454 protein-coding genes, 7 tRNA genes and 10 pseudogenes (2 of these 471 running past the window's edge) are annotated in these 443713 nt (G+C 67.9%); 221 read left to right on the top strand and 250 right to left on the bottom strand.

Annotated features, from left to right (window positions below; all coding sequences use genetic code 11):
- The 8 genes from NKG96_RS16770 to NKG96_RS16735 all read right to left on the bottom strand — a co-directional run.
- On the bottom strand, positions 1 to 802 hold the 5' portion of the coding sequence (locus NKG96_RS16770; RefSeq protein WP_254536313.1) for an RtcB family protein. 620 nt of this gene lie to the left of the window's left edge; 802 of the gene's 1422 nt are visible here — the first part of the coding sequence; it begins with the start codon at positions 800 to 802; the stop codon falls past the left edge of the window.
- A gap of 71 nt (positions 803 to 873) precedes the next feature.
- A complete protein-coding gene (locus NKG96_RS16765) occupies positions 874 to 1281 on the bottom strand; it encodes an archease (RefSeq protein WP_254536312.1) in 408 nt (135 codons plus the stop codon).
- Positions 1282 to 1341: 60 nt separating this feature from the next.
- A complete protein-coding gene (locus NKG96_RS16760) occupies positions 1342 to 1485 on the bottom strand; it encodes a hypothetical protein (protein WP_254536311.1) in 144 nt (47 codons plus the stop codon).
- Positions 1486 to 1528: 43 nt separating this feature from the next.
- Positions 1529 to 1975 carry a pyridoxamine 5'-phosphate oxidase family protein gene (locus NKG96_RS16755; RefSeq protein ID WP_254536310.1) on the bottom strand — a complete coding sequence of 149 codons (447 nt, stop codon included), beginning with the start codon at positions 1973 to 1975 and terminating at the stop codon, positions 1529 to 1531.
- Positions 1976 to 1982: 7 nt separating this feature from the next.
- Positions 1983 to 2822 (bottom strand): phosphosulfolactate synthase, encoded by an 840-nt coding sequence (locus NKG96_RS16750; protein WP_368409319.1) that lies wholly within the window; start codon positions 2820 to 2822, stop codon positions 1983 to 1985.
- 77 nt (positions 2823 to 2899) lie between these two features.
- Positions 2900 to 4252, bottom strand: a complete 1353-nt coding sequence (locus NKG96_RS16745; RefSeq protein WP_254536308.1) for an MmgE/PrpD family protein — start codon at positions 4250 to 4252, stop codon at positions 2900 to 2902.
- A gap of 117 nt (positions 4253 to 4369) precedes the next feature.
- Entirely contained in the window at positions 4370 to 5731 is a 1362-nt protein-coding gene (locus NKG96_RS16740; RefSeq protein WP_254536307.1) for a hypothetical protein, read from the bottom strand.
- Positions 5724 to 7271, bottom strand: a complete 1548-nt coding sequence (locus NKG96_RS16735) for an AAA family ATPase (RefSeq protein WP_254536306.1) — start codon at positions 7269 to 7271, stop codon at positions 5724 to 5726. Before NKG96_RS16735 ends, NKG96_RS16740 begins: the two co-directional genes overlap by 8 nt.
- Before the next feature lie 550 nt (positions 7272 to 7821).
- Here NKG96_RS16735 and NKG96_RS16730 point away from each other — a divergent pair.
- Both NKG96_RS16730 and NKG96_RS21195 read left to right on the top strand, forming a co-directional pair.
- Positions 7822 to 8226: a CBS domain-containing protein gene (locus NKG96_RS16730; protein WP_254536305.1), complete on the top strand. Its 405-nt coding sequence runs from the start codon at positions 7822 to 7824 to the stop codon at positions 8224 to 8226.
- 159 nt (positions 8227 to 8385) lie between these two features.
- Positions 8386 to 8535, top strand: a complete 150-nt coding sequence (locus tag NKG96_RS21195) for a DUF7563 family protein (RefSeq protein WP_438267371.1) — start codon at positions 8386 to 8388, stop codon at positions 8533 to 8535.
- 169 nt (positions 8536 to 8704) lie between these two features.
- Here NKG96_RS21195 and NKG96_RS16725 read toward each other — a convergent pair.
- Together NKG96_RS16725 and NKG96_RS16720 are read right to left on the bottom strand one after the other, a co-directional pair.
- Positions 8705 to 8778: transfer RNA gene (locus tag NKG96_RS16725), tRNA-Ile, on the bottom strand.
- A 65-nt stretch (positions 8779 to 8843) separates the two neighbouring features.
- Positions 8844 to 9341: an FxsA family protein gene (locus tag NKG96_RS16720; protein WP_254538161.1), complete on the bottom strand. Its 498-nt coding sequence runs from the start codon at positions 9339 to 9341 to the stop codon at positions 8844 to 8846.
- 252 nt (positions 9342 to 9593) lie between these two features.
- Here NKG96_RS16720 and NKG96_RS16715 point away from each other — a divergent pair, with 252 nt between their 5' ends.
- Both NKG96_RS16715 and NKG96_RS16710 read left to right on the top strand, forming a co-directional pair.
- Positions 9594 to 11225 (top strand): DUF255 domain-containing protein, encoded by a 1632-nt coding sequence (locus tag NKG96_RS16715; protein WP_254536304.1) that lies wholly within the window; start codon positions 9594 to 9596, stop codon positions 11223 to 11225.
- Between the two features lie 42 nt (positions 11226 to 11267).
- On the top strand, positions 11268 to 12071 hold the full coding sequence (locus NKG96_RS16710) for a TrmB family transcriptional regulator (protein ID WP_254536303.1): 804 nt from the start codon (positions 11268 to 11270) through the stop codon (positions 12069 to 12071).
- Positions 12072 to 12073: 2 nt separating this feature from the next.
- On the opposite strand, the gene NKG96_RS16705 is transcribed toward NKG96_RS16710, so the two are convergent.
- The 3 genes from NKG96_RS16705 to NKG96_RS16695 all read right to left on the bottom strand — a co-directional run bounded on the left by NKG96_RS16705 (position 12074) and on the right by NKG96_RS16695 (position 14242).
- Entirely contained in the window at positions 12074 to 12283 is a 210-nt protein-coding gene (locus tag NKG96_RS16705; protein WP_254536302.1) for a hypothetical protein, read from the bottom strand.
- Positions 12284 to 12400: 117 nt separating this feature from the next.
- A complete protein-coding gene (gene mptA, locus NKG96_RS16700) occupies positions 12401 to 13339 on the bottom strand; it encodes a GTP cyclohydrolase MptA (RefSeq protein WP_254536301.1) in 939 nt (312 codons plus the stop codon).
- An 84-nt stretch (positions 13340 to 13423) separates the two neighbouring features.
- A complete protein-coding gene (locus NKG96_RS16695; RefSeq protein WP_254536300.1) occupies positions 13424 to 14242 on the bottom strand; it encodes an NAD(+)/NADH kinase in 819 nt (272 codons plus the stop codon).
- Positions 14243 to 14298: 56 nt separating this feature from the next.
- Here NKG96_RS16695 and NKG96_RS16690 point away from each other — a divergent pair, with 56 nt between their 5' ends.
- A complete protein-coding gene (locus NKG96_RS16690; RefSeq protein ID WP_254538160.1) occupies positions 14299 to 15210 on the top strand; it encodes a KaiC domain-containing protein in 912 nt (303 codons plus the stop codon).
- Positions 15211 to 15602: 392 nt separating this feature from the next.
- Positions 15603 to 15845, top strand: coding sequence for a DUF8593 domain-containing protein (locus tag NKG96_RS16685; RefSeq protein ID WP_254536299.1), 243 nt, complete (start codon positions 15603 to 15605; stop codon positions 15843 to 15845).
- Positions 15846 to 15928: 83 nt separating this feature from the next.
- Here the strand turns inward: NKG96_RS16685 and NKG96_RS16680 are convergent, their stop codons facing one another.
- The 4 genes from NKG96_RS16680 to NKG96_RS16665 all read right to left on the bottom strand — a co-directional run bounded on the left by NKG96_RS16680 (position 15929) and on the right by NKG96_RS16665 (position 18139).
- Complete coding sequence (locus NKG96_RS16680; RefSeq protein ID WP_254536298.1) at positions 15929 to 16918, bottom strand: aldo/keto reductase; 990 nt, start codon at positions 16916 to 16918, stop codon at positions 15929 to 15931.
- A gap of 24 nt (positions 16919 to 16942) precedes the next feature.
- Complete coding sequence (locus NKG96_RS16675) at positions 16943 to 17200, bottom strand: DUF8028 family protein (RefSeq protein ID WP_254536297.1); 258 nt, start codon at positions 17198 to 17200, stop codon at positions 16943 to 16945.
- A 210-nt stretch (positions 17201 to 17410) separates the two neighbouring features.
- A complete protein-coding gene (locus NKG96_RS16670) occupies positions 17411 to 17665 on the bottom strand; it encodes a LuxR C-terminal-related transcriptional regulator (RefSeq protein ID WP_254536296.1) in 255 nt (84 codons plus the stop codon).
- A gap of 42 nt (positions 17666 to 17707) precedes the next feature.
- Complete coding sequence (locus NKG96_RS16665; protein WP_254536295.1) at positions 17708 to 18139, bottom strand: DUF8009 family protein; 432 nt, start codon at positions 18137 to 18139, stop codon at positions 17708 to 17710.
- 51 nt (positions 18140 to 18190) lie between these two features.
- Here NKG96_RS16665 and NKG96_RS16660 point away from each other — a divergent pair, with 51 nt between their 5' ends.
- The 3 genes from NKG96_RS16660 (at position 18191) to NKG96_RS16650 (ending at position 21039) form a co-directional block, all read left to right on the top strand.
- Positions 18191 to 18415, top strand: a complete 225-nt coding sequence (locus tag NKG96_RS16660) for a DUF7543 family protein (protein WP_254536294.1) — start codon at positions 18191 to 18193, stop codon at positions 18413 to 18415.
- A 270-nt stretch (positions 18416 to 18685) separates the two neighbouring features.
- A complete protein-coding gene (locus NKG96_RS16655) occupies positions 18686 to 20218 on the top strand; it encodes a right-handed parallel beta-helix repeat-containing protein (protein ID WP_254536293.1) in 1533 nt (510 codons plus the stop codon).
- A gap of 32 nt (positions 20219 to 20250) precedes the next feature.
- On the top strand, positions 20251 to 21039 hold the full coding sequence (locus NKG96_RS16650; protein WP_254536292.1) for an enoyl-CoA hydratase/isomerase family protein: 789 nt from the start codon (positions 20251 to 20253) through the stop codon (positions 21037 to 21039).
- A 6-nt stretch (positions 21040 to 21045) separates the two neighbouring features.
- Here NKG96_RS16650 and NKG96_RS16645 read toward each other — a convergent pair whose 3' ends face one another.
- From NKG96_RS16645 to NKG96_RS16630, 4 genes are all read right to left on the bottom strand, one after another.
- The gene (locus tag NKG96_RS16645; protein WP_254536291.1) at positions 21046 to 22020 is read right to left on the bottom strand and encodes a phosphotransferase family protein; all 975 of its coding nucleotides are present in this window, start codon (positions 22018 to 22020) and stop codon (positions 21046 to 21048) included.
- A gap of 76 nt (positions 22021 to 22096) precedes the next feature.
- A complete protein-coding gene (locus NKG96_RS16640) occupies positions 22097 to 22945 on the bottom strand; it encodes a mechanosensitive ion channel family protein (RefSeq protein WP_368409318.1) in 849 nt (282 codons plus the stop codon).
- A gap of 342 nt (positions 22946 to 23287) precedes the next feature.
- Positions 23288 to 23440 (bottom strand): hypothetical protein, encoded by a 153-nt coding sequence (locus NKG96_RS16635; protein ID WP_254536289.1) that lies wholly within the window; start codon positions 23438 to 23440, stop codon positions 23288 to 23290.
- Between the two features lie 538 nt (positions 23441 to 23978).
- A tRNA-Met gene (locus NKG96_RS16630) sits at positions 23979 to 24116 on the bottom strand.
- An 83-nt stretch (positions 24117 to 24199) separates the two neighbouring features.
- Between NKG96_RS16630 and NKG96_RS16625 the strand changes: the two genes are divergently transcribed.
- On the top strand, positions 24200 to 25225 hold the full coding sequence (locus NKG96_RS16625) for a DUF7115 domain-containing protein (protein WP_254536288.1): 1026 nt from the start codon (positions 24200 to 24202) through the stop codon (positions 25223 to 25225).
- Between the two features lies 1 nt (position 25226).
- On the opposite strand, the gene NKG96_RS16620 is transcribed toward NKG96_RS16625, so the two are convergent.
- The gene (locus NKG96_RS16620; RefSeq protein WP_254536287.1) at positions 25227 to 25583 is read right to left on the bottom strand and encodes a DUF5830 family protein; all 357 of its coding nucleotides are present in this window, start codon (positions 25581 to 25583) and stop codon (positions 25227 to 25229) included.
- 723 nt (positions 25584 to 26306) lie between these two features.
- Here NKG96_RS16620 and NKG96_RS16615 point away from each other — a divergent pair.
- Positions 26307 to 26960 (top strand): TVP38/TMEM64 family protein, encoded by a 654-nt coding sequence (locus NKG96_RS16615; protein WP_254536286.1) that lies wholly within the window; start codon positions 26307 to 26309, stop codon positions 26958 to 26960.
- Here NKG96_RS16615 and NKG96_RS20980 read toward each other — a convergent pair.
- The gene (locus NKG96_RS20980) at positions 26957 to 27073 is read right to left on the bottom strand and encodes an HVO_2523 family zinc finger protein (RefSeq protein WP_303651782.1); all 117 of its coding nucleotides are present in this window, start codon (positions 27071 to 27073) and stop codon (positions 26957 to 26959) included. The two genes, NKG96_RS16615 and NKG96_RS20980, sit on opposite strands and share 4 nt — an antisense overlap.
- A 102-nt stretch (positions 27074 to 27175) precedes the next feature.
- Here NKG96_RS20980 and NKG96_RS16610 point away from each other — a divergent pair.
- A pseudogene (locus NKG96_RS16610) lies at positions 27176 to 27292 on the top strand (ArsR family transcriptional regulator); the annotation flags it as partial.
- A gap of 67 nt (positions 27293 to 27359) precedes the next feature.
- The gene (locus tag NKG96_RS16605; protein WP_254536285.1) at positions 27360 to 27584 is read left to right on the top strand and encodes a hypothetical protein; all 225 of its coding nucleotides are present in this window, start codon (positions 27360 to 27362) and stop codon (positions 27582 to 27584) included.
- Between the two features lie 47 nt (positions 27585 to 27631).
- On the opposite strand, the gene NKG96_RS16600 is transcribed toward NKG96_RS16605, so the two are convergent.
- Positions 27632 to 31867, bottom strand: a complete 4236-nt coding sequence (locus NKG96_RS16600) for a ribonucleotide reductase barrel domain-containing protein (RefSeq protein WP_254536284.1) — start codon at positions 31865 to 31867, stop codon at positions 27632 to 27634.
- Positions 31868 to 32290: 423 nt separating this feature from the next.
- Here NKG96_RS16600 and NKG96_RS16595 point away from each other — a divergent pair, with 423 nt between their 5' ends.
- Complete coding sequence (locus NKG96_RS16595; protein WP_254536283.1) at positions 32291 to 32491, top strand: DUF8029 family protein; 201 nt, start codon at positions 32291 to 32293, stop codon at positions 32489 to 32491.
- Here NKG96_RS16595 and trpG read toward each other — a convergent pair.
- The 4 genes from trpG to trpD form a co-directional block, all read right to left on the bottom strand.
- Positions 32488 to 33087, bottom strand: a complete 600-nt coding sequence (trpG, locus tag NKG96_RS16590) for an anthranilate synthase component II (protein WP_254536282.1) — start codon at positions 33085 to 33087, stop codon at positions 32488 to 32490. The genes NKG96_RS16595 and trpG overlap by 4 nt on opposite strands.
- Positions 33088 to 33304: 217 nt before the next feature.
- Complete coding sequence (gene trpE, locus NKG96_RS16585; protein ID WP_254536281.1) at positions 33305 to 34903, bottom strand: anthranilate synthase component I; 1599 nt, start codon at positions 34901 to 34903, stop codon at positions 33305 to 33307.
- A complete protein-coding gene (locus NKG96_RS16580; protein ID WP_254536280.1) occupies positions 34900 to 35532 on the bottom strand; it encodes a phosphoribosylanthranilate isomerase in 633 nt (210 codons plus the stop codon). Before NKG96_RS16580 ends, trpE begins: the two co-directional genes overlap by 4 nt.
- Positions 35533 to 36543 (bottom strand): anthranilate phosphoribosyltransferase, encoded by a 1011-nt coding sequence (gene trpD, locus NKG96_RS16575; protein ID WP_254536279.1) that lies wholly within the window; start codon positions 36541 to 36543, stop codon positions 35533 to 35535. It lies immediately after the preceding gene.
- Between the two features lie 184 nt (positions 36544 to 36727).
- On the opposite strand from trpD, the gene NKG96_RS16570 reads away from it, so the two are divergent.
- A tRNA-Val gene (locus NKG96_RS16570) sits at positions 36728 to 36802 on the top strand.
- Positions 36803 to 37161: 359 nt separating this feature from the next.
- Here NKG96_RS16570 and NKG96_RS16565 read toward each other — a convergent pair.
- From NKG96_RS16565 to acs (NKG96_RS16500), 14 genes are all read right to left on the bottom strand, one after another.
- Complete coding sequence (locus tag NKG96_RS16565; RefSeq protein WP_254536278.1) at positions 37162 to 37629, bottom strand: GNAT family N-acetyltransferase; 468 nt, start codon at positions 37627 to 37629, stop codon at positions 37162 to 37164.
- A 116-nt stretch (positions 37630 to 37745) separates the two neighbouring features.
- Entirely contained in the window at positions 37746 to 38396 is a 651-nt protein-coding gene (locus NKG96_RS16560; protein WP_254536277.1) for a helix-turn-helix domain-containing protein, read from the bottom strand.
- Positions 38397 to 38474: 78 nt separating this feature from the next.
- Entirely contained in the window at positions 38475 to 39569 is a 1095-nt protein-coding gene (locus NKG96_RS16555; RefSeq protein ID WP_254536276.1) for a LeuA family protein, read from the bottom strand.
- A complete protein-coding gene (locus NKG96_RS16550; RefSeq protein WP_254536275.1) occupies positions 39569 to 40789 on the bottom strand; it encodes a CaiB/BaiF CoA transferase family protein in 1221 nt (406 codons plus the stop codon). The genes NKG96_RS16555 and NKG96_RS16550 overlap by 1 nt, the downstream gene beginning before the upstream one ends.
- 112 nt (positions 40790 to 40901) lie before the next feature.
- A complete protein-coding gene (locus NKG96_RS16545; protein WP_254536274.1) occupies positions 40902 to 41564 on the bottom strand; it encodes an isochorismatase family protein in 663 nt (220 codons plus the stop codon).
- Between the two features lie 6 nt (positions 41565 to 41570).
- Positions 41571 to 43424: a hydantoinase B/oxoprolinase family protein gene (locus NKG96_RS16540; protein ID WP_254536273.1), complete on the bottom strand. Its 1854-nt coding sequence runs from the start codon at positions 43422 to 43424 to the stop codon at positions 41571 to 41573.
- Positions 43421 to 45484: a hydantoinase/oxoprolinase family protein gene (locus tag NKG96_RS16535; RefSeq protein WP_254536272.1), complete on the bottom strand. Its 2064-nt coding sequence runs from the start codon at positions 45482 to 45484 to the stop codon at positions 43421 to 43423. The genes NKG96_RS16540 and NKG96_RS16535 overlap by 4 nt, the downstream gene beginning before the upstream one ends.
- Positions 45485 to 45619: 135 nt before the next feature.
- Positions 45620 to 45835: a DUF8119 family protein gene (locus NKG96_RS16530; protein ID WP_254536271.1), complete on the bottom strand. Its 216-nt coding sequence runs from the start codon at positions 45833 to 45835 to the stop codon at positions 45620 to 45622.
- Complete coding sequence (locus tag NKG96_RS16525; protein ID WP_254536270.1) at positions 45832 to 46302, bottom strand: universal stress protein; 471 nt, start codon at positions 46300 to 46302, stop codon at positions 45832 to 45834. Before NKG96_RS16525 ends, NKG96_RS16530 begins: the two co-directional genes overlap by 4 nt.
- A 2-nt stretch (positions 46303 to 46304) precedes the next feature.
- On the bottom strand, positions 46305 to 47993 hold the full coding sequence (locus tag NKG96_RS16520) for a VC_2705 family sodium/solute symporter (RefSeq protein WP_254536269.1): 1689 nt from the start codon (positions 47991 to 47993) through the stop codon (positions 46305 to 46307).
- Positions 47990 to 48403 carry a DUF4212 domain-containing protein gene (locus NKG96_RS16515; protein ID WP_254536268.1) on the bottom strand — a complete coding sequence of 138 codons (414 nt, stop codon included), beginning with the start codon at positions 48401 to 48403 and terminating at the stop codon, positions 47990 to 47992. Before NKG96_RS16515 ends, NKG96_RS16520 begins: the two co-directional genes overlap by 4 nt.
- Positions 48404 to 48460: 57 nt before the next feature.
- Entirely contained in the window at positions 48461 to 50440 is a 1980-nt protein-coding gene (gene acs, locus NKG96_RS16510) for an acetate--CoA ligase (protein ID WP_254536267.1), read from the bottom strand.
- Positions 50441 to 50626: 186 nt separating this feature from the next.
- Complete coding sequence (locus tag NKG96_RS16505; RefSeq protein ID WP_254536266.1) at positions 50627 to 52276, bottom strand: bacterio-opsin activator domain-containing protein; 1650 nt, start codon at positions 52274 to 52276, stop codon at positions 50627 to 50629.
- Between the two features lie 112 nt (positions 52277 to 52388).
- Positions 52389 to 54305, bottom strand: a complete 1917-nt coding sequence (gene acs, locus NKG96_RS16500; RefSeq protein ID WP_254536265.1) for an acetate--CoA ligase — start codon at positions 54303 to 54305, stop codon at positions 52389 to 52391.
- A gap of 268 nt (positions 54306 to 54573) precedes the next feature.
- On the opposite strand from acs (NKG96_RS16500), the gene NKG96_RS16495 reads away from it, so the two are divergent.
- On the top strand, positions 54574 to 56433 hold the full coding sequence (locus NKG96_RS16495; RefSeq protein WP_254536264.1) for a glycoside hydrolase family 15 protein: 1860 nt from the start codon (positions 54574 to 54576) through the stop codon (positions 56431 to 56433).
- A 5-nt stretch (positions 56434 to 56438) separates the two neighbouring features.
- On the opposite strand, the gene NKG96_RS16490 is transcribed toward NKG96_RS16495, so the two are convergent.
- Entirely contained in the window at positions 56439 to 56786 is a 348-nt protein-coding gene (locus NKG96_RS16490) for a lycopene cyclase domain-containing protein (RefSeq protein ID WP_254536263.1), read from the bottom strand.
- 286 nt (positions 56787 to 57072) lie between these two features.
- Here NKG96_RS16490 and NKG96_RS16485 point away from each other — a divergent pair, with 286 nt between their 5' ends.
- Positions 57073 to 57585, top strand: coding sequence for a GbsR/MarR family transcriptional regulator (locus NKG96_RS16485; protein ID WP_254536262.1), 513 nt, complete (start codon positions 57073 to 57075; stop codon positions 57583 to 57585).
- A gap of 15 nt (positions 57586 to 57600) precedes the next feature.
- Here NKG96_RS16485 and NKG96_RS16480 read toward each other — a convergent pair whose 3' ends face one another.
- A complete protein-coding gene (locus NKG96_RS16480; RefSeq protein ID WP_254536261.1) occupies positions 57601 to 58158 on the bottom strand; it encodes a hypothetical protein in 558 nt (185 codons plus the stop codon).
- A gap of 132 nt (positions 58159 to 58290) precedes the next feature.
- Here NKG96_RS16480 and NKG96_RS16475 point away from each other — a divergent pair, with 132 nt between their 5' ends.
- The gene (locus NKG96_RS16475; RefSeq protein ID WP_254536260.1) at positions 58291 to 59433 is read left to right on the top strand and encodes a CBS domain-containing protein; all 1143 of its coding nucleotides are present in this window, start codon (positions 58291 to 58293) and stop codon (positions 59431 to 59433) included.
- A 24-nt stretch (positions 59434 to 59457) separates the two neighbouring features.
- On the opposite strand, the pseudogene NKG96_RS16470 reads toward NKG96_RS16475, so the two are convergent.
- Positions 59458 to 59831, bottom strand: a pseudogene (locus NKG96_RS16470) (RidA family protein).
- Between the two features lie 84 nt (positions 59832 to 59915).
- Here NKG96_RS16470 and NKG96_RS16465 point away from each other — a divergent pair.
- Positions 59916 to 60299 (top strand): hypothetical protein, encoded by a 384-nt coding sequence (locus tag NKG96_RS16465; RefSeq protein WP_254536259.1) that lies wholly within the window; start codon positions 59916 to 59918, stop codon positions 60297 to 60299.
- A 185-nt stretch (positions 60300 to 60484) separates the two neighbouring features.
- Here NKG96_RS16465 and NKG96_RS16460 read toward each other — a convergent pair whose 3' ends face one another.
- Complete coding sequence (locus tag NKG96_RS16460) at positions 60485 to 61537, bottom strand: aldo/keto reductase (RefSeq protein WP_254536258.1); 1053 nt, start codon at positions 61535 to 61537, stop codon at positions 60485 to 60487.
- A gap of 243 nt (positions 61538 to 61780) precedes the next feature.
- On the opposite strand from NKG96_RS16460, the gene NKG96_RS16455 reads away from it, so the two are divergent.
- The 3 genes from NKG96_RS16455 (at position 61781) to NKG96_RS16445 (ending at position 63871) form a co-directional block, all read left to right on the top strand.
- A complete protein-coding gene (locus NKG96_RS16455) occupies positions 61781 to 61939 on the top strand; it encodes a hypothetical protein (protein WP_254536257.1) in 159 nt (52 codons plus the stop codon).
- A 120-nt stretch (positions 61940 to 62059) separates the two neighbouring features.
- A complete protein-coding gene (locus tag NKG96_RS16450; protein WP_254536256.1) occupies positions 62060 to 62878 on the top strand; it encodes an SMP-30/gluconolactonase/LRE family protein in 819 nt (272 codons plus the stop codon).
- Between the two features lie 69 nt (positions 62879 to 62947).
- Positions 62948 to 63871, top strand: coding sequence for an acyltransferase (locus NKG96_RS16445; RefSeq protein WP_254536255.1), 924 nt, complete (start codon positions 62948 to 62950; stop codon positions 63869 to 63871).
- Between the two features lie 17 nt (positions 63872 to 63888).
- On the opposite strand, the gene NKG96_RS16440 is transcribed toward NKG96_RS16445, so the two are convergent.
- Complete coding sequence (locus NKG96_RS16440; protein WP_254536254.1) at positions 63889 to 64731, bottom strand: DUF4097 family beta strand repeat-containing protein; 843 nt, start codon at positions 64729 to 64731, stop codon at positions 63889 to 63891.
- 73 nt (positions 64732 to 64804) lie between these two features.
- Positions 64805 to 65713, bottom strand: a complete 909-nt coding sequence (locus tag NKG96_RS16435) for a DUF4097 family beta strand repeat-containing protein (RefSeq protein ID WP_254536253.1) — start codon at positions 65711 to 65713, stop codon at positions 64805 to 64807.
- Positions 65714 to 65795: 82 nt separating this feature from the next.
- Here NKG96_RS16435 and NKG96_RS16430 point away from each other — a divergent pair, with 82 nt between their 5' ends.
- Genes NKG96_RS16430 through NKG96_RS16420 form a run of 3 tightly spaced genes read left to right on the top strand, consistent with a single transcriptional unit; the run spans position 65796 to position 68084 of the window.
- A complete protein-coding gene (locus NKG96_RS16430; RefSeq protein WP_254536252.1) occupies positions 65796 to 66917 on the top strand; it encodes a PQQ-dependent sugar dehydrogenase in 1122 nt (373 codons plus the stop codon).
- Entirely contained in the window at positions 66914 to 67675 is a 762-nt protein-coding gene (locus NKG96_RS16425) for an Nmad3 family putative nucleotide modification protein (protein ID WP_254536251.1), read from the top strand. The genes NKG96_RS16430 and NKG96_RS16425 overlap by 4 nt, the downstream gene beginning before the upstream one ends.
- A 46-nt stretch (positions 67676 to 67721) precedes the next feature.
- Complete coding sequence (locus NKG96_RS16420) at positions 67722 to 68084, top strand: cupin domain-containing protein (RefSeq protein WP_254536250.1); 363 nt, start codon at positions 67722 to 67724, stop codon at positions 68082 to 68084.
- A gap of 253 nt (positions 68085 to 68337) precedes the next feature.
- Here the strand turns inward: NKG96_RS16420 and NKG96_RS16415 are convergent.
- Positions 68338 to 68408: transfer RNA gene (locus NKG96_RS16415), tRNA-Gly, on the bottom strand.
- Positions 68409 to 68653: 245 nt separating this feature from the next.
- Here NKG96_RS16415 and NKG96_RS16410 point away from each other — a divergent pair.
- On the top strand, positions 68654 to 69487 hold the full coding sequence (locus NKG96_RS16410) for an NAD+ synthase (RefSeq protein ID WP_254536249.1): 834 nt from the start codon (positions 68654 to 68656) through the stop codon (positions 69485 to 69487).
- 7 nt (positions 69488 to 69494) lie between these two features.
- Here the strand turns inward: NKG96_RS16410 and NKG96_RS16405 are convergent, their stop codons facing one another.
- Together NKG96_RS16405 and NKG96_RS16400 are read right to left on the bottom strand one after the other, a co-directional pair.
- Entirely contained in the window at positions 69495 to 70229 is a 735-nt protein-coding gene (locus tag NKG96_RS16405) for a thioredoxin-like domain-containing protein (protein ID WP_254536248.1), read from the bottom strand.
- Positions 70230 to 70255: 26 nt separating this feature from the next.
- The gene (locus NKG96_RS16400) at positions 70256 to 71044 is read right to left on the bottom strand and encodes an enoyl-CoA hydratase/isomerase family protein (RefSeq protein WP_254536247.1); all 789 of its coding nucleotides are present in this window, start codon (positions 71042 to 71044) and stop codon (positions 70256 to 70258) included.
- A gap of 68 nt (positions 71045 to 71112) precedes the next feature.
- Here NKG96_RS16400 and NKG96_RS16395 point away from each other — a divergent pair, with 68 nt between their 5' ends.
- Both NKG96_RS16395 and NKG96_RS16390 read left to right on the top strand, forming a co-directional pair.
- Positions 71113 to 71745, top strand: a complete 633-nt coding sequence (locus NKG96_RS16395) for a DUF7114 family protein (RefSeq protein WP_254536246.1) — start codon at positions 71113 to 71115, stop codon at positions 71743 to 71745.
- A gap of 59 nt (positions 71746 to 71804) precedes the next feature.
- Positions 71805 to 71876: transfer RNA gene (locus NKG96_RS16390), tRNA-Thr, on the top strand.
- 186 nt (positions 71877 to 72062) lie between these two features.
- Here NKG96_RS16390 and NKG96_RS16385 read toward each other — a convergent pair.
- Together NKG96_RS16385 and NKG96_RS16380 are read right to left on the bottom strand one after the other, a co-directional pair.
- Entirely contained in the window at positions 72063 to 72395 is a 333-nt protein-coding gene (locus NKG96_RS16385; protein ID WP_254536245.1) for a DUF7344 domain-containing protein, read from the bottom strand.
- Positions 72396 to 72520: 125 nt separating this feature from the next.
- The gene (locus NKG96_RS16380; protein WP_254536244.1) at positions 72521 to 74902 is read right to left on the bottom strand and encodes a PAS domain S-box protein; all 2382 of its coding nucleotides are present in this window, start codon (positions 74900 to 74902) and stop codon (positions 72521 to 72523) included.
- Between the two features lie 231 nt (positions 74903 to 75133).
- Here NKG96_RS16380 and aceA point away from each other — a divergent pair, with 231 nt between their 5' ends.
- The gene (aceA, locus tag NKG96_RS16375; protein ID WP_254536243.1) at positions 75134 to 76201 is read left to right on the top strand and encodes an isocitrate lyase; all 1068 of its coding nucleotides are present in this window, start codon (positions 75134 to 75136) and stop codon (positions 76199 to 76201) included.
- Positions 76202 to 76303: 102 nt separating this feature from the next.
- Positions 76304 to 77605: a malate synthase AceB gene (aceB, locus tag NKG96_RS16370; protein ID WP_254538159.1), complete on the top strand. Its 1302-nt coding sequence runs from the start codon at positions 76304 to 76306 to the stop codon at positions 77603 to 77605.
- Positions 77606 to 78011: 406 nt separating this feature from the next.
- Here aceB and NKG96_RS16365 read toward each other — a convergent pair whose 3' ends face one another.
- Positions 78012 to 80279, bottom strand: a complete 2268-nt coding sequence (locus tag NKG96_RS16365; RefSeq protein WP_254536242.1) for an NADP-dependent malic enzyme — start codon at positions 80277 to 80279, stop codon at positions 78012 to 78014.
- A gap of 107 nt (positions 80280 to 80386) precedes the next feature.
- Here NKG96_RS16365 and NKG96_RS16360 point away from each other — a divergent pair, with 107 nt between their 5' ends.
- From NKG96_RS16360 to NKG96_RS16335, 6 genes are all read left to right on the top strand, one after another.
- Positions 80387 to 81217 (top strand): COX15/CtaA family protein, encoded by an 831-nt coding sequence (locus NKG96_RS16360; protein WP_254536241.1) that lies wholly within the window; start codon positions 80387 to 80389, stop codon positions 81215 to 81217.
- Between the two features lie 62 nt (positions 81218 to 81279).
- Complete coding sequence (locus NKG96_RS16355; RefSeq protein WP_254536240.1) at positions 81280 to 82179, top strand: basic amino acid ABC transporter substrate-binding protein; 900 nt, start codon at positions 81280 to 81282, stop codon at positions 82177 to 82179.
- A 4-nt stretch (positions 82180 to 82183) separates the two neighbouring features.
- On the top strand, positions 82184 to 82954 hold the full coding sequence (locus NKG96_RS16350) for an amino acid ABC transporter permease (RefSeq protein ID WP_254536239.1): 771 nt from the start codon (positions 82184 to 82186) through the stop codon (positions 82952 to 82954).
- Entirely contained in the window at positions 82951 to 83709 is a 759-nt protein-coding gene (locus NKG96_RS16345; RefSeq protein ID WP_254536238.1) for an amino acid ABC transporter ATP-binding protein, read from the top strand. The genes NKG96_RS16350 and NKG96_RS16345 overlap by 4 nt, the downstream gene beginning before the upstream one ends.
- A gap of 1 nt (position 83710) precedes the next feature.
- Entirely contained in the window at positions 83711 to 84700 is a 990-nt protein-coding gene (locus NKG96_RS16340; protein ID WP_254536237.1) for an amino acid ABC transporter permease, read from the top strand.
- A 61-nt stretch (positions 84701 to 84761) separates the two neighbouring features.
- On the top strand, positions 84762 to 86495 hold the full coding sequence (locus tag NKG96_RS16335) for a Na+/H+ antiporter NhaC family protein (protein WP_254536236.1): 1734 nt from the start codon (positions 84762 to 84764) through the stop codon (positions 86493 to 86495).
- Positions 86496 to 86504: 9 nt separating this feature from the next.
- Here NKG96_RS16335 and NKG96_RS16330 read toward each other — a convergent pair whose 3' ends face one another.
- Complete coding sequence (locus NKG96_RS16330) at positions 86505 to 87986, bottom strand: replication factor C large subunit (RefSeq protein ID WP_254536235.1); 1482 nt, start codon at positions 87984 to 87986, stop codon at positions 86505 to 86507.
- Between the two features lie 143 nt (positions 87987 to 88129).
- Between NKG96_RS16330 and NKG96_RS16325 the strand changes: the two genes are divergently transcribed.
- From NKG96_RS16325 to NKG96_RS16310, 4 genes are all read left to right on the top strand, one after another.
- The gene (locus NKG96_RS16325) at positions 88130 to 88600 is read left to right on the top strand and encodes a helix-turn-helix transcriptional regulator (protein ID WP_254536234.1); all 471 of its coding nucleotides are present in this window, start codon (positions 88130 to 88132) and stop codon (positions 88598 to 88600) included.
- A gap of 63 nt (positions 88601 to 88663) precedes the next feature.
- Complete coding sequence (locus NKG96_RS16320; RefSeq protein WP_254536233.1) at positions 88664 to 89116, top strand: pyridoxamine 5'-phosphate oxidase family protein; 453 nt, start codon at positions 88664 to 88666, stop codon at positions 89114 to 89116.
- 69 nt (positions 89117 to 89185) lie between these two features.
- Positions 89186 to 89818 (top strand): GNAT family N-acetyltransferase, encoded by a 633-nt coding sequence (locus NKG96_RS16315; RefSeq protein WP_254536232.1) that lies wholly within the window; start codon positions 89186 to 89188, stop codon positions 89816 to 89818.
- A gap of 65 nt (positions 89819 to 89883) precedes the next feature.
- A complete protein-coding gene (locus NKG96_RS16310; RefSeq protein WP_254536231.1) occupies positions 89884 to 90450 on the top strand; it encodes a DUF7978 family protein in 567 nt (188 codons plus the stop codon).
- Here the strand turns inward: NKG96_RS16310 and NKG96_RS16305 are convergent.
- The 3 genes from NKG96_RS16305 to NKG96_RS16295 are packed head-to-tail and all read right to left on the bottom strand — an operon-like array spanning position 90435 to position 91940.
- Positions 90435 to 90956: a GNAT family N-acetyltransferase gene (locus NKG96_RS16305; RefSeq protein ID WP_254536230.1), complete on the bottom strand. Its 522-nt coding sequence runs from the start codon at positions 90954 to 90956 to the stop codon at positions 90435 to 90437. The two genes, NKG96_RS16310 and NKG96_RS16305, sit on opposite strands and share 16 nt — an antisense overlap.
- A gap of 22 nt (positions 90957 to 90978) precedes the next feature.
- Positions 90979 to 91668, bottom strand: coding sequence for a metal-dependent hydrolase (locus NKG96_RS16300; RefSeq protein ID WP_254536229.1), 690 nt, complete (start codon positions 91666 to 91668; stop codon positions 90979 to 90981).
- A 53-nt stretch (positions 91669 to 91721) separates the two neighbouring features.
- The gene (locus tag NKG96_RS16295; RefSeq protein ID WP_254536228.1) at positions 91722 to 91940 is read right to left on the bottom strand and encodes a hypothetical protein; all 219 of its coding nucleotides are present in this window, start codon (positions 91938 to 91940) and stop codon (positions 91722 to 91724) included.
- A gap of 81 nt (positions 91941 to 92021) precedes the next feature.
- Between NKG96_RS16295 and NKG96_RS16290 the strand changes: the two genes are divergently transcribed.
- Entirely contained in the window at positions 92022 to 92705 is a 684-nt protein-coding gene (locus tag NKG96_RS16290) for a potassium channel family protein (RefSeq protein WP_254536227.1), read from the top strand.
- 185 nt (positions 92706 to 92890) lie between these two features.
- Entirely contained in the window at positions 92891 to 93763 is an 873-nt protein-coding gene (locus tag NKG96_RS16285; protein ID WP_254536226.1) for a dihydrodipicolinate synthase family protein, read from the top strand.
- A 5-nt stretch (positions 93764 to 93768) separates the two neighbouring features.
- Here the strand turns inward: NKG96_RS16285 and NKG96_RS16280 are convergent, their stop codons facing one another.
- Positions 93769 to 94464 (bottom strand): TOBE domain-containing protein, encoded by a 696-nt coding sequence (locus NKG96_RS16280; RefSeq protein WP_254536225.1) that lies wholly within the window; start codon positions 94462 to 94464, stop codon positions 93769 to 93771.
- 78 nt (positions 94465 to 94542) lie between these two features.
- Between NKG96_RS16280 and NKG96_RS16275 the strand changes: the two genes are divergently transcribed.
- The 4 genes from NKG96_RS16275 to NKG96_RS16260 all read left to right on the top strand — a co-directional run bounded on the left by NKG96_RS16275 (position 94543) and on the right by NKG96_RS16260 (position 98604).
- Entirely contained in the window at positions 94543 to 95682 is a 1140-nt protein-coding gene (locus NKG96_RS16275; protein WP_254536224.1) for an extracellular solute-binding protein, read from the top strand.
- 52 nt (positions 95683 to 95734) lie between these two features.
- A complete protein-coding gene (locus NKG96_RS16270) occupies positions 95735 to 97009 on the top strand; it encodes an ABC transporter permease (RefSeq protein WP_254536223.1) in 1275 nt (424 codons plus the stop codon).
- Entirely contained in the window at positions 97006 to 97956 is a 951-nt protein-coding gene (locus NKG96_RS16265; protein WP_254536222.1) for an ABC transporter ATP-binding protein, read from the top strand. Before NKG96_RS16270 ends, NKG96_RS16265 begins: the two co-directional genes overlap by 4 nt.
- 147 nt (positions 97957 to 98103) lie before the next feature.
- On the top strand, positions 98104 to 98604 hold the full coding sequence (locus NKG96_RS16260; protein WP_254536221.1) for a DUF7384 family protein: 501 nt from the start codon (positions 98104 to 98106) through the stop codon (positions 98602 to 98604).
- Positions 98605 to 98620: 16 nt separating this feature from the next.
- Here NKG96_RS16260 and NKG96_RS16255 read toward each other — a convergent pair whose 3' ends face one another.
- The 3 genes from NKG96_RS16255 to NKG96_RS16245 all read right to left on the bottom strand — a co-directional run bounded on the left by NKG96_RS16255 (position 98621) and on the right by NKG96_RS16245 (position 100234).
- A complete protein-coding gene (locus NKG96_RS16255; protein ID WP_254536220.1) occupies positions 98621 to 98851 on the bottom strand; it encodes a hypothetical protein in 231 nt (76 codons plus the stop codon).
- Between the two features lie 320 nt (positions 98852 to 99171).
- Positions 99172 to 99819 carry a non-canonical purine NTP pyrophosphatase gene (locus NKG96_RS16250; protein WP_254536219.1) on the bottom strand — a complete coding sequence of 216 codons (648 nt, stop codon included), beginning with the start codon at positions 99817 to 99819 and terminating at the stop codon, positions 99172 to 99174.
- Positions 99820 to 99967: 148 nt separating this feature from the next.
- Positions 99968 to 100234 carry a DUF5808 domain-containing protein gene (locus NKG96_RS16245; protein ID WP_254536218.1) on the bottom strand — a complete coding sequence of 89 codons (267 nt, stop codon included), beginning with the start codon at positions 100232 to 100234 and terminating at the stop codon, positions 99968 to 99970.
- 161 nt (positions 100235 to 100395) lie between these two features.
- Here NKG96_RS16245 and NKG96_RS16240 point away from each other — a divergent pair, with 161 nt between their 5' ends.
- The 3 genes from NKG96_RS16240 to NKG96_RS20975 all read left to right on the top strand — a co-directional run bounded on the left by NKG96_RS16240 (position 100396) and on the right by NKG96_RS20975 (position 104187).
- Positions 100396 to 101595, top strand: coding sequence for a CDP-glycerol glycerophosphotransferase family protein (locus tag NKG96_RS16240; protein WP_254536217.1), 1200 nt, complete (start codon positions 100396 to 100398; stop codon positions 101593 to 101595).
- A gap of 95 nt (positions 101596 to 101690) precedes the next feature.
- The gene (locus NKG96_RS16235; protein ID WP_254536216.1) at positions 101691 to 102566 is read left to right on the top strand and encodes a glycerophosphodiester phosphodiesterase; all 876 of its coding nucleotides are present in this window, start codon (positions 101691 to 101693) and stop codon (positions 102564 to 102566) included.
- 61 nt (positions 102567 to 102627) lie between these two features.
- On the top strand, positions 102628 to 104187 hold the full coding sequence (locus tag NKG96_RS20975; protein WP_303651781.1) for an HAD-IIA family hydrolase: 1560 nt from the start codon (positions 102628 to 102630) through the stop codon (positions 104185 to 104187).
- Positions 104188 to 104196: 9 nt separating this feature from the next.
- Here the strand turns inward: NKG96_RS20975 and NKG96_RS16220 are convergent, their stop codons facing one another.
- The 8 genes from NKG96_RS16220 to NKG96_RS16185 all read right to left on the bottom strand — a co-directional run bounded on the left by NKG96_RS16220 (position 104197) and on the right by NKG96_RS16185 (position 109221).
- Complete coding sequence (locus tag NKG96_RS16220; protein ID WP_254536215.1) at positions 104197 to 105780, bottom strand: bifunctional N(6)-L-threonylcarbamoyladenine synthase/serine/threonine protein kinase; 1584 nt, start codon at positions 105778 to 105780, stop codon at positions 104197 to 104199.
- A 6-nt stretch (positions 105781 to 105786) separates the two neighbouring features.
- A complete protein-coding gene (locus NKG96_RS16215; RefSeq protein ID WP_254536214.1) occupies positions 105787 to 105921 on the bottom strand; it encodes a 30S ribosomal protein S27ae in 135 nt (44 codons plus the stop codon).
- The gene (locus tag NKG96_RS16210) at positions 105922 to 106236 is read right to left on the bottom strand and encodes a 30S ribosomal protein S24e (protein ID WP_254536213.1); all 315 of its coding nucleotides are present in this window, start codon (positions 106234 to 106236) and stop codon (positions 105922 to 105924) included. It abuts the gene before it with no gap.
- Between the two features lie 81 nt (positions 106237 to 106317).
- Complete coding sequence (locus tag NKG96_RS16205; protein WP_368409263.1) at positions 106318 to 106848, bottom strand: GTP-dependent dephospho-CoA kinase family protein; 531 nt, start codon at positions 106846 to 106848, stop codon at positions 106318 to 106320.
- The gene (gene spt4 / locus NKG96_RS16200) at positions 106848 to 107045 is read right to left on the bottom strand and encodes a transcription elongation factor subunit Spt4 (protein WP_254536212.1); all 198 of its coding nucleotides are present in this window, start codon (positions 107043 to 107045) and stop codon (positions 106848 to 106850) included. Before spt4 ends, NKG96_RS16205 begins: the two co-directional genes overlap by 1 nt.
- 2 nt (positions 107046 to 107047) lie before the next feature.
- The gene (locus NKG96_RS16195; protein WP_254536211.1) at positions 107048 to 107617 is read right to left on the bottom strand and encodes a DNA-directed RNA polymerase; all 570 of its coding nucleotides are present in this window, start codon (positions 107615 to 107617) and stop codon (positions 107048 to 107050) included.
- A 1-nt stretch (position 107618) separates the two neighbouring features.
- The gene (locus NKG96_RS16190; protein WP_368409262.1) at positions 107619 to 107969 is read right to left on the bottom strand and encodes a PIN domain-containing protein; all 351 of its coding nucleotides are present in this window, start codon (positions 107967 to 107969) and stop codon (positions 107619 to 107621) included.
- A gap of 19 nt (positions 107970 to 107988) precedes the next feature.
- Positions 107989 to 109221 carry a translation initiation factor IF-2 subunit gamma gene (locus NKG96_RS16185; protein WP_254536209.1) on the bottom strand — a complete coding sequence of 411 codons (1233 nt, stop codon included), beginning with the start codon at positions 109219 to 109221 and terminating at the stop codon, positions 107989 to 107991.
- A gap of 302 nt (positions 109222 to 109523) precedes the next feature.
- Here NKG96_RS16185 and NKG96_RS20940 point away from each other — a divergent pair, with 302 nt between their 5' ends.
- Positions 109524 to 109652 (top strand): hypothetical protein, encoded by a 129-nt coding sequence (locus NKG96_RS20940; protein ID WP_256558097.1) that lies wholly within the window; start codon positions 109524 to 109526, stop codon positions 109650 to 109652.
- Between the two features lie 89 nt (positions 109653 to 109741).
- On the top strand, positions 109742 to 110704 hold the full coding sequence (locus tag NKG96_RS16180; RefSeq protein ID WP_254536208.1) for a DUF5787 family protein: 963 nt from the start codon (positions 109742 to 109744) through the stop codon (positions 110702 to 110704).
- An 11-nt stretch (positions 110705 to 110715) separates the two neighbouring features.
- Here the strand turns inward: NKG96_RS16180 and NKG96_RS16175 are convergent, their stop codons facing one another.
- The 3 genes from NKG96_RS16175 to NKG96_RS16165 all read right to left on the bottom strand — a co-directional run bounded on the left by NKG96_RS16175 (position 110716) and on the right by NKG96_RS16165 (position 113529).
- The gene (locus tag NKG96_RS16175) at positions 110716 to 111222 is read right to left on the bottom strand and encodes a phosphoribosyltransferase family protein (RefSeq protein WP_254536207.1); all 507 of its coding nucleotides are present in this window, start codon (positions 111220 to 111222) and stop codon (positions 110716 to 110718) included.
- 69 nt (positions 111223 to 111291) lie between these two features.
- Positions 111292 to 112116, bottom strand: coding sequence for an MBL fold metallo-hydrolase (locus NKG96_RS16170; RefSeq protein WP_254536206.1), 825 nt, complete (start codon positions 112114 to 112116; stop codon positions 111292 to 111294).
- A gap of 3 nt (positions 112117 to 112119) precedes the next feature.
- Positions 112120 to 113529 carry an ATP-binding protein gene (locus tag NKG96_RS16165; RefSeq protein ID WP_254536205.1) on the bottom strand — a complete coding sequence of 470 codons (1410 nt, stop codon included), beginning with the start codon at positions 113527 to 113529 and terminating at the stop codon, positions 112120 to 112122.
- Between the two features lie 199 nt (positions 113530 to 113728).
- Here NKG96_RS16165 and NKG96_RS16160 point away from each other — a divergent pair, with 199 nt between their 5' ends.
- Positions 113729 to 114859 carry a thiolase family protein gene (locus tag NKG96_RS16160; RefSeq protein ID WP_254536204.1) on the top strand — a complete coding sequence of 377 codons (1131 nt, stop codon included), beginning with the start codon at positions 113729 to 113731 and terminating at the stop codon, positions 114857 to 114859.
- Positions 114860 to 114884: 25 nt separating this feature from the next.
- On the opposite strand, the gene NKG96_RS16155 is transcribed toward NKG96_RS16160, so the two are convergent.
- Genes NKG96_RS16155 through NKG96_RS16135 form a run of 5 tightly spaced genes read right to left on the bottom strand, consistent with a single transcriptional unit; the run spans position 114885 to position 119814 of the window.
- On the bottom strand, positions 114885 to 116102 hold the full coding sequence (locus tag NKG96_RS16155; protein WP_254536203.1) for a glycosyltransferase family 87 protein: 1218 nt from the start codon (positions 116100 to 116102) through the stop codon (positions 114885 to 114887).
- 19 nt (positions 116103 to 116121) lie between these two features.
- Positions 116122 to 117258, bottom strand: a complete 1137-nt coding sequence (locus NKG96_RS16150) for a hypothetical protein (RefSeq protein WP_254536202.1) — start codon at positions 117256 to 117258, stop codon at positions 116122 to 116124.
- Positions 117255 to 118247, bottom strand: a complete 993-nt coding sequence (locus NKG96_RS16145; RefSeq protein ID WP_254536201.1) for a lysylphosphatidylglycerol synthase transmembrane domain-containing protein — start codon at positions 118245 to 118247, stop codon at positions 117255 to 117257. The genes NKG96_RS16150 and NKG96_RS16145 overlap by 4 nt, the downstream gene beginning before the upstream one ends.
- The gene (locus NKG96_RS16140; protein WP_254536200.1) at positions 118244 to 118879 is read right to left on the bottom strand and encodes a PHP domain-containing protein; all 636 of its coding nucleotides are present in this window, start codon (positions 118877 to 118879) and stop codon (positions 118244 to 118246) included. The genes NKG96_RS16145 and NKG96_RS16140 overlap by 4 nt, the downstream gene beginning before the upstream one ends.
- The gene (locus NKG96_RS16135) at positions 118876 to 119814 is read right to left on the bottom strand and encodes a decaprenyl-phosphate phosphoribosyltransferase (protein ID WP_254536199.1); all 939 of its coding nucleotides are present in this window, start codon (positions 119812 to 119814) and stop codon (positions 118876 to 118878) included. Before NKG96_RS16135 ends, NKG96_RS16140 begins: the two co-directional genes overlap by 4 nt.
- Positions 119815 to 120049: 235 nt before the next feature.
- Between NKG96_RS16135 and NKG96_RS16130 the strand changes: the two genes are divergently transcribed.
- Together NKG96_RS16130 and NKG96_RS16125 are read left to right on the top strand one after the other, a co-directional pair.
- Positions 120050 to 121150, top strand: coding sequence for an NAD-dependent epimerase/dehydratase family protein (locus tag NKG96_RS16130; protein WP_254536198.1), 1101 nt, complete (start codon positions 120050 to 120052; stop codon positions 121148 to 121150).
- Positions 121151 to 121194: 44 nt separating this feature from the next.
- Complete coding sequence (locus NKG96_RS16125) at positions 121195 to 122190, top strand: BtrH N-terminal domain-containing protein (RefSeq protein ID WP_254536197.1); 996 nt, start codon at positions 121195 to 121197, stop codon at positions 122188 to 122190.
- 135 nt (positions 122191 to 122325) lie between these two features.
- On the opposite strand, the gene NKG96_RS16120 is transcribed toward NKG96_RS16125, so the two are convergent.
- The 6 genes from NKG96_RS16120 to NKG96_RS16095 form a co-directional block, all read right to left on the bottom strand.
- A complete protein-coding gene (locus tag NKG96_RS16120; protein WP_254536196.1) occupies positions 122326 to 122487 on the bottom strand; it encodes a hotdog domain-containing protein in 162 nt (53 codons plus the stop codon).
- 37 nt (positions 122488 to 122524) lie between these two features.
- Complete coding sequence (locus NKG96_RS16115; protein WP_254536195.1) at positions 122525 to 122737, bottom strand: PaaI family thioesterase; 213 nt, start codon at positions 122735 to 122737, stop codon at positions 122525 to 122527.
- A gap of 78 nt (positions 122738 to 122815) precedes the next feature.
- Positions 122816 to 122959 carry a hypothetical protein gene (locus tag NKG96_RS16110; RefSeq protein ID WP_254536194.1) on the bottom strand — a complete coding sequence of 48 codons (144 nt, stop codon included), beginning with the start codon at positions 122957 to 122959 and terminating at the stop codon, positions 122816 to 122818.
- Positions 122960 to 123029: 70 nt separating this feature from the next.
- Positions 123030 to 124724: an aldehyde ferredoxin oxidoreductase family protein gene (locus NKG96_RS16105; RefSeq protein WP_254536193.1), complete on the bottom strand. Its 1695-nt coding sequence runs from the start codon at positions 124722 to 124724 to the stop codon at positions 123030 to 123032.
- A gap of 84 nt (positions 124725 to 124808) precedes the next feature.
- Positions 124809 to 126662, bottom strand: coding sequence for a cation:proton antiporter domain-containing protein (locus tag NKG96_RS16100; RefSeq protein ID WP_254536192.1), 1854 nt, complete (start codon positions 126660 to 126662; stop codon positions 124809 to 124811).
- Positions 126663 to 126883: 221 nt separating this feature from the next.
- Complete coding sequence (locus tag NKG96_RS16095; RefSeq protein ID WP_254536191.1) at positions 126884 to 127525, bottom strand: cyclase family protein; 642 nt, start codon at positions 127523 to 127525, stop codon at positions 126884 to 126886.
- A 102-nt stretch (positions 127526 to 127627) separates the two neighbouring features.
- Here NKG96_RS16095 and NKG96_RS16090 point away from each other — a divergent pair, with 102 nt between their 5' ends.
- Entirely contained in the window at positions 127628 to 129307 is a 1680-nt protein-coding gene (locus NKG96_RS16090; RefSeq protein WP_254536190.1) for an acetate--CoA ligase, read from the top strand.
- Between the two features lie 6 nt (positions 129308 to 129313).
- On the opposite strand, the gene NKG96_RS16085 is transcribed toward NKG96_RS16090, so the two are convergent.
- Both NKG96_RS16085 and NKG96_RS16080 read right to left on the bottom strand, forming a co-directional pair.
- Positions 129314 to 130741 (bottom strand): cyclase family protein, encoded by a 1428-nt coding sequence (locus tag NKG96_RS16085; RefSeq protein WP_254536189.1) that lies wholly within the window; start codon positions 130739 to 130741, stop codon positions 129314 to 129316.
- A 125-nt stretch (positions 130742 to 130866) separates the two neighbouring features.
- Entirely contained in the window at positions 130867 to 131775 is a 909-nt protein-coding gene (locus NKG96_RS16080) for an MBL fold metallo-hydrolase (protein WP_254536188.1), read from the bottom strand.
- A gap of 108 nt (positions 131776 to 131883) precedes the next feature.
- Here NKG96_RS16080 and serS point away from each other — a divergent pair, with 108 nt between their 5' ends.
- The 4 genes from serS to NKG96_RS16060 all read left to right on the top strand — a co-directional run bounded on the left by serS (position 131884) and on the right by NKG96_RS16060 (position 134788).
- Positions 131884 to 133266 (top strand): serine--tRNA ligase, encoded by a 1383-nt coding sequence (serS, locus tag NKG96_RS16075; RefSeq protein ID WP_254536187.1) that lies wholly within the window; start codon positions 131884 to 131886, stop codon positions 133264 to 133266.
- 53 nt (positions 133267 to 133319) lie between these two features.
- Positions 133320 to 133661, top strand: coding sequence for an SHOCT domain-containing protein (locus tag NKG96_RS16070; RefSeq protein ID WP_254536186.1), 342 nt, complete (start codon positions 133320 to 133322; stop codon positions 133659 to 133661).
- Positions 133662 to 133734: 73 nt separating this feature from the next.
- Positions 133735 to 134517, top strand: a complete 783-nt coding sequence (locus NKG96_RS16065; RefSeq protein ID WP_254536185.1) for a YihY/virulence factor BrkB family protein — start codon at positions 133735 to 133737, stop codon at positions 134515 to 134517.
- A gap of 88 nt (positions 134518 to 134605) precedes the next feature.
- The gene (locus NKG96_RS16060; protein ID WP_254536184.1) at positions 134606 to 134788 is read left to right on the top strand and encodes a hypothetical protein; all 183 of its coding nucleotides are present in this window, start codon (positions 134606 to 134608) and stop codon (positions 134786 to 134788) included.
- Between the two features lie 84 nt (positions 134789 to 134872).
- Here NKG96_RS16060 and NKG96_RS16055 read toward each other — a convergent pair whose 3' ends face one another.
- From NKG96_RS16055 to NKG96_RS16045, 3 genes are all read right to left on the bottom strand, one after another.
- The gene (locus NKG96_RS16055; protein ID WP_254536183.1) at positions 134873 to 136921 is read right to left on the bottom strand and encodes an alkaline phosphatase PhoX; all 2049 of its coding nucleotides are present in this window, start codon (positions 136919 to 136921) and stop codon (positions 134873 to 134875) included.
- Between the two features lie 221 nt (positions 136922 to 137142).
- Entirely contained in the window at positions 137143 to 137565 is a 423-nt protein-coding gene (locus NKG96_RS16050) for a hypothetical protein (RefSeq protein WP_254536182.1), read from the bottom strand.
- A gap of 150 nt (positions 137566 to 137715) precedes the next feature.
- Entirely contained in the window at positions 137716 to 138042 is a 327-nt protein-coding gene (locus tag NKG96_RS16045) for a nuclear transport factor 2 family protein (RefSeq protein WP_254536181.1), read from the bottom strand.
- 80 nt (positions 138043 to 138122) lie between these two features.
- Here NKG96_RS16045 and NKG96_RS16040 point away from each other — a divergent pair, with 80 nt between their 5' ends.
- Positions 138123 to 138773: a hypothetical protein gene (locus NKG96_RS16040; protein ID WP_254536180.1), complete on the top strand. Its 651-nt coding sequence runs from the start codon at positions 138123 to 138125 to the stop codon at positions 138771 to 138773.
- Between the two features lie 36 nt (positions 138774 to 138809).
- Positions 138810 to 139343 carry a DUF367 family protein gene (locus NKG96_RS16035; protein ID WP_254536179.1) on the top strand — a complete coding sequence of 178 codons (534 nt, stop codon included), beginning with the start codon at positions 138810 to 138812 and terminating at the stop codon, positions 139341 to 139343.
- A 5-nt stretch (positions 139344 to 139348) separates the two neighbouring features.
- On the opposite strand, the gene NKG96_RS16030 is transcribed toward NKG96_RS16035, so the two are convergent.
- Positions 139349 to 139807: a luciferase domain-containing protein gene (locus NKG96_RS16030; RefSeq protein WP_254536178.1), complete on the bottom strand. Its 459-nt coding sequence runs from the start codon at positions 139805 to 139807 to the stop codon at positions 139349 to 139351.
- 70 nt (positions 139808 to 139877) lie between these two features.
- Positions 139878 to 140909 carry a hypothetical protein gene (locus tag NKG96_RS16025; RefSeq protein WP_254536177.1) on the bottom strand — a complete coding sequence of 344 codons (1032 nt, stop codon included), beginning with the start codon at positions 140907 to 140909 and terminating at the stop codon, positions 139878 to 139880.
- An 87-nt stretch (positions 140910 to 140996) separates the two neighbouring features.
- Between NKG96_RS16025 and NKG96_RS16020 the strand changes: the two genes are divergently transcribed.
- Together NKG96_RS16020 and NKG96_RS16015 are read left to right on the top strand one after the other, a co-directional pair.
- On the top strand, positions 140997 to 141146 hold the full coding sequence (locus NKG96_RS16020) for a 50S ribosomal protein L40e (RefSeq protein WP_254536176.1): 150 nt from the start codon (positions 140997 to 140999) through the stop codon (positions 141144 to 141146).
- Positions 141147 to 141338: 192 nt separating this feature from the next.
- A complete protein-coding gene (locus tag NKG96_RS16015; protein ID WP_254536175.1) occupies positions 141339 to 141830 on the top strand; it encodes a hypothetical protein in 492 nt (163 codons plus the stop codon).
- A 91-nt stretch (positions 141831 to 141921) separates the two neighbouring features.
- Here NKG96_RS16015 and NKG96_RS16010 read toward each other — a convergent pair whose 3' ends face one another.
- Complete coding sequence (locus NKG96_RS16010; protein WP_254536174.1) at positions 141922 to 143226, bottom strand: OFA family MFS transporter; 1305 nt, start codon at positions 143224 to 143226, stop codon at positions 141922 to 141924.
- 127 nt (positions 143227 to 143353) lie between these two features.
- On the opposite strand from NKG96_RS16010, the gene uvrB reads away from it, so the two are divergent.
- From uvrB to NKG96_RS15995, 3 genes are all read left to right on the top strand, one after another.
- The gene (gene uvrB / locus NKG96_RS16005; protein ID WP_254536173.1) at positions 143354 to 145408 is read left to right on the top strand and encodes an excinuclease ABC subunit UvrB; all 2055 of its coding nucleotides are present in this window, start codon (positions 143354 to 143356) and stop codon (positions 145406 to 145408) included.
- Positions 145409 to 145721: 313 nt separating this feature from the next.
- Positions 145722 to 146801, top strand: coding sequence for a sulfite exporter TauE/SafE family protein (locus tag NKG96_RS16000; protein ID WP_254536172.1), 1080 nt, complete (start codon positions 145722 to 145724; stop codon positions 146799 to 146801).
- A 75-nt stretch (positions 146802 to 146876) separates the two neighbouring features.
- Positions 146877 to 147986: a glycosyltransferase family 4 protein gene (locus NKG96_RS15995; RefSeq protein WP_254536171.1), complete on the top strand. Its 1110-nt coding sequence runs from the start codon at positions 146877 to 146879 to the stop codon at positions 147984 to 147986.
- A 46-nt stretch (positions 147987 to 148032) separates the two neighbouring features.
- On the opposite strand, the gene NKG96_RS15990 is transcribed toward NKG96_RS15995, so the two are convergent.
- Together NKG96_RS15990 and NKG96_RS15985 are read right to left on the bottom strand one after the other, a co-directional pair.
- Positions 148033 to 148485 carry a hypothetical protein gene (locus NKG96_RS15990; protein ID WP_254536170.1) on the bottom strand — a complete coding sequence of 151 codons (453 nt, stop codon included), beginning with the start codon at positions 148483 to 148485 and terminating at the stop codon, positions 148033 to 148035.
- A 42-nt stretch (positions 148486 to 148527) separates the two neighbouring features.
- Complete coding sequence (locus NKG96_RS15985; RefSeq protein ID WP_254536169.1) at positions 148528 to 149841, bottom strand: SPFH domain-containing protein; 1314 nt, start codon at positions 149839 to 149841, stop codon at positions 148528 to 148530.
- Positions 149842 to 150025: 184 nt separating this feature from the next.
- Between NKG96_RS15985 and NKG96_RS15980 the strand changes: the two genes are divergently transcribed.
- Positions 150026 to 150364 carry a DsrE family protein gene (locus NKG96_RS15980; RefSeq protein ID WP_254536168.1) on the top strand — a complete coding sequence of 113 codons (339 nt, stop codon included), beginning with the start codon at positions 150026 to 150028 and terminating at the stop codon, positions 150362 to 150364.
- Here NKG96_RS15980 and NKG96_RS15975 read toward each other — a convergent pair whose 3' ends face one another.
- Together NKG96_RS15975 and NKG96_RS15970 are read right to left on the bottom strand one after the other, a co-directional pair.
- A complete protein-coding gene (locus tag NKG96_RS15975; RefSeq protein ID WP_254536167.1) occupies positions 150365 to 151072 on the bottom strand; it encodes an ERCC4 domain-containing protein in 708 nt (235 codons plus the stop codon).
- 8 nt (positions 151073 to 151080) lie between these two features.
- Entirely contained in the window at positions 151081 to 152841 is a 1761-nt protein-coding gene (locus NKG96_RS15970) for an excinuclease ABC subunit C (RefSeq protein WP_254536166.1), read from the bottom strand.
- 108 nt (positions 152842 to 152949) lie between these two features.
- Between NKG96_RS15970 and NKG96_RS15965 the strand changes: the two genes are divergently transcribed.
- From NKG96_RS15965 to NKG96_RS15950, 4 genes are read left to right on the top strand one after another with little or no spacing between them, the layout of a single operon-like run.
- Complete coding sequence (locus NKG96_RS15965; protein WP_254536165.1) at positions 152950 to 153522, top strand: NUDIX hydrolase; 573 nt, start codon at positions 152950 to 152952, stop codon at positions 153520 to 153522.
- A gap of 56 nt (positions 153523 to 153578) precedes the next feature.
- Positions 153579 to 153851: a DUF7967 family protein gene (locus NKG96_RS15960; RefSeq protein ID WP_254536164.1), complete on the top strand. Its 273-nt coding sequence runs from the start codon at positions 153579 to 153581 to the stop codon at positions 153849 to 153851.
- Positions 153852 to 153897: 46 nt separating this feature from the next.
- On the top strand, positions 153898 to 154854 hold the full coding sequence (locus NKG96_RS15955; protein ID WP_254536163.1) for an ABC transporter ATP-binding protein: 957 nt from the start codon (positions 153898 to 153900) through the stop codon (positions 154852 to 154854).
- A complete protein-coding gene (locus NKG96_RS15950; protein WP_254536162.1) occupies positions 154851 to 155690 on the top strand; it encodes an ABC transporter permease subunit in 840 nt (279 codons plus the stop codon). The genes NKG96_RS15955 and NKG96_RS15950 overlap by 4 nt, the downstream gene beginning before the upstream one ends.
- A gap of 181 nt (positions 155691 to 155871) precedes the next feature.
- On the opposite strand, the gene ligA is transcribed toward NKG96_RS15950, so the two are convergent.
- A complete protein-coding gene (gene ligA, locus NKG96_RS15945; protein ID WP_254536161.1) occupies positions 155872 to 158013 on the bottom strand; it encodes an NAD-dependent DNA ligase LigA in 2142 nt (713 codons plus the stop codon).
- A gap of 103 nt (positions 158014 to 158116) precedes the next feature.
- On the opposite strand from ligA, the gene NKG96_RS15940 reads away from it, so the two are divergent.
- The 7 genes from NKG96_RS15940 to NKG96_RS15910 all read left to right on the top strand — a co-directional run bounded on the left by NKG96_RS15940 (position 158117) and on the right by NKG96_RS15910 (position 167758).
- Positions 158117 to 159283, top strand: a complete 1167-nt coding sequence (locus NKG96_RS15940; protein ID WP_254536160.1) for a pyridoxal-phosphate-dependent aminotransferase family protein — start codon at positions 158117 to 158119, stop codon at positions 159281 to 159283.
- 237 nt (positions 159284 to 159520) lie between these two features.
- Entirely contained in the window at positions 159521 to 160630 is a 1110-nt protein-coding gene (locus NKG96_RS15935) for a TAXI family TRAP transporter solute-binding subunit (RefSeq protein ID WP_254536159.1), read from the top strand.
- 58 nt (positions 160631 to 160688) lie between these two features.
- Complete coding sequence (locus NKG96_RS15930; protein WP_254536158.1) at positions 160689 to 161174, top strand: DUF1850 domain-containing protein; 486 nt, start codon at positions 160689 to 160691, stop codon at positions 161172 to 161174.
- Positions 161171 to 163906, top strand: coding sequence for a TRAP transporter permease (locus tag NKG96_RS15925; protein ID WP_254536157.1), 2736 nt, complete (start codon positions 161171 to 161173; stop codon positions 163904 to 163906). Before NKG96_RS15930 ends, NKG96_RS15925 begins: the two co-directional genes overlap by 4 nt.
- Before the next feature lie 111 nt (positions 163907 to 164017).
- Positions 164018 to 165346: an O-acetylhomoserine aminocarboxypropyltransferase/cysteine synthase family protein gene (locus NKG96_RS15920; protein WP_254536156.1), complete on the top strand. Its 1329-nt coding sequence runs from the start codon at positions 164018 to 164020 to the stop codon at positions 165344 to 165346.
- On the top strand, positions 165343 to 166551 hold the full coding sequence (gene metX / locus NKG96_RS15915; RefSeq protein ID WP_254536155.1) for a homoserine O-acetyltransferase MetX: 1209 nt from the start codon (positions 165343 to 165345) through the stop codon (positions 166549 to 166551). The genes NKG96_RS15920 and metX overlap by 4 nt, the downstream gene beginning before the upstream one ends.
- A 280-nt stretch (positions 166552 to 166831) precedes the next feature.
- On the top strand, positions 166832 to 167758 hold the full coding sequence (locus NKG96_RS15910; RefSeq protein ID WP_254536154.1) for a hypothetical protein: 927 nt from the start codon (positions 166832 to 166834) through the stop codon (positions 167756 to 167758).
- Positions 167759 to 167802: 44 nt separating this feature from the next.
- On the opposite strand, the gene NKG96_RS15905 is transcribed toward NKG96_RS15910, so the two are convergent.
- Both NKG96_RS15905 and serB read right to left on the bottom strand, forming a co-directional pair.
- A complete protein-coding gene (locus NKG96_RS15905; protein WP_254536153.1) occupies positions 167803 to 168069 on the bottom strand; it encodes a hypothetical protein in 267 nt (88 codons plus the stop codon).
- 49 nt (positions 168070 to 168118) lie between these two features.
- Entirely contained in the window at positions 168119 to 168754 is a 636-nt protein-coding gene (gene serB, locus NKG96_RS15900; RefSeq protein ID WP_254536152.1) for a phosphoserine phosphatase SerB, read from the bottom strand.
- Between the two features lie 113 nt (positions 168755 to 168867).
- On the opposite strand from serB, the gene serA reads away from it, so the two are divergent.
- Positions 168868 to 170451, top strand: coding sequence for a phosphoglycerate dehydrogenase (gene serA, locus NKG96_RS15895; RefSeq protein WP_254536151.1), 1584 nt, complete (start codon positions 168868 to 168870; stop codon positions 170449 to 170451).
- On the opposite strand, the gene NKG96_RS15890 is transcribed toward serA, so the two are convergent.
- Together NKG96_RS15890 and thrC are read right to left on the bottom strand one after the other, a co-directional pair.
- Complete coding sequence (locus NKG96_RS15890) at positions 170452 to 170691, bottom strand: hypothetical protein (RefSeq protein ID WP_254536150.1); 240 nt, start codon at positions 170689 to 170691, stop codon at positions 170452 to 170454. It abuts the gene before it with no gap.
- A gap of 78 nt (positions 170692 to 170769) precedes the next feature.
- A complete protein-coding gene (gene thrC, locus NKG96_RS15885) occupies positions 170770 to 172122 on the bottom strand; it encodes a threonine synthase (RefSeq protein ID WP_254536149.1) in 1353 nt (450 codons plus the stop codon).
- Positions 172123 to 172339: 217 nt separating this feature from the next.
- Here thrC and NKG96_RS15880 point away from each other — a divergent pair, with 217 nt between their 5' ends.
- Positions 172340 to 173365 carry a glycerophosphodiester phosphodiesterase gene (locus NKG96_RS15880; RefSeq protein WP_254536148.1) on the top strand — a complete coding sequence of 342 codons (1026 nt, stop codon included), beginning with the start codon at positions 172340 to 172342 and terminating at the stop codon, positions 173363 to 173365.
- Here the strand turns inward: NKG96_RS15880 and NKG96_RS15875 are convergent, their stop codons facing one another.
- Positions 173366 to 173746, bottom strand: a complete 381-nt coding sequence (locus NKG96_RS15875; protein WP_254536147.1) for a helix-turn-helix domain-containing protein — start codon at positions 173744 to 173746, stop codon at positions 173366 to 173368.
- A gap of 82 nt (positions 173747 to 173828) precedes the next feature.
- Positions 173829 to 174068: a DUF8001 family protein gene (locus tag NKG96_RS15870; RefSeq protein ID WP_254536146.1), complete on the bottom strand. Its 240-nt coding sequence runs from the start codon at positions 174066 to 174068 to the stop codon at positions 173829 to 173831.
- A 186-nt stretch (positions 174069 to 174254) separates the two neighbouring features.
- Between NKG96_RS15870 and NKG96_RS15865 the strand changes: the two genes are divergently transcribed.
- The 4 genes from NKG96_RS15865 to NKG96_RS15850 all read left to right on the top strand — a co-directional run bounded on the left by NKG96_RS15865 (position 174255) and on the right by NKG96_RS15850 (position 176432).
- Positions 174255 to 174428: a DUF7331 family protein gene (locus tag NKG96_RS15865; RefSeq protein ID WP_254536145.1), complete on the top strand. Its 174-nt coding sequence runs from the start codon at positions 174255 to 174257 to the stop codon at positions 174426 to 174428.
- 171 nt (positions 174429 to 174599) lie between these two features.
- Positions 174600 to 175079: a histidine kinase gene (locus tag NKG96_RS15860; protein ID WP_254536144.1), complete on the top strand. Its 480-nt coding sequence runs from the start codon at positions 174600 to 174602 to the stop codon at positions 175077 to 175079.
- Positions 175080 to 175196: 117 nt separating this feature from the next.
- A complete protein-coding gene (locus NKG96_RS15855) occupies positions 175197 to 175682 on the top strand; it encodes a histidine kinase (RefSeq protein WP_254536143.1) in 486 nt (161 codons plus the stop codon).
- Between the two features lie 267 nt (positions 175683 to 175949).
- Positions 175950 to 176432 (top strand): hypothetical protein, encoded by a 483-nt coding sequence (locus NKG96_RS15850; RefSeq protein WP_254536142.1) that lies wholly within the window; start codon positions 175950 to 175952, stop codon positions 176430 to 176432.
- A 46-nt stretch (positions 176433 to 176478) separates the two neighbouring features.
- Here NKG96_RS15850 and argF read toward each other — a convergent pair whose 3' ends face one another.
- From argF to NKG96_RS15805, 9 genes are all read right to left on the bottom strand, one after another.
- The gene (gene argF / locus NKG96_RS15845) at positions 176479 to 177396 is read right to left on the bottom strand and encodes an ornithine carbamoyltransferase (protein ID WP_254536141.1); all 918 of its coding nucleotides are present in this window, start codon (positions 177394 to 177396) and stop codon (positions 176479 to 176481) included.
- The gene (locus tag NKG96_RS15840; protein WP_254536140.1) at positions 177396 to 178538 is read right to left on the bottom strand and encodes a [LysW]-lysine hydrolase; all 1143 of its coding nucleotides are present in this window, start codon (positions 178536 to 178538) and stop codon (positions 177396 to 177398) included. The genes argF and NKG96_RS15840 overlap by 1 nt, the downstream gene beginning before the upstream one ends.
- Complete coding sequence (locus NKG96_RS15835) at positions 178538 to 179662, bottom strand: aspartate aminotransferase family protein (RefSeq protein ID WP_254536139.1); 1125 nt, start codon at positions 179660 to 179662, stop codon at positions 178538 to 178540. The genes NKG96_RS15840 and NKG96_RS15835 overlap by 1 nt, the downstream gene beginning before the upstream one ends.
- Positions 179659 to 180507: an acetylglutamate/acetylaminoadipate kinase gene (locus NKG96_RS15830; RefSeq protein WP_254536138.1), complete on the bottom strand. Its 849-nt coding sequence runs from the start codon at positions 180505 to 180507 to the stop codon at positions 179659 to 179661. The genes NKG96_RS15835 and NKG96_RS15830 overlap by 4 nt, the downstream gene beginning before the upstream one ends.
- Positions 180508 to 180637: 130 nt before the next feature.
- Entirely contained in the window at positions 180638 to 181681 is a 1044-nt protein-coding gene (argC, locus tag NKG96_RS15825; RefSeq protein ID WP_254536137.1) for an N-acetyl-gamma-glutamyl-phosphate reductase, read from the bottom strand.
- Complete coding sequence (lysX, locus tag NKG96_RS15820; protein ID WP_254536136.1) at positions 181678 to 182541, bottom strand: lysine biosynthesis protein LysX; 864 nt, start codon at positions 182539 to 182541, stop codon at positions 181678 to 181680. Before lysX ends, argC begins: the two co-directional genes overlap by 4 nt.
- 1 nt (position 182542) lies before the next feature.
- The gene (lysW, locus tag NKG96_RS15815) at positions 182543 to 182707 is read right to left on the bottom strand and encodes a lysine biosynthesis protein LysW (RefSeq protein ID WP_254536135.1); all 165 of its coding nucleotides are present in this window, start codon (positions 182705 to 182707) and stop codon (positions 182543 to 182545) included.
- A gap of 230 nt (positions 182708 to 182937) precedes the next feature.
- Entirely contained in the window at positions 182938 to 184428 is a 1491-nt protein-coding gene (gene argH, locus NKG96_RS15810) for an argininosuccinate lyase (RefSeq protein ID WP_254536134.1), read from the bottom strand.
- A 2-nt stretch (positions 184429 to 184430) separates the two neighbouring features.
- On the bottom strand, positions 184431 to 185696 hold the full coding sequence (locus NKG96_RS15805; protein ID WP_254536133.1) for an argininosuccinate synthase: 1266 nt from the start codon (positions 185694 to 185696) through the stop codon (positions 184431 to 184433).
- Positions 185697 to 186094: 398 nt separating this feature from the next.
- Between NKG96_RS15805 and NKG96_RS15800 the strand changes: the two genes are divergently transcribed.
- Positions 186095 to 186583 (top strand): 2'-5' RNA ligase family protein, encoded by a 489-nt coding sequence (locus NKG96_RS15800; RefSeq protein ID WP_254536132.1) that lies wholly within the window; start codon positions 186095 to 186097, stop codon positions 186581 to 186583.
- A 20-nt stretch (positions 186584 to 186603) separates the two neighbouring features.
- On the opposite strand, the gene NKG96_RS15795 is transcribed toward NKG96_RS15800, so the two are convergent.
- Both NKG96_RS15795 and NKG96_RS15790 read right to left on the bottom strand, forming a co-directional pair.
- Positions 186604 to 188850 carry an ATP-dependent DNA helicase gene (locus tag NKG96_RS15795; protein WP_254538156.1) on the bottom strand — a complete coding sequence of 749 codons (2247 nt, stop codon included), beginning with the start codon at positions 188848 to 188850 and terminating at the stop codon, positions 186604 to 186606.
- A gap of 219 nt (positions 188851 to 189069) precedes the next feature.
- A complete protein-coding gene (locus tag NKG96_RS15790) occupies positions 189070 to 190017 on the bottom strand; it encodes a cation diffusion facilitator family transporter (protein ID WP_254536131.1) in 948 nt (315 codons plus the stop codon).
- Positions 190018 to 190090: 73 nt separating this feature from the next.
- Between NKG96_RS15790 and NKG96_RS15785 the strand changes: the two genes are divergently transcribed.
- Entirely contained in the window at positions 190091 to 190594 is a 504-nt protein-coding gene (locus NKG96_RS15785; protein ID WP_254536130.1) for a metallophosphoesterase, read from the top strand.
- Between the two features lie 50 nt (positions 190595 to 190644).
- The gene (locus NKG96_RS20935) at positions 190645 to 190779 is read left to right on the top strand and encodes a DUF7859 family protein (RefSeq protein ID WP_256558096.1); all 135 of its coding nucleotides are present in this window, start codon (positions 190645 to 190647) and stop codon (positions 190777 to 190779) included.
- Here NKG96_RS20935 and NKG96_RS15780 read toward each other — a convergent pair.
- On the bottom strand, positions 190776 to 191786 hold the full coding sequence (locus tag NKG96_RS15780; RefSeq protein ID WP_254536129.1) for a threonine aldolase family protein: 1011 nt from the start codon (positions 191784 to 191786) through the stop codon (positions 190776 to 190778). The genes NKG96_RS20935 and NKG96_RS15780 overlap by 4 nt on opposite strands.
- Before the next feature lie 146 nt (positions 191787 to 191932).
- Between NKG96_RS15780 and NKG96_RS15775 the strand changes: the two genes are divergently transcribed.
- On the top strand, positions 191933 to 193027 hold the full coding sequence (locus NKG96_RS15775) for an aminopeptidase (RefSeq protein ID WP_254536128.1): 1095 nt from the start codon (positions 191933 to 191935) through the stop codon (positions 193025 to 193027).
- Between the two features lie 72 nt (positions 193028 to 193099).
- Here NKG96_RS15775 and NKG96_RS15770 read toward each other — a convergent pair whose 3' ends face one another.
- The 3 genes from NKG96_RS15770 to NKG96_RS15760 all read right to left on the bottom strand — a co-directional run bounded on the left by NKG96_RS15770 (position 193100) and on the right by NKG96_RS15760 (position 194396).
- Positions 193100 to 193507, bottom strand: a complete 408-nt coding sequence (locus NKG96_RS15770; RefSeq protein WP_254536127.1) for a hypothetical protein — start codon at positions 193505 to 193507, stop codon at positions 193100 to 193102.
- Positions 193508 to 193557: 50 nt separating this feature from the next.
- Positions 193558 to 194025, bottom strand: coding sequence for a DUF6069 family protein (locus NKG96_RS15765; protein WP_254536126.1), 468 nt, complete (start codon positions 194023 to 194025; stop codon positions 193558 to 193560).
- Positions 194026 to 194174: 149 nt separating this feature from the next.
- Positions 194175 to 194396, bottom strand: a complete 222-nt coding sequence (locus tag NKG96_RS15760; RefSeq protein ID WP_254536125.1) for a hypothetical protein — start codon at positions 194394 to 194396, stop codon at positions 194175 to 194177.
- A 126-nt stretch (positions 194397 to 194522) separates the two neighbouring features.
- Between NKG96_RS15760 and NKG96_RS15755 the strand changes: the two genes are divergently transcribed.
- Positions 194523 to 194738 (top strand): hypothetical protein, encoded by a 216-nt coding sequence (locus NKG96_RS15755; RefSeq protein ID WP_254536124.1) that lies wholly within the window; start codon positions 194523 to 194525, stop codon positions 194736 to 194738.
- A gap of 575 nt (positions 194739 to 195313) precedes the next feature.
- Here NKG96_RS15755 and NKG96_RS15750 read toward each other — a convergent pair.
- Positions 195314 to 195417 (bottom strand) — tRNA-Arg (locus NKG96_RS15750).
- 379 nt (positions 195418 to 195796) lie between these two features.
- On the opposite strand from NKG96_RS15750, the gene NKG96_RS15745 reads away from it, so the two are divergent.
- The 5 genes from NKG96_RS15745 (at position 195797) to NKG96_RS15725 (ending at position 199717) form a co-directional block, all read left to right on the top strand.
- Entirely contained in the window at positions 195797 to 196387 is a 591-nt protein-coding gene (locus NKG96_RS15745; protein ID WP_254536123.1) for an AAA family ATPase, read from the top strand.
- Positions 196384 to 196824: an RNA-binding domain-containing protein gene (locus NKG96_RS15740; RefSeq protein ID WP_254536122.1), complete on the top strand. Its 441-nt coding sequence runs from the start codon at positions 196384 to 196386 to the stop codon at positions 196822 to 196824. Before NKG96_RS15745 ends, NKG96_RS15740 begins: the two co-directional genes overlap by 4 nt.
- Entirely contained in the window at positions 196821 to 197438 is a 618-nt protein-coding gene (locus NKG96_RS15735) for an HAD family hydrolase (RefSeq protein WP_254536121.1), read from the top strand. The genes NKG96_RS15740 and NKG96_RS15735 overlap by 4 nt, the downstream gene beginning before the upstream one ends.
- 92 nt (positions 197439 to 197530) lie before the next feature.
- The gene (locus NKG96_RS15730) at positions 197531 to 198094 is read left to right on the top strand and encodes a hypothetical protein (RefSeq protein ID WP_254536120.1); all 564 of its coding nucleotides are present in this window, start codon (positions 197531 to 197533) and stop codon (positions 198092 to 198094) included.
- 78 nt (positions 198095 to 198172) lie between these two features.
- Complete coding sequence (locus NKG96_RS15725; RefSeq protein ID WP_254536119.1) at positions 198173 to 199717, top strand: FAD-dependent oxidoreductase; 1545 nt, start codon at positions 198173 to 198175, stop codon at positions 199715 to 199717.
- 25 nt (positions 199718 to 199742) lie between these two features.
- Here the strand turns inward: NKG96_RS15725 and NKG96_RS15720 are convergent, their stop codons facing one another.
- The gene (locus tag NKG96_RS15720) at positions 199743 to 200789 is read right to left on the bottom strand and encodes a molybdopterin-dependent oxidoreductase (RefSeq protein WP_254536118.1); all 1047 of its coding nucleotides are present in this window, start codon (positions 200787 to 200789) and stop codon (positions 199743 to 199745) included.
- Positions 200790 to 200864: 75 nt separating this feature from the next.
- On the opposite strand from NKG96_RS15720, the gene NKG96_RS15715 reads away from it, so the two are divergent.
- Positions 200865 to 201815 (top strand): CBS domain-containing protein, encoded by a 951-nt coding sequence (locus NKG96_RS15715; protein ID WP_254536117.1) that lies wholly within the window; start codon positions 200865 to 200867, stop codon positions 201813 to 201815.
- A 5-nt stretch (positions 201816 to 201820) separates the two neighbouring features.
- Here the strand turns inward: NKG96_RS15715 and NKG96_RS15710 are convergent, their stop codons facing one another.
- Positions 201821 to 202465, bottom strand: coding sequence for a DUF2238 domain-containing protein (locus NKG96_RS15710; protein WP_254536116.1), 645 nt, complete (start codon positions 202463 to 202465; stop codon positions 201821 to 201823).
- A 92-nt stretch (positions 202466 to 202557) separates the two neighbouring features.
- Here NKG96_RS15710 and NKG96_RS15705 point away from each other — a divergent pair, with 92 nt between their 5' ends.
- The 3 genes from NKG96_RS15705 to NKG96_RS15695 all read left to right on the top strand — a co-directional run bounded on the left by NKG96_RS15705 (position 202558) and on the right by NKG96_RS15695 (position 204823).
- Positions 202558 to 203166 carry a metal-dependent hydrolase gene (locus NKG96_RS15705; RefSeq protein WP_254536115.1) on the top strand — a complete coding sequence of 203 codons (609 nt, stop codon included), beginning with the start codon at positions 202558 to 202560 and terminating at the stop codon, positions 203164 to 203166.
- A gap of 416 nt (positions 203167 to 203582) precedes the next feature.
- Positions 203583 to 203924, top strand: coding sequence for a four-helix bundle copper-binding protein (locus NKG96_RS15700; RefSeq protein ID WP_254536114.1), 342 nt, complete (start codon positions 203583 to 203585; stop codon positions 203922 to 203924).
- 50 nt (positions 203925 to 203974) lie between these two features.
- The gene (locus NKG96_RS15695; RefSeq protein ID WP_254536113.1) at positions 203975 to 204823 is read left to right on the top strand and encodes a YihY/virulence factor BrkB family protein; all 849 of its coding nucleotides are present in this window, start codon (positions 203975 to 203977) and stop codon (positions 204821 to 204823) included.
- A gap of 4 nt (positions 204824 to 204827) precedes the next feature.
- On the opposite strand, the gene NKG96_RS15690 is transcribed toward NKG96_RS15695, so the two are convergent.
- A complete protein-coding gene (locus tag NKG96_RS15690; RefSeq protein ID WP_254536112.1) occupies positions 204828 to 205382 on the bottom strand; it encodes a magnesium transporter in 555 nt (184 codons plus the stop codon).
- Positions 205379 to 205954 carry a magnesium transporter gene (locus NKG96_RS15685; RefSeq protein WP_254536111.1) on the bottom strand — a complete coding sequence of 192 codons (576 nt, stop codon included), beginning with the start codon at positions 205952 to 205954 and terminating at the stop codon, positions 205379 to 205381. The genes NKG96_RS15690 and NKG96_RS15685 overlap by 4 nt, the downstream gene beginning before the upstream one ends.
- Positions 205955 to 206073: 119 nt before the next feature.
- Between NKG96_RS15685 and NKG96_RS15680 the strand changes: the two genes are divergently transcribed.
- Positions 206074 to 207711 (top strand): acetate--CoA ligase, encoded by a 1638-nt coding sequence (locus tag NKG96_RS15680; RefSeq protein ID WP_254536110.1) that lies wholly within the window; start codon positions 206074 to 206076, stop codon positions 207709 to 207711.
- A 46-nt stretch (positions 207712 to 207757) separates the two neighbouring features.
- Here NKG96_RS15680 and NKG96_RS15675 read toward each other — a convergent pair whose 3' ends face one another.
- The 3 genes from NKG96_RS15675 to NKG96_RS15665 form a co-directional block, all read right to left on the bottom strand.
- Positions 207758 to 209155, bottom strand: a complete 1398-nt coding sequence (locus NKG96_RS15675) for a signal recognition particle protein Srp54 (protein ID WP_254536109.1) — start codon at positions 209153 to 209155, stop codon at positions 207758 to 207760.
- An 86-nt stretch (positions 209156 to 209241) separates the two neighbouring features.
- Positions 209242 to 210690: a S8 family serine peptidase gene (locus NKG96_RS15670; RefSeq protein WP_254536108.1), complete on the bottom strand. Its 1449-nt coding sequence runs from the start codon at positions 210688 to 210690 to the stop codon at positions 209242 to 209244.
- A 70-nt stretch (positions 210691 to 210760) separates the two neighbouring features.
- Positions 210761 to 212650 carry a bacterio-opsin activator domain-containing protein gene (locus NKG96_RS15665; RefSeq protein WP_254536107.1) on the bottom strand — a complete coding sequence of 630 codons (1890 nt, stop codon included), beginning with the start codon at positions 212648 to 212650 and terminating at the stop codon, positions 210761 to 210763.
- A gap of 96 nt (positions 212651 to 212746) precedes the next feature.
- On the opposite strand from NKG96_RS15665, the gene NKG96_RS15660 reads away from it, so the two are divergent.
- The 4 genes from NKG96_RS15660 (at position 212747) to NKG96_RS15645 (ending at position 216028) form a co-directional block, all read left to right on the top strand.
- Positions 212747 to 214834 (top strand): S9 family peptidase, encoded by a 2088-nt coding sequence (locus NKG96_RS15660; protein WP_254536106.1) that lies wholly within the window; start codon positions 212747 to 212749, stop codon positions 214832 to 214834.
- A gap of 51 nt (positions 214835 to 214885) precedes the next feature.
- Positions 214886 to 215473: a class I SAM-dependent methyltransferase gene (locus NKG96_RS15655; protein ID WP_254536105.1), complete on the top strand. Its 588-nt coding sequence runs from the start codon at positions 214886 to 214888 to the stop codon at positions 215471 to 215473.
- A 72-nt stretch (positions 215474 to 215545) separates the two neighbouring features.
- Positions 215546 to 215782: a hypothetical protein gene (locus NKG96_RS15650; RefSeq protein ID WP_254536104.1), complete on the top strand. Its 237-nt coding sequence runs from the start codon at positions 215546 to 215548 to the stop codon at positions 215780 to 215782.
- A gap of 54 nt (positions 215783 to 215836) precedes the next feature.
- On the top strand, positions 215837 to 216028 hold the full coding sequence (locus tag NKG96_RS15645) for a hypothetical protein (RefSeq protein WP_254536103.1): 192 nt from the start codon (positions 215837 to 215839) through the stop codon (positions 216026 to 216028).
- Between the two features lie 11 nt (positions 216029 to 216039).
- Here the strand turns inward: NKG96_RS15645 and NKG96_RS15640 are convergent, their stop codons facing one another.
- The 7 genes from NKG96_RS15640 to NKG96_RS15610 all read right to left on the bottom strand — a co-directional run bounded on the left by NKG96_RS15640 (position 216040) and on the right by NKG96_RS15610 (position 219514).
- Positions 216040 to 216363, bottom strand: coding sequence for a DUF5789 family protein (locus NKG96_RS15640; protein ID WP_254536102.1), 324 nt, complete (start codon positions 216361 to 216363; stop codon positions 216040 to 216042).
- A gap of 113 nt (positions 216364 to 216476) precedes the next feature.
- A complete protein-coding gene (ftsY, locus tag NKG96_RS15635; protein ID WP_254536101.1) occupies positions 216477 to 217712 on the bottom strand; it encodes a signal recognition particle-docking protein FtsY in 1236 nt (411 codons plus the stop codon).
- Between the two features lie 9 nt (positions 217713 to 217721).
- Complete coding sequence (gene pfdA, locus NKG96_RS15630; protein WP_254536100.1) at positions 217722 to 218195, bottom strand: prefoldin subunit alpha; 474 nt, start codon at positions 218193 to 218195, stop codon at positions 217722 to 217724.
- Positions 218192 to 218365 carry a 50S ribosomal protein L18Ae gene (gene rpl18a / locus NKG96_RS15625; RefSeq protein ID WP_254536099.1) on the bottom strand — a complete coding sequence of 58 codons (174 nt, stop codon included), beginning with the start codon at positions 218363 to 218365 and terminating at the stop codon, positions 218192 to 218194. The genes pfdA and rpl18a overlap by 4 nt, the downstream gene beginning before the upstream one ends.
- A gap of 56 nt (positions 218366 to 218421) precedes the next feature.
- Positions 218422 to 219087 carry a translation initiation factor IF-6 gene (locus NKG96_RS15620; RefSeq protein WP_254536098.1) on the bottom strand — a complete coding sequence of 222 codons (666 nt, stop codon included), beginning with the start codon at positions 219085 to 219087 and terminating at the stop codon, positions 218422 to 218424.
- Positions 219088 to 219089: 2 nt separating this feature from the next.
- A complete protein-coding gene (locus tag NKG96_RS15615; protein WP_254536097.1) occupies positions 219090 to 219365 on the bottom strand; it encodes a 50S ribosomal protein L31e in 276 nt (91 codons plus the stop codon).
- Positions 219362 to 219514 carry a 50S ribosomal protein L39e gene (locus NKG96_RS15610; RefSeq protein WP_254536096.1) on the bottom strand — a complete coding sequence of 51 codons (153 nt, stop codon included), beginning with the start codon at positions 219512 to 219514 and terminating at the stop codon, positions 219362 to 219364. Before NKG96_RS15610 ends, NKG96_RS15615 begins: the two co-directional genes overlap by 4 nt.
- 217 nt (positions 219515 to 219731) lie before the next feature.
- On the opposite strand from NKG96_RS15610, the gene NKG96_RS15605 reads away from it, so the two are divergent.
- Positions 219732 to 220298 carry a hypothetical protein gene (locus NKG96_RS15605; RefSeq protein WP_254536095.1) on the top strand — a complete coding sequence of 189 codons (567 nt, stop codon included), beginning with the start codon at positions 219732 to 219734 and terminating at the stop codon, positions 220296 to 220298.
- Positions 220299 to 220308: 10 nt separating this feature from the next.
- On the opposite strand, the gene NKG96_RS15600 is transcribed toward NKG96_RS15605, so the two are convergent.
- Together NKG96_RS15600 and thpR are read right to left on the bottom strand one after the other, a co-directional pair.
- Complete coding sequence (locus tag NKG96_RS15600) at positions 220309 to 221181, bottom strand: ZIP family metal transporter (RefSeq protein ID WP_254536094.1); 873 nt, start codon at positions 221179 to 221181, stop codon at positions 220309 to 220311.
- A gap of 48 nt (positions 221182 to 221229) precedes the next feature.
- Positions 221230 to 221781: an RNA 2',3'-cyclic phosphodiesterase gene (gene thpR / locus NKG96_RS15595; protein ID WP_368409317.1), complete on the bottom strand. Its 552-nt coding sequence runs from the start codon at positions 221779 to 221781 to the stop codon at positions 221230 to 221232.
- Positions 221782 to 221837: 56 nt separating this feature from the next.
- On the opposite strand from thpR, the gene NKG96_RS15590 reads away from it, so the two are divergent.
- Both NKG96_RS15590 and NKG96_RS15585 read left to right on the top strand, forming a co-directional pair.
- On the top strand, positions 221838 to 222569 hold the full coding sequence (locus NKG96_RS15590) for a tetratricopeptide repeat protein (RefSeq protein WP_254536092.1): 732 nt from the start codon (positions 221838 to 221840) through the stop codon (positions 222567 to 222569).
- Entirely contained in the window at positions 222569 to 222865 is a 297-nt protein-coding gene (locus tag NKG96_RS15585; RefSeq protein ID WP_254538155.1) for a DUF424 domain-containing protein, read from the top strand. The genes NKG96_RS15590 and NKG96_RS15585 overlap by 1 nt, the downstream gene beginning before the upstream one ends.
- 30 nt (positions 222866 to 222895) lie before the next feature.
- Here NKG96_RS15585 and NKG96_RS15580 read toward each other — a convergent pair whose 3' ends face one another.
- Entirely contained in the window at positions 222896 to 223768 is an 873-nt protein-coding gene (locus tag NKG96_RS15580) for a hypothetical protein (protein ID WP_254536091.1), read from the bottom strand.
- 124 nt (positions 223769 to 223892) lie between these two features.
- On the opposite strand from NKG96_RS15580, the gene NKG96_RS15575 reads away from it, so the two are divergent.
- Both NKG96_RS15575 and NKG96_RS15570 read left to right on the top strand, forming a co-directional pair.
- Positions 223893 to 225170: an aminotransferase class V-fold PLP-dependent enzyme gene (locus NKG96_RS15575; protein ID WP_254536090.1), complete on the top strand. Its 1278-nt coding sequence runs from the start codon at positions 223893 to 223895 to the stop codon at positions 225168 to 225170.
- A 347-nt stretch (positions 225171 to 225517) separates the two neighbouring features.
- Positions 225518 to 225829, top strand: coding sequence for a hypothetical protein (locus tag NKG96_RS15570; RefSeq protein ID WP_254536089.1), 312 nt, complete (start codon positions 225518 to 225520; stop codon positions 225827 to 225829).
- 23 nt (positions 225830 to 225852) lie between these two features.
- Here NKG96_RS15570 and NKG96_RS15565 read toward each other — a convergent pair whose 3' ends face one another.
- Positions 225853 to 227358, bottom strand: coding sequence for an LVIVD repeat-containing protein (locus NKG96_RS15565; protein ID WP_254536088.1), 1506 nt, complete (start codon positions 227356 to 227358; stop codon positions 225853 to 225855).
- Between the two features lie 192 nt (positions 227359 to 227550).
- Here NKG96_RS15565 and sufU point away from each other — a divergent pair, with 192 nt between their 5' ends.
- Together sufU and NKG96_RS15555 are read left to right on the top strand one after the other, a co-directional pair.
- The gene (gene sufU, locus NKG96_RS15560; protein WP_254536087.1) at positions 227551 to 227967 is read left to right on the top strand and encodes a Fe-S cluster assembly sulfur transfer protein SufU; all 417 of its coding nucleotides are present in this window, start codon (positions 227551 to 227553) and stop codon (positions 227965 to 227967) included.
- Positions 227968 to 228018: 51 nt separating this feature from the next.
- Positions 228019 to 228396 carry a hypothetical protein gene (locus NKG96_RS15555; protein WP_254536086.1) on the top strand — a complete coding sequence of 126 codons (378 nt, stop codon included), beginning with the start codon at positions 228019 to 228021 and terminating at the stop codon, positions 228394 to 228396.
- Between the two features lie 13 nt (positions 228397 to 228409).
- Here the strand turns inward: NKG96_RS15555 and radA are convergent, their stop codons facing one another.
- From radA to NKG96_RS15535, 4 genes are all read right to left on the bottom strand, one after another.
- On the bottom strand, positions 228410 to 229444 hold the full coding sequence (gene radA, locus NKG96_RS15550) for a DNA repair and recombination protein RadA (protein ID WP_254536085.1): 1035 nt from the start codon (positions 229442 to 229444) through the stop codon (positions 228410 to 228412).
- Between the two features lie 144 nt (positions 229445 to 229588).
- The gene (locus tag NKG96_RS15545) at positions 229589 to 230029 is read right to left on the bottom strand and encodes a hypothetical protein (protein WP_254536084.1); all 441 of its coding nucleotides are present in this window, start codon (positions 230027 to 230029) and stop codon (positions 229589 to 229591) included.
- 1 nt (position 230030) lies between these two features.
- A complete protein-coding gene (pspAB, locus tag NKG96_RS15540) occupies positions 230031 to 230639 on the bottom strand; it encodes a PspA-associated protein PspAB (RefSeq protein ID WP_254536083.1) in 609 nt (202 codons plus the stop codon).
- 39 nt (positions 230640 to 230678) lie between these two features.
- The gene (locus NKG96_RS15535) at positions 230679 to 231356 is read right to left on the bottom strand and encodes a potassium channel family protein (protein WP_254536082.1); all 678 of its coding nucleotides are present in this window, start codon (positions 231354 to 231356) and stop codon (positions 230679 to 230681) included.
- A gap of 93 nt (positions 231357 to 231449) precedes the next feature.
- Here NKG96_RS15535 and NKG96_RS15530 point away from each other — a divergent pair, with 93 nt between their 5' ends.
- Together NKG96_RS15530 and NKG96_RS15525 are read left to right on the top strand one after the other, a co-directional pair.
- Positions 231450 to 231725, top strand: a complete 276-nt coding sequence (locus NKG96_RS15530; RefSeq protein WP_254536081.1) for a DUF7967 family protein — start codon at positions 231450 to 231452, stop codon at positions 231723 to 231725.
- Between the two features lie 56 nt (positions 231726 to 231781).
- Positions 231782 to 232540 (top strand): TrmB family transcriptional regulator, encoded by a 759-nt coding sequence (locus tag NKG96_RS15525; RefSeq protein ID WP_254536080.1) that lies wholly within the window; start codon positions 231782 to 231784, stop codon positions 232538 to 232540.
- Here NKG96_RS15525 and NKG96_RS15520 read toward each other — a convergent pair whose 3' ends face one another.
- Positions 232541 to 233572, bottom strand: coding sequence for a thiamine pyrophosphate-dependent enzyme (locus NKG96_RS15520; RefSeq protein ID WP_254536079.1), 1032 nt, complete (start codon positions 233570 to 233572; stop codon positions 232541 to 232543).
- A gap of 111 nt (positions 233573 to 233683) precedes the next feature.
- On the opposite strand from NKG96_RS15520, the gene NKG96_RS15515 reads away from it, so the two are divergent.
- Positions 233684 to 234019, top strand: a complete 336-nt coding sequence (locus tag NKG96_RS15515) for a DUF7991 family protein (RefSeq protein WP_254536078.1) — start codon at positions 233684 to 233686, stop codon at positions 234017 to 234019.
- Positions 234020 to 234121: 102 nt separating this feature from the next.
- The gene (locus NKG96_RS15510; RefSeq protein ID WP_254536077.1) at positions 234122 to 234322 is read left to right on the top strand and encodes a hypothetical protein; all 201 of its coding nucleotides are present in this window, start codon (positions 234122 to 234124) and stop codon (positions 234320 to 234322) included.
- A 119-nt stretch (positions 234323 to 234441) separates the two neighbouring features.
- Here NKG96_RS15510 and tmk read toward each other — a convergent pair whose 3' ends face one another.
- Complete coding sequence (tmk, locus tag NKG96_RS15505; protein WP_254536076.1) at positions 234442 to 235026, bottom strand: dTMP kinase; 585 nt, start codon at positions 235024 to 235026, stop codon at positions 234442 to 234444.
- A gap of 201 nt (positions 235027 to 235227) precedes the next feature.
- Here tmk and NKG96_RS15500 point away from each other — a divergent pair, with 201 nt between their 5' ends.
- From NKG96_RS15500 to cofG, 6 genes are all read left to right on the top strand, one after another.
- A complete protein-coding gene (locus NKG96_RS15500; RefSeq protein WP_254536075.1) occupies positions 235228 to 235566 on the top strand; it encodes a DUF7979 domain-containing protein in 339 nt (112 codons plus the stop codon).
- An 81-nt stretch (positions 235567 to 235647) separates the two neighbouring features.
- The gene (locus tag NKG96_RS15495; protein WP_254536074.1) at positions 235648 to 236562 is read left to right on the top strand and encodes a complex I NDUFA9 subunit family protein; all 915 of its coding nucleotides are present in this window, start codon (positions 235648 to 235650) and stop codon (positions 236560 to 236562) included.
- A gap of 138 nt (positions 236563 to 236700) precedes the next feature.
- A complete protein-coding gene (locus NKG96_RS15490; RefSeq protein ID WP_254536073.1) occupies positions 236701 to 237873 on the top strand; it encodes a tubulin/FtsZ family protein in 1173 nt (390 codons plus the stop codon).
- A gap of 100 nt (positions 237874 to 237973) precedes the next feature.
- On the top strand, positions 237974 to 238246 hold the full coding sequence (locus NKG96_RS15485) for a hypothetical protein (RefSeq protein ID WP_254536072.1): 273 nt from the start codon (positions 237974 to 237976) through the stop codon (positions 238244 to 238246).
- Between the two features lie 634 nt (positions 238247 to 238880).
- Entirely contained in the window at positions 238881 to 239507 is a 627-nt protein-coding gene (gene cofC, locus NKG96_RS15480) for a 2-phospho-L-lactate guanylyltransferase (protein WP_254536071.1), read from the top strand.
- A gap of 183 nt (positions 239508 to 239690) precedes the next feature.
- Positions 239691 to 240770: a 7,8-didemethyl-8-hydroxy-5-deazariboflavin synthase subunit CofG gene (cofG, locus tag NKG96_RS15475; RefSeq protein WP_254536070.1), complete on the top strand. Its 1080-nt coding sequence runs from the start codon at positions 239691 to 239693 to the stop codon at positions 240768 to 240770.
- A gap of 120 nt (positions 240771 to 240890) precedes the next feature.
- On the opposite strand, the gene cofH is transcribed toward cofG, so the two are convergent.
- Positions 240891 to 242261, bottom strand: coding sequence for a 7,8-didemethyl-8-hydroxy-5-deazariboflavin synthase subunit CofH (gene cofH, locus NKG96_RS15470; RefSeq protein ID WP_254536069.1), 1371 nt, complete (start codon positions 242259 to 242261; stop codon positions 240891 to 240893).
- A gap of 149 nt (positions 242262 to 242410) precedes the next feature.
- Between cofH and NKG96_RS15465 the strand changes: the two genes are divergently transcribed.
- The 3 genes from NKG96_RS15465 to NKG96_RS15455 are packed head-to-tail and all read left to right on the top strand — an operon-like array spanning position 242411 to position 246184.
- Positions 242411 to 243835 (top strand): FAD-binding oxidoreductase, encoded by a 1425-nt coding sequence (locus tag NKG96_RS15465; RefSeq protein WP_254536068.1) that lies wholly within the window; start codon positions 242411 to 242413, stop codon positions 243833 to 243835.
- Between the two features lie 49 nt (positions 243836 to 243884).
- Positions 243885 to 244910, top strand: a complete 1026-nt coding sequence (locus tag NKG96_RS15460) for a phosphoribosylaminoimidazolesuccinocarboxamide synthase (RefSeq protein ID WP_254536067.1) — start codon at positions 243885 to 243887, stop codon at positions 244908 to 244910.
- A 53-nt stretch (positions 244911 to 244963) separates the two neighbouring features.
- The gene (locus NKG96_RS15455) at positions 244964 to 246184 is read left to right on the top strand and encodes an outer membrane protein assembly factor BamB family protein (protein ID WP_254536066.1); all 1221 of its coding nucleotides are present in this window, start codon (positions 244964 to 244966) and stop codon (positions 246182 to 246184) included.
- A gap of 5 nt (positions 246185 to 246189) precedes the next feature.
- On the opposite strand, the gene NKG96_RS15450 is transcribed toward NKG96_RS15455, so the two are convergent.
- Positions 246190 to 247149 carry a formyltetrahydrofolate deformylase gene (locus NKG96_RS15450; protein ID WP_254536065.1) on the bottom strand — a complete coding sequence of 320 codons (960 nt, stop codon included), beginning with the start codon at positions 247147 to 247149 and terminating at the stop codon, positions 246190 to 246192.
- Positions 247150 to 247358: 209 nt separating this feature from the next.
- On the opposite strand from NKG96_RS15450, the gene purS reads away from it, so the two are divergent.
- Positions 247359 to 247610 carry a phosphoribosylformylglycinamidine synthase subunit PurS gene (gene purS, locus NKG96_RS15445; RefSeq protein WP_254536064.1) on the top strand — a complete coding sequence of 84 codons (252 nt, stop codon included), beginning with the start codon at positions 247359 to 247361 and terminating at the stop codon, positions 247608 to 247610.
- A 1-nt stretch (position 247611) separates the two neighbouring features.
- Positions 247612 to 248286, top strand: a complete 675-nt coding sequence (gene purQ / locus NKG96_RS15440; RefSeq protein ID WP_254536063.1) for a phosphoribosylformylglycinamidine synthase I — start codon at positions 247612 to 247614, stop codon at positions 248284 to 248286.
- A gap of 58 nt (positions 248287 to 248344) precedes the next feature.
- On the opposite strand, the gene NKG96_RS15435 is transcribed toward purQ, so the two are convergent.
- The 3 genes from NKG96_RS15435 to NKG96_RS15425 form a co-directional block, all read right to left on the bottom strand.
- Positions 248345 to 248815 (bottom strand): cation:proton antiporter domain-containing protein, encoded by a 471-nt coding sequence (locus tag NKG96_RS15435; RefSeq protein ID WP_254536062.1) that lies wholly within the window; start codon positions 248813 to 248815, stop codon positions 248345 to 248347.
- A gap of 114 nt (positions 248816 to 248929) precedes the next feature.
- Entirely contained in the window at positions 248930 to 250006 is a 1077-nt protein-coding gene (locus tag NKG96_RS15430) for an archaeosine biosynthesis radical SAM protein RaSEA (protein WP_254536061.1), read from the bottom strand.
- 53 nt (positions 250007 to 250059) lie between these two features.
- Complete coding sequence (locus tag NKG96_RS15425) at positions 250060 to 250503, bottom strand: VanZ family protein (RefSeq protein WP_254536060.1); 444 nt, start codon at positions 250501 to 250503, stop codon at positions 250060 to 250062.
- A 242-nt stretch (positions 250504 to 250745) separates the two neighbouring features.
- On the opposite strand from NKG96_RS15425, the gene NKG96_RS15420 reads away from it, so the two are divergent.
- Complete coding sequence (locus tag NKG96_RS15420) at positions 250746 to 252683, top strand: aldehyde ferredoxin oxidoreductase family protein (protein WP_254536059.1); 1938 nt, start codon at positions 250746 to 250748, stop codon at positions 252681 to 252683.
- Between the two features lie 152 nt (positions 252684 to 252835).
- The gene (locus tag NKG96_RS15415) at positions 252836 to 253075 is read left to right on the top strand and encodes a hypothetical protein (RefSeq protein ID WP_254536058.1); all 240 of its coding nucleotides are present in this window, start codon (positions 252836 to 252838) and stop codon (positions 253073 to 253075) included.
- Between the two features lie 30 nt (positions 253076 to 253105).
- Here NKG96_RS15415 and NKG96_RS15410 read toward each other — a convergent pair whose 3' ends face one another.
- Positions 253106 to 254110 carry an AI-2E family transporter gene (locus NKG96_RS15410; RefSeq protein WP_254536057.1) on the bottom strand — a complete coding sequence of 335 codons (1005 nt, stop codon included), beginning with the start codon at positions 254108 to 254110 and terminating at the stop codon, positions 253106 to 253108.
- Positions 254111 to 254230: 120 nt separating this feature from the next.
- Between NKG96_RS15410 and NKG96_RS15405 the strand changes: the two genes are divergently transcribed.
- The 3 genes from NKG96_RS15405 (at position 254231) to NKG96_RS15395 (ending at position 256597) form a co-directional block, all read left to right on the top strand.
- On the top strand, positions 254231 to 255529 hold the full coding sequence (locus NKG96_RS15405; RefSeq protein ID WP_254536056.1) for an ArgE/DapE family deacylase: 1299 nt from the start codon (positions 254231 to 254233) through the stop codon (positions 255527 to 255529).
- Positions 255530 to 255669: 140 nt separating this feature from the next.
- The gene (locus NKG96_RS15400) at positions 255670 to 255843 is read left to right on the top strand and encodes a hypothetical protein (protein ID WP_254536055.1); all 174 of its coding nucleotides are present in this window, start codon (positions 255670 to 255672) and stop codon (positions 255841 to 255843) included.
- 88 nt (positions 255844 to 255931) lie between these two features.
- Positions 255932 to 256597: a class I SAM-dependent methyltransferase gene (locus NKG96_RS15395; RefSeq protein ID WP_254536054.1), complete on the top strand. Its 666-nt coding sequence runs from the start codon at positions 255932 to 255934 to the stop codon at positions 256595 to 256597.
- A 23-nt stretch (positions 256598 to 256620) separates the two neighbouring features.
- On the opposite strand, the gene NKG96_RS15390 is transcribed toward NKG96_RS15395, so the two are convergent.
- Complete coding sequence (locus NKG96_RS15390) at positions 256621 to 257190, bottom strand: DUF7978 family protein (protein ID WP_254536053.1); 570 nt, start codon at positions 257188 to 257190, stop codon at positions 256621 to 256623.
- An 86-nt stretch (positions 257191 to 257276) separates the two neighbouring features.
- On the opposite strand from NKG96_RS15390, the gene NKG96_RS15385 reads away from it, so the two are divergent.
- A complete protein-coding gene (locus NKG96_RS15385) occupies positions 257277 to 257606 on the top strand; it encodes a hypothetical protein (RefSeq protein WP_254536052.1) in 330 nt (109 codons plus the stop codon).
- Positions 257607 to 257653: 47 nt separating this feature from the next.
- Here NKG96_RS15385 and NKG96_RS15380 read toward each other — a convergent pair whose 3' ends face one another.
- The 4 genes from NKG96_RS15380 to NKG96_RS15365 are packed head-to-tail and all read right to left on the bottom strand — an operon-like array spanning position 257654 to position 258846.
- Positions 257654 to 258043: a DUF8048 family protein gene (locus NKG96_RS15380; protein ID WP_254536051.1), complete on the bottom strand. Its 390-nt coding sequence runs from the start codon at positions 258041 to 258043 to the stop codon at positions 257654 to 257656.
- On the bottom strand, positions 258040 to 258327 hold the full coding sequence (locus tag NKG96_RS15375) for a MoaD-like domain-containing protein (protein ID WP_254536050.1): 288 nt from the start codon (positions 258325 to 258327) through the stop codon (positions 258040 to 258042). Before NKG96_RS15375 ends, NKG96_RS15380 begins: the two co-directional genes overlap by 4 nt.
- Positions 258328 to 258615 (bottom strand): ubiquitin-like small modifier protein 1, encoded by a 288-nt coding sequence (locus NKG96_RS15370; protein WP_254536049.1) that lies wholly within the window; start codon positions 258613 to 258615, stop codon positions 258328 to 258330.
- A 39-nt stretch (positions 258616 to 258654) separates the two neighbouring features.
- Complete coding sequence (locus NKG96_RS15365) at positions 258655 to 258846, bottom strand: hypothetical protein (protein WP_254536048.1); 192 nt, start codon at positions 258844 to 258846, stop codon at positions 258655 to 258657.
- A gap of 115 nt (positions 258847 to 258961) precedes the next feature.
- Here NKG96_RS15365 and NKG96_RS15360 point away from each other — a divergent pair, with 115 nt between their 5' ends.
- Positions 258962 to 259363: a hypothetical protein gene (locus NKG96_RS15360; protein ID WP_254536047.1), complete on the top strand. Its 402-nt coding sequence runs from the start codon at positions 258962 to 258964 to the stop codon at positions 259361 to 259363.
- On the opposite strand, the gene NKG96_RS15355 is transcribed toward NKG96_RS15360, so the two are convergent.
- Genes NKG96_RS15355 through NKG96_RS15345 form a run of 3 tightly spaced genes read right to left on the bottom strand, consistent with a single transcriptional unit; the run spans position 259360 to position 260041 of the window.
- The gene (locus NKG96_RS15355; RefSeq protein ID WP_254536046.1) at positions 259360 to 259590 is read right to left on the bottom strand and encodes a hypothetical protein; all 231 of its coding nucleotides are present in this window, start codon (positions 259588 to 259590) and stop codon (positions 259360 to 259362) included. The genes NKG96_RS15360 and NKG96_RS15355 overlap by 4 nt on opposite strands.
- On the bottom strand, positions 259587 to 259892 hold the full coding sequence (locus NKG96_RS15350; RefSeq protein WP_254536045.1) for a hypothetical protein: 306 nt from the start codon (positions 259890 to 259892) through the stop codon (positions 259587 to 259589). Before NKG96_RS15350 ends, NKG96_RS15355 begins: the two co-directional genes overlap by 4 nt.
- Positions 259889 to 260041: a hypothetical protein gene (locus NKG96_RS15345; protein WP_254536044.1), complete on the bottom strand. Its 153-nt coding sequence runs from the start codon at positions 260039 to 260041 to the stop codon at positions 259889 to 259891. The genes NKG96_RS15350 and NKG96_RS15345 overlap by 4 nt, the downstream gene beginning before the upstream one ends.
- Positions 260042 to 260135: 94 nt before the next feature.
- Between NKG96_RS15345 and NKG96_RS15340 the strand changes: the two genes are divergently transcribed.
- Positions 260136 to 261359 carry a DUF7405 family protein gene (locus tag NKG96_RS15340; RefSeq protein WP_254536043.1) on the top strand — a complete coding sequence of 408 codons (1224 nt, stop codon included), beginning with the start codon at positions 260136 to 260138 and terminating at the stop codon, positions 261357 to 261359.
- Between the two features lie 48 nt (positions 261360 to 261407).
- Here the strand turns inward: NKG96_RS15340 and NKG96_RS15335 are convergent, their stop codons facing one another.
- Genes NKG96_RS15335 through NKG96_RS15320 form a run of 4 tightly spaced genes read right to left on the bottom strand, consistent with a single transcriptional unit; the run spans position 261408 to position 266780 of the window.
- Complete coding sequence (locus NKG96_RS15335; RefSeq protein WP_254536042.1) at positions 261408 to 262406, bottom strand: cytochrome b/b6 domain-containing protein; 999 nt, start codon at positions 262404 to 262406, stop codon at positions 261408 to 261410.
- A complete protein-coding gene (locus NKG96_RS15330) occupies positions 262403 to 262873 on the bottom strand; it encodes a hypothetical protein (protein ID WP_254536041.1) in 471 nt (156 codons plus the stop codon). Before NKG96_RS15330 ends, NKG96_RS15335 begins: the two co-directional genes overlap by 4 nt.
- On the bottom strand, positions 262870 to 263556 hold the full coding sequence (locus tag NKG96_RS15325; protein ID WP_254536040.1) for a 4Fe-4S dicluster domain-containing protein: 687 nt from the start codon (positions 263554 to 263556) through the stop codon (positions 262870 to 262872). Before NKG96_RS15325 ends, NKG96_RS15330 begins: the two co-directional genes overlap by 4 nt.
- Positions 263557 to 263561: 5 nt before the next feature.
- Positions 263562 to 266780, bottom strand: a complete 3219-nt coding sequence (locus tag NKG96_RS15320; RefSeq protein ID WP_254536039.1) for a formate dehydrogenase subunit alpha — start codon at positions 266778 to 266780, stop codon at positions 263562 to 263564.
- A 221-nt stretch (positions 266781 to 267001) separates the two neighbouring features.
- On the opposite strand from NKG96_RS15320, the gene NKG96_RS15315 reads away from it, so the two are divergent.
- Positions 267002 to 269125, top strand: coding sequence for a 4Fe-4S dicluster domain-containing protein (locus NKG96_RS15315; RefSeq protein ID WP_254536038.1), 2124 nt, complete (start codon positions 267002 to 267004; stop codon positions 269123 to 269125).
- 28 nt (positions 269126 to 269153) lie between these two features.
- The gene (locus tag NKG96_RS15310) at positions 269154 to 269786 is read left to right on the top strand and encodes a TorD/DmsD family molecular chaperone (RefSeq protein ID WP_254536037.1); all 633 of its coding nucleotides are present in this window, start codon (positions 269154 to 269156) and stop codon (positions 269784 to 269786) included.
- Positions 269787 to 269841: 55 nt separating this feature from the next.
- Here NKG96_RS15310 and NKG96_RS15305 read toward each other — a convergent pair whose 3' ends face one another.
- The 10 genes from NKG96_RS15305 to arcS all read right to left on the bottom strand — a co-directional run bounded on the left by NKG96_RS15305 (position 269842) and on the right by arcS (position 277154).
- The gene (locus tag NKG96_RS15305) at positions 269842 to 270036 is read right to left on the bottom strand and encodes a hypothetical protein (RefSeq protein ID WP_254536036.1); all 195 of its coding nucleotides are present in this window, start codon (positions 270034 to 270036) and stop codon (positions 269842 to 269844) included.
- A gap of 51 nt (positions 270037 to 270087) precedes the next feature.
- The gene (locus NKG96_RS15300) at positions 270088 to 270438 is read right to left on the bottom strand and encodes a hypothetical protein (protein WP_254536035.1); all 351 of its coding nucleotides are present in this window, start codon (positions 270436 to 270438) and stop codon (positions 270088 to 270090) included.
- Positions 270435 to 270575 carry a hypothetical protein gene (locus tag NKG96_RS15295; protein ID WP_254536034.1) on the bottom strand — a complete coding sequence of 47 codons (141 nt, stop codon included), beginning with the start codon at positions 270573 to 270575 and terminating at the stop codon, positions 270435 to 270437. The genes NKG96_RS15300 and NKG96_RS15295 overlap by 4 nt, the downstream gene beginning before the upstream one ends.
- Positions 270576 to 270845, bottom strand: coding sequence for a hypothetical protein (locus NKG96_RS15290; RefSeq protein ID WP_254536033.1), 270 nt, complete (start codon positions 270843 to 270845; stop codon positions 270576 to 270578).
- A gap of 66 nt (positions 270846 to 270911) precedes the next feature.
- Positions 270912 to 271685, bottom strand: a complete 774-nt coding sequence (locus tag NKG96_RS15285; protein ID WP_254536032.1) for a DUF7124 domain-containing protein — start codon at positions 271683 to 271685, stop codon at positions 270912 to 270914.
- A complete protein-coding gene (locus NKG96_RS15280) occupies positions 271678 to 273441 on the bottom strand; it encodes an aldehyde ferredoxin oxidoreductase family protein (protein ID WP_254536031.1) in 1764 nt (587 codons plus the stop codon). Before NKG96_RS15280 ends, NKG96_RS15285 begins: the two co-directional genes overlap by 8 nt.
- Positions 273442 to 273523: 82 nt before the next feature.
- Complete coding sequence (locus tag NKG96_RS15275; protein ID WP_254536030.1) at positions 273524 to 273922, bottom strand: DUF7971 family protein; 399 nt, start codon at positions 273920 to 273922, stop codon at positions 273524 to 273526.
- A gap of 45 nt (positions 273923 to 273967) precedes the next feature.
- Positions 273968 to 274477 carry a redoxin domain-containing protein gene (locus NKG96_RS15270; RefSeq protein WP_254536029.1) on the bottom strand — a complete coding sequence of 170 codons (510 nt, stop codon included), beginning with the start codon at positions 274475 to 274477 and terminating at the stop codon, positions 273968 to 273970.
- Positions 274478 to 274511: 34 nt separating this feature from the next.
- On the bottom strand, positions 274512 to 275297 hold the full coding sequence (locus NKG96_RS15265; protein ID WP_254536028.1) for a TMEM165/GDT1 family protein: 786 nt from the start codon (positions 275295 to 275297) through the stop codon (positions 274512 to 274514).
- A 108-nt stretch (positions 275298 to 275405) separates the two neighbouring features.
- Positions 275406 to 277154: an archaeosine synthase subunit alpha gene (gene arcS, locus NKG96_RS15260; RefSeq protein WP_254536027.1), complete on the bottom strand. Its 1749-nt coding sequence runs from the start codon at positions 277152 to 277154 to the stop codon at positions 275406 to 275408.
- A 117-nt stretch (positions 277155 to 277271) separates the two neighbouring features.
- Between arcS and NKG96_RS15255 the strand changes: the two genes are divergently transcribed.
- Positions 277272 to 277436, top strand: a complete 165-nt coding sequence (locus NKG96_RS15255; RefSeq protein ID WP_254536026.1) for a DUF1059 domain-containing protein — start codon at positions 277272 to 277274, stop codon at positions 277434 to 277436.
- A gap of 89 nt (positions 277437 to 277525) precedes the next feature.
- Here NKG96_RS15255 and NKG96_RS15250 read toward each other — a convergent pair whose 3' ends face one another.
- Positions 277526 to 278341 (bottom strand): TrmB family transcriptional regulator, encoded by an 816-nt coding sequence (locus NKG96_RS15250; RefSeq protein ID WP_254536025.1) that lies wholly within the window; start codon positions 278339 to 278341, stop codon positions 277526 to 277528.
- A gap of 342 nt (positions 278342 to 278683) precedes the next feature.
- Here NKG96_RS15250 and NKG96_RS15245 point away from each other — a divergent pair, with 342 nt between their 5' ends.
- Positions 278684 to 279475 (top strand): TrmB family transcriptional regulator, encoded by a 792-nt coding sequence (locus NKG96_RS15245; protein ID WP_254536024.1) that lies wholly within the window; start codon positions 278684 to 278686, stop codon positions 279473 to 279475.
- 49 nt (positions 279476 to 279524) lie between these two features.
- Positions 279525 to 279770, top strand: coding sequence for a hypothetical protein (locus NKG96_RS15240; RefSeq protein ID WP_254536023.1), 246 nt, complete (start codon positions 279525 to 279527; stop codon positions 279768 to 279770).
- Here NKG96_RS15240 and NKG96_RS15235 read toward each other — a convergent pair.
- Both NKG96_RS15235 and NKG96_RS15230 read right to left on the bottom strand, forming a co-directional pair.
- Positions 279745 to 280380, bottom strand: a complete 636-nt coding sequence (locus NKG96_RS15235) for a helix-turn-helix domain-containing protein (RefSeq protein WP_254536022.1) — start codon at positions 280378 to 280380, stop codon at positions 279745 to 279747. The genes NKG96_RS15240 and NKG96_RS15235 overlap by 26 nt on opposite strands.
- 253 nt (positions 280381 to 280633) lie before the next feature.
- Complete coding sequence (locus NKG96_RS15230) at positions 280634 to 282313, bottom strand: aldehyde ferredoxin oxidoreductase family protein (protein ID WP_254536021.1); 1680 nt, start codon at positions 282311 to 282313, stop codon at positions 280634 to 280636.
- 92 nt (positions 282314 to 282405) lie between these two features.
- Between NKG96_RS15230 and NKG96_RS15225 the strand changes: the two genes are divergently transcribed.
- A complete protein-coding gene (locus tag NKG96_RS15225) occupies positions 282406 to 283659 on the top strand; it encodes a sulfite oxidase (protein ID WP_254536020.1) in 1254 nt (417 codons plus the stop codon).
- Here the strand turns inward: NKG96_RS15225 and tgtA are convergent, their stop codons facing one another.
- On the bottom strand, positions 283660 to 285135 hold the full coding sequence (tgtA, locus tag NKG96_RS15220) for a tRNA guanosine(15) transglycosylase TgtA (protein WP_254536019.1): 1476 nt from the start codon (positions 285133 to 285135) through the stop codon (positions 283660 to 283662).
- 121 nt (positions 285136 to 285256) lie between these two features.
- On the opposite strand from tgtA, the gene NKG96_RS15215 reads away from it, so the two are divergent.
- Complete coding sequence (locus NKG96_RS15215; protein WP_254536018.1) at positions 285257 to 285973, top strand: alpha/beta fold hydrolase; 717 nt, start codon at positions 285257 to 285259, stop codon at positions 285971 to 285973.
- Positions 285974 to 285977: 4 nt separating this feature from the next.
- Here NKG96_RS15215 and NKG96_RS15210 read toward each other — a convergent pair whose 3' ends face one another.
- Positions 285978 to 286754, bottom strand: a complete 777-nt coding sequence (locus tag NKG96_RS15210) for a helix-turn-helix transcriptional regulator (protein ID WP_254536017.1) — start codon at positions 286752 to 286754, stop codon at positions 285978 to 285980.
- Between the two features lie 140 nt (positions 286755 to 286894).
- Here NKG96_RS15210 and NKG96_RS15205 point away from each other — a divergent pair, with 140 nt between their 5' ends.
- Entirely contained in the window at positions 286895 to 287350 is a 456-nt protein-coding gene (locus NKG96_RS15205) for a DUF4870 domain-containing protein (RefSeq protein WP_254536016.1), read from the top strand.
- 19 nt (positions 287351 to 287369) lie between these two features.
- Here the strand turns inward: NKG96_RS15205 and NKG96_RS15200 are convergent, their stop codons facing one another.
- The 3 genes from NKG96_RS15200 to NKG96_RS15190 all read right to left on the bottom strand — a co-directional run bounded on the left by NKG96_RS15200 (position 287370) and on the right by NKG96_RS15190 (position 288952).
- Positions 287370 to 287915: an NUDIX hydrolase gene (locus NKG96_RS15200; RefSeq protein WP_254536014.1), complete on the bottom strand. Its 546-nt coding sequence runs from the start codon at positions 287913 to 287915 to the stop codon at positions 287370 to 287372.
- Positions 287916 to 287950: 35 nt separating this feature from the next.
- Positions 287951 to 288175 (bottom strand): winged helix-turn-helix domain-containing protein, encoded by a 225-nt coding sequence (locus NKG96_RS15195; RefSeq protein WP_254536012.1) that lies wholly within the window; start codon positions 288173 to 288175, stop codon positions 287951 to 287953.
- Between the two features lie 225 nt (positions 288176 to 288400).
- Positions 288401 to 288952: a carboxymuconolactone decarboxylase family protein gene (locus tag NKG96_RS15190; protein ID WP_254536010.1), complete on the bottom strand. Its 552-nt coding sequence runs from the start codon at positions 288950 to 288952 to the stop codon at positions 288401 to 288403.
- A 91-nt stretch (positions 288953 to 289043) separates the two neighbouring features.
- On the opposite strand from NKG96_RS15190, the gene NKG96_RS15185 reads away from it, so the two are divergent.
- Positions 289044 to 289274: a hypothetical protein gene (locus NKG96_RS15185; protein ID WP_254536007.1), complete on the top strand. Its 231-nt coding sequence runs from the start codon at positions 289044 to 289046 to the stop codon at positions 289272 to 289274.
- 9 nt (positions 289275 to 289283) lie between these two features.
- On the opposite strand, the gene hisD is transcribed toward NKG96_RS15185, so the two are convergent.
- From hisD to NKG96_RS15145, 8 genes are all read right to left on the bottom strand, one after another.
- Complete coding sequence (hisD, locus tag NKG96_RS15180; RefSeq protein ID WP_254536005.1) at positions 289284 to 290597, bottom strand: histidinol dehydrogenase; 1314 nt, start codon at positions 290595 to 290597, stop codon at positions 289284 to 289286.
- A 113-nt stretch (positions 290598 to 290710) separates the two neighbouring features.
- Positions 290711 to 291604 (bottom strand): universal stress protein, encoded by an 894-nt coding sequence (locus tag NKG96_RS15175; protein ID WP_254536003.1) that lies wholly within the window; start codon positions 291602 to 291604, stop codon positions 290711 to 290713.
- A gap of 83 nt (positions 291605 to 291687) precedes the next feature.
- On the bottom strand, positions 291688 to 293274 hold the full coding sequence (locus NKG96_RS15170; protein ID WP_254536001.1) for a BCCT family transporter: 1587 nt from the start codon (positions 293272 to 293274) through the stop codon (positions 291688 to 291690).
- Positions 293275 to 293608: 334 nt separating this feature from the next.
- Entirely contained in the window at positions 293609 to 294022 is a 414-nt protein-coding gene (locus tag NKG96_RS15165; RefSeq protein WP_254535999.1) for a hypothetical protein, read from the bottom strand.
- 577 nt (positions 294023 to 294599) lie between these two features.
- Positions 294600 to 294672, bottom strand: a tRNA-Pro gene (locus tag NKG96_RS15160).
- 71 nt (positions 294673 to 294743) lie between these two features.
- Positions 294744 to 295163, bottom strand: a complete 420-nt coding sequence (locus tag NKG96_RS15155) for an EamA family transporter (RefSeq protein ID WP_254535997.1) — start codon at positions 295161 to 295163, stop codon at positions 294744 to 294746.
- Between the two features lie 104 nt (positions 295164 to 295267).
- On the bottom strand, positions 295268 to 295861 hold the full coding sequence (gene trmY, locus NKG96_RS15150) for a tRNA (pseudouridine(54)-N(1))-methyltransferase TrmY (RefSeq protein WP_254535994.1): 594 nt from the start codon (positions 295859 to 295861) through the stop codon (positions 295268 to 295270).
- A gap of 43 nt (positions 295862 to 295904) precedes the next feature.
- Positions 295905 to 296129: a sugar phosphate isomerase/epimerase family protein gene (locus NKG96_RS15145; protein ID WP_254535992.1), complete on the bottom strand. Its 225-nt coding sequence runs from the start codon at positions 296127 to 296129 to the stop codon at positions 295905 to 295907.
- A gap of 133 nt (positions 296130 to 296262) precedes the next feature.
- Between NKG96_RS15145 and NKG96_RS15140 the strand changes: the two genes are divergently transcribed.
- The 6 genes from NKG96_RS15140 (at position 296263) to NKG96_RS15115 (ending at position 301557) form a co-directional block, all read left to right on the top strand.
- A complete protein-coding gene (locus NKG96_RS15140; protein WP_254535990.1) occupies positions 296263 to 296424 on the top strand; it encodes a hypothetical protein in 162 nt (53 codons plus the stop codon).
- Positions 296399 to 297727 carry an RNA-guided endonuclease TnpB family protein gene (locus NKG96_RS15135; RefSeq protein WP_254535989.1) on the top strand — a complete coding sequence of 443 codons (1329 nt, stop codon included), beginning with the start codon at positions 296399 to 296401 and terminating at the stop codon, positions 297725 to 297727. The genes NKG96_RS15140 and NKG96_RS15135 overlap by 26 nt, the downstream gene beginning before the upstream one ends.
- 148 nt (positions 297728 to 297875) lie before the next feature.
- On the top strand, positions 297876 to 298178 hold the full coding sequence (locus NKG96_RS15130) for a hypothetical protein (RefSeq protein WP_254535988.1): 303 nt from the start codon (positions 297876 to 297878) through the stop codon (positions 298176 to 298178).
- Complete coding sequence (locus tag NKG96_RS15125) at positions 298179 to 298691, top strand: PIN domain-containing protein (RefSeq protein ID WP_254535987.1); 513 nt, start codon at positions 298179 to 298181, stop codon at positions 298689 to 298691. It abuts the gene before it with no gap.
- 248 nt (positions 298692 to 298939) lie between these two features.
- A complete protein-coding gene (locus tag NKG96_RS15120) occupies positions 298940 to 301318 on the top strand; it encodes an STT3 domain-containing protein (protein WP_254535986.1) in 2379 nt (792 codons plus the stop codon).
- Between the two features lie 47 nt (positions 301319 to 301365).
- On the top strand, positions 301366 to 301557 hold the full coding sequence (locus NKG96_RS15115; RefSeq protein WP_254535985.1) for a hypothetical protein: 192 nt from the start codon (positions 301366 to 301368) through the stop codon (positions 301555 to 301557).
- A 6-nt stretch (positions 301558 to 301563) separates the two neighbouring features.
- Here NKG96_RS15115 and aglM read toward each other — a convergent pair whose 3' ends face one another.
- On the bottom strand, positions 301564 to 302865 hold the full coding sequence (gene aglM, locus NKG96_RS15110; RefSeq protein ID WP_254535984.1) for a UDP-glucose 6-dehydrogenase AglM: 1302 nt from the start codon (positions 302863 to 302865) through the stop codon (positions 301564 to 301566).
- A gap of 240 nt (positions 302866 to 303105) precedes the next feature.
- Here aglM and aglF point away from each other — a divergent pair, with 240 nt between their 5' ends.
- From aglF to NKG96_RS15090, 4 genes are all read left to right on the top strand, one after another.
- A complete protein-coding gene (gene aglF / locus NKG96_RS15105; protein WP_254535983.1) occupies positions 303106 to 303912 on the top strand; it encodes a UTP--glucose-1-phosphate uridylyltransferase AglF in 807 nt (268 codons plus the stop codon).
- A 98-nt stretch (positions 303913 to 304010) separates the two neighbouring features.
- On the top strand, positions 304011 to 305396 hold the full coding sequence (locus NKG96_RS15100) for a sugar transferase (RefSeq protein WP_254535982.1): 1386 nt from the start codon (positions 304011 to 304013) through the stop codon (positions 305394 to 305396).
- Entirely contained in the window at positions 305389 to 306267 is an 879-nt protein-coding gene (locus NKG96_RS15095) for a glycosyltransferase (RefSeq protein WP_254535981.1), read from the top strand. Before NKG96_RS15100 ends, NKG96_RS15095 begins: the two co-directional genes overlap by 8 nt.
- 124 nt (positions 306268 to 306391) lie before the next feature.
- Positions 306392 to 307990 carry an O-antigen ligase family protein gene (locus NKG96_RS15090; protein WP_254535980.1) on the top strand — a complete coding sequence of 533 codons (1599 nt, stop codon included), beginning with the start codon at positions 306392 to 306394 and terminating at the stop codon, positions 307988 to 307990.
- Here the strand turns inward: NKG96_RS15090 and NKG96_RS15085 are convergent.
- Together NKG96_RS15085 and NKG96_RS15080 are read right to left on the bottom strand one after the other, a co-directional pair.
- Complete coding sequence (locus NKG96_RS15085) at positions 307984 to 309141, bottom strand: glycosyltransferase family 4 protein (protein ID WP_254535979.1); 1158 nt, start codon at positions 309139 to 309141, stop codon at positions 307984 to 307986. The genes NKG96_RS15090 and NKG96_RS15085 overlap by 7 nt on opposite strands.
- On the bottom strand, positions 309134 to 310618 hold the full coding sequence (locus NKG96_RS15080) for a lipopolysaccharide biosynthesis protein (RefSeq protein ID WP_254535978.1): 1485 nt from the start codon (positions 310616 to 310618) through the stop codon (positions 309134 to 309136). Before NKG96_RS15080 ends, NKG96_RS15085 begins: the two co-directional genes overlap by 8 nt.
- Positions 310619 to 311118: 500 nt before the next feature.
- Here NKG96_RS15080 and NKG96_RS15075 point away from each other — a divergent pair, with 500 nt between their 5' ends.
- From NKG96_RS15075 to NKG96_RS15065, 3 genes are all read left to right on the top strand, one after another.
- Complete coding sequence (locus NKG96_RS15075) at positions 311119 to 311649, top strand: OB-like fold-containing membrane protein (RefSeq protein WP_254535977.1); 531 nt, start codon at positions 311119 to 311121, stop codon at positions 311647 to 311649.
- Positions 311642 to 312154 (top strand): metal-dependent hydrolase, encoded by a 513-nt coding sequence (locus tag NKG96_RS15070; protein WP_254535976.1) that lies wholly within the window; start codon positions 311642 to 311644, stop codon positions 312152 to 312154. The genes NKG96_RS15075 and NKG96_RS15070 overlap by 8 nt, the downstream gene beginning before the upstream one ends.
- 89 nt (positions 312155 to 312243) lie before the next feature.
- Positions 312244 to 312981, top strand: a complete 738-nt coding sequence (locus tag NKG96_RS15065) for a sporulation protein (RefSeq protein WP_254535975.1) — start codon at positions 312244 to 312246, stop codon at positions 312979 to 312981.
- Between the two features lie 31 nt (positions 312982 to 313012).
- Here the strand turns inward: NKG96_RS15065 and NKG96_RS15060 are convergent, their stop codons facing one another.
- Complete coding sequence (locus NKG96_RS15060) at positions 313013 to 314182, bottom strand: MFS transporter (RefSeq protein ID WP_254535974.1); 1170 nt, start codon at positions 314180 to 314182, stop codon at positions 313013 to 313015.
- Between the two features lie 123 nt (positions 314183 to 314305).
- On the opposite strand from NKG96_RS15060, the gene NKG96_RS15055 reads away from it, so the two are divergent.
- Entirely contained in the window at positions 314306 to 314884 is a 579-nt protein-coding gene (locus NKG96_RS15055) for a hypothetical protein (RefSeq protein ID WP_254535973.1), read from the top strand.
- A 27-nt stretch (positions 314885 to 314911) separates the two neighbouring features.
- On the opposite strand, the gene NKG96_RS15050 is transcribed toward NKG96_RS15055, so the two are convergent.
- Positions 314912 to 315901, bottom strand: coding sequence for an asparaginase (locus tag NKG96_RS15050; RefSeq protein ID WP_254535972.1), 990 nt, complete (start codon positions 315899 to 315901; stop codon positions 314912 to 314914).
- A gap of 49 nt (positions 315902 to 315950) precedes the next feature.
- Entirely contained in the window at positions 315951 to 316190 is a 240-nt protein-coding gene (locus tag NKG96_RS15045) for a DUF7120 family protein (protein WP_254535971.1), read from the bottom strand.
- Between the two features lie 141 nt (positions 316191 to 316331).
- Between NKG96_RS15045 and NKG96_RS15040 the strand changes: the two genes are divergently transcribed.
- The 9 genes from NKG96_RS15040 to NKG96_RS15000 all read left to right on the top strand — a co-directional run bounded on the left by NKG96_RS15040 (position 316332) and on the right by NKG96_RS15000 (position 321490).
- Positions 316332 to 316595 carry a Sec-independent protein translocase subunit TatA/TatB gene (locus NKG96_RS15040; RefSeq protein WP_254535970.1) on the top strand — a complete coding sequence of 88 codons (264 nt, stop codon included), beginning with the start codon at positions 316332 to 316334 and terminating at the stop codon, positions 316593 to 316595.
- Between the two features lie 150 nt (positions 316596 to 316745).
- Positions 316746 to 317267, top strand: coding sequence for a hypothetical protein (locus tag NKG96_RS15035; protein ID WP_254535969.1), 522 nt, complete (start codon positions 316746 to 316748; stop codon positions 317265 to 317267).
- Between the two features lie 100 nt (positions 317268 to 317367).
- Entirely contained in the window at positions 317368 to 317985 is a 618-nt protein-coding gene (locus NKG96_RS15030; protein ID WP_254535968.1) for an NAD(P)-dependent oxidoreductase, read from the top strand.
- A 142-nt stretch (positions 317986 to 318127) separates the two neighbouring features.
- Positions 318128 to 318313, top strand: coding sequence for a hypothetical protein (locus tag NKG96_RS15025; RefSeq protein WP_254535967.1), 186 nt, complete (start codon positions 318128 to 318130; stop codon positions 318311 to 318313).
- Positions 318310 to 318591 (top strand): hypothetical protein, encoded by a 282-nt coding sequence (locus tag NKG96_RS15020; RefSeq protein WP_254535966.1) that lies wholly within the window; start codon positions 318310 to 318312, stop codon positions 318589 to 318591. Before NKG96_RS15025 ends, NKG96_RS15020 begins: the two co-directional genes overlap by 4 nt.
- A gap of 74 nt (positions 318592 to 318665) precedes the next feature.
- Entirely contained in the window at positions 318666 to 319853 is a 1188-nt protein-coding gene (locus tag NKG96_RS15015; protein WP_254535965.1) for an NAD-dependent epimerase/dehydratase family protein, read from the top strand.
- 4 nt (positions 319854 to 319857) lie between these two features.
- Positions 319858 to 320799, top strand: coding sequence for an NAD-dependent epimerase/dehydratase family protein (locus NKG96_RS15010; protein ID WP_254535964.1), 942 nt, complete (start codon positions 319858 to 319860; stop codon positions 320797 to 320799).
- Positions 320800 to 320861: 62 nt separating this feature from the next.
- On the top strand, positions 320862 to 321056 hold the full coding sequence (locus tag NKG96_RS15005; RefSeq protein ID WP_254535963.1) for a hypothetical protein: 195 nt from the start codon (positions 320862 to 320864) through the stop codon (positions 321054 to 321056).
- Positions 321056 to 321490 carry a type II toxin-antitoxin system VapC family toxin gene (locus NKG96_RS15000; RefSeq protein ID WP_254535962.1) on the top strand — a complete coding sequence of 145 codons (435 nt, stop codon included), beginning with the start codon at positions 321056 to 321058 and terminating at the stop codon, positions 321488 to 321490. Before NKG96_RS15005 ends, NKG96_RS15000 begins: the two co-directional genes overlap by 1 nt.
- A gap of 4 nt (positions 321491 to 321494) precedes the next feature.
- On the opposite strand, the gene NKG96_RS14995 is transcribed toward NKG96_RS15000, so the two are convergent.
- The 3 genes from NKG96_RS14995 to NKG96_RS14985 form a co-directional block, all read right to left on the bottom strand.
- Positions 321495 to 322622, bottom strand: coding sequence for a hypothetical protein (locus NKG96_RS14995; RefSeq protein WP_254535961.1), 1128 nt, complete (start codon positions 322620 to 322622; stop codon positions 321495 to 321497).
- Positions 322623 to 322707: 85 nt separating this feature from the next.
- Positions 322708 to 322884 carry a hypothetical protein gene (locus NKG96_RS14990; protein WP_254535960.1) on the bottom strand — a complete coding sequence of 59 codons (177 nt, stop codon included), beginning with the start codon at positions 322882 to 322884 and terminating at the stop codon, positions 322708 to 322710.
- Between the two features lie 221 nt (positions 322885 to 323105).
- Complete coding sequence (locus tag NKG96_RS14985; protein WP_256558094.1) at positions 323106 to 324374, bottom strand: MFS transporter; 1269 nt, start codon at positions 324372 to 324374, stop codon at positions 323106 to 323108.
- A 212-nt stretch (positions 324375 to 324586) separates the two neighbouring features.
- On the opposite strand from NKG96_RS14985, the gene NKG96_RS20930 reads away from it, so the two are divergent.
- Positions 324587 to 324709: a hypothetical protein gene (locus NKG96_RS20930; protein WP_256558093.1), complete on the top strand. Its 123-nt coding sequence runs from the start codon at positions 324587 to 324589 to the stop codon at positions 324707 to 324709.
- Between the two features lies 1 nt (position 324710).
- On the opposite strand, the gene NKG96_RS14980 is transcribed toward NKG96_RS20930, so the two are convergent.
- Positions 324711 to 324884 (bottom strand): hypothetical protein, encoded by a 174-nt coding sequence (locus NKG96_RS14980; protein ID WP_254535959.1) that lies wholly within the window; start codon positions 324882 to 324884, stop codon positions 324711 to 324713.
- 235 nt (positions 324885 to 325119) lie between these two features.
- Here NKG96_RS14980 and NKG96_RS14975 point away from each other — a divergent pair, with 235 nt between their 5' ends.
- Entirely contained in the window at positions 325120 to 326091 is a 972-nt protein-coding gene (locus tag NKG96_RS14975; RefSeq protein WP_254535958.1) for an NAD-dependent epimerase/dehydratase family protein, read from the top strand.
- Between the two features lie 304 nt (positions 326092 to 326395).
- On the top strand, positions 326396 to 327316 hold the full coding sequence (locus tag NKG96_RS14970) for a DUF4397 domain-containing protein (protein ID WP_254535957.1): 921 nt from the start codon (positions 326396 to 326398) through the stop codon (positions 327314 to 327316).
- 62 nt (positions 327317 to 327378) lie between these two features.
- Here the strand turns inward: NKG96_RS14970 and NKG96_RS14965 are convergent, their stop codons facing one another.
- Positions 327379 to 328611: an ABC transporter permease gene (locus NKG96_RS14965; protein ID WP_254535956.1), complete on the bottom strand. Its 1233-nt coding sequence runs from the start codon at positions 328609 to 328611 to the stop codon at positions 327379 to 327381.
- Positions 328608 to 329336: an ABC transporter ATP-binding protein gene (locus tag NKG96_RS14960; protein ID WP_254535955.1), complete on the bottom strand. Its 729-nt coding sequence runs from the start codon at positions 329334 to 329336 to the stop codon at positions 328608 to 328610. Before NKG96_RS14960 ends, NKG96_RS14965 begins: the two co-directional genes overlap by 4 nt.
- Before the next feature lie 136 nt (positions 329337 to 329472).
- Between NKG96_RS14960 and NKG96_RS14955 the strand changes: the two genes are divergently transcribed.
- Complete coding sequence (locus NKG96_RS14955) at positions 329473 to 330261, top strand: YhjD/YihY/BrkB family envelope integrity protein (protein WP_254535954.1); 789 nt, start codon at positions 329473 to 329475, stop codon at positions 330259 to 330261.
- 18 nt (positions 330262 to 330279) lie between these two features.
- Here the strand turns inward: NKG96_RS14955 and NKG96_RS14950 are convergent, their stop codons facing one another.
- From NKG96_RS14950 to NKG96_RS14930, 5 genes are all read right to left on the bottom strand, one after another.
- Positions 330280 to 330558: a hypothetical protein gene (locus tag NKG96_RS14950; protein ID WP_254535953.1), complete on the bottom strand. Its 279-nt coding sequence runs from the start codon at positions 330556 to 330558 to the stop codon at positions 330280 to 330282.
- Positions 330555 to 331121 carry an HTH domain-containing protein gene (locus NKG96_RS14945; protein ID WP_254535952.1) on the bottom strand — a complete coding sequence of 189 codons (567 nt, stop codon included), beginning with the start codon at positions 331119 to 331121 and terminating at the stop codon, positions 330555 to 330557. The genes NKG96_RS14950 and NKG96_RS14945 overlap by 4 nt, the downstream gene beginning before the upstream one ends.
- A 61-nt stretch (positions 331122 to 331182) precedes the next feature.
- A complete protein-coding gene (locus NKG96_RS14940; protein ID WP_254535950.1) occupies positions 331183 to 333942 on the bottom strand; it encodes a bacterio-opsin activator domain-containing protein in 2760 nt (919 codons plus the stop codon).
- Between the two features lie 111 nt (positions 333943 to 334053).
- Positions 334054 to 334257 carry a hypothetical protein gene (locus NKG96_RS14935; protein ID WP_254535947.1) on the bottom strand — a complete coding sequence of 68 codons (204 nt, stop codon included), beginning with the start codon at positions 334255 to 334257 and terminating at the stop codon, positions 334054 to 334056.
- A 360-nt stretch (positions 334258 to 334617) separates the two neighbouring features.
- On the bottom strand, positions 334618 to 335640 hold the full coding sequence (locus tag NKG96_RS14930; protein WP_254535945.1) for an LLM class flavin-dependent oxidoreductase: 1023 nt from the start codon (positions 335638 to 335640) through the stop codon (positions 334618 to 334620).
- A gap of 348 nt (positions 335641 to 335988) precedes the next feature.
- Here NKG96_RS14930 and NKG96_RS14925 point away from each other — a divergent pair.
- The 4 genes and pseudogenes from NKG96_RS14925 to NKG96_RS14910 form a co-directional block, all read left to right on the top strand.
- Positions 335989 to 337005, top strand: a pseudogene (locus tag NKG96_RS14925) (putative type IV secretion/conjugal transfer ATPase); the annotation flags it as partial.
- A 213-nt stretch (positions 337006 to 337218) separates the two neighbouring features.
- Positions 337219 to 337530 (top strand): hypothetical protein, encoded by a 312-nt coding sequence (locus NKG96_RS14920; protein WP_254535943.1) that lies wholly within the window; start codon positions 337219 to 337221, stop codon positions 337528 to 337530.
- Positions 337531 to 337538: 8 nt separating this feature from the next.
- On the top strand, positions 337539 to 338036 hold the full coding sequence (locus NKG96_RS14915) for a type II toxin-antitoxin system VapC family toxin (protein ID WP_254535941.1): 498 nt from the start codon (positions 337539 to 337541) through the stop codon (positions 338034 to 338036).
- 270 nt (positions 338037 to 338306) lie between these two features.
- A pseudogene (locus NKG96_RS14910) lies at positions 338307 to 339515 on the top strand (RNA-guided endonuclease InsQ/TnpB family protein).
- An 85-nt stretch (positions 339516 to 339600) separates the two neighbouring features.
- Here NKG96_RS14910 and NKG96_RS14905 read toward each other — a convergent pair.
- Positions 339601 to 340080 (bottom strand): DUF8154 family protein, encoded by a 480-nt coding sequence (locus NKG96_RS14905; protein ID WP_368409315.1) that lies wholly within the window; start codon positions 340078 to 340080, stop codon positions 339601 to 339603.
- A gap of 221 nt (positions 340081 to 340301) precedes the next feature.
- Between NKG96_RS14905 and NKG96_RS14900 the strand changes: the two genes are divergently transcribed.
- The 8 genes and pseudogenes from NKG96_RS14900 to NKG96_RS21085 form a co-directional block, all read left to right on the top strand.
- Positions 340302 to 341582 (top strand): RNA-guided endonuclease InsQ/TnpB family protein, encoded by a 1281-nt coding sequence (locus NKG96_RS14900; protein WP_254535937.1) that lies wholly within the window; start codon positions 340302 to 340304, stop codon positions 341580 to 341582.
- 194 nt (positions 341583 to 341776) lie between these two features.
- Positions 341777 to 342136, top strand: a complete 360-nt coding sequence (locus tag NKG96_RS14895; RefSeq protein ID WP_254535935.1) for a MarR family transcriptional regulator — start codon at positions 341777 to 341779, stop codon at positions 342134 to 342136.
- Positions 342133 to 342471 (top strand): type II toxin-antitoxin system PemK/MazF family toxin, encoded by a 339-nt coding sequence (locus tag NKG96_RS14890; RefSeq protein ID WP_254535933.1) that lies wholly within the window; start codon positions 342133 to 342135, stop codon positions 342469 to 342471. Before NKG96_RS14895 ends, NKG96_RS14890 begins: the two co-directional genes overlap by 4 nt.
- A 560-nt stretch (positions 342472 to 343031) precedes the next feature.
- Positions 343032 to 343268 (top strand): annotated as a pseudogene (locus tag NKG96_RS21090) (MarR family transcriptional regulator); the annotation flags it as partial.
- A gap of 369 nt (positions 343269 to 343637) precedes the next feature.
- Entirely contained in the window at positions 343638 to 344891 is a 1254-nt protein-coding gene (locus NKG96_RS14885) for an RNA-guided endonuclease InsQ/TnpB family protein (protein WP_254535931.1), read from the top strand.
- Between the two features lie 55 nt (positions 344892 to 344946).
- Positions 344947 to 345660, top strand: coding sequence for a Cdc6/Cdc18 family protein (locus NKG96_RS14880; protein WP_254535929.1), 714 nt, complete (start codon positions 344947 to 344949; stop codon positions 345658 to 345660).
- 784 nt (positions 345661 to 346444) lie between these two features.
- Positions 346445 to 347308, top strand: a pseudogene (locus NKG96_RS14875) (cell division control protein Cdc6); the annotation flags it as partial.
- A 483-nt stretch (positions 347309 to 347791) separates the two neighbouring features.
- Positions 347792 to 348557 (top strand): annotated as a pseudogene (locus NKG96_RS21085) (cell division control protein Cdc6); the annotation flags it as partial.
- A 160-nt stretch (positions 348558 to 348717) separates the two neighbouring features.
- On the opposite strand, the gene NKG96_RS14860 reads toward NKG96_RS21085, so the two are convergent.
- Complete coding sequence (locus NKG96_RS14860; protein ID WP_254535924.1) at positions 348718 to 349251, bottom strand: HNH endonuclease; 534 nt, start codon at positions 349249 to 349251, stop codon at positions 348718 to 348720.
- A 44-nt stretch (positions 349252 to 349295) separates the two neighbouring features.
- On the bottom strand, positions 349296 to 349532 hold the full coding sequence (locus NKG96_RS14855; protein WP_254535922.1) for a transcriptional regulator: 237 nt from the start codon (positions 349530 to 349532) through the stop codon (positions 349296 to 349298).
- A gap of 193 nt (positions 349533 to 349725) precedes the next feature.
- Between NKG96_RS14855 and NKG96_RS14850 the strand changes: the two genes are divergently transcribed.
- The 5 genes and pseudogenes from NKG96_RS14850 (at position 349726) to NKG96_RS14830 (ending at position 355718) form a co-directional block, all read left to right on the top strand.
- Positions 349726 to 350019: a hypothetical protein gene (locus tag NKG96_RS14850; protein WP_254535920.1), complete on the top strand. Its 294-nt coding sequence runs from the start codon at positions 349726 to 349728 to the stop codon at positions 350017 to 350019.
- A gap of 205 nt (positions 350020 to 350224) precedes the next feature.
- Positions 350225 to 351442 (top strand): annotated as a pseudogene (locus NKG96_RS14845) (RNA-guided endonuclease InsQ/TnpB family protein).
- Between the two features lie 64 nt (positions 351443 to 351506).
- Positions 351507 to 352286: pseudogene (locus tag NKG96_RS14840) on the top strand (cell division control protein Cdc6); the annotation flags it as partial.
- Between the two features lie 516 nt (positions 352287 to 352802).
- Positions 352803 to 353621: an FkbM family methyltransferase gene (locus NKG96_RS14835; RefSeq protein ID WP_254535917.1), complete on the top strand. Its 819-nt coding sequence runs from the start codon at positions 352803 to 352805 to the stop codon at positions 353619 to 353621.
- A gap of 780 nt (positions 353622 to 354401) precedes the next feature.
- Positions 354402 to 355718, top strand: a complete 1317-nt coding sequence (locus NKG96_RS14830) for a hypothetical protein (protein ID WP_254535915.1) — start codon at positions 354402 to 354404, stop codon at positions 355716 to 355718.
- 36 nt (positions 355719 to 355754) lie between these two features.
- Here the strand turns inward: NKG96_RS14830 and NKG96_RS14825 are convergent, their stop codons facing one another.
- Positions 355755 to 357233 (bottom strand): lipopolysaccharide biosynthesis protein, encoded by a 1479-nt coding sequence (locus NKG96_RS14825; RefSeq protein ID WP_254535913.1) that lies wholly within the window; start codon positions 357231 to 357233, stop codon positions 355755 to 355757.
- Between the two features lie 144 nt (positions 357234 to 357377).
- On the opposite strand from NKG96_RS14825, the gene NKG96_RS14820 reads away from it, so the two are divergent.
- Together NKG96_RS14820 and NKG96_RS14815 are read left to right on the top strand one after the other, a co-directional pair.
- Complete coding sequence (locus tag NKG96_RS14820) at positions 357378 to 358682, top strand: glycosyltransferase (protein WP_254535911.1); 1305 nt, start codon at positions 357378 to 357380, stop codon at positions 358680 to 358682.
- A 70-nt stretch (positions 358683 to 358752) separates the two neighbouring features.
- The gene (locus NKG96_RS14815; RefSeq protein ID WP_254535909.1) at positions 358753 to 359853 is read left to right on the top strand and encodes a glycosyltransferase family 4 protein; all 1101 of its coding nucleotides are present in this window, start codon (positions 358753 to 358755) and stop codon (positions 359851 to 359853) included.
- On the opposite strand, the gene NKG96_RS14810 is transcribed toward NKG96_RS14815, so the two are convergent.
- Positions 359832 to 360959 (bottom strand): glycosyltransferase family 4 protein, encoded by a 1128-nt coding sequence (locus NKG96_RS14810; RefSeq protein WP_254535907.1) that lies wholly within the window; start codon positions 360957 to 360959, stop codon positions 359832 to 359834. The genes NKG96_RS14815 and NKG96_RS14810 overlap by 22 nt on opposite strands.
- A gap of 156 nt (positions 360960 to 361115) precedes the next feature.
- Between NKG96_RS14810 and NKG96_RS14805 the strand changes: the two genes are divergently transcribed.
- On the top strand, positions 361116 to 362267 hold the full coding sequence (locus NKG96_RS14805; protein WP_254535905.1) for a glycosyltransferase family 4 protein: 1152 nt from the start codon (positions 361116 to 361118) through the stop codon (positions 362265 to 362267).
- Positions 362268 to 362278: 11 nt separating this feature from the next.
- On the opposite strand, the gene asnB is transcribed toward NKG96_RS14805, so the two are convergent.
- The 8 genes from asnB to NKG96_RS14765 all read right to left on the bottom strand — a co-directional run bounded on the left by asnB (position 362279) and on the right by NKG96_RS14765 (position 374333).
- Positions 362279 to 364162, bottom strand: a complete 1884-nt coding sequence (gene asnB / locus NKG96_RS14800) for an asparagine synthase (glutamine-hydrolyzing) (RefSeq protein WP_254535903.1) — start codon at positions 364160 to 364162, stop codon at positions 362279 to 362281.
- A 151-nt stretch (positions 364163 to 364313) separates the two neighbouring features.
- Positions 364314 to 366407, bottom strand: a complete 2094-nt coding sequence (locus NKG96_RS14795) for a bi-domain-containing oxidoreductase (protein ID WP_254535901.1) — start codon at positions 366405 to 366407, stop codon at positions 364314 to 364316.
- A 183-nt stretch (positions 366408 to 366590) separates the two neighbouring features.
- Positions 366591 to 368477, bottom strand: a complete 1887-nt coding sequence (locus NKG96_RS14790) for an alginate lyase family protein (RefSeq protein WP_254535899.1) — start codon at positions 368475 to 368477, stop codon at positions 366591 to 366593.
- Positions 368474 to 369724 (bottom strand): glycosyltransferase family 4 protein, encoded by a 1251-nt coding sequence (locus NKG96_RS14785; protein WP_256558092.1) that lies wholly within the window; start codon positions 369722 to 369724, stop codon positions 368474 to 368476. Before NKG96_RS14785 ends, NKG96_RS14790 begins: the two co-directional genes overlap by 4 nt.
- Before the next feature lie 19 nt (positions 369725 to 369743).
- Positions 369744 to 371042, bottom strand: coding sequence for a nucleotide sugar dehydrogenase (locus NKG96_RS14780; RefSeq protein WP_254535895.1), 1299 nt, complete (start codon positions 371040 to 371042; stop codon positions 369744 to 369746).
- Between the two features lie 85 nt (positions 371043 to 371127).
- A complete protein-coding gene (locus NKG96_RS14775) occupies positions 371128 to 372495 on the bottom strand; it encodes a glycosyltransferase family 2 protein (protein WP_254535893.1) in 1368 nt (455 codons plus the stop codon).
- Between the two features lie 234 nt (positions 372496 to 372729).
- The gene (locus tag NKG96_RS14770) at positions 372730 to 373812 is read right to left on the bottom strand and encodes a DUF1616 domain-containing protein (RefSeq protein WP_254535891.1); all 1083 of its coding nucleotides are present in this window, start codon (positions 373810 to 373812) and stop codon (positions 372730 to 372732) included.
- Between the two features lie 71 nt (positions 373813 to 373883).
- Positions 373884 to 374333 carry a helix-turn-helix domain-containing protein gene (locus NKG96_RS14765; protein WP_254535889.1) on the bottom strand — a complete coding sequence of 150 codons (450 nt, stop codon included), beginning with the start codon at positions 374331 to 374333 and terminating at the stop codon, positions 373884 to 373886.
- A gap of 110 nt (positions 374334 to 374443) precedes the next feature.
- On the opposite strand from NKG96_RS14765, the gene NKG96_RS14760 reads away from it, so the two are divergent.
- A complete protein-coding gene (locus tag NKG96_RS14760) occupies positions 374444 to 375664 on the top strand; it encodes an MFS transporter (protein WP_254535887.1) in 1221 nt (406 codons plus the stop codon).
- Positions 375665 to 375724: 60 nt separating this feature from the next.
- Here the strand turns inward: NKG96_RS14760 and NKG96_RS14755 are convergent, their stop codons facing one another.
- Positions 375725 to 377857, bottom strand: coding sequence for a DUF4129 domain-containing protein (locus tag NKG96_RS14755; RefSeq protein ID WP_254535884.1), 2133 nt, complete (start codon positions 377855 to 377857; stop codon positions 375725 to 375727).
- 93 nt (positions 377858 to 377950) lie between these two features.
- Between NKG96_RS14755 and NKG96_RS14750 the strand changes: the two genes are divergently transcribed.
- From NKG96_RS14750 to NKG96_RS14740, 3 genes are read left to right on the top strand one after another with little or no spacing between them, the layout of a single operon-like run.
- Entirely contained in the window at positions 377951 to 379399 is a 1449-nt protein-coding gene (locus NKG96_RS14750; protein WP_254535882.1) for a DUF58 domain-containing protein, read from the top strand.
- The gene (locus tag NKG96_RS14745; protein WP_254535879.1) at positions 379392 to 379886 is read left to right on the top strand and encodes a DUF8163 family membrane protein; all 495 of its coding nucleotides are present in this window, start codon (positions 379392 to 379394) and stop codon (positions 379884 to 379886) included. Before NKG96_RS14750 ends, NKG96_RS14745 begins: the two co-directional genes overlap by 8 nt.
- Positions 379883 to 380800, top strand: coding sequence for a DUF7982 domain-containing protein (locus NKG96_RS14740; protein WP_254535877.1), 918 nt, complete (start codon positions 379883 to 379885; stop codon positions 380798 to 380800). The genes NKG96_RS14745 and NKG96_RS14740 overlap by 4 nt, the downstream gene beginning before the upstream one ends.
- A gap of 11 nt (positions 380801 to 380811) precedes the next feature.
- Here NKG96_RS14740 and NKG96_RS14735 read toward each other — a convergent pair whose 3' ends face one another.
- The 3 genes from NKG96_RS14735 to NKG96_RS14725 all read right to left on the bottom strand — a co-directional run bounded on the left by NKG96_RS14735 (position 380812) and on the right by NKG96_RS14725 (position 383571).
- Complete coding sequence (locus NKG96_RS14735) at positions 380812 to 381885, bottom strand: AAA family ATPase (RefSeq protein ID WP_254535875.1); 1074 nt, start codon at positions 381883 to 381885, stop codon at positions 380812 to 380814.
- Positions 381886 to 382213: 328 nt separating this feature from the next.
- Complete coding sequence (locus NKG96_RS14730; protein ID WP_254535872.1) at positions 382214 to 383296, bottom strand: DUF4350 domain-containing protein; 1083 nt, start codon at positions 383294 to 383296, stop codon at positions 382214 to 382216.
- Complete coding sequence (locus tag NKG96_RS14725) at positions 383296 to 383571, bottom strand: DUF8044 family membrane protein (RefSeq protein ID WP_254535870.1); 276 nt, start codon at positions 383569 to 383571, stop codon at positions 383296 to 383298. The genes NKG96_RS14730 and NKG96_RS14725 overlap by 1 nt, the downstream gene beginning before the upstream one ends.
- An 89-nt stretch (positions 383572 to 383660) precedes the next feature.
- Here NKG96_RS14725 and NKG96_RS14720 point away from each other — a divergent pair, with 89 nt between their 5' ends.
- Complete coding sequence (locus NKG96_RS14720) at positions 383661 to 384203, top strand: metal-dependent hydrolase (protein ID WP_254535867.1); 543 nt, start codon at positions 383661 to 383663, stop codon at positions 384201 to 384203.
- On the opposite strand, the gene NKG96_RS14715 is transcribed toward NKG96_RS14720, so the two are convergent.
- The 4 genes from NKG96_RS14715 to NKG96_RS14700 all read right to left on the bottom strand — a co-directional run bounded on the left by NKG96_RS14715 (position 384200) and on the right by NKG96_RS14700 (position 391394).
- Positions 384200 to 384889: an ABC transporter ATP-binding protein gene (locus NKG96_RS14715; RefSeq protein ID WP_368409314.1), complete on the bottom strand. Its 690-nt coding sequence runs from the start codon at positions 384887 to 384889 to the stop codon at positions 384200 to 384202. The genes NKG96_RS14720 and NKG96_RS14715 overlap by 4 nt on opposite strands.
- 5 nt (positions 384890 to 384894) lie before the next feature.
- On the bottom strand, positions 384895 to 386544 hold the full coding sequence (locus NKG96_RS14710) for a hypothetical protein (RefSeq protein WP_254535865.1): 1650 nt from the start codon (positions 386542 to 386544) through the stop codon (positions 384895 to 384897).
- On the bottom strand, positions 386541 to 389429 hold the full coding sequence (locus NKG96_RS14705) for an FtsX-like permease family protein (protein WP_254535862.1): 2889 nt from the start codon (positions 389427 to 389429) through the stop codon (positions 386541 to 386543). Before NKG96_RS14705 ends, NKG96_RS14710 begins: the two co-directional genes overlap by 4 nt.
- Positions 389430 to 389588: 159 nt before the next feature.
- On the bottom strand, positions 389589 to 391394 hold the full coding sequence (locus tag NKG96_RS14700) for a hypothetical protein (RefSeq protein ID WP_254535860.1): 1806 nt from the start codon (positions 391392 to 391394) through the stop codon (positions 389589 to 389591).
- A 505-nt stretch (positions 391395 to 391899) separates the two neighbouring features.
- On the opposite strand from NKG96_RS14700, the gene NKG96_RS14695 reads away from it, so the two are divergent.
- Genes NKG96_RS14695 through NKG96_RS14680 form a run of 4 tightly spaced genes read left to right on the top strand, consistent with a single transcriptional unit; the run spans position 391900 to position 395856 of the window.
- Entirely contained in the window at positions 391900 to 392472 is a 573-nt protein-coding gene (locus NKG96_RS14695; protein WP_254535858.1) for an acyltransferase, read from the top strand.
- A gap of 20 nt (positions 392473 to 392492) precedes the next feature.
- Positions 392493 to 393548 (top strand): DegT/DnrJ/EryC1/StrS family aminotransferase, encoded by a 1056-nt coding sequence (locus NKG96_RS14690; protein ID WP_368409313.1) that lies wholly within the window; start codon positions 392493 to 392495, stop codon positions 393546 to 393548.
- A complete protein-coding gene (locus tag NKG96_RS14685) occupies positions 393545 to 394519 on the top strand; it encodes a Gfo/Idh/MocA family protein (protein ID WP_254535854.1) in 975 nt (324 codons plus the stop codon). Before NKG96_RS14690 ends, NKG96_RS14685 begins: the two co-directional genes overlap by 4 nt.
- Complete coding sequence (locus NKG96_RS14680; protein WP_254535852.1) at positions 394516 to 395856, top strand: nucleotide sugar dehydrogenase; 1341 nt, start codon at positions 394516 to 394518, stop codon at positions 395854 to 395856. Before NKG96_RS14685 ends, NKG96_RS14680 begins: the two co-directional genes overlap by 4 nt.
- 149 nt (positions 395857 to 396005) lie before the next feature.
- Here NKG96_RS14680 and NKG96_RS14675 read toward each other — a convergent pair whose 3' ends face one another.
- Positions 396006 to 396821, bottom strand: coding sequence for a DapH/DapD/GlmU-related protein (locus tag NKG96_RS14675; RefSeq protein WP_254535849.1), 816 nt, complete (start codon positions 396819 to 396821; stop codon positions 396006 to 396008).
- A gap of 102 nt (positions 396822 to 396923) precedes the next feature.
- Here NKG96_RS14675 and NKG96_RS14670 point away from each other — a divergent pair, with 102 nt between their 5' ends.
- The 3 genes from NKG96_RS14670 (at position 396924) to NKG96_RS14660 (ending at position 399870) form a co-directional block, all read left to right on the top strand.
- Complete coding sequence (locus NKG96_RS14670; protein WP_254535847.1) at positions 396924 to 397640, top strand: polysaccharide deacetylase family protein; 717 nt, start codon at positions 396924 to 396926, stop codon at positions 397638 to 397640.
- Between the two features lie 138 nt (positions 397641 to 397778).
- Positions 397779 to 398867, top strand: a complete 1089-nt coding sequence (locus tag NKG96_RS14665; protein WP_256558091.1) for a DUF354 domain-containing protein — start codon at positions 397779 to 397781, stop codon at positions 398865 to 398867.
- A 58-nt stretch (positions 398868 to 398925) separates the two neighbouring features.
- Complete coding sequence (locus NKG96_RS14660) at positions 398926 to 399870, top strand: glycosyltransferase family 2 protein (protein ID WP_254535843.1); 945 nt, start codon at positions 398926 to 398928, stop codon at positions 399868 to 399870.
- A gap of 67 nt (positions 399871 to 399937) precedes the next feature.
- Here the strand turns inward: NKG96_RS14660 and NKG96_RS14655 are convergent, their stop codons facing one another.
- From NKG96_RS14655 to mutS, 4 genes are all read right to left on the bottom strand, one after another.
- Entirely contained in the window at positions 399938 to 402280 is a 2343-nt protein-coding gene (locus tag NKG96_RS14655) for a hypothetical protein (protein ID WP_254535841.1), read from the bottom strand.
- Positions 402281 to 402399: 119 nt separating this feature from the next.
- Positions 402400 to 404256, bottom strand: a complete 1857-nt coding sequence (locus tag NKG96_RS14650) for an asparagine synthase-related protein (RefSeq protein WP_254535839.1) — start codon at positions 404254 to 404256, stop codon at positions 402400 to 402402.
- Between the two features lie 327 nt (positions 404257 to 404583).
- Positions 404584 to 406266, bottom strand: coding sequence for a DNA mismatch repair endonuclease MutL (gene mutL, locus NKG96_RS14645; protein ID WP_254535837.1), 1683 nt, complete (start codon positions 406264 to 406266; stop codon positions 404584 to 404586).
- Positions 406267 to 406269: 3 nt separating this feature from the next.
- A complete protein-coding gene (gene mutS, locus NKG96_RS14640) occupies positions 406270 to 408939 on the bottom strand; it encodes a DNA mismatch repair protein MutS (RefSeq protein WP_254535835.1) in 2670 nt (889 codons plus the stop codon).
- Between the two features lie 200 nt (positions 408940 to 409139).
- Here mutS and NKG96_RS14635 point away from each other — a divergent pair, with 200 nt between their 5' ends.
- From NKG96_RS14635 to NKG96_RS14625, 3 genes are read left to right on the top strand one after another with little or no spacing between them, the layout of a single operon-like run.
- Positions 409140 to 410615, top strand: coding sequence for a sodium-dependent transporter (locus NKG96_RS14635; protein ID WP_254535833.1), 1476 nt, complete (start codon positions 409140 to 409142; stop codon positions 410613 to 410615).
- Between the two features lies 1 nt (position 410616).
- Entirely contained in the window at positions 410617 to 410934 is a 318-nt protein-coding gene (locus NKG96_RS14630) for a DUF8026 family protein (RefSeq protein ID WP_254535831.1), read from the top strand.
- Positions 410935 to 410992: 58 nt separating this feature from the next.
- Complete coding sequence (locus tag NKG96_RS14625) at positions 410993 to 412252, top strand: outer membrane protein assembly factor BamB family protein (protein WP_254535829.1); 1260 nt, start codon at positions 410993 to 410995, stop codon at positions 412250 to 412252.
- A gap of 123 nt (positions 412253 to 412375) precedes the next feature.
- Here NKG96_RS14625 and NKG96_RS21190 read toward each other — a convergent pair whose 3' ends face one another.
- Both NKG96_RS21190 and NKG96_RS14615 read right to left on the bottom strand, forming a co-directional pair.
- The gene (locus tag NKG96_RS21190; protein WP_254535827.1) at positions 412376 to 412615 is read right to left on the bottom strand and encodes a YbhB/YbcL family Raf kinase inhibitor-like protein; all 240 of its coding nucleotides are present in this window, start codon (positions 412613 to 412615) and stop codon (positions 412376 to 412378) included.
- Positions 412534 to 412941, bottom strand: a complete 408-nt coding sequence (locus NKG96_RS14615) for an SDR family oxidoreductase (protein ID WP_254535825.1) — start codon at positions 412939 to 412941, stop codon at positions 412534 to 412536. The genes NKG96_RS21190 and NKG96_RS14615 overlap by 82 nt, the downstream gene beginning before the upstream one ends.
- Positions 412942 to 413234: 293 nt before the next feature.
- Here NKG96_RS14615 and NKG96_RS14610 point away from each other — a divergent pair, with 293 nt between their 5' ends.
- Positions 413235 to 414080, top strand: coding sequence for a zinc metalloprotease (locus tag NKG96_RS14610; RefSeq protein WP_254535822.1), 846 nt, complete (start codon positions 413235 to 413237; stop codon positions 414078 to 414080).
- Positions 414081 to 414145: 65 nt separating this feature from the next.
- On the opposite strand, the gene glmS is transcribed toward NKG96_RS14610, so the two are convergent.
- The 4 genes from glmS to NKG96_RS14590 all read right to left on the bottom strand — a co-directional run bounded on the left by glmS (position 414146) and on the right by NKG96_RS14590 (position 418504).
- The gene (gene glmS / locus NKG96_RS14605) at positions 414146 to 415930 is read right to left on the bottom strand and encodes a glutamine--fructose-6-phosphate transaminase (isomerizing) (protein WP_254535820.1); all 1785 of its coding nucleotides are present in this window, start codon (positions 415928 to 415930) and stop codon (positions 414146 to 414148) included.
- Complete coding sequence (gene glmU / locus NKG96_RS14600) at positions 415930 to 417120, bottom strand: bifunctional sugar-1-phosphate nucleotidylyltransferase/acetyltransferase (RefSeq protein ID WP_254535817.1); 1191 nt, start codon at positions 417118 to 417120, stop codon at positions 415930 to 415932. The genes glmS and glmU overlap by 1 nt, the downstream gene beginning before the upstream one ends.
- A gap of 80 nt (positions 417121 to 417200) precedes the next feature.
- Positions 417201 to 417542: a helix-turn-helix transcriptional regulator gene (locus tag NKG96_RS14595; RefSeq protein ID WP_254535815.1), complete on the bottom strand. Its 342-nt coding sequence runs from the start codon at positions 417540 to 417542 to the stop codon at positions 417201 to 417203.
- Positions 417543 to 417682: 140 nt separating this feature from the next.
- Positions 417683 to 418504, bottom strand: a complete 822-nt coding sequence (locus tag NKG96_RS14590) for an undecaprenyl-diphosphate phosphatase (RefSeq protein ID WP_254535812.1) — start codon at positions 418502 to 418504, stop codon at positions 417683 to 417685.
- A gap of 208 nt (positions 418505 to 418712) precedes the next feature.
- On the opposite strand from NKG96_RS14590, the gene NKG96_RS14585 reads away from it, so the two are divergent.
- The 3 genes from NKG96_RS14585 (at position 418713) to NKG96_RS14575 (ending at position 421490) form a co-directional block, all read left to right on the top strand.
- Entirely contained in the window at positions 418713 to 419450 is a 738-nt protein-coding gene (locus tag NKG96_RS14585; RefSeq protein WP_254535810.1) for a hypothetical protein, read from the top strand.
- 49 nt (positions 419451 to 419499) lie between these two features.
- A complete protein-coding gene (locus NKG96_RS14580; RefSeq protein ID WP_254535808.1) occupies positions 419500 to 419739 on the top strand; it encodes a DUF7861 family protein in 240 nt (79 codons plus the stop codon).
- Between the two features lie 305 nt (positions 419740 to 420044).
- Positions 420045 to 421490, top strand: coding sequence for a carotenoid oxygenase family protein (locus NKG96_RS14575; RefSeq protein WP_254535806.1), 1446 nt, complete (start codon positions 420045 to 420047; stop codon positions 421488 to 421490).
- Here NKG96_RS14575 and NKG96_RS14570 read toward each other — a convergent pair.
- Positions 421444 to 422025 carry a metal-dependent hydrolase gene (locus NKG96_RS14570; protein WP_254535803.1) on the bottom strand — a complete coding sequence of 194 codons (582 nt, stop codon included), beginning with the start codon at positions 422023 to 422025 and terminating at the stop codon, positions 421444 to 421446. The genes NKG96_RS14575 and NKG96_RS14570 overlap by 47 nt on opposite strands.
- A 49-nt stretch (positions 422026 to 422074) precedes the next feature.
- Positions 422075 to 422911: a formate/nitrite transporter family protein gene (locus NKG96_RS14565; RefSeq protein WP_254535801.1), complete on the bottom strand. Its 837-nt coding sequence runs from the start codon at positions 422909 to 422911 to the stop codon at positions 422075 to 422077.
- Between the two features lie 268 nt (positions 422912 to 423179).
- Here NKG96_RS14565 and NKG96_RS14560 point away from each other — a divergent pair, with 268 nt between their 5' ends.
- On the top strand, positions 423180 to 423377 hold the full coding sequence (locus tag NKG96_RS14560) for a DUF1328 family protein (RefSeq protein ID WP_254538151.1): 198 nt from the start codon (positions 423180 to 423182) through the stop codon (positions 423375 to 423377).
- Here NKG96_RS14560 and NKG96_RS14555 read toward each other — a convergent pair.
- Positions 423358 to 424728: a DUF389 domain-containing protein gene (locus NKG96_RS14555; RefSeq protein ID WP_254535798.1), complete on the bottom strand. Its 1371-nt coding sequence runs from the start codon at positions 424726 to 424728 to the stop codon at positions 423358 to 423360. The genes NKG96_RS14560 and NKG96_RS14555 overlap by 20 nt on opposite strands.
- A gap of 175 nt (positions 424729 to 424903) precedes the next feature.
- On the opposite strand from NKG96_RS14555, the gene NKG96_RS14550 reads away from it, so the two are divergent.
- The 3 genes from NKG96_RS14550 (at position 424904) to NKG96_RS14540 (ending at position 427289) form a co-directional block, all read left to right on the top strand.
- A complete protein-coding gene (locus NKG96_RS14550) occupies positions 424904 to 425713 on the top strand; it encodes a hypothetical protein (RefSeq protein ID WP_254535796.1) in 810 nt (269 codons plus the stop codon).
- 60 nt (positions 425714 to 425773) lie between these two features.
- Positions 425774 to 427069: a tRNA pseudouridine(54/55) synthase Pus10 gene (locus NKG96_RS14545; protein ID WP_254535794.1), complete on the top strand. Its 1296-nt coding sequence runs from the start codon at positions 425774 to 425776 to the stop codon at positions 427067 to 427069.
- Between the two features lie 76 nt (positions 427070 to 427145).
- Positions 427146 to 427289 carry a hypothetical protein gene (locus tag NKG96_RS14540; RefSeq protein WP_254535791.1) on the top strand — a complete coding sequence of 48 codons (144 nt, stop codon included), beginning with the start codon at positions 427146 to 427148 and terminating at the stop codon, positions 427287 to 427289.
- A 3-nt stretch (positions 427290 to 427292) separates the two neighbouring features.
- Here the strand turns inward: NKG96_RS14540 and NKG96_RS14535 are convergent, their stop codons facing one another.
- Positions 427293 to 427949 carry a helix-turn-helix domain-containing protein gene (locus NKG96_RS14535; protein ID WP_254535789.1) on the bottom strand — a complete coding sequence of 219 codons (657 nt, stop codon included), beginning with the start codon at positions 427947 to 427949 and terminating at the stop codon, positions 427293 to 427295.
- A 37-nt stretch (positions 427950 to 427986) separates the two neighbouring features.
- Here NKG96_RS14535 and NKG96_RS14530 point away from each other — a divergent pair, with 37 nt between their 5' ends.
- Positions 427987 to 428418, top strand: coding sequence for a cytochrome P450 (locus tag NKG96_RS14530; RefSeq protein WP_254535787.1), 432 nt, complete (start codon positions 427987 to 427989; stop codon positions 428416 to 428418).
- 9 nt (positions 428419 to 428427) lie between these two features.
- Here NKG96_RS14530 and NKG96_RS14525 read toward each other — a convergent pair whose 3' ends face one another.
- Positions 428428 to 429192: a helix-turn-helix domain-containing protein gene (locus tag NKG96_RS14525; RefSeq protein ID WP_254535785.1), complete on the bottom strand. Its 765-nt coding sequence runs from the start codon at positions 429190 to 429192 to the stop codon at positions 428428 to 428430.
- A gap of 200 nt (positions 429193 to 429392) precedes the next feature.
- Between NKG96_RS14525 and rnhB the strand changes: the two genes are divergently transcribed.
- Complete coding sequence (gene rnhB, locus NKG96_RS14520) at positions 429393 to 430040, top strand: ribonuclease HII (protein WP_254535782.1); 648 nt, start codon at positions 429393 to 429395, stop codon at positions 430038 to 430040.
- A gap of 250 nt (positions 430041 to 430290) precedes the next feature.
- A pseudogene (locus tag NKG96_RS14515) lies at positions 430291 to 430410 on the top strand (macro domain-containing protein); the annotation flags it as partial.
- Between the two features lie 83 nt (positions 430411 to 430493).
- Here the strand turns inward: NKG96_RS14515 and hpt are convergent.
- The gene (hpt, locus tag NKG96_RS14510) at positions 430494 to 431048 is read right to left on the bottom strand and encodes a hypoxanthine/guanine phosphoribosyltransferase (RefSeq protein ID WP_254535780.1); all 555 of its coding nucleotides are present in this window, start codon (positions 431046 to 431048) and stop codon (positions 430494 to 430496) included.
- Positions 431049 to 431131: 83 nt separating this feature from the next.
- Here hpt and NKG96_RS14505 point away from each other — a divergent pair, with 83 nt between their 5' ends.
- Positions 431132 to 432007, top strand: a complete 876-nt coding sequence (locus NKG96_RS14505) for an ArsR/SmtB family transcription factor (protein ID WP_254535778.1) — start codon at positions 431132 to 431134, stop codon at positions 432005 to 432007.
- Positions 432008 to 432188: 181 nt separating this feature from the next.
- Here the strand turns inward: NKG96_RS14505 and NKG96_RS14500 are convergent, their stop codons facing one another.
- From NKG96_RS14500 to NKG96_RS14485, 4 genes are all read right to left on the bottom strand, one after another.
- Complete coding sequence (locus NKG96_RS14500; protein ID WP_254535776.1) at positions 432189 to 433787, bottom strand: preprotein translocase subunit SecD; 1599 nt, start codon at positions 433785 to 433787, stop codon at positions 432189 to 432191.
- A 97-nt stretch (positions 433788 to 433884) separates the two neighbouring features.
- Complete coding sequence (gene secF, locus NKG96_RS14495; RefSeq protein WP_254535774.1) at positions 433885 to 434763, bottom strand: protein translocase subunit SecF; 879 nt, start codon at positions 434761 to 434763, stop codon at positions 433885 to 433887.
- A gap of 79 nt (positions 434764 to 434842) precedes the next feature.
- Positions 434843 to 435118 carry a HalOD1 output domain-containing protein gene (locus NKG96_RS14490; protein ID WP_254535772.1) on the bottom strand — a complete coding sequence of 92 codons (276 nt, stop codon included), beginning with the start codon at positions 435116 to 435118 and terminating at the stop codon, positions 434843 to 434845.
- 96 nt (positions 435119 to 435214) lie between these two features.
- Positions 435215 to 438058, bottom strand: a complete 2844-nt coding sequence (locus NKG96_RS14485) for a bacterio-opsin activator domain-containing protein (protein ID WP_254535769.1) — start codon at positions 438056 to 438058, stop codon at positions 435215 to 435217.
- Positions 438059 to 438286: 228 nt separating this feature from the next.
- On the opposite strand from NKG96_RS14485, the gene NKG96_RS14480 reads away from it, so the two are divergent.
- Complete coding sequence (locus NKG96_RS14480) at positions 438287 to 439291, top strand: hypothetical protein (RefSeq protein WP_254535767.1); 1005 nt, start codon at positions 438287 to 438289, stop codon at positions 439289 to 439291.
- 28 nt (positions 439292 to 439319) lie between these two features.
- Here NKG96_RS14480 and NKG96_RS14475 read toward each other — a convergent pair whose 3' ends face one another.
- Positions 439320 to 439793, bottom strand: coding sequence for a DUF5812 family protein (locus tag NKG96_RS14475; protein WP_254535765.1), 474 nt, complete (start codon positions 439791 to 439793; stop codon positions 439320 to 439322).
- A gap of 39 nt (positions 439794 to 439832) precedes the next feature.
- The gene (locus NKG96_RS14470; RefSeq protein ID WP_254535763.1) at positions 439833 to 440372 is read right to left on the bottom strand and encodes a DUF8056 family protein; all 540 of its coding nucleotides are present in this window, start codon (positions 440370 to 440372) and stop codon (positions 439833 to 439835) included.
- Between the two features lie 71 nt (positions 440373 to 440443).
- Between NKG96_RS14470 and NKG96_RS14465 the strand changes: the two genes are divergently transcribed.
- The 3 genes from NKG96_RS14465 (at position 440444) to NKG96_RS14455 (ending at position 442779) form a co-directional block, all read left to right on the top strand.
- The gene (locus NKG96_RS14465; RefSeq protein WP_254535761.1) at positions 440444 to 441736 is read left to right on the top strand and encodes a phosphoglucose isomerase-related protein; all 1293 of its coding nucleotides are present in this window, start codon (positions 440444 to 440446) and stop codon (positions 441734 to 441736) included.
- 72 nt (positions 441737 to 441808) lie between these two features.
- The gene (locus NKG96_RS14460; RefSeq protein WP_254535759.1) at positions 441809 to 442561 is read left to right on the top strand and encodes a CPBP family intramembrane glutamic endopeptidase; all 753 of its coding nucleotides are present in this window, start codon (positions 441809 to 441811) and stop codon (positions 442559 to 442561) included.
- Positions 442562 to 442647: 86 nt separating this feature from the next.
- Entirely contained in the window at positions 442648 to 442779 is a 132-nt protein-coding gene (locus NKG96_RS14455; protein WP_254535756.1) for a CopG family transcriptional regulator, read from the top strand.
- 1 nt (position 442780) lies between these two features.
- Here the strand turns inward: NKG96_RS14455 and NKG96_RS14450 are convergent, their stop codons facing one another.
- Entirely contained in the window at positions 442781 to 443233 is a 453-nt protein-coding gene (locus NKG96_RS14450; protein ID WP_254535754.1) for an NOB1 family endonuclease, read from the bottom strand.
- Positions 443233 to 443472, bottom strand: a complete 240-nt coding sequence (locus NKG96_RS14445) for a PRC-barrel domain-containing protein (protein WP_254535752.1) — start codon at positions 443470 to 443472, stop codon at positions 443233 to 443235. Before NKG96_RS14445 ends, NKG96_RS14450 begins: the two co-directional genes overlap by 1 nt.
- A 119-nt stretch (positions 443473 to 443591) precedes the next feature.
- On the opposite strand from NKG96_RS14445, the gene NKG96_RS14440 reads away from it, so the two are divergent.
- Positions 443592 to 443713: the beginning of a plastocyanin/azurin family copper-binding protein gene (locus NKG96_RS14440; protein WP_254535749.1), read on the top strand. It continues 484 nt past the right edge of the window; the window shows 122 of its 606 coding nt (coding positions 1–122); the start codon lies at positions 443592 to 443594; the stop codon falls past the right edge of the window.

Below are 443713 nucleotides of genomic sequence, written 5' to 3'. Positions count from 1 at the left end.
CGTAGACGAGTTGACGGTCGGGCAGCGAGTCCACGAGGTCCGGGTAGGTGCGCTCGAACCGGCGGATGAACTCCTGACAGACCTGGTGGCCGAGGCCGCGCGACCCGGAGTGGACCATGACGACGACCTGATCCTCGTGGAGACCGTACGCCTCCGCGGTGGCCGCGTCGTACACGTCGCTGACTCGCTGGACTTCGAGGAAGTGGTTGCCCGACCCGAGCGACCCGACCTGGTCGACCCCGCGTTTCTTCGCGTCCTCGGGGACGGCGTCTGGGTCGCCGGGCAGTCGACCGTTCTCCTCGCAGTGTTCGAGGTCGGCCTCGCGCGCGTGGCCGTTCTCCAGCATCCACTCCATGCCGCCCTCGAGGATGCCGTCGATGTCCTCGCGGTCGGTGTGGACGTACGCGCCCTTCCCGAGTCCGCAGGGGACGAGGTCGTAGAGGCGTTCGACCAGTTCCTCCTCGCGGCCCTGCACGTCCGCGTACGTGAGGTCGGTCTTCAGGACGCGCACGCCGCAGTTGATGTCGAACCCGATTCCCCCTGGCGAGATGACGCCCTTCTCCATGTCGACGGCGGCCACCCCGCCGATGGGGAAGCCGTACCCGAGGTGGCCGTCGGGCAGGACGATGGAGTACTTCTGGATGCCGGGGAGGGTGGCGACGTTCCGGACCTGCGTGAGCGTCTGGCCCTCCTCCTGCATCTTCTCCAGCAGTGGCTTCGAGGCGAACACGCGCGCGGGGACGCGCATGTCGCCCTCCCGAGCTATCTCGTAGACGTTGTCGTCGACTTCGGTGAGGTCCATACCCCGAGTTTCGGCGGCGAGGGGAAAAGTCACCCGCGACGTGCGTGGGTCGGGGACCGTCCCGTCGCGGGTCAGATGTCCAGCGTCGCCTCCAGTACCCACTCGCCGTCGCGTTCCTCGACGACCATCTGACTGTAGGTGGGGCTCTTGATGTCGAACAGCGCCTCTTCGATGGGGCCGGCGCGAACGGTCGAGACGAGGGCGTACCCCTCTCCTCGCTCCTCGATGTCGACGGTCTCGGCGCGCGAGACGGCACACTCCTCTAGCTCCTGGAGGAGGACGAGTTTCGCGAGGAAGTCGAACAGGAGGGCCTCGCCGTCCTCGCTCTCGATGCGTATCTCGTGGCGCTGGCCGTCCTCGCCCGCTCCCTCCGAGAGGTCGGCGAAGGCGTCCACGACCGCCGCGAAGGCCGCGTCGAGGGTGGGGCCGGTCGCCCGGAAGCGCACGTCGGCGGGGTGAGGGAGAATCTCGTAGCTCATGGCGTCCGGGTCGCGGGCGGTGGGGCAAAGCGGTTGCGACCGAGGCGTCCTCGCACGGGTTCAGGCGTACCGGAGCGCCCGGTCGCGGTAGTAGCCGAGGACGAAGTTACACGTCGGGCAGTGGACCGTCACCAGTCCCTCGCGCTCGTGGCGACAGAGGTCCGACGCGTCGAGGTCGGTCTCGCAGTGCGGGCAGGTCGGCATACTGTGATATGTGGTGCCAGTGGGCAATACCCTTGCCCGTCATTCAGAGGCGGCGACCGGTTCGACGGCCCGTCACCGCCGTCGTCGCGAGTTCGTACACCGCTATCTCGACGTCGTCGATGTCCTCGTCGAAGACGCGCAGGGGGGCGAACTTCGCGTGGACGCCCGCCTCCGCGAGTGCGCCGTCCTCCTCGGCGGTGAGTCGGCGGAGCCCCCCGGTGACGACGATGCTCCACGAGTCCTCGCCCTCGACGTCGTACAGGAGGAAGCAGGCCTCGTCGGTGGCAGTGAGGAACGCCATCTTCTTGCTGTGGCCGTCCTCGGTGAGACGGAGGTACAGCGACTCGCCGTCGTAGTGGTACGAGACGGGCAGCGCGTAGGCGTCCCCGTCGCGCGCTAGCGAGAGGACGCCGCTGGTCTCCGTCCGGAGGTGGTCGGCCACCTCCTCGTCGGTCATGCCGACCGTGTAGGTGTAGTCGACGTGCTCCATGGGCGGGTCACTCCCCTCGGCGACCCTCGCGACGGTAGCTGGTGATGCGCCCCCACGAGGACTTCTTGCCCCACAGCCCCGAGCGCATGCACTCGCACTCGACGATCTGGGAGTGGTCGACGAACAGGTTGACGTTCGGCCCGAAGTTTTTGATGTACCACTCGAAGACGGGTGGGTCGGCCGCCTCGAACACGCAGTGTTCGACGCCCACCTCGGTGGCGATGTCGAAGGCGACGTCGGTGCGCCACTCGCGGACCCGTTCGGTGATGCCCTCGGACTCGACCATCACCTTGTACGCGCCCGCCTCGAGGTGGCGCTTCGCGGCGTGGATGGCGCTCGCGGGGTCGATGGCCGCCTCGCCCTCCAGTTCCTCGACGCTGGAGGCGCCGCCCGCCCCGAACTGGACGTTTATCTCGGGTTTCGCCTTCAGGCCGTGGTCCTGGACGAGTTCGGTGAGCGCGACCATGTCGTCCGTGTCGATGGCGAGGAAGCCCGAGGAGACTTCCACGATGTCGAAGCCGAGTTCGGCCGCCTCGGCGACGTACTCCTCGACGTGGTCGTGGTCCGCGACGAGGACGTGTTCGATGAACCCGCCGGTCGACACCTGCACGTCGAACTCGTGGCAGGTGTCGACGAGTTCGCGAACCGCCGACTCGGGCATCAGCGCGAACGACCCGCCCGAGAACTTGTAGATGTCTACCCAGTGACCCATCGTCTCCAGGATGTCCCGGAGGTGGCGCGGCCCCATCGGGTCGTAGTAGGGGCCCCGAATCTCCGTGATACCACGCTCGCGGGGCTTGTCCGGCCGGTCGTTCACCCGCAGGAAGTCGAACGCGCGGTTTTCCATCGGCATGGGGGGTACTAGCACGTGAGAGAAGATAGGGCTGTTGACAGGTTTCGGTCCCGTCGCCCTCTCGCCGGGAGTCAGTCGAGGAGGGCGACGAGGTCCGAGACGTCGTGGTCCTCGAGGGTGCGGACCGTCTCGACGACGGCCTCACGGTGAGCGGCGTCGTAGCGCCCGTCCGTGAGTGACTCGAACTTCGCCACCACGTCCTCCCACGACATCGGGTTGTTCGGGTGGCCCGCGAAGTCGGCCTTCTCGACGCGGTGGACCGTCCCGTCGGCGAGTTCCACCTCGAGGTGTGCGGGCATCTCGCCGGCCTCGAAGCGGTCGGTGAGCGCGGGGTCCTCCTCGACGTCGACCGTCCGGAGGAGGGTCTGGACGTCCTCGCGGCGGATGCGCTTCGGGTCGTACGCGTCGACGCCCATCTCGCGGTCGATGAGCGCCGCCGCGAGCATGTAGGGCAGCGAGTGGTCGGCCTGCGCCTTCGTCTCCACCTCGTAGCGCGACCCCTCGCCGCCTCCGATGATGAGTTTCGCCCCGGCGAAGGTGTCGAGGCGGACGGCGACCACCTCGCCGGGGTCCACGTCGTGTGCCGTCGCGAGTTCGATGATGCCCTCGACGGCCGACTGGGCGTACGTCTCGGCGACGTACCGCTTCGTCATCGTGTCGAAGACGCGCGAGCACTCGGGGCTGGGGTCTATCTCGAACGGCCCCGACACCACCTGCTTCCACCCCTTCTGTCCCTCGAAGAGGTTCGTCGGCCCCTCCATCCCCTGAGCGGCGAGCATCACGCTGTAGACGGCGTTGCGGGCGGTGTTGGCGCTCGCGACGCCCTTCCACTCGTTGATGCCTCCCGTCCGCGTGACCCGGAGGGCGTTGTGGGCCGTCCCCGCGATGCCGACGGCGTTCCTGAACTCCTCGTAGTCCAGTCCGGCGACGTGGGCCGCCCCGCAGGCCGCCGAGAGAACCGTGTGGGTGACGTGGTCCCACCCCCGGTCCCGGACGGGCGCGTTCCACGCCAGTTCCCCCTGTACCTCGTAGGCCACCCCGACGGCCGCGAGGAGGTCCGCGCCGCTCACGTCGCCCGCTTCCCCCATCGCGACGACGGCCGCGACGTTGTCGCTCGGGTGTGGCGTCTCGCCCGGCGCGAGGAAGGAGTCCATGAAGTCCAGATACCTGACGAGCGCGGTGTTGAGCATCGCCGCGTCGTCCGACGGTGCCCGCCTGTCGGACCCCCACAGGCGACACGCGCCGTCGGCGTTCGCCCCCTCGACGGTCCGCCGGACCTGTTCGACGGGCGTCGCGCCCATCGCACCCACCGCGATCCCCAGCGAGTCGAGCACGCGCTTCTTCAGTTCCTCGACGACCTCGTCGGGGAGTTCGTCGAACGACACCTCCCCGGCGAAGGTGGCGAGTTCGTCGGTCGTGGTCATGCGTGGAGGGAGGCTATCGGACGGGAAAAAGTTTCATCTGATTGAAAAGATTGTCCGGCGACCCGGACGGTCTCCGGATAAGAAGAGGCTGACCCAGCAGGGTTGCTTGCTCACCTGTCAGTCAGATGGTTTGTTCGAGAGGACACCAAGTAGGATGTCTCGCAGTCGGTCTGACACCTCTGATGCCTGAAGAATTCGAATCGACTGTTGGTCCTCCAATCGGGCCGTCTCCATGTCTTTCAGGTCTTGAACGACGAGCAATCCATTCCATCCCGAACCGAAGAAGTCGGTATCTCGGTCGAAGACGAACTCTCCATCCTGTCTGAGAAACGCGACGTACTCCAGAGTCTCTTCGATTCCTTGCCGAATCGTCTCGCGGCGGGTGGAGTTCTTGACCTCGGTAATAAGGTACTCTCGTCGGTCATCTCCACGGACCTCAAGAACGATGACGTCCGGTCGATTGCTGCGGCGCGACAGATCGTCGTCCCTGAAGTAGTTGGCTGTGGTCTCCTGTGCCTCCCGTTTCACCATCTCCGCACGTCCGAGTTCGGCCCGAGGTTTGTCGTGTTCCGCCGTCGTGAAACTCAGTCCCCTGCTTCTTCCGGAGCGGTCGTGGTACAGAACGAACTCGCTGTCACCACCTTGGAGGCGAGCGATTTCCTGTGTCCCTGATTCGATGGTCCGAAGCGTGAAGTTCTCGTCCTGTAGCTCTTCGATTACTCTGATGTATTTGAACAGGACGAACAGTTCGAGAAGTGTCTCGTCGTCGTCAGGGGTGATTGCTGTCGACGCTAAGAGGTCTCTGATTGCGTCCTCGTCGCCACGTGCTGCATCGTGGTACTCACGTAAGAGTCGCGCGGCGTCACGATAGATCTCACTGCGTGACTCCTCTGCAGCACGGAGCATTCGTTCGGTCGGTTCGTACTCGGTCGGGTCCCGGATGCGGGTAACATGGACGTTCCGTTCGAAAATCTCGATCAGCGTCTCCGCTAGTTCGAGATTCTCCTTCCATCGGTCCGTTACCCAGTCGTACTCCTTCTGCAAGTGGGTTTGGCAATCAACCAGTGTCCGGTGGACGAGTGAGAGGATTCGCTTCAAGACGATGTTCTCGGGAACGTCGTAGTTCTCGGTCCGGTTCTCACAGACGAACAACGACTTGTCCCCGGGTGCACGGGAGTATCGTTCCCGGACCGTCGCAGACCAATCGACTCGCCCGCTGGCGTGCCCTCGCTGCCGCGACCTGCTATCCTCTGTCTGTGTTTTGACGCTGCGGATCCGGCGCGGGAGCTGTTCGACGAAGTCGACTACCTCCGGCCGGAGTACGAAGTGGAGTCGTACCAGCGATTCGAAGTCCTCGAACCGTTCACCGAGACCGGACGGACGAATCTCACCCACGAACCGTCGCTCGGAGAACGTGCCGTGCATCACGTAGGCGAATACGTCCTGCGTGAGTTCCCCGAGAAGTTCGTCTCTATCCATCCTGTTCGAGGTCGACGGCGAGTATCTCCCCCGCAGACCGTCGTAGTTCCTTGCCGTCGACGACACCCGTCGACGCGATTCGCTCAACGACCCGACCACGACGCGGGACGCCTTCTAGCTGTGGGAAAACGTAACTCACTACCGCTCGGGTCAGTACTCGTCTTCTCGCCTCTGGATCACGAGGGGCTTGCTCTAGATGGGACAGGAGATCTTTGATTATCGCTGGGCCGATGTTCCGGTTCTGGACAGCAGTGTTGGTCGCATGCCATACGATTCCGACCGCACGGAGTGAGTCCTCATCAGCTGTTATCTCCCATACGTTCGCGTACTCTCCTACGAGCGCCGTCTGACCCGCCTCATCCTCGGGGACGGACGGTGCGTCGATGTGGACGAACGCGAATCGCCGCATGAATGCGTACGAGAGCTCATAGAGCGACGTCTTGTCGTAGCTGTTCATGGTCGCGAACAGTCGCCACGACGCGGGCATTACGTACTCGTGTGCCTCTGGAGTCCCTTCGAAGTTCTCGCCCAACTTGACCTCGATTTCCCGACCCGCTCGCTTGTACGGCAGTTGCACGGCGTGCCCCGAGAGGAGTGTGAACAACTGACCGAACGCCTTGTCAATGTCCGCTCGGTTGATCTCGTCGACGATGAGCGGTTCGTTCTGCTGCACTCCGTCTCGCTTGAATCGTCTGAGGACTTGCCCGGGTTCGAACTGGAGGTCCCCATCCCCCTCATCAGGCATGTAGCCACCGACTGTTTCAAACGTCGACCAGTCCGCTGTTGCGGTCGTCGTTTGATACCCCGTGTAGTGGTCTCCGTACTCACTGGCGAGGTACTCACAGACGAGGCGAGCGATTTCGGTCTTTCCGGTGCCGGGTGGTCCGGTCAGAACGACGTGCTTCCCGGCGTTGATTGCTGTGGATATCTGACTCGTGATCTCCTGCTTCTGCTTATTAGGGAAGTACAACTCGGAAATCGCTTCGGGTGGGATGGTGATCGATGGTGCCGAAACGACTTCGATGTCGGGTAGGGTTTCACGTTCTGGTCCCGTAGCGAACTGCTCGATAGACCCATACTTCCCTCGGAGCCCACCGATTCCCATGTCGTTCAGGGGGCTGAAACCCATCGGATAGTCGATGTCGTACCCGGCGAGTCCGTGGACCAACGAGGAGTCGACGTCGATTCTAGTCGGTACGTCGAGGTAGACGATACAGATCCACGGTTTGTCCGCCTCGTGATTCGGCCAGATTTGTCTTCCGAGATCTTCGTTCTTCTCCGTCCCAAGGACTTCGACCGCGTGCGTGTATGTTCCGTCTCGGTAGAAGATGAGGTAGTCACCCGGACTGACGTTCGACCAAGATGATTCGACGGTTTCCTTCGTTCCCCAGAGCCGGACCACGTCATTGTCGAACGTCACCTCTGTATGTGGAGCAACTGTCTCGATCTCGACGCCATCCAAAACCGTCCGATGGAAGTTCTCTAGTGCGTCGTCGTTTCCGTACGGTGCCCGAAACACGCCGGGACCGTCATACGTCATTAATTCTGCTGTGGTACGCTATCTGATAAATGTGGAGGTTCCCCCGGAAGTTCATACCTGATACCTCGACCAATCGTCGTATGATCATGCGGCGAAGCGACGATGCGAACTGCTCACAGTGTGGTGCCCCTCTCCTGTACGGCGTGTCAAGCGAACCTGACTGCTGGACTGTTCACTTCGAGTGTTCCGATGTTGACTGTAGCTGTGAGTTCTCGGGTGGTAGAGTCAACCGATCGAAAATTACTCACCTTGACGATGTTTTTCGAGAGGCTCACGCTCGCTGTTTGGACCTGTAGCCTACCCCTCTCTGACTCTCCCGGTGAGTCTGGGAGAGGGCATACGCCAACTACGCCTCGTCACAGTAGCCCACCCCACGGCTATGGTACACGTTCACAGAACTCCCCCGTTTCGGGTGGAACCGACCGACGAACACGCGGACGGGACGGACCTCCTTCCCGTCTAGTGAGTCCTCGGGAGGCGTCTCGTGCGCGGGCCGCCTCCAGTTTGACACGACGACAACGCTTATCAGAGTCACGCATTAACGATGATTATGGACGATATTTTCGCCGGTCAGTTGATGTCCTCGAACCTCTACACCGTCACGCCCGACACCCTCGTCGAGGAGGCGGCGCGGACGATGCTGGACAACGACATCGGGTCGGTGCTGGTGGTCGACGACGAGGGCCGACTGGAGGGCATCCTGACGACGACGGACTTCGTCAGCATCGTCGCCAAGAGCCACCCGAAGGCGGAGACGGCCGTCTCGCGCTACATGACGACGGACGTGGTGACCGCGTCGGCACAGGACCCCATCCACGAACTGGCCGACCGGATGATCACCTACGGCATCCACCACCTCCCCGTCGTCGACGAGGACGGCGGCCTCATCGGGATGGTCACCACCACCGACCTCGCGGCGTACCTCTCGCACGTCCAGACGCCCACGCCGGCGTAGTCGCGTCCGGGAGGACCGTCGCTTTCTGTGCAGTCCGCGCGGTATCGCGTCGGCACGTCGACGCGCGTTCGTCCCGTTCGGGTACGCCGATTGCCGGTATTTTGTTGGAATCTGACAGGCACAACACCAAAGGAACCCCCCCTCGTCTGACCGGTGGACATGCCGACCTGTGACCACTGCGATGCGCACGTATCGGAGCGGTTCGCAACGGTCTTCGCCGACAACGACGGCGATGTGATGGCGTGTCCGAGTTGTTCGGCGAACGCAGGAATCGCCGACGTCTCCCGCGAGCGGAGTCAGACGAAGTAGCCGATTCGCTCGCGGCAAACTCACTCTTTGCGCACCCGCCGAGGAGCGCAGTCGCTATCGGGAGACGAACGGAGAGCGACGCGTACCCGTCGCTCGTCGGGTAGCGTCGGAAGTTAGATGGCTGGGGAGGTGCGCCCGTCGTCTGGTGGGGAACGCGTCCCCGGTGGAGTGGGTCGGCACGGATTTGAACCGCGGACCTCCCGGTTATCAGCCGAGCGCTCAACCTGACTGAGCTACCGACCCGACTGGGCGCATCAGGTCGTACCCCCGTAATACAATTAAGCGTGTCGCTTCGACGGAACCGTGCGTCAGTTCTCGCTGCCGGACCCGCGGCTCACGTCGTACTCGTCGTCGTCCATGTCGTAGGTGTCCGACGACCCCTGGTCGGGGTTCGGGAAGCCCCCGGTGTACACCTGACCGGTGTAGATGCCGCCCGTCTTGGCGTCCACGTACGGCGTGACGACGAACTTCCGGACCGCCACCCGGACGGGGTAGCGCGTCGGTGGGAGCGTCAACAGCAGGCCGATGGCGTCCGTCACGAGGCCGGGCGTGAGCAACATCGCCCCGGCGGCGATGAGCAACGCACCGTCGATGAGTTCGTCCTCTGGCAGGCGGCCCGTCGAGAGCTTCTGCTGGATGCGTCTGAGGGTGTGTCTCCCCTCCGCCCGCACGAGCAACATCCCGACGAGCGCGGTCAGGACGACCAGCGCCACCGACGGGACGATGCCGATCCAGTTCGCGACCACCACGAGGAGGACCATGTCGAACAGCGGAATGAGCAACAACAGCCCGATGACCCGGAGCAAGCCCATAGTCCCGAGTACTGGGCCGATATGCAAACGTGTTCCGACTGCAGGGGTCTGCCACCGCGCCACCGTCACCGCCGACCCCCCGCACCACCACTCGCACCACTCGCGCACCACCACTCGCACCACTCGCGCACCACCATTCGCACCACTCGCGCACCACCCCCGCACCGCTCCGCCCGTCACGACGTGCGGGTCGCCGAGCGAGCGCCGAGTCGTAACACGCTTTCTCGCCACCGCTGTAGACCCGCCATGACCGACGAGACGCTGGTCGAGTGGCGCGAGTGGGGGGCCGACGCCTTCGCCGACGCCCGCGAGGCCGACCGACCGGTGCTGCTCTTCCTGACCGCGCCGTGGTGTGACTGGTGCGACCGGATGGAACGCGAGGCGTACGGCAACCCCGCCGTCGCCGCCAACGTGGCCGACGACTTCGTCCCCGTCCGGGTCGACGTCGACCGCCGCCCGCGCGTCCGGGAGCGCTACCAGATGGGCGGGTTCCCCTCGACCGTCTTCCTCACCCCCGACGGCGAGGTCATCACGGGCGCGACGTATCTCTCGACGGAGGCGCTTCGCTCGGTGGTCGAACGCGTCCGCGAGACGTGGACCGACCGCGGCGACGACGCCGGCCGGATTCCGCGCGCCCTGCAGGACCCCGATCCGCCCCGGGGGACGCTCGACTCGAGCGTCGAGGCGCACATGGCCGGGCAGTTGGAGGTGGCGTACGACGAGACCTACGGCGGGTGGGGGACCGACGCGAAGTTCCCCCTCCCCCGGACCGTCGCGTTCGCCCTCAAGCGCGACCGCTCGCGGGCGCTTCGCACCCTCGACGCCGTCTACACGCACCTCTACGACACCTACGACGGCGGCTTCTACCGCTACGCGAGCAACCGCGACTGGAGCGACCCGCACCGCGAGAAACTGCTCGACGAGAACGCGGCGCTGGTCCGCGCGTTCGCCGACGCCTACCTCTACACCGGCGACGAGGGCTACCGCGACCCCGCCCTCGGGACCGTCGACTACCTGACGACCGACCTCTGGACCGGCGAGGCCTTCGCCGGGAGCCAGGCGGGCGGGGGCGACTACTACACGCTCGAACCGACCGAGCGCGAGGCCGCCGACCCGCCGCACGTCGACTCGACGGTGTTCGCCGACCGCAACGGCCTCGCCGCCGAGGCTCTCCTGCGCTTGCACGCCTACACCGACGACGAGACCTGTCGGCGCTACGCGGACCGCGCGCTCTCGCACGTCCGCGGGACGCTCCTCGACGGCGGCGCGGTGACGCACTTCGACGGCCCCGACAGCGAGACGGGCCTCCTCGCCGACCAGGCGCGCGTCCTCGGGGCGCTCACGACCGCCGCACAGATCGCCGGAGAGGGCCTCGGCGACGCCCGGGAGGTGGCCGACTGGACCGTCGAGCACTGCCGGGCCGAGGACGGCACTTTCCTCGACGCGCCACTCGACGCCGACAGCCCGGCACTGCTGGACCGGCCGCTCAGACCGCTGGACACGACGGTCGAACTCGCCGACGCCCTCGTGGACCTCGCGGTCCTCACGGGCGAGGACTCCTACCGCGAGGTCGCACGCGAGGCGCTGTCGGCGTTCGCTGGCGCGCGCGACCGGATGGGCGTCGAGGTGGCCGGCTACGCGACGGCCGCCGCGCGGGTCGTCGACACGCCCCTGACCATCTCCGTCGCCGACGACCCCGGCAGCGACCTCCACCGGGCGGCCCTGCGGATGTCCGACCACGAGAAGGTGGTCGTCCCCGACGCCGACGCGACCGGGGGCCACGAACGCGGGACGGCGTGGGTCCGCGTGGGCGATTCGACCTCCGAACCGGCGGACTCGCCCGCCGAACTCCAGCGTCGGGTCGAAGCGCACACGTAAACCGCCGGTGCGTTTTTGTCGGGTGGGGTCCAGTTCCCGACGATGGCAAGTCTCCGTGACCTCGGTCTGTCGGAGTACGAGGCGAGGGCCTACCGCGCGCTCCTCACGACGGGCCCGACAACCGCCAAGGAGTTGTCACAGGTGAGCGACGTGCCGATGGGGCGCATCTACGACGTGCTCAACAGCATCGAGCAGTACAACCTCGTGCGCTCGCAGAGCGCCTCGCGCCCGAAGAAGTACGTCGCGGTCGAACCCGACACCGCCCTCGACCGCCTCCTGCAGGACAAGAAACGCGAACTCGCGGAGAAGGAGTCCCAGTACGAGTCCATCGTCTCGGACCTCGTCGGGAGTCTGGAGACCACGGAGACCGTCGAGGAGCGCTTCTGGACCGCCGCCGTCGGCCCGAGCGAGACGGCGGACCTCCTCGTCGAACGCCTCGCGGCCGCCGACACGCGCATCCAGATGGTCGCCTCCACCTTCTCCCAGCAGTTCGACGTGGACCGCCTCGGGGAACGCGTCGCCGCCGAACTGGAAGGGGCTCTCGACCGGGGCGTCGAGGTGTCGCTCCTGATGCGCCCGCAACTGGTCGACGAACTCCCGGACTCGGTCGGCCGGCGCTACCGCGAGAGCCTCGCGCCACACGAGCGCTTCGACTGTCGCACCAGCCCCGACGTCAGCGGGAGCTTCACCATCGTCGACGACGTCGAGGTGGTCATCGAGGTGGCCCACCCGCTCCGAGCGGCCGACTCGCTGGCGATGATCGACCTCAAGGACCGGGAGTTCGCCGCCGACGTGCGCGAGGAGTTCGAACCCCGCTGGGAGCAGGCCGACCCGCTCTCGTTCTGAACTTACCGCCACCCGGCGGCGACGTACACCAGCCCCACGAGCAGCCCGAGGCCGAGGAGGCCCGCACCGACGCCCGCGTACAGTTCCGGGAGCGTCCAGCGCACCTGCTCGCCGTAGCGGAGCGCCGCCGCCGAGACGAGGAGCGTGAGGCCGGACCCCACGAGAGTCGTGACGAGGTCGAACCCGAGACGCGACTGGCAGGGGCCACTCATACTCCCGGGGACTCGGCAACGGAGGTTGGGCGTTGTGCTTGTCAGCCCGACACCGGAATAGACTGACTGTCGGCAGAGTGTCGTGTGAGAAACGGGGTCCGGTTCGTCGGGGGACGCTCAGTCCGCGCGCTCGCCGTCGAGTTCGGCGCGGAGGGTGCCCACCTCGGCGACGCGTTCGGCGTGCGCGTTGTGCTGGTGGATGGACTCGTCGTTCGACTGCTTCATCGTCACGACGGCGTCGTCCGGGAGGTGCGGGAACTGCTCGACGACGCCCTCGGCCATCGCGCGGACGCAGTCCTCGACGAACTTCGCGTCGGCGTGACTCTCGTAGGTCATGTGGTCCTCGTCGGGGCGCTTCGCGAGGTTGTAGATGCGCGCGCTCATCGAGTCGCGGGCGACGTCGATGATGTCGCGGAAGTCCACCTCGGGCGACCCCTCGCTGCGAATCGTGACGGTGGCGTGCCCCCGCTGAGAGTGGCCGGGTTGCGGGACGCGTTCGAGGAACTCGTCGATGACGTCGCGTTCGACGCTCAGGTCCTCCAGCGTCTCTCTGGCCCGGGCGGCCGACATCCCCTGCGAGCAGGGACAGACAGTCATGCCGACGACACGGGCGCCGATCTCCTCGTGGGTCCCCTCATCGGAGGCAGTCGCGCTGGCGATGATGTCTGCGGTGGACTGGGTGACGCGGTCGGACTCGGGCGTGTGGTCGTGGGTGACGTACGTCGCCTCCATGCGGACCTCCGCCTCGGTTGTGTAGTCGTGTTTCTCGAGGAGGCGTTCGGCGGCGTCGCCACAGACGTCCTCGACGCGGTAGGCGGTCTGGCTGACCGCGGCTTCGAGCGTCTCGTCGATGACCTCCATGTTCCGGCTCATGTCCGCGCCCTTCCGCCAGGAGGGCAGGTCGACGAACACCTCGAACTCGGCCATCAGCACGATCGGTCGCTGGTCCTGCCGGTCGAGTTTGACGAGCTTCTCGACGCCGGTGACGCCGACGCGGTTGAGGCCTACCGTGACGTCGGGGCTCGACGCCTGTACGTCCGGCAGCTGTTGCTTCATCAGTATGCAAGTAGCGTGCCACTCGGTTATGCATTCCGAATAGGGGAGGAAGGGGCGTTCTGTCGCCCGCTGTGGGACGGCGCGTCAGTCGAGTTTGCTCAGTGCTGCGAAGAAGTCGAGGTCCGGTCCCGCGACGCGCACGGGCACGTCGGCCCGTCTGACCGTCACCGCCGCGGGCGGGTCGAGGTCGTGCGAGCGTCTTCCGTCGCCGACGACGACGGCTCCGTCGGTCCCGCTCGCGTCCACCCGGACCGTCACCTCGCTGTCCGGGGTGACGACGAGCGAGGGCATCGGGTCGCGCGCGGCCATCTCCGTCACGACGAAGCCCTCGACGCTCGGGTGAACCAGCGGGCCGCCCTCCGAGAGGTTGTACGCCGTCGTCCCCGCGGGCGTGGCGACGAGGACGCCGTCGGCCTGCCCGCTGCCGTACAGCGACCCGTCCACCCTGACCTCGGCCTCGATGCCGTTGCCGTGTCCGCGTTGCGTGCCCATGACGACCACCTCGTTGAGCGCCGGTGGGAGCGACCACCCCTCGCCGCTCGCCTCGATTCGGGGCATCTCCTGGATGGCCATCGCGCCGGCCTGGTAGTCCGTGACCACGCGTTCGACCGTCTCGACGCAGTCCTCGGGTGCCGTGGCGTTCAGGAAGCCCACCTCGCCGAGGTTGACGCCCATGATGGGGGTGTCGCCCGCCCCGCGCGCCGCGAAGAGGAACGTGCCGTCGCCGCCGATGCTCACTACGAGGTCGCAGGTGTCCATCCGGTCGGCGGGTATCCCCTCGGCGTCGACGGCCCCGGCGGTCGACTCGTCGACGACCACCGTCGCCCCCACGGCCCGGCTGATGTCGCCCGCCAGGGCCGCGGCCCGGGGGTTGCCCTTCTGCGCGACGATACCGACGTGCATCGTCCGTCCTCTCTCCCTCCCGGCACAAAAGCGGACCGCACCGACGGGCAAGCATAATACGCTCGAATGACAATCGAGGGTATGGCTGCGTCCACACGGGGGGGGCGATGAGTGGCGAGGCCCCGGACGACGACTTCGAGGAGTTCGACGAGACGTTCGGTGACGGTCCCGACGGTGGCTTCGGCGAGACCGAAGGCCCCTTCGAGGAGGACTTCGCCGCCGCGTTCGACAGCGGACTGTCCGGCGGCGAGTTCGACGAGGCGTTCGAATCGAACCTCCCGCGAATCGACATCGGCGTCGAGGGACTCGACGAGATGGTACAGGGCGGCGTCCCCGAGCGCTCGCTGATGGTCGTCATCGGCAGCCCCGGGACCGGGAAGACCACCTTCGGCCTCCAGTTCCTCAATCAGGCGCTGGAGGCCGACGAGACGGCGGTGTTCATCACGCTCGAGGAGAGCCAGCAGGCCGTCCTCGACGCCGCCAACGAGAAGGGCTGGGACTTCCAGAGGCACCTCGACGAGGAGCGTCTCGCCATCGTGGACCTCGACCCCATCGAGATGGCGAACAGTCTCGCCTCCATCCGGAGTGAACTGCCCGAACTCGTCGAGGAGTTCGGCGCCTCCCGCCTCGTCCTCGACTCCGTCTCCCTCCTGGAGGTGATGTACGAGGACCAGGCGGAGCGCCGCACCGAGATATTCGACTTCACCCGCGCGCTGAAGGAGGCGGGCGTGACGACGATGCTCACGAGCGAGGCGAGCGACGACACCCCCTACGCCTCCCGCCACGGCATCATCGAGTACCTCACCGACGGCGTGTTCGTCCTCCAGTACGTCCGCTCGGAGTTCCGCGAGACGCGCCTCGCCGTCGAGATTCAGAAGATTCGCAACGCGAACCACTCGCGCGAGACAAAGCCCTACGAGATTACGAGCGAGGGCATCTCCGTCTATCAGCAGGCGAATATCTTCTGAGCCCCACCTTTTGCGCTGCGGGGGTTCGCTCGTTTCACTCGCTCACCCCCTCGGCAAAAGCTGGACCAAAAGGATTCCTCCCTCATTTCGGCGCTTCGCGCCTCCATTCGGTCGTCACCCCGCTCGCTCGTTTCACTCGCTCGCGGTACAGTAGCGGCTCACTCAGCACCGCAACTGAGTGCGTTCGTTTGGTGATTCATGTGTCACTCCGGCACCGATGGTGTGTTCTGGAGACGAACCGCGGCCGAACCGGAACACGCAGTCACCGGACCAACCGAACCGTTGCCCCTGCAAGGCACTCTCTGATTGCTGGTGGTGGCCTCCCTCGGGTTGTGCCGCGTGGTGTGGCCGACGGGAATCGCCCGACGGCCCCCACCGGCCCGGAGACAGCAATGCAACAGACGAGATTCTCGGAGAGCGACGAGGGGAAGAAGGTCGTGAACGCGAACGGCGACACAGTCGGTCGAATCGTGGAGGTCCGAAGCGGGACCGCCTACGTCGACCCCGACCCGAGCATCGCGGATACCCTCCTGTCGAAGCTCGGCTGGGCCGAGATGGACGAGGACACGTACCCCCTCCGCGCGGACCGCATCAGCGCCATCACCGACGACGAAGTCCGCCTCGAGCGGTTCTGAGCCGGGTCGACGGCCGACCCGCCGCGTGACCCTCGCGGTCCACGCGCACGTGCCGTATCACACCCTCCCCTTTTCGCGCCGTCTCAGACCAGCGTCGGCGACTCCTTGGACTCCGCGAGGCGCTCGAACTGCCCCTCGGAGAGGTCGATGTCGTCGGCCGCGAGGTTCTCCTCTAGCTGGTCGACGGTCCGCGCGCCGACGATGGGCGCGGTGACCTGCGGGTGGGCCATCAGGTACGCGAGGCTCACCTGCGCGGGACTCGCCTCGACCTCCTCGGCCACCTCGCGCACGACGTCGAGGGCGTCGAAGTTGGCCTCCGAGAGGTAGCGTTCGGCGAACTGACTGGACTCCGACCCCCGGGTCCCCTCGGGCATGTCGCCCTCGCGGTCGTACTTTCCGGTGAGGAAGCCGCCGGCGAGCGGCGACCACGGGCAGATGCCCACGTCGTACGTCTCGCACATCTCGACGTAGTCGTACTCCACCTCCCGGTTGACGAGATTGTACCGGGGCTGGGCGACGGTGAACGGCTCGTAGCCCTCGCGGGCGGCGATTTCGTTCGCGCGTGCAACCTCCCACGCGTTGGGTTCGAACGTGGACGCCCCGAGGTAGTTCACCTTCCCGTCGCGGACGAAGCCGTCGAGGGTGCGCATGAACTCCTCGGGCGGGGTCTGGTCGTCGAAGCGGTGACAGTAGAGCACGTCGAGGTAGTCCGTCCCGAGGCGGTCGAGCATGAGGTCGATTTGCCGGCGGAGGTGTTTGCGTCCGATGCCCCGGCCGTTCGGGTCGTCCTCGCGGGTGGGCCAGTAGATCTTGGAGGCGACGACGAAGTCCTCGCGGTCGCGCTTCGAGAGCCAGTTGCCGATCCAGTCCTCCGAGCGGCCGTCGCCGTACATGTCGGCGGTGTCGATGAAGTTGCCGCCGTGGTCGGCGTAGGCGTCGAGCAGGTCGTGAGCGCGATCCTCGTCGACCTCGAGGTCGCCCGTGTCGGTCTCGCGGCCGAAGCGCCACGTCCCGAAGGAGATGCTAGAGACAGTCGTACCGGTACGGCCCAGGGGGACGGTGCTGAGAGCCATAACGGGGGCTCTCGTGGAGGGGAGTTAATCGCGGCGATGCGTGTGGCCGAGGAGGAGGGTCCCGGCGTTCGCGAGGAGGAGACCACCCACGAGCGCGCCGCGCTGTGGGGTCTCGATGCCGGCGAGCAACAGCGGGAGGTAGACCAGCGGCAGCACCACGGCCAGCCAGAACGAGAGGGCTGTGACACCGCGCGCGAGGGTGGCCCGCGCCCGAGCGAGGAGGGAGGGGAGCGAGGGGCGCTCGGCGGCGGTTCGGTCGGGGGTGGCGGTTTCGGTTGACATCGTCGGGGACAGGTGGTACGAACACCTCCGATACCTTATACACCCCAGAGCTTTCACCGAGAATGAGACTTTTCACTCACGACTAATTCGAATTCGGGAACGTTTCACGACGGGGGGAGAGGCGCTTAGAACTTTTACAACCGCCGCTGACGTTGTAACTCCGGGTACGGGCACCCCGATGACCGCCCCGTCTCCGACTCGAATGAAGGGTCAGGAGTCGGCACGACGGGCGAGTGCGGCGACGGTCTCGCGCGCCTCCGGGTCGAGGTCGGCGAGCACCGCCTCGGCGAACGGGCTCTCGACGAGCGTCGCGACCGCGCGCTCGGTCTTCTCGCGGATGCGGTCGACGTGCTTCTCGACGGTCTCGACGGACTGGTCGCGGGCGGCGGCGATGTCCTCGACGCTCTGGCCGTCCGCCAGTCGCCAGGCGACCTCCCGTTCGCCGCTGCTGAGGATGGAGCGCATACCGGAGAACGCGGAGCCAGCGGCTTCAGGCTTGGCTTCCGTTCACCCGAGCGGTTTCACCCGCACCGTGTGTGGCCCGTCCGGGGTCTCGAAGGTGAGGTCGGCCACGAGGTGGTCGCGGACCGCCTCGCGCCACGCCTCGACGGCCTCCCGGTGGTGGTCGTGGTGGACCTCGCGGGTGTACTCCTCGTCGGACGCCCGCAGGCGGTCCTCGGTCTCGGCGGGCGTCGGGTAGTCGGGGGCCGACGGCGCGAGCAGGCGCGTCGGGTCGAGGTGGACGGCGTCCGGGTCGTCGCGCTCTTCGCCCTCCCCCGCGGCGAGGTGGATGCGGGCGCGCATCCGGGCGTGGAACGGCGGCGTCACCCGGAGGACGACGGGTCGCCCGTTCCGTCGTGCCTCCACGGCGCTCACCACGTCGTCGACCGTGATCGCCAGCGACCGGACGTCGGCCGGGTTCGGCGTTCCCCCCTGCACGTCCGAGCGAGCGTGCGGGAACGACTTAACCCCCGCGACGAACTCCCCCGCATGGACTGGACGGACCGCGAGACGCGGACGGGCCACGAATGGACGCGCGGGGACGGCACCGTCGTCGTCACCCTGCGCAAGACGGCTGACGCGCGGTGGGCGGTCACGCTCGACCGCCTCGAACAGGCCCCCGAGGGACCGGGCTACGACCGCGAGACCCTCCCGACCCGCGAGGAGGCGCTGGGGGTGGTCGAGCGCTGGCGCGGGGAACACGACACGGCCTGACACTCGCTTCGAAGCGACCCGTCGTCTCCCCCCCGACGGTTCGGGAGGCCCGGTTCACGACACCACGACGCCGACACCGATGGGCGGGCGGGTGACCGTCGACCCCGGAACCGGACGAACGCCCCGGTTAACCGGGGCGATACAGCCGTCTCAGCGGCTCTCGACGGGTCGCTCTGGAATCGACTCGTTCGATACGACCACCCTCGATGCTCTGTTGTTTCAGTGTTTATTTCACGGGTAACGAAGGGTCGATAGCGCAGAGTGGCTCCCATGACAGCCTCCAGCTCACGGCGAATCGCCGCGCTCGCGGTCACGGCGTTCGTCGTCGCGGCCGCGTGGACGGGCCTGCCGGTCGTCGCCCAGTCCTCGGCCACCGAACTGTCGTCCTGTACCGCCATCGACGAGTCCGGCGAGTACGTCCTCACGAACGACATCGGGGACGGTGTCGGGGCCGGGAACGCACCGGACGACGCCTGCCTCCGCGTCGCCGCGAGCGACGTCACCATCGACGGGAACGGCCACACCATCGCCGGCGACGGGAGCAAGACCGGCGTCCTCTTCGAAGTGACTAGCGGTCATCGTCTCTCCGACGTCACCGTCACCGGCTGGGAGGACGGCGTCGCGCTCAGTTCGTCGTCGTCGACGACCATCAGCGGCGCCACCATCACCGACAACGCCCGCTACGGTATCCGCGCCGTCGACGCCACGGACGCCACCCTCACCGGTTCGACCGTCTCCGGAAACGAACTCGGCATCTACTACGAGATCAGTGCCGACGCGTCGGTCGTCGACTCGGACATCTCCGACAACCGCAAGGCCGGCATCGCCGCCGCCGACAGCGGCGTCACGGTCCGCGACTCGACGGTCGAGGCCAACGGCGGCCCCGGTATCGACGGCCTCCACACCACGTTCACGGTCGTCGAGACGACCGTCGCGGACAACGAGGGCGACGGCGTCTCGGTCGACACCGGCGAGGTCTCCGTCGACCGCTCGGTCCTCGTGGACAACGCGGGCCACGGCCTGCACGTCGCCGACAGCGGGGACGGCATCGTGGACCCGTCGGGCGAGATTCACGTCTCCATCATCGACGGGAACGGAGGGATGGGCGTCGCCGCCGAGGACGTGGTCGTCGACGCCCGCCGCAACTGGTGGGGGGCAGACGACGGCCCCTCGAGCGCCGCCGACGCCGACGCGCCCTTCGAGGACCCCTCGACCGGCCTCCTCGCCGACGGGAACGGACAGTCGGTGAGCGAGGGTGCCTCCGCGGGCGTCTCCAACGTCCGGTTCGACCCGTACTACGTCCAGGACCCGCGGACCGGCGACGCGCCCCTCTCGGACGAGCGACCGACGGAGACGGCCACGCCGACGCCGGACCCGACGGCGACGCCGACCGGGACCCCCGACCCCACGCCCACGCCGAACCCGACCGACACGCCCGAGTCGACGGACGACGCGGGTGACGGCGAGGGCGGCGCGGGCACCGCGACGCGGACGGCGACGGAGCAGACCGGGACGACCACGCAGACGGCGACCGGTACCGAAGGCGGCGACGCGACTTCGACCGCCGACTCCACGGCGACGGCGACGAACACGACCGGCAACGGGAGCGACGTGGCCGCCGGGCCGTCCGCCCCGCCCGCCAACAACAGCACGACCGTCGAGGGCGACGGGAACCTCTCGCGGAACATCGGGGATGCGAACAATGAGGACACCTCCAGCGGCGACGGCCCCGGCTTCGGCGTCCTCGCGGCGCTGGTCGCCCTCGTCGCGGCCGCCCTGCTGGCGACCCGACGGGACGCCTGAACGGTTAAGCCCCTCGCCCCGGACCGGGTGGTATGGACACAGTTGGCACGGGACTCGCGGGCATCGCGTACGAAGGGCACCGCGCGGACGTCTACCTGAACCGCCCCGACAAGCGCAACGCGATGAACCGCGCGCTCATCGCGGACCTCACCGAGGCGGTCGAACGGGTCGACGCTAACGACGACGTGCGGGCCGTGACCCTCCTCGGCCGCGGCGACGTGTTCTCCGCGGGGATGGACCTCGACATGATGTACGAGAGCAGCGAGGCGACCCACCGCGACATCCACCGGGAACTCACGGGTCTGATGGACGCCATCGACGACCTCTCGAAACCCTCCGTCGTGGGCATCAAACGCGCCGCGCCGGCGGGTGCCTTCGAGTTGACGCTCCCCGCCGACTTCCGCATCATCGGGGACGACGCCCGCTACGGCGTCATCGAGGTCGAACTCGGCGTGTTCCCCCACGCGGGGACGACCCAGCGCCTCCCGCGACTCGTGGGGCTGGCGCGCGCCAAGGAGATGGTGCTCACCGCGGAGTTCATCGACCCCGAGGAGGCCGACCGCATCGACCTCGTGACGGAGGTGTGTCCCGGCGACGAGGTCGACGACCGGGCGCGCGACTTCGCGGACGACCTCTGCGAGAAGGCTCCGCTGGGGGTCCAGCGCGCGCTCGAAGCGTTCGGGCACGCCTTCGACGTCCCCCTCGACGACGGCCTCGACATCGAACACTACCTCGCGATGGACCTCTACGCGACCGAGGACCGCGAGGAGGGGTTCGGCGCGCTACTGGAGGGGCGCGACCCGGAGTTCGAGGGCCGCTGAGCGGCGTCAGAGGAGCGACTCGACCGCGTCCCGGTGGAGGGCGGCCGCCTCGTCGGGCGGGACCATCGGGTAGCGCGGGCGGGTGACCCGCCCCTGCGAGTCCATCGCGCTCAGGACGACGGCACCCATCCGGTAGAGTCGTCGCCGCTCCACCCAGTACGCCGGGTCGACGCTCGACGCCTCGCGGTAGCCGTCGTAGAACGCCCCGCGGAGCGACTCGGCCCGGTCGCCCCCCGCGTACCAGTCGGCGACGAGGTACTCGACTTTCGCCAGCGAGAACTCCGCGTGGGCGGTCCGCGGGTCCCCCCAGTCGAGGAAGGCGGTCACGCCGCCCCCGTCGTACAGCGCGTTCCCGGGTCGGAGGTCCCACGGGTAGAGCGCCGCGGGCGGGGCGGCGGGGAGGCGTCCCGCGGACCGCGCCTCGGCGACCGCCTCGCGGACGGGGTCGCGGAGGTCCGCGAGCGACGGCGCGAGGCGGTCGAGGCCCTCGTCGACGAGCGACCGGAGGTACGTTGGCCAGTCCGTCGCGGGGTCGGCCACGACCAGCGACCCGCCCCGGTCGACGAGGCGGCCGAACCCCTCGAAGGTGAACGCCCCGTGGAGGTCACCGAGGGCGCGTCCGAAGGTCCGGACCACGCTTCGCTGGTCGTCGGGCGCGAGGTCGGAGAACCGGCGGTGCAAGTCGACGCCCGCGACGTGGTCGGTGACGAGATAGCCCGCCTCGCTGACGCGCCCGACGGCGCGCACCGCGGGGACGGGGACGTCGGTTCCCCCGGCGATGGCCCGGAGGAGCGCCGCCTCGGCGCGCAGGCGGGCGACGTCGGGGTACAACTGGACGACGACCCGCTCCGACCTCCCCTCGCGGGCGAGGGTGGCGTCGAAAGACCGCTTGACGTTCCCGGTCCCCGTGACCGAGAGCGACCGGACCGTCGCCTCGGGGAACGCCTCCCGGCAGGCGGCGCGGGCGGTGGCCTCGTCCATCGGTCTACCCGAGGGAGGCGCTCGCGACCGATAGGCGTTGCTCCGGCAGGTGGAGCGGGGAGAGACAGCGAACGGCTCAGTCGGCGGTGGTCGCCTGCGACTCGGTGGTCTGGAGTTCGCCCTCCACGTCCACGCCGAGGCCGCCGACGAGTTCCCGGTAGGGGTAGGGCATCTCGATGGTCTCGGCGTCACAGCGCTCCTTGACGGACTGGATGAAGTCCGAGCGGACCTTCATGAAGTCCGCCCGGGAGGGGTCGTCGATCCAGAACCGGCTCTGGAGGCCGACGTAGGAGTCCGCGAGTTCCGTCACCCGGACCGCGGGTTCCGGGTTGTCCATGATGGTGTCGAGGTTCCGCGCCTCCTCGAGGATGACCTCCTTCGCGGCGTCGATGTCGTCGTCGTAGCCGATGCCGAAGACGAACTTCTGGCGGAGTTTGTCGTAGGCGACCGGGTTCTTGACGGCGTTGTTGGCGAGTTCGGAGTTCGGGACGGTGATCTTCTCGTTGTCGAAGGTCTTGAGCGTCGTCACGCGCAGGTCGATGTCCTGTACCCGGCCGACGAGGTCACCTTTCTCGATCCAGTCGCCCACCTCGAAGGGACGGTCCTTGAGGATGAAGACGCCCGCGACGAAGTTGCCCATCAGGTCCTGTGCGGCGAACCCGACGGCAAGCGCGAGGGCACCGCCGAGGGTGGCGAACGCGGCGAGGAACGTCCCGAACCCGGCGACGGTGAACGCGATGGCGACGGCGGCGAACAGCACGACGACACTCACGACGCTGTCGGCGAGGCCGCGGATGCTCTCGTTGAACCCCCGAGCCTTCAGCGCCCGTCGGGCGAGGGGTGCGAGGACGAGTTTCCCCAACAGGTAGACGGCGATGAACGCGACGATGAACTTCGCCGCGCCCTCGATGACGCCGCTGAGCATCACGAGGGCCTCCTCGGGAGAGTCGGGGATGAAATCGCCCGGTTCGGTTCCCGGCGACTCGTTCTGCTGGAGGACGATCAACGCGTCGAGCAGGTTCACCGCTCGCTCCTCCCGTCGGTCTCACTCGTCGGCCGGTCCGAACGCGTCGCTGTCTCGGAAACCATGTTCACTCACTCTCCGGCGACTCACGGCGCCAGTATAGTCTTGTCCCCTCGAACCTCAGGTCCCCCGAACCGGACGATATCGCCGTGACTCGCGGGCCGTGTATCGAGCGTCGAAAGAAGCGGTCCGGCGCGTCGTGCGCCGACGGGCCTCGGCGGTGGGGCCACCCACCGGCCGTCGTCAGATCTGTTGTGCGGTCACTTTCGCGAACGATTCACAGCCACAGCCACAGGCGTTGCCCGGCGTCGGCAGGATGAGCCCACCGTCGTCCCGGACGCGTGCCGTGTAGACGTGCTGGCAGTCCTCGCAGGATACGATTGTTCGGTCTGTCATGGGAGTAGTGTCGCTTTCGCGTGTCGTCGAGTCCTCGGCGGACGGAGTTGTCGTCGCCCGCTCTCGCCCCTCCGACGGTAGCAGTCAACTCCAGCCTCGGGCATCAGAATGCGGCCTGCCTGAGCAAGTTTCGCCGTCACGTCTGGCGGTTTGCGGGCAGCGAGCGGGTCGGGAGAGCGGCCGCTCGTCCCTGTGGACAAGCCGTAGCTTTTCCCGTCGTCATCGAGTCGTCGGATACGGGCCGGCGCTGGTCGCCGGCCTCGACGCATGGGAGTGGGTCGGTGACCTCACCGGCGGCCCCATCCTCCTTCGACGCACTCGTGACCGACGGAGAGCGGTCGCTCTGCGAGCGAGAAACGGGGTGCGACGGCGGACACCCCAGAGCGATGTGTGGACGCTCAGGTTCCGCGTGTCAGGTTGCCTACCATGTGCCGTCGTACGGGGGGAGGGGCCCCACTGGTATGAGCATTCATGTCGGTGCAACGATTGTCACGGTTCGACGGACCCGTCGCTCGCGGTGTGGCGTCGAAACAATGAGTGCCCGGGGTGGGCTCCGAACCCACGATCTCCGCATGTCCCAGGTACGGGACCGGCGTGGTCCCGAGGGATGCGGGCAGAATGCCGCGAGGTGAATACCCTATGAGTGCGGCGCTATGTCCAGCTAAGCCACCCGGGCGCACTCGATGATACCGCCGTACCGCACTTGACTCTTATTATCTTCGCCCGCAGGCTTATGTCGGGCGAGGGATAGTCCCGCGCATGGACTCCGAGTCACCGGACCTGCTGGCCGCTCGTCTCGACGGGGAGACGGTCGACGCCCTGGTCCCCCTCGACGACGACGCCGTCGCCGTCACGCCCACCCGAACGCTCGTCTACCGGGCGGAGGGCCTCCTGCGCGACGAGTCCGTCGACGAGTTCCCCCACGAGACCGACCGCGTCGAGTGCGCCGTCGGCAGGCGCAAGGCCACCGTCCGACTGGCCTACTTCGACGGCACCCGTGAGTTCGTCGTCCCGAAGGACCGCCTCGACGACGTGCTCGAACCGCTCCTCGGGGGCGTCCTCGCGGCAGCGGACGTGGCGGACGACGGCGAGTCGGTCAGGCGCGTCTATCGCTTCAGCGAACTCACCCTCGTCGTCACCGACCGCCGCCTCGTCAAACACGTCGGGACCGCCCTCTGGGACGACGACGCCGAGTCCTACCCCTTCGACGGCGTGACGGGCCTCGACACCGAGGAGGGGCGCGTCGCCACCGAACTCGTCTTGCGCGTCGACGGCCGCCCCCAGCGGGTGAAAGCGCCCGCCGACAGCGCCCGCGAGGTCCGGCGGACGCTCGAGACCGCACTGCTCGACCACCACGGCGTCGGGTCGCTCGACGACCTCGCGCCCGAGGACGCCGAGGAGGAACCGCGCGTCGACGCCCGTTCCGCCGTCGTCGGCGAGGAGGGCGACGCCATCGGGTCGCTCCTGGAGGACGAGGAGGGGGCGAGCGCCGCGGACGAACGGACGTCGACCGACGCGCTCGCGGATGCGATCGCCACCTCGGAGTCGGGGGACGCCGGGGCGCCCCCGTCCGGGACGGGCGAGGGCGATGCGGACACCGCTACCGACGTGGACCCCGACCCCGAGGACGGCGGGTTCCGCTTCGGCCGGACCAGCGACGACCCGGCGGACCCGTCGGCGGAACTCGCCCGCCTCTCGGCGGCCGTCGAGCGACAGGCCGCCGCGCTCGAACGGCAGGAGGCGACCATCGACCGCCTCATCGAGGAACTCCGCCGCGGCAGGTAGCTCACTCCCGTCCCGTCACCTTGCGGATGCACGAGGAGCCGAACGGGCCGTGCTCGCCGGCTTCGAGGCGCATGAAGTGCCCCGTCGAGATAGACGCGCCACAGCGCCGGCAGGTGAACTCGCCTTCCTTGACGACGACCTCGCTCTGGAACCGCAGGAACCGACCGCCCGTCGGGCGGATGAGGCCGTCCTCGCGGTGGATGATGCCCCGCTTCTCGGCCTCGTCGAGGATGGTCCGCGTCGTCGTCGGGTGGGTCGTGACCGTCTCCAGCCGGTCGATGGTCTCGGCGAGCGAGAGCTCCTCGTGTTCGAGGCGTTCGAGCAGTTGCACCCCGAGTTCGACCGTCTCGTCCGTCACATCGCGCGATACCACACGCGACGGGTTAAATCCCTCGCGCGTGCCCGACAGGGCCGTCGGGGGTCTCGGATTCGGTCTCCCCTCACGACGCCGCCCGACCGAGGACCGAGGTGGCGAACGGATACGGACGACCGCGAGGGGGCCAGTGGCCACGGACCGGCCCAGGGCGGGGTCGGAGGCAGTCGGTGCGCCGCGAGTCCGACACCCACCACGGCGGAACACCGGCGGGGAGTGTTGCCACTCGTGTGCGTCGGGTGGCTTCGAACTCGGCTCTGCCGGCCGCTGAGGCTCTCAGGCTCTCTCGCGTTCCGTCGGGAGAGACGCACCGCTCGTCGATTCTGATGCGGAACAGGACACAGGCCCGGGCGGGATGAAAAGGGCCCGCCCGGGCCTGCCGTCCTGAAATTGGTCCCCGCTGACGCTTCGGCCCTCCAGACGAAGCGTCGTTTACTCCAAATACTCCCATCCCAATAAAGCCTACACTTGTCAGCGACACGTCCGACCGGGAACGGACACCGCCCGGGCCCCGGGTTCCGCCTCGGCCGACCGCCACCACTCGGGTTTCTGATCGTCGTTCGGGCGCGAATCGGGTGAGCGACCACCGACAGCCGGGGTCGTTCGCCCCGGTGCGCTCGCCGGGCGGCGTCGACGACCGGACTTCGCTCGCGCGACCACGACAGTGATGACCACAAGAGGTTTGCCCGCCCCGGCGAACGCGGAGGTATGAACGGGGCGACACGACGGCAGGTCACGGGCCTCTCGCTCGCGGCCGCCGTCGTCCTCGCCCTCTCGCTCGCCTTCTCGCCGTCGCACCTCCTCTCCTCGCTCGTCGCGCTCGGCGAGGACCCCCTCGCGTTCGGCCTCGTGCTGGTGGGTCTCGCGCTCGTCCGCCCGTTCCTCGCGTGGCCGGTCGGGGTGCTCGCGGGCCTCGCAGGGTACGTCCTCGGTCTCGCGGGACTCCCGGTGGCGTTCGCCGTCGTCGTCCTCACGACGCTCCCGCCGTACCTGTTCGCCTGGACGACCCGACCGACGGAGGGCGTACTGGGCCGGGCGGGTGCGACCGGCGCGGACCTCTTCGCCACGACGGGCGACACCCGCGGCGTCCTCGCGGCCCGCCTCGCACCCGTTCCGACGGACGTCGTCTCCTACGGGGCGGGCCTCGCCCGCGTCCGGTTCCGCCCGTTCCTCCTCGGGACGGCCCTCGGCGAGGTGCCGTGGGTGGTCGCGAGTGTCGTCGCCGGCAGTTCGATGGAGCGCCTCACGGCGGAGGGCCTCTCGGCTGGCCTCCCCCTCGTCGCCGGCGGGGCGGCCGTCGCCACCCTGCTGCTCGCCGGACCGGTGTACGAACGCCTCGCGGGCGGCGTCGCGGCCGACTAGACGAACGGGTCCGAACAGTCCACCACGACGCCGTGGTTCGGACAGACGTACTTGCAGTGGCGCTTGAACATCGGCGTCTCGCAGAAGGGACAGGGGCGGCCACCGCGTTCCATGTCACGGGTGAGCCACTCCCGACACATCACGGTTTCGCCGACGGCGTCTCGGCGCACGGGCACCGGACCGCTAACCACGTCGGAGGCCAGAGGGGCTACCAGATGGAGAAGGCGCTCTGGTACCTGCTCGCGGGCACCCGTGGCGGGACCAACCGGGTGCGGATCATCCGCGCGCTCTCGGAGTGTCCGCGGAACGCCAACCAGCTCTCCGAGCGCCTTGTCCCGCTAGAATCTCCCCCGGCTTCCGGTGGGAACCGCTATCCGTCCTCGTCACCGGGGTCCGAACATGGACGGGACGACAGACGCGAACGGGACGGGTATCGACGTCGAGGACGTGCTCCGACGGGGGAATCAGGACGCCTACCGCGCGGTCTGGGTGGGGCTGGTCGCCGTGTTCCTCCGTCGCCTCGCGCGCGACGGCGAGGTGGACAGGGAGGTGCTGGCGGTGCTGGGTGCGGGTCTCGCAGTCGACCTCGCCTCGCAGACGTACCACCTCCTGCGGCGGGACTGAGGCGTCGAAGCGCGCGAAGAAGAAATCGGGAGCGGCGTCAGTTCAGTCTACGAGCACTCCGACCAGCCACACGACTGGCAGGTCTTGCAGCCCTCGCTCATGTTGAGCGTCATGGAGCCACACTCGGGACACTCCGGGGACTCGCCGGCGGCGATGAGGTCCTGCGTGATGTCGCGGGCGTCCTCGCGCTCGACGTCCACGTTCGGATCGGGGGCGTCGGCGGAGGCGGCTTCGAGTCCGCCGTCGGTCTCCCGACTCGCGTTCGCGTCCTCGCTCAGTTCGTCGAGGCTCTGCTGTTTGGGGTAGGGCTTGTCGATCTCGTCGTCGAGGTAGCGGCGCATCGCGGTGCCGATGGCGTCCGGGATGGACTGGATCTGCTCGCCCTTGTCCCACGCCACCTTCGGGCTACGGGTGCCCTGCAGTTCGTCGACGATCTCCTCGGGGTCGACGCCGCTGCGGAGCGCCGTCGAGATGACCTTCGCCAGCGCCTCCGTGAAGGAGTTGGTGAAGCCGCCGGAGTGGCCGATGTTCGCGAACAGTTCGAACGGACGGCCGTACTCGTCCTCGTTGATGTTCACGTACACCTTGCCGTAGCCGGTGTCGATGCGCTGGGTGACCCCGCGGAGCACGTCGGGCCGGGGCTGTTTCTCGGCGTAGTCCGGTGCCGCGAGAGCGTCGAACTCGGTGTCGAGTGCGGCCTGCACGTCCTCGTTGTCGAGGAAGCCCTCCAGCCCGCCGAACACCTCGCGAATCTGCTCGACGATGGCCTCGGCGGCCTCGCTCTCGTCGGCGAACTCGGCGTTGTCGGCGCGCGTGGTCAGCACCTGCTTCGAGCGGGTGCCGTCGCGGTAGACGGTGACGCCCTTCCCGCCGTGGTCGTAGATGTAGCGGTACACCTCGTCCATGTCCTCCTTCGAGGCGCTGTTCGGGAAGTTGCAGGTCTTCGAGATGGCGGAGTCGACGCCCTCCTGACAGGCACACTGGACGCTCGCGTGGTCCAGCCCCGAGAGGTCGGCGGTGACGACGAACAGTTCGGAGATGGCGTCGGGCACCGTCGACAGCGAGGCGACGCCGTCGAACTCGTTGTTCCCCATCTGCTCGACGGCCTCGCGCTTGACCTCGTCGACGTCGATGTCGTTGGCCTCCAGCACCCGGAGGAAGTAGTCGTCGAACTCGACGAGCATCTCGTCGCCCTGCACGTCGTCGGAGACGTTCTTGTAGTAGGCGACGTTGTAGATGGGCTCACACCCGCCGGTGGTGTTGCCGACCATCGAGGTGGTGCCCGTCGGGGCGATGGTCGTCGTGTTGTGGTTGCGCATCGCGAAGCCGTCGGCCCACTCGTCGGCGTCGAGACCCGTCTGGTGCTCGAACCACTCGCGGTACTCGGTGGGGGTCGCGTACTTGGAGTTGTCCCACTCCTCGAAGCTCCCGCGCTCCTCGGCGAGTTCGTGGGAGGCCCACTTCGACCCGTGGTTGATGTGGGCCATGACCTGCCGGGCGACCTCGTTGCCCGCGTCGCTGCCGTAGCGGATGCCTAGCTGGATGTACAGCTGTGCGAGGCCCATGACGCCGAGGCCGATTTTCCGCATCTCGCGGACCTTCTGCTCGATTTCGGGCACCGGGAAGTCCGACATCGTGACGACATTCTCGAGGAACCGAGTCCCCTGTTCGATGCGGTGGTCGAACTCCTCGACGTCCAGTGCCTCCTCCAAGAACGCTTCGACGGCCGCTGCGTGGCTGTCGTACTCGTCACCGTGTTCGGCCGACCAGACACGCCAGTCGGGGGCGTCCTCGGCGACGAGCGTCGAGAGGTTGATGTGCCCGAGGTTGCACGCCTCGTACTCTTCGAGTGGCTGCTCGCCGCAGTTGTGAACGACGATTCCGTTCGCGACGAACGAGTGCGTGTCGGGTTCGGTGAGGTCGTACACTGCCTCGTGACCGTCGGCTTCGATGGCTTCGACGGTGGCCTCGAACGCCGGCTGGTACGGGCCGCGACTGTACTGGTCCAGTCGGTTTGCGAGCGCCTCGTTTTTCGAGTCGAGAAGGAATCCGATTTCTTCCTCGAAAGCGACCGTATGGGAACTGGAGACGACGAGTTCGTGCTGTGCCTTCGTCTCGTATTCGTTCGTACCGCCGTTCCCATCGGGCAGTTCCTTCGCTCCGGCGTCGCGGCGGTTCTGGTAGATGTTGCTCCCGATACCAACGTTGAGGAGTAACTGCTGGGTGTCTTTGAGCAGTCCGAGTTCGGAACTCGACAGTCGGACAGAGATGCCCTTCTCGACGGTTCCCTGTACGCTTCCGTCTGCGGTGAACAGCGCCTGCAGGAATCCGCGAGCCATCTCTTCGCTGCCCCGCATAACAGCGTCCGGGACCTGATGTTTCGTCTCCGCGAGTCCAACCTCCTCTGCGTACTCGTACAAGCGGGCAGACCGAACACGCTGTTCGACTGCCTGTGCCCCACGGTAGTCGTCACCGCGGTTGATGTCGCTCACCCCAACGGTGTAGTCCGCGTTGCCGTTCGGGGCGCGAACGACTTCGTTCACGTCCGTAGCGAAGTCAGCAGAAATCTGGCTGTCCTCGTCGTAGAAGTTGAGGACGGCACGCTCTTCGCCGTGCTTGAGGTGGCCGTCACCGACGAGCCAACCGAGGACACGACCTTCTGCCGCCGAACCGTGCTGGCCGAACGCACCTTTCCGGTTCTGGATGTGGACCGTGTCGCCAGCGTCCAGGTCCTGTGCTTCAACCCAGCCGTCGTCGGTCATGATGCGGTGGTCTGCGGTGAGACGAAGTTCGTACCCCTCTTCGGTCGTGAGCTTGTACACGTCCTTCTCGCCCGTCTTGTACACGCTGCTCGCTTCCTTGAGCGTGTCCTCGCTGAGACGGCCATCGACGACCACGTCACGAGCGACGCCCTGCTCGTACAGTTCCTCGGCGGATACCAGCCCGCTCTCGGTGCTGATGAGCGTGTCACCGGTGACACACGGGTTCGTCGCGAGGATGCGATGGTCGGGGTGTGCCTCCACGTCGAAGGAGTGCTCCTTGTTGATGCGTTCGAGGTAGACGACGCCGGGTTCGCCGTTCTCGTGGGCGCCGCCGACGATGCGGTCCCAGAGGACCTGCGCGGGGATGGAGAACTCCTCGCCGGGTTCGACGTACTCGCCGAGACCGTACCGGGAGTACATCTCCTTCGTCTCCTCGGTGGCGATGTGTGGCTCCTCCGTGCGGGGGTTCGTGAAGGTGAACTCCCCGTCGTCGTACAGCGCTTCCATGAAGTCGTCGGTGACGCCGACGGAGATGTTGAAGTTCGAGAGGTGGCCCTCGACGGCGTTGCGGAGGTGCTTGGGGACGCGGCCGTCCTCGTCGATGAGGTCGCGGGCCTCCTCCAGCGCCTCGCTGAACGACGTGTAGGTGTAGTCGTCGGGGTCGTTCAGGCGGAGGGTGTGTGCCAGCGAGACGTCCTTGTTCTTCGAGTGGATGAACTCGATGACGTCGGGGTGCGAGACGCGCATGACGCCCATCTGTGCGCCGCGCCGGGTGCCGCCCTGCGCGATGGTCTCGCACATCTGGTCGAACGTCTCCATGAACGTCATCGGGCCGCTGGCGATGCCGCCGGTGGAGCCGACGGGGTCGCCGTACGGTCGGAGCCGCCAGAAGGCGTAGCCCATGCCGCCGCCGGACTGGAACACCTCGGCGGCCTCCTTGGCCGTCTGGTGGATGTCCGTCAGGTCGTCGTCGGGCGAGTCGACGAAACACGCCGAGAGCTGCTGGAGCTCGTCGCCCGCGTTCATGAGGGTGGGCGAGTTGGGGATAAAGGAGAGGCGCTCCATCAGGTCCTGGAACTCGGCGGCGACGCTCTCGACGTGCTCCCGGACGCCGTCGGGGAGTTCGGGGACGACGGTGTCGTAGGCGAACTTGTTGACGTTGTACACCGAGAGCGTCGTCTCCGCCTCGGCGTCGGCGGTGGTGCCCGCGCCGAAGACCTCGGCGGCGAGTTCGTCGCGCCGGGGGTGGCCGGGTTTGAGCTGTTCCGGGGTCACCGTGACCTCGACGTCGCGCTTCTCGGCCTCGAAGACGGCCTCGGCGAGCGCGATGTTCTTCGCGACGCGCACAAAGAGGTCCTCCTGCGTCTCGACCAGGTTCCCCTCGGCGTCCTTGCGGAGGTAGCGCGCGGGCAGGATGTTGTCGTAGGCGTTGCCGGTCATCCGGTCGGCGAGCGTCTCCCCGTCGGTGCGCTTGACGGGCAAGGAGAGTTCGTTCGCGGAGAGGTCCTCTCGACTACTCATGGGTCCTCCGGGAGAGCGATGCGGTGTCGGTGATGGCTGAGTGAGGTTCGGTCATTGATGGGGTGTTCGGGTAGATGTAGTTCTGCGGTTCGGCTCGTATATGACCAGCGGAAGGACATCCTCCCGTGTGTGTCGCTGCCAGACGAGCGCCGTACCTCGGCGCTCTGTCGTACGTCTTCTCCACAGGGAGCTACGAAACATAACCGTAAGTAGACCGTGGTGGAAGTGGCATCGGAGCGAGAAAACCGCACGATGGCGGCGGTCTTCGAGTCGAAGCGAGCGGGGGTTCGTAAGCAAAATTCGCCGGCTGTATAATACTCCGAACGTGCCCTCCGGCGGGTGTCGCAGGGGGCCCCTTCTCTCCACTCGCCCCCCCCCGACTGTCGCCGACGCGTTTATGACTCCCGAAGAGAACTATCACACATGGCACCCCTCCCCGCGCAGGCGCTCGCCCTCCCCGACCTGCTCGCGGTGCTCGTCATCCTCGGTGTCGTGCTGTTGCTGGGACGACTGCTCTTACGTGTCGTCTGGAAAGTCGTGGTCGTCGCGACGCTCGTCGTCGGCGCGCTGTGGCTGTTCGGGGGGGCCGACGCGCTCGCCGTCCTCGGGTCGCTCCCGGTCTAGGCGCGCGCGGGTCGGACCGCCCGCAGGAAGTTCTCGACGAGCGCGTGCCCCCCGCTGGTGAGCACGCTCTCCGGATGGAACTGGACGCATTCGATGGGGTGCTCGCGGTGGCGAATCCCCATCACGAGCGACGCCTCGCCAGCCTCGGTGGTCGCCGTCACCTCGAAACAGTCCGGTACCGTCGTCGCCACCAGCGAGTGGTAGCGCCCGCCCTGAAGCGGGTTGTCCAGTCCGACGAAGACGCCCTGCCCGTCGTGGTCGACCGGGTAGGCCTTCCCGTGGACGGGTTCGGGCGCGCGCCCCACGGTGCCGCCGTAGGCGTAGATGGCGGCTTCGAGGCCGAGACAGACGCCGAGCGTGGGTGTCTCGGGGCTGAGTTCGCGCAACACGTCGAGGGTGACGCCCACGTCACGGTCGTTCTCGGGGTGGCCGGGGCCGGGCGAGAGGACGATGGCGTCCGGGTCGGCGGCGCGCACGTCGTCCAGCGACGCGGTGTTCTTCACCACCTCGGTGTCGGCGTGCTGGCTGACGTACTCCACGAGGTTGTACGTGAACGAGTCGAAGTTGTCGACGAAGAGTACCTTCGGGCGGGTCATCTGTGGGCCTCCGAAGTACGAGCACTGCACCCGCGAGCGACCGACGTTCCCGTGAACGGAGTGAACGGGAGCTCGGAAGGCGAGTGCAACGAGTCTTCCGAAGGGAGCGAGCGGCATTTTTGCTGCAGGTTTTTGCAGGGGGGTCGACGAGCGAGCGACCGCGAGCGAGGACGCCCTCCCGCAAAAACGTGCTCGACGAAGAGTACCTTCGGGCGGGTCATCTGTGGGCCTCCGCGGGCGCGGTCGGTTCCTCCTCGATGGCTTCGAGGGCGACGAGCACCCCCCGCATCTTCGATTCGGTCTCCTCGTACTCGCTCGCGGGGTCGGAGTCGGCGACGATGCCCGCGCCGGCGCGGACCGTCACCAGCGAGTCGCCGTCCGCGCCCGCGCCGCGTTCGACCGTCGCCGACCGGATGACGATGGCCATGTCGGCGTCGCCGGTCCACGAGTAGTAGCCGACGCCGCCACCGTAGGGACCGCGCGGCGTCAGTTCCAGTTCGTCGATGAGTTCCATCGCGCGCACCTTCGGCGCGCCCGAGAGCGTCCCGGCGGGGAATGCCGCCCGAGTCGCGTCGAAGGAGTCGCACTCCCCGGCGAGGCGGCCCGTCACCGTCGACTCGATGTGCTGGACGTGGCTGTACTTGAGGACGTTCATGAACTCCTCGACCTGCACGCTCCCCGAGTCGCTGACCCGGCGCACGTCGTTGCGCGCGAGGTCGACGAGCATCGTGTGCTCGGAGCGCTCCTTGTCGTCGGCGAGCATCTCGCCCGCGAGGCGGCGGTCCTCGACGGGACTCGTCCCGCGGGGGCAGGTGCCGGCGATGGGGTTGGCCATCACCTCGCGGCCCCGCACGGAGACGAGCGTCTCGGGACTCGCGCCGACGACGGTCAGGTCGCCGTGGTCGAGGATGTACATGTACGGCGAGGGGTTCACGTCGCGCAGGGCGGCGTACAGGCCGAGGGGGTCCACCTCGCCTTCGAGTTCCCGCGTCCGCGAGATGACGCCCTGATAGATGTCGCCGTCGAGGACGTGTTCTTTCGCCTCCCGGACGGCCGCCTCGTACTCCTCGCGCGGCCCGGCGCGTTCGCGGGTCCGCCGGAACCCGCCCGTCTCGACGGGTCCTGCGCCCGCGAGGACGGACTCGATTCGCTCGGCCTCGGCGACCAGCGAGTCGTACACGCTCCCTGCGTCCTCCGCCGGGTGGACGACGGGCGTGAACACCACCTCGACGGTGTCCGCGACGTGGTCGAAGGCGACGGTGGTGTCGGTCAGGACGAACTGCGCGTCGGGGAACCGCGAGTCGGGGCGGTCGACGCCCACCTCGTCCAGCCAGAGGTCGTAGACGGCGTCGTAGGCGAGGAAGCCGACGAGGCCGCCGTCGAGTCGCTGGCGGTCGCTCTCCGGGAAGTTCCGCAGGGTCACGTCGGGCACCGTCGCCCGCAGGGAGTCCAGTACGTCTCCACCCTCGCCATCTGTGCCCTCGTCCAGCAGGCCCTCGTACCGTCCGTCGAGGACTGCGAGGTCGGTCCCCTCGGGGTCGACGGTGACGACGGCGGCGGGGTCGACGCCCACGTAGGAGTACCGCGCGTGGCGGTCTGCCCCGCCCGGCGAGAACGCGCCGTCGGGGTCGCTGGAGGCGACCTTCTCGCCGCTCTCGAGGAGGAAGCCGTACGCCGTGTCCCCCGCGTCCCGGAGGGCCGCGTACGCCGTGAGTGGGTCCACGTCCACGTCCAGCGTGGCCGTGGCGCGAACCACGGCGGGTCGGGGGCAATCGGCGTGCTCCCGGAAGTCCGCCCGCGAGAGGTCGAGGCTCACAGCGCCCCCCGCGCCGCCTCGACGAACGCGCGCATCGTCGCGTGGTCTTTCCGGCCCGGTTCGTCCCCTTCGATGCCGCTGGAGACGTCCGCCGCGTACGGACGGACGGTCCCGACGGCCTCCGCGACGTTCTCCGGGGTGAGGCCCCCCGCGAGAATCAGGGGGACGTCGATTCGGTCGGCGACGACGCGGGTGCGCTCCCAGTCGTGGGTCTCGCCGGTGCCGCCAGCGCCCGACTCGTCGGTGGAGTCCACGAGGACGGCGTCCGCCACCTCGGCGTACGCCGCGACGTCGTCCGCGAGGTCGACGGCGGCGACCACCTTCGCGTCGATGTCGCTCGCGAGTGCCGCCACGAGGTCGGTGCTCGCGGCGTGGACCTGCACCGCGTCGGGCCGGACGCGTTCGACGAGTTCGACGCCCTCCGTCACGTCGTCGGGCATCGTCACGAGCGTCGTCGTCACGAACGGCGGGGCGTCGGCGACGAGGGCCCGCGCTCGTGCCGGGGTCACCTCGCGGGGGGTGTCGATGGGGACGCCACAGACGACCCCGATAGCGTCCGCCCCGGCCTCGACGGCGGCGTCCCTGTCGGCGTCGGTCGTGACGCCGCAGAGTTTGACGCGGACGACCATCTAGGCGGAGACCGAGACCCCGGCGCGGAGGTCGTCCAGTTTCTCCTCGGCCCGGCCCGACTCGATGGCCTCGCGGGCCTGTTCGACGCCGTCCGCGAGGGTATCGGCCTCCCCCGCGACGTAGACCGCGGCCCCGGCGTTCGCGAGGATGATATCGCACTTGGGACCGGTGACCTCGCCGGTGACGATGCCGCGCAGGTCGGCGGCGTTCTCCTCGGGGGTGCCGCCCACGACTGCCTCGATGGGCGCCGGCGAGAGGCCGAGGTCCTCGGGCGTGATGGTGTACTCTTCGACCTCGGTCCCACGAACCTCTGCCACCGTCGTCTCGCTGTGCAGGCCGACCTCGTCCAGTCCCTCGCTGTGGACGACGAGCGCGCGGTCGACGTCCATCTTGGCGAGTGCGCGGGCGATGACGGGGACGAGGTCGGCGCTGTAGACGCCCACCACCTGCCCGTTCGCGCCCGCGGGGTTCGTCAGCGGGCCGAGGATGTTGAACAGCGTCGGCACGCCGAGTTCCTTGCGCGGGCCGATGACGGCCTTCATCGCGGGGTGGAACGCCGGGGCGTGCATGTAGCCGATGCCGTCGGCCTCGATGCGCGCCTCGACGGCCTCGGGCGTGCTGTCGAGGTCGACGCCCACCGCCGCCAGCACGTCGGAACTCCCCGACGAGGAGGAGACGGAGTAGTTGCCGTGCTTGGCGACGGGGACGCCCGCCGCCGAGACGACGAGCGCGCTCGTCGTCGAGACGTTGATGGTGTCGTGGTCGTCGCCGCCCGTCCCGCACGTGTCGACCAGCGGCGACCGGTCGGGCGAGATGGTCAGCGCCGCGTCGCGCATCCCCTGTGCGAACCCGGCTATCTCAGCTTCCGTCTCGCCTTTCGCCCGGAGAGCGGCGAGCAACGCCCCGATCTGCGCCTCCGTGGCGTCCTCGAACACGGCCGTCGCCGCCGCCCGTGCTTCCTCCTGTGTCAGGTTCCCGCCGTCCGTCACGCGTGCGATGTGGTCCTTCATAGTCTAGAGATGACCGTTATTGGCTTGTTCTGTACAAGTATGTTCATCGACTTAACCCTGTCGGCGCGGCGGGCGGGTCGGACGACCCGCCGGACCGGTCGGGAAACCGACCCACGGCACGGGGACGCATCGCCGGTGCGTTCGGAAAGGTTCAAGTACACCCACCGGATACGAATGAGTGCAGGGGTTGGTGGTCTAGGCTGGTTATGACACCTCCTTGACATGGAGGAGGTCGGCAGTTCAAATCTGCCCCAACCCACTTCTGGTGGCGCAACGCGACGAGCGACGCGTGGTCGCGGAGCGACCACGGATGCGAACGGTGAACGAAGTGAACCGTGAGCAAAGCGAGGAGCCAGCGCCACCGAATGGTGTTACTGGCAGATTCTGAACTCGGGAGTGAAGCGAACGGACGTGAGCGGAACGACCACAGTTCAAATCTGCCCCAACCCATTTCTGGTTCCACAAGACGACGAGCGAAGCGAGGAGTTCGTGGAACCGAAATCGGACACGGGGAGTTTGAACCAACGAGCGACCGCAGGGAGCGAGTGAGGTTCAAATCTGCCCCAACCAATCCTTCGCGTCACGACGAACGCCGACCGGCCCGAGAGGGTTCCCGACCTATTCGAGTGGCCGCGCGTAGTCCACCTGTTTCGGTCGGAAGCCCGTGTCGCGGTAGAACCGACGCGCGTCCTCGTTGTGCCACTCACAGGAGACTTTGAGGTGGTCGCACCCGCGCTCTCGGGCCAACTCTTCGACGCGTTCGACGACCGCTGCGCCGTGGCCCCGACTCCGGTGGCCCTCGTCGATGGCGAGGTTCACGAGACGGAGATACCGCGAGTACCGGCGGGACGGGTGGCGGCCCTCCGAGAGCGTGAGGAAGCCGACCGTCTCGCCGCGGTGGACGACGAGGTAGTCGGTGACGCCGTCGTCGTCGAGGTGCGCGCGGAACCCGTCGTCGGGGACCGCATCGACCTTACCGTAGACCAGTTCGTTCAGTTCGGAGTACCCCTCCATCGCCGTCGCGAGGTCGTACCAGCGCTCGACGAGGTCGTCGAGGTCGGCGGCGGTGGCTTCGACGAGTTCCATGCGCGATATGCTCGACGCTCGGTGTTCAGCGTTCGGACGGCGTGACAACGAGTCCCAATCGTCGGGCGTGGAGCGCTCCCGGGTGCGAGACGGAGGGTCCGTCCCGGTGGGGTGGCTCAGGTCCCCCGCACCGGGTCGGCGTACCGCTCCGCTCGCGACGGACGGTCCTCCAGTGCCTCGGCCAGGAGTTTCGCCTCGGCCTTCCGGAGGTGTTCGAGGAACGTCGCGCGACTGACCCCGAGGTCCTCCGCGAGTTCGTCACAGTTCGCCCGCCGGGGCCACTCGAAGTACCCCCGGTCGAAGGCGTGTTCGACCACCTCGCGCTGGCGCTCAGTCAGGGTCGAGGAGGGCTCGTCGAACCGTTTGAGCTTGCCGAGCGTGACCGACCCGATGCGCCTGAAGTCGGCGACCATCGAGCGCAGGTCCTCGCGGCGGAAGAACAGCACTGTGTACACGCGGTGGTGGCGCCCGATCTCGTTGCGCCGACGGAGGATGCCGTGGTTGCGGTCGATGGCCGAGTACGCCCCGCAGGAGGTCTTCGTGACGAGGTAGCTGCCCTCGTCCAGTCGCTCGACGTGGTGGACCTGTTCGGAGGCGGCGAAGTGCTCGTACACCCCCTCCGGCGGGTCGTCTATCTCCAGGACGAAGGTGACGCGTTCGTTGTGCAGTTCCTCGATGGCGATGTCGAACGCGGCGTCGAACTCGTCGGCGAACGACGAGAGGACACACGGTTTCTCCTGGTGGAGGTGTATCTCGGCCTGGTACATGGCGTCTGCTCGTCTACCGTCGGGGACGCGAGGGGGATACGTGTTGTGTCGCCCGTGGCGACCGTCACGTGGCGACGCTCACCCGCCGAACTCCCGGTCGGCGAGCGCGATCGCCTCTGCCAGTTCGAGCGGTCCCGCCGCCGCCAGCGACTCTCGGAACGCCTCGACCGTCTCGTCGTCCGCGTCGACGTCGGCGCGTTCGAGCACCTGTCTGGCACCGCCCCGTCCCGTCTTCCGACCGAAGACGAGCCGTCGCTCCCCGCCGAATCGCCCCGGGTCGTACGGTTCGAGCGTCGCGGGGTCGCGGAGCATCGCGGCGGTGTGGATGCCCGACTCGTGTTCCGCCACCGCGGACCCGAGGACGGCCTTCCGGTCGTCCCACGACTCCCCGAGGGCGTCGAGCACCCCCCGACACGCCGTGACGAGCGACCCCTCGTCGACGCCGAGCGAATCGTCGTGTTCCAGCGAGCAGGCGACGACCACCTCCTCTAACGGGCTGTTGCCCGCCCGCTCGCCGAGTGCGGCGACGCTCACGTCGGCCTTCCCGACACCCGCCTCGTACGCCGCCAGCGCGTTCGCCGTCGCACACCCGAGGTCGTCGTGGAAGTGGACGCCCACGCGGGCGGGGTCGACGCCTCGTTCGACCAGCGAATCGAGATGCGCGCGAACGCTCGCGGGCGTCCGCACTCCCACGGAGTCCGCGAGGGTGACGAACGCGGCGTCGGGCACCGCCGCGAACAGGTCCGCGAGGTCCCCGGGGTCCGTCCGGAAGGCGTCGGCCAGCGTGACGTGCGGGACGCCCCCACGTTCCCGGACGTACTCGACGCTCCCGACGAGCATCTCGCGCATCTCCGCCCGGGACTTCCCGAGGAGGTGTTCGAGGTGCAGGTCGGAGGCGGAGACGAACACCTCCACCACGTCCGCGTCGCTGTCGATGGCCGCGTCCACGTCCCCCTCCAGCGCCCGCGCGAGGCCGATCACGTCGGCGTCGAGGGTTTCGGCGAGTTCTCGGACGACTCGCCGGTCCGTCTCGCCCGTCGCGGGAAATCCCGGCTGGACGAACGGGAGGCCGAGGTCGTCGAGGGCCGCGCCCGCCGCGAGTTTCTGCTCTGCGGTGTAGTCGCGGCCCGGCATCTGGGCGCCCTCGCGCAGGGTCACGTCGTTGAGGCGCATCAGACGACGCCCGCCTCCTCCAGTTCGGCGAGTTCCTCGGGCGAGAGGCCGAGTTCGCCGACGTACACCTCCACGTTGTGCTCGCCGTGGCGCGGGCCGAGGAACTCCACGTCCCCCGGCGTGCGCGAGAACTTCGGGACCGGCGCGAACGTCGTCGTCGTCCCCACGTCGGGGTCCTCCACTTCGAGGAGGTCCCCCCGCGCCCGGAACTGCTCGTCCTCGAAGATGTCCGCCATGTCGTACACCGGCCCGACGATGGCGTCGTGCGCTTCGAGGATCTCGATGGCCTCCTCCGTCGTGTGGCGACGGGTCCACTCTTCGATGGCCGCGTCGAGGGGTTCGACGTGCTCCACGCGGGAGGCGTTGTCGGCGAAGCGGGGGTCCTCGATGAGTTCGGGCTTGTCGATGGCGCGGGCGACCCGCTCGAAGATCTTCTGGTTCGACGCGGACATCGTCATGTGGCCGTCGGCCGTCTCGTAGATGTTACGCGGGGCCGTACTCGGGTGGCGGTTCCCGGTCCGCTCGCGGACGTGGCCCGTCCGTCCATAGGCCTCCACGTCGCCGAAGAACAGCCGCCAGAGCGGTTCGATGAGCGAGACGTCGACGACCTGTCCCTCGCCGCTCCCGCCCCGGCCCACGTCGCGTTCGAACAGGGCCATCAGCGTGGCCTGCAGGGCGAACTGCGCGGCCGTGAGGTCCGCGAGGCTCACCGGCGGGAGGAGCGGTTCGCGGTCCGGGAAGCCGTTGGCGTGCGCCCACCCCGAGATGCCCTCGGCGATGGTGCCGAAGCCCGGCTTCTCCGACTTCGGACCGGTCTGGCCGTACCCCGAGAGCCTGACGTACACCAGTCCGGGGTTCACCTCGTGGAGGTCGTCGGGACCGAGTCCCCAGCGCTCCATCGTCCCCGGCCGGAAGTTCTCGAAGGCCACGTCCGCGTCCCGGACGAGGTCGAGAGCGAGATCGCGGCCCTGTTCGTCGCCGAGGTCGAGCGTGATACAGCGCTTGTTGCGCCCGAGGGACTTCCACGACAGCGAGGTGCCGTCCTCGGTCTTCAGGGGCCACTCCCGGATGGGGTCGCCCACCTCGGGGTGCTCTATCATCACCACGTCCGCGCCGAAGTCGCCCAGCATGGTCGTGGCGAACGCGCCGCTGATCATGCCGGACATGTCGACGACCCGGAGGCCGTCGAGGGGTCCCTGTCGTTCGCGTGCGCTCGTCATCGGTGCTCCTGCTCCGTCGGGCGGGTCGTCCGCCCGTCTCCGTCGTGTGTGTCTGTGTTCATCGCGTGCGTCGTCTGTCGTCGTCTGTCGTCGGTTCCCCCGTCGGGTGTCGTCACTCGTTCCTCCTCCCGGGACGGTCGAGTCCCGCGAGTTCGTCGAGGACCGACTCCACGTCGGTCACGTCGCCGTACTTCGCATCGATGTCGAAGAGGTTCGCGCGGTGTGGTTCCTCGGCCCGGTCGCCCACCGCGTCGGCGGGGACGACGGTCCGATAGCCGTACTGAAGGCTGTCGACCGCCGTCGCGCGGATGCACCCGCTGGTCGTCACGCCCGTCAGGACGAGGGTGTCGACGCGGTCGGTCGTCAGTTCCGTCGCGAGGTCCGTCCCGAAGAACGCGCTCGCGTACTTCTTCAGGATCACGCGCTCGTCGTTCCCGGGGGCGAGTCTATCGTCCACCCGGACGCGGTCGGTACCGAGGCGGAGTTCGCGCAGGGCGGGCACCTTCTCGACGAACCGGCCCGCGTCGCCGTAGGACTCCTCGTAGGCGACGGTGGTGAAGTACCGCGGCAGGTCGCGCTCGCGGAAGGCCTCCAGCAGTCGCGCCGTCGCCTCGACTACCTCGTCGACGTCCGACCCGAGGTTCGATTCGGGGTCGGTGAACGCCTCGATGAGGTCGACGACGAGCAGTGCGGGTCGCTCGCCGAAGCCCACCCGCTCGGCGAACTCGCCGTCGGCGTACGCCTCGGCCGTCTCGGTGTCGGGGAGCCAGTCCATCCTCGACTATCCGTGGCGTTCGTCGAAGGCGCGCCGTTCCTCGGCGATTCGCTCGGCGAGTTCGTCCTCGTCGGGGAGGGGGCCGTAGTCGAACTCCGGCAGGTCGTCGCGCTCTTCGCGCATCGACTCGCGCCGGTCGTCCGTGGCCGCCTCGTCGACCCCACCGTCCGAGAGGACGACGCCGTACGACTCGCGGGCGGCCTCGGCGGAAATCAGCCCCCGCTCGACGTCGGTGGCGACCGTCTCGGGGTCGCGGTCGAGTGGGTCCCCCAGCCCCCCGCCGCCCGCCGTCCGGAACACCAACTTGTCGCCCGCGCTCACGGCGACGTTCTCCACCTTCGAGGGCAACTCCTCCTCGGTGCCGTCGGTGCGGACGAGGCGCTTCTCGCTCGTTCGGGCGTGTGTGCCGCCGTCGACGCCCCACGGGTAGGTGTGCGCCCGGTCGTCCTGGAACGTGATGGCGCCGTCCTCCTCGAAGGTGTACACCTTCGTGATGCCGTGGCCGCCCCGGAACTCGCCGGGGCCGCCCGTGTCCTCGCGCGTGCTGTACTCCTCGATGGTCAGGGGGTAGTACGCCTCCTGGTACTCGGCGGGCACGGTGCGGAAGAGCGGCCACCACGAGTGGCCGTCGAGGCCGTCGCCGCCCGGTCGCGCCGGGATGCCGCCGTAGAGGATCTCGAGCATCTGGAACTGGTTGCCCTCGGAGTCCGTGCCCGCGTAGACGAGGTTCGGCGACGTGCCGTAACTGCCCGCCACGGAGAACCCGTCGATGAGCTTCGAGAACGTCGCCTGCAGGACGTCGAACTGCCGGGCCATCAGCGGCAGGCGGTTGCCCAGCGCCGCCGGGAACTCGGGCTGGACGACGCTTCCCTCGGGCAGGTTCACCTCGAAGAGGTCGTAGTAGCCGTCGTTGAACGTCAGGAGGGGGTCGAACGCCATGATGAGGAACACCCCGACGAACATCTTGAACATCTTCTCGTTCAGGAGGAAGTTGACGGTGCCCGGGACCTGGTCGTCGGTGCCCTCCCAGTCGAGGTAGACGGTGTCGCCCTCGCGGTAGATTTCGAGGTGGAGCTTGATGGGGCCGTTGCCGAGGCCGTCGTCGTCCGCGAAGTCCTCGAAGGTGTAGCGTTCGCCCTCGGGGATGAACTCCCGGATGAGGTCGATCATCCCGTCGCGGGTGCGGTCGAGGATGGCGTCGCACGCCTCGACGTACGTCTCCTTCCCGAACCGGTCGCAGAGTTCCTGTACCCGCCCCTCGGCGGCTTTCGTCCCCGCCGCGAGCGCCTTGATGTCGGCCTCGGCGTGGTCGGGCAGGCGGGTGTTGTGCACGAACGTCTCCAGTAAGCTCTCGTCGAGTTCGCCCCGCTCGTACAGTTTGACGGGCGGGAGGCGCATCCCCTCCTCGAAGATGGTCCGGGCGTTGACGGGCATGCTCCCGGGCGTCTTCCCGCCGACGTCCATCAGGTTGCCCCACTGGCTGGAGAAGCCCACGAGGTCGCCCTCGTAGAAGATGGGCCGCAGGAGGAGCATGTCGGGGGTGTGCGACAGCGCCCCCGCGCACATGTAGGGGTCGTTCGTGGCGAGGACGTCCCCTTCCTCCAGGTCGTCCCAGTCGAACGGCGAGTTCTCGATGATGGTGTCGATGGCGCTCCCGAACTGGCCCATCACCATCCGCCCCTTCGCGTCGGCGATGAGGGGGAACTGGTCGGACTGTTCGCGGATGACGGGGCTGATGGCCGTCGTCTCGAGGACGCGGTCCATCTCCAGTCGGGTGTTCGCCAGCGTGCTCTCGATGATGTCGAGGGTCGTCGGGTCGACGTCGTGGTCGCCGACGAAGTCGGGTGTCTGGGTGCTCATTGTGCTTCCTCGCGGGTGATCTCGATGTTCTCGTAGCGGTCGATGCGCGCCTCGTGACCCGGCTGAATCACGACCGTCGAGTCGTCCTGCGTGACGATGGCCGGCCCGGAGAAGACGGTGCCCGGTGCCAACTGGGTGCGGTCGTAGATGGACGTCTCGCGGTACGCGCCGTCGAAGTACACCTCCTCGGTGGCGATTCGGGCGTCCTCGGCGTCGCCGCCGACGAGTTCTCGCTCTTCGAGGGTGACGCCGTCGAGTAGGCCCTTGCCGATGACGCGCAGGTTGGCGATTTCGAGGGGCGCGTCGAGCGAGAAGCCGAAGCGCTGGCGGTGGCGCGCCTCGAAGTCGGCCTTGATTTCCGCGAGGCCCTCCTCGCCGCGCAGGTTCTCGACGTCCACCGGGATGGACATCTGGATATCCTGGCGGAAGTACCGGCAGTCGGCGGCGTACTCGAAGGCGTGGTCGCCCTCGGGGACGTCCTCGGAGCGGAGCCAGTCTGCGGCCTCCGCCTCTAGCTCCTCGAACTTCGCGTGGACGTCGTCGCCGTCGACGTCCTCGTCGGTCATGAGATAGGTCTCGGCGAACTCGTTCTGGATGTCGCTGGTGAGGAAGCCGAAGGCGCTCATCACGCCCGGTCCCTTCGGGATGATGAGGGGGTAGGCGTCGATGATGTCGGCGAGGGCGTTGGCGTGCATCGGGCCGGCCCCGCCGAAGGCGACGAGGCCGAAGTCACGCGGGTCGTAGCCGCGTTCGACGGAGACGACGCGCAGTGCCCCGTGCATGTTCTCGTTGACGATGTCGAGGACGGCCTGAGCGGCCTCCTCGACCGACGTCCCGCGCTCCTCGGCGAGTCCGGCGACGGCCGCCTGTGCCGCCTCGCGGTCGAGGTCCATCTTCCCGCCCAGTTGCACTGACGAGGGGATGCGTCCGAGGACGACGTTCGCGTCCGTCACCGTCGGTTCCTCGCCGCCCTGCCCGTAGCAGGCGGGACCGGGGTCCGCCCCCGCGCTCTCGGGGCCCACCTGCATGGAGCCGGAGAGTTGCACGCGGGCGATGGACCCCCCGCCCGCGCCGACCGTGTTCACGTCCACCGCCCTCGATTTGAACTCGCGGTAGCCCACTTTCGTCTGGCGGGTGGTCTCGGCCGTCCCGTCCTCGACGAGCGAGACGTCCGTCGACGTACCGCCCATGTCGAGGGTGAGCACGTCCGCGACGCCCTTCTTCTCGGCGATGGTTGCCGCGCCGACGACGCCACCGCTCGGCCCCGAGAGGGCGAGTTCGACGGGGCGGTGTTTCGCCGCGCCCGAACTCATCAGGCCGCCGTCGGAGCGCACGACGTTCATCGTGGCGCTCGACCCCGCCTCGGCCAGCGAGTCGTCCAGGTCGTCGAGGTAGCGGATGACCTGCGGGCGGGCGTAGTCGTTGATAACCGTCGTCAGCGTGCGCTCGTACTCGCCGTACTCCGCGACGATCTCCGAGGAAATCGAGACGGGGAGGTCGGGGGCCTCCTCGGCGACGATTTCTCGCACTCGTTCCTCGTGGTCGGGGTTCAGATAGGAGTTGAGGAGGGCGACGGTCAGCGACTCGACGCCCGCGTCCCGGAGTTCGCGGACGGCCTCCCGTACCCCGTCCTCGTCGAGGGGGCGGACCTCCTCGCCGGTCGGTGAGCCGATTCGTCCCTCGACGCCCCGCGTGTCGGTGAGGGCGGCCAGCGGGTCGGGTTTCTCCATACCCATCCAGCCGTAGAGCGGCCCGGGGGTCCACGCCCGGGCGAGGTGGAGGACGTGTTCGTGCCCCGCGGTGGTGACGAGGCCGACGCGCGACCCCGTCTCCTCCAGGAGCATGTTCGTCACGACGGTCGTCCCGTGAAAGAGGAGATCGAGGTCCGCGAACGACGCGCCGGCCTTCTCGACGGCCTCGCTCACGCCGGCCATCACCCCCTCCGAGGGGTTGGCGGGCGTCGAGAGCACCTTGTCGATGGTCAACTCGCGGGTGTCCTCGTCGAACGCGATGACGTCCGTGAAGGTCCCCCCTACGTCCACTCCGATGTTGTGTGTCATGCGTTACCGTGAGTTGTTCGCCGCCGAAAATCGCCTAAGCGTTCTCCCAACACGTGTTGGGTGTTCAAATACCTCCCTCGGGACGTGCTGTCGGCTGTGACTGTCGAAACCGGAGAAGTGCTCGAGGGCGCGTGCTCAGTCCTGCTGGGCGCGCGCCATCGCCAGCGAGGTGAAGAAGCCCCAGTGGGCCACGACGCCGCCGAGCATGCAGAGGTAGTAGGCCCACTGCGGCCCCTGCAGGACGTCGAACAGCGCGGTCACGACGGTCACCCAGACGACGGCGAACGCGAGGTCGGCGAGCATCCCCGAGCGGTTCTCGCTGACGTGCGTCCGGACGTCCTCCAGATTCATCTCGGCTGCCCCTCGCCGTGTTCGTCCACGACGAGCACCGGCCGGTGGGTCGTGCGCAGGACGCGTTCGGTGACGCTCCCGAGCAACGCCCGTCTGACGCCCGAGTGGCCGTGACTGCCCATCACGATGAGGTCGATGGCCTCGTCCTCGGCGTAGTCGGCGATGGCGTCGTGTGGCCGGCCGCCGGTCTGGTACTCGACGACGTCGATGCCGCGCTCGCGCGCCCGGTCCGCGACGGCCGCCGTCGCCGCTTCGGCGCGCTCTCGCACCTCGGTCATCTCGCCGAACTTGCCGCTGCGGAGGCGGTCGACCTGTTCGGTGCCGAGGCTGAGGTTCATCGCGTCGGTGTCGACGACGTACAGCGCGTGGACCTCGGCGCCGTAGCGCTCCGCGAGGTCGAGCGCGTGGTCGATGGCGACCTCGGCGGTCTTGCTACCGTCCGTGGGAACGAGGATGCGTTCGTACATGGTCAGTCGTCGGCGGTGGTTCCGCTCTCGCCGGTCTTGTTGGCGACGACCTCCTCGGCGGACTGCTGTTGTCCCATCGGTTCGGGGCTGTGACACTGCCGGACGATGCGCTTGATGCGTTCCGGCGGTTCGTCGGTGGCCAGCGAGACGGCGATGGTGACCGCGAAGACGATGGGCGTGCCCGCGAGCGCGGCCCCGATGGCCGGGAACACGTCCGCGAAGACGGGGACGATGGCCCCGCTCTCGCCGGTCATGGCGTCGAGCGCGCCGATGTAGGCGGGGAGCACCTGGTTGGTGATGGCCGCAAACCAGATGAACAGGCCCGTGGTCATGCCCGCCAGCGCGCCCTGCCGGTTGGTGTTCTCCCACCAGAGGCCGAGGAAGAACATCGGGAACAGGACGAGTCCCGCCAGCGAGAACGCGTAGGCGACGAGTTCGCCGACGAGTGCCGGCGGGTCGAGCGCCGTCACGGTGACGAGGGCGCCGAGCACGACGATGGTGGCACGGCCGACCAGCAGCTGCTGGCGCTGGGTCGCCTCGGGGTTGATGATGCTCGTGTAGATGTCGTGGGCCGCGGCCGAGGAGGCGGCGATGAACAGGCCCGCGGTGGTCGCGATGGCCGCCGCGATGCCGCCGGCGGCGACGAGACCGACGAACCACTCGGGGAGGTTCGCCAGCTGCGCCGCGAGGACGACGATGACGTCGCCCTCCGCGCCGGTCATGCCGGGCGTCCCGTAGGGGTCGCCGATGGCCTGCGCGTAGAGGTCGGTACCGAACGCCGCGAACGCCGGCGCGGAGAGGTAGAGCAGGCAGATGAAGAAGAGGCCCCACACCGTCGACCAGCGGGCGGTCCGCTCGGACTCGACGGTGTAGAAGCGCACGAGGACGTGCGGCAGGCCGCAGGTCCCGACGATGAGCGAGAACGCCGTCGCCAGCCAGAGGTAGAACCCGCCGCTGATGAACGGCTCCGTGAACTCGCTGCTCAACTGGTCGAGCATCGCGCCGTACTCTATCTGCGGGAGCACCGTCGAGTAGCCCCCGACGTAGCCGACGACGTAGAGGCCGGCGAGGAACGCGACGATGAGGATGACGTACTGGACGGCCATGTTCTTCGTCGCGCCGAGCATCCCCGACAGGGCGAGATAGCCGACCGTGATGGCCATCATCAGGATGACCATGGTGGTGTAGTCACCGCCGAAGACGTAGATGCCGACCAGCCCCATCCCGCGGGCCTGCCCGACGGAGTAGACGAAGCCGATGAGGATGGTGGTCAGCGCCGCGATGGCGCGCGCGGTGTCGGAGTTGAAGCGGTCGCCGACGAAGTCCGGCGCGGTGTACTTCCCGAATCGGCGCATCTGGGCGGCGAGGAAGATGAGCAGGATGAAGTAGCCCGTCGACCAGCCGACGACGAACGCCAGCCCGTAGTACCCCGAGAGGGCGATGAGCGCGGCCATCCCGAGGTAGGAGGCGGCGGACATCCAGTTGGCGCCGATGGCCATCCCGTTCTCGAGGTTCCCGATGGAGCGGCCGGCGACCCACAGGCCCTCGGTGTCGGCCACGCGGAACACGTAGCCGATGGCGAGGAACAGCGCGAGCATCGCCGTCACCATTATCGAGGGGACGAGCTTGAACGAGGCGTTCAGCGCGTCCGGCAGGAGCTGTGCGGGTGCGAGCGCCGCCGTCGCCGTCATTTCTCGACACCCCCGTCGGCGGCGGGTGTCCCCTCGGTGGACTGCCGGGTAGCCGAGTGGTCGACGCCGTACTTCTCGTCGAGGGCGTCGCGCTTGCGGGCATACACCAGCGAGAGGACGAGTGCGCCGAGCGGCGCCCCGATGGCCGTCAGCAGGTAGTGCAGCGGGAACCCGATGACGGTGACGCTCGTCATGAGGTCGGTGGCGAGATACGTCGCCGTCACCGGCCCGAAGACGATGAGCGCCCACGCGGCGAACATCGCCCAGACCACCCGGAGGTGGTCGCGCATGAACGGCGTGCTGGGTTTGAAGATGTTGACTTCGCTGTTCAGGTAGTCGACCGACCCGTCCCGCCCGCCGTCGGACCGGACCTGTGGCTCGTCGGACCGTTGCGTGTCTGTGTCTGTCATGAATCGTGTCGTGTTCTGGTGTCGTGTGGTGTGAGTTCTGAGAACGCTGTACCGCGGTCAGTCGCCCTTGACCTTCCGCTCGATTTCGGTGACGACGTCGGGGTTACGCAGCGTGCTCGTGTTGCCGAGTTCCTCGCCGTTGGCGATGTCCTCCAGCAGTCGGCGCATGATCTTGCCCGACCGCGTCTTCGGGAGTTCCTCGGTGAACACCACCTGTTCGGGGCGGGCGATGGGACCGATTGCGTCCTCGACGCCCGCGACGATTCGCTCGCGCATGTCGTCGTCGCCCTCGTAACCGTCCTCGGTGATGACGTAGGCGTACACCGCCTCGCCCTTGATGTCGTGTGTCCCGCCGACGACGGCGGCCTCCGCGACGCCCTCGACGCCGACGATGGCGCTCTCGATCTCCATCGTCCCCAGTCGGTGGCCGGAGACGTTGATGACGTCGTCGACCCGCCCGAGGACGGTGATGTAGCCGTCGTCGTCTATCTTCGCGCCGTCCTCCGGGAAGTAGACCCAGTCGTCCGGGTCGTCCGAGTCGGTGTCGGAGTACTCCGCCCAGTACTCCTCGATGAACCGCTCGTCGTTCTTGTACAGCGTGCGGAGCATCCCGGGCCACGGCTTCTGGACGGTGAGGTAGCCCGCGCGGCCCGCCTCGACCTGCTCGCCTTTCGTGTCCACTATCTGTACGTCGAGGCCGGGCAGGGGCGGTCCCGCGCTGCCGGGTTTCATGTTCCCGACGCCGGGGAGCGTGGTGACCATCATCCCGCCCGTCTCGGTCTGCCACCACGTGTCGACGACGGGGCAGTCCTCGCCGCCGATGTGCTTGTAGTACCACTTCCACGCCCGCGGGTTGATGGGTTCGCCGACGGTGCCCAGTAGGCGGAGCGAGGACAGGTCGTGTTTCTCGGGGTACTCCTTGCCCCACTTCATGAACGACCGGATGGCCGTCGGCGCGGTGTACAACTGGGTGACGTCGTAGTCGTCGATAATCTCCCAGAGGCGGTCCTTGTCGGGGTAGTCCGGCGTCCCCTCGTACATGACCGTCGTGGTGCCGAGCGCCAGCGGCCCGTAGACGATGTAGGAGTGCCCGGTAATCCAGCCGATGTCGGCCGAACACCAGTAGGTGTCCTCGGGCTTGACGTCGAGCACCGCCTGACTCGTCCACGCGGCCCACGAGAGGTACCCTCCGGTGGTGTGTTTGACACCCTTGGGCTGGCCGGTGGTCCCCGAGGTGTACATGAGAAACAGCATGTCCTCCGCGTCTCTGGGTACCGGTTCGACCGTCTCGCCGGCGTGGTCGGCCACCAGCGAGTCGTAGTCGTGGTCGCCCTCGATGGTCGGGTGGTCGTAGTCGTCGCCGAGGCGGTCCACGACGACGCTCGTCACGTCGTGGTCGACGCCGGAGACGCCCTCGTCGCTCTTGGACTTGTGTTCGAGGGGTTCCCCGCGGCGGTAGTAGCCGTCGCAGGTGACGAGGAACTCCGAGTCCGCGCCGTTCATCCGCGTGGCGAGTGCGTCCGCCGAGAAGCCCGCGAACACCACCGAGTGGGGCGCGCCGATGCGGGCGCACGCGAGCATGGCGATGGGGAGTTCCGGCACCATCGGCATGTACATCGTGACGACGTCGTCCTCCTCGACGCCGAGGTCACGGAGCGACGCGGCGAACGCGTTGACCTCCTCGTGGAGGTCCTCGTAGGTGTACGTCCGTGTCTCGCCCAGTTCGCCGACCCACTCGATTGCGACCTCGTCGCCGCGTTCGTCGAGGTGGCGGTCGACGCAGTTCGCCGAGGCGTTCAGTTCGCCGCCCGTGAACCACTCGTAGAACGGCGGGTTCGAGTCGTCGAGCACCTGGTCGTAGCCGTCGGACCACTCCAGCAGGTCCGCGGCGTGTTCCCAGCACTCCGGCCAGTTCTCCCCGAACTCCTCGTAGAGTCCGGGGTCAGAGACGTTCGCCTGTTCGACGAACGACGCAGGTGGCTCGAACTCGTCCTGTTCGGCCAGTCGCGCTTCCAGTTCTACTTCCTCCTCCGACATGGTTGCACACACGTCACGACGTGGGCTATATAAACTGTCGACCTAGCTATCACAACGCGTACCGCGGACCCCCCCGAACCCGGAGTTCGCCGACGACTCGTGGCGTCTCCGAACGGAATCCTGACTCCTCGCGCGGGATAGCTCCCCGCGTGGAGGAGTTTCACCCAACGTCGCCGGGCTAGACAGTTAGGTGTCGTCGAGGAGCGCGCGGAACAGTTTCTGCTGGGCGGTCCGCAGGTGGTTGTGGAGCGTCGGCGAGGAGACGCCGAGCGAGTCAGCCAGTTCCTCGGCCGTCGAGTCCCGCGGCCACTCGAAGTACCCCCCGAAGTACGCCGACCGGAGCGCCGCCGCCTGTCGCTCGGTCAACTCGTCGGTCAGCGTCTCCCGGACCCGCGTGTCGGTCCGCCCGGCCCGGTCGACGTCCCGTTTCGCCTCCAGCGTGATTTCGGGGAACGCGTCGGTGACGCGCTCGACGACCCGGCGGACGTCGACGTCCGTCGACACCTCCCCGACCAGTCGCCCGCCCCGGTCGTCGGCCTCGTAGGTCCTGACGCGCCCCTCGGCGTCGGCGAGCGTCCGTGCCGGGGAGTTCCGGAGTGTCACCTCGAGGAGGACGCCGGACTCGTCGTCGCCGACGAACCGGGCGTCCGCGACGGCGTCCGTCCCGCCCAGGTAGTCGAGGGCCGCGTCGGGGGTGACACCGCCGACGGCGACGTAACACAGCAGACCCTCCTCGGACGGGACGACGCCGACCAGTTCGGCGGTGCACTCCAGCGCCGCCGCCAGCGACGGGAGCGGGGCCGTCTCACGTCCGACCGCGAACGTCAGTTCCGTCGTCGTGTCGGCGAGCAGTCGTCGTTTGCGCTCGACGGCGGCCAGCGCGTGGCCCACCTGCGCGCCGAGCGCCCCCAGCAGGTCCAGTTCGGCCCCCTCCACCGCCTCGGGTGCGACGCCGATACCGAGGACCCCGCGGGTCGTCTCCCCGCCGACGAGAGGGATGGCGACGAGCGTCCCGTTCTCGGTGGTGCCGGAGCGCACCTCCCGGTCGTCGAGGGCGGCGGCGACGAGGTCGTCGGGGTCCGCCAGCGTCCGCTCGACCGCGTCGCCCCCGACACCGGCGCGAGCGGCGGCGACGAGGCCGTCGCCGGTCGCCTCCGCCACCCACGCGAATCGGTAGCCGTCGGTCCCCGCGAGTCGGGTGCAGACCGTCTCGCGGATGTCCGCGGCGGTGGTGGCCGCCGCCAGCGCCTCCCCCACGTCCGCCGCGACGCTCACCGTCCGGCGGAGGCGGGCGGGCGGGTCGTCGGGCGTCGCCTCCCCGCCTGTCAGGGCGGCGGCGACCCGTTCGCGGTCCGGCGTCGGGAGGTGGCCGTTGAGAGCGGCCAGTCGGTCGTAGGCCGTCACCCGGAGCACTACCTGCGGGGGGACGCCGTCGTGGAGGAGGCGGCGGGCGTGGGCGGCCCGCAGATCGCGCGTCGACACCTCGCGAAAGCGGGCGTCGCTGGTCCGGTCGGCGGCCCGGTCGCCCGCCTCGCGGACGAGCATCTGGACGCGACGCTCGGAGACGTCGACGAGGGGGCCGTCGCCGACCGACTCGGCGAACTTCCGGAGGTCGTGGGCCACGCCCGCGGGGAGGAACGCCTCGCGGTCGTCGAGGCGGAGGAAGCGGGCGTCGCCGTCGGTGACGACGTCGTCGGGTCGCACCGATACGACCTCGCTCGGGCGCAGTCCGGCCTCCCCGCAGAGGCGGACGACGAGGTCGCTCCGGTGGGTCCCCGTGGCCCGCCGGAGGCGGTCGTACCCGCCCGCACAGAGGAACGCCGCGAGGTCGGTCATCGCGTTTCGCGTCTATTCGACTCTCCGAAATAGGTGTTCCCCCTGATGGATTCGGTGCGGGGTGTTCGCGCCGGCAGTCGCGTCGAACGCGGGGGAACGGTTTCGGAAGATTCTATTCGTCCGAAACGCCCTCGCGGCGGACCTCGAGTTCGCCGACCACCTCGGGGTTGCGCAGGGCGCTCGTGTCGCCGTACTCCTCGCCGTTGGCGACGGCCTCCAGCAGTCGGCGCATGATCTTGCCCGACCGCGTCTTGGGCAGTTCGGGCGTGAAGACGACCTGCTCGGGACTCGCCAGCGGGCCGATGGCCGCCTCGACGGCCGCGAGGACCGACTCGCGGAGGGAGTCGTCCGCCGCCCGGTCGACCTCGGGGCTGACGTAGGCGTGGACGGCGGTGCCGCGGGTGGGGTGGTCGACGCCGATGACCGCCGCCTCCGCGACGCCCTCGACGGCGACGACGGCGCTCTCCACCTCGGCGGTGCCGACGCGCCGCCCGGAGACGTTGATGACGTCGTCGGCCCGCCCGAGGACGGTGATGTAGCCGTCCTCGTCGGCGACGGCCTCGTCGCCCGCGAGGTAGCACCACTCCTCGCCCGCGGCGGCCCGCCCCCAGTCGGTCGCGTGGGCGAGTTCGCGTGGCATCCCCGGCCACGGCGACCGGATGGCGAGCAGACCCGTCTCGCCGGGGTCGCACTCGGAGCCGTCCGGACGGAGGACGGCGGCGTCGATACCCGGGAGGGGCGGCCCCGCACTCCCCGGTTTCATCGCGTCGACGCCGGGGAGCGTCGAGACGAGGATGGCCCCCGTCTCGGTCTGCCACCACGTGTCGACGACGGGGCACTCCCCGCCGCCGATGTGCTCGTGGTACCAGCGCCACGCGCTCGGGTCGATGGGTTCGCCGACCGTCCCGAGGAGGCGGAGGCTGGAGAGGTCGTGGGCCTCGGGGTGCTGTTCGCCCCACTTCACGAACGAGCGGATGGCCGTCGGCGCGGTGTAGAAGGTGTCGACGGCGTTGCGCTCGACGATCTCCCACACCCGGTCGCGCTCGGGGTGGTCGGGGGTCCCCTCGTACAGCACCGTCGTCGTCCCCAGCGCGAGGGGGCCGTAGACGACGTAGGAGTGGCCCGTAATCCAGCCGATGTCCGCGGTACACCAGTAGGTGTCCTCCGGTTTGACGTCCAGCACCGCCCGACTCGTCCACGCGACGTGCGCGAGGTAGCCGCCCGTCGTGTGGGCGACGGACTTCGGCGTGCCCGTCGTTCCGGAGGTGTACATCTGGAAGAGGGTGTCCCCGGCGTCGCGGGGGACCGGGTCGACCGTCGCGCCCGCGTGTCGCTCCACGAGCGCGTCGTAGTCGTGCTGGTCGGGACCGAGGCGCGCCCCGCCAAGTCGTTCGACGACCACCGTCGCCCGCAGGTCGTAGTCGAGTGCCATCCGCGCCCGGTCGGCCCGGCGCTTCTGGTTCATGGCGTCTCCCCGGCGGTAGTAGCCGTCGCAGGTGACGAGGAACGCGGAGTCGGCCCGCTCCATCCGGGTGGTGAGCGCGTCCGCCGAGAAGCCGGCGAAGACGACGTTGTGCGGCGCGCCGAGGCGGGCGCACGCGAGCATCGCCACGACGAGTTCGGGGACGACGGGCATGTACAGCGTCACGACGTCGTCGGCCTCGACGCCCAGTTCGCGCAGGGCGGCGGCGAAGGCGTTCACCTCCCGGTGGAGGTCGAGGTAGGTGTACGCGCGCGTCTCGCCGAGTCGCCCCTCCCAGCGGAGCGCGAGGCGGTTCTTCCGCTCGGCGAGGTGTCGGTCGAGACACTCGTGGCTGGCGTTGAGTCGCCCGCCCGCGAACCAGCGGAAGGGCGGCCCCTCGCCGTCCCAGTCGAGGACCGCGTCGTAGGGCTCGAACCAGTCGAGCAGGTCGCCGGCGGCGTCCCACGCCTCGGGCCACGCCGTCGCGAAACGCTCGCGGACGTCCGTCGCGACGTTCGCCCGGTCGCGAAAGGCCGCGGGCGGTTCGACGGGGTCGTCGGCCTCCATCGCTTCGATGGTACGGGGTGAGGGGGAAAAGGATTCGCGTCGTCCGGTTGGCAGGTCCGCGGCCGCGGGGAGGTCCTTCGGGCGGCAGGCGAACGCCTGCCCGGTCGGCCCTCGCGGTCCCCGGTTCGGAGCCGCTTAACCTCCAGCTAATCGGCGACTGGGCGGCCGTGACCCACGAACGGGCGGTCTGCGACGTTCGGGGACGGATGTGCGCGACGACGGCATATGCGTGCCATTACTATCCCCGTGACCGTCCTACGACGATGTAATGGAGTATCGGCCTCTCGAGTCCTACGGCGTCGTCGGCAACCGAGAGACGTGTGCGCTCGTCGGTCCCGACGGCAGTGTCGACTGGTTCTGCCTCCCCCACCTGGCGTCGGGGAGTGTCTTCGCACGACTGCTCGACCCGGAGACCGGCGGTGGGTTCGACGTCCGGCCCATCGGCGACTTCGAAGCGCGCCACGACTACCTCCCGGACACGGCCGTCCTCCGGACGACGTTCGAGACACCGGACGGCGAGGCGACCCTCACCGACTTCATGCCCGCCCACGACGCGGAAGGTGGGGACGCCGAACCCCTCGACGGGCCCGACGGCGCGTTCTTCCGGCGGGCGACGTGCGAGTCGGGGGAGGTGACGCTCGACGTGGGCTTCCACCCGCGGTTCGACTACGCCCGCTCCGAGACGACGGTCACCGACTGCGAGGGCGGGTACCGGGCGACCGGGGAGGGGGAGACGCTCACCCTCCTGACCGACGCCGACCTGACGACGGACGGCGCCGACGCGACCGGGTCGGTTCGGCTCTCCGCCGGGGAGTCGTGCTGGTTCGTCCTCGTCCCCGGCGACGCCCCGGAGTCGGTGTCGGGTGCGGTCGGCGAGCGCGCCCTCGCACGGACCGTCGCCGAGTGGCGCGAGTGGGCCCGGTCGGGCCGTGTCGACGGCCTCGGGGACCACCGCGACGTCGTCGTCCGGTCGGCGCTGACCCTCCGCCTGCTGGCCGACCGGACGACGGGCGCCATCGCCGCGGCTCCGACCACCTCGCTCCCGGAGGACGTCGGCGGCGTCCGCAACTGGGATTACCGCTTCCACTGGCTGCGCGACGCCTCCATCTGTTCGCGGGCGCTGGCCCGACTGGGGTACACCGAGGTGGCCCACGCCAACGTCCAGTGGTGGCTCGACCACCTGCGCGAGCACGGCCCCGAGCGCGAGGACATGCTGTTTCGCCCCCTGTACGACCTCGGGGAGGCCGACGGCACCGAGGAGGTCGAACTCGACCACCTCGCGGGCTACCGCGACTCCCGCCCGGTCAGAATCGGGAACGGCGCGCGCGACCAGCGCCAGCTCGACATCTACGGCGAACTGCTGTTGACCGTCGACGAACTCGTCGACCGGGGGGTCGCGCTCACGCCCGAGGAGTGGAGTGCCGTCCACGAGGTCGTCGAACACGTCTGTGCGATGTGGACCGAACCGGACTACGGCATCTGGGAGGTGCGCTCGACGCCCGAGCACTTCGTCCACTCGCAGGTGATGTGCTGGGCGACGGTCGACCGCGGCATCGCCGTCGCGGAGGCCGTCGGCGTGACGCCGCCCGACCACTGGCACGAGACGCGCGCCGCCATCAAGGAGCGAGTGCTCAGCGAGGGGTTCAACGAGGAGCTGAACAGCTTCGTCCGGTCGTTCGAGGCGACGGACGCCCTCGACGCCGCCTGCCTCCGCATCCCGCAGGTCGGGTTCCTCCCCGCCGACGACGAGCGGGTTCAGGGGACCATCGACGCGGTGCTCGACCGACTCGTCGTCGGCGAGGGCCTCGTCCAGCGCTACGAGGGCCCGGACGGCCTCTCCGGCGAGGACCACGCGTTCGTCCTCTGTACGTTCTGGCTGGTCGATGCCCTCGCGCGCGCCGGGCGCGTGGCGGCGGCCCGCGAGACGCTCTCGGCGATTCTCGACCGGTCGTCGTCGCTCGACCTCTTCGCCGAGGAGATCGACCCGCTCTCCGGCGAACACCGCGGGAACTTCCCGCTCGGATTCGCCCACGCCGGCCTCGTCAGCAGCGTCCTCCGCCTGACCGACGCCGACCGAACGCTCGCGGACGCCGAGGCCCACCGGAGCGACGCCGCGACGGACGACTGACCGGGCTACTCGGGTCGGTGCCTCGACCCGCCGGCCTCGCCGAACTTCTTCCCGAGACTCTCGTGGGTCGCCACGACCATCGTCGGAATCAGGAGCATGAAGACGTGCTCCTCGATGGGGATGCCGAGCAGGTCCACCCCCGTCCGCAGGGGGATGGCGAAGACGCCCACCGTCAGCGTGTACCAGTCCCAGACGTACGCGAAGGGGTAGAGGACGAGCGTCGTGCGGGCGGCCGCGCGCCACGCCCCCGAGTACGCGAGGAGGGCGAGGGCGACACCCGCCCAGAGCACCTCGGTCACGAGGTAGGTGTAGGGGCCGAAGACGCCGATGTCCACGGGAACCGAGGGGTCCATGCACCACCTGTGAGCGGGACGTGGATAGGCCTGCCGCCGGCGTGGGTCGACCGTCGCCCGTCGGGGGGAGCGCGCGACGGTCGCGGTCTGCGGCGGGCCCGCGACGGGCCGTCGGCGTGCGGGGGAGGGCCGAAGCGGGACAGGGAGGCGACCGACGGTGGTTCGCACTCCCCGGGGACCGAATCGTTCCGGTCGTTCGGTCCGTTCCGAACGTTCGGACCAAACGATTTAACTGTTTCTCCTCGAACCGTCCGGTCAGCGACACGGTTCACCGTCTCCGACTCCAATGACAGACGAAGCCGAGATACGAGAGGAGGCCGTCGAGGCACTGGAACGCGCCGCCGAGATGTACGGACTCAACAGGAGCGGCGGCCGCGTCTACGGCGTGCTCTACTTCGCGGACGAACCGCTCTCCATCGGCGAACTCGTCGAGCGGACGGGCTACGCGAAGTCCACCATCAGCACCGTCACCCGTCAACTGGACCGGGTCGGCCTCGTCCGCCGGCGCTCGGGGGAGGGCCGTCGCGTCAACTTCGAGGCGCGCACGGACCTCTGGTTCGTCGTCCAGGATGTCTACCACCAGTTCGCCCGCCGGGAGATGGACGCCACGACCCGGACGCTCCGCCGCGCCGAGGACCGCCTCGGCGAGGACTCGCCGACGCTGGCGCAGGTCAGGGCGCTCCGAGAGCGCTACGAGGAGGTCCGCACGCTGTTCGACCTCATGTCGCAGTTCTCGCTCGAGGAACTCGTCGAACTCCTGTCCGCGCACGCCGACGACCCGCCGGACCGACCGGACTGACGCCGCCGTCCCCGCTCACCAGGTGACGCTGTACGTGCAGTGGTCGCCGCCGGTCCGCCGGCAGGGTCCGTCGCCGCGTTCTTCGACCAGCACGAACGAGTCGACGGGGGCGGAGCGGCGCGCGACGGCCCGCACGATACCCCGGTCGAACACGCAGGGGTAGGGGGTCCGAGCGGTGACGGTCCCCGCCCGCTCGCCGGTGGACTCGAAGGCGTAGGAGCCGATGTCGCCGCCCCGGTGGTTGCGGCGGTAGGCCTCGTCGATGGAGCGCAGGCCCGCCTCGACCGAGTCGGCCGCGTCGTCCGGCCAGTCGGCGACGGCCGGTATCTGCTCGCCCAGTCGGTCGAGGACGTGGGGTTCGAGCGTCTCGGTCAGGCGCTCGAACACCGCGAGCCAGTCGGTCTGCGGGTACCACGCCTCCGGGTCCGGGTTCTCGATACCGCGGGCCGCGAGCGTCGACAGCGCACGCTCGCGGTACTCCTCGGCGAACTGCGCGAGTGCCTCGTTCGCCACCGCCAGTATCGTCCGCCCGTGGACCTCGACCGCCGGGTCGAACGGCTCGTAAGTCGACATTCCTGCTACCCTACCTATCGAACAGCGCCGTATCAGTGTTTCCTGTCGGCCGTGCGAACTGACCCGCCGAAGCCGTGCTAGCCGTCGCCAACCTTCATAGTCTCCGGTGTGGAACTACGGGAGGAGAGACCCATGGACATCGCAGACATCGCGACCCGAGAGTACGTCGAGGTCGACGCCGACGAACGCCTCTCGAAGGTCCGTTCTATCTTCGAACACGAGAACCCGAGAGGAGTCATCGTCACGAACGATGGGGGCTACACCGGCGTCATCACCCAGCAACAACTCCTCCAGTCGCACGTGGAAGACGACACCAAGGCGGGTGCGATGGTGAAGGCGGCCCCCAAGGTCGAACGGACCGCCGACATCCGCGACGTCGCCCGGATGCTGGTCGAGGGCGGAACCAAAGTCGCGCCGGTGTTCGAGGGCGACGGCCTCTGGGGTATCGTCACCGCCGACGCCATCCTCGACGCCGTCGTCGACAACCTCGACGTGCTGACCGTCGAACAGATCTACACCGACAACATCGTCACCGTCACCGAGGACACCCACATCGGGCGGGCCATCAACCTTCTGCGGGAGAACGGTATCTCTCGCCTGCCGGTCGTCAACGAGGACGGACGGCTCTCGGGGATGGTCACCACCCACGACATCGTGGACGTGGCCGTCCGCACCATGTCGAAGGCCACCGAGGGTGACCGCGCGGGCGACATCGACCGCATCCTCGACCTGCCGGTGTACGACGAGATGTCGAGTCCCGTCGTCACCATCGACCTGGAGGACACCGTCGACGAGGCGGTCGAACTCATGTTCGAGTACGGCTACTCCGGCCTCGTCGTCACGCCCGAGTACGACGACTCGATGCCCGCGGGCATCCTCACCAAGACGGACATCCTCCGCGCGCTGAGCTACACGGAGGAGGAACACATGGACGTCCAGATAACGAACATCGACCTGCTGGACACCATCACGCGCGACGACATCCGCCAGAGCATCGAACAGGTCGTCCAGAAGTACCAGCAGATGTCGGTCCAGCACGCCCACGTGCGGTTCCAGAAACACCGCGAGAAGCTCCGCGGGACGCCCCTCATCCAGTGCCAGATTCGCCTGCGCACGAACCGGGGACAGGTCGCCGGGTCCGGCGAGGGCTACGGCGCCGAGTCGGGCTTCCGCGTCGCCCTCGACAAACTCGAACGCAACGTCATCGAGATGAAGGGGATGCGCAGCGACGAACAGTACCGGGGGCAGTTACTCCGCAAACTCGACGAACTCTAGGGTCCGACCGCGGTTTTCGATCTCCTACTCCCCCAGCACCGCCTCCGCCTCCACCTCGACGCACAGCGCCGGGTCCACGAGCGCGCTCACCTCCACCATCGTCGCCGCCGGGCGCACGTCGCCGAACGCCTCGCCGTGGGCGCGCCCGACGGCCTCCCAGTCGTCGATGTCGGTGACGTAGATGCGGGTCCGGACCACGTCGCCCAGTCCCGCGCCCGCCTCCCGGAGCGCCCGCCCGACCAGTTCGAGGGCGCGTTCGGTCTGTCCGTGCGGCCCGGCGTCCAGCGGGTCGCCGTCGTCGTCCCCGAGACGAGCACCCGCTCTCCGACGCGGACGGCCCGCGAGTAGCCCACTTGCGACTCCAACTCGGTTCCCGACGAGACGCGTCGTCGTTCCATACGAGGGGTGGCCCGCCCCCGGCCAAGTATCCGGGTGGGCCGACCAGACGATTTATGGATTCTCCAAGCGTGTTACCACACTGCATGAACGACGAGGCGGTCCGCCGGCTACTCCTCTCGTATTCCGACAGCCAGCCCTGCCGTATCGTCTGGGAGGCAGCGCAGGGCGGCGAGTTGGCGTCGGTCGACGCCCGCACGCTGGTCGAGGCGCTCCGGGCGACGCGCGGGTCGCTCTGTCTCGTGGTGCAGGACGGCGCGGCGGACGTGTTCCTGCGGGCGGCGGGCGGGGGGTTCGACCGCATCTCGGTGTGGCCACCCTCGGGCGTCGTGGACTTCGAGTCCGGTCTGACCCGCGAGGACGCCTGTACCCTCGTCGAGAGCAACGAGTCGCCGCGCCTGCTGGCGACGGCGAACTCGCCGTTCGCCCGCGACGAGGACCACACGGGACCGGGCGACCCGTGGCCGTAGGCGACAGGAGCGCTACAGCAGTCCCCTCCGATCCGGAGGTGTGTCCGGCCTCCCCGCGGACCCCGCCCCGGTCGTCGCCGTCTACGCTCCTCTGTCTGATTGGTTGGCTAGTGGCCGCGCTGGTCCCGCCGGTCGGCGCATTCGGCGTCGAACGGGAGTAATCGAGTCGAACCGTCAGTTCGCGTTCAGCGACCGGCCCACTGCTTGCCGGTCCCTTCGAGGTCCTCGCCCTCGACCGAGGACCGGAGGCTGTCCATCCCGTCGTCGTCGGTGACGCCGAAGTTCTCCGCGCGGAGGTCCTCCACGCGGTCGACCTCGGCGGGCGAGAGCGGCGGCGTTTCGCTGGCGGCGGCCCACTCGTCGATGTCCTCGCGGGTGCGGAAGGTGGGCGTGACGCTCGCCACCTCGTCGTGGCTCAGGAGCCACTGGATGGCGGCCTGCCCCATCGTGCGCTGGCCGTCGCGTTCGAGGAACCGCAGGTTCTCTATCTTCTCCCAGCCCGTCTCGTACCACGCGTCGGGCCGGTAGGCGCGGTGGTCGCCCTCCTCCAGTTCGGTGTCCGGGCGGACCTGCTCGTTCAGCAGGCCCGAGGAGTGCGGGACGCGCGCGATGACGCTCGTGTTCGCGCCCATCTCGCGGATGTGGTCGATGAAGTGGCGGCCGGGCGTCTGCTCGAAGAGGTTGAACACCGTCTGGACGGCGTCGAAGTCGTGGTCGGCGGCGGCCTCGCCCTCCGCCAGCCACCCGATGGAGGGACCGAGCGCCCACCCGATGGCGTCCACCTTCCCCTCCTCGCGCCACTCGTCGAGGAGGTCGAGGACCTCGGGCGTGACCTCGCCGACGTTGGCGTTGTGCAACTGGAGCAGGTCGACGTAGTCCGTCCCGAGGCGCTCCAGGGACGTATCGAGGGCCTCCCGGAGGTACTCGGGGTCCATCTCCTTCGGGAGTTCGCCGTGACCCGCCTGCGGGTTGTTGTAGAAGTCGTAGCCGACCTTGGTGCCGATGGTCACCTCGTCGCGGACGTCCGCGAGTGCCTCGCCGACGAGTTCCTCGGAGCGACCGTGGCCGTAGACGTCGCCTGTGTCGAAGTACGTGATGCCCCGGTCGAGGGCGTGTCTGACCATCTCGATGGCCTGTTCTTCGCTCCGGTCACCCCACCAGTCCGTGCCGACGACCCACGCGCCGAAGCCAACTTCGGAGACCTCGACTCCCGAATCGCCGAGCGTACGGTAGTGCATACCTCACCTTGCGGTCACATCCACTTATCGGACGCGGTTGCGGTCAGCGCTCCTCGCCGTCCTCCTCGCGGACTCCCTCCCGTCGCCCACCTGATGAGTTCTCGCGGAAGCCGACACCCGGAAGACGGACGACGAGCCGACATCGACCGACCCGTCACCAGATACGACTGACGGGAAGGCTCGGTCCGGCGTCTCGTCCACCGGTGTCTGCAGCGTTATCGTCGCTGCGACCCTTCGGGACGTATGGAACTCTCACGACGGCTGTTCCTCGGTGCGACGGGTGCGGGCGTCCTCGGCACGCTGGTCGGCACCAGCGCAACGGGGGCCGCGACGGCCGCCGAACACGTCGAGCGAGTCGTCTCCGTGACCGACCCCGTCCCGGAAAACGTCGCGTTCGACTAGAACGGCGACCTGTACATCGGCATCACGGGCGGGAGCGTCCGCCGCCTCCCCGTCGACGGAACGGGCGAGACGGACCTGACCGTCGATGACACCCACCTCGTCGCGGAGTACCCCGGCGGCGTGGCGGGCGTCCTCGTCGACGACGGCGTCCTCTACACCGCGGTCAACGGCGAGACGGGCGGCGTCTACGCGCTGGACCTCCGCGAGGCGGACGCGGAACCGCGCGAACTGGTGACGCTCGTCGGGCCGGACGAGCAGGGGTTCGTCAACGACCTCGCCGCCGTCGGGTCCAGACTGCTCGTCACGGAGTCGTTCGGCGGCGTGGTGTACGAGGTGCCACTCGCGTTGCTGGCCGAGTCGGGCGAGTCAAACGGGGACGAGGGCGTCGACGGGGGCGAGGGCGTCGACGGGGGCGAGGACGGTGCGGAGAACGAGGGCGGGGACGAGGCGTCGGAGGACGACGAGACGGGGGACGACGACGCCTGTGGTCCCTCGGTGTGGCTCGACGGCGACCTGCTCGACACGCCGAGTTTCGGCGCGAACGGCATCGCCGCCGTCCGCGGGGACGTCTTCGTGAACGTCACGCGCGTCACCGACACGGCGGGGCGTATCGTCCGGGTCCCCGTCGCGTGCGACGGGAGCGCCGGCGAGGCCGAGGTGTACGTGGAGGGACCCGAGGTGTTCGGCGCGGACGGCCTCACCGCCCGGGGGGCGGACCTGTACGTCGCGCTCAACTCCCAGAACCGCATCGCGCGCGTCGAGGCGGGGTCACTCACGACCGTCGTGGAGGGTGGGCCGCTGTCGTTCCCCTCCGAGGTGGTGTTCGACCCGACGGATCCGCTGACGGCGTTCGTCTGTAACTTCTCGAATCGGACCCCCGAGCAGGGGGGTGTCCTCCGGACCGCCGTCCCCGTCGACGGGCGAGCGGACGGGGCCTGAGGGGTCGGCGCTCCCTGCAGAAACCGGCACAACGGAAACTCCTATGGCCGGGCCGGGCCAACGACGGCCATGACTAAACGGCACGTCTCACTCCCGCCGGAGGCGGAGGAGGGCCTCGAGGCGTTCATCAGTGAGGTCGACGAACGACTGTCGGGGCCGGAGGACACCTGCGAGGTAGTGCGTGACGTCCTCGTCGACCTCTACGGGGACCGGGAGGCCTACGACCGCTGGCAGGACGGCGGGGACGTCTCGCCGGCCGAACGGGTCCGCCTGCAGGGGTACGACCCGTGTAACTCCACGCTCGAATCCGAGTACTACGCCGAGAAGGACGAGGAGCGCTTCCGCCGGTCGAAGCACCTCCAGTGGCTCTGGCGGCAGTTCGACGCCACACCGATGGCCGACAACATCGCCTTCGCGCTCCGGTTCCGGCAGATGCTCGCGAACCACCTCTTCGAGGAGGCCGGCGAGAACCTCCGCATCTTCAAGGGCGTCACCTTCTCCTACGGTCACAACATCTCCGTCGGGGACAACACCGTCATCCACGACGACGTCCACCTCGACGACCGGGGGAAGCTCACTATCGGGAACCGCGTCTCCATCTCCGACAACGCCCACATCCTCACGCACGACCACGACGTGAACGACCAGACCGCCGTACAGAACTTCCACACCATCATCGAGGACGACGTACGCGTCACCTACGACACGCTCGTCAGGGCCGGCGTCCGCATGGGCGAGAACTCCATCCTCGCCGCGAAGAGCGCCCTCGGCGCGGACGTGCCCGCCCACCACGTCGCGGCCGGGACACCCGCCAAGAGCATCGCCGTCAAGGAGGGATGGGAGAGCGTCGCCGAACCGCTGGAGGGCGCGAACGTGGACCGACGGGCGGAACGCGAGATTCCCTACGAACTCCCCGACGACCTCGACGTGTTCGACGAGTTCGGGCGCACGCTGTCGCCGCCGGGCCTCCCCGAAAGCCCGGGCCAGGACTGAGTCCCCTCGCCTCCCGTTCAGGTCGGCTCTTCTTCGAGTGTCCGCAGGTCGACGGGCCCGTTCGTCGTGCGGACCCGGAGTTCGTGGGTCCCCTCGCCGAGTCGCCCCGTCACCCGCTCGCGTCGCACCTCGTGCTCGGCGAGGGCCAGTCCCTCGACGGTGACCCGCCCGTTGGTCGTCGACGCGTCGATGCGGGCGTCGAGCGCTCGATCGAGCGCCAGCGAGACGCGCCCGTTGGTCGTCTCGACGGCCAGGTCGCCGGCCATCGACGCGACGCTCGCGTCGATTTCGCCGTTCTCGGTCCGGAGGTCACGGTAACCACGCACGCCGGCCGCCTCGATGCGGCCGTTGCTGGTGCGAAGCGAGAGGCGGCCGTCGACGTCGACGGCGGTGACCGCGCCGTTCTCGGTCCGAACGTCGGTGTCGCCGGCCGTCCCCGAGAGCGACACCGCGCCGTTGGCCGTGGTGACGCTGGCGACGGGGACTCCCGGGGGGACCGCGAGGGTCACGTCGACCGTGACCTCGCCGTCGTCGGCCCCGTCGACGGCGACGCGTTCGACGACGAACCGGTCGCCGTCGGTCCGCGTCCGCACCTCGACCCGGTCGAGGTGGTCGCGCCCGGCCCGGGTGCGCTTGGTCGTCGAGAGGACGAGGGACTCGCCGTCGCCGCGTTCGACCGTCACCGCGCCGTTCCGGTTCTCGACGACCAGCCGTGCCCCGTCGGGGACGGTGTGCGTCGAGGTCGACTCGTCGGTCTCGGCCCGGCCCAGTGCGGTCGTACAGCCGGCGAGCGCCGTCAATGAGAGCGCCGCGCCGGCGCGGAGGACCGCGCGACGGGCAGGTCGCTCGTTGGAGGGCATACCTCCGTTGGGTGAACTCCGACGGACAAGTACTTTCCGTGGGGGTGTCAGGCCGTGACTCGCTCGGCCCCGATCACGAGGCCGTCCCCTCCCCGTCGGGTGGGTTCGCCGGGGTCGGGGCGTACCGTCGGACGGTGACGTCCCCGCCCGCTTTGACCTCTATCTGGCTCCCGCCCTCGCCGAGTCGCCCCTCGACGCGGGTGTCCGACACCTCCTTGTCGAGCAAGTCGAGGCCCTCGGTGACGATGCGACCGGTCACTGTCCGCACGTCGATGGTGGCGTGGAGGGCCGGGTCGAGGGCGACGACGACGTTCCCCGCGTCGGCCTCGATGTCGACGTCGCGCCGGATGGCGTGGACGTCGACCGCCACGTCCCCCGCCTTGGTCTCGACGCGGTCCAGCCCGCGGGTGCCGTGGACGCGGACGGCCCCGTCCGACGTGTCGAGGTCGGGGAAGCCATCGGCGTCGGTGACGGTGATGTCGCCGCGGTCGACCTTGACGACGGTGTCGCCGGTCGTCCCGTCGAGGGTGGCGAACCCCTCGTCCACGTCGAGGCGGACCAGCGGTTGGCCGGCCGGGAGAACCACCCGCAGGTCGACGGCCGGCGGTTCGAACTCGGGGACGGGGTAGCGCGCCTCGAGGCGGAAGACGCCCTTCCTCGTCTGTTCGCTCACCACGATGCGGTCGACGGCGTCCTCGTGTTCCTCCTCGCGGGCCCGCGCGACCACCTTCACCCGGTCGCGGTCGGCCGTCTCCACGGACACGCCGCCCACGTCGCTGAGGACGGCGAGCGGGAGGCCCGCGGGGACCTGATGGGTGGTCACGGTCTGCTTGCGGAGGCGGACCGGCGAGTCCTCGGGGAGTTCGAGGCCGAGGTCGACACCCAGACACCCGGACAGGGCGACCGCGAGCACAGCCCCCGACCTGAGGAGCGCCCGGCGGCCGACCCGTGGGGGGTCGGAGCCGTGGGAACTGGTCGTCACTGCGTGTGGGACTAGCACCGGTGGCCATAGGCTTGCTGGCGGGCGCGAGACACCCTTTTCCGCACACGGGACTAGTCCCGGTATGGACAGGCGGACGTACCTCGCGAGCGTCGCGGGCGCCACCGCGGCCGGCCTCGCGGGGTGTCTCGGCATCGGCGGGTCCGACGGGTCGACGGGGACCGATGGAACTGCTGGAACCACCGGGACGGCCCCCACGACGACGGCCGACGGGTCGACGGTGGCCGCCGAGACGGTCGCCACCGGCCTCGAAGTGCCGTGGGGGGCGGCCTACCGCGACGGGACGCTCTACCTCACGGAGCGACCGGGGCGCGTCGTCCGAATCGTCGACGGCGAACGCGAGGTGGTTGCGGAGTTCTCGGATACGCGCACCGGGGGCGAGGGCGGCCTCCTCGGCCTCGTCTTCCACCCCGAGGACCCCGACGTCGCCTGCACCTACCAGACGTACTCGGCCGGGCAGTCGCGGGCCAACCGGATCCGTCGGCACGACGTGACCGACGGCTGGCGGCCGGAGACGGTCTTCGACGACATCCCCGGCGCGTCGGTCCACGACGGCGGGCGACTGTTCGTCTGGGACGGGGCGCTCTACGCCACGACGGGCGACGCCCGCGAGGCGGATCACGCACAGGACACGACGAGACTCCACGGGAAGGTGCTCAGGCTCACCCTCGACGGCGACCCCCACCCGGACAACCCGTTCGACGGCGGCGTGTTCACCTACGGCCACCGGAACCCGCAGGGACTGGCCGTCCGCGACGGCGAACTCTACGCCACCGAACACGGCCCCGACACGGACGACGAGATAAACCGGCTGGAGGCGGGCGGGAACTATGGCTGGCCGGTCGTCCGCGGGCCGAGCGACCGGGAGGCGTTCGTCGACCCCCTCACGAGCTACACCCCGACCATCGCCCCCGGAGGGGCGGTGTTCTATCCCGACGACGGCCCCATCGCCGACTGGCGCGGCGACCTGTTCTTCGGGACGCTCGCTGGGCGACACCTCCACCGCGCCCGCATCGAGGGCGGCGAGGTGGTCGAGGACGAACGCCTCTTCGAGGGCCGCTTCGGTCGCCTCCGGACGACGTTCCTCGGGCCGGACGGCCACCTCCACGCGGTGACGAGCAACCGCGACGGGCGGGGGCGACCGAACGACGGCGACGACCGAGTGCTGCGCTTCGTCCCGCGATGACGGGGGCGAGCGAGGACGCCGACGGCGAGGGTGTCGAGAAGAACGAGAGGCCGAAGGCCGTCGCCGTCAACGTCGGCGCGAACACGAACGAACCGGGCTTTCGCGGGCCGGTGTTCCCCGACGGCACCTTCGAGTACGTCCCCATCCCGGAGGCGAAACCGACCCGCGAACCCATCCCGACGTACGGCGACCTGCCCCTCGAGACGGACGTGAGTAGCGTGGCCGACACGCCGGTCCACTTCGACCCCGAGTTCCCCGAGGCAGGCGGCGAGCGCTACACCTACGGCGACGACTTCGGCGTGAAGGCCCGCCCCATCTCGGAGTTGACCGAGGGCGACTGGCTGTTCTTCTACGCCACCCTCTCACAGTGCGGCGACCCGGCCGACTGGCAGTCCCCGCGCTGGGGTGCCTACCTCGTCGGGGGGATGTGTCTCGCCCGCGACGCCGTGACCGGCGAGGACTATGAGGCGATGCGCGAGGCCGACCGCGCCCCCTTCGCCAGCAACGCGCACGTCAAACGCGACCCGTTCGACGCCCGGGTGCTGGTCCTCGGCGACCCCGAGGAGTCGGAACTGTTCGAGCGCGCCGTCCCCCTCTCGGGGCGCGAGGCGGGAACCGACGCCAACCGTCTCGTCACCGACCTCTCCAGCGACTCGGGGAAGGGGCCGTGGTGGCGTCGCCCGATGCGCTTCGACCGCGAGGCGACGGCCGAACTCTTGCGAATCCGGGAGGAACGGACGCTCGACGACTGCTTTTGAGTGGTTCGGGCGGACGGACTAAGCCGTCGCCGTCCCTCCACGAACCATGGACATCGTGAACCTCGCGGAGTCGTTCGAGGCCATCGAGGAGTACTGGTCGCCCCGTCTCGCCGCCGAACTCAACGGCCAGCACGTCAAACTCGCGAAACTCCGCGGCGAGTTCGACTGGCACCACCACGCCGACGCGGACGAACTGTTCCTCGTCGTGGACGGGGCGTTGACCATCGAACTCCGCGACGAGGGGGACGTGACCCTCGGGAAGGGCGAACTCTGCGTCGTCCCCGCCGGCGTCGAACACCGACCCGTCGCCACAGAGGAGGCCCGGGTCCTGCTGTTCGAACCCGCCGGGACGCTGAACACGGGGAACGTGGCGTCGGAGCGGACCGTCGAGGAGATAGAGCGAGTGTGAGCGTCGTTCGGGAATCGAACCGCACTCGCGCTATTCGCTGCCGCTCCCCAGTTCGACTCCGAAGTTCTGCATCCGTTCGCCACGTTCGTTCTCGTCGAACGTCTCGCGATTCGGCTGGCAGTCGGAATGCGAGGCGTTCCGACGACCTCGCAGGCTACACTGTCCGGGAATTATGAACCTCGCTCGCTCCCTGCGGTCGCTCGCTGGTTCAATTCCCGAAGTTCCGCATTCGCTGTTCACGTTCGCAGCAGAATGCACCGTCCGGGAATTGAACCCGGGCTATTAGCTTGGGAAGCTAATGTCCTACCACTGGACCAACGGTGCTCCCTTCGGTCGCACCGACCCTCGCGGTTCTTTCAGAACCGCTCAGCAACGGTGCTCACTCGTTGCACTCGTTCGCACCGAGTCTCATCTCGCTTCGCTCGATGACACAACGGTGCTCCATGCTGTGCATTCCTGAATTCTGTACCGCCGTACTTCAACGTAGCGACTCATCGCGACCGGACGAACGTCCGGAAATATCGAGTGACCGGGCAGCTATTTGCCCCACGACCCCTAACCGCTGGTACATGGACGAAGTGCAGTCGCTCGAGGACGTCGAGATGCCGATTACGCTCGACCTCTCGGAGGCGGAGCTGGAGGCGCACCGCGAACACATCACCGCGTTCATCGAGGGCGTCGTCGACGACGCCGGCGCGGAGGGCGCGGTCCTCGGTCTCTCGGGGGGTATCGACTCGACGCTGACGGCCCACCTCGCGGTGGAGGCGTTGGGGCCGGAGGCGGTCCACGGCCTCGTGATGCCGAGCGAGGTCAACACCGACGAGAACATGAGCGACGCGGAACGGGTCGCGGAGATGCTGGACGTCTCCTACGACGTCATCGACATCAACCCCGTCGTGGACGCCTTCGTCGACGCCTACCCCGAGGGCGCGGACCACCAGATGGCCCTCGGGAACGTCCGGGTGCGCACGCGGGCCGTCTTCAACTACTTCGTCGCCAACGCCGAGTCCCGAATCGTCCTCGGGACGGGCAACAGGAGCGAGACGCTCACGGGCTACTACACGAAGTACGGTGACGGGGCCGTCGACTGCAACCCCATCGCGAACCTCTACAAGCGGCAGGTCCGCCAACTCGCCCACCACGTCGGCGTCCCCGAGGACCTCGTCGAGAAGCCCCCCAGCGCGGAGATGTGGGCCGGACAGACCGACGAGGAGGAGATGGGGCTGAGCTACGACCTGCTGGACGCCATCCTCGTCCTGCACGTCGATGGCCCGCTCTCGAAGTCCGCGACGGCGGAGACGCTCGGCATCTCCGAGGCACCCATCGACCGCGTGGAGGAACTGTACGCGAAGAGCGAGCACAAGCGTCACATGCCGCCCGCGCCCGCCGACCTGTCGCTCTGAGCTGCGTTCAGCGAATCGGGTTCTCCGGCCCGCGTCCGAGGAACTCCGCGAGGAACGCTTCGACCGAGTCCTCGTCGTAATCGTCCAGTCGAAGGACGTGTCGCCACGCGGTCAGCACGACGGGCGAGTCGACGTCCGCGGCACTCGTCGGGACGGCGATGACGCTGGCCCACGTCCCCGTGTACTGCTCGGTGAGCGACCGCAGGTGCTCTTCCTGTTCCGCCGAGAGCGCGCCGGGGTCGTAGTAGACCACGACTGCCCCGTGTTCGAGCGCGTGGACGAGGTTCCCCGCGGCGGGCGCCTCGCCCTCGCCGTAGAACCCGGCGGACGCGGGACTGGAGTAGTGCGCCCCGGACGTCGGCGGTGACGTGTTGTAGTTCACCTGCGTGTCGCCCGAGACGTGCTGGGTCCCCTCGGAGGGGAACTGCTCGACGCCCTCCAGGAGCGCCGGGTCGCCGTTCTCGGGGAGGTCCTCCAGTGCCGCCGGTCCAGCCGCGCCGTTCGTCCCGCCACCCCCGCTCCCGCCGGCGAAGAAGGCGAGGTAGGCGATGAGCGCGAGCGTCCCGACGACGATACCGACGAGTGCCAGCGCCCCGATCGGGAGGCCGTCGTCGTCACCCGCATCGGCCCCGCCGACGCGCCGCCGGTCGATGCGGCCCAGTTCCTCGTAGTGTTCCTCCCGCAGGTGGTCGAGGTATCGGTTCTCGCTGACGGACTCCCCGCAGTAGTCACACTCCGGCATCTGTGCGTCCTTTCGGACCCGGGGAGTCAACCGTTTCGGTGCCCCAACCGCTCGCCGTGCTCGGCGACGAGTGCGGCGAACGCGTCCACCTCCTCCCCTTCGCGGTCCGCGACGCTCGCCTCGCCGCGCAGGAGAGGTTTCAGGCGGGCGAGCGCAGACGGGTCGTTGTCGGCGACGGCCTCCGCCACCGTGACCGGGTCGGGCCGAACCTGCGAGACCAGCCCCATCCGGAGGGCCTCCTCGGCGTCCACGCTCCGACCGGTGAGCGACAGGTCCGCCGCGTTGCCTTCCCCGACGACGCGGACGAGGCGGTGGGTGCCGCCCCACGCCCCGAACAGGCCGAACGTGACGCCGGGTTCGGCGAACGTCGCCTCCGGCGTCGCCACCCGGAGGTCACACGCGAGTGCGAGTTCCACGCCCCCGCCGCGTGCCGGACCGTCGATGCCCGCGACGACCACCGCCGGGGAGTCCTCGACGGCGCGGGCGGTCCGCTGGCCGTGTCTGGCGAACGCCTTCGCGGGGTTCGTCTCGGCTCCCCCGCTCTCTCCTCCCGTTCCCGTCTCTCTCCCTCCTTCCGCGTTCGCGTCCGCGCCCGAGTCGAACTCGAGCGTCTCGCGGGCCACGTCGGCTACGCTGTCGAGGTCCGCACCGGCGCAGAACGCCGACCCGGCCCCCCGGAGGTAGACGACCGGAACTGGTGGGTCGGCCACCGCGTCGGCGAGTTCGTCGAGCATCTCGGGGGTGAGCGCGTTGCGTCGCTCGGGACGGGCGAGGGTCACCGTCCGGAGGCGCTCGGAGTCGGTCACTCGGATCACGGTATCACACGCGGGGCTGGTCGGGGGTTTCCAAAGGTCTTTGCCCGTTGCAGGGCTACTGTGTGGCGATGGAGGAAGCCGCCGCCGTCCGTCGGGCCGCGCGCGCGTCGGTCGACGACGTGGAGCCCCCTCGGCTTCGCGACGACCTGTGTGCGTTCATCGACGACGGTTCGATGCTGCCGGGCGTGTTGACGGTGCTCACCGCCCGCGCCTGCGGCATCGACGGCGACGGAACTGACGGACTCCTCGAACGCGCCGCCGGCGTCCAGCTCGTCTACGACGGCCTCCGGCTCACCCGGACGCTCGCTCAGGAGGACCCGTGGACGACCGGCGACCGGGACGCCGCCGACATGGACGTCCTCGCGGCGGACGTCCTCGTCTCGCGGGGGTTCTACCTGCTCGCCCGGACCGAGGCGGCCCGCGACGCCGTCGAGGTGGTCCGGTCGTTCGGCCACGACCAGACCGAGCGCCGGACGACCGGCGACGACTCCCTCGACGCCCGACTGGAGGCCAGCGTCCTCGACCTCGCCGTCATCGCGGGTGCCACCGCGGCGGGGACGACGCCACACGAGGACCTCCGGACGCTCGCGGCGGACCTCGCGGGCGACTTCGACGACGCCTTCCCGCCGGCCGCGGTGCTGGCGGACCGAGAGATTCCCGATTACCTCGCCCGCATCGTCGGACCCGTCGCCGACCACTGAATCCGAGGCGAATCGAAACGCCTAAAGTCGAATCGCGGTTCCGTCTGAATGCGTAGCGCGCCTGGGTAGCTTAGCGGTAAAGCGCGTCCTTGGTAAGGACGAGAGCCCGGGTTCAAATCCCGGCCTAGGCTTCTTCCGATTTCACCTCCGAGAGGCGTCTCGTCGTCGAGCGACCGGCGAAGCCGCCGACTCTCTCGATTCGCGAGCGAGTCCGCGGTTCGCCTGCGTCTCCACTCCTCGTCGAGGGTTCCACAGAAGCGGTACGGTCCTGAGAGGAGGTGCCAGCCAACCCCCCGGACCCGCCGATAAGGCCGTGCTTACACCAGCGACCGGACGGCGTCTGCCGTCTCGGTCGGGGTGACGACGTGCGTCTCGGGGTCGTAGGTGAGCAGTCCCGCGTCCTCGAGTTTCGGGAGGTGGACGTGGTGGAGGCGGATGCCGGCGTTGCGCTCGTCGCTGACGCGGTCTGCGAGGCGGCTCCGTAGGTCGTCGAGGGTCATCTCGCCGTCGCGCTCCAGCAGGACGGCGAGGAGGGCGCGTCGTTGCTCGTCGGCGAGGAGCCGGTAGACGTCGTCCGCGTCGATGGTGGGGGGCCGCGTCGAGGGTGTGCCAGTGGTCGCGTGTCCGCGCTGCGTTCGGTTGCGTGCCATCGTAATCATTGCTTGCATGGCTATTAGGATGAACAATACGCCACGATGGTGGGGTATTTATTACGACGAACCCACGGTATCGTGGTACTATCGGCCGCCCACCCGCCCGGCCTGTCTCCGCCCGGTCACTCGTCGAAGACGAGGCCGAGGAGTTTCCGCTGGCCGGCGCGGAGGTGCTGGGTGAACGTCGAGGGGGAGATGTCGAGCGAGTCGGCCATCTCCTGGCCGGTGCGGTGGCGTGGGCGTTCGAAGTAGCCCGCGCGGTAGGCGGCCTCCAGTGCGGTGCGCTGGCGCTCGGTCAACCGTTCGTCGAGCGTCTCGCGGAACTCGGTGCGGGTGCGAAGCGAGCGTTCGCGCTCGCGGCGGGCGAGCAGTTCCACGCCGGGGAACCTCGACTGGAGGGCGTCCATCAGCGCCCGGACGTCCGTCGTCTTCGGGAGGTCGGCGACGATGGTCAGGTCCGACTCGACTCGCAGGTCGCGGATGGTGGCCCCGTGTTCGGCGACGGTGGCGGCGACGCTGGGTGCCTCGACGAGGACTTCGAACAGCGCCTCGCGGTCGAACTTGCTCGTCACTGCCACGTAGCGCACGTCGGGGTGGTCCTCGATGAGCGCCCGGACCTCCTCGACGGGCGCGCCCTCGACGGTGACGTACTCGATGCACGACCCCTCGGGGCGGGGGACGACGCCCTCCAGTCTGACCGTGGCGTCGGTCCGCTCTGCCACGGTTCGGGCGAAGTGGTCGGTGCCGACGAACCGGAGTTCCAGTTCGATGACGGCATCGCTCGTCAGCGCGCTCTTGCGTTCGGTCGCCTCGATGGCGTAGCCGATGGTCTCGCCGAGTTCCGCGAGGACGGCCCGTTCCTCCTCGTCGAACGCGTCCGGTTCGTCTGCGTAGACGCCGACGACGCCGTACAGCGTCTCGCCGGCGACGATGGGGACGCCCGCCGAGGAGCGATACCCGCGTTCGAGGGCGTCCTCGCGCCAGGGTTCGAAGTCGGGGTCCTCGGTGATGTGTTGGGCGACGCTCACCTCGCGGTTGCGGATGGCCCGCCCGGCGGGGCCGCGACTCGTCTCGCTGCCGTCGATGCGGATCTCGATGTCGTCGAGGTAGCCGTCTTCCACGCCCGCCCACGCGCGCGGCTTGACCATCCGGTCGGCGGTGCTGTACTCGCCGACCCACGCGAAGCGGTAGAACTCGGAGGCGGCGAGGTGGTCACAGACGTGCTGTTCGATGTCCTCGCGGCTGTCGGCGTCGATGAGCGACCGGACGATGCTCCGGATGACGCCGTTGACGTGGTCGAGGCGTTCGAGTTCGTCGCGCTGGTGTTCGAGCAACTGCTCGCGTTCGACCCGGTCGGAGATGTCCCGACCGATACCCGTCAGGCCGACGATGCTCCCCGTCTCGTCGGTGATGGGCGCGGCGGTGAACTCGTAGGGGATGGTCTCCCCGTCGGCGGTGAGCAGGCGGGACTCGGTCGTCACCTGTTCGCCGTTGGTGACGACGGCGGCCAGCGAGGCGGTGATGTCCTCGCGGTCGGCCTCCGCGACGAACTTGAGGGCGTGCATCCCCTCCAATTGCTCCTCGTCGTGGCCCGTCACCTCCTCGATGCGTCGGTTCCACCGGACGAGCGTGCCGTCGGTGTCGAAGGTGTAGTGGACGTCCGGGATGCCGTCGATGACGCTGTCGACGAACGCCCGCTCGTCGTGGAGTTCGCGCTCGCGGCGCTTGCGGTCGGAGATGTCCCGGACCATCGCGAGGATGCGGGGTTCGTCGTCGATGCGTGCCTCGCGGAGGCTCACCTCGATCCAGAGGGAGTCGCCGCCGCGCGTCTCCGCGAGCCACTCGAAGCGCTGGGGACCCTCGTCGTGGGCGGCGGCCAGTCGCGTCCGGGCGCGTTCACGCTGGTAGTCGGAGGCCGCGATGCTCACCTCCCCGTCCCCGCCGAGCAGTTCCGGGCGGGTGTAGCCGAGCATCCGGCAGAACGTCCGGTTGACGTCGACGACGGTGACGCTCGCCGGGTCGTAGACGACGATACCGGCGTCGACCTTCTCGAATATCTCGCGGTAGTTGATCTCTGCGCGCGTGCGCTGGACGCTCGCGCGCACCCGGTCGGCGAGTTGTTCGTGGCGCTCGACGGCCCGGGACTTCCGGAGGTGGTCGGTGACGCCCGCGGAGACGGCGTCCGCGATGTCGGTCGCCGGGGCGTCGCTGAAGAGGATGACGGGCAGCGAGGGGCGGCGACGGCGCAGGCGGACGACGAGCGCCGGTGCCTCGACCGAGGGGAGGTCGTACTCGCAGACGACGCAGTCGATGCGCGAGTCGCCGTCTTCGAGCGTTTCGACGGCGTCGCTCGCGGTGGGGGCCACCTCGACTTCGATGTCAGCCGCCAGTTCCAGCCCGCTGGCGACGAGCGCGGCGAACTCGTCGTCGTCGTCGACGTACAACACCCGGATAGTGGCGGGGCCCGCCCCGGGGTCGCGACGTGTCTCGCTCTGCTCGTCCATTGTGTGCGGTTCGCAGCGACGGAAGTAAACCGCTACGGCCGCCGTGTAGAATCGTGCTAGATGATGCCAATCACTTATACAGCGGTCATGCGACTAAGGTCGGCGAAAGCCATTATAGAATATTATCATTATCAATCATAACAGTTTTAGTCCGAACTGTTGCAGAGGCTGATGCGTACGACGCGGGACACGTCCCGCAGGCCCTCCGGGGCCGATTCACACGAACACACCATGACGAACCACAACGGTACGGACAAGGTCGCGAGTAGAGTCAGGAACACGGATGCGAGCATCCGAGACGTCGACAACGAGGCTGGTCGACAGCTCCGCGAGATGCTGAACAATCAGGAGTACGTCTTCGCGCCGGGCCTCTACCACGCACTCGACGCCCGACTGGCCGAGATGGCGGGTCACGACGCCGCCTACATGTCGGGCTACTCCACGGTCCTCGGCCAGTTCGGCTTCCCCGACCTCGAGATGGTCACGATGACCGAGATGGTCGAGAACGCAAAGCGCATCGTCGAGGCGACGAACCTCCCGGTCATCGCCGACTGTGACACCGGCTACGGCGGCATCCACAACGTCCGCCGGGCGGTCCGCGAGTACGAGAAGGTCGGCGTCGCCGCCGTCCACATCGAGGACCAGACCAGCCCCAAGCGCTGTGGCCACATCGCCGGCAAGCAGATCGTCTCGCGTGACGAGGCCGTCGCGCGCTTCTCGGCCGCCGTCGACGCCAAGCAGAGCGAGGACACCGTCATCATCGCCCGTACGGACGCCTACGGCTCCGCCAACGGCGACTGGGAGGAGCACCTCGAACGCGGCCGCCTCTACGCCGACGCGGGCGTCGACATCGTCTGGCCCGAGATGCCCGACCCCTCGCGCGAGGACGCGGTCAACTACGCCGAGACCATCCACGAGACCCACCCCGACCTGAAGCTGGCGTTCAACTACTCGTCCAGTTTCGCCTGGAGCCAGGAGGACGACCCGCTGACGTTCGCGGAACTGGGCGACCTCGGCTACAAGTACATCTTCATCACGCTGTTCGCCCTGCACTCGGGTGCGCACGCCGCCTACGAGGACATGAAGAACCTCGCGGAGAACGCGGAACAGGGCCAGTTCGACCTCGAGGAGCGCTACCTCGGTCACGAGACCGAGAGCCACCACCAGCTCTCCTTTGTCCCGCGCTACCAGGACATCGAGGCGCAGTTCGACCCCAAGGCCGGCGAGCGCATGGAGAAGTCTGCCGGCTTCAAGGAGGACGAGGCGGACCCCATCTCCTCCGAGTCCACGGACGACTGAACCGCCGCCCGCTCACCGTTTTTTCGCCGCACTGACCTGTCCGCAGTACTGCCTCTACTTCAACGCTTAACAGTACCCCCTACATAGCCGTCCGTGACTCACATGGTCGAACGCAAACACGAGCGGGAGTTCGTGCGGACGTTCTTCACTTCGCCGACGGCGCTGCAGGGCGAGGAGGACTCCGCCAAGATGATTCGAAGCGCGGGCCAGCTCCGCGGGATGCAGGCCCCCGACGTCTGGGTGCCGGACAACGAGGACGCGACGGCCCCCTCCATGCGCGAGGAGGGCGTCGACAACATCATCGAGGTCGTCTCCGAGCAGGGGGCCGACTTCCCCGGCGAGATTCACCCGCGCGTCGTCTGGCACCGCGACAGCCCCTCGACGCGCTATCAGGGCTTCCAGCAGATGCTCCGCATCATGGACCCCGAGAACGGTGCCGCAGAGCACATCGACGGGTTCGTCATCCCCGAGGTCGGCGGCATCGACGACTGGAAGAAGGCCGACGAGTTCCTCACCATCATCGAGAACGAGTACGGCTTCGAGGAGGGGTCCATCAAGATGTCCGTCATCATCGAGAGCGGCCTCTCGGAGCTCGCGATGGGCGAACTTCCCGACGAGATGGTCAAGCGGACGAACAACATGGAGCGGATGTTCCTGCTGGTCGACGGCGAGGTCGACTACACCAAGGACATGCGCGCCATCACGCCGAGCGGCGACCTGCCGCCGTGGCCGGAACTCCGCCACAACACCTCGCGCGGCGCGAGCGCGGCCGGTCTCATCGCCGTCGACGGTCCCTTCGACGACATCCGCGACGTCGAGGGCTACCGCGAGCGCATGACCGAGAACCAGGCCAAGGGGATGCTCGGCATCTGGTCGCTGACGCCCGGACAGGTCGTCGAGGCCAACAAGTCTCCCCTGCCCCCCAAGGAGGGGAGCTGGCGGCTCGACGTCGGCGACACGACGGTCGAACTCGACGAAGAGGACGGCCGGCAGGTCTACCGCGGCGACCAGCTCTCGCTCGAGGAGAGCGGTGACGGCTACGTCCTCACCGCCGGCGGCGAGCGTCACGAACTCGACGAGGACGAACTCAGCGAGGAACTGCTGGACCTCGCGCAGTACATCCCGAGCATGGACGACATCGTCGACTCCATGGAGGAGTTCGAGGCGGCCCGCGAGGGCGGTACCGGCGCCATCGCGATGGAGCGCTCCGCGACCATCGTCATCGACGACGTCGAGGTCGAAATCAGCAACGACCGCATGTGGGACGAGGCGACCTACCAGGCCGCGATGACGCCCATCAGCCTGTTCCAGGACGTCTACGAGAACCGCCCCGACCAGCACGAGGAACTCGAGGAGATGTACGGCGAGGACATCGTCGAGCGCGCGACGAACGTCGGCGCCTGATTCCGGTTTCGCACCCGACTCCCCGTTTCTTTCGACCGCCACCCCGCCGGGAGCCGACGGTCCGACAGTTCACGAGCCACCCGAGGGTTCACGTACCGGAACGGGACCAGCACCGCCCGTGCGCTGACCAGTCGTCGCGAGGGCCGTCCCGACGCCACGGCGTCGGACCGCGGGAGCGTGACGGGCGGCCTCGCGTCACCGACGCCGTCACCTGTTCGCCACCTGCGCGTCGTCCGTCGGCCGTGGCCACCGGACGCGCTCGCGCGTGACACACGGCGTCGCCGCGCCGAGTCGCCACTCGCCCCGTGAGCCGTGCGAACCCGTAGAACTGTGCGCGTGCGAGACGTCACTCGCGTGACGCGATTCTCGGGGACGGCCCGAGAACGGCGCTACTCGCCCGCCGCCCTCACTCCGCGTCCCGCTCTCGCTCCTGTGCGTCGACCACCGCCACGCCGGCGAGGTTGACGATGTCCTTGACCTCGTCGCCGCGCTGGAGGACGTGGACGGGCTTGTCCATGCCGACGAGCATCGGCCCGATGGCCTCCGCGCCGCCGAGTCGCTGGAGGAGTTTGTAGCCGATGTTCCCTGCCTCCAGATTGGGGAAGACGAGGACGTTGGCGGGTTCGTCGAGGTCACAGAACTCGTAGGTGCCGTTGAGCATCTCCTCGACCACCGCGGTGTCGGCCTGCATCTCGCCGTCGACGGGGAAGTCCACCTCCGGGTCCGACCGCAGGAGCTTCGAGGCGTCGCGGGGTTTGCGGGTGCCCTCGTTGTTCACGCTCCCGAAGTCCGAGTACGACAGCAGCGCGGCGCGCGGTTCGACGTTGAACCGGCGGGCGAGCTTCGCGGTCTGTTTCGTCACCTCGGCGAGGACGTCCTCGTCGGGGTCCTGATTGACCGTAGCGTCCGCACAGAAGATGACGCGGTTCTTGAACGTCAGCATGTAGACGCCCGCCGCGTAGTCGGCGTCGGGGGCGGTGCCCACGACCTGCAGAGGTGGGCGGAGCGCGCTCGGGTAGTGGTGCATCAGGCCGGTGAGCATGGCGTCCGCGTCGCCCATCTCCACCATCACGCTCCCGAGGTAGTTGCCGTCCTCGATGAGTTCCGACGCCTCGCGGCGAGTGACGCCCTTTCGCCTCCGGAGTTCGTGTAACCGGTCGGCGTACACCTCCAGGTCCCGGTCGTCCGGGTCGACGATTTCGGGGTCGAAGTCTAGCCCGAGCGTGTCGGCCGTCCGTCGGATGACGTCGCTGTCCCCGAGGAGGACCGGCTCCGCGATGCCCTGCTCGATGAGCTGGTAGGCCGCGCGGATCATCTTCTCGTCGCCGCCCTCCGCGAGGACGACGCGCTTGGGTTCGCTCTTGGCCTTGTTGAGGACGACGCGCATCATCTCGCGAGACTTGCCGAGGCGCGCCTCCAACTGCTCGCGGTACTGGTCGACGTCGATGTCCCGTCTGGCCGCGCCGGACTCCATGGCCGCCTCCGCGACGGCGGGGGCCACCTCGAACATCACCCGGGGGTCGACGGGCTTGGGGATGATGTAGTCGGGGCCGAACTGGAGCGGCTGGTCGCCGTAGGCCTTCACGACGGCGTCGGGGACGTCCTGTCGCGCGAGGTCCGCCAGCGCGCTGGCGCAGGCGAGTTTCATCTCTTCGTTGATGTCCGTCGCACGCACGTCGAGTGCCCCCCGGAAGATGAAGGGGAACCCGAGGACGTTGTTCACCTGGTTCGGGTAGTCAGACCGCCCGGTGCCCATGATGACGGTGTCGTCGCGGGCGTCCTTGGCGACCGGGTAGGTGATTTCGGGGTCGGGGTTGGCCATCGCGAAGATGATGGGGTCGTCGGCCATCGACCGGACCATCTCCTGCGAGACGATGCCCCCGACGGAGAGACCGACGAACACGTCCGCGCCCTCCATGGCGTCGGCGAGGTCGCCCTCGGGCAGGTCGCGGGCGTACTCGCGTTTGAACTCGTTGACGTCGCCCGCCTCGGCGCGGTCGGTCGTGATGATGCCCGAGGAGTCACACATGGTGATGTTCTCCCGCTTCGCGCCCAGCGAGACGTAGAAGTTCGCGGTGGCGATGGCGCTCGCGCCGGCACCGGAGAAGACGATTTCGAGGTCAGAGAGGTCCTTGTCGGCGATGTCGGCGGCATTGAGCAGCGCCGCCCCGGAGATGATGGCGGTGCCGTGCTGGTCGTCGTGGAAGACGGGGATGGACATCTCCTCGCGCAGGCGTTCCTCTATCTCGAAGCACTCGGGGGCCTTGATGTCCTCTAAGTTGATGCCCCCGAACGTCGGCTCCATCGCCCGGACGTGGTCGATGAACGCCTTCGGGTCGTCCTCGTCGAGTTCGATGTCGAAGACGTCGATGTCGGCGAAGCGCTTGAACAGCACGCCCTTCCCCTCCATGACCGGCTTGGAGGCCTGCGCCCCGATGTCACCGAGGCCGAGGACGGCGGAGCCGTTCGAGACGACGCCCACCATGTTCCCCTTCGCGGTGTACGTGTACGCCTCGTCCGGGTCGTCGGCGATTTCGAGACACGGCGCGGCGACCCCCGGCGAGTACGCCAGCGAGAGGTCTCGCTGGGTGTTCGTGGGCTTGGTCGTGCTGATCTCGATCTTGCCGGGCGGGTCCTGGCGATGATATTCCAGAGAGTCCTCCTCGAGTCCCATGGTGCCACCCCGTCCAGTGACGGTAAAAAGCTAACCGAGGGCGCAAGCGGGTCGACCGGTGCGTCGCCGAACGGTGGCGGTAAGTGCGTCGGGTCCCGAGCGCGAGTATGGAGTCCCGCTTCCGGTTCCGCACCCTCGCGGCGCTCTCGGCGGCGCTGACGTTCGTTCTCATCCTGCTGGGCGTCTACACCGCTGCCGCGGGCGCGGGGTTGACCTGTGAGGCCCGCTGGCCGCTGTGTGACGGCGCGGTGTTCGGCCTGTTCCCCGCCAACTGGGGGAGCTTCATCGAGTGGTTCCACCGTCTCGTGGCGATGGTGACCGGGTTCGTCATCCTCGGCACCACCGTCGCGGCGTTCCGTCGCGGCCGGAGTCGCCGGGTCAAGGGCGCACTCGCCGCCGCGACGGTCATCCTCCCCGCACAGATCGTACTGGGCGCGCTCACCGTCACGGAGTACGAGTGGCTCATCCTCACCGCACACTTCGTCACCGCGACGACCATCTTCACGGGCGTGGTGCTGGCGGCACTCTGGAGCGTCGATTCGGCCGTCGACGCGGACCGCGTCCGGCAGGCGACCACCGTCGCGGTTCTCGTCCTCCCCGTCGTCCTCGCGTTCACCCCGCGCCTGTTCGTCATCTACAGCGCCGGGGTGCAAGTCGGCTACTACGCGGCGGCGCTGACGGCCTACGCCGCCCTCGTCGCGGCGACGGTCTGGGCCAGGCGGGTCCCCGGCCTCGGCCGCATCCGTCCCGCGACGCTCGGCGGCGCGTCGCTCTTGTTCGGCCTCCTCGTCGTCGGGCGGCAGGTGTACGGCGAGACGGGCCAACTACTGACGGTCGCCGCGACGCTCCTCGCGTTCGCGCTGGCGGGCGCGGCGGCGTGGGTCACCCGGCGTCGGTCGGCCCGCGACCGCCCCCGTGGCGTCCCCGGCGGCGACTGACCGGCGCGGTCCCTCCCGGCGAGTACGAAAGCTTGAAACAGCACTCACGCGCATGCAGGGGTATGTCACGAGAGCGTTCCACGAGTCGACGTGCGTACCTCGCCGCGTTCGGGTCCGGCACCGCGATGGCCCTCGCCGGCTGTCTCGGCGAACCGCCCGCCGAGGACAACGGGTCGGGCGGCGACGGCGGCAACGGGACCGGAACGACCGACGGGAACACGTCCGGCAACGGGTCCGGCGAGACGACCACCGGGGGCGACGGTGGCGGCGAGACGACGACCATCACCGCCGGGACCGCGCCCGGCTTCCCCCCGTTCGAGATCAAGGAGGGCGGCGAACTGACCGGCTTCGACGTCGAACTGCTGGAGGCTGTCGTCGCGGCGGCCCCCGGCTACGAACTCGGCGGCTGGGAGGAGTTCGACTTCAGCGGCCTCATCCCCGCGCTCACCAACAGCCGAATCGACGTCATCGCGGCGGCGATGACCATCACCGAGGAGCGCAAGCAGACCATCGCGTTCTCGGACCCCTACTACGACGCCAACCAGTCGGTGCTCGTGCGCGCCGACGGCGAGTTCTCGCCGGGGTCGCTCGACGACCTGTCGGGCCACCCCATCGGCGCGCAGAAGGGGACCACCGGCGAGGGCGTCGTCAAGTCCGAACTCATCGAGCAGGGCAAACTGGAGCAGTCGAACTACAAGGCCTACGGCAACTACACGCTCGCGGTACAGGATCTGGAGAACGGCAACATCGACGCCATCGTCCTCGACAAGCCCGTCGCCGAGACGTTCCAGGCCCAGCGCGACGTGACCGTCGCGTTCACCTACGAGACGGGCGAGGAGTACGGCTTCGGCCTCCGACAGGACGAAGAGGAGATGATCAGCGCACTCAACGAGGGGCTGGCGACGGTCCAAGACGACGGCACCTACGAGGAGTTGCGCAACAAGTGGTTCAGCGGGTCGTAAGCAGATGGGCCCCCTGGCTGTCGCCTCGCTGTCGGCCGACGCCCTCCTGCAGGGCCAACCGGTGTCCGACTGGGCGTTCGTCGTCGAGAACGCCGACTACCTGCTGTTGGGGGCCGTCGTCACCGTCCTGTTGACGGCGACGGCGGTGGTACTGGGCCTGCTCGCGGGGTTCCCCGCGGGGGCCATCGAGGTGTACGGCAGCGGGCCGCTCCGCTCGCTCGTGAGCGGCGCGGGCGTCCTCCTGCGCGGGACGCCCATCGTCGTCATTCTCGTGTTCATGTTCTTCGCCGCGCCGTTCCCGCTCCCGGAGGGGAACCTGTCGTTCACCGTTCCCGGACTCGGCCCGCTCACCATCGGGCTGAGCGCGTTCACCGCCGCGACCATCGGTCTCGGCCTGCGGAGCGCCGCCTACCAGGCGCAGATATTCCGCGGGGCGCTCCAGAGCGTCAGCGAGGGGCAGATGGAGGCCGCCCGCGCGGTGGGCCTCTCCAAACTGGAGGCCATCCGGTACGTCATCCTCCCGCAGGCGCTCAGGCGGTCGATTCCGGGCTTCCAGAACGAGTTCACCATCGTCCTGAAGGACACGTCGGTGGCGTTCGCCATCGGCCTCACGGAACTGTTGAGCAGGAGCGAGGACCTGTTCGTGGAGTCCACGACGGCCATCCTCGAGGTCATCCTGTTCATCTCGGTGGTGTACTTCGTGCTCACCTTCGCGACGAACCGCACGCTGGACGCCATCGGGCGCCACTACGCCGTCCCGGGTGGTGACCGATGAGCCCCGACTCCAGCCCTCTACTCCGGGTCGAGGACCTGCAGAAGTCCTACGGCGACGAACAGGTGCTCCGGGGCATCAGTTTCGACCTCGACCCGCAGGACGTGGAAGTGCTCATCGGTCCCAGCGGGTCGGGGAAGTCCACGCTCCTGCGGTGTGTCAACCGCCTCACGGAGTTCCAGGGCGGCGACATCTACCTCGACGGCGAGTCCGTGATGGCGATGGACGAGAACGACCTACGGCGGCGCGTCGGGATGGTGTTTCAGGACATCAACCTCTTCGCGCACCTCACGGCCCGCGAGAACGTCACGCTCGGCCTGCGGCGCGTCCTCGGGATGAGCCGCGAGGAGGCGAACCAACGGGCGAACGAGCACCTCGAACAGGTGGGGCTGGCCCGGCAGACCGAGTCCTACCCCGCCGAACTCTCCGGCGGGCAGAAACAGCGGGTGGGCATCGCCCGGGCGCTGGCGATGGACCCCGACCTGTTGCTGTTCGACGAACCGACGAGCGCGCTCGACCCGGAACTCGTCGGCGAGGTCCTCGAAGTGATGCGTGACCTCGCGGAGGGCGGGATGACGATGCTCGTCGTCACCCACGAGATGGGTTTCGCCCGGCAGGCCGCCTCGCGCCTGATGTTCCTCGACGAGGGGAAGATCGTGGAGCGCGGTCCGCCCGACCAGTTGTTCGACGACCCCGAGAACGAGCGCACGGCGGAGTTCCTCCGTCGCCTGACGAACCTCTCCGAGGAGGAGGTCTGAGATGGCCGGCGAGCGCTCGACGGCGCGCCGCACCTACGACCGGGTCGCCGTCGCCAGTCCGTCGGGCCGGGCGGTGGCGCTCGCCGCGGGCGTGCTGTTCTGGGCGTGGCTCGTCGTCCGGTGGGTGGCCAACTGGCTCGGTTACACGACCCCCTTCTTCCCCGCGGGGCCGTTCGAGGCGCTCGCCGAGAGCCTCCACGACGACGCCCGAATCATCGACGCGACGGGCGGCGCGCTCGCGGGCCTCGCCGACTTCGTCGCGGGATTCTGGTTCTGGTTCTCGGACGTGGCGCGCATCGCCGCGCTGGCGGTCCAGCACCTCCCGACGCTGGCGAGCGGGGCGTGGACGACGGTGGTGCTGACCGTCGCCGGCATCCTGTTCGGCCTGCCAATCGCCATCGCGCTGAGCGTCGCCCGCGTCTACGGTGGGAGAGGCGCGCGGGCGCTCTCGCTCGGCTACATCGAACTCCTGCGGGGGACGCCCCTGCTCGCCCAGCTATTCGTCCTCTACTTCGGGCTGAACCTCTCGCAGTACTTCCGGGACATCTCGGGGGGCGTCCTCCCCGCAGCGGCGGTGTGGGTTGCCATCGTCGGCTTCACCGTCAACAGCGCGGCCTACCAGGCGGAGTACATCCGCTCGGCGCTCGAATCCGTCGAGGCCGGGCAGTTGACGGCGGCGCGCGCCATCGGCCTCTCGCGACTGGAGGGCATCCGGTACGTCGTCCTCCCGCAGGGTCTCAGGTACGCGATTCCCGGCTGGACGAACGAACTCGTCTACCTCATCAAGTACTCCTCGCTGGCGGCGTTCATCACCGTCACGGAGCTGTTCTTCGAGGCGGACACCGTCGCCAACGAAACGTTCCGATACGTGGATATGTACGCCGTCGTCGCACTGTTCTACCTCGCACTCGTCCTCTCGGCGACGGGGTTCATGGGGTGGGTCGAGGACCGTGTCGCCATCCCGGGGCTGAGCGTCCGCGGCGGACGCTGAGTTCACGTACCTGTCGTCCGCATTCCGACTGTTTTTGCGTCTCCGGCGTGAGCGTGGGGGCATGGCTCTGGAGAGCATCGATGCGGGCGTCTGGTCGCTCGTCCCGGCGCTGGCCGCTATCGCGCTGGCGTGGTACACGAGGGAGGCCCTCGTCGGCCTGTTCGCGGGCGTGGCGAGCGCGGGCGTCGTCTACGGAGCGCTCTCGCCGGGCGCGGTGGGCGTCCCCGCGGATCTGGTGGGGCCAGTCTTGCTCCCCGAGTTCGTCCTCTCGCTCGGGATGACGACGCTCTCGCTGGGTCCCGTCACGACGGGCAACGTCCTCGGGAGCGTCTTCGGCCTCACCGTCGTCCCGACGCTCGTCGCGACGGCACCGCTGTTCAGCGACGCGTGGTACGTCGAGAACGTCCTGCTGGCCATCTTCGCCATCGGCGGCCTCATCGGCCTGATGATTCGCGCCGGGGCGATTCGGGGCGTCCTCGAGGCCCTCGCGGACTGGGCCGACTCCCCCGAGGACGCGGAGAAGGCCGCCTTCCTCGCCGGTATCGCCGTCCACATCGACGACTACTTCAACTGCCTCGTGGTCGGCTCGATGATGCGCCCGCTGACTGACAGGTACGACGTCTCGCGGGCGAAACTCGCCTACTACGTCGACAGCGCGGGCAGTCCCGCCTCCCGTCTCGCGTTCTACTCCACGTGGGGGGCGGCCATGATCGGCTTCATCGGCGCGGGTCTCGCCGAGGCACGGCGACAGGGGACGCTCCCAGAGCGACTGTCGGGGTACGTCAGCGGGTCCGGCGAGTCCGCCTCCGCCGTCACACAGGAGGTGTGGCCGCTGTTCTTCAACACCCTCTTCACCGGCTTCTACTCGTGGATCGCGCTCGCTCTCGCCGCCCTCGTCGCGTGGCAGGTTCTCCCGAACATCGCCGGGATGGCCCGCGAGGAACGCCGCGCCCGCGAGGAGGGGAACGTGGTGGGTGAGGACCACGACCCCATGCTCAGCGAGGAGATGTCGAACTACGCGATGTACGAGGGAGCGACGCCCGACTGGCGGAACTTCGCCGTCCCCATCGGCGTGATGGTCGCCGTCGGCCTCGGGGCGATGTTCTGGCGGGCCTCGCCCGTCGTCGTGACGCCGGAACTGAACGAGGTGTTCGCGGTCGGAGGCTACCGCCTCCTCCTGCCCGCGGGCGGCCCGTGGGCGTTCGACATCGGCGGCGTCAAACTCGGGCTGGCAGCGACGACGGCGCTGGTCGTCGCCTTCGTCATGTACCGCGTACAGGGAAACATCCCGTCGAACGACGAGGCGACCGACGCCCTCCTGCAGGGGTTCAAGGGCATCTTCCTCGCCGCCCTCGTCCTCGCGTTCGCCAGCGCCATCCAGAACTCCGTGACCACGCTCGGCATCGCGGACTTCGTCACCGACTGGTTCCGGGGCGTCCCGGCGTGGATAATCCCGGTCACCGTCTTCCTCGTGACGAGTTTCGTCAGCTTCTCCGACGGCAGTTCGTGGTCGACCTACGGCATCATGTTCCCCATCGCCATCCCCGTCGCCTTCGCCAGCGGGGCGAACCTCCCGTTAGTGCTCGGCGCGGTGTTCTCGGGCGGTATCTTCGGCGACCACTCCTCGCCCATCTCCGACACCACCGTGCTCGCCTCCTCGACCAGCGGGTCCGACCACCTCGTCCACGTCCGCACGCAGATTCCCTACGCGCTCATCGCCGCCGGCATCGCCGCGACGCTGTTCGTCCTCGCGGGCCTGTTGCTCCCCGAGGGCTTCCGGGTCATCCCGTACTGAGACGGCAGCTCAGAAGAAGTCGCTGAGGCCGGACTGCTGGTCGCCGTCGTTCGCTTCCGCCTCCTCCGCGGGTTTTGAGGCAGTCTCTGCGTCCGGTTCCGGGTCGGAGTCGGTGTCGTCGCCGCCGTCGCTCGCTTCCGTGCCCCCCTTTGCCTCACCCTCGTCGACCTCGCCGCCCTCGAACTGCCCGCCGGCGAACGCCCCCTCGCTGTGGTCGACGGCGGCCCGTTCGCGCAGTTCCTCGGCGTCAGCGACGATGGACTGGACCTTGTTCGTGCTCTCGCCACTCCCCGTGACGAACGCGACGTGTTTCGCCTCCAGTTCGTAGCGGGCGGCCATCCTGACGGTGAGTTCGCGGTTCTTGCAGTGGTGGGTCATCGCCGCGAGGTACGGGAGGACCTGCCGGCGCGCTGTGGCCATCGACATCCCGCCCGTCTCGGCGATCTGCCGGGCGACGTAGTCGCGCCTGTCGCGCTTTCCCCGCGAGCGTCCGAGTTTCGACCAGTAACTCGGCGGGCCGTAGCGCGTCCACCCGCCTTTCGGCTCCGAGCGGGCGGCGGCCACCCCGGCGGTCATGTCGTCGGCCGCGTAGCGCCAGAACGAGTAGTTCTGCGTGGCGCGCACCCGGCCGAGCCACCGATCGGCGTCCGAGAGGGCCCCGTAGGCGTCCGCGAGTTCGGGTCCCGAGTAGTCCTTCGGGACGTTGTCCTCGATCCAGTTGATCATGTCGTCGGGCGTCTCGTCGACGTCGTAGCTGAATTTGAGCGCTCCCTCGGCGTCCTCCTCCTTGAGGACGGCGTCGAGCAACTGGAAGATGCCCTCCGTCTTGTCGCGGTCGCTCGTCACCACGTCCTCGCGGGTGAGGCGCTCCGTCGCCTCCGCGAGTGCCTGCAGGTCGTTGACCGCCCCGCGCAGGTCGCCGCTGTTCTGTTCGGCGATGGCCTCCAGCGCCTCGCTCTCGTACTCGATGCCCTCCTTTCGACAGATGTCTCGGAGGACGGGGACGATGGAGCGCGCCGAGACGTCCCGAAACTCGATGTCCCGGCAGGCGTTGCGCAGGCCGTTTGACATCTCGTAGAACTCGTTGGCGATGAGGACGACGGGCTGGCGGGCCTCCTTGACGAGGCGGGTGATGGCCCGCGCGCCGCCCCGGTCCGCGTTGCCGTGGACGTTGTCCGCCTCGTCCATGATTACGAGCTGTCGGCCCGCTCCCGACAGCGACTGGTTCATCGCCGCGCCGCCGGCGTACTTCTCGATGGCGTCTTTCGTGCGCTGGTCCGAGGCGTTGAGTTCGATGGTCGGCCAGCCCATGTCGTTGGCCAGCGCGTGGGCCGCGCTGGTCTTCCCGACGCCCGGCGACCCGTGGAGGATGACCGCCTCCCCGTGGTCGTCCCACGTCTCGGCCCACTCTCTCAGCGCGTCGCGGGCCTTGTCGTTGCCGCGTACCTCCGCGAGCGTCGACGGGCGGTACGTCTCCGTCCAGTCAGCCATTATCAGCAGTTGTCCCGACCCGGGGTTAGGGCTTCCGGAGCGCGCCGCCGCGCCCGCATCCGCTCCGCCCGCCGGGGGACACACCCACGGCGACGTCGCCCGTCTTGCTATCCACGTACCCACGCGGGACGGGGACGGGTACGATGATAGATGAACTCCTGATTGGTCAGATGGACGTACGACGGTTCATGGATGAGCAAGCGAACGTCAGCACCGTGCCGGTCGAAGCCGTCGTCGAGACCGAAACTCCCGCGTCGGCCTCCGCGACACCCACCGACTACGCCACCCGTGGGGTCGACGACGGCCGCGTGAAAGACGACCTGGAGACCATCCTGCTGACCCTCGTCCGTCGGCGGCAGGGCCGCGCCGAGACCAACGGGAAAGCGCTCATGAACGCCGTCGCAGTCACCTTCGGCACGCAACTCAGCCCCGGCACCGTCTACCCCTGTCTGCACGGCCTGGCGGAGGAGGGCCTGCTGGCCGTCCACGAGCGCGTCCGGACCAAGGAGTACGTCGTCGCCGACGAGGACCGCGTCGCCCGGCGCATCGAAGGGGCGATGCACCAGCACCGCGCCCTCGCCCGCCTCTTCGAGGACGCCGTCGGCGGAAACTGACCGCGATCCGGTCCCCTGTCACTCGACGCACACCTTTTCCCCCTTCGGGTGGTACCCAACCACATGGACTACCACCCGATGGCGATGACCGACGAGGACCGCGACGACCTGCTCGGAACCGGCGGTACGGGCGTCCTCTCGGTCGCGCGAGGGGCCGCCGAACCGCCGTACACCGTGCCGATATCCTACGGGTACGACGCCGAGGGCGGCCAGTTCTATTTCCGCCTCGCCTTCGGGACCGACAGCGGGAAACACGACGTGGTTACCGACGGCGCGCAGGCCACCTTCGTCACCTACCGGGAGACGTCCGAGGGATGGCAGAGCGTCGTCGCCACGGGGCAACTCGAGGCCATCGACGAGGACCACCCCGACACCGCCACCCTCGACGCGATGCGTCACATCGACATCCCCCTGTTCGACGTCTTCGAGGAGGAGACGCGGACGCTCGAGTTCCACTTCTTCCGCCTCGTCCCGGGGACGCTGACGGGTCGGCGGGAGAACCCCATCCGGGAGTAGCCCGCCGGGCCTGTCAGCGCCTCTCACCCCCGGGGAACGCTTTTCGCGCCCTCCCGCCTCGTTCGGAGTATGTTCCCGCACACCGTCGAGACGGAGCGTCTCCGCCTCGAACGGCTCACCACCGACGACACGCGCGCCCTCTACGAACACACGAGGGCCGGCGCGCCCCACATCGACGAGATAACCCGACACGTCGGGTGGGAACCGCACGCGACGCCGAAGGCGACCCACGACTTCGTGACTGCGATGGAGGAGGGGTGGGAGAAGCGCGAGAACGCGACCTACGTCGTCCGAACGCGCGAGGGCGAACCGCTCGCGGGTGAGGTGGGCGGCACGACCGGTCTCGGGTTCGAGTGGGACCGTCGCCGGGGGACGCTCGGCCTCTGGTTGCGCGAACCGCTCTGGGGGCGGGGGTACTCGGGCGAACGCGCCGGGGCGCTCCTCGAACTCGCCTTCGAGCACCTGAGCCTCGAAGTCGTCGCGGTGACCCACGACCCCGAGAACGAACAGTCGCGCCGGGCCATCGAGAAGTACGTCGACCGCTTCGGCGGCCGCCGCGAGGGGACGGAGCGCAACGCCCTCGCGAACCCGGACGGGAGCGTCGGGGACGCGGTGCGCTACTCCGTCTCGTGCGAGGAGTGGTGCGAGGCGACCGGTGGAGACGAGGATGACGGAACCGCCGTGACGTTTCACTGGGACTGACCCCGGTTCCCCCACCGGCGCTACCCGCCACCAGACTCTTTCCCTCCCTCCGCCTGCCCCACCGCATGGCGAACGACGAGGGGGCGGTCCTCCCGGCGGCGGCGGGCGTCCTCGCGGGCGCGATGGCGTGGGCCGTCGGCTACGGCGTCACCTACCTCGCGGCGGCGGGGCGGGTCCGCGAGCAACTGGAGGGGCTGAACACGCTGGTCGGCCTGTTCGGGGGTGGTACCCTCCCGACGTGGAAGGCGGTGGCGTGGCTCTACTTCAACGCCCACTTCGTCGACGTGCGACTGGCCGCCGCGGGGCGGAGCGAGGCGGTGAACTTCGTCTCGCGGTCGACGGGCAACGCGCCCCTGCTCTACCTCCTCCCGCCGCTGGCACTCGTCTGTACGGTAGCGCTGACGATGCGCGTCATGGACGTGCGCACGCTCCGGGCGGGCGTCGTGGGCGGGGCCGCCGCGCTCCTCGGGTACGGCGTCGCCGCCCTCGCGATGGCCTCGCTGTCGGCCCACGCCTTCGGCACCGTCGTCGTGAGCGTGGGCGTCGTGACGGCCGTCGCCCTCGCGGGGGTCGGCTACCCGCTCGTCTTCGGGACGCTCGGGGGCGCGCTGTCGGCTCAGCTCAGGTCGTAGGCGACCATCTCCGCCCACGGCTCGAAGCCGCGCTTCTCGTAGAAGCCGGACGCGCGGTCGTTGTCGGGGTCCACGTCGAGGACCATCCGGTCGATGGGCAGGTCTTGATCGCGGGCGTGGGCCACGGCGGCGTCCATCAGAGCGTCCGCCGCGCCCGTCCCCCGCCAGTCCTCGTCGAGGTAGAGTTCGTTCAGCACCGCTGCGTCCCAGACGAGCGAGAGGTCCTCGGGGAGGACGAACGCGTAGCCCACCACCCGGTCGTCGGCGTCGGTCGCGACGACGACGCACCCCGGTTCGCGCTCGACGCAGTTCTCGACCCACGCCCGGTAGCGCTCGCGGTAGTCGTCCGTGAGTTTCGCCTCGTAGCGGACCGTCGTGGCGTCGTCCTTCCCGCCGCCGAGTTCGCGTTCGAAGCGCTCCTTTCGCTCCCACAGCGCCTGCCAGTCGCGGGAGGGGTCGTACGCCCGGACGGTCGCGTCGTCGCCGGTCGCGTCCTCGCTGGCCATGTCCGGTCGTGGGGCGAGACGCTCAAAGCCGGTCCGGTCGGCGCGACTCGACGGCCCGCCCCGCGAGGGCGACGAGCGACGTGAGGACGAGGAGGAGTTGCCACCCCGACCGCACCACGGGGAACACCCGGTCGACGTCCGCGGGTTCGGCCCCGCGCGACGGGTCGACGCCGCTGGAGACGTGCACCTCGGCCGTCGACCCCAACTGCCCGGCGTCGACGGTCGGAGCGCCCCTGCCGCCCGCACCTCCCCCGCTCGCCGTCTCCGGCGGTGCGACCTCCACGAACGTCTGGACCCACCCGCGCTGGGTGGAGTACTCGATACTCCCCGAGAAGCGGTAGAACTGGTCGTGAAGGGGGTAGAGGGGGTTCGCGCCGCCGACGAACAGATCGAGGCCGATGCCGGCGAACGCGTAGGCGAGGACGGCGACCCACGCGACGCGCACGCCCCACCACCCGTGGCGACCCAGGAGCCACGACCGCTCGCGCAGGCGGGTGTCGTAGACGACGAGACCCCCCACGAGGGCGGGAACCAGCAGCGTGTGCAACAGCGCCCGGTGGGTTCCCGGGAGGACGACCCCCGAGAACACGTCGAGGTCGGGGACGACGGTGACGAGGAGAACGACGGCCACCGCGCGACGGTCGAACGCGGGGCCGAGCAGGGCCGCCGCCAGCAGTCCCGCCAGCGCGCAGTGGACGACGGTCGATGGCATGGCGGGGGCTTCGAGGCGAGTGTAATGTGCCTTCCGCTAGCACTCATCACCGATCAGCGGTCGATGAACGCGGTCAGCACCGTCCCGAGGCCGGCGAACCCGAGCAGTCCGACGGCGGGGACGGCGAAGAGCACCCAGTCGCCGGGAAGCGGTCCCGCGACGACGGCGACGCCGACGACGACGGCACCGGCGACGGCGAGGAGCGTCGCCACCACGCCCGCGAGGACGACGGCGCGGGGGGCGTGCGTCTCGGGGATGGGCCGGTCGCTCATGGTCGCCACAGGGCGGGCGGGGCGTTGAACCTGCCGCCCGCGGGCGAACGGTTATTACCTCAGGTCGTGCAAGGGAGTGACATGAAGTTCGTCATCGTGGGCTACGGACGGGTCGGCATCCGGACCGTCGACATCCTCGACTCCGAGGGCCACGACATCACCATCGTCGACAATGACCCCGAGAAGGTCGAACGGGCGTCGAATCTCGGCTTCGAGTCCTTCCTCGGCGAGGGCGACGACGAGGACGTCCTCCTCGAGGCGGGCGTGAAGGAGGCGGACGCACTCGGCGGCCTCACGGGGGATCTGAGCGTCAACCTCGGCGCGTGCGTCATCGGGGACGCCTACGACTGTCGGACCGTGATGCGCATCGACGACGACTACCACGCCGACATCTACGAGAAGTACGCCGCCGAGGTGGACGAGGTCATCTACCCCGAACGTCTCGGCGCGGCGGGCGCGAAGACGGCTCTCCTCGGCGGAGACTTCGAGGTGCTCGGCGACCTCACCGCCAGCCTCTCGGCGGTGAGCGTCCGGGTCGGCGCGGACTCTTCGGTCGTCGGCCAGCGCGTGGTCGAACTCGACCTGCCCGACGGCGCACTGGTGTACGCCCACGGGCGCGCCCACGAACCCATGACCATCCCGCTCCCGCAGACCGAAATCGAGGCGGGCGACGAGATCGCGTTCATCGCGGAGCCGGACCTCGTCGCCGCGATTCGAGAGGAGTTGCGCGGCCCCGGAGGGGCCGCGGAGACGGAAGCCGCCTGAGTGTGAAAAGCCGGGCGCGCGGTGGGGAGGATGGGGACGAGACCGCAGCGCGCGCCCGGTTCTGCCATGTGCCGGTCGCGACTTAAATCCGCGTCAGACGGACGTATGCCGCCGCGCGGGGTCCCCGCCGTCGCCGCCGTCACGGCGGGCGGGACGACTATGTGTGTGGCGGCATAGCGACACGCATGCACGGAACCGGAGTGCCGCTCGTGACGCCGTTCGACGAGGGTGGTGCCCTCGACACCGACCGTCTCACCGACCTCGTGTCGTGGGTCGAAGCGCGGGGGGTCGACTTTCTCGTCCCCTGCGGGTCGACCAGCGAGGCGCCGCTGTTGACGCCCGACGAGCGCACCCGGGTCGTCGAGACGGTGGCCGACGCGGCCTCGGTGCCAGTGCTCGCGGGGACCGGCTACGCGGGCTATCGGCGGACGCTCGCCGCGACCGAGGACGCCGCGAGCGCGGGCGCGGACGCCGCCCTCGTCGTCACGCCCTACTACTTCAACCACGGGCAGGCGGCCTTCGAGACGTACTACCGCGACCTCGCCGACGAGAGTCCTCTCCCGGTCTACCTCTACCACGTCCCCGTCTTCGCCCGGGCGTCGCTCTCGGTGGACACGGTGCGACGACTGGCGGACCACGGGAACGTCCACGGGATGAAGGATTCCAGCGGCGACATCACGGCGTTCCAGCGCCTGCGGCAGGCCACCGCCGACGCCGACTTCGACCTCGTCACCGGCGTGGGGTCGGTGTACGGGCCCGCCCTCGACGCCGGCGGCGACGGGGGCATCCTCGCGCTGGCGAACATCGTCCCGGAGGCCGCGAGTTCGGTGTACGACCGCTACGACGGCGACCCCGACGCCGCCCGCGAGTTGAGTGCGTCCCTCGTCGAACTCGACCAGATGGTCACCGCCGAGTACGGCATCCCCGGCCTGAAGGCGGGGATGCGGGACCGCGGGGCGCCCGCGGGCTACCCCCGGCGGCCGTTCTCGGACGCCAGCGAGGGGGCGCGCGAGACCGTCGCCGGTCTCGTCGACGACGCACTCGGCCGCGTGGAGTAACCCGGCTACTCGTCGACGGCCGGTGCCGGCGTCGCCCGCGTCGCCGTCGCCTTCGTCGTGGCGACGACCTCCCGCCCGGGAGCGAGGCCGAGTCGCTCGACGCTCTCCATCGTCACCAGCGCCGCGAGCGGGCGGTCGCCGCCCACGTCCACCGAGACGAGGGCGACGGCCTCCCCCCGGTCGATGTCGACGACCGTCCCCGCAAAGCGGTTGCGCGCGCTCGTCGCGTCCTCGTCGGGTACCTCGCTCGTCGCGTGGAGCGTGACGGTGTCGGCGCGCACCGCCACCTGCACCCGGTCGGCGGCCGGCGGCGCGAGCGCCCGGACCGTCCCGGCCGGCGTCTCGACGGTGGCAAGTTCGCCCTCCCGCCCGGTGACTCGCCCCGTGAGGACCGTCTCCTCGGCGCTCGCGGTACCGGAGAAGGCGCTCTGGAGTCGGTCGAACCGGGCCAGCAGGCGCTCGGCGTCGGGCGTGAGGTGACTCCCGCCGCCGCCGGACCCGCCCCGGTGACGTTCAACGAGCGACCCGAAGGCGGTCTCCAGTTCGCCCAGTCGGCCGTGTGCCCGGGCGTACGACCGGCCCAGTTCGCCCGCGGCGGCGTTGAGCGACCCCGTCTCCCCGATAGCTCGCAACAGCGTCGCGTCCCGCGGCGTGAACGTCACGTCGCCCGCCCGCAGTCGTGCCTCGAAACCCGGGTCCATACGCCGCGTCCGGGGCCGACTCGCAAAAGCGCGACGGCGCAACCGTTATACCGTAGAGGGGAGAACGCCGCTGTACCGATGTCGGAACAACGATGGACGACGCGACGACGACTGCTGAAGGGCGTGGGTGTCGCAGGCGTCGCCGGCCTCGCGGGCTGTCTGGGCGGCGACGGCGGGGGCAACGGGTCGGGCGGTTCCAACGAGACGACCGACGGCTCCGGTGGCAACGAGACCACGACGATGGGCGGCGACAACGGGTCGGGCAACGGCTCTGGCGGCAACGAGTCGCAGGGGACGGCCGAGGGTGACCTGGCCGACTCGATGACCGTCTTCCACGCGGGGAGTCTCGCGCCGCCGTTCTCGACGGCCGAACCGAAGTTCGAGCAGAAGTACGGCGTGCAGGTCAACCGCGAGGCCAAGGGGTCGGTCGGGTCGACGAAGAAGATCACCGAACAGGGTCGGAAGGCGTCCGTCCTCGGCGTCTCTGACTTCCGGCTGCTTCGGGATATGCTCATGCCGGAGTTCGGCAACTGGTACGCCATCTTCGCGACCAACGCGATGACCATTGCATACACCGACCAGTCGACCGGGTCCGAGGACATCGGCCAAGACAACTGGTGGGAGGTTCTCCTCCGCGACGACGTGTCGGTCGCCCACAGCGACCCCGCCGTCGACCCCAACGGCTACCGGTCGGTGATGACGATGCAACTCGGCGCCATCCCCTTCCAGGGCGAGCAGCTGTACGATGAGCAGACGTCCCAGAACCTCATCGAGAAGGCACAGGTCACCTCGGGGACCGAGACGGAGCTGCTCGCCCAGCTCCAGACCGGAAGCCTCGATTACGCCTTCGAGTATCAGTCGGCGGGGGCGACCCACGACGTCCAGACGGTGGACTTCCAGCCGTCGGTGGATCTCTCGAAGGCCACCCAGGAGTACGCTCAGCACTACTCGAAGGCGGAGGTGCAAGCCGGCGGGACGACGTTCACCGGCGCGCCCATCGCCTACGGCATCACCGTGCCGAGCGTCGCGCCCGCTCCCGGTCTCGGGGCGCGCTGGGTCGAGTACATGATCACCGGCCCCGGCGAGCAGATACTCAAGGACTCGGGCTTCGAGGTCGTCCAGCCCGCCGTCGTCCCGCAGGAGGCCAAAGAACAGGTACCGAGTCGCGTGATGGAGAACGCCGAGGCCAGACAGAGCCTCGGTCCGCTGGAACTGTAGCCGTGCCCGTGACTCGGCAGGTTCATGCCGCGCGGACGACCACGAGCGACGCATGACGACCTCTCAGGGGACCGGCCACGCGACGCCGGACCTCGCGGACGGACTGCTCGGTCGCGGGTCGGTCGTCCTCGCCGTCCTCGTCGTCCAGACGCTCGCGTTCGCCGCCGCCTACGCCGTCGAGCGACCGACGCTCTACGCGCTGTTCGCGCTGGCGAGCGCCGCCGCCCTCGTCGCCACGCCCGCCGCCGGCCTGCGGGGCTTTCTCGCCTGTCTCGTCGGCGCGACGCTCGCGGCGGGCGTCGGCCACCTCTTCGGGAGCTCCTGGCTCGTCGTCGCCGGCCCCGTCGCGCTGACCGCCGCCGTCGGTCCCGTCGTCGGGACGGGCGAGGTGTGGCGCGGCGTCGCCGTCGCCACCGTCGCGACGGCCGTCCTCGCCCTCGCCGCGTGGCTCCTCGGGGCGCTCGTCCTGCTGGTCGTCGGCCCCGTCGTCCTCGCCGGGGTGGTGACGGGCGTCGACGGCGAGTGGGCCGGCGTCGCCGCCTCGACGCTCGGGACCGTCCTGCTGGTCGCCCTCTCGCTCCCGCTGGCGCTGTTCGTCGCCCGCCAGGACTTCGCGGTGGTCGTCGAGAAGGCCCTCGACCCGGCGGTCCACCAGATGCTCTACCTCTCGGTGTACGCGCCGCTGCTGGCGGCGCTGTTCACCCTCGCGTTCGGCGTCCCGCTGGCGTACCTCCTCGCGCGTGGTTTCCCCGGCCAGAGCATCGTCGAGACGCTCGTCGACCTCCCGCTCGTGGTGCCCCACTCCGTTGCGGGTCTGCTCATCCTCTTCGGCTTCGGCGAGGGTGGGGTGTTCCCCGACCTGCCCATCCTGACGGCGATGCCAGGGATGGTGCTCGCGATGGCGTTCGTCAGCGCGCCGTTCTCGGTGAACGTCGCCCGCGAGGCCTTCGAGACGGTCGACGACCGACTGGAGTACGCCGCCCGCGTCCACGGGGCCGACAGCGCGGAGACCTTCCGGCGCGTGACCGGGCCCCTCGCCGCGCGGGGCGTCGTCACCGGCGGCCTGCTGGCGTGGGCGCGGTCGGTCTCCGAGTTCGGCGCGGTGGCCATCGTCGCCTACAACGTGGAGTTCTTCTACCCGCCCGCGGGCGAGACGGTGACCGGCCAGCACGCTCCCGTGTTCATCTACAACACGTTCACCGCGGGGTCACTCGCCGAGTCGAGCGCCGTCGGGTTCATCCTGCTGGCGATGAGCGTCGTCATCTTCCTCAGCGTCCGGTGGGTGGCCTACGACGGCGAGAACGCGGCCTCGAAGGCGATACCATGACGGGGGGTCGTGCACTCGACGCCGCCGTCAGGGCGACGTTCACCGCCCCCGGCGCCGACCCCTTCGAGGTCGTCGCCGACCTCTCGGTCGCGGACGGCGAGACCCTCGTCGTCCTCGGGCCGAGCGGGAGCGGCAAGACGCTCCTCCTCGAAACCGTCGCGGGCCTCCACGCCAACGGGGGCCGCGTCGAACTCGGTGGGCGTGACCTGACCGACCACCCGCCCGAGAAGCGGGGGTTCGGCTTCGTCTTTCAGGACTACGCGCTGTTCCCGCACATGACCGTCCGCGAGAACGTCGCCTTCGGCGAGCGCTACCACGACGACCTGCGGGACCCCGACGGACTGCTCGCGGACCTCGAGGTCGCCGACCTCGCGGAGCGCACGCCGGAGACGCTCTCGGGCGGGGAAGCGCAACGAGTAGCGCTGGCCCGGGCGCTCGCGGTGCGACCCGAGGCGCTCCTGCTCGACGAACCCCTCTCGGCGCTCGACGTCCCCACGCGCGAGTCCCTCCGCCAGGACCTCGCGGCCGCCCTCGCGGACGTGACGAGCGTCTACGTCACCCACAACCGGACGACGGCGCGGGCGCTCGCCGACCGCGTCGCCGTCATGCACGACGGCCGCATCGTCCAGACCGGCTCCGTCGAGGACGTCTTCGAGCACCCCGACTCGGCGTTCGTCGCCCGCTTCACCGGCGCGAACGTCCTCCCGGGGTCGCTCGCGGGCGTCGACGCCGACGAGTTCGCGGTCCGCCCCGAACACGTCCGGCTCTCCGCGGACGGCGGCGTCCCCGCGACCGTCTCGCGGGTCGTCCGCGAGGGCGCGAGCGCGCGCGTCACGCTGGACTGCGAGGGACACGCGGCCACGGCCTACCTCGCCGACCCGCCGACGGTCGGCGACCGCGTCGGCCTCTCCTTCCCCGAGGCCCACACCGTCGTCTTCGGGACCTGAGGCCAGTCGCCACGACTTTGCCCCCCACGGTCCCATCGTGGCCATGGACTCCTGGGAGCGACTGTTCGACCGCGCCGGCGGCTACGACGTGTCACTCGACGACGTGGAGCGTGCGCTGGCCGAGCGCCGCGAGCGCGAGGACTGACCGTGAGAGACGAGTCCGACGACAGGGAGTACGGGGCCGACGAGCGCTTCGGTCGCGTCGTCGCCGACGCGGACGTCCTCGCGGCGGACCTCCTCGTGGGCGGCGGTGCACGCGAGGCGCTCGACGTCGTCCGGTCGCACTCCTGGGTGACGCTCGTCGCGAGCGACCCGCTCCTCGACGACGCCGCGGCGGTCGTCCGGTCGCTCGCGGACGCCGGCCTCGCTCGCGACTGGCGTGAGCGCTGTGCGGCGCTCTGCGAACTCGTCGACCACCCGCCTGGGGACCACCCGGCGCTGGCGACGGCCTTCCGCGGCGAGGCGGTCCACGTCCTCTCGTTCGACGAATCGCTGCGGAGCGCGAAGGCGGGCGCCAGCATCCGCGAGCGCGTCGAGACGAGCGTCAAACACCCCGACGCCTTCGCCCGCCTGTTCGACCCCGACGACGCCCACGAGGTGGTCGTCGGGGGACCGTACCCCGGACCGGATCGCGACCCCCGTGCCTGAGCCGCCGTTGGCCGCTCTACGGCCCCGCCGGTGTCGCTTCGAGGAGTTCCCCCGCCAGCGTCCGGACGAGGACGACGTACCCCACCGCCGACGAGACGGTCATGGTGACCGCGCCGACGGCGAGGAGCGTCGTGTCGAACGTCGTGACGCCGAACACCCAGGCGACGACGGCCATCGACACCAGCCACGCCAGACCGACGGTGCCCCCCGAGAACCGGCGGACGTCCCGCTCCGTATCTAACTGCATTACATTCTCTGATTCCTGATAGTACAAAACCCTGTGGGTCGTCGAACCGAACCGGTCGCTCGCTCCGCTCGCGCTGCGTCTCGTCTCGTTCCAAGCGCTCACTGCGTTCGCGTTCGCAAGCGAACCCCCTCGCCTCGCTGGCGCTCGGCGAACTATGCCGAGACGGTCGCTCGCTCCGCTCGCGCTGCGTCTCGTCTCGTTCCAAGCGCTCACTGCGTTCGCGTTCGCAAGCGAACCCCCTCGCCTCGCTGGCGCTCGGCGAACTATGCCGAGACGGTCGCTCGCTCCGCTCGCGCTGCGTCTCGTCTCGTTCCAAGCGCTCACTGCGTTCGCGCTTGGAACCACTCCCCAAACTTCGCGAGCGCACGCCCGCGGTGTGAGACGGCGTTCTTCTCCTCGGTGCTCATCTCGGCGAGCGTCTCCCCGTCGTGCTCGAAGATGGGGTCGTAGCCGAACCCGCCCTCGCCGCGCGGTTCGACGATGCGCCCCGGGACCGACCCCTCGAACAGTTTGACGGGGACGTCGCCGGCGTCGACGGTGTCGTCGGTGCTGGCCGTCGCGCGGTCGTCCGCCGCGAGGTCCTGCCCCCGCCGTTCGCCCCGGTCGACGGGTTCGGGCGTCGCGGCGAACCCCTCGCCGTCGCAGTAGGCGATGACACACCGGAAGTGCGCGCGGAGCGTGCCCTCCTGTCGCGCCAGTTCGCCCACCCGCTCGACGCCGAGGGTGTCCTCGACGTACGCCGAGTAGGGGCCGGGGAAGCCGTCCAGGTCGTCAACGAACAGGCCGGCGTCGTCGACGATGACCGGGCCGCCGACGTGGGCGAACGCCTCGCGGGCGCCGCGGGCGGCGATGGGACCGAGTTCGGAGGCCTGAATCTCCGTGTAGTCGAAGTCGACCGCCCGGACCTCCTCCAGGTACTGTTCGGCCTCGCGGACCTTGCCGGGGTTGGTGGTGACGTAGCTGAGCATACGCGCTCTGAGTGGGCTGAGAGAAAAGGGGTGGCGAAAGCGTGGTCCGAGCGGAGCGAGGACCGCGAACGGGCGAGCGGACCGGCGAGCGTGGTCCGGTCGGCGGGCTACGGGCCGAGGGTCACCCTGAAAACGGCGCGAGCGGTCCTCAGTCGACGATGACTTCGACCGGTTCGTCCTCGTCGCGAGTGTCGGTGTCGCCGCTGCGCTCCTGGTAGTAGAGGGCGCCGGCGAGTCCGAGGACGAGCCACGAGCGCCAGTTAGCGAGGTTCAGGGTGTAGCCGACGCCGAAGGGCTTCTCGACGAGCATCCCCTCGCCGGGCCGCCAGTACGACGAGAGCATGCGCCCGAGACTGGGCCGGTCGAAGTTGTACGGGACGCCGAATATCTCTCCGGTCTGTGGCTTATCAACCATGCGCGCCGATACGTCGGGGTCCGTTAAGTCGTTTGCCACCGACTCGACGCGCGTAGCGACCGGACAGTCCCGAACGTCTCCGAGCGCGGGTCCCGTCCGTCCCCGTCGACGGCGACTCCCCCACCCACTTATTCGCCGCTCTCCCCTCGGACCGGACAGGGATGACCGACAGGACTCGCCGGTGGTACGACCACGCGTCGCTGTTGTTCAGGGTGCTTCGCCACGCGGTGACGGCGTTCCTCTCACGGTTCTACGCGCGCGACCCGGACCTCTGGGTGTTCGGTGCCGGACTCGGTTCGGGGTTCGTCGACAACGCGAAGTACCTCTTCCTCCACGCAGAGGGTGTCCCCGAGGTGAGGGCCGTGTGGCTCTCGAAGGACCGCGAGACGGTGACTGCGCTCCGCAAGGCGGGCTACGACGCCCACCGCGTCCGGTCGGTCCGGGGGACGTGGCTCCGACTGCGGGCCGGCGTCGCGGTGGTGACACACGGACCGCGCGACGTGGGCACCGGGGCCATCGGCGGAGCGACGCTGGTCAACCTGTGGCACGGGCTCCCCGTCAAGACCATCGGGTTCGACGCGGAACTGCGACGGGCCCCTCGTGTGGTCCGCTGGGCCCACCGCGCGCTCGCACGCCGGTTCGACGCGCTGGTCGTCCCGTCCCCGATGGCCGTCCACCAGTTCCACACCGGCCTCGGCGTCTCGCCTGACCGCATCCGGGTGCTCGGCTACCCTCGCCACGACCCGCTGGTGGGGGCCGGTCCGGACGAGGACCCCACGTCCGACCCGGACGTCGAGGAGCGACTCGCCGCCGCGGGGGCGGACGGACCGCTCGTCCTCTACCTGCCGACCTTCCGTGAACCGGGCGCAGACCTCGCAGACCGCGTCGACTTCGAGGCGGTCGACCGCCGCCTGGACGCCGTCGGTGCCAGACTCCTCGTCAAGCCCCACCCGTTCGAGCGAGTCTCGTCCGTCGACGGCCTCGACCACGTCTCGACGCTGGAGGGGGTCGACGACGTCTACCCGCTACTGGACGCCTTCGACGTCCTCGTCACCGACTACTCGTCGGTGTTCCTCGATTTCCTCCTGCTCGACCGCCCGGTCGTGTTCTACGCGCCGGACCTCGAGACCTACCGGGCGGAGCGGGGGTTCTACTACGACTACGAGACGTTCGTTCCCGGTCCGGTCGCGGTCGACACCGACTCGCTTCTCGCCCGCCTCACCGACGCCATCGAGGCCGACCCGTACGCGGCCCGCCGGAGCGCGCTGCGGGAGGCGTTTCTCGTCGACGCGACCGGGTCGCGGTCGGCGACGGTCTTCGAGGCCGTCCGGGCACTCTCCGGTCGAGAACGCGACCAGTAGCGCTCCCCCTGTCAAACTAGCGCACAGTCTAGCGGGGAATCAGGACATACTCGTAGTAGTGACTCTTAATACGCCGTGCGTGTTCTCTCCGGTTGATGCAGCGCGCTGACTCGACTGTGACGTCGGGCGCTCCTCCTGATTCGCCCGGCGACGGGGGTTTCACCACCATCGCTCACCGGGGGTTCGCGGGCGTGTTCCCGGAGAACACGCTCGAGGCGGTGCGCGGTTCGACCACGGGCGGATCGGTCCCGTCGGCCGGGATGGTCGAAATCGACGTGATGCCGAGCGCCGAGGGGGTCCCTGTCGTCTTCCACGACGGGACCCTCGACCGGGTGACGGACGCCGACCCGTCGCGACAGGGTCAGGCGGTCTGGGAGACCCCGCTCGACGAACTGCGGTCGCTCGACGTCCTCGACAGCGGCCAGCCGATACCGCTCCTCGAAGAGGTCGTCGAAGCGCTTCCCGCGTCGGTGGCGCTGAACGCCGAACTCAAACACCCCGGCGTCGACCCGGGGCCCGAGGGACTCCTCACCCAAGACGCCCTCAAGCGGAGTCGGCGGGACTGGCGCCCGTTCGTCGACCGGGTGCTCGCCCTCGTCGGGGCCTCCGGCCACGACCTCCTCGTCTCCTCGTTCTTCGAAGGTGCGCTCGGTGCGGTCCGCGACGCCGACCCCGACGTTCCGCTCGCCGCCGTCCTCTCGGACTCCATCGAGGACGGCTTCACCGTCGCCCGCAGACACGACTGCGAGGCGGTCCACGTCCCTCGGAACATGGTTCCGGGGACGCCCCTGTTCGACGAGGCGTACGTCGCCGGTCCGTACGAACCGGTCGATGTCGTCGCCCGCGCCCACCGGGAGGGGCGTCTGGTCAACGTCTGGACCATCGAGACGCCGGAGCACGCTGCCGCGTTCGCGGGAACCGCCGTCGACGGCCTCATCACCGACGTTCCCCTCGATACGATGGTCCGGTAGGAACGAATCGAGTTGTGTTGCAGGGAACACGACTAAATCGACTCGACCCTTCGGTGGGTAAATGGAGGAAGTCGACACTGCCGTCGTCCTCGCTGCAGGCATCGGCTCCCGGCTCCGGCCGGTCACCCTCGACGTCCCGAAGGGGTGTATCCCCGTCGCCGGGACCCCGATCCTCGGCCATCAGCTCCACGCCTACGCCGACGCCGGGGTGTCGAACGTCGTCGTCGTCGTCGGCTATCTCCCCGACCGGGCGCGAGCGGTCTGCGAGGAGGTCGCCGCCAGCCGCGAGGACCTCTCCGTCTCGGTCGTCGAGAACGACCGATACGCCAACACGAACAACCTGTTCTCGCTGTACCAGGCCCGGGAGGAACTCGCCGGCGAACCGTTCCTCCTGAGCAACGGCGACGTCGTGTTCGACCCCTGTGTCGTCGAGACGCTCCTCGACAGCGACGCCGACAGCGCCATCGCGTGTGACTACGGGACCTACTCCGAGGAGGCGATGAAGGTGACGACCGACGGAGACGGCCACGTCGACCACATCGCCAAGGACGTCCCGCCGGAAGCCGCGAGCGCCGTCTCCATCGACGCCTACCGCTTCTCCCGGGAGTTCTCGACCCGCCTGTTCGACCGGGGGGGCCGACTCCTCGACGATGGACAGTACGACGCCTGGGCCGAGGTGGCCATCGACGCGGTCCTCGGCGAGTGCGAGGTCGCCCCCGTCGACATCGGCGGTGCGCGCTGGGTGGAGGTCGACGACATGGTAGACCTTCGGGCCGCCGACCGGACGTTCGGGTCGTTCTCGCTGACCGACAAGGAGGCAGTCTTCTTCGACCTCGACGGGACGCTCTACCTCGGCGATACCCTCCTCGACGGGGCCGCGGACGTCGTCGAGGCCCTCCGGGCGGCCGGCGTCGACGTCTACTTCCTCTCGAACAACTCCTCGGCCTGGAAACCGGAGTACGCGAGGAAGCTGACCGCACTCGGTATCCCGGCCGCCCCCGAGGATGTCGTCCTCTCGACGGACGGCGTCATCGCCTACCTGGAAGCGCGAGGGGCCGAGCGCCTCTACGTCGTCGGGACGTCGGCGATGCGGGACGCCCTGGCAGACCGGGGGTTCGCCGTCGAGGAGGACGACCCGGAGTACGTCGTGGTGGGGTTCGACCGCGAACTCACCTACGAGAAGGTCCGGCGGGCGACCCTCGCCATCCGCGAGGGTGCCGAGTTCCTCCTCGCCCACGGGGACACCGTCTGCCCGACGCCGGAGGGCTTCGTGCCGGACTGCGGGGCTATCGGAGCGCTCCTGGAGACGGCGACCGGCCGCGAACCGACGCGCGTCTTCGGCAAGCCGGACCCCGCGATGGTCTCCCACATTCTCGAGACCGACGGTATCGCCCCCGAGGACGTCGCCGTCGTCGGCGACCGCCTATCGACGGAGATATCGATGGCCGAACGGGTGGGCTGTCTGTCGGCCTGCGTACTCACGGGCGAGGCGACGCGGGCGGACATCGCCACCAGCGCGGTCCAGCCTTCCGTCATCGTCGACACGGTCGGTGACCTCCTCTCGTACGCCGACGACGCGGACGGCGAGGTGCGCGTTAGCAACACCGTGAGCAACGACTGACCACGCGACTCACTGGTAGCGCCCGCGCCCCTCTATCTCCCGTAGTTGGGCGACCACCCGCGGGTCGCCCGCCTCGCGGTAGGCTGCCTCGAAGGCGCCGAGCAGTGGCGCGGGGTCGCGGGCCGTCCCGGCCAGCGACTGTTCGAAGACGTGGAGGTCCATCGCGTAGTCCTCGACGTGCGAGGAGTGAAAGCCGAGGCCGAAGTCGATGAGCCACACGCGCTCGCTGGCGTCGGCCCCCGAGACGCGGACGTTACGCGTCGTCGGGTCGCCGTGGACCAGTCCCGCGCCGTGGAGCGTCGCGAGGTGGCGACCGACCGCCCCGACGGCGCCCTCGGAGAGCGACTCCCCGAGGTCGGACGCGCCCACGTGTTCGAGCGTCAGGGTGGCCTCGCGGGGGTCGACGTCCCGGATGACCGGCGTGGAGACGCCGAGTTTCCGGGCGTCGTGGAGCAGGCGGGCCTCCCCGCGGGTGCGCTCGCGACGCAGTCTGTCGTCCAGTTCCGGGTGGCGGTAGACCTTCGGTGCGCGCGCCTTCTCGACGCTGGCGTCGCCCACCCGTCGGACCGCCGCCTCGGCCCCGCGCTGGGTCCCGACGCTCGTCTCGCGGGCCACGTCCTCGTCGGCGCGCCACGTCACGTCCACCTCGTCGGGCCGGTAGTTCGGCAGCACCCGCGAGTCGGAGACGGCGACGGTGTCGCCCGCCTCGGCCATCCGCGCGCCGAGGACCGCTATCATCCCGGCGTTGTCCCGCAGGAACCGGGGTTCGGGGGCGTGGAACGACGCGCCGCGTTGCTCGCACATCTCGCGGAGCATCGCCTGCAGGCGGGCGTTCTGGCCCACCCCGCCCCCGAGGACGAGTTCGTCGTTGCCCGTCAGCGAGAGCGCCCGCTCCGAGACTTCGGCGAGCATCCCGAAGACGTGTTCCTGCAGGGAGAAACAGACGTCGGCGACGGACTCGCCGTCGTCGTAGGCCTCCTTCGCGGCGCTCATGATGCCCGAGAAGGAGAAGTCCATCCCCTTGACGACGTACGGCAGGTCGATGTACTCGCCCCCGTTCGCGTTCGACTCGACCTTCGGGCCGCCGGGGTGGGACCACCCGACGTGTCTGGTGAACTTGTCGATGGCGTTGCCGACGCCCGTGTCCATCGTCTCGCCGAGCATCCGGTAGCGGCCGTTGTGAAAGCCGAGCAGGTGGGCGTTCGCGCCGCTGGCGTTCAGACAGACGGGGGAGTCGAAGCCGGCGGTGTGCCGCCCGATTTCGAGGTGCGCGAGCATGTGGTTGACTCCGACGAGGGGGACGTCGAGTGTCTGAGCGCTCGCGCGAGCGGCCGTCCCGACGATGCGCAGGCAGGGACCGAGTCCCGGCCCCCGCGAGAACGCGACGGCGTCGATGTCGTCGTCCGCGCGGTCGCGGGCCTCCCGGACGACGGCGGGAATGGCCTCGCGCATGTGTTCTGCGGCCTCGCGCGGGTGGATGCCGCCACTGTCGGGTTCGTAGGCGTCGGTGAGAATCGTCGTGTCGTCCGCCTCGGCGTCGTGGACGGCCGCACTCGCGGCCCACGCCGTCCCTTCGATACCGAGGACGCGCACGCTACCCTACTTCCACTCGGTGTAGGCGCACTTCCCGCAGTGGAACCGGTCGTCGTGTTCCGCGAGGAAGGTGTCGCCACACCGGGGGCACTGCTTCTTCTCGGTCGTGCCGTCGTCGTCGTAGTACTCGTGGCGGGGCATCTACGCTTCCTCCGCCTCGGGTTCGGCCTCCTCGTCCATGCCGATCTTGTTGCGCTCGAGCATGTACTCCTGTTCGACGTCGCGGGCGTCCTCGGGCGAGTCGTACACCTTCGCGTAGCCGACCGTCTTGCGCATGCCGAACTTGGTGTCCAGCGTGTGGATGACGACCTCGTCGGCGTCCTTGTTCAGTTTGGCGGCGAGCGAGTCCCGGACGGAGAGGCGGGAGGGCGTCGCCTCCTCGTGGGTGACCTCGAAGCGAACGTCGCTTCGGTGCAACATCGGGTTCTCCTCCTCCTCGATGATGGTGACTTCCATGGTTACGTTGGCCGTAATTCCTCTCGTTGCGGCTAAAAGGATTTCGAAGCGCCTACTCGCCGTCGCGGGCGACGGGCGGTCTCAGGGGTCGGGGTCGATGCCGAGGGCGCGCCACGCCCCCGCCCGGTCGCCCTCCATCCGGGCGAGGAACGCGCGCATCGCGGCGCGCGTCTCCGGGCCGACGGTCACCAGCACCATCCCCTCGTCGGGTTGGCCGTAGACGACGCTCGACCCCTCGGGCGCGACGGCGATGGCGGGAACCGCCGCGAGGTCCTCCTCGCCGTCGACGACGATGACCGTCGACTCGTCGGACCGGAGCGCGTCGACGAGCGCTTCGAGGAGGTCCGACGAGAGGGTTGCCGCGGGATTCTCGACGTGCACCTCGCGGTCGAACGCCGAACGGTCGACCTCCTCGTCGAGGGCGGTCCGCTTGGTCATGCCGTCGACGAGCGCCACATGGGGGGTCGTCTCGCGCAGGAGGTACTCCGTGACGACGTCGCCGACGCTGACGAGCGGTCGGCCCGCCTCCGCGAGGAGGGCGACGGGGTCGGTGTACACCGGGCCGACGGGGTCTTTCAGTTCGGCGCGGAGCGCCGTCGGCAGGTCGAGCACTATCTGACCTTCAGGGCGTACGCGCCGGGTTCGGTCACGTCCATCTCGCGGGCGATTTCGGAGGTCTCGGGGTGGGCGATGACGACGTACCCGGCCCAGTCCTCGGTCAGCGAGGTGGACCCACAGACCACGCAGGACTGCTCCTCGCCGGCCTCCTGGACGCGGTGGCACTCACGACAGACGAGTCGGGTCGCCATCGTCACTCACCCGCCGTGGCTTCTTCCTGCTCGCGTTTCTTCTTGAGCCAGCCGTGCTTGCCCAGCCCGGGCTGTTTCGCGGTCAGCCCGATCTTCGAGTCCCGCGGGTTGCGCTCGTCGATGCTCTTCGTGACGATGCGCGCGCGGACCGCGTCCCCGACGCCGATGGCCTGATTGGACTCGCGGGAGGCGAGTTGCTGGCCCTCCTCGTCGAACGCGAGGTACTCGTCGGAGATCTGCGAGACGTGGAGCAGGCCGTCGACGGGGCCGATACCGACGAACGCCCCGAAGTTGACGACCTCGACGATCTCGCCGTCGACGACCTCCTGCATCTGGGGGTCGAAGGTGAGCGCGTCGAACGTCGCGTTGTAGAAGACGCCGGGTTGACCGGGCAGCACCGACCCGTCGCCGATGTCGACGACGTCGACGACGGAGACGATGGACCCGACGTCCTCGTCCACCCGCCCTTCGAGTTTGTCCTGCAGGAGTTCCTTCACCAACTGGTCCGAGACATCCGCGAGGAACCGCGGGGGCACCTCGACCGTGTCGCGTAGTCTGACCCTCTTGTACATTCTAGTGGATTTCGAGTTTGTTCCGGCCCCTTATACCGATTGCTTCGACGGGGAGGCGGTCACGCAGGGGGCCGTCGTTCGTGACCACGTAGTCGCACGCGCCGCGTTCGGCGAGTTCGACGAGCGCGTCGTCGGCGTACGTCGCCTCCGTCTCGACCGCTTCACACCGCTCGGCGAGGTCGCGACCGACCGACGCGGCCGTCGCCTCCTCGCCGCCGCCCGCCGAGAGCTTCTCGAGTTCCAGGAGCACCGCGCGCGGCACGACACACTCGTACGTGCCGAGCAGGCGGTCGAGTTCGTCGAACACGCGGACGCCGGCCTCGACCGGCAACATCAGCGCGCTGGTGTCCATGGCGACTCGCATAGCGTCCCTATTCTCCCGTCAGCGTCCCGACGCCGATGAGCCGCCAGCGCGTCCCGACCCGGCGGTTGATGGCGATTTTCGCGCCCTCGGCCGCACAGACGGGTCGCTTCAACTGCACCTCCGCCTCGCCCTCGCGGGCACTCGTGACCGACCCGACCGTCGTGGCCGTGTTGACCGTGAGCATGAGCGGTTCGCCCGTCGAGATGGGCTCGATGTCGTCCTCGCTCCCGACGAGTCGGTCGAGCAGTTCGACGTCCATCTCGAAGGCGTTCCACGCGGGCGGGAGACTGCCCGGCGGTCCGGCGACCTGTCCGGCCAGCGCGTCGCCCTTCGTCAGCGAGGGGTCGAGGCCCGTCCCGACGCCCAGCAGGCCACCGGGACCCACCTCGTCCAGCAGGTCGCCGCCGGCCTGCAGCGACCGAATCGTGGTCGTGATGGGGCGGTACTCCGTCTGGCCGCCCTCCTCGACCTGTCGGCCCGGTCGGAGCTCTATCTCGTCGTCGACGTGGAGGCGACCCTGCGTGAGGCTACCCCCGAGGACGCCGCCCATCAGTTTGTCGAACGTCGTGCCGGGGCGGTTGATGTCGAACGAGCGGGCGACCTGCATCCGCGCGTCGGCGTCCGGGTCGCGTTCGGGCGTCGGGATGGCCTCCTCGATGGCCTGCATGAGGAGGTCCATGTTGACCTCCTGCTGGGCCGAGATGGGCACCACGGGGGCGTCCTCGGCCACCGTGCCCTCGACGAACTCCTGTATCTGCTCGTAGTTGCGGCGAGCCTGGTCGGTGTCGACGAGGTCGACCTTGTTCTGGGCGATGACGATGTTGTCGATGCCGATGATGTCGAGCGCCATCAGGTGTTCTGCGGTCTGGGCCTGCGGGACGGGTTCGTTGGCCGCCACCAGCAGGACTGCGCCGTCCATCATGGACGCGCCCGAGAGCATCGTCGCCATCAGCGTCTCGTGGCCCGGGGCGTCGACGAACGACACCGTGCGCAGGTGCTCGCTCGGTTCGCCGTTCGGGCACTCCTCCTCGACGGTGTAACACTCCGGCTCGTCCATGCCAGGGCACCGTCGGAACGTCGCGTCGGCGTAGCCGAGGCGAATCGAGATTCCGCGTTTCATCTCCTCGGAGTGCTGGTCGGTCCACTCGCCACTCAGCGCCTGCACCAGCGTCGTCTTACCGTGGTCGACGTGGCCAACGAGACCGATGTTCACCTCCGGTTGTCGGGTGTTCCCTGTCATGTCGAGAGTAATAGGGGGAAGTCATCCCGTGATGGATTTAAAGTTGCTGTTCTGTGGAGCGACCGAGCGTAGCGAGGGAGGGACACAGAATCAGTGAGAACTCCGTTCTCACGCGATTCCCGTGAGCGAGCAGAGCGAGCGAACGGGAGTAGAGCGCATGCGAGCGGGAACCAGTGCGGACCGACCCCGAGAAACTGACTCTCGACCTGACACTCCCGAACGTGCAGTGGTGAACGACGGCCGTCGAACGGACGTCAGACGGCGGCAGAACGACTATTAGCGGGGGTTCCGTGCGGGAGAACATGACACGTCTGCGTCCGGTCGGGGTGCTGGTGGCCCTCGGCGCACTGGGGTTGCTCGCACGTCGGAGCGCGGAGGACGAACCGTCGGGGATGGAGATTCCCGTCAGTACCGAGACGGTCGACTCGTAGGGCGGCCCGGCGTCCCGGGCGTCGGCCGTCGGGAGCGGCCCGCCGCCGCCGAGCGCGGCCCTTTTCTCGCCGACCTCCCTACCTCCGCCGTGCGCGAGTTCGCCTTCGAGATGGCGCTGTGTGCCCGTCTGGAGAGCGAGGGCCACCTCGTCGCGCGCCAACTCGGGACCGGCACGCGGGGTCGGCGGGTGGTCGATACGGTGGTCGTCGACCCCGGCCCCGAGTTCGACGCGCGGACGCGCATCACGGCCGAGATCATCCCCGACGCGGCCATCGCGGCCGACGTGGGCACCGGGCGCGCGCGGTTCTGGAGGGACTGTCTGGACTACTCGCCGGAGTACGCCCGCGAGGTGGTCGACCGGGCCGTCGAGGTGGGCTTTTTCGAACGCGAACGGCGCGGCGGGCGCGAGTACGTCCGCCAGACGACGCGCTACCCCGAGGGGTGGTTCTCTCGCCTCGTCGGCATCGAGAACAAGCCCGACCTCTCCTCGCCCGGCGACCTGACCACCCAACTGCGAAAGGACGTCTCGCTCGGCGTCCTCGACGAGGTGGTCCTCGCCACCGAGTCCTACGTCACGGGCGCGCACCTGAATCGCATCCCCGAGGTGGTCGGCGTCTGGCGCGTCGACGCCGACACCGGGGAGTACGAGGTGGTTCGGGAGGCGACGCCCCTCGATTCGGGGGCGGCGGGCGTCGAGGTGGTCGAGGAGACGCCGACGCGGACGGACGTAGTCGTCGTCCCCGCGAGCGAGAAGCCCCGCCTCCGACGCCGGGTGGCCGAACGCGCCTACGGGAAGGGCTGGCGCGTCTCGTTCCCCGACTGCCCGCACGTCGAGGACCGCCCGGTAGCGGGCGTCGGCGGCGTCCCCTTCTGTCCCCGCGAGGGGCGCATCGTGGGCGGGCCGGACCCGTGTTCGTGTGCGTCCCCGACGAGTGACGGGCCGCCCGCCCCGGCGGTGGACGTCGACGCGCACCGGGCCCGTCACTCACCGTGGGTGCGCGACCCGGCGGGCGTCGCGCACCGGCAGTCCGGCCTCGACCGGTTTCGCTGACCACGCCCCGCTCACCCGATGGTGTGGACGTCGTATCGCTCGAAGAGGTCCCGCGTCCGCTCGTCGCGGTGTGCCCGGAGGACGCTCACACCGACCACCTCGCCCCCAGCGCGTTCGACGAGGTCCGTCGCGGCCGTCATCTGCGCGCCGGTCTCTACCCAGTCGTCGACGAGAAACGCCCGCGTGCCGCCGTCGACGAGGGCACGGGCGAGTTCGAGCGTCTTCCGTTCGCCCGAGTAGTCCGTCAGCGACCGGCGGAGGACCTCCTCGTCGCGGAGTGGAAGCTTCCCGCCCTTCCTGACCGGGACGAAGCCGAACCCGCCCGCGCGGGCGACGGCCCCGCCGAGGACGAACCCGAGTGCCTCGATGCCGACGACGTGGGTGGTGGCCTCGGGCGCGGGCGCGAGGAGGTCCTCCACGAGGTTCGCGAAGACCTCCCCGTCGGCGAACAGGGGCGTCACGTCGTAGCGCCCGATGGCGTCCGTGTTCAGGCGCTCGTGGTAGTAGCGATAGTGCATACGCTCCTGAGGGCGGGTGCGGACGTAGCGTCTCCGGCGGTGGCGTCGGGTCTCCACCCGTGACCGACCCTACAGCGTGAACGTCTCGCCGTCGACCGCGAGGTCGTCGCCGAACGCCTCCTCCGGCGTCGGGAAGTGTGAGACGTGGACGAGTCGGTACTCGCTCGCGTCGAGGTCGTCGGCCAGCGCCCGCGCCCCCTCGAAGGTCATGTGCTTGGTGCCGAAGGTCCGCGGGACGCCCTCGCCGTCCTCGTGGCTCCCGCCGAGCGGGTGGTACTCGCAGAGGCGCGCGGGGACGATGCCGTCCGCCAACAGGAGGTCCGCGCCCGCCAACCGCTCGCGGGAGTCGGGCGGCACGTCGTAGCTCGTGTCCCCCGAGAGCGCGAGTTTCGCGCCCGTCTCGGGGTCCTCGACGGTCAGCCCGTAGCAGACCAGCGGCGGGTGGTCGACGGGGACGAGGGTCACCTCGAACCCGCAGACATCGAAGGGTTCGAAGGGGGCCTCGGGGTGGACGCTGATGCGGTCGAGGTAGTCGAACTTGCTCGACACCGTCCCCGCGACGCTCTCGCCGGTCTTCGGGTCCGTCTCGTCGGCGGCGTGGACCGGGAGGGAGTCGAGCAGGCGGTAGACGTTCCCGAGGCCGTCGAGGTGGTCGAAGTGGATGTGCGTGACGACGGCGGCGTCCGGCAGGGGCGGGTCGTCGCGGAGGAACTGGTAGCGAAAGTCGGGGCTGAAATCGAGCAGGAGGGACTCGTCGGTCCGTTCGTTGCGGACGTGGACCGAGAACCGCGAGCGCTCCACGCCACGCTCCTCGGCGGCACGGCAGGTGTCGCAGTCACACCCCGCCGTCGGCGTCCCCGTCGTATCGCCCGTGCCGAGGAGCGTGACCTCCATCCGTCAGTCGTGGCTGTGGCCGTGGTCGGCGTGGTCGTGGTCGGCGTGGTCGTGGTCCTCGTCGACCTCCTCGTCGGCGTGGCCGTTGCCGGCGATGAGGTCCGCGCCGTCGTCCATCATGTCCATGTTCTTCAGGTTGTCGCGCTCCTCGAACCCCTCGACGGCCGTCTCGAGGTCGGCCTGCGTCAGGGTGGTGCGCTCCTCGGTCAGGGCGTCAAGGACCGCCTCCCGGAGGACGAGGCGGAGGTCGCTGCCCGTCAGCCCCTCCGTGAGGTCAGCGAGCGCCTCGGGGTCGAACTCGGTGATGTCCATCTGCCGGGTGATGACCCGGAGGATGTCCGCGCGCATCCCGCCGTCCGGTTTGGGGAAGTTGACGATCTCGTCGAAGCGCCGCCACGCCGCCGCGTCGAGCTGGTTCGGGTGGTTGGTCGCGCCGATGAGCAACACCTCGTCGCGGACGAGCGATATCTCGTCGATGCTCTTCAACAGCGTGTTGACCGCCCGCTTGATGGCCGCGTGCTCGTCGCTCGCGCGGGTCTTCGCGACGAAGTCGAACTCGTCCATGAAGAAGATACACGGCGCGAGTCGCTTCGCCACCTCGAACACCTTATCGACGTTCTTGGCCGTCTCGCCGAGGTACTGACTCGTCACCATCGACAGCTTCACCTCGACGAACGGCAGGTCGAGTTCGTGGGCCAGCGCCCGCGCGACCGAGGTCTTGCCCGTGCCCGGCGGGCCGACGAACAGGAGCTTTCCTATCTCGCGGAGGCCGATGGACGCGAGGTACTCGCGGTGCTCGATGGCCTTCATGATCTTCTTGATCTCGCCCATCTGGTCGTCCGTGAGCACGAGGTCGTCCATCGTCATCTCGACCTCCTCGGGGGCGCGGACCTCCACGAGGTCGAGCATCTCCTCGTCGTCCTCGTCGAACATCTGTTCGAGCAGGGAGTCGATCCACACCCGGTCGGCGTGGATGGGGCGGTTGTTCGCGCGGGCGACCTCGTAGTCGACGTCCGCCATGTCCTCCTCGAAGCGGAGCGCCAGCACCGGATTCGTCATGACGCGGTCGGCGTCGGTGCGCTGGCGGTACCACGACTCCGCCATCCCCGTGTCGGTGAACGAGACCTCACCCGAGAAGTCCTTGCGCTCGGTGAACATGAGGTCGGAGACGGCATCCCACGGGTGGCCGAGGCCCGTCGCCTCGGTGATGGTCGTGTCCGTGATGGTGAGGGGGCGTTCGATACCGCCCGGGGCGCGCCGGTCGGAGGTCCCGTTGGGCTCGGGTTCGGCCTCCGCGCTCCAGAACGCGCGTCGGTACGGCGGGGGGAGGTCGCCCGGGTCGAGCTCGCGGTGCTCGTTGTAGAGGTGCGCCGTGAGCATGAATTCGATGACGTCGAGCGCCGGGCTGGTCATTTCCCGGAGATTACTGCTGCGAGCGCTATAAGACCGTCGAAGCACACCCACACCGCCGCAGCCGTGCGGTTCTTCCGCCTCGCGGCCCCCGCGTCGTCCCGCGTTGCGGTGGTCGATGGAAGGCCGGCGGCTGGATGAACTCCTCTCCGTTAGTTGCGAGTTGGGATGCGTTTAACACCGTGAGGCCGCTGGGTGTGGTATGGACACGACACCCGTCGTCGTTCGCGCGTACCGGACCGCCCACGGCAAGGAGGACGGCGTCTACGCCGACGTCAGGAGCGAGGACCTCTCGGTTCCGCTCGTCAACGAGATCCTCTCCGATACGGGCCTCTCGGGCGACGACGTCGACGACCTGATGTGGGGCTGTGCCCAGCAACGCGAGGAGCAGGGCAACAACCTCGCGCGCATCATCACGCTCCTCTCGGACCTCGGGGAGTCCGTGCCCGGCACGACCATCAACCGCTGGTGTGCCTCCTCGGCGCAGGCGGTCATCTCCGCCTCCGACGCCATCCGTGCCGGCCAGCGCGACGCCATCATCGCGGGCGGCGTCGAGAACATGTCCCGCGTGAAGATGGGCGCGAACACCGCCATGCACCCGCGCATGAACGAGGACTACAACCTCGCGGCCCTCCAGATGGGGATGACCGCCGAGGAGGTCGCAGAGCGCTACGACGTGAGTCGGGAAGCGCAGGACGACTACGCCTTCCGCAGCCAGCAGCGCGCCAGCGAGGCCACGAAGTCGGGGCGCTTCGAGGACGAGATCGTCCCCATCGACAACGGCGAGAAGCAGGTCACCGAGGACGAGGGCATCCGCCACGACGTCTCGCGCGAGAAGATGGACGAACTCCCGACAGTCTTCAAGTCCGAGGGGACGGTCACGCCCGGCAACGCCTCGCAGATCTCGGACGGCGCGAGCGCCCTCCTCGTCACGAGCGAGGCCTTCGCGAAGGAGCACGACCTCGAGATCATGGCCGAAATCGGCAACAACAGCGTGCAGGGCGTCGAACCCGAGGTCATGGGCATCGGCCCCATCCCCGCCGTCCGCGACATCCTCGAACGCACGGGCCGCGACATCGACGACTACGACCTCGTGGAACTGAACGAGGCGTTCGCCTCCCAGACGCTCTACTGTCAGGAGCAACTCGGCATCGACGACGAGAAGTTCAACGTCAACGGCGGCGCAATCGCCATCGGCCACCCCCTCGGCGCGACGGGTGCCCGCCTGCCGGTGACGCTCATCCACGAGATGATCAAGCGCGACGTCGACCGGGGAATCGCCACGGAGTGCGTCGGCTTCGGGCAGGGCGCGGCCATCGAGTTCAGTCGGTAAGCAGTTCGCTCGCCTTCTTCTTCCGCTATTCGCGCGCCAGCAGTCGACGGTAGCGTGCCCACGCCCATTCGCTCGGTCCGTCCCGCCACGCCCGGAGGTACAGCCCCGACGCGACGACGAGGACGAGCAACTGCGCGGCGAGCATCGGGACCCCTACCCGGGGGAGCACGCCCCAGCCGATGAACGCCTGTTCGACGATTCGGTCGGCCTGCACGAGGAACGCGGCGAGCAGGCCCACCGCGCGGACCCACCCCTCCCTGGCGGTCAGGAGGGCGACCAGCGGGAACAGGAGGAGGGTCCCGTGGTGGTACCAGACGAGCGGCGAGAGGGCGACGACGGCCGTCGAGAGGCCGGCGAGGAACCACCGCCCCGCTGTCGCCGTTCGAACCGGCCGGGCGAGCGCCGTCGCACCAAGTACGAGACCCGATCCGACGACGAGCAGTTCCCGGAGGAGTCGGGCCGTCCCGGTCCCTACCGACCACCCGAACGCCTCCGCGAGTCGGAGCGTCACCGCCGCGAGGCTCTTGTTCCCCGGAAAGGCGTCAACCGTCCCGCTCAGTTGTGCGGTGGCCGCGACGTACTGGCCGACGATATCGGGCGAGAACTGCATCGCCGGAAGGAGCGTGAACAAGCCGACACCGCCGGCGAGGCCCGCAAGCGCCCGCCAGTCGCGCGTCCCGACGAAGTAGCCCGCCAGCAGGACGGGCGACGTCTTGAGCGTCACGGCGAGGGCGAGGGCGCTCCCGCCCAGCAGTGAGCGGTCGGTCTCAGCGAGATAGACGGCGAGGAGCGTCGAAACGACCACGAACCCGTTTATCTGCCCACCGTAGAGCGTGTCCCATGCGGGGGCGAACAGGAGGCCGCCCGCGAACAGCGCCCACCGGGTCCCGGAGGGGACGTGTCCTCCGAGCAGGTCGACGAGGCGGATGGCGAGAGCGAGCGCCCCGACCCACACCAGCGCGCTCGCCCCCACCCAGACGGTCGCCGCCCCCGCCCGGCCCAGCGACGCGACGAGACCGACGAGGGTCAGTACGAACGGGTGGTAGAGGAAGCCGGTGCCGATGGCGTCGGGGTCGTAGGGGTTCCGGCCGGCGCGTGCGCTCCGGTAGGCGTCGAAGTAGATGTTGAAGTCTGTGAGCGGTTTCCACTCGCCGACGACGTGCCATATCCAGTTGGTGCTGTAGACGGCGAGTGCGGCGGCGACCGCGAGACCGAGAGCCGCCAGCGCTCGCCGGCGGGTCACGGGCCCGGACAGTCGCACGCTACCCCCACCCCACTGTCGCCCGAAGGACCGCCTCGGCGAAGGCAAACCAGTTCGGCGGGTTGCCGAGCGAGACGCTCACCTGCAGGAACGCGACGACGAGGGCGACCTGACTGGCCCGGCGGTCGGCCAGCGCCAGCGCGGGTGTCAGCAGGATGGGGTACCACGCGACCCACTGCGAGAGGGCGAACACCGACGCGACGGCGAGCGTCAGCGCCGCCAGCGCGACCGGATCCCGTTCGCGGGTGTAGAGCACGCCCAGCAGGACGGCAGCTCCCGCGAGCGCTACCCCTGTCTCGGGGGTGATGCCCGCGCCCGTCGTCAGCGCGACGGGGTTCTCGGTGAACATCTCCGTCTCGCCGAGACGGCCCGCCGCGGGCAGGGTCAGCGCGAAGGAGGCGAGCGAGAGACCCCCGAGGGCCAGCGCGCCGACGAAGGCGGCGTCGACGCCCCGCTCGCGCCAGTAACGCCAGGCGGTGGCAAGCGCGAGCGGTCCGAGGTACCACAGCCGGAAGTGCAAGGAGAGCGCGCCGATCAGCGCGAACAGCGAGACCCGTTCGCCCTCTCGCCGGTGGGCGGCCACGCCGACGAGGGCGAGCGCGACGGCGACGGTGTCGAAGAAGCCGTTCAGCCCCCAGAAGAGGTAGGGCATCGCGGCGAGTGCCGTGACGAGCGCCGCGAGCCCCGGCGGGTAGGGGAGCGTCCGGTAGAGGAGCGCCATCGCGAGTGTGCCCGCACCGGTGAACGCCGCTACCAGCAGCGCGTAGGTAGTCGCCGGCGCGAGGACCGAGAGGTTCACCAGCAGTGCCGCCGGGAGGAACAATAGGAGCGACCCGAACGGGTACATGTGGGGTAGGGTCGGCCACGTGACGAACGGCTCGACGGCGGCCACGTCCCACGTCCCCATTGGCTGTGTGTAGACGCCGAACCCGAGGTGGAGGAACGACCACGCGGCGTAGGTGTGGCGCATGTGGTCGGTGTAGGTACTGAGCAAGGTGTAGCGCGGGGCGTCGAAGAGGAACACACTCCCGACGAGCGCCAGCGCCAGCCAGCACAGCGCGCTTCGCGTCGGGTCGCCGAACAGCACCCACGTCCGGAGGCCGGCGCGGTGGCGCTCCGGGAGGAGGGTCGTGCTCACCGATCGGCCCTCCCGGAGAGCCGCGAGAGGCCGAAGACGGCCGTCCCGAGGGCCGCCCCGAACCAGAGCGTGCCGACGCGGACGAGCAGCGTCGAACTCACGGCGACGGTCCGGGCGACGCCCAGCGCGACGAGTAGGCCGACCATGCTCGCCTCGGTGGCCGCCAGCCCGCCGGGCAGGAGGCTCACAGCGCCGACGACCGACCCCAGCCCGAAGACGAACAGCCCGACGACGAGGCTCGCGTCGGCCCCCAGCCCCGCGAGGATGACCCACAGCGCCGCCCCCTCCAGCCCCCACGCGAGGACGCTCAGGACCATCGCCACCGCCAGCGGGCGCGGGCGGAACAGCGCGTAGGTCCCCTCGTAGAACGACTCCAGCGAGGCGGCGTGGGGGCCGACGACGGGGAGCGTCGCCAGTCGGTCCAGCACGGCGAGACAGGCCGTCCGCCACTGGAGGAGCGCGAGGCCGGCGAGGAAGGTCCCCCCGACGGCCAGCAGGACGGCCGGAGAGCGCCGGTAGACGACGACGCCGAGCACCGCCAGCGCACTGAGCGCCAGCAGGTCGGTGATCCGCTCGGCCCCGACGACGGCCGTCGTCCGACTGGCGGGGATTCCCTCGCGGTCTCGCAGGAACCACGCCTTCCAGACCTCTCCCAGTTTCCCGGGCGTGACGACGAGCATCAGCCCCGAAAAGAAGGTGAGGAGGCTCGACCCGAGGGGTACGTCGATGTCCAGTTCGCGGAGGTAGAACCCCCACTTCAGGAAGCGCACCGCGTAGCTGACGACGACCAGCGCGAGGACGGTCACGAGCGTCCACCCGTCGACGCTCAGCAGTGACCGGGTGACGGCCTCGGCGTCCGCCAGCAGGAACAGCCCCGCGAACACCCCCACCGATAGGAGGGCAGTCAGCCAGAGGCCGTGCTCGCGCAGCAGGCCGCCGCCCCGGCGCAAGTGACGCCACAGCCCTCCGGTGGTGTCCGTTCCGGTCATCGGAGTAGTTGGTGGAGTTTGGTCGCGACGTGTCCCGAGAGGTAGCGGGCACGCCCCGCCGCCGTCGTCTCGCCGGCGCGAATCGCCGCCAGCGGGTCGCCCGTACAGACGGTCCGCGCCCGCCCGACCTCCATCGGAAAGTGAGCGTCGGACCCACCGGTGGCGGCGAGGCCGTGCTTGGCCGCGAACGAGCGCGCGCGATCGTTGTACCGCTTTCGCACGCACCGGGAGTTGCACACCTCGACGGCGTCGACGCGCCGCGCGATGGCCGACAGGTCCCGGTCGTAGTACTGTCGGAGGCGGTCGAAGGGGTGCGAGAGGACGGCGACCCCGCCCTGGTCGTGGACGTCCTCGATGACCGTCTGCGGGTCCGTCTTCGGCGGCGGGTGCTCGACGCCGAGGGCGAGCAGGTGGCCCTGTGTCGTCGTCACCTCCACGCCGGCGATGACCTCCAGGCCGGGCGGGGCCGCGGCCCGGACCGCGGCGACGTTCTCCGTCGTGTCGTGGTCGGTGACGGCGATGCCGTCGAGGCCGGCGTCGACTGCCGCCCGCGCGACGCGGTCGGGAGGTGTCCGCGAGCACGGCGAGGCGTCGGTGTGGGTCTGCAGGTCGTACGCCCGTCGCTCGCTCACGGCATCACCCCCGGAAACCCAACGACGGCGGGTAGGTCGTAGAGGACTGCGACGACGACGGCCAGCCACAGCGCGCAGTTGGACGCCAGCGGCCGGTCGAGCAGGAGGTACTCGGGCTTGCCGCCCACGTCGGTGGTGTGGACGAGGTGGTGGTACCGGAAGACGCCGAAGAAGGCGAAGGGGAGCGTGAGCATCATCGCGTCGTCGGTGCCGGTGAACGTGTACAGCGCGTAGGCCATCAGGAGCGTCGCGGCGGCGACGACGAGCAACTGGTCGACGGCTCCGGCGCGGTAGGTCCCGAGGGACTCACGGGTGTTCTCGCCGTCATTCTCGTCGGTTCCCTTGGGTCCGCCGGTCTCGTCGAGTTCGTGGCGGCGCTTGCCCAGTGCGAGAACCAGTGCCAGCAAGAACGTACAGACGATGAGCCACGGACTGAGGCGGACGCTGATGGCCACGACGCCCGCGATGGCTCGCAGGACGAACCCGACGGCGATGACGATGGTGTCGGCGAAGGCAACCTCCTTCAGGAACAGGGTGTAGAGGGCGTTCTGTCCGACGTACGCCAGTATCACGCCCAACACGAGGACGTCCGTGGCGTAGGCCAGCGCGAGCCCCCCGACGGCGAGGAGGGTTCCGAAGGCGACGGCGAGCGGTATCGACACCTGTCCGCTGGCGATGGGGCGGTTGCGCTTCGTCGGGTGCTGCCGGTCCTCCTCGACGTCGCTGATGTCGTTGAAGACGTACACTGCGCCCGCGACGGCGGTGAACGCCGTGGCGGCCGCCAGCGCCCCCACCCACGCCGCAGGGTCGAGCAGGTGCCGCGAGAACACCACCCCGAGCAGGACGACCCCCTGCTTGTACCACTGCTGGGGCCGCATCTCGCGGAGGAGGCCCGCGAGCGCGAGTCGCATCCGTGCAGCGTGTGGGTATGACATGGGCTGTCGAGGACCCGAGGCTGGAGAGTCTCATATAACGTGGCGGTGCTTCCACCGGGTTTCGAACTGTTGCATCTCCGGGTGTGATACACTCGTGTGAACAGTGGTGTAAGCCGACGTTGCGTCTCCCGATTTCGGCCGGATCGTTCGAGCTTCGGAATAGTCCGAGTTCGCGTCTGTTGAGCGTCGGGAGGGTCCCCCCGACTCAAGTGGCACGCCCGCCACCTGCCGCCGGATGAGCGACGCTGTCGCAACCACCGACGCGGCGGGGGAAGCGCTCGACTACGACTCGGTCGTCGTCACCGGCGGGACCGGCTTCCTCGGCCTCCACACGTGCCAGTACTTCGTTAAGCAGGGACTCGACGTGACGGCCGTCGACCTGAAGCCGTTCGACGAATCCGACCCCGTCGAGGGCGTCTCGTACGTCGAGGCGGATGTGCGCGACGAGAGCACGCTCCGCGAGACGTTCGAGGAGGCCGACGCCGACGTCGTCGTCCACACCGCGGCGGCGCTCCCGCTCTGGGACGACGAGACCATCCGCGAGGTCACCGTTGACGGCACGCGCGCCGTGCTGTGGGCCGCGACGGAGGCCGACGTCGACCGGGTCGTCTACGTCTCCTCGACGGCCGTCTACGGCACCCACGACCACCACCCAATCACCGAGGATTCACCCACCGACGGCGTCGGCCCCTACGGCACCGCGAAGGTCGAAGCCGAGAAGCTCTGTGCGGACTTCCGGCGGCGCGGGCTGTGTGTCCCCGTCGTCCGTCCGAAGACGTTCATCGGCCCGCAGCGACTGGGCGTCTTTCAGGTGCTGTTCGACTGGGTGGAAGACGGCGCGAACGTCCCGCTCGTCGGGTGGGGGAACAATCGGTACCAGTTGCTCCACGTCCGCGACCTCGTGCGGGCGATAGAGGTTCTGTTCACGCTCGACGAGGAGCGCGTCAACGGGACGTTCAACGTCGGCGCGACGGAGTACACGACGATGAAGGAGGACTTCCAGGCACTGGTCGACTACGCCGAGACCGGCAAGCGGGTCCTCGGCACGCCCGCCACGCTGACGGTGGCGGCGCTCCGCGTCCTGAACGCCCTCGACCTCTCGCCGCTGTACCCGTGGGTGTACGAGACGGCCCACGAGGACTCCTACGTCTCCGTCGAGAAACTCCGCGAACTGGGGTGGGAGCCGGAGTACTCCAACCGGGAGGCACTCATCGACACCTACCAGTGGTACTTGGAGGAGTACGAGGAGCAGGAAGGTGAGACGGGCCTCGACCACCGCGTCGCGTGGGACCAGGGGGCGCTCGAAGCCGTCAAGGCGCTCTCCAAGCGCGTCTGAGCGCGCCCCGAACGGTTTACGGCGGCGCGCGGTCAGATGCCGGTATGCGACTCCCCGACTACGACCACGCGACGGGCCGACACTGCGGGTCCACCTCGCTTCGCAACCTCGCCGACTACTACGGGTGGGGGTTCGACGAACCGACCTGCTTCGGCCTCGCCTCGGGACTGGGCTTCACCTTCTTCGAACTGCCCGACCCGCCGCACAAGGCGTTCATCGGCCGCCCGCTCTACCTCGAACGCGCCTTCTTCCACACGCTCGGTATCGACCACGTCGAACGCGAGGGGCAGTCGTGGGACGAGGCGTGGGCCGACATCAGGGAATTGCTCGACGACGGCCACCCGGTCATGCTGTTCGCAGACATCTACTACCTCGACTACTACGGGACGGACACGCACTTCTCGCCGCACTCGTTGCTCGCGGTGGGCTACGACGACGAGGGGGTGTACCTCTCGGACAGCGAGTTCGAGGAGGTCCAGTACCTTCCGACCGACCGCCTGCAGGGGGCGATGACCTCGAACGCGATGGTCCCCCTGCAGTGTCGCTACCTCGCGGTCACGGACCCCTCGATTACCACGCCCGTCGAAGACGCCGTCGTGGCGGCGACGACGACGATGGCCGAGTACATGTTCGCGCCGGACGAGGGGCGCTTCGACCCCGGCACACTCGGCGTACAGGGTCTCGCCGGCATCCAGCGCCTCGTCTCCAGCATGGCCGAGTGGCCGACCCTGCCCGACCCGCAGTGGACGGCCCGCTTCGCCTACCAGAACGTCGAGCGCCGGGGGACCGGTGGCGGCGCGTTCCGCGGCCTCCAGCGCGACTTCTTCCGAACCGTGGAGCACCCGTTCGGCGAGTCGGTCACCGAGGAGATGGCCGCCATCGCCGAGGACTGGACCGCGGTGGGCGAGACGCTGAAGGACGCCAGCGAGTCCGAGGGGCCCGACTACCGCGAGACGGTGGACGAGGTCGCAGGTGACATCCGAACCATCGCGGACCGCGAGGCGGCGCTCTACCGTGAGATTCTCGACGCCGACGTCTGAGTACTACCGGTCGTCCGTCCCGGCGGTCCACGGCGTCCGCCCGTCCACCCCGCCCGTCTTGTAGACCCCGCGCAGGCGACGTGCGTGCCCTCGCCATCCTCGACGTCGATATCGACGGTAGCGACGCTGTTTCCGTCACCAGAAATCGGAGATTTCTGGTTGGCTGCGAAAATCGCGAAGCGATTTTCGAACGTTCCGCGTGACCTCCGCTTCCGCGACCAGTCGCTCGCCCGTCGCGGGCGCGAGGTAGTCGATGCGAACGTCGATGGTGGGCGTGACCGTCTCGTTCAGGTCCACGACGGCCGCCCCATCACCGAAACGCGACGCGTTTCGGTTAGCGCACGAGCGATCCGCTCTCGTGAACCCCGACGGTGTCGGCGAGCGAGTAGGCCACCTCACCGTGGGCGACCATGCTCGCGGGGTTCGAGGAGTGTTCCTCGCGCAGGTCGACGTGGCCCACCGCGCGCCCGTCGCCCACCTCGTCCAGTTCGATGTCGAGGTGGTCGGCGAAGGGGATGGCCTCGGAGAAGCGGTCGACGATGTCCATGCGTGGCGCTCGCGGTGGACCGACGAGGGCGTAGCGGAACGCGCAACGCGACGCGGGGGGTTTACGAACCTCGCACGCTCACGTCACGAACGGTGCCTGTGGGACGACGGCGGCCGCGATAGAGACATCCGCGAGGAAGAACACGAACGCGACCTGCCGGTTGAACTCGTGGCGGTCGTTCGAGACGGAGGCGTGGACGTAGGCGGCGAGGCTGACGACCATGCACGCCGGTTCGCGCACATCGTGTTAATTTTTCGCACAGGTCTGCGGGCAGAGGGACGTCCCGGCCGGTTCAGTCGTCCGCCGGAGTCGGACTCCCGCCCGCGTCGGGGAGTGCGCTGTCGGGGACGGTGCCGTCGTCGTCCCATCCGCGCAGGCCGTAGTACTCGTCGAGGGCGTCGTCCAGTCCCTCCAGTTCGTAGGGGAGGGCGTCGTCGTCGGCCCGGTCCATCCCGCGCTGGTTGTTGAAGTGGCGTTCGAGGGTGACGATGCGTTTCCCCACGGCCTCCAGTTCTGCGAAGTCGGCGTCGAGGAGGGCCTCCCAGCGCTCCTCGTCCATCTGCGAGAACGAGAACTTACAGAGGACCGCCGAGTCCTTCAGCGCGTTCTCGTCTTCGGCCTCGACGAGTCGCTCCGCCTTCCCCGCCAGTCCGTCGCGGTCCAGCGCCTGTGCGGGCGCGACCAGCGGGTACTCGAAGCGGTACATCTCGGCGTACATGTGGTCTGCCCCCCGGTTGGAGACGGCGAACGAGAGGCCCTGCCCGTTCAGGGTGCGCCCGTCGTGGGCGGCGAACTCCATGCCCTTCATCGACCAGTTCTCGACGCCGAGGTCGTCGGCACAGCGGGCGATGCCCTCCGCCAGCAGGTCGCCGTCGCCCTCGCGGTAGGCGATTTTCTCGACGAGGTCGTGGATCAACTCGGAGTCGCCGAAGGCGTCGTTGGCCGCGAGGTAGGCGGAGACCACGTCGCCACAGGAGATGGTGTCCATCCCCAGTTGGTCGCACAGTTCGTTCGACTTCATGATGGAGACGAAGTCGTCGACCAGCGCGTTCGACCCGAACGACATCACCGTCTCGTACTCGGGACCCTCGGTCTCCAGCCCGCTCTCCTCGTCTCTCGTCGGGAGTTTGCAGGCGAACGCGCACGACGAGCAGGTGCCCTTCTTGTACTTGTGGTCGATGACCGCGCCCGACCCGATGTCCTCTGCGTGCTCGTAGGAGAGCTCCGAGAAGTACTTCGTCGGGAGTGCGCCCACGCTGTTGGCGTACTCCGTGACGGAGACGGTGCCCGCGTCCTTCATCGGACTGCTGGACTCGGAGGCTTCCTTGTGAATCTCCTGGACGACCTCGCCTTCGACCTGTGGCTCGGGAGCCGAGTCGCCCTCGAAGGTGAGGAACTTGACGTTCTTCGCACCCATGACGGCCCCGAGGCCGCCGCGTCCGAACGCGCGCGACTCGCTGGTCATGATCGAGGCGAACCGGACGCGGTTCTCGCCCGCGGGGCCGACGATGGCGGTGTGATCGGCCGTCAGACCGCGCTCGGCGAGGTGTTCGAGTGTCTCCTCGGTGGTCGCGCCCGCGAGGTCGGGGACCGCCTCGAACTCCACGCCCTCGTCGGTGACGTGCACGCCCACCAGTTCGTCGCTCGCGCCGACGAGTTCGACGGCGCTGTAGCCCGTCGCGAGGAAGTTCCGGGACATGAACCCACCCGCGTTCGACGAGCAGAGGCCGTCGGTCAGCGGCGAGAGGCCGGTACAGGACATCCGGCCGGTGAAGCTCATTCGGGAGGTCTGCAACGGCCCCGTCGCGAAGTACAGGCGGTTCTCCGGGCCGAACGGGTCGGCGTCGAACGGGATGCGCTCGTGGGCGAGGCGCGTCCCGACGCCGCGCCCGCCGACGTACGCTTCGAGGAGTGCGTCGATATCGGTCTCCGCCGTCGAGCGCTCGCCCACGTCTACCGTGAGTAGCGGGCCGTCCGCGTGAATCATGGTGAGACGTTTCACTCACGACTCATAAGTACTCTCACGTCCCCCACCGGGAGTTGAAATGCGGTACTGCGCGGGGACGCCCGCCTAGTCCTCCGGGTGACAGAACGTCATCGCCTCGCGGACGGCGTCGTGGCCGCCGAGCAGGGTGATGCGGTCGCCGCGTTCGAGGGTGAAGTCGGCGTTGGGCACCTGTGCCCCCCCGTCGCGGGCGACGAGGGCGATGAGGACGCCGCCGGGGAGTTCCGGGCCGACCTCCCGCACCGTGCGTCCCACGAGTTCGTCCGCGGTGACCTCGATCTCTTGGACGTCGCCCGTCTCGCCGAGGCCCGAGATCCAGTTGGCGAGCGCGGGGCGTTCGATGAGGTTGTCGATGGTCTGTGCCGTCGCCGCGGTGGGCGAGACGACGCGCACCCCGAGGTCCTCGAACGCCTCGACGTTGTTGGGGTTGTTCACCCGCGCGATGACCGTCTCGATGTCGAACCGGGAGTTCGCGAGTTGGGCGGCCAGCAGGTTCACGTCGTCGTCGCCCGTCGCGGTGACGAGTATCTTGGCGTTCTCCGCCCCGGCCGACGTCAGGACGTCCGTGTCCGTGCCGTCGCCGATGTGGACGGTGTGGCCCTCGTCGCGGGCCAGTTCGACTATCGTTTCGTCGTTCTCGAGGATGACGACGTTCTCTCCACGGTCTTCGAGACGGGCCGCGAGCGCTCGGCCCACGGTCCCGCCTCCGATGACGAGTACGCGCATTGGTATGACACCTAGGTATTCCGCGAGGTAGCGGGCGAGGCCGGCCTCGAACACCACCGTCGTGAGGATGACGAGGAAGACGGTGCCGACGAGGAGACCGGCGGCATCGGTCTGGCCCGCGTTCTGTAACTGGACGGCGAACAGCGTCGCGACGGACGCCGGGATGATGCCGCGCGGGCCGACGAGGCTCATGAACACCTTCTCCTCGAAGGTGAAGCGGTCGCCCACCATCGAGACGAAGACGAGTACCGGGCGGATGACGAGGGCCACCGCGACGACCACCGCCACCCCACCCAGACCGAGTCTGGCGATGTCCTCGAATCGGAGGAGCGCCGCCAGCGCGATGAACACGAACGAGAGGACGATGAGCGTCACGTCGCCCTTGAAGTCGGTGATGTCCTCCTCGTAGGGGACGTCGAGGTTGCCGAGGAGGACGCCTGCGGTGGCGGCGGCGGCGATGCCCGACTCCGTCGCGAGCGACTCCGCGCCTCCGTAGGCGACGAGCGCCCCCGCCAGTACGAGGAGGCGAGCGTTCTGCGGGGCGTTGCCCGGCGAGAGGTCGACGTAGCGCAGGCCGTACCAGACGACGGCGGCGACGGCGGCACCCACGAGCAGTCCCGTCCCGAGTCGGGAGGCGAACTCGGGGAGGAGGTTCTCCTCCGTGACGTGGCCGACGACGACCTCGAAGACGACGACGGCGAGGATGGCCGCGCTCACGTCGTTGGCGATGCCCTCCGTCTCCAGTGCGGCCTCCACGCGGTCGCGCACCGGGACGACCTCCATGATGGGCGCGATGACCGTCGGTCCCGTCGCCACCAGCAACGCGCCGATGAGAAACGAGACGTCCCAGTCGGCGCCGAGGGCGAAGCGGATGACCACCGCCGTCGCCACGAGGGCGATGGCGGCCCCGACGGTGACCAGTCGGATGGTCTCGGCGGGCGCCTCGCGCAACTTGTCGATGCGGAGGTGGAAGGCTCCCTCGAAGACGATGATGGCGACAGAGAGACCGACGATGGCCGGGAGTGCGTCGCCGAACGTCGCGGTCGTCACTATCCCGATTCCCTCCGGGCCGAGGGCGATGCCGGCTGCGATGAGGAAGATGATACTGGGTATCTGGAAGCGGTCTCCGAGTATCTGGGCGACGACGCCGAGGCCGATGATGGCGGCCACGAGCGGGATGAGTTCACCTGCCACTAATCTCCCACCACTGGTCGTGTTGTGTCGCCCGTATCGTATAAAAACATCCACTCGTCGTCCGGTTGTCCCCCTATCACCCGTGTGTGGGGATTTATGACATACGGGTGATAGCCACAGCCACGACAGCAGGGCCGGTTCGCGTCGACCGGACGTTCGACGCCGGCCTCTCGGCGGTGCTCGCCCCCGACGGCGAGTTCCTCGACTCCCTCGACTCGGGACTACGTGCGCGCGACGAACCGCGTCGGCGCGCCGTCCCCGCCCTCGATTCGGAGGGGGAATCCGACCACCTCGACGCGCCGACCCGCCACGGCCGAGAGCCGCAGGTTCTCGGCGATGGGCACGCCCGCTTCGAGGAGGCGCCGGTGGACCGGGTACGACTCGCCCCCGTCCGACCGGAGCGACCGGGGCTCGTCCGGGCTGAGGGTGTCCGTCCCGAGTAGCTTCACGCCCCGCTCTACGAGCCACTCGGCGGCGCTCGCCGAGAGCCACGGGTACTCGTAGTAGGCCTCCGTGCCCTGCTTCTCGCCCCACCCCGTGTGGACGAGGACGACGTCGCCCCCGCGGACCTCGCCGCCCGCCCGCAGGTCGTCGGGCCCGAGTTCCCGTGCCGACTCGCAGGGCACGTCGAGGACGACGGCCTCGCCCGCGAAGGCGTCGAGCGGGAGGTCGTCGAGCGTCGCTCCCCCGTCGAGGACGTGCGCGGGCGCGTCGACGTGCGTCCCGGCGTGTGTCGGCGCGTCGAAGTGCGTCACCCTCGCCCCGTCCTCGGCGACGGTCCGTTCCGTCCGGAACTCCGGCGGCGCGAGCGCCGTCGAGTGGTCCATCGCCGGGCCGAACGGCTGTGAGAGGTCGTGCCACATGGTGGGCAGTCCTCGGCGGGCGGGGATAAGCGTCGGCCGCCCGGTTCCCCGGGAACTCGCCACCACCGCAAGCCGTATGGTACCACCGGACACGTCTCGGACATGCGCGGCGAACGCCTCGACGCCTACTGGTTCCACGAACGGGAGTGGGAGAGCTACGACGACCTGCTGGCGGCCTTCGAGTGGGAGGTCCCCGAGCGGTTCAACATGGCCCACTACGTCTGTGACCGGTGGGCCGACGGAGAGGACGGCGACCGGACGGCGCTCCTCTCGGAGCGCGAGACCGGGGAACGGGCCTCCTACACGTTCGCCGAACTCGCGACCCTCACCGACGGACTCGCGGGTCACCTCCGGGCGCAGGGGGTCGGTCGCGGCGACCGGGTCGGCGTCAACGCCCCGCAGACCCCGGAGACGGCCATCGCCCACATCGCCTGCTGGAAGCTCGGGGCGGTGTCGGTCCCCCTCTCGACGCTGTTCGGCACCGAGGGCCTCCGATACCGGCTGGACGACGCCGACGCCGTCGCCTGCGTCGTCCACGAGTCGAACGTCGAGACGTTCCGGGACGTGGTCGGGGAGTTCGACTTCCGGTCGGTGCTCACCGTCGGGGTCCCCGAGGGTGAACTGGCGGGCGAGGAACGGGACTTCTGGACCGCCGTCGAGTCGGCGGACCCGGTCGACGAGGCCGTCGAGACCGACGCCGAGGAGGACGCCATCGTCATCTACACCTCGGGGACGACGGGCGACCCGAAGGGCGTGCGCCACGCCCACCGGGTCCTGCTGGGGAACCTGCCGCTGTTCGTCACGGCCTTCTGCGACATGGAGATGCACGACGACGACGTGTACTGGACGCCCTCGGAGTGGGCGTGGGTCGCCACGCTGTTCGACGTGCTCTTCCCGGGGCTGTTCTACGGCAAGCCGGTCCTCGCGTACGACGGCGGGCCGTTCGACCCGGAGACGGCGTTCGACCTCGTGGAGCGCCACGGGGTGACGAACTTCTTCGCGCCGCCGACGGCCCTCCGGATGATGATGCAGGCGGGCACCTCGGGCTACGACCTCTCGTCGGTCCGGGTGGTCCCGAGCGGCGGCGAGTCGCTCGGCGAGAGCGTCGTCGAGTGGGCCGCCGAGACGTTCGACGGCGCGGCCGTCCACGAGGGGTACGGCCAGACGGAGGCGAACATGATCGTCGGCGACTGCACCGCCCTCACGGAGTCCCGCGAGGGGGCCATCGGCCCGCCCGCGCCGGGCCACGAGGTGGCGATTCTCGACCCCGAGTCGCTGGAGCGTCTCCCCCCGGGCGAGACGGGCGAAATCGCCGTCCGCTACGAGGGCGATCCGGTCTGCTTCGTGGAGTACCTCGGCAAGCCGGAGGCGACGCGAAACAAGGTCCGCGAGGGCTGGTTGCTCACCGAGGACCTCGGCGTGATGGACGAAGACGACTACGTCACGTTCGTCGGGCGGGCGGACACGGTCATCATCTCCGCCGGGTATCGCATCGGTCCCGTCGAGATAGAGGAGGCACTCGCCACCCACGAGGCCGTCGCGGACGCGGGCGTCATCGGCGTCCCCGACGACGAACGCGGCGAGGTGCCGAAGGCGTTCGTCGTCCTCTCGTCCGGGTTCGAGGCGAGCGAGGCCCTCGCGGCGGCCCTCCGCGACCACGTGAAGGACCGACTGGCGAGATACGAGTACCCCCGCGAGGTCGAGTTCGTCGCCGACCTCCCGAAGACGACCAGCGGGAAGGTACGCCGCGTCGAACTCGAGGAGCGAGAGGGACTCAGGTAGGCCCCGTCAGTCGTCAGTGTCGTCGTTGTCCCCGCCGTTGTCGTCGCCCGGCGGGTCGTCCGACTCGTCGTCGTCTCGCTGGCCGCCATTGTCGTCGCCGGATTCGTTCTCGCCGTCGTCGTCCCCCGGCGAATCGTCGTCGTCCCGTCCGGTGGCCTTCAGCACGACGGGGTTGACGGGCGCGCCGGTCCCGCGTTCGACCTTCAGGGGCGCGGCGGTGAACAGGAAGTCGTAGACGCCGTCCTCGGCGCAGGCGGCTCCCAGCTCCTTCAGCCAGAGAATCTCGTTGATGGTGACCCCGAGGTTGCGCAGGAACGCGCCGTGCAGCGGGATGACGTACGTCTCCCCGTCGATGGTCTGGGCGACCTTCTCGACGGCGAGGTTGTCCGCGCCGACGTACGGGATGTCCTTCTCGGCGAACCACTCGACGAGTTCCTCGCTGAACGCGAGGCCGGGCTCCTGCAGCGGTGCCCACTCCGCCTCGGGGTCACGGGTGCGTTCGACGGCCCCCGTCCGGATGAGGAGGATGTCGCGTTCCTCGACGTCGACGCCCTGCGCCTCGGCGGTGCTCTGCAGGTCCTCCAGCGTGATGCCGTATCCCAGCGGGAGGCGGCCCTTCTCGTCGCTCACGTCGAGGTGGCGGCCCACGTCGAGGAGGACGCCGCGGCCGGCGATGCCCGCCTCGGCGGCGTTGGTGATTCCGGCCTTGCTCAGGCCCGTCGTCTCGGAGAACGGTTCCAGCGTCGAGGCGGGGTCGTCGGGAACCGCGTCCGCGTTCGTCGTCCCTGCGAGTGCGGTGTCGAACTGCTTGACCGCGTTCGTCGTGTCCGTCGAGAAGCCGTTGTATATCTGGTCGCCGTACCACGCGTGGCCGAGGGCGTCGACGTGCGTCGTCCCCTGCAGGAAGAAGTCGGCGGCGAACTTGTCGTCGACGAACGCGATGCCGCCCGCGACTTCCGATCCGCCCTCGCCGGTGGTGTTGGTCCGTCGGGCGGGCGTGCGCGGCGGGAACGCCGGGTCGCCCGTGTCCGTACTCGGCCACTGCGGGCCGCTCCCGTCGGCGTTCGGGAACAGCACGTCCGGCTGGTCCGGGTCGGGGTTGATGACCTCGCCGGTCATCGAGAGCTGGAGAGTGAACCGGCCCACGTTCTTCGGGCCGCCCTGCACCGCGGCGAGCATCCCCCGGTAGGCCGTCTCGCCGTCGAGCAGGTTCAGCGCGCCGAGTTCGTCGTCCTCGCCCCAGCGCCCCCAGTTCGAGGGGAGGGGGTCGAGCAGTTCGGCGACGTCGGCGGAGTTCTCCTGGGCCGCTACCGTCTCCAGACTCGTCCCCGCGGCGGCGAACGCCAGCGCCGCGCCACACCCCTTGACGAAGCCACGTCGGTCGATTCCGGTCGATGCACAGTCGCAGTCGTCGTGCGCGTGTTCCTCTGACATCTGTGTCGGTGGCTCGCGTGATGCGACACCACTTGTCACGACACTGTCGGGGACGATTGATATAACTACAGTAACGACTGGGAACTAGTGAGATTCGCGCCGCGGATACTGTCGCTGTACCGACGTCACTTCTCGCGGTCGAGGGCGACGAGGACGCCCCTGACGTTCAGTTCGGCCTCGATGCGGGCCTGTTCGTCGCCCCAGGCGTCGGCCATCTCCGTCCGTTCGACGAAGTGCTCGACGACGGCCTCGTCGTCGCCGAGTCGCTCGCGGACCGCGCGAATCTCCTCGACCCACGCCGAGAGCGTCTCGGCGTACTCCGTCAGTCGGGCGGCGGCGGGCGCGTCCCCGAAGTGGCCGTAGAGGAGGACCTCCGGGTCGAGACTCCGGAGCATCTCCACGTCCGCGAGCGACTGGTCGAGGTCGAAGTTGACCGGCGGCGTCGTCGGTTCGACGGTGTCCTGGCTCGGTACGTAGATGCCCGCCGCGTCCGCCGTGAAGACGGCGTCGTTCGCCGGGTCGAAGAACACGACCTGGTGGGGGGCGTGGCCCGGCGCGCGGTGGACCTCCAGCTGGTGGTCGCCGAGGTCGACCACGTCGCCGTCGTCCACGACGGTCATCCGGTCCTCGTCGATGGGGAGGGGGTCGGCGTAGTGTCGCCAGCGGTCCCCGACGACCTGTTTCGTCCCCGCGACCAGCCGGGAGGGGTCCGCGAGGTGGCGCGCGCCGCGTTCGTAGACGACCACCGAGGCGTTCTCGCACTCGCGGGCGAGGTAGCCCGCGCCGCCGGCGTGGTCGAGGTGGACGTGCGTGACGGCGATGGCCGCGAGGTCCTCGGGGGCGACGCCGAGTTCCGCGAGACCGTCGAGGACGACCTCGTAGTTCGCGCCCGTCCCGGTGTCGACGACGGCGGGTCGCTCCGCGTCCAGCAGGTAGACCGACCCGTACTCGGGGGTGTCGAACAGTCCGACGTCCACGTAGTAGAGGTCCTCGCAGTTTCCCGACTCGACGTGGTGGAGGTCACCGATGGCCATGCTCGTGGGTCTCCCCGGCCGAGCATAAATCGGTCCCCGGCGACGGGTGACTGGCACGTCTCACCACGGATGCGACACGCCTTTGCCGCGCCCCCGGAAAGCCGAACCATGCTCAGCAGGCAGTTCGTCAGGGAGAACCCGGAGGTGGTTCGCGACGCCCTCGAGAAGAAGGGGGTCACGGACGTGGACCTCGACCGCGTCCTCGAGGTGGACGACGAGTGGCGCGAGTTGAAAGCCCGCGGCGACGACCTCCGCCACGAGCGAAACGAGGTCAGCGGGCGCATCGGCGAACTCAAACGCGAGGGCGACGAGGAGGCCGCACAGGAGGCCATCGAGCGGTCGAGCGAACTGAAAGACGAACTGGAGACCGTCGAGGAGCGCGCCGACGAACTGGAGGCGGAACTCGAAGCAGCGCTCCTCGAACTCCCCCAGATACCCCACGAGTCGGTCCCGGTGGGCCAGACCGAGGAGGAGAACGTCGAACGCCGCCGCGAGGGGTTCGACGACCTGCGCGACCTGCCCGCGGACGTGGTCCCCCACTACGACCTCGGCGAGGACCTCGAAATTCTCGACTTCCAGCGCGGCGCGAAGGTCTCGGGCGGGGGGTTCTACTTCCTGAAGGGCGACGGCGCGCGCCTCGAACACGCCCTCGTCCAGTTCTTCCTCGACGTCCACCGCGAACAGGGCTACACCGACGTGTTCCCACCCATCCCCGTCAACTCGCGGTCGATGACCGGCACCGGCCAGTTCCCCAAGTTCGTCGAGGACGCCTACCGCCTCGGCGAGTCGAACGACGCCGACTACGACGACGACGACCTGTGGCTCCTGCCGACCGCGGAGGTGCCGGTGACGAACATGTACCGCGACGAGATTCTGCTCGACGAGGACCTCCCGGTCAAGCATCAGGCGTACTCGCCGAACTTCCGGCGGGAGGCGGGCGAACACGGCACCGAAACGCGGGGAATCGTCCGCGTCCACCAGTTCAACAAGGTGGAGATGGTCAACTTCGTCCGTCCCGAGGAGAGCTACGACCGCTTCGAGGGCCTCGTCGACGAGGCCGAGGAGGTCCTCCGACGTCTCGGCTTGCCCTACCGCATCCTCGAGATGTGTACCGGCGACCTCGGGTTCACCCAGTCGAAGAAGTACGACATCGAAGTGTGGGCCCCCGCCGACGACATGGACGACGGTCCCGAGGAGGGCGGCCGCTGGCTCGAAGTCTCGTCGGTGTCGAACTTCGAGGACTTTCAGGCGCGCCGGGCGGGCATCCGCTACCGGCCCGAACGCCACGAGAGCGCCGAGCACCTCCACACGCTCAACGGGTCGGGGCTGGCGCTCCCGCGCGTGATGGTCGCCATCCTCGAGTACTACCAGAACGACGACGGTACCGTCACCGTCCCCGAGGCCCTGCGCCCGTACATGGGTGGACAGGAGGCCATCGAGGGGCACGACCCGGTCGGCGAGAGCGCCCTCGGGTCGGGCGACCGGGAGTAGGACCCGACGTGCGTCGGTCGGTCGTGATGCTCGCCGCGCCCGTAGGGTGTCCCATGAGCGACTCGACCGACTCGCTGGGACGCCTCGCACTCGTCCTCGTCGCGGCGCTGCTGCTCGTGCCGTTCCTGATGATGCTGTTCGTCGGCGGGCCGATGATGGGGTGGTGGATGATGGGCGGGACGCCGTTCGGCGCGGCCACCGCCAACTGGTGGGTCGTCCCGGCGCTCGGCGCGGTGGGTCTGCTCGCCGGCCTCCTCCTCGTGTACGCGCTCTATCGGGTGGCGACCACCCCCGGGGACCGCGCCCTCGACGAACTCCGGACGGCCTACGCCCGCGGCGAGGTGGACGACGACGAGTACGAGCATCGCCGCCGGATGCTCGGCGGGTCCGGGTGATGCCCCCGCGACCGGGTCTCTCCGGTAGTCAGGCAACAGCCCTTTGCTGCCGGGTCGTGTGGGTTAGCCGGTAATGAGCGCAACAGGGACCGTGCGGTCGGTCGTCGACGTCGCCCGGGACCGCAACATCACGTTGCTCGCGGCGGGGTTCGCCTACTACGCCTTCGTCTCCATCATCCCCTTGCTGGTGATGGTCCTCGTCGTCGGGTCGCTGGTCGGCGGCGAGGCGTTCGCACAGTTCGTCGTCGGGCAGGTGGAGTCCGCGCTCTCACAGAGCGGCGCTGACCTCGTCCGCAACGCGCTCACCGGGGGGGCGGGCCGGGCCGGGGCCGGGGCGGTGAGTTTCCTCTTGCTCGTCTGGAGCGCCCTGAAGGTGTTCCGCGGGCTGGACATCGCGTTCGCGGAGGTGTACGAGGTGGGCGACGACCCCTCGCTCCCCCAGCAGGTCCGCGACGGACTGGTCGCCCTCGGAGCCATCGCCGTCGGTATCGCCCTGATGGTCGCCGTCGGGGCCGTCCTCGGTACCGAACTCCTCCGGTCGATTCCCTACCTGAACGTCGTCGGTGCGCTGGCGCTCCTCGCCGGCCTCACGGTGACGTTCCTCCCGCTGTACTACGTCCTGCCGCCGGTCGAGATGAGCGTCCGCGCGGCGCTCCCCGGCGCGGCCGTGGCGGCGGTTAGCTGGCTCGTCATGCAGTTCGTCTTTCAGGCGTACCTCGCGAACTCGGGGAAGTATCAGGCCTACGGCGTCCTCGGGGCCGTCCTGCTGTTCGTCACCTACCTCTACTTCGCCGGCATCGTCATCCTCCTCGGCGCGACGGTGAACTACGTGCTCGGGCGGCGGGCGACGGTCTGAGACGACCGGGCTCGTGGGTCCCGGAGTCGTGGGCCATGCCACCGCTGGTCGTGGACTTTTGTGCCTCCCCTCCCCACGTGCGGGGTGCATGTCAGAACAGGACGCACCCGAGTCAGACGCGGCACTCTCGGACGACGTCGGCCCCCGCCGCGTCGACTGTCAGCGCTGTAGCGAGGAGTTCGACTGGCAGGAGGACGCCTGCCCGCACTGTGGCTGGGAGAAGGCGGAGTGGGTCGAGGAGGGCCGCTACGGGCTGGCGGGGTCGTCGTAACCCCTCGGCGGCCCCGCCGACTCGCGCGGCGTACGAGACCGGAGAATCGGGGACGATGGAACGACCGTGTGAGGGCCGCGCCGCCTACTCGTCGTCTTCTCCCTCCGTTTCGTCCTCGTCTTCTCCCTCGCCCGCGTCGTCGGGCGTGTAGACGTACAGGCAGTCGTTGGGGTACGACCGACCGAACTGGTCGGCGTCCTCACAGCAGAGGACGCGCCCGTCGTTCATGACGAACAGGTTGTCGACGTTGACGAGGGCGCCGTTGGCCACGTCGGCGGTGTCCGTCGCGTCGGGGCCGACGATGACCGGTTCGAGCGTGGAGATGTCGTAGTCCGCCTCCAGTTCGGCGCGGTAGACGAGGCCGCCGTCGACGCGGTCGAGTCGCACGTCGCCGGTGTCGTCGCTCAGGCCGGCGTTGACCTCCGAGAGGCCGAGGTAGACGTAGTCGCCGGGACCGGCGCCGTCCTTGCTGTCGATACCCTCGCTCTTGCGGAACTCGACGGTCGCGCCGACCTCCTTCGCCGCGGCCCGCGTCTCGAGGAACGGGACCTTCCGGAGTTCGGGGCGGCCGCGGTCGGCCACCGTCGACTCGGGGTCCTCGCTCCACAGTTCGGCCCACTCGAGAATCTCCTCGTCGGAGACGTAGTCGGCGTTGCCGCTCTCGACGACCTCGCGGTCGGCCTCCTCGATGGCCGTTTCGAGGTCCTCGCGCCAGTCGGTCTCGGCGTGCGCGAGGTAGTCCACCTGGTCGACGTCGTCGTAGGCGGCGACCCACTCCGCGACCTCGCCGTTGGTCGCGTGGCCGAGCGCCAGCCACTCCAGTTCGAGGTCGGCCTCCGCGGGCGGCCTGTCGGCGGCCGCCTCGGCGTTCGTGACCTTCGCGGCGTAGAGCGTCCCCTCGACGTCCATCGGGTCGTCGTAGCTTGGAATCGCCTCGTCGGCGACGAACTTGTAGAAGCCCTTGTCAGCGCCGTCCGAGGAGAGGTAGACCGTCCGTTCGTCGGCCTGCACGTCGGGGCACTCCCACGCGGCCCGACCCATGCAGTAGTACTTGACGGCCTCGGGTTCCTCGGTGTCGGACCCGCGGAAGTCCACGATGTAGCCGTAGCGGTAGGGATTCGGGTAGGGGCTCTCGATTGGCGTCGCGTCGTCGCCCTGCCCGACGACGTCCGCGCCGAGGTAGTACGCCTGCAGTTCGAGGCCGGCGAGCGCGAAGGTGCCCTGCGGGTACCAGGCGTCCTCGCCGTAGTACTCGGAGACGGCCTCCGCGATGCCCGTCGGGTTCGGGCGGTTGTAGAACTGCGCCGCGCCGCGTTCGTTCGGCCCCTCGCCCTCCGTGAAGTCACTGACCTTCGCCTTCCCGGCGGTGCGTGGGTGGGAGTACTCCTCCTCGGCGGAGAGGTACGTGTTCCACGGGCTGACGTCGCCGTAGCAGTTGATGCGGGTCCCACCCTGCTCTCGGAGGGACTCGCTGTCCGAGAGGTTCCGGGCGTTCTCCATGTCAGCCCGCCACTCGCCGCCCCCGGTGCGCTGGATGGGTATCCGGGAGACGTCGCCGGGACTCTGCTCGAAGTTGGTGAAGAGGTAGCCCCGCGTCTCCGCCTCGTTCGTCCGGACGAACCGGTTGCAGTCCGGGTTGTAGCCGAAGTTGCCGTAGCGCGACCCCTCCAGTTCGCTGACGGGCAGGCCGTCGGGCGTGACCGGATAGCCCAGGTCGTGGCCGCCGCCGATGTTGTCGCCCTCCTGTGCGAGGACGGTGAACTCGCCGCTTCCCACCTTCACCCGACCCTGCTGTTCGTTCGTCTTCGGGATGCCGACGGTGCCGACCTCGCTGCCGGCCGTGAAGTCGTAGCCCTTCACGTAGCCGATGCTCCCCTTGTTGAACGGTGCCGGGTTCGCCCTGCTCGGGTGCTGGACGCTGAAGAAGAGCGTCCCGCTCCGGGTCACCTCCGGGCCGGTGACCTCAGCGCCGAGTGCCGTCCACGCGAAGCGCTCCAGCGTTCCGTCGCGCACCATCGGTGCGCCGGGGGTGTCTCCGTCCTCCTCCTGCCCGCTCGCTTCTCCGGCCACGCTCGCCCCGAGTGCGGCCGCCACGGACGTCTCCATCAGGTTCCGCCGAGTGAACTCGACCATGCACTCGAAGTGCCGAAGTTTCGACGGAAGTAGGTTCGTAATACGGATACGGACAGTGATGATTCAATACCGTTCGTGACGGGTGACAACGTAGTGCTCCCGAGTGCAACTGGTCGGTTTCGGATACTCTCTCGGCTGTTCAGTCGTGCGGTTCCGGAGGGTGGCTCGTCTCGCAGACGGGACTCTCACGACAGTCCAGTGACGACGGGCGTGCGGGCCACTCACTCCATTCCCATCTCGGTCGCGCCGGTCCGGACCTCCTCGGCGCGTTCGCGGACCCACGAGACGTAGCGGTCGATTCGCTCGGGTTTCACGCCGTAGAACGACGCGACCCAGTTCGTGTCGGCGAACGGCTGGGTGAGCATGTACGCCGCGAGGGTGTCGCGCCCGGCCTGTATCACCTCGGGCGGGACGCCCCGTTCGCCCGTCCCCTCCTCCTGGAAGCCGTTGACGTCGAAGTAGACGTCCGCGTACAGTTCGGCCGTCTCCGCGCGCTCGAAGGTCACGCCCCGGTGGTGTGGTGCCTCGAAGCGGTAGCGGGGTCCCTCGTCCGTCGGACACTCGACGACGCGCACGTCGAGGATGTACTCGCGGTGGACCCGTTCTCCAGTCGCCGACGTACCTCGGTCTTCGGGTTTCGACATTGGTGGTGGGGGTACCGTCGCGACGCGTCGTGTCGGACGCGCCGCGGCGGCGTACCGGGCGACGATAGCCGCCGAACCGTCCTTAATTCTGTCGTCAGTTCGATACGTACCCGTCCGAATCCCTCGTGAGCACTACCGAGACCGGGGGAGTCAGTGGGTGTAGGTCGTCAGGCCCGTCAGGGTCCCGTCGCTGGTGGTGAACACGTCGACGAATCGGAACCACACCTCGCCGGTCGACCGGACGAGTCGTCCCTCGGCGGCCACGCGGTCCCCGCCCCGGTAGAGGGCGTCCACCTCGTGGGTGGTGTCCGTCTCGGGGCGTTCCTCGCGCATGAACCGGACGAACGCCTCGCGGCCCTCGATGCTCCGGTCGGGCCGGTCGTGGACGAAGTCGGGCGCGAGGAGGTCCGTGAGCGCCTCGTAGTCCCCCTCGTCGATGGCGCGGTAGTACTCGCGGGCGAGCGACTGGGACTCCATACCCTCCCGTCGGCGGGCGGGTGACAAAAGTGGTCGCGCCGGACCGGACCGCTCATCCCCGCCCGTCGGGTACCCCGTTCGTGACCGTCGTCTGTCTCGCCGGGCCGAGTGCCGCCGGGAAGACCACCGGCGCGCGGCTGCTGGCCGACCGCGGTGCCGTCCACGTCCCGGAAGTGACCGACCTGTTCGACCGGCCCGCCGACGCCCCGGAGGGCTGGTACGCCGACCGACAGTGCGACCGGTGGACGCGTGCCGTCGCCGCCGAACGGGAGAGCCGACTCGCCGTCCTCGACGGGGACCCGTTCCAGCCACTCTGGTACAACTGGGTCGCCGCGGCCCTCGACTGCGAACACCACCTCCCCCGACCACCCTCCGTCCCCTGCGTCCTCGGTCGGTACGAGGCGGCGGCTCGGGCCGGGAGCATCGCCTTCCCGGACGCCTACGTCCTCCTGCGGGTCCAAGAGGAGGACCTCCGCGCGCGTCGCCGAGGGGACACCGACCGGCGTCGCCGGAACTTCGACTACCACCTCCGGTTCGCCGAACCACAGCGCCGGTACTTCGCGGCACTCGCCGACCTGACGCCCGTCCGGGTGACGACGGTGGACGCGACGACTCCCCGGCGAGTCGCGGACGCCGCCGAGGGAGTCGACGGGGGGCAGGTCCGTGACCCCGACGCGGTCCTGTCGGTACTGGAGACGGTAGGTGAGTGGCTGGCCCGGACGCCTGCGTGACGGGGCGCTTTTAGCCCCCTCCCGACTACCCCGGGTGTGGAACTGCACGTGCGGTACGAGGGCGACGACGACCCGAAGAAGTGCAGCGCCCGGAAACTGGCGCGGTTCGACCTCACGGAGTTACACCGTTCGGCGCGAGCCACGCCGACGGGCATCGTCCTCGACCCCTTCGCGGAGCAGGCGCTCTCGCCGCCCGACAAGGACGGATTCGACGCCCTCGTCGCCCTCGACTGCTCGTGGGAGACGGCCAAACGGGAGGCGTTCGACCTGCGGGGCCACCACCGGGCGCTCCCGTTCCTCGTCGCGGGCAACCCCGTCAGCTACGGGACGCCGTTCCGCCTGAACACCGTCGAGGCGTTCGCGGGAGCGCTCTGCATCCTCGGGGAGCGAGAGCACGCCGAGGACATCCTCTCGAAGTTCCGGTGGGGTCACACGTTCCTCGAACTGAACGACGAACCGTTGCGCCGGTACGCGGCGTGTGCGGATTCGAGCGAGGTGGTCGCCGTCCAGTCGGACTACCTCGCGGACGAAGAGAGCGACGAGAACGGAGATTCGCCCGGGGAACGGTAGCCGAGTCAGGCCGGGCGGCCGGCGAGTTTGACGAGGAACTCGCGGACCGGGTAGGGGGCCCCGACGTGGTCGAGGTCGGCGGGCACGTCGACGGCGTCCAGCGCCTCGCGACCCTCGGGGGTGTCGGAGCGCCGGAGGGCGTGGAAGAGATAGGAGACCCGCAGGAGCGAGAGCGCCCGCTCGATGTCGGCCCCGCTCCGGACGCGGAAGACCGTCCGGCCGCTGACGGGAGCCAGCGGGTCGGGGGCCGCCCAGCCGGCGTCGACGAGCGCCTCGTGGAGGACGACCGGGTAGGTGATGGTCAGCGTGCCCGCGTACCGCAGGGTGCCGATCTCGCGGGGCCCCAGTCGGACGGTCCGGCCGCCCGACCGCCCCTCGACGAGGCTGATGCCCGGCCACTCGCTGACGGCCGCGACGACCGCCTCGATTCGCGAAGACGCATCTGACTCGGTATCGATACTCATACCTCTCCGTACACCTCGCGAGATATTAAGCCAGCGGAAACAGAACAACTGAGTTATAGCTCCGTCGGAGTTACCGGAACCCCTCGGTGGTCCGCGCGGGGAGGGGACTCGTCTGCAGGCCGCCAGACACGTCCGGGTCGTTGTAGCCGCCGGGGGCGACGTCGTTGGGGCCGTCTGGGTAGCACAGCGAGGCGAGGGTCTGAATCTGCCCGCGACCCACGTCGAGTTCGAACTGGCCGCCGCCGTAGAGCGTCACGTCCCGCTTGCGGGCGTACTCGATGCTGTCGAACAGCGACTCGACGGTGCCGAACCGGGAGGGCTTGACGTTCAGCCAGTGGGGGTCGAACGGGAGGTCACGGATGCTCTGGACGCCCGTGATGGGTGCGTCCCAGGAGACCCGGTCGGCCACGCGTTCGACCACCGCCCGCGTCTCGTCGGTCACCGCCGGGTCCTCGACGACGGCCTCGGGGAACCCGTCGACGACCCGTTCGTACAGGTCCGGGTCCGGGTCGCCGTCGACGACGGTGCCCCGGTACTGGCCCTTCAGGTCGAGGATGCGAACCCGGTCCAGCGCCGCGACGTCGGCTATCAGGTCCTCGTCCCACTCCGCGGTCGGGTCGAGTTTGAACTCCACGTCGGGGTAGGCGTCCAGTAACGCCTCGAGGCGGTCAGTCGACCCGCCCTCCAGACGCGTGCTCACGACGAATCTAACGGGGGCGGGGTCGCGGTTCAACGCCGCCGCCAGCGAGGTGTCGGCCTGTCTGAGCGCCAGGTCGAGGGCCGCGCTCTCGACGGCCCAGCGCCGGTAGTGTCGCGAGTCCTCGCGCTGTGGGTGGCCGGGGAACAGTTCCACACCGTCGAGGAACTCGGAGAACCCGGCGAGGGTGTACTCGCCCTCGAAGGAGAAGCGCCACCCCGTCAGCGCCTCGTGGTCCTCGGCGTCGTACGTCACGTCTTCGCCCTTCCCCGTCTCGCCCGCGCCGTGGAGGGCGAACGTCGTCGAGACGCGCTCGAACCCCGACGAGGTGGCCCGCGACTGTCTCGTACGGTCGTGGTCCTCGACGACCAGCGGCAGGTCGGCGAGGTGGTCGTACAGTCCCATACTGAGCGCTAGCACCCACCACACTTAATTTCGTGCGCCCGCTCGGTGACTCGCAATCCTTAACCGCGCGGGCCCTGACGGTCCGACATGGCCAGTTTCGACGAAGCGGAGGCGCGAATCCTCTCGAAGATGATCTGTATGCGCTGTAACGCCCGCAACCCCCAGCGTGCCGAGCACTGCCGCAAGTGCGGCTACAGCAAGCTCCGCCCGAAGGCGAAAGAGCGCCGCGCGGTCTGAACTCGCTCCCGGACCGGGGCCGACCTGGCCCCACGACCTTCTCTCTCGACGAGTGGCGTCACCACCGGGTCCCGGGTCCTCCCGAGGGAATCGGGGACGCTCGGAGGCCTGACGACCACGCCGTCGGGAAATTATCAGCAGTAGTACACAACGGTTATTCACGACGCTCGCCTCCTAGCGAGTGATGGTGTCATGGTCCGACGCGGGTACAACTACCGGAGCCGCTGTCTGTTCTGCGGCGTGAGACCGTTCAGCGAAGGGCCGCACCACAGCGTCACCTGTGCCCGCCACCAGCCGACTCAGACCACGGGAAACGACCTGGCGCTGAGCCACGAGTGTCGGTACTGCGGGGTCCGGCCGTTCGTTGCGGGCCCGCACCACCTCCCCGACTGCCGCCGGTTCTTCATCGTAGAGCAGACGGGACTCCCGTTCAGGGACGACAAGGTGGGCGAACCGCTGGAGCGGGGGCGATTGCTGTCCCTCGACACCGTCCTCGCCGTCTTCCGGTCCCAGGAGGTACCCCTGCTCACGGTCACCGAACTCGCGGAGGCGCTGGGTTGCTCGCCGGAGGCGGCGGGGGGCGCGGTGGCCTGGCTCGTCGACCGCGGGGTGCTCTACCGGAAGCCGGTGGCGCGCGGCGAGGACGTGTACCTGCTGGTCAGCGAACCGCTGGACCCGTCGTGAGTCCCCGTCGGGCCGACCGGAGTCACGTCGGTCCCCGTCCGTCCACTCGGGCGTCGGGCCGACGACGCGCGACCCGGCCGTCTCGAACGGGCTAGTCCTCGCTCCCGACCGCCGTCTCCGACGCGTGGCCGACGCCATCGACCGTCGGCGGGCGCAGCGCCACCGCTGCCACGCCCGCCACGAGCGCCAGCGTTGCCCCGACCTGAAACGTCGTGGGCCATCCCACGACCGTCACCAGCCACCCGGTGACCGCCCCGCCGAAGACGCCGCCCCACATCTTCCCCGAGTAGAGCAGCGCGTAGTTGGCCGAGGAGCGCTGCTCGCCGTAGTAGTCCGCCACGATGCTGGGAAAGAGGGTGTACTGGGCGCTCCAGAAGAACGTGGCGACGACCACCGAGAGGAGGAAGGCGACGGTCGGCCCGACCCGGCTGAACTCTACGACTGCGAGGAGTCCGAGGCCCGTGAGGCCGAAGGAGGCGACCAGCGCCGTCCGGCGGCTCGTCCGGTCGGAGAGGCCGCCCATCACGACCCGACCGACGCCGCCCGCGATGGGGAGGAGCGTCGCCGAGAGCGTCGCCGTCACCGCGGTCAACTCCATCGCGCCGGCGAACGAGACGATCTTCGCGGTGAGCATCAGGCCCGCACCGCTCCCGGCGACGAACATCCCGTACATGAGCCAGAACTGCCACGTCCGGAGCATCGTCCGGGGGCCGACGTTCCGGCCCGCCGACGCGGTATTCTCGGCCTCGCCCTCGCCGCCGTCCGTCGCCACCCGGTCGTACCACGAGGCGGGCGGGTCCCGGAGGACGAACGCGGCGACGAGGATGCAGAGACCGATGCCGACGCCCATCGTCCGCAACACGTCGGAGTAGGCGGCGACGGTGGCGTTCGCCCGGACGTACGGGACGACCAGCGCCGCCCCGCCCGCGTACGCCATCGTGCCGAGTCCGGTCGTGAGGCCGCGGCGGTCGGGGAACCACTTGATGGCAGTGTTGACGGCGACGGTGTAGGCGATGCCGACGCCCACCGCGCCCAGCGAGTAGAGCGCGTAGAGGTGCCAGATTTCGGTGGCGTACGACAGCAGGAAGTACGCGCCCCCGGCGAGCAACGCCGAGAGGACCGTCAGGGCGCGCGGGCCGTGTTCGTCGCGCCACCACCCGACGGGGAACTGCGACCCCGCCTGTACGATTACGAACAGGGTGAAGACGACGCCTAGCTGGGGGAGCGGGACGCCGAGGTCCTCGGCCAGCGGTCCCTCGATGGACGACCAGACGTACTGATAGGGGCTGATGGCGGCCATGGCGAGGATGGCGGCGACGACCAGCCACCACCGCGAGAACCCGAGGTGGTCGCGGGCGCGGGCGGCGTAGTCGGCCTCGTCCGACGAGGGGGCCATACCGGGCGTGTGAGCCGGTGACAGTAACGCCTTGCCATCGGCGCGAACCGTGCCGGAGCCCTCCCGACGAGTTCACTTTCACCCCGCAGGCGAGCGCCTGAAGTACGCCCGGCCCGACGTTCGACCAATGAGTGACGCAGGCTCTCCGCTCTCGCCGGACCGCCCCGGACTCGACCGGCCGTTCCGGGTCGACGCGCCGTTCGACCCCGCCGGCGACCAGCCGGAGGCCATCGAGCAACTGGCCCGCGGCTACCGCGAGGGGATGGGAGAACAGACCCTGCTCGGGGTGACGGGGTCGGGCAAGACCAACACTGTCTCGTGGACCGTCGAGGAGATACAGCAGCCGACGCTCGTCCTCGCGCACAACAAGACCCTCGCGGCCCAACTGTACGACGAGTTCCGCAACCTCTTCCCGGACAACGCGGTGGAGTACTTCGTCTCGTACTACGACTACTACCAGCCCGAGGCGTACGTCGAGCAGTCGGACACCTACATCGACAAGGACGCCTCCATCAACGACGAGATAGACCGGCTCCGACACTCCGCCACTCGCTCGCTGCTCACCCGCGACGACGTCATCGTCGTCGCCTCGGTGTCGGCCATCTACGGCCTCGGTGACCCGCGTAACTACGTCGACATGGCGATGCGACTGGAGACGGGCCAGCAGATGGACCGCGACGAGTTGCTGAAGGGGCTCGTGGACCTGAACTACGAGCGCAACGACGTGGACTTCACGCAGGGTACCTTCCGCGTCCGGGGCGACACCGTCGAGGTGTTCCCGATGTACGGTCGCTACGCCGTCCGCATCGAGTTCTGGGGCGACGAGATCGACCGGATGCAGAAGGTCGACGTCCTCGAAGGCGAGTCGAAGGGTGAACAGGGGGCCGTCCTCGTCCACCCGGCGGAGCACTACTCCATCCCCGAAGGGCGTCTGGAGAACGCCATCGAGGAGATCGAGGACCTGATGCACGACCGGGTGTCGTACTTCGAGCGACAGGGGGATCTCGTGGCCGCCCAGCGCATCGAGGAACGCACCACCTTCGACCTCGAGATGATGCGCGAGACGGGCTACTGTTCGGGCATCGAGAACTACTCGGTCCACCTCTCGGACCGCGAACCGGGGGACGCCCCCTACACCCTCCTCGACTACTTCCCCGAGGACTTCCTCACGGTCATCGACGAGTCGCACGTCACCATCCCTCAGATAACGGGCCAGTTCGCCGGCGACAAGTCCCGGAAGGACTCGCTCGTCGGGAACGGCTTTCGATTACCGACCGCGTACGACAACCGCCCGCTCACCTTCGAGGAGTTCGTCGAGAAGACCAACGACGTGCTCTACGTGAGCGCGACGCCCGGCGACTACGAGCGCGAGCACTCCGAGCAGGTCGTCGAACAGATCGTCCGGCCCACCCACCTCGTGGACCCGGCCGTCGAAATCTCGCCCGCCGAGGGGCAGATAGACGACCTGATGGACCGCATCGACGGGCGCATCGAGCGCGACGAGCGCGTGCTGGTGACGACGCTGACCAAGCGCATGGCCGAGGACCTCACCGAGTACCTGGAGGAGGCGGGCGTCGCCGTCGAGTACATGCACGACGAGACGGACACGCTCGAACGCCACGAACTCGTCCGGGGCCTCAGGCTGGGAGAGTTCGACGTCCTCGTCGGCATCAACCTCCTGCGCGAGGGACTGGACATCCCGGAGGTGAGCCTCGTCGCCATCCTCGACGCCGACCAGCAGGGGTTCCTCAGGAGCGAGACCACCCTCGTCCAGACGATGGGCCGGGCGGCCCGGAACGTCAACGGCGAGGTCGTTCTCTACGCCGACGAGACCACCGACGCCATGCGGGCGGCCATCGACGAGACGAACCGTCGTCGCGAGATTCAGCAGGCGTTCAACGAGGAACACGGCCTCACGCCGACGACCATCGAGAAGGAAGTCGGCGAGACGAACCTGCCGGGGAGCAAGACGGACACCGGGGGCGTCGCGGGCGTCGAACCCGACTCCGCGGAGGAGGCAGAACAGTACGTCGAGGACCTCCGCGAACGAATGGAGGAGGCCGCCGCCAACCTGGAGTTCGAACTCGCCGCCGACATCCGCGACCGGATGCGGGCGGTCCGCGAGGCGTACGAACTCGACGCCGCCGAGGAGGGGGTCCCGGCCCCCGCCGAGGAGTTCTGACCGCGCAACCCTCACGGTCGATAATCCGTGTTCAGGCCCGCAGACGTGTCCTGAAGGCCAATCCCTTTCCGGCAGTCGCCGCTACTGGGCGGACACCGTGACCCGCGACTCGGCGGCCGAGTGCGCCGGACGCGCGGGCGACCCCACACTCGTTGGCGGTCGCCCCGTCAAGTGTCCGGGCCGCCGTCGCTTCTCGTGCCGTATGCGTTCCCCGTTCCCGGTCGCCGCCGGGGGGTCGGAGTGGGCGTGCGCCGGGTCAGTCGCTTCGCTCCGGACGACCGGAGCAGAGAGTCTCTGAGACACACGACACACCATGAGTTCTCACCGCTACAGTCACATCCAGAAGACGTTACTGAAGCACCAGCACCTGCTCGTCGGCCTCGCGCCCGTCCTGTTCGTCGCGAGCGTGTTCTTCGCGGCACCGACGCCCGCGGAGACGGGAGCGGATTACTGGCTGAACTACTGGTGGCTCTTCCCCGCGTTCCTCGCCGGGGCGACCATCGTCAACACCGTCGGCATTAGCGGGTCGGCAATCTTCGTTCCCTTCCTCATCTTCATCTACCCGCTGTTCGCCCAGCCACTCACCCCCGAGACCATCGTGAAGGTGGGGCTCATCAGCGAGGCGTTCGGCCTGTCGAGCTCCTCCATCGCGTTCATCCAGTACGGTCTCGTCGACCGCCGACTGGCGCTGTCGCTCGTCGGTGGGTCGATTCCGTTCGTCGTCGCAGGAGCGCTGCTCTCGTTCGTCATCCCCGAGGTGGTGTTCCACACGCTGCTGGGCGTCGCCCTCCTGTCGGCGGCGTTCCTCCTGTTCAAGATCGACCTCGACCACGACGGGTCGAGCGAATCCGACGACGCCGACGCCGTCGCCGCCGACGGCGGGGCCGCCCTGCCGAACGACGCCGACAAACTCGGTCCAGCGGGCGTCCGCACCGACGACGACGGGACCGTCACCCGGGTCGACCGCGACGGCGACGACTACCAGTACGACCGCGTGGGCTATCTGCGCCGGTTCGCCAACTACAGCATCGGCGGGACGTTCCAGGGACTCGCCGGCTTCGGTATCGGCGAACTCGGCATCATCTCGATGCTGAACACGAAGGTGCCCGTCCGCGTCGCCATCGGGACGAACCACATCGTCGTCGCGCTCACGGCCATCCTCGCGTCGCTGGTCCACGTCTTCGGCGGCGGCCTCGTCGGTGGCCACGCGCTCTCGCTGGCGTCGACGCCGTGGAACATGGTCGTGTTCACCGTCCCGGCGACGGTCCTCGGCGGCCAGATCGCCCCCTACGTCTCGAACGCACTCGACACGAGCACCATCAAGAACTTCGTCGGCGTCCTCTTCGCCGTCATCTCGGTCGCGCTGTTCCTGATGGCCCTCGGCGGGTTCTGAGGGCGCCCGCATCCCACGCGCCCGGCCCGACGCGGCCCCCACCCCTTATCCCGCCTCCCGCACTCCTGAAAGTCGATGCCCGCCCGAGACCCGACGAACCGGACGGTCGGCATGGTCTACCCCTCGACCGGCCACGGTCCGACCCAGCGCCGTCGGTGCGACTACGGCCATCCCGCCCACCGTGGGTTCGCCGACGCCGTGGGGGCCGACGACCACGTCGTGACCTTCCGGTCGCTCCCCACCCCCGTCCGCGAGACGTTCCTCACGGACGTCGTCTCCGGGGCGGTCGCCGCCCTCCCCGAGCGCGACGTCTACATCACCGAGAACGACGCGGTCCTCTACGCCGCGCCCGCCATCAAGCGGCGCTACCCGGACGCGACCGTCGTCCACCTCGCCGCCTCCGACCGCTTGCTCGGCCACACCTACGTCCCGCGCCCGGACGACGCGCGCCTCCGGGCGACGAAGCGTCGGGGGAACGCCCGCGTCGACACCGCCGTCCTCCAGCGTATCTGCCGGCACTACTGCGACGGGGCCATCGCCGTCTCCGAGTTCGCCCGCGACCGCCTCCGGGCGGTCGTCGGCCCGGAGTTCCCTCTCGGGGTGGCCCCGCCGTACATCCAGCCCGGACCGTTCGTGTCGCTCGCCGAGGAGACTCCCGAACTCGACGCGCCCGTCGCGGTGATGGTCGGAGCGTGGCGCGACCACAAGGGCGTCGAACTACTCGTGGAGGCGTGGCCCCGCGTCCGCGACCGGCACCCGGGAGCCGAACTCCACATCGTCGGGCCGGGCCACCCCGCCGCGTACACCGAGACGGCGGGCGTCACCCTCCGGGGCTACGTCGAGTCGCTGGCCGACGCCTTCGTGGGAGCGTCGCTGTACGTCCACCCCGCCCACATCGAGGCGTTCGGCGTGAGCGTCGTCGAGGCGATGCGGGCGGGCCTCCCCGCCGTCGTCACCGAGACGACGGGTGCCCGGTCCGCGGTCGCGAACGTCGACGACGCACTCGTCGTCCCACCGACACCGCGGGCGCTCGCGGACGCGGTCTGTGAGTACTTCGACGCCCCGCTCGACCGCCGTGAGGAACTCTCGCGGGCGAGTCGCGCGGCCAGCGACCCCTACTCCGAGGAGGGAAAGACCCGCCAGTTCCGCGAGGCGTTCGCCCGCGTCGTGCGCGCGGCGACCTGAGCGGGCCACCGACCGTCGGGTCCGTCGTCCACTGCGAGCGGGTCGCCTACTGCGTCCCCGCGTCGTCCGGGTCGCCGTCCTTGTCCTTGTCGACTTTCCCCTCGCCGTCGTCGAGTTCGCCGTCGCCGTCGAACCCCTCCTTGGTGAGTTCCTCGCTCGGCATGGTGCCCTTGTCGTCGACGTACACGTCGGCGTGACCCTTCTCCATGCGAAGACCGTGCCAGTCGACGCCCCACTCGGTGAGGCGGGCGACCGTCTCCTGTGCGGCCTCCCACGGGCGGGCCGTCCAGACGATGATGGTGTGGCCCTGCCGGTACTGGTAGTTCACCCACTCGACCATCTCCTCGTCCGGGTCCTCGGGGTCCTCGGTGATGTAGGAGTCCTCGCCCGCCGTCAGCGTCCTGTCGAAGTCGACGGCGATTCGCCGGTGTTCGTCGGCGTCGAACGGTTCCTCGCCGTCGGCCATCACGCTCTCGCCGTCGTGGTCGGAGTCGCCCATGGGTCCGCAACTCCCACCAGCGGGAAAACCGTAGCCCCTGCCTCACTCCGCGTCCGGTTCGGGTTCGGCCTCGCGGTCGGCGATTTCGATGGTCGTCGCACGCCGCTGCTCCCCGCCCACGTCCTCTATCTCCCCGAGGATTTCGGCGATGTCGTCGAGTCCGAGCATCTCGCGGGTCTCCGCGTCGAAGCGCTGGCCCTCCAGTGACCGGCCCTCGCGCCTCACGTCGCTCCCCGAGAGGTGCTTGCCGTAGCGACCCACCAGCGAGGTGAGTTCCTGCGGAATCACGAACGTCGTGGAGGGCGACTGGCCGATCTCCGCCAGCGTCTCCATGCCCTTCTCGATGATGGCGCGCTCGCCCATCGACTCCGCCGCGCGGGCGCGCAGGACCGTCGAGATGGCGTCCCCCTGCGCTTCGAGGATCTGGCTCTGCTTCTCGCCCTGCGCGCGGATGATGTTCGACTGCTTGGCCCCCTCGGCGGACTCGACGGCGCTGCGACGTTCACCCTGCGCCTCCAGAATCATGGCGCGGCGACGGCGCTCGGCCGACGTCTGCTGTTCCATCGCGCTCTCCACCTCGCGGCTGGGTTTGACCTCGCGGACCTCGACCGCCTCGACGCGGACGCCCCACTCGTCGGTCGGGCCGTCGAGTTCCTCGCGAATGCGGCGGTTGATCTCGTCGCGCCGCGAGAGCGTCTCGTCGAGTTCCATGTCGCCGAGGACGGCACGGAGGCTGGTCTGGGCGAGGTAGGACGTCGCGCGGCGGTAGTTGTCCACGCCGAGGAACGCCTTCTCGGCGTCCACGACGCGGATGTAGACGACGGCGTCGGCGGTGACCGGCGAGTTGTCCCGCGTGATGGCCTCCTGCCGGGGCACGTCCATCGTCTCCGTGCGCATGTCGAACTGGTAGGTCCGCGAGACGAACGGCGGGACGAAGTGCAGGCCGGGCGAGAGGAGCCCCTGGTTCGCGCCGAACACCGTCAGCGCGCGCTTCTCGTAGGCCTGTACGATCTCGATGCTGTCGAGCAGCGCGGCCAGTCCGACGAGGAAGAGGACTGTCCCGACGAGGACGGCGGGCGAGAGGGGGAGGAATCCAAGCAGACCGACGACGGCGACGAGACCGGCGACGCCGAGGAGCGCGCGACTCCACCGCGGCGTGGGGCGGTCGCCCCCATCGTCGTAGTCGGGACCGATGCCGGTGCCGCCGGACCCGGGTTGCGGGCGGGAGACCGCGCCCGACGAGGAGGGGCGGTTTCGTGCGCCCGACCCGGAGCCCGACCGGCCCTCCATCTCGCGCTCCGCCTCGGCGAGGGCCTTGCCGACTTTGTAGAACAGGCTATCGCGGGAACCGCTCATACCGTGGGGTGTCGTCGCGTTCACATAAACCCTCGCGGCGGGACTCGGGTTACTCGACGCGAGAGTACTGCCCGCGTTCGGGGAGTTCCGTCACGCCCTCGGGGTCGACGGCGGAGAGCGACCGGCCACCGGGCGGTCGGCCCCGCCGACGGAGCTAAGCGTCCGACGGGAGACAGGGACTCGCATGGACGTCGTCTTCCACTGCTCCAGCGCCGACACGACCGCACAGGACCACGCCCTGTCGAACGCCCGGAACCTGCTGGCCGACGACACCGTCGACACCGAGGCGGTGGCGTTCGTCGCCAACGGCGAGGCCGTCCGCGCCTTCCTCGAGGGGTCGCACGTCGCCGGGACGGTCCGCGACTTGGTCGACGAGGTGCGGTTCGTCGTCTGCTCGAACTCGCTCGCGGGCCGGGACATCGACGCAGACCGACTGCTCGACGGCGTCGAGACGGGCAGTTCGGGGATGGGGACCCTCGCCGAACTGCAGGCAGAGGGCCACCATTACGTGAAGGTCCCCTGACTACTCGGGGGTGCGGAGCGCCTCGTACACCGCTCGCGCCCGGCCCTCGCCGAACCCCTCCAGTTCGGTGAGGTCCTCGACGCTCGCCCCGAGGAGCGACTCGACGGTGGGGTACGCCTCGTGGAGTGTCGTCGCGAGCGCCGGACCGATGCCGTCGACGGTGCCGTACATCCGCTTGGCGGTCGGTTCGGCGCGCGAGGGCACCGCACCGGACGGGAGCGCCCGCCGGCCGGGGGCCTCGGCGTGCTTGCGGGCGAGGCGGACCGCGAGGTCGACCAGCCGGTCCCGCGAGCCACAGAAGACGACGGGCACGCCGCTGCGCGCCATGAGCGAGGCGACGGTTCCGGTCACGGCCGCCCCGTCGAGGCCCGTCGCCCGCTCTACGTCCGCGACGTCGCCCTCCACGAGGAGGTAGGCGTGGTCCGCGCCCGCGGCGAGGCGCGCTAGCTGGTCCCGGAGGTCGCTCCCGTGACGACCCACGGCCGACTGGACGAAGTCGCGCGGAGTCTTGCGCTCGACGGCGGTGGTCGGAGGCTCCCCGTTTCCGTTCCCCGTTCTCTTCCGTCCCCCGTCCGTCGCCTCGGGTCGGAGGACGATGTCGCCGCTGGCGAGGCGCCGGACGCCCGTGCCGGTCACGTCAGGGTGCTCGCGGACCGCCTCGACCACGCCCGCCGGTTCCCGGTCGTCGACCGTCGCGTCGACGCGCACGGACGGGGTCACAGCCGTCGCTTGAGCGTCTCCGCCGTCTTCGCGCCGACGCCCGTGACGCTCGTGAGGTCCTCGACGCTCGCCGCCCGGACGTTCTCGACGCTCCCGAACCGGCGCAGGAGCCGACGGCGCGTCTCCGGGCCGATACCGGACACGTCGTCGAGGACGGTGCGCACCTCGTCGCGCACCTGCTGGTGGTACTGCACCGCGAACCGGTGGGCCTCGTCGCGCACTCGCTGCAGGAGGTGGAGGTGCGGGGCGTCGCTCGGCCAGTCGAACCCCCCGTCGTGGGTTATCACCCGCTCCTCGCGCTTGGCGAGGCCGATTGCGGGGACGTCCCACCCGACCTCGTCGAGGGCGTCGCGGGCCGCCTCCAGTTGGCCCTCCCCGCCGTCGACGAGCAGGAGGTCCGGGTCGGGTCGGTCGTCCCTCCCCTCGATGGCACGGATAGCCCGCCAGCCGACGAGTTCGCGCATGTTGGCGTAGTCGTCGTTGCGCTCGGTGAGCTTCTTCCGGCGGTAGTCGCCCTTCTCGGGTGAGCCGCCGACGAAGACCACGTTCGACCCGACGACGGCCTTCCCCTGCGCGTGGCTCACGTCGAACCCCTCGATGCGTTCGACCCGGCCGAGGTCGGGAAACGTCACGGAGAGGGCGTCCGCGAGGTCGCTGCCCTCGTCGCGTCCGCCGACGGCGCGCCGCGCGTTCTTCAGCGCGAGGTCCACCAGCGTCGCCTCCCGGCCCGCGCCGGGCACCCGGACGGCGACGCCCTCCCGTTCGAGCCACGTCGTCACCTCTCCGTCTTCGGGTCGCTCGGGGAGGAGCAGGGCGTCCGGGAGTTCGCGCTCGGCGTAGTACTGCGGGACGAACGCGCTCAGGACGCCCGCGACGGGTTCGTCGGTGTCCGGTACGTCCATCGTGTGCCGCTCCCGGTCGACGAGTTGCCCGCGCTCGCTCCGCAGGCGGGCGACGGTGGCCCGTTCGCCCTCGACGGCGACACCGAGGACGTCCACCGCGCGTTCGCCACCCCCGCCGCCCGAGTCGCTGACCGCGGCGCTTGCCCCGCCGTGGAACGCCTCGACGGCCGCCAGTCGGTCCCGGAGGTTCGCCGCCCGCTCGAACTGCTGGTCCTGACTGGCCGCCTCCATCTCGCGGCGGAGCGGGTCCGCGAGGACGCCCGTCTCGCCCTCGAAGAAGCGTTCGACCGACTCCACGTCCGCGAGGTAGCCCGCCTCGCCGATTTCGCCCGTGCAGGGGGCGGTACAGAGGCCGATGTCGTAGTCGAGACAGGGGCGCTCGCGGTTCGAGAACTTGTGGTCCGAACAGCCCCGCACGCCGTAGGTCTCCCGCAGGGCCTTCACGACCACTTCGACCCGCCCCTTGTCGGTGTAGGGACCGTAGACCGTGGCGGCCTCGTTCGGGTCGCGGGTTATCTCGATGCGGGGGAACTCGTGGTCGGTCAACTGGACCAGCGGGTAGGACTTGTCGTCCTTCAGGCGGACGTTGTAGCGTGGCTGGTGGCGCTTGATGAGGTTCGCCTCCAGCAAGAGCGCCTGCGTCTCCGTGTCGGTGACCGCGTAGTCGACGGTCGTCGCCCGATCGACCATCCGGCGGATGCGCGCCGAGCGCGGGTCGGCGTACGACCGCACCCGGTCGCGCAACTCGACGGCCTTCCCGACGTACAACACGACGTCGTCGTCACTCAGGAACTGGTAGACTCCTGGCTCGCGCGGGAGGTCCCCCGCGCGAGTGCGCACCGCGGTCCCGTCCATCCGTTTCGAGAGAGGGGACGAGTCGTTATGAGAGTGACGCGTCGCGGGCCGCCCCCGCCGGGTCCCGACGGGGTCAACGCACTTGTCGCCCCCGCGTGTCGCCCCGGTATGGACGAGGGGACCGACCGACCGGACCGACCCGAGGCGGCCGTCGACCGGTCGGGCTGGCGACGCGAGTGGTCACGCTCGGTCGGCGCGCGCGGCGTCCGCGCCGGCTACGACCGCCTGCGTCGACCGGACGGCGAATCGAGGGGCACCGGATGGGTCGAGGACCGCCCGGCGGTGGCTATCGTCGCAAAGTACGAGGGGCAGGTGGTGTTCGTCGAGGAGTACCGCCCGCGACTGCGCGAGACGGTGCTCACCTGCCCGATGGGGCGCGTCGAGGCGGGCGAGTCCATCGAGGCGGCGGGCCGGCGAGAACTGCGAGAGGAGACGGGGTTCGAGGCGGGGCGCGTCGAGTCCCTCGGCGAGCACTACCCCGTGGCGTGGCTCCGGAAGTCGCGCGGGGTGGTGGTCGCGGACGACCTCGAACCGGGGACACAGGACCGCGACGACGACGAGTTCGTCGCGGTGCGACTCGTCCCGGTCGAGGACGCCCTCGACCGGGCCCGCGAGGGCGTGGCGACCGGGTGGACGCTCCTGCCCCTCCTGCTCGCGCGGGAGGCGGGAGTGCTAGGGTGAACCGAGGGGCCGCGATGCGATTAAATACTCCCCAGTCGTGCCCGAAATCGGAACACATGAGCGAGAACGGCGACGGGACGGTGCGGCTGTGGCTGGTCGAACGCGACTACGACTCGCGGAACCTCGTCACGCTCGTCTACGCCACCCCTGACGGCGAGCGGTACCTCCGGCAGGAGCGCTCGGCGCACCTCCTCAAGGACGGCGTCACGGCGGCCGTCGACACCGCGCCGAGCGACCTCACCGTCGTCGACGACGAGGAGACCCGCGAGCGCTACGCCGCCGAGGCCGACCGGATGCGCGACCGGCACGCTCCGGATGAGACTGTCTGACAGAGTAGCAAGGTCTTTCACGGGGGAATCGAAATGCGCGTACGTTATGCCCGCCATACAGATAGACGGCGTCACGAAACGGTTCGGCGACGACGTCGTCGCCCTCCAGAACCTCGACCTGACCGTCGAGGAAGGCGAGATATACGGCTTCCTCGGCCCGAACGGGGCCGGGAAGTCGACGACCATCAACGTCCTGCTGGACTTCATCAGGCCGACCAGCGGGTCGGCCCGCGTCCTCGGGATGGACGCGCAGGCCGAGTCGACGGCCGTCCGCCAGCGCGTGGGCGTCCTCCCCGACGGGTTCCACGCCTACGACCGGCTGACCGCCCGCCAGCACATGGAGTTCGCCATCGACTCGAAGAACGCGGACGACGACCCGATGGAACTCCTCGAACGAACCGGCATCGCGGACGCCGCCGACCGGAAGGCCGGGGGCTTCTCGAAGGGGATGACCCAGCGCATGGTCCTCGCGATGGCCCTCGTGGGCCAACCCGACCTGCTCATCCTCGACGAACCCTCGACGGGGCTGGACCCCAACGGGGCCCGCGAGATGCGCGAACTCATCCGCCAGGAGAACGCCCGCGGCGCGACGGTGTTCTTCTCCAGTCACATCCTCGAGCAGGTCGACGCCGTCTGTGACCGCGTCGGCATCCTCCGGGAGGGTCAGATCGTCGCCGAGGACACCGTCGAGGGCCTCCGCGCCTCCGCCGGCTCCGGCGCGACGCTCACCGTCACCGTGGACGAACCGACCGACGCCGCCGTCGCCGCGGCCCGCGACGTACCCGGCGTCTCGAACGTCACGACGAACGGGAACGCCATCGTCGTGAGCATCCAGGACGCCTCCAAGACCACCGTGCTCTCGGCCATCGAGGACACCGGCGTCGAGGTGCGCGACTTCACGACGGAGAAAGCCTCCCTCGAGGACCTCTTCGTCTCCTACACCGAGGGCGGCCGCGACGGGCGGCGCGACGGTGCCGACCTCGAGGGGGAGGTGCGGACGTGAGTCTCACCGCCGTCGCCAAGAAGGACTTTCAGGACGCGGCCCGGTCGCGTCGCCTGCTGGCGCTCATCGCCGTCTTCGTCCTGTTCGTGGGCGGACTGGCGTACTTCTTCGCCGAAATCGCCGGCTCGGGCGGCGGCTCCTCCGAGCAGGGTGCCCTCGCCCTCATCGGGTCGCTGCTCGTCCCGACGGCCATCCTCCTGCCGGCCATCGGCGTGCTGACGGGCTACCGCGCGGTGAGCAACGAACGCGAGACGGGGAGCCTGAAGATACTGCTCTCGCTGCCTCACAGCCGCGAGGACGTCGTCTTCGGGAAGTTCCTCGGGCGGAGCGTCGTCGTGACGCTCGCCGTCGTCGTCGGGTTCGCCGTCGGCGGCATCGTCCTCGCCGTCCTCGCGAGTACGTTCTCGGTCGTCGACTACGTGCTGTTCACCCTCATGACCATCCTGCTGGGGACGACGTTCGTCAGCGTCGGCGTCGGCCTCTCGGCCGGCATCAAGTCCGAGAACCTCGTCGTCACCATCGGCATCGCGCTCGTGGTGCTGTTCACGCTCCTCTGGCAGGTGCTGCTGGTCGCGCTGATGGCCATCATGAGCAACTTCGAACTCGGGAGCCAGGCGTTCCGGGCGGACCTCACGACGTTCCTCGCCGTCCTCAGCCCGCGACAGGCCTACCTGCTCGCGTTCTCGGCGCTCACGGAACTGAACGAGAGCGTCCCCATGGGCGCCAACAACGAGGCGTTCTGGCTGAACGACTGGTTCGGCTTCGTCGTCCTCGCGTTCTGGCTCGTCGTCCCGCTCACGCTCGGCTACCTCCGCTTCCGCAAGGCCGACCTCTGAACCGGACCGGCGAGACGACCACACCTTTTTGACGGAGAACGGGACCAGCGACCCCGTGTCCTGACTTCGACCGTCGGCCGTCCCGCGGGTTCACACCCGACCGCGTCCCCCGAGCGACGCGTGCGCGACGACGCGGCCGACGACTCCACGTGATCCGTCGCCTGCCCGCCCCCGCTCGGACCTACGACCCCTCTTCGAGCGCGATGCCGGACTCGGCCAGTAACTCCGCGAACGTCTCCTCCGAGAGCACCGGCACGTTCTCGTCGTCCGCGTCGTCTAGCTTGCTCTGTCCCGCCCCCTCGCCCGCGACGAGGTAGTCGGTGTTGCCCGAGACGCTGGAGGTGGCGTTCGCGCCGTGGCGCTCGACGAGGTCCTGTGCCTCCCCGCGGGTCATCCCGTCGAGCGACCCGGTGAAGACGAACGTCAACCCGTCGAGCGCGTCGCCCGTCTCTACGTCCATCTCCTTCGGTTCGACGCCCGCCTCGCGGAGGCCCTCGACCACCTCGCGGTTGCGCTCGCTGTCGAAGAACGTCCGAATCTCGCCGGCGACGGTCGGGCCCACGTCGTCGACGGCCTGTAGCTCCTCCTCGGAGGCGTCCATCACCCTGTCGAGCGTGCCGAAGGCACGGGCGAGGCTCGTCGCCGTCGTCGGCCCCACCTCGGGGACGCCGAGCGCGGTCAGGAAGTCGTCGAGCGGCGGCTCCTTCGCCGCCTCCAGCTCTTCGACGAGGTTCTCGGCGCTCCGCTCGCCCCACCCCTCTAGCTGGGCGAGGTCCGCCGCCCGGAGCGCGTAGAGGTCGGGGATGGACTCCACGAGTCCCGCCTCCACCAGCTGGTCGAGCTTCTGTGCGCCGAGGCCCTCGATGTCGAGTCCGCCCCGGCTCACGTAGTGCTCGATGGCCCGCCGGAGCTGTGCCGGGCAGGCCAGTCCGCCCGTACAGAACGCCAGCGGCCCGTCGTGTTCGACCGAGGAGTCACAGACCGGACAGGTTGCGGGGAACTCGAAGTGCCCCTCGCTGTTGTCCTCGACCACCTCGTCGACGTACGGGATGACGTCGCCGGCGCGCTGAATCTTCACCCGGTCGCCGATGCCGACGCCGAGTTCCGCTATCTGGTCGGGGTTGTGGAGGCTCGCCCGCGAGACGGTCACGCCCGCGACGTCCACCGGGTCGAGCAGCGCCACCGGGGTGAGCCGCCCCGTCCGCCCCACCTGGACGACAACGTCGCGGACGGTGGTCTCCTCGGTGCGCGCGGGGAGCTTGTAGGCGTAAGCCCACCGCGGCGCGCGGGAGGTGCTCCCCAGCCGCTCGCACTGGTCGCGGTCGTTCACCTTGATGACCGCGCCGTCCACCTCGTAGTCCAGATCGTCGCGGTCCTCGACCAGTCGGTCGCGGTAGTCGATAGCGGCCTCGACGTCCTCGACCAGTTCGACCCGGTCGTTGACCTTCAGGCCCCACTCGGGGAGCGTCTCCTGGCGGCTCTGCTGGGTTGGGAACTCGTGAGACGATTCGAGGACGTCGAAGAAGAAACAGTCGAGGGGCCGTTCGGCGGTCACCGACGGGTCCAGCTGTCGGAGGGTCCCTGCGGTCGCGTTGCGCGGGTTGGCGAAGGGGTCGTCGCCGCGTTCGACGCGTTCGCGGTTGTACGCCTGGAACGCGTCGCGGGGCATGAACACTTCGCCGCGGACCGCGAGGAACTCCGGGTAGTCCCCCGAGAGACGGAGGGGAATCGAGCGGATGGTCCGGACGTTCTCGGTGACGTCGTCGCCGGTTGCGCCGTCCCCCCGCGTCGCGGCGCGGGTCAGGCGGCCGTCCTCGTATATCACCTCGACGGAGACGCCGTCGAACTTCGGCTCACAGAGGTATCGTACCTCGCCGCCGCTGTAGGCGTCGAGCGACGACTGGCCCTCCGCATCGCCCTCGCCCTGTGCGAGGCCCAGTCCCTCGTGGACCCGGCGGTCGAAGTCCCGGACGTCCTCGACGTCGCCGCTGGAGTCGATAGAGCGCATGGGGGCGACGTGCTCGACGGTGTCGAACGAGTCGAGGGGCACCCCGCCGACGCGCTGGGTCGGGGAATCCGCCGTCGGGAGGTCGAAGGCGTCCTCCAGTGCCTCCAGCCGGGAGAACAGAGCGTCGTAGTCGCGGTCCGGTATCCGGGGGTCGACGTCGACGTAGTAGCGCCGGTCGTGGTAGCGGATGGCCTCGCGCAACTGCTCGGCTTGCTCGCGGGCGGCGTCCGCGTCCAGTTCCTCGACGGGGTCGAACGCCGTCGGCGGGTCCTCGACGTAGGGGTTGTCGGGGACCTCGCGGGTGTCCGTACTCATTACCGGGAGTTACCGATACGTGCTAAAAAACCGGCCGTTCCCGTCCCGCGGCGAGGCTTGTGAGGAGGACGAGGCTTATGGCCGCTCCGTGTAAGGGTCGGCTATGTCGGAGGATTTCCTGCTGTTGAACCCCGGTCCCGTGCCGCTCTCGGACGCCGTCCGGCGCGCCATGGACGAACCGATGGTCTCGCACCGGTCGGACGCCTTCGAGGCCGTCTACGAACGGGCACAGGACGGACTGGCGTACGTCTTCACCCAGTCGACGCCCGAGGGGTCGACGACGGGTACCGGGACGCCCCTCGTCCTCAACGGGACGGCCACGATGGGGATGGAGATGGCCGTCGCCAACCTCACCGACGACGACAGCGAGGTCGTCGCGCTGGTCAACGGGAAGTTCGGGCGGCGCTTCAAGCGCATCGCCGACCGTCACGCACGCGTCACGCCCGTCGAGGTGGAGTGGGGCCAGTCGTTCGACCTGGAGGCCGTCGACGACGCCATCACCGACGAGACGGACGTCGTCACCGTCGTCCACAACGAGACGTCGACGGGCCTGCTCAACCCCGTCCGCGAGGTGGGCGACATCGCCCGCGAGCACGACGCCCTGTTCGTCGTCGACGGCGTCACGAGCATCGGCGGCGACGAGTTCCGCATCGACGACTGGAACGTCGACGTCGCCATCACCGACGGGCAGAAGGCGCTGGCCGCGCCGCCCGGCATCAGCGCGCTGTTCGTCACCGACCGGGCCGTCGAACGCGCCGACGGCGAGTCAGCCCCGTTCTACGAGGACATGGACTGGCACCTTCGGAAGGCCGACCAGCACCAGACGCCCTTCACGAGCGCCGTCCCGCTGTTCCGGGCGCTGGCGGTGGCCGTCGAGGAGATCGAAGCGGAGGGGATGCCCGACCGCATCGCCCGGCACCGCGAGCAGGCACGGGCGTTCCGCGAGGGGTTCGCGGCGCTCGGACTGGCGGGGTTCCCCGACGCGGATGGTCCCACCGAACTCTCGAACACGCTCACCGCCATCGCCCTTCCGGAGACCATCCGGAGCGACGCGGGGGCGTTCTTCGACGCCGTCGACGAGCGCAACGTCTCCATCAGCGGCGGGCAGGCCCACCTCGGCGGGGAGATATTCCGCGTCAGCAACATGGGCAACCTCACCTCCGAGCAGGTGGTCCGCGGGGTCCGGACCGTCGGCGAGGCACTCGGCGACGTCGGCGTCGAGTGCGACGTGGACGCCGGCGTGGCGGCCGCACGCGACCAACTCGACTGAGCGTCCGCGCACTCCTCGATCGGGGTTCAGGCCGTCCGTGAGCGGAGAGCTACGCACCGACGGGACGCGGCGGCACCCAGTTTCGCCCCGGCCGGTCGACGTACCGTCGGCGTCCAACCCACGAACTTTTGATAGGTTCTTCTCGAACACCGTCCCAATACCCACTAGATACCTGATAGACGAGTAATGGGACTTGTTGCGATGTAGTTATATCTCTTTAGCTCGCTATTGCCGACAATGGTTCGACAGACCAATCGACGACAGTTCCTAGTTGCGACGGGTGCGGCAGGGGCGACCCTCCTCGCTGGCTGTACAGGTGACGGTAACGGCGACGGCGGCGACAACGGTTCGGGCGGCAACGGCGGTGGCGGGGGCAACGGCTCCGGCAACGGTTCGGGCGGCAACGGCGGCGGCGGTGGCAGTTCCCGCCTCTCGTGGCACGCCGGTGGCACCGGCGGGACGTACTTCCCGCTGTCCAACCAGTTCAAGGACATCATCGAGGGCAACTCCGACTTCACCGTGCAGGTGCAGTCGACGGGCGCGTCCGTCGAGAACGTCGGCAGCCTCGCGCAGGGGAGCGCCGACTTCGCCCTCATCCAGAACGACATCGCCTCCTTCGCGTACAACGGCGAGGGCATCGAGGCGTTCCAGGGCAACGCCATCGAGAGCCTCCGCGGCGTCGCGACGCTCTACCCCGAGACCATCCACATCGTCACGCTGGCCGACACGGGCATCGAACAGCCCTCGGACCTCTCGGGTGCGTCCATCAACACCGGTGACCTCGGGTCGGGCACGCAGGTCGACGCCGTCCAGATTCTGGAGGCCCTCGGCATCACCGAGTACGACGAGCAGAACACCGGGTTCTCCCAGGCCGTCGAGCAGTTGAAGAACGGCGACATCGAGGCCGCGTTCGTCGTCGGCGGGTGGCCCGTCGGTGCCGTCGAGGAACTGGCGACCACCAACGACATCCGCATCGTCCCCATCGAGGGCCAGAATCGGACGGACGTCCTCGAGGCCGCGGCGTTCTACGCCGAAGACGAGATTCCCGCGGGAACGTACGGGCTCGACGAGGCCGTCCCGACGGTGTCCGTGCAGGCGATGATCGCCACACGCGAGGGCGTCCCCGCGGACACGGTCGAGGCCGTCTCGCAGGCCATCTTCGACAACACCGACCAGATCTCCATCAAGCAGGAGTTCATCACGAAGCAGAGCGCTCAGGACGGCATGTCCATCCCGTTGCACGCCGGTGCGGAGGCATACTTCGGTGCCGGCGGCGGGTCCGGCTCCGGTAACGCCTCCGGCAACGGCTCCGGTAACGCCTCCGGCAACGGTTCGAACAGCAGCTAATATCCCCGTGACAGAACGTCGCGAAAGCGCTTCGACGCGGCGTTCTCCCTCGATAGCTATGCGCGTCGCACAGGGAGCCGTGCTGGTGCTCGTCTGCCTGCTCGCGGTGGGGGGCGCATCGGCCATTCCCGTCGGGCAGGCGCTGGTCGTCAGCGACGCCGACACCGGCGAACGGCTGCTCGTCACCCCCGTCGAGGAGAACACGACCGTCGCCCTCGAGTACACCCACAGCGTCGAGAAGACACGTGTCCTCGACGCCTACGCGGTCCGCGACGGCGAACTCGTCATGACGCGCATGGAGTTCGAGTCGTACGGGGCCGGTCTCCCCTCGCGCGCGAACGTCACCATCGAGAACGGGACGTTCGTCTTCGACCCCGAGGGCTCTTACGAGGAACTGTACGTCAAGCCCGGTCCGGTCGCGGGCCACCGACTCCACGTCGGAGACGACACGTACGACCTCGTCGAACTCTCGGACAGCCAGTCCGTCCGGCTCTCGGTCGTCGACCGCTCCGCGCTCGACGTCGCCCTCTCTCGCCTACCATGACCGACGACAGACACACCCCAGACGAACCGATCCCCCGCCCGGACGGCGGGGTCGATCAGGACGATGAGACACTCAGCGAGGAAGAACAGGAGGAGTTGCTGCAGGAGATAGAGCGCCGCCGGTCGCTCACGGGCTTTGCGGCCATCGCCGTCGCGATCGTCGGCATCTCCTTCTCGGCGTTCCAGATGTGGCTCGCCGCCCGCGGCCAGATATTCCGCCTCTCGCTCGGGCCGGTCGAACTGGACTTTGGCTCCCTCCAGTTGCTCCAGTTGAACGCCATCCACGTGATGTTCGCGCTGATACTGGCGTTCCTCCTGTTCCCGGCGACGGCCGGCGACGGGTTCTTCTCCAGTCGCTTCGCCCGGGTCGCACCCGCCCTGCGCAGTCGCCTCGGCGCACGCCACCCCGTCACCCGCGGGACCGATGGCGTCCGGCGCGGCGTCCGCTGGTTCATGGTCGACGACGGGTTCGACCGGGTGACGCCCATCGACCTCGTGCTCATCCTCCTCTCGATACTCTCGGCGGGCTACATCGTCACCGAGTTCAAGGAGATACAGAACCTGCGGGTGTTCGGACTGGAGGCGGGGCGGCCCGTCTCCGAGATGGTCCTCCCACCGTTCGACACCCTCGCCAGTCTCGCCGGAATCGGCGACCTGTCGTACGCTTTCGTGCTGGGGGCCATCGGGGTTCTGCTGGTCCTCGAAGCGACGCGGCGGACGCTCGGCGTCTATCTCATGCTCATCGTGACGGCGTTCATCGTCTACGCCCGCTTCGGCTTCCTCATCTCGACGGACACGCCCATCATCGGCGTCCTCGCCACCGTCGAGAGCAGTTCGAACTGGCCGGCCATCGTCCAGAACCTCTGGTACAACACCGAGAACGGGGTGTTCGGCATCCCCGTCACGGTGTCGGTGCAGTTCATCTACATCTTCATCCTGTTCGGGGCGTTCCTCGAGACGTCCGGCGCGGGCAAGTGGTTCATCGACCTCGCCTACGCGGCGACGGGCACCCGGAAGGGCGGCCCCGCGAAGGCGTCCATCCTCGCCTCCGGATTCATGGGCACCATCTCCGGGTCGTCCATCGCGAACACGGTGACGACGGGGGCGTTCACCATCCCGCTGATGAAACGCTCTGGCTACCGGGCGGAGTTCGCGGGCGCGGTGGAGTCCTCGGCCTCGTCGGGCGGGCAGATTCTCCCGCCCGTCATGGGGGCGGCGGCGTTCCTCATGGTCGGGTTCCTCGGCGTGCCGTTCACGGACATCATCACGGCGGCGGCCATCCCCGCCGTCGTGTTCTTCTTCGGCGTGTGGGTGATGGTCCACCTCGAGGCCTCGCGGGTGGGCATCGGCGGTCTCCGGCAGGAGGACATCGTCGAACTGCGCTCGCACTTCTCGAAGGGGTGGTTCTACCTCGTCCCCATCGTCCTCCTGCTGTACTACCTGCTGGTGGCGAAACTCTCCGTCTCGCGGTCGGCGTGGTTCACGCTCGTGGCCATCATGGCGCTGGTCGCACTCGTCGCGGCGTACAACGAGCGGACGCGCATCCCGCTGCTCGGCGGTATCGTCCTGCTCACCGTCGCCGAGTTCGCCTCGTACCTCGTCGCGGGGACGAAACTGACGGGGCTGGTCAGTGGCGCGAGCGGGACGGGGCTCCCGCCGATGGCGGCGGCGACTGCCGCACTCGGCAGCCTCGGGACCATCACGTTCGTCGTGAGCGTCCTCGTGTTGCTCGCCCGGCCGTACCTCGAAGCGCCCCTGCTGGACTACGACGCCCAGGTCGACCTGGCGGCGGAACGGAGCGCGGAGGCGTTCGGGCGGCCACGACTCGCGGAGAACAGCCCGTACAAGTTCGGGACGTTCGTCCTGAAGTCGATGGACTCGGGGGCGCGCACCGCCACCGAAGTCGTCATCGCCGTCGCCGCCGCCGGCATCATCCCCGGCGTCGTCTCGGTGACGGGCCTCGGGCCGAACCTCGTCGCACTCATCAAGGCGGTGTCGGCGGGCTCTATCGTCCTGTTGCTCCTGTTCACGGCGGTGTCGGCCATCATCCTCGGGATGGGGATGCCGACGACGGTGACGTACATCATCCTCTCGGCGTTGCTCGCGCCGGCCATCGTGGAGTCGAGCGCCATCCCCGAGATAGCGGCCCACCTGTTCATCCTCTACTTCGGGGTCATCGCGGACATCACGCCGCCCGTGGCCGTCGCGGCGTACGCGGCGAGTGGTATCGCCAAGTCCGACCCGTTCCAGACGGGGGTACAGGCGTTCTCGCTCTCGCTGAACAAGGCCATCGTGCCCTTCGCGTTCGCGCTCACGCCCGGTATCCTCCTCATCCAGGGGACGGGTGCCGACGCCAGCGTCGTCGGACTCAGCGTGTTCAGCGACCCGGCGTTCCTCCTGTTCGGGGTGATCATCCCCGTCGCGGGGGTGTTCCTCGGCGTGGTCGCACTGGGCGCGACGGTCATCGGCTACCTCTACGGCACGGCCGACCGGGGTGAGCGCGCCCTGTTCGCCTTCGCCGCACTCCTGCTCATGGCCCCGACGCTCCTTCTGAGCGCCGTCGGTGACGTGACCGGTCTCGGCCTCGGCGGCGACGTGGCCGCCATCACGGGCCTCGACCTCGTCCTGCGGGTGGCCGGTGGGGTGCTGTTCGGCGCGCTCACGCTCTTCAACCGCCGGAACGCGGAAGGGGAACGCCAGCGCCCGGCAGACGCCACGGCGACCACCGACTGACGCGGCACTCCTCTCCCGCTTTCCTCGCTCTCCCCGCTGTGAGCCGCCGCTCCCCGCAAGCCTTGCCGTAACTCGTGGTTATAGGATGTTCGGGCTATATGCACCACAAACATGAGCGGCGACGAGACACCACGGGCGGAGGCACACCGCCGCGCCGACGGTTGGGGGTTCGGGACGCGCTGCGTCCACGCGGGCCAGCGCGCGGACCCGACGACGGGCGCGGCGGCCCCAGCCATCTACCAGACTTCCTCGTACGAGTTCCCGGACGCCGACACCGCGGCCGACCGCTACGCCCTTCAGGACGAGGGGGACGTCTACTCGCGCATCTCCAACCCGACAGTGTCGACGCTCGAACGACGCCTTGCGGACCTCGAATCGGGGACGGGGGCGCTCTGTACCGCCTCGGGGATGGCCGCCCTCGACGCCGCGACGCTCGTCCTCGCCTCGTCGGGCGACAACGTCGTCTCCGCGTCGTCCATCTACGGCGGTACGCACGCCTACCTCTCGCACACCGCGCACCGTCGGGGCATCGAGGCGCGCTTCGTCGACACCCTCGACTACGACGCCTACGCCGAGGCAATCGACGAACGCACGGCGTACGTCCACCTCGAGACCATCGGCAACCCCTCGCTCGTCACCGCCGACATCGAACGCGTCGCGGAGGTGGCCCACGAGCACGACACGCCGCTGCTCGTGGACAACACGTTCGCCACCCCCGCCCTGTGTCGCCCGCTCGAACACGGCGCGGACCTCGTCTGGGAGTCCACGACGAAGTGGCTCCACGGGTCGGGCACGACGGTGGGCGGGACGCTCGTCGACGGCGGGTCGTTCCCGTGGGCCGACTACCCGGAGAAGTACCCCGAGGTGGGCGGCGAGAACCCCGCGTTTCACGGCGTCAACTTCGCCGAACGCTACGGCGACCGGGCGTTCACGGAGGCCGTTCGCCAGCGTGGCCTGCGCTCGCTCGGCGACCAGCAGTCGCCGTTCGACGCGTGGGTCACCCTGCAGGGCATCGAGACGCTCTCGCTGCGCATGGAACGGCACTGTGCGAACGCGCTCCACGTCGCGGAGTGGCTGGCAGACCACCCCGAGGTGGCGTGGGTCACCTACCCCGGACTGGACTCCCACGAGACGCACGAGACCGCCCGACGGTATCTGGAGGGCGGCTTCGGGGGCGTCGTCGCGTTCGGACTCGAAGGGGGCTTCGAGGCGGGCAAGCGCCTCTGCGAGGACGTGGAACTGGTCCGCTTCCTCGCCAACATCGGGGACGCGAAGTCGCTGGTCATCCACCCCGCCTCCACCACCCACGCCCAGTTGAGCGAGGCCGAACAGCGCGCCTCGGGGGTGACGCCGGACCTCGTGCGCCTCTCGGTCGGTATCGAGGACCCCGCGGACATCGTCACGGACTTGTCGGCGGCCATCGAGGGTGAGAGCAGATGAGTCAGACTGTCGAACTCGACGAGTTCCGCTTCGAGTGCGGGGAGTCCATCCCCGAACTGGAACTCACCTACGAGACGTACGGCGAGTTCGACGGCGAGAACGCCGTCCTCGTCTGCCACGCGCTCACGGGGAGTCACCACGTCGCCCGGAAGGGGCGGGGAGAGGAGAACACCAGCGGGCAGGCCCGCGCGTGGTGGGACACCGTCGTCGGGCCGGGGAAGCCCATCGACACCACGGAGTACTTCGTCGTCTGCGCGAACGTCCCCGGGTCGTGTTACGGCTCGTCGGGCCCCGCCAGCGAACACCCCGAGACGGGCGACCCGTACGGGACGGACTTCCCCGCGGTCACCGTCGCGGACTGGACGCGCGCCCAGCGACGCCTGCTCGACCACCTCGGCATCGAGACGCTCCACGCCGTCGTCGGCGGGAGCGTCGGCGGGATGAACGCGCTGGAGTGGGCGAAACGCTACCCCGACCACGCCTCGCGGGTGGCCTGCGTCGCGGGCGCGGCCCGCCTCGACCCGCAGTGTCTCGCCCTCGACGCCATCGCGCGCCGGGCCATCACCTCCGACCCCGACTGGCAGGGCGGGGACTACTACGACTCGGAGGAGGGTCCACGGAACGGCCTCGCCCTCGCCCGGCAACTCGGGCACGTCATGTACCTCTCGAAGGACTCGATGGAGGCGAAGTTCGGGCGGCGCGTCGCTGGCCGCGACGGCGAACGCGACACGTTCCCTGCCGACCCCGCCGCCGCGTTCTTCCCGTACCGCGACGTGGAGTCGTACCTCGACTACCAGGCCGAGCGGTTCGTCGAGCGATTCGACGCCAACTCCTACCTCTACCTCACGCGGGCGATGGACGACTACGACCTCGCGGCGGGCCACGCCAGCGACGAGGCGGCGCTGGCCGCGTTCAACGGCGAGGCGCTCTGTCTCTCCTACACGGGCGACTGGCACTTCACCGTCGAGCAGAGCGAGACGGTGGCGGAGGCCTTTCGCGCCAGCGACTCCCCCGTCGCCCACCACGTCGTCGAGTCCGACCACGGCCACGACGCCTTCCTCGTCGAACCGGGGAAACTCGCCGCGCCACTCCGCGACTTCCTCGCCAAGGGCGTCCGCGGCACCGCCGTCAGGGACACGGCGGGCAACTACGAGTCCGAGTCGGACTTCGCGCCGGTCCACGCCTCCCTGTTCGGCGGGGGGTGAGTCGACGCCCCCTGGCTCTCTTTCCCTGGTTTCGAACTGAAACAAACTGCGTGCCGTGGTGAGTCGCGCGTCGGGAGTGGATTCGCTCTGGCACGCCGTCGCGGGAGTCGTGCTGGTATGCGAACACGGGCGCGAATCGGGGGGGTTTCGGGGGGTACGAGCCTAGCCATTCGGGGGACGAACGACCCCGTTCCTTCCCTATCCCACCCTATCCTTCCCCAACCGCCCCCGTCCTTCGTCCACCCTTTATGAACCCATCTCCGAACACACGGCTGTCATTATGAGCGACATTCAATTCAACAGACGAACGGTTCTGAAGCTCGCGGGCGCTGCGGCACTCACCAGCGGTCTCGGCTTCACGGCGGCGGCACAGGAAGTCCCGGCGGGCACCGAGTTCGAGGTGGAGGGTCCCATCTCGTCCATCTCCGGCAGCGGCAACACGGGGACCATCGTCGCGATGGGCATGACCCTCGACGTCCGGGCGAGTTCCACCCTCACCTCGCCGTCCGGGGCGGTCCTCTCCATGGACCAGGCGTCCGCCGGCAATCTCCCGAACCGCCCCGAGGGCTTCGTCGGCGGCACGTTCAAGGGGTCGGGCACCATCGAGAGCACCGACCCGCTGACCCTCGTCGTCGGGAGCGCGGTCCTCGAACCCGCCGAGAACGTCGTCTTCGGCGTCGTCACCGACAACACCGGCGGGGTCCTCCACGTCAACGGCGTTCAGTTCGACCCCATCGACGACCCCCGGATGGCGTTCCCGGGCTACACCGACGCGGCCGGGGCGTCGCTCACCCCCGACCAGGTTCCCCTCGGGACCATCGTGTCCGGTGAGGGCTACTACGCCGGCGGTGTCCTGAACATCTTCATAGCCGAACTCGACTTCGTCGCCGGGAGCGGCGAGACGGGCGACTTCAACGTCTCTATCGCCCGCGCCGAGTACCGCCCCGACAAGAACGAACTGCGCGCCCGCGGCGCCGCCAGCGACTCTGACCTCGAGGTGGGCCTCGCCCGCGTCGAGGAGTCCGGCGGCGTGACGACCTACGAACCCATCGAGGGGGTCGGGACCGTCGGCATCGCCCCCGAGGACAACAGCTGGAACGTCGACTCCGAGGGCGTCGACGCCGTCGACGTCATCGTCGCACAACTGTTCGACGGCGACACCGTCGTCGCCCAGTCCGCGCCGTTCGCGGTCGAAATCGACGACTGAACCGTCCGGGCGGCGACACGGCCGCCCGAACACACCGTGCTGTTCTATCGCCACGCGACGAACGCGCCCACGCCCACCACGAGGGCGACGACGTACGCCGGGTAGCCGAGCGCCACCTCGACCGCCAGCGACGCCGGCAGGTCGCGGAGCGTCGTCCCCGTCGCGTGCGCCGCCGCCCGCAGGACCCGCGCGAGGACGCCCCCCGCGACGAGCGCCATCACGAGCGCCGACACGCGGAGGGGGTTGTCGCTGACCCACACCAGCACCCCGACGACGGCGAGGCGGGGCAGTGTGGTGAGCCACGAGAGCATACTGCGGGAGAACACGTCCGTCTTCTTAACTGTGTGTCAGACGTCCGCCTCAGAGCAGGCCGCGCTCCTCGAACAGCGCCCGGAGGTCCGTCATCGAGGTGACGACGGCGTCGCAGACGGGTTCGACGGCGGGCTTGGGGTCGTAGCCGACCGCGAGGGCCGCCACCTCCAGCATGGGGAGGTCGTTCGCCCCGTCTCCGACGGCGACGGTGTCCTCGATGGGGACGCCGACGTCCCTCGCGAGGTCCGCGAGGGCGTCGTCCTTCGTCCCCTCGATGAGTGGCCCCTTGACCTCGCCGGTGAGTTCGCTCCCGTCGACGGGCAGGCGGTTGGCGACGACGGTGTCCACCGAGACGCCCTCGCGTTCGAGGGCGCGTTCGACCCCCCGCTCGAACCCGCCGGTGAGGATGGCGACGTGGTGGCCCGCCGCGCGCAGGGCGCTGACGAGGGGGGCGGCGTCGGGGCGGAGTTCGACCTGCGCGTAGGCGCGTTCGGCGGCCGCCTCGGGCAGGCCCTCCAGCAGGGCCGCCCGCTCGCGGAGGCTGGTGGCGTAGTCGATCTCGTCGTTCATCGCTCGCTCGGTGATGGCGGCCATGTCGTCGGCGGTGCCGTTCTGGTCGCCGAGCAGCACGGTCATCTCGGAGTCTGAGAGCGTTCCGTCGAAGTCGAACGCGACGAGTGCCATACCCTCGCTTGGGAGGTGGGGCGCTTCAAGGCCACCGGTTCGCGCTCGCCCGGGCGAGTGCAAGGTTGGCCGGTGTCGGAAACGGTTATCGACGCCCGCCGTCAGGGGGAGGTATGAAGATACTCGTCACGGACCCCATCGCGGACGCCGGGCTGGACCGGCTTCGCGAGGCGGGCCACGACGTGGTGACCGCGTACGACGTAGAGGGCGCCGACCTCCGCGAGCAGATTCGCGACGCCGCGGGCCTCATCGTCCGCTCGGGCACCAAGGTGGACGCCGAGTTGCTGGACGCCGCGCCCGAACTCGTCATCGTCGGCCGGGCCGGCATCGGCGTGGACAACATCGACATCGACGCCGCCACCGAACGCGGCGTCATCGTCGCCAACGCCCCCGAGGGGAACGTCCGCGCCGCCGCCGAACACACCGTCGCGATGGCGTTCGCCGTCGCCCGCTCCATCCCGCAGGCCCACGCCCGCCTCAAGGACGGCGAGTGGGCCAAGGGCGACTACCTCGGCCGCGAGGTGAACAACAAGACGCTCGGTATCGTCGGCCTCGGCCGGGTCGGACAGGAGGTGGCGAAGCGCCTCGGCGCACTCGGCATGGACCTCGTCGCCTACGACCCCTACATCAGCGAGAGCCGCGCCGACCAGTTGGGCGCGGAACTCGCCGAACTGGACGAGGTGCTCGACCGGGCGGACTTCCTCACCATCCACACCCCCCTTACCCCGGAGACGGAGGGTCTCATCGGGAGCGAGGAACTCGCCCGCCTCGGCGACGGCTTCGTCCTGAACTGCGCCCGCGGCGGCATCGTCGACGAGGCGGCACTCGCCGCCGCCGTCGAGGAGGGCACCCTCGCGGGGGCGGCCCTCGACGTGTTCGCGGACGAACCGCTCGATCCCGACAGCCCCCTGCTGGACGTGGACGAGATTGTCGTCACGCCACACCTCGGCGCGTCGACGGAGGCCGCACAGGAGAACGTGGCGACGAGCGCCGCCGACCAGGTCATCGCCGCCATCAACGACGAACCCGTCGTGAACGCGCTCAACGCCCCCTCCGTCGACAGGAGCGCCTTCCCCCGCGTCCGCCCCTACATCGGCCTCGCGGAGACGGCCGGACGCATCGCCGTCCAACTGTTCGACGGCCGGGTCAACAGCGTCGAGGTGGAGTACGCGGGCGACATCGCCGAGGAGGAGGTCGAAATCGTCACCGCGAGCGCCCTCAAGGGGGTCTTCCGTCCGCTCGAAGTGCGCGTGAACGCCGTCAACGCCCCCGGCGTCGCCGAGGAACGCGGCATCGACGTGACCGAGTCGAAGACCAGCCAGTCGGACGTCTTCCAGTCGCGCGTCAGCGTCGTCGTCAGCGACGGCGAGGAGGACATCCGGGTGTGCGGGACGTTGTTCGCGGGTGACGACCCGCGCATCGTCCAGATAGACGGCTACCGCGTCGACGCCATCCCCCACGGCCACATGCTCGTCGCGCGCAACCACGACAAGCCGGGCGTCATCGGCTTCATCGGGACGGTGCTGGGTGAGAACAACGTGAACATCGCGGGGATGTACAACGGCCGCGAGACCATCGGCGGGGAGGCTCTGACGGTGTACTCGCTGGACAGCGAGGTGCCCGACGAACTCATCGAGCAACTGGAGGAGGACGAGCGCATCATCCGCGCGCAGTACCTCGCGCTCAACAACGAGTAATCAGGACTCCCAGACGAGTTCGAGGGTGAGTTCCGCCGAACACGTCGGTTCCTGGTCGACGTTCTCGGTCGTCTCGGGGTCGCCGAGGTAGCCCCGACAGCGACCCTTCTCGATGACATCGGTGAGGTACGCCGGGGAGCCACACTCGGGGCAGTCGACGTAGAAGCCCTCGTCGCCCTCGTGGAACGCGTCGGGTTCGAGTTCCATCCGCGCGTCCTGTTGCGAGGTGTCTGTTGCCATACGCCGAGTAGGCCGCCCCGGGAGAAAACGCCGCGCCTCGCAGGCGACGGGTCGGTGGAGCGCGGTGCCGTCGCCGACTCAGCGCAGCCGACCGCGGAGTCGGCCGAGTAGACCCTTCCCGCCCGACGTGGCTCGCCCCTCCAGATGTGCGAGCACCGCGTCGGTGTCGTTCGGGACGGGTTCGGGGTCGGTCCCGGCCTCGGCGGCCGCCTCGGGGTCCTTGAGGAGGTGCCCCGTCGTGAGACAGACCACGTCCTCGCCCGCGTCGACGGTTCCGTCCTCCCGGAGTTTGCGGAGGCCGGCGACGCTGGCGGCGGAGGCGGGTTCGACGCCGACGCCCTCCTCTGCGAGAGCACGCTGTGCGCGGGTTATCTCCTCGTCGCTGACGGCGACGGCGGTGCCGCCCGTCTCCCTGATGCCGGGGAGCGCCTTCGGCGCGTTGACCGGGTTGCCGATGCGGATGGCCGTCGCACGCGTCTCCACCTCCTCCCACCGTTGGACCTCGTCGCTCCCGTTCTCGATGGCCTCGACCATCGGGGCCGCGCCCTCGGCCTGCACGCCGGTCAGCATGGGCACGTCGCCCGGCGCGAGCGACCCGGACTGGACGAGTTCGCGAAAGGCCTTGTAGAGCGCCGCCGTGTTGCCCGCGTTGCCCACCGGGAGGACGATTCGGTCGGGAAAGCGGCCCTCGTCCTCGTAGAACCGTTCGAGGATCTCGAAGCCGATGGTCTTCTGGCCCTCCAGTCTGAACGGATTGAGCGAGTTGAGCAGGTACGCCTCCCCGCGGTCGGCGAGGTCCTGAACGATGTCGAGGCAGGCGTCGAAGTTGCCGTCGACTTCGAGGATGCGCGCGCCGTGGAGGGCGGCCTGCGCCACCTTTCCGGCGGCAACCTTCCCCGTCGGGAGGAGGACGAGCGTCTCCATGTCCGCCCGGCCGCCGTAGGCGGCGAGGGTGGCGCTCGTGTTACCCGTCGAGGCGCACGCGAGGCGCTCGACGCCGAGTTCGCGCGCGACGCGGACGCCGACGGTCATCCCGCGGTCCTTGAAGCTCCCCGTCGGGTTCATCCCCTCGTGTTTGATGCGGAGGTTGCGGACGCCGACGCTCTCTTCCAGTCGGGGTACCTCGTGGAGTGGGGTGTCGCCCTCGGGCAGCGAGACACCCTCCTCGAAGGGCAGCGAGGCGGCGTAGCGCCACACCCCTCGTCCGTCGACAGCGCCGGACGACGCCCGGCTGGCCGCCGAGCGCGGCTCGGCGAACTCCTCGAGGGTAGGATAGCGGTCGTAGCGCGCCTCCAGCAGGCCGTCGCAGTCGTCGCAGGTGTAGCGCACCTCGTCGAAGGGGGCGAACGTCTCGCCGCACTCGATGCACGCCAGCCAGACGCCGTCGTCCGCCTCATCGGGAACGGGGGTCGAGAGGTCCAGGTCAGCCATTGTCCGGCGTCCGGACGGGGCGGCCAAAAGTGGGTCGGTCGGGGTGTTTCCTGCCGGTCGACGCGTGCCGTCACGTGCCCCGTCGTGCCCCCTGTCACGTCTCCTCCGGCGCCGGTTCCGGTGTGGAATATAGCCGTACCGACACGAACGAGGATGAATTTGTGACCAATCGTAGAAATATAAACTCGCTATAGGATCCCTCGCGCGGACACACTCGATGTCCGACGACGACTCCAGCCGACACCCGTCCAGCGAATCGACCGTCCGCCGCCGCCAGTTCGTCACCGGGGTGGGGACGGCCGCCGTCGGGACGGGTCTCGTCGGCCTCGGGAGTGCAGACGAAGCGGAGAACGAGGACGAAGGAGCGGACGACGATACCGGTGGGAACGACGAGTACACCGCTGCCGACACGACCGTCGTCGCCCACCGCGGGTTCGCCGGGCGATACCCCGAGAACACCGTCGAGGCGTGTGTGCGCTCGGCTCGTGACGGGGCCGACATGGTGGAGATAGACGTGATGGCCTGTGAGGGCGGTGAGGTGGTCGTCTTCCACGACGACGGCCTCGCCGAACGCGACGGCGGCGAACGCGGCCTGACCGACACCGAGGGACTCGTCTGGGAGACGCCCCGCGACACCGTCCTGAGCGCCGAAGTGCTCCACAGCGGCGGGACCGTCCCACTGCTCACGGAGGTGATGAACGCCATCCCGGACGACTACGCGGTCAACATCGAGTTCAAGAACCCCGGTTCGGGTGACCTCCGGTTCGCGGAACACCTCTCGGGGGAGACGCTGGAGGCGCAGAAGGCGGTCTGGCGGCCGTTCACCAAACGGGTACTGGACGTCGCGGAGCGCTACGAGAACCCGGTGCTCGCCTCGTCGTTCTACGAGGCGGCCCTCGCCACCGTACGCGAGACGGACGACTCGGTGCCCGTCGCGCCTCTCCTGTGGGACTCCGTCGAAGACGGCCTCGCCATCGCCCGCAAGTACGACGCCGAGGCGGTCCACCCGCCGTACAACATGGTGCAGGGGACGCCGTTCTACGGCGACGAGTACTACACGGAGGGGTCGGACTGGTCGGACACGGACCTCCTCGCAGTCGCCCACGAGGAGGGGCGGGCCGTGAACGTCTACACCGTCGGGACGTGGTATCAGGCGGAGCGACTGGCCGCGGCGGGTGTCGACGGCATCATCGCCGACTACCCCGGTCTGCTGTCCGTCGACGGCGAGAGGTCCGACGCGTAGTCAGGCGTCGCCGAACTCGTCGATTCGGTCGTGGACGTAGGCGGCCCACTCGTCGAGCGTCTCGTGCATCAGTTCCTTCGCGTCGGGGAGTTCGGTGGCGGTGTACTGGTAGACGTGGCCGCCGCCGTCGAGCAGGCGACGCTGGCGTTCGGCGAGGCCCTTCTCGCGGAGGGTGGCGAGCGAGCGGTTGACGTTCGAGCGGTCGCGGTCGACCACGTCTGCGAGTTCCGCAACCGTACTCCCCTGATTGTCGAGTAGTGCGAGGTAGGTGCTGCTCTCGTGTCGCTGGATGTCGAAGACACAGGAGAGCACGTCCGCGAACTGTGGCTCCTCGTCGAGCATCAGCGCCCGGAACCGGTCCGGGCTCGGGTCGGCGTCCATACGCCTGCTAGCGGGGTTCGCGGGATAAATCAACCTACCCCCGCCGTGTGCGACCCGACCGCGGCCGTCGCCGGGTCGGTCCCTACTCCTCGGCGGCGTAGCCGTTCTTCTGGAGGCAGAAGCGCATCTCCTCGACGTCGTCGTGCTTGTGGAGGCGCGTCGGCGTGTCGCAGTAGTACGTCGTGCCGTCCCAGCGCAGGGTTACCTCGTGGGTGGACCCGAGGAACTCCGTCTTGACGACGACGCGCTCGCCCGACTGGAGGAGGTCTATCAGCTCCTCCGTGCTGTACTCGCCCGCCTCCACGACAGTCGGCGTTCCCATTCGCGTGTGTTCTGGGCACCGAGCACTAAGACTGTTGGTCTGCCGTCAATCGGGTTCACCCTCCCCACCCGTGACGACGGTATCCCCCGCCTTACCGCGTAACCATGACAATAGCTAACGTTTATCACTTCCCGAAGGGTACCTCCTATCGTCGAGAAAGGGACCTCCCCCGACCGACGCCCCGAGATGACCCCGACCACCGACTCCCGCGACGCGGTACGGCGACGAGACCACGACGGTGAGGGCGCACTGTACGCTTTCCTCGAACTGGTGACCGGCGAGGGTCTCGTCTACGACCGCAGGAACCACCGCGCCTGGGTCCAGTCCGACGCGGTGGTCCCGCTTGCCGACGCCGTCTGAGCGTCGGCCGTCGCGTCCCCGCTGACACTCCGGTGAGTCGGTTCCGCGCCCGTGTACGTGTGTCCGCCGAGACGTCCCCGTGGAGAACGACTCGCGGCCGACCGATGATCGTGCGCTAGCACTGCACACGCGAAAGGGGGTTATACCGCGCGGCAGGTAGACGCACCCGTCATGCGCGAGGAGGCCTTCGCCACGATTCCGACTCACCCCGAGACGACCGCGTGGCGCGGGGGTCTCCTCGCCGGTCTCGCGGGCGGCCTCGTGATGGGCGTCGTCATGAGCGCGATGAACCCCGCGGTCCTCTCGATGGCGGTGCCGAGCCTCTACGGCCTCGCGCCGCCGCCGAACCCGGTCGCCGGGTGGGTCGCCCACCTCGCACACGCCGCGGTGTTCGGCCTCTTCTACGCCGGTGTCGCCCACCTCGCGGCCGTCGAGACGTCCGTCGTGGAGTCGACCGCCCTCGGTCTCGCCTACGGGATGGTCGCGTGGCTCCTCGCGGCAGGCATCGCCATGCCCCTGTGGCTGGGCGCGGTCGGGTCGCCCGTGGCAGCGGGCCTGCCGTGGCCGAACCTCGACCCCACGAGCCTCCTCTGGCACGTCGTCTTCGGCGCCGTCGTCGGCGCGACGTTCCCCCGGCTCAGGGAGCTCTGAGCCGGCGTCGTGACGGCGACTCCGGACGTCCGGGTGGACGGTCAGCGAGCCGGAGGGGTCGACCCGTTCTGTGACGGGTCAGCTTCATGCGTCCGTCCGGTCTCAGTACTCTCGGTCATGACTCCAGAGATGCGGACCCCACAACCGACCAGTCCCGAGGCCGCCGCGGCGATGGAGACGCCCGGGTGGCTCGGACCGGTCGGTGCCGGCATCGCCGGCGGCGTCGCGATGGGCGCGCTGATGGCCATCACGATGCCCGAGACGCTCTCGACGGCCATCCCCGCCCTCTACGGTCTGGAGGGGTCGCTGGCCGGCGTCACCGCCCACCTCGCGCACTCCGCCGTGTTCGGCGTCCTGTTCGCCGCCATCGTCCGCTACGGGAACCTCGGGCGCTACGCCGACGACATCGGCTCCAGTACGGCCCTCGGCGTCGCCTACGGCGTCGTCCTCTGGGTCGTCGCCGCGAGCATCGTGATGCCCGCCTGGCTGGGCGCGATGGGCATGGAGACTGTCGTCCCGACGTTCGACACGATGTCGCTCCTCGGCCACGTCGTCTACGGTGCGGTGCTCGGCGCGCTGTTCCCCTCGATGCGGGGCTACTGACGCACCCACCCCGAAGACTGCTTTTCGCACGTCCGGTCCGCGAGCGCCCGCGAGTTCCCGACCGCCGAGTGACGGGTCTCAGAACAGATATGTCGATTCGGCGATTCGACGATTCGACCAGAACGCGGATGTTCGCCGCCGAATCAGGACGCGATGGACGTGGACCGACAGAATCCACCCGTTCCGTCCGCGAGTCGTCGCCGGTTCCTGTGAGTCGGGTCCGCCGCGGTCGCCGCCGGTGTCGTCGGCGTTCCCGCCCTCAGCGGCGTGGCCGCGGCGCACTTCCCCGCTGAACTCGACGTCGACCTCCAGCCGGGGAACGCCGAGAACTTCGTCGACCTCGACGACCCCGACCACGCCACCGTCCTCCCCTCCGAGTTCCTGAGCGACGGGGAGCGGACGACGTTCGACCCGACCGGGGAGGACGTCCGTTACCGCTTCGGCTCCCGGAGCGCGCTTGACGACGGCGAGGGCGCACGCCCGGTCGACGGTGGCGAGGTCGTCGAGCGGACCCACGGCCACGGTGAGAACGCCGAGACCGTCGAGGCGCTCCAGTTGCGGTTCCCGGTCGCGGACACCGGCCTCGAACCGGACGATGACACCGCCTGGCTGTTCTGGGAGCGCGACGAGTCCGGCGAGCACGGCCTCTCCGGGTTCGACACCCTCTCCGTGTACGGCCGCGGGATGCCGTCCGAACGGGGTCTCGCCGACCTCCACGAACGGCTGCTCGAACTCCTCCGCGAGGACTGAACACCGGCCCACCGCTCGACCGGTCCCGGCGGGCCGTCCCGCCGTCTCAGTCCAGCAGCCAGGTCAACAGCGCCTTCTGGGCGTGCAGACGGTTCTCCGCCTGCTGCCAGACCAGCGCCCGGTCGCTCTCGACGACGGCGTCGGTTATCTCCTCGCCCCGGTGAGCGGGCAGGCAGTGCATGACCTGTGCGTCCGTCTCCGAGAGCAGGGCGTCGTTCACTTGGAAGCCGCCGTCCTCGAAGACGGCGAGTTTCTCCTCGCGTTCGCCCTCCTGACCCATGCTGACCCAGACGTCGGTGTACACCACGTCGGCGTCCGCGACGGCCGCCGCCGGGTCGTCGGTCGTCTCCGGGGCCGTCCCGAGTTCGGCGGCCCGGTCGAGCACCGCCGGGTCGATGCCGTAGCCGTCGGGCGCGGCGACGGTGAGGTCGACGCCCGCGAGGGCCGCCCCCAGCACGAACGACTGGGCGACGTTGTTGCCGTCGCCGACCCACGCGACGGAGGCGTCGAGACCCACCGTCTCGCGGACCGTGAGGAGGTCGGCGAGCGTCTGGCAGGGGTGGGCGTCGTCGGTCAGGCCGTTGACGACGGGCACCGTCGCGTACTCCGCGAGTTCCACCACGTCGTCGTGGTCGAACACGCGCGCCATGACGCAGTCGACGTACTGAGAGAGGGTGCGCGCGATGTCCTTCACCGGTTCGCGCCCCCCGAGGCCGATGTCGTCCGGCCCGAGGAAGATAGCGTGCCCGCCCAGTTGTGTCATCCCTGTCTCGAAGGAGACGCGGGTGCGCGTCGAGGGCTTCTCGAAGACCATCCCGAGGGTCTGCCCGTCGAGGTAGCGATGCGGGTCGCCCCGTTCGACGTACCCCTTCAGCGCCGCCGCGCGGTCGAGGACCGCCAGCAGTTCCTCCCGCGAGAGGTCGTCGACGTCGACGAGGTGACGCGGGGTACCGTCCCCGCGCATCAGGACTCACCCTGCAGCGTGCGCGCGACCGATTCGAGGACGGCGACCGAGCGGTCGAACGCCGCGAGCGAGAGGTGCTCGTCGGGCGCGTGGTCGAGGTCCGAGTCGCCCGGCCCGTACGTCACCATCGGGCAGTCCCACGCCTTCGCGTAGAGGTTCATGTCCGCGGTGCCCGTCTTGCGCAGGAGGCGGGGGTCGCCGCCCGCCTCGCGGATGGCGACGCGGAACGCGCGGGCCACCTCGGTCCGGGGACTCTGCATGACGGGGGGCACCGAGTCGTGCCAGCGGACGGTCCCGCCGTTCAGTTCCCCGTCGGCGACCTCGCGCACCTCGTCGACGGTCAGCGAGGGGGGAACGCGGAACTGCACCTCCATCGTCGCCTCCACCGAGAGGCCGTCGTCGCTCGTCCCGCCCTGCACGTCGATGGGTTTCGGGGTGACGCGCTCGAAGACTGGCGTCCACTCGTCGCCGTCGTCCGCGAACGCGGCGGTCACCGCGTTCCACCAGTCCATCCCGTCCTGGATGGCGTTGTTCTCGGGGCGGGAGGTGTGCCCGGAGGCACTCGTGGCGACGTACGTGCCCGCCAGCAGCCCCCGGTAGCCGAGGGTGATGCCGTCCCATCCGGAGGGTTCGCCGTTGACGACGGCCTCCGGGGCGGCCCGGTCCTCGACGAGGTGGTGCGCCCCTCGCGAGTCGACTTCCTCGCCGACGACGCCGACGAACGAGACGCCCGTGCTGACCGCGGCGACGGCCATCGCCACCAGCGGACCCTTCGCGTCGACGCTCCCTCTCCCCCAGAGCTCGGGGCCGTCCTCGTTCGCCTCGGCGGCTTCACCGCCTCCGTCTCGGGTCGTCTCCGCCGACCCGCCGTCTTCTACGCGCACGGGGATGTCCCCGGGGACGGTGTCGATGTGCGAGGTCAGGAGCACTGCGTCGTCGGCGGGCGCGCGGACGTTGCCCACGTCGTCCAGCCACGCCTCGCGGCCGTGGGACTCGAAGAACGAGACCAGCAGTTCGGCGCACGCGCGTTCCTCTCCGGTGACCGAGGGCGTGGCGACGACCTCCTCCAGCAGTTCGCGGGCCGCCGCGTCCGAGACGTGCGAGCCGGCGCCCTCACCGGTCGTACAGGGTGACTCGCTCATCACACGACCTCCGACAGCGCGTCCACGACGCTGTCACAGTGCTCCTGCTCGACGACAAGCGGCGGGAGCAGTCTGAGGACCGTTCGCCCCGCGGGGAGCGCCAGTATCCCGTGGTTCATCGCCAACTTCGGCAGTAGGCGGTTCGCCCCGCGTTTCACCTCGACGCCGAGCATGAGGCCCTGCCCGCGGATATCGCGCACCTCGTCGCCGATGGCGGCGTCCAGTTCGGTCTGCAGGTAGTCGCCCATGCTCGCCGCGTTCCCCGGCAGGTCCTCCTCGACGACGACGTCGAGGGTGGCGTTCGCGGCCGCACAGACGACGGGGCCGCCCGAGAACGTCGACCCGTGGGGGCCGGCGCCCTCGGCGACCCAGTCCCGACAGAGCGTCGCGCCCATCGGGAGGCCGCTGGCGATGCCCTTCGCCGTGGTGAGGACGTCGGGCGTCACGCCGTGGCCCTCACAGGCCCAGAGGTCTCCGGTGCGGCCGATGCCGGTCTGTATCTCGTCGAGTATCATCGCCGCCCCGTGGTCGTCACAGGCCTCCCGCACGGCTTCGAGGTACTCGGTGGACGCGGGGTTGATGCCGCCCTCGCCTTGCAGGGGTTCGAGGATGACCGCCGCCGTCTCGTCGTCGACGGCCTCGGCCATCGCCTCGCCGTCGCCGTACTCGACGAACTCGACGCCGCCGGCCAGCGGTTCGAAGGGCTTCTTGTACTTGTCCTTCCACGTCGTCGCCAGCGCGCCCATCGTCCGGCCGTGGAACCCGCGGGTCGTCGCCACGATCTTCGAGCGTCCGGTGGCGCTCCGGGCGAACTTCAGGGCGGCCTCGTTGGCCTCCGTCCCGGAGTTACAGAGCCAGACGTTGTCGGCGTCGCCGGGCGCGAGCGTCGAGAGCTTCTCGAACAACTCGTCGCGGACGCCGACGGGGTACGACGCCTGCACGTACAGCAACTCCTCCAGTTGCTCCTGCGTCGCCGCGACCACGTCGGGGTGGCAGTGGCCCGTCGGCGTCACCGCGTAGGAGGCCCCGAAGTCGAGGAACTCGTCGCCGCCCTCGCTGTAGAGATACGGCCCCTCGCCGCGGGCGATGCGGACGGGCTTCTCGTTGAATACGAAGTTCGTCATTCGGCCACCTCCGTCTCCGCCAGCGCGTCGGGGAGCATCGTCGTCCCCTGCCCGTCCAGCGCCGCCGTGATCGGCGCGTCGGCGTTCGCGCTGGCGACGACGGCGCTCGTCGCGCCGCCCTCCAGCGCCTCCGTCGCGGCCATCACCTTCCGGGTCATGAACCCCTCGGCGGCGTCCGTGAGCGCGTCGTACTCCTCCGGACTCGCGACCCGGTCGATGACCGACTCGGGGTCGTCGAGGTCCGCGAGCACGCCGGGAACGTCCGTCAGGAGGACGAGGTCCGCGCCGAGTGCGCCCGCCACCGCGGCGGCCGCCCGGTCGGCGTCGGAGTTGACCGCCAGCCAGTCGTCCCCGTCCTGTGCGAGCATGGGGACGGTGACGACGGGCGTGTAGCCCCCTCCCAACAGCGTCTCCAGCAGGTCGGCGTTGACCGCTTCCGCCCGCCCGGAGTGGTCCCCTCGGCGAATCTTCTTCTTCCCGTCTTCGAGGACTCTCACGGCCGACTTCCGGGGGCCTTTCAGCAGGCCGCCGTCGACGCCCGAGAGCCCGACGGCCTCCACGCCCGCGTTCTGCAGGCCGACGACGAGGTCGGTGTTGAGTTTGCCCGGCAGCACCATCGAGAACACCTCCATGGTGCGCTCGTCGGTGAACCGCCCGACGACGCCGGAGGGCGTCTCGACGTATTCGGGGTCCTCGCCGAGGGCGTCGAGCGTATCGTCCACCGCCGTCGACCCGCCGTGGACGACGACTACCTCCTCGCCCGACGCGACGAGCGAGGCCACGTCCGCGAGCGCGCCCTTCGGGTCGACGGCGCGAGCGCCGCCGATTTTGACCACGACCGTCACAGTGACACCTCCGTGGAGGCCGCACCGCGGGGCGGGACCGGACGCGGGGACGTCTGTGCTGTCGTCGCCCGTTCCATCGCCCGTCCATCCAGCGTCGTGTCCGTTTCGCGTATCATGAAAACTACCTCTCTCAGGGTGTCCCCACGGGGTGGAGCCCCTGAAACTCCAGTCCGGCCGTCTCCTCGAAGCCGAGGGCGATGTTGGCGGCGTGGACCGCCTGGCCCGCCGACCCCTTCATCATGTTGTCGATGGCCGAGAAGACCACGATTCGTCCGTTCGCGGGGTCGAGTTCGAACCCGACCTCCGCGTAGTTCGTCCCCGCCACCGCCTTGGGTTCGGGGTAGCGATAGACGCCGCCCCCGCCCGCGACGAGGCGGACGAACGGTTCGTCCTCGTAGGCCTCGCGATAGGCCCCCCACAGGTCGCCCTTCGTGACGGGTTCGTCGGGGAACAGGTGACAGGTCGCCGAGGCCCCGCGCACCATCTCCACGGCGTGGACGGTGAACGCGACGCTCCCGAAGAACTGCTCTATCTCCGCCTCGTGGCGGTGGCCCGTCGGCGCGTAGGGCCGGACGACGCCCGAGCGCTCGGGGTGGCTGGAGGCCTTTCCCCCACTCGCGCCGCCCTCCGACGAGCCGACCTTCACGTCCACGACGGCGCGTTCGTCGCCCGTGAGGATGCCCGCCTCCTTCAGCGGGTGGAGACCCAGCAGGGTCGCCGTGGCGTTACACCCCCCCGAGGCGATGAGGTCCGCACCGCGCAGGTTCTCCCGGTTGAGTTCGGGGAGCGCGTACTCCGACTCCGCGAGGAGTTCGGGACGCGAGTGTCCGTCGTAGTAGGCGTCGTAGGCCGCCTCGTCGTCCAGCCGGAAGTCCGCCGAGAGGTCCACGACGGTGTCGGCGGCGTCGCGGAACGCGTCGATGCGGTCCATCGAGACGCCGTGGGGCGTCGCGGCGAACAGCACGTCCACGCTCTCCAGGTCCTCGGGGTCGGTAAAGCGCAGGTCGAGACCCCGCAGGTTGGGATGCGAGTAGCCGACGGTCTTGTTCGTGTAGGAGCGACTCGTCGCCTGTGCGATCTCGAACTCGGGGTGAGCCGAGAGCAGGCGGAGGAGTTCGCCGCCGGTGAACCCGCTCGCGCCGACGACGGCGGCGGTGGCCGTCTCCGTACTCATGCGCTGACCTCCGCGGGCACCTTCGTCTCCAGCCAGTCGACCACGCGGGCGGCCACGTCCACGTCCGTCGCGTCCGAGAGGGCCTTGAACTCCACCGTGTGGTTGACCTCGTGGACCGTATAGCCGGACTCGCCGGTCTCCATCAGGTCCACGCCCAGCAGGCCCCCGCCGACGGCCTCGCTGGCGCGTTCGACGAGGTCGAGTGCCTCGTCGTCCAGTTCGAACGGTTCGGCCGTCGCGCCCTTCGCGGCGTTCGTCAGCCAGTGGTCCGAGGTGCGCGTCATCGCGGCCACGGGTTCGCCGTCCGTCGCCACGACGCGGATGTCGCGGCCGGGTTTCTCGACGAACTCCTGGACGTAGAACACCTTGTGCTCGTAGTGGCCGAGTGTCGCCTTGTGTTCGAGGATGGCCTCGGCCGCCGACCGCGAGTCGATCTTCGCCATCAGGCGACCCCACGACCCCACGACGGGCTTGAGGACGCAGGGGTAACCGAAGTCCTCGATGATCTCCATCGCCGTCTCCTTCGTGAACGCCACCTCCGTCCGGGGGGTGGGGACGCCCGCGTTCGAGAGCGCGAGGCTGTTCTTGGCCTTGTCCGCGCATACCTCGGCCGTCTCCGGGCCGTTCACGACCGGGACGCCGTAGCTGTCGACGAACTGACTCGCGTAGAGGCTCCGGCTGGTGGCGAGACAGCGGTCGAGGACGACGTCGCACTCCGCGAGTTCGGCTGGCGGTTCGTCCAGCGCGAACCGCAGTTTGCGGACGTCGAGTTTCGCCACCTCGTGGTCGCGCGACCGGAGTTCGTTCAGCAGGAGCTTCTCGTCCCGCCGAATCCGGGAGTACAGCACGCCGACACGCATTCTATTCGCCCCAGTCCTCTTCGAGTTCGGGTGCCGTCTCGAGTTCGACGGGGTCCGTCCCGATGACCTCGAGTTCGGCTCCACACGTCCCGCAGTCGATGATCTCGCCGGTCTCAGCGTCGTCGTGCAGGGTCACGCTTCCCCCACACTCGGGGCAGTCTACCATTGTACTCGGTACTGACCACCATAGCCACTTAACACCAGCGATTGTGTCAAAGAAAATTAACGACCGAAGCAGAGCTAACGGCCCGCAGAACGGCGCGAACGTCGGATTCGATTTCGGTGTATCATCGGTGTGGTAGTTCAGTCCCGGCCGAAGCCGGCGGCGGTCGGGCACCCGGGACCGGTCGTCGGACGGCAGGGGCGGCGGGGGTGCGCGCGGTCACGACCGTCGACTCACGCATACCCGTTCACCTCCTCGCGGAGCGCCGCGTTCGCCGTCGCCAGCGCCTCGCGGCGCGCTTCGAGGGCCGCCGCGTCCTCGGCCAGTTCCGTCCCGGCGCGTTCGACGTGCGCGGCCACCGCCTCGGGGGCGGGACCACCCAGCGAGTCGCGCGACGCGACGTTCTCGACGGGGTCCAGCGCCGCCTCCACCGCCTCGCGGGAGGCGTACGTCGAGAGGGGGTCGTCCAGTACCTCCTCGGCCGCCGCCGCGACGGCGTCGTAGTCCGCGCCGCTCTCAGAGGCTTTGGCGACGATTTCGTGTGCGGTCCGGAACGGCAGGCCGCCCGCCGCCAGCAGGTCCGCCACCCCCGTCGCCGTCGAGAAGCCCTCGCTCGCGGCGTCCTCCAGTACTTCTTCGGGCCAGTCGGCCGTCGCCACCGCGCCCGCGGCGACGTCCGTCGCGTGGGTCACGGCGTCGACCGCCTCCCACGCGTGGGGCGTCGCGCGCTGCAGGTCGCGGTTGTACGCACGGGGCAGACCCTTCAGCGTCGTCAGCAGGCCGTTGAGCCCCGCGCTCGCGTCGCCCGCCGTCGCCCGCACGAGTTCGAGGGTGTCCGGGTTCACCTTCTGGGGCATGATGGAGGAGGTAGAGGAGTAGTCGTCAGAGAGGGCGACGTACCCCTTGTTCGCGAAGACGACGAGGTCCTCGGCGAGACCGGAGAGGGTCGTCGAGAGCGTCGCCAGCGCGCTCACCGACTCCACGAGGAAGTCGCGCGTCGCGCTCGCGTCCATCGCGTTCTCCAGCACGCCGTCGAACCCGAGTAGGGCGGCGACGCGTTCGCGGTCCACGTCGAAGGTGGTGCCCGCGAACGCCGCCGCGCCCAGCGGCGACCGATTGACCCGCTCGTACGCGTCGAGCAGGCGGGCCGTGTCGCGGGCGAGCGCCTGCGCGTACGAACAGCACCAGTGGGCCACGGTCGTCGGCTGGGCGGGCTGGAGGTGGGTGAAGCCGGGCATCACCGTCTCGGTGTGCTCCGCGGCCACGTCGAGCAGCGCCTCGCGGAGCGTCACGGTCGCCTCCACGGCATCCAGCAGGTCCTCGCGGAGGCGATAGCGGATGCACGTCGCCACCTCGTCGTTGCGCGAGCGGGCGGTGTGCATCTTCCCGCCGACGGGGCCGATCTCCTCGATGACGGCCGTCTCGATGGCCGCGTGGACGTCCTCGCCGTTCGGCAGGTCGTCGTGGCCGGCGACCTCCACGATGTCGAGGGCGGTGAGGATGTCGCCCGCCTCGTCGTTCGCGACGATTCCCCGTTCGGCGAGCATCACGACGTGCGCGCGGTCCACCGCGAGGTCCGCGTCGAAGATGCGCTCGTCGGCGGCGAGCGACGAGAGGAACTCGCGGGCGGGGCCGCCGCTGAAGCGCTCCCTGCGCACCACGTCGCTGTCGCCGGACGCCGTCCGGCTCCCGGAGGAGCTTCCCCCCTCGCCGTCGCCGACCATGATTACTCCTCGTCTCCGGTCCCGTCGTCCGTGAGGTGGCTGGCACCGCCGTCGGTCACCGCGGCGGGTGCCTCCTGCCCCCCGATGACCTGCTTCGCGAGGCGGCCCTGGAAGCCGTGGTACTTCGCTACGCCCGTCGCGTCGGCCTGTTCGATGCCGTCGACGGTCTCCGTGTTGAACGAGGCGGCCGACTCGGAGTACACCGCGAAGTCGCTCTCGCGGCCCACCGGGCGACACTGCCCCCCCTCCAGTTTCAGGGTCACCGTCCCGGTCACGCGCTCCTGCGTGCTCGCGATGAACCCGTCGAGGGCGTCGACCAGCGGCGCGTCCACGAGACCCTGGTAGGCCTTCTCAGACCACTGCTGGTCGACCTGCTTCTTGAACGAGCGCTCCTCCTGCGTGAGGACGAGGCCTTCGAGCGCCTCGTGTGCGTTCAGCAGGGCCGTCGCGGCGGGGTGTTCGTAGTTCTCGCGGACCTTCAGGCCGAGCATGCGGTCTTCCATCATGTCCGTACGACCGACCCCGTGTTTCCCGGCCACCTCGTTCAGGTGGTCGATGAGGGCGACTGGATCCATCTCCTCCCCGTCGACGGCGACCGGGTAGCCGTCCTCGAACTCGATTTCGACGAGTTCCGTCTCCGCGTTCCCGGGCGTGTCGGTCCACTCGTAGATGTCCTCGGGGGGCACGTAGCCGGGGTCCTCCAGGTCGTCGCCCTCGACGGAGCGACTCCAGAGGTTCGTGTCGATGCTCCAGGCGCCCTCGTTGCCGCCCTCGACGGGCAGGTCACGCTCGGCGGCGTACTCGCTCTCCCACTCGCGGGTGAGGCCGAGTTCGCGCACCGGCGCGATGACCGCGAGGTCGGAGGCGCGCCAGACGGCCTCGAACCTGAGCTGGTCGTTGCCCTTGCCCGTACAGCCGTGGGCGATGGCGGTACAGCCCTGTTCCTGTGCGACGTCGAGGATGGCCTCGGCGATGACGGGGCGCGCGAGGGCGGTCCCGAGCGGGTAGCCCTGGTAGTCGGCGTTCGCGCGGACCGAGTCGAAACAGAGGTCCGCGAACTCGGCTTGCGCGTCGACAACGTAGTGGTCGAGACCGAGTGCCTCGGCCGTCTCCTCGGCCTCGTCGAACTCCTCGGCCGGTTGGCCGACGTCGACGGTGACGCCGATGACCTCGTCGTAGCCGTACTCCTCTTTCAGTAGCGGGACGCAGACTGTCGTGTCGAGGCCGCCCGAGAAGGCGAGCGCGACTTTCTCCGTGTTCGTCGTCATTGGTGTGGTGTGTGCTGGTGTATCAGGGCGCGCCGGAACGCGGCGCGTGGTCGTCGAGAGCGATGCGGAAACCGACTGGGAAGTGAGTAGAGTTGGGCCTAACGGCCCGGTCGCGGTCGCAGGAGAACGAGGCGGTACCCACCGCTCGACGCGCCGTCGGTGGAGTGGGCCCGTGTCATTACTGAATCGGTACTGCCCGACGAGTATAAACCTGTCTCGGTTGGCAACGCTTACGTCGGCGTGTTAGCGCCACTCACGACCGTTGGAGGGGTTTTAGTTCTCTCGGCGTGTGGTGGGTGTGTGAACAGCCGTACCGAAAAGAGTACGACGAACTGGCGGTCAGTTCGACCGATACACGTCGAATGTCCGGTTCGAGCGGCCACGGCTCGTCACCGAAGATGTCGTACAGCCTGAACGCGCCGGTTCCCGAGTCGGTCCGAGCGCTCGCGGCGAGGCTCCGCGAGGACCTGCCGGCGGGCGTCCGCCCACGCGAACGGCCCACCCTCGTCGTCAAGCGTGTCGGGGACGGCGATCACCGCGCACTCGCCGACCGAACGCGGGCGGTTCTAGGAGACGCCTCGCCGTGTCCGGCCCGAATCGCCGGACTGGGGACGTTCGCCGCCGCCACCGGCCCCGTCACCTACCTCGCCGTCGAGAGTCCCGGCCTCCGCGCCCTCCACGACCGACTCTGCACCTCGTTCGACCCCGTCCCCGACATCGAGGGCGAAGACTACGTCCCGCACGTGACCCTCGGGCGCGGCGGCGACCCGGACGCGGTGAGGGCGTTCTGCGAACGAGGGGTCGACCCCGTCGAGTGGACCGTCTCCTCGCTCCACCTCTGGTCGGCACGCTACCGGGAACCCGTCACAGCGATACCAGTCGGGTGAGCCGCTCCCGGGACCCCGCCTCAGGGCACCGGCGGCGCGCCCGTCCACGCGTTCATGTCCGAGTAGAAGTTGAGCATCGCGAACTTCAGCTTCGGCGGGTCGATGTCGATGTGTTCGACGCGCTCCCCGACCGGGAACGCGTCCGTGACGCTGTACTTGCGCATCTCGCGGCGCGCGCGCTTCGTGTACCGTTCGTCGAGGAGGACGCGCACGCCGAAGTCCTCCGGCGAGCGGACGACCCGCCCGAGGGCCTGCCGGGTCTTTCTGACCGTCGGCACTTCGACGGCGTACTCCCAGCCGGGGTCCTCGCTCTCGGCGTCGGCGAACGCCGTCGCGTAGGCGTCCTGTACGGCGTCCATCCGGTCGTCCAGATGTGGGTAGGGAACGCCGACGACCACGACGGTCCGGGCGTCGTCGTCGTCGAAGCTCACCCCCTCGGCGAGCGTGCCCCACAGCGAGGTGAACAGCGCGCCGTTCTCGCCCGACGTGAACCGCTCGCGGAGGTCCTCTGCGCGCTGGCCGGGCCTGTCGAGGTAGAGGGTGGCGTCGACGGACCGCGAGAGCATCTCGTGGTAGCGCTCGGCCTCCCGATAGCTGGGGAAGAAGACGAGCGTGTTGCCCGGCGTGAACCCGACGGCGTCCGAGAGGGCCTCCGCGACCTGTCGCTGGACGCTCGGGTCGTCGCGCTTGCTGGCGAACAGCGCCGGGAGGTCCACGGCGTAGGTGCGACGGCGCTCCTCGGGGAACTGCTCGCCGTAGGCCATCGTCACCGGGCCGGTGTCTCCGCCCCCATCCTCGCCGTCGCCCGCGACGCCGAGGACGTCCCCGAGCACGTCGAACGGGCGGAGCGTCGCGCTCATCAGGACGCTCGCGTGGAGTTCGCCGAACAGGGGTTCGGTGACCCGACGCGGGATGCAGGTGTACAGCTCCGCGCGGCCGTACATCCGGTCCTCGTCGTCTGCCCCACTGGACGCTCCGTCCGGGTCGGCGTCGTCGCCCCCGCTCATCCCGCGCCCCGGCCGGCGCACGCTCACGACGGGGTACTGGCCCTCCTCGTCGGAGTCGCGCAACCAGTCGTCGACGAACGTCGCGGCCTGCAGGACGCGACACTCCTTTCTCGTTCGCGTCTCGCCTTCCTTGTACGCCTCGTGGTACTGGCGGTCCAGCGCGCCGCCGAGTTCGAGCGCCTGGTCTAAGTCCTCGTGGATGCCCTTCCCGGTGTAGGCGTCGAGGAAGGCGAGCGTCAGGTCGTCGCGGCCCCGGTCGTTGACGATGGAGAGGTCGTACCAGTCCTCGCCGACCTGTCCGCGTTCGCCGAAGGCGAGGGCGTCGTCGTAGGTGGTCGCGAGCGCTTCGCGGAACGCCGAGACGACGTTTCGCGTCGGCCCGACACGCGGGTCGTTCGCCTCGTCGAGTTCGCCCAGCGCCCCGTCGAGGGTGGGCTCGGCGAGCGTCCGGGTGGCGTGGTCGCGGGCCGCGTCCTCGACGTTGTGAGCCTCGTCTAAGACGACGACCACGTCCTCGGGGTCGCGGCCCAGCCACCGGAAGAACTGCTCGCGGATCATCGGGTCGAGCAGGTGGTGGTAGTTGCAGACGACGAGGTCGACGCCCTCCATCCCCTCCTTCAGCAACTCGTACCCGCAGAAGCCCTCGTCGTGGGCGTGTTCGTATATCTCGTCGGGCGTCCGCACGTCGTCGAACAGCCACTGGTAGAACGCGTCGGTGTCGCCGACGAGGTTGTTGTAGTAGTAGTCGCAGGTGGCGGCCTCGCGCAGGTCCTCCAGTTCGTCTTCGAGCGCCGCGAGTTCGTCCATGACGGCCTGCCGGCCCTCGGCGGCCCCCTCTTCGCCGCGTTGGGCATCTTCGAGTAAGTCGTCCTCCCGGTCGCCGAGCGTTCCCTTGTCCTGTTCGACTTCGACGAGTTCGCGGGTGGTGTCTCGGAGGGCCTGACACTCCTCGTAGCCCACGTCGATGTGGCACATCGACCCCTTCCCGCGGAAGACGACGGCTCGAATCGGCTCCTGTCGGGTGATGGCGCGGGCCTCCTCGATGAACTGGCGCGTCTGCTGGTGGACGTTGGTCGTGATGACGACCGTCTTGTCCGTCTGGCGGGCGTGTTCGAGCGCCGGAACGAGCGCCGCGAGCGTCTTTCCCGTCCCGCAGGCCCCCTCGAACAGCACGTCGCGCCCGTCGTCGAGCGCACCCGCGATGTCGTCCATCGCCTCGCGCTGGTGGTCGTAGGGCGTGCCGTACGGGAAAAACCGCATGTACGCCGGGTCGGTCACTACGGTCTGCTTGCGCGCTGTCTGCTAAAAGGCTTCGTGCGAGGGTTCAAGGGGGAGAGCGGGGCCACCGACGGCGTGACCTGACCTCCCGACGCGCGACGGGTCGCGGCCCCACGCGGGAACGGACGGGCCGCGGGCGCAGGTGTGTGGCACGCCCGTCGTGCGAGTCGTGAGTGCCACCTGTTCGCCCCACGAGGTGCTTCAGACCTCCGGTTCGATGTACACCTTCTTCACCATCGGCTGGCGCTCCATCATCGCGTTCTCGATGGCCGTGATCTGGTCGTCTATCTCCTCGACGCCGAGGTCGTGCTCGAAGGTGACGTCCGCGGTGACGATGAGGCGCTCCGGGCCGAAGTAGACGGACCGAAAGTCGTCGATGTGCCGGACGCCGTTCCACCCGGCGATGAGTTCACGGAGCGGCCGCTCGTCCTCCTTCGGGAGGCTCTCGCCGAGGATGAGGCGCTTGTTCTCCCACGCCAGTGCGAGCGCGAAGCCCATCAGCATGAGGCCGATGAGGAACGACGCGACGGCGTCGTATATCGGGTCGTTCGTCACCCGCGAGAGGTAGACGCCGACCAGCGCTAGCCCCGCGCCGCCGATGGCGATGGAGTCCTCGGTGAACGCCGTCAGCGTCGTCACGTCGCTGGTCTTGCGGAACGCCTCGCGGAGGGTCTCCCAGTCGTTCTCGCGCATCTGCCGGGTCATCCCCTGGTAGGCCTTGTAGAGCGCGTAGCTCTCGAAGACGATGGCCCCGATGAGGACGATGTAGTTGACCCACACCCCGGGAATCTCGATTCCCACCAGTGGGAGCGTCGCGCTTCCCGTGCTCACCGGGTGGGGGTGGACGATGGCCTCGTAGCCGTGCTTGGCGGACTCCCAGCCCGCGATGCCGAACAGGAGGACTGCGACGAGAAACGAGTAGAAGAACTGTGCCTTCCCGTAGCCGAAGGGGTGGCCGCGGTCGGCCTCTTTGCTGCTGTAGCGGATGCCCACGAGGAGGAACACCTGATTGCCCGTATCGGAGATGGAGTGGTAGGTCTCCGAGAGCATCGCGGCGCTCCCGGTGATGGTGAAGCCGATGAACTTCAGTATCGCGATGGCCCCGTTCGCGATGAGTGCGGCGATGACGACCGACTTGCTGCTTGCCATTAGACGGGCCGACTCCCCGGTACGGGAAAGGCCTACCGCCACGTTTCTTAAACGCGCTCGCCCGAGTCCCGATATGATTACCGTCGTTTCGGACACCCACGGCAGGGACGGCCACCGACTGACGGGCCGGACGCTGGAGGCCGTCCGCGAGGCCGACCTCGTCTGTCATGCGGGCGACTTCCTCACCGCCGCCGTCCTCGACGCCTTCGAGGCCGAGTCCGCCCGGTTCGCGGGCGTCACCGGCAATAACGACACGGTCAGGGTCCGCGATCGCCTCCCGGCACGACGAACCGTCGAGTTCGAGGGCGTGCGCATCGCCATGGCGCACGGCCACAAACACAGCGACACCGCGCTGGCGATGTACGGCCGGCAGGAGAACGCGGACCTCGTCGTCGTCGGGCACTCCCACCGCCCCGAGTTCCGGTCGGTCGCCGACGTCCCCGTCCTGAACCCGGGGAGCCACGCCGACCCGCGGCGCTACGAGGCAGCCCACGCCGAACTCGCCCTCGACCCGTTCCGCGGCCGCCTCGTGACGACCGAGGGCGAGGAACTGGAGCGGTTCTCCGTCGGCGAGTAGGCGGGCCGCGCCCCCGAAACGCCTTTGCCCGGCTGTCCTCCAGAGAGGGTATGCAGGTCTTCGGGCTCGACCCCGTCCTCCTCGGTATCCTGGCCGTCGTCCTCGGCATCATCCTCGCGCTCTACCTCATGTTCCGCCGGACGATGGTCGCGTTCCGCGAGGGCTACGACGACCGGCGGCGCTAGTCCTCCAGCCCGGCGATTCGCTCGACGGCCGTCTCCACGTCCGCGCGGGAGACGTCCCAGTGGGTGACGAACCGGACGACGTATTCCCCGAACGGCACGCCGTGGACGTCCACCTCGCCACAGCGTTCGAGAAACGCCTCCGCGGGGTCGTCGGTCTCCACGAGGACGATGTTCGTCTCGGGGTCGTGGGCGTCGAGGCCGTCGAGTTCGTCCAGACCGTCGGCGAGGACGCGGGCGTTCCCGTGGTCCTCGGCGAGTCTGTCGACGTTCTCCAGCGCCCGGATGCCCGGCGCGGCGATGATACCCGCCTGCCGCATCCCGCCGCCGAACAGTTTGCGGACCCGGTGGGCGGCCTCGACGAAGTCCTCGCTCCCGGCGAGCACCGACCCGACGGGCGCGCCCAGCCCCTTCGAGAGACACGTCATCGTCGAGTCCACCTCGCGGGTCATCCGTGAGAGGGGCACGTCGCGGGCGACGGCGGCGTTCGCGAGGCGCGCCCCGTCGAGGTGGACGGGGACGCCCAGTTCGTGGGCCGCCTCCGCCGCGGCGTCCAGTTCCTCCGGCGCGATGGCGACGCCGCCCTTCGAGTTGTGGGTGTTCTCCAGACAGAGGAGGCCCGTCCCGGCGCGGTGGTCGTCGGCCTCGACGTAGCCCTCGCGGACCTGTTCGGGCGTGACGGTGCCCCGCTCGCCGCCGTCGACGGGTCTGACCTGTAACTGGGCGTGCTGGGCGAACCCGCCGAGTTCCCACTTGTAGACGTGACTCTCGCGTTCGACCAGCGCCTCCTGCCCGCGGTCGGTGTGGACGCGGGCGGCGATCTGGTTGCCCATCGTCCCGCTGGGGACGTACAGCGCCGCCTCGTAGCCCAGCAGGTCGGCCACCCGTGATTCCAGTTCGTTGACGGTGGGGTCCTCGCCGTAGACGTCGTCGCCCACCTCGGCGTCGCTGGCGGCCTCCCGCATCGCGTCGCTCGGACGAGTGACCGTGTCGCTGCGGAGGTCTATCATGGACCGCCCTTCCCGGGCGACGAGTAAATAGGGCGTGGTGCGCGGCCGGCCGGTTCCGTCCACCTTGCCCGACCGTGTCGCCCCCGGGAGGGCGGGACGGACGGGAACTTCGAAAGCCGTTTTCCCTCGCCCCGGCACGGTCACTCATGGACCCGCGAATCCGCGAACACGCCGACATCATCGTCGAGCACTCGACCGACCTGCAGGCGGGCGAGAACGTCGTCATCGACGCCCACCCGGTCGCCGAGGACCTCGTCGTCGCCCTCCACGAGCGAATCGCCGACGTGGGGGCGAACCCGCTGGTCGTCTCCGAGCGTACGGGCACGCGCTTCCGGCGAGCGTACCTCCGGAACCACGAGGGGGACTTCGACTTCCCGGACCACCAGATGGCGCTCTACGAGGCGATGGACGTCTACATCGCCATCCGTGCCTCGGACAACGTCAGCCAGACGAGCGACATCGACCCCGAGACGACCCGCGAGTACGACCAGGTCACCCAGCCCATCCTCGAGGAGCGCCTGGGCAAGACGTGGTGTCTCACGCAGTTCCCCGCGGCGGCCAACGCGCAACTCGCCGAGATGAGCACCGAGGAGTACGAGAGCTTCGTCTGGGACGCCACCATCCGCGACTGGGACGAACAGCGCGAGTTCCAGTCGCACATGGTCGACATCCTCGACCCGGCCAGCGAGGTGCGCATCGTCTCCGGCGAGGAGACGGACGTGACGATGAGCGTCGAGGGTATGACGACGCTCAACGACTACGGCGAGGCCAACCTCCCCGGCGGCGAGGTGTTCACCGCGCCCGTCCCCGACAGCGTCGAGGGGACCGTCTACTTCGACAAGCCCGTCTACCAGCAGGGCCGCGAGATCACCGACGTGCGCGTCACCTTCGAGGGCGGCCGCGTGGTCGAACACTCCGCCGCGAAGAACGAGGACGTCCTCACGAACATCCTCGACACCGACGAGGGCGCGCGCCGCCTCGGCGAACTGGGCATCGGGATGAACCGCGGCATCGACCGGTTCACCTACAACATGCTGTTCGACGAGAAGATGGGCGACACCGTCCACATGGCCGTCGGGCGCGCCTACGACGACTGCGTCGGCGAGGGACGAGAGAAGAACGAGTCTGCCGTCCACGTGGACATGATCGTCGACATGAGCGAGGACTCGTTCATCGAGGTCGACGGCGAGGTCGTCCAGCGCGACGGGACGTTCAGGTTCGAAGACGGTTTCTCCCAGTAGGACGACCCACCGCATCCGGGGCGCGAACGTCGCGGGGACCCGAACGGGAGTGTGGCGGGGAGCGGTCCGCCCTCAGAGGAGTTCCGCCTCGCGGACCACGTCGGCGAGGACGTGGAAGTAGAGGACGACGGCGGTGTACACCGCCACGACCGGGGAGACGAGGTACCACCCGGCGGTGAGCAGGCCGCCGAGGACCGCGTGGCTCACCAGTCGCTCGAAGTCGATGTCCTCCTCGAGGTCGGAGAACACCTCGTCCTGCTCGGTGAACGCCCAGACGGGGTCGCGCAGACAGCGTCGCAGGATGGACCAGTCGCCGGTCCGGTCGCGGGCGATGACGAAGTGGTCCAGGTCGATGAACACGCTCAGGAGGACCCCGTAGACCCACAGGACAGCCCGCCGGGGGAGCGAGCGACTACGCATGAGCGCGACGCCGACGGTGCTCACGACGACCCCGATGGTCGCGTGTTCTGCAGATTTCATCACCACCGGCTATCCGGGGAGACGTTATCAGTCTCGGGGCTCCGTCGGGGTCAGACCGACTCCTCGACGGCGACGTCGTCTCGCTCGGCCGCCGCGCGGTAGGTCAGCGTCGCGGCGACGACGACGGCGACGGCGACGTGCATCACGCCGAGGGTGACCACGAGCCCCGCCGTCGCCCCCGGGAGGGTCGGCGCGACGGTCAGGAGCGGGACGAACGAGAGTGCGAGCACCACGACCGCGATCGCGAGGAACCAGCGTTCGGGGGCCTCGACGACCTGCTGGAGGACCACGTAGACAAGCGTCGCGGCGGTTCCGGTGACGATAGTGGCACCGACGAGTGCCGGCCAAGCCAGTGGCGGGTAGGCGTCGAGGGACCCGACGAGGACACCGGCGACGCCGCGGACGAGTGCGACGGCGACGATGGCGCCCAGCACCGCGAACAGCCCGCGGTTGAGCGCCGGGCGCGGGGACCGGGACGGTCGCAGCGTCTCCCGCGCCGCAGTTCCTGTTGGGGACATACCACCCGGAGATCGGTCACGACCGGGGAAATACTCGCCGCACCCCATCGTCGCGCGACGTCGACGGCCGGGCGGGAACGTCCCGGAGACGCTCGTCGCCCCGGCGACCCGCTACCGGACCGGGCCAAGCCGGACCACCGCGGGTCCGTTCAGCCCGTGAAGTAGTCGACGAGCCACACCGCCGCGCCCAGAAGGATGAGGCCGATACCCAGAAGCGAGGTGAACGGTTCGGGGAAGAAAAAGAGGACGATACCGACGACCAGCAACAGCGCCGCTGCCCCCTCCTCGACGTACTCGGTGCCCGTCTCGTCGATGTCACTGTCCTGTGCGCTCCGCGTCTGCGCGTCGGCGTCCGCCTCGGTTCGGGACATAGCGTCCGGGTGTGTGTCCGCCGTCCCGGTTCAACGCGTGGCTTGCCACAGCAACCCGTTCGGTCCCGTCCGCGCCGGTCCGCCCGCCTGGGCAACTGCTTTATCCCGCGGTGACATTTCGGGGGCATGGCATCGGGAACCGGAGACACCATCGACGAGGCGATTCGGAACTGGGCGTCCCAGCGCTTCGCCGAGCGCCATCAGGTGACTGCCACCGACCCCGACGAGGCCACGGAGGGCGAACGCCGCGTCACCGTGAAACTCGTCCGGACCGACGAACAGCACGAGTTCACCGTCGCCGCGAAACAGGTCAGCGGCGACTGGGTCGTCCGGGACGTCTGATTTCCGTTATTTCTCTACTTCGTGGGTGTTGCAGAAGGCATTTTATCGCCGAGTGCCCGGGTTCCGTTGACGGCGCGACACCGGCATCAACATCCGACGTCGTCTGTGCCGTCGACTCATGTGCGCGGGGGTCTCCACACGGTTCCCCCGTTTTGGACCTGACCCGACGAGGACCACCAGCGTCCCGGCCGGTCGTCGACCCTCCCGACGAGAACGACTGGCGAACTCGTCGTACGCGACGTGCGCGCGGTGAGCGTCGGAAACGCCCGTTTTCACTGCTCGCTCCGTTCGCAGGAAAACGGGCGTGACGGGACTCCCGCGAGCACTGCGAGCGGGAGTCAGGAACGGCCGTCGACTGAACGAAGCGAAGGAGACGGCCGTGACGGGATTCGAACCGCGGTCGCTCAGTGACGTTCGCTCCCTGCTTCGAATCCCGGTGCTCGTGGCCTCCGCTCGTGAACTCACGGCGGCACACGAGCACGATGGGAGTCCCGTGAGCCGTGCGGGACCTCTGGTCCCGCTGGAAGCCGGCGACGGAGCGAACGGGACTACATCGTGCGAGCGAACGAAGTGAGCGAGCACGATGGGATTCGAACCCATGACCGTCGGATGTCTCCCCCCGCCCGGTTCCGGGCGGAGTTAGAAGTCCGACGCTCTATCCAGGCTGAGCTACGTGCCCTACCGGGGGAACCAGCCCCGACGCCAAAAACGGTCGGATTCGGTCGGCCCCTCCGGTCACGCCCGGCCGCCGAACAACGTTTCCCACTCTTCCCAGGGGAGCGCCGACCGGCGCGTCTCGGGCGCCGTCGTCGCGGCGACGAGCGTGTCGAGGTGGCCCGCTATTCGGTGCGGTCGGACCGCGCCGCGTCGGAGGCCGCGAGGAGCTACCGTCGTGTCTTCCGAGAGACCATCTCGCCCTCACTCGCACTCACATCCCGATGTACCGCCGTCAGTCCTTTCCAGCAGGTTGCGGGTCCCGCCGAGGGTGGACAGCCCCGACGGCCGACAGCCGGCGGCAGAACCAGCGTTTATGAGCGGGTCCCCACTACCGACGGACAATGAGAGTCATCGGTACGGTCGGTCTCGCGGGGAGCGGGAAGGGTGAACTGGCGAACGTCGCCCGCGAGGCGGGCGTTCCGGTCGTCACGATGGGCGACGTCGTCCGGGCGGAGTGTCGGAGTCGTGGGCTCGACCCGGCAGACCACCACGGCGAGGTGGCGCGGGCGCTCCGCGAGGAGGACGGCCCCCTCGCCATCGCCGAGCGCTCGTTCCCGATGGTCGAGGACCGACTGGCGGACCACGAGACGGTCCTCGTCGACGGCCTGCGCTCGGGCGACGAGGCCGACCGCTTCGAGGAACGCTTCGGTGACGACTTCGTCCTCGTGGCCGTCACCGCGCCGTTCGACCTGCGCGAGGAACGCATCGCTGACCGGGGGCGCGACGCGGGCGCGGACGAGGGCGGCGAGGGACTCGCGGCCCGCGACGAACGCGAACTCGGCTTCGGCATGGGCGAGGTCATCGAGCACGCGGACGTGACCATCGAGAACGACGGCACCCTCGAGGCGTTCCGCGAGCGAGCGCGGGCGGTGCTCGCCGGCGGGACGGCCGACGCGCCCGACGCGGCCGAGGACGCGGAGGAGGCGCGATGAGCGCCGTCTACAGCGTGGACGTCGAGATTCGCGCCCCGGTCCGCGACACGGAGGTCACCGACCGGGTGCGCGACGCCGTCACCGCGCTCTTCCCCACGGCCGAGATGCGCGAGGAACCGGGCGAACTCGTCGGCGAGGCCCACTCGCTCGACCACTTCTCGGACCTACTCCACGAGCAAGCCATCCTCGACACCGCGCGCAACACCTTCCGCGACACGCTGGAGGGCGACACGTTCACCTTCTGCCTGAAGAAGCAGGCCGCGTTCGTGGGGAAGGTGAACTTCGCCGTCGGCTCCGAGAGCGAACTCGGGGACCTCTTCGTCGAGGTGACGGTCCGCGAACCGGACGCCGACGCTTACATCGAACACGTCGCGCCGCCCACCGAGGACGGCGTCCCCGTCTCGCGGGAGGGCGACGGGGACGCGCGCGAGCGATGAGCGAGCGGACGGCCGTCTGCTTCGACCTCGACGGGACGCTCTTGCGCCTCCCGGACTACGAAAGCGTCCTCACCGGGGCCTTCGAGGACCGCCTGGGCCGGTCGGAGGCCCGATGGGTCGACCGCTACGGCGAGCGCTTCTTCTCCCACTTCGAGGCCCTCGCGCCGGACCCGTACCGCCGCGCGATGGCCGACGTCTGCGCCGCGTTCGACCTCGACGCCGACCCGTCGGCGCTCGCGGAGGCACTCGTCGCCCGCGAGTGCCGCGAGGCGACGGTCCCCTCGGGCGTCCGCGAGACGCTCGACGCCCTCGCGGACGGGGCCCGCCTCGGCGTGGTGACCAACGGCGTCACCGCCGTCCAGCGGGCGAAACTGGCGCACACCGGTCTCCTCGACCCGTTCGGCACGGTGGTCACCTCCTACGACGCCGGGGCGCACAAGCCAGACCCCGCACCCTTCGACGCGGCCCGTGAGGCCCTCCCCGCCGACCGGTACGTGATGGTCGGCGACGACGCGGCGGCGGACGTCGAGGGTGCGCGCGCCGCCGGGTTCGAGGCGGTCCACGTCGAGGGGGCGGTCCCCGGCCCGACGCGAATCCTCGCCGGGGACCGGTAGCGCGTCTCAGCCCCCTCCGAACCCGCGAATCGGCATCGGACCACGCACGTGCGGGCACAGACGTGACACCCGTGGCGGTCGAACTCCGACCGATGACAGACGACACTACCGCGAACGCCGAGACCGAGGACCGGGACGAGGAGACGGCCGCGGAGGACACCGACGCGACGGCCTCGACGGGGTCGATGACCGAGGAACCGCCGGAGGAGGGGGCGGCGGGGGCGGCCGAACCCGCCGAGGCCGCGGGGCCGGAGTCGCAGGTCGACCAGTCGACGCTGGACGACGAGGACGGGGAGGGGACCGACCCCGACCCGGACGACCACGGCCTCGAACACACCCGGAAGAACGACGTGGACGGCCACCGCCGCGAGGGACTGGCAGACCGGGTCCGCAACCACGACGCGGTCCAGAAGGCCCGCGAGTCGAAGACCGTCGAACGAGCGCGCCAGTCCGACGTCACCGACGCCGTCGACACCAGCGACCCGGTCGTGGTGGCGGCCATCGGGTCCGTGCTGTTCTCGTGGTACCAGTTCTACGTCCGCGGTGACCGGGAGTACGGCCTGTTCGTCGGCCTCTGGGCGCCGACGCTGCTCGCGTTCGCGGACTACCTCCAGAACGCGAGCGTCGCCGAGGCGGTCCAGCAGTTCCGCGAGTAGCGAGCGAACGACGACACCGTTTTTCATGACGCACCAACGCCACCGCACCCGACGTGACCCATCGCGAGGGTCTGGCCCGTGAGCGGCGACGCCGACCTCCCGGAGGAGACGGCGCCCCTCTGGGCGACGACCGCCCCGAGGACCGACTACGCGCCCATGGCGGGCGACGAGGCGACCGACGTCGCGGTCGTCGGCGGCGGCATCGTCGGCGTGACGACCGCCTTCAGACTCCTCGAGGACGGCTACGACGTCACCCTCCTCGAACGCGACCGGGTCGTCGAGGGGGTGACCGGCCGGACGACGGCCAAGGTCACCTCCCTGCACGGCCTCGTCTACGACCGCCTGCGCGGAACGCTCGGTGCCGACGCGGCCCGACAGTACGGCGAGGCGAACGAGGCCGCCGTCGACGAGATCGGCGATCGGGTCGCCGAGAGCGACATCGACTGCGGCTTCCGTCGCCTCCCGGCGTACACCTACGCCCGATCCGGGGACGACCGGTCGGCCGTTCGGCGGGAGGCGGAGGTCGCAGACGGCCTCGGCCTCCCGGCGTCGTTCGTCGGGGACGACGCACTCGACCTGCCCTACCGGACCGCGGGGGCGGTCGCGTTCGCCGACCAGGCACAGTTCGACCCGCGGCGGTACCTCCTCGCACTCGTCGAGCAGTTCGTCCACGCCGGCGGGCGCGTCTTCGAGCGCACGAAGGTGACCGACGTCGACGGCGGGGTACCCTGCCGCGTCGAGACCGACCGGGGGACCGTCCGCGCAGACGACGTCGTCCTCGCGACGCACTTCCCCATCCAAGACCGTGGCGGGTTCTTCGCCCGGATGTACCCCAAGCGGTCGTACGTCCTCGCGGTCACGGTGGACGGCGAGGTGCCCGACGGGATGTACTACGACCACTCGGACCCCTACCGATCGCTCCGTCCCCACCGCCACGACGGCGAGGAGTACCTCCTCGTCGGCGGCGAGAACCACAAGACGGGACAGGCGGACGCGGCGGAGCGCTACCGGCGGCTGGCCGCGTTCGCCCGCGAGCACTTCGACGTGACCGACGTCAGGTACCGGTGGTCGACACAGGACTACGTCACCACCGACCGGGTACCGTACGTCGGTCGCCTCGGCCCGGCGACCGACCACTGCTTCGTCGCGACGGGGTTCGGCGGCTGGGGGATGACCAACGGGACGGCCGCGGCGAGCGTGCTCGCGGCACTCGTCGCCGGCCGGGACCACCGCTGGGCGGACCTCTACAGCCCCCGACGGGTGACGCTCTCCGGGCGTTCGCTGCGCGAACTCGTGACCGAGAACGCCGACAGCGCCGGCCACTTCCTCCGGGGGTGGCTCCGGGCGGCCGACCGGCGCTCGCTCGACGGCCTCGCGCCGGGCGAGGGGACGGTCGTTCGAGAGGGGACCAGCCCCGTCGCCGTCTCGCGCGACGAGTCGGGCGACCTGCGGGCCGTCTCGGCCGTGTGTCCCCACATGAAGTGCGTCGTCGACTGGAACGCCGCCGAGCGGTCGTGGGACTGCCCCTGTCACGGCTCCCGGTTCGACGCCGACGGCGAGGTCATCGACGGGCCCGCGACCGAGGCGCTCGCGACCCGCTACCCGCGCGCGTCCCGCGACTGAGTCCCGGCGGTCCGTCCCGCTCGGCTCAGTCGATGCCGCTGACGAAGATGGCGAGCCACTGCCCCCAGTCGCGCGTCTCGCGCACCTCGACGGCGGTGACCCACTTCACCCACTGGAACCCCCGCCGGTCGGGGGCGACCACCCGGAGCGGGAAGCCGTGGCCGTGGGTCAGGCGCTCGCCGTCGACGTGCGTCGCCAGCACGAGCCTGCGGGCCACCTCGACCGGGAAGCCGAACCGGTAGCCCGTCACCGAGTGGAACGTCACCCAGCGGGCGCTCTCGCCGACCCCGGCGGCGTCGAGCAGGTCCCCCACGCCGAGGCCGCGCCAGTCGCGTTCGACGTACCAGCCGCTGGTGCAGTCCAGTAGCGCCGACTCAGTGGTGTGGGGACTTCCCGTGATGTCGTCGTAGCCGAGTTCCAGCGGGCGGGCCACCCGCCCGACGACGTGGAGTCGCCACTCGGCCGGGTCGACGGGGGCCGGGTCGTCGAGCACCCAGCTCGTCACCGGGAAGCGGTTGCCCGACCTGCCCTCCGGGCGCGACCCGGTGAACCGCCGGTCGTCCGCTCCTAGCACCGCGACGAGCGCCTGCTGTGCCCGCCAGACGAGCGCCCCGCCGACGGCCAGCGCGGCGTACTGGAGGACGGTCCGCCGGCCCTCCCAGTCGGCCCGCGGGGGCGCGTGGTACCGCCGGGCGAGGTGGTAGGCGAGCAGGGGGACCACGAGCAGGCCGAGGCCGATATGGAGGTTGAGGAGCGTCCACCCGGCGACCCGGCGGTCCGCGCCGACGCCGAGGACCCACGCGACGCCCGTGGCGAGCGCCGCCATCGTCACGAGGGCGAGCAGGGCCGAGAGCGCGACGGTGGGAGAGCGCCCGCGCAGGCGGTGGCGCACCCGGCGGAGCTTCCAGAACAGGAGGGCGACGAGGGTGAGCGCGCCGGCCCCGTGGAGGACGAACAGCCACCACTCGCGGGCGCTCCCGGCGGTGAGGCTGGCGAGTCCCGTCACGAGGGCGAGACCCACCGCCGCGAGGAGCGTCCAGTCGACCAGCCGCGGGGGGAGTTCGAGACGCACGTCACCACTACGTGCCCCCCGTCGATAGGTGGCGCGGACGGCAGGGTGATTACCCCGGAGGGTGTCACGTGTGGTATGGTGGTTCCCCTGCACGTACGCGACGCCATGACGTCGCCCGCCGAGACCGTTTCGCCGGAGACGGCCGTCGCGACCGCGGCCCGGCGGATGCACGATGCGACGGTCGGGTCGCTCGTCGTCGTCGAGGACGACGCCCCGGTCGGCATCGTCACGGAGGGCGACATCGTGGGGCTGGTCGCCGACGGCGCGGACCCGACCGCCACGGTCGTCCGCGACGTGATGCGCTCGCCGGTCACCACCGCCGAGGCGGACGACGACCTGGAGACGGCGGCGACGATGCTCCGCGAGGAGGACATCAAGCGCCTCCCGGTCCTCGACGACGGGTCGCTCGTCGGCATCCTCACGACGACGGACCTCGCGTACTACCTCCCGCGGTTCGCGCTGTCGGTCGAGGCGGGCCGCCCGCGGGCGGATTACGCCCGACTGGGGACCGACGTGACGGCCTACGAGGACACCGACTGGGAGTTCCACCACGAGGGCGAGGAGGACGGCCTCTCCGTCGGCGACGTCATCCGGTTCCGGAAGGTGCTCTCGGACGCCGACGTGCGGGCGTTCGCGGAGGCCAGCGGCGACACGAACCGCCTCCACCTCGACGGCGAGTTCGCGAGCGAGACGCGCTTCGGCAAGCGCATCGCCCACGGGACGCTCGTCTCGGGCACCATCAGCGCCGCCCTCGCGCGCCTCCCCGGTCTCACCATCTACCTCTCGCAGGACCTGCGCTTTCTCGGCCCGGTCGAGGTGGGCGACACCATCGCCGCCGTCTGCGAGGTGGTCGAGGACCTCGGCGGCGGGAAGTTCCGCCTCGTGACCGCCGTCTACGACGTGAGCGACGTGGAGGCGGGTGCCGAGGAGGAGGGCGCGCGCGTCGTCGACGGCGAGGCCGTCGTCCTCGTCGACGACCTGCCCTACAGCGTCGAGGAGAAACTGGAGACACCCGACACGGGGTAGCGCGGCTACTTCACCCGCGTGTCGCGGTCACGCTCGAACCGTTCGGTGAGGCGGTTCGCGAGGTCCGAGAGTTCGCGGGTGCCGAACGTCGCGACGAGTATCGCCCCCACGATGTCGAAGACGAGGTCCACGACGGTGTCCTCCAGTCCGTACTGGACGAGGACGGGTTCGAGGTCGAACAGGTGGCCGAGTTCGCGCATCGAGAACTCCACGACCTCCCAGAGGACGCCCAGCGCGATGGTGAACAGCAGGGTGAACGCGAAGAGGAACCCCCCCGTGAAGCGGATGGCGTCGGAGTACTCGTCCAGGGCGCGCGCGGTGGCGTAGCCCACGGCGGCGACCACTGTCGCCGAGAGCGTGTGGGTGACGTGGTCCCACCACCAGACGTGTTCGTAGCCGCCGAACATCCCCAGCGTGTGGAGGAAGACGGCGAGCGTGACCCACAGCGTCAGCTTCGGGTCGAGGCGCAGCGAGTCGTCCCGCGCGAGGACGGCGGGGAGGAAGGTGACCGCCAGGGCGGCCGTCGCGTTGACGACGACGCCCACGTTCAGCGTGAGGAGGCCGGCGACGAGCATCGCCGCGATGGCGACCTGCAGGAGGCGACTCAGCCCCCGCTGGTACCGCGCCGCCCGGTCGACGAACTGGCCCATGCTCGCTCGCGAGTGATACGCCCGGCGACGGCTAAACCCTGTCCCCGGCGACCCGACACGAGTTTATCCCCTCCGGCCCGTACGGACCCTCGATGATGGTGATGACCCACGTGCTCGTGGGTATCGTAGTGGGTGGTTGCGTCGCCCTCCTCGCGCCCGAGGCCGGCACGTTCGCCCTCCTCGCCGGCGCGCTCGGCGGGGCCGTCCCGGACCTCGACCTCTACGCCGGCCACCGGAAGACGCTCCACTTCCCGGTCTACGGCCCGCTCGCAGGGGTGCTCGCGCTGGCCGGCGCACTCGCCGTCGGCGGCCCCGCGCTCGCCGCCCTCGCCGCCTTCCTGCTCTCGGCGGGCCTGCACGCGTCGATGGACGTCCTCGGCGGGGGCCTCGAACTGAAACCGTGGCGTGCGACCTCCGAGCGCGCCGTTTACAGCCACTATCATGGGCGGTGGCTCCCGCCTCGACGGCTCGTCCCCTACGACGGCGCGCCCGCGGACCTCCTCCTCGCGGGCGTCGCGGGCCTCCCCGCGCTGGCGGTCACCAGCGCCCCCCTCGACGACGGCGTGACGCTCCTGCTGGTCGCCGCGATGGCCTACACCGTCCTCAGGAAGCGACTGGCCGACCTCTGGGCGGCGCTGGCGGGACGGCTCCCGCCCCACCTCGCGGACTACCTCCCCGAGCGGTTCGCGGAAGCGCGGTAGGCAGTCCGCGACGAGCGGGGCGTCGACGGGTGAGGAAGCGACGAACCCGAGCGAGAGCGAGTGGTCGCGGACCAGGACTGTGTCCCGCCCGGCACCCGGCCCTCGGAGTCCATCGGTCGCATGTCCGGGCGCCCGTTCAAGCCACCCTCTGCTACGGATGCGAAGTGGACAGCGAGCGGTTCCCGGAACAGTTCGCCACAGACCGCCACCTCGGGCCGCCAGAGCGCGAGAAGTGGGTCGTCGGGCGGGCTCGGGCCGATACTGGTCCTTTGGAACCCGAAGTCGGGGTCGTTCCCGACGACGGGATTCGAGGCGACGGTTCGTTCGACCGTCGAGACGGCCGCGCCGACGCGGGACGCCACCCGCCGAACGCAAGGCGAGACGATACGACGGCTCCCGCACTCTCTCTACGTGCAATGGCACTACAGCAACTCGACCACCTGAGCGAGGACCAGCGCGAGTGTATCGACAACTGTCTGGAGGCCGTCCAGGCGTGTGAGTGGTGCGCCGACGAGTGCGCAGGCGAGGGCGAGGACATGGCCGAGTGCATCCGCCTCTGTCGCGACGTCGCGGACATCGCGTCGCTCCACGCGCGACTGATGGCCCGCGACTCCAACTACAGCACGCAGCTCGCGGAAGCCTGTGCGGAGGCCTGCGAGGCCTGCGCCGAGGAGTGCGAGCAACACGACGCCGACCACTGCCAGACCTGCGCGGAAGTCCTCCCGAAGTGCGCGGAGTCCTGCCGCGCCATGGCCTGAGTCGAGACGACGAGCCCCCCCTTTTTGTTCGGCGGCGTCGAACGCCCTGCGTGAACCCGCCGAAGGACCTACGGAGCGTCGCCCGGACCGCCGTCACCGTCGCCCGCGAGCAACAGGTGACGGTCGCCGCGGCGAGTCTCGGCTACCACGCGTTCAACACGCTCATCCCCCTCACGCTGTTCGCCGTCATCGCCCTCTCGCTGCTCGGGCAGTTCGGCCTCGCGGCGCGGGCCGTCGAGGCGCTTGTCGGCATCTCCGCGGGCGGCGTCGAGTCGTCGCTCACCTCGCTCACGGAGAACGCGACGGGCCGGACTCGCGCGGGCGTCCTCGCCTTCCTCATCCTCGCGTGGAGCGTCGTCCAGACGTTCCAGACGACGAATGCGGCGTTCGAGCGCGTCTACGGCGTCCGCGAGGAGGTCTCGCTCGTCCAGAAGGCACTCGACATCGCGACGGTGACGGTGGCCGTCCCGCTCGCTATCGTCATCCTCGGCGCCGTCGGCCTCGCGCTCGTCTCGGCGCTCGGCGGGACGCTGTTCGTCGTCGTCGTCCCGCTGGTCGTCCTCGTCGTCCTCACCGCCGCGTTCCTCCCGCTGTACTACGTCCTCCCCGGCGAGGACGTGACCGTCCGGGAGGCGCTGCCGGGGGCGGTGTTCGCGGCGACGACGTGGACCCTCCTCGGCCTCTTCATCCGCGTCTACGCGAGCATGTCACGGAGCGTCCAGTTCTACGGCGTCGTCGGCGGCCTCCTCCTCCTTCTGACGTGGCTCTACCTCGGGGGACTGGTCATCCTCGTCGGCGCCGTCCTGAACGCCGTCCTCGCGGACCGGGTCGACGTGGACGACATCTGGGAACCGCCGACCGACCCCGAGAGCGTCGAGGCGGACGTGGGGACGGACTGACCGGTCAGACCACGACCTGCACGACGGCGAACAGTACCACCACGCCCAGCACGTCGCAGGTGTTCGTGACGACGGGGATGACGACGTCGTCGGGGTCCAGTTCCAGTCGGTAGGCCGCGTAGGTCGCGACGAACGTGACGACGACGGCGAGGACCGCGAGGGCCGCGCCGCTGCTCACCGCGACGACGAGCACCGTCGAGAGCGGGAGGTCTGTCCCGCTGGTCACCCCCGCCAGCGCCCACCCCCCTGCGCCGATGAGCGGGAACGTCGTCAGCGCGAGGAGCACCGTCGCCAGCGCGTTACCGAACAGGGTGTCGTCGGCACCGAACTCGAGCGTCCCGAGGTGGAACGCCGAGGAGAGCCGCGAGGCGAGGACGCTCCCGAGGTTCCCGGCGGTCCCGATGGTGACGGGGACGAGGACGAGCAGGGTCGGATACTGGAGGAGGGTCGCCTCGAAGCGCCCGAGGACCAGCCCGCTCAGGAGTTCGACGAGCGTGAGCGCGAGCAGGACCGGGAGGGTCGCGCGAGTGATGGCGCGGACCGTCCAGTCGGTCGTCATCCGGCCACCCCGAGGACGACGCGGACGGCGAGCAGGAGGAACGCGACGCCGAAGACGTCACCCGCGGTCGTGACGACGGGCCCGACGAGCGTGTCGGGGTTGTAGCCGTGGCGGTAGCCCGCGAAGACGACGGCCAGTACCACGAACGAGAGGACGACTCCCGAGAGGACGCCGGCCACCAGCGCGATGCTCACCAACATCCACAGCGGCGCTGGGTTCCCGCCGAGGACCCGCAGGGCGAGGAACGCCAGGACGGCGGCGAAGGCGCTCGCCAGCAGTCCGTTCCCGATGGCGGCGGCGACGGCCGCTCCGAGGCGTTCGTCGCGTTCGCGCAGCGAGGGCTCGATGATACCCTGATGGAGTGCGGTGGCGACCCGCGCGCCGAGGGAACCGTAGACGTTCCCGCGGGTCGCGAGCAGTGCCGGGACGAGAACCAACAGACCGGGGACGGCTTCGAACTCCGCGCGCATCCCGCTGAGGACCACCCCCGCGAGCAGGCCGCCGACCGCGCTGCCGAGCAGCGCCGGCACTCCCTCGCGGTAGGCGTCGCGGGCCACCTCGCGGACGGTCATCGGGCGGGAGAAAGCGGGCCGGACTGATAAAACCGGTCGGCGGGGGCGGGACGGTTCGGGGGGTGGCGACGCTGTCAGGGGCGTGTTTATGTCACGTGCTACCGAACGACGCCGTAGCCATGTCGCCGACGGACGACTACGAGGCGGTGTTCGAGGCGTTCGACTGGGAGGCGGTCCTCGACACGTTCGACTGGGACGCTCCCGACGAACTGAACATCTCCCACGAGGCCTGCGACCGGCACGCCGGGTCGGGTGACCTCGGGTTCGTCTGGGTGTCCGAGGACGGCGAGGCGACGGAGTACACCTTCGCCAACCTGCGCGACGCCTCGAACCGGGTCGCGAACGCGCTGACCGACCTCGGCGTCGAACGGGGCGACCGGGTGGCGACACTGCTCCCGAAGATACCGGAGACCATCGTCACGGTGCTCGGCATCTGGAAGACGGGGGCGATGCACGTCCCCCTGTTCACCGCCTTCGAGGACCGGGCGGTCGAGTTCCGTCTCACCGACTGCGACCCGGAACTGCTCGTCGTCCACGCCGACCACACGGACACCGTCGCGGCCGTCGACGCCCCCGAGAGCCTCGTGACGGTCGGCGTCGGCGAGGACCCGGCGACCGACCACGCGTACGACACGCTCGTCGAGGAGCAATCCATGGACTTCGACGTCGTTCGAACCGCGATGGACGACCCCGCCACGATGCAGTACACCTCCGGGACGACGGGCGACCCGAAGGGGGTCGTCCTCCCGCACCGGGCACTCCCGGTCCTCTACCCGCACTCGAAGTACGCGCTGGACGTCGGGCCGGACGACGTCGTCTGGGGTGCGGCGGACCCGAGTTGGTCCTACGGACTGTTCACCACCGGATTCGCCCCGATGATGCTCGGTGCGACGCGCGTCCTCCACGGCGGGCAGTTCGACGCGGCCCACTGGGTCGATGTCCTCGACGAACACGGAATCACCGTCCTCGGGGCCGCACCGAGCGCCTACCGCGGCATCATGGCCGCCGGGGAGGAGGTCCTCGACGGACACTCCTTCGAGGACCTCCGGGTGCTGAGCAGCGCCGGCGAACCGCTGAACCCGGAGGTGTACAACTGGTTCGAGTCCCACCTCGGACTGCCCATCCACGACACGTACGGCCTCACCGAGGCGGGGATGGTCGTCAACAACTACGCCGGCCTCGACGTGGACGTCAGGCCGGGGTCGATGGGCCGTCCGTGTCCGGGCTACACGGTGGACCTCCTCGACCCCGAGACGCGGGAACCGGTCGGGACGGACGAAATCGGCGAGGTGGTGGTGAAACCCCGTGACTGGGTGCTGATGAGCGACTACTGGCGGCTCCCCGGGAAGCGCGAGGAGACGTTCCACGACGGATGGTTGCTGACCGACGACCTCGCCCGGCGCGACGAGGACGGCTACTACTGGTACGAGGGGCGCAGCGACGACGTCATCATCTCCTCTGGCTACCGAATCGGCCCCTTCGAGGTGGAGAGCAGCCTCATGGAACACCCCCTCGTCGCGGAGGCGGCCGTCGTCGGCGTCCCGGACGACCAGCGCGGCCAGCGAGTGAAGGCGTTCGTCGTCCCGACCGACCGGCACGAGGACCCCGATCGGGCCGCCTCTGACCTGCAGTCACACGTCAAGGAGCGACTGGCCCGACACGCCTACCCCCGCGAGGTCGAGTTCCTCGCGGAACTCCCGACGACGGCGACCGGGAAGGTCCAGCGGTACCGGCTTCTGGAGGGAGAGAACGACTAGAACGGTCGAAACGAGCGAAGTCGCTGTCGGGAGAGTGGCGGGTGGACTACCCGAATGGGCCGCCGCCCATGCCACCCATCCCCCCGCCCCCGCCACCGCCGCCTTGCTGTTCCATGCGTTTCATCATGCGCTGCATGTCGCCGTCGCCCATCCCCTGGAACTGCTTCAACATCCGCTCCATCATCTTGTGCTGTTCGAGCAGTTCGCGGACGCGCTCCTCGGGTTTGCCGGACCCGCGGGCGATTCGTTCGACGCGCGTCTTGCCGACGACCTTCGGGTTCTGCAACTCCTCTTCGGTCATCGAGTCCATCACCACCTCGAAGTCGCGCATCCGGCCCTGCGTGACGTCCATCGCGTCGTCGGGCAACTGGTCCATCAGGCCGCCGCCGATGCCCGGAATCATGTCGAGGACCTGATCGAGGGGCCCCATGTTGTTCATCGCCTGCATCTGCTTGCGCATGTCGTGCAGAGTGAACTGCCCCTTCATCATGTCCTCGGGGTCCCACTCGTCCTCGCCGCCCGTCTCCTGCATCGCGCGTTCGACGCGTTCGGCGAGTTGCTTCAGGTCCCCCATCCCGAGCAGCCGGGAGATGAAGCCGTTCGGTTCGAAGCGCTCGATGTCCGAGACGGTCTCGCCCGTCCCGAGGAAGGCGATGGTCGAGTCCGTCTCGTTGACGGCGGCGAGCGCACCCCCACCTTTCGCCGTCCCGTCGAGTTTGGTGATGACCACGCCGTCGATGCCCACCGCGTCGCCGAACGCGCGGGCCTGGTCTTTCGCCCCCTGCCCGATTGCCGCGTCGAGGACCAGCAGGTTGCGGTCGGGGTTCGCGAACCCCTCGATCTCCTTCAGTTCCTCGATGAGTTCCTCGTTCAGACCGGAGCGCCCGGAGGTGTCGACGATGCGCACGTCGGCGTCCTCGGTGGCCTCGAAGCCCGCGCGGGCGATTTCGACCGGATCCTCCTCGTCGGGGTCGCCGTAGAACTCCACCTCGGCGCGTTCGCACATCTGGCGGGACTGCTCGTAGGCGCCGGGCCGGAAGGTGTCGGTCTGGATGACGGCGGGGCGGAGGCCCTTCTTCGAGAACCACCACGCCATCTTGGCGGCGCTCGTGGTCTTCCCCGACCCCTGTAGACCGGCCAGCAGGATGGTCTGCGGTTCGAGGGGGAGTTCGGTGGAGTCGCCGACGAGGGCGACCATCTCCTCGTAGACGATGCGCAGGACGTGGTCCCGCGCGCTCGTACTCGCCGGGGGGTCCTCGTCGAGTGCGCGTTGCTTGATGGAGTCCGAGAGGTCCATCACGAGGCTGATGTCCACGTCGGCCTGGATGAGCGACCGCTGGATCTCCTTGACCACCTCCTCGACGTCCTCCTCGCTCAGGCGGGACTTCCCGGACAACTTGTCCAGGGTGCCGCGGAGGGAACTGCCGAGATTGTCGAGTACCATTGGCGGGGGCTACGCAATGGAGTCGGTAAAGGCTTTGCTCACGGTGTCTCCCCGCCCAGTCTCCCCGTCGGGGGTGCCGGACGGCGCTACGGCTGGGTCAGGGTCACGTCGCCGAAGCCGGCGAGGTTGCCGTTCTCGGCGCGGGTCACGGCCGCCAGCGCGTCGACGAAGCCGGCACCCACGTTCGCGGGGGTGTAGCCCTCGTGGGCCTCGTAGGCCGTCGCCTCGACGGTGTTGAGCACGTCGATGGGGGCCGGTTCGCTCCCCTGTGTCTGCGTGTAGGCGTCGACGACCAGCGTGGCCGACCCGCTGGTGACCGGGCAGGACATCGACGTGCCCGAGATGGCGGCATAGTAGAGGTTCGTGTCGCCATCCTGTAGCGGGTCGGCGGGCGACATCGTGCTCATCACGGCGTTGCCGGGCGCGCCGACGCCGTTGCGGTAGAGGCCGACGGGACCCGAGGTGCTCCCGGAGTCGTAGTACGCCCGGAGGTTGTCGAGCGCCGTCTTCCGGTCGTAGTTTGCGCCCGTCGAGGCGGCGCGGCCGCGCGAGGAGAAGTCCGTCACGGTCCTGTCGTCCTTCGTCGCGGCGACCGAGAGCACGTGCGGGGCCTTCGCGTAGTCGTTGAGCGTGTCGGTGCCGGGACCGCTGTTCCCGGCCGAGAAGACGGGCAGGACGTCCGCCTCGAACGTCTCCCACGTCGCCGTCTGGAGCGTCCCGTCGGGGTTGTAGTCGTCCGCGCTCGCGGAGCCGTAGGAGTTCGAGACGACCTGCACGTCGTCGGCGTGGTTCGCGAGGAGGTGGTCGAACGCGGCGGCGGCCTTCAGGATGGAGATGGCCGCCCCCGAGGAGTAGACGGTGAGGGTGGCGTCGGGGGCCATCCCCTCGTACTGGCCGTCGCTCGCGGTGCCATCGCCGGCGATGGTGCCGGAGCAGTGGGTGCCGTGGCCGATTTCGTCCGAGTCGAGGCCGCCGACGGGGAGCCACAGCGTGGGTTCCCCGAGCGGGTTGCCGGCCCACTGGTAGTTGTTCGCCACCGCGCCGAGGTCCGGGTGGTCGCCGTCCACACCCGAGTCGACGACGGCGGTGTGTGCCGCGGAGCCGGTGTACCCGAGGTTCGACTGGACCTGTGAGACCTTCGTGACCTCCTGTGCGTCGTCGTTGTGCCAGTCGAGGTCGCGGTTCTTCTCGACGTAGCGCACCGAGTCCCACGAGGCCACCTCCTCGACCTGCGGGCCGGTCAGGAGCGCGTAGCCGACCGGGAGCACCTCGAAGGCGAGGTAGCCCTCCGCGAGGTCGAGTTCGCCGAGTTCGCTCACTGCCCCGTTCGACTCGAAGACCACGAGCGTCTCCTGTGTGGCGTCCGTCGCCGTGTCGAGGAGGTCGCCGACGACGCCGAGACCGTCGTCGTCCGCGCTCGCCGTGCCCGTCGCGGCGGGCAGGAGCGCCCCCACGCCGAGTGCGCCCGTCGTCTTCAGCACAGAACGGCGCGACTGTCCCCCCGTGTCACCGTCTTCCGTGTGATGTCCCTCCATGGGTTAATTATAGCTCTTGAACATATTGAATTAAAACTCCCCCCTCACTGTTCGGGTGTGGGTGACCGTCTCACTCCGCGTCAGGTCGGGGATCGAGGAACGCCTCGACGAGTTTCCGCTCGGCGATTCTGATGTGCTCGTGGAACGTCGGCGTCGAGATGTCGAGCATCTCGGCGATGTCCGCGCCCGTATTCGCCCGCGGGGCGTCGAAGAACCCCGAGAGGTACGCCGTCGTCAGCACGGTCCGCTGGCGGTCGGTCAGCGCCTGGGTGGCGTCGTGCCCGTTCCGACCGGCGTCGGCGCGTTCGCGTTCGCGGCGCGCGACGAGTTCCGCCCCCGTCGAGAAGTCCTGGACGACCTCGACGACCCGTCGAACGTCCGTCCCCGGCGGGAACGTGGCGCGGACGCGGGCCTCGCCGTCGTCGGCCTCGACGGAGCGGATGGCCCCACCGAAGTCCGCCAGCACCTCGCCCAGTCCCTCGTCGGCCGAGACGCGGACGACGCCGGCGTCCCCCGACTCCCTGACGACGGTTCCGTCCACCTCGGTCTCCTCGAGGACGGTCGACGGGGCGGTCCCCTCGACCCGATAGAACCGGATGAGGCCGCCGTCGTCGCCGGGAACGGCCCCCGTGAACTCGACGGTCGCGCCCGCCAGCGACGCGGCGACGGGGAACTGCGACCGGTCGTTCAGGCGGAACTCCAGTTCGACGACGGTGTCCGCGAGAAGCGCCCGGCGTCGCTCGGCCGCGCTGATGGCGTAGGCGATGGTCTCCCCGAGTTCCCGCAGGACGTCCCGCTCCGTCTGGTCGAAGGCGTCCTCGCGGGGGGCGTAGGCGCAGACGACGCCGTAGGTCACGTCGCGGTAAACGAGGGGAATGGCCGCCGCCGACTCGTAGCCCGCCTCCAGCGCCGCCTCCCGCCAGGCGTCGACCCCCGGCCGGTCCGCGATGTACTCCGCGATCTGAACCTCGCGCGTCTCCAGTGCCGTCTCGGCGGTCGTGTCACCGTCTTCGAAGGTCAACTCCTCGCGGGCGTCGAGGTAGGCCTCCCCGGCCCCGGCGCTGACCCGCGGGACGACGCGACCCGTGGTCGTGTCGTACTCGCCCAGCCACGCGAAGCGGTAGGGCTCCTCGCCGCCCAGTCGTTCGACGACGGCCCGCTCGATCTCCTCTCGCGTCGAGGCGCGGACGAGGTCGCGGTTCACGTTGCGGATGACCTCGTTGATGCGGTTGAGCGTCCGCAGTCGCTCGGCCTGCCGTTCGAGTTTCTGCTCGCGGTGGTGGCGCTCGGTGATGTCGCGACCGATGCCACAGATGCCGAGCAGTTCGCCGTCGTCGTCCGTCAGCGCCGTGCCCGTGAACTCGTAGCGGATGCGCTGGCCGTCGCTGGTCTCGAGGAACGCCGTCTCCGTCGCCCGCCCCTCCTCGAGTGCCCGGGCGATGGCCGTCATGATGGGTTCGGTGTCCTCGTCGGCGATGAACTCCAGTGGCTCCATGCTGGCCACCTCCTCGTCGGTGTAGCCCGTCACCTCGGTGAGCGTCTCGTTCCACGCGAGAAAGCGCATCTCCGTGTCGAACAGGAAGAAGACGTCCGCGAGGGCGTCGAGTGACTCCTGCAGGAGGCTCTCGTACTCGCTGCGCGCGGCGTCCGTCTCCAGTTCGTGACGGACGGTGGCGGCGAGGTGCGCCGCGTCCGCCTCGTGGTCCCCGCTCAGGTGGACACAGCGGTCCGCACCGGCGTCGAGGGCCGCCGCGGCCGCCCGTCCGTCCTCGTGGAGGACGATCAGGGGGACGTCCTCGAACTGGGTCGGATCGCCCGTCGCCACCGGTGCGGACGCGACGACGCAGTCGACCGGGTCGTCCGGTTCCGTCGTCAGGCGAACGCCGTGTTCCCGTTCGAGCAGGTCCCAGAGCGCGTCTGCGACTGGTCCGCGGACCAGGGCACGAACCGAGTCGGTCATGGTTCCGAGTCTCTGGCCACTCGCTTGAGGCTTCCGCATCGCCGTGTCGCCCGCCCGATGCACAGAGCTACGTCGGCACGTCTCCGGGGTACGGGTATGCAGTCCATCGACGCGTCCGACTTCCACGACGTCGCGAAGGTGAGCGACCCACGGCTCTCCCCGGACGGCACCCGCGTCGCCTTCGTCCGGACGGTCCCCGACGGCGACGAGGAGTACGAGTCCACCGTCTACGTCGTCGACGCCGACGGGGAGGGCGAGGCCCGCTCGTTCACGGCACGCGAGGGGCGCGACGCCGAACCGCGCTGGAGTCCCTCCGGCGACCGCCTCGCGTTCACCAGCGTCCGCGGGGACGCGGACGCCCCGCAACTGTGGGTCCTGCCCACCGACGGCGGCGAGGCACGGCAGGTGACGGACGTGGTCGGCGGCGTCTCGAACCTCGTCTGGTCGCCCGACGGCGACCGAATCGCCTTCTGTCAGCGCACCACCGAAGCCGAACGCGAGGAGGGCCTCGACACCGAGGGCGACGAGGAGTACGAACGCGAGACGCCCGACCCGCGCGTCGTCGACCGGATGGTGTACCGCGCGGGGGCGGCCTACCTCGACGGCACGCGCAGTCACGTCTACACCGTCTCGCTCGGGGGCGAGGCGGACGAGGTGACCCGCCACACCGACGGCGACCGGGACTTCCTCGTCCCTGAGTTCGGCGACGGGGAGACGCTCTACTACGCCGTCAACCGCGACCCGGAACCCGACGACACCATCCGCTACGACGTCGACGCCCTCTCGCTCGAATCCGGCGAGGCCGAGACGGTGGCAGAGACGACGGGCTGGATCGGCGGCCTCGCCGCCACCGGGGACGGCCTGCTGGCCTACCCCCGCACCCTCGAGGAGAAGGCCGCGATGCGCCAGACGGACCTCGTCGCCCTCGACCGGGGGACGGGCGACGAGACGGTGCTCACCGCCGACCTCGACCGGACCGTCGTCCCCGGCGGCTTCCGGTGGGACGGCCGGTCGCTGTACTTCCTCACGCCCGACGAGGGAGAGGTGGTCCTCCGGCGGGCCGGTCTCGACGCTTCCCCCGAACGCGTCGTCGGGGGCGGTGAACTCTCCGGCCTCTCGGTCCGCGAGAGTCGCGTCGCGTTCATCCGGAGCGAGTGGGACCACCCCGGCGACGTGTTCTTCGCCGAGAACGGGGAGGTGACGCGACTCACCGCGGTCAACGCCGACCTCCTCGGCGACCGCCACGTCGGCGAACCGGAGGAGGTGTGGTTCGAGTCCTACGACGAGCAGAGCTCGTCGAGCAACCGGACGCAGTCCGGTGAGGGAGGAACCGAGATTCAGGGGTGGGTGCTGACACCCCCGGACTTCGACGAGGGCGACGACGAGCAGTACCCCCTCGCCGTCGAGATACACGGCGGCCCGCACGTCATGTGGAGCACGTCGGGGACGATGTGGCACGAGTTCCAGTTGCTGGCGGCGCGCGGCTACGTCGTCTTCTGGTGTAACCCGCGCGGGTCGACGGGCTACGGCGAGGACCACGCGATGGCCATCGAACGCGACTGGGGCGACGTGACCGCGACGGACGTCCTCGCGGGCGCGGACCTCGTGGCCGGGCGGGAGTACGTCGACGAGGAGAACCAGTTCGTCACCGGGGGCTCGTTCGGCGGCTACATGACGGCGTGGCTGGTCGGCCACACCGACCGGTTCGCGGGCGCGGTGGCCCAGCGGGGCGTCTACGACCTCTCGTCGTTCTACGGGTCGACGGACGCGTTCAAACTCGTCGAGATGGACTTCGGGACGACGCCGTGGGAGGACCCCGAGTTCCTCTGGGAGCACTCGCCCGTCGCCTACGTCGAGGACGTCACCACCCCCACCCTGGTGATGCACGCCGACGAGGACTTCCGCGTGCCCGTCAACAACGGCGAGATGCTCTACCTCTTCCTCAGAAAGCAGGGCGTCGACACCCGCCTCGTGCGCTACCCCCGCGAGGGCCACGAACTCTCCCGGTCGGGCGAACCGGCGCACGTCGTAGACAGGTTAGAGCGCACGATTCGCTGGTTCGACGGCTACTCCGACCACCACGACGTCCCCCGAGCGCTGGACCGGGGCGACGACGGCCTGAGCGTGGGCGAGGACGACGCGAGGGACGCGGGGGACGCGGACGACGAGGACGGGGACGAGTAGTCGCGACGGCCGCCCGAAAGCCCCATTCGGTCGCCCGGTGAACGACGCACGATGAGCGACTTCCAGAACACGGGCCACCCGGACCGCGACTGGTGGGAGGCACTCTGGCCGGACCCGGCGGGGACGCTCGAACGCCTCGGCGTCGGCCGCTGTGACTCCCTCCTCGACGTGGCCTGCGGGAACGGTCACTTCACGGTGCCGGCCGCCGGCCTCGTCGACGGACCGGTGTACGGTCTCGACCTCGATCCCGACCTCCTCGCGTCCCTGACGAAGTCGGCCGAGGCGGCGGGAGTGACCGTCCACGCCGTCGAGGCGGACGCGCGCACCCTCCCCGACTGCCTGCCCGAACGGGTCGAAGGTGCGCTCGTGGCGAACACGTTCCACGGCGTCCCCGACCGGACGGACCTCGCCCGGCGCGTCCACGAGACGCTCCTCCCCGGCGGCCGGTTCGCCGTCGTCAACTGGCACGACCGACCGCCCGAGGAGACGCCGGCCCTCGGCGAACCGCGGGGGCCGCCGACGGGCCTCCGGATGTCCCCCGAGGAGACGGCCGACGCGGTCGAACCGGCCGGGTTCAGCGCCGAGGAGACGGTCGACCTCCCCCCGCACCACTACGGGATCGTCTTCGAACGCGAGTGACTCGACTGCGGCCGGGAACTGTATCGTGGTAGCACACGTCACGGTAAAGTGGCGCGACCCGCTAATCGGTCCGTGAGCGCACAGCAATCCGACGACTGCCCGGTCTGCGGGGAGTCGTACGCCGAACGGGTCGTCGTCGAACGCGGCCTCCGGTGGGGTGACCTCTTCGCGGGGTCGCCGCTGGACTACTTCGGGCGCTATCGACGGCGCTGTACGGCGGGCTACGACGTCGAACGGGACCGGCAGGTCGGCGAGGACGAACGCGTGGCGTACTTCCACGCCGGCGAGGAGCGCCCGGCCGTCTTCTGACCTGTCGGGGGCGCGGCCACCGGACTGAAACGTCGTGACCTCGTAAGCGGGGATATGTCGAACGGAGGCCCCGACGTGCTTCGGTACGTCCCGACGGAATCGTGCGCACGATGTGGCGCTGCCGTGGAGGACGACCGCCGCGCGTTCGTCCTCGCCGACCGCCTCCGCGACGAGGAGGGCGAGACGGTGAGCGGAAACCTCTGTGCAGACTGCTTCGACCGCGTCCTCGCGGAAATTGAGGAGTAGCGTCCCCCGACTCAGAACGACTGTTCGTCCCGCTCCGAGTCACCCGGCCCCGGCGGGTCGCGGTCCGAGTACCCCTTTCTCCCCACGGCGGACTCGTCCACCAGCGTGAGCACCGTCCGCCGGGCGTCCTCCGGCGACTCGCACTGCCGGTCGGTGTGGTCGCCCACCACCTCACGGAAGGTCCGCGACCCGTTCTGCAGGCGAATCGTGTGGTCGCCGTGGGCCGCCACGAGGTCCGACAGCGTCGTCGGGTAGTCGTGGGCGGCGAGCGCCTCGCCCAGTCCGGCGAAGTCGATGCCACGGTCGCGGTCGGGCGGCGAATCGTCCTCCATCATCGTTCGTGATAGTCAGGGGGCTGGCCGCACAAATGCGTTGTTGCCGGGCGTCGTGACTACTCGGAAAGGGAAGTGGACGGGGACGTCGAACGGCGAGGCGGCGACGTACTGTGTCAGGCCGTCGCCTCGCCGGGTGCCGCGTCCTCGTCGCCGCCCAGCAGGCGGTCGACGATGCGGTCGGGGTCGAAGCGCTCGATGTCCTCGTAGCCCTGCCCGGTCCCGAGAAAGAGGATGGGCTTCCCGGTGACGTGGGCGATGGAGATGGCCGCGCCGCCCTGCGAGTCGGCGTCTGCCTTCGTGAGCACCGCGCCGTCGATGGCGGCGGCCTCGTTGAACTGGCGGGCGCGCTGGGTCGCGTCCTGTCCCGCCACCGCCTCGTCGACGAACAGCGTCATGTCGGGGTCGACGACGCGGTCGATCTTCTCTAGCTGGCTCATCAGGTCGTTGGAGGTGTGTAGGCGACCGGCCGTGTCGCCGAGCACCACGTCCACGTCGTGTGCGCGGGCGTACTCCACGGCGTCGTAGACGACGGCCGCGGGATCGCCGCCCTGTTCGTGGGTGATGATCTTCTTGCCGAGCGCCTCGGCGTGTTCGCGCAGTTGCTCGTTGGCCCCCGCGCGGTAGGTGTCGCCGTTGGCGAGCACCGTCGAGATGCCCTGGTCCTCGAAGTACCGCGAGAGCTTCGCGATGGTCGTCGTCTTGCCGACGCCGTTGACGCCGGTGAAGATGATGACCATCGGCTTGTCGGCGTCGCGCACGCGCGCCTCGAAGTCGAACTGCCCGACGCTGATGACGTCGACCAGCGCCTCCCGGAGCGCGTTCTCGACGACCTGCCCCGTCGACTGGACCTGTGCGCGGGTGGTCCCCTCGACGCGCTCGCGGATGTTCTGGAGGATCTCCTGTGCGACGGTCATCTCCACGTCGCTCGACAGGAGCGCGAGTTCCAGTTGTTCGAGCGGTTCGTCGAGGTGTTCGGGACGGATGATGACGCCGCCGGTGGCGAACGCCTTCGCGCGCTGGCCGAAACTCGGCGTGAAGTCGTCCCCGTCCTCGTCATCGTCATCGTCGTCGTCCACCTCGTCGGCGGCGGGTTCCGGCGTCGGGTCGCGGTCCGACGCCGGTTCGGGGTCGACCGCCTCGTCCGCCTCGACGGACTCGGGCGACTCGGCCGTCTCCGCCGGTTCGGCGCCGGCCGCCGACTCGGGGGGCCCGTCCTCGGTCGGTTCCTCGGCGGCGGCCTCCGCGTCCGCTTCGGCCGCGGCCTGTGCCTCCTCCTCGGCGGCCTGCTCCGCGGCCTCCTCGGCGTCCTCTCTGAACCGCCCCAGCTTCTCCTTCAGTCCGTCGAACATGGTGGGTCGCTACTCGTCGTCCTGCTCGCCCTGTTGCTGCTGCATCTGCTGCTGGAGCTGTTGCATCTGCTGTTGTTGCATCTGCTGGGCCTGCTGTTCGAGCTTCTCGCTCTCGCCTTCGAGCTCCTCGATCTCCTCCTCGACGCCCTCGATCTTCTCGTCGAGCAGCTCCTTGCGGCGTTCGAGGCTGTCGACGGCACCCTCCTCGTCGCGCTCCGCGGCGTAGCCGCCACCGAGGTCGACGACGACCTCGTCGATGTCGGAGACTTCGGCACGGATGTACGCGCCGCCGCCGAGGGGCACCTGCACGGTGTCGCCGGAGTCGAGGCGGTCGATGGCCTCGATGGCCTCGTCGGCCTCGCCCTTCTCGTCGCGGAAGCCCTGAATCTCCTCCTCGAGGGCCTCGATCTCCTGATCGATGGCCTGCATCTGCTGCTGGAGCTGTTCCATCTGGCCGCCGCCACCGCCGCCACCGAGGCTCATGCCTCCACCCCGTCGATGCGGACCTGCGTGCGCTTGAGCCCGTGTTCGGAGCCGAACCGCGAGAAGGCGAACTCACGGGCGACACGCTCGTTGGGTGCCTCGACCGACTTCGAGAACGACCGCCAGCCGCCTCGCGACTGGAACCGGCCGCTCACAGTAAACTGACTCATACCTGCTGATGCGTGAGGGAGCGGGAAGTAAGTTCCCTTTGGCTCTCGTCGCCGGCTCAGTCGATGTAGCCGAGGGCGTCCTCGATACGGCCGAGTTCGGGTCCGGTGGTCTCCCGCCCAACGATGTAGCCGTAGTCGTTGGCGACCAGCCCGGAGCCGACGAGCGGCGCGCCGTAGTTGATGGTGCCGATGTCGGCGTGGACGCCGAGGTGCTCTTCGAGGAAGTCGAGTTCTCCGTCCGTCGACTTGGGGTGACAGAGCACGCCCTCGTTGTTCGCCACCGCGGCGGTTCCGACGGTTCGGACGCCGCCGAGTTCGCCGCGCTCGACGGGGACGTCGAGGCCGTCTTTCACCGCCTGCACCGCGTTCCGGGGCAGGTCGGGGTGGACGTATGCCCCGTAGTCGTTCGCGAGGACGACGTTCCCGGCGGCGTTGATGCGCCCCGGCAGTTCGGTGACGGGGAGGTCCGTCGCCTCCTCGATAGTCTCGCGCTCGCGGTCGCTGATGCGACTGCTCGCGAGCAGGCCGTTCTCGTTGCCCGTGATGAGCGCGCCGACGGTCGACGAGCCACCGACGGTCGTCGGCAGCGCAGGCACCTCCAGCTCCTCGGCGAACTCCTCGACGGCGTCGTCGGGGGCGTCCGGCCGGATGAGCAGGCAGTCGTCCGTCGCCCGTGCGAAGACGCCGACGTACGTCGACCCGGAGAGTGCCGTGCGGAGCACGCCTATGCCGTCTCTGCTTCGACGACGCTCTCGCCCTCCTCCTCGAAGCGGGCGGCGCGGACGCGAAGCTTGCTCGGGGGTTTCTTGCGGCCGCGCGACCAGACCGCCTCGTTGATGGAGGGGTCCAGTCGGACGGCGTCGCCCTCGACGTTGAACTGCTTGGCGAGGTGCGAGCGGACGAGGCTCATCGCCTTGTCGGCGCGCTTGTGCTTCGGTTCCGACTTCACGTCACGGAGCGGGACGGTGACGACGCGCTCCTCGAAGTCGTTCGCGCTCATTCGTCCGTGTCGTTACGCCGCCAGTGGCGTCGCTTGGGGTTCTGCATCGTCTCGCGGTCGGTCTTGAGGATGACCCACGCGGGGACGCGGCTGTTCTGCCGCTCGAGCTTCGCGAGCCGCTTTTTCTTGGCCTTCGACTTCTTGCCCATAGTGGCAGGCACTTCCGCTGGCGTGCTTAAATGGTTGTTCCTTTGTTCGCCGCGAACGCCGTCGGGGTACCCACCGACGCGGGGAGGTTCCCGGCCCGCGTCGGCCCGCCGCCCGGCGGTTATCCGTGTGCTATGGTAACAGTGAGCTTATGACCGTCCCCGCCCTACTGTGACGCTGTAGCGCGCCTCGGGCAGCGCTGGCGGTGAGACGATGGAGATGGAAGAGTCACGACGGAAGCGCGGGGAGTCGGTCGGGGGGTCGGCCCCCGAGGGCTCCGCGACGGGGGAGGAATCGGAGATATCCCTGCGGTCGACGGCGGGCCGACCGTGGTTCGTCCGGGTCGCCGAGGGCGACCTGCTCTGGGAGGGCGACCGGGAACCGGTCCAGACGCTCCGCGCGTGGGAGGTCGAACGCGTCGGCGGGCGACGGGTCGACGTCGTCGAGCGCCGGACCGGCGACCGACAGACGCTGGACCGGAGGTGGGTCGAACGACAGCTCGCCACCGGGGCGATGAGCACGAACCTCGGGGGCGTCGAGTGGGTCCGCCTCCGCGAGTGGCCCCACCCGGACGGCGGGACCTACCTGACGGCCCTCGCCCACGGGGACAACGGCCGGACGTATCTGCGGCGCTACCGGCCCGTCGACGACGCGGGTCGGGTCGTCGAACTGTGGACCGACGACCCGGCGGCCCGCTGGCTCACGGACGCGGGACGGGCCACGCTCGACCACGGGGTGACGACAGCTATCGCCACGACGGGTGCCACGCTCCGGGAGGCGCGATAGGTGTCGGGAATCAGACGAGCGCCAGCGGCACCATGAGCGCCACCCCGGCGAGGACGCCCGCGGTCAGCTCCGGGTAGCCGCGGCCGGGCAACTCCTCGCCCACGTCCAGCGCCTCGGGGATGAACTCGCTCACCACGAGGTAGATCATCGCGCCCGCCGCGAAGCCGAACCCGACGGGGAGGAACTCGCGGGCGACCCGCACGAAGTAGAAGGCGACGACGGCCCCGACTGGCTGTGGCAGGCTGGAGAACACCGCCCACCAGACCATTCGCACGGGCGGGACGTCCATCGACCGCAACGGGATGGAGATGGCGAGCCCCTCCGGGACGTTGTGGATGGAGATGGCGACGGTCATGAACACCGCCAGCAGGGGTATCGAGAACCCGAACAGCGGGTAGCCCCCCTCGAAGCCCAGTTCCGCGAAGGAGACGCCGATGGCGACGCCCTCGGGGAACGAGTGGACCGTGAGGACGCCGAGGATGAGCACGAGTCTGCGGTAACCCGCCTCCTCGTACTGTTTCGGGTCCACCTCCGCCCCCTCGATGACCGCGTGGACGACGACGACCAGGACGACGCCCGCCGCGAGACCGACGACGAGCGGTATCGCCGTCCGGACGCCCGCCGACAGGCCGAGCGAGACGGGGAGAACCCACGGTTCTGCGGCCGCCAGCCCCTCGCCGACGAGGCCGAACACCGACGCCGCCACCATGATGCCGGAGGCCAGCCCCCAGAGCACGACGTTCCACCTGTCTGAGACGTCCTCGACGAGGAAGAAGGGGAGCGCCCCGATACCGGTCGCTAGGGCCGTCACGAGGCCCGCAACGAACACCAGCACGACGTTGGCGAACTCGACCACGTCCCCCGGTAGCCGTCCCCCGGCCATAAACCTATCACGAATTCGATAATTTAGGCGGGCCGAAACCGTCCCCGCTCAGAGCGGAATCCGGGCGACGGTGTCGTACTCCGGGCCCGCGCGGGTGAGGGTGCTCTCGGTGAGGGCCACCGACTCGACGCGCATCGTTCCCGCGTCGGGCGTCTCCTCCGCGACGACGCGCTTGACGTGGGTCTTCTCGCGGGCGTCGTCCATCCGCGCTATCGTGACGTGCGGGGTGAACTCGTGGTCCTCCGAATCGAAGCCGAGTGCCACGAGTCGGTCCTCGACGGCGGCCTGCAGGCGGGTCAGTTCCGCGCTCCCCTCGTCGGCGCCGACCCACACCACGCTGATGTAGTCAGTGCTCGGGAACGCGCCGTACCCGGTCAGTCGCAGGTCGAACGGTCCCACGTCGGCGTCCCCGACGGCGGCGGCGAGGGCCTCCTCGACGGCCGGGACGCGGTCCTCCTCGATGTCGCCGAGGAACTTCAGGGTGACGTGCGCGCCCTCCGGGTCGACGACCCTGATGCCGTCGACGTCGCGGAAGGGTTCCTGTGCGGCCCGAATCCCCTCGACGAGGGGGTCGCAGTCCACGCTGACGAACGCGCGCATCTCGTCTGTGAGAGCGGTGGCGTAGCCCTTAACCATACCAGTCGCCAAACCGGACCATGAGCGACGAGCGAGACCGGGACCATCGGTTCTCGGACGGCGAGGGGTTCGGCGACCCGTACGAGGGGTTCGACCTCGACCCGCCGGAACTCGAGGTCGACCCCGAACAGGTCGACCCGGTGGACTCCCGCGCCCTGACCGACCTGCTGGACGAACGCCAGATACCGAAAGGACAGATGGACGTGGAGGCCCTCATCGACGTGGGGCTCTCGTATATGCAGATCAACCGCTTCGAACAGGCCACCGAGACCCTCGAACGCGCCGCGCGCGTGGCCGACGACCCCCTCCTCGAACAGGAGGCGTGGGTCAACAAGGGGGCGGCCCACGCGGAACTGGAGGAGTACGACGAGGCCATCGGCGCCTACGAGGAGGCCCTGTTCATCGACGACGAGTCCGAACACGCCGCCACCGCCGAGACGAACCTCGCGTACGCGCTGTGGGAGGCCGGCCGGACCGAACAGGCCCTCGAACACGCCGAACGCGCCGTCGAGGTCGACCCCCGGTTCGGGCAGGCGTGGTACAACCGCGGGTTCTTCCTCGCCGAACGCGGCCTGAACGAGGAGGCCGTCGACTGCTTCGACAACGCCCTCAGACTCGACTTCCGCACCCCCGAGATACTTGAGGAGAAGGCGGCGGCGCTCGAACACCTCGGACGCGACGAGGAGGCCGAACGCCTCTCCGAGGAGGCCGACGAACTCCGCCAGCGCGCCGAAGCGCGGATGGTCGAATGATGCTCCTGACGGAACGAGAGACACAGGAGGGACTCCTCGTGTCGGTCTGCGACCCGGACGTCCTCGGCCAGACGTTCGAGGACGGTCCCGTCTCCCTCACCGTCGAGGAGTCCTTCTACGCGGAGGGGGCCGAGGAGGCCGACGAGGACCGCGTCGTCGGTGCGCTGGCCCGCGCCTCCGTCGCCAACATCGTCGGCACCCGCGCCGTCTCGCTGGCGGTCGAGAACGGCTTCGTCGACGAGAGCACGGTGTTGAACCTCGACGGGACGCGCCACGCCCAGTTGCTGCGGATGTAGGCCCGCGGTCCCGTCGCGTCCCCCCGCTCCTCACCGCCGTTCGTACTCCACGAGCGTCTTCGAGAGCGCCGTCTCTCCCTCCTCTCCCTCCATGACGAACTCCGGAAGCACCTGCAGGTCCGGCGAGTAGACGCCGCGCGAGACCACGCCCTCGTCCTCGCCGCCCACGAGCGACGTGACGAACCGGTAGCCCTCGACGCCGGCGAGGGTCGCCCGCTCGGTGATCTCCACGCGGAGGCGGTTGCTCCCGCCCGTCTCCCAGACGTCGCCGACGGTCACCGTCTCGCGCACCTGGAGGTAGTTGGCGATGCCGGTCTGCCCCATCGAGAAGAAGTAGCCGCCCGCCCGCGAGAGCATGAGGTCGGCCTGGAGGTCCTCGTCCACCGGGCCGCTGACGGTGTCCTCGAAGCGCTGGTCGCCGTACTCGTAGGTCAGGTCCACGCTCGCCGTCTCGCCGTCCGCCTCCGTCACGTCCACGACGAGGCGACCGCTCGCCCCGTCCGCGGCCAGTCCGTCCACCGTCTCGAAGGTGTACGTCTCGGGGCGCTCGAACCGGTAGAGCGTGAGGTCGTCGACCTTACCACCGCCGGAACCCTCGCCGCTCTCGTCGTCGCCCGCACCGCCCGTCGTCTCGCCGCTCTCGTCGTCGCCCGCACCGCCCGTCGTCTCGCCGCCGTCCCCTTTGGCCGTCGTCCCGCCCGAACCGTCGCCGTCGGCCGTCGCCCCGTCGCCCGCCGCTCCGTCGCCGGGTGCGGGACTCCCCGTCCCGTCGTCGCCGGTACACCCGGCGAGGCCGGTGGCCGCCGTGGCCGCGAGGAGGCCGAGGGACTGGCGTCGGGTGAGGCCGGCCGTCGCGTCGCGGTCGGTCGTCGCGCGTGCACGTCGTGTGTCGTCCGAGTACATCGCCCCCGAGTTCGGGGGATGTAGTGTAGTTATGAGTATATTTATCAGCGATAGGTACGGCCGAGACCGTCTCTCGGGTGCGCGACCGAAGGAGTGTTCCCTCTCGACACCGTCCCTCCGTACAATGGGAGTACAAGAGTCCGAACCGCTCGACGTCGAGCGCATCCGCGAGGACTTCCCCATCCTCGGGCGGAAGGTCGGCGGGGACGTCTCGACGCCGGGTGAGGGGCCGGGCGACGACACGCCGCTGGTCTACCTCGACAACGCGGCGACGAGCCAGACCCCCGACCGCGTCGTCGACGCCATCGCGGAGTACTACCGGGTGTACAACTCGAACGTCCACCGCGGCATCCACAGCCTCAGCCAGGAGGCCAGCGTCGCCTACGAGGAGGCCCACGACACGGTCGCCGACTTCGTCGGCGCCGAGGGCCGCGAGGAGATCGTCTTCACCAAGAACACCACCGAGGCGATGAACCTCGTCGCCTACGCGTGGGGGCTGGAGGAACTCGGCCCGGGCGACGAGGTCGTCCTCACGGAGATGGAACACCACGCCTCGCTGGTGACGTGGCAACAGATCGGCAAGCGCACCGGCGCCGCGGTGAAGTACATCCCCGTCGACGAGCAGGGTCGCCTCGACATGGACGCCGCCGCGGAACTCATCACCGACGACACGCGGATGGTCAGCGCCGTCCACGTCTCGAACACGCTGGGGACGATAAACCCCATCGCGGACCTCGCCGACCTCGCCCACGACCACGACGCCTACGTCTTCGTGGACGCCGCCCAGTCGGTCCCGAACCGGCCCGTCGACGTCTCCGACCTCGGCGCGGACTTCCTCGCGTTCTCGGCGCACAAGATGTGCGGCCCGACCGGCGTCGGAGCGCTCTACGGGCGCGAGCACATCCTCGAAGAGATGCAGCCGTACCTCTACGGCGGCGACATGATCCGGAAGGTCACCTACGACGACGCGACGTGGGAGGACCTCCCGTGGAAGTTCGAGGCGGGCACGCCGAACGTCGCCGACGGCATCGCGTTCGCCGAGGCGTGCGAGTACCTCGACGACGTCGGACTGGAGCGGATTCAGGCCCACGAACAGCAGTTGACGGAGTACGCCTACGAGGAACTCGACGCGCGCGGCGACGTCACCATCTACGGCCCGCCCGCCGACGACCGCGGCGGTCTCGTCGCGTTCAACGTCGACGGCGTCCACGCCCACGACCTCTCCTCTATCGTCAACGACTACGGCGTGGCCATCCGCGCGGGCGACCACTGCACCCAGCCACTCCACGACAAACTCGGCGTCGCCGCCTCCGCGCGGGCGTCGTTCTACCTCTACAACACGCGAGAGGAGATCGACGTGCTGTTGGAGGCGGTCGACGCCGCGGTCGAACTGTTCGCCTGAGGCGCGTTCCCGAGAGCGAGCCTCCGGGCGAACGAGCGGCCGAACTCCGACCACCGGGCACGAACGGTGTGGGTGCGCCGACGGGGGCGACGAGTGCTTTTCTTCGGACTTCCCGCTGTGAGCGCTCGCCGACCGCGAGGTCGACGAGCGGCGCGTTTGGAGTGACGTCTCGGTTCTCGCGGCCGGTTCGAATCCCCTACGAACGACTGTTCGTGGTTCGGTGCCAAATCGAACGGTCACGAAAATCCTTACACGAAACTCAGTAAATCTTTTCAAGATGCTTCCGCTACGGACGGTGTGAACGTTGTCTCACTCGCTAACCACACAGCGGCTGCACGGGTTCGACGATGATGTGGCAAGACGCGGTGTTCCTCGCGGGGAGCGTCTTCTCACTCGCGGTCCTCGTGCCGACGCTCCGTGACTCGATGGCGAGCGTCCCGCTCGGAACCACCCTCCCCTCCGCCACTATCGGCGTCGTCTACGGTGCGACCTTCCTCAGCCTCGGGATGCCCTTCTCGGCCGTCGGGTCGCTCCTCACGGGCGTCATGTGGAGTCTCATCGCGTTCCTCCGCTCGCCGCACCGCTTCAACGACCGGTCCGGAGAACAGTCCGTCGAACACTCCGCCGAGCAGTCCTCGCACGCCGTCGGCGCGGACTGACCGGGGACTCCCGTTCCACCTTCTCACTTCTCGGCGTCACCCGCGAGCAGTCGCCACGCTGCCAGCCCACCGCCCGCGAGTGCTGCCAGCGGGCCGAACCCCGGCCCGTCCGCACTGGTCGCGGCGGGCGAGTCGGCGACGCTGGTCGGGGCCGTGGTCGCCGCTCCCGTCGTCACGACCGGTTCGGTCGTCCCGGTCGGCGTGGCACTCGTCGCAGTCCCGTTCGCCGTCGGAGTGGGCGTCCCCGTGGGGGTCCGCGTCGTCGCCGGTTCGCCCCCAGCCTCCGGTTCGGGGAAGGTGTACACGCCCGCACCCTCGGGGGGGCCCCCCTGTTCCGGACTGACGCCGAGGTTCGGCGCGGCCACGCCGTCCGCGACGGGCAGGGCGTCGAAGAACGAGGCTCGCCCGGCGTCGGCCCACGACGCGAGACGCGTCGGGGCGGTCGGGTCGGAGGCGTCGTAGACCCGGACGCCACCCTGGTACCAGGAGGTGTAGAGGCGGTCACCACGGAAGTGACAGTTGTGGGCGGTGGTGAGGTGGACGCCGCCTCCCCGGTCGAGTTCTGGCGGCGCGATGGTCGTCCGGTGCTCGGCCGACCCGAGGTCCGAGACGTCCCACAGGGCCACGCCGCCCATCGTCGCCGTCTCGCCGGTCCCCTCCACGTCGAAGGCCTCCCGACCCACCGCGAGGACCGTCCCGTCGTCGTTCAGCGCCGCGTTGTGTGCGTTCCCGGGGAGCGTGAGCGCCGACTCGAACCCGTCGTTCTCCGGGATGTCGGCGAGCGTCTCGAACGGTCGACCGCCGACCCGCGCGAGGAACTCCGGTGAGGCGGGGTCGCTCAGGTCGACCACCCACGTCCCCGCGTCCCAGTAGGAGGCGTAGACGACGCCGTCGCGCACCATCACGTCGTGGCAGGTGCGTGCGGCCTGTGGAACCTCGGCCCAGCGGTCGTCGACGTCGAACAGCGACCACCGCGCCACCTCCTCGGGGGTGCCCTCCATCTCGACTACGACCACGGGCGCGCGGTCCGGGCCCGACCCCGTCAGGTAGGCCGTCGTCCCCGCCAGCGCCGCGTTGTGGATGTCGTGGTCCGTCTCGAAGAACGACACCTGCCGCGGGTCGGCGGGGTCGCGCACGTCGTACAGCGCCGCGCCCTTCAGTTCCGTCTCGGCGGGGCCGGCGGGGCCGACGACCAGCAGGAACTCCCCGTCGGCCTGCACGTCCCAGATTCCGGTCAGCGGTCCCGTCTCCCGGTCGGCCTCGATACCCCGTCGTTCGGCGAGGAGCGTCGGGTCCCCCGGCGTCGAGACGTCCACGGCGGCGAACCCGTCGCCAACCGCGACGTAGACCGTCTCACCGTCGGGGCTCACGTCGGCGTCTTCGGTCCCCTCCAGTTCGAGGGTTCCGAGCGGGGCGAACTCGCCGGCGTCCTGACGCCAGTTGCCGGTCCGTGCTGTGGTCGGGAGCGACGCGCCGACCCCCGCGGCCGTGACGCCGGCGAGGAACGAGCGCCGGGTCGGTCCCGTCATCGGCTGACCTCGCCGTCGTCTCGTCGTCGGTTCCGATGGGTGGGGCGTACTCCCGTCGTGGAGGGCGGTCGCATGGCTGTCACCACTCACCGGGGAACTGACATATACGTTCGGCAGACTGAAATCGGCGGCTGACCGACGCACCACCGCCCCGGAATCCTTTTCGGTCGCACTCCCGTATCTCGGGCAACAATGGGACTCGGCTCGGACATGTATCGACAGCAGATCCTGGACCACTACAAGAATCCGCGGAACTACGGGGAACTCGACGACCCCACCTTCTCGCACGTCGGGGAGAACCCCACCTGCGGGGACACCATCCGGATGGACGTCCGACTGGAGGACGACGGCGAGACCATCGAGTACGTCGCCTTCTCCGGCGACGGCTGTGCCATCTCGCAGGCCTCGGCGTCGCTCCTGACGCAGGAACTGCCGGGGAAGTCCGTCGAGGACCTCGTCGCCATGGACCGCGACGACATCGTCGACATGCTCGGCGTCGACATCTCGCCCATGCGCATCAAGTGTGCCGTCCTCGCCGAGAAGGTGGCACAGGACGGCGCGAAGATCCACCGGGGCGACATCGAGATCGAGAAGACCGAGACCGAGTAGCTCGTTTTACCTTCCCGAAGGTACTTATCAGTAGCACGGACAGTGGCGCCCGTGACACGAACCGCACGCGCCGCCCTGATCGCCCTTCTCGTGTTTAGCGCGCTCGCCGGGTGTTCCACCCTCGGTAGTGGCCCCGACCACCGCGTCCGGGTCGTCGACCAGGACGACGGGGACAACGCCATCACGGTCGCCGTATTCCAGGACGGCGAGCGGGTCGACCGGGTCGAACTCGACGGCGAGGGTGAGTCGAACTACGAGTCGGCGCTGACGCTCGACGGGAGCGGCGAGTACCGGGTCCGCGCGACCGTCGAGAACGGGTCGATGGGCAACACGTCAGTCGACCTCCCTGCGGCCGACGGATCGTTCACCACCGTCGGCGTCGACGAGGACGGTAGCGTTCACTTCGAGACGGGAAACGAGTCGGGCTGAGCGTCCGAGTCCGTCACTCCGGCTTCAGGCCGTCGCCGGTGACGCGCATGACCGCCTCGCCGTCGGGGAGGTTCGGCGCGTCGACGAGTTTGACGATGCGCTTGTCGGCCTTCGACTTGCGGAGGTACATCCGGAAGGTGGACTTGTGGCCGAGGATGTTCCCCCCGATGGGCTTCGTGGGGTCGCCGAAGAAGGCGTCGGGGTTCGACTGGACCTGATTGGTCACCAGCACGGCCGCGTTGTAGAGGTTCCCGACGCGGTCGAGGTCGTGGAGGTGCTTGTTGAGTTTCTGCTGGCGCGGGGCGAGTTCGCCACGGCCGACGTACTCGGCGCGGAAGTGGGCCGTCAGCGAGTCCACGCAGACGAGGCGGACGGGGAACTCGTCGTCCTCCAGGTCGCGGGCGATCTCCTGGGCCTTCTCGGCGAGGAGGATCTGGTGGTTGGAGTTGAACGCCTTCGCGACGTGGATCTTGTCGAGGAACGCGGCGAGGAGTTCCTCCATCGCGTCCTCGTCGTCGGGCGTGCCCTCGATCTCGCGGTCGTCGAGCGCCGCCTGGAGGACCTCGTCGTCGAGACCGCGGAGCATCTCCTCGATGCGCTCGGGTCGGAAGGTGTCCTCGGAGTCGATGAAGATGACGCTCCCGCGGAGGCCGCCGACCTCCTTGGGGAGCTGGACGTTCACCGAGAGCTGGTGGGTGATCTGGGACTTGCCGGCCCCGAACTCGCCGTACACCTCGGTGATGGACTGGGTCTCGACGCCGCCGCCGAGCATCTCGTCGACCTCCGGGACCAGCCACTCCAGTTTGCCGATGCGCTCGCGGCGTTCGAGGACCTGTGTCCCGGTCTCGAACCCGCCGATGTCGGCCGCCTCGCGGGCGGCCTGGATGATGTCGTGGGCCGTCGACTCGCCGACGTCGGCCGTGTTCGACAGCTCTCCCGGGGAGGCGACCGCGATGCCCTGGTAGGAGTCGTAACCGTTCTCTTTCAACTTCTCCGCCGTCGCCGGGCCGACGCCCGGGAGGTTCTCGAGGTCTACGGGACCTGCCATGGACAGGGCTTGTGCCTATCCGTATATAAAGTGTCGTTAACAGCACAGTGAAAGTGAAACCGCCCGACGGCGGCGTGCCACTCGTTCACGAGTGCGAGAGTTTAGGTGGCGAGAGCGCGGTTCGCGAGGCGGCCGTGGACCCGTTCACCGGCCGCGCGGGAGACCGGCCACCGCGGCGGCGAGGAGGAGGACGCCGGCCGCCTGAGCGAGGTCGAACGCTGGGTCCGGGAGGGTGGCGACGGACGGACCGAGCAGTCCCCCGAGGTAGAGGACGAGTCCGGCGACGGTCTGGAGGGGTCGCTTGGCGGCCCGCCGCGGGGCGAACCGGGCGGTGAGCCACAGTCCCTCCAGCCCTCCCGCGAGGGCGGCGCGCGGTCCGGTCAGGTCCGGCGAGTCGGCCGCCTCGAGGCGGTCGAGTGCCGTCCGAGGGACGCGCTCGATTCGACCCGTGTGGACGCGCCCGCCCGCCGTGTCGCCGACGTGCAGGAGGGTCACACGCTCGTCGTCGGCGCCCACGACGCGGTAGATGCCGGGAGCCACCGGTGCGCCCTCGTCGGCCCGGAAGTGGTCGAACGGGGCGACCACGTCAGCTTCGACCCCACGGGCGCCCGTCGCCCTCGGGCCAGAGGGGGTACCAGTACTCCTTTTCCTTCTCGACCGTGAGTTCGCCGTCGAAGACGCTCTCCAGTTTGAACTCAGCGCTGGTGTCGCGTTCGTGGCCTCCCGTCGGCGCGAACGGGTAGTACGCCCCGCGACGGAAGGAGTACACCCAGTAGACGACCCGGCCGTCGCGCTCGAAGGCGAACAGCGCCGCCAGCAGCCGGGAGCCGAAGCCCTCCTCGACGAACGTGTCGGCGGCGAAGTGGATGCTGGTGACGAGGTCCTCGAACTCGTCGTCCTCCAGGATGACCCACTGGTAGCCGTGGCCGTCGCGGACGAACCGGGCTTGCGTCCCCGTCTCTATCTCGCCGGCTTCGAGGATGGCCTCGACCTGTCGTTCCGTCTCGGCGAAGGCGGTGCTGTCGACGCCCGAGAAGCAGAGCGCCGCCTCGCCGGTGGGGTCGTAGCCGAGGTTCGCCTGCATCGTCACGTAGGCGGTGCTCATCCCGAAGAGGTCCTCCGGGCTGGCCTCGCGGGTGGCGTCGGCCTCGGCGCTCATGCCGAGGACCGACCGGAGGGAGTCGAGGATACCCATGGAGGCGAATCGGGGCGGGAGGATTTAGCCGTGGGGTTGTCAGGCGGTCGCCTTCCGCGAACGGTCGCCGACGATGAGGTGGCGGACGTCGGCCAGCGAGTCGAACTCGGCGATGACGACGACGCGGTCGCCCGCCTCCAGCGAGTCGTCGCCGTCGGGCAGGTCGACGGTCTCGCCTTCCTTCCCGAACGCCAGGAGCTTGGAGTTCGACGGGAGTTCCAGTTCCGAGAGGGTGTAGCCGTGCATCGGGGCGTCCTCGCGGACGGTGAGTTCGAGCAACTGGATGTTCTGGGCGATGTCGGCGATGGCGCGGACGGTCCCGCCCATCAGCGCGTTCTTCGCCGCGATGGCCCCCAGCCGTTCGGGGTAGATGACCTCGTCGACGTCGCTCGCGTACTTGTGGAAGATGTACTCGCGGTAGTCGCCGTCGACGCGGAGGACCGTCCGACAGCCGTGAGACTTGGCGATCAGACAGGCGACGAGGTTCGTCGTGACGTCGCCCGAGAGCGCCCCCAGACCGTCGACGTCGTCCAGCCCCACGTCGAGGAGGTCGTCCTCGTTGCCGCCGTCACCCTCGACGACCTCGAAGCCGTTCGTCCGCACGCGCTCGACGCGGTCCGGGTCGCGCTCGATGACCGTCACGTCGTGTCCCTCCTCGGAGAGCACGCGTGCGGTCCGCCGGCCGACCCGACCCGCACCTACGATAACAAAGCGCATGGTCTTCCTATGCCAACACCCGACCATAACTGTATCCCCGTCGTGCGGTCTTCGGGGCGACAGATTCACGCGCCGGGAGCCGGTATCACGGCCATGGACGACACAGTCCGGGTCTGGCTGGTCGAGCGCACCTACTCCGACGACGAGCAGAACCTCATCATCCTCACCTACGCCACGCCCGACGGCGAGCGTGACTTCCGCAAGGAGCGTGCGCTGACGAGTTTCACCGGCGACGACCGGGAGACGACGGCAGCCCTCGACGTCTCGCCCGACAACCTCGGCACCGTCGACGACCCGGCGACCCGCGAGCGCTACGCCGCCGAGGTCGAACGCGTCCGGGAGCGCCACGACCCGACCGACGCCGTCTGACCCCCGGGCGGTGTGACACCGCGACAGCTAAACCGGGCGGACGAATAGCCCGCCCCATGGACCAGCAGGCGGCCGTCGACGCCCTCGAGGAACTCGGGCTCTCCACGTACGAGGCGAAGGTGTTCATCGCGCTCGTCACCCTCGGCGTCGGCTCCGCCAGCGACGTCGCCCGCGTCGTCGACGTCCCCCGCTCGCAGGTGTACGGCGCGGCCGACCGACTGGAAGAGCGCGGCCTCGTCGCCATCCAGCAGTCCTCGCCCATCCAGTACCGCGCGGTCGACTTAGAGGAGGCGAGCGCACAGCTCCGTCGGCGCTTCGAGCGCGCGGAGTCGCAGGCGTTCGACTACCTCCGGGCGGTCGAACGCGAGGGAGAACCGGAGGGCCAGCAGGAGGGCGTCTGGACCGTCGAGGGCTTCGACACCGTGACGACGCGCATCACCCGCCTCGTCGAGGAGGCGGAGTCGTCGGTGCTGTTCGCCACCGAACACCCCCCACTCGCCACCGACGAGGTGGTCGAGGCGCTCGCGGCGGCGCGCGACCGCGGCCTGTCGGTGCAGGTGGTCGGCGGCGACCGGGGCGTCCTCGACCGGTTCGACGCCGACGGCGTCGAGACCCACGAACTCACCGAGTTCCGCGACTGGGAGAGCCGCAGCGGTCGCCTGCTCATCGCCGACGGGGCGACGGTGCTCCTGAGCGTCGTCGACGACGGTGTCGGGGAGGGTGACGCGCCCGCAGAGACGGCCATCTGGAGCGCCGAGACGGCCTTCGCGGGCGTGTTCATCCGCCTCATCGAGGGGCGCCTCGGCGCCCGCTAGCTATCGCCGCGAGCGGGCGCGGACGTACTCGCGTTGCTCGCGCAGGCGCGGCGGCAGGTCGGCGTACACGTGGTCGAACAGGTCGTCGGGGTCCGGCCCCGCCTCGTCCTCACTCTCCTCGACGGCCCGCACCGCCGCGCTGACCTCCTCGGACGCCTCGTCGCGGGCGTTCCCGAGGAAGTCGTCGCGGATGGCCCCCTCCTCGCGGAGGTACTCCACGAGGCGGTCTATCGGGTCGCGGGTGCGCCACGCCGGCAGGTCGGGCCTCTCGTCGCGGTAGACCGAGGGGTCGTCGCTCGTCGTGTGCGGACCCTGCCGGTAGGTGAGGCTCTCGACGAGGACGGGGTCGCCCCCGCGCGCCGATTCGAGGCCCTGTTCGACGGCGTCGCGGACCGCGAGCGGGTCGTTCCCGTCGACCTGCAGGCCCTCCATCCCGTAGGCGTCGGCCTTGACGGCGATGGACTCGCTCGCCGTCTGGCGCGACTCGGGGGTGGAGATGGCCCACCCGTTGTTCTCGCAGAAGAAGACGACGGGTGCGTCGAAGACGCCCGCGAAGTTCAGCCCCTCGTGGAAGTCGCCCTCGCTCGTCGCGCCGTCGCCGAAACAACAGAGGACGGCGCAGTCCGCCCCGTCGTAGTCGGCGGCCATCCCGAGGCCCGCCGCGTGGGGTATCTGGGAGGCGATGGGGACGGTCTGGGGCATGACGGGCAGGTCGTGGTCCGAGTGGAACTCGGGGTAGCCCCGGCGGAACCGGAGGACGTCGCTCATCGGGACGCCGCGGGCGAGTTGGGCGGCGTTCGAGCGGTAGGTCGGGACCAGCCAATCGTCCTCCCGGAGGGCGTGGGCCGCACCGACCTGCGAGGCTTCCTGTCCCCGGAACGGCGGGTAGCCCGACATCCAGCCCCGGCGCTGGAGGGAGACGGCCCGGTCGTCGAGCGTGCGCGCCCGGACCATGTCGGTCAGCATGGCCCGCGCCGTCGCCTCGTCGTAGCGCGTCTCCGAGAGTGAGCGCTCGCCGATGACCCGGTGCATGTGCGCGACGTGGCAGGTGTGGGTGAAAGTGGTTGCGGTGACCACGCTCTCCCTGTGCGGTCGCCCGCGGACAGTCGACACGGCAAAGTGGCCGCCGCTCGTATCTGGGACATGGCAACCCTGCTCGGTGTCCTCGGCCTGCTCGTCATCGTCGGGGTGAACACGGCCGTCGCCGCCCTCTTCACGCGCTTCTTCCGCGTCCGCCTCGACACGCAGTGGGGACCGGTCGTGTTCACGCTGTTCATCACCCCCGTCGCCATGCTGGCGGTGACGCTCGTCCTCGGGTCGTTCCTCGGGTTCGACCTCGGGAGTACGGGGGCCGTCGTCGCCATCGCCCTCGTCTTGCCCCTCGCCCTCGGCGTCGCCTTCGACTACTTCTGGATGCCCGCCCCGGACGACGTCGAACTCCCCTCGCGGTACGCCGGGGAGAACAGCCCCCGTCGGTAGGCTCGCTGACGGGAATCTTACACAGTCGTCCGTGAAGTGAAACGCTCGTTTTCGTGGGGTACAAAAGTTCTCGACGCGAATCTACCGTCGAGAACACTCCCCATGTCCCGCTACAATCTCGTCGATACGGTCGCGCTGGCACTCCTCACGTTCGCCATCTCGGGCGTCCTCTGGAACGCGGTGCTCGCCCCCGTCGCCGCCCGGCCGGTCGTCGTCGTGCTGACGGCGCTGGCCGCGACGGTCTACTTCGTCGCCGAGCAGTCACGGCTCCCCACGAACGTCCGGTTCGACCCCGAGGTCTGACCCGGCCGCAGTCCCCCGAATCGCCCCCCGACCGCCACCGCCGCCACCACCCTCCTCGGAACCGCCGCGTTCTGCGTCGACACCGCGAGCGCGCCCGTCGTCCGGCAGCTCTGACTCGACTACCCGTCGAGAATCCGGTCGAGGGCGTCCTCGACGGCTTCGAGAACTGCCTCGGGCGACTGCTCGGCGTCCACGCGGACGAACCGCTCGGGCTCGTAGCCGACGAGCGTCTCGTAGTTCTCCTGGACCGCGGCGAGGTAGCCGGCGGCCTCGAACTTGTCCGTCGCGCCCGCGCGCTCCGCGCCCACCTGCGGGTCCACGTCGAAGTAGATGGTCGCGTCCGGCGGTCGGGTGAACGGCTGGTGAATGCCACGGACGTACTCCATCGGGCGCTTGATGACGCCCGCGAGACTCGCCCCCTGGTAGGCGTACCGCGAGTCGGAGTAGCGGTCGGAGACGACCACCTCGCCGCGTTCGAGGGCGGGGCGGACCACCCGAGAGAGGTGGTCGGCGTGGTCGGCGGTGAAGAGGAACAGGTCGGCCATCGGGTCGGCGTCGTCGTCCGCGAGCGACCGCCTGACGGCCTCGCCGTACCACGAGTCGGTGGGCTCGGCGGTGTACGTGAGGTCGGGGTGGGAGTCGTGGAGGGCCTCCCACGCCGTGGTCTTGCCGGACCCGTCGATTCCTTCGAGCGTGACGAGCATACCCGACGGTGGCCGTCGGGGGTGTAAAGCGCCCCGATTGGGCGATTCGGGAGACGGTACTTGCCACGTCACGTCGACCCTCGGAGGGATGCCCTCCGTCGTCCGATTCGTCCGATTCGTCCGACTCCTCGCCCTCCTCGTCCTCGCGGGGGCGTCGCCTCGACCGGATACGGTCTCTATCTCAACTCCACCGACCCCTGCGTGGCGGGGTCCGGAATCACCATCGAGCGCCTCGGGCCGAACGAGTCGGCCGACGTGCCCAGCGAGACGGTACGGTACGAGGACCTCTCGCCGCGCGGGCGCGAGGTGTTCGACGAGGCCCTCGCCGACCTGCGGAACGGGTCGAGCGAGGTACACCCCGACGGGGTCGGCACGTTCGGGGCCGCCGTCGTCCACGAGGGGACCCGCTACGGCGTCGTCGTGTTCTCCTCCGTCTGCGGCGCCCCGGGCGTCGTCTTCCTCCTCGGTGGCGTCGCCGCCTCGGTCGTCGGCCTCGTGGCGTTCGCCCTCGCGGCCCTCCTCTCGTGGCGGCGAGCGTAGGGGTCCCGTCGGGAGTATCGACCACCGGCCAGCCCTTCCGGTCGGCGTAGGTTTACGGTCGTTCCGCTCGTCCCTACTGACATGAACGTACTCGTCGTCGGCGGTACGGGGTTCATCGGGTCGAAGCTCTGTGGCGAACTCGCGGAGCGCGGCCACGACGTCACGGCGATGTCGAGTTCGCCCGACGACAGCGAGGTCCCCGCGGGCGTCGACACCGCGGCGGGCGACATCACCGACTACGACTCCATCGAGTCGGCCTTCGAGGGCCGGGCCGCCGTCGTCAACCTCGTCGCCCTCTCGCCGCTGTTCCGCCCGGACGGCGGGAACCGCAAGCACTTCGAGATACACCTGCAGGGCACCGAGAACGTCGTGCAGGCCGCGAAGGACCACGGCGTCCCCAAGGTCGTCCAGATGAGCGCGCTCGGCGCGGACCCGGAGGGCGACACCGCCTACATCCAGTCGAAGGGGCAGGCCGAGAAGGTCGTCGAGGCCTCCGGTCTCGACTACGTCATCTTCCGGCCGTCCGTCGTCTTCGGCGACGGCGGCGAGTTCGTCCCGTTCACGAAGAAACTCGCGCCGCGCCCGGCCTCGCCGCTCCCCGGCGGCGGCGACACGAAGTTCCAGCCCATCTGGGTGGGTGACCTCGTCCCCATGCTCGCCGACGCTGTCGAAGACGACGCACACGACGGTCACACCTACGAGGTGGGCGGGCCGCAGGTCCTCACGATGGCGCAGGTGGCGAAGATGGCCCACCGCGCCGAGGGCCACTCCTACACCCCCCTCCCGCTCCCGATGGCGATGGCCGACATCGGTCTCGGCCTCCTCGGTGCCCTCGGCGGGCCGATGGGGAAGGACCAGGCGCGGTCGCTGCGCATGGACAACACCACCGACGACAACGACGTCGAGGCGTTCGGGCGGAGCGAGGCCGACCTGACCACGCTCGGCGAGTACCTGGGACTCGAAGAACGCCGGACCGACTCGATTCCCGCGGAGTAGCCAGACGGCGCCACGGGGTCCACGCCCGTCGTGGCCCGGTCTCGACGCCCCGACGGAATGTACGTCGACTGACCTCTCGTCTCGCACTACTATCCTAGTACCAAGAGTTATACAGCAGGTCACGTTCTCTTCGACAGAATGAAGCTGGCAATGATCGGCTTTGGGCAGGCCGGCGGGAAGATCCTCGACCGATTCCTCGAGTACGACGAACGGACCGGGTCCAACATCGTCCGGGCAGCGCTCGCGGTCAACACCGCGAAGGCCGACCTGATGGGCCTCGAACGGGTCCCCGAGGAGCGCCGCGTGCTCATCGGGCAGTCGCGCGTGAAAGGGCACGGCGTCGGTGCGGACAACGAACTCGGCGCGGAGGTCGCCGAGGAGGACATCGACGAGGTGATGAGCGCGATGGACGACATCCCGGCCCACGAGGTCGACGCGTTCCTCATCGTCGCCGGGATGGGCGGCGGGACGGGGTCCGGCGGCGGGCCTGTCCTCGCGCGCCACCTCAAGCGCATCTACACGGAACCGGTGTACGCACTCGGCGTCCTCCCCGGCAGCGACGAGGGCGGCATCTACACGCTCAACGCGGCCCGGTCGTTCCAGACGTTCGTCCGCGAGACGGACAACCTGCTCGTCTTCGATAACGACAACTGGCGACAGGCCGGCGAGTCGGTTCAGGGCGGCTACGACGACATCAACGCCGAGATCGTCGAGCGCTTCGGCCTCCTGTTCGGGGCCGGCGAGGTCCGACGCGGCGGCGAGGTCGCAGAGAGCGTCGTCGACTCCTCCGAGATCATCAACACGCTCGCGGGCGGCGGCGTCTCCACCGTCGGCTACGCGAGCGAGACCATCGAGCGCGAGGACACGGGCCTGCTCTCGCGGTTCCGGGGTACGGGCGGCGACGAACTCGACGCGGCCCAGACGACCAACCGCATCACCTCGCTGGTCCGGAAGGCGGCGCTCGGTCGCCTCACCATGCCCTGTGAGGTCGGCGGCGTCGAGCGCGGCCTCCTCGTCATGGCCGGTCCCTCGCGGTACCTCAACCGGAAGGGAATCGAGCGCGGCCGCAAGTGGATGGAGGAGCAGACCGGGAGCATGGAGGTCCGCGGCGGCGACTACCCGCTCAACGACGGCGACTTCGTCGCGAGCGTCGTCCTCCTCGCGGGCGTGACGAACGCGCCGCGCATCAAGGAACTCCAGCAGGTCGCCATCGAGGCCCAGGACAACATCGACGAGATTCGCGACGCCAGCGAGCGGAACCTGGAGAGCCTCGTCCACGACACGAGCGACGAACTCGAACCCCTGTTCTGAGGCGGGTCGGCCGGCCGCCCACCGGGACCCGTTCCCGCGGTACCGCGCCGCACGTCCGAACCCTGCCCGTTACCCGGCGTGAACTCCTACCGTCGGTACCATGAGTGAACTCGCGACCGACCCCTACACGTCCTTCTACGACTTCCGACCGATCCACCGCAACCCGGGACGCCATCAGGTCCCCGAGAGTCGCCCCGCGACGGTCCTGCACGAACTCGGCCGTGCGGGGTCGCCGTGTCGCGACCTGACCCGTGGGACGAAAGTCCTGGTGGCGTGTCCCGACTGCGGCCGGACGGGGAAAGTCGTCGGCTGGGAGGGCCGGCGGGACTTCTACGCGTGTGACTGCGGGAGCGTCCTCACCGTCCCCGCCTGACCGCACCCCTCGGGCGACCAGCGCCGGACCGCCACCCGGGCGACGGCCCGAGTGACGTGTCTCCCCGCGCCGTATCGCGGACCCGGCGATTCGACGTTCCGACCCCTCGAACGCCCGTGAGTGGCGCCGCTCCGGAGCGTCGGTGCGCCCGCCCCCGCCAGTCGGCCGCCGCCGATCCTGTCGGAGCGCTCACAAAACTTTATTGTTACCCATATTGCCCTTCGCCTCGTGAAGGCAGTCGTCATCTCGCTCGACGCCGAGCTCATCTGGGGGGTATCACGACCACTACCCCGAGCGTCGCCGGTACCACCTCGACCGGATGCGGGACGTCCGCGAGACGTGGCGCTGGCTCGTTGACCTGTTCGAGCGGGGGAACGTCCCGACGACGTGGGCGCTCGTCGGCCACCTCTTTCTGAAACGCTGCGGCGGCGTCCCCCCCCCGAGATACCGGCCGTGTTGCGGTCGCTGGTCGAACAGCCCCACTTCGACTACCCCTCGCTGGACGACCCCGACCCCTTCTTCGCCGACCTGTGGTCGACGGTGTCGCGGATCCGCTGACCGGCCCGCCCGGCGACTCACTCTCCGTGCGCATGGACCGCTAGCTTCAACCTCGGGGGCCGTCCACACCGGACACATGCGCGTCGTCGTCCCCTATCGCGTCGCGGACCCGAAGACCCGGCTCGCGGACCTGCTGGACCGCGAGGAGCGGCCGGCGTTCGCCCGGGCGATGCTCGACGACGTCCTCGGGGCGGTTCGGGCGGCGGGCCACGACCCGACGGTGCTCGCCACCGAACCGTTCGACTGTCCCGCTCGGGTGCGGGTGGACGACCGGTCACTCTCGAGGGCGGTCGACGCCGTCGTCGACGAGTCGCTCCCGGAGCGCCCGGTCGCGGTCGTGATGGCGGACCTGCCGCTCGCGACCCCTCGCGCGCTCGGTCGCCTGTTCGAGACGGACGGCGACGTGGTGGTTGCGCCGGGGCGCGGCGGCGGGACGAACGCCCTCGTCGTGCGCGACTCCGCGTTCCGTGCGGACTACCACGGCGCGTCGTTCCGCGACCACCGGCGGGCCTGCGAGACGGCGGGCCTGACATTCGAGACGGTCGACTCCTACCGACTCGGGACGGACGTCGACGAACCCGCGGACCTCGTGGAGGTGCTCCTCCACGGTGAGGGGACCGCGCGGCGGTGGCTCGACGACCACGCGTTCGACGTCGAGACGGGCGACGGTCGGGTCCGCCCGGTGCGGCGCGAACGGGGGTAACAGCTTTGTCGTGTCGTGCGTTGTCGTAGCACGCGCGGACGAGTCCGTCGCCGCGGCTCCGCCCGGCCCGGCACCCGTCCACTCGTGCGCGCACGGAAGCCCGTCTGCAGTCACGTAGCCACGCTGTCGCCGGGATCCACCCGGACTGACAGCCTTTTGTACCTCCGCACGCGACGACAGAGCGTGATACCGGGTGCCGCGGCGTACGGCGTCGACGTGCGAATCGAGGAGGCGGCCGTCGAGCGGGCGCTCGCGGTGACGCCCGTCGAGGTGGCGAGCGCCGACGAACTCACCTTCGCGCGAAACGTCTTCCTGCCGCTGACGACCGCCTGTCGGTACACCTGCACGTACTGTACGTACTACGACGTGCCGGGACAGGCGTCGCTGATGACGCCCGAGGAGATCCGCGAGACCTGTCGGACGGGCGCGGACGCGGGGTGTACCGAGGCGCTGTTCACCTTCGGCGACGACCCCGACGACCGCTACACGGCCGTCCACGACCAACTCGACGAGTGGGGCCACGGCTCCATCCACGAGTACCTCCGCGAGGCCTGCGAGATCGCACTGGAGGAGGGCCTGCTCCCCCACGCCAACCCCGGCGACCAGACGCGCGAGCAGATGGAACTCGTCGCGGACCTGAACGCCTCGATGGGGGTCATGCTGGAGACCACCGCCGAGGTGCAGGCCCACGGCGGCCCCCGGGCGAAGTCGCCGGGCCAGCGGCTGGCGACGATTCGGACGGCGGGCGAACTCGGCGTCCCCTTCACGACGGGCATCCTCGTCGGCATCGGCGAGGACTGGCGCGACCGGGCGGAGTCGTTACTGGCCATCCGCGAGATGCACGAACGCTACGGCCACGTCCAGGAGGTCATCGTCCAGCCGGTGGTGGACAACGAGCGCTGGCGCGGGGGGACGCCGGACCTCGCGACGATGCGCCGCGTCGTTGCGATGGCCCGCGCGGTGCTCCCCGAGGCGGTGAGCGTGCAGGCGCCGCCGAACCTCGCGCCGGTCCGTGACCTCCTCGACTGCGGCATCGACGATCTGGGTGGAGTGTCGCCGGTGACGGACGACTACATCAACCCCGACTACGCGTGGCCGGCGCTGCGCGAACTGGAGGACGTCGCCGACTATGGGGGCGTCCCCCTGCGCGAACGCCTCCCAATCTACGAGCGGTTCGTCCCCGAGTGGTGCTCGCCCCGAATCAGGGAGGCCCTCGAAGCGGACGACGCCGCAGGCGAGCGATACCGGGCGGTCCTCGAGTAGAGCGAACAGGCGGTGCGCGGCGCGTCCACGGGGCGGGACACCGCACACCCGCAGACCGCCCCGTGGCGACGGTCAGGTCACGGGGCGTCTGGCCCCCTCCCGGTGTAAAAGGGTTCGCCGTCAGTCGTCGGCGGGCGCGACGGGCGCGTCCATCAGGGGTGTCCCGTCCGCCTTCGGGCCGAGCATGGGGCCGAGGAGGTCCGTCTCGGGGTCGATGGGTCGGTGCTGGCGGTAGTCCGTCGAGCGCTCGACGGGCCGCCTGCCGATTGCGGTTATCATCTCGACGTACTCGCGGACCGAGCGGAACTCGCCGAACTCGCCGCCCGCGCGCTTGGTTATCTCCTCGGAGAGGATGGTCCCCATGAAGTCGTTCGCGCCACACGAGAGCATCTTCAGGCCGAGTTCGTCGCCGAACTTCACCCAGGAAGACTGCAGGTTTTCGACGTTGTCGAGGTAGAGTCTGGAGACGGCCATCAGCAGTTCGTCCTCGTCCTGCGTCGCCCCGCTGTCGATGATACCCTTCTCCGCGAGCGGGGTGTTCGCGTGGACGAACGAGAGCGGGACGAACTCGGTGATGGCGCCGGTGCGGTCCTGCAACTCGCGGACCACGTCGAGGTGCATCACGCGGTGGCGCTCGTTCTCGACGTGGCCGTACATGATGGTCGCGGTCATGTCCATCCCGACGCGGGCGGCGGCCTCCATCGCGTCGACCCAGTCGCCGGAGCGAATCTTCTGTGGGCAGATGACGTCGCGCACCTCGTCGACGAGAATCTCGGCGGCCGTGCCGGGGACGGAGTCGAGGCCCGCCTCGCCCAGTTCGCGGTAGACCTGCTCGTAGGACCAGTCGGTGCCGCGCTTGCCGTGGTAGGCCTCCTCGGGCGTCATCGAGTGGACGTGGACGCCGTCGACGGCCATCGCGCGAATCTGCTCGACGTACGTGCCCGGGTCGGTCCGGTAGCGCGAGGCGGGCTTGTAGTTCGGGCCGCCGTTCGCCTCGAGGACTTCGAGGTGTTCGTCGTTCAGCGCGAGCGCAGGGTGGAGACCGGAGACGGAGGTGACCTCGTAGATGCCGCGTTCGACGGCGTCGCTCACGATGCGTCGGGACTCCTCGGGGGTCTTCGTGAACCCCTGTGCCTCGGGCGGGGGGACCTCCCCTTCAAATTCGCCCGCCGGGTCCTTGAAGTTACAGAACAGACAGCCGGTGTTGCACGCCGTCGTGACGTTGTTGTTCAGGTTCGCCACGAACGTCACGTCCTCGCCGACCACCTCGGCCCGGCGCTGGTCGGCGGCTTCGAGGACCAGTTCCTTTCGCTCGGGGTCGATGCCCTCGAACTCCGTGCCGGTGGTGAGCAGTTCGACGCCGTCGTCGACGGTCAGTCGCTCGCCGGCCCGCGCCTTCGCGAGGGCGTTCTCGAAGGACTGGTCGGACGGGGGCGTGTGCGCGAAGTGGAATCGGTCGCGGGGGACGTTCGTCGGTCGGTACCGGCCCATTGGGGGTACTGGCGAGGCCGGCGACATAACGTCTCCGGGTGGTCCCCTCCCGTCGGCACGGTGACGGGACTGTCTACCCCCCGGTAGCACCCCAATGCCATGAAGAACCGTGATATTACCTCGACCCCTTCCTGTCGGTGGTGTAAGATATGGCAGTAGAGTTTAGAATCGTCGACGACGAGGCGATACAGGCGTTCGAGGAGGGGTTCCGCGGGTCGATTCTGCGCCCCGGCGACGACGCCTACGACGAGGCCCGCTCCATCTGGAACGCGATGATCGACCGCCGCCCGGCGCTCGTCGCGCGGTGTGCGGGCGTCGCGGACGTGATTCGCTCGGTGAACTTCGCGCGCGAGCACGGCCTCCCGCTGGCGGTCCACGGCGGCGGGCACAACATCGCGGGCAACGCGGTCTGTGACGACGGCCTCATGCTGGACCTCTCGCCGATGAGGTCGGTGCGCGTGGACCCGGAGGCGCGTATCGCGTGGGCGGAACCGGGCGTCACCCTCGCGGAGTTCGACCACGAGACGCAGGCGTTCGGCCTCGCCACCCCCCTCGGCATCAACTCCACGACGGGGCTCGCGGGGCTCACCCTCGGCGGCGGGTTCGGGTGGCTCTCCCGGTCGCTCGGGCTGACCATCGACAACCTGCGGGCGGTCGAACTCGTCACCGCGCGCGGCGAACTCGTCCACGCCAGCGAGGACGAACACCCCGACCTGTTCTGGGGCGTCCGGGGCGGGAGCGGGAACTTCGGGGTCGTCACCGGCTTCGAGTTCGACCTCCACGACATCGGGACGGCGGTCCTCTCGGGGCTGGTCGTCCACCCGTTCGACGACCCGGCGGCTCTCCTCCGGCAGTACCGCGACTTCGTCGCCGAGGCACCGGAGGAACTCTCGGCGTGGGTCGTCCTCCGGCACGCGCCGCCGCTCCCGTTCCTCCCCGAGTCGGTCCACGGCGACCTCGTGGTGGTGTTCGCCGCCTGCTACGTGGGGGACGCGGTGGAGGGTGAACGCGTCCTCGCCCCCCTGCGCGAACTGGGCGACCCCATCGCGGACGTGATTTCGCCCCACCAGTACACCGCGTGGCAACAGGCGTTCGACCCCCTGCTCACCGAGGGCGCGCGCAACTACTGGAAGTCACACTACTTCGCGGCCCTGTCGGACGACGCCATCGACACGTTCGTCGAGCACGCGCGGACCATCCCCTCGCCGCTGACCGAGATATTCATCGGGCACCTCGGCGGGGCCATCAACCGCATCCCGAGCGACGCCACCGCCTACCCGCACCGCGACGCCGAGTTCACGATGAACGTCCACGGGCGCTGGGAGTCGCCCGAGAGGGACGACGAGGTCGTCGCGTGGGCGCGCGCCCTCCACGAGGCGCTCACCCCCTACGCCACGGGCGGCGTCTACGGCAACTTCGTCCCCGAGCGCGAGGGCCAGGAGCACGCCGTCTACGGCGAGAACTACGACCGACTGGTCGAACTCAAAGACGAGTGGGATCCCGAGAACCTGTTCTCGATGAACCAGAACGTCGCCCCCTCGGCCCGACCCGGGGACGCCCGGCCCGCGAGATAGCACGCTCGTGCATGGAAACGCCTTTCTTTTGGGACATAAATACACGTTCATGACCAGCGTCAAGGAGTTCCGCGTCGACGAGGCGGCGACGCGGGAGCGACTCGGTCGGGGCGCGTTCGTGTTCACCGACGCCTACTCGGTGTTCGACTGGGGGCAGATGCCCGACCCGATTCCGGGGAAGGGCGCGTCGCTCTGTGCGATGGGCGCGGCCAACTTCGAACTGCTCGAGAGCGAGGGCGTCCCCACCCACTACCGGGGCGTCGTCCCCGGGGACGACGAGGACCCGGTCTCCCTCGACGACGTGGAGGACCCGCCCCGCGAGATGGCCATCGACCTCACGCAGGTCCCCGACCTGCCCCACGAGGGCCGCAAGTACGACTACGAGGCCTACCACGACGCCGCGGGCGAGAACTACCTCGTCCCCCTCGAAATCGTCTTCCGGAACACCGTCCCCGTGGGGTCGTCGCTCCGGTCCCGGACGACCCCCGGGGCGGTCGGCCTCGACCACTCCGAGTGGCCCGCGGAGGCCGTCGACCTGCCCGAACCCGTCGTCGAGTTCTCCACGAAGTACGAGGAGTCCGACCGCTATCTCGCCCGCGAGGAGGCCGACGCCATCGCGGGCGTCGCGGACATCGAGGCCCTCGAATCGGTCGCCCACGAGGTGAACCGCCTCGTCACCGACCGCGCCGCGGAGGCCAGCCTGACCCACGAGGACGGCAAGATCGAGTGTCTCTACTACGATGGCGAGATACGGGTGGCCGACGTGGTCGGCACCTTCGACGAGAACCGCTTCTCCTACGAGGGACAGGAGGTGTCCAAGGAGGTCATCCGCCAGTACCACAAGCGCACGCAGTCCGAGTGGGTGGCGGCCGTCGAGACGGCCAAACGCGAGGCGAAAGCGCGCGACGTGGCCGACTGGCGCACGCTCTGTGACCGCGACCCCGAACCGCTCTCGGAGGCCGTTCTCGAAACCGCGAGCGACCTCTACACCGCCGGCGCGAACGCCTATCTCGGCCGGGAACTGTTCGACGCGCCGTCCATCGAGCGGGCGGTGGCGGCGGCCCGGGACCTCTGAACGGGAGTTGTTATCAGAGAAGACTTTTACCGACACCTCGCGGACGTGTCACGATGCGCCGACGCCGCGCCCTCCACCTCGCGAGCGGCCTCCTCGCCGGGTCGCTCGCGGGTTGTACCGCCCTCGGTGACGCCCTCACGGGTCCTCGCCGCTACGAACGTGACGCCCCAGTCGACAGCCGTTCTGTCGGGCCGTGGCCCACGCTGGGCCACGACGCTCGTCGGAGTGGCTACGCACCCGACGTGAGTGGTCCCCCGGCGGATGCGTCCGTCTCGTCGGTCGTGGACGCCGGACTGTACCCGGAGATGCAACCCGTGCTCGCTGCTGACACGCTCTACTACGGCGCGAACCGCCGAGACGCGGACGGGTCGAGTTCCAGGGGACCGTTCTCCGGGTTCGTCGCCACCGGATTCGACGGAACCGAGCGGTGGACCGTCGCCGAAAGCAAGGGGCTGGCGACGCCGACCGTCGTCGGGGACGCGGTGTTCACCACCAGCGCCGGGAATACGCGCGCCCTCGACCGCCGGGACGGGTCGCTCTGCTGGCAGTACGACGTCGGCTACGGCTCCCCCGGGGCCTCGCCGACCGTGCTCGACGGGACGGTGTACGTCACCGACGGCGAGGTGACGGCCCTCGACGCCCGGACCGGCGAACGGCGGTGGGTCGCCGAGGTCAACACGGCCAGTCCACAGGGCACCGCCGCGACGCCGGACCTCGTCGCCGCGACGAGTGGCAGCGGCGGTGAGGGCGGCGCGTACGGTATCGACCCCGCCGACGGCACCCTGCTGTGGAATGCTGGGGCAGTCGGCGAGAGCTACGCACCTCCCGTCATCGGCGACGGGCGAGTGTTCGTCGTCACGACGGACGGGACGCTCCACGCGCTCGATTCGGCAGATGGCTCGCCTGTCTGGAGACACGAACTGCGACGGTCCGCGTACGAACGTGTCACCGTGGCCGAGGAGATGGTGTACGTCAAGGGGACGAACGACAGGACACTGTTCGCCCTCGACACCGTCGACGGGACCGAGCGGTGGTCGGTCGAGTTCGACGCGGGAGCGCCGCGTCTCGTCCCGACGGTCGCCGCCGACCGCGTGTACGTCGCGGAGGGTGTGGACCACGGGGCCGTCTCTGTCCTCGACGCCGCAACCGGGGACCGACTGAACAGGTACGACCTCCCGTCCGCGCCGACGACGGGACCGGTCGTCGGCGACGGGTTCGCCGTGGTCGGTACCGGCCGCCACTCGTCAGAGGGTCGGCTCGTCGTACTCTCCTGATCCTCTCAGTCGTCCGCTTCCGAGGGTTCCGCCAGTCCCGACCGGTCGACCGGCCCCTCGGGGTTCGCCGCCTGCGCCTCGCTCGAGAGGCCCAACTGGTACTCCCCCTCGCCCTCGTCGCGGAGGTGCGTGCGCCCGTGGTACACCGTGAGCGCGTCGTCGAGGTGGAGTTTCACGGCCTCGACGAGGGCGTCGGCCTCCAGTGGCTGGCCGCGCCGCGTCAGTTCCTCGACGCTCGCCCCGTCGGGCACGTCGAAGGCTCGCTGGGCGACGATGGGCCCCTGGTCGAGGTCGGTCGTCACGTAGTGGGCGGTGACGCCCGCGATGCGGACGCCCTCCTCGCGGGCCTGCCGGTAGGCCTCCGCGCCGGGGAACGCCGGGAGGAGCGAGGGGTGGACGTTGATGATGCGGTCCTCGTAGCGGAAGACGACGTTCGGCGAGAGGATGCGCATGTAGCGCGCGAGGACGATGAGGTCCACGTCGTGTTCGTCGAGGATGTCGAGCAGCCACTCCTCGTCGGGCGTGCCCGACCCGTCGCCGATGTCGTAGAAGGGGATGCCGGCGTCCTCGGCGACGTCCGCGAGGTGGTCGTGGTTGCCCACGACGACCGACAGTTCGGCGTCGATGTCGCCGGCCTCCCGGGCCTCGACGAGCGCCTCCAGACAGTGTGACTCCTTCGTGACGAGGACGGCGATGCGGTCGGTGTCCCGGTCGCCCGGGAAGCGCACCTGGATGTCCTGACCGAGTTCGTCGCCGAGGTCGTGGAGCGCCTCGCGGAGCGTCTCGGGTTTGACGACCATCTCGCTCGTGTCCACGTGGAGGGTCATCCGGAACACCCCGCCCTGAACGGCCTGGTCGAGGTCCTCGACGTTCGCGCCGCGCTCGAACAGGAGCGTCGTCACGCGGGCGATGATACCCTTCTTGTCGTCGCCGACGACGGTGACCTCCGCGAGTTCGCGGGTCACGCCGCCACCTCACGCCGCACGCGCAGTCCGCTGGCGAGTCGGTTCATATCCACCCGTGGATGCCGGTCGGTAAAAAGGCACGCCGGCCCGCGCGACCCGGAGTCACGGGACGGGAGGGGACGCGCGAGGGGCCACTCGACTTGTACACGAACGTGCCCACTCGAAGGAACCCACAAGGGTTTTGATGCACGACCTCGCCATCTCAGGTGATGACCGCCTACACGGCGACCGTCACCGTCCGCCTCAAGCGGGGGGTGCTCGACCCGGAGGCCGAGACGACCAGGCGCGCCCTCGACCGACTCGGCTTCGAACTGGAGGGGCTCCGGTCGGCCGACCGCTTCGAGATCGACCTCGACGCCGCGAGCGAGGAGGCCGCCGCAGACCGCGCGGGGGAGATGGCCGAGCGACTGCTCGCCAACCCGACCATCCACGACTACGACGTGGCCGTCGCGGAGCGCTGAGATGGTCGCCATCCTCCAGTTCGGCGGGTCGAACTGCGACCGGGACGCCGAACGCGCCCTCGCGCACGTCGGTATCGACGCCCGCCGCGTCTGGCACGAGGACGGCCTCCCCGAGGACGCCGACGGCGTCCTCCTGCCCGGCGGCTTCTCGTACGGCGACTACCTCCGGGCCGGGGCGATGGCCGCTCGCGCCCCCGTGATGGAACAGGTCCGCGAGGCCGCCGCACGGGGAACGCCCGTCCTCGGTGTCTGCAACGGCGCGCAGATCGGCTGCGAGGCCGGCCTCACCCCCGGCGCGTTCACCACCAACCGGAGCGCCCGGTTCCAGTGCGAACCCGTCCACCTGCGCGTCGAGAACGCCGACACGCCGTGGACCCGCGCCTACGACGAGGGGGACGTCCTCTCCATCCCCATCGCCCACGGCGAGGGTCGGTTCGAACTCGGCGGGGAGGAACTCGCCGACCTCGAATCCGAAGACAGGGTCCTCTTTCGCTACTGCGACACCGACGGGGCCGTGACGGACGCCGCCAACCCCAACGGGTCGGCGGACAACGTCGCGGGCGTCCTCGGCGACCGCGACACCGTCGCCGTGATGATGCCCCACCCCGAGCGCGCCACCCTGCCGCACCTCGGCAGTACCGACGGACAGGGCGTCCTCCGGGGCTTCTCGAACTGACGGCCCTCTTCTCCGGCCACCTCCGCGACGACCGACCCGTCGCGCCCCCGCCGACGGGTCAGACGGCGGGCGCTCGCCGCCCGTCCAGTATCCGCCTGACGGGGGGCGGGGCCATGACGGGCGTGCCGATGGCGATGAGCACCACCGTCGGGTAGGCCGCCTCGTTCAGGACGCCGATGCGCAGGCCGACCGTGGCGCCGGCCGTGACGAGAAGCGTCCGGCCCGGCTGGGCGCGGACGACGCGGAGGTCGGTCTCCATGCCCACGACGGTCATCAGGACGACGAGCGCTACCGCCGACACGCCCGTCAGGGGGACGGCGTCCCGCGGGAACAGGTCGGCGTACACGCCGGGCGCGAGGGGGCCGAGCGCGGACGGCCCGAGGAGGACGCCGGTGAGCAGTTCGCCGACCACCGGCGGCGCGCCCGCGCGCCGGGCGATGCCCGCGAGCGGGGTCGCCACCGCGAGGACGACGTCGAGCTGTGCGAACAGGAGCGCGAGCGCGTCGGCTTCCGCGAGTCCGGGTGCCACGCGTTCGCCCACGCGCTCCCCGCGCGCGACGGGCGGTCGACGCCCCGGCTGGTCGGTCGGACGGGGTGGGTCAGCAGAACGAGGGTTCCGTCGGACCCGCGGAGCCGGGTCGTCTCAGTGCGTCAGCGGCATCCCGTAACTCGTCTCGCGTTCGAGCACCGCCTCCCACGTCGCCTCGCACTCGCAGGACACCTGCTCGAAGACGCTCGGGTCCTGCCTGAGGTCGAAGTCCTTGATGGCGCGCTGGACCCGGTCGTCGCACTCCCCGCAGTTGTGCGCGCCGCGGTCGGAGCCGTGACCGACGGGGTCCGAGACGACGATGGCGTCGGCGTCGGCGGTGCGTTCGAGGACGGCGGCGACCGACCAGAGCCACGGCGGGCGGTACCCCCCATCGTGGTACAGTTCCTCGACCATCGTGTGGCGCTGGACGTTCGTCGGGTTCATCGAGACGGTGTGACAGCCCTCGACGGCCGAACAGCGCTCGACGGAACTGACCATGTCCTCCAGCGCCTCCCGTTCGGTGAGGAAGGGCGGCTTCATCAGGAGGTAGGCCTTGACCCCCGCGTCCGCCTCGCGGGCCTCGGCGCAGGCGTCCTCGAAGTCGGCGAAGTCGAAGTACTTGTTGACGCAGTCGCGGCGCACGCGGTCGGTGGCCGTCTCCAGCCCGACCGCGACGTCCGTCTCCAGCCCTCTCCCGGTGAAGTCCGCCAGCTTCTCCCGGTCGACGAAGTCCGGGAGGGACTCGACGACCATCCGCTCGCGGTCGGCGAACGTCTCCGCGATGGCGTCGCGCGTCTCGGCGGGCACCTCACGCTCGTCGAGGAAGCTGCCGGAGGTGTATATCTTGATTAGCTCGCTCTCGTCGTCCGCGTTCTCGCTCTCGTGGTCGAGACACGCCTGCACCTGCGTCATCAGGTCCTCGTGGGCGACGGTGCCGCCCTCGACCGACTCGGCGACGTAGCCACACATCGTACAGCCGCCGGCGCGCGCCCAGCGACAGCCGCCGGTGTTGAGGATGATGGTCAGCGACTGGCGGACCCCGTCGGGGGTGTTGTCCTCGTCGATCCAGACGCGGGTGGGTTCGCGCGGGTCGTAGGTGCGGTCGTTGCGCGAGCGGACCTCGCGCATCACGCTGTTGTGCGCGTCCATCCCTCGCCCCTGTTCGTAGACGTCGGGGTCCGGCGTACTCATTGGCCGGGGTAGCCGACCGGCGGGTAAAGCGCCTTCGTCTCTCGCCGTCGCGCTCACCAGAACGAGACGGGCCGCAGGCGGGCGGCGACCAGTCGCCAGCCACCGGCGGCGAGGAGCGCGCCCGTCCCGTTCGCCGCGGCGTCCGCGACGTCGAACGACCGGGCCGGGAGCATCCCCTGGACGAGTTCGATGCCGAACCCGTACCCCGCGGCGACCGCCACGGCGACCGCGAGGCCGGCGAGGACCGTGCGCTCGGGCCGTCCGTCCCCGGGGACCGTCCGCGGGACCATCGCGTAGGCCAGCGCCCCCGTCAGGCCGCCGTAGCCCAGCGCGTGGAGCCACTTGTCGAGGGGCAGGAGCCCGAGCGGACCGAGCGGCGTCGGCCCCGTCGAGGGCGGGTCGACGACGGACGCGAGGAGGATGCCGCCCGCGACGAGGCCGACCAGCCCGTAGCGGACGAGCGGGGGCGTGAGGGGGAGCGGGACCCGACGTGCCATACCCGACTCTCGGTGTGGCCCGTGCTAAACGGACCGGTTCGTCGCCGTCGACCGGACGAACGACCCACAGCGGACGGGGCTGGCGACGGCCACCGAGGAGCGCGGCGGCGGAATCTGCCCCTCGGTGGCCCGTCGTCGGGGGAAATCGGCCCCGGTCGTCGCGACACGAAACCGATTCCGGTTGCGCACTAATGTCAAGTCCTAACACCGCTCGCCCCCATGTGTAACTGTAAGCTATTACCATGACTGAACTCGGCGGATTCCAAGACCACGTGGCGCGCGTCGACCTGTCCTCGGGCGACGTGAACTACGAGAGCATCGACGAAGAGGACGCCAAGAAGTACATCGGGGCGCGCGGCCTCGGCGTGAAGTACGTCTTCGACAACGGGACCGACGTGGACCCGATGAGCGACGAGAACCTGCTGGCGATGATGAACGGCCCGCTGACGGGCACGCAGGTCGTCATGTCCGGGCGCATCGCCATCTGCACCAAGTCGCCGCTGACGGGTACCGTAACCGACTCCCACCACGGCGGCTGGTCGGGCGCGCGCCTCAAGTGGGCGGGCTTCGACGGCCTCCTCTTCGAGGGCAAGAGCGAGGACCCGGTCTACGCCGTCATCGAGGACGGCGAGGTCGAACTGCGCGACGCCTCCCACCTCTGGGGGATGGGCTTCCACGAGACCCGCGACACCCTCGAGGAGGAGTGCGAGGGCTCCTACGGCAAGAACATGTCCGTCATGGGAATCGGGCAGGCCGGCGAGAACGGCGTCAAGTACGCCTGCATCATGAACGAGGACGACCGCTCCTCGGGCCGCGGCGGCACCGGCTGCGTGATGGGCAACAAGAACCTGAAAGCGGTCGTCGTGAAGTCGGGCACGAAGATGCCCAAACCGGCCGACCCGGACACGTTCAAGAAGGGCCACCAGCAGGCCATGCAGGTCATCCAGGAGTCGGACGTCACCGCGCCCAACGAGGGGGGCCTCTCGCTGTACGGGACGAACGTCCTCATGAACGCGACCGAGGAGATGGACGGCCTCCCCGTCAAGAACGGGAAGTACACCTCGACGCGGTCGTTCCGGGAGAACGAGGGCGGCGACATCGACGCCGAGGAGGTCTCGGGGGAGAACGTCCGCGAGAACATCCTCGTCGACGAGCCGACCTGCCACTCCTGTCCGGTCGCCTGCAAGAAGGAAGTCGAGGTCACCACCTCCCACAAGGGCGAGGACCTCAACGTCCGGATGGAGTCCTACGAGTACGAGTCGGCGTGGGCGCTCGGCCCCAACTCGATGCACACCGACCGTGACCGCATCGCGGTCATGATCGACCAGTGCAACAACTTCGGGATGGACACCATCGAGACGGGCAACATCATCGCCATGGCCATGGAGATGACCGAGGAGGGCAAACTCGACGGCCTCGGCGAGGGCATCGAGTGGGGCGACGTCGAGTCGATGATCGACCTCATCGAGGACATCGCCAACCGCGAGGGTGACCTCGCGGAGCACCTCGGCGAGGGTCAGAGTCACATGGCCGAGGAGTTCGACGGTCACGACAACCTGCTCTCGGTCAAGGGGCAGGCCATCGCGGCCTACGACCCGCGCTGCATGAAGGGGATGGGCATCGCCTACGCCACCTCCAACCGCGGCGCGTGTCACCTGCGCGGGTACACCCCTGCCGCCGAGATTCTCGGCATCCCGGAGAAGGTCGACCCGTACGCGTGGGAGGGGAAGGGCGAACTCACCGCCACCTTCCAGGACCTCCACGCCATCTCCGACTCCTTCGACATCTGCAAGTTCAACGCCTTCGCAGAGGGCATCGAGGAGTACGTCATGCAGTACAACGGCATGACGGGCCTGGACGTGAGCGAGGAGGAGCTCATGACGGCCGGCGAGCGCGTCTACAACCTCGAACGCTACTACAACAACCTCGCCGGGTTCGACGGGAGCGACGACACCCTGCCCGGTCGGTTCGTCGAAGGCCACGAGAACGCCGTCCCCGGTCAGGGCGGCAGCGAGGGCTCGCTCTGTGAGCTCGACCGGATGAAAGAGGAGTACTACGAGCACCGCGGCTGGGTCGACGGCGTCGTCCCGGACGAGAAGCTCGACGACCTCGGCATCGACGTCGGTCCCGGCACGGGCGTCTCCAGCGGCGGCGACGCGGCGGCCCCGAGCGACGACTAGTCCAGCCCACGGTCCGGGTCCGTATCGCTCGACGACTCCCACTTCTTTCGACCGACGCACGACACGCGCCGAGCGACCGCGCCGGCCCGCACCGCCCGGCAGTTCCACTCGACGGTAGGCTACGCTTTCCCGCTGGAACGCCAACACACCCTATGTCGAGGTACGAGGCCACCTTCGAGGTCGATTCGAGAGCGGACGCGGAAGCGGTCAGACTCCTCGTGGAGCGGGCCTACGACGCCCTTCGAGAGGAGATACGGGACGTGTACGGAGAGGACGCGCCCCCCGTCGGGACGCTCGAAGCCTTCGAGGCGATTCGAGACGCGACGAGACGCTCCGCTCCGGGGACGCTGCGGGTCCGGTACGACCAGCGCGACGGGGGCTTCGAGCGCTGACCAATCGGCGCTCTCCGGGCCCCGGATCGGCTACGCGAGGTTGTAGTGGCGGCTGAACACGTCGACGCTCGATTTGAACAGACCGAGGACGACCGGGCCGAAGAACAGACCCATCGGACCGAAGGCGACGGCCGCGCCGAAGACGCCGACGAGGATGACCGCCGGGTGTAGCGATGTGGCGTGGCGTTCGACCAGGAACGCCCGCAGGTAGTCGTCGGTGAGGGCGACCACCGTGAGGCCGTAGACGGCCAGTCCCACGGCTGCGAACAGGCGGCCCTCCGCGAGGAGGTAGACGATGGCCCCGCCGATGACGGGCGCGACACCGATGACCGGCACCAGCGCGAGGAACGTCATCGCGAGCGTCCAGAGCGCCGCGTTGGGGATGCCGAGGGCGAGGAGGCCGAGGCCGGCGACGAGGCCCTGCGCGATGGCGACGAGGACGTGGCCCTTCAGGACGGCCCACGTCATCTCCTCGGCGGCCGCGAACAGTTCCCGGCCCACGGCGTCGGGCAGGGGGGCGACGCCGCGAATCCACTGGACGAGCGACGGGCCGTCCTTCAGGAGGTAGTACTCGACGAACAGGAGGAGCAACAGGCCGAGCACCGTGTGGACGCCCGACCCGACGATGGCGGGGGCCTGCCCGGCGATGAGGTCCGGAATCTGTCCGGCGAGCGTGCGAAAGCGCCCGCCGAGTTCCACGTCGATACCGAGGCGCGTCCGGAGCAGTCGTTCGACGGACTCCAGTGCGGGGATGGCCGTCTCGCCCTCCGTGAGCGTCGAGACGTCGCTCGCGACGACGAAGACGAACGCCCCGACCGGCAGGAGGACGGCGAGGACGGTGCCGACGACGAGGAGGCCTGCCGACAGGTGCGACCCGACGGCGTCCGACGCCCGGGCGTGGAGCGGCCGGAGGACGAACGCGAGGAGCACCGCCGCGAGCAGGTAGGTGAGAAACGGCTGGACGATGAGCCACGCGAGGAGGGCGAGGACCACCACCAGACCGGCCGAGAAGACGACGCGGGCTGAGAGTGTCATCGGTGTCCGCCGGAAGTTGCGGCGGACACGAGAAAAAGGCCGAGGGTGGGGTGAGCAAGCCCGGCCGCCGGGACGACGCCCGCACGAGGGTTTATGTGGGGGCTCTCGAGAATCGTGACTATGGGTACCAAAGAGCAGGTTGCGGCGCGCATCGAGGACCGCGAGGCGTCCATGGTCGAGTTCCTCTCCGACCTCGTCGCGGCGCGGACGGTGACCGGGAACGAGGGGCCGGGACAGGAACTGCTGGTCGAGCGATTCGAGGCGCTCGGGCTCGAACCCGACGTCTGGGAACCGGACCCCGGGCGACTGCGCGACCACGAGGGCTACTTCGAGACGTCGTCGTTCGCGCGGGTGGGCTACGAGGGCCGACCGAACGTCGCGGCGCGCCTCGCGGGGAGCGGGGACGGCCCGACGCTCGCGCTCAGCGGTCACGTGGACGTCGTCGACGTCACCGAAGACGAGTGGGACCACGACCCGTGGGCGCTGACCCGTGAGGGCGACCGACTGTTCGGCCGCGGCGCTGCGGACATGAAGGGCGGGCTCGCGGCGATTCTGCTCGCCGTCGAGAGCCTCCGGGACCTCGACGTCGACCTCGCGGGCGACCTGCTCTTGCTCTCGACCATCGAGGAGGAGGACGGCGGGGTCGGCGGCACCCTCTCGGCGCTCGAACGCGGGTACGTCCCCGACGCCGCCCTCGTCGCGGAACCCTACGGCGTCCCGAACGTCGGCACCGCCAGCGCGGGCGTGATGTACTTCCGGGTGACCGTCCCCGGGAAGAGCGCGCACGCCGCGTGGGGCCACGAGGGCGTCAACGCCATCGGGAAGGCCACGGAGGTGTACCGGGCGCTCGACGACCTCGACCGCGAGCGGAAGGCGCGCATCGACTACGAACCAGCCTATCGGGCGACCCCCGGGCTGGAGGGGAACGTGACGAACATCAACCTCGGGACGATACGCGCCGGCGACTGGCCCTCGACGGTGCCCGCCGAGGCCGTCGTCGAGGGGCGCGTCGGCTGGCCCCCCGGCGAGAGCCGCGAGGAGGTCCGCGAACAGGTCGAGGGTGCGGTCGACGCGGTGGCGACCGACGACGGGTGGCTCGCCGACAACCCGCCGCGCGTCGAGTGGTTCGGGTGGCAGGCCGCGCCCCACGAGGTGCCGGAGGACTGCGAAATCGCCACCCGCGCGAAACGGAACGCGGAGGCGGCGACCGGGCGCGAGGGCCAGTTCATCGGCGGCAGCGCCGGACTGGACGAGCGGTTCTACGAGCGCTACTACGACGTCCACGCGGTGTCGGTCGGCCCGGAGGGAGAGCGCCTCCACGGGGCGGACGAGACCACCACCGTGACCTCCCTGCTGGAGACGGCGACGACCCTCGCGTGGACCGCCCTCGACTACTGCGGGGAGGCGACCGACGACTGACCCGCGCCCTGCCGAGGGTGGCGCGCCGCGGGGAGTCGGTCCGCCCGTCGACGTGTCACCAGTATAATCACGAAAGCATTTGTGGAACGGTGGTCTACTCGGGACCGAGTCCCCGTCGTCGGGTCGCTCCGGTCAGCATCATGAATTCAGAATCGATCCGTTCCGAGGCGGCCTTCCACGAAGCACTCCGTGCGCTCGTGCTGGAGGCGGCCGAGAACGGCGTGCAGGTCGAGGGTGGGTGGCCGGTGTCGAACGACGGGGGTCCCGACTGGGACGTGGAGATCGTCGGGCTGGTCGACCGCGGGGGCGACTGAGCGTCGCGCCGGACCCTCGGACCGGGACGCGCCGTGGTCCCCGCGTCCGGCGACGACGCTAAGTTCGGGACGGACCAATCGCTCTCCCATGACCTCCCGTCCCGTCGCCGCGGACCGGCCCGGCAAGTCCCCCGGCGAGTTGCAGACCATCTACGACGACGCCGCGGCGACCTTCGAACGCTTCGACCGACTCGGCCACCTCCTCGTCGGGCGCTATCGCCGTCGACTGTTCGGCCGGGCGTCCGGTCGCGTCCTCGACGTCGCCTGCGGGACCGGCGCGAACTTCCGCTACCTGCCCGCCGACTGCGAGGTGGTCGGGGTGGACCTCAGCCCCGCGATGCTCGCCGCCGCAGACCGCGAGGCCGCCCGCCGCGGGCGCGACGTGACCCTCCAGCGGGCGGACGCGACGAGCCTCCCCTTCTCCGACGACAGCTTCGACTTCGTCGTCTCATCGCTCTCGACGTGTACGTTCCCGGACCCCGTCGCCGTCCTCCGGGAGATGGCGCGGGTGTGCGCGCCCGACGGGTACGTCCTCCTGCTGGAACACGGGCGCTCCAGCGTCGGCCCGATCGCCGCTCTGCAGGACCGCTTCGCGGACCACCACTTCGAGTCGATGGGCTGTCGCTGGAACCAGGAACCGGTCGACGTCGTCCGGGCGGCCGGCCTCGACGTCCGCGCGCACGAACGTGACCTCCTCGGGGTGCTGACGAGCATGGTCGTCGCGCCGGACGACGCTGCCGGTCGGGTCGAGTGAGCGGGTCCCCTCGCCGGGCGCGGTCACCTCCGGTGTGACGCTCGCACCCGTCCGGGGAGTGTGGCGAGGACTCCGCCGAGGAACCCGAAGGTGGCCGGGGAGACCAGTCCGGCGACCACGGCGGCGAACGGGTCGATAGCGACGACGAGGAGTGTCGCCGGGAGGTAACCGAAGGCGACGTGCGCCCCCGCGACGGGGTCGAGCGGTCGGCCGTCGCTCGCGGAGACGCTCGCCGTCGCCACCGTCCCCGCGACGGTCAACAGGACCGGGGGCAGCAGGTAGACCGGGGGGAACCGCTCGGTCCGGTCGACGAGGAGGCCGACCGGACTCCGCGTGACGGTCACGCTCTGGAGGCCGACCGACCGCACGTCGACGAACTGGGCGCTGTAGAACGGCCACCCGACGACCTTCCAGTCGGCCGTCGGTTCGTCGGCGAACGCCGTCCCCGCCGGGAGCGCCCCGAACGGCCCCTCGGTGACGAGCGCGAGCCACAGGGCCGTCCCGACCAGTCCCAGCGCCCAGGCCGCGACGCCGACGGCGACGACGACCCGTCGGGGGGTCGCGAGGACCGCCCGCGCGCCGAACGTTCCCACACCGACTCACGTGTGAACAGTGACACAACAGTTCCCCTGCCTGTGCCGTGCTAGCCCTTATTCGATGTCCGCGAGTCTGCACGCCCATGCTCGTGTACCTGCACCAGTACCGCGAAGGGGAGAGCAAGGGGAACAAAGAACGGGACGTGGGCGGTTCGGTGGACCACGAGACGGAGGAGTACTTCAACACGGACGAACTGGAGGCCGACGAGTGGGAGGAGTTCGAGTACGACGGCACGACGCTCAACCGTCGCGTCGCCACGTTCGACGAGGTGACCGCCGTCTCCGTCCCGAAGGACCACCTCGAGGAGCAAGGGGAGGTGCCCGGCGTCACCATCCAGTTGCGCACCGAGGGCGGCGAGACGGAGTACGTCGAGAACGCGGTCATCATCGAAGTGACCGACCCGGACCCGTAAGAGGTCGCCCGGGCGCGAACGACGCGTCGCTGTTTCTGTGGTCGCGGTCAGTCCGACCCGTCCGACTCGTCCGTCTTCCCGACGACGACGCACTCGCGGATGTCGAGTGCCGTCTCGAACTCCTCGCGGCGGCCCGTGTCCTTCCCGATGCGCCGGAGGTGTTCGGTGTGCGCCCGGCGGACGGCGTCGCGTTCGCGGCGTTCGAGTCCCACCTCGTCCGCGAGGGTCGTCCAGTGGCCGGCCTCGACGAAGAAGACGCACGCCGAGTCGTCCTCGTAGGCGAGTTCGTACTGCCGACGATACTCCGCTTCCCGCGAGCAGAGGTGGTCCTGGACGCGGTCGACGAGGTCCGGGAGCAGTTGCGGGCCGACGCTGGCCTTCGCGGCGGCGAGCAACATCGCTTGCCCGTCGATGGGGTTGGCCACCGGCCCGCTCACCCGCCGGCGCGCATCGCCTTCTGGGAGAACTGCTCGACGAGGGGGTCGAGGGTCTCCTCCTCGCCCTCGAAGTCGATGCGAACCTCGGTGAGTTCGACCGACCCCACGGGGTTCGCCATCGCCGTCGTGAGGTCCGCGCGCCAGCCGTCGCCCTCGACGGTGGCCCCGTCGGCCTCGGTGATGTCCTCGGGGCCGTCGTCGACGCGTTCGCCGCCGAGACTCTCGGTCAGGTAGTGGACGGCGAGGCGCAGCGAGATGCCGCGGAACGACTTCTCGACGCGCATCTACGCGCACCCCCCCGCGACGGGCGGGAACACGGACAGCCGGTCCCCGTCCTCCAGTTCGGTCTCGGTCCCCTCCATGTGGAGGACCTCGCGTCCGTTCTTGAGCACGCTCAACTGCGGGAGGATGTCCCCCTCGTCGTCGAGGATGTCGCCTTCGAGCCCGTCGAACTCGGCTTCGAGGGCCCGCAGGACGTCACCGACGGTCGACCCGTCGTCGTACTCCCGCGAGATGGTCTTGTCGCCCACCGCGGTCCGGAAGTTAGCGAAGAACCGCAACTCCAGTTCCATAGTCTTACCATCGGCGCATCGCTGATAAACCTCCGCCGCTCAGAACAGCGTCGTGACGAGGCTGGCGACCAGCGCCGCGACGAACAGGATGGCGACGGCGGCTCCGGCCAGCCCCCAGTAGCTCTGTGCCTCCCGGCGCTCCGACCAGCCGAGCCAGAAGACGCCGGCGACGCCCCCCGTCGCGACCAGCAGGACGACGATGCTGTATACCAAGTCGAGTGTCTTCGCCATGCCCGGGGGTTCGGGTCGAACCCCCCTAAACCTGTGTCTCCCCCTTGGCAAGGTCACCCACCGGTGGCCGCGGGGTGAAGCTATTTCCGCGTCGCTGGCCTCTCGTCGGTAGACGATGCGAATGGAACTGCGGGTGTGCAAGCACTGTTACGACGGCGAACACGGGAACCCCCAGAAGACCGAGGTCACGCGGGACATGGTCCGCTGTGCCGAACGCGTCCGGGAGTACAAGGACCTCATCGGTCTCGACTCGCTGTACATCACCTCGGTGCGCGAGGGCGACCCCGGCGGTGCGGAGGCGCTCCCCGCCGTCGTCGCCCGTATCGAGGACGACCAGATATCGCTCTCCGATACGCAACTCGTCATGGAGGACGACGACGGCAACATGTTGGTCTACCCCGAACCGAAGGACATCCTCGAAGTGCTGACGCGCAACATCGACCAGATCAGCCAGCAGACCAGACAGGACGTGACCGTCGAACTCTCGACGGAGGGCGCGGAACTCCTCTCGGTCTAGTCCCGGGCGACGACGGTCAGGCCGACCAGTCCGACGAGCACCGCCGCGAGCAGCCACATCGCCGCCGGCGTCGCGAATGCGACGGCCCGCTCCATCAGGAAGTACCAGTCCCACGTCGCGTTGTACTCGGCGACCATCGCCACCGCGCCGACGCCTGCCACGAGCAAGCAGAGCGCGCCCACCGAGGCGACCGCCGCCCACCGGACGGCCCGCGCGGCGCGGGTCATCCGCCCTCCCGCCAGCGGACGACGCCCAGCAGGACCGTGAGGGGGACGAGCGCCGCCAGCACCCACCCGACGAAGACGGCCATGTAGCTCACCGTCGTCTCGAGGTGGAGCTGCCAGTGCCACGTCCCCTTCAGTTCGGCGATGATGGCGATGCTCCCGACGGTCAGCAACGAGAGCGCGAGGAGGACCCCAAGCGAGTACACCGCCACCCGGAGGTAGCGGGCCGCCCGGCCGCCCGGCCGCCCGGCCTCGACGCTCTCGCTCTCGCCGCCCGCCTCCCGCGTCGGGTGGTCGTGGCTCACGTCCGCACCTCCGTGAAGACGCTCCGGTAGTCCCGGTAGAACAGGTACGCGACCCCGACGAGGACGACGCAGGCGGCGGCGAGGACGACCACCGCCTGGTCGAGCGGCATCGGCAACGGCGTGCCGTGTAGCGGTTCTGCGACCCCCATCTACGGTCGAATCGGTCGGCGCGTGCATAAGTCCTCGCCCGGCCTTCGGAGGCCGGACGAACACTCTTGGTCGTGACGGCCCTCCGAGGAGACGATGCCATCCCGGCGTGCCATCATCAGGGGACTCGCGGGCGTGACCAGCGCGGCGGGGTTCGCCGGGTGTACGCGACTCCTCACGCGACGCGACACCGTGGAGTTGAACCTCCCGTCGAACCCGCACGCAGACGCGCTCCCGGCCCGGCAACACGCCGTGGACGACGCCCTCCGGACCGACGAGCACGGCAACTCGCTCGCCCCGCGCTACCACACCGTCCTGTTGCTCGGCCTCCGGAACCCGCCGACGGTGGAGCACGCCCGGACCGTCGAGCGCGCGATGCGCGAACTGGAGGGGGCCTACGACTGGTCGCCAGACGGCCTCTTCCACGTCCTCGCGTGGGGATCGGGCTACTTCGAGCGCATCGGCGAACTCGCCGCCGCGCCGGTCGACCACCCGGAGGTGCTCTCACGAACCGACGACCCGAAACTGGAGACGTACGACGCCGCCCTCGTCCTCTCGGCGGACGACCCCTCGACCCTCCTCGACGCCGAACGCGGACTGTTCCACGGCGGGTCGCTCGCCGGGTCGACCCCCGACGCCCGCCTCGGTGACGTCTTCCGCGTCGTGGGCCGCCGCACTGGGTTCATGGGCGAGGGGCTGCCCGCAGCGCACACCGACGCCGATGGGATTCCCGACGACGCGCCCCTCCCGAAGGACGCCCCGATGTTCATGGGATTCAAGTCCGGGCGGCGGGGGACGCAGGCAACCGAGGACCGCGTCACCATCGAGGAGGGGCCGTTCGCTGGCGGCACGACGATGCACCTCTCGCGCCTGCGCCAGTCCCTCGAGACGTGGTTCTCGCTCTCGCGGAACGAACGGGTCGCTCGAATGTTCTCGGGGACTCTGACGGGCGAGGACGTCGACGCGCTCACCGACGACGTCCCCTTCGAGGGCGGCGTCCCGGAGGCCGCCCGCGAACACGACGTGGTGGGCCACCACGAGAAGGTGGCGCGGGTCCGCGAGGACGGCGACCCCCTCCTGCTCCGCCGGGACTTCAACACCGTCGACGGGGGGCACGCGGGCGTCCACTTCCTTTCCTACCAGCGCTCACTCGCTGACTTCCAGGCGACGCGCAAGGCGATGAACGGCTGGTACCTCCGCGACGACAGCGAACGGGTGCGCGAACGCCGGAACAACGGCATCCTCGACTTCATCACCGTCACCGCCCGCGCGAACTTCTACGTCCCGCCGCGCGGGGGGCGGTCGTTCCCGTTGCTGTAGGCTCGCCGTTCAGTCGAATCGTCGAATCGCGCCCGAACGAGCGAGCGCTCAGTCGTCGCTGTGACTCGTCTCGGCGGTCCGTCGCTCCGCGCGCACCTGTCGCTCGTAGCGCGCCCGGAGGACGTTGCCGTACACCGACAGCAACAGACCGAGGAACAACACCAGTACCCCGACGTTGATGCCGATGGTGAGCAGGAGGTTCGTCGGCCCGCCGCCGATGGTGAGTTCGCGCGGCACCGGGTAGCCCTCGTCGAAGATGCTCCCGAGGAGGACGCTGACGATGCCGATGACCACCGCCGCCCCGCCGAGATTCACCGCCCAGTTCCACGACGGGCGGAGCGTGAGCAGTTCGATGCCCGTCCCCTCGTGGTCCTCGTCGCTGTGGTCAGTGTGAGGCATCTTGTCCTTCGAGATGAACGCCTTCAGTTCGACGGGGTAGAACGCGGGGTGGAACCCGTGTTCGAAGATGTGGAACATCACGCCCATCAGCATGATGACGCCCAGCAGCCCGTGGAAGACGACGAACGCCATCGCGGCAGCCTTCGTCTGGAAGAACTGCATCAGGGAGGGCTTGCTCCAGATGAGCAGGCCCGACACCATCAGCAGCGTCAGTTCGACGGCGAAGATGAAGATGACCCCCTTCCCGACGTACGAGAGGAGGGGCACCTCGTCGGACGTGTAGCCCGCGAACTGGCGGGCGTGCGGGTGGCGTTCGTCGGCCCGGCCGAGGACGAACTTCACGTCCTGAATGAACGCCTGCATGTCGTTCTTCAGGTCCGGCAGGACCGCCCGGAAGTTGCTCCGGCGCCCCGGCCCGATGATCATGAACGTGATCCAGAACACCGTCAGGACGATGAGACCGACGCCCGCGATACGGTGGAGCGCGAGGACGCCCGTGTTCCCGCCCATGAGTTCGAGGAGCCACCAGAGTTCGTCGTTGAACATCACGCTGTAGCCCGTGAAGAACAGCAGGAACACGTCCAGCGCGAGCAACGAGTGGAACATCGTCGTCACCCGCGTGAACTTCCCGTGGTCGAGGTTCGTCATCGCCCCTCACCTCCCGTGTCGGAGCCGTCGCCCGTGCGAGCGGCCTCGCCTTCGGAGGCGGCGGCCTCGTTCTCCGTGCCAGCGGGCACGCTCTCCGTGCCAGCGGGCACGCTTCCCCCGTCGGCGGCGACGGTGCCCGACTGCTGGTTCGCGTACGGCGACTGCATCCGGTCGGCGAGCCGGCGGAACGCCCCCCAGTGGAGGAACACCATCACGAGGATGAACACGCCCATAATGACGTCGGCGGCGTGCATCAGCGAGATGAGGAAGTTGAGCCACGGGACGGTGTTGCCCGTCTCCCAGTCGGCGCCGACGCCCTGGCCCTCGACGGTGGGGCCGACGCGGAACAGTTGCTCGTGGAACACGTCGAACGTCCCCGAGAAGAGCCAGACGGACCCCACGGCGACGACGACGCCCACGAGGGCGCTGACGAGCACCGCGACGCGTTCCTTACGACGTCGGTTCATAGGTCGAAGGCCCTCGCCTCGTCGGCGCCGAAGATGATCTCCATCGCCTCCTTGTTGAACGCCGGTGCGGCGTCGCGCTTGTCCAGCTCGTCGGCGATGTCGCCGGCGTCACCGACGAGGATGGCGTCGGTCGCACACTCCTCGGCGCAGGCCGGCCCCTTCCCGACGTGCTGGCGCTCCTCGCACATCGTACACTTGTCCATGATACCCCCGCCGCCGAGGACGGCCTCCGCGCCGTCGTCCGACTCGGGGAACTGCGGCGCGCCGAACGGGCACGCCGAGAGGCAGTACTGACAGCCCACACAGAGGTCCTCGACGACCTCGACGAAGCCGTCGTCGTTCTTCTGGAGGGAGTCGACCGGGCAGACCGACACGCAGGGGGCGTCCTCGCAGTGGTAACACTGCATCGGAAAGCTCGTCTCGCCGGGGAACTCTCCCTGGTTGAGCGCCCGCCCGCTGTTGGAGTTGAGCTGCGGCTTCTCCGCCTCCTGGCCCTCGAACATCGTCGAGATGGAGATGCGCTGCTCCTCCGGCGGCACGTCCCACGTCCGCTTGCACGCGACGACGCACCCGCCACAGTCGATACACGCCTCAACGTCGGGGAAGATTCGGGTCCCCTCACCGACGCTCATGACGCCCTGACTCATCTGCTCGCGCTGCATCGAATTCTGGTCTGTTGACATTGTGGTTACTGAACGGTGTGGTAGTCACGCACGTCGAAGTCCTTCTGGAGGCCGATGTCGTTCCTGTCCTGCGGGAACGTGATGTCGGGGTCCATGTTCAGCTCGTCGAGGAGCTCCGGCGTCGCCGGCTGTATCTTCACGAGGCCGACCTTCGTCTCCTGCATCTGCGTCTCGACGTCGTACCCCTTGACGGTGATCGCGTTCACGCTGTCCCCGATGGCGTAGGGGACCATCCCGTCGGGGTACTGGTCCTCGAGGGAGTTCCCCTGGAAGACCCCGCCCCAGTGGAACGGCATGAACGTCTCCTTCGGGTTCGGCCGGTAGGTGACCCGCGCCCGCACGAGCACGGACCCGCGGGTCGTCGTCGAGACGACCACGAGGTCCCCGCCGTCGACGCCGAGTTCCTCCGCCTTCTCGGGGTGAATCTCGGCGTACATGTGGGGCTGGAGGTCCGCGAGGAACTGGTTGGACCGGGACTCGGCGCCCCCGCCCTGGTGTTCGACCTGTCTCCCGGAGGTCATGATGGTGTCGAAGCCCTCGCCGTTCTTGCCGCTGAGTTCCCGCATCGCCTCCGTCTGTGTCGTCGCGTTGTTCTGGTCGAGGCGGTAGAAGTTCCTCTGCTGGCCGTTGGCGGGCCACTCCTCGACGAGTTTCTGGCTCGGGCTCTCGATGGGTTCGCGATGGACCGGGACGGTGTCGATGAAGTTCCACGCGACTCCCCGTGCCCGTCCCCGCCCGGTCGGCGGGTCGGCCTGCTTGAAGTCGAACTGCTGGTACTCGGAGAGGCTCATCGGCAGTTCGCTCTCCTTCATCTTCCCCTGCTCGACGACTGCCTTCGCGCAGTCGTAGACCGACTTCGTCGGGTCCAGCGCGTAGCGGTAGGGCAACGAGAGGGCGTCGGGGTTGGTGAGGTCCTCGGGCCACACCGTCGAGAACCCGGGGTACTGGGGCACGCCGTTGACCTGCCCGTTCGCCCAGTCGGGATTGAACGGCGCCCGGAGCATGTCGAGCGAGGACTCCCCGCCCTGCTCGTAGGTGTTCTGCAGCGGGTAGGGCTGGTCGGTGTCCATCTGCTGCCACTCCTGCGGCGTGGGGGCCTTCAGCCCCCAGCGCGCGCGGAAGTCCTGACCGCCCTCCCGGGGGTCGAGGTTGTCGTTCCAGATGATGGGCGTCCCGGGGTGGCCCTCGCCCCAGCACGGCCACGGGAGCTGCCAGTACTCGCCGGCGACCGGCCCGGAGTCCGCCTGCAGGTCCTCCGTACTGAACAGGTGGTCGTACTCGTGCTGGCGCTGGAGGCGCTCGGGCGACTGCTGGTAGCCGATGGTCCGCACACCGAGGTTGACCTCCCGGAGCGCGTCCTCGTAGGTGCTCCGACCGTTGTACAGTTCGGGGCCGTTCCCCCAGTCGAAGTGGTCGCCGAAGCCGAAGAGGTCGGCGAACTCCTGGATGATGCGCAGGTCCGGCCGCGTGTTGTGCGAGGGCTCGCGCACCGGCTCGGACCACTGGACCGCACGGTGGGAGTTCGTCACCGACCGGTAGTGCTCGTACTGACTCGCCGCCGGCAGGAGGATGATGCCGTCCTGTTTCTCCTCGGGCAGGACGGAGGCCATGGAGGGGAACAGGTCGACGATGACGAGCATATCGAGGTTCTCCATCGCCCGTTTCATCTTGCTCATCTCGCTGATGGAGTTCGAGGAGTGCCCCCAGAACACCGCGGCCTTCAGCGGGTTGGGCTGGTACACCGGCGTGTCGTGGAGGCGGTCCTCCTTCGGCAGGGCCGCCTCGTACCAGCGCGCGACCGTGAGGCCGTTCTGGAACATCATCGAGCGCGGGTTCGGCTGGTCGGCGCTCGCCGCCCCCTTGCTGTCGCTGTACTCGGTGTACGACCCCGACTGCTCGGCCAGTTTCTTCGGCAGGAGGTCGTACTTCTCGTAGAGCTCCTTGAACGAGATGGAGCCGCTCGTGTAGGGGCTCTGGGTCCAGACGTCCGTCCAGTACTTCCAGGACCCGGGGGAGCTGACCGAGTAGTACCCCGGCAGGTTGTGGCTCGCCACCCCGAGGTCCGTCGCGCCCTGCACGTTCGCGTGTCCGCGCATGACCTGCATCCCGCCGCCCTTCTTGGCGATGCCGCCGGTCGCGAGGCCCGTCAGCGCGTACGAGCGGATGTTCTGGGTCCCGTTGTTGTGCTGGGTCCCGCCCATCGCCCACTCGATCTGGATGTTGGGCTTGTTCTCGATCATCAGGTCGCCGATCTCCTGCTGTTCCTCCTCGGAGATCCACGTGATCTCGGCGACGGTGGCGGGGTCGTACTTGTCGAGTTCTGCCTCGACGTCCGCCCAGCCCTGCACCCGACCGTTCAGCATGTCCGTGTCGAGTTCGCCCTGGTCGCGGATGTAGCGGATGAGCCCCATCATCAGCGCCACGTCCGTGCCCGGCCGGATACGGTAAAAGTGGTCGGCGTGTGCCGAGGTCTTCGTGTAGCGGGCGTCCACCGAGACGACCGTCCCGCCGCGTTTCTGCCCCTCGAGGATGTGCTGCATCGCGATGGGGTGGGCCTCGGCGGGGTTCTGCCCGATGATGAGGTCGAGGTCGAAGTTCCGGTAGTCGTTGATGGGGTTGGTCATCGCGCCGTACCCCCAGGTGTTCGCGAGGCCCGCCACCGTCGTCGAGTGACAGATGCGCGCCTGGTGGTCGACGTTGTTCGTCCCGAACAGGGAGGCGAGTTTGCGGAACGCGTAGGCCTCCTCGTTGGAGTGGTGGGCCGACCCCAGCCACATCACGCTGTCGGGGCCGAACTCCTCGACGATGCTGCCGAACTCGTCTTTGATCTCCGCGTAGGCATCCTCCCAGGAGAGCTTCTCCCACTGGCCGTCGCGCCTGATCATCGGGTGTCGGAGGCGCTTCTCGGAGTGCTCACTGCCGTAGATGGCCGCGCCCTTCGAGCAGAGTGACCCGTTGTTGATCGGGTTCTCGTGCCACGGCTCCTGGCCGACGAACGCGTCACCCTGTCGTTCCCCTCGGAACCCGCAACCGACCGCACAGAAGTTACAGATGGTCTTCGTCAACGTGCTGTCGTCGTCGGTGGCGTCGACGCCGTCGTCGCCCTCGTCCTGTGCCAGAACTTGACCGGCCGTCCCGCCCCCCAGGGCGAGGCCACCCGCGATGGCGCTCGCCTTCAGGAAGGACCGCCGGTCGAGGTCCAGCGACACTGGTTCGCTACTCATTGTGAGATGATAGTGACAACTGCTAACAACGGGAAACTCGTGGTACGTGCATAAAGCTTGGTCTTGCACTGTCCCCCGACGTACACAAGTGGGCAATCGATTCCGGTTCCTGCCGCACGCTGCCCCCGACTCCTCGCCCGAGGCCCGGAGCGGGGGGCGACGGGCGGAACTGCACGCGAGGGCACAAACGATTTGAGTACGGGACGCGGCGGTTCGGACGGATGAACGTCGGAGCCTTCGTCTGTTCCTGTGGGGATACCTGCGACGTCGACCTGGAGGCCGTCCGCGACGGCGTCCGCGACGTCGACGTCGTCGCCAGCTCCCGGCTCCTCTGCGAGGACGGCCTGCCAGCGATGCGGCAGGTCATCGACGAATACGACCTCGACCAGTTGCTCGTCACCGCGCCCGACCCGGGCTGTCAGTCGCGCTTTCGCGACCTCGCGGAGTCGGAGGGCCTCCACCCGGAGGCCACCTCGTTCGTCGACCACCGCGAGAGCGCGGGCTGGGTCCACGAGCGCGCCGAGGCGACGGACAAGACCGCCCGCCTCCTCAACGCCCGGAACGCCGGCCTCGCCGAGGAGGCACCCGCCCGCTCGGTCGAACGCGAGGCGGGCGAGCGAGTCGCCGTCGTCGGCGACCCGGAGGCCGCCGCCGCCCTCGCCGACACCGCGGACGTGACGCTCGTCGCCGACGGCCGCGAGTTCGCCGACTGCGACGCCGACCTCGACGACGTGACGCTCGAACGCGGGCGCGTCGTCGGCGTCGACGGCGAGTTCGGGGCCTTCGAGGTCCGCCTGCGCGCCCGCGTCACCGAGGACTGCGTCTCCTGTATGAAGTGCGTCCGGGAGGGGCCCGACGGCCTCGTGACGAGCCGCCCCGTCGACATCGCGCCCGGCGCGCCCGACGGCGAGTGGACGGAGTGCTGTCCGACCGACGCCATCGAGATGGACGGCGTCGAACGCGTCGTCGAGTTCGACCAGGTGGTCTACCCCGGCGGGAGCGAGATGGCCCGCGCGGGCCGAACCGGCTACTACACGCACGTCGACGCGGGCACCGTCGCCGCCGTCGAGTCGCTGCTCGGCGGGGTGAAGCAACCCCAGTTCCTCGACCTGGAGATGGAGGTCTGCGCCTCCGGGTCGTCGAGCCAGCAGGGCTGTACGGCCTGTACGGACGCCTGCCCGCACGACGCCGTCCGGCGGCCCACGATAGATTCCGTCGAGTTCGACGCTACTGCCTGCCAGAACTGCGGGGCCTGCACCAGCGAGTGCCCGACGGGTGCGACGATGCTCCGGGAACCCTCGAACCGCCGTATCGCCCGTGAAGTGGAGGCGCTGCTCCACCCCGGCGAGGACGGCGGCGGGTGGCTCTCGAAACTCACCGGCGGGTCGGAACCGGGCATCGAGACGCCCGTCCTCGCGTTCGTCTGCTCGGAGCGCGCCGAACGGGTCCTGCGCGAGTACGGCCGGCGGGCCGCCGCGGGCGACGACCTCCGCTACCCGCCCGTTCTCCCCGTGCGCGTCAACTGCACCGACACCGTCGGCGAGGCACACGTGGTCCACGCGCTGGCGGCGGGCGCCGAGGGCGTCGCCGTCGTCGGCTGTGGCGACTCCTGCCTGCACTCCGGGCCGGACCCGAAGGCCGAACTCGTCGAGCGCCTGAACACCGCCACGTCGGACCTCGGCCTCGGCGAGCGCGTCACCTTCCTCGCGCCCGACGGCGACGACTTCGAGGGCTTTCGCGACTCGCTCGTCGCGTTCACCGAGGGCCTCGACGACACGCCGGTGCCCGCCGGGGAGCACGAGGCCACCGGCACCATCGAGGACGAGAAGCCCCAGCCGGCGTTCAACACGCACGACTGGGCGCTGGAGAGCGTCCGCGCGATTCTGGCGCACGCCACCCCCGAGCGCGACGTGATCCGCGGGCTGGAGACGTTCGGGCGGATGACCGTGAGCGACGACTGTACGTTCACGCCGACGTGTTCGAATCTCTGTCCGACCGACGCCATCCGACGTACCGAGACGGAACTCGCCTTCGACCACGAGCGCTGTGTCAACTGCGGGCTCTGCGAGGAGGGCTGCGTCGAGAACGCCATCACGATGGAGACCGGCCTCGACCTGTCGCTCCTGCCGGAGAACAACGCCGGCGAGGCGTGGACCACCGTCGCGGAGGGCGAGATGCTGGAGTGCAAGCGCTGTGGCAAGCCCTTCGCCAGCGAGGCCACCGCCGAGAAGATTCAGCGGGAGGTGGGCCACATGGTCGCCGACCTCACGGGCGAGGATGAGAGCGTCTTCGAGTACTGCGGCGACTGCCGCGCGCAGCTCGTGCTCAACCTCGACGACCGCTGAGTACGCCACCGTTCCCGACCCAATCCACATGACATCGGACGACGACATCTACGCCGCACGCATCGAACTGGTCGACTACCTCGTGGAGTGCTTCCACGACGCGCCCGACGAGGCGTTCATCGAGCGCCTCCTCTCGGGCGAGGTTGCGACCCCCGAGGACTCGGTCAACGAGGGGATGGACGAGGGCTTCGAGACGCTTCGCACGTTCGTCGCCAGCGAGGGCGACGACCCCGAGGCGGTCACCGACCGTCTCGGGAAGGAGTTCACCCGCCTGTTCGTCGGCCCTCGCCCCCCAGTGACGGCCCACGAGACGTACTACCGGGAGGGGGACTTCCTCGGGAAGGGCCTCGCGGAGGTGGAGGCGAGTTACAGCGCCGCCGGGTGGTCGCCGCCCGAGGACTACCCCGAGGAGGACGACTACGTCGCCGTCGAACTCGCCTTCCTGCGTCACCTCCTCACGCTCCAGCGCCGGGGCCACGAGGAGGCCTTCGGCTACGAGCGGGTCTTCCTCGACGAACACCTCGGGCAGTGGGCCGACGACCTCGCCGCGGACGTCCTCGACAACACCGACGAACCGTTCTACCGCGCGGCGGCGCAGGTGCTCGTCGGCGTCGTCGAGTTCGAGGACGACATCGTCGCCTCGCAGATGGCCCGGCGGTAGGGTCCCGGAGACCGGAGAACCAGTACGCGCGAGTCGCGTCCGACGCGCCGTCCGACTACTCGCTTTCGCCGCCGTCGTCGGCCTTCTCGTCGGCCTCCTCCGCGGCCTCGCGGAGTTCCTCGTCGAACCACTCGGGGTTCTTCTCGCCGGTGTTCACTTCGTGTGGGCCGTGGTCGTAGTCCCAGACCTCGAAGCCGCCGTACGACCGCATCGCGCCCTTGGGCTTCCAGCCGGTGTCGCGAATCGTCATGTCCCCGGCTACCGCACCCGACCCCTTAGCCGTTGTCCCGGCGAGCGGTCGTCACTCCGGCGGGGCGTTCGGGGGACGCCCGCTCTGCCCCCCGTTCTCGTCGAGGAAGACGCGCGCGAACAGGTCAACGTACAGGCGGAGCAGCGTGCTCTGGTCGAGGCCCGCCTCCGCGGCCCGTTCTTCGAGGAAAGCATCCAGTTCCGGGGAGGGGTCGAGGCGGACCGTTTCGCCGTCCTCGCCCACCTCGAAGGTCACCTCGTGGGCGCCCGAGACGAGGTTCTCTATCTCCAGTAGCGCCTGCTCGGCTTTCACCTCGAGGGCCTCCTCGGGGTCCATCAGTCGGCTGTCGGCCCAGTCGCCGGCGGCCTCGTAGAACCGCTCGGAGGGGGTGAAGGATATCAAAAGGACACCCCTTCACCCTCGAAGGCCGTCGTCCAGCGCGTGCGCTCCTCGCAGACCGGGCAGGGGCGGACCACCGACGAGCGCTCGACGTCCGCGAACGTCGTCATCTGTCCGCAGTCGGCACACTCGTAGTACATCTATCGGGGCGGGAACTCCTTCGGACCCGGTTCCGCCGCGCCCGCCTCGCCGTAGAGGTAGACCGCTGCCAGCGCCGTCACGAGGAGGACGGCGAGGCCGATGTACCCCGAAATCGCGGCGTGCCCGACGTACTGGTCGGTGAACCCGGTGAACGACTGCATCGAGTTCCAGACGTCGAGCGTCGTCAGGCCCAGCCACGCGATGGTCAGCAGGACGAGAAACGGGATGACCCGCATCCCGTTGTCGCTGACGGCAGTCTTGATACCCATGATTGTCTCCTACCGCCCCACATCTCGGGCCTCCGGTAAAGTGGTTGCCCCCGGTCGCGTCCCCGCTCAGACGGTCCCGTCGGCCCCGTCGTCGCGTAGTTCCCAGCCGGCGCCCTCGGCGGCCTCCGAGAGCGGGACGAACTCCCAGTCGGCCTCCTCGGCGAACCACTCCTCGCCGGGCAGGCCGATGACGACCATCCGCTCGGCGAAGAACATCGAGGAGCGGTCGATGTCCGCGAGGCGTTCGGCCGGCCCCGCGCCCGCGCCGTTGAAGAAGTCGGCGTCGACCCCGTTGTTCCGCTGGAACGTGGTGATGACGTGGGCGGGCACGTCGCCGACGATGCCGATCCAGTCCGACCACGTGTTCGCGTCCGCGAGCGCCGTCTGGAGGTGTTTCAGCCGCTTGAGCGCCTCGTAGGTGAACGCGGTGGTCATGTCGTCGACGCCGCCGCCGTGCGGGCCGGAGGCGGAGGGCTCGTTCGCGTCGGCCTCCAGCGTTCGCTCCCGCTCTCGCTCGCCCGCCCGCTTCGCGTCCGCGCCGCCCGCGCCACCCCCCTCCATCGGGATGCCGACCGGCTTGCCCTCGTTCTCCCGGGGGACCCGCGGGACGGGACCGCCCGACGCGCCGTCGCGCTCGCTCTCGCGTTCGCGCTCGGGGTCCTCGCCGGCAGAAGTCGGGTCGGCCCCGGCGTCCGTCGCGCTCGGGTCGGCCCCGGCGGGGTCCGCGGGTTCGTCGTCCGGGTCGCCCTCGCCGCGCCAGAACCAGTCGCCGCGGTTGCGCTCCGGCCGGTCGTCGTCGTCCTGTACGTCGATGTCGTCGAGGTCGATGGAGTCAGTCATCTGCAGTCTCGGGGTCGGTGGTCACCCCGTCGTCCAGCGGGGTCTGTGCGTCGACGACGCCTGCCAGTCCGAGGCGGGCGAGCGTCCGCCGGGTGGGGAGGCCGTTCGGTCCCCACCCGCGGGCGGCGTAGTAGGCGTCGAGCAGTCGCTCGAACTCGGCGGGGTCGAACGCCACGGCGTCGGTCAGCGCGGCGGGGAGGCGGTCGTCCGCCCTGGTGAACCCCTCGCGGGCGTTGAACAGGCGCACGAGCGTCCAGATTCGCTCACCGACGGTCGCCAGCTCCGCCGGGTCGTACGCCAGCCCGACGGCCTCCAGCCACTCCGCGCCGAGATCGGACAGCGACTCGCCGACGAAGTCGTCCGCGACGAGGCTCCAGAGCGTCGCGCGGGTCGTCTGGGCGGCGACGACGCGCCGCACGCGGTCGGCGGCGTCCCACGCCTCGCCGTCGAAGGCCTCCTCCTCGATGGGGCGCGCCCGCCGGTGACAGCCCCCCCGGTCGCTGGTGGCGTAGGCGAGCGCCATCGCCGGCGCGTCGCTCGGGTCGTAGGCGGGCAGTTCCATCGCCTTCACCGTCGGGACGAACTCGTCGCCGCCGAAGCGGTCGGCGGCGGCCGCCACCCCGTCTGCGAGGGCGTCGCCCAGCGGCGTCGAACGGGTGGCTATCTCCTCGATGAGTCCCCGGGCGCCCGCCGGGTCGCCGAAGGAGAGGTCGCGCTCGACGAGGCCCGTCTCGCTCGCGCGGATGGCCCACGCGACGGCGCTCCCGGCGCTGATGACGTCCATCCCGAGGCGGTCGCAGACCCCGCCGAGGTCCGCGACGGCGTCGAAGTTGTCGATGCCGAGGCCCGCACCGAGGCTCATGGGCGTGGCCCCCCGGGGGACGCTCTCGCCGTCGTCGGTCCCGACGCGGAACCCGCCCCGGATGGCGTCGTCGCGCTCTCGCTCCGTGGCCGCCTCGCGGGCCGCCTCGACGCCGATGCCGTCCGCGCCCTCGAAGGTGTGGTCCTGCCAGCCGCGGGTGGCGAGCGCGCCCACCTCGTTGGCGAAGTCGATGCTCTCGAGGGTGGCGCCGGCGGCCTGCCAGCGGCCCGTATCGGAGTCGCCGTAGGTGCGCTCGTAGCGCTCGCGCAGGTCGTCGAGGCCCTCGGGCGGGTCGCCCCGGGCGACGACGGCCTTCAGGCCCTTCGCGCCCATCACCGCGCCCGCCCCGCCGCGTCCGGCGTGGTGGTCGCCGCCGTCCGAGGCGATGGTGGCGTACCCGACGCCCGCCTCCCCCGCGGGGCCGACGCAGGCCACCGCGCCGTCGTGGGCCTCGCAGGTGGCGGTCACGTCCTCGCCCCACGTCTCCGCGGGCGCGAGGCTGGCGTCGCCGTCCTCGACGGTCAGGACGACCGGGTCGTCGCTCACGCCGGTGACGAGGAGGCCGAGGCAGTCGTCGAGCGCCCCCGCCAGCGCGTCCGGGAAGGTGCCGCCGCTGTAGGAGTCCAGGAACGCGCCGGTCAGGGGCGACTTGGTGACGGCGGCGTAGCGCGTCTCGCCGGGCAGGTAGCCCGACAGCGGCCCGAGGGTGAACGCGAGCAGGTTCGCCGGGCCGAGCGGGTCCGCCCCCGGTGGGAGGTCCTCGTAGAGGTAGCGCGCGCCGAGGCCCTTGCCGCCGAGGAAGTCGTGTCGCCACGACTCCGGGACCCGCTCCCGGTCGACGCTCCCCGTCGAGAGGTCGACCCGGATGACGGCGTCCCGCACGTGGTCGGTCATCTGCCGACAGGTACTCGCGTCGGCGGGATAAGCCTGTACCCGGCGAGTCGACCGGTCTCGTCGCTTCCGCGGCGACCCGACGTCACTCGTCGTCGTACATGTCGCTCAGTCGGATGCCGTCCTCGACCATGCGGGCGTTGCGCTCGCGGTCCAGTCGCTCCGCCAGCGCCTCGTGGTCGTACAACTGCTCGACGAGGTCGGCCTGCAGGTTGCGCCACGCGATGGCGTAGATGGGCGACTGCCCCCACGCGCGGAGTTCCGGGACGAACGAGTCGTACGTCGACGCGCGGTCCTCGAGATGTTCGATGACGTCGAGGGCGAACCCGGCCGCCTCGGCGTCGTCCTCGGCCTCGCGGATGGCCCGGTTGAGACGGGCTTCGAGGCCCTGTACCGCCCGCTGCATGTCCTGTGCGCTGGCGGTGCCGTCCTCGGGGAGCGAGTCGATGATGGGCTGTGGAACGCCGAGTGAGACCTCGTCCATGCGTGGGTGTGACGGGGCGACGCTCAAAGGTGCGTCGCTCCCGCCTCAGGCGGCGTCCGCCAGCGCCGACTCGACGGCGTCGAGATCCGGGAACACCTGCGGTTCGGTGACGACCCAGTCGTAGACGACGGTCCCCGACGGGTCGACGACGAAGACGGACCGTTCGGTGACGCCCCGGAGGATCCCCGCCTCGCGGCGCACCCCGTAGTCGGCGGCGACGTCGTTGTTGAACGCCGAGAGCAGCGGGTACGAGAGGTCGTACTCGTCGACGAACGCCAGTTGGGGGAACGGCGGGTCGACGCTCACGCCGTACACCTGCGCGTCGAGGCCCGTGAGGGCATCGCGCCAGTCGCGCACCTCGCAGAGTTCCTCGGTGCAGGTCCGCGAGAACACGCCGGGGAAGAACGCGAGGACGACGGGCCCGTCGTCGAGGGCCTCGGCGAGCGAGAACGCCTCGACGTCACCGCTCGTGTAGGACCCCCGCTTGCCCGCCGCCGCTTCGGGCGTCGCCATCGGTGCCGTGAACTGGGGTGCCGCGTCGCCTATCTCGACCATGCCAGTGGTGTGTGGCGACGCACCAAGAACCTGCTCAGTCGGCCAGTCGCTCCCGGAGGACCCAGCCGACCAGCGCGAGGACGACGGCTGCGAGCGTCACCAGCAGGACCCAGGCGGGGACGACGCCGAGGACCAGCAGGCCGAACGCGAGGAAGACGACGGCGGCCGCCGCCTCGATGAGCATCGTCGGGAGGAAGCGTTCGACCCGCTCGCCGATGACGGCGTCGACGCTCGTTCGGAGGGCGAGCGCCGCCATCACGCCGAGGAACACCGACACCGGCGCGTCCGGGTAGGTGATGGAGAGGTTGATGGTCAACAGCTGAGTCTTGTCGCCGAACTCGGCGAACATGATGAAGACGAACGAGGTCAGCACGCCCCCGTGGGCGCCCATCCGTGCGAGCACCGCGTCGGGGAGCAGGCGCCCCGTCAGGCCGGCGTCGAGGCCGCCGTCGCCGAGTGCCAGCCCCGACGACTCCTCGCGGTCCACGCGCGCCCGGTCGAGGGCGCTCTTGGCCGTCCAGAGGCCGAACAGGAGGAACAGGCCGCCCGTGAGCAGCGTCATCACGCCGGCCGGGACGACACTGAGGACGGCCTGTCCGAACAGCACTTCGAGGGCACTCCAGAGGCCGAAGGCGGTCATCGACCCCGCGAACACCTTCTTCGCGTCGTAGCGCGAGGCGAGCGTGACGACCACCAACTGCCCCTTGTCGCCGAACGTCGCCAGCAGGTTGACGAGGAACGACGCCGCCAGCGGCCCGTAACCGGCGTACTGCTCGATGAGCGCCTGCAGACCCGCGTCCTGCAGGGGGAGGGGCGTCATCTCGGGTCACCGACCGACGCGGTCGCTCTCGACATTCTTGCTCCCGGTAAGATTAGAGGCGGCTAAAAACTGTCCCCTGCCGTCTCACGTCGCCGCCTTCCCGCCGCCTTACCGCTCCTCGACGTGGCGCACGTCGACGGCGATACCGCGCGTGGAGCGGACCATCTCGTCGCCGTGCATCGTCGCGCGCCCGACGGCGTACGCCTTCGGTCCCTCCACGACCACCTCGTCGCCCTCCCGGATGGAGGCGTCGGCGTCGAGGATGCCCGGTGCGAGGACGCTCCCCTGCGGGACGAAGCCGTCTATCTCCACCGTCTTGGTCGGCACGTCGCTCTCCTGCCAGCGGCGCGCCCCCGCCAGCGTGAGCGAGAGCGTGCCGTACTGGGGGACGAGCGTCGCCCACTGGTCGCCCTCGCTGTGGACCCGGAGCGACGGGTAGCGCCCCCCGGTGTTGATGTGGTCGAAGAACTCGTCGCCGGCACCGTCGCCGAACTGGTAGTCCGCGATGGCCCGGACGGTGTTGTGCTCGCGTTCGCGCTTGAGGTACTGCTCCTCGCCCTCCAGCGTGGCGTCGAGTGCGGCCAGCGACTCGTCGGTCGTCGGGTGGTCGTCGACGGTGTACTCGAACTCCACGCCCGCGCGCTCGGCGGCGCGTTCGACGATGTCCGTGTAGCCGCCCGGCGGGAGGTGGGCGATGTGCCGGGGGTAGTCCGTGTGCTCCAGATACCGCGCGAGCACCCGCGCGACGAACTCGATTTCGGTCTCGCTCCACTCGCCGGTCACCACGGAGTCGTAGTGCTGTGCGGGGTAGGTGAGTTCGAGTTCCTGCGGGACGACGCCGATGGGGGAGGTCATCGACACCTTGTGGCCCCGGTAGCTGATGGTGCGGTGGAACTGCGCGTGGCTCTGTGACTCGCCGTAGGGCTTGCGGGCCGAACACGGCACCAGCACGAGTGGGCCGTCGAAGCGGTTGCGGTACCGGGAGGTGACACGGTCGGCGAAGCGCTGAATCTCGACCCGCCTGAGCGAGTCGTCGCTCGCGGCGAGCAGTTCGTCCCGGCGCTGGAGGGGTGTACGTTCCTCGAGATAGCCGTACTGCTGGTCGAGGCGGCGGAACGTCGCCGTCAGCCACGCCTCGTGACGGGCCTGTCCCTCGACGTAGTCGCGAAGGCGGCCCGCGCGGATGCGCTCCCTGACGCGGGCGAGTTCCGCGCGGAGGGCGTTGACGTTGTGCGCGGCGCAGTCCTTTCGGGTGAACTGGTCTCGGGGGGCGCGGCAGGCCTCGCAGGCACACGGGAGTTCCTCCAGGTCCTCGAGGAACACCTCGCCGTCGTTCGTCAGGTAGAACCCCTCCAGCCCCCGGACGTGTGCTCTGTGGGAGTCGACGAGGTCGACGCCCGCGTAGGCGAGGGTGGCGACGTTCGCGGGCGTGGCGACGCCCGACATGACGAGGGCGGTGTCCGGCGGCACCGTCTCGCGCACGTCGACGACTGCCTCCACGAACGCCTCGGCGTGGCCGACGAGGCCGGGGGCGTTCGAGAGGACGTAGGCGTCCGCGCCGTAGTCCGCGGCGGTGGTCGGCGAGACGACGGCGGCGCTCGGGAACTCGACGTCCTCGTAGTCGACGGCGAACGCCTCGGCCACCTCGTCGGCGGTGCCCCCGGGGAACGCGCGGTGCGGGAGGACCGTGAGTTTCGACTCGTCGCCCTCGGGGGCCGCCTGTTCTTCCCGCCAGAGGCTCCCGGCGTCGACGAGGACGTCGTCGCCCAGCGCGGGCGTCCGCAACGAGTCCGCGAGGCGGAGTTCGCCGAGGCGGGCGGCCCCGTCTCGCTCCTGCACCTCGAAGTAGTCGGTCATTGGCCTCTCTCGCCGGTCGACGGGCAACTATCTTGCCTTCCGGACCCAACAGTAGTGGTCAACCGTTATCTTCCCACACGGTCTATCTCCGGCGGTACCGTAACCATGACCAAGTACGTGAGCTGTCAGGAAGCCGGCATGGACTGCGAGTTCTCCGTCCAGTCGAACGACGAACAGGAGATCATCGACATGGTCCGCAAACACGCGAAGGGCAAACACCACATGGACATGTCGGCGAAGGACGTCCGCGGGCTGATGAAGGACGCGGCGAAACCCGCGTAAGCGCGGCGTCGTCCGACCTCTCTTTCGAGCGCTCCCGGCCACGGAGCACCCTGCTCGCCCCGCCCCCGGTCGGGGGACCGTACCGCGGGTCAGGAACTCCCGGCCGGGCCGCCCGCGTTCCACTGTCTCGTGGACATCAGCCGACGGGTTATCAGCACCAGCCCGTTGGTGAACCCGCGGCCGAACACCGCCCGTTCCTCGCCCGTCGAGGGTTCGAAGGAACTCACGAGGATGGTCGACCCGTCGACGAGCAACAGTCGACCGATGGCCGTCTCCTCGGTCGTCCCGCCGTTCCCCCGGAGCCACTCCAGCCCGGAGACGAACGTCTCGATACCGTCGAGCGACCGCTCGGCCGTCTCCCTGAGGGTCTCGTCGAGCGTCCCGACGGAGACCGACACCCCCCGGTCGGTCGCCTCGTCGAGCGTCTCCAGCAGGTCGTCGGTCACGAGCGACGGGACGCCGACGACGAGGACCACCTCGGTCTCGGCACCGCGGATGAGACGCTCGGTCCGGTTGGCGATGGCGTCGGTCCCCGAGATGGACCACACCTCGTGAATCGCGTCGTCGTCGGGGTCGTCCGGACGGTCGAGTCCCCGGATGTTGGCCCGGAGGGCGTCGAACTGGGACTCGAAGCGCGACCGGAGGGTCTCGATGGCCTCCTCGATGGGAACCGCCCGGAACTGCTGTGGGGTGCTGTGCTGGACCTCGATCAGGCCCTTCGCCTCGAGAACGCGCGTCGCGTCGTACACCCGGGTGCGGGGTACCTCCGACTGCTCGCTGACCGTCTTCGCCGTGGCGCTGTCCACCCGCGACAGCGCCACGAAGCACTTGGCCTCGTACTCCTTCAGCCCAAGCTGTTTCAGTTGTTCCACTGCCTCGTTGACGCTGTCTTGCTCGTTTGTCATGGTCCCAACCATCCCCCGGAGCACCCGGAGTGGTACACCTCCCACCTCCGTGCAGAAGGGGTTGTCCCTCCCGCCGTGGGTCGGCGCACTGGTGTCGTCCGTCGGGGGTGGTGGTCCCTCCGGCTGTGACTACCAGCGTCACACGCTTATGCCTCTCGCCGACCGCTACGGGGCTCCCCCCGGGGGGACGCTCTGACGGTGTCACCCGATTAATCACAAAACGTTGAAGCCCCTGCCTGCGAAAGTCACGGATGGCACGCAGTCGGCTGTTGGTCCCAACCAGGCGCCACTGCGTGCCGACTCCACGACCGCGCGGAGCCACGGTGCACTTGGTCACAGGACATGAAGACGAACGAGGACGCGGGCGACGACCCGGCGGCGATTGCGGAGACACAACTCAAGGCGCTCGGGCTGAGTACCTACGCCGCCCGTACGTTCGTCGCCCTCGCCGAACTCGGGATGGGCACGGCGGAGGACGTCAGCCGGATCGTCGACGTCCCCCGGACGCGGGTGTACGACGCCGCCGACGAACTCCACGAGTGGGGGCTGGTCGACGTCCAGCGGTCGACCCCGCGGCGCTTCTGGCCCGTCTCGGCCACGACGGCGGAGCGGACGCTCGAACGCGCCATGCACCAGCGACTCTCGTCGTTGACCGAAGCGCTCGACCGCCTCGAATCGACCAACCACCGCGACGAACAGCACGGCGTCTGGACGATAACCGGTCAGGAGGAGGTCACGGAGCGGGTACTGGAGTTCGTCGCCCACGCGGAGGAGGAAGTCGTCTTCATGACCGTCGAGACCCTCCTCGACGACGAACTCGTCGACGAACTCCGGCGCGCGGTGGACCGCGGCGTCTCGGTCCACCTCGGGGGTATCTCCCCCGAGGTCCAGCGTCACCTCCGAGAGGAGATTCCGAGCGCCGACCTCTTCGAGTCACTGTGGCTCTGGTCCGACACCCCGGCCGGGCGACTCCTCATGGTCGACGGCGAGACCACCCTCGCGAGCGTCCTCGTCGAAGGGGGTCGCAACGGGGTGCGCAGGGAGACGGCCATCTGGGGGTCCGGCGAGTCGAACAGCCTCGTCGTCGTGCTGAGGGCGATATTCACGTGGCGACTGGGCGACGGCGGGGAGTGACACACGCCGGGAGTCGGCGGCGAGCGTCGATACCCACTACGAGACGACAATGACACGAGACGACGACGGCCCCACGACTCCGGCGGAACTACAGCACGACCTGCAGCGACTGTTCCGCCGGGCACACCGGAACGGCGTGGCGGTCACGGGTGGCTGGGAAGTGCGCGACGAGAACGGGCGGACGGTCTGGGACGTCCACGTGACGGACGTCGTTCGCCGCGACCCGGTGGACGCGGACACCGGCGACGGGCGGGAGTGGCCCCCGATACTCACCTCTCGTCGAGGGTGTCCCTGAGGAGGTTCCCCACGCCCCGCCGGAGGCGCTGTGAGGTGGCGGTGTCCGAGACGCCCTGTATCGCCGCGAGTTCGCCGAGCGTCGCGCCGCGAGGGACCTCGTAGTAGCCGGCCTCGAGCGCACAGCGGAGGGTGTCGCGCTGGGTGGTGGTCAGGGCGTTCCCGCCGGCGGCGTGCGTCGACTCGCGCGAGATGATGCGCCTGACGGTGGCCCCGAAGTCGCCCCCCTCGCTGGACGCGTAGAACTCGGAGGCCGCTTCGTGACTCGGGAACCGCACCCGGAGCGTCCACGAATCCCCGGTGGCGACAGCCGACAGCATCGCGCCGTCCGTCTCCTGAAGGCTGGCGATGAGAGGTGGGACCGTTCCCGCCCACGACATCCGGTAGGTGGAGGTGTCGCCGGCCTCCTCCACGAAACGCAGGCTCTCGACGTGAACGCTCCTCTGCGCCGCGGTGACGACCTTCTTCTTCGGGCCGGTCACCGCGAGGTAGACGGCGGCCGCACCGTTCACCGGGACCATCCGCTCGAACTCGACGGCGGAACCGGTAGGAAGCGTCTTGAGCGAGTCGAGAACGAGCGCCTGGAGCGGAGCCGTCAGTTCGAGGCGCATCAGGTCTTCACCACCCCCGACCCCGGGCCGCGGGGAACTGGTCCTCCCGTCGACGCTGCGGTCGAGTGGTCCCCACGAGTTCTACGCGGGTGTCCGGTCCGTGCGTCACTGTCGGCGGTCGGGCAAGGGTCTCTCGTCATCACTCAATATAAATACTCTACCTTATATATAATGTTGAATTTACCCACTAACACACACCCTCGCCCGTGGCAGTGTCCACCGTTCGGGAGCTATCGGGGTCGGACCCCTCCTCTCAGTCGTCCGCCGGGGCGGCCCCCGCCCCGCCCGAGTCGGGCACCGTACCGTCGTCGTTCCACCCGCGCGCCTCGTAGTACTCGTCCAGGGCCGCCTCGAACTCCGGCAGGTCGTAGGGCAGGGTGTCGTCGCTCCGGTCGAACCCGCGTTCGTTGTTGAAGTGGCGTTCGAGTTCGACGACCCGTGCGCCCACGTCGAGGAGGTCCCCGAAGTCCGCGCCGAAGAACTCCTCGAAGCGCGCCTCGGACATCTCGCCGCGCGAGAACCGACAGAGGACGCCGCAGTCCTCCAGTGCGCGCTTGTTCTCCAGTTCGACCAGCTTCTCGGGTTTGCCCGTCAGTCCGGAGGCGTCGAACGCCTCGTCGGGGGCGACCAGCGGGTACTCGTAGGCGTAGAAGGTACTGTACATGTGGTCCGCGCCGCGATTCGAGACGGCGAAGCCCAGTCCCTGCCCGTTCAGGGTGCGCCCGTCGTGGGCGGAGAACTCCATGCCCTTGACCGACCAGTCCTCGACGCCCAGTTGCTCGTGGGCGCGGTGGACGCCCTCCGCCAGCACGTCGCCGATACCCTCGCGGTGGGCGATCTTGCTGATGGTCTCGGTGATGAGGTCCACGTTGCCGAACTCGCCCTCCGCGGCGAGGTACGCCGACACCGTATCGCCACAGGAGATGGTGTCCATCCCGAACTCGTCGCACAGTTCGTTCGACTGCATCACGTCCACGATGTCGTCGACGCCCGCGTTCGACCCGAAGGACATCACCGTCTCGTACTCCGGCCCCTCCGTCTCGATGCCTCGTTCCTCGTCGCGGGTGGGGAGTTTGCAGGCGAACGCGCACTGCGAGCAGGTGCCCTTCTTGTACTTCTTGGCCTCGACGGCGTCGCCGCCGATGTTCGCGGCGGCCTCGAAAGTGGTCTCCGCGAAGTATCTGGTCGGGAGCGCACCCACCTCGTTTGCGAGTTCGGTGACGCTCGTCGTCCCCTGTCGCTTCATCACGCTGTCGGAGGTGGCGGCGTCGCGGTGGAGCGACGCGCCGTCGCCGGGCAGTTCGAGTTCGGGCGCGCTGTCCCCGTCGAAGGTGACGAACTTGACGTTCTTCGCGCCGAGGACGGCGCCGAGTCCACCCCGACCGAACGCCCGCGTCTCGGTGGTCATCAGACAGGCGAACCGGACGCGGTTCTCGCCCGCCGGTCCGATGCAGACGACGTTCTCCGCGTCGAGGTCACGCGTCTCTCGGACGTGTTCGGTCACCTCGGAGGTGAGCGCCCCGTCGAGGTCGGGGACCGCCTCGAACTCCACGCCCTCGTCGGTGACGTGCAGGCCGACCAGTTCGTCGCACTCACCCACGATCTCGACCGCGGCGTGGCCCGTCGCCTTCAGGTTGCGCGAGACGAACCCGCCGGCGTTGCTCGACAACAGGCCGCCGGTCAGCGGCGACACCGCCGTCGCGTTCGTCCGGCCCGTGAAACTCGTCTGTGAGGCCTGCAGCGGTCCCGTCGTGAAGTACAGGCGGTTCTCGGGGCCGAACGGGTCGGCGTCGAACGGCACCCGGTCGTGGGCCAGCGCAGTCGCCACGCCCCGTCCGCCGATGAACTGTTCGAGGACCGCGTCGATGTCTGTCTCCGTCGTCGTCCGGTCTCCGAGGTCGACCGTGAGCAGGGACCCCTCGTCGTGTATCATGTGAGCGAGTATCGCGCCCCCCGCCACATAGGTGTGCGGTTCGAGGCTCCCGTCTCCCGAACTGCTTTCACCGATGCGTGCTATCGTGGCACATGAGCGACGCGAGCGACCCCACCGGGGACCGCCTGCCGGGACGCGAGGAGGAGATACGCGACATCGTCGAACGCAAGGGCGGCGTGGCCCCCGTCCGCGACGAGGACGGCCGCTACACCGTCGTCGGGGCGGCGAGTCGCGAGACGTTCGCGAACTGGCTCACCCCCGTCGGCGAGCACTTCGTCTGCCACCGGAACCTCGTACCTGAGATCGACGCCGACTCGTGGACCGTCTCGGTGGCCGGTCCCGACGGCGACCTGACGCTGTCGATGGAGGACATCCGCGAGGAGTTCCCCACCGTCGCGGTGGCCCACACGATGGAGTGTGCGGGCAACAACCGCGGTCAGCACGTCCCCGAGACGAGCAGCGTCCAGTGGGGGTGTGACGCCGCCGGCACCGCCTTCTGGGTGGGCACGCCCCTCAGTTCGGTCCTCCGGCGCGTCGGCGTCGAGGAGGCGGGCAGTCGCTGGCTGACGGCCATCGGCGGCGACTCGCCCGACGACGAGGCCTTCGCGCGCTCGGTCCCGCTGGGGAAGGCGCTGGACGACTGCCTGCTCGCCTACGGGATGAACGGCGACCCCCTCCCCGAGGAACACGGGTATCCGGTGCGAGTGGTCGTGCCGGGGTGGTACGGCGTGAACAGCGTGAAGTGGGTCGAGGAACTGCGCGTCACCGACGGGATGGTCCGGGAGGGGTCGCTCGACAGGCCGGGGACGCACGCCTACTGGCAACAGGAGGCCTACCGCATCCACCCGGAGGGCGTCACGCCCGAGGAGAACGACTCGGTGGACGACCCGGACACGTGGGCGCAACTGGAGTCCGAGGCGGTCGACCACCCCTACACGTTCGACCAGAACGTCATGTCGATAATCGGGTCGCCCTCGGGCGAGGAGAGCGTGACGCCGCGCGGGGACACCGTCGAGGTTCTGGGCGTGGCGTGGGCGGGCGACGACCGCCCGACGAGGGTAGAGATATCGACGGACCAGGGCGAGACGTGGGACGACGCCTCGCTGTTCGGCCCGGACTACGACTGCGCGTGGCGGCTGTTCCGGTACACGTGGCGGCCCAACCCGGGCGAGTACACGCTCTACTCGCGGGCGACGGACGAGCGCGGACGGACCCAGCCACCGACCATCTCCGACCCCGAGGACTGGGAGACGGCCCTCGACGACGGCGAGTACCCGTGGAACGAGGGCGGCTACGCGGCGAACGCCTACGAACCGAACGGCGTGGACGTCGTCGTCTCCGAGTAGTCAGTCCTCGCGGTCACCGAGCGGTCGCATCTCGACGCGCTCGGGTACCCGTTCGAGTGCGCTCCCCGGCCACCGCCAGTGGGCCAGCGTGAACCGCGCGTCGGGGTTCGCCTCGACCAGCGCCCGGACGCCCTCGGCGGCCGCCTCGTACGCGTCCCGCGAGCGGCGTTCGGGCACCTCCGCCGTGAGCGGGTAGGAGTCCGAGAGGTGACGCGGGAACGGGCCGAACGGGGCGACGACGCGCCACGTCGCGTCGTAGTCGTCGTTCTTGTTGCCCTCCGAGAGGAGGACGTCCCCCTCGACGTCGAGGCGGGCGAGTCGCTCGTGGTGGCGCAGGACCTCCGGGCGGCGCGAACACTCCGCCGAGACGTGGAAGAAGGCGTCCTTCGAGACGGGGTCGGTCCGTTCGAGTCGGTCGGCGTGGTCCAGCAGCGCCCGGTAGCCGTCGAGCATCGCGGGGTGGCCGCGGGCGCGGGCGTCGACGAGTTCCAGCAGGTTGCCCTTTCTGACGGCCTGTTTCACGCGGCGCATCTCCTCGAAGGTGACGTGCAGGTTGTGGCGCGCCAGCAGTCGCTCGCGCGTCTCGTCGTCGCACCCTCGAATCTCCTTGGGGGTGTTGTCGGTACAGACCGGACAGGAACACGGGAAGTACTGGAGGTCGGCGAGGTGTTCGGTCCCTCTCACCGTCAGATAGCGGTCGTCGCGGGCGTACAGCGCGTAGGCCGCCGAGTCGAAGAGGTCACAGCCCATGGCGACGGCGAGCGCGAACATCATGGGGTGGCCCGCGCCGAAGAGGTGGACGGGGGCGTCCTGCCCGAGGCCGCGTTTCGCGGCGGCGACCACGTCCACCATCGCGTCGTAGCGGTAGGCGTTCAGCAGGGGGACGACGGCGCCCACGGGGAACACGTCGAGGTCCGTCGCGTAGGCGTCGCGGGCCGCCCGTTCGCGCAGGTCGGTGTACGTCGACCCTTGCACGGGGGCGTTGACGAGCATCTCGCCGACGTCCACCCCCTCGGCGGCGGCCAGCGCCTCGTTCGTCGTCGCCAGCTCCCGTTCGGCCTGCTCGCGAGAGACGTCCGGGGGCGTGGGGATGTCGACGGGCGTCCCGATGTCCGAGCCGATGTCGTGCTGGAACTGGAGAATCTCGGGGGTCGTCACGTCTATCTCGCCGTACTCGGCGAGTTGGAACGAGCCCGAGTCGGTCATGATGGCCCCGTCGAAGCCGTAGAGGTCGTGGAGGCCCCGCGAGAGCGCCGCCTCGCGCATGTCGTCGCTCTGGTGGAGGATGTAGCCGTTCGTGATGAGTATCTCCGCGCCGAACTCCGACTCCAGTTCGGCGGGCGCTATCGTCCGGATGTGCGGGTTGATGACCGGCAGGAGCGCGGGCGTCTCGACGGTGACTCCCGCGCGGGGGACGCGCAACTCGCCGATTCGCCCCCCGGCGTCGAAGTCCCGCACCTCGAAGTGGTCGCGCATGCTCGCCGTTCCGCGAGCGCACGGCTAAGGGTTGCGTTCCCCGTCCTCGCGCCTGCCGGACACGTCAAGTCCCGGCGCACCCCGGCGACAGGCGTTCAATTCGAATGACACACTGTGGGCTATGAGATACACACGACGCGGCGTGCTGGGGCGCATCGGCGGGACCGTCGCGGGCGCGGTCGGACTGTCGGGCGTCGTCGGGGCGACTCGTCCGGGCCCGGAACCGGTCTTGCTGGTCCACGGCTACGGTGACACCGGCGAGACGCCGTGGTGGGAGGTCCTCGGGGGCTACCTGCGGGACGTGGGCTATCCCGACTCCGCGATTCACGTCCTCAGCCTCGGCGACCTGCCGGGGACGACGACGGACTCCCCCGAGGAGTACGCCGAGGCCGTGAAGGCGAGACTGGAGTCGGTGCGCGACGACCACGACTCACGGGTGGACGTCGTCGCCCACTCGATGGGTGGTCTCGACACCCGGTGGTGCGTCGAGGAACTCGGCGGCGCGCACCTCGTCGACGACCTGATAACGCTCGGGACGCCCCATCAGGGGACGTACGCGGCCAACCTCGGCGCCCTCACGGAGGGTGGACGGGACATGCGCCCGGGAAGAGAGTTTCTGACCGACCTGAACGACGGGTCGCTGGCCGAGGGGGTCTCCTACACCGCCCTCTGGAGTCGCGCGGACGAACTCGTCGTCCCGAGTCGGTACGCCGCGCTCCCGGAACCGGAACTGTCGTCCGTCGAGTCGGCGCGGAACCGCGTCACGGGCTTTCAGGAGCACGTCCAGTTGGTGTTCGACCGGGCGGTGTTCGACCAGTACTACCGGCGACTCGACTGAGCGCTCACCCCTCCGTCGCCGTGAGTGGCGTCGCCGCCGCCCGGTAGCGCTCGAAGGTGCGCTCGCCCCACGCGTAGGCCTCGGGATCGTCGGTGTCGACGAAGACGCTGAGCGTGCCCGTCCCCGCGTCGTAGCCGCCGAGGCCCACGCGGTCGTCGAACAGGGCGAGGCCGCAGGGGAGCGACTCGTGGAGCCCCAGCGTGAGGTTCCCGCTCTCGACCGCCTCGCGCGCCCGCTCGGGGTCGTTTCCGAGGACGTCCTCGACGACCCCCGGCGGGTAGAGAATCTCCGTGACCATCCCGTCGACGATGCGTTCGTGGATGGTGGCGACGTTGCCGGGGGCGACGGTGGTCGTGTCGAACCCGCGAAGGCGGTCCGTCTCCCGGACCAGCGTCATGAAGCGGTTGAGCGGGCGGTAGGGGTGGCCGGGTTCGGAGCAGGTGACGCGGGCGTCGGCGAACGGTTCGACCGCGACGTCGAAGGTCGGGTCGGCGTCGTCGATGGCGTGCAAGAGCGGCGCGAGTCGGTCGGCCGCCGTCGCCGTCCGCCGGAAGTCCTCCGCGGCCTCCGCGACGACCCGCCCGGACCGGGTCAACCGGAAGACGCTCCCGTCGCGTTCGACGAACCCCCGTTCCGTCAGCGCCTTCGTCGCCCGGTGGACCGTGGGCTTCGAGACGTCGAGGCGGGCCTCGATGTCACGCCGGTCCAGCGGCCCCTCCCGCAGCGCCGAGAGCAGGGGCGAGCGCCTGACCAACTGGATGAGCGTGTCAGTACCACCCATAGTCGAGAGTGACGACAGTACCTCTTAAGCGTAATTCTTCCAATCGGGGCATTTCACGTCGTTCGATGGTTTCACGCGCCGAAATTCGTTCGGTCGGTGAGTATAATCCCCGGGCGTGCGGTCACATACCGTGAAAATCCATGGCAACGACTGAACGCACCGACCACGCCGACGCGGAGTCCTCGCCGACCACCCACACGACGACTACCCACGCGACGACCGACGACGGGCCGGACGCGAACCTGATGGGAGCGCTGTCGTACGTCCTCGGGTTCGTCACCGGCATCGTCGTCTACCTCGTCGAGAAGGAAGACGAGTTCGTCCGGTTCCACGCCGCCCAGAGCATCGCCGTTTCCGCCATCCTCTTCGGCGTGAGCATCGCCCTCTCCGTCGTGGGGACCGCCGTCTCAGCGATGTTCTTCGCCGGGACGGGGGCGTTCGCGGTGGCGAGTCTGCTCTCGCTGTTGCTCGGGCTGGTGTGGCTCGCCGTCTCGCTCGTCGGGTTCGTCCTCTGGGTGTACCTCATCGTCCGCGCCTATCAGGGGACGACGCCGCGCATCCCCGTCGCGGCGGGACTGGCCGACCGGATGGTCTGACCCCACGCGCTCCGCACTCCTACTCCTCGAACGTCTCGTAGTAGAGCACGCCGAGGACCGCCCGCCCGTCGCGCACCTCGCCCGACCGGACCGCCGCCCGGAACTCCTCGTAGCCCGACTCGACGACGCGGATGGACTCGTTGAAGTCGAGGTCCTGTTCCGCGGTCGGTTCGCAGTCGTGGGCGACGAAGTAGTGGTGGACGCTGTTCGCGATGCCGTTGGCGGGTTCGACCGTCGTGAGCGGTTCGACGCGTCCCGCCTCGTGGCCCGTCTCCTCGGCGAGTTCGCGGCGTGCCGCCGCCGTCAGGTCGTCGTCGTCTGGTTCGACCGTCCCGACCGGGAGGCCCCGGTTGACGCGCCCGACGGCGTGTCGCCACTCCTCAATGAGCACCACGTCCCCCGCGGAGGTGAACGGGAGAACCACCACCGCGGGCGGTTCCGAGAGGTAGTCGAAGTCCGTCTCCGTCCCGTCGGGGAGGCGCACCTCGTCGTGGACGACGTCGAAGCCGGGACACTCGTAGGCGACGCGACTGTCGAGCGTCTCCCACGCGAGTTCGTCGGTCATCGCTCCCCGTTCGGCCGGGGGCCGGAAAGGCGTCGCTATTTCCCGTTCAGATACGTCCGTCCGGCCGGAGTGATCTCGTAGAACGGGTTCGTCCCGTCGTCGTCGCGTACGAGGTACCCCTCCTCCGCGAGCGAGACGCACTGCTTCCTGACGTAGCCGGCGCTGTACCCCGTGTTCCGGGCGATGTTGTTCGGCGTCAACTGGAGTTCGTTCTCGGCGAGGAGCCGCAGGACCGCTCGCTGAACATCTGTGGGGGCCACCGTTCCCCGAATACGATATCGGGGTATAATACGTACACGGTAGCTGACAGTATCGCGTGGTAACCGGATTACCGGAGATTCGGACAAGAGCTAAGTACCTGTCAGCAATACGGCCACTTGCGGGCAGGACGTCGTCTCGTCGGGCGACGTCTCGTCCCCGCTACGGGCTGTCGAGGGTCGTCCGACCGTCCCCCGTCGGACGACTGTTCTCCGATTCTGGTCGACTCAGGCCTCCGGGTCCCACCCGACGAACGGGTCGTCGACGGGCACCGAGAGCGCGTCGAGGAACCGTGCCGTCAGCAGGTAGTGGCCCGCGAGGAGCGTCAGCGCCACGACGGTCTCCGTGTCGGTCACCTCGCGGGCGGCCTCGAACAGCGGTCCCGTGACGGTGCCCGCGGCGACGGCCTCCGCGTAGCGCATGACGGCCTGTTCGCGCTCGGGGAACCCCGTCTCGTCGGCGTGGGCGATGCGGCGCAGTTCCTCGGTGGTGACGCCCGCCTCGCGGCCGATGTCGACGTGCTGGTGCCACTCGTAGCGCGAGCGCTGGGCGCGGGCCACCGCGAGGATGGCGAGTTCGCGTTCGCGCGTCGAGAGGTCGCCCCCGTTCCACAGCGCCGTCCCCAGTCGCATGTACGCCTGCATGACCCGCGGCACGTGCCCCATCGTCCGGAACAGGTTCAGGTCGCCCATCACGTCCTCCTCCATGAGGTACTGGTAGTCTTCGGGCAGGTCCGTCCGGTCGAGCAACGGCACGCGTGCGCCTTCGGTGTCGTCCATACGGGGGTCCGGTGGGCCGACGACAAAACTCCCGGCGCTCGCACGGGTGGAGAGCGCCGGTCGCTCCCCCGTTCGGACGAATCCTTCGCCGATGGCAAGCCCAGCCACAGTCCGACTGTTTCGAGAACCGGTCGGCAATGACAGACAGCGACGGCCAGTTAGGACTGACCGGGGCCATCTCGATGGCGCTCGGGAGGAGGTCAACGGCGGCGGCATCTACACCGTCCTCGGCATCTCCGCCGTCGTCATCCTCGCCGAACTACTCTACTTCGAGTTCGACGCGTTCGGGCGCGCGCCAGCGACGACTCCCGCCGCCGACTGACTCACTGGCTCACTCGTCTCTCGCGTCCGAGTCTCCGTTCCCGTCCCCGAGACGCGCCTCGGCCGATAGCTGGTGGGCGTGGGTCCCCTCCAGTTCGCAGATGCGGGCGGCGTGGGGGGCGATGGTCGCCGCCCCCTCCGCCGTCAGTTCCTGGTGGGTCAGCGTCTTGAGGTACGTCCCCACCCAGATGCCGCCGCTGTAGCGCGCCACCTCCAGCGTCGGCAGGGAGTGGTTCGTCCCGACGGCCTTGTCGCCGAAGACCACCGGCGAGTGCGGCCCGAGGAACAGCGACCCGTAGTTGTACAGGTCGTCCATCAGGGAGCGGGGGTCCTCGGTCATGACCTGCAGGTGCTCGATGGCGTAGTCGTTGGCCACGCGCACGGCAGTCTCCACGTCGGGCGCGAGGACCACCTCGCCGTTGTCCGCCCACGACTCGCGGGCCACCTCCTCGGTGTCGATGCGCGAGAACTGGTCGTCGACCGCCGCCATCGCCGCCTCGGCGAGGTCCCGGTCCGTCGAGACGAGGATGGGCCGCGAGCGTGGGTCGTGTTCGGCCTGCGCGAGCAAGTCCGTCGCGACGAGTTCCGGGTCCGCGGTGTCGTCGGCGAGTATCAGCACCTCGGTGGGTCCGGCCAGGAAGTCGATGCCGACGTGGCCGTACACCTGTCGTTTCGCCTCGGTGACGAACACGTTGCCCGGGCCGGCCACCGTATCGACCGCCGGGACCGACTCCGTCCCGTAGGCCATCGCCCCGATGGCCTGCGCGCCGCCGACGCAGTATATCTCGTCGGCGCCCGCGCGGTCCATCGCGTACAGCTGGGCCGGCTGTATCGACCCCTCGCGCTGTGGCGGCGCGCAGGCGACCACCCGCTCGACGCCCGCCACCCGCGCCGGGACGATGGACATCGCGGGTGCGGCCACCAGCGGGTGTCGCCCGCCGGGGACGTACACCCCCGCTGACTCGATGGGGACGACGCGCTGGCCCAGTCGCACGCCCGGTTTGAACTCCCGCTCGAAGCCCTCGATGTGTTCTCGCTGTTCCTCGTGGAACTCCCGGACGTTCGCGATGGTGGCGTCGACGGCCTCGCGCTGGTCGTCGGTGAGCGCCTCGTGGGCCGCCTCGACCTCCTCGTCGCTCACGCGCAGGGCCTCGCGGTCGACGTCGTCGAACTTCCGGGTGAGGTCGCGGAGCGCCTCGTCGCCGTCCGCCCGGACCCGCGAGAGGATGTCCGCCACCGTGTCGGTCACGTCGGCTTCGATGTCGAGCGATACGTCCCCCGTCCGTTTGAGGTACTCCACCTCGTCGTCGTGGCTGTGTGCCATGTGGTGTCCCGGCGCCGCCCCGTACGACGCGCGGTGTCACCTCGGGGCACGCTCGCTCAACAGGTTCGGATGTGGCAAGTGTGTCCGGTTACGCCACCTCCGCCGGGAGTAGCTCAGGTCCCCCGCCGGACCACCAGCACCGGCACGTCGAGCGTCCGGAAGAGCGAGGAGGCGACGCTCCCGCGCAGGTGTCGCCCCACGTTCGACCGGCCGTGCGTGCTCGTCACGACGAGGTCGACGTCCCGCTCCTCGACGTACTCGCGGATGGCGGGGGCGACCCCCTCGAAGGACCTCGTCGTGACGACGTCGGAGTCGACGGACACACTGGGCGCGAGGTCCTCGACGTCGGCAGCGAACCGCCCCGCCGACCGCTGTCCCCGCGCCTCGAGGCGTTCGACGAACGCCTCATCGAGGCCGCCCGCGGCGAACACCCCGCTCGCGGCCTGCAGGTCGACGACGTTCAGGACGTCGACCGAGGCCCCGTAGCACTCGGCGAACGCGACCGCGTGCCGGACGCCCGCTCGCGACTCCTCGCTCCCGTCGGTCAGCAGGAGGACGCGCTCGTAGTCGGCCGCACGGTCGCCCTCGCCGCTGGGGACGACGAGGACGGGCACGTCGCTCCGGTGGAGGACTCGCTCGCTCACACCGCCGAGCAGGCGCCTGCCGAGTCCCGCCAGCGGCCGACCGCCGAGGACGACGAGCGACGCGTCCCGGTCCCGGACGTACTCGCAGATCTGTGTGGTCGGGTCGCCCTCCAGCAGCGTCGTCGTGGTAGGGACGCCGAGGTCCGCCGCGAACGTCTCGACTTCCGCGAGGACGACCCCGCCCACCTCCCGGAGGCGATCCGTCTCGTCGGCGGACGACCCGAGTTCCACCACCGCACGGTCGGCGACGTAGAGGACGTCCGCGGCGGCCCCGAACCGCCTCGCCAGTTCCAGCCCCCGACGGGCCGCTCGCTCGGCCTCCTCGCTCCCGTCGACCGGGATGACGATGCGGTCGTACATCATAGTGTGTGTATACGTACCACACACGTATGACGGTTTGCCGTCCCGCGACCGAGCGCCCGTCGTCCGCGGAGCGGGGTCCCGCGTCAGTCGTCGTCGGCCCCGCTGCCCGACTGTCTGGTGAGGAGCGTCCGGCTCTCGGCGCCGGAGGTGTCCCGGTCGTCGAGGTGGTCGCGGGCGACGACGTAGCTCCCGTAGAGGATGACGAGCAAGAACAGCGAGAACGGGAGGGCCATCGTCACCGACAGCGACTGGATGGAGCTGAACTTCTCCAGTTCGAGCGACACCATCCCGAAGAACGCGAGGAGCGCGCCCCACCACGCCCGGTTGCGCGGGTTGGGGTCCTCGGTGCCGAGCGTGATGGCGGATATCATGAACACGGCGGAGTCGAGCGACGTCACGATGTAGCCCGCGATGACGAGGACGAACAGCACCGCGAGCACCGTCCCCAGCGGGGTGATCTGGAGCGCCTGTGCGATGGCCGCGGGTTTGCCGGCGGCCGCCATCGCCGCCGCGACCGGTTCCTGGTAGCCCGGCGCGAGCACCCACCCGCCGATGAGCAGGTGCTGAATCCAGCTGAGGAACGTCGGCACCGCGACGAGGACGACGAACATCTCGCGGAGTGTCCGCCCCTTCGAGACGCGGGCGACGAAACTGCCGACGAAGATGGACCACGCCGCCCACCACGCCCACCAGAAGCCGGTCCAGTTGGCCGCCCAGTTGCCCTCGGAGGTGGGGGCGGTGTACAGCATCAGGCGGAACAGGTCGCTGAGCCAGACGCCCGTCGCGTCCAGCCCCAGTTCGAACATGAAGATGGTCGGCCCCACCACGACGAGCAACCCCATCGAGAGGGCGATGAACAGCATCGTCGCGCGCGCCGCGTTCCGGATGCCCTTGCGGAGTCCCAGCCAGACGTCCGCGAGGAAGACGACGCCGATGAGGCCGAAGACGCCGTAGGTGAGCACCGTCGCGTCGAGACCGAACACTCGCCCGAGGATGGCGGACATCGTCTGCGCGCTGAACCCGAGCGTCGTCGAGATGCCGCCGATGGTGGCGACCACCGCCGCGAGGTCGACCAGCCAGTACAGCCCCGGGATTCGGTCCTCGTCGACGACGCCCGTGAGCATCGAACTGATCTTGTACTCGCCGACGCCCTGCGTGTAGACGATGACGCCGAAGGCCATCGCGACGGGGAGGTACCACATCGCGAGGCCGGGGAACGCCTCGTGGACGAACATGAACGCCAGCGCCATCGACTCCATCGACGCCCCCTGCACCGGGTAGGGCTTCGGCGGCGGGCTACTGACGATGGAGATGGGTTCGGCCACTCCCCAGATGAGGATGGACGCGCCGAAGCCGACGGTGAACACCATCGAGAGCCACGAGAACAGGTCGAACTCCGGTTCCGCGTCGGGGCCGCCGATGCGGAGGCGGCCGTACCGCGAGAACGTCAACGCGAGGACGACCAGCAACAGGACGAACCCGAGCAGGATGAACCACCACCCGAAGTTCGTGAGGACGGCCGTCTTCGACCCTGTGAGGAGGCTGCTCAGCCCCGAGGGGTTCAGGAACCCGAACGCCCCCAGCGCGAGCATCACGGCCATCGCCACGCCGAACAGCCCGCGTTCGGGCCACGACGAGTCCTCGAGACCGAGGACGTACCACGGCCTCATCGGGTATCGTTCCGTCGCAGTGTCGCAGTCGGTCGAACCGCGCCTGTACGCCCATGGACGTCGCTACCGTTCGTATCGTGGCGGGTCACGATGGGAGTATCGTACCTCTCACGACTGCGACTGAAAAACCCGTTGTATCGTCTCCAACAGAGGCGCCAGTTCGTACGCAAACGGTTCGGACTCGCCCGCGTTCCGTGTTCTGTTCGCGCACGCTTCGCGGTGCTCACAGCAGTGAGATGCGAGAGAAGTGGACCCCCGTGACTCACTGCGCCGTGGGGTACTCCTCCCGGGGACAGCGTACCCGTTCGTCTGACCGGGGATTCACGTCCCGTCTTCAGTCACGGACGGCAGTCGCGACGGGGGTTGGCACCTCCGTCCGCCCGCCGGCGATGGCTACCAAGAGGACGACGGACAGGACGACCCACGTCCTGACGGGCAACAGCAGTATCGGCGTGAGCACACACAACGCTACTGCGAGACTGAATCCGTAGACGAACGGTAGCGACCACAGCCCGCCAGCGTCGAAGAGCTCTTGCCCGATGAAGTTCGCCGGCAGGTACACCAACGCACCGGTTACGAGCGTCGCCGTCGCACAGAACGTCGCGACTTTCGCCACGTGGTACTCGGACAGCGCGAACGCCACCAGAAGCGGACTCAGGCCCGCCAAGCCGACGTCGACCATCCGGACGGCGACGTACTGGTGGAACGCGGTAGAGCGGACGGCAGACCGGGAACGCTGAAGCGACATCCAAGGTGTCTTCCGGAATGACATACACATAACTTTATGGGTCGTATCGAACGCCGTTCTCGGGTTTCGTGCTCGTCTTCGAGACGTCGGAGTTCGCTCCGGTACACCGGTCGGCAGGATCGAGCACGTCGTCTTCGTGGTCCTCGTTCGACTCAGCGAGGTTCGAGTGACCGGCGAAACACGCGAGCGTGGTCCGGAGTACGTTTCTGGAACCTCCACCTTCCCCGCGTTCGGACCGCTCGCTCCGCTCGCGGTCGTTGAACGCGGGCAGGAGATGGGCTACCGTGACTCGCTTCGCTCGTCACGTCTCCCCGCTCGCTCTGCTCACGGGAACGGCGCAGATTCGAACTCGGTCGCTCGTGTTCGCTCGCTCCGCTCGCCGTTGCGAAGTGGGGTGAAAATGGGTCGGCCCAGATTCGAACTGACTCGCTGATGCTCACGGCTTCGCCGTTCGCATCCGAGGTCGCACGGCGACCTCGCTCCGCTCGTCGTGCGAATCTGCTCGTCGCCCATGCACCCGCATTCCGGGGTCGACTCGCGCGCTCCGCGACGCTCGTCGGATGGAATGCGGGAGAAGTGGGCCGGCTCAGATTCGAACTGAGGTTACGGCCACCCGAAGGCCGAAGGATACCAAGCTACCCCACCGGCCCGCACTCGGAGGGTGGACCAGCGGAGTGTTAACCCTTCCGTCTCGTTTCGACCCCTCCCACCGCCTCGCACGTCACCCCGTGACGGTCAGGTAGATGGCGACGGCGGCGAGGAGGATGCCCGCGCCCTTCCGGGCGCTGAACTCGTCGCCGAGGAAGAGAAAGCCGATAGCGGAACTCGTCACGATGAACAGCCCGAAGATGGGGACGACGACAGTGATGGGTCCCTGCGAGAGCGCCCGGTAGTACGCGAGGATGCCCACGGAGAGGAAGACGCCCGCCGCGAGCATGTGCGGGAAGACGTCGCTGCCGGCGTACGCGAACGGGTTCTCTCGGCGCAGGAGGACCACCGCGAGCGCCGAGAGCGCGAGCATGCTGTTGGCGACCAGCGCGACGACGGTGCTGGGGACCTGTTTGGTGGCGATTTCGGCCAGCGGTGTGAACAGCGAGTAACCCACGAGCGCCAGCAGCGCCCACAGGAGGTAACTCTGCATACAGTCGCCTCGGGGGCACGAGGGAGAACCTATCCGAAGGGGGCAACACCGCCCGCCTCGTGCGCTCCCGACAGGAGCGCGACCGAGGCCCCACACCCACCTGCTCAGTAGCGCGTGAACCCGTCGGTGTCGAGGTAGTTGTGCGCGACGGTGATTGCGTGGTTGGCGTGGAGGAGTTCCGGTCCGAGGCGGACGCGGTGGTCGGCGTGGTCGGCGAGCAACTCCGCCTCTCCCTCCGCGAAGTCGTGGTGATCGGAGACGACGAACACCGGGTCCTCCGGCGGTTCGACGTCCACGACGGGGTCGCCGTCCTCGTGGAGCTGGACGACGCTCCCCTCGCGGGCGGCGCGTTCGAGGGTGGCCGCGAAGTCCCGCCGCGAGAGGTACACGCCCGGCGATACCTCCACCTCGACGTGACCGATGGCCTCCTCGCGTTCGTCGAGGGCGTTGCGAATCAGCGCGCCCGTCGAGCGCTCGTCGGGGTTGAGCCGCCGGAGTTCCGAGCCCTCGAACCGTACCGTGAACTCGTCGGAGAGGACGAGCAGGCAGCGTGCCTCCTCGCGGATGGCGTGCGAGAGGAAGAACGTCGCGTTGACGCACCGACAGAGGACGTCGAGGCGGCCGGCACCGGGCAGGTCGTCGAGCGAGAAGTCGCCGGTCGTGGGCACGTCGTGGCCGACGACGATGAACTGGCGCATATCCATCGCTCCCCTTCCCGAGAGATACGTCCGTCGCCTCGCGTCAGAGCAGGGCGTCCAGTCGCTCCTTGCTCGTCGCCACGTACTCGAAGTCGAGCGTGAACACCTCCAGTGAGAGCGTGCCCGTCCAGTCGCCCAGCGCGTCGAAGATGGCGGCGAAGTCGATGGTTCCCGACCCGAACGGGAGGTGTTCGTCGCGCGCCCGGCGGGTGTCGTTGAGGTGGAAGTGGGAGATCCGCTCGCCGTGTGCGGCCGCGAAGTTCGCCATCTTCCTACAAGGAGGGAATCACGCCCTTTAGGGCGGGAGGGAATCCGACAATTCCCACACTAACCACGTTCTGATGCTCGGCCCGAATGCCAGCCGTTACCTTTAGCTTACGTAAGAACTTACGCTTAGGCGGATGAGAGCCGACTTCGATATGGAGCGAGGCGGGGCACTTCACGAAGCCGTGAAGGACTACGCCCGCGACCACGGGATACGCCACTCCCGCGCGTACCCCGAGCTCCTCCGCAAAGGACTCGAATCCGAAGGCTACGATGTCAACGACTCAGACGGCGACTAAGACGCTGGAAGCCACGCTCGCACCACCCACACAGTGCAAAGAGCAACGCCTCCAGCAAACGCTGTCTGAATACCGTGACGCACTTCACGACGCCTTCGAGCAAGACTGTACGACGATGAGCGCCACGAACGACGTGGTGACGCCGTATAACCTGCCGTACCAAGCGAAAGACGCCCTCAAATCCTACGTCCCGAAACTCCACAACACGTACAACGCACAGGAGTTAGACGACGAACACCCGCTCCGATTCGTGAACAGGGCCGGAAAGTTCGACCGCGACTCCACGCGTGAGTACGAAATCTGTTGGAACGTTCCCCAACCCGGTCGTGGAACCAACTTCTGGATTCCACTCCGACTGAATCCCGAACAAGAGGAACTATGGGACGACCTTCTCGATGATGGGTCAAGTACGAAGGTGGGCGAACTTCGCTTGCAGAAACATCGGAAGACGTGGACGCTCCACGTCACCGTCGAATACGAGGTCGAAGACACGACCGAGATGCCAGAGAATCCGACACGGGTCGGCTTTGATATTGGGGAGTCGATGCTGGTCACGGGCTGTGCCCTCCAGCACGACACGCCCACCAAACCGTTGCTAATCAACGGGAACGAAGCCAAGCAACTCCGCAAAGAGATGTTCACGACGCTCAAGCGTCTCCAAGAGCGAGACGCTTCGGAGTGGCGCGTCGAAGAACGCTTCTCGTACTACCAGAACCGACTCACGGACATCATCGAGAAAGCGTCTCGTGAGTCTGTGGAGTACGCTAAACAGTTCGAGAATCCCGTCATCATGATGGAGGACTTGGCGTACATCCGCGAGTCACTGGATTACGGGAAGTATATGAACCGACGCCTGCACGCATGGGCGTTCGCCCGCTTGCAGGGCCGTATCGAGGACAAAGCACGAGATGCGGGGATTCCGGTGCGGTACGTTCATCCGCAGTACACGTCGCAGATGTGCCACTCATGCAAGCACATCGGGTATCGGCCCCGGCAAGCCGAGTTCAAGTGCAAGAATCCAGAGTGCCACGTATCGATGTTTCAGGCGGACATCAACGCGAGTGCGAACATCGCACGTCGCGTAGACCCGTGGGGAGAGAGCCTGCCGTGGAAACGGGCAGGCGATGACTCGCCACAGGACGGGAGCCGTAGTGACACGGCCACGACTCACCGTGAGACGAGCGAGACACCCTCGCAGATGACGCTCACGGCGTTTCGAGAGTCGAAACCCTCTGCCAGCGTTCACGAAACCAGAGGTCTCGTGCAGCCCACCAGAACCGAAGGTTCTGGGGACGACGACTGACTGGCATTCCCACCGTGTGGGAAGCCCCGCCGTTTACGGCGGGGAGGATGTCACCGGCGAATCTCCGACGTACCGCTCGACGAAGCGAGTCCAGTCCACGTCGTGCGCACGGAAACGGCTTAGTGAGTTGGCTCACAATGTACACATGATGAGTTCCGAGAAGAAGCGCGTGCAGTTTCGGGCCCCCGGCCGGCTCGTCGACCGGGCCGACGCACTCGCCTCGGTCCTCGGGGAGGACCGAACGGATGTCCTCGTGACTGCGCTCCGTGAGTACCTCCAAGAGGCCGCTCACGACGACGCACTCACCCAGGAGATCGCCGCCGCCTACTACGACGACGAGATCACGTACGACCAGCTCAGAGCGCTCGTTGGAGCCGAAGAGGCCGCGAACCTGCGTGTGCTGAAGCGGCAACTCGACGAAGACTTCGTCGACGAGGTCGCAGAGCGATAGATGCCGAGGGTAGTCGCGGACACGTCCGCCCTGGTGAGTCTCGGTATCGTCGCGGAGGTCGAGCCGAACCCGCTCTCGCTCTGTCTGGCCAGCTACGACGTGTCCGTCCCGGACGAGGTCCTCACGGAACTCCAGGAGGTCGCCTCCTACGACGACGAACACGGTCGTGCCGCGACCGCGGTCCGCGACCGGACTGACGAGCTGACGGTACGGTCCGTAGACCTCGATGCCGAGTTCCCGCTCGACGACTGGGAGAACGCCGCCGTCACGCTCGCGAACGAGACCGATGCGGCGCTCCTGCTCTGTGACGAGTTCAATCGCCTCGGACTCGTTCACGCTTCGCTGGCCGACACACGACTCGTGACGACGCCTACGCTCCTCTCGGTGTTCGTCCGGACTGACCGATTGACGCCCGACGAGGCGCGGACGCTCCTCGACGACATCAGCGCCGCTCGGAGCTGGGACGCGAACAGCTACGTCCAGCGGGCACGCTCGCTGCTCGACGCGCCCTGAGTGCGGTTCTGCGGAGGCCGCGTGGAGTTCTGGAGATCGTTCGGGGTAGCAGCGCAAGCGCCCCGTCACCAGCCGGACGTTCGTCACCAACCGGACGTTTCTCCTGACCGACGGACCGCTGGGGAGGCTCGATACCGCGAGACCGGCGAGCAGGTCTCGGCACGACTCGACGGCCACCAGCGAGGCGGGACTCGCACCCTGCGTCGGGTAGCGGTGGGTTTATTCCACTGAGGCGGCAGGCCCGAACGATGACCGACGCGCGGCCGGTCGCCGACCTGCTCGCCGAACGCCCTGACCTCGAACCCGCGGTCCGCGCCGCCCTCGAGACCGACCGTCGCGCGGACGGCCCGTGGACGTTCGCGGACCTCGACGCCGACTCGGGGGCGTTCGGCGAACTCGTCTCCCGGGGCGTCGTCGAGAAACGCGGCGGCGGCTACCGCCTCGCCGACCCCGCCGCGACCCGACGCGCGCTGGACGGCGAGGGGACGACGGATGCGACCGGCGGCACGCCGCGCCCGAGTCGCCCCTCGTTCGACTCACTGGCCTCCCTCTCGTCGCTCTCCTTGCGGACTGACCGCCGGTCGCTCCTCGCGCTGGCGGGCGCACTCGCGCTCGTCGCCATCTTTCGCCTCGTCTCGCTCCCGGCGGTGTTCCGCGACCGGGTGGTCCTGTCCGGCAACGACCCGTACTACTACCGCTACTGGGTCGAGCGCGCGCTGGCGCAGGCAGGCGGCGCACTCGATTTCGCCGTCCTCTCGAACTTCCCCGAGGCGCTGACGAAGGGCGAACCCCTGCTGGTCGCCACGCTGTGGGTGGCGAGCACGCTCCTCGGCGGGACGCGCGAAGCGGCGGGCGTCGTCCTCGCCATCTACCCCGTCGTGAGCGCGCTCCTCGCCGCGCTGTTCGTCTACCTGCTGGCCCGGCGCGTCAGTGGGGACCGACGGGTCGCGCTGGCGGCCGTCGCCCTGCTGGCCGTCGTCCCCGCCCACGCCCTGCGGACGGGCCTCGGGTTCGCCGACCACCACGCCTTCGACTACGTATTCCTCTCGCTGACGGCCTACGCGCTGGTCGTCGCGCTCGGCGAGCGGTCACGCCCTCTCGATTCCGACGGCCTCGCCTCGTCCGCGACGAGCGCCCTCGCCGCGCTCGGCATCGGCGTCGGCGTCGCCGGACAGGCGCTCGCGTGGGACAACGGCCCGCTGCTGCTGCTCCCGTTCGGTCTCGCCGTCGCCGCAATCGCCCTCGTCGCCGTCCACGAGGGGCGCTCGCTCCTCCCGGCGGGTCTCCCCGTCGTCGCCGGGACGGGTCTCGCCGCGCTCCTCGCGCACCTCGCGCACGCGGGCTTCGGCTGGCACACGTCGGCGGTGGCGTACGCCCCCTTCTTGCTGTTCGTGGGCTGCGTGGCCGTCCTCGCCGTCGGGGAGGCGTCGGTCCGACTCGGCGTCCCCGCCCTCGCCGCGGGCGTCGTCCTCCTCGTCGGGGGCGTCGGAGGCGTCCTCGCCGTCCAGTCGGCCCTCCCCGACCTCTGGGCGGGCCTGCTGCGGGGCGTGGACACCCTCTTTCGCACCGACGGCATCGTCGAGGTCCAGTCGCTGTTCGACGGGCGCGGGATGGGCTGGCTGCTCCTGTTCGGCTTCGCGCTCGTCCTCGCGCTCCCGTACACCGCGTGGGGGCTGTACCGCGGATGGCGCGGTCGGTTTGACTGGCTCGCGCTCGGCGTCTACACCCTCGCGTTCCTCGTCCTCGCGGGCGTCCAGCTCAGATTCGCGGGCGAACTCGCCCACTTCGTCGCGGTGTTCGCCGGCCTCGGGTTCGTCCACCTCGCGGGCTGGGTGGAGGTGACGGACCGCCCCGCCCCGTTTGACGAGGGGACGCGCGCAGACGGCGGACGCGGGGGGAGTCGGACGCTCTCGCTGCCCGACCGCCGGCAGGCGGGGGCGCTCCTCGCCCTGTTCCTCCTCGTCGGCGGCCTCGGGATGGTGCAGGTGCCCGTCAAGACCAGTCAGGTGACCATCCCGCAGAGCCAGTACGAGACGGCCGAGGCGATGGACGAGTACGCCGCCGCGCAGAACCTCTCCTATCCCGAGAGCTACGTGCTCAGCGAGTGGGGGCGCAACCGGATGTACAACTACTTCGTCAGCGGTGAGTCCCGGTCGTACTCCCGGGCGCGGACCACCTTCGAGCCCTTCCTCACGGGGCGACCGGCCAAGTACGACACGAGGGGGTTCGCCGAGCGCGTCGGGTTCGTCGTCGTCGAGGACGCCTCGACGGGCGTCGCCGGGTCGATGGGCGTCGCGCTCGCCCGCTACGGGAGTAGGGGCGACGAGACGCCCGGACTGGGCCACTACCGCGCTATCCACGTTAGCCCCGACGGGGAGTACACCGCCTTCCGGGTCGTCCCCGGCGCGACGGTGCGGGGGACCGCCTCGGGCGAGACGGTGACGCTCTCGACGAACGTCAGCGTCGACGGCGAGTCGTTCACCTACACGCGCCGGGCGACAGTCGAGAACGGCACCTACGCCGTGACGCTCGCTTACCCCGGCGAGTACCGAATCGAGGGTGGTGGGGCGACGAGCGTCCGGGTGAGCGAAGCCGCAGTCGAGAACGGGACGGCGACCCGGGCGTAGGGGTCGAGGATATCGGCGACGTCGAGGCGGCGGCAGGACTCGACACGGTGGATTACGAGAGAGTGGTGATTACCGGCGACCCCGACGCGATAGAAGCGGCGGTTCGTGAGTTCGACACGGTCTGTCTCGGCCTCCCGACGGTGACGGAGGGCGGCCGTCCCGCCGTCGACACCCTCACCGAACGAGTCGTCCGGGGGGTGCCATGTTCCGCCGTACTGGTTCGCGGGCCGTCGCCCTGACCGGACCTACCAGGTCAACCCTTCGTAGACCGTCCCCTCGCGTTCCTCGACGATGTGTCTCCCGTCGACGACGACGGACTCGGCCATCGCGTCGAACTCGTCGTCGAGGGCGGCGAACTCGTCCCAGTCGGTGACGACGAGCGCGCCGTGTGCGCCCTCCAGCGCCTCGGCCGCCGACGAGGCGTACTCGATGTCGGGGAACGTCTCGCGCATGTTGTCGGCGGCGATGGGGTCGTAGGCGACCACCTCGGCGTCGCGGTTGAGGAGGCCCTCGATGACGAGCGTGGCGCGCGACCCGCGGATATCGTCGGTGCCGGACTTGAACGCGAGGCCGAGGACGGCGACGCGCTTGCCCGCCACGTCCACGTGGCGTTCGAGGAGTTCGAGCATCCGCATGGGCTGGTGGTCGTTGACCGCGACGACTGCATCGAGGAGGACGGGGTCGTAGTTCTTCGAGCGGGCGGCCGCGCGCAGGGCGTCGGTGTCCTTGGGGAAACAGGAGCCGCCCCAGCCGACCCCCGAGTTGAGGAACTGCTCGCCGATGCGGTCGTCGAGGCCCATCGCGTCGGCGACGGCGTAGGAGTCGACGTCGAACTCCTTGCAGATGTTCCCCAGTTCGTTGATGGTGGAGATCTTCGCTGCGAGGAAGACGTTGTTCGCGTACTTGATCATCGCGCCCTCGCGCTGGCCCGTCTCGACGACGGGCACGTCCCCCTCGTTGGCCTCGACGAGCGGTGCGTACAGTTCGTGGAGGAGGTCGAGTGCGCGCTGGTCGCCGTCGGTGCCGAAGACGAGTTTGTCGGGGTGCATGAAGTCCTCCACGGCACTCCCCTGGCTCTGGAACTCGGGGTTGACGGCGACGCCGAAGTCCTCGCCCGCGGTCTTCCCGGAGGCCTCCTCGAGGACGGGCGTGAGTCGTTCCTCGGTCATCCCGGGGATGACCGTCGACTTGACGACGACGAGGTGGTAGTCGTCCTTCTCGGCGAGCGTCTCGCCGACGTCGCGCATGCCGGCCTCGACGACCGAGAGGTCGATGGAGCCGTCCTCGCGCGACGGGGTCTGCATGGCGACGAACGTGAGGTCCGTATCGAGGAGCGCCTCGTGTTCGGTCGTCGCGCGCAGTCGGCCCCCGGCGTGTTCCTCGATGAGTTCGGGGAGGCCGGGTTCGTGGATGGGCGACTCGCCGGCGTTGATCCGCTCGACGATGTCGGGGTCGATGTCGATGGCCGTGACGTCGTGGCCGAGGTCGGCGAAACAGGCGGCGACGCTCGTGCCGACGTAGCCGCTGCCGACGACTGATACGTTCATCGTACGGTGAGACACCGTGGAGGCCCTTTACCGGTTCGGCTCGTCGCACCGCGTGCGACGGTCCGCCGGGGTGCTGTCGCGTGTGGGGAGCGACCACTCACACGTTCCGACGTGGACTTACGCGCCCCGACGTAGCACTCACGCGTCCCGACGTGGAACGTGACGCGGCCGCGTGGGAGGCCGACCCGCTCCGACCCGAGGCCGACGACACTATAACCCGGAAGGGTGATGAAACGAGTAATGCAAGCGGTCGTACTCGCCGCCGGGAAGGGAACGCGCCTCCGTCCGCTGACGGACGACAAGCCGAAGGCGATGGTGGAGGTCGACGGCAAGCCGATCCTCACGCACTGTTTCGAGCAACTGGTCGAACTGGGGGCCGACGAACTGTTCGTCGTCGTCGGCTACCTGAAAGAGCGCATCATCAGCCACTACGGCGACGAGTTCGAGGGGGTGCCCATCACCTACAGCCACCAGCGGAACGCGAAGGGGCTGGCCCACGCCCTGCTCACCGTCGAGGAACACATCGACGACGACTTCATGCTCATCCTGGGCGACAACATCTTCCAGGCCAATCTGGAGGACGTGGTCCGGCGTCAGCGCGAGGACCGCGCGGACGCGGCGTTTCTCGTCGAGGAGGTGCCCTGGGAGGAGGCGAGTCGCTACGGCGTCTGTGACACCAACGACTACGGTGAGATCACCGCCGTCGTCGAGAAACCCGACGACCCGCCGACCAATCTGGTGATGACGGGTTTCTACACGTTCACGCCCGCCATCTTCCACGCCTGCCACCTCACGCAACCGAGCGACCGCGGCGAGTACGAACTCTCCGACGCGGTCAACCTCCTGCTCCAGTCCGGCCGGACCATCGACGCCATCCGGATGGACGGCTGGCGCGTCGACGTCGGCTACCCCGAGGACCGTGAGGAGGCCGAACGCCGACTGCAGGAGCTACGCGACGCCCCGGAGGCGGAATCGGAATCCACGGGGGCAGAGCCGCCCGCGTCGGCGGAGGCGACCGACGGGAGCGGCGACGCCGACGAGGAGTAGTCCGGCGTTCCCGCACCCGCCGACCGCCACCAGTCGCGAACTGTTCGTTCGTCGTGTAGACGTAACGGTTATTTCTTCCCGTCAGAAGGGCGTAATAGATGCAGCGGACCTGGCGGTATCGCGTCGCAAGCGTCGGAGCCGTCGCCGCCCTGACGGCGCTCGCGGTGGTCCTCGGAAACACGCCCGCCGCACAGCGGCTGGTCACCGCGGCGCCCCTCCTCTCCCGTCTCCCGGCGACGACGCTCGGGGGCCGGGACCTCGCGCTGGCGATACTCACGTCCGTCGGCGTGGTCTGTCTCGCCTTCGTCCCCCTCTTTCGTCCCGAGACGCGGCGCATCCTCGACGTCGTCGCCCTCTCGCACCGTCGGCTGCTCGTCGGCGGGGCCGGACTGGCCGCGGTGGGCTACTTCGACTACACCTACCGGCTCCCCCGGACGACGCTGATTCTCGTCGTCGCGCTCCTGTTCGTCTGGCTGCCCGCGTGGTTCGTCCTCGCCCGCCCGCGGCCTGGCGGCGACGGGGACCGCGCCATCGTCGTCGGCGACGACCCGGAGGCGATGGCGGACATCGTGCGGGCGACGGACCTCGACGTGGTGGGGTACGTCACCCCGCCGACGCGCCTCTTCGACGGGCGGCGGGTCCGCCCCCTGTCGCCCGACGGCGGGACGGCGGTTCTGGAGGGAGTCCCCTGTCTGGGCGGGCTGTCACAGCTCTGGTCGCTGTTCGTCGACTACGACGCAGACGTGGCCATCCTCGCGTTCTCGCATCCCGACCGCGAGGAGTTCTTCGGCGCGCTCGACGCCTGCGACCGGGCGGGCGTGCAGGCGAAGGTCCACCGCGACCACGCCGACGGCGTGCTGACGACGGGCGTCGCGGGGGGCGACCTCGTCGACGTGGACGTCGAACCGTGGGACTGGCAGGACCGCCTCGCCAAACGCGCCTTCGACGTGGCGTTCGCGCTGGTGGGGCTCGTCGTGTTGTTGCCCGTGATTCTGGTCGTCACGCTGGCGGTGAAACTGGAGGACGGTGGGTCGGTGCTCTATGCACAGGAACGGACCGCCGAGTTTGGCGAGACCTTTACGGTGTACAAGTTTCGGAGCATGCTTCCCGGCAGCGAGGACGAACGTCCCGGCGACGACAGTGCGCGAATCACGCGCGTCGGTCGCGTGCTCAGGAACACGCACCTCGACGAGGCTCCCCAGCTCTGGTCCATCCTCGTCGGCGACATGAGCGTCGTCGGCCCGCGTGCCGTCTGGACCGACGAGGAAGTCCTTCTGGAGGGCGAGACCGGCGAGTGGCGAAAGCGCTGGTTCGTCAAGCCCGGTCTGACCGGACTCGCGCAGGTCAACGGCGCGTCGAGTACGAGTCCGGAGGAGAAGTTGCGGTATGACGTGGCGTATATCAGGGGGCAGTCGTTCTGGTACGACATGAAGATCGTGGTTCGGCAACTATGTGCTGTCGTCGGGAGATGGTACGATGGCTAGGAATATAGATGACGCTGAAAATGCAGACGGAGGCAGTGGTCTCCCGTTCTCGGTCGTCCTGCCTGTCTATCGGGGGGACGACGCTCGCAATTTCAATACGGCTGTCGAGAGCCTCCGCACACAAACCGAGACGCCCACAGAGGTTGTCGTCATCGCAGACGGACCCCTAACCAGATCACTCGAAAACTCCCTCAAGAGATGGTGTGAAGAGTTCCCAGCTGAATTTCGGGTCGATTGGATCCCGAAAAACCGTGGTCTCGGCAACGCGCTCCGAACCGGAGTTCGAGAGTGCTCGCATGATCTGGTCGCCCGGATGGACGCCGACGATATTTCTGTCTCAGACCGGTTCGAACGACAACTCGAATATCTCTCTGACAACCCCACTGTTGATGTCATCGGCGGACAGTTGGCCGAGTTCGGAACTAACCCTGACAAAGTAACGTCTCTTCGTCGGGTACCACTACGACACGAAGAGATTGCCACGATGGCTCGTTCGAGATCACCAATGAACCACGCCACGGTAATGTTCCGCCGCGAGGCCGTACTGGCTGCCGGGAACTACCGCCCAGTCGAGCCGATGGAGGATTACGATCTCTGGGTCCGGATGCTCATTGATGGGGCGAAATTCGCAAACCTCCCAGATGTACTTCTCAAGATGCGGGCCGGAGATGGGCTTTACGAGCGACGGAGCGGATTGGAGTACGGACGCGAGGAACTCAGACGACAGACCGACTTCCTCCGTTGGGGATTCATCGGCCCGTTCCGGTTCTGTCTCAATCTCCTGCTGCGTCTTCCGGTCCGGTTCGTCCCTGGACGGGTTCGCGGGTACATCTACGAGCGGCTCTTTAGGGATACCCCCACACCTACATGATTCCCCGATTTGACTTCTGTCAGTGTGCGCTAAATCGGAACACGGTTCGAATGAGTGTAGCTACATGAAATCCACAACTGTTGGGCGATTTTGGGGCAAACTCGCGGGCTACCGAGGCCTTGATTTGACAGCTACTCTCGTCTGTACGCTCCTATTTCTCGCCCCGATTGTCGGCAGTCTTCTTGCGACGAATGACGCGATTCCGCTCCCTCTCTTAATTGGTCTCGGAATCGGAGCAGTACCCTATATCGCTATCGTCCTCTACAAGCGACGATTCCTCGAAGGAAGCCTCGCCGCCCTCGTCGTACTCTCAACGATGGGCGCGGATGTCCCGATTTTGCCAGGGGCAACGGACTACCCTGGCCACGTCATCGGCGATATTCTCCTCGTTTACGGAGCTATCTTGGCACTCGGGACAGTACTCGTCTGGCGACAGGAGTCCTTCGAGCATTCGCTTCCGACGCTGTCACTTGCCGCATTTGTTGGGTGGTCGATCGTTTCGGCACTATTTGGCGGTGGTCCGAAATCAACTATCGCGCTCCAGTACAGCATGTTCATGGGGCTCGGTCTCGTTGTGTTCGTTCTCGTCCAGCATATTATCAGAACGGGGTATATCGAGTTCTGTTCGCTTGTAGCAATGATGGTCGTCGCAGTGGCCGGACACACTGCCGTCGCCGTTGCTCAGATGTTCAATCAGGGTGCGTTTGGGTTGCACCGGCTGGGTGAAGGGGCAGACATCGTTGTTGCGACCGCCTCGTTTCCGTTCGGCGACGTCGCGATGGGGACGTTCGTTAGCGGATTCACAGCGATGTCTTTCAACTTGGCAAATCTCCTCGTCCTGACCATCCCGATACTACTCGTCTTCGTCGCTCGCGCTGGTCGGGCCCGTCCCCTGATTTCCCTCTGGGCAGTCGTCTCGTTTGGTGTCGTCAGGGCGACAACGACTGATGCAGGTCGTGGTGGACTACTGGTTGCAATTGTATGTCTGTGTAGTCTGCTTTTGTACACGTACCGTCGCCGGGCTATCTCGATCTTTCGCTCGCAGTCCGACAAGTGGACCGGAAGCGCCCTCCAGATTTTCCCGGCTATTCTTGGTCCATTGGTGGTCCTCTACCCCTCGTCGGCAGCCGGGGAATCCTCGGCACGCAGCGACGTGACCGAGTCGTCGAACGCTAAACCGTCGGCCAACCACTCTCAGGAGGGAACGACACCGGCTAAATCAGCGGTAGAAGACCCAACGGCGGTCGAAGAGCTCCTTGAGTGGCTCACCTCGAGTTCTGTCCCACTGTTCGACCTCTCAAATATCGGCATTAGACTACAGCAGTACCTTGTCGGTATCGAACTGTTCGTTCGCAACCCATTGGTCGGTATTGGTGGGATGAACTACGTTCTAATGGCTGAACAGTACGGAATCACACCTCGTCCCGGCGAGCGTTTACCACTTCCAATTCACAACATCTACGTCGCGCTCCTCGCAGAGACGGGACTCGTTGGATTCCTTCTGTACGTCGGCACGCTCGCGCTCGTTTTAGTGTACGGCGTGCGCCTCCTGCGAACTCCGGCGACCGACCGATCTCTCGTTGCGGCAACAGTCGCGGGCATTGTAGGCACCCTTGCGTTCGGGTTCTGGGACATTCTTCAACTGTACTCCGGGACTGGTTTCTTCCCACTATGGATTCTCGCCGGGGCAATTGTTGGTGAATATTCCCGAGTCACTCACTGACTTGCACTGTCTAGCACTGTCTCGACAGTCCGTCGGAATACCCGTTTAAACCGGGACCGGCCGAATCTGCTCTCGATATCGGGCAAGTTTTCGATGATATCCCGTTGTTTGTCGGAGTTGGTATGAACTGCTTCGATCTTCCGAATAGCGTCGTCTACCGATCGGTATCGAAGAGCCGACTCGTCTACTATCTCGCACTGCCCACCGCTGTCATGGATGAATGGGAGCGCACCGCCGGCGACGAGTTCGGCCACGGCGATGCCGAAGTGTTCGTATCGCATCCCGTGGAGTCCATAACGATATGAGCAGACATACTTTATGAGCTCCTGCCGAGAGACGGCCCCCACGAGATGGACACCTGCCGTCGTCTCCGCCCGTCTCCGGATTTCCCGTGAATACCTCCCCTCGCCGATTGGACCGACGATGTATAGCGGCAGGTCGTGGCCGCGCTGCCAAAGCCCCTCCGTGATGTCGATAAGCGTCTCGACGCGCTTGCTCGGATCAACGCGGCCGATAGCGACGATTCCGTCAGCGCGTTCCGACCAAGGGACCGGATCGAATTCTCGTGTGTCGACGGGCGGGTAGAGTGTCCGCGGTCTCCGACCGTAGATCCCTTCTGTGATTCTGGCCGTCCAGTCGGAGTTTGCGAGGAGCGTCCCCGACGTAGTGTGCCGGAACAACTGACCGGCGACGGCATCACAGAGATAGTCGTAGACGACGCGAGCAGTGCCGCGCCGCTCAATGTCGGCAGGAATCAGATGTCGGCCGAACATTGGATAGTGAATGTACTGGATCGAAGGACAATCGAAATCGAATTCGCCGAATGTGCTGACAACGAGGTCGTAGTCGTCGTCAACTGTCCGCACTAGCCGCGCGAAGAGGCACGCGTGGAGCCGTCCAAGTCCTCTGGGGGACACCGCTTGGGTCCATCGGTGCGACCGCCGGAGCGCATCACCGGGCCCGTCGAAGCGCCGAACAGGAACCCCATTCGCTGTCGTCCCAAAGTACTCATTTAATCTGTCAAAGTCCACATCGGAGAGTGTGAACAGAGTGATTTCATGGTCGTTCTCCAAAACCTCAAGCACGTTCATCAGCACTGCCTCCCCACCCCCGGTTCCCATGACGGGGTGGTAGAGCGCGATGTTACTCACGATGTACCCCCCGGATGAGTGTTTCTCGGATCTGCTCCAACTCTTGAGGATCGAATTCGTTGAGTAGGTGTAGAGTGACGAAGTACAGTAACAAACTCGGAACGAGCGACACGAACATCGCAAGAGGCGTGCGGCCCAGCAGGGTGTACGTCGTAAGCACCGTCAGAGTGGTTGGCAGAAGCCCGATAAGAATATTCCGACCCGTCCGAAGAGGAGGGCGCCACGGGAGCACCCACTCGACAATGACAAGTACGAACAGGAGGTATCCGGCAAAGCTGAGGAACGTCGCTATACTGGCACCGAGGTAGCCGTACTCCCGGATAAGTACTATGTTGAGAGCGACGTTTATGACCGATGCAAAAACGACACCCGCTAACATTAGATGCGTCTTATCGGTTACCTCAAGCCCTTTATGGACGAACATCGCCAAGTTCCAGATGAAAACACTGACTGCGACAAAAGGGATGACAAGGTATCCGACCTCGTACTGTTGGCTGAGCACAAGAGAGCTCATCGGTTCGCCGTAGAGTGCCACCAGCGTTGTTATTGGTGCTCCGAAAAGAAGATAATAGCGGGTTAGCTGCGTCACGGTCTGGCGGACTCGTTCGTGGTTGCCGCCGTCCCAGATATTCATAACTATCGGATGTGCTGCCTGAACAATCGGAGCAAAAATAAGGGGTAGAGCCTTGTTTGCCAGCGAGTAGTTCGACGCGTAGATGCCGACCGACCTGCTCCCCAAGAGGGCTTGGATGAGGATTTGATCAATGAAGTTCAGCACGTTCATACCCAGGAGCCACCCGATCATCGGCAGACCAAAAGTCGCCATCCGTTGCAGGACTCTTCCGTCAAATTGAATCTGGCTCGGTATCAGTCGGGCTATTGGGACAGCCGAAAAGGCTGTCACGCCTGTTGCGACAGCCGCGCCGAAGAACCAACCGGACAGGTGGTTCGTGATGGCGAGCGCGACGCCGACTCCAAGAACGAACCGACCAACTGCTCTCACAACCTTGATCGTGGCAACGATGCCAGACTGAAGTCTCGCCTGCAGGAGTGCTTGGACGACGACGAACAAGGACTCGGCAGCGACGAATAGTGCCCCCGCGACAAAATAGGGACGAAACGGTCCAAGGTCACCGTATGCTAGGATACCAACTGCAATGCTCGCCCCAGCGAGGAGGACGACGATTGTACTGAGTGCAATCCAAACAGTTGATAACAATGCCTCGTTGTCAACCTCTGGTTCCAGACGGAGGACGGACTGACTCAGCCATCCCGTCATCACCGTTGTGGTGACGGTCACAGCGACCATTGTCAACGAATAGTGCCCATAATCAGTTGGCGCAAACGACCGTGTCAGAACGACAATAGTCGATATCCCGAGCGCGGCGGGCAGGATTGTTGAGAGGAGATATCGACCGAAATCGCGACCGAACTGCCTCTGGATACCATTGGCCTCTGACTCCCGATCGTTTTTCACTACTACCTTATCCAAACACATTCGTGATGAGGGTTGTGACTATCATCGCTGATACAAACCATCGTCACGCGCGCTTCCAATGTCGGCCGGACAGACGCGTGTGCCACAAACTGCCGTCGGTCCATGAGGGACCTGTCCTCAACCAGTTCGAAGGGCTCTGGTGAATCGCCATACTGCGGTTGATTTCACGGTGTCGCGGCACGCTTGATGTTGTGAACGACACATTTCACGACGAGTTCACAAATTCTCGGTACATGGATCATCGACAATCTTCCGCTTCAACTCCTTTGAACTAACGGACGAATCCGACACCGTCTAGTGATTCACCTGAGCCGTTCGGAGCCAACTTCGCCGACATCTGCGGTACCGACCACGCTGCCGGCGTCTCGAACAGCACCGCCCTCCTCCTCGGGATGAAGGTCATCGACCGATGCCGCCGGTTCCGCTGTCGCCCGCCCGAGACACGAGCCGTTAAGCCCCGTCGCCGGAGTGAATCGAACATGCTCACCTCTCGAGGCCCCCGACTCCTCGCCCTCGCGGTCCTCTGCTCTACGCTCGCCGCCCTCACCATCTGGTTCGGCGCACTCCAGCCAGCCCCCGAACTGGGCGCGTACCCCACGGAAGACGACCTCGGGGCGGACTACCCCACCCACGTCGGCGATCCCGCGCAGGTCTCCGGAACGGTCGTCGCCACGGACCCGGTCGTCCTCGTCGCCGAGTACGAGGCGTACACCGGGGACGGCTACCGGACCGGCGACCTCAGACTGACCGTCAGAGACCTCGAAACACCCACCGCGACCGGCGACCACCTGCAGGTGTTCGGCACCGTCCGCCCGGACCGAACCATCGACGCCACCGACGCCGTGGCCGTTCCCGACCGGAACTTCCTGTACACCTACCTCGTCTCCTTCGTCGCGGGGTGCTGGGTGCTCGCTCGCCTCGCCCGCGGGTGGACCGTCGAGTGGTCCACGCTCGCCGTCCGACCCCGGGACGACCTGTCCTGCCCCGATACGGAGGGTCGCGATGCCTGACCTGCTCTCGCACGCCCTCATCGCCTACTCGCTGTGTACCCTCCTCGCGCTCCGGTACGACTGGCTCGCGCCGCGGTACGTCACCGTCGGGATGGCGGGGGCGTTCGTCCCGGACCTCGCGAAGGCGGACCTCCTCGTCGAGGGGGCCACCGTGGGGAGCGCCCTCGGCGTCCCGTTCGACTGGTTCGGCCTCCACACGCTCGGGGGGGCGGCCGTCGCCGTCCTCGTCGGCGTCGTCCTCGTCGCGAGCGAGGAACGCGCGCGGGTCGGGTCGCTCCTCTCGCTCGGTGCCGCCTCGCACCTGGTCGCCGACGCGTTCCTCGCGAAGGCGGCGAGCGTCTCCTACCCCGTGTTCTGGCCGATCACGCAGTACCACCCACCGACGCCGGGGCTGTACCTGAGTACGGACTACTGGCCGGCGGTCGCGACCGGCGTCGTCGCGCTCTGCGTCTGGGCGCTGGTTCGCAGGCCGGGCGGTCTCCCCGACAGGGGTAGACTGCACTGACGGTCGACCCGAGTCACACGATTCCCGACCGTGGTGGATTCTCCCTCCACTAACTATATGTGTCCGTTGGCGAACACTCCGGACGAACCATGAAGAAGATCCTCGCGAGCATCGGTATCGGTAACGCCACCGTCGACACAGTCCTCCCCTCCGAGACCGTCCGCCCCGGCGAGTCGGTCGACGCGGAGGTCCACATCACCGGCGGGAACGCGGCCCAGGAGGTGGGTGCCATCCGCCTCGAACTGGAGACGCGCTTCCTGACCGAGGACGGCCACCGTGAGGTCGATATCGACCGGTTCACCATCGCCGAGGGCCTCACCATCGAACCCGGACAGGAGGAGACCCGCTCGGTCACCATCGACGTCCCCTACGAGACGCCGGTGACGGTCGGCAACGTCTCGGTCTGGGTGGAGACGGAACTCGACATCGACCTCGCGGTCGACCCCGAGGACAAGGACTACCTCGACGTCCGACCCACCCCCCGCCTCCAGGCCGTCTTCGACGCGATGGAGGAACTCGGCTTCACCATCAAGAGCGCCGAGTGCGAGGCCGACCCCTACGGCCGGTACACGACGGGTCGCCGGTTCGTCCAGGAGTTCGAGTTCCGCCCCACCTCGGGGCGGTTCCGCGGCACGCTCGACGAGATCGAACTCGTCGCCCGCCCCGGCCCGGACGAACTCGTCCTGTTCGTCGAGGTCGACCGACGCGGCGGCCTGCTCAGCGAACTCGCGGAGACCGACGAGAGCAGGGTCCAGACCACTATCACCTCGACGGACGTCTCGCGGGTCCGTGACGAACTGGAGTCGCTCATCGGGCAGTACGCCTGAGTCGGTCGCGGGCGATTTTTCGCCGACGGACTCACTGCCCGCTCAGCAGCGCAACCCCGGAGATGGAGGCGAAGCCCACGACCATCAGCCCCGCCAGTAGCGCGAACGCCGTCGTCCACCCCGCGAGGTCCGAGACGACGCCCACGACGACGCTCCCCGACGCCCCCAATGTCATGTACACCGTCCGGACGAGGCCGAAGCCGGCCCCGCGCTCCGAGTCGCCCAGGAGGTCCATGAACCGCGACTGGAGCGGCGCGCCCCAGCTCATCGCCAGCCCCGCGAGGACGACGCCGACGACGAGCACCGGCACCGCCCGCCCGACCACCAGCAGGCCGTACCCGACGATACCCACGCCCATCGTCCCCGCCACCGTCAGGTCACGCGGATAGCGGTCGGAGATGGACCCCATCACGGGTTGCGTGAGGCCGTGGACGACGAAGTAGAGCGAGAACAACAGTCCCGCGGTCGTCTGGGGCAGGTCGCGTCCCTGCTCTAGGAACGCCGGGAGGAACGACGCGGTGGCCTGCCACGTGAACGCGCCGAGCACCGCCAGTCCGGTCGTGTACGCGATCTGGGGGCGCGAGAGCAGTTCCGCGAGCGGGCGGAGCTCCATCCGGTCGCGCATCGGGCGGTCGGGCAGGCGCGGCGGTGTCGGCTCGACGTAGCGCGCGAAGAGGGCGAACACCGGAATCGCCGCCGCCACGCCGAGCGCGAGCGCCCAGCGCCACCCGTAGCGCGCGCCGACGAGGGCGGCGGCGACGGGCGCGAGCAGTCCGGCGAGGGGGCCGCCGGCGACGTGGATGCCGATGGCCCGCCCGATGTCCGCGAACTGGCGCGTGAGCAGGGAGGTGGCGACGCTGTAGTGGAGGCCCGCCGCCGCGCCGAGACAGACCGTTGCGACGACGAACAGCGCGTAGGAGGGGACGACGGTGAGCAGGGCGCTCGTGACGACGGTTCCCCCGACGGCCGTGAGGATGACTCTGCGCTCGCCGAAGCGGTCGCCCAACAGCCCGCTCGGGAACTGCGTCAGCGCGTAGGCGGCCCACATCCCCGTCAGCGCGAGGCCGACGGCGCTCGTGGAGACGGAGAACGCCTCCCCGATGTCGGGGACGACGGGACTGATGACGAGTCGGGCGACCATCGTCGCGAAGAACGCGAGCGTACAGAGAGCGAGGACCGTGTTGGCGTACCGCCACTTCACACCGGAGGTTCGCCGACGAGGTGCAAGCGGGTTTCGAAACCGGGGTCGCTTGCCACTCGACTCGCGCGCTACCTGTCCCGTGCAGCCACAATTCTTAATCCCGTCGGACAGCTGAGGTCACGTATGCGGAAGTCCACGAAAACCACCGACGAGACACGGGTCGAGGAGACGGCGACCGACGAGGACGAGCGCGAACAGGAACGCGAGTCGTCGACAGACGGGCGGTCGACAGAGGAGGAGACGGGCCGTCGAGCGCGTCGAAAGGGGTGGAAGACCCGACAGGGCCGGGAGGACCGGGAGGAGCGAGCGGCCCGGGAGGAACAGCCCGAGGAGTCGGAGCGGGACGCGCGCGAGGGGAAGCGCGCCGTCTCCTTCGAGCGGGCCACGGAGGCGCTCGCCGAGGCGTTCGACATCGACCGCCGCCGCGGCGAGACCATCGCGGACCTCGAGACGACCGAAACCGACCAGGGCCGCCAACTGATCGCCACGGTGGAGCGCCGGCGGACGACCGCGGTCCGCGAGAAGGTCCGCTCGGCCAAGCGGACGGGCCGGCGCGTCGGGCGGACCGCGAGCGTCCTCGGGATGCTCGCCGCCGTCGCCTACGGCGTCCGTCGCGCGCGTCGCTTCCGCCGGGGGACGTCCGGGCAGGACGACGAGCAGACGGCGGGTGCCGACATCTCCATCGACGAGCGCGCCCAGTAGCGACCACCACCGGTCGGGTCGGTCGCGTCAGATTCCTTCTTCGAACGCGTCGCGGACGGACTCGACCGTCGCGTCGTCGCCGAGCGCCGCGAGCACGCACGTGAGCTTCAGCCGCGCCTTCCACGCGGGGAGGTCCCCGCCGCCGACGACGCCGCGGCGGGCCAGCGTCTCGCCGCCGCCGGGCGTCCCGTAGACGGGTGCGACGCGCCCGGCGCGACAGCGCGAGGTGACGACGACGGGCACGCCGCGGTCGACGGCCTCGCCGACGGCGTCGCCCACGCGCGGAGTGACGTTGCCGAGACCCGTCCCCTCCACGACGATGCCGTCGACGCCGTCCGCGAGCGCGTGTTCGACCCTGCGCGCGCTCGCGCCAAGGCCCGACGTGACCGTCGCGACGGCGACGTCGGTGGGGACGGCGGGGACGCTCACCGAGCGACTCCCGGGTTCGCGGTGGAACCTGACGCCGTCGCGTTCGACGCGGGCGACCGGGCCCGACTCGGGCGAGACGAACGCCGAGAGCGCGCTGGTGTGCCCTTTCGTCACGTCGCGTGCGGCGTGGAGTGCCTCGTCGAAGGCGACGTAGACGCCGCTCGCCCCCCGCAGGCGGTCGTGGCTCGCCGCCCGGACGGCCGTCAGGAGGTTGCTCGGCCCGTCGGCGCCGAGTTCGTCGGGCCGCCGCTGTGCCCCCGTGAGGACGACGGGCGCGTCGAGCGAGCAGACGAGGTCGAGGAGGTAGGCGGTCTCCTCCATCGTGTCGGTGCCGTGGGTGACGACGACGCCGTCGGCACCCCCTTCGACGGCCTCGCGGACGGCGTCGACGACGCTCGCCACGTCGTCCAGCGAGAGGGCGAAACTCGGTCGCCGCAGGACGTCGCGGACCGTCACGTCGACGTGGTCATGGACGCCGGGGACGGCCGCGAGGAGGGCGGCGCCGTCCTCGCTCGGCACCGCGCCGCGTTCGCTCCCGGTGCTCGCGATAGTCCCGCCGGTGGTCAGCACCGTCACGGATGCGGTCATACCGGTCACGCTCGTCGGCGGGGGATGAACCCTCGGGTCGGGACGGGATTCAGTAGCCGCCGTCGTCGAGGTCGGTCCGGGCGGCGGGGTCTTGCTGGTCGTCGACGGCCTGCGAGAACAGGTCGTCGGCCATCTCGTCGGGGGTGTCCTCGGTCGTCGTGTACGCCGAGATACCCATCGAGACGAGTTCCTCGTAGGCCTGCTCGCGGTTCAGGAAGTCGCCCTGCTCGACGAGGCGCTGAATCTGGCTGTCGATGCGGTCCGGAAGCGACACCTCCATGCTTGGCATGGCCGACGTTGAGGAACCCAGCGGGATGAACGTCGTGGTTGCGGCAGGCCCCCCACCCGACGTGTGTAGCCCACCGCGCGGCCCGCGATTCGCTGTATACCCACTACGGCCTTACTGGGGAGCGCCGTCCGTCAAGACAGGATGTACCAGCCCGTACCGCTGTTCCCCGGCATGCCCGGTGGAATCGAGATGTTCGTCGTCCTGCTCGTCGTCGTCCTCCTGTTCGGGGCGAACAAACTCCCGAAGCTCGCCCGCTCCAGCGGGCAGGCGATGGGCGAGTTCAAGAAAGGACGCGAGGAGGTCGACCGTGAACTCGACGCGATGCGCGAGTCCGCCTCCCCGACTGACGACGCCCCCGACGACGAAGGGGCCGCCTCGGCCGCCCGCGAATCCGCGACCAACTGACCGAACCGACCGCGACCGACCCCGCCCGCGACCGAACCACCTGCGACCCCGCCCCGTGACACCCCTCTCCACCTGATATTCTAGCACACGGGATGACGTAAGGTGTGAATAGTACAAGGTTTGAAATATCTCTGGATAGATATTGTACCCATGGGAGTGGCCGAGCGCCTCCGGGAACTCCGGACGGCGGGGAAACACGAACTGGTAGTGACACTGGCGACCGAGGTGCTCCGGAAGGAGTCGCCGCAGGTGTCGGTGGTCGACGGTCGGGTGCGCGTCGAGACGCGCACCTTCGTCGGCGAGCACGCGCTCGACGGGGTGTTCGACCCGAGCGACCGGGGCGATGTCGACGCGGCCGTCGAACGCCGCGGCACCTACCGACTGCGCGACCCGGACGAGGTGATGGCGGGGTTCACCTTCGACTCCGGGTGTCACCACGACGCCATCGTCGAGGACCTCCACCGGACGCCGGCCTCCGGGGCCGCCGACTCCGAGGAGACCGAGACGGCGGCGACGCTCGCCGCGCCGACGCCCGGCCCGGCGGGCGACGCGGACGCGACGACGCGTACCGCCCCGTCCCGGTCTGGCCGCGCCGCCGAACAGCGGTCCGGCGAGTCCACCTCGGTCTTCCAGCGGGCGGTCGTCGCCGTCCAGAACCAGTTCCGCGAGTAGGTCGTCGCTCGCGGCGCGTCGCGGATACCTTTCGTTTCACTCGCGAGCGACGCGGCCGGAAGCCAGAGTGGATAAGCGGCTCCGCCGCCTCACCACTGACATGAAGGTCACTGTCTTCGGTGCGACCACGGCGACGGGGCGGGCCATCGCCGAGGCCGCCCTCGACGCCGGCCACGCCGTGACCGTCCTCGCCCAGGAACCCCAGGAGTTCCCCCTCGACGCCGAGCGACTGCGGGTGCTGGAGGGCGACGTCTTCGACATCCCGACGGTCGAGACGGCCATCCGGGGGGCGGACGCGGTCTGTACGGCGTTCGACGAACCGCTCGACCAGTTGCCGGGGACGGACCTCGGGGACGCGATGGAGAACGTCCTCGACGTGCTCTCGCGGTTCCAGACCTCGCGCATCGTCGTCGTCACCGCCCCCAACGGGACCGCCGAGAAGCCCGGTCTCCGCGCGCGCCTCACGAACCTCGTCGGGAACCACGAGCGCGCGGCGACCGAGGACGACCAGGAGGCCCTCGTGCGGGCGAGCACGGCCGACTGGACCATCGTCCGGCCGACGGGACTGACCGACGGGCCGGCGACGGGCGACTACCGCGTGGAGATCGACGAGGACGCCGAGAGCGGGTCGCTCTCGCGGGCCGACCTCGCGCGGTTCGTCGTCGACCACCTCGACGCCGACGCCTACCGCCACCAGGTCGTCACCGTCGCCGGGTGAGCGCCCCGGCCGAGGTTCGGAAATTCGAGATAGACACGCGGTCCGACGCTTCGCAATTCATCTAGCCACTCGACGGGCCGACCCTTCGCCTACTAGCTGCAACCGGGATGGGGCGGGGACGTGTCGGTGCACCTGTACGCCCATGACCGACGCCGACACGCCGCTCTCGACCATCGACACGCGAATCGCGACCCTCGAAGCCGTCATCGACGACCTCCGGTTCCAGGGTCGACTGACCGCCGACGACGCGACCGAACTCTCCCACCGCGTCGACTCGCTGGCCGACGGCCTCACGGCGTGTGCGATCGCCGCCCAGGGGGCGCGATGATCCATCAGGCCCTCGCGGCACCGGACCGGACGGCCCGGGAGCCACGCGGCGGGCGGCGGGCGGGCGAGCGACCCGCGGGCCCGCGCGCTCCGGACCTTGCCTCGCTCGTCTGCGGCGACCGACTGGAACACGACGACGGGCAGGTCTGGCGCGTCGTCGGCGCGACGGCCCGCGCGCTCCGGGTGCGCATGCCCGACGGCCAGCACCTCTGGGTCGACCACGACAGCCTCCGCGGGCAGCTCGCCGACGAGCCGATTCGCGTCGTCCGCGCGGACTGACGGCGGGACCCCCCGGCTCCGCCGCGATGGCAATCTATTTACCACTCGCGTAGTTACTCGCTAACCGAGTAACTATGAGCATCCTCGTCACCGGCGCCGACGGCTACATCGGGTGGCCGACGGCCCTTCGAATCGCGGACCGCACCGACGAACGCGTCGTTCTCGTGGACAACTTCGGCCGCCGCGACTGGGTCGCCGGCGTCGGCTCGACCAGCGCCACGCCCGTCGCGGAGATGGAACGCCGCATCGAGGCCGCGGAGGAGGTCCACGGCCTGCGCAACCTCTCCTTTGTCTACGGCGACCTGGTCGACCGCGCGTTCGTCGACCAGATCCTCCGCGTCCACGAACCGCGCGCTATCGTCCACACCGCCGCCCAGCCGAGTGCCCCCTACTCGCAGATCAACGGCGAGCGCGCGAACTTCACGCAGCACAACAACATGCAGGCCACGCGCAACCTCGCGTTCGGCCTCGCGGAGAACGACCTCGCGGACACGCATCTCATCGAGACCACCACCACCGGCATCTACGGCGCGCCCGCGTTCCCCATCCCCGAGGGCGGCGCGACGATGTACCACGAGGGCAAGGAGAGCCCCGTCCCCTACCCGGCGATGGCGGGGTCGTGGTACCACATGACGAAGAGCCACGACGCGGCGAACCTCCGGCTGGCCAACACGCAGTTCGACATCCCGGTCTCGGACGTGCGGACGGCCATCACCTACGGCGCGGAGACCGAGGAGACGCGCGCCGACGACCGCCTGAAGACGCGCTTCGACTTCGACTACTACTTCGGCGTCGTCGCCCACCGCTTCGCGGCGCAGGCCGTCGCGGGCTATCCGCTCACCGTCTACGGCAAGGGCGAACAGCGGAAGCCGTTCATCTCGCTGGAAGACGCCGTCGAGGGTCTCGCGCGCCTCGCCGTCGACGACGTCGACGACCGCCCCGCCGACCACGTCGTCTACAACCAGGTCACCAGACCCGTCGCCATCGTCGACATCGCCGAGACCATCGCCGACGTGGGCGACGAGTTCGACATGGACGTCGAAGTCGCGCACGTCGAGAACCCCCGCGACGAGGACGAGACCCACCAGATGGAGATCGAGAACCAGCGGTACATGGACCTCATCGGCGAGCAGCGCCAGGACTTCGAGTCCGGCATGCACGACGTGATGCAGGTGCTCAATCGCTACCGCGACACTATCGTCGCCCACGAGGACCGCTTCCTCCCCGACGCCCTCGAGGACGAGGACGGGGACGCGGAGTAATCCCATGGAGGTCCTCGTCACCGGTGGGCTGGGCTACATCGGGAGCGAACTCGTCCCCCTGCTTGACCGCGACGACCGGGTCGACCGGGTCACGGTCATGGACGACCTCTCGCTCGGCTCTCCCCGGTCGCTCAAGGGGTCGCTCACGGAGACGGTGGACTTCCGCCGCGGCGACGTTCGCGAGTACGGCGACGTCGAGAGCGCGATGCGCGAGAGCGACACCGTGGTCCACCTCGCGGCCGTCACGGGCGCGTCGAGCACGCACGACCGGCGCGAGGAGACGTTCGACATCAACCACGACGGCACCGAGAACGTCCTCACCGCCGCGGGGAAACTGGGCGTCGACAACGTGGTCTTCGCCTCCTCGTGTAACCTCTACGGGCGGGCGGCGAGTACGGACTTAGACGAGACGGTCGACCCCGACCCCATCAACCCCTACGCCGAGACGAAGTTCGAGGGCGAGGGTCTCCTGCGCGAGGCGATGGAGGAGTACGGCTTCGACGGCACCGCCCTGCGGATGGCGACGAACTACGGCGACGCACCCGGCGTCCGGTTCAACCTCGTCGTCAACACGTTCGTCTTCCGCGCGCTGACCGACCGCGCGCTCACCGTCTACGGCGACGGGTCGAACTGGCGGCCGTTCATCCACGTGAAAGACGCGGCGCGCGCGTACGCCCACGCCGCCCTCGCGCCCGACGACTGGGACCGCGTCGTCTACAACGTCGGCTCCAACGAGGGCAACTTCCAGATAGCCGATATCGCGGAACTCGTCAGCGAGGAGGTCGCGCCCGTCGACGTGACCTACCTCGAGGACGAACACCCCGGCCCCTCCTACCACGTCAACTTCGACCGCATCGCGGAGACGGGCTACGAGACGGAGTGGACGCTCCGCGAGGGCGTCCGCGACCTCGCGAGCGCGTTCCGCCCATCAGCGTCGGCCGAATAGGCGGGCGGCCCGCCCGCTCCCCGCGACGAACCCTTATCAGCGAGGACGGACGAACTACGGGTATGAGTCGTTCCGACGACATCGAGTTCCTCGGCGAACACCTGCGGCGGAAAGCCGGTACCGCGGGCCTCCGAACGCGGATGCGGGAATTCGTCGACGCGCATGGGGGAGGTGACGTGAAAGCGCTCCGCACGGCCACCGCGGACGACACGTCGCTCGCAGACGTCGTCATCGAGGACCGCGACGAGCGGGTGTAATGGGCGAGTACTTCCTCGATACGTCGGCGCTGGTGAAGCGCTACCACGAGGAACCGGGGACCGAGACGATAGACCGAATCCTCGACGCCGAGAGGAACCACGTCGTCATCTCCTCGCTGTCCGTCGTCGAAGCCGCCTCCGCCTTCCGGAGGAAACACAACCGGGGGGAGCTCACCGAGGTGGAGATGGAGGGACTCGTGGGTGCGTTCTTCGCCGAAGCGCTCGACGAGTTCGTCATCGTCCCGCTCGCCGACGTCCCACAGGAACGGTCGCTCGACCTCGTCCTGGTCGACGACCTCAGGACGCTCGATAGCCTGCAACTCGCCACGGCTCTCGACCTCGCGGAGAGTGTCGAAGACCTCCAGTTCGTCTGTGCGGACCGCGAACTGGTCGCCGTCGCTGCGAACCACGGAATAGAGACTGTCGTCCCGTAACGCGTCAACGTCGGCCGAATAGGCGGGCGGCCCGCCCGCTCCCCGCGTCTCCCGTCGCCCCACTGCCCGCGAGCGACACCTCGCGGTCCGCGAGTCGCGTCGCCTGATAGAGGCGCGCCGAGAGCGTCTCGGGGTCCCACCCCTCCGAGAGCAGGCCCGTCGCCGGGTCGTAACACCGGCGGAACTGCTCGTCCACCCAGAAGGTGTCGGTCTCGTCGCGGAACACCTCCAGTGCGAACGCCACCTCGAAGCCGGTGGGGTTGTAGCCGAAGGCGTAGACGTTGTCGGCCACCCCGTTCCGGTACGGGACGCTCTCGACGGGCGCGAGGAGCGTCTCGACGAGGTCCGACGACCAGACCGGGTGGTCCGGGAACGACCGCTTCAGTATCGCCAGCGCGTAGAGGTTGAACGAGTGGTAGCCCCGCGCGAGCACCTCGAGGCGGTCGGCGTTCCCCCACAGGCGCGACCCGACGCGCTGGCCGAGAAACTGCGCGTCGCCGTAGGGGTACCCGCCGTGGTAGACGAGGCCGCCGTGGTAGGTCCGGACGAGGTCCGAGAGGCCGTCCAGGAACCGCGAGACCCGCCGGCGTACCTCGGGCGCGCCGCCGTCGCGACAGAGCAGCGACCCCGCGGCCGCGAACCAGAGCTGTTGGTTGACGATGCCGAACGACGACCCGACGGTGCCGTCCACCTCGACCGTCCGCCAGAGGCCCGTCTCCGCGTCGACGGGGTGGAGACAGAACACTTCCTCGGCGACCGCTCGGGGGGTGTCGGAGTCGAGGTAGCGGTCGGCGATCGCCAGCGCCTCGATCGACCACCCCTGCCCGACCAGCCCGTTACAGCGGTCCTTGCCGGGTTCGTCGCGGTGGTGGAAGGTGTAGCCTTCCGGGCGGGCCGCGTCCCGACAGAGGTACTCGACGCAGTCGACGGCGGCCTCCCGGTAGCGTTCGTCGCCCGTCCGGTCGTAGGCCTCGAAGAACAGCGTCGACCAGTGGCCCGTGTTCCGAAGCGGGGTGACGTCGTCGTTCCAGGGGCCGTTGTGTCCCGCCGGCATCCGGCCGGCCGGGGCATCGGCCAGGAGCGAGACCCCGGTCGACGCCGCGCCGACGAGAAGCGACGAGAGGCTGACCATGGGCCCGATACCCGGGACGCCGGGGAATAGCTGGTGGCCTCCCGTCCGACACCGGGACTGTCCGACGGCGGCGAGTCCTGACGGGTCAGGACGGGCCGCCCCGCCGACACTCCTCGCCGCCGAGGAGGCCCGCCCGCGCGGAGAGGGTGCCCGGACAGGCGAGCGTCCGGCAGGCCAGTTCGTCGAACGACCCGTTCAGGTCGCGCAGGGTCGCACGCACCGTGCCGTAGTCGGGCGACCCCGACGGGGTGTGGGGGTCCATGGTCGTGTGGCTGTGGTGTGAGTCGAGGCGGCTCGTCAGCGCCGGGCCGGAAACGTGCCGGACGGCGTCGTTTCGACCGGGTTCGTGAGCGCCTCCGAAGTTGTCGCTACGATAACGTGACGACTGATGATCGCTGTCCGTGGTAGGGTGCGGAATCCACAGAGGGATTTCCCGTCCCCTAGTACTCGTCTAGGTCCGGGTCACCGGTCGGACGCGTCGGCTCACTCGGCGCGGGCGCGCCCCACGGGGAGGACGCGCCCGCTCACCCGGGCCACGGCGCGTGAGGCGACCAGCGCGATGCCCACCTCCAGCAGTCCGGTGGCGACGAACGCCGTCGTGAACCCGTAGGCGTCGGTCAGCCACCCGCCGAGGAGGAACCCGGCGAGGAAGCCGAGGCTCCCGAAGACGTTGAACCCGCCCATCGCGCTCCCCCGGTCGTCGGCGGGCGCGAGGTCCGTCACGAGCGCCATCGTCGCCGGGGAGACGAGCGCGCCACACACCCCGACGAGGACCATCGCGAGCGCCGCGACGGGGACCGAGGGCGCGAAGGCGACGGCGACGATGGTGAAGCCGTAACAGAGCGACCCGACGACGACGGGGAGGAACCGGCCGACCCGGTCCGACAGCAGGCCCATCGGGTACTGGAGGAGGGCGAACGGGACGAAGAAACACGCGAGCAACACGCCCGTCATCGCCGGGCCGAGACCGAACGTCGTCTGGAAGTACAGCGTCCCGACGAGGGCGAAGAAGCCCGCGGTGAGGCGGTCGACGAACCCGAACGCGTAGGGGATGCCAAGCGCCGGCCGGCGCTGGAGGCGGGCCAGTGCCGCGCGGAGGTCGCGCCCGCCCGAGGGGGCGCGGTCGGGCGTCGTGAGCGCGACGGCCCCGCTACAGAGCAGGAGGGCGGCGGCGAGCGCCAGCGGCGCGAGCGGGTCCACGGTGGCGACCGCTCCACCGAGGGGTGCGCCCATCGCCGTCCCGAGGCCGATGGCGATGCCCGCCGCGCCCATGTTCTTCCCGTGGCCGCCGCCGAGGTCAGTCAGCATCGTCATCGCCAGCGAGAACGCCCCGATGGTGGCCGCGCCCTGTACCGCCCTGAGGACGAGGACGGCGCCGAACCCGAGACCCAGTCCGGGCGCGAGGGCGATGGCGGCGTACCCCGCCGCGCCGCCGCCGGCCCCGGCGACGATGAGGGGGACGCGCCGGCCCAGTCGGTCCGAGGTGTAACCCCAGACGCCCGCGAAGAGGACGAACGCGGCGAACTCGCTCGCGAGGAACCACGTGCCGCCGTCGAGGCTGTCGCTCGCACCGAGCACCCGGACGAGTCGAGGGACGTTCGGGTAGAGGACCACCTGCGCGAGCATGACCGCCCAGACGACCGCGGCCAACCGGCGGCGCGCGCCCGCGTCGTCGCCGGAGCGCGCGGCCGCGCGGTCGGCCCGACCCTCGCGGGTCTCGGTGTGGGCGTCCGTAGCGGTCGTATCCGTCATCGTCTCCAGTTGGTACTTCGAGGGGAAAACCCTGTCCGACGCGTCGTCGCTCTCGCTCGCCCGAGGGATCTCTCCCGAAAATATCGGTCGAATAACAACATTCCGGGCGGTTCGGCGTAGATTGTACGCCACACTGTTCGGATACTTAACGTCGGAACTATCCGACACGTCGTGTACTCGCCACGTATGGACGCGAACTGCGAGGTGGTATCGTGACTCGGGGGGCGGAGTGCTGTCCCGACTGCGGGAGCTACCAGGTTCGCATCACCATCGGGGCGAACGGCGATGAGATCCCCGTTCTCTGTGGCCAGTGTGGCTGGCGACGCGAGGAGTGACCTACCGCGTCGCGGCGCAGGTGCCACAGGAGAGCAGGCCGTCGCTCGTCCGCAGGGTACCGTCGCACGTCGGGTTCGGACAGGCCAGTCCCTCGCCGTCGGTCCGCTCGTTCAGCTTCCGGAGGGAGGTGCGCATCGCCGCGTAGTCGGGGTGGTCGGTTGATTTGGAACTCATGGGTGGATTGCGGATCGCTCGGCGTCGGAGGCCGCGTCGAGCGGGGTAGCGTACGACGCGGCGGGTCGACTGTACTGTTCGCGGACTGGTCAGATAAGTGTATGGCTGGCGTGATACACTAGGACGGGTCGACGTCCGCGACGGTTCGCGCGTGGACTCTCCCAGTCGGCGCCCATCACGCGGTGACGGTAAGCGAAAGCTATAGTCGGGCGGGCGAAGTCCGTCCACTATCGCCATGACTGACTCGCCACACGTCGCCGTCACCGGGGCGGCGGGCTACATCGGGAGTCGCGTCGTCCACGAACTGCAGACACAGCACCCCGACTGGGAGGTCACGGCGCTGGACAACTACTACCTCGGGGAGGTCCGCGAGGTGGGCGACGTGACCGTCGACCACGTCGACATCCGCCACCGCGAGGACCTCGAAGCGGCCCTCGACGGCGCGGACGTGGTACTCCACCTCGCGGCCATCAGCGGCGTCGACGACTGTGACGACAACCCGGACCGCGCCTACGAGGTGAACGTCGTCGGCACCGAGAACGTCGCGTGGTACTGCCGGAAGACCGGCACGGCACTCGCCTTCCCGTTCTCGATGGCGGTCATCGGTGACCCCGACGAGTTCCCCATCCACGTCGGGATGGACCGCGACCCGCTGAACTGGTACGGGCGGACGAAGGTGCTCAACGAACAGGCCATCGACTGCTACGCCGAGGGGGCGTTCCCGGCCCACCAGTTCATGGTCGCCAACCTCTACGGCGAACACGTCATGAACGGGCGGACGGTCTCGAAGAACACCGTCATCAACTTCTTCGTCAACCGGGCGCTCTCGGGCGGGACGCTGACGGTCTACGAACCGGGCACGCAGTCGCGCAACTTCGTCCACGTGAAGGACGTCGCCCGCGCGTTCGTCTGCAGCGCCGAGCGACTCGTCGAGCAACACGCCGACGGCGAGACGGGCGTCGAGAAGTTCGAGATCGCCACCGACGAGGACCCGAGCGTGATGGACGTCGCCGAACTGGTCCAGGGAATCGCCCGCGAGGAACGCGACATCGACACCGACGTCGAACTCGTCGAGAACCCACGCAGCGGGGAGACGCTCGTCGACTCCTTCGAGGTCGACTGGTCGGGCGCGCGCGAGCGCCTCGGCTGGGAACCACAGGAGAGCGTCGAGGGAAGCGTCCGCGAGCTGCTGGCGACCGACGACTGACCCGTACGCCTCGGCGGCGGCAACCGGGAAAATTACACCTGCTTACACAGTCACCGTTCGCGTAAGGCCCGGCTTGCAGGTGACTCACGCCGATTCGACAGTTCACCCAGTAGATACGCCGTCTGCGTCTCTCAGTTTCTCGGGCCCGGGGCGACCTCGCGTGGCGGTTGATTATCCAACTACGTCGATGCAGACGTCTCTCTTTCGACGGTGAGACTACCGAACGAGGGAGTCTACGGCGCAGATGATTGTTTCACCACTATATTGATTGTTAACTAACTTGATTCCTCCTGTGACTCCTCGTATGGTCGACGAAACCAGACGACGCGTGCTCAAACTGTTCGGCGCTGCGGGTGCGCTGACGGGGCTCGGCGGCGCCGGGATGGTGACCGCCCAGCAGGGCGACGACGGCGACGGGATGAGCGGTATGATCGACGACCTCTCCGATGGGGGCGTCAGTACCAGTCGCGTCCGCTTCGGGCACTTCATCCCCGATGGACCGGCTGTCGACGTGTACGCGTTCGTCCCCGGGATGGAGGAGGTCGGTGAGGTGCCCATCAACACCAACCTGGACTACACGGCGGTCCGGCCCAACATCCCCGCCGAGTACGCGGACGTCCCCGCCATCGGCATCGGGCTCAAGGTGACGCCGGCGGGCAAACCCGACGAGCCGATCGTGAAGATCCCCGAGTTCGACTTCGAGGCCGGGCGGAACTACACCGTCCTCGCGATCGGTGAAGTCTCCCCGGAGCTCGAACAGCCCATGCCGCAGGCGCTCGCGCTGGTCGACAACGAGGGCGAAGATCCGCCGGGGTACGGCCGGACCCAGCTCCCGAAACAGAAGCAGACGCTCGTCCGGTTCGTTCACGCGCTGGCCGACGGCGGTCGCGTGACGGTTCGCTCCGGCGGGGAGACGCTCGCGAGCGGCGTGCGCTTCGGCGAGACGACCGGGTACATGCACGTGGACCCGAAGCGTCCCATTCGTATCTACCGCTCCGGCGAGCTGGCGAAGGTCATCACGGGTGGCCTCCGTCACGGGACTGCCTACTCGGCCTACGTCGCCGAGCGCACGCCAGAGGCCGGCGGCTTCAAACCGAAGGTGTACGCTACGGTCGATGCGGTCGCCCGCCCGCACCTCCGGACGGCCGACTCGAAGGGTCACGGTGGAAACCGGAAGGGGAACGCCAACGGGAAGGACGACAGCCAAAAAACGGAAGACGACTGATGCCGCCCGGCCGGGATGAGCCGGTACCATCCATTCGACTTTCTATCCGCGTGTGACCCGAGTCACTCCGACCGAAGCGCGACGACCGGGTCGACACGCCCGGCACTCCACGCCGGATAGAGGCCGGCGACCACGCCGACGACGACGCCCATCCCGAGGGCCAGTCCGACCCACTCCCACGGGACGACGACCGGGAGGTCGATGAGCGTGGCCGCGACGACGCCGGTGGCGAGCCCGACCAGCGCGCCGGCGACGGCCCCGAGCGTTCCCAGCGTCACACTCTCGACGAGGAAGAGCAGGAGGACGTCGCGCTCGCGCGCGCCGATGGCTTTCATGATACCGATCTCGTGGGTCCGCTCGCTCACGCTCGCGAGCACGACGTTCGCGATGCCGATGCTCCCGACGCCGAGCGAGACGACCGCCACGCCCAGGACGAATCCAGTCAGCGTGCGGACGAGTTCGAGCAGCAAGTCGAGGAACTGGGCGTTCGTCTGCGCCTCGAAGACGTACCCCTCCGGAAGCAGGGTCGACGCGTCTGACTCCGCCTCCAAGACGGTGAGTGCCCGCTCGGCGATGGCGTCGGTCGCCGCCGGGTCGGTCCCCCGGACGAAGAGGATGGGGTAGGCGCGCTCGCGCGTCCCGTCCGGCAGTGCGACCGTCCGCTCGTAGAACGGGTCCATCGGGACGTAGATACGGGGTTTCTCGCCCAATCCGTCGAAGGGGTCCTGTGCGTCCGATCCGTGCAGGACGCCGACGATGGTCGCCTCGATAGTTTCCTCCGAGCGGGTTATCCGCACGGTGTCGCCGACGTCGACGCCTTCCCCGAGGAGGGCGAGACCGGCGGGGTTGACCACGAGTTCGGGTGCGCCGTCGTGGAACGCCCGACCGCGCTGGACGTCACCGGGGTCGAAGTACGCTGCCTCGACGGCGACCGCCCCCCGACCGGCGATGGTTCGTCCGCCGACCTCGACGGTTCCCAGCCCCGTGCTCGCCCGTGGGGTAACGTCTGCAACGCCCTCGATGGCCGCGAGCGCCCGCACGTCGCTGTCCGTAAAGACGGGTCGCGTACCCGACCCGGGTGTGTCCGCACCGGCGGCCGGCCCCGCCCAGACGTTCACGGTCGCGGCGTCGGTCGTGATGTCGCCGACCAGTCCCGCCTGCAGGCTGGCGCTGAGCGTCACTAACGCGATGACGGTCGCGACGCCGATGACGACGCCGAGCGCGGTGAGCGCCGACCGGAGCGGGTGCCCCCGGAGGTCACGCCAGGCGAACCGAACCGACTCGACGAGATTCACCGTGCGTTCACCGCCTGCGGGTCGACCATCTCGTCACGGCGGATTCGGCCGTCGAGCAGGTGGACGATGCGATCCGCGTGCTCGGCGACCCCGCGGTCGTGTGTGACGAGGACGATCGTGGTTCCGTCGGCGTGAAGCGAATCGAGCAGCGCCATGATCTGGTCACCGGTCGCAGAGTCGAGGCTCCCCGTGGGTTCGTCCGCGAGGAGGAGCGCGGGGTCGTTGGCGAGCGCGCGGGCGATAGCGACCCGCTGGCGCTGGCCGCCAGAGAGGTCTCGCGGGAGGTGGTCGGTACGGTCGGCGAGACCAACACCCTCGAGGAGGTTCGTTGCACGCCCGACGCGCTCCGTCCGACCCACCCCCTGAAAGAGCAAGGGGAGCGCGACGTTCTCGACGGCCGTCAGCGCCGGCATCAGGTTGAACGACTGGAAGACGAAGCCGATCTCCCGTCCGCGGAGGGTGGCCCGCTCGCCGTCGCCCAGCGCGGCGACGTCGGTTCCGAGAAGCTCGACCCGACCGCTCGTCGGTGTATCGAGGCAGCCGGCCAGGTGCAAGAGCGTACTCTTCCCGGACCCGCTCGGCCCCATGAGCGCGGTGTACGACCCGGGAGCGATCGTCAGCGAGACACCGTCGAGCGCGCGCACGAGCGCTCCGCGCCCGTAGACCACGCCCACGTCCGTCAGCGCGATGGTGGGCGGTCCACTGCCCAGTGTCCCCGTCGACATACGTCGAGTACGGCACTGCCGGATAAAAGTTCTAGGCGCCCGTGAGTGTGACTTTCGATGACGACACTGACGGCCGTCGTCAGGACGCACTCCCCCGAGATACAAGGCTTTAGGTGGGTAGCTTCGTACCCGCGGTATGTTCCGCGTGGGCAGTGTACTCAGCGGCGCCCTGACCGTCGTCAGGGTGGCGACTGAACACGACATCAGGTATCCGGCGGCCGCCCTCGCGTACTACTCGTTCGTCTCCTTGCTCCCGCTGGTCGTGCTGGTGCTCGCCCTCGTCGGGGCGCCCATCGCGACGGAGATTCAGGCGGCGACCCCGCGGGTCCTCACTACGGAGGCCCAACAGCTGATGTACGAGGCGTTGACCACGGCCACGGGGAGGGCGGGCGCGGCGCTCCTCGCCGCCGCCGTCCTCGCCTGGAGCGCGGCCAACATCTCCATCGGCTTCCTGACGGTGATCGAGCGCGTCGAGGCGGCGGGCGACCGGTCGCTGCTCGATCAGGCGCGGGACGCCACTGGCATCCTCGGGTCGCTCCTGCTCGCTATCGCCGCGCTCGTCGTTGTCGGGGCGCTCTTCCCGCTCATCCCCGCATCCGAGTCGGTGGCCCACGTCGGCTTTCTCGTGTTGCCACTCGCCCTGACGGCCGCGTTCGTCCCGCTGTACTACGTCCCCTCCCGCCTGGTGACGTCGGTTCGGGCGGCGCTGCCCGGGGCGGTCAGCGCGGCGCTGGGGTGGACCGTGCTGTTGCTCGTCGTGCAGGTGTACGCGACGAACGCCGGGCGATACGCGGTGTACGGCGTGTTGAGCGGCATCATCATCATCCTGACCGCGCTGTACGCCGCGGCGACGATGCTCCTGTTCGGCGTGGTCGTGAACGCGCTGGTGGCCCGCCGGGGGGCGCTGGAGGGCGTCTCCGAGTAGCGGTCAGTAGACGCGTCGTCAGTTCCGCCGCTGGTCGACCCCCGCCAGTACGTCGATGGGGGTCGTCCGCTCGGCAGGCCCCCATCCCTCGACGGGTTCGGTCACGTCCGTAGATATCGCCTCCGCGACGGTGTCTTCGAGCCCGTCGCGGAGCGCCTCGACCTCCCGAATCGCCTCCCCGAGTGCGTCGGCCACGTCGTCGCCCTGGGCCAGCGCCTCCCGGGCCTGCCGCAGGTGTTCGAGCGCCTCGAGCACCCGCACGCGGGCCGAGAGGCGCCCCCGTTCGGTGTCGTTCACGCCACCTCACCCCCGTGGGACGTCGCCGTCCCGCCCCGCGCGAGTCGCCCGAGGCCGTCGGCGACGGTGTGGACGTCCCCCTCGTCGGCGTGGGGGAAGACCGCATCGAGCGTGTCGCCGTCGTAGACCGCCAGGCAGAGCACCGGCGAGACCAGCTTCCGGCGCACGCTGTGACCCACCATCGACTGTAGCTCGTGGGTCCGGAACCCGGGCGAGAGCCGGTACCCGCGGTCGTTCGCCCACGCCTCGAACTCGACGACCTTCCGGTGGCTGGTCGCGACGTCGGCCACCCCTCCCGTTCGGGTGCCCGACCCGACGTCGGTCCACTGGCGGACGGCGAAGGAGTCGATGGCTCCGCCCTCCACGAGCCGGCGAAGCCGGTCGCCCGTCTCCTCCTCCGCGTCGCGCACGCAGTAGGGGGACCGCCCCCGAACCCAGAGTTCGACGTGTCGGCCCCGTTGCCCCCCTGTCGCGCCACCACCCGGCGGGTCGACCGCCCGCTGTCGCCCGACGTGACCGGCCGCTCCGTCCGTTCCCGCATCGCTGTCTCCCGTGATGTGCATACGGTGTCCTCGGCGCGCCGGGTGAGAAGCGTGCCCTAGACGTGTCTAGAGTGGCGTCCGGTCAGCCCCGCTTCCGGTCGAGGACGTCCGTCAGCACGGTCCGGAGACCGTGGCGGAGGTGGTAGTGGAACGTCGCGGAGGAGACGTCCATCGTCCGGGCGATCTCCTCGGCGGTGCTCGCGCGCGGCCACTCGTAGTACCCGCGGGCGAGGGCGACCCCGAGGGCGGCGCGCTGTTTCGCGGTCAGGCCCCCGCCGTCGCCCCCACCCCTCTCGGGTGCCGTCGCGACGGGACGCTCGACCGACCGCTTGCCCACGAGGTCGGCCGCCGCCGTCGCCTCCTGCAGGGCGTCGACGATGGCGCGGACGTCGGTGCGGGGGGCGACCTCGGCCGTGACGTGGAGGTCGCCGGCCTCGACGCGCGCCTCCACGACGGACGCCCCCTGCTCGACCAGCACGTCGATGGCGGTAGCGGTGTCCGTAGCGAGGGCCACCTCGAGGAGCGCCGACCCGTCGGCCCCCTCGCCGTCGCCGACGGCCGCACACGCGTCCACGGCCGCGTTCGCTGCCAGTCGCTCGCCGACGCGCGAGGGGTCGCCGTCGGGGACGGCGAAGTAGTAGAGGCGTCGCCCGTCGCCGACCGGGACCCGCCGCTCGAAGACGAGTCGGCCGTCCTCGCCGGCGGTCACCTCGCCGAAGGTGTCGTCGGGGACGCGAAACCGGAGTTCGACCGCCGTCGCGGCCGTGAGCGACCGCTGGCTCTCGACGCGCTGGATGGCGAGGGCGATGGTCCGCCCGAGGTCGGCGAGGACCTCCCGCTCGGCGTCGTCGATGGTCTCGCCGGCCGGCGCCTCGACCACCAGCACGCCGTAGGTCGTCGCGTCGGTCGTCAGCGGGACCGCCGCGAGCGAGGGGTGGTCGCCCTCACCGTCCTCTCGCGCGGCGGGCGGTCCCGCGGTGTCGGTCGGGCCGTCGTCGTTTCGAGGCTCGGATTGCAGAGCCGCCGCGGCCGGACCGTCCGCCCCCGGGGCGCCCTCCCGGGCGTCGACAGCGCCGGCGACCGTTCGCGGAGTGACGGGGCCGCCGCCCGCGGTCGACCGCTCGCCGGTGCCGACCCAGGCGGTCCGGTACAGGTCGGACTCGGTGAGGTGTTCGCAGACAGCGGCCTCGATGGCGTCGCGCGTGGCCGCGTTCTGGAGGCTCCCCGTGATACCCCGGGTGAGCGCGTCGATGCGGTGGAGCTTCGCCAGTTCGTCGCGCTGGCGTTCGAGGGCCCGTTCGCGCGCCCGCCGCTCGGTCACGTCGCGGGCGACGACGACCGTCGTCTCGGGACCGTACTCGCTCCCGGTCAACGGCGCGACCCGCGCCTCGAAGCACCGTCGCTGCCCGCCCACCGGGCGGTCGTACTCGACGGTCTGGAGTCGGCCGGTCGCCGTCGCCTCGCGGACGGCCGCCAGCAGCGATTCCGCCGCCTCTCCCGGCAACACCTCGTCGACGGTCCGCCCGAGGAGGTCCTCGCGGTCGACGGCGAGGCTGCCGGCCGCGGCCGGGCCGGCGAGGTAGTCCCGGTAGCGTCCCTCGCCGTCGACGACGAACCCGAGGTCCGGGAAGGCGTCGTCGAGGGCGGCGAACTGCTCGGTGTGGCGCTGCTGGTCGAGTTCGCGGCTCACCCAGTTGCTGAGCAGGTCGACGAACGTCACCTCCCAGTCGGAGAACGCCTCGCTCCGCGCCTCCATGTCGTAGAAACAGAGGGTCCCGCACACCTCGTCGCCGAGGGCGACGGGCGCGCCGAGGTAGCAGGCGACGCCCCACTCCGCGTTGCCCGCCCGGTCGGCGAGTTCGGGGGCGTCCGTCTCGACGTCGCGCAACACGAGCGTCTCCTCTGTCGCGACCACCCGCTCGCAGTTGGTCGTCTCCAGCGGCACCGTCTCGCCCACCGCGAGGTCGGCCCCCGGCGGGGCGGCGACGGCCTCGAAGACGTACTCCTCCCCGCGGACGTACGAGAGGGTGGCGTAGCCGACTCCGAGGACGTCGCGGCCGACCTCCAGCAGGTCGTCGACGCGGTCGGCGAAGGTGCGCTCCGGGTCAGCGATCACCTCGTAGGCGTCCCGGAGCGCCCGCTCGCGGCGCTTGCGCTCGGTGACGTCCCGCAGGTAGACCGACAGGCCGGTCGCCGAGGGGTAGACGCACGCGTCCACCCAGCTGTCGATTGGGTCGTAGTAGAGGTCGAACGTCGTCGGCGTCTGTGTCGCCAGCGCGTCGTGGAGCGCGTCGTGGACGACGGTGTCTCTCGTCTCTGGGAACGCCTCCCAGACGGTGCGTCCGAGGAGGTCGGCGGGGGCGGCCTGCAGGAGTTCGCGCGCGCGCTCGTTGACGTAGACGAACCGGAACGACTCGTCGACGGCGTAGAACGCATCGCTGATGCGCTCGTACACCGCCGCGACGTCGGGAGCCGTCTCCCCCCGCCGACCACCGGTTCCGACGGCGCTCCGCACGCGCTCGACGAGGTCGGGGGGGACGCCGTCGCCGGCCGGGACGTACTCGGTGACGCCGGCCGAGACCGCCTCGCTCGCGAGTCTCTCGTCGCCGTCGGTCGCGACGAGGACGAAGGGGAGGTCGGGATGGGCCGCACGGACCGCCCGGAGGACCGAAAGGCCCGTCGTCCCGTCGAGCCGGTCGGTACAGACGACGCACTCGGCCGACGGCGCGATGCGGTCGAGGCAGTCGGCCGGGGTTGTCGTGGTTTCGACCCGGAACCCCGCCCGTTCGAGCGGGGCGGCGTAGGACCCGGCCGTCGCCTCGTCGGGTCCGATGAGCAGCATTCGTCGCGTGAGGTAGCTACCCGGCTACAATAGTCGTTGGGTTACGGGGGGTTATCCGACGAACCCTCGCGGTCCGTTCGCGGGGGTCGACGCGCGGGGGACCCTGCCGCGTCACTCCCACCTGCTCGGGTCGATGCACGCGCGCAGTTCGGCGCTCAGCACGCCGATCTCGAAACCGATCTGGTCGCGGTCGCCCTCGGTGAGGGTGCCGGCGACGGCAAGGTCCTCGACGATGTGCAGGAGCTGCTGTTCCGTGTCCGTGATGTCGTCGAGCAGTTCGGCGTTCGGGTGGTCGGTGTGTGGGTTCTCGTCCATACCCGTGTCTTTCCCTGAACGGTGCTGACCGTTCACTCTACAGACGTCACTCCGGGCGGCGTGAGAGGGCTATAGGGATACCGGCGATGGGGGAGACTGTTCTTCGATCGGGATTGTACGCCGGGCCGTCGTGCCCTCTGTGGTCCACTACCAGTTTTCGACTTGTCGTCTCGCGTCCGTCCTCGTTGGAAGGTCCGGACACACCGCTCCGGAGCCGAACTATTCGCCAAATCGAGGAGAGAATCCCGCCCTTCTGGGCGGGCGTGAATTCGCCAAATCGAACTGCCGCCGCGGTCGGCCGCCAGCGAACCAAGCGGTCGTAGATGGAGTGGAGCACTTGGACCCGGGTGGTTGCCCAGGTTAGTTGATTCCCACGCCTTCGGCCAGCAGCTCGTGGGAACGCAGTCCATCGTCGTGGTCGGCGACCACCTGCTGGATCATCACCTCGTTTACAGCGACGCGGTCTGCGAGCTGGGTTAGAAGACCGTCGAGCGTGTCCGGACTTCCGGAGATGGCCCGTGGCCATTCACCGGCATCCAGTGTCGTCGGTGTCGGTTCTGGAACGCCGCCGAGTTCGTCGATGGCGTCTTCGACGGACGGCCGGGTTCCAACTACTCCGCGCTGTAGCCGCTTGTATGTCGCTTCGGCGCTCGCGCGGAGCCGTGCCGCCTGTTCGTCCGTCTCTGCACAGATCGCGTTCATCGCGAGCATTCCCGTTGGTTCGCTGATGCTGCCACTGAGTCGCCCGGGTTGGAAGTGCTCGCGGTACTGTTCGAAGGCCGGTTCCGCGTACTCCGGTCTGATGAACGCCGCAAAGCAATACCGCAGTCCGAGCTCGCCCGCGAGCGCGGCACTGGATGGGCTCGAGCCAAGTACCCACGGCGTCGGGACGTCGCCCCCGGAGCGTGGAATCGTCAGGTCGCCGTAGGCGTGCTCGTCGGGATAGTCGTCGTAGAGGTGGTTCACGACGGCCTCGATTTTCTCCCGATGGTCCTCGTCGGGGTTCTGGACGTGCCGGTCGGTTCCGAGCGCGTGGTCTGCCGCCGGCGAGCCGTTCGCCCGACCCAGGCCCGCGTCGACACGCCCCGGTGCGAGCCCGTCGAGCGCACCGAACACCTCCGCGACTTTGAACGGACTGTAGTGGTTGAGCAACACTGCGCCGGACCCGAGTCGGATCGACTCGGTCTCGGCGGCGAGATGTCCGAGAAGCACCTCGGGGGTCGTTCCCGCGAGGGTGTCCGCCATCGCGTGGTGTTCCGCCACCCAGAAACGCGAAAACCCGAGGTCCTCGGCCTGCCGTGCGGCCTTGACGGTGTTCGCGTACGCGTCTGTGGCGGTGCCGCCATCGGGAACTGGAGAGAGATCGACAACAGAGAGGTCCATACCACATTCCAGGGGCTGCGAAAGAAAATGGTTCGGCTACCGGAGGTCTCGTACGGTTTCGCGACCGGTCGAAACGATTCATAGAACTGGTGCTGCCGATTTGTCCGCTGTCAGCTACGTGTCGGTTGGAATCGCGAGCACTTGCCTCGACTCGTAGCCTGCGTCCGACCTCGACGGTGGAGTCTTCGTCTCCTCCACCGAGCGGTGTTCGTACCTCTGCCTATTGCGAATCGATCGTGTGACACACCACCAATTCGAGTGAAAGGCTACGATGTGCAGTCGATATACACTCCCCGTCCAACTCGACGATAGCTGTTGGCCGTTGGATTGACCGTCACCTGCCAGTTCAACCCACTCGAGATCCAGCCCACGCCCGAAGGCGTGCTGCAGGATGCCCCGGACCTCGACCCGTGGGCCGAACAGATCACGTGGGTCCTCGGGTTCTTCCAGACGTTCTTCGAACACGTCGCGGGCAACCCCCTGGGTGCGCGAACCCAGACGCTCCGGCGGGCGATTCAGGAGGCCTACGACGTAACGGGGATCACCCGCGACCCGGCGACACACGACCGGGAGTCCCCGACCGTCGCGACGGTGATGAGTTCCCTACTGGGGTTGACGGAGCATCCTGAAGGGTACGGATACGAGACCGACGGCGAGTGCGAGCGTGTGAGCGAGGACGCCCAGTCGTTGTTGGTCGACCTCCGCCCGTCGTTCCGTGATGGGGGTGATCTGGCGAACCTCGCCCAGCCGACGTCGTTCGACCTCGATTCTCCTGTCGTGTATCTCGACTTGCTCCTGGAGGAAGGCACCCGCGGGCGTGGCGAGACGAGCCTGATGATGCAGGTGCTGTTCAACGCCGTCTACGAACAGGCGAAAAGTACCGACAAACGGGTGGTGTTCGCCATCGACGAGGCCCACTACCTGATGGGAGAGGCGAGCTCGCTGGCATTCTTGGAGACGGCCGTCCGGCACAGTCGCCACTACGACCTCTCGATTCAGTTCATCACGCAGACCGGCGGGGAGTTCGCCTTGACTCCGGAGGCGCGGACGATCGCGAACCTCTGCTCGATGACCGTGATTCACCGTGTGCAGGAGGAGACCGAGACACTCACCGACTGGTTCGGGTTGAACGACCGCGAGGTCGGTTGGGTTCGGACGGCGAAAGCAGGGAATGAGACCGACGGGTTCTCCGAGGCGCTGCTGGGTATCGACGAGGAAGGCTGGTTCCCGCTTCGCGTCCGGGCCAGCGAGTTCGAAGCGAGGGTGATCGACGATGGGTTCGCGCTAGAGGACTCGGAGTGTTCGGCTGGGAACGTGAACGACGAGTCCGCATCGAACTCTGTCGGTCGAGGAGGATGCGACTGAGCGCGTAGCCGACTGCGCTCTGCCGGGATTCGGTGAACGCCGCCGACATCAGTTACAGAGGTTCGAGGAGAACGCCCACGACTAAAGTCGTGGGAGGATATCAGGGGGAATACACTAGATCTTCGATTCGCCCCGAATCGCTACATGAAGTACTTCATGCGAACATCTTATAGCTCATGAGCCGATAGTGAAGAGTAGCAACAGAGGGCCAGCATGAGCAGCAACGACACCAAGCACGTCCAAACCGAACTGAGCGAGGATGAATACGAACGGTTCCGAGAATTCGCAAGGGAACACGGACTGTCGCTCAAGAAAGCCGGACACGAAGCCCTCGTCGAGTGGGTCGAACGGAAGCAGCGAGCAGACCCGAACGATCGGGCGTTTACCGTCCTTGACGAACTCGAAACGGACTCCCTGTCGGAGACGGCACACACGGACGCTCGCGCCGAAGCTGATCTCGTCGACGAGTGGCACGGCAGCGACGAGTCGTTCACACTCGCCGACGACCCATCACCGAACTCCTGACCCGATATATGGCCGAGCCAGTCGAGACACCAATCGGACCCGTCACGGCCGAACACTTCCGCCCAGGCCACGTTCGACATCAGGTCGTCGTTGGCCCGAAATTTCTGTACGCCCTCTTCAACCCCCGCGACCAGATGCATGCGGTGTCACGGGCGTTCATGACGTTCGTTCGCGGTGGCGACCTCCCCTACCGACGGCTCATCGTCAACGATCACATCGTCGACGAGGCGGCCACCCGACTGAAAAAGCAGGCATCGCTGCAGAACGCGATAGCCTTCCTGACGACACTCGACGAGAGCACGCTCTATCATGTCGAATTCGTGTCCGAGGCCATCTTTGATGACGCCGTAGAAACCTTCATCACGTGGACCGATCTTGATGCGTCGCTCACCGACTTCATCGTCGCATCACACATGGCCGAGTTGGAGGTCGATCATATCCTCACGTATGACAGTCACTACGATGCATTCGATGTGACGACCCTCCCATACCGTCGGCAGGATTGACATCCTCCCCGCGTCAAAGCGCGAGGATTCCTCCGTTGGGGATTCGGCTACTGACCCACGGAGGCAGCTTGCGGGTCTGTGCGCACTTTTTTGGACTTTCGTGAACGTGTGGTTTCACCAGAAAATCGAGGTGGATGCCCTGTCCTCAAGGAGCGACCGAAGGGAGCGAGTAGGGCGGGGAGGAAACCGACACGGGCTGATACGAACACACCCCGACTGCTGATGTGCTCCCAAAACCATTAGTAACACCGCATAGCAATGTGAAGTACAGTGGAAGTCCGTCGTACCGCCGTCATCAAACTCGACACCCCCGAGAGAGCCGATGCGCTCTTGGAGGAAACAGTCGAGCAGTTCAAACACTGCGCAAACGTCGGGAGCGAGTGGTGCTGGCGGGACGACGACTACCACGTCACCTCGAAAGCGAAAGCCGAGAGCGCCCTGTACGACCGTCTCCGCGACGAGACGGATTTGACAGCGAACCTCGTTCAGAAAGGCATCTGACGGGCAGTCGAAGCCGTCACGAGTGGCGTCGAGCGAATCAAGCGTGGTGAGAACACGTCACAACCGTACTTCTCCGCCGATAGCGCGGTGTACGACAAGCGGAGCGCGACGTTCCATCGGAACCACGTGTCGCTTTCGACGGTCGGAGGGCGCGTCAAGTGTGACTACATCCTCCCCGACGACGCGGAGACGCCACCGACAAAGTACGTCGAAGACGACGACTTCGCGTTTCGGATGGGCCACCTCCAGTATCGAGACGGAGAGTGGTATCTCCACGCCTCGATGCTCAAGACGACTGAGACACCCGATTCCCACGCTAAGCACAGAACAGTCCTTGGTGTGGATTTGGGTGTCAACAACATCGCTGTCGCTTCGACCGGACGGTTCTGGTCGGCAGACGAGTTTAACCACTGGCGTCGAGAGTACGAGAAACGCCGTGGCTCGCTCCAACAGTGTGGCTCTCGACACGCCCACGAGAATATCGAATCGGTCGGTCGGAAAGAGACAGGTCGATTCGAGATACATCTGCACACGGTATCGAACGAACTAATCGAGGAAGCCCTCGATACCAACTGTTCGCACATCGTCTTCGAGGATTTGATACACATCCGTGAGAACATCCCCGAGGCAACGTGGCAACACGTCTGGGCGTTCCGACGCCTCTACGAGTACGTCGAGTACAAAGCCACAGAATACGGCCTCGAAGTCGTACAGGTGGACCCACGGAACACCTCGAAGCGGTGTTCGACGTGCGGGTGTACCCACGACGACAACCGTTCGGGAGAAGTGTTCGCCTGTCAGAAATGCGGGTACGAGAACCACGCGGATTACAACGCCGCGAAAAACATCGGTTGGAAGTATCTCCGCCGTCGGCAAAACGCAGACGACGGAGGCGCACCCGTAGACGTGCGCTTGAATCGTGGGACGTTGAACGTGAGTGGGGAGTATGTTCCCCCTGCTATCGATTCGGTGGCATAGAACGGGAGTCCACGCGAAAGCCCTATCACCAGAAGTCTTTGACTTCTGGTTAGCAGCCAGAACTCGGAGAGTTCTGGCGACACCCTCAACGAGCGAGGTCGCGTTCGACCGAGCGAAGTAGGGTGGGGTAGTTTACGAACGTATGGACTTCCGCTGCGAGCGCGTATGTTTTCTCAGCACGATCCGCTGTAGCGAGCCCGTCCTGATAGTACGTCTTCGCCTGGTAGTTCCGCCAGAGGTCCGCAAGATCCGCAGCGGTCGATTCAGCGAAGATTCCTGTCCTCGCCGCTTCCCGGTACACACCTGAGTGCGTCCCGGGGAGGTCGTCGGGCTGCGTTGTTCCCCGTTCGAACAAGCGAAACTCGACCGTTCGCTCGATGGCCACGAACGACGCTTCGATGACAAGCGTGTAGTACGCCGCATCTTGGAGCGCCGCAGCGCCGGCGAGCAACCGGCATCCCTTCCGTAGCTGGAGGAGTGCGGCGTCGTCGACGTTAAGACCGGACTCGATTTCAGTCGGCCGGTGGTCGAACGCGGCCTGGACTTCGTCGATGAGTTGCTCGATGCGCGTGCTACCTGATTCAAGGAGAGAGTCCCGTCGTTTACGGCGTTGACGAGAGCGGAGCTCTCGTCCGCACACCAGAACGCGTAGCGTTCTGGGGACGGGCGTGAATCCGACAAGAGGGACGCAACCCCCGACACCACTCAGTCCGGGGTATCCCTCGCGCGTTCACTTTCACTCCGGATGGCAGACATATATCTATAGACATACCCTCTGTTAGTTCGATGAAGCGGACCAACACGTTCGACGTGGTTCCTCAGTCCGATGAGGACGAGGAGTTGCTTCGACGCCTGTTGGACGCTTCTGCCGCTCTCTGGAACGAAATCAATTACGAGCGCCGCGAGAACTACGCAGACCCAGACGGAGACGTGTGGGACATCAGCGAGTATCGCGGGCGCTATGGCGGCACGCTCGGGGCTTCGACCGTTCAACAAATCGAACGGAAGAACCGCGAAGCGTGGCGGTCGTTCTTCGCGCTCAAGAAAAAGGGCGAAGCCAACGGCAAGCCCGGCTTCTGGGGCAACGCCGAGGATGGCCGCGAACTCCGAACGTACATCCGCAATACGTCGTACTCCATCGAGTGGGGCGAATACTCCCGGCTCGAACTCCTCGTCGGCAAAGATCTGAAAGACGAGTACAGGTTGGGACACCGCGAACGCCTCCGGCTCGAAATTCGGGGCGAACCCAACTGGAAAAAGTACGACAAGCAGGGTCGGTTAGAGGTGTTCTGGGACGAACAAGCACAGACATTCAGGGCCTTTCAGCCAGTCACTATCGACAATTTTCGGCTGGCACACCCACTGGCGGACGAAACCACCGCGCTGGATATTGGTGCGAACAACCTCGTCGCCTGTACGACGACAACCGGCACGCAACTGCTGTACGAGGGGCACGACCTGTTCGAGCGGTTCCGCGAGACGACGCGAGAAATCGCTCGACTTCAATCGCTCTTGGACGACGGTCGATACTCCTCGAATCGGATACACTCGCTGTACCGTGGTCGGACGAGACGCCGCGACCACGCCCAAGACGCGCTGGTACGCGACCTCATCGAACGGTTGCACGCCGAAGGCGTCTCCACGGTATTCGTCGGGGCGTTAACGGACGTACTGGACACGCACTGGTCGGTCGAAGCGAACGCGAAGACGCACAACTTCTGGGCCTTCCGACAGTTCATCGACCGGCTCGCGTGTACCGCCGAGGAGTACGGCATGGAGGTCGAAGTCCGGTCGGAAGCGTGGACAAGCCAAGAGTGTCCGAACTGCGGGTCCACGGAGCGAACGACCCGCCACCGCGACACGCTGATGTGTCCGTGCGGCTTCGAGGGGCATGCAGACCTCACCGCAAGCGAGACGTTTCTGAGACGGCAGACAGACGATGCAGTACCAAGGCCGATGGCACGGCCCGTGTGCCTCACGTGGAACGACCACGACTGGTCAGAGTCACCACGCTCTTGTTCCAACGAGGAGCGCACGAACCCGCAAGTTGCCTCCGTGGGTCGGTAAGCGATACCCCCAGCGCGAGGAAACCTCGGCGTTCACGCCGGGGAGGATGTCATAAAAATAATTGGAGGCCACATTACGATGAGAGGGACACACCCTACACCGAGTGAGCGTGGACTCTGCAGGGGTGGTAACGCCCCTGTCTACAGCAACAAACATGCCAAACAGCTATGTCCCAACAGTCCCAACATTAGCCTATGTCGAGCGGTACTATCGATATCGACGAGTTCGAAAACGCCGATGCCGACGAATTCGAGGAACGAAACGATACCGAGCGAATCGTCCTGTTTCTCGATGAGAATGACGACCGGGCGTGGAAGGCGGCGACGATTGCCGACCGACTCGGGCTAGAGACGGACGCTGTCAGTGCGATTCTCTCACGATTGAAGGACCGCGAGCTCGTGCGGCACAAGCGCCCGTACTGGGCGATCACGGACGACGAAGAACGGCTCCAGTCGGCCTACCAGCTCCACCGACATCATGAGACGGCAGCCGACCAGTACGGTGACGAGCGTCTCGAAGATCTCCAAACCGAGGAGATGGAAGAGGTACGGTGACCGCGTTCGAAGAACTGGAACGTGGTGACATCGTCTGGGCGACTGACCCGCTCTCGGAGAAGGGTCGCCCGATGCTCGTGCTAGGGACTCCTCGATTCCCGAACCACGGCGTGCAACTCATCACGGTCCTGATTTCCACGAAGGCCTATCACAAAGCGGCGCTCGCACTGAGAGACGACGACTACGAGGGCGACCCACTTGGGGAACGAAGTCACGTTCTTCCCTGGTCGCTTGCGACGCTGAACAGTGCTGCGGACGTCGACCACTACCTGACATCGCTCGTGGACGACCGTACCGAGGATGTGGTGAGCCAGGTGATCGACTACATCTCCTGAGATGGCTCGCTGATACGTTCGCCTGGCTTGTAGACGCCTGTACCTCCTCGAGTGGATGCTCTCGCTTGCGTACACGCTGGCGTCGTTTATTGCCCGTAGATCTGCCGCATTCATCAGGTGCTACGGAATTCGCTCTACCGATGCAGGCACGAGAGGGACACACCTCGTACCGAGTGAGTATGGACTCTGCCGGGGTGTCTGCGAACCAAAGTGGAAAAATTATCGATGGCACCTCCCACACCGAGTGAGAAATCACCATCGTGTCGGGCGATTTCAGAACAGCAATTGACGTATACCACACACCGCGTACCGAGTGAGCAATACTGTTTGGCACTCCTTCTTTCTCTACCAGCAACTACCAGTTTTAGCCTATAATTCAAAATATATTATATAAATATGATGTGACTTGACTCAAGCAGGGTGGCGATGTAATGGATTGGGAATTCGAGGGACACTCCTCACAATGCTTACGAGGGAAAACCTCTCTCGAATTGTTGGGCACGGTAACGCCCTCATCGATAGCAACAAACACGCCAAACAGCTATGTCCCAACACAGTGTGTGTCGGGCGGTACTACCGACATCGACGAGTTCGAAAACGCGGATGCCGACGAATTCGAGAAACGGACCGACACCGAACGAATCGTACTATTCCTCGACGAGAATGACGACCGAGCGTGGAAGGCGGCAACGATTGCCGAACGACATGGGTTGGAGACGGACGCTGTCAGTGCGATCCTCTCACGGTTGAAGGAACACGAACTCGTGCGACATAATCGCCCGTACTGGATCCTGAGCCAAACTGTCCATCCCCTACTCATCCCGTGTTGGACGATTTCCAGGCTGATGACACGCTCGACGACTGGTCACACCACGTTGAGGCCGGCGTACGGGATATCGAGACCTGTAGCAGGTTGTCTGGTTGTGGCACGAATCACTCGCCGGTCGAGGTGACGGTAAACACTCTCTATCTGACTCCAGGAGAGAATCTCGCCGTTGACGGCGTTGACGAGAGCGGAGCTCTCATCCGCACACCAGAACGCTACGCGTTCTGGGGACGGGCGTGAATCCGACATGCTGATGATTCTAACCACGACCGATCGCTAACCGGATGTTCGACTGAAACAAACCCAAACAGACAAGTCACTATACCGATATTGGCTATGTATGGCGAATCTGACCGTCACCCGCACTTACGTTGGTTCCATTCAGAACCAGCGACAGGTTCATGATGGACTGGATTCGCTCGGTGATTCCGCCTCGAAACTCTGGAACGTCGCCCGATGGACCGTCGCTCGCGTCTGGGGCGAAATCGGTATCATTCCCGACGAGAGCGCGTTGAAATCGTACATGAAGAACCAAGCGTGCTGGAAAGACCTGAACGCACAATCCAGTCAGAAAGTCATCGAAGAACTTTCCGACGCTTTCCAGTCGTGGTTCGACCTGCGACAGAAAGACGACAAGGCGAATCCGCCCGGCTACCGCAAACACGGTGACGAACGACCACGTAGTACGGTCACGTTCAAAGCAGACGGGTTCAAACACGACCCCGAGAACAACCGCGTGCGACTCTCGAAAGGGTCGAACCTCAAAGAACACTTCTCGGACTTCCTACTCTGTGAGTACCAGACTCGCTCCAATGTCGACCTTTCGGAGGTCAACTCGATACAGAACGTTCGGGCTGTCTGGAACGGTGATGAGTGGGAACTGCACTTCGTCTGCAAAATCTCCCTCGAGGTTGACGAGTCAGCTGGTAACGGTGTTGCAGGTATCGACCTCGGCATCACGAACATCGTCACGGTCGCATTCCCCGAGGAATACGTGCTGTATCCCGGCAACTCGCTCAAGCAGGACAAGCACTACTTCACCAGAGCAGAGTACAACACAGAGGGAGAGAACGGCCCGTCTGAGCAGTCGATGTGGGCACGTCGGAAACTGGCAGACCGAGAAACGCACTTCTACCACGTTCTCTCAGAGACCATCATCAGTGAGTGTGTCGAACGGAGTGTTGGCACGCTCGCGGTGAGTTGGCCCGAGAACGTGCGTGAGTCGGACTGGGGGAAGACGGGCAATAAGAAACTCCATACGTGGGCGTTCGACCGGCTCTACCAGTACCTCGCGTACAAGGGCGAAGAGCACGGTGTCGAAGTGCTGAAAGAAAACGAGTGGAACACCTCGAAGACCTGTTCGGCATGTGGTGACGATACGAAGTCGAACCGCAAGCACCGTGGGTTGTACGTCTGCCAGTCGTGTGGGTTGGTCGGTAATGCGGATTGCAACGGGGCGGAGAACATGCGACAGAAGATAACTTCGAGTCCTCATGGGGAGGATAGGAGTAACGGCTGTGTGGCACAGCCATCGACATACCTGTTTGACCGCGAGAGCGGGACGTTTCACACGAGAGAACAGGTTGTGTCGTAGACCGGCAAATATCCCACCTGCGGTACGGGAAGCCCCGGCAGTTACGCCGGGGAGGATGTCACACAGCGGAAACGCGCACTGCAACTGCTGTCTCGGTGTCGTGGGCATTTCGAACAAGGCACGGTTCGAGGAGCGGTTGAACTCGGAGGTCAGGTCCTCGCTGACACAGAACGAACTCGTCTTCCCGCCGTACAACATCGACGAACTCTTTCATATCCTTAAGGCACGTCGAGACGCGTTCAACAGCGACGTCCTTCCCGATGACGAGGGCGACCTTGACGACGTCTTTGCGACCGCTGCCAAGTTCGCCGCCCAAGAGTACGGCGACGCTCGGCAGGCGATCGATATCCTCCGGAAGACGGGGGAGATTGCTGAACGCGAGGGGGCGGACGTACTGACGACTTCTCACGTCGAACAGGCACTCGACAAAGCTGAAGCAGACAAGCTGGTGAAGCTGATGCAGACCCAGCCGATCCAATCACAGTACGTCATGCAGGCGGTCGCTCTGACGACAAAGGATGTCGCTCCCGGCGAGACGGTGAAATCCCACAACGTATACGCGAAATACGAACAGCTCACGCAACACGAGGGGACGAACACACTTTCGTGGCGTCGCGTCCGTGACTTGCTCGACGAACTCGAGGACCTCGATGTTCTCGATCAACGCCGCAAAGGTGCCGGGAAAGGCAAGGGAACGTATCGGGCCATCTTCCTCGCTGATTCGCCAGAGACGGTCCTCCGAGCGTGCGAGTCCGTCGGCGAAGACTGAACGGCCGGCTGTTCGCGTTTCGAGTAGCGTATCGCACTGCTCTCGCCTCGAGCGGCTACAGGTCTCCGTAGTAACCAACAGACCGCCTCAGATTCGCCCTATTGTTGGTTAACGGGGCAGATCCCCCAACTGGAATTTGTGGCTGAATCGCCCAAGTGCCCCAAGAAGCGTTCTGAATCGCTCCTCGATCATTCGCGAAGATAGTCGTTAGCAAATCAGTTGCTGATATAGAGGTAGACGGATAGCTGCAGCCGAAATCGGCACATCTACACTCGCGAGGGGGGACTCCTCCCCCCCCGTTGGTTATGGATTCCCGTGTCAATTGTTGGTCGAACGTTTGTAGTGCGCTCGCAACGGACCGTCGAGAATTAGTCCGATCCAGCTACTGGGTCGCTTCTCCCCTGTTTGCGACGCAGTGTGCGCTTTTCCCGAACGTGGACTTCCACTGTAAGGTCTCCCGTGACGGACTGCAGACGCCGATTTGGGCGACTTTCGACTGAACTCAGTTTCTCCAGAAACGCGCTCTCGACACACTGACTGGGTATCGAAGACGGTTAGCGTTCTGCCACGCTTTCGGATGGGTGACGGCTGCTTCGCTCCGAGTTGATGCGACTACCACGCGTTAACCAACACACGGGAGACGTGTCGCCGGCTCGTTGGTTAACTCAGTAAGCGAACGTGGCTCTTTCGAACACGTACCCGATACACTCGACGTGAGAGATGTGGGGGTTTGAACGGACCGTTCACTCAATATCAGTCGTGTCCGACCGGGGCTGTTTCGACGAGCGAGTTCCCCAAGCGAGGGCTCGGCACAAGTGATGCGTTTGAGGAACTCTACAAACACCTCGACCGGGTTGGCGGAACCCATCTGCTGGTGTTCGATGAAATCGATCATATCGACGACTCCAATACGCTACTCTACGAGCTCCCACGAGCACGGTCGATCGGCCATATCACCGACTCCCAGGTCGGTGTCATCGGTATCAGCAACAGCTACACGTTCCGTGACACACTCTCCGCGAAGGTCAAGGACACACTGATGGAATCGGAAATCTCGTTTTCACCCTACAACGCCGAGGAGCTCCAGACCATCCTCCGGTACCGGGCCGAGCAAGCGTTCGCTGACGACGCATATGACGACTCAGCGATCACGTGTGCAAGCGCGAAAGCAGCACAAGACATGGGCAACGCCCGGCAGGCGATCGATCTCTTGCGGGTGGGAGCCGAAGTCGCCGAAAAACAGGGCGACGAGTGTGTCGTTGACGACCATATTATCGATGCACAGGACCTCGTCCAACGGGGTCGCTTGAGCAACCGCATTCGAGATCAGACGACGCACGCGCAGTTCATCCTTGAGACGCTGGCGAGACTCGAAGCAAACGGGGATACCCCTGCTCGGTCGAAGGAGATTCAGGCCGCGTATCGAGACGTGGCGAAAATGTGGGGATACGACCCCCTTTCTACGTTGAAAAGCGTTCAGGACCATCTCGCTGATCTCCATATGCTTGGCTTCCTGCGTCGTACCGACCACAACTATGGATTGCGTGGAGGGCAGTACTACGACTACGAGCTCGATATCGACCCGAGCGTAATTATCGAGACACGCGAGGAAATCCAAGCCGAAGCGCATCCAGAGGCGGAGCGGTAGGGCGACCAGAGCATACGAAATGTACTCTCCCCCTCGATGACTCACCTCTTTCTTTCCGAAGCATTCGAGCATACGAACTGTACTCTCTATTCTTCGTGCTGACTCCACTGGTCGGTACGTGTTTGCGTTCGAGAGCATGCGAACTATGCTCTCTGTCTTGGTCTGAACTATGTGGCGCTCGTCTATGGCCACTCGGAGCATACGAATGGTACTGTCCGTATTTTTAAGGGTCGCTGATTCAGGAAATGCGTCAGTCGAACCCCCCGATCGTGACCCTCTACTCTACAACCCCCAAGGGAGAGAAAACCGGACCCAGCGGTTATACACAGAAGCATGGTAGATTCGCGGCCAAGGTGAACTGTTTGGTCACTAGCATTAGTTCTACCTACGGTAGTGTACGGCGTGGTTGTATCGGGACTGTGCGAAGCCAGGTTCGTTCCAGCAGGGTACTGAACACAATGCTATCGAAGGTGCCGAAGAAGTGACGAACTCCTCTACGAATGTCCCCGTGCGCGATCGAACGGCAAACTCCAGGAGACGAACGTCGGCGTCATCGGTATCTCGAACGACTTCACGTTCCGCGACCGGCTCGACCCACGCGTTCAGGACACGCTCTGTGAGCGGGAACTGCACTTCCCACCGTACGACGCCGTCGAGCTCCAGAACATCCTCGAGTCCCGGGCTACGGTGGCCTTTGCCGACGGCGCCGTCGAGAGCAGTGTCCTCAGCCTCTGTGCGGCGTTGGCAGGCCGCGACAGAGGGAGTGCACGGCAGGCACTCGACATCCTCCGGTTGGCAGGCGAGAACGCCGAGAACACCGACGCCGACGCGATCACCGAAGCGCACGTCGAGGACGCACAGGACCAACTCGAACAGGAGCGTGTCGAGGAAGGAATGCGCCAGCTCACTGTGAACGGTCACTACACCTTGCTGGCGGTCGTATCACGGGCGGCGTCGGATGCGACGCCAAGCCGGTACTCGTGATATCTACGACGAGTACACGACGATCTGTGAGGTCTCCAGTGTCCAGCCGCTGGGCCAGCGGGCTATCCACAATCACCTCTCGGATCTTCGCATGCTCGGTATCCTGACCGCAAACGAGAACCGAAGTGGCTCGCGGGGGAACTACTACCGCTACGAACTCGACGTTCCCCTTGTGAGTGCGATCGCGGCACTCGAGGACGTGCTGCGTGTCGATGAGCTACTCGAGCACCTTCGAGAAACTGCGAGACGGAACGGGTCTATTTGAGCGCTTTTCTGATTTGTCGTACCGAGACGGTAGCCATCTATCGGTTCCGCCATTCGTGCTGCGAATGCCGGATGCCGCTCTGAGTCAAGTCCCCGCTCGAGCCCGCTAGCTGTTCGTCGTCTTCGTATACGGCTGTCCGCATGCGGCGATAGACCTGTCGTCAGTTCTCCTCATCACACACGACGGCACGGAGTTCCTCGAGCACCGACGGCGCTGTCTCGTGGAGATCGCCCATGTCCCAATGGGCTTTCTGATGGCAGAGCCAGCACAGCGTCACGAGGTTTTGATTGGCGTCCGGCCCGCCGGCACTCCGCGGGATGAGGTGATGGACTTCTGCTGACTGGTTGGACTCACGATGTCCACCTTCGACATCGCAGCCACACCGCTGACAGGTGTGTCCATCGCGTTCTAGCACTCGCTCGCGAGCGTCCGACGACAGTGAGTACGTGTGTTCGTCTCGCTGTTCGTGTGACGCCTTCGCAGCACACGAACGGGAGCAGAACTCCCGTTGTTCGGCTTCTCTGAGTTCTCGCGAGAACGACTCCTCACACCACCGGCAGTCGAATTCCTTTTCGACGAGTTCGACGAGACTCTCCCCGTGCATTCTGGCGTGGTGGGACTTCATCGCACGCTCGGACGCGAAGTCGTCGCGCCCACAGGTCGGACAGTTGGAACTGGCTTCACCCGCTGTCATCATCACCCTCGCAGACGACCGCTCGAAGCTCTTCGAGTGGGTCCTCAGTTCTCTGCGATCGTCCAGACCATCGTTCCACCAATCTTCCGGCCGGTGACCGCACCATTTTCTTCGAGTGATTTAAGCTTCTTGTACGCCGTGTCGCGGGCGCATCCGACGGCGTTTGCAACGTCGGTCGTCCCGGCAGTTCCGCCCTCATCGCGGATGGCGTTGAGCATATCGTCGGCGGTGTAGGTGTCTGTGTACCGGCCGCTGTCTTCGTCTCGGTCCTTTCCAGGCATATAGTGTTCTTATCTACCATGCCTTATCCAGCTAATGGGCTCGCTATCTACATAAACCATTAGTCTCTCAACTAATGGGGAAGCTTTATCCATAATCCGGGCAACTAATGGATGTGAAACACTGGCCGCTTGGGGCGTAGTAATTCGCCCAGGTGCTGGAACACCCAGGCCGGGTTTCACGAAGGTCAAACCCATGGCAACAGAAGTCACCAATTTAGAAAACCCTTCGGAAGCACAGTGCCGCAATCTCCAAACCGCCCGCCACGCAGTCGTCTACGACGGCCTGGCTGAAGCGTTCGAGAACAGCGTCTCGCGTACGCTCGGACTGGACAGCACGGGATCAGTCCACACTTTCGATGTAGCCACCGGTACTGTGACCGTCACCGATCGGTTCGGGCGCGTCGAGTGGGTCGAAGAACTCGCGGCGAACGGTCGCACTGTCGCAGCGTGGGAAGCGTTCGTCACGCAGACGCGCGGGTGGCTCTAATGGGCGAGCGTTCGCCCGACCACCCACTTGGGCCTGAACTCGAGGAGTGTCCGGTGTGTGGTGCGGTCGGACTCAAAGAGCGTATCGAAGAGCACGACTGTGCGGATTTTATCGAGTGGCGGGTTGAACGGTGATGGTCCGACACTCGGTGGATACGACACAGTTCGGACCACTGGGTAACCACCGTAGTCGATAGCTCATACCCATGTACTACAGATTCAGATATCGGCTGAACCCATCCTCAAGTCTTCGTGAGCGACTAGCGTGGACTGTCGACATCTGCCGGCAGGTGTACAACCACTTCCTTCACCGACTCACCCGCACCGACAGGACGTCTGCGTACTCCGAGCAGCGTCAGTTACCGGCCCTCAAAGGGGAATGGACCGAGCTGCAGGACATCCACTCGAAGGTCCTCCAGAAAGTCGTCCAGCGACTGTACGACAACTTGTCGACGCTCCGAGCGAAGAAGGAACGTGGATACAAGGTCGGGAAGCTCCAGTGACGCGGGACGGACTCCTATCGGTCGTTCACCTACAGCCAGTCGGGCTTCGAACTCAGGCACGGGGATGAACAGACGCGGCTGTGGCTGTCAAAGATCGGTGCGATTCCGCTGGTGTACCATCGCGATATTCCGGACGATGCTACGATCAAGGAAGTCATCGTCAAGCGCGAGGCAACGGGCAACTGGTATGCATCGTTGAGCGTCGAGACATCCGAGGAGCCACCTGAGAAGCCAGCGCAGCCGACAGACGTCGTCGGTATCGACGTGGGCATTCTCAAGTATACTCACGACACCGACGGCGTCGCGGTTCGGTCGCTCGATCTCTCTGAGGAGCGCGATCGACTGGAGTACGAACAGCGCGTCCTCTCGCGGAAGGAGAAGGGTTCGGCGAACTACGAACAGCAACGTCGGAAAGTCGCTCGTCGACACGCCGACATTCGTCGGAAGCGCCGGGATTTCCTCCACAAGCTCTCGGCGTGCTACGCCCGGGAATACGACCTCGTCGTTGTCGAGGATTTCGCGACCAAGCGTCTGATTGAACGCCCAGGGAACAGCCGCAACCGCTAATCCGCCGCCTGGGGTACGTTCCGTCGAATGCTGGAGTACAAATGCGAGCGTGAGGGCACACACTTCGTCGCTGTCAACCCGGCAGGGACGACCACGGAGTGTGCTGCCTGTGGTGTGTCGACTGCAAAGCCACTCTGGGTCCGCGAGCATTCACGTCCGGTCTGTGGGTTCGAAGCGGATTGAGATGTGAACGCGGCGTACAACATCCTCCAGCGGGGAATCAGCGAACTAGGGATGGGCTGTCCCGAAGGAACGTCTGTGGAGACTGTGCTCCCTGTGTCCACCGTCGTGGATGCAAAGCGTGTCCTCGAAGCAGGAATGCCCGTTCGAATTCCGGAATCGAGCGAGCAGTAAGTCACTCGCGAGGGAGGTGCTTTCGGACACGAGCGTATTCTCTATTTGCTGACCTCAACCGAGACAACCACACTCTAATCCAATTGAGCGTTCGGATCGAGGGCTGGAAACCTCCGAGTACTACAAGCGACTGTGGCGCGTCGTCGATACCCGTGTCGACGTTGCGCTCGTAATCCTCGACGAGATCGATATGCTGCAAGACGACGAGGTCCTCCGAAAGCTCTCTCGTGCTGGTGAGAACAGAAGTCTCACCGAGTCGAACATCGGCATCATCGGCATCTCGAACAAAATCGACTTCCCGGAGAACCTCTCCGAACGCGTGAAATCCAGCCTCGCTCGCGACGAACTCGTTTTCCCACCGTACGACGCCACTCAGTTGACCGAGATCCTCGACAAACGCCGTGACGCGTTTCGGGACGGCGTCCTCGAAGACGGCGTCATCGAACTAACCGCAGCGCTGGCCGCACAGGAACACGGCGACGCACGGAAAGCGATTGATATCCTTCGAAACGGGGGGCGAATCGCGAAACGGGAGAACGCAGCGTCGGTGACAGAAGCCCACGTTCATGCCGGCAAAGAGAAGGCGGAGATGGATCGATTCAGCGAGCTGATTGAGGGCGCACCAGCACAGGCAAAAGCGATCCTCTTCGCGCTCACGCTCTTCACCGAGCGAGAGGACGGAGAGGCGTTCACGACCGAACGGATCTACGAGGCGTATAATTCCGTCGCGACTGAGGTCGATTTGGATTTGCTCTCGGAGCGGCGTGTCTAGGAGTTGCTCTGAGAACAGGACCTCCTCAACGTCATCAAGTCCGAACGGCGAGGTTGCAGGCGAGGGCGTGGGGTAGTTCCTGAACTAGATTGTTAGAGGTCACCAGTTATGATTCGCCCGGTTAGTGTGCAGCTTCGAGATGTTTACTACCAAATCGTATGTCCACCAGTACAATTCGAAGGAACGTATGGCTGTACGTCTGTCCCTCTGATGTTGTGTAGACTGCCCTCTTAAGGAGAGAAGAGGTTTATACTCGTAGTAGGCATGCGCCCCCAGTTACGAATCAGTATCACCTCTTGTTGTATCTATAGTGGAAGTCTACCTCTGAGAGGCGTACCCTTCCGCTGTAAGTTCGCGAAGGTTGTTAGCGAGTCGGGTTCCTAATCAGTGATAGACCAACAGATGAGCTGAAGTCTGTGGATTCACACTCGCTAAGAGGGTTCTCTCTTTCGCTGCTCACTGTCAAAGCCAAACCATCAATGAGGGGTACAGGTTGATTCTGCCCAATGGTACAACGGTATAGCATGCTGCCTTAGCGATGTTACTACTGGCGATACCTTGATTGCGTACCGCCCGACTGATTGAAGTATGGGAACAAAATTATGGGACGGAATGCATATCGCACGGCAAGGTGGGGTCAGAGCCCTCCTCAATGAGGTGCGGTCATTCGTGATTAACCAGAACGATACATTCGATAACCTCTACTACAGATATCTTCGCCAGAGGAGGAGCGTGCCGCTATCAATTAATAATACCACCATACAAGTTCATATAGGAGACCGCCATGACTACAGGGCGTATACCTTCTTTAGAAAAGCAGAACAGCACCTAGCACAAGATTTAGTTCGCGAACTACGCCCAGATGATATTGTCTGGGATGTCGGCGCCAACTTCGGTCTATATTCTTGTCTCGTTGAGGTAGCGCCCGTTGGAAGCGCAATAGCGTTTGAGCCCCTTCCAGAAAACATTCGTCGAATGCGGAAGAATTTCCGACTGAACGATGCTAACGCCGAAATCGTAGAATCGGCATTATGGGATAGCAATGGGTCGATAAGATTTAGCCCAGCCTCCGACGGCAACCTTGGCGGGGCAAGTGTTGACACCAACAACAACGGGCAGGAAGTTAAAACACAGTGTGGTGATGCCCTTGATGTCTCCTCTCCATCAGTCGTGAAGATTGATGTGGAGGGGGCCGAACAGCTCGTCATTGACGGGATGAAACAGCGTCTCTCTGACGCAGACTGTCGGCTGGTCTACTGCGAACTTCATCATTCTGACCAAGGTGCCTCCATTGAAGACTTCGGGTCAACGCCATCGCAACTCCAGGAGACGCTTCAGGATGTCGGATTCACAGTGGAAATTTTGGAAGAACGGCAAGGACAGACACAAATAAAGGGGGTGAAGTAATCCCTTGCAAGAGACAAATCAAAAACAGAGATAGACCGGGGTTTTTGACTCTTGAGTGGGATTTGTGATATCGTAGTGTGTGCCAATGAGGTACCTGAGAATGGTGTTATCGAACCGACTGTAGTATTATTTGCATAAGACTGAAAGCGCGCGGAAAGTAGCCTCAGCCAAAATTCTAAAAACAACGAGTAGGTGGTGTTAATGTGAGTATGACTGTATCAAATCTAATAATTCGTATAAGGGTTTTAACAGAAGTGAACTGCAAGGTTAAAATGTCCGGGATGCGAAATAGACAGATACAAACTAATCCGGTAGCCCTATCCGAAATATGAGCTCGATGACTTGAACATGGTACGGCAATTTCTACTAAACAAAAGGCACAAAATTTTTGTCTCAATGATCTCCTTCGCAGTGGCTATGTCATTTCTTCAGCCAATATCGCGTCAGTATGAATTTTCGGTTTATTCAGGACATATTATATCGTATTGGGGGCCTGTTACTGTTTGTGTCTTATCCATATTACTAATTAGTAAATTGTCGGCTCGTATGGGGATTCTGTCTGGGTTCATGTCTACTGTTATAATATTTGCCACAATTATGAATCTACCTATTATCAAAAGATATGCGTATTTCGGTCGAGGGGATGCCCTTACCCAACTTGGATACGTTAATTCGATTGGGATGTTAAACTATATTCCACAATCTGACGTATATCCGGGTCTTCACCTCTTAACACACTCTATAAGTTCTATCTCTTCTATAAATATATACACTATATCCATGTTTCTTCCGTCAATCTTCTTCATTTGCTTTTCTCTCTCAGCATTTTGCGTCTCCATTTACTATTCAGGGGAGGAAAGTGTCTATTTCGCTTACGTTTTCTCCGTACCACTACTTCTCTCTCAGAGTCTGTTATTCTCTCCTTGGACCCTTGGATTTGAGATTGTACCTATCGCAATCTTATCCTTTTTGAAGTGCCGCTCGCACACGAGAAAGCAGGCGTGGTATATAGTCTGTGCTCTTCTGTCTCTCGCAATCACTATTTACCATCCATTGGCGATCTTGCTACTCGCAGTATTCTATACCCTTTACTTATTATCGACAATTATTTTCTCAAAGTGGATTAGCAATAACCACTCTACACCTTGGCATTCTGGAGAGATAAACCTAATAGCTATAAGCACAATATCATTTTTTGTTTACCACATTCAATTGGTAGTTAGTGTTGGATTCGAATCTCTTTTGTTGTCACTACAAGAATTCGGGGTTTTATCAACAAATACTGGAGAAAAGTCTGTAAGTAGCTTTGAGACATATTCAAGTGTTTATCAATCACACTCACCACAGCTCGGAGACATCGCCCAAATATTAGTATTCAAGTATGGCGTTGTTTTGGCTTTGTTACCAGTTACCGCATTAGCTTCAATTATACTTTTAAATCACCGTGACTACATATGTTCTGAAATTAAACAGAATATGTTTGTCCTCATAATTCTCTCAGGTTGTTATACCATGTTTGCACTTATTGCACTATTTGGAAACCTGGTTGCAGGTTTCGAACGTTTCATGAGCGCGATAATTCTTGTTTCTGCCCTGATACCTGTAGCCCTGCGTTTCCGACAACTCCCCTCTACATCTAAGATTACAAGAAAAATTTACGACAGCATATCGACAGTAATAGTTATCATAGTAGTGTTCATAGTCGTATTTGGTTTGTTCAGCTCTCCTATTACTCGAGGAACCAATCCTCAAGTCACTCAGGCAGAATTTCAGGTGACCTCTTGGCTACTGGATTATTCTGGAGAAGATAATTCGATACACCGATTTGGACCTTCAATTAAGCGTATTAGTACTGCGATTACTGGTGTACACAACCGTAAAATCTGGGGTGTAAACTCCTCGTCGAATATAACGTTCCGAGAGAGTGATCGTAGCGTCTACAAAGTCGTGTCTAGAAAGGGCAAATACGTGTATCCAAAGCTGTATCCGGAATACAGAGGGTCTTGGCAGTATTCTCCATCTAAAGTAGATAATGTTGAGTCAAAAGAGGGCACTTGGAAAATATATTCCTCTGGTTCAGTAGACATCTACGCATGAAAGGTTCTATCCGGACAGTCAAAAAGCCTGACTTCTTTATCCTGAGAGAGACAGTATCTTATTAATGGGGCTATCTCCCTCAATCTTGTAACCGATTATAACAACCCCGATATAAACTATAACCCCAGAAATAACAGAAAATACTAAATTCCATAAATTAGAATCTATAATAATAATGACTGGTATCGACATTGTAACTGTTGCCAACGCTGGAGTGGAGACTGTCTTGAGATACTGAAAGGGACTCATTGATGTGATCTCTGATGTCTTGTAGGCCCAGACTGGCAATGCACAAAGGACTCCTAGTGACACGCTGATTGATGTACCTGAAATCCCATAGAGCTCTGTTAAGGGCCATATTGTCCCAAGCGTGATAACAACTCTAATGAAATTCATTCGAAAATCCCATTCGGGTATACCAATCCCCCGAAACACTGCACCTCCTGTTGATAATATTGCACGAGAAAATCCTGCTACTACCATGATTTGCATAGCTGAAACCATACTAATCCAATCTTTGCCCAGTAACACATTAGTAAAGGGCTTTGCAACCAGCAAAATACCAACAGACATTGGGGTAATAGTGAGGAACGTTATTCTTAAAGTCTGGTAAAATGCGTCCTCCAGCATCGCTTTGTCGTCTTGAATTTTTGAATAAGCTGGAAAGGTGACTCCAGAAATCACATTAGAAACCTCAGTAGCTGGAGCGTTTGACAAGCGGTATGCCAATTGATAAAGACCAAGAGCGGATGCAGAAATATACCACCCAACAAACAAATCATCAAAATTGATGGCGAGTATTCCAACAATTCCGGTCGCCCATATCCACTTACCATATGACAACATGTCTATTGCAGCATTGCATTCAAATTGGAGTGATGGAAAGTAGTCTGTTAATAGGTATGACAAGAACACCCTTACAACTCGACCTGAAATAACTGCAATGACAAATGCCCACACGTTTCCTAAAGTTACTGCAGCAAACACGGCTACCACAAAGTCAACTACCGAACCACTTAGCTGATAGATGAACTGTTTTTGAAAGTCAATATTTTTCTTGAAATATACTACTGCTGGATTGGTCAGTCCTTCAAGAATAACGTAGACCGAGATTACTCTTAATAGTGCTACCAACGAGGGTTCCGAAAAAATGTCTGAAATTACAGGTGAACTGATAGCTAATACCAGCCCCGTAGCAATGCTACGAAAGTTGTTAAGCACGAATGCGGTGTTGAGATATTTAGATATATTTTCCTGCTTGTTTTGGATTAATGATGACTCTATTCCGAGACGTGATAAACTGTTGGCCATAGTCACTGTGACCATAACTATCCCAAATAGGCCGAAATCCACGGGTGATAACAAACGAGCTAGAACGAGAAGGCGCACTATCTGTAACAATCGGTCAAAAATATTTAGTAGTGTAAGCCAGATACCGCCGTGTATGACTCTTTCGAAAAGCCCGGACCCAGGGTTTTGCATCCAAGAAGATAATCGTTCAATCAAAGCCTTCATATTGCCTCTATCTAGTAGTGGTTAGTGTAACACCATTAAATATTGCTCACCAACGGTCCGCTAAGACCCATTTCAATTGGAACTTGATAACTTTGAACATTGCATAATTGTAATACAGAACATGGAATACCAAATGTCGATAATATGAAAAGAATATTGATAATAACGTTTAATTGTCCACCTAGGGGTGGATCTGGCGCTGTAAGAGTTGCGGGGCTAGTCCGACGTCTTGAAGAGATTGGTTGGCGTCCAGCCATTCTAACTCCTGAGCTGAGCATCAATCCAGATGTAGAATGCCGTGTTGTTGAATCAGACTATGTTGGGACGGTAGGTACTGTGTTAAAAGAGAAAGCTCCCGACTTCTTATCTACTATGTATGCTGATGATTCTAGCCAATCCAACACTAGTTCTGAAAACTCAACTACAAGTGCCAAAAATCCTGTCAAGGAATATGTCAAAGAGATATTTAGGTTACCGTATGAGGCACTATCATATCCGGACGGGTATAAGTACTGGATTCCAGATGGTATAGAAAAGGGTTCGGACTTTCTGAAAGAAGAGGATATTGACTTGATTTTAAGTACTTCACCACCTGTATCTGCACATATAGTTGGTGATCGGCTTGCACAGGAGTTTACAATTCCATGGATAGCAGACTACAGAGACTTATGGACGCAAAGCCACTACTACACTCACAACCCTATTAGAAAACACTTTGAAAGTCAGCTAGAGCAGGAAACATTAGCTAATGCGGAAGCCGTCACTACCACAACTGATCCCTTTGCACAGCAACTTCATCAAATGCATGGTATCCCATCATATTCAATCAAAAACGGCTTCTCTTTGGATGATAGTTTAAAACACGACTTGAACTGTAATCAATTCTCAGTTACGCACACTGGATCGTTGTATGGTGAAAAGCGCGATCCAACTTGGCTATTCCAGTCATTCTCTGATTTATCCAAAGAATACGATAATTTCCTCGATGACTTGGTATTTAACCACTATGGGCCGGTATCGAAAAACCTAGAAGCTATAGCTTCACAGCATGGACTTACTGAAAATGTCCGCCAGCACGGTGTGGTTTCAAGAAAAGCGGTTCAAAAGGCCCAGCAAGCGTCGCAAATATTAGTGTCAATGCAATGGGATCACCCTCGAGAAGAGGAAGTATGCCCTGGAAAGATATTTGAGTACCTCAGCGTTGGACGGCCAATCCTTTCATTCGGGGGACCAAGAGGAGTCAGTTCAAGAATATTGGCTGAGACTGGGGCCGGTAAGCATGCGATAAATCAATCAAGCGTATATCAGTATATCAAATCATCGTATTTGGAATACCGTGAGCTGGGAAACGTCAAACATGATATCAACGAATCTGCTGTAAATCGCTACTCTCATGAGCGCATGCGTCAGGAATTCGCATCCGCATTCAATGATACCATTAGAACATGAACTTAATATATGATATAATAAATACCCATAGTTGTAATATGATAATTATAAGTAATACTTGGGAAAACTAATGAGTGGGATTGGCCTCATTCGGGTGCCACCGAATAATCCAGATAGAGACCCATCTAAGGATGATATAGAGAATATAATCGATCTTGCCTTAGATAACGGCATACCTGTAACAGTATTTAGTAAGAATATTAACCACCGACCCAATGTGGATGTAATTCCAATCGAAAAAAAGAACTGGAATACAACCATTGGTGGGTTGTTATCAAATCTCTGGTTCCAAATCGAACTTACATACTACATCATCCGTAGAAGATCTTATCTGAGCGACACTATTTGGCATGCAGGGGGATTTTCCCTAATATTGCCGATTTTGGTATCAAAGATTCTCGGTGTAAGTGTAGCGATCTGTGTAATAGGGGAACCTAGAAATGCCTACAATCAGGGAAGCAAAATGGATCGGTATCTGCTTTCGAACCTTACGTTAATGACGGAACTCATTTCCTTCACAGTTTCAGATAATATACTTACGTTTACGGAGTCAATGGCTGACTACTCCATTCTTAGTCTGTATAGAAATAAAATCGTAAGCCTTCCATACAATTATCAAAGAGTAAAACGAAATGAATGTAAAGTGGAAAAAATTGTATTCTTGGGTAGGGTGTGCAGATTAAAAGGTGCAGATCGGTTCGCAGATGCTGTTGAATTCTTATCAAAATCTGGCTATAACAAGTATGAGTTTGTAATCATCGGTGACGGTCCTCTGCTTAGTCAGCTGTCGGACAGGTTTGAAAATGATCCTAATGTGAGAATTGAAGGTTGGGTTCCCCATTCAGAAGCTATGGCTGAATTGTCAAACTCAATGTTGGTAGTCCTGCCTTCACGATCTGAAGGTTTGCCAAAGTCAATACTTGAAGGCATGTCTCATGGTACTGTTCCTGTAGTTACTCCTGTCGGAGACCTCTCTGGACTGGTCCGAGATGGGGAGAACGGCTTCATAGTTGATTCTAGCGTTCCGAACGGAACAGCCCGAGCAATTTGTCGAGCTTTAAGCGAAGACACCGAATATAAAAGAATATCAGAAGAAGCAATAAAGACTATTGAACGTAGGTACTCTTTAGATACAGTGTCTGATGAGTTTCATGATATATTTGTGGAGTGATGATTACTCATCTTATACATTTCACTCCTGAGTTCTGTTGCATATTTTTCTGGTGTATAATTATTTGATATTTCGCGACCATAATCTCCAAACTCTGCTCTTAATTTATCGCTTGTTAGTATTTTTAGAATACAATTTGACAAATTTTCAATATCTCCTGGCTTTGTGATAAAGCCATTTTTCCCATCGATTAGAATTTCTCCCGATGCACCAGCGGCTGTAGTAGAGATTACTGGTGTTCCACATGCCAATGCTTCATTAATTACCAGTCCCCAGGTATCATGGTATGTTGGAAGTGCAACTAAATCGCTTACGGAATAGAAATTTGATAACTCTGAGTTTGGTATAATCCCTGTGAATATAGCACGAATATTTGCAGATTTCGCCTGCTCCACAAGATCTTGTTTCTTTGGGCCATCTCCCACAATCAATAATTGAACCTTCTCACCAACCTGACTGACAGCACTAATTAAATCTTGTACTCCCTTATCATGTTCTAAATTGCCAACATATGTGACTAGTGGGCCAGTACTGATGCCATATCTTTCCTTTATATTAACTTGTTTCTCCTGCGATATGGACTTGCGGAAGGCATCAACATCGATGCCATTGGGGAGAGTGACTATATCTGATTCTGAGACTCCCATCGAACGAAAGTTTTCTTCTGAGCTTTTGCTCAAGGAGAAATACTTGTCAAATAATGGAAGAAGATTAGTGAGAATTGTTCGGGAAATTTTACCCTGGTTGATATTAGCAGATATGATACCGATTGGTTTTCCATAGTATTTGCTAGCTATTAGTACTTGCCAAGCGGCTAAATGGTTCCATCCACCTACAATAAATACGTCTGGAGAGAATCTAGAAACGACTCTTCTAGGTATTAACCCGACCATGAGTTCTTTTTTCCCAATGGAAAAGTTTTGTGACTTACCTTGTATAAATGTGAACTGGGGATCTGGCAAATCTTTGTATTCATGCCTCTGCGTGCTAGCATTAGTGTAGTATACCAGTAGATTTATGTCATCAAAATCAGCAAGGCGATTCAACCTCGGTCGTTTGTATGGCGCAGGAACATTAGTTACAAATAGGACTCTCATGCTATTCATATCTTGAATTCACTTAGTTGCTGATTTGCCTAATGGTTTGTCGCAACCAGCTAATAGTTGAATCTCATGGCATATTATTGGTGCTCACCAACTCGTTTCGGTAAGTCTATGTAAGCGATGAGAATAGATACTCGTGAATTGAACCGGAAATTTAAGGTGCTCAATGTACTGAATGACCCTAGAATTGGAGGCCCTCAAACGAGAGCTTTTGCTGTCGCAAAGCAACTGCGAATAAGAGAACTCGAAACAGAATTTGCACTTCCTGACGGTAGCGATGAATTTGCTGAAGAATTGTTAGAGGAGGGATTTGTGGTACATCGACCGAGTTTGGGACAAGTGCAACCACCCCGAGACATAGTAGGTAATCTACAGTATCTGGGACAGTACCCTAAAAGCATTTGGAAGATTGCAGATGTAATACAGAAGCGCGATATAGATGTCGTTCATGCCAGTATGTCCCTTAGCTTTGAAGCCGCTCTCGCTACCCAGAAAACTGATGCAAGCCTCGTGTGGCATTTTAACGACGTAGCAATGCCGTGGCCAATAAATAGAATAGCAGCCGCTTTAGCCACGATGTTAGCTGATGAAATTGTTGTTGCGTCCGATGGAGTGACTAATCACTACTTTGACAAAGTTTCAATAAATCCTACTAAGCTATATGCGCCTGTAGACATTGAGAAATTTCGTCCGGAAAGATACGACTGCCAATATCTATATGACGAGCTGGGCATTGAAGACGATACAATAATAATTGGTGCCGTAGGAAATGTCAACCCTATCAAAGGTCATGGATACCTTGTTGAAGCTATAGACAGGCTTGCAAACAAAGTTGACGACGAATTCACAGTAATTGTGGCTGGTGGAATCCTCGAAGGAAGGCAAGATTACTATAACAGTCTTCTCAGAAGACGATCTAAGCTCGGATTAGACGGTAAGATTCGATTTCTCGGTAGGCGGGATGATATTCCCGAATTACTTTCCCAATTAGATTTGTTTGTATTGCCGTCAATTGCAGAAGCCTGTCCGATATCGGTATTAGAAGCTATGGCTATGAAGAGACCAATCGTAGCCTCTGATGTCGGTGGCGTACCTGAGCAGATTTCTGACGGCGAGTCTGGTTGGCTGGTCCCACCGAAAGACCCTGACAAACTGTCAAAATCTATTAGACATGCTATAGAACACCCAACGGAGCGAAAGCGAAGGGGGGAAGCAGCTCGAAAAACTGCCGCCGACCGGTTTTCGTTGCAAGCATGTGCGAATAAGCATGAGAAGATATATTCAAACGTATCTAATATATTGCAGAATTAGCAGATGGGGAATTAAGATGTTTGAGAGATGGCCTTACTTTCTGATTTAGAAGGGATACTCACATTGAATTCCTCTAACCATAGCCAGAATGTGTATAACACCCAGATTCGCATCGAATAGTTCTCTTCGCCAGCGAAGTGGGCTTCAAGTTGCTCCTTAATGACATCAATATCGAAACACGCGCTCATTCGGTCATCCAAAACCATCGTTTCAAGTTGGTCGTGCATCCGACTTGAACTCAGATAATCCTCAATGGGAAAGGCAAATCCCTGCTTATCATGTTTGACGAATTCTCCGTCCAGTATCGAGCGCAGGTGCTCTTTGAGCGGCGTCTTGAGGCCATCACGAGTCTTCTCATCGGTCGGCAGATGAAACGCGAACTCGGCTAAATCTCGGTCAAGATACGGAACACGAACTTCGACACCGTTTGCCATACTTGCTTTATCGGCATAAATAAGATTATGTGATCCTAAGAAACCCTTGAGGTCCAGGTATTGGAACTGCTGAACTCGGTCAAGCTGACTTCCTGTCGGAAGCATCGCCTCAATTTTCGCCTCATAATCTTCTCGCCATGAATCACTCTTGAGGAGCCGACTGACCGTCTCCGAGTCGAAGTAATACATCAGCGAGAAGTAGCTGTTCGGCCCTGGGTTCGATAGGTAGGTCCCGACGCGGCGGAGCTTCTGTCGGAAGTCCGATTGGCGGCTCGGCCATGCTTTGTACGCCCCATTGAACAGCGGAGCTCCGAGTCGACCAAGCGACTGGTGTTGAATGATTTTGTACCGCGTGTATCCTGCCCAGAGTTCGTCGGCACCCATTCCCGAGAGCATCACCTTGATGCCACGCTCGTTCGCCTCTCGAGCGAGCAGATAGGCTGGGATGATCGCAGGGTCGGCAATCGGCTCGTCGAGATAGTAGATCATCTCCTCGTAGATGTCGAGCATCGACTCGGTCGGGTCGAACGATTCGATATCAATATTCAGCCGGTCGCCGAGTCGCTGAAGATTGGCGAACTCATCGAACTCCTTGTCCGTCTCATTTCGAAGGTTCAGCGCTAGTAGAGAATCGTCAGCGGACTGGGCAGCATGATACGTGATAATCGACGAATCGATGCCACCGCTTAGGTAGACGCCGACGGGGACGTCACTGACCATGTTCCGTTCCATGGCCTGTTCGATGAGCTCATCTAAGTCGGTCGTCGCTATGTCTGGCGTGGCATCGAGAATGTTCCAGTATTCGGTCGTTTCCGTATCCCCTGTCGTGAGGTCGTGGGTCAAGTAGTGGCCACTCTCTAACTTGTAGATGTCTTTGAACAGCGTATCCGGTTCGTGTACCCACAGGTTTGCCAAATATTCCCCTAAGACAGACTTATTGAGCACTGCGTCGACACTCGTCCGTTGGAGGATCGCCTTGATCTCGGACGCACAGGCGAAAAATTCCCCATCGAAATAATAGACTGGCTTGACGCCGAAGCAATCCCGTACTACATGGAGGTCCTCTGTTTGGTGGTCAGCGATAACGAACGCGAAGATACCACGAACGCGCTCCAGCAGTGTGTCCAATCCCCATTCGTAGTATCCGTTGAGTATGACTTCCGTGTCGGTATCTGAAGTGAACTCGTACCCGGTCTCTTTCAGATCAGCGCGTAGTTGCTCGTAGTTGTAGATCTCCCCGTTGTACGAGAGAACGATATCGTCGTCAGCCAGAGTCATCGGCTGTCGACCGCGATCCGAGAGGTCGATAATACTGAGTCGGTCGTGAGTTATCCACAGTGTCCTATCGCCAATCGTTCGCTCGAACTCTCCGCTTGCATCCGGGCCTCGATGGGAGAGCTCGCCGGAATCCTGGCCAGTCCGGTGTGATGCCGGACCAAAATATCCGAAGATGCCACACATATACGCATAGGCTGACCCCCAACTGACAAAAACGATTCGTAAGCTGTGTTTGGGCAAATAACAAAACCAGTAAACGAATATATCACGGTCAAGCCTGCAACGTAGTCATCACGCCTTACTACTGGACGCAACTGAGTCGAGACCTATTATTTCAAAGGTACGTGTCGATGGTAAGCGGGATCGGTTCACCGCGCCGAAGCGATTCATGGATTGCGAAGGTCGACTCAGTAACTTCGATCGCCGCCTCAAGCGCTATTGCCGATCGTTCTCCAGCCAGAATCGACTTCACGAGGGATTTGAACTCGCGTTCGTGACCTTTGTCCTGGCCAAGACTCATTCGTCCGCCCTTGAAGTTGTCAATTCGGCTGGCACGGCCGTTTCCGAACGCCTCGACGTGTTCTTTCGGGAGCGAACTATCACCAAGTGTCGTGTAGAGTACGGATGCTGTACTTCCATTTTCGAACTCTAATGTTACGTCCACGTTCTCAGGCGGGACTGACTTGCTTTCGTTGGTGATTCCGGTTGCGTACACCTGCTCGATCGGCGAGTCAGCAACAAAGCGCGCGAAATCCACGAAGTGACATACTTCACCAACGACGCGCCCGCCACCGATTTCGGGGTCATGTATCCAGTGGTCTTCTGGAATCGAATCAGCATTGACCCGGTAGTTGAGCATTACTGGTCCTGGCCCATCGCAAACAGACTTTTTGAGTTGCCGAGTTGGCTCCGCAAATCGTCGATTGAAGCCGACCATCAACCGACCCGGTGCATCTCGGGCCGCCGTCGCGACCTGTTGGAGTCCCTCTTCGGAAATCGCTAGTGGCTTCTCGACGTGGACGTCTTTTCCCTGCTCGAGTGCAGCAGTCGCGATTTCAGCGTGGAGGTTGTGACGCGTCGCAATGACGACGATATCGATAGCATTGTCCTCGACGATCTGCCGGTAATCAGTCGTCGAGTACGAGCAATCGTGCTGTGCAGCGACTTGAGACGCCGACACCCCAGTCGCCGAAGCGACAGCCCGGAGGTCGAGGGCCTTGATGTCCTCGATGATCGGGAGGAGCGTTCCCTTAGCGAAGTTCCCGACCCCGATCATGCCGACTGCAAGCGGCGCGGATTTCTGCTGAGTGCCCGTCGTAGGCGTCGCAGTCGGTGTGCGTTCTAACGTTGTCGAGTGCTCACGGTCGGGTGCGTACTTCAGAAGAACACCCGTAAACGCCTCGTCGTTCGGGTTCTCGAGAATCAGGTCGTAGGCGTCTGTCGATGAATCGATTTCGAACTCGTGAGTCTGCATCGGTTCGAAGTCGAGGCGGCCGGTGGCGAGAAGTCGAAGACACTCCCGCATGTTCCGATTTTCTGTCCAGCGGACGTGCTCAATCGGATAGTCGAGGCCCTTCTCCTCGTACTGCTTGTCGTACCGTCCTGGGCCGTAGGAGCGGGAAATCAGGAAGTCGAGTTCCTTCTCGTAGTAGAGTTCGCGAGGGACGTCCATACCGACTTGCCCGATGACGGAGACCCGACCCTGCTCGCGGGTGATCTCGCCCGCCTGTTCGACTGGCTGGTTGCTCTTCGTGGAGGCAGCGATGACGGTCGCATCGACACCATTCCCCTCTGAGAAGTGCTCCGCAACTTGTTCGATATCGTCGTCCCCGATTACCGCACCTTTGTCAGCACCGAGGTCGAGTGCCGTTTCGACTTGGCCAGGAGCGATGTCCACCGCGAGGACTGGGAACCCGTAAGCGTTCAAAATCTGAACGACCGTCTGGCCGACGAGTCCAAGCCCCAATACGGCCACCCGCTCGCCGGGAGAGAGATCCGCCCGTCGAATCCCCTGCATCGCAATCGCGCCAATCGTGACAAAGGCGGCATTCGACGGTTCGACGCCGTCCGGGACGGGCGCACAGAGGTTTCGCGGGACTGAGACGACTTCCGCATGGTTCGCGTAGCCAGCACCAGCACAGGCGACCATGTCGCCCTCCGAGAACTCGGTGACGTTCTCACCGACTTCGATGACCTCGCCACAGCAACTATACCCGAGAGGCGTTGCTTCCTCGAGACGTGCCATCACGTTCTGGTACGTCGAAACGAGCCCATCATTTCGCGCCATCTCGAAGACCTTCTTTGCGAGGTCCGGCCGTTCCCTCGCCTTGTTGACGACGTTCTTCTTGCCCAGTTCGATCATTGTCTTCTCGGTGCCGGCGCTTACACAGGAGTAGTGGTTCTTGACGAGAACGCCGTCGTCGAGCACCTGCGGTCGGGGGACATCCGAGAGTCGAACGTCACCTGTCTTGAAATCCTGAATTACCTGTTTCATATTTCGTATAGAGATGTGTTCAATCGAGTACAGTTGATAGCTATTTCTTCCCGCGAACGCCGCTCGAATGAGTGTTACGGGTGTCGAATTTGCGTGTGGTTCTTCGGCTCATCCACTCTATCTCTCATCATCCCCGAACGGGGCGAACAATTCGTCTTCAATCTTCAGTGTATCCGTCTTGCTGTCGTACTCTACCGTGTCGTAAGGCCAGCGGGAAACGAGGAACCCGGACGTCGCCCGTGACGAATCATACGTCAGCTCGAGCGCTTCCCGCTCTCTCTCGACGCCAAACGCAGGGAAATACGGACTAATGGCCCGCTCAACGGCGTCACAATTGAGCGCGTAGAAGGAACCGATCGTCGATCCTTCCGACTCTAGTATCTGGTACTCTCCAGGCGTTGTCGTCGGATCGAGTTCGATGTCTGGGTGTGCGTGCAGCCGGCTTTGTACGGGCCTACGCCCACCCATATCGACACTGTCGAGAACTAGCCACCAGTCCCCACTTGAGCAGACGTTCCGGGTATGTCTATACTTGGAGTCTCCTCGACCCACTTTCGAATACGTCCCGACCAGCCGTTCTAGTGTCCCGTCCGTGGAGTACGTCACAGTCGGGTTCGCCCGCCGCCCCATCAGGTATTGACCAGCGATATCATTCGGCTCCGAATCGTCCACCTGGACCGTATTGTGTGCCTGCACGCTTCGGACGTACTGGCGACCTGAATCACCGCTATACTGACTAACCCCTGTGTCAGTGAACACCCGGTTTCCGTCGAGCCACAGTAAAATGCTCAGTAGGGCGTTGTGCGAATGCCCTGGGAGGTGGGCAGGGCCGACAGGACCGGCATCGACCAGCATCCGATTCGCTCCCGACCCAAGCCAGTAGTAGCCCGAGGAGTCGAGCCGAGACTGGAGGTCGGACACGGGGGGCCCGACTGCCGCTGCGTAATCAGAGACTTCTGCCAGGGAGAGTTCCTCACCGAATACCGAATCGTTCAGTAACGGTATCGCCTCGTCAGGAGGCGTGAGCGAACGAGCGAACTGTGTGGCGTCTCTCGCAATACTGAGTATAGGACTCCACGCTGAGTTGCCATCCAGTTGGAGAAGATTAGCCGCCGTCAGGTACCGCGTGAGAACCATTACATGATACATCGGACTCCGTTCGAAGTGACCGCCATCGCTGAGGAACTGGTCGGAGGCCAGTTCTTCCAGCAGCTGCTTCCCTTCGGTTCTCCACCTAGGTGATTCTTTGAACAGTGTTCCTGCCACGAAGAGCGCCGTCGCGTTTTCGATGAGATGATTCCCACCTACGTCGTATTCGACGTGGTTCTCGAGGAACAGCGCGTTCTTGTAGAGATACCGGAGAATCGACCGGTCAACAGTCACATCGTGCTCACGCAGCCACGCACAGTACCGGGCGAGATGTATCACGCGCAGTGAGACCGCATGGGGAATCCAGTCCCGACGAAGATACCCCTTCGATCCAATGGTTGTGGTGTCGAGAAGAGATTTCACCCACTCATCCACTGTGTTTACGAGGTCAGGGCGTGATTCCGGATCCTCGAGGCCAAGAACGAGCCACTTGACTGGCTCGAGCGACTGGTATTTGAGCCACCAGAGTAGTGGGACGTCAGCCAGTTGGTCGTCATCGAACTCGATAGCTCGATTAGAGTCGAGTGCGACCTCGTGGTTGAGGAATTCCAGCTTCCGGTTCTCAAACGCCTGTAGACGTTCCCGGAAGTCCGTTCGAGTCGCACGACTCAGCGAACTGCGAAGATTACCGGTGTTTTGGTCGAGTGCCGAGCTATCGATGGATAGCTCATCAGGAATACGAGCCTCGTAGCGAGCGTCGAAATCGATCGGCAGTCTCGGAAGGATCGCCTGCCGAGCGTTTCGCTCGAGCATGCCGAGCAACTGCTCGCGTTGCATATTCGACACGGTGATCGCTGCGATGCGCCAGCGGTCGAGTACACCTGGCTGTGTAACGTCTTCGTCGAGACGCTTCATGAGCGACTCCGTGCCCGCCGTTCCGAGACCGGCCAGTTCGCAGGCTCGACGAGCTTCGAGATCGCATCAAAGAGCTCGGCCGCGATGGCCTGTCGGTCGTAGTTGGAGACGACGAACTGCCGCCCTCGCGTTGCCATCCTCCGTCGGCGCCGCTCGTCATCGAGTAGTTCATCGATAGCATCAGCAACCGATTGTGGTGACCCGTCCGGGATGACTCCCCCTTCAGAGGCTTCGACAACCCGTTCGATTTCACCGTTCCCAAGGGCGAGCACAGGGAGCTTACAGGCCAGGTATTCGTAGACCTTGGTCGGGACGGCATACGACAGCGACTCCCGAGCTTTGAGTGGTGCAACACCAATTGTCGCACCGTTGAGAAGGCGGGGGATTTCGTCGCGTGGGACGAGTCCCGTGAACTCGACTCGGTCCGTTACTCCGAGTCGTTCGGCCAACGCCGTTAATTCTGGTCGCAGGTCGCCATCCCCGACGAGTGTGAACGTCACATCGCTATTCTCGAGTAACGGGAGTGCTCGAATACACGTCTCTAAATCCTGACCGTATCCGATGTTTCCCGTGTAAATCAGGTCGGCAGTCTGGGGCTCATCTTGAGGTTCGAAGTACTGCGTGTCGACACCGTTGGGAATCACTTGAACTGCCGTCTCGAACGAGTAGTGTTCCCGCATTCTCGCCTCCGTCCCCGGAGTAGTAATTGTAACCAGATCGGCTCGTTTGAGTGCTTGTTCCTGATACCTGCGGCTCAGGCGCGTCGCAATCCCATCCCCGGAGATGAATCCGAGATCACTCGAGACGTCTATCCAGAGGTCACGGATATCGAGTACCCACTTAGCGGACCCTGTAATAGAAAGCGGAAACGCGACCAAGCCAGTGAAAATCGGCGGCGAGGACGTAAGAACGACGTCGAACTCGTCCCGTCGCAGAAACGCCCAGACGAGCGCGTGGAACGCGAAGATGATGTAGTACAACATGCGCTCGACGAACGATGGATCGACGGTTCGTGGCTGCCACGACCACAGCCGAATCAAATCGTGACCCTCGCGTCGCTTCTTGGTCGCACGTTTCCATGACCACTCGAACTCACCCGGAGGAAAGCAGGTTGGGGGCGCCACGACAGTCAACTCCACGTTGTCGGCCATGTGCCGGCAGAGGTCCCCCATTCGTGAGGCGTTTCCACCTTTTTCGGGCGGGAACGCCTGCGTTACGACGAGCACGCGCGGTGATGAATCATCCATTTTGTCGTTGGGTGTCGAGTTAGAGACGAACGACGTCAAGCCCTGCCGCTTCCCACTGAGTAGGGTCTACGAGTGCCTTCGTATCGAGAACGGTCTCGCCGTCCATTCGCTCTCGTAATTCTCGGGGGTCGATTTGTGTATACTCGGTGTGGTCCGTAGCGATAACGACGGCGTCGGCGGCGTCGGTGGCTTCCTCGATTGGACGGAGATTCAGCGTCTGGTCGTTGACGTGGGGATCGTTGAGCCGAATATCGATGCTGGCACCAGCCTTACCACCATCAGGAGCAACCACGGAAGCCGTCATTTGTCCAGCGCTCTGCAACGAACGGGCGAGTGCCAGTCCAGGACTGTTCCGGATGTCGTCGACGTTCCCCTTGTATGCGATCCCGAGAATCGCGATTCGCTGACCCTCAAGCGCTCCCAGTTCTTTCCGTAGCAATTCCACGATGTACTCGGTCATCCCATCGTTAACCTGTCTGGCGGTCGAAACGAGGTCGAGCTCGTCCGAGTTCTGTCCGAGGAACCATGGGTCGATGGGGAGACAGTGACCGCCAACGCCCGGTCCAGGATGATGGATATCGACTCGTGGGTGTTCGTTTGCGAGACGAATCGCCTCCCGAGCGTCGATATCGTGATCACGAGCGATTTTCGCCAGTTCGTTCGCGAGTGCGATGTTCGTATCCCGAAACGTGTTCTGGATGAGCTTGACAAACTCCGCGGTCGTCGTATCGGCTGTCGTGTGGATGTCCCCTTGGACGAACGATCCGTACAGGTCGATAGCAGCAGTGGTCGACTCCTCACTGATACCGCCGACGATGCGGTCGTTCTCGCGTAGCTCTTCTAGGATGTTTCCAGGTAACACCGTTTCCGGGGAGTAGCTCAGCCCGAAGTCGTCGCCTGCTACGAGTCCCGACTCCTCTACAATCGGTCGGATTACGGTATCGGTTGTTCCCGGGGGAACTGTCGATTCCAGGATTATGGTATCCCCTTCTCGAAGCTCCGATCTGACGGTCCGACTTGCTGCCCTGACGTAACTTAGGTCGGCCTCTCTCTGTTCGACATCGAATGGTGTCGGAACACAGATGACGTGGTACTCTGCAGGGCGAATTTCTGTGGTAACCGTCAACGCGCCGGACTCGATTGCCGTTTGGACGAAGTCGTCCAGCCCCGGCTCGTCGATCGAACTCTCCCCTTCCTCGAGGCGTTTAACTCGTGCCGCATCGATGTCGTACCCCCGGACGGAATGACCGTTGTTCGCTAACATCGCAGCGGTCGGGAGGCCGATATAGCCCAGGCCATGAACGCAAATCGAACTCATCTATCTTCTCGGTTGCATGTTCGTTATTTCAATCAATCGCTCTCAGCATAGCTACGCTCTTTCTGTACGATTTTGTCGGGCTTCGTCACGAATCAAACCACGGTTGGCTCTTGTAGTGCGAGTTCAGCGAATGGAGAATGATGGCGGTGAAGCAGGAGAAAATCCCTGCGAGGACGAAGAACACGGACGCCATCGCGAGCCCTAGCGGAAATACCCCAGAGTCGATGTAGTTCGCGAGTGTCATGTAACCGAATCCAATACCGACGATGGAACTGACAAAGCCCGGGACGCCCAGCGCTGAGACTGGCCGCTTTCGTTCTACTGTTTTGAGAATGTTGCCAACCAGTGAGATGCCATGGGAAAGCGGACTGTGCGTACTCCCATTCTTGACTTCATAATCGATTACGGTTCCGACCTCCCGAATCCGATAATCACGACTGTGGGCGTGGTACAGGATGTCCGTACTCGCACTCATGTTGTCGCCGAGCGTTCGGTCGGTGGCTAGGGACTCGATAGCGTCCCGATTGTACGCTCGGAACCCACTCTGTGTATCGCGGACGCGGGAGTCAGACCGAACGACACCGAGACTTAGGTTCGTCAGTAGGTTCACCACTGCGAGGCCGAAACGCCGGTACAGCGGTAACGTCGATACCACCTCTCCAGCGAACCGACTTCCGATGACCACCTCGATTTCGTCTTCCCGCTGCACTCGTAGCAAGTCCGGAATGTCGCTCGGGTTGTGTTGTCCATCCCCATCGAGAATCACCAGATGGTCGGCACCGCTCCGCTTGGCCTCCCGGAAGGCGGTCTTCAGCGCTCCGCCGTATCCCTTGTTCGTCTCGTGTTCGATGACGGTCGCGCCCGTCCGCACGGCCTCACTGACAGTCGCGTCGGTACTCCCGTCGTCGATGACGAGCACCTCGTCGACGTACTCCCGCGCCCCACGGACCACGTCCGCGATGGCCGCACCCTCGTTGTACGCCGGAATCGCGGCGAGGACGGTCGGCTCCGACCGAACGGTCGGTGCGACCTCCGTTTCACAGACGTACTCCGGCTGGCCGTACATCGCGTCGGTGCTCGCCTCGAAGTCGATGGGCTCGCTCGGGTGTTCGTGATAGAGCAATCCCGGATGGCCGTGATGGCGGGCGGCCTGCGAGAGCGACTGGACGAGGGGGTCGCGGCCGACCTCGTTCGTCTCGATGACGGTCGCGCCGAGCTGGTCGGCAAAGCGGGTCGCCTCGAGGTCGTCGACGGCGTTCGTCGCGACGAACACCTCGTAGCCCTCGTCGTGGGCGCGGAGAATCGCCCCGGCCACGTCGCTGGCGTTGTCCCGGGTCGCGACGATACCGAGTGCCGGCTGGCTCGCTGTGAGTGACTCGGACTCCGCTCCCGCTCGTTGACTTGATCCTCGTGACACCGTTAATCCCTTCCCTCGTGCGTCAAATCCGTCCACAGTCTCTCACATGTTCCCATTTCTGCCAATGTTCTCAGAACAACATGACGGCGAAGATGGTATAGTAGTTTCGGATACTTGGTATTAACCGTAAGATGAGTAGATTGAATAAAATGTATCTCCGACCGATTTTACCGCATTCCCGGATATCACAGGTAAAAACACGATTGTTCGAGTAGTTGTTCGCGGTGTGTTCGTTTTGGCCAGTTACCCCGATTGCTTGCTTGCGGGCGCTCACTCCCGACGCTCATCGCCGCTGACGTTCACCCACAGATGTACCTCCCGGTAGGCGTTCTCAGTCGTCGGCTCGGCCGGCACGTCTCCCTTGTACAGCAGATAGACCAGCCGCAACCGATCGCCCGTCAGCGTCGGCGTCACGGTATGACGCTCCTGCCAGGTTTCGTTGTCGCCCACCGTCGGCGAGAACCGCTGGAGTTCCTCCTCTTCGAGGACTTCGACGGAGACGTTCGTCACGTTCGTCGCGTTGGTGACGTTCGACACACGGGTCCCATTCTCGAAGTACTGGACGTCCACGCGCTGGAGTTCGACCACCACCGTGTAGTTGACCCGCTCGTGTTCGTGGTTCCCGACGCCGACGTACAGCGACTGCCCCTCGCCGCGCGTGAAGTTCGTCGGGTAGTCGTCGGCGACGAGGTCGCCCGTCTCGTTTTGCGTGAGCAAGTAGAGTTCGGTGAACGACTCGCCCTCCTTCGGGACCATCACGGCGTACCCGACGCTCGAGACGGCCAGCAGGATGCTGATGACCATCACGACGTTCAGGATGGCGTCCCCACGCGTGTCGGGTTCGAACAGCTCGGTCCGCACGCCCGTCGCCCACTCGCGGTAGGGGACGACGAGGCGTTCGTCGGCGGGCAGCCGCCAGCGCCGACGCGCGCCCACGGCAACGCAGCCGAGCGTGAACAGGCTCACGCTCGCGAGGATGGGCACCAGTCGAATCCCGAAGGGGGTGAAGTTCAACACCAGCCCGATGAGCGGGACGATGGCGATGCTCGTCCCCAGCGAGAGGGCGACCCGTTCGAGGCCGCTGATGCCTCGCTCGTCCTCGAGCGGTTCGTCGAACGCCTCCGGGTCGCCGTCCGCTCCCGGCTCGCTCCCCGCCTCGGGGAACAGCGCCGCGATGAAGGCGTAGCCGGGGACGAACAGCACGAAGACGAGCCCGAACACGATTCGAACGGGCGTCTCGCGCAGGAGGGGGGCGAGGACGAACAGGTTCGTCAGGAGCGTGGCGAGCACGACTGCCGCGAGATCGGCGGGCAACCGGCGGACCGGCCGCGGGAGCAACAGTCGTGCGTCCATCTGGTTGAGCTATCTCGCGGCCGGGTAAAAATCAGTTGACTGGCAGTCGAGGGCGCTCCCCGACGGTCCGATCAGTCGTTGGACGGAGAGGCCGCTGGTCGGGTCGAGTTCTCGCTCGGAGACGGCCGTGGCATGGCCTCGAGTTCTCGTATCTCTGGTGTCTTCGTGACGCGCTGGTACTGTCGTCGCCACGCGTCCCGCGGGAACAACCCGTTTCGGTCGAAGAGGTCACGGGCGGCCGACGTGACGCGGTAGAACTTGTACGGATACCCGCGGGTCCGCTCGCCGTTCGGGACGACTAGCTCCTCGATGACGCCCGCCTCTCTGAGTAGCGCGAGATGCCGGCGGATCGTGTCGACGGAGAGACTGGGATTCATGTAGTCCAGTTCGTCGACGCTCGGGGCGCCGTCAGGGTGGCCGACGACGTCGGCGAGGAGGTTCGCCCGCGTCGTTTCGGTCACCTGCTGGAGGACCTGCCACGTCCACGCAGCGTCGTCGGTGTCCGCTCCGTCCGGTTGCATACCCTACCGTACACTCCCCGGTGACTTAATCCCCCTCAGCGAGTAGTCGACGAACGAACGCTCCCCGTGATGAACTACACCCCTCCGATACGGAGCCGTCGACCGACCAGATGACTCGCCCGCGCTCGGTGGTGCTCGCGCTCATCGCGAGTACGTTCTTCGTCGGCTTCGGCGGTGGCGTGGTCTTTCCCATCCTGCCGAATCTCGGGGCCGTCCTCGGCATCTCGCCGGTCCTCGTCGGCCTCATCCTGAGCGCCAACCGGTTTATGCGCATCCTCGCAAACGGACCCGCGGGGTCGCTCATCGACCGCGTCGGCACGCGGACACCGCTGGTCGTCGGGCTGTTCGTCGAGAGCGTCGCCACGCTGGGGTACGTCGTCGCCCTCGATTCGTCGCTCCCCGAGGCGTGGTTTCTCGCCGCCCGGATCGTCTGGGGTGTCGGCAGCGCGATGGTCTTCGCCACGGCCTACACAATCGCCGCGGACGTCTCGACGGGCCGGTCGAGAGGGACGAGCATGGGCGTCGTCCGCGGGGGTATCACGCTCGGCTTCCCTGCGGGCCTCGTCCTCGGCGGCGTCGTCAGCGACGTCTACAGCATCGCGACGGCGTTCGTGGTCGCCGCCGCCTTCGCCTTCCTGGCGAGCGCGATCGCCTACCTGCTGGTCCCCGAGACCCACGTCACCGAACGCCGAACCGCGATTCGACCGTGGGAACTGGAGACGAGCCTCCCGACGCTGACGGTGGGTCTGGTGAACTTCGGACTCTACTTCGCCTATCTGGGGGCGCTGTTTTCCACGCTCGTGCTCTTCCTCGAGGCCAACGCTATCGGCGTCTGGGGCTACGGTCCGCAGGGGATGTCCGGGCTGTTGATGGCCGTCACCGTCGTCTCGGCGTCCGTGTTCATGCTCGCCGGCGGGAAGGCGAGCGACCTGCAGGGCACCCGGACACCCGTTCTCCTCGGCTTTCTCGTCGTCTCGTTTCTCGGGTTCGTTCTCCTCGCGCTCGCCGATTCCCTCCCGCTTCTGGTCGCCGCGTGCGTCCTCATCGGTGCCGGGCAGGGCGGAACGAGCGGCCCCCTGATGGCGCTGCTCGCGGACCTGACGCCCACCGACCGCATGGGTCGGGCGATGGGGACGAACAACATCCTCGGCGACCTGGGCGGCGGCCTCGGGCCGATGGTCTCGCTCCCCCTCGTCGACTCGCTGGGCTTCACGACCGTCTACGCCGCCTGTGCGGTCGTCCCGCTGCTCGCCGGTGGACTCCTGCTTGGTGGCCTCTACGCGCAGACGGGGCACTTCCGTCCACACACCGAACTCGCGACCGACGACTGACGACCGCTGCTCGCCGGTGGCTCCCCGGACCGCCGACCGTCGAGCCGGCCGCCGCGCCGATCAGTCGGCCGATGGGTCGTCGCCGTCGCGGAACTCCCCGACCCGCTCGATGAGTGCCTGTGCCCGTTCGGTCGGCGTCGAGTCCGGCGAGAACGCCGCTCGCTCGTACGCCTCGGTCAGCTCGCGGAGGACGCCCGACTCGCCCCCGTCGAGGCGCTCGCGCGCACTCCGGTAGAACTCCCAGTGGGTCCGGCCGTACTCGTCGGGCAGCCCCGCCTCGAGCAGGCGGCGCGTCGCCGCGTACAACGTGACGACCCCCGCGTCCGTCGACCCCTCGGAGATCTGACCACGTGCCCGGTCGAGCAACGCCGCCATCGATGTTGCAGACGTGGGCTCGGGTGCGCTCTCCCCGCCGGCTTCGACGCCCTCGTCGACGCTATCGGTGATATCGTCGTCCGCGTCGCTCCCCGTCAGTACCGCGTACGCGCCCGCCCCGGCGAGAACGAGCAATCCGGCCAGAAGCGACGCGAGCGCGACGGGGTTGCGCAGGAGCAGGCCGGCCACCTGCCCGCCGACGCCATCGCCGTAGGAGTTCTCGGGGTCCCCATCGGTCAGGTCGACCAGTTCGACGGTCGCCCCTCCCTGCGCCCTGTCGAGGTTCGTCCCGGACCCCGCGAACGTCGCGTTCACGGCGAACGTCCCGTTGTCCGGGGTCGCCTCGGGCACATCGACGCGCGTCCGGAACTGCCCCGACGCGTCCGTCCGGACCGTCGTCAGCTCGGAGCCGTCGTGTTCGATGCGAACGGTCCGGTCGCCCAGCGCCTCGCCGGACGCCGTCGTCAATCGACCGCTCACCTGGACGGTCCGGTCGGCGACCTGCCGGGCGTCGAGCGACAGCGCGGTGGCCGTCTCCTCGACGGTCACCGTCGCCGACGCCTCCGCGCGAGCGAGCGCGCGCCCTTCGAGTGGAACGACGGCGCGCACGGGCCGCTCGCCGGCGTCGACGCTCGCCGGGAGGCTGACCCGGATCCGGTACGTCCCGTTCCCGTCGGCTCGCCCGCGTGCGACTCGCCGGTCCCCAACGACCACCGCGACCGGCGCGGGCGCGCCCACCTCGTCGGCGCTCACTCGCCCCGTGACGGTCAGCGTCTCGTTGTACGCCACCGCCGAGGGCGTCCGGTTGACCGACACGGTAGGCGTGACCTGCTCGACGCGCACCGGAAGCGTCGTCGCGGAGCGCAGGTACGCAGACCGGTTGGCGGGGCGGAACTCGACGGTGACGTTCGTCGCGTCGACCGGAAGCGTCACCGGACGATACGTCACCGTGAACCGCCCCTCGTCGTCCGTTTGGGTCGCATAGGTCCGGTTGCCGACGCGCAGTCGGATGGGCTCGTCACCGATGGCTGTCCCGTTCTCTGTCCGGAGCTCCCCTTCGACGACCAGCGGGTCGGTGAACGACACCGTCTCGCCGTCGGCGCTCGCCGTGAGGTTCGTCTCCCGGAACAGTTCGTCGCGGATCTCCGCCTGCGTCTCCGAGACGTTCGCCGAGACGTTCGCGATGGCGACGCTGGCCTCGGTGAAGTCCGCGCCCGTTTGGTTGCCGAGTCGGCCGTACCCCGCGCGCGTCTCGTTGGCGTTCCTGGTGACGCGCTCGCTGATGAGCTCGAGTTCGCGGCCCAGTGCTCGCGCTCTCGTGTTGTTCCCGTTCTCGCGGGCCTCGCGGTACTCCTCGGCGGTCTCGCGGTACTCGCGGACGGCCTCGGTCGTCTCCTCCTGGTTCTCACGCGTCCGGTTGAGCGTCCGCGTGGTCTCGGTGTCGCCGACGACGTCGACTAGCTGGTCGAGGCGCTTGCTGTACTGGTCTCCGAGGAGGCGACGCGCCGCGTCGTAGTCCCCCTCGCTCAGCTGGATGGCCCCCCCGTCCAACCGGCCGGCCAGTTGCCCGACGAGCCACCGCCGGAGGTCCTCGACGCTCCCGTCCTCCCCGACCGCCGCGGGGTCGCGGTGGCGGACCGACCCGTTCGTCACGTTGTCCGGGGGAGTCGCCTGCGCGATACCGGGGGCCGCGCCCGTCACGTCGGTCGAGCCCGTCGTATCGGCCGCGCTCGTCGGACTCGGCGTTCCGGCCACCATCCCCGTCGGGGCGACCAGCGCGACCGCGAGGAGGAGCGCGAGCAGGGCCCGAGCTGTCACGATACCGACGCTCCGGTGCGACGACCCTTGTGTGTTGTTGCTCGCGTCGGCGACACCAGTACCTTCAATTCGCCGCGGGCGTTCACTCGCCGTGTGCAGGTCACGCGCCGGTTCTGGGCGGCGGTCGCACTCGGCGTCGGCTTCGCGTCACTCGCGGTCCTCCTCCAGCGCCCGCTGTTGCTCGCGGCCGCGGCGCTCGTCGGCGCGTGGCTCCTCGCCCGTCAGCTCCTCTTCACGCGCGATATCGCCCGGCTCGACGACACGCTGGTCGTCGACCAGACGGCGACACCCGCGCGCGTGGCGACCGACGACTCGATAGGGGTGACACTCTCGCTCGCCCTCCCCGCGACGACGGGGCTCTCCGTCACCGCTCGCGCGGCCCCGCCGGTCAGCGCACGCGGGTCGACCGCGGCCGACCGGACCGTCACGCTCGCGCCCGAGGACCGGCGGGTAACGGGGTCGTTCGAGGTCACGTTTCCCGTCGCCGGTTCGTTCACCCTCGAGCAGCCCACCGTCGAGACGCGCGACCCCGCCGGCCTCTACACGGAGTCACTCGGTCGCGGGGAGTCCGTATCGGTGACTGTCGACCCGCGCGTCCCACGAAACGTCCGCGTGGGCGAGCGCGGCGAGGGAGTCGCCATCGGGTACGGCGACCACGAGGTAGGCAAGTTCGGCACGGCCGGCCTCGACCCGGAGGGGCTCCGCGAGTACACGATCGGCGACGCCGCCCGCCGGATCGACTGGAAGGCGACCGCCCGTCTCGGCCGCCCGCAGGTCCGCGAGTTCCGGGCCGAGACCGACCTCGTGACCATGCTGCTCGTCGACCACCGCGCGACGACCGGCCTCGGCCTCGAGGGTGAACGCCCGCTGGATTTCCTCCGGGAGGTGGCGCTCGCCATCACCGCCGCGGCCCACCGGTTGAACGACCCGGTCGGCTGCTACACGGTCGGCGACGAGGGAATCACCTCCCGAATCGACGTGAGCGCGGCCCAGGGAACCGCAGAACGCATCCGGCGGGAGCTCCGGCTGCTCGAACCCACGCCGGGCGAGCGTGACGCACCCTCGAGTTCGTTCGGTCCGGCGGCCGCGCGACGAGCGACCGCTCGCCTCCCGGAAGACCGATTCGGGGAGGTCCTCCGGCCGTACTTCGCCGCGAACGACCGCTACGTCCGCCGCGTCGAGGCCAACCCGCTGTTCGCCGCCACCCGCGAGGCGTTGGAGGGCCACCACGGGTCGATTCGGACGTTCCTGTTCACCGACGACACCGACAGGGTCGGCGTTCGAGAGACCGTGAAGTTCGCCAGCCGCGGGGACGACCGCGTCGTCGTCGCCCTCGCGCCGCGCGCGCTCTACCAGCCCGACGGCCTCGCCGACCTCGAGACCGCCTACGAGCGCTACCTGGCGTTCGAGGACTTCCGGCGCGAACTCGCCCGCCTCGACGGCGTGACCGCCCTCGAAGTCGTCCCCGGCGACCGCATCGACGCTGTCCTCTCCGACCGCCGGACGCGACGGACGCGCGAGGGGGTGACCACGCGTGGCTGACCGACGGCCGAGCGCCCTCGTGCTCACTCTCGCCAGCGTGCTCGGGATGGCGCTGCTCGTCGCCGTTCTCGTCCCCCGGCACCTCCTCGTGGACCCGCGGTTTTCGACCGCCCTTCTCGCTCGGGTCACTGGTGCGCTGGCCGTCGTCGGCCTGTACGCACTCGCACCGCCGGTCTACGCGGCGGGGGTCGGCCTCGCCGTCGCGGCCGTCCTCGTCGCGCCGGCGACACTCACCGAGGTCGGCCTCGCCGTTCTCGGGGCCACGCTGGTCCTCGCCCGGGACGCGACGAGCACTCCCCGACCGGCGGTCGCCGCTCTCGCTTTGCTCAGCGCGGGCGCCGTGATGCTCACGACTGCTGCGCTGGCATCGTTCGCGTTCGCCGCGCTCTGGCAGGCCGCGCTCGCGCTGGTCGCCGCCGGAGCGACGCTGGTTTACGGGGTGCATCGCTACGAACGCGTACGTATGGGTCTGGTGAGCGACACGTGAGCGCCGACGCGACCGCCGAGCGCGAGCGTCCGTCTGACGACACCCCGCCGGACGACGAGGACCTGCTGGCCAGGGTGGACCTCCTCGCCGAGGAGAACCGTCGACTCCGGGCGGCCTACCAGTCGGCTAGACGCTCCCGGTACCGACGGACCGCGCTCGGGCTCCTGCTCGTCGGCGGGCTTGCGCTCGCGGGCGCTGTGCTGTTCCCCGGCGTCCGGACCGTCCTCCTCGCGCTCGGGGGGACCGGCGTCTTCGCCGCCGTCCTCACCTACTTCCTGACGCCCGAGCGGTTCGTCTCGGCGAGCGTCGGCGACCACGTCGTCGGCGCGTACGCGGACAACGAGGCCGCCATCGCGGACGAGCTCGGCCTCGCGGGAACGCGCGTGTACGTCCCGACGGCGGGCGGTCCGCGCCTGTTCATCCCGCAGTACGAGACCGACGAGGTCCCGACCGACGACGCGCTCCGCGCGACGTTCGTCACCGGCGACGACGTCACTCGGGGACTCGCGCTCGCGCCCACCGGGGGCAGGCTCTACGAGGAGTTCGAGCGCGCCCGCGCGGGCCCGCCGGCCGACCGGCCCGCCGCGCTGGCTCGACAGCTCGCCGACGCCGCCGTCGAGCAGTTCGAACTCGTGGCGCGCGCCGATACCGAGCGTGCGGGGGAGGGTCGCCTCACGGTCGGCCTCGACGACCCGGTGTACCGTCCCGCGGACCGGTTCGACCACCCGGTCGCCTCCCTGCTCGGCGTCGGCCTCGCCACGGGGCTGGCGGCGCCCGTCGAAGTCGAGGTCAGCACCGCGGGCGACGACCGCTACGACGCGCTCGTCACCTGCTCGTGGACGCCCGAGGAAAGCGATGAGGGGGAGGGCGCGGCCGGAGACAGCGCCGGGAACGCCGAATCGGACGCGAACTGACCGCTCGCGCGTTACTCGTGGGTGTCCGTCGGTCCGCCGTCCTCCGACCGGTCCGTGTTCGGCACGTCGCTGTCGGCCGCTTCGTCCGTCTCGGTCACCGTCCCCCCGTCGACGGTGGCGACCTGCTCGTCGGGGTCCGTTCCGGGGGGCTCGACCGCCTCGAGCACGTCGTCGACGACGTCGCGGGCGGTGACGTCGCTCAACTCGGCGTCCGTACTCAAGACGAGTCGGTGGGCGAGGACGCTGTGAGCGAGCGCCTTCACGTCGTCGGGGATGACGTACTCGCGCCCGTGGATTGCCGCCCGCGCTTTCCCCGCGTTGAGGAAGGCCAGCGAGGCGCGCGGGGACCCGCCGTGTCTCACGTCGGGGCTCTCTCGGGTCGCCGCGACGAGGTCGAGGATGTACCGCTTCAGGAGGTCCGAGACGTAGACCTCGGCGACGGTCTCCCGGGCGTCGAGGAGCTCGTCGACGGAGACCACCCGGTCGACCGAGTCCGGGCCGAGCTCCGGTTCGGCGTCGAAGGAATCGAGCAGCGCCCGCTCCTCGTCGTGGTCGGGCAGGTCGACCGTGAGCTTGAGCTCGAAGCGGTCGCGCTGTGCCTCGGGGAGCGGAAAGGTCCCCTCCATCTCGATGGGGTTCTGCGTCGCCACGACGATGAACGGGTCCGGGAGCGCGAGCGTCTGGCCCTCGATGGTGACGTGTCGCTCCTGCATCGCCTCGAGGAGCGCCGATTGGGTCTTCGGCGTCGCCCGGTTGATCTCGTCTGCGACCACCACGTTCGCGAATATCGGTCCCTTCTGCAGCTCGAACTCGCCGGCGGACTCCCGATAGACGGTCGTCCCCGTGATGTCCGCCGGGAGCACGTCCGGCGTCATCTGGATGCGGGTGTACTGGAGGCCGGTCGCGCGGGCGAAGAGGTTCGCGATGGTCGTCTTGGCGACGCCGGGGACGCCCTCCAGAAGGACGTGCCCGCGAGTGAACAGTGCGACGGTGAGCCCCTCGACGATGTCCGTCTTGCCGATGAGGACGGTCCCGATCTCCTCGCGGAGGGCCTCGTACACTGCTGCTGGGTCGCGGGCGGTCATCTGTGACTCTTTTCCAGCGGGGACGTATAAGAGCTATTACATGGGTGTGCGAGGAACTCGGCTCCCGGGGGGACGGGGAACAGAGTGATATAGTGTGGAGTGCTAACATACAATCGGATCTCGTGACGTGAGGTCCCGGCGTGAACCAGCGCCGGTTGTTCGACACTGCGTATCGCATTCGATCGGGAAGCCCCCCTTCGCCTGCAGGCAACGCCCCACCGCGTTCCTTTTCGCGGGGGCTTTTCACACGGTAGACGAAACGCGCGACCGACCAAGGGGACGCGCCCTCTCGGACTCTGTCCCGTCCGACTCGCCCGCTACCGGCCGGTCAGTCACGCCTCCGGCGGGCGTGGACGACGCGAGAGATCCGCTCCTCGTCCCACTCGGGGTGCATGCGTCGGAGGTAGGCACGTGCGGCGTCGTCATCGAACGCAGGAGTGGTGGTCTCCCCGACGCCGACGCGACGACGGACGGCTGCGAGCCCGCCGTCGCGTCCCGTCTCGGCCCGGCGGGCCCAGTAGTCGACTCCGCCCGCGAGCGCGCCGACGACGAGCAGCTGTAGCCACGCCGACTCCCGCACGACGAGGACGGCCAGCGCCAGCGGCGGCAGGTCTTCGGTGTGCGAGTAATCGAGCAGGACCCGGTCGAAGTCGGCGAACAGGCCCCTGACGAACGCCTGATTGCCCGGTCGGTCGAGCATCGCGTTGATGAGCGCACTCGAGTCGCTGACGACGACGACCCGTCCCTCGCCGACCGACTCGGCCGTCACCACCGGGTAGCTCCCGATGGTCTCGCCGTCGTCGAGCGCGTCGTTGCCGTTCTCGTCGAGGTAGCCGTACTCCGAACTCCGCAGGAGGACCTCGCTGCCGTTCGGCCGGACGACGGTCCCGTAGTTGAGCGTCAGCCGCTCGGTCTTCAACCACGTCGCGTTCGTGGCGTTGGTCGCGTTCGTGACGTTGTTCGCGACCGGCAGTGCGGGCGACCGGAAGTTGTAGCGGTCGTCGCGCAGCGGCCGGCCGTCGAGGCGTGCGCTCGCCCCCACCGCACGCAGCAGTTCGTTCCCCCCGGGGCCGACGTCCTCGGCGACCACGAGCGTCCCGCCACGCTCGACGAATCGCCTGATGTGTTCGGACTCCTCGGCGCTGTAGGCCCGGTCGGGCGAGAGGACCACGCTGACCGCGTCGCTCGCGTTTACCGTCTCGTACCGGGCGGTGTCCCGGAGGAGTACGGAGCCGGTGTCGACCGCGCCGGCCTCGGCGCGGAGGTCGCTCGCACCGTCCCACTGGCTGTTGAACGCCCCGAACGCCGCGCCCGAGGTGCTCGCGCCGACGACGACGGCGAGCGCGACGACGAACGTCAACGCGAGGAGGACCGCCCGGGGGTAACCGAGGTCGTCGAGGTCGGGAACCATCAGAGCACCCCCGGCGGAAGGATGGCGAGGATGCGCTTGACGACGAGATACGCGAAGACGATGAGGCCGAGGCCGATGACCCACTTCAGGCGCCGACGCCACGCGGGTCGGACCGCAACCGGGGCGGTGAGCTCAACGAGGACGAGAAAGCCGATGAGCGAGACGACGAAGACGAGTTCGAGCGTGAGCGACCCGAGCAGAGAGAGGGCGACGATAGTCGCGAGCGTCCAGGCGACGTGGCCGAAGACGAAGCGCTCGCGCCGGGTCGATGCCATTGCCGTGAGTGACGGGGCGATGCTTACCAGTCTGTCGGCACGGAACGATGTCGAAGCAGGTATCGGAGCGGGCGCTCGATTGATCGGTAATGTGGCCCTGGGGACACGCGGCGTTCGGCTACCTCCTCTATCGGGCGCTCCTCTCCGCACGTGGCTCGACGCCGACCGGGCTGCCGGTCCTCGCCCTCGGCGTCGGGACGCAGTTCCCGGACCTCGTCGACAAACCGCTGGCGTGGTCCTTCGCGCTCCTCCCCTCCGGTCGGTCGCTCGCCCACTCGCTGTTGACGGCGGCGCTCGTCATCGGCGTCGGGGGCGCCGTCGCCCGCCGATACGACCGTCGCGACGTGGCCGCCGCGTTCGGAGTCGGCTACCTGAGCCACCTCCTCGGCGACGCGCTCCTCCCGCTCGTCCGGCTGGACGTCGTGTTCCTCCGCTTTCTCGCGTGGCCGCTCGTCCCGCCCCCGCCCTACGAGCGCGATTCGAGCTTCGCCGAGCATCTCGTCTCACTGGAGGTCACGCCTTTCTTCGCGTTCGGGCTGGCGCTTACGGCTCTCGCGGTGGCGCTCTGGGTCCGCGACGGGCTCCCCGGGCTGGGGACGCTCGCCGCGCCCCTGCGCGGGTGGCGGGACTAGCGGTTTCTGTCGTCGGACGCGGATAGTCGCCCGTCCTCGAGGACGAGCGTGCGGTCGAACCGCCCGGCGAGGCGCGGGTCGTGGCTGATGACGACGAGCGCCGTCGCGGCCTCGCGGTGCATCCGTAAGAGGAGGTCGAGGACCGCCTCCGTCGTCTCCGGGTCGAGTTGCCCCGTCGGCTCGTCCGCGAGCACCACCGCGGGCCGGTTCGCCAGCGCCCGCGCGATAGCGACGCGCTGTTTCTCGCCCCCGCTGAGCGTGCGCGGCGAGGCGTCGGAGACGCCCGTCAACTCGAGTCGGTCGAACAGCGTGTCGAGCCACGCCTCGTCCACCTCGTTCGCGTGTTCCTGCGGCAGGCGGGCGTTCTCGCGGGCCGAGAGGTCGTCGATGAGCTGGAAGTCCTGAAAGACGAACCCGAGGGTCTCCCGGCGGAGGCGCGCGCGCTTGCGCTCGGGGAGCGAGGCGGCGTCGGTCCCGTCGACCTCGAGGACGCCCTCGGTCGGCGTCGCGAGCAACCCGAGGACGTCGAACAGCGTCGTCTTCCCGGCCCCGCTCCGACCCTGAACGAGCGTCGTGCTCTCTCGCGGAATGCACACCGAGAGTCCGTCGAGGATTCGTCGGTCCCCTCGGGCGACGACGATGTCCCGCGCGCGGATGACGTCGGAGTCGTCGGGGTGTTCGTCCACGCCGGTCACCTCGCCCCTCGCGGTGATGTGGGTGCCGGTTCGCACGTCCCCGCCCCGTCGCCGAGAACGAGCACCAACGGGTCGCCGCCGGTTGTCGCGTAGACCGCGTCGTTGACGGTGTACCAGCGTTCGTAGGCCCCCCGTGAGATGGACAGCGGCTCGGGGAACGCCGGGGCCCCTGTCGTCGTCCACGATCGTTGGCCGACCGTGGGACACCCCGGCGGGTCGGCGCCGCCGAGCCACGTGAACACGGGCAGGTCGGTCACTGGCGCGCCGCGGTACTTTCCGCCGACGTGCGTCACGTGGTCGTCGGCCGCCCATCGGCCGGGGACGTGCTCGGTCGCGAACATCGCCGTCTCGAACTCGGCGGGGGACGTCACCGCCTGGAACGGTGTCGCGCCCGCTCCCGCCAACACGAACGGGAGCGGTGCCGAGGCGACGACGGCGCCGACGAACAGGGCGACCACGCCGACGCGCGCGACGCTCGACCCTCGAGAGCTCGCCAGACGGACGGTCGCGAGCGCCGCGAGCACGAGCACCGCGAGGTGGGCGAACGTCTGCGAGCGGGTGGCGAGCCCCTGGTAGTCGAGCGTCCGCCCGGCGGTCATCGCGAACCCCACGGCGGCGACCGGTCCGAGGAACAGCGCGAGCGCGACCAGCCCGCGGCGCGTCGTCGCGTCGGGGAAGGCGTCCGCGGCGAGCGCCACCAGCACGAGCAGCGGCACGACCAGCGCGAGCAGGACCGGCGAGGTCGTCGCGGACCCCGGGAACACCGGGACGAGGGCGTTCGCGAGGAACGCGAGGAACCCGACGCCGACGGCCGCTATCGGGAGGGCCCGCTTCCCGAGCCGGGAGGTCGTGTCCGCCCACCGACCGACGAGCGCGAAGAGGACGCCCCACGCGACGAACAGCCCCGGGGCGGCCGACACGTCCGAGGCGTCCGGCAGGTCGACGACGGCGTAGTAGCCGAACGCGACGGTCCAGAACCCGAGGACGGCGAGGCCGCCGAGGACGATTCGGCGGAGGGTGGGGTCGCGAGCGACGTGGAGCACGACGAGCACCGACACGACGAGCCCGCCGACGAACGTACTCCCGTTGTGGACGATGGGCAGGAGGACGCCGAACCCCACGGCGAGGCCGAGCCACGCCGGTCGGGCCGTCGTGAACGACCGGTGGGCAGCGAGGACGACGAGCGCGACGACGGCCAGTCCCATCACCTCGCTGCTGATGGTGAGCGTTCGCCAGAGGTAGAGGCCCTCGACGGCCAGTCCGAGCCCGGCGAGCAGCCCCACGAGTCGGGCGCGGACGCGCGTGAGCCCCGCCGAGAGGGCGAGAGTCCGACCCAGTGCCGCAGCGACGAGCGGGGGAATCGCACCGACGACGGCGACGAACCCCTGGACGAGTGCGAGCGGTGCGATGCCGGTCGCGTCGCTCAGAGCGGCGAGCAGGGTGTCGAAGAGGTACTCGTCGGGGTAGGGTGCCGTCGGGCCGCTGAACGCGACGCCGTTCGCCTCCCGGATGAGTTCGGCGTTGCGGACGAACACGTACGCGTCCGTGTTGTACGGGAGCGGGCTGAGCGCGAGCGGCGCGAGCCGAACGGACACGGCGACCGCGAGCACCGACACCGCGAGCAACACGTCGCTTCGTCGGGTCATCCGTCACCCCCCGACCGGAGCAACGCGGCGGGGTCGCGGAGGACGAACCCGGCGGCGACGAGCGCGGCACTCCCCATCGCGAGCGCGAGAGCAGCGATCAGGATTCCCGCGAGCGTCGCGAGCGGGACGGGCGTCGAGAGGTGGACCCCGAAGACGGTCAGCAGCCCCGCCCGTGCGAGCGCCGCTCGGACGACGAGGGCGAGGAGCGTCCCGAGCACGGTCGCCGGAATCGCGATGCGGGCGGCGTCACGGAGGACCGCGCCGACCACACCGCGAGGCGAGTCTCCCGTGGCCCGCCTGATGCCGACCTCGCGGGTTCGTGCCTGCGCTGCGCTCGCGAACGCCGCCGTCAGGCTCCCGGTCGTCATCAGCCCGCCGAGGACGACGAGCGTCCCCAGAAGGAGTCCGACGTTCCCGAACGCGCGCTCCAGCAGCCCGTCGACGCCGCCCCCCCGCTGGAGGCGGCCGCTGGAGGCGAGCGCACTCCCCAGTCGGGCGTCACCGGTGACGGTGTACGTTCGCTCAGCGGCGACGCTCCCGTTGAGCGACATCACCACGTCGTACGTTCCCGGCGCCGTTCGCTGGAGGTCGGTCGAGAGCGTTCGCGACCCGCCCGGCGGGACCGTGAGGACCCGCGTAGCGTCGGTGCCCGGCCCGCGAACGCGGACGCGCCGCGTTACCGGCACGTCCCACGGGTTCACGAGTCGAGCCCTGACGGTCGCGGGCGAGAGGACGGTGGTTCGCTCCGGGACGGTGAGCGAGGCGACGGGCGCTCGGGTCGCATCAGTGGCCACGCGGATCGGACGCGTCAGCTCCCGCTCACCGCGGCGAACTCGCAGCGTGTAGGTGTCGGGGTCCGCGGGGAGTCGAAGCACTACCTTCCCTCGGGCGTCGGTACGGGTGGTCCGGTTTCCGAGCGTAACCGTCGCGTTCGCGGCGGGCTCGCCGGCCACTGTCCGAACCCGGAGGTTCACTGCCGAGCCGGGGGGTCCGGTCGTCGGGACGTTCGACACGCGGAGGGCGCCCGGCGGGACGACCGTGACCGTCCGCGTCCGGTCGTCCACCGTGAGGGTGTAGTTCCCCGGCGTCTCGGTGGCGAACGACACCGTCCGGGTTGTGCTCCCGTCAGGTGCGAGCGTCACGTCCAGCGACTCTTCTTGCCCGTCGAATCGCGCCACGACTGTCCGGGACGACGGTGTCGACCCGATGTTCCTGAGCCGTATCCCGGCCGTGAGTTCCTTGCCCGCGGGGACTCGCCTCGGCGCGTCGACGCCGAGAACCGCGAGCGACTCGCCGGCCGCCCCGGTCGGTCGGTCCTCGACGCGGACGATGTTCACTGCCTGCGGTCCCATCCCCCGGAGGTGCCGCGCCAGCGGCAACGAGACGAGCAGGTGGTCGTTTGCGATACCCGACGCCCGGAAGACGCCGACCACTTCGACGGTCGCGATCGCCGCCTCGGTGCTCCCGCCGAGCACGACGGTGTCACCGACGCCGACGTCGAGGGTATCCGCCAGGCTACGCCCGACGACCGCCTCCCCCGTCGCATCGGGCACCGGCGTGCGACCGGCGACCACCTCCGCCCCTTCGAACTGTCGGTAGGCTTCGAACTGTACTCCGCGCGCCGGGAAGGGGTGGCCATCGACCACCTGAAAGAGGAGAATTTCGGGGCTCGCGTTCCGACCGGCGGCCCGGAGCGCGTCCGCGTATCCCTCGTCGACTGTGCTCGCAACCGGGTGGACCGCGCCGGGTTCCGCTATCGTTCCGTCGGCCGTCCCGCCGATGCCGACCAGCAGGCCGCTCAACGAGGCCAACACGAGGACGAACGTGACGAACACCGTGAGCGCGCTCGTCGTCGGGACGAACGCCCGGGCCGAGAGCGTCTCGGGGAGAACCCGATCGGGGAGCGCCGCCGACAGTCGACGGCCGCCCTCGGGTGCGGTCGGCGCTCCAGTCGCCGCGGGTCGGGCAGCGAGTGCCCCGGCGAGCACCCCGACGGCGAGTGTCGCCCCCATCAAGCCCGCCACGATTCGGGCGGTCCGACCCGTCATCGCGAGGTCGAGGCCGACGGGGAGTCCGGCGCTGATGGCCACGCCGACGGCCGCGTTCGGAACGATGACGCCGACGGCGTACCCGAGGGCGATACCCGTCGCCGTCAGGAGTCCCGCGCGCACGGCAAAGAGGACGATGACCTGTCGCGGTGTCGCTCCGGTCGACCGGAGGACGCGAATCGCCCCTCGGCGATCACGGACGCTCATCCGCGTCACGCTGTGGACGATGACGCTGACGATGACGGCCGCCGCAGCACTGACGACGCCGAGGAGCGCGAGAACCTGACGGGTCCCGGCGACGAAATACGCGAGTGCCCCCGTCAACGGTGCCCCGCTATCGGGTACGGTCCGGGCCGTCGGTCGAACGGCGAGCGTCCGCGTCACGCCCAGTCGCTCGACGGCCTCCGCGTCCGCGACGTACCACGAGTCCGGGGCGAGCGTCGACCCGTCGGCGAGGCGGACTGGTACATCAAGGGTCGACGACGACCCGCGCAGGGTGCGAGTCGTCGCTTCCGCACCGGGACGGGCGAGGCCGCGCGTGGACGTGGCGGGGAGTGAGGACTCGGCTGGCACCCCGACGACGGTTCGCTCGCGGCCGTCTTCGTCCGTCACCACGGCCACCGGCAGTCTCACCGCTGGCGTCTCGCTGTCACCGGTGCCCGCGAGACCGACGCTCGCGGCAGATTCGAACTGGTCGGCGATCGCCACGGACTGGGCGCTGACGGCGAGCAAGACGACGACACTCCCGACGAGAAAGGCGACGGTCACTCCGACGACGAGGACGGCGAGACGGTCTCGGCGGGACCAGCGAGTGAGGAGGGCGCGTCGATAGCTCATCGCCAGGTGCCCCGCATACGTGTTGGCCTGTTTGCTGCCCGATATAAACTATCGCTGGTTCATCGTCGAAGGCAGGTCCGGGCCGGTGCTCAACAGCTACCTCCAACGGGAGGGATCGATTCTTCGCAGGCTACTCCACTGGTCCGTCCGCCCGCCGGGTCAGGAACTCGACCCGCCGCTGCCGTTCGTCGGGACGATGTAGTACCGGTAGAAGTCCTGTGCGACCTGAACCCGGCTCACCCCCTCCTCGGTGCGGAGGCTATCGAACGCCTGTTGGCTGTAGTCGATGCCCCGGAACCCCTTCGTCTCGATGGCCCTGTCGTAGCCACTCACGATGAGGTAGTACGGCTCGTCGTGTATCTCAGTCAACCGCTGTTGTTCCATGTACGTGCCGTTGACGGCGCCGGTGGTCGGCACGTTCGTGTTGAGGGCGTCCTCGTACCGTCCCGGCCCCTGCCTGATCCCCGAGTAGGGGACGTCCTCGGCCGAAGTCTCGAAGGCGATGTCGTGACCGACCATCTCGGTCTCCGTGACGCCCTGCGTCGTCAGGAAGATGAACGGCGAGGGGTAGGCCGTGTAGAGCGACACGCCGAGGACGACGATGGCGACCACGACGCCGAGGGGCTTCACCGCGGCGAACACGTTGCTGCCCGAGAACCGGTCGGTGAGACCGTGGACGGCGAACGCGGCGAGGATGGTGACGAGCACCATCGCGAACCCGAGGTGGCGGAAGAAGTACGACGAGATGTTCCCGATGAAGTGGAGCAGGAAGAACGGCGTCAGCACGAGGCTCCCGTACGTGAAGTAGCCCACGACGGCGTTCCGGTCGGTCCGAACCCCGCTGAGGCGGCCCGCGACCGCCCAGACGACGATGGCCGCCGCCAGCAGGAAGAAGATGAGGTGGACGCCGAGCATCCGTGCGAACACCTCGACCAGCGTCACGCCGATGTCCGCGAGGGAGTTGCCCTGGCTCTGGACGGTCTGTCCCGTGTTCCCGCCGCTGGTGGCCCAGAACGACCCGACGGCCTCGCTGACGTAGCCGAACATCCGGAGGACCTTGTTGTACCGCAGCGCCCACAGCCCGAACAGGACCGAACTGATCACCGTCGGGGCGAGCAACGACTGGCCCCGCTGCATCCCCTCGGTGCTCGGGAGGCGGTGGATGAGCAACTGGACGACGCCGATGGTGCCGAACAGGATGAGGACGTCGAGGGCCACCTGCGGGTGGAAGAGGACGATGGCGAACAGCGAGAGGACCAACAGGAGTCCCAGCGACGAACCGAGGACGCCCCGGATCGACCCCTTCTCCCCGCTTCGCAGGTAGGTAAACGCGAGGAAGAGAACGAACGGGAAGTAGAACACCGTCATCGTGAAGGGGTGGTAGTCGAGGAACGTCGAGAGGTTCGTGATGGGCAGGAGCATCCCGGCGGCGACGGTGGCGATGGCCACCGCCGAGCGGTCGTTCAGGACCGACCGGACCGCCAGCGGGAGGAAGACGAGATACGAGAAGACGAATATCTCGAGGACGAACAGCATCGACCGATTGGTGGAGATGCCGGTGACGCTGTTGACCAGGACGGCGATGATGTGGGTGCCGGGGTAGACCAGTTCGAACCCGCTCCACTCACCGCTCACGATGCGACGCATCCATCCAAGGTGCGTCAGCGCGTCGCCCTGCCCGTAGGCGAAGTACGACCTGATGAACGGGAGGAAGATGAACGTCCCGATGGCCATCACGAACAGCAGGAGGGCGACCGTGAACTGCCAGCTCTCTCTGTCGTACGCCATGACGAACGCCGCCGCGAGGATGGCGATTCCGAACCCGAACCAGTAGAGCAGCGGGGTCGCTGCGTAGATGGACGGCTCGTAACTCCGCATCGGCGTGAAGTGAGCCGCGAGGATCGCGACGGTGAGCGCTACGTAGCCGAGGACGAGTGACGACTTTGTCGTGCGGTGGCGTGTCATCGTGAGGGTACGTTGAGGGTGGGATGGTCGACGGAAGGCAACTGTCTGTGCGTCATGTGGGGACGAAGGGGCTTTGTTACGCAGGTACTATCGACCGATAGGACGGTCGAGCGGCCCGGTCGCGCGAGCGAGAGGGGACACCTGACGAACGACCGGCCCGCCCCGCTGGAGGCCGTCGGACGGGCCTGGCGCGGTCGTTCCGGAGTGTCTCCCGACGCGAATTACCTTCGCCCGACACGTATTTACTCGTTCGCAATATATCTGGTTTCAGGAGTCTCGGAGGGTCGGCGGACGGTCTGTGGCTCGCGCGCTTTCGCGCGAATCGCGCGAGAGACTGTCGTAAACGGGTTATCTCTCCTCGAGACGTCTGAAATTATGGTCGGACAAACACCGAGTAGGGAAACGACAGGGGGCGGTTTGCGGTGCATAACAAACCCCGTCGGTCGGGTACCCATGCCTGTATCGAGTCCCTCGTCAGTCCACCGAGACACATGACCACATCCTCATGAGCACACAACGATTCGACAGCACCGTAAGCATCGCAGACGACGTCGAACTCGACGTCGGTGACGGCGAACAGACGCAACTCGGCCCCGACGCGACGATTCGCTCGGGGTCAATCCTCTACTCCGACGTCGTGGTCGGGGCGGGGCTCAACACGGGCCACCGCGCCCTCATCCGGGAGGAGACGACCATCGGCGACGACGTCCTCGTCGGGACCGACACGGTCATCGACGGCCACACCACCATCGGGTCGAACGTCAGCCTCCAGACGGGCGTCTACGTCCCGAGCCAGACGACCATCGGCGACCGGGTGTTCATCGGCCCGCACGCCACCCTGACGAACGACCCGTACCCCATCCGGCAGGACGTGGACCTCGTCGGGCCCACCCTCGAAGACGACGTCTCTATCGGGGCGAACGCGACCGTCCTCCCCGGCGTCACCGTCGGCGAGGGGGCGTTCGTCGCCGCGGGCGCCATCGTCACCGAGGACGTCCCGGCGGGGATGCTCGCCGTCGGGTCCCCGGCGAAGATCCGCCCGCTCCCGGAGAAACTCGAAGGGGGGAACAACCTGTGATACCCATCGCCAACCCCGTGATGGGCGAGGAGGAGAAAGCCCGCGTGATGGAGGTCATGGACGAGGGGATGCTCGCGGACGGCCCCGAGGTCCGCTCGTTCGAGCGGGAGTTCGCAGACTACGTCGAGGCCGACCACGGCGTCGCCACCTCGAACGGGACGACGGCGCTCCACGCGGCCATGAAGGCCATCGACGTCGGTCCCGGCGACACCGTGGTGACGACGCCGTTCACCTACATCGCCACCGCGAACGCGGTCAGTTTCTGCAACGCCGACATCGAACTGGTCGACATCGATCCGGAGACGTACAACATCGACCCGGACGCCCTCGAAGCCCGCCTCGCGGACGGACTGGACGTGGACGCGGTCATCGCCGTCCACCTCTACGGCCTGCCGGCGGCGATGGGTCGCCTGCGCGAACTGGCCGACGAGTACGACTTCGCGCTGGTCGAGGACGCGGCGCAGGCCCACGGGGCGGCCGTCGACGGCACCCCCGTCGGGTCGCTCGGCGACGTCGCCTGCTTCTCGTTCTACCCGACGAAGAACATGACGACCGGCGAGGGCGGCATGATCACCACGAACGACGAGGACCTCGCCGTGCGCGCCCGCCGGTTCGTCGACCACGGCCGGACCGAGGGGTACGACCACCCCGAGGTCGGCCACAACTTCCGGATGACGAGCATCGCCGCGGCCATCGGTCGCGTCCAGCTCGACCGCCTCCCCGGCTACATCGACTCGCGCCGGGAGAACGCCCGCGTGCTCACCGAGCGACTGACCGACACCGCGGTCACGACGCCCGTCGAACCCGACGGCTTCCGCCACACGTACAACCAGTACACGCTGCGCTACGAGGCGCGCGACGACCTGATGGCGGCGCTCGAGGACGCCGGCGTCGGGTCGAAGGTCTACTACCCCAAACCCGTCCACATGCAGGGGGCGTACGACCACCTCGACGTCAGCGCGCCCGTCACCGAGCGGGCCGTGAACGAGGTGCTCTCCGTGCCCGTCCACCCCCAGCTCTCCGAGGCCGACGTCCGTGCGGTCGCCGACGCCGTCAGGGAGGCGGTGTCCCGATGACCGACGACGTCCGCGTCGGTGTCGTCGGCGTCGGGTCGATGGGTCGCAACCACGTCCGGGTGTACAGCGAACTCCCCGGCGTCGACCTCGTCGGGGTCTCGGACGCCGACACCGAGGCGGCGGCGGAGGTCGCCGACCAGTACCAGATCGAGTCGCTCGACCTCGACGACCTGTTCGACCGCGTCGACTGCGCCTCCGTCGCCGTCCCGACGCAGTTCCACAGCCAGATCGCGAGACAGGGCATCGACGCCGGTATCGACCTCCTCGTCGAGAAGCCGTTCGTCGACGACCTCGACGAGGGCCGCGAACTGGCGGCGCTCGCAGACGAGCGGGACGTCCTCCTGCAGGTCGGCCACATCGAGCGGTTCAACCCCGCGGTCACCGCGCTGTTCGACATCATCGACACCGTCGACCCCATCTCCATCGAGGCCGAGCGCCTCGGTCCCCCCATCGAGCGGGACATCCAGGACGGGGTCGTCAAGGACCTGATGATCCACGACATCGACATCCTGCTCAACCTCGTCGACTCGGAGATCGAGTCGCTGAGTGCGCAGGGCGCGGCCGACGGGCAGTACGCGACGGCGCAGATCAGGTTCGAGAACGACACGCTCGGGTCGCTGACCGCGAGCCGTGTCACGCAGCGGAAGGTCCGGAAGCTCACCGTGACGGCCTCCGACAGGCTCATCGAACTGGACTACCTGAACCAGACCATCCACATCTACCGCCAGTCGAAACCGGAGTTCACGGGCGGAACCGGCGACGTGTACTACCGCCACCAGAACGTCATCGAGCAGCCGATGATCAACTCCGCCGAACCGCTCCGGGAGGAACTGGAGGCGTTCGTCGACGCCTCGCAGAACGACCTCCCGCCCAAGGTGAGCGCACTCGACGCCATCGAGGCGCTCGAAGTGACGAACCGCATCGACGAACTCGCGCGGACCCGGAACCAGACGACGACGAACACGACATGAACGGACTCTACAACTCCGAGCGGACTCGAGAGGAACAGCAATCGGCACTCACGTCGGGCGAGGTCCCGATCGCGGTCTACGGCCTCGGCAAGATGGGCCTGCCGATGGCGGCCGTCTACGCCGAACGGTCCGGCAACGTGACCGGCGTCGACATCGACCCGGACGTCGTCGAGCGCCTCAACCGGGGCGAATCGCACATCGAGCGCGAACCCGGGCTCGACGACCTGGTCGCGGACCTGGTCGAACACGGCGAACTCTCGGCGACGACCGACGCCCACACGGCCGCCGAGGCGGCCTCGATTCACATCGTCATCGTCCCGACGCAGTTGACCGACGACAACACGCCGGACCTCTCGGCGCTCGAAGCCGCGGTCGACTCCATCGGCGCCGGGCTCTCGCCGGGCGATACGGTGTTCGTCGAGTGTACCGTCCCGCCGGGGACGTGCCGGGAGATCATCACGCCGCGTCTGGAGTCGGTGAGCGGCCTCGAACGCGGGGAGTTCGGCGTCGCGTTCTGCCCGGAGCGCACCTCCAGCGGGACCGCGCTGTTCGACATCCGGGGGAAGCACCCGAAGGTCGTCGGCGGTATCGACGAGGAGAGCACCCGGGTCGCGGAACTCGTCTACGGCGAGTTCGTCGACAACGAGATTCACGCGATGAAGAGCGCGACCACGGCGGAAGCGGTCAAACTGTTCGAGGGGGTCTACCGCGACGTCAACATCGCCCTCGCGAACGAACTGGCGCGCCTCGCCGAGTCTCTCGACATCGACGCCCTCGACGCCATCGAGGCGGCGAGCGCGACGCCGTACTGTCACATCCACTCCCCCGGCCCCGGCGTCGGCGGGCACTGCATCCCCTGGTACCCGCACTTCCTGATGAGCCAGACCGACGAGCCGGCCCCGCTCATGCAGACGGCGCGCGACGTCAACGAGTCGATGCCGGCGTTCACCGTCGAGAAGACGGCACAGGAACTCGCCGCGAACGGCGTGGACATCGACGGGTCGTCCGTCCTCGTCCTGGGGGTCACCTACCGCCCCGGCGTCAAGGAGACGCGGGCGACGCCGGCCAAGCCCATCATCGAGGGCCTGTCCCAGCGCGGCGCGACCGTCTACGGCTGTGACCCGATGGTCGACCCCGCCGACTTCGGCGCGGAACCCGTCTCGGTCGACGACCTGCAGTCGTGTGACGTCGACGCGGTCGTGATGGTCACGCCTCACGAGGAGTTTCTCGAGGTCGACTGGACGGCGTTCGACGACAGCGTCCTCGTCGACGGTCGGGACACCCTCGGCCACCTGAACCGCCCCCGGTACACCATCGGCCGGGGTCGGACCGACTGAGCGACTGAGCGGCGACTAACTCCTCGACTCCTCGACGGTCCGTCGCGTCCCGCACACCCGCCCGTCGAGCGTCGCCCGAGCCGTTCGCCGCGTTTCTCGCTCCGTCGTCCCGCGCGAGTACGCGGCGTGTCGTCCGTCGCTCGGCCCGTTCAGAGCTCCCGTATCTCGGTCGGGTTCACGACCGTGGTCCCGGGGGCGACGTCGTCGAGGACCTTGGTGGCCATCCCGACCTCCGCCCCCTCGCCGACGTGGCAGTGGGAGGCGACCGAGACCTGCGGGTGGATGTACGCCCCGTCGCCGATGGTCGTGCTCCCGGCGATGGTCGCGGCCATCGCGATGCGGACGTCCTCGCCGACGGTGACGTTGTGGGCGACCTTCACGTTGCTGCTGAGCTTCGTCCCCGAGCGAATCTCGGTCGCCTCGAAGACCCCCCGGTCGACCACGCTGTTCGCCCCGATGGTGACGTCGTCGCCGATTTCGACGCTCCCCTTGTGCGGGAGGTGGTGGAGTTCGCCGGACGCGTCCGGCGTGTAGTTGTACCCCTGTGCCCCGAGGACGACCCCCGGCTGGACGACGCACCGGTCCCCGAGGACGACGCAGTCGTCGACGTACGCGCCGGGGGCGACGTGACACGCCTCGCCGAGTGCTGCGCCCTCGCGGATCGTCGCGGCGGGCGAAACCTGTGGGTCCTCGCTCGCCGCGAAGAACCGACCCACCGCCCGGCAGAAGTCCGGTTTCGGCGTCGACGAGTGGACGGTGGCGCGGTCGACCTGTGCGGCGACCGCAGGTCTGCAGACGACCGCGCCCGCGTCCGTCGCCGCCAGCGCGTCGGGGTCGTCGCCGACGTAGAACGAGAGGTCGGCCGGGGTGGCCTGGTCGAGGCCGTTGTAGTCCGCGAGCTCGACGCTTGCGCCCCCGTGGTCGGTGCCGAGGAAGGACGCGACGGTGGTGGAGTCCACGCTCATGGTGTGTAGCGACCCGACTCACCCCGATAAGCGTTGTCGTCGCTCGAATTCCGGGTGCGGGAGTGCCAGTAGCCTTATTGATATCCGTCGGGAGTACGGACTATGGTAGATTCCGACTACACCGAGCCGCTGGAGGGGTACACGCTCTCGACGTACCGGGCGTTGCTCGCGGACCTGCAGTCGGCCGGCTTCGAGTTCCACGCCTTCTCCGACGCTCCCACCGAGCGGTCCGTGTTCCTGCGTCACGACGTCGACCTCTCGCCGGGGGACGCGCTCCGGATGGCCGAACTGGAGGCGGAGATGGACGTCACGTCGACGTATTTCTTCCTGCTGACGAACCCGCTGTACAACCTCCTCGAACGCGAGTACCGCGACGTCGTCGCCCGTATCGAGTCGCTCGGCCACGAGGTCGGCGTCCACTTCAGCACCCACCAGTACTGGTCGGAGCAACCCGAGGACGCGACCCTCGAGTCGTTCGTCGACCGCGAACTGTCGGCGCTCTCGGGCGTCACCGGCAACGACCACCCCGTCATCTCCTTTCACATCCCGCCGGAGTGGGTCCTCGACCGCACGTTCGACGGGTTCACCCACACCTACGAGCCGCGGTTCATGACCGACATCCTCTACCGGGCGGACTCGAGCCACCGCTGGCTCGACGAGGCCCCCTTCCCCGACGGGTTCGACGACCGGATGCAGGTGCTGACCCACCCGGGCATCTGGGGGGAGACCCACCGGTCGTTCGAGCGCTGCGTGCGGGACGCGGGCGCCCACGCGAAGGCCCGAATCGACACCGCACTCGAAGAGCAGTACCTCAGCTGAGTCGGCCCGCACTCGCGCGGGACACGACCCGGTATCCACAGCCTACTCGTCGCTCCGGGCACCGCCCGACCCCGTCGCGCTCCCGTCGTGCGGATAAGACGGACCATAACAATGGCCGTGTAGCGCGCACTCTCGACCATGAAATACCTGGTCTTCGTGAATACGCCAGCGCACGCACACACGTATCGGCATCTCGCCCGGACGGTCGTGGACTCTGAGGACGAGATGCTCGTTCTGGCGCGGGACTACTCGTGTACCCTCGACATCCTCGACTACCACGACGTCCCCTACGAGGTCTACGGGTCCCACAAGACGTCGGACTACTCGACGTTCGGGTTCGCGCGGGAGCTCCCCCAGCAGTTCTTCCGAATCGCCCGGCACGTCCGCCGGTACGACCCGGACGTCATCTTCGGGCGGGGTCCCTACGCCGCGTTCGCCAGCCTCTTCTGTGACGCGCGGGTCATCCTCCTGCTCGACGCCGAACCGAGCGAACTGCTCCACCGGGCGTCCAGCCCGTTCGCCGACCTCATCCTCACGCCGGAGGCCACCGACATCGACCTCGGGAAGAACCACTACGTGTTCAAGGGGTTCAAGGAGTGTGGCTACCTCCTCCCGGACGTGTTCACCCCGGACCCGACGGTCCGCGAGGACCTCGGGCTGGAGCCGGACGAGCGGTTCATGCTCGTCCGGTTCGCGTCGCTCGACGCGCTCCACGACCGGGACGCGGTCGGCCGGACCATCGAGCAGCGCCGACAGGTCATCGAGGCGGCGCCCGACGACGTGACCGTCCTCGTCTCCGACGAGTCCGGTGAACTCGATCTGGAGGCGCTCGGCGCCCGGAAGTACGACCTCCACCCGGCGCGCATCCACGACGTGATGGCCGAGGCCGACCTCCTCGTCGCCGAGACGGGGACGATGGTCATCGAGGCGGCGTTCCTCGGCACGCCCGCCATCGCGTGTAGCGACTGGGCCAACCAGGGCCCCGGCGAGTTCGTCGCGCTGGAGGACGCCGGCCTCATCCGAATCACGAGCGACCTCGAGCGGGTCGCCGAGCACGTCTCGGAAATTCTCGGCGACCCCGACGCGCAGGCGCGCTACCAGCAGCGCCGCGACGAGTTCCTCGCGGACAAGGTGGACCTGACCGAACTGCTCATGGACGTCGCCCGCGACCCCGCGTTCGTCTCCGAGCGGTCGAAGCTCCGACCGCGCCGGTCGACCCCCGTCTGACGGTGACGAGCCCCGGAACCGCCATCGAGCACACCTTCCCCCCGACCCCGAGCACACCATGAGCGAGACCCGACACCCCGAAGTCAGCGTCGTGCTGCCCACCTACGACAGACCCGAGTTCGTCCGGCGGGCGGCCGAGAGCGTCCTCGACCAGACGTTCACCGACGCCGAGTTGATCGTCGTCGACGACTGTTCACCGACCCCCGCCGAGGGGGTGCTCGACACCCTCTCCTCGTCCGACATCGCCGTCCGGTACATCCGTCACGAGGAGAACCGCGGCGCGCCCGCCGCGAGGAACACCGGCATCGAGGCGGCCACCGGGCGGTTCGTCGCGTTCATCGACGACGACGACCAGTGGGTGCCGACGAAACTGGAGCGCCAGTACGACCGGTTCCAGCGGGGCGGACCCGCCGTCGGCGTCGTCTACACGGGCCAGCGGTTCACGGAGGAGGGGTCGGTCGTCCACACCCTCCGCCCGACGGTCCGGGGCGACGTCACGGAGGACCTGTTGTCGGGCGCCTCGCTCGGGACGTTCTCGACGCTGATGGTCCGCGCGAGCGTCATCGAACAGGCCGGCCTCACCGACGAGCGCTTCCCGTGCTGGCAGGACCGCGAGTGGCCCATCCGCCTCTCGCAGTACACCGAGTTCGACGTCATCGAGGACCCGCTGGTCGTTCGCGAGAGCTCCGGGCACTCGCAGATCAGCGACGACATCACCGCGAAGCGTGACGTGGCCTACCCGCTCATGCTCGAGACGTTCGGCCCGCTCGCGGAGGAGTACGGCTGTCGGGACGCGCTGGTCGCGGCGACGGCCCGCGAGGTGGCGCTCTCGGCGCTCCAGCGGGGACAGTATGCGGACGCGAGGCGGTTCGCGCTGCGAACCATCCGCGCCGACCCCACGCGGTGGGACGCCTACGCGTTCTTCGTGTTGTCGCTCGGGAGAACGCCGACCGTGCGACTCGCACAGCGGGCGAAACGGATGGTCGCGGCTCGACTCGACTGACCGGCCGGGTCGCCGACGAACGGGGGACGACCGGCGGTCGGGTCACGATCTGGTGATGGCGTGCGGTCTACTGGCGCTCGAAGGAGATGTTCGCGCTCCCGTCGAGGTCGAACGAGGCGATGTCCCCCGAGAAGGTGTAGGCGTCGGCATCGGCGGTGATGACGCCCGTCGCCGCACCGCCCTCGATGGTGTCGGAGGACTCGACGGAGTGGTCGTAGCTCTTGACCAGGTCGCCCGTGACGCTGAAGCTGTACCGGGTCTCGGTGGCGTCGCTCGTCGACGTGAGCACGAGCTTGTTCGGCAGTTCCTCGACGCCGAAGTCCTCGGGGGCGACCGTCGTGCCGTTGTGCGTGAGGACGCAGTCGTCGCGCTTGGAGGCGAAGTCGACGATGCGGCCCTCGACGGTCCAGGAGTCCATCCGACCGTCGCTCGTCCACCCGGAGACGGTGGTCATCCCGCCGCTGGTCGTCGCCGAGTCCCAGTCGCCCGCGCCGGTGTCGTCGTCGGCGGGCGCGGCCGTCCCGTCCACGACGAACTCGTAGTTGACGACGTTGCCCTGCGGCGCCTCGACGACGAGGTGGTCGCCGGGCGGCGCCACGAGGTCCTCCGCGGTGACCGTCGTGCCGTTGTGCGTGAGGACGCAGGGGTCGCGGTTGGAGGCGAAGTCGACGATGCGGCCCTCGACGGCCCAGGAGTCGAACCGACCGTCGCTCGTCCAGCCCGAGACGGTCATCGTGCCGTCGCCCTTCGTCGTCGAGTCCCAGTCGCCCTCGCCGGTGTCGGGGTCGGCGGGCGTCGCCACCCCCTCCACGACGAACTCGTAGTTGACGACGTTGCCCTGGGGCGCCTCGACGACGAGGAGGTCGCCCTTCACGTCGTCGGGTGACGGCGACCCGGAGGTGTCGCCCGAACCGCTGTCCGAGCCGTCGGAACTGCCGTCACCCGTGTCGGCCGAACCGCTGCCGGAGTCGCCGCGCGACCACGAGGCGTCCGGGATGGGACACGAGTCGCCGTGAGTAATGTTCGACGTGCTCACGCTGGTGTTGTTGAACACCGTCGCGTCGCCGGGGACGTTGATGTTCGTATTCGAGATGGAACACTTCCCGGAGTCGTCGAGTACGACGCCGTTCCCGCTGGCCCCGTCCATCTGGATGCAGGAGTTCTCGATGCGGGACCCGGAGCGCTTGTCGAGGTAGACCGCGGTGCGCTTCGAGGACGTCCCCGTGATGCTCACGCCGTCCATGTAGATGGCGGGGTCGTCCGGGATGCCGTCGCTCGCGAACCGCTCGCCGGGTGCGTACGCCCACACCGCGTAGGCGCCGTCGACGTCGTTCTGGATGCGGGTGTTGCGGAACTCGATGCCGCCGTCCGAGCCGTTGATGAAGACGGCAGCCGAGGAGTCCCCGTCGACGGACTTGTGGATGATGTCGCAGTTCTCGACGTAGCCGCCGGACTTGCCGTAGGGGCCCGTCGCGAAGTAGAGGCCGTTCGCGCCGCCCAGCGTCCCGGTGTTGTCGGGGTGGGCGTCGTCCCAGTCGTTGACGACGACGCAGTCGCGCATCGTACACCCCGCGCCGAGGCGCATCCCCGCGAGGTCGTTGTTCTTGAAGAAGCAGTTCTCGAAGTGGACCTCCCCGGCGTGCTTCCCGGTGTACAGGCCGCCGTCGCCGTTGGCGTTCTCGATGTGGCAGTCGCGGAACGTGAGACTGCCCTTGTGCTTGTCGTCGAAGACGCCGCCCGCCCCCTCCGACCCGACGGGGCCCTTGAACTCCGAGGGACCCGTGTGCGTGTAGTTCTCGACGAGACCCGTCCCGTCGCGTTCGAGGATGCGGATGACGAGTCCCCAGAGGTCGTCGTCGCCCATGGGGTTGAACCCGGGCATGTCCACGTCGCGGAACACGAGGTTGTCGTAGACGTTGAACACCGTCCCGATGGAGCCGCCGGTCTGCGAGTCGGTCTGGTCCAGCGTCAGGTTCTCGATGAGGACGTCACGGCAGTTGAGGATGCGGAACAGCCAGATGTTGCTGTCGCCCTCCGTGACGAACCGAACGTCCGCCTGTGCGCCGGTGCCAACGACGCCGATGCGCTCCGCGCCCCACTTCGAGACCGGGCCGTCGACGACGTACTCGCCGGCCGGGAACTCCACGCAGGTGCCATCCGTGAGTGCGCGCTCTAGTTTCCCGTTGACCGGTTCGTTGCCGTTCGGGTCCATGCCGAGGTCGTCGACCGCGTCGAGGACGCGGTCGAAGGTGATGCCGCCGCGCGTCGTCGCCGCGGACGCCTGCCGTGCCGCGAGCGGGAGCGTCGCCGCCGTCGCCGCCGCCAACTGGAGGTACCGCCGTCGGTGGAGCGTCCCGTCACTGCGTTCGTCCGCACCGGGTTCGTCTTCGTTGCCAGATTCGTGTGCCATCAACTTGGCTTGGGCGAGGCCTAGAGTTATCGGATTCAGATACAATCATAGGAGATGTAGCAACGGGCGGCTACAGTAGTAGCTTCTCGGAGACCGGCCGCGCCGCCATCACGGCGCCGTCACCGGGATACGGTCGAATCGGCCCCGTCGGTCGCCGACGACTCGGTGTCGGTCGACGACTCCCCCGTTCCGTGGGAGGCCCCGGTGTCCGCGGCGCCCGCCCCGGACCCGTCGAGCGACGCGGCGAGCGCACACATCGTGTAGAGGTGGTAGAGTGTCGCCTCGGAGTACCGCTCGTCGTCGAGGACCGTCGCAACCTCCCGCTCGGACAGCGAGTCCCCCGTCTCCCCGAGGAGGGCCCGGACCCGGTCGGGGAGGTCGGTGTCCCGCGCCTTCGGCGTCCCGAGCACCCGGTCGACGACGGCCGACTTCACGCGCGGCCAGCGCGAGAGCGTCAGGTAGAGGACGTGCTTCGCCCGGTACTCCAGCGAGGTGATGGGGACGCCGTAGTCGGCGTAGTCGACGGCCAGGAGGTCCGGCGCGAGCGCTCCGACGAACGACCGGTACAGGCGCATGTACTGCTTGCAGTCGGGGGTGTACTCCATCGCGGCCTGGAAGAAGGGAAACGAGTAGAACGGCGTGACCGACCAGAAGAAGTACCGGTTGCGGTCCTCGCCGTGCTTGATGAGCTTCATACCCCGCTCGCGGAGCATGAAGTGGGTGTACCGGTTCTCGAGCGAGGACTCGGGGTACGACCGGAACCGCCGGCGCACGGACTCGAGGAGGTGTTCCTCGGAGATGCCCGCGATGGCGGCGGCGCGTTCGGGCGAGAACACGCTGTTCGCCTCGACGGCGTACTCGACGAGGTCCGAGAGGGAGTCGTACCGGCGCGGGGGTCGCAGGTCGTGGAACACCTTGTCGCCCCCGTCGCCCGTCACGTAGTTCACCTCGCCGTAGCGCTCGTACAGTTCCTCGAAGAACTCGACGATGAACCCCATCCGGAGGTAGTTCATCCCCTGTTTCATCTCCAGCAGGGTCGCCTCGACGTCCTCGAGGTCGTCCCGCGGGGTCGCCACGGACGTCCACTCGACGTCGAGCGTCTCGGCGACCGACCGCGCGACGGTCGCCTCCGTCGGCAGTTCGTCGGCGTCCTCGTCGACGAACGTCGCGGCCGAGAACGGGACGCCCGCCGCGTCGTAGCCGGCCGCGACCGCCCGCGAGTCGAGGCCCCCACTCAGCGAGAGTACCGCTCGCCCGGGGATGTCCGCTCGGTTTCGACAGGCCTCGGCGAACTTCCGGGCCAGCCGTCGCCCCGCGGCGTCGACGCTCGCCGGTTCCGTCGACTGCTCGAAGGCGTGTTCGTACAGGCTGTCGGTCCGCACGTCGCCGTCGAACGTGAGGCAGGTCGCCGGGTCGAGCTCCGACACCCCCTCGAACACCGTCCGCGTCCCGAGCGTGTAGCCGAACAGGAGCGTCTGTGCGACGCCCAGTCGGTCGAGTTCCACCGGTTCGCCGACGTTCGACAGCCACTCCCGGACGAACGTCAGTTCGCGAGAGACGACGGTCCGCTCGCCGACCGTCGCCCGGTAGAGCGGGAGGCGACAGAGCGGGTCGTTGAGGACCCGGAGGTCGCCGTCCGGCGGCTGGACGGCGATGACGAACTCGCCGTCGCGACTCGCGAGCCAGTCGCGGAGTTGCATCGTCCGCGAGTCCTCCAGCCACGACGCGACCTGCCTGAGTTCCCCTTCGAGGTCCTCGACGTCGTACAGGTAGCCCTCGACGACGACGGTCGTTCCGTCGAAGTCGAACCGGCGGACGGGGTACGTCTCGTAGCCCGTGTCCGCGACGTAGACCGTCTCGTCGACGACGTGGTGGTCGTGGTCGTAGCGCGGGAGGAACTCACAGCGCTCCAGTGCGGCGTCGGCGGCCGCGCGGTCCACACCGCCCTCGTCGACGACGATGGAGAGTCCCGGCATCGGTCAGCGGCCCCCGGTCGGTCGCCCTCGCCAGTCTCGCCGGTCCGACCGGCCGAACGTCCCGGTCGACCCCGCTCCTCTCTCGCTTGCGCTCCGAATACGTCTCACGTGTTCGTTCATTATTTTCGTTATTTCTCCCAAATTATTTTAAACTACTGTCCGGTTCGGCGACTGGTCGCTCTCTACTGGACCACTCACCGGCCTGGTTCTTACGTGCTGTGGCACCCCACCCGGAAGACGGGCGGACCGTCGTACCGCCATGGCCCTCCTCCCCCGTCGCTGGCCGACGGTTCGTCGTCGACTCGCTCCCTCGGTCGACGCCCGACCCTAGTCGAACCTGGTTCCCGACCGCCCGAACCCCTTCGCGAGCGTCGTCTCCTCGATGCTGAGGACGGTCGGCCGCCCGTGCGGGCAGGCGTACGGCTGGCGACACGCGCCCAGTCGGTCCAGCAGCGCCGCGCTCTCCTCGTCCGTGAGGTCGTCGCCGGCCTTCAGCGACGGGTGGCAGGCCATCTCCGCCAGCAGCGCCTCCCGCGGGTCCTCGGGCGACTCCCCCGAGAGGAACGTATCGAGGAGGTCACGGACGTCCTCGGGCGCGGCCGCGCGCCCGAACGGGGCGGGAACGCCCGTCACGCGGTAGGTGCCGCCGCCGAAGGACTCGACGCGGAAGCCGAGGGACTCGACGGCCTCGCGCCGGGCGTCGAGGGTCGCCGCCGCGCCAGGCGACAGCGAGAGCGTCGCGGGGGGGTCCACCGACAGCGTCTCCACCTCGGCCCCCGCCACCGCCTCGCGCAGGCGCTCGTAGTTGACCCGCTCGTGGGCGGCGTGCTGGTCGACCACGAGGAGGTCGTCGCCGGCCTCACAGAGCAGGTAGAGGCCGCGGAACTGCCCGATGACGGTGAGGTCCTCGAAGCGCGACCGGGTGGGTTCGAGCCCCCCCTCCCCGTCGAGGTCGATGCCGAGTTCCGCCTCCCCGCTCCGGGCGAGGTCGGCCGTCGAGAGGGCGTCCCGGACGGCTCGCTCGACCGCCCCGTGGACCGCCTCCGCGTCCCGGAAGCGCACCTCGCGCTTGCCGGGGTGGACGTTCTGGTCCACCCGGTCCGGCGGGACCCGAACCCTGACGACGGCGACCGGGTGGCGGTCGCCGGGGAGGAGCGACCCGTAGCCCGCCTCGACGGCGTTCCTGAGTCCCGAATCCGCGAGTGGTCGCCCGTTGACGGCGACGGTGACGTGCGAGGCGCTCGCCCGCGTCACCGACGGGTGGACGCAGACGCCGTGGACGGCCACCTCGTCGTCGTCACCCGCCGCGAGCGCCGTGCTCCGGCCGGCGACGTCCCGGCCGTACACCGCCAGCAGGGTGTCGGTCTCCTCCCCGCTCCCCGGCGTCGAGAGCACCGTCCGACCGTCGTGGTCGAGGCGGAACCGGACGTCCGGGTGGGCCAGCGCGTAGCTCGCGAGCAGGTCGCTCACGCGGGCGAACTCGCGTTTCGGGGTGCCGAGCGACTCGCGGCGGGCGGGCAGGTCCGCGAAGAGGTCGCGCGCCTCGACGGTCGTCCCGACGCCGTGACCGGCCGCCCGGACGGTCGGGTCGCCGTCCGCGACGGTCACGCGCGTCCCCTCGTCCTCCCCGGCGGTCCGCGTCCGCAGGTCGAGGCGGGCCACCTCAGCGATGCTCGGCAGTGCCTCCCCCCGGAAGCCGAGCGTCGGGGCCGTGGCGAGGTCGGCGGCGTCGCGTATCTTGCTCGTCGCGTGGCGCTCGACGGCCAGTCGGGCGTCCTCGCGGCTCATGCCGTGCCCGTCGTCGCTCACGCTGACGAGGTCGAGACCGCCGTTCTCGACGGTCACCGACACCGCCGACGCCCCCGCGTCGAGGGCGTTCTCCACCAGTTCGCGGACCGCCGCCGCCGGGCGCGTCACCACCTCGCCGGCGGCGATGCGCGCGACGGTCGACTCGTCGAGTCGCCGGACCGCGGTTCGTTCCCCCGCTCGCGTCTCCGATTCGGTCGTCATCGTCTACTCGAGTCCCCGCTGTCTCTCGTGGAGCCACGTCAGCGCCTCCACGGGCGTCATGTTCGCGATGTTCAACTCGCGCAGGGCGACTTCGAGGTCGGTGGGCTTCCCGCTGTCGCCCGCCGTGGGCGTCGGCTCCGAGTCCGACCCCGCCGCCGTCGCCGTGCGCGCTCCGTCCGCGTCGTCGCGGTGACCGTTCGACCGGTCGGCCGCCGGGTCGGGGTGCGCCCCCGCCTCGCCGGGCAGTCCCGACTCCAGCAGGTGACGCGAGCGCTCGATGACCGACGTGGGGACGCCCGCGAGTCGCGCCACCTCGACGCCGTAGGACGCCTCGCTCGCCCCCTCGACGACCGTGTGGAGGAAGGTCACGTCCGTCCCCTCCCGCGCGATGGTGAAGTGGAGGTTCTGGATACCGGGTCGCCCCTCGGCGATGCGCGTCAGTTCGTGGTAGTGGGTGGCGAAGAGCGTCGTCGCGCCCACCTCGTCGTGGAGGAACTCCGAGACGGCCCACGCGATGGAACGCCCGTCGGCGGTGCTCGTCCCGCGGCCCACCTCGTCTAAGAGTACGAGGGAGTCCTCGGTGGCGTTGTGGAGGATCTCGGTGAGTTCGGTCATCTCGCGCATGAACGTGGAGGCCCCGCCCGCGATGTCGTCGCTCGCACCCACGCGGGTGAACACGCGATCGACGAGGGGGAGGCGCGCCCGGTCGGCGGGGACGAAACTCCCCACCTGCGCGAGCACCTGAATCAGGGCGACCTGTCGCATGTACGTCGACTTCCCGCTCATGTTCGGCCCGGTGATGACGGCGAACGGTCGCTCGCGCAGGTCGGCGTCGTTCGGCACGAACGTCTCCTCGGTGGTCTCCACGACGGGGTGGCGACCCGCCTTGACGTGGACTCCCCCGCTGCCCAACTCGGGGCGGACGTAGTCCCGCTCGACCGCGACGCCGGCGAGCGTACAGAGCACGTCGAGTTCCGCGAGCACCGCCGCGACGGCCTGTACCCGTTCGGCCTCCCGCGCGACGTCGTCTCTGACCTCGGTGAACAGCTGGTACTCGCGGGTGTCGGCGCGCTCGGCCGCCCCCAGAATCTCGTCCTCACGAGCCTTCAGGTCCGGCGTGTAGAACCGCTCGGAGTTCTTCAGCGTCTGTCGGCGCGTGTAGTCGTCGGGCACCCGGTCGAGGTTCGGGTTCGTCACCTCGATGTAGTAGCCGTGGACCTCGTTGTAGCCTACCTTCAGCGAGTCGATGCCCGTCCGCTCGCGCTCGCGCGCCTCGAGGTCCGCCACCCACTCGCGGCCCTCGCGTTCGGTCGCCCGGAGGTCGTCCAACTGGTCGTCGAACCCCTCGCGGATGACGCCGCCCTCCGTCACCTCGATTGGCGGGTCGTCGGTGATGGCCCGCCCGACGAGGCCGCGGACGTCGGCCAGTTCGTCCAGCGCCTCCCGACGGCGGCGCAGCGGGCGCGACTCGCAGTCGGCGAGCGTCTCGCGCAGTTCGGGCACCACGTCGAGCGTGGACTTCAGCGCCCGCAGGTCGCGCGCGTTCGCTCGCCCGCGGGAGACGCGCGTGACGAGTCGCTCGACGTCGTAGACGTCCTTCAAGAGGTCGCGTGCCTCCTCGCGGACCAGCGACCGCCGGGCGAGTTCCTCGACGGCGTCCAGTCGGCGCTCGATGCGCTCGCGGTCCAGCAGCGGGCGGCGCAGCCAGTGGGTGAGTTCGCGCCTGCCGAGCGCACACGACGTCTCGTCGAGGACGCCCAGCAGGGTGTGGTCGTCGTCGCCCTCGCGGTTCTCGAACACCTCCAGCGAGCGCAGCGCGGTGGCGTCCAGCCCCATCCCCTCGCGGGGGTCGTAGCGCGCGATGCGCGAGATGTACTCCAGCCCCCCCGAGTCGACGCCCTGCGTGTACTCGGCGTACGCGAGCAGGCCGCCCGCCGCCCGCAGTTCGGCGTCCGTCTCGACGACGGCGTCCGGCGCGGGGACGTACCCGCCCAGTCGCTCGCGCGCCGCGGCGGACTCGAAGGCCGCCTCGCGGAAGGGGGTGTACATCCCCTCAACGTCGAAGCCGTGGTCGCACCCGGGGGCGGTGACGAGTTCGGCGGGCGCGAAGCGGTCGAGTTCGTCCTGTATCGTGGGGACGTCGCCGCTCGTGACACGGAACTCGCCGGTCGAGACGTCCACGAACGCGACCGCCCAGCGCTCGCCCGCCCCCGCCTCCCCGACGGTGTCGCCGTCCCCCGACCCCCGGATAAGGCCGGCGACGTACGTGTTGCCGGCCCCGAGCAGTTCGTCCTCGACGACGGTGCCGGGCGTGACGACGCGCGTGACCGCCCGGTCGACCAGTCCCGACGCCTCCTCGGGGTCCTGTACCTGGTCGGCGATGGCGACGCGGTAGCCGGCGTCGAGGAGCGTCTCGACGTACGGGGCCGCGTTGTCGATGGGGACGCCCGCCATCGGGTAGGTGCCCGTCGAGTCCTCCCGCTTCGTCAGTGTGATCTCGCAGATGCGGGCGGCCGCCTCCGCGGCGTCGCAGAACAGTTCGTAGAAGTCCCCGACCTGAAAGAGCACGAGGGCGTCGTCGTACTCCTCGGTCAGCGCGAAGTACTGCGACAGCATCGGCGTCAGCTCCTCGCGGCGCTCCGCCATCTTCGCGGGCGGCCCCGTCGCCTCCATACCCGAACCCCGACGGCGAGCTACTTCAACCGTGGGAATTCCCCGACGGCGACCCGTTCTCGCTCCGTCTTCGACCCCCTCCGTCGTGCCTCGGCCGGAAGTGGTCTCGACCCGTGACTGTGGCTCAATCGTGGCTCTTCCCAGACATGGTTGGTCGTGCTTATATGTGTCATCACTCCGCAGGTGTGGGTAGCTTTCACATGTCAGACTCACAGGCACGAACCGCACGAGAGGAGTGGGGGAGTCGGTTCGGGTTCCTCATGGCGATGCTGGGGGCGATGGTCGGCGCGGGGAACATCTGGCGCATGCCGTTCACCACGGGGGAGAACGGCGGCGGCGCGTTCCTCCTCGCGTACATCCTCCTCCTGTACGTCATCGCGGTGCCCGGCCTGATGGCCGAGACGATGATTGGCCGCTACACGAACAACGGCGTCATCGGGACGTTCAAACAGGTGTTCGGGTCGCGGCGGGCACAGGGCCTCGGTCTCGTCGTCCTCCTCGTCAACGTGGCGCTGATGTCGTACTACGCGCCCATCATCGGGTGGGCGCTGTACTACGCCGGCCACTCGCTGCTCTTTACGTTCACGCAGCCGGGGTTCCAGCCCCAGCCGTTCTGGGACTCGTTTATCACCAACCCGGCGCTGGTCATCGGAATGCACACGCTCACGATGGCGAGTCTCGCGGGCGTCCTCGTCTTCGGTATCCGCCGGGGCATCGAACGCGTCGTCAAGTGGATGATTCCCCTGCTCGTGGTGGCCCTCGTCGCCGTCGCCGTCCGCGGCGTCACCCTCCCGGGCGGGATGGAGGGGGTGGCGTTCGTCTTCACGCCCGACTGGGAGTTCCTCACCCGCGGGTCCACGTGGGTGGCCGCGCTCAGTCAGGCGCTGTTCTCGACGGGACTGGGGTGGGGGATCGCGCTCACCTACGGCAGCTATCTCGGGCGGTACGACGACGTGCCACTCGGCGGTGGCCTGTTCACGGCCATCGGGAACACCAGTATCGGTATCCTCGCCGTGTTCGCCACCTTCCCCGTCGTCTTCGCGTTCGGCCTCGAACCGAGCGCCGGGTCGAACCTCCTGTTCATCTCGCTGGCGGAGGTGTTCCCCGAACTCATCGCCGGTGGCCTCTGGGCGGTCGTCTTCTTCGTCTCCTTCTTCTTCGCGACGTTCACGTCCGGTCTCGGCATCACCGAGGTAGGCATCACGACCGTCACCGAGGAGACGCGCCTCTCGCGGACCGGGTCCGTCCTCGCCGTCTGCGGCGTCATCTGGCTGCTCGGCCTGCCGAGCGCCTACTCCTCGGCGTTCCTCGGACAGATGGACTTCATGTTCGGGAGCTTCGGTCTCCCGCTGGCGACCCTGTCCATCATCGCCCTCGTCGCGTGGAAGTTCGGCCCCGAGCGCGCCCGCGTCATCGACCTGAACCGCAACGCCGGCATCTACGTCGGGTCGTGGTGGAACCCCGTCGTGAAGTACGCCATCCCGGTCGTGATGGTGTTCATCATCGGCTACGGCGTCGTCACGAGCATCGGCACGGAGAACCAGACGCTCATGCTGACGGGCGTGGCGCTCATGGTCGCCCTCGTCGCCGTCAGCGTCGCCGTGATGAGCGTCGTCGGGAAGGACGCCGAGAGCACGCCGGACGCCACCGACGCCGCCGCACGGGGGGGTGACTGAGATGGCGCTCTCAGCCGTCGCGTGGGCGTCGATGCTCGTCACGCTCCTCGTCGTCCCCGGCGTCGCCACCGCCGCGCTCGTCCGGTCGCTGCGCTCGGAGGAGCGCAAGCTCGAACTCCTCCGAAAGCAGGACAACATCGACAGCTACTCGCCGCGCGCGCTGGCCGACCTGCGCGAGTGGATTCGGGCCAACCCTGGGGACCCCTACGCGCCCGTCGCCCGCGAACGCCACAACGAGTGCGTGCGCTCGCTCCGCGAGATAGAGGAACCGTACTACGACTGGTCGGAGGAAGAGATTCGCGAATTGGAGACGCTCTGAGACCGGATGCGAGCATCCGGGACACTCTTGTCTCCGGGCACGAACCGACCGGTGTACGATGCCCTCCAACAGCACCCGCCGTGGGTTCCTCGCGCTCTGCGGTGCCAGCATGACCGCCGGCTGTTCCGTGCCGCTGTTCGACGGCGCCGTGTCGCTCCCGGTCCCGACCGGTGCGGGCGACTGGCCGTCGAGTGCCGGAGACGCCCGCCGGACCCACACCAACGCCGACGCCGACGGCCCGACCGGTCCCGTCGAGCCTGCGTGGACCGCCGACGGGTTCGGTGGGAAGATCGCCGTCAGCACGGCGGAGAACGGGGTCAGTCGGGTGTACGCGTTCGACCGGCGCAACGACGCCAGCCGACTGGCCGTCCTCGACGGGTCGGGCGAGGTCGGGTGGGCCGTCGACCATCGGGGGACCGAGGCCGTCACGCTCGTCGACGGTGTCGCCGTCGTTCCCGGACTCGGCCCGACGCTTCGGGCGTTCGCCGACGGGTCGGTCGCGTGGTCCGTTGACCTCGGTGGTTCGGACACCCTCGCGCCGCCGGTCGCCACGACCGCCGGCGTCTTCGCGACGACCCGGTCGACGGACGTCTACGGAGTCGCCCCGGGAGACCAGCGCTGGCACGCCGCGCCGCCGCGAAACCGCGTCCCGTACGACGCCGTCGTCGCGGCGACCGACTCGGTCGTCCTCCGTGGTTGTATCGAGACAGTCCGCCTGAACGCTCCCAGCAACCCGAGTCGGTACCACACGACCGTCGACGCCTACGACCCGGCGACGGGCGACCACCTGTGGAACTGGGGGTCACCGGGATTCCTCTACGACCTCGTCGTCGACGGCCACGCGCTCGTCGCCGTCGCCATCCCGACCGGGGGCCGGGAGGAGGGAGAACCCATCGACCGGACGCCCGTCCTGTTTGCACTCGACACCGAGAACGGACTGACGATGCGGCGGGTCCGACTCGACGTGCCGTCACTCAGGTCGATGGCGGCGGGGCCGGACGGCCTCGTCCTCGCGACGACCGGCGGCGTCCACGCCTTCGACGCCTCCCTCGAGCGACGGTGGAGCGCCCGTCCCGACGGCGAGTTCCTCTCGCTGGTCCGTTCGTCGGGGACGGTGTACGCCCTCCGACAGGGCGTCGACCCCATCGCCGCCTCCGTCGTCGCGTTCGACGCCGCGAACGGCGAGGAGCGGTTCACCCACGACATCGACCGACGCTACGGCGCGGTCCGAGCAGTCGTCGACGACATGCTCTACATCGAGGGCGAGGACCGCGGTGGCGCGGACAACCGGAAACTGGTCGCGCTCCGGGACGTCTAGGGCGCGTACGTCCCCGTCAGCGTCGCCTCCGCGAGGACGTGCCCCGTCGTCGCCGAGAGGAGTCCGAACACGTCCGCCGACGGGGGCAAGTCGAGCGTCGCGTCGAGGGCGAACAGGCGGAACCTAGGTGTGTTCGCGGTCCGGTGGGTTCGGGCCGCCGTAGCCCCGCGACCCGTAGTCGTTCGTCCCCTCCTCCGCTTCCGTCGCGTCCCAGTCCTCCGGTATCTCGCCGACGTCAGGCGGGACGTTCCAGACCACCCAGTAGTCCCACGCCGTCGTGCTCACGACGAGGCCTCCCGGGGCGAGGAGCGGGACGGCGAACCGACTCGCGACGTAGTGCGCCCGGACCCCCGCGTCCAGCATCCGGTCGAACCGGGCGGTGGGTTGCTCCCAGAAGGGGGCGTCGAACGTCTCGTCGTAGCCCTCGTAGCCGCCCCAGACGTTGTTGACGAGGCGTCGAGTCGCTCCGATTCGTTCTCGACGCGGTCGAACAGGTCCCGCACCTGTCCGTCGTCGGTATGGTCGCACTGCACCGCGATCCCCTCACCACCCCGGTCGGTGACGAGGGCCGCCGTCTCGCCGACGGTCCCGCCCAGTTCCGCTCGGGTGGTCGCGCCGGCGACTGACTGCCCGGTGACGTACACCGTCGCGCCCGCCGCGCCGAGTTCGGCGGCGATACCCCGACCCACGCCACGACTCGCGCCCGTCACGAGCGCGACGGCCCCGCGAGGTCCACCCCGGGTGGCCGGTCTGCGGGGTTCGGCTGGTTGGCGTCGTCGGTCATACCGTCCTGTGGCCGGTCGAGGGAGTAAGCGTGCCGGTGGGGCGGGGACCGCTCTCTCGTGTCACCTTTCGACCTCCCTTACTACCGACTCACCGACTGGTTAAGTGTCTGCCAGCAATACTGCGCCTATGACCGAACCGAGGAGGTGGACGCGGGCCGGCGGCCGTCCCGAAGGCGGTCGCGACCGGCCGACGCGCGATGCGCCGCCGTGAGTTCCTCCTCGGGACGGGCGTGGTCGGCACGCTCGGGTCCGTCGGCGTCGTCTCCACGCTCGTCGGGGACATCGACGTCCGCTGGTGGGCGACCGAGCGCGCCGCCCAGTACCCCGACCTCCACGAACGGGTCGAGGGCTACCTTCGGCGGGGGTTCGAGGGCTTCGCGCTCTCCGCGAACGTCTCCTACGGCGGCGTCACCTCCTTCGACACCGAGAGCGCCTACCGCCTCGTCGTCGAGGGGATGTGGCCACGGCGCCTCGTCACCGGAACCGCAGAGGGGCGACACCTCCCCGTCGACGACGTCAACCTACTGGTCACCGACAGTTCCATGCGACGGGCGCCGACCGGTGCCGGCGTCCCCTACGTCGCCGCCGTCGGGGGCGCACGGGAACTCGCTCGCGCGCCCCCCGCCGACAGCGTCGGCCCCGTCGTCCCCGACTCGCTGCCCATGCGGACCGTCCAGATACTCCTCCACGAGTGCGGCCACGCCCTCGGGTTGCAACACGACCACGGCTCGATTCGGGAGTCGGACGACGGCTCCGGGGTGGTCGTCAGCCCGATGGTCAGCGGCTACGCGTGGGCCGCCAGACCGCTCGAACGCCGGCAGTTCAACTTCGAGACGAACCGTTGTGGCCGCCCGTACTCGTCCGTCGTCGGGAAGGACCGCCACCTCCTGTTGCGCTTCGACGCCTGCGAACGACGGGGGATCTACCAGTACCGGCTGCCCGCGCTCCCGGCCAGCCCGCTCACCGGCCTGACCGCCGAGGAACGCCTGCGCCAGCGCCTGCCCTGCGAGACGTGCGCGCTCGCCTCGCCCGAGGAACACTGACGGAAGACGCGGACGTCGCGCGGTTCGACCGCTCCGTCGACGAGACGCTCTGACGCCTCTCTCGACTACTCGACGGTGACGCTCTTCGCGAGGTTGCGCGGCTTGTCGATGGGCCGTCCGAGCTGGGCGGCGGCGTAGTACGCCACGAGCTGCAACTGGACGTTTGCCAGCACCGCCGCGGTCCGGGGGTCGCTCTCGGGAATCTCGAGGACGTGGTCGGCGTAGCGCGCCACGTCGGACTTCCGGTCGGTCACCGCCACGACGGGCGCGTCGCGCGCCTCCACCTCCTTGACGTTCCCGATGGTCTTGCGCGCCTGTTCGCCCTCGCCCGTGACGAGCGCGAAGACGGGCGTGTTCTCGGTGACGAGCGCGAGCGGGCCGTGTTTCAGTTCGCCCGCCGCGAACCCCTCGGCGTGCTCGTAGGAGATCTCCTTGAACTTCAGCGCCCCCTCCAGCGCGACGGGGTAGTGCATCCCCCGCCCGATGAAGAAGTACGCGTCCGAGTCGACGTACTCCTCGGCGACCTCCTCGGCCTTCGAGGTGTCGAGGACGGTCTGGACGCTCGCGGGTAGGTCGCGGAGCGCCGCGATGGTCTCGCGGCGACTCTCGCGCAGGCTCTCGACGAGGAGCGTCAGCGCGACCACCTGTGAGGAGAACGTCTTGGTGGCTGCGACGCCGATTTCGGGACCGGCGCGGATGTAGAGCGTGTCGTCGCACTCCCGCGAGACGGTCGACCCGACGACGTTCGTCACGGCGAGGGTCTTCGCGCCCCGTCGCCGGGCCTCGCGGAGCGCACTCAGGGTGTCGGCCGTCTCGCCGCTCTGGGTGACGCCGACGACGAGGTCGTCGCCGATGGGCGGCGGCGAGGTGGCGTACTCGCTGCCGAGGAACGCCTGCGCCGGGATGCCGGCCTCCTGAAACAGCTGTGCGCCGTACACCGCCGCGTGGTAGGAGGTGCCACAGGCGACGAACTGGACGCCGGTGGGGTCGACGTCCACGTCGAGGTCGACCTCGCCGCTCAGTTCGCTCACCCGCCCGCTGACACACTGGCGCAGGGCGCGGGGCTGTTCGTGTATCTCCTTCAGCATGTAGTGGTCGTAGCCCGACTTGCCGGTCTCCTCGGGGTCCCACGTCACCGTGTCGATGGCCTTCTCGACGGGGGCCCCCGTCGAGTCGGTCACGGACCAGCCCTCGCCATCGAGGACCGCGAACTCGCCGTCTTCGAGGTAGACGACCTTGTCGGTGAACTCCCGGAACGCGGGGACGTCGCTGGCGAGGTAGACGGCGTCGTCACCGATACCGAGGACGAGCGGGGAGTCCTCGCGGGCGGCGAACACCCGGTCGTCGTCGGCGAGGACGCAGGCGATGGCGTAGCTCCCCTCCAGTCGCTCGATGGCGGACCGGAAGGCCGTCTCGGGGTCGGCCCCGCCCGCGAGTTCCGTCTCGATGAGGTGCGGGACGACCTCGGTGTCCGTCTCGCTCTCGAACTCGTGGCCCGCGTCGGTCAGTTCGTCGCGCAGTTCCTGGTAGTTCTCGATGATGCCGTTGTGGACGACGGCGACCCGCCCCGTGCAGTCGCGGTGCGGGTGGGCGTTCTCGTCGGTCGGCGGGCCGTGCGTCGACCACCGGGTGTGGCCGATGCCGACGCGTCCGCTGACGCCGTCGCGCTCGCCGTTCAGCGCCCGCCGGAGGTTCTCGAGTTCCCCCGCGCGCTTGACGACCTCGACGCTCCCGTTGGCGAGGGCGACGCCGGCCGAGTCGTAGCCGCGGTACTCCAGTTTCGAGAGGCCGTGGACGAGGGTGTCGAGCGTCTCGTCGCCGCGACCGACACAGCCGATGATGCCGCACATTACCGGACCACCTCCGAGTCAGCCCGGACGGTTCCGTCGACGACCACGCCGGTACCGAGTCGGGCGCTCGTCCCGACGAGCGTGCCGGGTTCGCAGGTGACCGCACCGCCCGTCCGCACCCGGTCTGCGAGCACCGCCCCGAGGCGCTCGCCGCGGTGGACGGCGTCACCCACCTGCACGTCGGCGGGGCCGCCGGGGACGACGGTGCCCGGCCCGAGGTGGACGTCCTGTCCCGTCACGCAGTCCAGCAGGACGCTCCCCGGCCCGACGCGGGTGTCCGTATCGAGCACGCAGTCCTCCAGGGTGGCGTTCGCGCCGACGGTGGTGTTGCGCCCGAGGGCGACGTTCGGTCCGACGACGGCGCCCGCGCCCACCTCGCAGTCGGGACCGATGACGACCGGGGTCTGTAGCCGCGCCGTCCGGTCGACGGTGGCGCTGTTGGCCACCCAGACGCCGCTCCCCGTGGTCGGCTCCTCGACCAGCCCGTGGCGAAGCACCTCACGGGCGACGGTGAGCAGGTCCCACGGGTAGGTCGCGTCCACCCAGAGGCCGTCCGTGCGGACGCCCCGGACCCGACGCTCCTCGACGAGGTCCTCGACGGCGCTCGTCAGCGGGAGGGTGCCGTTCTCGCGGGCGGTGGTCGCCAGCGCGTCGAACACCGACCGGTCGAAGGCGTAGACCCCCGCGTTGATGAGGCGGTAGTCCTCGCGCTCGGGCTTCTCGACGAGGGCCGTGATAGTGTCGCCCTCGATCTCCACCGCACCGTAGCGTCGGGCGTCGCCGTGTTCGAGGACCGCGAGCGCCGCGCTGCCGTCCTCGGTGTGGGCGTCGATCACCGCCTCGACCATCCGCGGTTCGATGACCCGGTCGCCGTTGACGACGACGAACGACCCCTCGACGGCGCTGGCGGCCTGCTGGAGGGCGTGGCCACTCCCCAGCTGTTTCTCCTGGGCGACGTACTCGATGTCGACGTTCCGGTAGGAGGGGCCGAAGTGGTCCTGGACCCGGTCGCGCTTGTAACCGACGACGAGACAGAGACGGGAGATACCGGCGTCGATCAGGGCGTCGAGGACGTACTCGAGGATGGGGCGGTTCGCGGCCGGAAGCATCGGCTTCGGCCGGTTGCGCGTCAGCGGATGGAGTCGGTTCCCCTCCCCCGCGGCGAGGACGACCGCCGTATCGATGGACATACCTATCGCTCACTCTCCGGGGACGTGAACGTTCTGTCTACGCCACGGGCCGTGCGCACGCGCCACAGCGACGCGCGGGACTACGCGAGGGGACCTCGCCGTTTCCACAGAAGGATTGAGTCGTGGGAGAACGCGGCCTCGAACACCGCCGCCAGCGCGAGGTGCTGGCGCATCGACCGGTGGTGCCGGTTTCTGACCGCCGCCTCCGCGGTGACGTGGTACACCTTCGTCCGCACGAGTTCGACGGCCTCCAGCAGGTCTCCGTCCGCCAGGTCGTGGAGTCGCGGGTACACCGTCTCCGGACTCGCGTTCGTGTCGAACAGCCGCGCGAGGTCACCCATCTGTTCCTTCCCGTGGGTCTCCTCTCCCCGGAGGGTGACGAGTGGGGAGACCGAGGCCGTCGAGGGCCGCCGAAACCGCACGCGCGTCCCTGAGCCGCGCGCTCTCGGTCGGGAGATGCGACCCGCTCTCGTCTAGGTTCCACGTACCAGCCGTACCACCGGTTAGTATCTCTCCAATTTAACAATCTCCTCGAACTGTTACCATCCGCACAGGCGATCACTCACGCGCCGCCGAGGACGAGTAGGAGGCCGCCGAGGAGGGCGAGGGCGCCGAGGGCGATGCAGACGCCCCAGAAGGCGACGCGCTCGACCACCCGCATCAGCGCGTCGATGGTCAGGTAGCCGACGACGGCGCTGGTGGCGAGGGCGACCGCGGTCGCCGTGGGCGTGAGCGCCGGCAACCCCTCCGAGAGGAGGACGAGGACGCCCGCCCCGGCGGCGGCGGGAATCGACAGCAGGAAGGAGAGGCGGAAGGAGGAGGGGCCGTCGTGCCCCCGGAGGAGCAGCGCGCCCGCCGTCGTCCCCGAGCGCGACACGCCGGGGAGGACGGCGAGTCCCTGGAGGACGCCGACGAGGAGGGCGTCCCCGGCGGTGGGCGTCTCCCGCGTGCCCAGTGCGCCCGTCGCGACGCGCTGGAGGACGCCCGTCCCGACGAGGAGTGCACCGACGAGGGCGACGAACGCCCCGCCGGTCAGCGCCGAGACGAGTTCGTCGAGGACGGTGTAGGCGACCGCCCCCGACAGCGCCGAGACGAGCGTCGCGACGACGAGGAAGGTGAGTTCCGGCGTCCGCTCGAACGCCGTCGCGGGCCGCCACTCGGGGATCCGCGCGAGGACGTCGCGGACCTCCCCGCGGTAGTAGACGAGCGCGGACACCGCGGTGCCGGCGTGGAGGACGAGCGAGAACTGGGTGGCTGCTTTCGCAGGTAAGCCCTCGACCACGGAGAGATAGAGGGAGATCTGTCCCTCGCTCGATATCGGTAACCACTCGAAGACGCCCTGCAGGACGCCGACGACGAGTGCGAGCAGGAGGGAGTCGTCCATACGTCGTCGCGCTTCCGAGACCACAAAACCCGTTCGTTTCCGTGAAGCCCCCCGCCTTTTTCCGTCCGGGCGCCGCTCAGTCATGGAGCACATTCATCAGTGTCCAGTCCTGCCCTTCGTTCATGAGCGATACGAGTACTGTCACGGCCGTCTTCCGAGCAGAATCGCCACGCGTCCGACACCCGGACGCGGGCGCGGGGCCCCCGGTATGAGTGGTCGCCTGACCGAGGCCGAAGCGCGACGACTGCTCGCGCTGGGTCGCGACCTCGGCCCGGCCGCACCCAACAGCGACATCGTCGACATGCTGGCCGTCGGTACCGGCGTCAAGCCCATGGCCGGGCTGGCGGCGTGTTACACCGCCGAGGGGATTCCGGCGTGGGACGTCGTCGAACCCGAACCGACGCTGGCGCGCGAGGACCTGGGGAGAGCGCTCGACGCCGTCGGGTTCGACTGGGTGATGACCCCGGTCGAAACCGTCGAGGAGGACGGCAGGGAGTTCATCTGGTACGAACTCCTGCTCGGGACCGACCGGCAGACGGTCCCCCGCTTCCTCCGGACGGCGGGCCCGTCGCCGGGGGCGCGAACCCAGCGACAGTACGGCGAGGCGCTCGGCTACCCCTCGTCGGCCGTCGAGTGGTTCGTCGACCGCACGCCGGAAGCCGACCACGACACCGTCTTCGAGGTCATCGCCGATTCCGACGCCTACGGCGACAACGCCCAGACGCTCGCGGCGAGCGTGCCCTACGTCCCCTCGCCGACCCGGGAGGGGGCGAAAGACGCCATCAGCGACGGGCGCGAACTGACGAACGCGCTCGGGTCGCTCGACGACGTCGCCGACCGGGACGCCTACGCGGAGACGCTCCTCGGCGAACGGGTCCGCGAGACGTTCTCGAACTACGACGCGGCGCAGGCGTGGCGCGACCCGCTCCACCGGGCGATGGGATAGGCGCCCGTGCGACCGCCACGGCTTTTCTCGTTGGTCGCCTCCCCGTCCCATGTACGACCGACTGCGCGCGCAGACACCCCCGCCGACCGCCGAGGGCTGGCAGTCGGGGGTGGTCCGTCGGGTCGACCGTCGCGAGGCCAGGTACGTCGTCACCGTCGCCCCGGACGACGGCAACAGGTCGGTCGAGGTGACCGTCTCGGACGCCGTCTACGACCTGTTCACCGGCCGACTCGACCGGGCCGTCGAGACGCCCGCCGACGTGGCCGGCGCGACGGTCTGGTTCAAATAGCTGTCGGCGACCGGAGCCTGCCGGTCGCTCGGTTCCGCCGCTCGTGGCTGGCCGTCTGTACTACTTTCCGTGAGATTACACAACGTATAACCCATCACGCGCCAAACCCAAGGGTATGCCACCAGAGCAACTGAAGGGCCTTCACCGGTGCAGTTGTGGCGAGGTGTTCGAGACGGCCGACGAACTCCTCGAACACGCGCGAGTCGAACACGACGCGGTCGTATAGTCCGTTCTCTGGTCCCCGTACCCACTCCTCCGCGAGTAGCGGTGGCAACTGGTAAGGCGCCCTCACTCGTGGGGGGAGCATGACTGCCGGCGAGCGACTCGGCTTCCACTCGCTCACGCGGGAGCGGGCGACGGACCTCCCTGTCGAGGGGTCGCTCCCCGCGTGGCTCACGGGGGTCCTCGTCCGCAACGGCCCGGGGTCGTTCACCGCGGGGGGGACCGACATCGACCACTGGTTCGACGGGTTGGCGATGCTCCACCGCTTCGGGTTCGACGGCGAGGGAGTCACGTACCGGAACCGCTTCCTGCGGACCGACACCTTCGAGCGGGTGTGGGACGGCGAGCCCCTGACCGGGTTCGCGACGGGCGGCGCGTCGGCGCTCGACCTCCTTCGGGCGCTGTTCGCGCCCGCCTACGACAACACGAACATCGTCGCCGAGCGCTTCGGCGACCGCTACCTCGCGCTCACGGAGACGCCGCGCCGGGTCGAGTTCGACCCGGGGACGCTGGACACCCTCGGACACGTCCAGTACGACGGCCCGGAACCGAGCGGACACCTCTCGTGTGCCCACCTCGTGCGCGACCCGTGGACCGACCGACTGGTCACCTTCGAGGTGGAGTTCGGCCGGCGGTGTGCCTACCACGTCCACGAGACGGTCGACGCGACGAGTCGGGAGCACGTCGCTACGGTACCCGTCGAGGAACCCGCGTACATGCACAGTTTCGCGCTCACGCCGAACTACGTCGTCCTCACGGAGTTCCCGTTCGTCGTGGACCCGATGGACATGCTCCGGAGCGACGGCGGGTTCGTCGACGCCTTCCGCTGGGAACCCGACCGGGGCACCCGGTTTCTCGTCGTCGACCGGCGGACCGGTGGCCTCGTCGCCGAACCGCGGATGGAGGCGTTCTTCGGGTTCCACCACGTCAACGCCTACGAGCGCAACGCCCGGCCGGCGGGCGAGGGCCGCCCGCGACCGGGCGACGACCTCGTCGTGGACCTCGAGACGGTCCCCGACGCGGCCTCGCTGGCGGCGCTCTCGCTCTCCCGCCTCCGCGCCGACGACCTCGGGGTCTTCGGCGGGTCGCTCGACCGCTTCACCGTCTCGCTCCGTGCGGACGGGGCGTCGGTCGACCGCGAGCGACTGCACGACGGCACCGCCCTCCCGACCGCTTCACCCGCCGTGCGCTGTCGACCCCACCGCTACGTCTACGCGCAGGGGACCGACCAGCCGGTCACCGAGTGGCCCGGTCGGCTGGTGAAAGTCGACACCGAGACGCGCGAGGCGACGGCGTTCGCCGCCGAGGGAGAGCGCCACTACAGCGAGCCGATATTCGTCCCCGCGCCCGCGAGCGACCGCGAGGCGGAGGACGACGGCGTCGTCCTCACGGTGGAACTCGACGTGGGGGCGGGCCACTCGTGGCTCGTCGTCCTCGACGGTCGGACCTTCGAGGAGCGGGCGCGGGCCGCCGTCCCGCACGCTATCCCCTTCGACTTCCACGGCCGGTACTTCCCCGAACTCGACTGAGCGTCGTCCCATTGGGAGCGAGTCGCCAGAGCGCGAGGTGCACGAGGAGGCCGAGCGCCAGCAGGCCGAAGTTCACGACCGGGTCGTACACCCACAGCACGTCGAAGCTGACCACCGCGTCCGAGAGCGGGAGCAGCGGGCGAATCGGCGGGGCCACGTCGGGGGCGGTGAGCATATCCCCGAGGATGTGCGTCGTCCCGCCGAGGACGAACGCGCTCGCGGTGACGGCGAAGACGGTCCGCGCCGGGAGGTGGCGGGCGTCGCTCCCGGGCCGGAAGTGCCGTCGCCCGCCCGAGACGTACCACCACGTCACGAGGCCGCCGAGGAGGAGGCCGACGGCGAGGACGAACCACACGCCGTGGGTCACCCCGTGGTGCTCGATGGGGAGGAACGCCTCGAGGACGAGGTCCACGTCCGGGAGCATCGCCGTCAGCAGGGCCAGCAGGGTGACGCCAACCGCCTCGCGGGTCACCAGGCCGAACCAGACGGGCGACACCACGAGGAGGACGAGGCCGACGTGGCCGGGCAGTTGCACTACCGACCGCCTCCAGGAGCCGTGTCGACGGGCGGGACGCACACGACGCTCACCAGCCTGCGGGCCGCTCCGTGCGTGGCCCGCTCCGGGCGACGTGCCCGTACTTCAGGAGGGCGACGAACACCGTCCCGCCGACGACGTTCCCTATCGTCGAGAAGACGAGGAAGTACGCGAAGTCCCCGAGACCGACGCCCGTGCCGCCGAGGACGCCCATCACCACCTCGACGGTGCCGGCGATGCAGTGGGGGGCGTGCAACAGCGCGATGGCCGACGTGCAGATGAACACGAACAGCACGCGCGTGAAGGACTCCTGGCCGGCCGCGACGAGCCACGACAGCAGGCCCATCAGCCACCCGGCGAGGACGCCCGCGCCGACGAGCACCCACCAGGGGTGTTCGACGAGGCCGGTCGCGATCTCGGTGAACGCCGCGGGCTCGATGACGCCCGTGGCGGGTCCGATGACGGCGAGGAAGGCCGCGAACAGCACCGCGCCGACGATGTTCCCGGCGTAGACGACGCTCCAGAGGCGGGCGAGCTGGCCGACGGACGCCTGCCGGTCGAGGACCGGGAGGACCGCGAGCGTCGTGTGCTCGGTGAACAGCTCGGAGCGCCCGAGGACGACGAGGATGAATCCGACGGTGTAGGCGCTCGCCATCAGCAGCTCCTTCGTCAGTTCGTTGGCGAACGAGAAGTCCGCGAGCGTGAGCATCACGGCCATCAGCGCGGGGCCGAACCCCACGTCGAGACCCGCCGAGAGACCCGAGAGGAACAACCCGTCCCAGGGGCGGCGGAGTTCGCTCAGCCCCTCGTGTATCTGCTCGGTGAGGATGTCCTGTTGGGACTTGGGGCTGGTCGCGTCCCCGGACCCCTCGGTCGCGGTTGCCATTCCGCCGAAGTACGGTGGGTGAGAGCTTAGTTAAGCGACGGAACCGCTCTGACTGTCCGGGACTCGGGACGATTGCACGGGATCGCCCCGCGAAGAGGACAGTTGCGCGGACGCCCCGGCGGAGCCACGGACGGGCGATTCTGCCCTTGCAGGGTCAACGGTTATCCGGCGCTATCGTGTCCATTTCGGGTAGCATGTCCCACGACATCGCGGCGTGCCGGTGCTGGACCGTCCGACCGACCGCGCGGACCGGGGGGGTGGCCTGACGATGGTGTCCTACCTCCCGGCGCTGCTGGCCATGCCGCTCCAGTCGGGTAGCCTGCTGTGGCTGGCCGTCGTGTTCGTCGTCCTCGCCGTCGTGGCGGGGCTGGCGGGATTCGGCGGTATCGCGGGGTTGACGATGGAGGCGGCGCGCATCCTCGTGCTCGTGTTCATCGTCCTCGCGGTCATCTCGTTCCTGCTCTGAGGGCGGGCGAACGGGCCCGGAGTGCCCGGCGGTCGGACGGCGCGTCGAGCGTCGCCGACACCGGCGTCGCCTCGGAGTAGTCCGTGAACTGCACCCGGACGGTCACCGGGTGGCCGGTGCGGTCGCTGATGCTGTCCTGTAACGTCCGCGCGAGCGTCGCGTAGTCGCGGTCCGAACTGCGCCCGAACTCGACGGTCACCGTCTCCGGTTCGCCGAAGATGCCCATGTCGTTGTACTGGGTGCTGACGTCGTGGAGTTCGAGGCCGCTGTAGGCCTCGTCGTCCAGCGTGTCGGTCACCTCCGTCCCGACCGAGTGCTCGAAGGCGATGTGCTGTGCGGTGGCGGCGGTGGTCCCCACCCCGACGACGACGAAGGCGACGGCGAGCAGGGCGTAGACTCCCGTCCGCAGGTCGAAGCCGACGCTCCCGAGCGAGTCCCGGACCACCGACGACCGGTAGCCGAGGAGGACCAGCGCGGCGTAGGCGGTGACGTTGATGAAGAAGATGTTCATCAGGAGGAGGACGATGGCCCCGAACGCCATCAGCGGGAGGCCCCACACCGCGCCGATGCCGAAGGCGGCCGCGGCGGGGACGATTGCGGCGGCGACAGCGACGCCCGCGATGGAGACGGGGAGGTCAGTCGCCAGCGCCAGCGCACCCGCCGCGCCCGCACAGATGGCGATGGCCAGCGCCAGCAGACTCGGCGTGATGAAAAAGCCCACCTGCTCGGCGGCGGTTATCTGGAGCATCCGCGGGACGAACCCGGCCTGTCGCATGGCGACGCTGACGCCGAGGGCGCTCAGGACGGCCACCACGAGGCCGACGACCTGCGCACGGGCGCTCCGTCGAATCATGTCGTAGTCGTCGATGACCCACCCGACGGACGCCGAGAGGGTGGTCCCGGCGAACGGGGCGATGACCATCGCCCCGACGATGACGATGGCCGAGTCGAGCAGCAGGCCGGCGGTGGCGACGACGGCGCTCAGGAGGGCCAGCGCGATGTAGGTGCTCCCGTCGGGCCACAGGTCGTCGGCCCGTTCGCGGAGTTCGGGGTGGGAGATACCCCGGTCGCCCTGCGGCCCCTCGACCAGTTCGGCGGTGAGTCGGTCAGTGTCGACGCCCCTGACGGAACTCGCGTCGGTGACGACGGCGTAAGCGTCCTCGTCCAGTCCCGCGTCGTAGAGGCGGTCGAGCACCCCCTCGGCCGCCCCCGACGGCACCGGGATGTAACAGACCAGCGACGGGGTGTGGCTCACCTCGTCGACGAGGAGATACCGCGTGTCGAGGTCGTCGAGCGCCGACTCGACCGCCGCGCGGCGGTTCGTCGGCACCGACACCTGCAGTAAGCGCATGGCGTGGGTAACTCCACCCGGCGTGAAAACCGTTGCCGCCGGGAGAACGCCTCCCGTCCCGAACGGTTATGTCACTCGACGGTGGGGATTCGAGCAGAGATGGTCCCCCGCCCCTCCCCGGCCAGCGCCGCTCTCGACTCCCTCCCGAACGCTTCGCCCCCGCGAGGCCGCTGAGATGGTCGCGTTCTTCGACCTGCTCTCGGACTCGTGGGAGCGCACCCGCCCCGCCCGGGGCCTCGTCGTCGTCCCGTTCGTCTGGTCGCTCCTGCAGGTGGGCCAGATTTTCAGGGCCGTCGGGAGCGACCGGGTGCTCGACGTTGCCTTCCCGTTCCCGAAGGCCGTCGTCGGCCTGTGGTCGTTCGTCAACCCGCCCGCGCCGGACGGGTTCTCCGTCGCAGGTCCGCTGTGGGTCCTCCCGTTCGCCCTCGTCGCGGAGGGGGTGCTCGCGGCGGGCTACCTCGGGAGTCTCGAACAGACGTTCCGGACGGGCCGGTACGACTTCGTCGCCAACGCCCGCCGGTACGTCGTCGACCTGCTGGTGTACGCCGTGCTGGTGGCGCTGGTCGGGTTCCTCGTCGTGGCGGCGGCGCTGGCGAGCGGCATCCTCGGTCTGCTCGTCGGCGTCCCCCTGTTCCTCCTCGCGGGCTACCTGTTCTACGCCGCGCCCTTCCTCGTCGTCACGGAGGACCGGTCCATCGGGTCGGCACTCCGTCGGAGCTACCGGCTCGCCGTCGCGGGTGGCGAGCACCTCGCGTTCTTCGTGAAGTACCTCGTCGTCGGCGCGGTGGTGTCGGTGCCCGTCTCCCTGCTGGCGTACACGGCGGGCGTCGGCGGTATCCTCCTCGCGTCGGCCGTCGCCGCGCCCGTCGGGTTCGCGTTCTCGGCGACGACGCTCGCCTTCCTCCGGGGCGACCGGGCGCGCGGACGGCGGGTCGACACCGGTTTCGATGGACGGACGGCGGGTGGCGGCGAGCGACCGGACTGACGCTCGCCGCCGACCCGCCAATCCGAAGGCCAAAGGCGCGGCGTGGCCTGACGTACGCTAATGGACCTGCACGACGTGACGGAACGGGCGGTGGCGACCGGCCCGGTCTGCGACGCCTGTCTCGGGCGACTGGTCGCCGACCGCAGTTTCGGCCTCACGAACGCCGAGCGCGGGAAGGCCATGCGCGTCTCGTTCGCGCTGGCGACGGACGACCCCTACGAACCGCCGACCCCCGAGGACTGCTGGGTCTGCGAGGGCGAGTGTACCCGCTTCGAGCAGTTCGCGGAGCGAGCGCTCGCGGCGATGGAGGGCTGGGAGTTCCGGACCTATCAGGTCGGAACGCGCGTCTCGCCCCTGCTGGAGGAGAACGAGCGCTTCCTCCGGGAGGACGCGGGCCTGCCCGAGGACGCCGGCGAGCAGTTGAAATCGGAGTTCAACCGCGAGGTCGGAAAGCGCATCGGGGCGGCGACGGACGCCGAACTCGACCTCGAACGCCCGGACGTGCTCGCGCTCATCGACCTCTCGACGGACGACATCGACCTGCAGGTCAACAGCGCGTTCGTCTACGGCCGGTACCGCAAACTCGAACGCGACATCCCCCAGACGAAGTGGCCCTGTTCGGAGTGCGGGGTGTCGGGGATGAAGCGCGGCCAGCCCTGCGAGGCCTGCGAGGGGACCGGCTACCGCTACGGGACGAGCGTCGAACAACTCACGGCCCCCGTCGTCCTCGAGGCGATGAACGGCGAGGAGGCCGTCTTCCACGGCGCGGGCCGCGAGGACGTCGACGCCCTGATGCTCGACCAGGGGCGTCCGTTCGTCATCGAGGTCAAGAACCCGCGGCGCCGTCTCGTCGATGCCGCGTCGCTGGAGGCGTCCATCAACGAGTTCGCCGAGGGGCGCGCCGAGGTGGAGGGCCTGCGGCTCGCGACCCACGACATGGTCGAGCGGGTGAAGGAACTCGACGCCGAGAAGACCTACCGCGCCACCGTCGAGTTCTCGGACCCGGTCGACGACGAGGCGTTCCAGACCGCCCTCGACGACCTGCGGGGGGCGACGCTCGAACAGCGCACGCCCCACCGCGTCGACCACCGGCGGGCGGACATCGTGCGCACCCGGACCGTCTACGACATCGAGGGGGAACTGGAGGACGACTATCACGCCGTCGTCGAACTGCGCGGCGAGGGCGGCCTCTACGTGAAGGAACTCATCAGCAGCGACGACGGGCGCACCGACCCCTCGCTGGCGGGACTGCTCGGCGTCGACGCCGAGGTGACCGCGCTCGACGTCCTGCGCGTCGAGGGCGAGGACGAACCGTTCGAGCGCCCGGAGTTCTTCCGCGACGATGCGTCGGCCTGATACTTAACGGGCTGTCGCAGACGGCCGACAGGTTTTTGTGTATGTCACTATTTGTCACGACAAGGTGTGACAAACCATGTGCCACCGCAACACCACCGAGGAGTACGTCTTCCACTACGCGCCCGCGGCGGAACACGAGGATCCGGCGCCCGAGGGGAGGGAGCGACGCGAGGAGCACGACGACGGGGAGGACCGACTCGTCCGCCCGGCGGACGACTGAGGCTCATTCTTCGGCGCGTGCTCGCCTGACCAGCGCCGCCTCCGCCTTCCGCAAGTGGTCCGAGGCCGTCGAGGGCGCACAGCCGAGTGCCGCGGCCACGTCGTCGACGCCGCCCGTCCGCGGCACGTCGTAGTACCCCACTTCGAGGCCCGCGTCGAGCGCCGCCCGCTGGCGCCCGGTGAGGCTCGCCGCCCCCGCGTCTGCGTGGTCGTACTCGCCGACGCGTTCCACGTCCGCCCGGAGGGGGTCGGGGACCCCCTCGACCACCGACCGGAGCGCCCCCGCCTCGCCGACCACCTCGAAGCGCAGGCGACCGCCCGGCAGGTAGGTCAGCGGCGGGACGATGACGAGGTCGAGGCCCGCGAACGCCGCCGCGAACCGCGCCAGGCGCTCGCCGGTCCGTTCGCGGACGAAGACGTAGAACGACCCGTCGTCGAGCGCCGTCACGTCGTAGCGCTCGACGGAGTCCACCCCGTCGAGGGCGGCGACGTAGGGCTCCCGGTCGGCCACGACGTGGAACAGGGCGTGGGTCAGGTCGCCCGCCGAGAGGTTCCACGCGAGCATCCGCGACCGCTCGGCGTCGGGCGCGTCGTCCAGATACCGGTGCATCGGGTGGCGCCACGAGGGCGGGTAGCGTACCGTCAGGTCGAGATACTGCATGCCCGCGTGCCACGCCGCCACCGGCTTAAAGACACTAGTGCGTCCGACAGAACCGGCAAGCGCGGGGGCGGACGAGCCTCGGGTATGGCAGTCACGAACGGCGCCGACCTGCGGGTCCCCAGCGGCCCCGCGGGACTCCCCCTCCTCGGAAGCGCCCTCTCGCTGGAGCGTCGTCTCCCTGCCGCAGTGGGTCGTCCACCACGACGAACGCTGGTTCGACGCGCCCCTGGAGTTCCGGCCCGAGCGCTGGGCGACGTGGGACGGCCCGGAGTACGCCTACTTCCCGTTCTCGGGCGGCCCGCGCCACTGCATCGGGATGCGCTTCGCCCGGACGGAGCTACGCCTCCTCGTGGCGACCCTCGCCCGGCGGTTCCGGGTCGAGTCGCTCACCGACGCGCCACTCGACCTCGTGGCGACGGCCAACGCCGTCCCGGACGGCCCCGTCGGGGTTCGCCTGCACGAGCGCTGACCGGTCGCCTCACGCCCGCTCCGTCTCGACGGGCGCCGGGGTGTCGGCCAGTTCGAAGCGCATGAGCGCCTGCTGGGCCCGACGGAGTCGCTCGGAGAGCGCCTGATGGGAGACGTCGAGGTCCTCGGCGAGTTCGCCGAGCGACACCCGGCGGGGCACCTCGAAGTACCCCTGCCGGTAGGCCGCCTCGATGGTCTCGCGCTGTTTCTCCGTCAGGCGGAGGTCGTCCGTCTCGCCGGCCTCGCGGATGTGCGTCAGGTCCGCCTCGAAGCCGAAGCGGTCGAGGTGGGAGACGGTCGCGCCTACGTCGTCGCGGGAGGGAAACCGGAGGTGGAGTCGCCACGCGCCCTCGCGGGCGAGAGCCGCGCACACGACGCCCGACGCGCCGGTGACGACTGCGGCCACCAGCGCGACCGACTCGTCGAACGCGAGGTGGGCGAGCCACTGGCCGTCGCGTTCGGCGAGCATCCGGCGCAGTTCGACCGACGGGTCGGCCGCGAGCGCCTCCTCGATTCCCTGCCGGTCGGTCCCGCCGAGCCACGCGAACGTGAACGGCCGGTCCGGCCGCCCGGCGGCGACGCGTTCGATGCGACACGTCAGGGCGGGTTCCCGGCGGAACGCGGCCCCGAGTGCGACCCGGTCTGCGGGGAGGCGGAGTTCCGCCAGCGTGGGGACCGGCCGGTCGCCGGACCCGTCACCATCCCGCGTCGTCGACTGTCCGTCGTCGGGCACGGCGGGCAACACCGCCACGCCGTTCGTGGTGTTGGATGTCATTCGATGGGGAACGCGGTGGGGTCGGCCCCCTCACCGCTCGATGACCCGGGTGGGTCGTTCCGTGTCCCGTCCTGACGATGCCGATACGTCAACTTTCCGGCCACCGTTCGGGAGGCGTGACCGACACGCGGCGGAGAGGTACCGACGGGTCCGTCGTCCCGACGACAACGCCTATGGTGGGTGCGCGCCCCGCCTCCTCCATGGAGTTCGGCGTCGACGAGGCGGGGAAGGGACCGGTGCTCGGGCCGATGGTCGCCGCCTGCGTCTACGGTCCCGGGGCGGCGCTCCCTGAGGACGTGGACGACTCGAAACGGCTCGCCCCCGACCGCCGGGAGCGACTGGCCGCCCTCCTCCGGGACCACCCCGACGTGTCGACGGGCGTCGCCCGCGTCCCGACGGCGCGCATCGACGACCCCGGGACAGACATGAACTCGCTGACGGTGACGGCCCACGCCGCCGCCATCGCCGACGCCGCGGTTCCCGACGGGTGCGAGGGCCTCGCGGACGCGGCGGACGTCGACGAGGCCCGGTTCGCCCGTCGCGTCGCGGGTGCGCTGGACGGGGCGGTGACGGTGCGGGCGGTCCACCGCGCCGACGAGTCCTCGGCGCTGGTGGGGGCGGCGAGCGTCGTCGCGAAGGTGGAACGCGACGCCGCCCTCACCCGCCTCGCCGCCGACTACGAGGGGTACGACCTCGGGTCGGGCTACCCGAGCGACCCCGCGACCCGGTCGTTCCTCCGGGAGTACGTCCGCGATACGGGCGATCTCCCCGCGTGCGCGCGCACCTCGTGGAAGACCAGTCGGGACGTCCTCGCGGCCGCGGAGCAGTCCGCTCTCGACTCCTTCTGAGAGTGGCTAGCACGTGAGTCCGTGTTGGACCGGGCGGGCTACACGAGTAGCCCACAGGCTGAGTCGTGCGGGGTCGCTCCTCGGAAACGAGGCGGCCCGGACGACGCGTCGCTCATGACGGTTCGCCGTCACAGGTGGGGTAGGCATCCAGCGTCGCCCCGCCGCCTCGACTCTTTCGACACTACGGGATATGGCACGGCCGTGGCACGCGGCCGCCAACCGTTTTCACCCGCTGAGTGTACGCTCTCGCATGGAGTTCACCGTCGTCGAGGGCGACATCGCCGCACAGTCCGCCGACGCGCTCGTCAATGCAGCGGGCACCTCGCTTCGCATGGGCAGTGGCGTGACCGGGGCGCTCCGTCGCGCCGGTCGTGCCGCCGGTCCGTGTCGTGGTCGTTCCCGTCGTCCATACCTCGGGCGCGCGGCGACGGTAGTTCGGTCTATCGACTCCCCTCACTCCTCGATTCGGACCTCGCCGTCCACCACCTCGACCCGGAGGAGTGAGGAGGGGTCGACCGGGAGGTCGGGGATACCGTCGTCGCGTCTGAGGACCGTCACCACGTCCACCACCTCCGCGCCGGCCTCCCCGAGTGCGGTACAGACCGCCGCGAGCGTCCCGCCCGTCGAGAGCATGTCGTCGACGACGCACACCCGGTCGCCCGCCTCGACCCCGTTGAGGTAGAGTTCGTCCTCGCCGTAGCCGGTCGTCTGGTGGACGGCCACCTCCCCGTCGAGGCCGTACGAGCGCTTCCTGACGACGACGAACGGGAGGTCCGTCTCCAGCGAGAGCGCCGTCGCGTGGTGGATGCCCATCGCCTCGGGCGTGACGAGGTAGTCCACGCCCTCGAGGTCAGCCACCGTCGCGAGGGCGCGTGCCACCTCCCGCAGCAAGTCGGGTTCGACGCGCGGGATGCCGTCGGTGACGGGGTGGACCATGTAGTCGTACCCGTCGCGGTCCACGACGGGTGCAGAACGGAGCGAGGCCTTGAGTCGCGTGAGGTCCGGCATGGACGGGCCAACGGTCCCCGCGGGCTAAACCCACCGGCCGTTCCACGGCGAAAGGCAATTACGCCACGCGACGAACAGACGCTGTGACCGACGGGGAGCACCTGGAGGACGCGTTCTCGCTTCTCGCCAACGAGACGCGACTCCGAATCATCGAGGCCATCGGCGACGCCAGCGGCGGCGGCGAGTACGCGGTGCTGTCCCACCGGACGCTCCGCGACGCACTCGGGGTCCGCGACACCGGGAACCTGAACTACCACCTCCGGCAGTTGCGCGACCGGTTCGTCGAACGGGTCGACGAGGGGTACCAGCTCACGATTCCGGGAATCCGCGTCTACCAGGCCATCCTCTCGGGGTCGTTCGGGCCCGACCACCACCAGGTCCCGCCCGCGCCCGTCGACGAGGAGTGCCTCCGATGCGCCGAGCGGATGTGCGTCCGCTACGAGGGCGCGCGCTACTACCTCGGGTGCGAGGCGTGCGGGTGGACGCACACCCGGTATCCGCTCCCGCCGAACGCCTTCGATCCCGAGGACCCCGAGAGCCTGTGGCTGGCCGGCAGGCGACAGGCACAGTGCGCCCTCCGGACGTTCGTCAGTGGCATCTGCCCGTACTGCTCGGGACCGGTGCGTTCCGACTTCATCGACGAGAGTCACACCGAGGGGCTGAACGACGACACCTTCGCCCACCTGGAGTGTACCCACTGCCACTGGTACCACCACACCCCGATGGTGTCCCTCGCGCTTCACTACCCGGTGGTGCGGACGTTCCACGAACGCCGCGGAGTTTCCACCGACCCGTACCCCGGTGTCTTCGACGGCGACGCCGAGTGCGAAGTTCTGTCCCGCGACCCGTGGCGCGTCGCCGTCACGTACGACCTCGCGGACGACTCGCTCCGGGTGGTCGTCGACGGTACCCTCGACGTCGTCGACCGGTTCTTCTCCGAACATGTCAGTTCAATTTGAGTAATTCGCTACCCCGAAATCCTATGCCCGTACCGCACGCACCCCGAATCGGTAGGGGGCGGCGTACACGCCTCTGACAGCGGCCGTCCCCTCCCTCTGACAGCCCGTCCGGGTCGGACCCCCCGGACGGTTCTCGCGACGCCACTCCCCGTGAGCGACTGGCTTCGAGAAACGGTCGGACTCAGTCCAGCACGACGTTCCGCAGGATGTTCCCGTAGGCCGGGCGGGTGACGAGGACGCCGATGAGGACGCCGACGATGGTGACCAGCGCGAACCCCTGCAGGTCGCCCAGCGAGAGGACGGCCAGCGGGGACATGGCGACGATGGTCGTCGCGGCGGCCGCACCGATGACCCAGAACGCCTTGCGGAAGCGCGACTCGAACACCTTCCCGGTGCGCACCTCTCCCTCCTGCAGAATCTCGTCGGCGATGATGATGAGGTCGTCCACCCCCGTCCCGATGACGGCGATGAACCCCGCGATGTGCGAGAGGTCGAGGGCGAGGCCGACGGCGGCCGCGAACCCGAGGAGGATGAACACCTCGGCGGCGGCGGTCAGCAACATCGGGATGGCGACGCCGAGTTCGCGGTAGCGAAGGAAGACGACGCCCGCGACGGCCAGCACCGCGAAGAACCCCGTCACCACCGAGAACGTCTTGAACTCCTGTGCCAGACTGGGCTGGAGGAAGTACGACGTCCCGCTGTCGACGTCGAGTTCTGCGGGGAGCGCCCCCGCCTGCAGGTTCAGGCGGAGGTTCTGGGCCGCGCTCGTGTTGGGCGCACTGGTCTGGAAGCGCGGGTCCTTCACGAAGTCGCCGTTGTTGATGGTCTCGGCGAGACTCGGGGCCACGCTCGCCTCGTAGACGATTTCGCCCTGCACGGTGTTGTTGACGACGCCCCCGCCGACGACGGTGAACAGACAGTAGCCCGCGTCGTCGGGGTTGCGTTCGTACTGGCAGTTGAGCACGCCCTGGGAGCCCGTGAAGCCGTACTGCCGCATCGCGTCCGAGAACTCCTGTGCGGCGCTCTCGGTGAGGCGGATGGGGACGACGGGCTGACCGGAGGAGTCCTGTCGGACCGGCTGGACGTCCGCGATGCCCTCCTGGGTGAACAGCAGGACGTTGCGGTAGCCCGATCCGTTCTGGTCCGGGAAGTGGGCGACGACGGCGACCTGCCCCCGGTCACCGACGAGGTCGAGCACCTCGGACCGGCTCTTGCCGGGCACCTCGACGAGGACGAACGACTCGCCGGTCGCGCTCGTGACGACGGCGGCGTCACCCCCGGAGAACCCGCCCGCGCCGCGTATCTTCCGGTCCAGGACCTCCACGGCGGTCTGCATGGTCTGGTCGGTGACGCCCGACCGGACGTTCTCGGTCGTCGCCGAGAGGTTCGCGGCCTGCAGGGCGGCGACGAACTCCTCTTCGGTGACGTTCTCGTTGAACACCTCGACGGTGCCGCTGGCCGACGGGGTCGCGCCGGGGCGGGCCTGCACGTCGAGCGAGGAGACGGCCAGTTGATCGGCGACGGTCTCCTCGACGGTCTGCTCGTTGTCGGGCGTGACCGCGACGTCCTCGGCGGTCAGCCCCACGAGCGGCGCCCGCAGGCGCGTCCCGCCGGAGAGTTCCAGACCGTACTGGAGGTTCGTCGGGCCGGTGGAGACGGCCGCCGAGTCGTTCGTCGCGTTGCCGCCAGCGCCCCCGCCCGTCGGGGCGAACAGGGCGACGCCGCTCAGGACGACGAAGACGGCGAGCAGGACGACCCGCCAGTTCCCTCTGAGGTTCACTCGGACCACCCCCGGTGGTGAGCCGAGCGGAGCGAGGCGATTCTCCTCGGGCGTGCCCGACGATGGCGAGCGTGAGCAGTGAGCGAATCGACCCCGTTCATTTCGCGATCCCCTCGTACTTGTAGTAGCGAAGCAGGCTCACGTTCAGCAGGTAGGTGTTCATCAGGTCGGCGGTGAGGCCGAACACGAGGATGATGCCCACCTCCGGGAGGAGGGGAATGCCGAAGACGAACGGCGAGGCGACGAACGTCATCACGGCCATCGCGGCGATTGAGGTGAGCGTCATCGTCACGCCCGTGCGCATGGCGCGGTAGGTGGAGTCGTAGAAGTCACCCGACCGCCGGAGGACGTGGTTGTTCAACAGGAGGTCCGAGTCGACGGAGTACCCGATGAGCATCAACAGCGCCGCCACCGTCCCGAGGCTGAGCTTGATGCCGAAGAGGTTCATCAGCGCGACGGGGATGACGATGTCCGAGAAGGCGCTGGCGACGACGGCGATACTCGGCACGAACGTCCGAAAGAGCAGGAAGACGAGGACGCTCATCCCGGCGAAGGCAACGGCGATACCGATGAGTGCCTGTTGCTGGGACTCCGAGGAGAACGTCGGCGAGCGCGACTGCTGGGCGAGTACCTCGTAGCCGGCGTCGTCCGCGGCGTTCGTTATCTCCCGCACCTCGCTGTTCTGCGTCGCCTGGAAAGTGACGATGTAGGAGTCGCCGGCCCGCTGGACCGACTCCACCTCGTAGGGGACGCGCTGGGTGAACGCCTCGCGAATCTCGGCGTCCGAGTCGTCCGTCGCGATCTGGAGCTCCGTGCCGCCGGTGAAGGCGATGCCCGGGGTCACGGGGGCACCGGTCAGGACGTACCACCCGGCGATGACCGCGAGTGCGACCGCCAGCACGGCCAGGGGGACGGCCACCAGTTGGCGGTTGGAGTACCGGGTGTAGTCGACAGTCGGTACCTCGAATCGAGTCATGTGCGTCGGTCTGGAGGGGCGTTGGATAAGCGTTCCTTTTCGGAGAAACGAGCCCGTCGCGTGCGGGTGAAAGCCGACCCTACTCGGCCGACGCCACGGAGACGTTCCGGTCGCCCTCGACGGTGACCTCGAACGACCCAATCTCGAAGACGACGCAGCCAGGCGCCCGCGGCGTGCCGTCGCCGCAGGGGGCGAACAGCGCTTCGAGTGCGTCGGGGTCGATCGCCTCGTACAGTCGTGGCCGGAGGGCCTCGGGTCGGCAGCCGTGTTCGGCGGCGAGGGCGCGAACGATCTCGATGGTGAGCGACCGCTGGTGTGTGTCGTGTCGTCGTGTGCCCGCGTCGTCGGTGCTCATCTTGATACCTGCCTCTCACCAGTGACTCGACAAGGCAGTTAGTCCTATACTCCGAAATATCTCGGGGTCGGGGTGGCTAGGTGTGTAGCCGTCGGGTCAGCCCTCGAGCAGCATCGAGAATAGTTTGCGCTCGGAGGCCCGGAGGTGCTTGTTGAACGTCGGCTGGGAGATGTCCAGCGAGTCGGCGACCTCCTGGCCGGTGCGGTCGCGGGGCCACTCGAAGAAGCCGCTGGCGTACGCCGTCCTGAGCACCTCGTGCTGGCGGTCGGTCAGCCGTTCGGAGATGCCCGAGCGCACGTCGCGGCGGGTCTGGGCGGACGACGAGCGGTTGCGCCGCGCGATGAGGTCCACCCCCGAATAGGTCGTCTGGACCGCCTCGACGAACTCCCGGACGTCCGCGTCCTGCGGGAGTTCGACGACGACGCGCGTCCCGGTGTCGTCGACGGCGATGGAGCGGGTGACGGCCCCGCAGTCGGTGAGCGTCTGGGTGATGGTGTCGCCCGAGAGGCGCATCTCGAAGCGCACCGCCTCGTCGTCCTCGGCGATGATGCCGACGTGTTCGACGCCGACGAACTCCTCTTCCAGCGCCTGCAGTTTCTCGGGGTCGGCGTCGACGCCGCTACAGAACACGAGCGCCGAGCCGCCGGACTCCTGGATGACGTCGTCGACCTCGAATCGACACTCGGCGGTCTCGGCGAGCGTCCGCAGGAACATGTCGTCGTCGTCGATGTGGAGTTCGATCTCGGCGACCCGGTCGGCGAGCATCGTCCGCCGCGTCTCGACGTTGTTGATGGCGTTGGCGATGGTCTGACCCAGTTCGCCGAGCACCGCGCGCGTCATCTCGTCGAAGGCGTCCTGCTTCGTCGCGTACACGGTGAGGACGCCGTAGAGGACGCTCCCGTGCAGGAGCGGCACCGCGAGCACCGAGAGGTAGTCGTTCGAGAGCGCGGTGCGCCGCCAGGGTTCGGCCTGGAAGCCGCTCGCGACCTCGCTGACGACGACCTGTTCGCGGACGGCGGCCGCCCGCGCGGCGGGCTCGGCGTGTTCCTCGCCCGGCGACAGGTCGACGGTGTCGAGGTAGCCCCGTTCGTCGCCGGCCCACGACCGGGGGGCGAGGCGCTCGCCGCCGTCCTCCAGCACGCCGGTCCACGCGAAGGCGAACTCGTCGGCCGTGACGAGTTTCTCGCAGACCGCCCGCTCGATCTCCTCGCGGGTGTCGGCTTGCACCAGCGCGCTGTCGATGGAGCGGATGATGTCGTTCGTGCGCTTGAGGCCGGTCAGCATCGCGTTCTGCTCGCGCAGTTCGCTGTCGCGCTGGCGAATCTCGTCCTCGCGCTCGACGCGGTCGAGTGCGGCCTCGGCGCTCGCGGCCAGCAGGTCGACGAGTTCGGTCAGCTGTGGGTCGAACTCGGCGATCTCGGTGGACTCGGCGAACAGCACGCCGTGTTCCCCGAGGGGGACGTACAGCCCGGAACGGAACGGCGTCTCCTCGTTGTACACGTCGTCCGTCTCGCGGATGTCGTCGTACGAGAGGAGTTCGCCGGCGACGAACGTCCGCCACGCGAGTGCGGGGTGCTGCGGGCCGACGGCGGGAAGGCCGCCGGTGAGTTCCGCCATCTCGTCGGACCAGGCGGCGGGTTCGAGTTGGCCGGCCTCGCCGTCGAAGAGGTAGACGCCGACGCCCTGCATGTCGAGGACGTCCTGTGCGGTGGCGACGATGAGGTCGCTGACGTCGTGTTTCGACTCGGCGTGCAGGAGGTCCCGCGTGGAGTCGTGGAGCGCGGTCAGGGTCTGCTCGTAGCGCTTCCGGTCCGTGATGTCGCGGACCACGCCGACGAACCCGTGGCTCCCGTCCTGTCGCTCGCGCATCGAGAAGCGCGTCTCGATGGGGAGCGTATCCCCGGTCTTCGTGGCGAGGTTGGTGTCGAGGCTGGCGACGTTGCTGCCCTCCTCGACCATCTGCTGGGACAGTTTCTCGACCATCTCGAAGACGTCGTCCTGTGCGAGCAGCGAGGAGTGCGACCCGATGAGTTCGTCGGCGTCGTAGCCCGTCTGGTTGGTGACGGCGTCGTTGACCCACTCGATGCGGAAGTTCGGGTCGAGCGCGTAGATGCCGTCGTCGATGGTGTCGAGGATGGTCTCGTAGCGTTCGAGTTCCCGGTGGCGCTGTTCGCGCGCGATGACGGGTTCGAGGATGCCGGCGACCCGCTGGAGGAGTTCGCGCTCGCTCGCGCCGAACTCCCGGCCGTCGGTCGTGTAGGCTGCGAGGACGCCCCAGGGGGTGCCCTCGACGTCGAGACCGACCGCGATACCGCCCGTGATGGAGCCGTCGCCGCCGTCGGCACAGACGAGGCCGTCGGCGAGCAGGGCGTTGTGCGCGAGGGAGTCGTCGTCGGTCAGCGCGTCGAGGTCACCCGCCCACCCGGTCTCCGCCCGCAGGACGAGACTGTCCTCGTCGACGCGGTGTTCGAACAGGCCACAGCGGTCGATGCCGAGCGTCGCCTCGATGAGCGCAGTCGACTCCTCGAACAGTCGGGAGAGGCCGACCCCCTCCAGTGCGGACTGGCGGAGATCCGCGATGGCCTCACGCCGGACGAGTCGGTCGTGGTCTCCCGCGTACGCGTCCACGACGGTTTGAAGCCGCCGGTCGAGTACCTCGGGAGACGCCGTCGGACTCACCACGTCGGTGGCACCCGCGGCGAGGGCGTCGGCGGCCGACTCCGGGGCGACCCGCGCGAGGATGGGTAAGTCCACCCCGCGTGCGCGCACCTCGTCGATGAACTCCAGCCCGGAGTCGTCACCGATTCGTTCGTCACACACGATACAGTCCAGTGGGGCCTCGGCCTCGACGTGGTCGAACGCCTCCTGGAAGTCGTCGACGGCCGTGACCGAGGTACTACTCCCCGTCTGGTCGCCTGCATCGCTCGTTACGTGAAGCATACGAACGAGTGATGCTGTCGTTTCTTTCTGTGCCCGACCCGAAATCATCGAGTAACCAGCATACCTGCGTCTAAATAAATTGTTCGACCGGGAATACCGGATATATGTACGATTGCTCTAAACATATCCAGTTTCATGACTGTTTCATTCACCAGTTTCAGAATATCTCTCGAAAAGGATTTAATAATGCAAACATTTACGTCCCCCTATTGCTACGATTTAGCTGGCATGGCACACGATCTGGTCGAGCCCACAACCAATCAGCGGACGCTCTTGGCAGAGCGTGAACCGACGGATCTCATCACCGAGATCACGACAGTCGAACTCCCCTCCGTCGTCGTCGACGTGGCGGGGGAGTACGAGCGTGTAATGGACGACCGCGACCGGTTCCTCTGGCAGTGGATCCACAAACTGTTCGACGCGTTCACCCTCTCGTCGGTCCCCGCCGCGGACCGAGGACACGTCAAGGAGATTAAGACGCTCTTTACAGTGTACATCACCACCCTCGACGACCTCATCGAGTCCCGACGGGACACGTCGACGTTCGACGAGGCGTGCCGTGTGGCGACGGCACCCCAGACCGTCGACCCGGACCGACCGGGTGTCGACGCGGACGTCCTCGAGTTCGTCCAGGACGTCTGGTCGCGCATCGAGGTCCGACTCAAGGGTGCCCCCCGCTACGACGAGTTCCGGAGCATCCTCCAGTACGACATCCGGCAGGGGTTCAACGCGATGGAGTACACCCGCCTCGTCAGCGACAACAAACACCTCGCGAACGGGACGGGAGCGCGCACGTACGGCGCGCACAACATGGTCCTGTTCTCGTACACCGACATCGACCTGATGTTCTCGCCGACGTTCGACCAGTCCGACCTGAGCGGCCTCCGCGACCTCACCTGGGACCTCCAGAAGATGGCGCGCATCGGCAACTGGGTCACGACGTGGGAGCGCGAACTCACCGAGGGCGACTACTCGGCGGGCGTCATCGTTCAGGCGCTTCAGGACGGTATCGTCGCGCCCGACGAACTCGACCCCGCGAACCAGGACCTGGACCGCGTCGCCCAGCGCATCAAGGAACGGGGCGTCGAGGAGGCGTTCCTCGCCGAGTGGGACCAGCGCCACGAGGAGGTCTCGAACCGCGACTACGGCGTCGACAGCGTTGACACCCAGCGGTTCATCGAGGGGATGGAGACGGTCATGGAGTATCACCTCGCCAGCCGCGGGATGAAGTAAGCGCCTTCTGAACTCTGCTCTTCGGACGCTACGGGAGATAGCGGACGCTCACGACGCCGTCGCGCGCGCGCACCTCGACGCGGTTCACCTCGTCCATCCGGGCGGCCCGGACGACGGTTGCCTCGTCGTCGAGGACGTCCGATACGGCGTCTTCCGTCTCCTCCGGCGGGACCGTGAGGACGTGTATCTCGCCTTTCCCCGCCCGCTCCTCCCGCGTCAGGTCGCCCACGTCCTGCCCGGCGGCGATGTCTCGCTCCTGTGTCGTCGGGGGTTCCTCGCTCCGTTCGATTCGGACGGTGCGTCGCGTCTCCACCTCGACGACCTGCCAGGTCACCTCGAGGGGCGGGTCCGGGGCGAGCGTCGCGCTGAGGACGTCCCCCTCCTCGACGCCGGGGTTCGACCCGAGCGTGTGGACCTGCCCGTCGTCGACGTCTTTCAACACGGCGCTGTCGCTCTCGGCGTGCGTGACGACGAACCGACCCTCCTTCTCCGAATCGCTCATGCGGCCCGGTAGGCGAGCGTTCCTCTTGCCCGTGTCGCTCTACCCCAGACGGCGATGCAGGAGGAACATCCCGACGGCGACGAGGACGGGCGGGACGACGCTCGCCAGCGACGGGAGCGCGTAGAGCAGGCCGACGACGGGCGCGAAGAGGCCCGTCGGGGTGCCGCGGTCGACCGTCTCGCCGTCCAGCGTGAACGCCGGAGGGATGGAGATGACCGCCCCCACGTACAGCGAGACGACGAACAGGAAGCCCATCGCGGCCATCGCGGCGTCGTAGCGCGGGTCGGCCCGCCCCGTGCGGTGCTGGCGGGCGACGAACAGCACCGGTCCCACCAGCGGACCGACGGCGAAGAAGCCGACGAGGACGAACAGTGTCCGGGAGAAGGTGAACGTCCCGCCGGTCGCCCCCGAGGTGTTCCCGAAGGCGACGACCAGCGCGAAGGTGAACAGCACCGCGACGAGGAGCGCCAGCAGCCCCCCGACGACGGCGTACAGGCGGAACAGGCGCGACTCGCTCTCGCGGTAGGCGTAGGGGAAGGCGCCGAACAGCCCGGAGTACGCCCGCTGCGTCTCGCTCATCGTCGGCGGTAGGGACTCGCGGCGATTAACGATGCCGGATTAGCTATACGGGAGGAGCCTGAGGCCCGAGTATGCGGGTCGACATTGGAAACGCACTGGACGTGGTGGCACAGCCCGGCGTCTCGCGGGCCTCGCTCGACGCCCTCGACGACCGGGTGGCCGAGGTACACGACCGAATCGAGCAGGGCATCGACGACCGGGAGTTCGGCTACGCCTCTCTCGCCCTCCCCGAGGACACCGACGCGGCCGCCATCCGCGAGGCGGCCGAATCGGCCGCCGACAGCGAGGCCGTCCTCACGGTCGGTATCGGCGGGAGCGCGCTCGGCGCCCGGACGCTCACCGCCGCCCTTGCCCCCGACGCCACGCACGGCGTCCTCGACAACGTCGACCCCGACGGCACCCGCCGTCTCCTCGATTCGCTCCCCCTCGATTCGACGGCCATCCACGTCGTCTCCCGCTCGGGCACCACCGCCGAGACGCTCGCCAATTTCCTCGTCGTCCGCGAGGCGTTCGAGGACGCCGGAGTGGACTGGACCGACCGGACCGTCGTCACCACCGGCGAGGACGGTCCCCTCCGGGCGCTCGCGGACGAACACGGCATGCCTGCGCTCGACGTACCGGAGGGGGTTCCGGGGCGGTTCTCCGCGCTCTCCTCGGTGGGGCTGGTTCCCGCCGCCATCTTCGGCGCGGATATCGAGGGACTGCTCGCCGGCGGCAGGGCTGGACGGAACTCGCTCGCCCCCTCGCTGTTCGACTCCCCCGCCTACGCCTACGGGGCCGTCTCCTACGCGCTCGAACAGCGCGGCGCGACGACCACCGTGATGTGTCCCTACGCCGAACGGCTGGACGCCTTCGGCGAGTGGTTCGCACAGCTCTGGGCCGAGTCGCTCGGCAAGGACGGCATGGGCCAGACGCCGGTGCGGGCGCTCGGCGCGACCGACCAGCACTCCCAACTTCAACTGTACCGCGCCGGCCGCCACGACAAGCAGGTGACGCTCGTGCGCCCCCGCGAACGCCCCGACTGCGCCATCCCCGAGACGGATGTCGAAGGTCTCTCCTATCTCGGCGGGTCGGACCTCGGGACGCTCCTCGACGCGGAGTTCGAGGCGACCGAGGCGAGCCTCGCCGCCGCGAACCAGCCGAACGTCCGCCTCGAACTCGACCGGGTGGACGCGAAGGGCGTCGGCGAACTCCTCTACGCGATGGAGGCCGCCTGCGTCCTCGCGGGCGAACTGATGGGCGTCGAGACGTTCACCCAGCCCGCCGTGGAGTGGGGCAAGCGCGCCGCCCGCGGGTTGCTCGGCGGCGGCGACTTCGAGGAGGCGGACGCAGTCGCCGACAAGGAGCGACTCGAAGTCGAGTGACGGCTCGCAAGACCTATTCGGCGCGCTCGTGTACCTACCCTCGATGAAGACTGCCACGAGGGGAGCGCGAGGATGAGCGAGCGGACCCTCCCGGGGAGCCAGTCTCGCATGCAGGAGCTCCTCGTCGCGGCGACCATCGCCATCGGCGCGTTCGCCGTCGGCAACGTCGTGTTGCTGCTCCTCGTCGGCCTGTTCGAACTGGGCGGCATCCAGATGTACGGCCGGCAGGACCGACTCGTCATCGTCGGGACGCTGGCGCTCCAGGGCATCGGCTTCGGCGGCGTCGCGCTGGCCTACCTCTACGAGTCCGACCGGGGCCGTGACCTCCTGCGGGTGGCCGTCCCCAGCGGCCGAACGCTCCTCGCTATCGCCGGGGGGTACGTCCTGCTCGTCGGGGCGTACCTCGCCATCAACGTCCTGTTCACCGTCCTCGACGTCCCGATGGCGTCGAGCGACATCGTCCAGACGGGCTTTCAGAACCCGGACCTCCTGCTGGTGCTCATCCCGCTGTCGATACTGCTCGTCGGTCCCGGCGAGGAACTGCTCTACCGCGGCGTGATACAGGGGCGACTCCGCGAGGCGGTGAGCCCCCGCTACGCCGTCGTGATGACCAGCGCGCTGTTCGCACCCATCCACGTCTTCGGGCTGAGCGGTCCCACCCTCGGCATCGTCGCCATGCTCGCGACGGTGTTCTTCCTCTCGCTGTTCCTCGGGGCGCTCTACGAGTACACGGGCAACCTCGTCGTCCCCGCCCTCGTCCACGGCCTCTACAACGCCACGCAGTTCGTCTTCGCGTACCTGCAGGCCACCGGGACGCTCGCGTGAGGCCCCGGGTTCGAGCGACCCCGAACCGCGTCGGTCCGACAGTGGTCTGACGGGTGTTTATGCCGTCGGCGAAGAAGTATCACGGTATGCGGCGGTACACCCTCCTCTGCGAGGAGTCGATGGCCCGGCGCGTCGAGGCGCTAGCCGACGAGTACGGCATGACGCAGGAGGCCGTCCTCCGGCAGTTGCTCGACGCGGGCCTCGACAGTCTCGAGTAGACTAGCGCATCCGGCTCAGGTCGCTCCCGCAGACCACACAGCGCCCCTCGTCGGTGTCGTAGACGCGTCCACAGCCCTCGCACTTGAAGCGCCACGAGCGCTCCTCGGAGATGCCCTCGCGGCCGATGGTCTCGACGGCCACGTCGAGGCTCCCGGCGACGTTCTGCATCGCGTAGTCGTCGGTGACGAGCGTCGCCCCCAGTTCGAGGGCGGCGGCGAGGAGGCGCACGTCCGTCTCCGAGAGCGTCCCCCGGTCGCCGGTGTTCGAGGCGACGCGTCGCACGCGGTCGATAGACTGTTCGTCGGGCACGTGGACGAGCATCCCCGACCCTTCGAGGGCGTCGAATCGGTAGCCGCTCTCGTCGTTCAGTTCCTCCCTGACGCGCGGGACCGACGCCGTCTCCTCGTTCGTCTCGTACCCCCGGATGAACGCCGAGGCGTCGAGGACGCGCATCAGCGACGGATGACGATGTGGTCTTTCACCGCCTGGACGCGATTGACGGGGACCATGTAGCGGCCGAACTCGTTCTTCGTGAAACTGGACTCACGGACGCCGTCCTCGGGGTCGACGACCAGGTCGTGGAGCTCCCCGGTCTTCAGGTCCATCGTGATGTTGTACAGTTGACCGAGTTTCGCCCCGTCCGACCCGATGACGTCCTTTCCCGAGAGGTTCTCCGCGAGTATCTCCGGCATACCCCACCTTCCGAGTGCGGTCACATAAAATCCGCGGGAGGGGAGCGCACGGCGCGCGGGGCCGCGTTCCGGGTCGAATTCGGGTCAACGTTGATACGCCGCCCGCACGCGGGAGCAGTATGGACAGACGGACCCTCCTCGCGCGGGCCGCGGCCCTCGGTGCCGTCGCGCTCGCGGGCTGTACCGGCGACGAACCGACGAACGGGACGACAGACGGTGCGTCGGGGACGACAGCAGCCAC

It is taken from the genome of Halomarina litorea (genome assembly GCF_024227715.1).
Lineage (GTDB): Archaea > Halobacteriota > Halobacteria > Halobacteriales > Haloarculaceae > Halomarina > Halomarina litorea.
This window is presented reverse-complemented; position numbering and strand designations above follow the sequence as displayed.

Bases quoted from the DNA above. Each gene is read 5' to 3' on its own strand.
- NKG96_RS14765 (WP_254535889.1), bottom strand. From the start codon at position 374,333: ATGCAACCGGACGGAGCGGACACCGACGACGCTGCGTGGACGTGGCAG.
- NKG96_RS15935 (WP_254536159.1), top strand. From the start codon at position 159,521: ATGGTTCGACAGACCAATCGACGACAGTTCCTAGTTGCGACGGGTGCG.
- NKG96_RS16605 (WP_254536285.1), top strand. From the start codon at position 27,360: ATGGACGGGACGACAGACGCGAACGGGACGGGTATCGACGTCGAGGAC.
- NKG96_RS14545 (WP_254535794.1), top strand. From the start codon at position 425,774: ATGGACCTGCACGACGTGACGGAACGGGCGGTGGCGACCGGCCCGGTC.
- NKG96_RS16525 (WP_254536270.1), bottom strand. From the start codon at position 46,302: ATGTACGAACGCATCCTCGTTCCCACGGACGGTAGCAAGACCGCCGAG.
- NKG96_RS16185 (WP_254536209.1), bottom strand. From the start codon at position 109,221: ATGACAGGGAACACCCGACAACCGGAGGTGAACATCGGTCTCGTTGGC.
- NKG96_RS14585 (WP_254535810.1), top strand. From the start codon at position 418,713: ATGAGTGGTCGCCTGACCGAGGCCGAAGCGCGACGACTGCTCGCGCTG.
- NKG96_RS15955 (WP_254536163.1), top strand. From the start codon at position 153,898: ATGCCCGCCATACAGATAGACGGCGTCACGAAACGGTTCGGCGACGAC.
- NKG96_RS16210 (WP_254536213.1), bottom strand. From the start codon at position 106,236: ATGGAAGTCACCATCATCGAGGAGGAGGAGAACCCGATGTTGCACCGA.
- NKG96_RS16645 (WP_254536291.1), bottom strand. From the start codon at position 22,020: ATGGACGAGGCCACCGCCCGCGCCGCCTGCCGGGAGGCGTTCCCCGAG.
- NKG96_RS15125 (WP_254535987.1), top strand. From the start codon at position 298,179: ATGCCGAGGGTAGTCGCGGACACGTCCGCCCTGGTGAGTCTCGGTATC.
- NKG96_RS15035 (WP_254535969.1), top strand. From the start codon at position 316,746: ATGGGAGTGGCCGAGCGCCTCCGGGAACTCCGGACGGCGGGGAAACAC.
- NKG96_RS16455 (WP_254536257.1), top strand. From the start codon at position 61,781: ATGGAACTCTCACGACGGCTGTTCCTCGGTGCGACGGGTGCGGGCGTC.
- NKG96_RS15985 (WP_254536169.1), bottom strand. From the start codon at position 149,841: ATGAGCGGTTCCCGCGATAGCCTGTTCTACAAAGTCGGCAAGGCCCTC.
- NKG96_RS20940 (WP_256558097.1), top strand. From the start codon at position 109,524: ATGACACGTCTGCGTCCGGTCGGGGTGCTGGTGGCCCTCGGCGCACTG.
- NKG96_RS15405 (WP_254536056.1), top strand. From the start codon at position 254,231: ATGGGTACCAAAGAGCAGGTTGCGGCGCGCATCGAGGACCGCGAGGCG.
- NKG96_RS15320 (WP_254536039.1), bottom strand. From the start codon at position 266,780: ATGAGTAGCGAACCAGTGTCGCTGGACCTCGACCGGCGGTCCTTCCTG.
- NKG96_RS14490 (WP_254535772.1), bottom strand. From the start codon at position 435,118: ATGAGCACCGACGACGCGGGCACACGACGACACGACACACACCAGCGG.
- NKG96_RS16650 (WP_254536292.1), top strand. From the start codon at position 20,251: ATGGACACAGTTGGCACGGGACTCGCGGGCATCGCGTACGAAGGGCAC.
- NKG96_RS16010 (WP_254536174.1), bottom strand. From the start codon at position 143,226: ATGGCCCCCTCGTCGGACGAGGCCGACTACGCCGCCCGCGCCCGCGAC.
- NKG96_RS15075 (WP_254535977.1), top strand. From the start codon at position 311,119: ATGCTCACCTCTCGAGGCCCCCGACTCCTCGCCCTCGCGGTCCTCTGC.
- thpR (WP_368409317.1), bottom strand. From the start codon at position 221,781: ATGCGCGCGTTCGTCAGCGTGGACTGCGACCCCCTCGTCGAGGGGATT.
- NKG96_RS14450 (WP_254535754.1), bottom strand. From the start codon at position 443,233: ATGCGCGTCCTCGACGCCTCGGCGTTCATCCGGGGGTACGAGACGAAC.
- NKG96_RS15615 (WP_254536097.1), bottom strand. From the start codon at position 219,365: ATGAGCGCGAACGACTTCGAGGAGCGCGTCGTCACCGTCCCGCTCCGT.
- mutL (WP_254535837.1), bottom strand. From the start codon at position 406,266: ATGACGACCGAATCGGAGACGCGAGCGGGGGAACGAACCGCGGTCCGG.
- NKG96_RS15025 (WP_254535967.1), top strand. From the start codon at position 318,128: ATGACCGACGCCGACACGCCGCTCTCGACCATCGACACGCGAATCGCG.
- NKG96_RS14730 (WP_254535872.1), bottom strand. From the start codon at position 383,296: ATGGTTCCCGACCTCGACGACCTCGGTTACCCCCGGGCGGTCCTCCTC.
- NKG96_RS16175 (WP_254536207.1), bottom strand. From the start codon at position 111,222: ATGCACTATCGCTACTACCACGAGCGCCTGAACACGGACGCCATCGGG.
- glmU (WP_254535817.1), bottom strand. From the start codon at position 417,120: ATGTCCATCGATACGGCGGTCGTCCTCGCCGCGGGGGAGGGGAACCGA.
- NKG96_RS14930 (WP_254535945.1), bottom strand. From the start codon at position 335,640: ATGGACCTCTCTGTTGTCGATCTCTCTCCAGTTCCCGATGGCGGCACC.
- NKG96_RS16565 (WP_254536278.1), bottom strand. From the start codon at position 37,629: ATGGAACTCGTCGAAGCCACCGCCGCCGACCTCGACGACCTCGTCGAG.
- NKG96_RS16020 (WP_254536176.1), top strand. From the start codon at position 140,997: ATGGCCAGTTTCGACGAAGCGGAGGCGCGAATCCTCTCGAAGATGATC.
- NKG96_RS15640 (WP_254536102.1), bottom strand. From the start codon at position 216,363: ATGATGGAGGACGATTCGCCGCCCGACCGCGACCGTGGCATCGACTTC.
- NKG96_RS15170 (WP_254536001.1), bottom strand. From the start codon at position 293,274: ATGAGGCCGTGGTACGTCCTCGGTCTCGAGGACTCGTCGTGGCCCGAA.
- NKG96_RS16440 (WP_254536254.1), bottom strand. From the start codon at position 64,731: ATGCCCTCCAACGAGCGACCTGCCCGTCGCGCGGTCCTCCGCGCCGGC.
- NKG96_RS16215 (WP_254536214.1), bottom strand. From the start codon at position 105,921: ATGCCCCGCCACGAGTACTACGACGACGACGGCACGACCGAGAAGAAG.
- NKG96_RS14635 (WP_254535833.1), top strand. From the start codon at position 409,140: ATGTCAGACTCACAGGCACGAACCGCACGAGAGGAGTGGGGGAGTCGG.
- NKG96_RS14735 (WP_254535875.1), bottom strand. From the start codon at position 381,885: ATGACCGCCCGCGACCCAGCAGCAGTGTACGAGGCCCTCCGCGAGGAG.
- trpG (WP_254536282.1), bottom strand. From the start codon at position 33,087: ATGACCCGCCCGAAGGTACTCTTCGTCGACAACTTCGACTCGTTCACG.
- NKG96_RS16305 (WP_254536230.1), bottom strand. From the start codon at position 90,956: ATGGCCAGCGAGGACGCGACCGGCGACGACGCGACCGTCCGGGCGTAC.
- NKG96_RS15735 (WP_254536121.1), top strand. From the start codon at position 196,821: ATGAGCGAGCGGACGGCCGTCTGCTTCGACCTCGACGGGACGCTCTTG.
- NKG96_RS15455 (WP_254536066.1), top strand. From the start codon at position 244,964: ATGCGCCGACGCCGCGCCCTCCACCTCGCGAGCGGCCTCCTCGCCGGG.
- NKG96_RS14990 (WP_254535960.1), bottom strand. From the start codon at position 322,884: ATGGACCCCCACACCCCGTCGGGGTCGCCCGACTACGGCACGGTGCGT.
- NKG96_RS15940 (WP_254536160.1), top strand. From the start codon at position 158,117: ATGTCGGAGGATTTCCTGCTGTTGAACCCCGGTCCCGTGCCGCTCTCG.
- NKG96_RS16365 (WP_254536242.1), bottom strand. From the start codon at position 80,279: ATGGGACTCGAGGAGGACTCTCTGGAATATCATCGCCAGGACCCGCCC.
- NKG96_RS16270 (WP_254536223.1), top strand. From the start codon at position 95,735: ATGACGACCTCTCAGGGGACCGGCCACGCGACGCCGGACCTCGCGGAC.
- NKG96_RS16030 (WP_254536178.1), bottom strand. From the start codon at position 139,807: ATGAGTATCGATACCGAGTCAGATGCGTCTTCGCGAATCGAGGCGGTC.
- NKG96_RS15980 (WP_254536168.1), top strand. From the start codon at position 150,026: ATGGACGTCGTCTTCCACTGCTCCAGCGCCGACACGACCGCACAGGAC.
- NKG96_RS15070 (WP_254535976.1), top strand. From the start codon at position 311,642: ATGCCTGACCTGCTCTCGCACGCCCTCATCGCCTACTCGCTGTGTACC.
- glmS (WP_254535820.1), bottom strand. From the start codon at position 415,930: ATGTGCGGCATCATCGGCTGTGTCGGTCGCGGCGACGAGACGCTCGAC.
- NKG96_RS16535 (WP_254536272.1), bottom strand. From the start codon at position 45,484: ATGACACACAACATCGGAGTGGACGTAGGGGGGACCTTCACGGACGTC.
- NKG96_RS14960 (WP_254535955.1), bottom strand. From the start codon at position 329,336: ATGTCGACGGGGACACTGGGCAGTGGACCGCCCACCATCGCGCTGACG.
- NKG96_RS16315 (WP_254536232.1), top strand. From the start codon at position 89,186: ATGTTCCCGCACACCGTCGAGACGGAGCGTCTCCGCCTCGAACGGCTC.
- NKG96_RS15240 (WP_254536023.1), top strand. From the start codon at position 279,525: ATGACACGAGACGACGACGGCCCCACGACTCCGGCGGAACTACAGCAC.
- NKG96_RS16335 (WP_254536236.1), top strand. From the start codon at position 84,762: ATGGCTCTGGAGAGCATCGATGCGGGCGTCTGGTCGCTCGTCCCGGCG.
- NKG96_RS15175 (WP_254536003.1), bottom strand. From the start codon at position 291,604: ATGATGTACGACCGCATCGTCATCCCGGTCGACGGGAGCGAGGAGGCC.
- NKG96_RS14790 (WP_254535899.1), bottom strand. From the start codon at position 368,477: ATGAAGCGTCTCGACGAAGACGTTACACAGCCAGGTGTACTCGACCGC.
- NKG96_RS16710 (WP_254536303.1), top strand. From the start codon at position 11,268: ATGGCAAGTCTCCGTGACCTCGGTCTGTCGGAGTACGAGGCGAGGGCC.
- NKG96_RS15705 (WP_254536115.1), top strand. From the start codon at position 202,558: ATGATGGTGATGACCCACGTGCTCGTGGGTATCGTAGTGGGTGGTTGC.
- secF (WP_254535774.1), bottom strand. From the start codon at position 434,763: ATGACTCGATTCGAGGTACCGACTGTCGACTACACCCGGTACTCCAAC.
- NKG96_RS14975 (WP_254535958.1), top strand. From the start codon at position 325,120: ATGACTGACTCGCCACACGTCGCCGTCACCGGGGCGGCGGGCTACATC.
- NKG96_RS16385 (WP_254536245.1), bottom strand. From the start codon at position 72,395: ATGGCACGCAACCGAACGCAGCGCGGACACGCGACCACTGGCACACCC.
- NKG96_RS16750 (WP_368409319.1), bottom strand. From the start codon at position 2,822: ATGGAAAACCGCGCGTTCGACTTCCTGCGGGTGAACGACCGGCCGGAC.
- NKG96_RS15010 (WP_254535964.1), top strand. From the start codon at position 319,858: ATGGAGGTCCTCGTCACCGGTGGGCTGGGCTACATCGGGAGCGAACTC.
- NKG96_RS14780 (WP_254535895.1), bottom strand. From the start codon at position 371,042: ATGAGTTCGATTTGCGTTCATGGCCTGGGCTATATCGGCCTCCCGACC.
- NKG96_RS16320 (WP_254536233.1), top strand. From the start codon at position 88,664: ATGGACTACCACCCGATGGCGATGACCGACGAGGACCGCGACGACCTG.
- NKG96_RS15155 (WP_254535997.1), bottom strand. From the start codon at position 295,163: ATGCAGAGTTACCTCCTGTGGGCGCTGCTGGCGCTCGTGGGTTACTCG.
- NKG96_RS15740 (WP_254536122.1), top strand. From the start codon at position 196,384: ATGAGCGCCGTCTACAGCGTGGACGTCGAGATTCGCGCCCCGGTCCGC.
- NKG96_RS16015 (WP_254536175.1), top strand. From the start codon at position 141,339: ATGGTCCGACGCGGGTACAACTACCGGAGCCGCTGTCTGTTCTGCGGC.
- arcS (WP_254536027.1), bottom strand. From the start codon at position 277,154: ATGACCGACTACTTCGAGGTGCAGGAGCGAGACGGGGCCGCCCGCCTC.
- NKG96_RS15030 (WP_254535968.1), top strand. From the start codon at position 317,368: ATGAAGGTCACTGTCTTCGGTGCGACCACGGCGACGGGGCGGGCCATC.
- NKG96_RS15045 (WP_254535971.1), bottom strand. From the start codon at position 316,190: ATGCCAAGCATGGAGGTGTCGCTTCCGGACCGCATCGACAGCCAGATT.
- spt4 (WP_254536212.1), bottom strand. From the start codon at position 107,045: ATGGCGACCCGACTCGTCTGTCGTGAGTGCCACCGCGTCCAGGAGGCC.
- NKG96_RS15575 (WP_254536090.1), top strand. From the start codon at position 223,893: ATGGGAGTACAAGAGTCCGAACCGCTCGACGTCGAGCGCATCCGCGAG.
- NKG96_RS16080 (WP_254536188.1), bottom strand. From the start codon at position 131,775: ATGGCCATCGGTGACCTCCACCACGTCGAGTCGGGAAACTGCGAGGAC.
- NKG96_RS14465 (WP_254535761.1), top strand. From the start codon at position 440,444: ATGCGGGTCGACATTGGAAACGCACTGGACGTGGTGGCACAGCCCGGC.
- NKG96_RS15645 (WP_254536103.1), top strand. From the start codon at position 215,837: ATGTCGAACGGAGGCCCCGACGTGCTTCGGTACGTCCCGACGGAATCG.
- NKG96_RS16765 (WP_254536312.1), bottom strand. From the start codon at position 1,281: ATGAGCTACGAGATTCTCCCTCACCCCGCCGACGTGCGCTTCCGGGCG.
- NKG96_RS15995 (WP_254536171.1), top strand. From the start codon at position 146,877: ATGCCCGCCCGAGACCCGACGAACCGGACGGTCGGCATGGTCTACCCC.
- NKG96_RS15570 (WP_254536089.1), top strand. From the start codon at position 225,518: ATGATGTGGCAAGACGCGGTGTTCCTCGCGGGGAGCGTCTTCTCACTC.
- rpl18a (WP_254536099.1), bottom strand. From the start codon at position 218,365: ATGAGTCAGTTTACTGTGAGCGGCCGGTTCCAGTCGCGAGGCGGCTGG.
- NKG96_RS15345 (WP_254536044.1), bottom strand. From the start codon at position 260,041: ATGGGGGTCGCAGAACCGCTACACGGCACGCCGTTGCCGATGCCGCTC.
- NKG96_RS20935 (WP_256558096.1), top strand. From the start codon at position 190,645: ATGCAGGTCTTCGGGCTCGACCCCGTCCTCCTCGGTATCCTGGCCGTC.
- NKG96_RS16065 (WP_254536185.1), top strand. From the start codon at position 133,735: ATGAGCGCAACAGGGACCGTGCGGTCGGTCGTCGACGTCGCCCGGGAC.
- NKG96_RS15600 (WP_254536094.1), bottom strand. From the start codon at position 221,181: ATGGCCGGGGGACGGCTACCGGGGGACGTGGTCGAGTTCGCCAACGTC.
- pspAB (WP_254536083.1), bottom strand. From the start codon at position 230,639: ATGGGTATCCTCGACTCCCTCCGGTCGGTCCTCGGCATGAGCGCCGAG.
- NKG96_RS16110 (WP_254536194.1), bottom strand. From the start codon at position 122,959: ATGGTCGTCAGCCTCGCCGCCTACGTCCACGCCTCCGTCTCGAACGAC.
- NKG96_RS16070 (WP_254536186.1), top strand. From the start codon at position 133,320: ATGAGCGACTCGACCGACTCGCTGGGACGCCTCGCACTCGTCCTCGTC.
- NKG96_RS15100 (WP_254535982.1), top strand. From the start codon at position 304,011: ATGCAGCGGACCTGGCGGTATCGCGTCGCAAGCGTCGGAGCCGTCGCC.
- NKG96_RS14815 (WP_254535909.1), top strand. From the start codon at position 358,753: ATGAGTGGGATTGGCCTCATTCGGGTGCCACCGAATAATCCAGATAGA.
- NKG96_RS16755 (WP_254536310.1), bottom strand. From the start codon at position 1,975: ATGGAGCACGTCGACTACACCTACACGGTCGGCATGACCGACGAGGAG.
- hpt (WP_254535780.1), bottom strand. From the start codon at position 431,048: ATGCCGGACCTCACGCGACTCAAGGCCTCGCTCCGTTCTGCACCCGTC.
- NKG96_RS15890 (WP_254536150.1), bottom strand. From the start codon at position 170,691: ATGGCAACAGACACCTCGCAACAGGACGCGCGGATGGAACTCGAACCC.
- NKG96_RS15460 (WP_254536067.1), top strand. From the start codon at position 243,885: ATGACCAGCGTCAAGGAGTTCCGCGTCGACGAGGCGGCGACGCGGGAG.
- NKG96_RS15365 (WP_254536048.1), bottom strand. From the start codon at position 258,846: ATGGCGAAGACACTCGACTTGGTATACAGCATCGTCGTCCTGCTGGTC.
- NKG96_RS14590 (WP_254535812.1), bottom strand. From the start codon at position 418,504: ATGGACGACTCCCTCCTGCTCGCACTCGTCGTCGGCGTCCTGCAGGGC.
- NKG96_RS14920 (WP_254535943.1), top strand. From the start codon at position 337,219: ATGAGCAGCAACGACACCAAGCACGTCCAAACCGAACTGAGCGAGGAT.
- NKG96_RS16480 (WP_254536261.1), bottom strand. From the start codon at position 58,158: ATGTCGACTTACGAGCCGTTCGACCCGGCGGTCGAGGTCCACGGGCGG.
- NKG96_RS15400 (WP_254536055.1), top strand. From the start codon at position 255,670: ATGAATTCAGAATCGATCCGTTCCGAGGCGGCCTTCCACGAAGCACTC.
- NKG96_RS14760 (WP_254535887.1), top strand. From the start codon at position 374,444: ATGACTCGCCCGCGCTCGGTGGTGCTCGCGCTCATCGCGAGTACGTTC.
- NKG96_RS14860 (WP_254535924.1), bottom strand. From the start codon at position 349,251: ATGACAGCGGGTGAAGCCAGTTCCAACTGTCCGACCTGTGGGCGCGAC.
- NKG96_RS16345 (WP_254536238.1), top strand. From the start codon at position 82,951: ATGAGCCCCGACTCCAGCCCTCTACTCCGGGTCGAGGACCTGCAGAAG.
- NKG96_RS16730 (WP_254536305.1), top strand. From the start codon at position 7,822: ATGGACGATATTTTCGCCGGTCAGTTGATGTCCTCGAACCTCTACACC.
- hisD (WP_254536005.1), bottom strand. From the start codon at position 290,597: ATGGCACACAGCCACGACGACGAGGTGGAGTACCTCAAACGGACGGGG.
- NKG96_RS15000 (WP_254535962.1), top strand. From the start codon at position 321,056: ATGGGCGAGTACTTCCTCGATACGTCGGCGCTGGTGAAGCGCTACCAC.
- NKG96_RS15840 (WP_254536140.1), bottom strand. From the start codon at position 178,538: ATGAGCGAGTCACCCTGTACGACCGGTGAGGGCGCCGGCTCGCACGTC.
- NKG96_RS16350 (WP_254536239.1), top strand. From the start codon at position 82,184: ATGGGCCCCCTGGCTGTCGCCTCGCTGTCGGCCGACGCCCTCCTGCAG.
- NKG96_RS15185 (WP_254536007.1), top strand. From the start codon at position 289,044: ATGGCAAGCCCAGCCACAGTCCGACTGTTTCGAGAACCGGTCGGCAAT.
- NKG96_RS16685 (WP_254536299.1), top strand. From the start codon at position 15,603: ATGCAACAGACGAGATTCTCGGAGAGCGACGAGGGGAAGAAGGTCGTG.
- NKG96_RS16555 (WP_254536276.1), bottom strand. From the start codon at position 39,569: ATGCGCCTCAACGACGTGACCCTGCGCGAGGGCGCCCAGATGCCGGGC.
- NKG96_RS15340 (WP_254536043.1), top strand. From the start codon at position 260,136: ATGCCATCCCGGCGTGCCATCATCAGGGGACTCGCGGGCGTGACCAGC.
- NKG96_RS15385 (WP_254536052.1), top strand. From the start codon at position 257,277: ATGCTCGTGTACCTGCACCAGTACCGCGAAGGGGAGAGCAAGGGGAAC.
- NKG96_RS14895 (WP_254535935.1), top strand. From the start codon at position 341,777: ATGTCGAGCGGTACTATCGATATCGACGAGTTCGAAAACGCCGATGCC.
- acs (WP_254536265.1), bottom strand. From the start codon at position 54,305: ATGGAGGCCGACGACCCCGTCGAACCGCCCGCGGCCTTTCGCGACCGG.
- NKG96_RS16560 (WP_254536277.1), bottom strand. From the start codon at position 38,396: ATGTACCAGGCCGAGATACACCTCCACCAGGAGAAACCGTGTGTCCTC.
- NKG96_RS16705 (WP_254536302.1), bottom strand. From the start codon at position 12,283: ATGAGTGGCCCCTGCCAGTCGCGTCTCGGGTTCGACCTCGTCACGACT.
- NKG96_RS15905 (WP_254536153.1), bottom strand. From the start codon at position 168,069: ATGCTCTCGTGGCTCACCACACTGCCCCGCCTCGCCGTCGTCGGGGTG.
- NKG96_RS15490 (WP_254536073.1), top strand. From the start codon at position 236,701: ATGAAGCTGGCAATGATCGGCTTTGGGCAGGCCGGCGGGAAGATCCTC.
- argC (WP_254536137.1), bottom strand. From the start codon at position 181,681: ATGAGTACGGAGACGGCCACCGCCGCCGTCGTCGGCGCGAGCGGGTTC.
- NKG96_RS14660 (WP_254535843.1), top strand. From the start codon at position 398,926: ATGAGCGAGACCCGACACCCCGAAGTCAGCGTCGTGCTGCCCACCTAC.
- NKG96_RS15510 (WP_254536077.1), top strand. From the start codon at position 234,122: ATGTCCCGCTACAATCTCGTCGATACGGTCGCGCTGGCACTCCTCACG.
- NKG96_RS15960 (WP_254536164.1), top strand. From the start codon at position 153,579: ATGAGCGAGAACGGCGACGGGACGGTGCGGCTGTGGCTGGTCGAACGC.
- NKG96_RS16540 (WP_254536273.1), bottom strand. From the start codon at position 43,424: ATGAGCACCCAGACACCCGACTTCGTCGGCGACCACGACGTCGACCCG.
- NKG96_RS14825 (WP_254535913.1), bottom strand. From the start codon at position 357,233: ATGAAGGCTTTGATTGAACGATTATCTTCTTGGATGCAAAACCCTGGG.
- uvrB (WP_254536173.1), top strand. From the start codon at position 143,354: ATGAGTGACGCAGGCTCTCCGCTCTCGCCGGACCGCCCCGGACTCGAC.
- NKG96_RS15020 (WP_254535966.1), top strand. From the start codon at position 318,310: ATGATCCATCAGGCCCTCGCGGCACCGGACCGGACGGCCCGGGAGCCA.
- NKG96_RS16495 (WP_254536264.1), top strand. From the start codon at position 54,574: ATGGAGTATCGGCCTCTCGAGTCCTACGGCGTCGTCGGCAACCGAGAG.
- serB (WP_254536152.1), bottom strand. From the start codon at position 168,754: ATGGCACTCGTCGCGTTCGACTTCGACGGAACGCTCTCAGACTCCGAG.
- argF (WP_254536141.1), bottom strand. From the start codon at position 177,396: ATGCGCGGGGACGGTACCCCGCGTCACCTCGTCGACGTCGACGACCTC.
- NKG96_RS15755 (WP_254536124.1), top strand. From the start codon at position 194,523: ATGGCATCGGGAACCGGAGACACCATCGACGAGGCGATTCGGAACTGG.
- NKG96_RS16675 (WP_254536297.1), bottom strand. From the start codon at position 17,200: ATGTCAACCGAAACCGCCACCCCCGACCGAACCGCCGCCGAGCGCCCC.
- NKG96_RS16380 (WP_254536244.1), bottom strand. From the start codon at position 74,902: ATGGACGAGCAGAGCGAGACACGTCGCGACCCCGGGGCGGGCCCCGCC.
- NKG96_RS14480 (WP_254535767.1), top strand. From the start codon at position 438,287: ATGGCACACGATCTGGTCGAGCCCACAACCAATCAGCGGACGCTCTTG.
- acs (WP_254536267.1), bottom strand. From the start codon at position 50,440: ATGTCGGAGGAGGAAGTAGAACTGGAAGCGCGACTGGCCGAACAGGAC.
- NKG96_RS15140 (WP_254535990.1), top strand. From the start codon at position 296,263: ATGAGAGCCGACTTCGATATGGAGCGAGGCGGGGCACTTCACGAAGCC.
- NKG96_RS21190 (WP_254535827.1), bottom strand. From the start codon at position 412,615: ATGCTGGACGCGGGGGTCCGGGCGCACTACGTCGCGAGTCGGTTCGCC.
- rnhB (WP_254535782.1), top strand. From the start codon at position 429,393: ATGGAGTTCGGCGTCGACGAGGCGGGGAAGGGACCGGTGCTCGGGCCG.
- NKG96_RS16505 (WP_254536266.1), bottom strand. From the start codon at position 52,276: ATGACCGACCTCGCGGCGTTCCTCTGTGCGGGCGGGTACGACCGCCTC.
- NKG96_RS15745 (WP_254536123.1), top strand. From the start codon at position 195,797: ATGAGAGTCATCGGTACGGTCGGTCTCGCGGGGAGCGGGAAGGGTGAA.
- NKG96_RS15855 (WP_254536143.1), top strand. From the start codon at position 175,197: ATGACTCCAGAGATGCGGACCCCACAACCGACCAGTCCCGAGGCCGCC.
- NKG96_RS14720 (WP_254535867.1), top strand. From the start codon at position 383,661: ATGTGGCCCTGGGGACACGCGGCGTTCGGCTACCTCCTCTATCGGGCG.
- NKG96_RS15515 (WP_254536078.1), top strand. From the start codon at position 233,684: ATGGCAACCCTGCTCGGTGTCCTCGGCCTGCTCGTCATCGTCGGGGTG.
- radA (WP_254536085.1), bottom strand. From the start codon at position 229,444: ATGGCAGGTCCCGTAGACCTCGAGAACCTCCCGGGCGTCGGCCCGGCG.
- NKG96_RS16655 (WP_254536293.1), top strand. From the start codon at position 18,686: ATGACAGCCTCCAGCTCACGGCGAATCGCCGCGCTCGCGGTCACGGCG.
- NKG96_RS16310 (WP_254536231.1), top strand. From the start codon at position 89,884: ATGGCGAACGACGAGGGGGCGGTCCTCCCGGCGGCGGCGGGCGTCCTC.
- NKG96_RS15210 (WP_254536017.1), bottom strand. From the start codon at position 286,754: ATGGGTGGTACTGACACGCTCATCCAGTTGGTCAGGCGCTCGCCCCTG.
- cofC (WP_254536071.1), top strand. From the start codon at position 238,881: ATGCGCGTCGTCGTCCCCTATCGCGTCGCGGACCCGAAGACCCGGCTC.
- NKG96_RS14685 (WP_254535854.1), top strand. From the start codon at position 393,545: ATGACCGACGACGTCCGCGTCGGTGTCGTCGGCGTCGGGTCGATGGGT.
- NKG96_RS16145 (WP_254536201.1), bottom strand. From the start codon at position 118,247: ATGACCGGAACGGACACCACCGGAGGGCTGTGGCGTCACTTGCGCCGG.
- NKG96_RS16290 (WP_254536227.1), top strand. From the start codon at position 92,022: ATGAAGTTCGTCATCGTGGGCTACGGACGGGTCGGCATCCGGACCGTC.
- tgtA (WP_254536019.1), bottom strand. From the start codon at position 285,135: ATGCGCGACCACTTCGAGGTGCGGGACTTCGACGCCGGGGGGCGAATC.
- NKG96_RS14985 (WP_256558094.1), bottom strand. From the start codon at position 324,374: ATGACGGATACGACCGCTACGGACGCCCACACCGAGACCCGCGAGGGT.
- NKG96_RS14535 (WP_254535789.1), bottom strand. From the start codon at position 427,949: ATGCAGTATCTCGACCTGACGGTACGCTACCCGCCCTCGTGGCGCCAC.
- NKG96_RS16550 (WP_254536275.1), bottom strand. From the start codon at position 40,789: ATGACGAGCGCACGCGAACGACAGGGACCCCTCGACGGCCTCCGGGTC.
- NKG96_RS16625 (WP_254536288.1), top strand. From the start codon at position 24,200: ATGGACTCCGAGTCACCGGACCTGCTGGCCGCTCGTCTCGACGGGGAG.
- NKG96_RS16600 (WP_254536284.1), bottom strand. From the start codon at position 31,867: ATGAGTAGTCGAGAGGACCTCTCCGCGAACGAACTCTCCTTGCCCGTC.
- NKG96_RS15660 (WP_254536106.1), top strand. From the start codon at position 212,747: ATGCAGTCCATCGACGCGTCCGACTTCCACGACGTCGCGAAGGTGAGC.
- NKG96_RS16395 (WP_254536246.1), top strand. From the start codon at position 71,113: ATGGAGGAAGCCGCCGCCGTCCGTCGGGCCGCGCGCGCGTCGGTCGAC.
- NKG96_RS16195 (WP_254536211.1), bottom strand. From the start codon at position 107,617: ATGTACAAGAGGGTCAGACTACGCGACACGGTCGAGGTGCCCCCGCGG.
- NKG96_RS16135 (WP_254536199.1), bottom strand. From the start codon at position 119,814: ATGTCATACCCACACGCTGCACGGATGCGACTCGCGCTCGCGGGCCTC.
- NKG96_RS15655 (WP_254536105.1), top strand. From the start codon at position 214,886: ATGAGCGACTTCCAGAACACGGGCCACCCGGACCGCGACTGGTGGGAG.
- NKG96_RS14705 (WP_254535862.1), bottom strand. From the start codon at position 389,429: ATGAGCTATCGACGCGCCCTCCTCACTCGCTGGTCCCGCCGAGACCGT.
- NKG96_RS14955 (WP_254535954.1), top strand. From the start codon at position 329,473: ATGTTCCGCGTGGGCAGTGTACTCAGCGGCGCCCTGACCGTCGTCAGG.
- NKG96_RS16250 (WP_254536219.1), bottom strand. From the start codon at position 99,819: ATGCTCAGCTACGTCACCACCAACCCCGGCAAGGTCCGCGAGGCCGAA.
- NKG96_RS15465 (WP_254536068.1), top strand. From the start codon at position 242,411: ATGGCAGTAGAGTTTAGAATCGTCGACGACGAGGCGATACAGGCGTTC.
- NKG96_RS14525 (WP_254535785.1), bottom strand. From the start codon at position 429,192: ATGACATCCAACACCACGAACGGCGTGGCGGTGTTGCCCGCCGTGCCC.
- NKG96_RS15680 (WP_254536110.1), top strand. From the start codon at position 206,074: ATGTCGCCGACGGACGACTACGAGGCGGTGTTCGAGGCGTTCGACTGG.
- NKG96_RS15395 (WP_254536054.1), top strand. From the start codon at position 255,932: ATGACCTCCCGTCCCGTCGCCGCGGACCGGCCCGGCAAGTCCCCCGGC.
- lysX (WP_254536136.1), bottom strand. From the start codon at position 182,541: ATGCGTGTCGGCGTGCTGTACTCCCGGATTCGGCGGGACGAGAAGCTC.
- NKG96_RS15910 (WP_254536154.1), top strand. From the start codon at position 166,832: ATGAGCGACATTCAATTCAACAGACGAACGGTTCTGAAGCTCGCGGGC.
- NKG96_RS16530 (WP_254536271.1), bottom strand. From the start codon at position 45,835: ATGAATCTGGAGGACGTCCGGACGCACGTCAGCGAGAACCGCTCGGGG.
- NKG96_RS16680 (WP_254536298.1), bottom strand. From the start codon at position 16,918: ATGGCTCTCAGCACCGTCCCCCTGGGCCGTACCGGTACGACTGTCTCT.
- NKG96_RS14445 (WP_254535752.1), bottom strand. From the start codon at position 443,472: ATGCCGGAGATACTCGCGGAGAACCTCTCGGGAAAGGACGTCATCGGG.
- trmY (WP_254535994.1), bottom strand. From the start codon at position 295,861: ATGCGCCAGTTCATCGTCGTCGGCCACGACGTGCCCACGACCGGCGAC.
- NKG96_RS15495 (WP_254536074.1), top strand. From the start codon at position 235,648: ATGAACGTACTCGTCGTCGGCGGTACGGGGTTCATCGGGTCGAAGCTC.
- NKG96_RS16050 (WP_254536182.1), bottom strand. From the start codon at position 137,565: ATGTCGAAACCCGAAGACCGAGGTACGTCGGCGACTGGAGAACGGGTC.
- NKG96_RS15685 (WP_254536111.1), bottom strand. From the start codon at position 205,954: ATGACCGTCCGCGAGGTGGCCCGCGACGCCTACCGCGAGGGAGTGCCG.
- aceB (WP_254538159.1), top strand. From the start codon at position 76,304: ATGGTCGAACGCAAACACGAGCGGGAGTTCGTGCGGACGTTCTTCACT.
- NKG96_RS14460 (WP_254535759.1), top strand. From the start codon at position 441,809: ATGAGCGAGCGGACCCTCCCGGGGAGCCAGTCTCGCATGCAGGAGCTC.
- NKG96_RS14670 (WP_254535847.1), top strand. From the start codon at position 396,924: ATGGTAGATTCCGACTACACCGAGCCGCTGGAGGGGTACACGCTCTCG.
- NKG96_RS15420 (WP_254536059.1), top strand. From the start codon at position 250,746: ATGACTGAACTCGGCGGATTCCAAGACCACGTGGCGCGCGTCGACCTG.
- NKG96_RS14555 (WP_254535798.1), bottom strand. From the start codon at position 424,728: ATGCGCTTACTGCAGGTGTCGGTGCCGACGAACCGCCGCGCGGCGGTC.
- NKG96_RS15055 (WP_254535973.1), top strand. From the start codon at position 314,306: ATGCGGAAGTCCACGAAAACCACCGACGAGACACGGGTCGAGGAGACG.
- NKG96_RS15860 (WP_254536144.1), top strand. From the start codon at position 174,600: ATGCGCGAGGAGGCCTTCGCCACGATTCCGACTCACCCCGAGACGACC.
- NKG96_RS16425 (WP_254536251.1), top strand. From the start codon at position 66,914: ATGACGGGGGCGAGCGAGGACGCCGACGGCGAGGGTGTCGAGAAGAAC.
- NKG96_RS15765 (WP_254536126.1), bottom strand. From the start codon at position 194,025: ATGTCCCCAACAGGAACTGCGGCGCGGGAGACGCTGCGACCGTCCCGG.
- NKG96_RS15225 (WP_254536020.1), top strand. From the start codon at position 282,406: ATGAGCGACGCGAGCGACCCCACCGGGGACCGCCTGCCGGGACGCGAG.
- NKG96_RS15065 (WP_254535975.1), top strand. From the start codon at position 312,244: ATGAAGAAGATCCTCGCGAGCATCGGTATCGGTAACGCCACCGTCGAC.
- NKG96_RS16745 (WP_254536308.1), bottom strand. From the start codon at position 4,252: ATGACCACGACCGACGAACTCGCCACCTTCGCCGGGGAGGTGTCGTTC.
- NKG96_RS15520 (WP_254536079.1), bottom strand. From the start codon at position 233,572: ATGCACCGGGTCATCGGCGAGCGCTCACTCTCGGAGACGCGCTACGAC.
- NKG96_RS16640 (WP_368409318.1), bottom strand. From the start codon at position 22,945: ATGCTCAGCGGCGTCATCGAGGGCGCGGCGAAGTTCATCGTCGCGTTC.
- NKG96_RS15835 (WP_254536139.1), bottom strand. From the start codon at position 179,662: ATGACGAACTTCGTATTCAACGAGAAGCCCGTCCGCATCGCCCGCGGC.
- NKG96_RS16055 (WP_254536183.1), bottom strand. From the start codon at position 136,921: ATGGTCGAGTTCACTCGGCGGAACCTGATGGAGACGTCCGTGGCGGCC.
- NKG96_RS14630 (WP_254535831.1), top strand. From the start codon at position 410,617: ATGGCGCTCTCAGCCGTCGCGTGGGCGTCGATGCTCGTCACGCTCCTC.
- NKG96_RS15865 (WP_254536145.1), top strand. From the start codon at position 174,255: ATGACCCCGACCACCGACTCCCGCGACGCGGTACGGCGACGAGACCAC.
- NKG96_RS20975 (WP_303651781.1), top strand. From the start codon at position 102,628: ATGGAGGAAGTCGACACTGCCGTCGTCCTCGCTGCAGGCATCGGCTCC.
- NKG96_RS15235 (WP_254536022.1), bottom strand. From the start codon at position 280,380: ATGCGCCTCGAACTGACGGCTCCGCTCCAGGCGCTCGTTCTCGACTCG.
- NKG96_RS15605 (WP_254536095.1), top strand. From the start codon at position 219,732: ATGGAAGAGTCACGACGGAAGCGCGGGGAGTCGGTCGGGGGGTCGGCC.
- NKG96_RS14700 (WP_254535860.1), bottom strand. From the start codon at position 391,394: ATGACACGCCACCGCACGACAAAGTCGTCACTCGTCCTCGGCTACGTA.
- NKG96_RS16695 (WP_254536300.1), bottom strand. From the start codon at position 14,242: ATGCACGTCGGTATCGTCGCGCAGAAGGGCAACCCCCGGGCCGCGGCC.
- NKG96_RS21195 (WP_438267371.1), top strand. From the start codon at position 8,386: ATGCCGACCTGTGACCACTGCGATGCGCACGTATCGGAGCGGTTCGCA.
- NKG96_RS14830 (WP_254535915.1), top strand. From the start codon at position 354,402: ATGTTTCTTCCGTCAATCTTCTTCATTTGCTTTTCTCTCTCAGCATTT.
- NKG96_RS16490 (WP_254536263.1), bottom strand. From the start codon at position 56,786: ATGGACCCCTCGGTTCCCGTGGACATCGGCGTCTTCGGCCCCTACACC.
- NKG96_RS15130 (WP_254535988.1), top strand. From the start codon at position 297,876: ATGAGTTCCGAGAAGAAGCGCGTGCAGTTTCGGGCCCCCGGCCGGCTC.
- NKG96_RS16240 (WP_254536217.1), top strand. From the start codon at position 100,396: ATGACCGACAGGACTCGCCGGTGGTACGACCACGCGTCGCTGTTGTTC.
- NKG96_RS14940 (WP_254535950.1), bottom strand. From the start codon at position 333,942: ATGCTGCTCATCGGACCCGACGAGGCGACGGCCGGGTCCTACGCCGCC.
- NKG96_RS15330 (WP_254536041.1), bottom strand. From the start codon at position 262,873: ATGAACCGACGTCGTAAGGAACGCGTCGCGGTGCTCGTCAGCGCCCTC.
- NKG96_RS15120 (WP_254535986.1), top strand. From the start codon at position 298,940: ATGACCGACGCGCGGCCGGTCGCCGACCTGCTCGCCGAACGCCCTGAC.
- NKG96_RS14880 (WP_254535929.1), top strand. From the start codon at position 344,947: ATGTCACACAGCGGAAACGCGCACTGCAACTGCTGTCTCGGTGTCGTG.
- NKG96_RS14650 (WP_254535839.1), bottom strand. From the start codon at position 404,256: ATGCCGGGACTCTCCATCGTCGTCGACGAGGGCGGTGTGGACCGCGCG.
- NKG96_RS20980 (WP_303651782.1), bottom strand. From the start codon at position 27,073: ATGGAACGCGGTGGCCGCCCCTGTCCCTTCTGCGAGACGCCGATGTTC.
- NKG96_RS15920 (WP_254536156.1), top strand. From the start codon at position 164,018: ATGAGCGGCGACGAGACACCACGGGCGGAGGCACACCGCCGCGCCGAC.
- NKG96_RS16095 (WP_254536191.1), bottom strand. From the start codon at position 127,525: ATGTGGCACGACCTCTCACAGCCGTTCGGCCCGGCGATGGACCACTCG.
- NKG96_RS15785 (WP_254536130.1), top strand. From the start codon at position 190,091: ATGATTACCGTCGTTTCGGACACCCACGGCAGGGACGGCCACCGACTG.
- NKG96_RS16025 (WP_254536177.1), bottom strand. From the start codon at position 140,909: ATGGGACTGTACGACCACCTCGCCGACCTGCCGCTGGTCGTCGAGGAC.
- NKG96_RS14475 (WP_254535765.1), bottom strand. From the start codon at position 439,793: ATGAGCGATTCGGAGAAGGAGGGTCGGTTCGTCGTCACGCACGCCGAG.
- tmk (WP_254536076.1), bottom strand. From the start codon at position 235,026: ATGCTCGTCACGCTCGAAGGAATCGACGGGTCCGGCAAGACCACGGCG.
- metX (WP_254536155.1), top strand. From the start codon at position 165,343: ATGAGTCAGACTGTCGAACTCGACGAGTTCCGCTTCGAGTGCGGGGAG.
- NKG96_RS16325 (WP_254536234.1), top strand. From the start codon at position 88,130: ATGATAGATGAACTCCTGATTGGTCAGATGGACGTACGACGGTTCATG.
- NKG96_RS15525 (WP_254536080.1), top strand. From the start codon at position 231,782: ATGGACCAGCAGGCGGCCGTCGACGCCCTCGAGGAACTCGGGCTCTCC.
- NKG96_RS15485 (WP_254536072.1), top strand. From the start codon at position 237,974: ATGAGTGAACTCGCGACCGACCCCTACACGTCCTTCTACGACTTCCGA.
- NKG96_RS15775 (WP_254536128.1), top strand. From the start codon at position 191,933: ATGGACCCGCGAATCCGCGAACACGCCGACATCATCGTCGAGCACTCG.
- NKG96_RS16165 (WP_254536205.1), bottom strand. From the start codon at position 113,529: ATGACCAGCCCGGCGCTCGACGTCATCGAATTCATGCTCACGGCGCAC.
- NKG96_RS15690 (WP_254536112.1), bottom strand. From the start codon at position 205,382: ATGACGACCGACTGGACGGTCCGCGCCATCACTCGCGCGACCCTCCCG.
- NKG96_RS16485 (WP_254536262.1), top strand. From the start codon at position 57,073: ATGACAGACGAAGCCGAGATACGAGAGGAGGCCGTCGAGGCACTGGAA.
- NKG96_RS15990 (WP_254536170.1), bottom strand. From the start codon at position 148,485: ATGGGCGACTCCGACCACGACGGCGAGAGCGTGATGGCCGACGGCGAG.
- NKG96_RS15530 (WP_254536081.1), top strand. From the start codon at position 231,450: ATGGACGACACAGTCCGGGTCTGGCTGGTCGAGCGCACCTACTCCGAC.
- NKG96_RS15870 (WP_254536146.1), bottom strand. From the start codon at position 174,068: ATGGGAACGCCGACTGTCGTGGAGGCGGGCGAGTACAGCACGGAGGAG.
- NKG96_RS15875 (WP_254536147.1), bottom strand. From the start codon at position 173,746: ATGGACGCCGACCCGAGCCCGGACCGGTTCCGGGCGCTGATGCTCGAC.
- NKG96_RS16285 (WP_254536226.1), top strand. From the start codon at position 92,891: ATGCACGGAACCGGAGTGCCGCTCGTGACGCCGTTCGACGAGGGTGGT.
- NKG96_RS14690 (WP_368409313.1), top strand. From the start codon at position 392,493: ATGGGCGAGGAGGAGAAAGCCCGCGTGATGGAGGTCATGGACGAGGGG.
- NKG96_RS15535 (WP_254536082.1), bottom strand. From the start codon at position 231,356: ATGCGCTTTGTTATCGTAGGTGCGGGTCGGGTCGGCCGGCGGACCGCA.
- NKG96_RS15370 (WP_254536049.1), bottom strand. From the start codon at position 258,615: ATGGAACTGGAGTTGCGGTTCTTCGCTAACTTCCGGACCGCGGTGGGC.
- asnB (WP_254535903.1), bottom strand. From the start codon at position 364,162: ATGTGTGGCATCTTCGGATATTTTGGTCCGGCATCACACCGGACTGGC.
- NKG96_RS14560 (WP_254538151.1), top strand. From the start codon at position 423,180: ATGGTGTCCTACCTCCCGGCGCTGCTGGCCATGCCGCTCCAGTCGGGT.
- NKG96_RS16460 (WP_254536258.1), bottom strand. From the start codon at position 61,537: ATGCACTACCGTACGCTCGGCGATTCGGGAGTCGAGGTCTCCGAAGTT.
- NKG96_RS14850 (WP_254535920.1), top strand. From the start codon at position 349,726: ATGGCAACAGAAGTCACCAATTTAGAAAACCCTTCGGAAGCACAGTGC.
- NKG96_RS15585 (WP_254538155.1), top strand. From the start codon at position 222,569: ATGCTCCTGACGGAACGAGAGACACAGGAGGGACTCCTCGTGTCGGTC.
- NKG96_RS15610 (WP_254536096.1), bottom strand. From the start codon at position 219,514: ATGGGCAAGAAGTCGAAGGCCAAGAAAAAGCGGCTCGCGAAGCTCGAG.
- NKG96_RS16615 (WP_254536286.1), top strand. From the start codon at position 26,307: ATGAACGGGGCGACACGACGGCAGGTCACGGGCCTCTCGCTCGCGGCC.
- NKG96_RS14785 (WP_256558092.1), bottom strand. From the start codon at position 369,724: ATGGATGATTCATCACCGCGCGTGCTCGTCGTAACGCAGGCGTTCCCG.
- NKG96_RS16085 (WP_254536189.1), bottom strand. From the start codon at position 130,741: ATGTCAGAGGAACACGCGCACGACGACTGCGACTGTGCATCGACCGGA.
- NKG96_RS14835 (WP_254535917.1), top strand. From the start codon at position 352,803: ATGGGAACAAAATTATGGGACGGAATGCATATCGCACGGCAAGGTGGG.
- NKG96_RS15580 (WP_254536091.1), bottom strand. From the start codon at position 223,768: ATGTACTCGGACGACACACGACGTGCACGCGCGACGACCGACCGCGAC.
- NKG96_RS15040 (WP_254535970.1), top strand. From the start codon at position 316,332: ATGTACCAGCCCGTACCGCTGTTCCCCGGCATGCCCGGTGGAATCGAG.
- NKG96_RS14945 (WP_254535952.1), bottom strand. From the start codon at position 331,121: ATGCACATCACGGGAGACAGCGATGCGGGAACGGACGGAGCGGCCGGT.
- NKG96_RS15205 (WP_254536016.1), top strand. From the start codon at position 286,895: ATGGCAACGACTGAACGCACCGACCACGCCGACGCGGAGTCCTCGCCG.
- NKG96_RS15095 (WP_254535981.1), top strand. From the start codon at position 305,389: ATGGCTAGGAATATAGATGACGCTGAAAATGCAGACGGAGGCAGTGGT.
- NKG96_RS15200 (WP_254536014.1), bottom strand. From the start codon at position 287,915: ATGACCGACGAACTCGCGTGGGAGACGCTCGACAGTCGCGTCGCCTAC.
- NKG96_RS14725 (WP_254535870.1), bottom strand. From the start codon at position 383,571: ATGGCATCGACCCGGCGCGAGCGCTTCGTCTTCGGCCACGTCGCCTGG.
- ligA (WP_254536161.1), bottom strand. From the start codon at position 158,013: ATGAGTACGGACACCCGCGAGGTCCCCGACAACCCCTACGTCGAGGAC.
- NKG96_RS15280 (WP_254536031.1), bottom strand. From the start codon at position 273,441: ATGACCGACCACGTGCGGGACGCCGTCATCCGGGTCGACCTCTCGACG.
- NKG96_RS15325 (WP_254536040.1), bottom strand. From the start codon at position 263,556: ATGTCAACAGACCAGAATTCGATGCAGCGCGAGCAGATGAGTCAGGGC.
- NKG96_RS16410 (WP_254536249.1), top strand. From the start codon at position 68,654: ATGGACGAAGTGCAGTCGCTCGAGGACGTCGAGATGCCGATTACGCTC.
- lysW (WP_254536135.1), bottom strand. From the start codon at position 182,707: ATGGTAGACTGCCCCGAGTGTGGGGGAAGCGTGACCCTGCACGACGAC.
- NKG96_RS16160 (WP_254536204.1), top strand. From the start codon at position 113,729: ATGGACACGACACCCGTCGTCGTTCGCGCGTACCGGACCGCCCACGGC.
- NKG96_RS14580 (WP_254535808.1), top strand. From the start codon at position 419,500: ATGTACGACCGACTGCGCGCGCAGACACCCCCGCCGACCGCCGAGGGC.
- NKG96_RS15430 (WP_254536061.1), bottom strand. From the start codon at position 250,006: ATGAGTACGCCGGACCCCGACGTCTACGAACAGGGGCGAGGGATGGAC.
- NKG96_RS14970 (WP_254535957.1), top strand. From the start codon at position 326,396: ATGGTCGACGAAACCAGACGACGCGTGCTCAAACTGTTCGGCGCTGCG.
- ftsY (WP_254536101.1), bottom strand. From the start codon at position 217,712: ATGTTCGACGGACTGAAGGAGAAGCTGGGGCGGTTCAGAGAGGACGCC.
- trpD (WP_254536279.1), bottom strand. From the start codon at position 36,543: ATGAAGGACCACATCGCACGCGTGACGGACGGCGGGAACCTGACACAG.
- NKG96_RS15780 (WP_254536129.1), bottom strand. From the start codon at position 191,786: ATGATAGACCTCCGCAGCGACACGGTCACTCGTCCGAGCGACGCGATG.
- NKG96_RS16130 (WP_254536198.1), top strand. From the start codon at position 120,050: ATGAGCGACGCTGTCGCAACCACCGACGCGGCGGGGGAAGCGCTCGAC.
- NKG96_RS15880 (WP_254536148.1), top strand. From the start codon at position 172,340: ATGTCCGACGACGACTCCAGCCGACACCCGTCCAGCGAATCGACCGTC.
- NKG96_RS16735 (WP_254536306.1), bottom strand. From the start codon at position 7,271: ATGACGTATGACGGTCCCGGCGTGTTTCGGGCACCGTACGGAAACGAC.
- NKG96_RS15710 (WP_254536116.1), bottom strand. From the start codon at position 202,465: ATGGGCCAGTTCGTCGACCGGGCGGCGCGGTACCAGCGGGGGCTGAGT.
- NKG96_RS16045 (WP_254536181.1), bottom strand. From the start codon at position 138,042: ATGGAGTCCCAGTCGCTCGCCCGCGAGTACTACCGCGCCATCGACGAG.
- NKG96_RS16295 (WP_254536228.1), bottom strand. From the start codon at position 91,940: ATGAGCGACCGGCCCATCCCCGAGACGCACGCCCCCCGCGCCGTCGTC.
- NKG96_RS16475 (WP_254536260.1), top strand. From the start codon at position 58,291: ATGGACATCGCAGACATCGCGACCCGAGAGTACGTCGAGGTCGACGCC.
- NKG96_RS15715 (WP_254536117.1), top strand. From the start codon at position 200,865: ATGGTGGTTCCCCTGCACGTACGCGACGCCATGACGTCGCCCGCCGAG.
- NKG96_RS16355 (WP_254536240.1), top strand. From the start codon at position 81,280: ATGTCACGAGAGCGTTCCACGAGTCGACGTGCGTACCTCGCCGCGTTC.
- NKG96_RS15965 (WP_254536165.1), top strand. From the start codon at position 152,950: ATGGACGAGGGGACCGACCGACCGGACCGACCCGAGGCGGCCGTCGAC.
- NKG96_RS15760 (WP_254536125.1), bottom strand. From the start codon at position 194,396: ATGTCCCGAACCGAGGCGGACGCCGACGCGCAGACGCGGAGCGCACAG.
- NKG96_RS14935 (WP_254535947.1), bottom strand. From the start codon at position 334,257: ATGGACGAGAACCCACACACCGACCACCCGAACGCCGAACTGCTCGAC.
- NKG96_RS15305 (WP_254536036.1), bottom strand. From the start codon at position 270,036: ATGACGATTCGCGACACCGGCTGGAAGCCCAAGGGCGCGATGCGGTCG.
- NKG96_RS14455 (WP_254535756.1), top strand. From the start codon at position 442,648: ATGCGGCGGTACACCCTCCTCTGCGAGGAGTCGATGGCCCGGCGCGTC.
- cofH (WP_254536069.1), bottom strand. From the start codon at position 242,261: ATGGGCCGGTACCGACCGACGAACGTCCCCCGCGACCGATTCCACTTC.
- NKG96_RS14980 (WP_254535959.1), bottom strand. From the start codon at position 324,884: ATGAGTTCCAAATCAACCGACCACCCCGACTACGCGGCGATGCGCACC.
- NKG96_RS14915 (WP_254535941.1), top strand. From the start codon at position 337,539: ATGGCCGAGCCAGTCGAGACACCAATCGGACCCGTCACGGCCGAACAC.
- NKG96_RS15295 (WP_254536034.1), bottom strand. From the start codon at position 270,575: ATGTACTACGAGTGTGCCGACTGCGGACAGATGACGACGTTCGCGGAC.
- NKG96_RS16545 (WP_254536274.1), bottom strand. From the start codon at position 41,564: ATGGACTGGCTCCCCGACACCGAGACGGCCGAGGCGTACGCCGACGGC.
- NKG96_RS16330 (WP_254536235.1), bottom strand. From the start codon at position 87,986: ATGGCTGACTGGACGGAGACGTACCGCCCGTCGACGCTCGCGGAGGTA.
- NKG96_RS16580 (WP_254536280.1), bottom strand. From the start codon at position 35,532: ATGGTCGTCCGCGTCAAACTCTGCGGCGTCACGACCGACGCCGACAGG.
- NKG96_RS16115 (WP_254536195.1), bottom strand. From the start codon at position 122,737: ATGGACATCGTCGACCGCTTCTCCGAGGCCATCCCCTTCGCCGACCAC.
- NKG96_RS15245 (WP_254536024.1), top strand. From the start codon at position 278,684: ATGAAGACGAACGAGGACGCGGGCGACGACCCGGCGGCGATTGCGGAG.
- NKG96_RS15670 (WP_254536108.1), bottom strand. From the start codon at position 210,690: ATGGAGGGACATCACACGGAAGACGGTGACACGGGGGGACAGTCGCGC.
- NKG96_RS16060 (WP_254536184.1), top strand. From the start codon at position 134,606: ATGTCAGAACAGGACGCACCCGAGTCAGACGCGGCACTCTCGGACGAC.
- NKG96_RS16340 (WP_254536237.1), top strand. From the start codon at position 83,711: ATGGCCGGCGAGCGCTCGACGGCGCGCCGCACCTACGACCGGGTCGCC.
- NKG96_RS15230 (WP_254536021.1), bottom strand. From the start codon at position 282,313: ATGATACACGACGAGGGGTCCCTGCTCACGGTCGACCTCGGAGACCGG.
- NKG96_RS16670 (WP_254536296.1), bottom strand. From the start codon at position 17,665: ATGCGCTCCATCCTCAGCAGCGGCGAACGGGAGGTCGCCTGGCGACTG.
- NKG96_RS15770 (WP_254536127.1), bottom strand. From the start codon at position 193,507: ATGAAATCTGCAGAACACGCGACCATCGGGGTCGTCGTGAGCACCGTC.
- NKG96_RS14565 (WP_254535801.1), bottom strand. From the start codon at position 422,911: ATGGCAACCGCGACCGAGGGGTCCGGGGACGCGACCAGCCCCAAGTCC.
- NKG96_RS16360 (WP_254536241.1), top strand. From the start codon at position 80,387: ATGGAGTCCCGCTTCCGGTTCCGCACCCTCGCGGCGCTCTCGGCGGCG.
- NKG96_RS16405 (WP_254536248.1), bottom strand. From the start codon at position 70,229: ATGCCGGAGTGTGACTACTGCGGGGAGTCCGTCAGCGAGAACCGATAC.
- NKG96_RS14680 (WP_254535852.1), top strand. From the start codon at position 394,516: ATGAACGGACTCTACAACTCCGAGCGGACTCGAGAGGAACAGCAATCG.
- serS (WP_254536187.1), top strand. From the start codon at position 131,884: ATGCTCAGCAGGCAGTTCGTCAGGGAGAACCCGGAGGTGGTTCGCGAC.
- NKG96_RS15925 (WP_254536157.1), top strand. From the start codon at position 161,171: ATGACCGACGACAGACACACCCCAGACGAACCGATCCCCCGCCCGGAC.
- NKG96_RS16715 (WP_254536304.1), top strand. From the start codon at position 9,594: ATGACCGACGAGACGCTGGTCGAGTGGCGCGAGTGGGGGGCCGACGCC.
- NKG96_RS16635 (WP_254536289.1), bottom strand. From the start codon at position 23,440: ATGACAGACCGAACAATCGTATCCTGCGAGGACTGCCAGCACGTCTAC.
- NKG96_RS15310 (WP_254536037.1), top strand. From the start codon at position 269,154: ATGACATCGGACGACGACATCTACGCCGCACGCATCGAACTGGTCGAC.
- NKG96_RS14540 (WP_254535791.1), top strand. From the start codon at position 427,146: ATGTGCCACCGCAACACCACCGAGGAGTACGTCTTCCACTACGCGCCC.
- NKG96_RS14995 (WP_254535961.1), bottom strand. From the start codon at position 322,622: ATGGTCAGCCTCTCGTCGCTTCTCGTCGGCGCGGCGTCGACCGGGGTC.
- NKG96_RS14855 (WP_254535922.1), bottom strand. From the start codon at position 349,532: ATGCCTGGAAAGGACCGAGACGAAGACAGCGGCCGGTACACAGACACC.
- NKG96_RS14655 (WP_254535841.1), bottom strand. From the start codon at position 402,280: ATGGCACACGAATCTGGCAACGAAGACGAACCCGGTGCGGACGAACGC.
- NKG96_RS16300 (WP_254536229.1), bottom strand. From the start codon at position 91,668: ATGCCATCGACCGTCGTCCACTGCGCGCTGGCGGGACTGCTGGCGGCG.
- NKG96_RS15250 (WP_254536025.1), bottom strand. From the start codon at position 278,341: ATGACAAACGAGCAAGACAGCGTCAACGAGGCAGTGGAACAACTGAAA.
- pfdA (WP_254536100.1), bottom strand. From the start codon at position 218,195: ATGAGCCTCGGTGGCGGCGGTGGCGGCGGCCAGATGGAACAGCTCCAG.
- NKG96_RS15050 (WP_254535972.1), bottom strand. From the start codon at position 315,901: ATGACCGCATCCGTGACGGTGCTGACCACCGGCGGGACTATCGCGAGC.
- NKG96_RS16090 (WP_254536190.1), top strand. From the start codon at position 127,628: ATGCGCGGCGAACGCCTCGACGCCTACTGGTTCCACGAACGGGAGTGG.
- NKG96_RS14675 (WP_254535849.1), bottom strand. From the start codon at position 396,821: ATGAGCGTGGACTCCACCACCGTCGCGTCCTTCCTCGGCACCGACCAC.
- NKG96_RS15930 (WP_254536158.1), top strand. From the start codon at position 160,689: ATGCGCGTCGCACAGGGAGCCGTGCTGGTGCTCGTCTGCCTGCTCGCG.
- NKG96_RS15790 (WP_254536131.1), bottom strand. From the start codon at position 190,017: ATGGCAAGCAGCAAGTCGGTCGTCATCGCCGCACTCATCGCGAACGGG.
- argH (WP_254536134.1), bottom strand. From the start codon at position 184,428: ATGGTCGGCGACGGCGAGGGGGGAAGCTCCTCCGGGAGCCGGACGGCG.
- NKG96_RS14470 (WP_254535763.1), bottom strand. From the start codon at position 440,372: ATGAGCGAGACGCAGCGGGCGTACTCCGGGCTGTTCGGCGCCTTCCCC.
- NKG96_RS16000 (WP_254536172.1), top strand. From the start codon at position 145,722: ATGAGTTCTCACCGCTACAGTCACATCCAGAAGACGTTACTGAAGCAC.
- NKG96_RS16465 (WP_254536259.1), top strand. From the start codon at position 59,916: ATGAACGACGAGGCGGTCCGCCGGCTACTCCTCTCGTATTCCGACAGC.
- purQ (WP_254536063.1), top strand. From the start codon at position 247,612: ATGGTCGCCATCCTCCAGTTCGGCGGGTCGAACTGCGACCGGGACGCC.
- NKG96_RS15190 (WP_254536010.1), bottom strand. From the start codon at position 288,952: ATGGACGACACCGAAGGCGCACGCGTGCCGTTGCTCGACCGGACGGAC.
- NKG96_RS15355 (WP_254536046.1), bottom strand. From the start codon at position 259,590: ATGACCCGCGCCGCGCGGGCCGTCCGGTGGGCGGCGGTCGCCTCGGTG.
- NKG96_RS15290 (WP_254536033.1), bottom strand. From the start codon at position 270,845: ATGGGTATCAAGACTGCCGTCAGCGACAACGGGATGCGGGTCATCCCG.
- purS (WP_254536064.1), top strand. From the start codon at position 247,359: ATGACCGCCTACACGGCGACCGTCACCGTCCGCCTCAAGCGGGGGGTG.
- NKG96_RS15795 (WP_254538156.1), bottom strand. From the start codon at position 188,850: ATGCGGTTTTTCCCGTACGGCACGCCCTACGACCACCAGCGCGAGGCG.
- NKG96_RS16170 (WP_254536206.1), bottom strand. From the start codon at position 112,116: ATGGAGGTCACGCTCCTCGGCACGGGCGATACGACGGGGACGCCGACG.
- serA (WP_254536151.1), top strand. From the start codon at position 168,868: ATGAAGATACTCGTCACGGACCCCATCGCGGACGCCGGGCTGGACCGG.
- NKG96_RS15135 (WP_254535989.1), top strand. From the start codon at position 296,399: ATGTCAACGACTCAGACGGCGACTAAGACGCTGGAAGCCACGCTCGCA.
- NKG96_RS15215 (WP_254536018.1), top strand. From the start codon at position 285,257: ATGAGATACACACGACGCGGCGTGCTGGGGCGCATCGGCGGGACCGTC.
- NKG96_RS15335 (WP_254536042.1), bottom strand. From the start codon at position 262,406: ATGACGAACCTCGACCACGGGAAGTTCACGCGGGTGACGACGATGTTC.
- NKG96_RS16515 (WP_254536268.1), bottom strand. From the start codon at position 48,403: ATGACAGACACAGACACGCAACGGTCCGACGAGCCACAGGTCCGGTCC.
- thrC (WP_254536149.1), bottom strand. From the start codon at position 172,122: ATGGCTGACCTGGACCTCTCGACCCCCGTTCCCGATGAGGCGGACGAC.
- NKG96_RS15285 (WP_254536032.1), bottom strand. From the start codon at position 271,685: ATGACTGACTCCATCGACCTCGACGACATCGACGTACAGGACGACGAC.
- NKG96_RS15015 (WP_254535965.1), top strand. From the start codon at position 318,666: ATGAGCATCCTCGTCACCGGCGCCGACGGCTACATCGGGTGGCCGACG.
- NKG96_RS16105 (WP_254536193.1), bottom strand. From the start codon at position 124,724: ATGATTCACGCGGACGGCCCGCTACTCACGGTAGACGTGGGCGAGCGC.
- NKG96_RS15165 (WP_254535999.1), bottom strand. From the start codon at position 294,022: ATGTCGCTTCAGCGTTCCCGGTCTGCCGTCCGCTCTACCGCGTTCCAC.
- NKG96_RS16760 (WP_254536311.1), bottom strand. From the start codon at position 1,485: ATGCCGACCTGCCCGCACTGCGAGACCGACCTCGACGCGTCGGACCTC.
- NKG96_RS14820 (WP_254535911.1), top strand. From the start codon at position 357,378: ATGAAAAGAATATTGATAATAACGTTTAATTGTCCACCTAGGGGTGGA.
- NKG96_RS14550 (WP_254535796.1), top strand. From the start codon at position 424,904: ATGGTCGCGTTCTTCGACCTGCTCTCGGACTCGTGGGAGCGCACCCGC.
- NKG96_RS16660 (WP_254536294.1), top strand. From the start codon at position 18,191: ATGGACTGGACGGACCGCGAGACGCGGACGGGCCACGAATGGACGCGC.
- sufU (WP_254536087.1), top strand. From the start codon at position 227,551: ATGGGACTCGGCTCGGACATGTATCGACAGCAGATCCTGGACCACTAC.
- NKG96_RS15005 (WP_254535963.1), top strand. From the start codon at position 320,862: ATGAGTCGTTCCGACGACATCGAGTTCCTCGGCGAACACCTGCGGCGG.
- NKG96_RS16275 (WP_254536224.1), top strand. From the start codon at position 94,543: ATGTCGGAACAACGATGGACGACGCGACGACGACTGCTGAAGGGCGTG.
- NKG96_RS16190 (WP_368409262.1), bottom strand. From the start codon at position 107,969: ATGGACACCAGCGCGCTGATGTTGCCGGTCGAGGCCGGCGTCCGCGTG.
- NKG96_RS14900 (WP_254535937.1), top strand. From the start codon at position 340,302: ATGAAGCGGACCAACACGTTCGACGTGGTTCCTCAGTCCGATGAGGAC.
- NKG96_RS16520 (WP_254536269.1), bottom strand. From the start codon at position 47,993: ATGACGGCGACGGCGGCGCTCGCACCCGCACAGCTCCTGCCGGACGCG.
- NKG96_RS15800 (WP_254536132.1), top strand. From the start codon at position 186,095: ATGTCGTACAGCCTGAACGCGCCGGTTCCCGAGTCGGTCCGAGCGCTC.
- NKG96_RS16245 (WP_254536218.1), bottom strand. From the start codon at position 100,234: ATGGTTGATAAGCCACAGACCGGAGAGATATTCGGCGTCCCGTACAAC.
- NKG96_RS16125 (WP_254536197.1), top strand. From the start codon at position 121,195: ATGCGACTCCCCGACTACGACCACGCGACGGGCCGACACTGCGGGTCC.
- NKG96_RS15665 (WP_254536107.1), bottom strand. From the start codon at position 212,650: ATGACCGACTCGGTTCGTGCCCTGGTCCGCGGACCAGTCGCAGACGCG.
- NKG96_RS15565 (WP_254536088.1), bottom strand. From the start codon at position 227,358: ATGACGGGACCGACCCGGCGCTCGTTCCTCGCCGGCGTCACGGCCGCG.
- NKG96_RS14810 (WP_254535907.1), bottom strand. From the start codon at position 360,959: ATGAATAGCATGAGAGTCCTATTTGTAACTAATGTTCCTGCGCCATAC.
- NKG96_RS15590 (WP_254536092.1), top strand. From the start codon at position 221,838: ATGAGCGACGAGCGAGACCGGGACCATCGGTTCTCGGACGGCGAGGGG.
- NKG96_RS15415 (WP_254536058.1), top strand. From the start codon at position 252,836: ATGTCGAGGTACGAGGCCACCTTCGAGGTCGATTCGAGAGCGGACGCG.
- NKG96_RS14770 (WP_254535891.1), bottom strand. From the start codon at position 373,812: ATGGACGCACGACTGTTGCTCCCGCGGCCGGTCCGCCGGTTGCCCGCC.
- NKG96_RS16255 (WP_254536220.1), bottom strand. From the start codon at position 98,851: ATGCAGTTAGATACGGAGCGGGACGTCCGCCGGTTCTCGGGGGGCACC.
- NKG96_RS15970 (WP_254536166.1), bottom strand. From the start codon at position 152,841: ATGGACGGGACCGCGGTGCGCACTCGCGCGGGGGACCTCCCGCGCGAG.
- NKG96_RS16280 (WP_254536225.1), bottom strand. From the start codon at position 94,464: ATGGACCCGGGTTTCGAGGCACGACTGCGGGCGGGCGACGTGACGTTC.
- NKG96_RS16445 (WP_254536255.1), top strand. From the start codon at position 62,948: ATGACTAAACGGCACGTCTCACTCCCGCCGGAGGCGGAGGAGGGCCTC.
- NKG96_RS15700 (WP_254536114.1), top strand. From the start codon at position 203,583: ATGGCACTACAGCAACTCGACCACCTGAGCGAGGACCAGCGCGAGTGT.
- NKG96_RS15265 (WP_254536028.1), bottom strand. From the start codon at position 275,297: ATGACGCCCCTCCCCCTGCAGGACGCGGGTCTGCAGGCGCTCATCGAG.
- NKG96_RS14610 (WP_254535822.1), top strand. From the start codon at position 413,235: ATGCGCCGCCGTGAGTTCCTCCTCGGGACGGGCGTGGTCGGCACGCTC.
- NKG96_RS15275 (WP_254536030.1), bottom strand. From the start codon at position 273,922: ATGGACGAGGTCTCACTCGGCGTTCCACAGCCCATCATCGACTCGCTC.
- NKG96_RS15730 (WP_254536120.1), top strand. From the start codon at position 197,531: ATGACAGACGACACTACCGCGAACGCCGAGACCGAGGACCGGGACGAG.
- NKG96_RS16420 (WP_254536250.1), top strand. From the start codon at position 67,722: ATGGACATCGTGAACCTCGCGGAGTCGTTCGAGGCCATCGAGGAGTAC.
- NKG96_RS15675 (WP_254536109.1), bottom strand. From the start codon at position 209,155: ATGGTACTCGACAATCTCGGCAGTTCCCTCCGCGGCACCCTGGACAAG.
- NKG96_RS14695 (WP_254535858.1), top strand. From the start codon at position 391,900: ATGAGCACACAACGATTCGACAGCACCGTAAGCATCGCAGACGACGTC.
- NKG96_RS15145 (WP_254535992.1), bottom strand. From the start codon at position 296,129: ATGGCGAACTTCGCGGCCGCACACGGCGAGCGGATCTCCCACTTCCAC.
- NKG96_RS15270 (WP_254536029.1), bottom strand. From the start codon at position 274,477: ATGGTCGAGATAGGCGACGCGGCACCCCAGTTCACGGCACCGATGGCG.
- NKG96_RS15805 (WP_254536133.1), bottom strand. From the start codon at position 185,696: ATGACGACGAACACGGAGAAAGTCGCGCTCGCCTTCTCGGGCGGCCTC.
- NKG96_RS14710 (WP_254535865.1), bottom strand. From the start codon at position 386,544: ATGACCCGACGAAGCGACGTGTTGCTCGCGGTGTCGGTGCTCGCGGTC.
- NKG96_RS15425 (WP_254536060.1), bottom strand. From the start codon at position 250,503: ATGGCACGTCGGGTCCCGCTCCCCCTCACGCCCCCGCTCGTCCGCTAC.
- NKG96_RS16265 (WP_254536222.1), top strand. From the start codon at position 97,006: ATGACGGGGGGTCGTGCACTCGACGCCGCCGTCAGGGCGACGTTCACC.
- NKG96_RS16595 (WP_254536283.1), top strand. From the start codon at position 32,291: ATGGCACCCCTCCCCGCGCAGGCGCTCGCCCTCCCCGACCTGCTCGCG.
- NKG96_RS15360 (WP_254536047.1), top strand. From the start codon at position 258,962: ATGCGAATGGAACTGCGGGTGTGCAAGCACTGTTACGACGGCGAACAC.
- aceA (WP_254536243.1), top strand. From the start codon at position 75,134: ATGACGAACCACAACGGTACGGACAAGGTCGCGAGTAGAGTCAGGAAC.
- NKG96_RS14665 (WP_256558091.1), top strand. From the start codon at position 397,779: ATGAAATACCTGGTCTTCGTGAATACGCCAGCGCACGCACACACGTAT.
- mptA (WP_254536301.1), bottom strand. From the start codon at position 13,339: ATGAAGCAACAGCTGCCGGACGTACAGGCGTCGAGCCCCGACGTCACG.
- NKG96_RS14575 (WP_254535806.1), top strand. From the start codon at position 420,045: ATGACTGCCGGCGAGCGACTCGGCTTCCACTCGCTCACGCGGGAGCGG.
- NKG96_RS16430 (WP_254536252.1), top strand. From the start codon at position 65,796: ATGGACAGGCGGACGTACCTCGCGAGCGTCGCGGGCGCCACCGCGGCC.
- NKG96_RS15410 (WP_254536057.1), bottom strand. From the start codon at position 254,110: ATGACACTCTCAGCCCGCGTCGTCTTCTCGGCCGGTCTGGTGGTGGTC.
- NKG96_RS16740 (WP_254536307.1), bottom strand. From the start codon at position 5,731: ATGGATAGAGACGAACTTCTCGGGGAACTCACGCAGGACGTATTCGCC.
- NKG96_RS15315 (WP_254536038.1), top strand. From the start codon at position 267,002: ATGAACGTCGGAGCCTTCGTCTGTTCCTGTGGGGATACCTGCGACGTC.
- aglM (WP_254535984.1), bottom strand. From the start codon at position 302,865: ATGAACGTATCAGTCGTCGGCAGCGGCTACGTCGGCACGAGCGTCGCC.
- NKG96_RS14885 (WP_254535931.1), top strand. From the start codon at position 343,638: ATGGCGAATCTGACCGTCACCCGCACTTACGTTGGTTCCATTCAGAAC.
- NKG96_RS14485 (WP_254535769.1), bottom strand. From the start codon at position 438,058: ATGCTTCACGTAACGAGCGATGCAGGCGACCAGACGGGGAGTAGTACC.
- NKG96_RS14625 (WP_254535829.1), top strand. From the start codon at position 410,993: ATGCCCTCCAACAGCACCCGCCGTGGGTTCCTCGCGCTCTGCGGTGCC.
- NKG96_RS15375 (WP_254536050.1), bottom strand. From the start codon at position 258,327: ATGCGCGTCGAGAAGTCGTTCCGCGGCATCTCGCTGCGCCTCGCCGTC.
- NKG96_RS16235 (WP_254536216.1), top strand. From the start codon at position 101,691: ATGCAGCGCGCTGACTCGACTGTGACGTCGGGCGCTCCTCCTGATTCG.
- mutS (WP_254535835.1), bottom strand. From the start codon at position 408,939: ATGGAGGCGACGGGGCCGCCCGCGAAGATGGCGGAGCGCCGCGAGGAG.
- aglF (WP_254535983.1), top strand. From the start codon at position 303,106: ATGCAAGCGGTCGTACTCGCCGCCGGGAAGGGAACGCGCCTCCGTCCG.